The sequence below is a fragment of the Nonomuraea sp. C10 genome (genome assembly GCF_008017515.1).
Lineage (GTDB): Bacteria > Actinomycetota > Actinomycetes > Streptosporangiales > Streptosporangiaceae > Nonomuraea > Nonomuraea ferruginea.
Genome location: NZ_VPFF01000001.1, coordinates 6,130,001 through 6,584,617, shown reverse-complemented (window position 1 = coordinate 6,584,617; position 454,617 = coordinate 6,130,001). Strand labels below are relative to the sequence as shown.

Genomic DNA, 454,617 nt, shown 5'->3' with positions numbered 1-454,617 from the left:
CTGTCGCGAACACACCGAGCATGTGCGAGAAGACTTGCCCAGTCGGCACCATTACCGGCATTACGATCTTGCTCACCAGTGCGATAACGATTACCCGCTTCAGGCCGACTATAGCCTTACGCATCGTCATCTGGTTCTCGGCGTACTGCCACCAATGCTCTCTGTAGATCCTGCGGCTATTTTGGTCACGCTCCGGCTTCACAAGCCGAACTACTTGATCGTAACAGTCCGGGTAGTGTTTCGCTTTCTCTTCCAGCCAATCTCGAAAATCGATGATCCATCTACTTGCCGAGAAGTCGACTTGAGAGTTTACATCTTGTCCATTCAAGTATGGGAAGAGGACCTCACGGTTTCGTTGGTCTCGATCGATCAATACCTGAGCATGCTCAGGCGTCATCGTAAACCCCATACCGTTCACAAGTGAACCGAAATGAGCAAGGCCTTGACTTGCCACGAGTCTCTCCGGCTTCCCCACAACTCGGGACGCCGGTTCAAGCGACGATGTGATCGCGGAAACCTTCGCGTTGTCTGCTATCCGGTCGGCCTGGCCTTCCAGCTGGCCTCTGCTCGTCCATATAGCGCAGTATTCAAGCATGGCGCTGCGAGAAGGCCACGGGCGGCTCTTGATGGATTGCCTAATCGTAGATCCTGCAGCTAGGACTTGATCGAGGCCGACTGCGCGGGTGTCACCTTGGGCGAGAGTGTTCGTCGCGATCAGGCCTGTCTGGCCTTTAGGGTTGAGTATCGAGTGGGCGCGCAGGACAAAATAGGCGGCTAGATCGGCATTTCCTTTGACGTCTTTAGCAAGAGCCGAGACGAGGTACTCCCGATAGGCTGACCCCGAGCTGCCGCTGATCTTTTTGCCGCCCAGGAACGGCGGGTTGCCGATGATGGCGTCGAAGCCGGTACTGGCCGAACTGCCGCCAGTCTTCTTGAAGACCTCCGGAAACACCAATGGCCAATGCACCGGCTGGCGGTTGAAGGAGCCTGGGATCTGGTCGGTGGCCAGCCACTCCTTCCGAGTCTCCTCGGCCTTTGGCTTGCTACTGGTCTCATCGTTCACCAGTGCACTCGTGAGCTTCGCTACCTTCAGAGAGGCCCGGTCGAAACCGCGCAGCTTGTCCGGCTGAGGAGGCACCGGTGCGTCACCAATCCGGCCCTGCTCCACGGCGTACCGCAGCGATGCCCCCACCAGCAGGTCCGCGAACAGGCGGTGTTGGCGGGTGTCGTTGTCGATCTCGAACAGGATGCTGCGCTTCTTGTTCAGCGCCTCGATGCCGTTCGAATCCACCGAGATCTCGGTAAGATGCCGCCGCTTCTCGGCCGCGTCGCGGACGACCCGCTGCACATTCTTAGACAGTTCCAGCAGGTCGCTGTGCACCTTGCGCCCTCGCGAAGGCACCAGGTGCATGTATTTGAGCTGCTCCAACGACGTGATTCCAAGTAGCGCGTCACCCACCGCGAGCCGGTCGTCCACGAACGTAAACGGCCGGGCCGGGTCCATCGACACCAGCCACAACGACAGCTTGGCCATCTCAACGGCCATTGGGTTGATGTCCACGCCATATAGGCAGTGCTCGATGACCTGCCGCCGAGCCTCGATGACGACGGGGTCCGCATCGGCGTCGGCCGTACGTTCCCCGGCACTCTCCAGGTAGGCTGCCGCCTCCTCATGGTCTTCCTGCGACCACGCCTCCACCAGCCGGTCCCCGAGATACCGCGCGGCGGCCACCAGGAACGCCGCCGAGCCCATGGCGATGTCGGCGATCTTCAACCCCCGATGCCCATCCCTCCCCAGGATCTCGGCCGAGCTGCGCAGCTTCCACTGTGACCGGTCGGCCGTCTGCAGCGGGCCGGGGGAGTAGACCAGAGGCTCCAGAGCGCCCTCCACGACCTGCTCCGCTAGGAACCGGGGCGTGTAGTGAGTCCCGGTGTTCTTGCGCAGCGCCGACTCCGTGACGAACAGCGCCCCGGGCAGGATGACGACCGGCAGCCCCCGCAGGTCGTCGCGCAGCAGGCCGGCGAACGGCAGCAGCCGCCGGGCCAGCTCCGCGTCGCCGCCCGTGACCGCGAGCAGCCTGCGGGTGGCCTCCAGCGTGCCCGCCTCGTCCAGCGGCGCAAGCCGTCTGCGCAGGGCGGCCACGCTGCCGATGCCCGAGTCCTTGTACTTCTCCGCCAGCCTCTCCGCCAGAGCGTCACCGGAGTCCCGCGCCAGCGCCTCCAGGTCGGCGAGCTCGACCTCCTCCTCCCGGCCGGCCTTGCCGACCAGGCCGAGAACGGTGTCCGCCGCACGGAACCCGTCGTACGACAGCAGACCCTCGTACACGTAACCGATCTGCTCGACGTCGAGCGAGCGGAAGCTCAGCCTGCGCCGCTCCCGGTTCTTGCCCTTGCCGACCTCGACGTACTGCACGGCGCGCAGCATGTGCAGCACGGTCCGGTCGTCGATGGTGAGCGGCATCCAGGGATGCGCGTCCGGGTCGAACAGCGACCCGTCGTGGGCGTGCATGGTCAGCCGCGGATGCTCAACCCCGCTGTGCACCGCCCGGAACAGGGCGAGCAGCCGATGCCAGGCGGCGTGGCTGTTCTCCAGCTCCTCCTCGCTGCCCTCGATCGCCCGCTGCTCCAGCTCCGCGCAGAGCCGCCCGGCCGAGTACGCAGCCGCGTACACCTTGTTGTCCGACGGCAGCAGCCCGCGCTCCTCGGCGAAGAGCAGGAAGACGACCCGCATCATCACCGACACCGCGCCCCGGTAGACCTCGTGCGCGGTGACCTCGCCCGGCACACCGGCCCGGCCGATGGCGGCGACGAGCAGCTCGACGGCCTGGCGGACCTGGACGCCGAGGGCCTCGGTGATGTCCTCCTGGCTGTCGAGGCTGGCCTTGAGCAGCGCGGGCAGGCGCTCGGACTCGGGGAAGGAGAAGAACCGGTCGAAGCCGAGCAGCGAGACGAAGGCGCGCAGCACGTCGCGCTCGGCGGCCTCCGGCCAGGGGATCGCGTCGAACACCGCCGTGGTCGTCACCCCGCCCCTGGGCGCCCAGACGAGCGTCCACCAGCGGCCGTCGGTGACCAGGCCGAGCTCCACGCCGTGGTGCCGGCACAGCTGCGCCATCCGGTCGGTGGGCGTGGCGGCCCACTTCGACAGCTTCATGCGCGCGGTGGGGTGCCCGCTGGTGATCATGCCGAGCAGCCGTACGGTGTCGGGCTTGGACGCGTGCCCCGGCACCGCCAGCGCGAACGACGGCGTGAGCGTGGTGTCGTGCTCGGGCACGTCCATCGCGAGGTGATCGAGCGCGCGTTCCGGCCCGCCCACGTGGAGTGCGTCGCCCCAGCGCAGCAGCCCGCGCAGCACGTGCTCGACCCAGGCACGGCGGTCACGGCCCTTCTGCCACGCCGCGTGGGCGAGACGGAGCGCGTCGAGCCGCTGCCGGTCGACGGCGTCGAGCGCCGGCCAGGTGGAGCGCAGCACCGGGATGCTGAGGAACGGCCCGGTCACCTCAACCAGGCTGAGCCATCCCTGGTGGTCGACGTCTCTGGTGAACCTGCTCATCGGGTCGCCTCCCGCCTCGGCACGACGAAGACCACGGCCACCGGGAACCGGTGCGGCCGTGGGTCACGGTAGCGCGCCGCGATCGCTTCCAGTTCCCGGTCGCGCTCCCGGCCGAGGCCGGCCAGGCGTTCCTCCCAGGATCTGCGGTCCCTGCGGTACTGGTCGCGCTCTTCCTTGCTGGGCGCCGCCTCGGCCCGGCTGAACAGCGCGTCGCCCTGATCGCCCTCGGCGAGCTTGGCTCGCAGGGTGGCCTCGAACCGCTCCAGGCTGGCCGCGACCCGGGTCTGCTCGGCCTCCCTGCGCTGGGCCAGCTTGCGTTCGAGCTGGTCCTGCTTCTGCTCCGTACGCCAGTCGATCGACTGCAGGAGCGGGCCTGCGACGCGCGGCCACGCCTCGGCCAGGCGGTGCCGTACGGGGGCGGAGGCGGGGGTGCCCTGGGTGAGCGCCCGGTCCACGATGCCGCCGAGCACGGTCAGGTTCTCCAGGCGGCGGAACCGCCCGCTCTCCTGCACCCAGCCGCCCGCGTACAGAACCTCCTCGTGCAGCCGCACCCCGTCGCCGCCGACCAGGACGAAGCGGGAGAACGCGCCGGACAGGGTGGTCTCCAGCGCGGGATCGTCGCTGACCACCGCCGTCACCCGGTGCAGGCCGATCTCGCTGTTGGAGACCGCCGCCCGCAGCAGTCGGGTGGACATGGCGACGAGCGGGTGCCCGAGGTGGGCGAGCACGACGTCGTCTCGCACCCGGCCCTCAGGGTCGAGCGTCGCCCCGGCGTCGAAGGTCACCGGGCGCTGGTACGGCGCCTCGTCCTTCCTCGTCTGCTTCGCCGGCAGCCCGGCGGCGGCGCGCTCCCAGGAGCCGGTGAGCGGCGGCACGTCGTAGAGGCCCTCGGTGAGGTGCTTCTCGTCGAGGTGTGGCGTGAGCGGCTGCTGCCGGGCGAGCTCCAAGGCGGTGTCGACGACGCGCTTGACGTTCTCCGGGGTGATCCCGAGCTCGGCGACGGTCTCGTCCAGGTTGGCCCGGAGCCTGCGGACCTGCTCGCCGACGTTCGTCTCGGCGGGGACGGTTCCCTCGGAGGCGCCCGCCTGCTCCACGTCGTAGTCGGCGATGTCGCCGAGCATCCGCCGCTGCACGGCCCTCGCCAGGACGGCGTTGACCGAGCCGAGGTCCTCCTCCATCTGGGCGACCTTGTTCGCCACTCGGGACAGGAACTCCAGGTCGGCCTCGTACGAGTCGACGGCCTTGTCCCAGCCGGTGCCCATGAAGTGGCGGATGTCCGGTGTGCGCTTCTGGCCCCAGCGGTCGACGCGGCCGATGCGCTGCTCCAGCTTGTTCGGGTTGAACGGGATGTCGTAGTTGACCAGGCGGTGGCAGTGGTTCTGCAGGTCGATGCCCTCGCTGGCGGCGTCGGTGGCCACCAGGATCCGTACGGGGTGCTCGCCCGGGTCCTTCTGGAAGGCGACCCGGAGCTGCTCGCGTTCGGCGGCGGACATGCCGCCGTGCAGCACGGCGAGGTGGTCGCCCCCGAGGTCTTCCTGCCTGAGCAGCTCCACGAGCCACTTCTGGGTGTCGCGATACTCGGTGAAGACCACGACCCGTTCGTTGGTCCAGTGTTTGTCGGGGCGGCAGACCGCGCGCAGGTAGTCAATGAGCCGGCGGGCCTTGGCGTCGGGCGCGGAATCGTAGTCGCGGGCCCAGGCGCGCATCCGCTCCAGCAGCGCGATCTCCTCATCGCCGGCGACTCCCTGCAGGGGGGCGGCCATGGAGAGCGCGTCGTCCTCGGCCTCGGCGAGCGGCTCGTCGTCGAGGGTGGCGGCCTCGTCCCAGAAGTCGTCCATCCACTCCTCGTCGTCGTCCTCCACGGGCGCGGCCGGAAGGTCCCGTACGCCGTCGAGATAGACGTCGAGGGTGTGGGCGAAGGCGGCGGGGCTGGAGAACAGGCGCTTCTTGAGCAGCAGCGTGACGAGGTCGGCGGCCTTGCGGCCTTTGAGGTTGGCATTGAGCCTGGCCCTGCGCGCCTTGGCGAACTGCTTGAGCAGGTCGTGCACCTCGCGCTCGTCCGGTGGATACGGCACCGGGATCGCGCGGGCGTCCCGGTCGAGGAACCGCTTGGTGCCGTCGGCGTTCACGATGTGCCGCTTGAGCCGGCGGATCACGGTTTCCTTCTCGGCAGACTTGTCCACCGGAACGCCCCGGGCGAATCTCTGGTCGTCCAGAATCTCCAGCAGCGCGGTGAACGATTCCTGGTAGCCGTTGTGCGGCGTCGCCGACAGGAACAGTCGGTGGGTGAAGTGCGGGGCGAGGCGGCGGATGAGCTTGGTCTGCTGGGAGTCGACCGCGTAAACCTGCTTGGGCGCGGCGGGCGCCACGTGGTGGGCCTCGTCGAGGATCAGCAGGTCGAACCGGCGCTCCATCGCGCCCGGGTCGAGGACCTCGTCGAGCAGCCGCTGGGCCTTCTGCCCGCGCAACCAGGGCAGGCTCACGATGCTGAGCGGGTAGACCGTGAACGGGTTGGCGGCGCTGCCGTGCGTGCGTCGCACCTGTGCGCACCGCTCCGTGTCGATGATCGTGAAGTCCAGGCCGAACTTGTCGGCCATCTCGTCCTTCCACTTCAGGGTGAGACCGGCCGGGCAGACGATCATGATGGTCCGCGCCCGGTGGCGCAGCAGCAGCTCCTGGGCGACGAGACCGGCCTCGATGGTCTTGCCCAGGCCGACGTCGTCGGCGAGCAGTAGGTTGACGCGGGGCGCGTCGAGGGCGCGGGAGACCGGTTCGAGTTGGTAGTCCTCGATGGCCACCCCGGAGCGGTACGGCGCCTGCAGGGTCTTCACGTCGGCGCTCGTCACGGCCGACCAGCGGATGGCGTCGAGGAACGCGGCGAGCCGCTCCGGCGAGTCGAACCCGTCGGGGCCGACGTCGGGCAGGGAACCGCTGGGCAGGACGCGGCGGCCCGGCTCTATCTCCCACACGACGTCGAGGGTGTCGCCGTACCGGCCGTCCTCGACGCTCTGCAGGGTCACCAGAGTGCTGCTCTCGCCCGGTTCGACTTCCCCGACCACCCAGCGCTGCCCGCGGACCGAAACCAGCTCGCCGATGGCCGGTCTCTCAGAGGTCGCACTCGTCACCGTTCACTCCTTGCCGACGGCCCTTGCCAGCTTGGGCCGGCATGGGGAACGATCCAAGCCCCATCCGCCCCCGGAAGTACCCGCTGGAATCTACGGCAGATACCAAACCGATGTCCATAGCAACAACAGTTGTGTTTTCGGTTCACAGATAAACATCGGGTCGCTTACGCCGGTGGGGGAGTGAGATCGCCCTTGCCGAGCGCTTTGAGGAATGAAGCGGCAGCGGCTTGGCCGGCGTTGCTGACGTTGCGCAGCTCGTCCTCGAACTCGAAGATTCTCCTGAATGACTCACCGTACCGCCGCTGCTCTTCCAGAGGCATGCGTGGCACGACAGCGCGGCGAGGCTCGAACCTGCTCACACCCGAGTGGGTGCCGGTGCCCATGGTCGCGGGCAGGGCTCTGAGAAAGCCCGCGAGGAAGTACGAGTCGATCCGCTGGGCATCGGGTCGCAGCAGGGTGAGCCGGGGGCCCAACAGCATCCCTCTCTCCGTGACCACTCTCGCGGCGAACTCTCCTGACCTGGCTGCGACGACGACGTCACCCGGCTCGATGAGGACGCGGCCTTCCGGGTGCGTGCGGTGCGGCGGCGTGGTCCCGGAGAAGAGGTCATGGTCGGTCAGGACGAGGTCACCGGCTCCCGATATCTCGAAGCGCCCGGCGTTGAGCACCCGGATCGCCCCGACGCGCTCCAGCTCGGAGAGATGGACCGAGGGCATCGCCGCGGCCGCCGCGGAGGGCACGGCTTGGGGGATCATCGTCGACAACCGCTCGACGCGGTGGAGCAGTTGCTCGCGCACCGCGGGGAAATCGTGCGCCGATGGCTGGCCCACATGGCTCACATGTCCAGCGGGGGTGACATCGACGTTCTCATCCACCAATTCGATGATGGGCACCGACCGCACCGCGCCCGGCCCCTGGGCGGCTCGCTCAGGATCCACCCGGAACTCACGCCAGCGCTCGGCGATCTCATCGAAGCTTTCAGGCTCGGCTTCGGCCATCAGCACGTGCGAAGGGATCGGGCCGCCCTCGATCGGCCTCCGCAGGACCCAGATGTGAAGAGGGAGGCCCGTGCCCGCGCCCATCCTGGGCGGCAGCCCGACGACCGCTTGGAGCGCCCCCTGCCGGAGCAGGTTGCTCCGGATGCGGCGGCCCGAGCGGCGGCCGGCGGCGATGGCGGGCATCAGCATGACGGCAGTGCCGCCGGGTTTCAGATGGGACATGGCGTGCTGCACCCAGGCGAGTTCGGACTCCGCCTTCGGTGGCATGCCGTACTCCCAGCGGGGGTCGCTGACCAGCTCGTCGTATCCCCAGTTACGGTCGTTGAAAGGGGGGTGGCACAGGACGGCGTCGACCGTTACCCCCGGCCAGGAGTCGTGGCGGAGAGAGTCACCGGTCCGCACTGAACCCTCGATCCCCGCCAGCACCAGGCGTGTCCGGGCGAGCCTGGCCACCGAGTCGTCGGCTTCCTGGCCGTACACCTGTTCCACCTCGCGGATCGTGGTGAGGAGCACGCCCAGCCCGCACGCGGGGTCGAGGACGGATCGGACATCAGGGCCGGCCAGCCTCGCCATGAAGTGCGCGATCTCGGCCGGCGTCTCGAAGAGCCGGCGCGAGTGGACCTCGGCGTAGCGGTCGAGCAGGAAGGCGCCGGCCTCGGCGCTTCCCTGTTCTTCCGCGAGATCCCGCAGGAGCCCCCAGGCCGAGGGAGGCACGAGCCGGCGCTTTCCGTGGCCTCTCAGCAGCTCGGTCGCTTCGGCGACTACCTCGCCGAGACGCAGGTCGTCGGCGGCGTTCCTGATCTGCTGCCAGACGCGCTCCCTGAGCGGCACTTCCTCGACCTTGCCCTGGTGGAGAAGCCATTCCTCCACCGCTTTCAGGGAGAACGCAGGGCTGGTCGCGGTGCCTCCGACAGGGGGTGGGAAGTCCTCGTAGCGTCGTCGCCAGTTGCTCACGGCCGCGCGGCCCACGCCGACCATCCGGGCGATGTCGGCCGCTGTGACGGTCGCCTCGTCTCCCGCCATCGTCGGCCTCCTCGTGTCCCGTCTACTCCTGAGGGCGATCGCCCTCAGGAGATGGCCCGTCGGAGGGGCGCCGTGTAAGAGATTCACAGTTTAGCTGCTCACCTGCAACCCCGAGTCCATGGGCCCCGCGTGCCGGTCACTCGTGGTTGATCGGAACACGATCTCAGGACGAAGTTCTAGCAACCAATATTTATCTTGTGTGTACGGTTCACAGCATGCTTTACTTGCCTTCCTGTAGTCCCTGCGCTTACAAGATCCCCGCCGACCGCCACGAAGAGAGCCGGCCATGCACACAAATCCCCAGCAGCCGCAGCACGGCTATCCACCGCCCCACCCGCCCACCGTGATCGTCCAGAAGAGAGGTGGCGGCTGCCTGAAAGCCGTGCTGATCGGCACCGCCGTCCTCGTGGGGCTGGTCTTCCTCGGTGCGGTCCTCGGCGGCGGCTCCGACAAGACCGGAGAGACCACGGCCGCCTCCGCCCCGGACGGTGAGGAGCCGAAACGGGCGGGCATCGGCGACGTGGTCAAGGACGGGAAGTTCTCCTTCAAGGTCACCAAGGTCGAGAAGGGGCTGTCGCAGGTCGGCGAAGGATTCACGATCTCCAAGGCCCAGGGTAAGTACGTGCTGATCCACCTGACCGTGAAGAACATCGGCGACGAGGCCCAGATGTTCCACGACTCGTCCCAGAAGCTCATCGATGCCAAGGGACGCGAGTTCGACGCCGACTCCGGCGCCGCCGTGCTCGGGCTGAAGGACTCCAACGCCTTCCTCAACAACATCAACCCCGGCAACGCCGTCAAGGGAATCCTGCTCTTCGACGTTCCCGAGAACATCAAGCTCAAGGCCGTCGAACTGCACGACTCGATCTTCTCCGACGGCGTCACCGTCACTCTCACACGCTGATGCCGACCCCTCTTCCGGCCCCGACCCTTTCGTCACGAGGAGAAGACAAGACATGCTCCGCCGTTTGCTCGCCGTCCTGACCCTGGCGGTCGCCGTACTCGCCACACCGACCGCCGCGAACGCCGACACGAAGTTCCGCGGCACAGGTGACGAGGTGATCCGCATTCCCGCCACCAAGAAGCCCGGCCTCGTCCAATTCGCTCACGCCGGAGCGTCCAACTTCATCGTCGAAACCATCAATCGGCGTGGCAAGACCGAAGAACTCCTCGTCAACGAGATCGGGCCCTACAAGGGCACCGTTCTTTTCAACGCCTATGACAGCAAGGGCACGGTCGGCCTGCGGATCAAGGCCGATGGCGCCTGGACCGCCACGTTCAAGCCGGTCAGCAAGGCCCGCTGCTGGTGCGCCGGCACCATCCGCGGCACCGGTGACCAGGTGCTCAAGCTGACCCCCACCCGCGGCCTGCGCACTCTCCGCGCCGCGCACAACGGCGAGTCGAACTTCATCGTGTACGGCTACACCCGTGTCGGCCGTTACGGCGACCTGCTCATCAACGAGATCGGTCCTTACAAGGGCAGGGTCCTCCTGTCGCCCGGCACCCGCCTCGTCACCGTCACGGCCGACGGTTCCTGGACGCTCAGTCGTCGTTGAGAGGTGGCGTCGCCATGGGTCGTTCCCGCCGCTATCGCAGATTCAGCACAACGGTTGACATCAGTACCAGAAGCCGCAAAAATCACGCAGTTTCCAGCTAATGGACCGGTCCATCCGGAACCCTCTTTAAAGCTGCACCCAAACATGACCCGAAGGACATGTGTCTTCCGTGACGGACCAGGAACTCGCCGGAGAATTACGGGATCTCGCGCGGCACCCCGAACTGAAACTCCGCGCTGAGCAGCTTCGTGAGCTGGCGAAAGCCACCACGACACCCAGCGAGGCCGAGCGCTGGTGTGAGGTGGATCTGTTCGCCGCCTTCCCGCCCCGAGAATCGGTCATCCCGGCAGTTTCGGAAGTGGGTCCGAAATGGTATCGGCTGCTCAAGTTTCTTGACCTTTTCCAGCCCGTTCTCGTCTTCCTCCCCATCGGCGTCACCTGGTACGGGCTCAAGGAGGCCACGACGGCGTACGGCGAGACCCTCGGGGCAGGCGGCATCGAGGCGGCACGCCGGCCGTTCCTGGAGATGTGGCAGCAGGGCTTCGGCGGAAGGTTGCCGGCCTGGCTCCAGTTCGACGGCGTCGCCGTGCTGACGTTGTCGGCCATCGGTCTGCTCATAGCCGTCACCCTCGGCGAGCGCATGCTGCGGCGCTGGTTGGAGCAGCGGGCCGAGGAGCAGGTGGACGCCCTCCGCGCCAAGCTGTTGGCCGCACTGACCCGGGCGAGCCTCGTGCTCGCCCAGGTGCGGCTGTCCTCTCCGGCCCGGTTCCAGGCCGAGTTGACCAAGAGCGCGGCCCAGATGCACGAGCTCGGCCAGACCACCAGGGCGGTCTACACGAAGGTTGTGGAGGCGCTCGACCTGGCGCTCGAAGCTTCCGGCCAGGCCTCGGACGCGCTGACGGCGGGAGTCGCCGACATGCGGGACTCGATCGCGACCCTCGACAAGCAGGTGGCCACGGTCACCTCCGCCGCCGAGACCCTGCTCCGGGCGGTCGAGCGGACCGCGTACGCCATCGACTCGGTCGGGGAGAAGACCGATGAGGCGGTCGACCGCGTGGGTGACCGGCTAGGAAACGTGATCCTCGACTCCACCACCGCCGTACGCAAGTCGGTCGACGAGTTGGCGGCACTGAGCGCGCAGGCCGTGAGCGACATGGCGGCATCCGCCGGCCAGGTCGTCGGGGACCTCGCGACCTCGACCGGGCAGGCGGTGCGCGAGCTGGCGGATTCGACCGACCAGGCCGTACGCGACACGGCGGCGAGCCTGGACGTGCGGGTCGGTGAGCTCGTGAGCGTCACTGCCGATCTCGGTTCCGCCGTGGGCCGGGTGGAGACGGCCACCAGCGTGAGCGGCGACCGGATCAGCCGGGTCCTGACCGACGCCAATGGCACCCTCGCCGCCACTCTCGGCGGTGCGGGCACCGAGGTCAGAGAGGCCCTCGATGACTGGGCGGGGACCGCGAGCGCGCACGCCGCGCGAATAGAGATGGTCTCGGACACCGCCGGACGCACCGTACGGCTGCTGGAGGAGACGCGGGACGCGCTGGACCGGCTTCCCGCCGACCTCGCGCGGACCCTCCAGGAGGTCCCGTCAGCTGTCCGCGAGGTCACCGCTCCCGAGATCGCCGGACTCCAAGCCGCCATCGCCCGCCTCGACGACACGGTAAGGCAGGTCGCCGCGGCGGTCACCGCCGCCGGCGCCACGGCATACCCGCCCTCCGACACCGAGGCGGCCTCACCGTGACCGCCCGTCGCGGTTCGGTCGCACCGCTGCTCCTCGCGGGATGGCTGTTCGCCGACCTCCTGCTGGCGCTCACGATCATCATGCTGGGAGCGCAGGCACCGCCGCCCGTCCCGGCCAAATCCCTCGCGGGCAAGGGGACGACGTCGCCGAGCCCGTCCCCGTCACCCTGCGCGACGCGGGCCGCGGGGGTGGCCGCGAAGCCCACCAAGGTCTCCTTCCGGGTGCACCCCGGCGCCTCCGACCGGGAACTGCTCGGCCAGGTGAAGCGGGAGCTGCGCAAGTACAAGAAGCGGCTGGCCGGACGGCACGCCGGCATGGTGCTGACCTTCGGCGCCGACGGCGGCGCGGGGAACGGCGTGCATCTGGCGACCCGGGTCAACGCGGCCGCGGGCAAGGCGTTTCCTCGCATCTTCCAGACCGCCGCGACCCGGAACTTTCATGACCTGGCAGCCCCGAGCGGGTCGATCTCCATGGAGATCTACTTCGTCTCCGACGGCTGCTCCTCCATCCGCGAGAGTTGAGGACCACCTGATGAGCGAACAGGTACTCCCCTTCTACCTGGTCTGCGACGAGTCGTACTCCATGCAGGGCGCGCCGCTCGACGCCATCAACCAGGAGCTCCCCCTGATCTACCAGGAGATCGCCAGCAACCCGGTCGTCGCGGACCGGGCCAGGCTTGGCATCATCGGTTTCAGCACCACCGCCGAGGTGCTGCTCCCGCTGGCCGACCTCAACGACGTGCACTCCATCCACCAGCTGACGCCGCGCGGCGCGACCAACTACGGAGCCGCGTTCTCCTTGCTCAAGCAGACCATCGAGCAGGACATCGCGGCGTTGAAGCAGTCCGGGCACACGCCGTACCGGCCCACGGTGTTCTTCCTCACCGACGGGCTCCCCACCGACCAGTGGCAGGCGGAGCACAAGAATCTGGTCAGCCGCGACTTCAAGGCCTACCCGACCATCCTGGCGTTCGGCTTCGGCGACGTGGACGCGGCGACCCTGCAGCAGATCGCCACTTTCCGGGCGTTCATCGCCGACGGCGACATGGCACCTACGCAGGCGCTGCGGGAGTTCGCGCGGCAGCTGCTCAACTCCGTGGTCCAGTCGGCCGTGGCGTCGTCTTCCAACCCTTCGGGCGCCGCCCAGCTCATCATCCCCGACCAGGTGCCGGGGTACACGGTCCTCGCCCCCGACCCCATCTGACCAAAGGAACCGCACATGGAACAGGTTCAGGAGTTCTCGGCGGCCGAGACGGTGGAGGCCGCGCCCGGGATACCCGAACCACTCGTCATCGGCCGCACCCCGAGGCTGCTCTCCAAGCCAGGGCCGCTGCCGTCGGTGCGGCGGCCGGACACGGAGATCGACGGCTGCACCCTGCCCGGCCTGGAGGTACGCGCCGCGTCCGTGAGAGGAGACGCGCATCGCTACTACGGCACGTCGAGACAGGACGCGATGGGGCTCTGGCACGACGGCGACCGCAGGCTGCTCGCCTGCGTGGCAGATGGCCTGGGCAGCAAGGAACAGTCACATCTCGGAGCGGCCACGGCCTGCGAGGTCGCGCACGCCAACCTGCCTGACTTCCTTTTCTGCGCCGAGCCGATGACGGCTGCCCGATGCCTCATCGAGAACATCGCCTGCGACATCAACGAGCGGGCGGAGAACCTCAAGATTGCACCGGACGAGCTGTCGACGACCTTCCTCGCCGCCGTCGTCGAGGAACTGCCCGAGGCGTCCGTGCATCGCGCCGTCATCATGCGGGTCGGCGACTGCACCGCCTGGCGGCTACACAGAGGCGTGTGGACGTCGTGCTTTCGAGAGGACGAAGCCGCGGATGCGGTCGCGACCTCGGCGACCCGCGCCCTGCCACGGGACGTCGAGCACGTCGAGGTCGGGCACGCCGACCTCTACCCGGGCGACATGCTGCTGCTGTGCACCGACGGTCTGGCCAAGCCGATGCGCGCGCCGCAGGTGAGCACGCGACTGTCGGACTGGTGGCGGATGGGACCGCCGTCACTGCCCGAGTTCTTCTGGCAGATGAGTTTCCGGGCCAGGACGCACGACGACGACCGGACCGCCGTCTGCATCTGGAGGGGCTGAATGGCCTTCACCCCCCATCCGCTCGACCGGCAGCGCGGGACACTGCCCCTTGAGCCCGATCCCCTGGACAAAGGCGGCCAGGGCGTGATCATCCGTGTCCTCGGGCCGGAGAACCTCGTCTACAAGGAGTACATGCCGCACGTCGGCCACGTGAACGGCAGGGCACTGGCGGAACTCGTCGACTTCGGTCATCGGCGGACGGCCGGAGAAGTGGGCTTCCTGCTGGCCCAGTGCGCCTGGCCCGTCGCGAGAGTGGTCCACGAAGGCCGGGTAACAGGCTTCCTCATGCCGCATGTGCCCCGGGAGTTCTACGGCCCGATCGGCGGCAAGCCCAAGCTGGTCGAGCTGCAGTATCTGCTGTACGAGCCGAACTGGGCCTGGCAGAGCCTGCACCAGCCGAGCATCACGGGCCGTCTCGAGATCGCCACCATGGCCGCCAAGATGATCGACCTGCTGCACACCCACGGGTGGGTGGTCGGAGACCTGTCCTTCCGAAACCTGCTGTGGCGCCCGGGCGCTCCGTACAAGGTGTTCATGCTCGACTGCGACGGACTGCGCCGGCATGGGGGAGAGCCGGTGCTCCGGCAGGCGCACACGCCCGACTGGGACGATCCGTACCAGCCGTCCAGCGGGCCGGAACTGGACACGGACCGCTACAAGCTCGCGCTACTGGTCGGCCGGGTGCTGGCGCGGACCGCGTCGGTCCGGCCCGGTCAGGAGCCGACGCTGCTCCCCGGGCTGCCGGACCAGGTGCTCACGGCGGTCAGGGAGCTCTTCACCCGTGCGCATGGTCCGCGAGGCAGTCGTCCCAGCGCCGCCGAATGGGTGCAGGCGCTGGTCGGTCGCAAGCGCATCGCGGTGACACGCCCTTCCCGTCCGCAGCAGTCAGTCCCCGCCGGGCCCGTCGCCCCGATCAATCTGCCTGGTACGGGCCGGCGCAGCGTGACGGTCAGCAGACCGGCATCGGGAAGCCGTCCCGTCCTCCCGCAGCCGTCACCTTCACCGTCTTCCGAGCGGAGATGGACTCCCGTCCTACCGCCCAATGGGCGGACGGCTTCCCCCGGCAAGGTGATGAAACCGCCCCCGACGCCTCCGCGGTCCGTCCCTCAGGGGGCACAGCCCGTATCGGCACCGCCGAGACCGCGGCCCGTGCCGGTGTCCGGGTCACAGGCGGCACCGCGTCAGTCCGTAGGGGCATCGCCGTCGCCATCATCGGCGGCGGAAGCAGCGACGACGCTGGGCCGGCGAGTGATCGACTCGGATGCCTATGCCGAGCAACGGCAGATGGCCCCGCGAGGCGGCGCCGTCGACGACGACGCGGTCGCCCGCCTCATCGATCACCTGGCGGCGGGCACCGGGCGGGACTCGGTGGCGAATGTGGCGGTGCTGCTCGGAGACCCCGCCGACAGGACGGTCCTGCTCATGCGAGCCGTGAAGAACCTGCTCAACGTGGAGCAGACCGAGGTGATCACACTGAAGGACGGCGACCGTACGGTCGAACTGAACGTGCGACTGCTGCAGGAGCAGTTCTTCGAGGAGGATGAGCCGTGACACCGAAGGTGAGCCGGGCCAGGCGCCGGCAGATCATCGAGGCCCTGGGCCGTGGGACGGTGCCGCGAAGCGGCCTGGACCTTTTCGCGGTCGGCATGGAACGGTTCGAGAAGGCGCTCGACGACGAGTTGGCAGCGGTGACGGCGGGCAGCGCGGGGTTCAAGGCGGTCCGCGGCGAGTACGGCTCGGGCAAGACGTTCTTCGCCCGGTGGCTGGCCGAGCGGGCCAAGCGGAAGAGGATGGCCACCAGCGAGATCCAGATCTCGGACCGGGCCACACCGCTGCACAGGCTGGAGACCGTCTACCGGTCGCTGATCGGCGCGTTGAGCACGGCGACCTCGCCGCCGAGCGCGCTGCGGGACATCGTGGACACCTGGCTCCTCGCCCTTGAGGATGATGCCGGGGTCGCCAAGGACGATCGGAACGCGATGACGGCGGCGGTCGAGGATCTCATCGAAACGCGGCTGGCGGAGACCGCCAAGAACGCGCCCGCGTTCGCGACCGCGCTGCGTTTCTACCGCCGGGCCCGCCTATCGGGCGACAACGCGACCGCGGACGGCCTGCTCGCCTGGGTGGGCGGTGAGCCGAACGTCGCGGCGAGCGTCCGCCGCTATGCCGGGCTCAAAGGCGACCTCGACTCGACCGCGGCTCTCCACTTCCTGCAGGGCCTGCTCGTGGTGCTGCGGGACTGCGGCTATCCAGGGCTGCTCGTCGTGCTCGACGAGGTCGAAACTCTGCAGCGGATGCGCAGCGACAACCGCGAGCGGAGCCTGAACGCTCTTCGGCAGCTCATCGATGAGGTCGACAAGGGCCGGTTTCCCGGTCTCTACCTCGTCATCACCGGCACCCCGGCCTTCTACGACGGCCAGCAGGGCGTTCAGCGGCTCACTCCGCTCGCGCAGCGGCTCCACACCGATTTCCAGACCGATGCCCGGTTCGACACCGCCCGGGCGGTGCAGATCCGGCTCACCGGTTTCGACCGGGACAAGCTGGTTGAGCTGGGCGGCGCCGTACGCGATCTGTACGCCCAGGGGAATCCTGCCGAACAGCGGATCAGGGACCTCGTCGACGACGCCTACATCAAGGATCTTGCCACGTCGGTCGCCGGGCACCTGGGGGTAGGCGTGGCGCCCCGCATCTTCCTCCGCAAGCTCGTCGCCGACGTGCTGTACCGGGTGTCGGACCATGAGGACTTCGACCCGCGCAGGGACTACCGGCAGGTCACCGTCACGGAGGGCGAGTTGAGCGAGGACGAGCTGAACGCCTTCCGCCGGAGCCGGGCCGCCGTCTCCGCGGACGAGGTGGAGCTCGATCTGCCATGACCTCACCGGCGCTCGCGCTGCATCCGACTATCGCTTACCACCTCACGAACACGATGGGCTGGCCGCGGCTGCGACCGCTGCAAGCGGAGGCGCTCGAACCCATCGGCGAGGGGCAGGACACGCTGCTGATCGCGCCGACGGCGGGCGGCAAGACCGAGGCGGCGGTGTTCCCGCTCCTGTCCGCCATGGAGGAGCGGGCCTGGACCGGGCTGTCCGTGCTGTACGTCTGCCCGCTGAAGGCCCTGCTCAACAACCTGCTGCCGCGCCTGCAGGCGTACTCGAGCTGGCTCGGCAGGCGGGTGGAGCTCTGGCACGGCGACGTGTCCGGCTCCCGCCGACAGGCGATCCTGCGTGATCCGCCGGACATTCTGCTGACCACCCCGGAATCCCTCGAGTCCATGCTGATCAGCAACGGGGTGGACCACCGCCGTCTGCTGGCCGACCTGCGCGCGGTGGTGGTGGACGAGGTGCACGCGTTCGCCCGGGACGACCGCGGCTGGCATCTGCTGTTCGTCCTTGAGAGGCTGACCCGGCTGACTGGCCGTCCGCTGCAGCGGATCGGCCTTTCCGCGACGGTAGGCAATCCCGCCGAGCTTCTCACCTGGCTCCAGGGTTCAAGCGCCGGGAAACGCCCAGCGCGGGTCCTCGCCCCCGAGTCGACTGCCTTGGCCGCCGAACCCGACGTCGAGCTCGACTACGTGGGATCGATCCCGAACGCCGCCCGGATCATAGCCGCACTGCACGAGGGCGAGAAGCGGCTGGTCTTCTGCGACTCCCGGCGAATGGTCGAGGAGCTCGCGCAGGCGCTGCGCGGACACGACGTCACCACGTTCGTGTCCCACGCCTCACTGTCTCTGGACGAGCGCCGCCGCGCCGAAGAGGCGTTCGCCCAGGCCCGCGACTGCGTCATCGTCTCCACATCCACGTTGGAACTCGGCATCGACGTGGGCGATCTCGACCGCGTGGTGCAGATCAACGCGCCGTGGTCGGTGGCCTCGTTCCTGCAGCGGCTCGGTCGTACGGGCCGCAGAGCGGGCACCCGCCGCAACTGCCTGCTGCTCACGCTCACCGACGACGACCTGCTCGCGGCGGCCGGGCTCCTGGTGTTGTGGGGCAAGGGGCACGTCGAAGCGATCGAGCCGCCTCCGGAGCCGCGGCACATCGTCGCCCAGCAACTCCTCGCGCTCGCCCTCCAGGAGGGGAGGGTCGGCGACGCGCTGTGGCCCGACTGGTGGAACGGCCTTGACCCGTTCCGGCTCGCAGAGGCCCAGCAGGTGCTTGACTATCTGGTCGCCGAGGGTTTCCTGGAGCGCGATGGGGGCGGGCTACTCGTCGGACCCGAAGCGGAACGGCGGTTCGGCCGCCGGCACTTCATGGATCTGACTGCGGTGTTCACCGCGCCGCCGGAGTTCACTGTCTTTCACGGTCGTGCGGAGATCGGACGGACCGATCCCGCCGTGCTGACCAGCGCGGCGCCCGGGCAGCGATTGCTCCTGCTCGCCGGGCGCACCTGGCAGGTGGACTGGATCGACTGGAAGCGCCGGCGAGGCTTCGTACAGCCGGTGGACAGCATGGGCGGTGAGGCCCGCTGGGCGTCATCGGTGTCAGGCGGCGTCTCCTACGCACTTGCCCGCGCCATGCGCGACGTCGTTCTCGGCGCTGATCCGCCGGTACGGCTCACGCGCAGGGCCGTCGCGGTGCTGGCCAGGCTGCGCAACGAGCGCAGCGGCACGGTACAGCCGGGGGGAACGGTGATCGTCCGTGAGGAGGGCGACCTCCGCTGGTGGACCTGGGCAGGCCATCGGGCCAACGCCACCTTGAAGAGCACCCTCGGCCCGCTGACGGACCCTCTCCAGCGAGGCGATGATCTGTACATCAGGCTGCGCAGCGACATGGAACCCGGCAGGTGGCGGCACGCTATCCGGGACCTCGACACCCGGTTACGCCCTCCGGAGGCGGACGACAGGGCGCTGCGCGGTCTCAAGTTCACCGATGTACTGCCACGTGACGCCGCCCACCAGACGTTGTCCGCCCGCCTGGCCGATCTCCCCACCGCTGCCTCGGTACTCCGTGAACCCGTGCGGTTCACGGTCTCCGCGAACTGATGGAGCTCCGTGTCAGAGCCGGGGCCGGATGCTCAGGCGAGGTGGGGCCCAGCAGCCGGACGCGGGCTATGTCTCAAGCAGAACGGTGCCTCCCGGAACCGGTCCGGGAGGCACCGTCGGGGAGGGGTCAGGCCGCCACGTGAACGCGCTCCGTGCGGCGCTCGCGGGCCGGGACCAGCCGGGCGCCCAGGGCGCGGGCGCCGATGACCATGGCGGCGGCGGCCAGGACGATGTCCTTGAAGATGTACTGCGCCTCCAGGGTGGGGGCGCCGGGGAACAGGTCGGTGAAGAACAGTGCGTACGGTGCGAAGAAGCCGGCCAGTGCGCCGGTCATCACGACCAGTCCGGTCTTCAGGAGTCTGCCGGTGACCAAGGTGAGGCCGATGAAGACCTCCATGCCGGCGATCACGAGCTGGGCGGCGTAGCCCGACAGCATGCCCAGGGACAGCTTCTCCAGCGTGGCCACCGAGAGGGCCTCGGCCGGGCTGACTCCTGGGAAGAACTTGAGCGTGCCGAAGGCGACGAAGACCAGGCCGAGGCTGACGCGCAGGATGTCGATGCTGTGCCTGGACAGCCAGGCGGTCAGCTTTGAGGTCGCGTTCTCGATCATTTCTTTCTCCCCGTCGGTGTCGTTTCCGTCTGGATCCAGACTGGCGAGACGGCTGGCGGAGAACATCCGGCGACGGGAGGCAGTCGGTCTACGCCTTCACAGGTACGGCGGGTCACGCGTCTACTGCCTCACGCCTAAGGGTCCGCCCTAGGGGGAGGTCCGGTCCGATCCCCTAGGGCGGCGGGCGTAGTTCGCGATGGGACGCCCGGCGGACGCGCCGGCGCCGGGACGAGCAGGACTCTGGGCTCACCGTCCCTTTGCAGAAACGGGAGTCATCATGTTGCGCTTGCTCATGGCAGGTGTCCTGGCCGTCGATCCGCACGTCGTCGACTGGATCGACAAGAACGCCCAGCAGCAGGTCACCAGGGAGGCGATCGGCGCGGCCACCGTCGTGGGCCTGGGGGAGTCCAGCCACGGCACCCACGAGGAGGCCACGATCAAGTTCGGCGTCCTGCGCTTCCTCGTGGAGGAGATGGGGTTCCGCTCGATCGCGTGGGAGGAGGACTGGACGACGAGCGTGCGGGTCAACCGGTACGTCCTGACCGGCGAGGGCGACCTCGACGCGCTCATGGGCGAGCTGACGACGACGTGGCGGAACCGCGAGGTGCGCGACGTGCTCGCCTGGCTGCGGGCGTACAACGCGGGCCACGACGACAAGGTGCGGTTCGTCGGCGTGGAGTACTACGCCACCCGCTCCCTCGCCCACGACGCCGTCTCCTCGTACGTGACCGAGGCCGCCCCGCAGCGGCTGGGCGAGCTGCGGCGGCACCTGCGGCCCATCCGGCCCCGCCACGAGGACGCCGGGGCCAACCTGAGGTGGTACATGGGGGTGACCGACAAGCGGCCCTACATCCGTCATGCCCGCGCGGTGTACGAGCTGGTCGAAGGGCTGCCCGGGAACGACCGGCAGCGGCTGGCCCTGCACCACGCCCGTCAGATCCTCTCCTGGTACGAGGCGTTCAGCCTGCCCTTCGAGGACGTCTACGCCTACCGCGACGCCCGCGCGGCCGAGAACCTCCGCTGGTGGCAACGCCGCACCGGCGACAAGGTGGCCTACTGGGCGGCGAGCGCGCACACCGCCGCCGCGCCGGGCCTGCGGATGGTGCTCGGCGGCGAGGCGGTCGCCTTCGACAGCGCGGGCTCCTACCTGCGCCGCTGGTACGGGGACCGCTACCGCTCGATCGGCGTGCTGTTCGACCACGGGAGTCTGAGCACCGGGGACGGCTGCGGCGTGGCCCCGGCGCCGGTCCCGCGCCCCGACCCCGGCTTCGCCAACCGCGTGTTCGGCGACGTCGGCCGCGCCCAGTACGTCGTGGACCTGCGCGCCAAGGCGCCGGAGGCCGTGCGCGCGTGGCTGCGCGCCAAGGCGCCGGAGGCCGTGCGCGCGTGGCTGCGCGCGCCGGCGAAGGTACGCGGTTACTCGGACTACGTCCCGGCGGCGGCGCAGAAGTCGTACATGGAAGGCGGGTCGCCGGCGCAGTGGTTCGACGTGATCATCCACCGGCAGGTGATCACTCCCTGCACGCCCCTCTAGGGTCGGCGCCCGTGTCCATCCGGCGGCTTTCCGTTCGTCGTCATGCGGTACGCACCCTTTCGTGAAAGGACCGGACCCATGACCGCCCAACACCGCCGAACCACGCTCCTGCTGAGCTGCGGCGCGCTCGCCGGGGTGCTCTTCCCCGTCGTCTCGTTCGCGCAGGCCTTCACCCGCGAGGGCTTCGACCTGCCCCAGCACGCGCTGAGCTCGCTGACACTCGGCGACCTCGGCTGGCTCCAGATCGCGAACTTCATGGTCACGGGCTTGCTGGCCGTACTCTTCGCGGCCGGCATCCGGCGGGCGCTGCACCCCGGACGGGCGGGCACGTCCGGGCCGGCGCTGGTCCTCGTCTACGGCGTGGGCATGATCGGCGGCGGGATCTTCGCCCCCGACCCCGCCCTGGGCTGGCCGGTCGGCGCCCCCGAGGGTCTTCCCGGGCACCTCAGCGTGAACAGCCTCCTGCACACGGTCTTCGCGGCCGCGGCGTTCCTGTCCCTGATCGCAGCCGGGCTCGTGTTCGCCCGGCGGTTCGCCGGTCAGGGACGCCGCGGCCGGACGGTGTACAGCGCCGCGACGAGCGTCGCCACGTTCGTCCTCACGGTGCCGCCGTGGAGCGAGGACAGCGCGAGCCTGCGGTTCGCCGCCGCCGCGGTGATCATCTCCAGCTGGCTCGCCGTCGTCTCCTGGTGGTTGCGCGCCGGGTCTCAGGCGTTGTCGTCGCCGTACTGCGCCGCGATGTCCTCGGAGGAGGCCCAGCGGCTGTAGGTGGGCGACTGCGGCCAGCCGTCGGGCGAGTCCTGCCACTCCTCCTGCCGTCCGTACGGCAGGAGGTCGATCAGCGCGAAGGTGTGGGTGAGCTGCTCGGTGCCCCGGCCGTTGGTGTGCCAGGTGCGGTAGACGGTGTCGCCGTCGCGCAGGAACACGTTGACGGCGAAGCCTTCGCCGGGCGGCGCGCCGACGTCGGCGCCGAACGGGCTGTTCGCGGTGGAGTACCAGGTCATCTTGTTGCCGACCCGCCGCTTGTAGGCGAGTGCCTCGTCGATGGGGCCCTGGGTGACGATGACGAACCGGGCGTCGTAGTCGTCCAGGAACTCCAGCCGGGTGAACTGCGAGGTGAACCCCGTACAGCCCGGGCACTGCCACTCCTTGCCAGGGAACCACATGTGGTTGTAGACGATCAGCTGGCTCTTGCCTTCGAAGACGTCCACCAGGCGGACGGGTCCGTCCTCGCCCTCCAGCGTGTAGTCCGGCATCCGCACCATCGGCAGGCGGCGGCGCTGGGCGGCGATGGCGTCGAGCTCCCGGGTCGCGGCCTTCTCCCTGACCCGCAGCGCTTCGAGCTCACGCTGCCAGGTGGCGGCGTCGACGACGGGCGGTAGTGCTTTCGTGTCCATGTCTTCTCCCTGCTTGCCGTGTCCGAAAGAGGTAGACCTGCCCCGGCCGTCGAATTCATCGGCAGGCGTTCCTCTGGATTCGGTAGGAATGCCGCCAACCGCGATCCTTTAGGGTGCAGGCGTGGAGAGGATCTTGGCGGCGGCCTCGGCGGTCCTGGGCGAGGAGGTCAGCGGGCCGGTCGATCTCGGCGGGAGTTCGCGCAGCCACGTCCTGAGGTGTGCGACCCCCAGTGGCGGCACCGTGGTGGTCAAGGCGTACCGGGAGGTCGCGGGGTTCGCGGCCGAAGCGGCCGGGCTGCCGTTCTGCGGCGGGTCGGGGCCGCGGTTGCTGGCGGTGGACCCGTCCTTCCCGCTCGTCGTGATGTCGGATCTCGGCGTCGCGCCGAGTCTGGCCGACCTGCTGCTCGGGGAGTCGGCGGAGGCGGCGAGGGACGGGCTGCTCGCCTGGGCCAGGACGTACGGGCGGATCGCCGTGGCCGGCGCGGGGAGGCGGCGGGAGTGGGAACGGGCGCGGGCCGTCTACTCCGGGGGGCGAGGCGGGGCGGCGTCTCCTGGGCGGTCTCGGAGAGGTGCTGCCCTCGGTGCCCGCGGGCCTCGACGCCGAGCTCGCGGCCCTGGAGGCGGACCAGGAGCGGTTCCCGGTCTTCTCGCCGGGTGACATCTGCCCGGACAACAACCTGCTGACAGCGGGCGGGATGCGCGTGCTCGACTTCGAGAGGGCCGGATACCACTCGGCCTTTCTCGACGCGGCCTACGTGCGCATGCCGTTCGCGACGTGCTGGTGCGTGTTCCGGCTGCCGCCCGGGCAGGCGGCGGAGATCGAGGACGCGTACCGCGAGGAGGTGGTCGTCGTCCATCCCGAGCTGGCCGACGACGGACTCTGGGCGGCGGGGGTGCGGCAGGCCGTGGCCACCTGGACGATGTTCATGACGTGGGCCATGATGCCGGGGGCACGTGAACGGGACCGGCCCACGCATTCCACCCGGACGCCGGTGCCGAGCAGGCGCCAGCTGCTGCGTCACCGGTGGGGCTACCTGCTGGAGCATCTGGAGGCGGGCGAGTTCCCCGCTGTTCAGGAAGCCGTACGGGCGTGCCTGGAGACCACCGCGCACTGGGAGGTCGCCGAGCTGCCCTACTACCCCGCCTACCGGTAGGCGGGCGGTCTCTCCTGTCGCGCTACAGCATCGTCTGGCGCAAGCCACAGGACTGAGCCGGGCGGTGCGTGCGATTGGCCGTCCTTCGCGCGCGCGGCTCCGATATCGTGACCACGCTACGTGAGCAGATCGGCACGATTAGACACGTTCAACCCCGCTCGGGCTCTGCCCGCCCCCACCGAGGAGGATGTGTGAGCTCACTCCCCACGCGTATGGCCGACTGCTGGGAGAGACGGCGACCGCAGGACCGGCTCTACTGGCAGGTCCTGCTGGGGGATGACCCGGGCGCGCGGGCCATCGTCCAGGAGGCCCACGACCGCCTGGCCGGCGTTCCCGGCCTCGATCGGGTGCCACCCGAGTCCGTGCACCTCACCACGTTCGTCGCCGGCCGCTCGGACGAGATCACCGGCGACCAGGTACGGGTGATGGCCCAGGAGGCGGCGGGCCAGCTCGCCCGGGTCGAGCCGTTCACCGTCACGCTGGGCCGGGTGCTGTACCACCCCGAGTCGGTCGCGCTGGAGGCGCGGCCGGTCGAGCGGCTCCGGCCGCTGCTCGAAGCGGCGAAGTTCGCCACGCGGGCGGCGACGGGCCGCGACGGCGTCCTGGACCACGAGCCGTGGACACCCCGGGTCACGCTGGCCTACAGCAACTCCGACGGCCCCGCGGCCCCCGTCATCGACGCGCTCGGGGAGCGGCTGCCGGACCGTGAGGTGACGATCCGCAGCATCCACATCGTCGACCAGGAGGCGGCGTTGAGCTGGCGCCCGGTGGCGGAGGTCCGGCTCGGCGCGTCATGAGCCGTCCTGGAAACCGCCCATAGGGTGACGATTGATCTGTGAAAGCGCGTGCAGTTGAATACTCGGGTGCGAGCTGGCCGAGTGATCTCCCCGGTTCTGGTGGGCAGGGAGAAGGAGCTCGCCCGGCTCGTCGCGCTCGTGGCCACCGCGCCCTCCGTGGCGGTGATCGAGGGCGAGGCCGGCATCGGCAAGTCGCGCCTGGCCGCCGAGCTGCTCGGCGACACGGCCGTGGCGGGGATGCGGGTGCTGAGCGGGTCGTGCGTGCAGATCAGGGAGCCGTTCCCGCTGGGGCCGATCGTCGAGGCGCTGCGCGGGCGCGCGCCCGATCTGGCCGGGGCGGAGCTGACGCCGGTCGCGGGGGCGCTGCGCGACCTGCTGCCCGAGCTCGCCGGGGTGCTGCCCGAGAAGCCCCGGCTGCCCGACGACCGGGCGGCCGAGCGTCACCGGCTCTTCCGGGGGCTCGCCGAGGTCATGGCCGCTCTCGGTCCCGCCGTCCTGCTCGTGGAGGACCTGCACTGGGCGGACGGGCAGACGGTCGAGTTCCTCACTTACCTGATGTCCGTGCTGCCCGACACGCTCCGCGTGGTGCTGACGTACCGGGGCGAGGAGGCGCCGGCGGCGGTGCGCGCGATCACCGCGCGGACGGCCGACGCGATCAGCGTGGCGCACCTGGTGCTGCCGCCGCTCGACGCCGCCCAGACGCGGATCATGGCGTCGGCCATCCTGGAGGCCGACCAGGTGACGGCCGAGTTCGCCGAACACCTCCGCGCGCGGGCGTCCGGCCTGCCGCTCGCCGTGCAGGAGCTGCTGGCGCTGCTGCGCACGCGGGGGACGCTCATCAAATGGGAGGGCGGATGGGCGCGGCGCGCGCTCAACGAGCTGGACGTGCCGAGCGGCGTCCGCGTCACGGTGCGCGAGCGGGTCGCGCAGCTCTCCGACGGGGCCAAGCGCGCCGCGGAGCGGGCGGCCGTGCTGCGCACGCCGGTGCCCATCGAGGTGCTCGCCGACGGTGACGCCGGGGCGATCGACGAGGTGCTCGGCTCGGGGCTGTTCGCCGAGACGGGCGGCGCGGTGGGGTTCCGCCACGTGCTGGCGGCGCAGGCCGTCTACGAGGCGATCCCGCCCGGCCGCCGCCAGGCGCTGCACGCCGCCGCCGCGGATCTCATACGAGGGCTTCGACCGATGCCGCTGGGCCGCCTGGCCCACCACCTGCGGCACGCGGGACGGGCCGAGCAGTGGGTGGAGACCGCCATCGAGGCGGCCGACCAGGCGTCGAGGCTGGGCGACGACGCCGAGGCCGCGCGCCTGCTGGAGGACGTGCTGCGCGACACCGACCTGCCGGCGGCACGGCGGGCGGAGCTGACGGTGAAGCTGGGCTGGGCCGCGCTGGAGCTGCTGCGCCCGCCGCCCGTCGCCGGCCTCATCACCGGCGCGCTGGAAGGGGATGTGCCGCGCCCGCTCCGCGGCAGGCTCCGCTTCCTGCTCGCCCTCCACCTGGAACGCACGCGGACGGACATCGCGCGCATCGGCGACGCCTTCGCCCAGGCGGTCGAGGACCTGGACGAGGAGCCGGGGCTGGCCGCCTGGGCCATGGTCGGAGTGGGCCGCCCGCCCAGCGACCTGCCGCCCGCCGAGAGCAGGGCCTGGCTGGAGAGGGCGCTCGCGACCCTGCCCGCCGTCGGCGACCCCGCCATGCGGATGCTGGTGCTCGGCAAGATCGCGATGATCTTCGTGGTGATCGGCGATCCGCGCTGGGACGGGCTGGCGGAGGACCTGCTGCGCGAGACCGGCGGGCGCGGGCTGCTGCGCCGCGAGGTCAACGCCTACCGGTCCATCGGGGGCGCGGCCCTGTTCAGCGGTCACCACCGCAAGGCCCGCCGCCTGCTGGCCGCGGCGATCGAGGACGGGGCCGAGCCCGATCTCCGCGGGCGGCTGGAGCTCCGCTGCCTGGTGAACCTGGCCGCCGCCGACTACTTCGACGGCTCGTGGGACGGGCTGGCCGCGCGGCTGGAGGAGCTGCGCGGCCATTTCGGCGACGAACCGCACGAGCGCATCCTGGTCGACATCGTGGCCGCCTGCCTCGGCGCGGTGCTCGGGCGGCAGGAGGCGGCGCTGCCGCCCCTGCTCGACGCGATCGCCATGGCCCAGTCGCGCGGCCAGTTCGACGACCTCGTCCTGCCCATCAGCATGCTGCTCAGGCTGGCCGCCGCGCGCGGCGAACCGGAGCAGGCGATCGCGACGGCCGCCGAGGCGGCCTCCCATTGGGAGGCGGGCGGGCTGTGGCCGGTGGCCGTCCGCGCCCTGCCCGCGCTGACAGAGGCGCTGCTGGCGGCCGGCCGCGCCGCGGAGGCGGCGGACGTGATCGACAGGCACGCGTCCCAGCTGGCCGGGCTCGACGCGCCGCTGGCCGGACCGGCTCTCGGCCACGCCCGCGGCCTGCTGGCCGCCGACGGGGGACGCGGCGCCGAGGCCGCGCGGGAGTTCGCCGCGGCGGCCGAGGCGTTCGAGCGGATCCCGGCGCTGTACGAGGCCGCGCAGGCGCACGAGCACGCGGCCGCCTGCCTGTTCGCCCTGGACGACCCCGAGGCCGCCGTCCACCTGGGCCGGGCCGTCACGCTGTACGGCGGGCTGCACGCCCGGTGGGACCTGGACCGCGCCACGGGACTGGGCCGCCGGTGGGGAGTCCGCCCGCCCGCGCCGGCGCAGAACGGCGGCGACCAGGCGCTGTCGGCCCGCCAGGAACAGGTGGCCCGGCTGGCGGCGGAGGGGCTGACCAACCAGGAGATCGCCAAGGAGCTGTTCCTGTCGCCGAAGACGGTGGACAAGCACGTCAGCGCGGCCATGCGCAAGGTCGGGGCGCGGTCGCGGACGGAGCTCGCCCGCCATCTGAATTCCTAGATTGGGGATTTTTCCCCATAGGGCTCCCCATACCCCATTCCGCCTGGCTGTGGCGACACTTGCGGCATGTCCGAAACCACCTCCGAGCCCGGCCCCGACGACCGCCAGGAAGAGGCGACGGAGTCACCCGAGCCGCCCGAGCCGTCAGAGCCGCCTGAGCCGCTCCTGCCGCCCGACGGCTTCGAGCCCGCCTGACCACCCCCTCCAGAAAGGCCACCATGGCACTGCCCCGCCCCCCGTTAGCGCGCCGCGCAGGCATGATCCTGACCGCGGCCACGATGCTCACCACGGCGCTGGCCGCCACCCCGGCGTCGGCCGCCGACGGGACCACGCCCACCCCCGCTCCCGCCGCGCAGGCCCGGACCCAGACCGTCACCCTGTCGGGCGTGCGCGCCGGCAAGGTCGTCGTCACCCTGATCACCGGTGACAAGGTCCAGCTGAGCCGGTCGGAAGCCGGCAAGTATCGGGTGGAGACCGCCCCGGGCACGCGGGACGAAGGCCGCCGCGTCAACCTGTTCACCCAGTTCACGCCCGACGGCGTCTTCGTGCTCCCGGACGACGCGGTCTCCGCCGTCCAGGCGGGGCTGCTCGACAAGCGGCTGTTCGACGTCAAGTATCTGGCCGAGAACGGGTACGCCGACGACGCGACCAAACGGGTGCCGGTCATCGTCCAGTATCCGGAGGACCAGGCCGAGGCGTCACTCAAGCGCTCGGCCGCGGCCATCCCCGCCAGTGAGCCCACCGGGACGCTGGAGAGCATCCACGCCTCCGCCCTCGACGTCGACAAGGCAGAAACCGGCGCCTTCTGGGCGGCCGTGCGCGAGCGGCCCGACGCCAGGCGGGGCCTGGCCGCGCCCGGCACGCTGGGCGGCGGCATCGCCAAACTCTGGCTGGACGCCAAGGTCAAGGCCGACCTGGACGTGAGCGTGCCGATGGTCGGCGCGCCCCAGGCGTGGGAGCGGGGGCACGACGGGACCGGCGTGACGGTCGCCGTCCTGGACACCGGCGCCGACGCCGCCCACCCCGACCTGACCGGAAGGATCGCCGACAGCCGGTCGTTCGTCCCCGACCAGCCGGTCCAGGACGGGCACGGCCACGGCACCCACGTCGCCGCCACCATCGCCGGGACCGGCGCGGCCTCGGGCGGCAGGCACAAGGGCGTCGCCCCCGGCGCACGGCTCGCGGTCGGCAAGGTGCTGAACGACAACGGCGAGGGCATGGAGTCGTGGATCATCGAGGGCATGGAGTGGGCCGCGCGCAGCGGCGCCAAGGCCGTCAGCATGAGCCTCGGCGGCACGCCCACGGACGGCACCGACCCGCTCAGCCAGGCCGTCGACGACCTGACCGCTGAGACCGGCGCCCTGTTCGTGGTGGCCGCGGGCAACCTCTACAACGAGGAGACCGTGAGCGCCCCGGGCGCGGCGGACGCGGCGCTGACCGTGGCCGCGGTCGACAAGGACGACCAGCTCGCTCCGTTCTCCAGCCGCGGCCCGCGCGTCGGGGACTCCGGCCTCAAGCCCGACATCGCGGCTCCCGGCGTGAACATCGTGGCCGCGCGGGCGGCGGGCACGGCCATGGGCGCCCCCGTCGACGAGCACTACACGGGCGCCAACGGCACCTCGATGGCCACGCCGCACGTGGCCGGCGCCGTCGCCATCATGGCGCAGCGGCACCCGGACTGGACGGCCCAGCAGCTCAAGGCCGCGCTGATGTCGACCGCCAAGGACGACGGCTTCACCGTGTACGAGCAGGGCGCCGGCCGGCTGGACCTGGACAGGGCCACCGGCCAGCGGGTCTTCACCACCGGCGGCGGCGTCGACTTCGGCCTGCTCGAAGGATCGGGTGAGCCGAAGACCGGCGAGGTCTCGTACACGAACCTGGGTGACCAGCCCGTCACGCTCGCGCTGAAGGCGCAGATGAGCGGTGGGGCGAAGGTGGGCGTCGCGGACGCGACGCTGACGATCCCCGCCGGCGGCACGGCGGGCACGACCGTCACCCTCGATCCGGCCGGGCTGGAGCTGGGCAAGTACAGCGGGGCCGTGATCGCCGAGGCCGAGGGCGTCCGCCTCACCACGCCCATGGGCGCGGTGCGCGACGTCCCCAAGTTCGACCTCACGATCCGCACCCTGGACAGGGACGGCAAGCCCCGCACCCCGACGGCCATGAGCGTCGTCGACGTCGACGGGACCAAGGGCGAGCTCGGCCCGCATCGCGTGCACGACGTGGGCGTGATCGTGACGCGGGTGCCCGCGGGCACCGTGAGCGTGCTGCAGGTGCTCGACTGGGTGGACGGCGACGACCGCGCCAACCGGGGCTGGCTGTTCGAGCCGGAGCTCACCGTCACCGGCGACACCGAGATCACCCTCGACGCCCGCGAGGCGTCCCAGATCCGCTTCACCACGCCGAAGACCGCGGAGCCGCTGAACAACAGCTACGAGGTCTTCTTCCAGCGGACTCTCCCCAGCGGGCAGATCTACGGCGGCACCCTGCTCAACGGGGCGCCCGTCGGGGCGTGGGAGAAGGTGTGGGCGCTGCCGACCAAGAAGGTCACCAAGGGCGCGTTCCGCTTCACCGGGCAGTGGGAGCTCGGCGTGCCCGAGGTCACGATGACCGCGCGGACGCCGAAGCGGCTGTCGCTGAACCCGGTCTCCAGGGTCCACGTCCTCGACCGGGCGGAGCTGCACCCCGGATACGTCCCCTTCGAGGGCACGCGGGACCTGCGGGTCGTCGACGCCGGCAAGGGCCGTCCCGAGGACCTCGCGGGCAAGGACCTGCGCGGCGCGCTCGTCCTGATCGACGCCGAACCGGCCGAAGGGTCGCTCGGGCCGCAGTGCGGTCTCCAGATCGAGCGCGTCGGGCCGATCAGGGACGCCGGCGCCGCCGGCATCCTCGCCTTCAACGAGCGGCCGGCCTCCTGTCCGATCCCGCTGGCCCTCGCGCAGAAGCCGTTCAGCGGGCCGCTGCTGCCGGTCAACCTGCCGATCGCGTACGTGTCCCACGCCGAGGGCGTGAAGGTGCGCGAGGAGGCTCGCCGGGGCCGGGTCACCATCCGGGTGGAGGGCACGCCGCACACCCCGTACTCCTACGTGTTCAAGCCGTACGCGGACGGCCGGATCCCGGACTCCATGCACTACAAGGTCACCGACCGCCAGCTCCACCGCGTCGACTTCGACATGCACGCCGGGCCGTACAGGAAGGCCTCGGTATGGCGGAGCACGTGGCGCACCGACGACGTGACCTACACGGGCACCGGCACGGACGCGGTGAGCTGGTCACTGCCGCTGCCGCAGCGCAGGCACCAGTGGGTCTGGCCGCTGGACCGTACGATCGTGCACTCGACGGGCATGTCGGCCCTGACCACGCCCGATCCGGCGGCGGAGACCGAGGAGTCGCGCTACCGCGTCGACGTCTTCGACAAGCCGGGACGGACGACGCAACGGTGGTTCACCACCCCGAGCACGCCGGGCGCCGCGACCGCCTCGGAGAAGGTGTTCAAGCTCGCCGACCCGAAGGCCGCCCCGCTGGAGAAGCTGGTGGTCGGGGTGCCGTGCGCGATCTGCGTGCACGACGGCAACCTCTGGGTGACCCCGTCCATGGTCAGCGGGGTCGGGGAGCGGCGTGACGACGGCGTGGCCTTCGGGGACCTCCAGCCGCGGTACGAGATCCACCTGTACCGCGACGGCCGGGAGATCCCGAACGCACCCGTCGAGCCCTTCGCCACCCTGCCGCGTTACCCGCTGCCGGAAGGCCAGGGCGTCTACCGGCTGACGGCCAGGAACGACCTGCAGGACGTCGAGTGGACGTTCACCGCCCCGCCGGGCGAGGACCACGTCAAGCCCGGTCTCAACTGCTACGCCTGGTGGATCGACGGCCCGGTGGAGCACTGCCGCACCACCCCCGCGGTGTACGTGAGCTACGACCTCGGTGACAGCCTGTCCACCGGGAACACGGTGGCCGCCGGCCGCAAGCACACCTTCGAGCTGGAGGCCTACCACGGGCCGTCGGCCGCGAAGATGCCCGCCATCGCGGGAGTCCGGCTCTGGACGAGCACCGACGACGGCGCCACCTGGCAGCCCGCCGATCTCAGGCGCGGCCGGGACGGCGTCTACACCGCCGGGGCCAGGTATCCGGCCTACCGCGCCACCAAGGGCGCGGTGAGCCTGAAGGTCGAGGCGTGGGACGCGGCGGGCAACCGCGTCAAGCAGACCACGCTGCGCGCGTTCGACCTGCGCTGACCCCTCGCGCCGGCGCCCGTCCCCGGTGGGGCGGGCGCCGGCTAGTCCTCGGGGCTGGTCCTGGAGTCGAGCCAGGCGTCGATCAGCTCCGTGAAGTCCTCGCCCGTGTGCTCGTTGACCCAGGCGGTGAACGACGCCCGGTCCTGGCCGGTGTTGCGGTGCTCCTGGACCCAGGCGCGGGTCAGGGCGAAGAACCTGTCGTCGCCGATGCGCCGCCTGATCTCGTGCAGCATCACCGCGGGGCCGTAGTAGACGTTGTGGTCGGCGAACCGCTCGGGCCGGTAGTCGCCCGGCGGGCCCGCCAGCCGGCGCGCGAACCTTTCCTCCAGGCGCAGGTCGTCCATGTGGTCGTCCATCGAGCCCGGGCTGTGGTCGGCGGTCCACTGGATCTGGAAGTACATGGCGAAACCCTCGTTCAGCCAGACGTCCTTCCAGGTGCGCGGGCCGACGCTGTTGCCGAACCAGTGGTGGGCCAGCTCGTGCAGCACCACCTCGGGGCGCAGGTAGTCGCCGCCGAGGGTGATCATCTGCTGGGTCTCCATGCCGGAGTCGCTGGTGGCGACCAGGCCCGCGCTGGGGAACGGGTAGGGACCGGCCTTCTTCTCCATCCAGCGCAGCAGCTCCGGCATCCGGCGTATCACCGGCAGGGCATGCCTGTCCTCGCGGCGCACCCAGTAGGTGATGGGGAGGCCGCGCGGGCCCTTCGCCCGGTGCATCCGGTACTTGTCGACGGTGAACAGGGTCAGGTAGCTGGCGACCGGGTCGGTCGACTTCCAGCGGTAGGTGACCTTGCGCCCCTTTTCGGTCTTGCCGCCGTACGTGCCGTGCGCGACGCCGGCCCAGCCCTTGGGCACGGTGATGGCGACGTCGTAGAGCGCCTCGTCCGACGGGTGGTCGTTCACGGGGAACCAGGTGAACGCGCCGAAGGGCTCCTGCAGCGCCCAGGCCGACCCGTCCGCGGACGAGCGCAGGCCGAGCCGCGCGAGGTCGTAGCGCATCTGCCCGGAGTTGTGGGGTTTCGGTACGCCGTGGTAGCGGATCACCACCCGGGCGGACTTGTTCGCGGCGAGGGTAGTGCGGAGCGGGATCGTCAGGTCGTCGCCCTTGCGCCCGGGCTTGGCGGTCTTGCCCGCGACGGTCACGTGGTCGATCTTCAGGGCGCGGCCGAAGTCGAGCCTGATCTCCTTGATCGGCTTCACGGCCCGGACGGTGAGGGCGGCGGTGCCCGTCAGGCTCCGGCGGTCGGGCTGCCAGCCCAGTTTCAGCCCGTAGTGCAGGACGTCGATCGACGGGTTGCCGTATGCGGGGAACACCGGGTCCTTGACCGGTTGCGAGCGCCCTTTGGCGTAACGGGCGGGTTCGCCGGGAGTGGCCGCCGAGGCGGTGCCGCAGCAGGTGGCGGTCAGCGCGCCGACCAGGACCAGTAAGGGTAATCTCCGCATTCGCGACATCATAGTGATCACCGCCAGGGTCGGCGGGGGATTGCTCGTCCTACGGGTGCCGGTGAAACTTTCACCTCCGACATGGAGATCCGATAGGCCAGGTAGAGCCGGTGGCCAGGTAGGTAACCTGACACGCCGTCTCCGATATGTTTCGGGAATCGTTGACAACTTTCGGGGCCGGATGAACACTGTCGCCAGTTCGCATCACGCTCTCCGCCTTCGCGAGGAGGAAGCACACATGAACGGCGCCCCCGCCCCCCAGAGCACCCGCAGACGCGGCGGCATCACATCCTTCGTCCGCCGATCCTGCGCCGTAGCCGCAGCGCTGGTCATGGCGGTCGCGATGCCCGGCATCGCGCACGCCGCCCCGATCACCTCCAACCAGACCGGCAACAACAACGGATACTTCTACTCGTTCTGGACCGACAGCCAGGGAACGGTCTCCATGGAGCTGGGTTCCGGCGGGAACTACAGCACCTCATGGCGCAACACCGGCAACTTCGTCGCCGGCAAGGGCTGGAACCCCGGAGGACGCAGGACGGTCAGCTACTCGGGCAGCTTCAACCCCTCGGGCAACGCGTACCTGACGCTCTACGGCTGGACGAGAAGCCCGCTCGTCGAGTACTACATCGTCGACAACTGGGGCACCTACCGGCCGACCGGCACGTACAAGGGCACGGTCACCAGCGACGGCGGCACGTACGACATCTACGAGACGACCCGCTACAACGCCCCCTCCATCGAGGGCACCAGGACGTTCCAGCAGTACTGGAGCGTACGGCAGTCGAAGCGGACGGGCGGCACCATCACCGCCGGCAACCACTTCGACGCCTGGGCCAGGAACGGGATGAACCTCGGCAACCACGACTACATGATCATGGCCACCGAGGGATACCAGAGCAGCGGAAACTCCAACATCACCCTGGGCAGCACCGGCGGCGACCCGGGTAACCCCGGCAACCCCGGCAACCCGGGCGGCGGCTGCACCGCGACCCTGTCGCAGGGCCAGCAGTGGAGCGACCGCTACAACCTCGGCGTCTCGGTCAGCGGTTCGAGCAACTGGACCGTGACGATGAACGTGCCGTCACCCGCGAGGATCCTCTCCACCTGGAACATCAGCGCCAGCTACCCCAGCTCCCAGGTGCTGACCGCCAGGCCCAACGGCAGCGGCAACAACTGGGGGGTGACGATCCAGCACAACGGCAACTGGACCTGGCCGACGGTCTCCTGCAGCGCGGGCTGACCTCGTACCCCGTGGCGCGGCGGCCCGGCGGCCGCCGCGCCGCTGTCACTCACGGAGGCGCGACCGCCCGCAGGGCCTCCCGGCCGTCCGGGGCGGCGTCGGCGACGAACCATGCGGCGACCCTGCGGAACACCTCCTCCTCGGTGTCCACGTCGAGCAGCAGTTCGGGGCCGATGAGCGCGGCGACCTCCTCGAACGCGTCGCCATGGTCAGTCAGCTCCCAACCCGGCCACCGGGCGGGCAGGTCGCGCGGGTCGAGCGAGCAGTCGAGCGACCACCAGTCGAGCCGCCGGCCGGGGGCGTCCACGTAGAGGCCGTTCCAGGGGACGTTCTCCAGCGCCGCGAACGGGACGGCCTCCTCCTGCGGGGTCAGCAGCACGCCCGGTCCGGCGAGCAGGGGCTCGGCCAGCCCGGCGGCCCACCAGCCCCCGAACGACAGCCGCTCCCCGTCGCGGGCGGCGATGAGGACGTCGGCGACGGCGGACAGGTCGTCCTCCGCGGGCGCCTGGGCCCAGCGGGCGCGCGGCGCCGGTGTCTCGTCGAGGTAGAGCACGGTGTCGTACGGGAGCGCGAGGTAGTCCATGACCTGGTGCAGGCCGCGAGCGGCCCAGGTCACCGTCCAGCCCGGCCAGAGGGCCGCGACGAGCCGCAGCCAGGCGCGGACCTCCAGCACCGAGGTGTGCCGGTCGGGCCCCGGGATCCACTGGTCGGTGTGGACGAGCAGGCGGCGGGCGGGCAGGTCGAGGAGCGCGACGCCCTGCCACCAGATCGAGTTCATCCAGTGGTCGCGGTGACCGCCCCGCTGCTCGCGGATGAAGGCGATCACGCGGTCGGGGCCGCGGAGGAGGTCGTGGTAGAGGGTCTCGGCCGCTCTGTCGCGCGACCAGACGCGGTGACCGGACCCGTCCACGATGACGTAGTGCGCGTGGCCGCCGCTCATGCAGGCTTCCCGCGCAGCTCCCTGGTGGCCGCGCGGTGGGCCTCGCCGACGCGGGCCAGCATGTCGAGCAGCAGCGGCGCCTGCTCCGGGGTGTAGTGCGCGCCGAGCGTCGCCAGGTGCCGCCTGGACGACTCGCAGGCGGCCTCGTAGTCGTCGAGCCCGCCCTCGACCAACTGCACGGTGACCATCCGGCGGTCGCGTTCGCCGCGCACCCGCCGCACGTAGCCCGCCTTCTCCAGCCGGTCGATCAGCCGGGTCGTCGAGGCGGACGGCAGCCCGAGCTCCTCGGAGAGCGCGCCCGCGGTCATGGGCCCGCGCGTCTCCAGCAGGATGGCGGCGGCGACGTCGACCGGCTGCAGGCCGAGCCGGTCGGCCACGGCCTCGTTGTGCAGCAGGACCGCGACCAGGAACTCGCGGAAGATCGCGTCCTCGGGTTGCTTGTGGGGCACTTTCCCAACCTACTCCACCCCGGAGTATCTTCGAATCGAAGATACTCCGAGTTGGAGAAAGATATGGACATCCTTGTCATGGGAGCAGGCGTCGGGGGCCTCGCCGTCGCCCGGGTGCTGCTCGCCGCCGGGCACCGGGTGCGCGTGTACGAGCGGGCCGCGGAGTGGCGCACCGGCGGCGCGGCCTTGATGATCTTCAGCAACGGCGCCGCCGTGCTGCACGACCTCGGCGTGAGCCTCGACGACGTGGGCGGGCGCGTCGACCGGATCGACGCGATGACCGCCGGCGGCCGGCTGCGCGTCAGCATGGACATCGCCCACGCCGCCGCCCACCACGGTTTCGAGACCAGGGCCGTCTCCCGCCGCGACCTCATGGAACTCCTCGCCGACGGCCTGCCCGGCGACCTCGTCCAGTACGGCAAGGCCTGCCAGGACGTCACCCAGGACCACGACCGGGTGACCGCGACCTTCGCCGACGGATCGACGGCCACGGGCGACCTGCTCATCGGCGCCGACGGTCACCACTCGGCCGTGCGGCACCGGCTGTGGGGTGACGCCGGCGTCCGACCGGCCACCTTCGGCACCTGGCAGGGCCTCAGCCCGATCGACATCGAGCTCACCCGTACGCACCGCCACCTCATGATCACCGGACGGGAGGGCGCGTGCGGCCTCATCCCCGCGGGCAAGGGCATGCTGCAGTGGTGGTTCGACGTGCCGTGGTCGCCCGGCGACCGGCGGCCCGCCGCGCCGCTGGCCGAGCTGCGGCGCCGGTTCGGCCACTGGGCGTCACCGGTGCCCGAGGTGCTCGCCGCCGCCACCGAAGCCGATCTCACCTTCTTCGGCCACCACTGGCGCAAGGTCGGCCCGGTCTGGGGGAAGGGCCGCGTCACCCTGCTCGGCGACGCGGCCCACATCATGCCGCCCACCCTGGGCCAGGGCGCCAACCAGACCTTGGAGGACGTCTGGGTGCTCGGGCGCGAGCTGGCCAGGGACGGCGACCCGGCGGTACGGTTGCGCGCCTACGAGAAAGCCCGATACCCACACATCTCCCTGGTTTCCCGGATGGCCAAGCGCAACCCGGCCAACTGGCGCATCCCACCGCTTCTCGGCAGGCTGATCCCGGAGACGTCCCAGACCGCCATGCTCGCCCGCTACAGCAACCGCCTCACCGCGCGATCCCGCTGAGGTGCAACCTTCCGCCCGGCGGACCGCGCCTGCTCACCGGGGACCCTCATCTCGCGGAGGACCTGCTGCAGAGCGTCCTGGCCAACGTCGCAGGGCAGTGGTCGAAGCTGGACAGGAAGGGCAACCCCGAGGCGTACACCCGCAAGGCGCTCGTCAACCAGTACATCTCCTGGACGCGCCGCGCCCGCCCGGAATTACTCAGCGCCCACCCGCCCGAAGCGGGCGTCTCCCACGACGAGGCCACGCTGGACCGCATCATGCTCCGCCGGGCGCCGGCCCAGCTGACCCGCAAGCAGCGGGCCGTGATCGTGCTGCGCTTCCGGGAGGACCTGACCGAGGCGGCGGTCACGGCGCTGGCGGCGACGACGGCGGGCGCGGTGGCGGTCTGGCCGCACCCCGCCGGCATCGTCGCGACACAGGGGCAGGACGTGCCGGACCTGCGGGGCAAGGTCGGCGCGATCCGCTACGCGTACCAGACGCCGTGCGAGGTCGACGAGATGACGCGGCGCTCCGACTGCAGTGCCGTGGAGTGGCGGGTGGTCACCCAGAAGGGGACGTACCGGCTGCCGCAGGCGCTCACCTCCTCCAAGAAGGCCCCGCGGGTGCCGCTCGCGATCAGCCGGGACGGGCGGAGGCTCGCCTACTACAGCCGCGACGCCGGGGCGCACGTGATCAGGGACATGGCCGGAGGCGAAGAGGTGGTCTCCCCTGTCAAGGTGGCGGAGGAGCGGATCGGCGCCGGATCCACCTGTGGGTGACGCCGGTGACCGGAGGCGGCAAGCCGGTGCGGTTAGACGGCGTGTTCATCATGTTCAGCGAGCTCGCCCCGGACGGCCGCACGGTCGTCGCCGTCGAGTTCGACGAACTCAAGCCGGGCAGGCTCACCCTGCTCGACGCCAGGACCGGGCGGCCCCTGCGCAAGGTCTCGATGCGTGGCCTGCCGCCGGGTGACCGGATCGACGGGACCGGCATCTGGCTGAACCGGGACGAGGTCACGGTGGTCGCGGGCAGCCGGGAGCTCGTCGCGTACGCCCTCGATGTCACCACGGGGCGCACGCGGCGCCTGGCCTCGTACGGAAACGAGCGCAGGTCCCTGACCCTGCCCCGGGTCAGCTGGGCATTCAGATAGCCGGGCGGGGCGGCGAGCGCCCCGTCCGTCCGCTACCTCACCGGCCGGTAGGTGAGGTGGGTGACGAGCGCGGTGCGGGAGGGCTCGCCGAGCGGTTCGAGGTCGATGTCCGCCAGGCCGTCGAACAGCCGCTCGCCGCGGCCCAGGAGCACCGGCGCGACGTGCAGGCGCAGCTCGTCGATCAGCCCCGCCGCCAGGTACTGGTTCACCGTCATGCCGCCGCCGGCGATGGCGACGTCACGGTCGCCCGCCGCCTCGCGCGCCAGGCGCAGGGCCTCCTCGGGACCGCCGGTCACGAAAGTGAACGTGGTGCCGCCCTTCATCGGCAGCGGCTCGCGCTCGTGGTGGGTCAGCACGAAGACCGGCGCGTGGTACGGGGGCTGCTCGCCCCACCAGCCGCTCCACTCCAGGTCCCAGGCGCCGCGGCCGGGGCCGAACATGTTGCGGCCCATGATGAAGGCGCCGGCGGCGGTGATGGCCTCGATCTCCGCCTTGTGGAGCTCCGGCTCGTCGACCATCCACCGGGTCAGCCGCCCGTTCTCTCCCTCGCCGAACGGATTGTCCAGGCTCTGGTTCGGCCCGGCCACGAAGCCGTCGAGGGACATCGCCATGTCGCAGATGACTCTGCTCATCTCATCGCCTTTCAGTTCCAAGCGCTCCTTCTCGCGCCTGCCACCGGGTGGTCGGAGCCGCCCGGCGGTTCTCTACATCCGGCGGGGGAGCTTGTTCCCCCGTGCGGGGGAGGCCGGGGCCGGGAGGCCCGCCGATCCTGGAAGCACCGAACTCGAACTCCAGGGAGCTGCCCATGACCGTGCGCCAGGCGCGCTGGCCCGCGTACACGACGGCGGTGCTGTTCCTCGGCTACGCCGTGGGCAAGGCCGTCTACGCCGCGCAGGGCAAGCTGGGTTTCCCCGGCGGCCCGGTGGTTCCTGCGGCCGACTACGAGCGCTACGCCCGCGAGATGATGGACGTGGCGGCCGCGCAGTGGATGGCGGCCGCCAACGGCCTGCTCGGCGCGGCCCTGGTCCTGCTGACGGTGACCGGGGCGGGCCGCCGGGTGCCGCGCGCGCTGATGCTCCTCGTGCTGGCCGTCGCGCTGGCGGGCGTCGGCGCCGGAGCCGTGATCATGGTGGCGGACGGGTTCGTCGGCATCGGGATCGGCTGGCAGTGGCACCACGGCGTGATCGGGATCGCCGCGATGGGGCTCCTGGCCGCGACGACCCACTCCTACGCGCGCGCGACCCGGCCGGGGCATGCCGAGCTGACCGGCCGGTCATGATCAGACGGGTTTCGCCACGTCGGACGGCAGGAGCTGTTCGGTGAGCAGGCGGCGGACGTTGGCGGGATCGGCCAGCCAGGGCCGCAACAGCTCCCATCCGTGGAAATATCCGAACATGTACGGGCTCATCGCCGACGGCCGCAGCAACGGCAGCGCCCTGGCGATCTCCGCGTCGTCGTACAGGCACCAGCGGGCCAGATAACCGGCCAGCTCCTCGTCCGTCCGCCCTTCGGCGGCGAGGTAGGCGACGTTGCCCCACACTCCCCACAGCGCGTTCTTGACCAGGTGGATCGCCGCGAAGTCGCTGCCGTCGGGCCGGATCCCCAGGTCGGCCAGGACGTTGTCGGTCAGCCACGCCTGCGCCTCGTCCCCCGGGAAGAGGATCTCCTCGGCGCACAGCCCGAGCCCCTCGCTCAGCGCGAACGACGGGGCCAGCATGAACCGGACCCGCTGGTCCGTCCGGGTCGCCCCCAGGTCCTTCAGCAGCGACTCGGCGATGTGACCGGGATGGCCCTCGTGGGCGACGACGTAGAACAGGTCGGCCACGTTGAACGGGATGCCGGTGTTGATGAAGATCACCGACTTGAGGTCGCCCGCGTAGTGCCCGGCGGCGTGGAAGTGCGCCTCCGGCACGAGGTGGCAGCCGACGACCTCGTCCGGCGGCAGCGGGACGATCGCCTCCGTGCGGGCCCGGGTCTCGGCCACCGCCTTGTCCACCAGTGCGGGCAGCCGGTCAATCTGGTCCAGCGCGTGAGCCGACTGCCAGGCGTGCAGCCGGTCGGACAGCGAGCCGGCGGCCCTGGGCAACGCCGCGTCCAGCCGGTCGTGCGCCTCCTCGAACACGAGCTCGGGCACCCACCGCGGCCGCAGCCCCAGCGCGAGCTCGCCGTAGTCGGTCAGCGGGAGCCGCTCGCCGTCCAGATAGCGGGCCACCGCGCGCATCGCGACCACCTGGGCCCGCAGGTAGGGGGTCAGCTCCCGGTCCAGTAACCGGTCGGCGCCGGCGATCAGGTCGCCGGGCGGCCGGACCGGCTCCGCCTGCGCCCGCTCGCTCCACTCGGCCGGCCCCCGGTAGACGAGCCCGGCACCGTTCAGGTGCCGGTTGAGACGCAGAGCGAGCATCGCGTATTCCTGCTGCCATTCCTGTTCGTCCATGCCCGCCACGCTAGTTGCACCGAACGCGCCCGGGCCGAAGGTGCATCTAGGTCTACCCCTGTCGTATTTCTAGCCGGATTCCCCGCGGGTGATCGCGTCCGTAGCGTCGGGGCCACGAGAACTTCATCGGAGAACGGGGTGCTTCCTGTGTTGCAGACGTCCGAACCGGCCAGGCCGGCGACCACGGCCAGGGCCCTGGCCCCTGACCTGGCGCGCGGCTTCATGCTGCTGGCCATCGCGTTCGCGCACGCGCCGCTGTTCGTGGTGGCCGTCGACCGGGGCTCCGCCGCGGCCAACGCGGTCTCCGAGTTCTTCCACGTGCTGTTCGTCAACAACCACGCGCGGCCGATGTTCGCCTTCCTGTTCGGCTACTCGCTGGTCCAGCTCCTGAACAGCCGGACGAGGCGCGGCGCCGACTGGGTGACGGTCCGCAAGCTGCTGCGCCGCCGGGGGTGGTGGCTGATCGCGATCGGGTTCGCGCACGTGGCGCTGCTGGTCCCGATCGACATCCTGGCGCCGTACGGGCTGGCGGCCGTGGTGCTGACCGGGATGCTCCGGCGTGGGGACAAGGCGCTGCTGTGGACGGCGGGGACGCTCATGGTGCCGGCCACGGCCGTGGTCGGGTTCGCCATGTGGGTGGCGCTGATGCAGGGGCTCTCCACCTTCTCCCTCGGCACCATCGCCGCCGGGGCGCGGGGCTTCGGCGAGCTGTTCGTCACCAGGATGGTCGGCTGGCCGTTCGGCCTGGTCCTCGGCACCGTCATCGTGCTGCCCGGGGTGCTCTTCGGGATGTGGGCGGCCCGGCGGCGCATCCTGGAGGAGCCGGAGCGGCACCGGCGCCTCCTGGTCCGCTTCACGGTGATCGCCACGGTCGTGTCCGTCGCGGGTTCCGTCCCCGCCGCGCTCATCCAGACCGGCCTGTGGACCGGGGCGTCCGGCCCGGCCGTGGTGGCGGCCTCGGTCGCGCAGCCGCTCACCGGATACTTCGGCGGCATCGCCATGGCCTGCGCCGTCGGCCTGATCGCCCCGCTGGCCGCCCGCGGCCGTGGTCCCCTGATCACCGCCGTCGAAGCGCTCGGCCGCCGCTCGATGAGCCTGTACCTGTTCCAGTCGATCGCGTTCGTCGTGATGTTCTTCCCCTTCGGGCTCGGCCTGCAGGACGACCTCGGCATCGCCGGCGCCACCGGCGTGGCCGTGGCCACCTGGCTCGTCTCGCTGCTGATCGCCGACCTGATGCGCCGCGCCGACCACCGCGGCCCCGCCGAGATCCTGCTGCGCCGCCTGGCCTACCGCCGCACCTGACGCCCTGCGAGTACGAGGAGAGCCTTCCGGAGGGTGATGGTTTCATCACTTAAGGTGATGGTCATGGATGCGGAGACGGACCGGCTGATCGGCGTGGCGACGAGGATGTTCGCCGAGGTGGGATACGACTGGACGTCGATGCGGATGATCGCCGAGGCGGCGGGGACCGACGTGGACCGGCTGGTCGAGACGGTGGGCGAGAAGCCGGAGCTCTACCACGAGGTGATGGTCCGCGCCGTCAACGCCGAGCGGGCGGCCATGGAGCCGGCGCTCAGGTCCTTCGTCCCCGGGGTCCAGGGGGCGTTCGACCTGGTCGACGCCTATCTCGACTACAACGTCGCGCACCCCGAGTATCTGTCGCTGTGGTTGCACCGCTGGACGGGCGACGCCGCCGACACGCCCGACCTGGAGGGCATGTTCTCGCGCCCGCTCGCCTTGGAGGTGGCGGAGACCATCCGGGAGCTGACGCCGGACGACGTGGACGGCGACCACCTCGTCTGGACCGTGGTGTGGTGCGTCTACGGGTTCCTGTCGGGCGGCATGCGCCACGTGTCGCCCGACTGGCCGCAGAAGCGGGGCGAGCCGGTCCAGCCGGGCGTGGTGGAGTCCTTCCGCGCCTACCTGCACACCCTGATCCGCCGCATGATCGCGCCCGCCGGGTGACGGGTCAGCCGATCGCGCCCTTGTCGCGCAGCGCCGCGAGGCGTGCCGCCGAGTAGCCGAGCTCCTCCCGCAGCACCTCGCCGGTGTGCTGGCCGACGGACGGCGCCGGGCGCGGCGGGCTTTGCTCGCCGTCCACGACCACCGGCGAGCCCGCCGAGAGGTGCGGGCCGACGCCGGGCTGGTCGAGCATCCCCAGGACGGGGTTGCCGGCCAGCAGCGCGTCGGGGTCCGCGGCCAGCTCCTCGAACGTCCGGTACGGCGCGTACAGCAGCCGCCTGGCCGACAGCGCCGCGTCCACCTCGGCGAACGGCCGCCCCGCGAACCACGGCTCCAGCAGCCCGCCGATGACCGCGCGGTGCGCGTACCGGTCGGAGTCGCGGCGGAAGTCGGCGCCGAGCGCCCGCTCCACCGCCTCGACCGCGGCGGTCAGTCCCGTCAGGGCGAGCAGGTCGGACCAGTGGCGCGAGGTGAGCACCACGAGCATGACGCGCCGGCCGTCGGCGGTGCGGAAGTCGCGCCCGTAGCCGCCGTAGAAGTGGTTGCCGTCCTTCGTCCGCGGCTCGCCGCCGAGCTGGGCGCCGGCGAGATAGCCGAGGTTGGCGACCATGGACAGCGCCACGTCGCGCAGCGCCACCGTGATGCGCCGCCCCTCGCCGGTCAGCAGCCGGTGCCGCTCGGCGGCCAGCAGCCCGGTCGCCAGGTAGAGCCCGGCCGCGATGTCCCAGGCCGGCAGCACGTGGTTGACCGGCCCCGCCTCCCCGGCCGGCCCGGTCACCGCGGGCAGCCCGGTCTCGGCGTTGACCGTGTAGTCGACCGCGGTGCCGCCGTCGCGCCTGCCGGTGAGCAGCGCGTGGATCAGGTCCTTGCGGCGCTCACGGAGCTTCTCGTACGAGAGCCCCGGCAGATCGGCGTTGGCCACCACGACGCCGCGCCGCTCGACCAGGTCGGCGATGACCGCGCGGCCCTCGTCGGAGCGGAAGTCGACCTCGACGGCCCGCTTGCCCTTGTTGAGCCCGGTCCAGTAGAGGCTGGTGCCGGACGGGCCGAGCGGCCATCGGGAGCGGTCGGCCTGGCCGCCGATCGGCTCCACCCGGACCACGTCGGCGCCGAGCTGCGCCAGCGTCATCCCGCACAGCGGCGTGGCCACGTAGCCGGACAGCTCGACGACGCGCAGACCCTCCAGCGGGGCGGACATTCCGGCCGGTGTCACGCGCGTGCCCCGCGCATCAGCTCGCGCCCGACGATCAGCTTCTGGATCTCGCTGGTCCCCTCGTACAGGCGGAGCAGGCGCACGTCGCGGTAGATGCGCTCGACCGGCACGCCGCGCATGTAGCCGCTGCCGCCGTGCACCTGGACGGCCAGGTCGGCGACCCGGCCCGCCGACTCCGTGCAGAACAGCTTGGTGGCGGACGGCGCGAGCCTGCGGTCCTCGCCGGTCAGCCAGAGCCGGGCGGCCTCGGCGGCCATCGCCCGGCCGGCCATGCACAGGGACTTCTGCTCGGCGAGCATCGCCTGCACGAGCTGGTAGTCGCCGACCGGCCGGCCGCCCTGCCGGTTGTGCGCGGCGAACGCCACCGACTCGTCGAGCGCCCGCTCCATCAGGCCGACGGCCATCGCCGACATGTGCAGCCGGCCGCGCGCCAGCACGGTCATGGCCGCCCGGAAACCGGCGTCGACCTCGCCGCTGACCAGCGCGTCCGCGCCGACCCTGACCTCGGTGAACGTGACGTCGGAGGTCCAGGCGCCCTCCTGGCCCATCTTGGCGTCCTTGGGCCCCACCGCCACCCCGGGAGCGTCGGCCGGCACCAGGAACACCGCGATGCCGCTGCCCGCCGCGTCCGCGGGGCGGACCCGGGCGAACACCACGAACAACCCGGCGATCGGGGCGTTGGTGATGAACCGCTTGCCGCCGTCGATCACCCAGCCGTCGCCGTCGGGCGCCGCCGTGGTCTTCAGCCCCGACGGGTCGGAGCCCGCCTCCGGCTCCGTCAGCGCGAACGCCGCGGTGACCTCGCCGGAGGCCAGCGACGGGAGCCAGCGGCCCTTCTGCTCCTCGGTGCCGAACCCGACCAGGACCTGGCCGGCGATGCCGTTGTTGGTGCCGAACATCGACCGGAACGCGAGACTGGTGTAACCGAACTCGAAGCCGAGCCGGACGTCCTGGGTGATGTCGAGCCCCAGCCCGCCGTACTCGGCGGGGATGGCGTAGCCGAACAGGCCCATGTCGGCCGCCTGGCGGCGGAGGTCGTCGGGGATCGCGTCGGAGTCGGCGATCTCCTGCTCCCTCGGCACGACCCGGTTGCGGACGAACTGGCGTACCTGCTTGAGGATCTCTTCGAACTCGTCGGCTGCGACCATGCTCCTGACCTATCGAATAATGTTCTGCCGTGTCAACGGTTGCGGTAGTCGCCGGGCCGCTTCTCGCGGAACGCGCTCATGGCCTCCGCGTAGTCGTCGGTCGCCTGCACGATCGCCATGTGGGAGGAGATCAGGTCAAGGCTGGTGCGCAGGTCGGTGCGCATCGACTGGTGGACCGCCCGCTTGATCATCGAGATCGCGATCGGCGGCTTGGCCGCGATGCCCCTGGCGAACTCCATCGTCTCCGCCATGAGCGTCTCGTCGTCGTAGACCCGGTTGACGATGCCCAGCCGCAGCGCCTCGTCGGCGTCGACGAAGTCGCCCGTCATCAGCAGCTCCATCGCCTTGGCCGGGCCGACCAGCCGGGGCAGGAAGTACGCGCCGCCGTCGCCGGGGACCAGGCCGATGCGGATGTAACCCTCGGAGAACCGGGCCGACCGGGCGGCGAACCGCATGTCGCACATGAGCGCCATGTCCATCCCGGCGCCGACCGCGACCCCGTTGACCGCGGCGATCAGCGGCTTGTCCAGGTCCTCGACCGCCCGCGCGACCTTGTGGACCCGGTCGGTCAGCATGCGCTTGCGCTCGATCGGCGTCGCCTCGATCTCGTCGAGCGCCTTCAGGTCGACGCCGCTGCAGAAGCCCTCGCCGGTGCCGGTCAGCACGACCACCCGGACGCCCTCGTCGTCCTGCGCCTCGCGCAGCGCCCGCGCCCACGCGTCGATCATCGGCCAGGTGAACGCGCCCAGGGAGCGCGGGCGGTTCAGCCGGATCACCGCCACCCCGCCGTCGACCTCGTAAACCAGCTCGTCCTCGTCCTCGGCCACCGGACACTCCTCTCATTCCGGACAACCCGCCGAGCTTCTCACAGCGACCACCCCCGGCTCGCGCCAGGTCCGCCGCGTCCTCTACCGTCTGCCTCATGCCGACCTTCAGTCCCGTGGCCGCTCCCACCGTGCTCGACCTGCTGACACTGGAGAAGCTCGAAGAGGACCTCTACCGGGGCACGACCGTCTTCGAGGAACCGTTCCCGCTGTACGGGGGACAGGTGGCCGCGCAGGCGCTGGCCGCGGCGGGCGACACGGTGGAGCCCGACCGGTTGCCGCACTCACTGCACGGCTACTACCTGCGCAGCGGCGACGCGGCCCGGCCGACCGTGTTCCGCGTCTACCGTGACAGGGACGGCCGGTCGTACTCCGCCCGGCGGGTGGTCGCCATCCAGAACGGCAAGGTCATCTTCAACATGTCGGCGTCCTTCCACGTCCCCGAGGCCGGCGCGGACGTGCAGATCCACCCCGCGCCCGACGCGCCGGACCCGGACGGGCTCGAACCCGTGCGCCTGCCCCGGTTGTTCTCCATGGACAGCCGGCTGCCGCCGCAGCCGTACGCGGCGGCCGAATGGCCCACCCGGTTCTGGGCCCGCTGCACCCAGGACCTGCCCGGTGGTCAGCTCCTGCACGCGTGCGTGCTCACGTACCTCTCCGACATCTCCAGCGGGGTGACCGGCGTCCCGCACGGGGAGGGCGCGCGTTCGGGCTCCAGCCTGGACCACGCGGTCTGGTTCCACCGGCCGGCCCGCATGGACGAGTGGGTGCTGATGGACCTGGTGCCGCACACCGTGTCGGCCGGGCGCGGCTGGTACACCGGCACCATCCACACCCGCGACGGCCGGCTCGCCGCCAGCATCACCCAGGAGACGCTCTTCAGGAAGCCGCGCTGACCAGCTCGACGTCGAAGCGCACCTCGACGTCGTCGTCCAGCTTGAGCGCGCCGAAGAACGCCGAGTACGGCTTGACGCCCCAGTGGCTCTGCGTGACCGTCGCACTGCCCCGCACCCGCTCGCCGTCGAACCGGCAGTCGAGGGTGAGCGGCCGCGTCTGGCCCGCCATCGTCAGCTCGCCCTCCACCCGGAACGACTCCCGCGTCCCGGTGACCTGCCGCGACCGGAACGCGATCGCCGGGAACCGGCCGGTGTGGAGCACCTTGTCCTGGATGTTGCGCGCGATGTCGCGCCGGTCGGAGTCGGTGAGCGGCTTCACCCCGCCCGTCCCCGACACCACCCGCAGTGACCCGGCCTCCACCTCGACGCTCACCCGGCTCGCCCCGGGGTCGTCGAGATCGACCACGGCCTCGCCGCGCCATCGGTCCGCCTCGATCGTCAGGTCATGACCGGCCTTGGCGCCCAGACCGGTACGCCTCGTCTCGACCAGCAACTGCCCCGTCTCCGGACCCAGCGTGTATGAATCCCCCATACTCCGCACGCTACCCACCGTTGCGACGACAAGACCGACGGCTTCCGTAGGGTCGTGGCATGAGTGTCGTGATCGAGGCCGTGCGTGAGGCGAGTGACGAGGTCGTGGCGGCGTTCGGGCGGCTGCTGCCCCAGCTCTCCGCCGGGGCGGCGATCGACCGGGAGGCGGTGGAGCGGGTGGTCGGCTCCGAAGGGAACACGGTGCTGGCCGCGCGGGCCGGGGGCGTCGTCGTGGGCCTGCTCACGCTGGTGGTCTACCCGCTCGCCTCCGGGGTGCGGGCGCGGATCGAGGACGTCGTGGTGGACGGGGCGGCGCGCGGCCAGGGGGTGGGGGCGGCGCTCACCGGGCGGGCGCTGGAGCTGGCCAGGGAGCGGGGGGCGCGCACGGTCGACCTGACGTCCCGGCCGGAGCGGGAGGCGGCGAACCGGCTGTACGAGCGGGCGGGGTTCCGGCGGCGGGATACGGCGTCGTACCGGGTCGTTCTCTGAACGGGGCTGGAACGGCTGGGTCGCATGATCGAAAAGACTGGGTCGCTGTGGTGAAATTTCAGCAGAATACGGGATATGTCGTTTTCAGCGGGCGACGATCCGCCATCCCGGGACGACCACACTCGCGAGCCCGTGGGGGAGGAGCGGGGCGGGAGGTTCAGGAAGGTGCTGCGGCGGGCCGGTGGGAAGTACGCGCCCGCTGACTTCGGGGTTCCCCCGTACGCGCCGGACGGGCCCGCGCCGCGGTTGTACGCGCCGGAGCGGGAGGCCGACAGGAGGCGGCGCGGTGCGCTGGCGGTCGGCCTGGCCGTCACCGCGGCCGTGCTCGCCGTCGGCGGGGCGGTGGTCGCGGCGATCACGTACCAGCTGCACGCGATCCCGGCGCCGCCCGCCGATCCCCCCACGCTGACGCCGCACCAGACGACGGCGGCCCCGGTGGACACGCGGCTGAGCCACGAGAAGTTCGGCGACCGGGACCTGGGCCGAAAGCTCACGGCCGCCAAGGTGGGCGGCTGGGACCACCCCACCTGCGACCCCGTCGACGGCAGGGGCCGCGTGCTGGGCAGGAACCACTGCGACCACGCCGCCCAGATCGCCTACTCCGCCCGGGACGGGAAGCTCCGGGCGGTCCAGCTCCTGCTGGCCTTCCCCACCGAGCACCGCGCCCGCGCCGCCGCCGTCAGCCTGTCCAAGCGGACGTCGGACGCGATCCGCTGGCGGCGGGGCGGCACGCATGCCCGGTACGCGTACGGCAAGGCCGGTGTGGCGGGCGCCGGCCCGTACGTGGTGGTCACCGTGGTCACCGCGACCGGCCGGGCCGGCGGGCAGGCGCCGGCGTTCCACCGCGTGCTCCACTCGGACACCGTGCACCGTTTCGCGGCTCTGAACAGATCCTGAAGGTCGATGCCCTACCGTGCTCACCGTGAGCCGGAAATCAGCGATCACGAGCGTCCTGGCCCCCCTCCTGGCGATCATGCTCGCCGCCTGCGGCGCGATGGGCGGCGGCGGCGCGGAGCGGCAGTCCCCGGCCGCGCGGTCGGCCGCGCCGGAGAGCGCGCCCGCCGAGCCGACGGGCTGCCGGCACGGCGAGCTCATCCCGGCGGTCGACATCCCGGCCGTGCACGCGGACCCGGTGGTGATCCCGGAGGTACGGATCGGCGGCGAGGTCGTCCCCGAGGTGACGATCCTGGGGGTGGACCTCCCCGCCCAGCGGATCCCCGCCCAGTGCACCGAGATCAAGCCCGCGCCCGGCGGCTGCCTGGGGGCCGCGTCGATCCCGCCGGTGTCGATCCCCGCCGTCGAGATCCCGCCCGTCGAGATCCCCGGCCTGGACGCGGGCGGCATCAAGCTCGACCCGGTGCGCGCCGAGGGCGCAAGCGCGCCCGCGCAGCACGCCGAGGGCGTCTCGACACCGGAGGTGTGCCAGACCGAGCCGAAGGACGGGGGCGTCGTCCTGTCCGTGGTCAGGCCTCCCCTCGTCCGGGCGCCGCTGGTCCGGCCGCGTCTGATGCGCGGCAACCTGATCAGGCCGTACGCCTGCAACGACCGGAACGAGTGCGTCCCGGCCGTCGAGGTGCCCGCGCTGGAGGTGCCCGCCGTCGAGGTGCGGGCCGTCGAGATCCCCGCCGCCGAGCTCAGGGCGTACGAGGTCGGCGAGAAGAACGGCTCCTAGACCGTCAGTGCTGCTGGAGCTTTACCGATTCCTGGTGTCAGCCCCTCTGTGATGGTCCGGTGCCCGGGTAGCCGCAGGTAAGGACAAAGGGGGAAATCATGAGACATGACGACTTCGTTGGCCAAGTACAGGCCCGAGCCCGTCTGGGCGACCGGGCACACGCCGAGCGGGCCATCCGGGCGTCGCTGGAGACGCTCGGCGAACGGCTGCCGGAGAGCCTGGCCGACAAGCTCGCAGCCCAGCTGCCACACGAGATCGGCGAGAACCTGCGCCGCACCGAGGTCTACGGCGGCCTCGGCACCGGGGAGCACTTCGGCCGCGAGGAGTTCATCCGCAGGGTGGGCGCCAGGGCCGGGGTCGACGATCGAAGAGCGGTGTTCCTCGCCCGGGTGGTGTTCGAGGTCACCGACGAGGCCACCCAGGGCCGCATCATGACCAAGGTCCGCGAGAGCCTCACCGAGGAGCTGCGCGAGCTGGCCACCGCGGGCAGCCAGGGACACCTCTGACAGGTCCGTGTTCCCGGCGCCGGTCAGGGTAGCTGCCCCGGGCATCCCCCTGACCGAGCGTCGTGGAAAGGACCGCCGACATGTCCGATCGCATCGCAGATCCGTGGGGGAGGCGCACCCCCTACGGCCCGCCCTCGGCGGCCGAACGGGTGGCGGCGTCGCTGCCCGGACCGGTGCGCCGGGTGCTGCCCCGGGAGATCGGACGGCGCGCCACCTGGCCCGTACGGGTGGACATGTTCCTGGAGGAGGGCGTCGCCGAGGCCGACGTGGACCGCTGGGTCCGGGCGGCCTCGATCCTGCACAGCAACGGCGACGCGATGGACATCGCGGTCGCCGGAGGACGGATCGTCGGCGTGCGCGGGCGCGCCGGCGACCGTGTCAACCGGGGCAGGCTCGACCCCAAGGACCTGTACGGCTGGCAGGCCAACAACAGCCCCGACCGGCTCACCCGGCCGCTGGTCAGGCAGGACGGCCGGCTGGTCGAGACCGGCTGGGACGACGCGATGGGCCGGATCACGGCCCGCTCGCGCGAGCTGCTCGACGGGCCGGGCGGCTGGGGCCACTTCGGCTTCTACACCAGCGGCCAGCTGTACCTGGAGGAGTACTACACCCTCGGCGTGATCGGCAAGGCCGGCATCGGCACGCCGCACATGGACGGCAATACGAGGCTGTGCACCGCGACCTCGGCGGCGGCGCTGAAGGAGAGCTTCGGCACCGACGGTCAGCCCGGCTCCTACACCGACGTGGACCACTGCGACGCCATCGCGCTGTGGGGGCACAACGTGGCCGAGACGCAGACCGTGCTCTGGATGCGCATGCTCGACCGCCGCCGCGGCCCCCGCCCGCCCGCGCTGATCGCCGTCGACCCGCGCCAGACCGCCGTCGCCCGCGAGGCCGACGTGCACCTGGCAGTGCGCCCCGGCACCAACCTGGCGCTGATGAACGCGATCGTCCACCGCTTGCTCGACAAGGGCTGGTACGACGAGCGGTATGTGCGCGCCCACACCCTCGGCTTCGACGAACTGGCCGAGACGGTGCGCGACCGCACGCCGGAGTGGGCCGCGGAGATCTGTGACGTGCCCGTACGCGACATCGAACGCGCGGCGGAGATCATCGGCACCTGCCGCAGGCTGCTCTCCACCGTCCTGCAGGGCTTCTACCAGTCCAACCAGGCCACCGCGGCCGCGTGCCAGGTCAACAACCTCCACCTGCTGCGCGGCATGCTCGGCCGCCCGGGCGCGGGCCTGTACCAGATGAACGGGCAGCCCACCGCGCAGAACACCCGTGAGACCGGCGCGGACGGCGACCTGCCCGGCATGCGTAACTGGGACAACCCCGCGCACATCGACGAGCTGGCCCGGCTGTGGAACGTCGACTCGTCCGTCATCCCGCACTGGGCGCCGCCGACGCACGCCATGCAGATCTTCCGCTACGCCGAGCAGGGCTCGATCAAGCTGCTGTGGATCTCGGCCACGAACCCCGCCGTCTCCCTGCCGGACCTGGCGCGCATCCGCCGCATCCTGGCCCAGGAGAACCTGTTCGTCGTCGTCCAGGACATCTTCATGACCGAGACGGCGATGCTGGCCGACGTGGTGCTGCCCGCCGCCACCTGGGGGGAGAAGACCGGCACGTTCACCTGCGCCGACCGTACGGTGCACCTGTCGGACAAGGCGATGGACCCGCCCGGCGAGGCCCGCTCCGACCTGGACATCTTCCTGGACTACGCGCGCCGCATGGACTTCCGCGACAAGGACGGCGCCCCGCTGATCAAGTGGCACGACCCGGAGTCCGCGTACCGGGCCTGGCAGGCCTGCTCGGCGGGGCGGCCGTGCGACTACACCGGCATCACGTACGAGCTGCTGCGCGGCGGCGGCGTGCAGTGGCCGCTCGGCACCGAGCGGCTGTACGCGGGCGGCAGGTTCAACACCGACCCTGACTACTGCGAGACGTACGGGCACGACCTGGTCACCGGCGCCGCCCACGGCGAGGAGAGCTACCGGGCCAAGGAGCCGCGCGGACGCGCGTTCCTGAAAGCGGCCCCGTACCAGCCGTCGCCCGAGGTGCCCGGCGAGGAGTATCCGCTGACGCTGACCACCGGCCGCACCGTCTACCAGTTCCACACCCGGACCAAGACGGGCCGCGCCCCGCAGCTCGCGGTGGCGGCGCCGGAGCCGTGGGTGGAGATCAGCCCGGCGGACGCCACCGAGCTGGGGGTCGGCGAGGGCGACCTGGTGCGGGTGGAGTCGCCGCGCGGCGCGCTGGAGGCCAGGGCGCGGGTGTGCGGCACCCGCAGGGGCACGGTGTTCGTGCCGTTCCACTACGGCTACTGGGACCGGGACGAGTCAGGGCCGGGCGACGGGGCGGCGCGCGCCGCGAACGAGCTGACGATGACGAGCTGGGACCCGGTGTCCAAGCAGCCGATCTTCAAGGTGGCCGCGGTCCGGCTGAGCAAGGTGGCCGCGGCGGAGGGTGCGGTGCCGGCCGCGCCCACCGTCGGCAACCGGCCGGCCGACCCGCGCGTCCCGGTCACCGCCGGCGGGCCCGCCGCCGAGGCGGACGAGCACGTCGAGGAGGAGTGAGCCATGCATCTCGCCCACTACCTGGGGCTGCTGCACCGTTCGCAGACCGAGCTGGCGTCCGCCTTCCGTGAGGTCGGTGAGCAGCACAAGGACGAGCCGGACGTGTTCCACGTGTGCGAGCGGCTGGCCGCCCAGTGCGACGCGCACGCCGGCCGGCTGCGGCCGTTCGCCGAGCGCTACTCGGAGGAGTCGCCGGACGAGCCGGAGCGGCTGCACTCCACCCTGTTCTCCGGCTCCCGCACCGGCGGGCTCGGGCTGCTGCGCGACCTGCACGACCTCTACCTGATGGCGGCCGAGTGCGACATCTCGTGGACGCTCATCGGCCAGGCCGCGCAGGGCGCCAGGGACCGGGAGCTGCTGGGCGTGGTCTCCGTGTGCGAGAGCGAGACCGCCGCCCAGATGCTGTGGCTGCGCACCCGGATGAAGCAGGCCGCGCCGCAGGCGCTGGTCGTCGCCGCCTGACCTCCGGCCCGCCGATCAGGCCGGGCGGGTGAACTCGCGCCGCTCGGCCGTCCACCCGGCCGCCTGCTCGCTCAGCGTGAGGCCGAGCCCCGGCCGGTCGGGCACGAGCATGCGCCCGTCGCGGATCTCCAGCCGCTCCTCGAACAGCGGCTCCAGCCACTCGAAGTGCTCCACCCAGGGCTCCTGCCCGTACGCGGCAGCGAGGTGCAGGTGGATCTCCATGGCGAAGTGCGGGGCGAGCTGCACCCGGTGGTGCTCGGCGAGCGCGGCCAGGCGCAGGAACGGGGTGACGCCGCCGATCCGCGGCGCGTCCGGCTGCAGGATGTCGGCGCCGCCCGCGCGCAGCAGCTCGGCGTGCTCGGCGACGCTGGTCAGCATCTCGCCGGTGGCGACGGACGTGTCGAGCGCGGCGGCCAGCGCGGCGTGCCCGGCGTGGTCGTGCGCGTCGAGCGGCTCCTCGATCCACACCAGGCCGAACTCTTCCAGCGCCCGCCCCATCCGGGCCGCCGCCGGCCGGTCCCACTGCTGGTTGGCGTCGACCATCAGCGGCACCTCCTCGCCCAGCAGCTCGCGCGCCGCCCGCACCCTGGCCAGGTCGGCCCGCCCGTCGGGCTGGCCCACCTTGATCTTGATGCCGCCGATGCCGCGCTCCAGCGCCGCGGCGGCGTTCTCCAGCACCCGCTCGATCGGGGCGTGCAGGAAGCCGCCCGAGGTGTTGTAGCAGCGCACCGAGTCGCGGTGCGCGCCCAGCAGCTTGGCCAGCGGCAGCCCGGCCCGCCTGGCCTTCAGGTCCCACAACGCGATGTCGAAAGCGGCGACGGCCTGGATTGACAGCCCGCCGCGGCCCACGGACGCGCCGGCCCACACCAGCTTCTCCCACAGCCTGGGGATGTCGTTGGCGTCCTCGCCGATCAGCTCGGGGGCGATCTCGCAGGCGTGCGCGTACTGGCCAGGGCCGCCCGCCCGCTTGGAGTAGCAGAACCCGATCCCCTCCAGGCCGCCCTCGGTGGTGATCTCGGCGAACAGGAAGGCGACCTCGGTCATCGGCCGCTGCCGCCCGGTGAGCACCTTGGCGTCGCTGACCGGTGTGTCGAGCGGCAGGTAGACGGACGACAGGCGGACCCGGGCGATGCGGTCGAGGGGATTCATGAGGGGATCATACGAATCCGGTTGTCATGGCGCGGGGATGACAGGTGTCATGCCCGGCCGGTGACTGAGCGGACTGGCCCCGGCGGCCCATGATCGACCAGGCTCGTGCGTGACGTTGACGCCGAGTCCGGAGGTAGCAGATGTCGATCATGACACGCGTGCTCGCGGGGGTGAGCGCGCTGCTCGTGGCCGGGGCGGTCGCCGTTCCCGCCCAGGCGGCCGTGCCCGGCGGGGGCGAGCTGCGGGAGTCGCTGGACGCCGTCCACGAAGCAGGCATGTACGGGGTCTACTCCGCGGTACGCGACGGGCGCGACACCTGGAAGGGCGCCTCCGGCGTGGCCGACGTGCGCACCCGGCGGCCGGTGAAGCCCGACATGGTGCACCGGGTGGGCAGCATCACCAAGACGTTCACCTCGGTCGCGGTGCTCCAGCAGGTCGAGCGCGGCACGGTCGAGCTGGACGCGCCGGTGAGCCGCTACCTGCCGGACCTGGTCCCCGGCGACCGGATCACGGTGCGCATGCTGCTCAACCACACCAGCCACATCGCCGACTACATCCCCGGCGCCTTCCCCTCGCTGCTGGAGGGCTCCACGGCCAGCCTGGACGAGCACCGCTTCCGCCGCATCGAGCCCGAGGAGCTGGCGCGTCTCGGTCTCCAGGCCGCGCCGACGGGGCAGCCGGGGGCGACGCCGGGCTCGTACTCCAACACCAACTACATCCTCGCCGGACTGCTGCTGGAGAAGGTCACCGGCACGGACGCCGAGGGCTACATCACCCGCCACGTGATCCGCGAGGCCGGGCTGCGGCACACCTCGTTCCCGCGCACGCCGCGCATCCCCGGGCCGAGCTCCGGCGCGTACGAGTCCATGTACGGGCTGATCGACCCGCCGCGTGACTACGGCGTCTACGACATGTCGTGGGCGGGGACGGCCGGGGCCGTCGTGTCGACCATGGACGACCTCAACCGCTTCTACCGCGCGCTGCTCCAGGGCGAGCTGGTCGGCGCCGCCCAGCTCGCCGAGATGCGGCGGACCGTGCCCGTGTCCGCCGGGGGCGGCGTCATCGAGTACGGTCTCGGCCTCTACGCGCTCGACCTGCCCTGCGGCCGCTTCTGGGGCCACGACGGCGGCGTCTTCGGCATGATCACCCAGTCGCTGTCGAGCCCCGACGGCAGCCGCCAGATCTCCGTGGGCCTGAACCGCGCCAAGTACCAGACCGTCGACGAGAACGGCCAGATCGTCCCCCACCCGATCGACGCCGCCTTCGTCGGCCACCTCCTGCTCGCGCTCTGCGGGCCGGGCCAGGCCAGGACGCTGTCGACGCCCGTCACCCCGTTCCCGGCGGACCGGCTCCAGCTCAGCCGATGAGCCGCGCCACCAGCCGGGGCACCGCCTCGCCGATCGGGTCCCTGATCACCTCGTCGGCCAGGTCGTCGTACGGGGTCGGCCCGGCGTTCACGATGACCAGCCGCGCCCCGTTGCGCTCGGCCAGCGCGGCGAGCGACGCGGCGGGCATCACCTGCAGCGACGTCCCGACGGCGACGAACACCTCGGCCCGCTCGGCGGCCTCGGCCGCCTCGGCGATCACGTCCTGAGACAGGTTCTCGCCGAACATGACCGTGGTCGTCTTCAGGATCCCGCCGCACTCCTGGCAGGCGGGATCCTGCTCGCCGTCGTCGATCCGGTCCAGCGCCTCGTCCAGCGTCGAGCGGTCGCCGCATCCGACGCACACCACCCCGAACATGTTGCCGTGCAGCTCCAGCACCCGGTCAGGGCTGGACCCCGCCCTCTGGTGCAGGCCGTCGACGTTCTGCGTGATCAGCCGATCGAGCCGCCCGGCCCGCTCCAGCTCCACCAGCGCCCGGTGCGCGGCGTTGGGCTCGGCCGTGCGCGCCGGGCTGCCCCGGCGGAACGCCCAGGACCGGCGCCGGATCTCGGGATCGGCGAGGTAGTAGCCGATGGTGACGAGCTTCTCGTGGTCGGGGTCCTGGCGCCACAGCCCGCTGGGACCGCGGTAGTCGGGGATCCCGGACCCGGTCGAGATGCCGGCCCCGCTCATGACGGAGATCATCACCCCATGGTAGGGACAACCGGTAGTCCGGCATCAGCTGTGCCTGTTAACGGCCCCGAATAGGGACTATGTGAGAAATGAACTGCTTTCATGTCTATGTCCGATAAGTCTTACGTGTAGGGCTTCTGTGCCATGGGCATGACCATCACGCTCAATGCGACTCATTTCACCATCAGTCCGATTCGGGGGAACGGCTCGATGTATATAAACGGAATTCGCGCCATCGTCGGAGGCGCCATTCTCTCGGCCGCCGCGCTCGCGGTCGGAGCGCCGGCGGCCGGCGCGGGGGCGAGCGTACCGTGCTCCGGGCGCGCACTGGTGAAGGCGATCGACAACGCCGCGTCGGGCGCGACGCTCTATCTGACGCCCGGCTGCAGATACGTCCTGAACGACTTGACCGGCCCGCTTCCGGCCATCGACGCGCCCCTCACCATCCGCGGGGGCAACAGCACGATCCAGCGGGACCCGGCGGCCGATGCGTTCCGCCTGTTCACCGTCAACAGCGACTTCAACCTCGACCGGGTCAAGCTCCTCGGCGGTGACGCGAGGACCTCCCCAGGAGGATTCGGCGGAGCCGTCGCCGTCAACAGTGGGACCACGAACCTCAACAGAGTGTTCATCCGGAACAACACCGCCACCTTTTCCGGTGGTCTCGGCGGCGTCGCCGGAGCCGTCGTCAACGTGTCGAACAGCAATATTCAGAACAACACCGCGACCAGGAACGGCGGCGGTGCGGCCAATGACGGGAGAATGACGTTCATCGACACCGTCGTCAACAACAACCGCGCCGGGGAGAAAGGCGGAGGAATAGCCAGCGACGGAATCCTGGTGGTGACCGGAAGCGTCGTCAACGACAATACGGCCGGCACCGTCGGAGGGGGCGTGGCGAACATCGGTCCCGGCACCGCGTCCATCATCCGCAGCATCGTCAACGGCAACACGGCGAACAACGCCCCGGGAGGCATCGACAACGAGGGCGCCCCCGGCGCCGTGACGCTGACGCGGTCGATCGTGCGGGGCAACACCCCCACCAACTGCGCGCCCACGTTCGTCCAGGGGTGCGTCCACTAGGCTGAGCGAGTCCCCCCGATCATCCCGGCTTGACCTTGACGTAGCGTCAAGGTCTCTAATGAGGGCATGCGGATCGGCGAGCTCGCCGCGCTGGTCGGGGTGTCCACCCGGACCGTGCGGCACTACCACCAACTCGGGTTGCTGCCCGAGCCGGCGCGGACGGCCGGCGGCTACCGGGACTACCGGTTGCGCGACGCCGTGCTGCTCGCCCGCGTCCGCCGGCTGGCGGAGCTGGGGCTGTCGCTGGACGAGATCCGCGACGTGCTCGCCGACGACCGGGGCAGGGACCTGCGCGAGGTGCTCCTGGAGCTGGACTCCGACCTGGCCAGGCAGCAGGAGCTCATCGCGGCGCGGCGGGTCCGGCTGGCGGCTCTGCTGGAGGAGGGGGAGCTGCGGGCCGACTCGGCGGTCTCCCCGGACATGGCGGCGGTGCTGCGCGACCTGGACACGGAGGGGTCGACGTTCGCCGAGATGGACCGCGAGATGCTCACGCTCATGGACACCGTCGCCGACCCCGGGATGCGCGACGAGATCGTCGAGCTGATGCGGCCGCTCGCCGAGCCGGGCATGCGCGAGCGCGCGCACGAGCTCTACCGGCGCCTCGACGGGCTGGCCGACGCCGAGCCGGGCGATCCGCGGGTCCGCGAGCTGGCCGCCGACCTGGCCGCGCACATGCCGGACGAGCTGGTGCGCGGGGTGATCGAGCACCTGCCGCCGGCGGGCGGGCCGTGGCTCGACGCCATGCTCGAAGAGCTGACACCCGCGCAGGGCGAGGTGTTCCGGTTGATGGTCGACATGCTGAAGGAGCAGGCGTGAGGGTGCTGCGCAGGATCGCCGGGTTCGACGCCAAGGGCATGGCCAGCCTCGCGCTGTGGGTCGCCCGACGCAGGGACGGCGTGCCGCCCGGCGCGCTGGCGGTGTCCTACTCCAGGGCCCAGTCCGCGACGATGATCCTCCTCCTGGTCATGATGGCCGTCGAGGTCGTGGTGGTGGAGGTGGTGCTGCGCGCCTTCGACGTGCCGGCCTGGATCCGCGTGCCGATCCTGGTCGCCGACCTGTACGGGCTGCTCGTCGGGTTCGCGGTGGTGGCCGCCTGCGTCACCCGGCCGCACGTCGTCACCGGCCGCGAGCTGCGGATCAGGTACGGCGCCTTCTTCGACCTGCGCATCCCGCGCGAGCTCGTCGCCTCGGTGCGCACGGTGCGCTCCTACAACGAGGCCGGCCTGGTCAGGGTCGAGGACGAGCGGCTGACCGTGGCGGTGGCGTCGCAGGTGAACGTGGTGGTGGAGCTGTCGGAGCCGGTCACCGCGGTCCGCCCGCTGGGCGCCGAGGCGGAGGTCACCACGGTGCGCTTCTTCGCCGACGAGCCGGCCACGCTGGTGGCGGCGCTGCGCCCGGCCCAGGAGAAGGCGGCCTAGCCCGCGCCGATGGCGTGGTCGATGAAATCGAGGAGCACGGCGGTCTGCTGGTCCAGGTCGACGCCGGGGTCCATCGCCCATGACTCCAGCACGCCGTCGACGCAGCGCACGATGATGTTGGCGACGCCGCGCGTGTCGAAGGACCGCAGCTCACCGTCGCGCTGGCCCTGGGCGAGGATCTCGGCGATCCCGTCGACCTCCTCGGCGAGTTCGTCCGAGTAGGCGTACGAGCCGTCCTCGCCGCGGTGGTTGGCCATGATCTCGCTCATCGCGAGGAACTCGACGCGATGAGCCTGGAAGAACTCCAGCTGCGACCCGATCCACGCGCGCACCCGCCCGGCGGCCGTCTTCTCGGCCGCGATCCGGGGCTCCATGTGCTGCCAGCCCCGCTCGAAGAGCCGGGTCACCACCAGGCGGAGGATCTCGTCCTTGCTGCCGAAGTGGTAGCTGATCACGCTCTTGCTGATGCCGGCCTTCTCGGCGATCCGCGCGAACGAGGTGTGGGCGTAGCCCACCTCCGCCACCACCTCGGCGGCCGCCTCGACGATCTGGGCCCGCCGGGCCTGCTCGATGAAGGACGGCCGCTTCCGCCCCGGCGGCTCGTGACCCTCCGGCCCGCTCATCCCGACACGTCCGCCGCGTGGGCGAACAGCAGCCCGAGCCAGACCCAGCCCACGACGATCGTGGCGCGCTGCACGAGCCCGGACCTCGGGTGGTCGGTCTCCCACGCGTGACCGAAGGCCAGGAAACCGGCGGTCCCGGCCGCCGCCGTGAGGGCCGAGTACCACTTCCACCCGGTCTCGGGCAGGACGAACGCCGCGATCAGCGCGGCGGCGGGCAGCGCGAAGAAGACCAGCGCCCCGGCGTAGTCGTGCAGCTTGTGCGCCGTCGACACCTCCGTGGGCGTCTCCTCGGAGGTTCCCGGCGGATAGCCCCGCATGGGGTCCATCGGGAAGACGCCCGAGGCGACCAGCGAGAGCCCGAACACCCCGATCACGACGGCGAGCGGCACGCTGCCGAGCGCGCCCGCGACGGCGACCGCGCCCGCCGTGATCGCTGCGCCGCACACGATGAAGTTGGCCCCTTGCACCCATCCGCGCGGCCCGAGGGCCAGCGCGCTCACCGCGTGCCGGACCGGCCGGTATCCCGGCCGGGTCCAGCCGTCCAGCACGAACGTGACGATGAACAGCCACGAGCCCAGCGTGCCCAGCCACAGGACCGTCGTGGTCATGAGCGCAGTCCGTCCGTCTTGATTTCAGGTCGCATGGCCTGATTTTAGACCAGTCGGACTGATTTCGCGTTCTAGCGGCAGCGGTCTCCGTTCACGTGGAACACCTCGGGTGACGGGTTCGGGCCGGCGGGAGCGGTGCCGGCGAAGCCGAAGGCGGCCGTGGCGCCGGGCCGCAGCTTGCCGCGGCTCTTCGCGGTCGCGACCGGCCCGTCCTGGGAGACGGCCGCGCCCCAGGAGTCCCGGACGCGCTGGGCACCGGGGAACGACCAGCGCAGATTCCAGCCGTCGAGCGACTTGCCGCCGGTGTTGCGCACGGTGACGTGCGCGACGAAGTTCCGGCCGCCCTGCGCCGTGTAGCGGACGTCGCAGCCGGCGTGACCGGACCGGTCGGCCAGGAACGCGGAGATCCAGGCCAGCGGGGCGTTCCAGTTGATGGTCAGCTCGTTCGTGGCCCACGACTCGATGTGGTCGACGTAGCAGAACTGCGGCTCACAGCCCTGGAGCAGCCGCTGGGCGACCGGGTCCTGGATGGCCGAGTTCGGCCCGCCGGAGAGCGTGCCGCGTGGCGGGTTGGGCAGCGACGCGTCGAGCTGGCGGGCGTACCAGCGGCTGTGCTGGTTCTGGGACGACACCTCGCCGTAGCCGGTCACGTACGACTGGTTGAGCGCGTTGCGGCCGAGGATGTAGTCCATGCCCTCGCGCACGCCGGCGCGGTACTTCTCCTTGCCCGTCAGGTCGTAGGCGACGGCCATCACCACCATGTTGTTGAGCACCAGGTTGTTGGAGCCCCAGTCGTAGTCCGGCGGCCCGTACGGCTGCCCGTAAGCCTGGTCGCGCTGCACGGCGAGATACTTCTCCGCGCCCTCCAGCACCGAGCGGCGCACCCGCTCGCGGTCCCGGATCGCGTTCGGCACCGTCGCCAGCTCCAGGCGGCCGAGCTGGGCGGTGTTGCCCCAGTCGAAGCCGCGCTCACGCCAGATGTCGCCGGTGTGGTGCGGCGAGGCCAGCACGAACTGGGCGAACTCCTTCTCTCCCGTGGTGATGAACAGCTCGGCGGCCGCCCAGTAGAACTCGTCGCTCACGTCGGTGTCGGAGTAGGCGCCGCCGCCCACGCCGTCGTTCGGGTCGGCGAGCAGGTCCGGGTTCGCCACGGCCGCGGCCCACGCCCGGCGGGCCGCCGCCAGGTTGCGCGCGGCGAACGCGGCGTCGTACGGGGCGAACACGCGCGCGGCCTGGGCGGCGGTCGCGGCCAGGTTGAGCGTGGCGGCGGTGGACGGCGGGTGCAGCTCACGCGGCTGCGGGTCCAGGTGCGGCATCAGCGGCAGCCCGGTCCACTGCGCGTCGTGGATCTTGTGGTGCGCCATGCCGGCCAGCCGCTCGCCCTGCGGGACCTGCATGCTCAGCAGGAACTCCTGCTCCCAGCGGGCCTCGTCCAGCACGTCGGGGACGCCGTTGCCGCTCTCCGGGATGCGCAGCTGACGGTCCGCGAAGGCGGCCTTGTCGCGCTCGTACAGGCTCATGAGCTGGTGGACCGAGATGCCGCCGTTGACCACGTACTTGCCGTGGTCTCCGGCGTCGTACCAGCCGCCGCTGACGTCGAGCGAGTAGTCGCAGACACCCGGCTGGCAGGGGACGGAGGTGTCGCCGCGGTTGGGCGCCGTGCCGACGTGGCCGGCGGGGCGGCCGTAGCCGGGCCGCAGGTCGTCGCGGATCTCGACCCCGCTGCGCTGGGTGTAGTAGAACTTCAGCGCGTCCACCCGCATCTCGTCGTACAGGTTCTCGGCGATGTCGAACGGGCGGCTGGTCTCGCCGTCGGCGGTGAGCGTGTAGCCGGCGCCCGGCTTGCGGTGGCCGCTGAAGTCGATGCTCTGCACGTTCTGTCCCGAACTGGCGTCGACGCCGCGCGGGTCGCTCTTGCCGCGTGCGACGGTACGGCCCGACGCGTCCTTCAGCTCCCACGTGAGCGGCTCGGTCGCCTCGGTGACCACGGTCGCGTTCTTGGGGCCGGACGGCAGGTAGCCGACCATGTTGACGCGCACGCGGGGGCCGGTGTCCGGCTCGTACTCCTCGGGCTCCGCGCCGCCCCGCAGCGACACGTCGTCCATGCAGAACCTCCAGGGCTCGGCGCTGCCGCCCATCTGGAAGGCGACCTGGGCGTTCGGCAGCGAGACGGGGGCGGTGAAGGTGTAGCGGTAGACGTTGCCCGACACGCTCATCTCCGGCGCGGCCGACAGGTACTGCGTCCACGGGTCGACCGGGAGCTGCACCAGCGCCCTGCCGACCTTGGCCGGGGTCGCCGAGGCGTAGAACGAGAACGCGTACGTCTCGCCCTCGACCAGCGGCAGGTTGTCCTGGCCGATGATGACGTCCCACGGGTTGGCGGTGCCGCCGGGGACGTCCACGCACATCCGGCCGTCGTCGACGCCGAGCGTGAGGTTGCCGGTGCCCCACCAGGGGCCGGTGCCTTCGTCGAAGGTGCCGTTGACGATCTGTTCCGGGCCCTCGTCGGCGGCGTGCGCGGGAGTGGCCAGGGCGAACGCGGTGAGTAAGGCCAGTGCGGCGGCCAGGCGTCGAATCATGGGGATCCTCGGGTTTTGGGAGCGCTCCCAGGATCTTCTGGTGTCAGTGCCGCCCCGTCAACGGACCGTCACATCCGCCCTGGTCGGCGGTGAAACTTTCACATCCTGGTTAGTTCGGCCTCGATGAGGTCGGCGGCCCGGATCGTGCCGCCCTCGGCACGGGACTCCTCGCGCAGCCGATCGAGCCGCCCGGCCACCTCCGGGTCGGCGGTCAGCTCGGCCAGGGCGCTCCTGAGCGCGCCGGCCGTCGCGTCGGCCGTGTCGATCCGGCGGGCCACGCCCAGCTCCACCAGCCGGTCGGCGTTCATGAACTGGTCGACCGCCTGCGGCACCGCGATCATCGGCACCCCGGCCAGCAGGCCCTCGCCGCAGCCGCCCATGCCCGCGTGCGTGACGAACGCGTCCGCCCGCTCCAGGATCGCCTGCTGCGGCACCCAGGAGTGGACCTCCACGTTGCCCGGGATCGGACCCAGCTCGGCCGGGTCGGTGTGCTTGCCGATCTGCAGCACGACGTGCCAGCCGGGCAGGTCGCCGAACGCGGCCAGGCACTGCCGGTAGAACTCCGGCTGCCGAGTGTAGGCCGTGCCCAGCGAGATCAGCAGCACGTTCGCCGCCCCCGCCGGGCGCTCCCAGGCGCCGGTGGGCTTCTTGCAGGGGCCGACGAACGTCACCCCGTCGTGCACGCGGTCGGCGTGCGGCTGCATCGCCCGGGGGATCAGCGCCAGGCAGCGGGCCGGCCGGCCCGAGAAGGCGTCGGCGTCGGTCGTGGTCGCGCCGTTGCCCGCCAGCCACTCGGCGAACCGCGCCCGGTAGGCGTCCGCGCCGGGCAGCTGCCAGAGGTGCGCCGCCACCTCCTCGTCGTAGCCGTCCCAGCCGACCATGGAGGGGGAGAGCTGCACGAGCGGCCGTCCCTGCCGCTCGGCCAGCGCCCGCGCCGCGTACCCGCCGATGTCGTACAGGTAGAGGTCCGCCGGGTCTTTGTCGTACGCGGCCTCCAGTTGCGGCAGCAACTGGATGTTGTCCTCCAGGAAGATCCGCATGGCCGCGATCGGGTCGTCCGGCCAGTCGTGGTCGGCGACGGGCAGCGTCGAGGTGCAGGGCACCAGCTCGGCGCCCGCGCCGGTGACCATTTCGGCCACGACCGGGTCGTTGGCGTAGGTCACGCGGTGCCCGCGCGCCACCAGCTCCCCGATCACCTCGATGCTCGGCAGGACGTGACTGATGGCGGGGATGCCGACCATCGCGATGTGGGCGCTGCTCATAAGGTGATCCTATTGACCGTGCTTCCGTGTCAACGTCCACGTCAGCACGGCCACCGTCGCGGCCGCCGTCAGGACGGCGAGCGCGACGGGGAACACGGGCTCCGAGGGCTGCGTCGCCCGCGGAGCGGCGCCCGCCGCCACGGCCGTCGGCCCCGCACCCGGCGCCAGCACCTCGTTGCCCGAGCAGAGCGACGTGGTCAGCCCTTCGTCCCCCTCGCGGGCGAACACCAGATAACGGGTCCCCTCGGTGAACGCGTAGCCGCAGGCGGGCCCCTGCGCCCTGGTGACCACCTCGAACTCGTCCCGCTCCGGGCCCTTGTACACGCGGTCGGCCCGCAGCGTCGCCGTCACCCGCCCGCCGTTCAGCATCGGCTCGTCCACCCGTACGGCCGTGGCCGTCGCGGTGAGGACGACATCGGCGTCACGCATCCGCTCGGCCGGCTCGCGCGACGCGCACGAGCAGGCGTGCGCCGTGCCCCCGCCCGCCACGAGGAACCCCGCCACCAGCGTCAGCACGGCCAGAAATCGGATCATCATGCCTACCGGAACGTGCCGCGGGCGAGATCGGTTCAGCGTGATCTGGCGTGGGACCCCGGGCGTTCACGCCCGGGAGGAAACGACAGCGCGGGAGGGCCGCCAAGGCCCGAGCGGTGGTGACCGGCCGGCCGTCGAGCGGCTCAGCCCGGGCGTCTCTGTTTGTCGATGTACTCTTCGATGATCGATAGGGGTGCGCCGCCGCAGGAGGCGGCGAAGTACGACGGCGACCAGAAATGCCCGCCCCACAGGTACTTACGGATATGTGCCGGATACTCCTTGCGCAGGAGCCGGGCGGACACGCCCTTGAGGCTGTTCACCAGCGTCGAGAGGGCGACTTTGGGTGGGTAGTGCACGAGCAGGCGCACGTGATCTTCCTCGCCGTTGAACTCGGCCAGCTCCGCTCCGAAACTGTCGCACACCTCGATCATGATGCCTTCGCAGCGACGCAGAATCTCGTCGGTGAACACACCTCGCCGATACTTCGGAATGAAGACCAAATGCGCATGAAGCGAGTAGACAACGCTTCGCCCCCTTCTCACCTCAGAATCCGGTGTCCATCTCGGTGACATGGACCTAATGCTAGTGTGTTCGAGGTGAAGCTGGTGGTGCAGGTCAAGCTCCTGCCGACGCCCGAGCAGGCGGCGGCGCTGAAGGCGACACTGCGCGCGGTCAACGACGCGGCCACCTGGGTGGCGGCGCTCGCCCACGACCGGCGGGTGTTTCGCAACTACGACCTGCGCAAGCACGCCTACGGACAGATCAAGGACGGGTACGGGCTGGCGGCCCAGGCCGCGCAGCACGTCATCAAGAAGGTCGCCGACGCCTACACCACCCTGCACGCCAACCTCCGTAACGGCAATCTGGGCAGGCCCGGCTCCGCGCGGCGTGAGCGGGTCCTGGCCAGGCCGATCATGTTTCGCCCCGGCGCGGCCCAGCCGTTCGACGACCGCTGCCTGTCCTGGCAGATGGACGCCCGCACGGTGTCGATCTGGACCGTGGGCGGGCGGATGAAGGGTGTGGCGTTCACCGCCTCGGCCGATCAGCTCGGCACGCTGGCCGCTCACCGCAAGGGCGAATCAGACCTCGTCTACCGCGATGGCATGTGGTTCCTCATCGCCACCTGCGACCTGCCGGACGTGCCGGTGCGGGCCCCGGACGGATTCATCGGGGTGGATCTGGGGATCGCCAACATCGCCACCACCGCCACCAGCACCGGTGCTGGTGTCCGTCACAGCGGCAAGACCCTGAACGCGGTCCGTCACCGCCACCGGGAACTGCGCCGCCGCCTGCAGGCCAAGCAGACCAAGTCCGCGAAACGGCTGCTGAAGAGACGACGCCGCGCTGAGGCGCGTTTCGCCGCCGACATCAATCACACCATCGCCAAGCGCATCGTGACCGAGGCTGCACGCACCGGGCGCGGCATCGCCCTGGAAGATCTCCAGGGCATCCGCGACCGGGTACGGCTCCGCAAGCCCCAGCGGGTCACGCTGCATTCATGGAGCTTCCACCAGCTCGGCCACTTCGTCACCTACAAGGCGGCCCGCGCCGGTGTCGCTCTGGTCTGGGTGGACCCGGCCTACACCTCGCAGGCCTGCTCGGCCTGCGGGCACGTGGACAAGAACAACCGGCCCGGCCAGGCCGAGTTCGCCTGTACGTCGTGCGGCTTCGCTGAGCACGCCGACGTCAACGCAGCTCGTAACATCGCCGCACGCGGTGTCACCAGCTGGGCAGTGAGTCACGCTGCCTGACGCGGACTGGACCGTCGAAGCCACCGACGGCGAGGAGTCGCAAGCTCAGTCCTTCAGGGCTGAGAAGCTGACCGGACGAAGTTGACCCGCTCCAGGTGGGGTTCGTACTCGGCGGGCCCGGCGACGAGCTTCTCCCTGATGAGGTCCAGGGTGGCTCCGCTGGACAGGGAGACGCGCTGGAAGATCTGCGTCCTGCCGCGCACCCGCATCACGATGACGTGCTTCTCGTCGTACCAGCCGGCGAAGGACTCGGCGTATCCGCCGACGCGGTGCACGACCCTCCCCGTCGCGGCGTCGACGACGCCGATCCGGCGGCCCTTGTCGTTCTCGCCGAGAACGGTGGCGAACAGGCGGCCCGAGGGAGAGGCGACCGTCACCGCCGCCCATTCGTCGAACGCGCCGACGCCCTTGTAGAAGCGTTGCCGCCGGCCGTCCATGTCGTAGACGGCGACCCCGCCCTTGTGGTCGTGCCGGGCCATCACCCGTCCGGGGCCGGCGAAGAAGAAGCGGAAGCCGCGGCCGATCTCCCAGTCCGCCACCCGACGCTGGGGGCCGGTCCTGACCAGGCGGGGGACGCGGTCGCGCGCGTCCAGCGTGACGAAGCCGATGACGGTGAGAGCGCCGTCGCGGTGCTTCCGGTACGCGGTGAGCAGCAGGGTGCCGCCGTCCGCCGACCACTCGGGCGAGGTCACCGGAGCGGGCATCCTGACGGCGTGCGTGCGGCCGGTCCCGCGGTCGATCAGGTCGATCTTCTCGGTGGCCCGCCACAGCCGCCGGTCGGGCACACCCGCCACCCACCGGCCACCGGGCGCGACCAGCGCCTCCCGGTACCGGGTCTTGACGAACGTCCTCCCCTCGCGCAGGTAGCCGTGGAAGGCCTGGCCGGCGTCCCAGATCAGCGAGTACGAGGCCAGCCGCACCGGTAGCCCGTCGTTGACCGTGCCGACCGTCCCAGCGAGCCTCACCCACGGCTTCTCCCCGGCGGCGGCCGACGGCGCCCCCGCCACCCCGACCACCAGCGCCATGAGCACGGCGGCCACGGATCTCTTCAGCATGTCGCCCCCTCTTCGATCACCTGCTTAGACCCGTGATCAAGAGGGGTGGTTCGGGGGGTGCCCGATCCGTCGGGAACATGATCGAATCACCGCTAGGGTGTGGCGGGTTCTATCCGGACTTATGGGGGTTGCTCGCGTACAGCAAGATCCCTGACCTCCTCCGTACGGCGTCCGCGCCGGATAGGACTTGATCTTCGCGGGCGCTCCTGTCGGGAGATGCGAGGAAGTGACCGATGCGCCGCTACAGGTTCGGCTGGGTCGCCGCCGTGGTAGCCGGGGGATTCGTCGTCGCGGTCGTCGTGTCGGGGGCCGTCGCCGCGGTGACCGATGACGGCCATCTCTGGCTCCTCACCGGCGTCCTCGGCCAGGGTCCTGGCGGGTGGGCGACGGTGCTGCCGATGGTGGCACTGGGGGTGTTGCAGGGCTGGGGGTTGTGGCAGATCCTGCGCGGGCGGTCCATGAAGGAGAAGGCCGAGCCGGCCGGGGACGCTCGTCTCCTGCGGTCCGTCCTGTACGCGTCGCTGCTCTTCGAGTTCGTCCCCTCGCCGTGGTGGGTCGGCATCCTGGAGGACGCCCTGCGGGTGGCTCTGGTGGTGCTGCTCTACCGGGTGCTCAACCGCGCCTCCACGGTGGTGCGAACGGTCGCGCTGGTGGCGGGGGTGTACGGTCCGGTGGCCGGGCTGGCGGACATGGTGCTCGACGTCGGCTCACTCCGTCTGTTCGGGTTGCCGTGGCTCGTCTGGATGGTGCTGACGCTGGTCGCCCAGGGGAGGGACGGCCGGTGGAGCCGTGCCACGGTGTGGTTCGGAGCGGTGCCGGCAGCGGACTTCTTCTTGCCGGTGACTGTTTCCACCCTCGTCCCGGACGGCCTTGCCACCTTCTACTGGATCTCGATCGGTAGCCGGGCGTTCGAGGTGTTCGGGTTGGTATGGCTGGCCCGTACCGCGAACGAGCTCGGGAGCCGGCCGAGGGAGCCGGCGCCTGGCCGCGGGCACGATCCTCGTGGACCGTGGAGGCCGGCGCTCGCCGGGACCGTCGCGATGGCAGTGCTCGTCCTGGTCCCGGTGTCAGACCACGTGCCCGGGCCCGTCACCACGTCAAGAGCCTGCGAGCGGGCGGAAGACGAGCGGCGGTGGGACGCCTCGGCTCCGTCGATCACCGGTGAGCGGGCCTTCGTGTGCGAGGTACGCACATCAGGCAAGCCGTCGTTCGCGCAGGGCATGCCGGACGGCAGGCTGATCGTCTACGGGCACCGCCTGTGCGGCGCCTACACCCGCGCCGACCCGCGCGAGCTGGCAGGACTGCGCGAGAGCGACGGCCTCGACCCGGCGGACCTGGCGACCCTCCTGGCGGGCATCTGTCCTCGCGCCGCCGCCACGCTGAAGGCGGCGGCCGAGGCCGAGCAGCGCGAATCGCTGGCTTGGGAGGCGGCGCAGCAGCGCGAATGCGCCAAGGTGCCCCGCCACCGCCCTTTGATCAAGCCCGTGAAGGCGACGGTGGTGAAGAGTCCGCCCGCCGCCCGCCGATGGAGACCAAGGGCTGGGCACACGTCGTCGAGGTCGGCTACCACAGCCCGGAAGGCAGCATCGTCCTGCACGACGGGCTGGGCAGCGCCTTGCTCCCCGACCTCGCCGCCCACGGCAAGGGCCACTACCGGATCCGTGTCCATATGAGCCGGATCCCCTGGGAGGGGGAGGAACGGGGCGCACAGCGGCTGCTCATCATGTCCTACCCCGGCCGCGGTGACCGCGTCGTCGAGCACCGCTCACGCAAATCCCCTTGACCCGGTCAGCCGTCCCCTGCATGTCCCGCGAACAACCGGCGAAGATCTGGCGTGCCCGGCCCTGTTCCGGAAGCGGCCCCCTCGCGGCGTTCGTAGTCCGCCAGGATCTGGGTGCGTAGCGCGACAGCTTTCACGTTGGGTGACGATATATTGACTGTATGTTTACGGCCTTTGTCGACGAGAGTATGCGCCGCCGTCCCGACGACGACAACATCTACGCCATGGCCGCGATCACCCTTCACGCCACCGGCCACCACGACGCTCGTCTGACACTGGAGTCTCTGCGCCTCGGCAAGAACCCTCGCCTGCACTGGCGTGACGAGCCCATCGCCAGGCAGCTCGTCATCGCCGATGCGATCTCCAAGCTGCCCCTTGCCGCTGTTGTCGCCGTACACATCTACGACACCACATGCCGCACCGAGCGGGCACGTAGACGTTGCCTTGAGCGCCTTCTTCTCGAACTGGAAGGTGCCGGTGTGACGGAAGTCGTCGTCGAAAGCCGCTCGCCCAGCCAGGACCACTTGGATCTTCTGTTCGTCATGGCCCTGCGGAAGTCGCGGGTCATCTCAAAGGCGATCATGGTCCACTGGCGGCCCTCGCACCAGGAGCCGCTGCTCTGGGCGGCTGATGCGGTGGTCAGCGCGACCACCTGGTGGATCGATGGGCATGGCGCCGGCTTCGAGCGCCTGCAAGAGCGTGTCAGAGTCGTGTGCGTTGATTGAGGATGAAAGCGCAAAGGCCGGACGCCCGATTCCATCGGGAGGCCCGGCCTCACTTCCGTCACCCACCGGGGGTGCGGCGTTTTCAGTATGCCTTACCGAGAGTGATCGGACAACCCCGTTCCAGAACACCTGAAGTGCGACGAAGCCGGGTGACGGCCGCCGCCCGGTGGCAGGTGTGGGCGGCGGCCGTCGGCTCACAGGGGGAGGTCACCCGTGGCCGAGGCGGTGGAGCCGGTGGCCTGGTAGGCGGCGATGGTGCGTTCGGCGATGCGCATCTGGTGGATCTCGTCGGCGCCGTCGGCGAAGCGGGCCCAGCGGGCGTGCTGGAACATATGGGCCAGCGGCGTGTCGGTGGAGTAGCCGAGCGCGCCGTGGACCTGGATGGCCCGGTCGATGATGCGGTTGAGGCTGTTGGCCACGAAATGCTTGGCCATGGACACCTCGGTGCGGAAGTCCTCGCCGCGGTCGATCTTGTAGGCGGCGTGCAGCACCATGAGCTTGCACTGGTAGAGCTCCATCGCGGAGTCGGCGATGAGCCACTGGACGCCCTGCTTCTCGGCCAGCAGGGAGCCGTGGCTGTGGCGGTTGAGCGCCCGGTCGACCATCATGTCCAGGGCCGTCTCCGCCTGGGAGATCCAGCGCATGCAGTGGGCGAGCCGGGCGGGGCCGAGGCGATACTGGCCGAGGCGGTGGCCGTTGCCGCGTCCGCCGAGTATCTGGCTGTCGGTCACCCGCAGGTCCTTGATGACGATCTCGCTGTGGCCGGTCGAGCCGTGCATGGTCTCGACCTCGCGGACGTCGTTCCAGCCTTCCTGCGGGAGGTCGATGAGGAAGGCGGTGTTGGCGCCGCGGTGGCCTTCGGGGACGTCGTCCTCGGTCCTGGCGATGAGGATGGCGAAGCTCGCCCGGCGGGCGTTGGAGATGAACCACTTGTGCCCGTTGATCACCCATTCGTCGCCGTCCTTGACGGCGCGGGTCTGGATCAGGGTGGGGTCGGAGCCGGCCACCTCGGGCTCGGTCATGGCGAAGCAGGACATCTGCCGGCCTTCGAGGAGCGGCCGGAGGTACTTCTCCTTCTGCGAGTCGTCCGCCCAGTGCAGCAGTGTGTGCATGTTGCCCTCGTCGGGGGCCTGGCAGTTGAGCACCCACGGGCCGAGCCGGGTCTTGGCCGCCTCCGACTGCACCATGGCCAGCTCGACGTGGCCCAGCCCCATGCCGCCCCACTCCTTCGGCATGTGCGGCAGCCACAGGCCCTCCGCCTTGGCCTTCTCGCGCAGCGCGAAGATGCCGCGCAGGTAGGCGTCCCGGTCGCGCTCGCTCAGCTCGTCGCTCGCGGGGATCACGACCTCCTGGATGAAGGCGCGTACCCCCTTGCGGATCTCCTCGTGCTCCGGGGCGAGGGTGAAATCGATGGCCATGGCATTCTCCTAGATGTCGGGGAAGTGGCAGGCGACGTAGTGGTCGCCGCCGTTCACCGGGCGGATCTCGGGCTCCTCGCGCGCGCATCTCTCGGCGGCGCGCGGGCAGCGGGTACGGAAGCGGCAGCCGGACGGCGGGTCGACCGGCGACGGCGGCTCGCCGCTGATGAGCCGGTCCGCCGGCGGCAGGTCGAGCCCGCTGCCGGGGATGGCGGCGAGCAGGGCCTTGGTGTACGGATGGGCGGGCCGGGCGATGAGGTCCTCGCTGGGCGCGAGCTCGCACGTCTTGCCGAGATACATCACCAGGATCCGGTCGCTGACGTTCTTCACCACGGCCAGGTCGTGCGCGATGAACACCAGCGTCAGCCGGTAGCGCTCCTTCAGGTCCTCCAGCAGGGCGAGGATCTGCGCCTGCACCGACACGTCGAGCGCCGACACCGGCTCGTCGCAGATCACCACCTCCGGCTCCAGCACCAGCGCCCGCGCGATCGAGACACGCTGGCACTGCCCGCCGGAGAACTCGTGCGGCCGCCGCACCGCCGCCGTCGCCGGGTCCAGGCCGACGGCCTCCAGCACCTCGTCGACGTCGAGGGCGCCGCGCCCCCACACCTTCGGCCCCTCCTCGACGATCTCGCGGACGCGGCGGCGCGGGTTCAGCGACGAGATCGGGTCCTGGAAGATCATCTGCAGCCGCCGCCTGACCCGGCGCAGCGCCTCGCCGCGCAGCGAGGTCAGGTCGAGCCCGTCCAGCCGCACCGAGCCGGCCCGCGGGCGCGGGAGCTGGATGAGCGCCCGCGCGGTGCTCGACTTGCCGCAGCCGGACTCGCCGACGATGCCCAGCGTCTCGCCCTTGGCCAGGTCGAAGCTCACGCCGGAGACCGCCCTGACCGTGCGGCCGCGCCCGGCGGGGAACTCCACGTACAGATTCTCGACCTGGAGCAGCACTTCGTCACGCGGGCGCAGGTGCGCCGTCCCGCTACCGGCCATGGCTCTCGGCTCCTTCCGGCGCGCCGGCGACCGCCGATCCGGTCGGGTGCCAGCAGGCGTAGAGATGGTCGTGGTCGCCGGTCAGCGGCGGGGCCTCCGCGCCGCACCGGTCCTGGGCGTACGCGCAGCGCGGCCGGAACGGGCAGCCCGGCGGGACGTCGGCCAGGTCCGGCGGACGGCCGGGGATGACCCGCAGCCGGTGGTGCGACGGGTCGGTGAGCCGCGGCGCCGCCTGCAGCAGCGCCTCGGTGTACGGCATCCGGGGCCGGGCGAAGACCTGTCCGGCGGGGCCGTGCTCGACGACCTTGCCCGCGTACATGACGATCACCTCGTCGGCCCACTGCCGCACTACCGACAGGTCGTGGCTGACCAGCACCACGGCCATGTCGCGCTCCTCGCGCAGCCGGTGGATGAGGCGCAGCACCTGGTCCTGGATGGTGACGTCGAGCGCGGTCGTCGGCTCGTCGGCGAAGAGCACGTCGGGGCCGCAGGACAGCGCCATGGCGATGGTGACCCGCTGGCGCATCCCGCCGGAGAGCTGGTGCGGGTAGCGGCCCAGCGTGCGGGCCGGGTCGGGGATGCCGACGGAGGCGAGCAGCCGCGCCGCCTCCTCGCGGGCCCGCTTGCGGCTCATGCCCAGGTGCACCCGGAGCGGCTCGGTCACCTGGGTGCCGATGGTGCGGACCGGGTTGAGCGCGGTCATCGGGTCCTGGAAGACGGTGCCGAGCCGGCGGCCGAGCACCTGGCGCATCTCCTCGGGCGTGAACCTCGTCAGGTCGTCGCCCTCCAGGCGGACGTGCCCGCCCCTGGACACGTCGGCGGCGGGCAGCAGGCCGAGGATGGTACGGATCAGCATCGACTTGCCGGAACCCGACTCGCCCACGATGGCGAGGGTCCGGCCGCGCTCCAGCGTGAAGGACACCCCGTCGACGGCCTTGACCGTGCCGCGCGGGGTGTGGATGTGCGTGCGCAGGTCGTCGACCTGGAGCAGGGCGCCGGTGACGGGCTCCGCCACGGGGGCCGCGGGCAGCGGCGCGGACTGCCGGGCCGGCTCCAGCCCGCTCTGCCGCACGTCGGTCAGCGCCCGCAGCCGGTCGCCGACCAGGTTGAACGACAGCACGGTCAGGAACATGACGATCGAGGGCGCCAGCACCACGTGCGGGGCGGTCTCCATCAGCGTGCGGCCCTCGTTGATGAGCCCGCCCCAGGTCGGGGTGGGAGCCTGCACCGACAGCCCGAGGAAGGCCAGGCTGCCTTCGGCCACGATGACCACGGCCATGCCGATGAAGGCGTAGGAGGCGGCCGGCACCGCCACGTTCGGCATGATGTCACGCCACAGGATGCGGCGGTCCCGTACGCCGAGGACGCGGGCGGCGAGCACGAACTCCCGCTCGGCGAACGACAGCGTGGCGCCCCGGATCAGCCGCACCCAGGCGGGGATGCCCAGCACGCCGAGCACGATGAGCACGTTGCGCAGGCTGGCCCCGGCGAAGGCCACCACGGCCAGCGCGAACACCAGCGAGGGGAAGGCCAGCGCGATGTCGTTGACCGCCATGATCACCGCGTCGGCGAAGCCCTTGCGGTATCCGGCCAGGACGCCGAGCGGGGCGCCGAGCCCCAGGCCGAGCACCACCGCGCCGATGCCGACGCCGAGTGAGACGCGGGCGCCGTGCACGACGCGGCTGAACACGTCGCGGCCGAGGCCGTCGGTGCCGAAGGGGTGCTCCGCGCTCGGGCCGGACCGGGGCGGGCCGACCAGCGTCTCGTCGTAGCCCGGGATGGGCAGCAGGTCGGCCAGCGCGGCCGCGGCCACGACCAGCGAGATCCACGCGGTCGCGATCCAGAATCCGGCTCCGAAGCGCCTACGCACGACGGATCCTCGGGTCGACGGCCGCGTACACGACGTCCACCAGGAAGTTGACCAGCACGTAACCGACCGAGATCAGCACGACGCCTCCCTGCACGGTCAGATAGTCGCGGGAGAAGATGGAGTCGACGATGAGCCGCCCGATGCCGGGCAGCCCGAAGAGCGTCTCGATGATCACCGTGCCGCCGATGAGCGCGCCGAGGTTGAGCCCCACGGCGGTGATCAGCGAGATCGCCGAGGGCCGCAGCGCGTGCCGCCACAGGATGCGCCGCGGCGACAGGCCGCGGGCCCTGGCGAGCGTGATGTAGTCCTCCTGCAGGGTCGCGATCAGGTCGGCGCGCAGCAGCCGCGCGTAGACGGCGAGCTGCCCGCAGCCGAGCGTGATCGCGGGCAGCAGCACCGAGGTGAGGTTCCAGCCCAGGTCCACCGAGATGGGCGTCCACCCGGTGGCGGGCACGACCTGCCAGGTCACCGCGAAGATCAGGATGAGCAGCACGCCGAGCACGAACACCGGCGTGGACAGCAGCGCGAAGCTCATCGCGGTGAGCGCCTGGTCGAGCGCGCCCCCGGCCCGGCGGGCCGCGGCCACGCCCACCGGGATCGCCAGGCCGAGCGCCACGAACTGCGCGGCGACGAGCAGCTCCAGCGTGACCGGCAGCCGCTCGGCCAGCTCGTCGGCGACCGGCACCCGGGAGATGTAGGAGGTGCCCCAGTCGCCGGAGAGCAGGCCGCTCAGCCAGTCGGCGTAGCGGACCATCAGCGGCTGGTCGAGCCCCATGTCCGCGCGGAGCTGCGCACGGGCCTCCTCGGTGGCCGAGATGCCGAGGATCTGCGTGACGGGGTCGCCCGGCAGGAGGTTGAGCAGCCCGTAGGACAGGAACGTCACCACGAGCAGCACCACCACGAGCCGGACGAGCCGGTGGACGACGAGGATCACTGTGTGCTGATCCAGACCCCGGAGAACGGGTGGTAGGGGATCGGCGCGCCGGTCAGCGGGAGACGCTTCTCCCCGTCGGGCAGCATCTGCTCGTCGATGCCGCGGACCTTGGTCTTCGCGATGATCGCCCCCGTGGTGAGGTGGTCGAGGAAGACGTACGGCACCTGCTCGCGCAGCCGCTCCTGGACCGTGGCGTACGCCTGCTTGCGCGCGGCCTCGTCAGGGGAGACCCGGCCGATGTCGAGCGCCTTGCTGAGCTGCTCGTCCTTGAGCCGGGTGAAGTTGAGCGAGACCTTGCCGACGGGCTGCGCGTAGGCCTGGTGCAGCCAGATGTACTCGCCGTCGGGGTCGGAGGAGGAGAACGCGGTCCACACGGTGGCGTGGTAGTTGCCGATGACGGCGCGGTTGATCAGGTCCGGCTGGTCGGCCTGCTTGATCGTCACGTCGATGCCGGCCTTGCGCCACATGTCCTGGACCAGTTCGACGCCCTGCATGGTGTTGGGGTCGGGCGTGGAGATCACCTCGAACTCGACCGGGCCCTTCTCCGCCTCCACCTCCTTCACCAGGGCGGTGGCCTTGGCCAGGTCGAAGGCGGGGTAGGCGCCCTGGTCGGAGTACCACTTGGAGTCCTTGGTCCAGGGACCGTCGGCCGGTTCCGTCAGCCCGCCGCGCAGGGTCGAGACGACGGCGTCGCGGTCGGTCGCGTGCGCGAGGGCCCTGCGCACCCTGACGTCGTCGAGCGGCGGGACGGCGGTGTTGAGCATGAACGTGTACTCGGGCGCCGGCATGCCCTGCGTCCGGTACACCGTGTAGGCGTCCTTCTGCTCGCCGTACTTGACGATGTCCTCGTCGCGGGTGGTGCCCATGGCGTCGACGCCGCCGGCCTCCAGCGTCTGCGCGCGGGTCTGGCTGTCGGGCAGGACGCGGAACTCGATCTCGTCCAGGTACGGGAGACCGCTGCGCCAGTAGCGGGGGTTCTTGGTGACGACCATCCGGCTGTCCGGCACGTACTCCTTGAACACGAACGGCCCGGTGCCGACCGGCTTGAGGCTGGCGGCCTGGGGGTCGGCCAGCGACGAGGGCGGCACGATCATGCCGACCTGCGCGGCCAGGTAGTAGGGGAAGGCCACCCAGGGCTGCTTGAGCTTGACCGTGACCGTCATCGGGTCGGTCAGCTCGATGGAGTCGAGCGGCTGGAAGACGGCCGTGTTGAGCGGGGACGCCTGCTGCGCCTCCAGGTTGGCCTTGACGATGTCGCCGGTCAGCGCGATGCCGTCATGGAAGGAGATGCCCTCCCTGACCTTGATCGCCCATTCGTCGTACTTGTCGTTGGGGGTGAGCGACTCGGCCAGGTAGGGCTTCCAGGCGCCTTCGGCGTCCATGCTCACCAGCGGTTCGATGATCGTGGTGACCATGCTGTAGCTCTGCGCCGCGAACTGGTCGGTCACCGGGTTGAGCCCGTTGGCGTCGGCGCTCAGCGCGTACACGAGCTTGCCGCCCGCCTTCGGCCCCGACGAGTCCGACGGCGACTCGCCCGCCGGCGTCGCGCTGGGCCGCTGCCCGCTGCACGCCACCAAGGTCACAGCCGCCAGCGCGAGGGCCAACGGCCTGGTCCAGCGTTTCATCCACGCCTCCTCCCGGTCATCCCCCGAGAGCAATTTCACCGATAGTACTATCGGTGAAACTTCGCACAAGCGCCAGAGGGCGGATCGTTACCGGGGATCGGTCCAACTACAGTTATCGGTGGACGAGAGAAGGTAACCCGTGACCAACACACCGCTCACCAGGAGCGAGGCCAAGGACCTGACCAGGCGGAGACTGATCAGGGCCGCCCTGGAGATCCTCGACAAGGAGGGTGAGGCGGGCCTGACGACGGTCAAGGTCGCCAAGGCCGCGGGCATCGCTCAGTCCAGCTTCTACGTGCACTTCAAGGACAAGCAGGATCTCCTGCGCGCCCTCGGCGACGAGGGCGGCGAGCGCCTGCGCCGCGCCATGCGCGAGGCCCGCCGCCAGGCCCGCGAGGCGCCCACCGAGCTGGAGAGCCACCGCGACACCTTCCGCATCCCGCTCGACGCCATCTCCCGGCATCCGGAGCTGCTGCGCATCCAGCTGCGCGCCCGCCACGACCCGTCCTCGCCGCTGCGCGAGTTCGCCACGGAGACCGCCAAGGCCTACCGCGACCACCACGCGGCCGACCTGGCCGCGCTCGGCTACACCGCCGACAACGAGCGCGACCGCCGCCGCCTGGAGATGATCGCCGAAGGCATCAACGCGGCCACCAACGCCCTGGCGATCGGCCACATCGAGGGCCGCTACCCGGAGATCGAGGAGGCCGTCGACGTGCTGGTCGCGCTGTCGAGGGGCGCGCTGCGGTGGCTGCGCGCCACCCAGACGGGCTCCTGATCAGATCAGGTACGGGGTCACCAGCCCGAGCCTGCGCAGCCCGGCCGCGACCAGGTCGGCGAAGAGCGTCGCGCCGTGCTCGGAGGTGTGGGTGTCGTCGCCCTTCTCCCGCGTGAGGTAGAGGCGCTCGGACCCCTCGGGGCCGAGCCCCTCGACCAGCGCGCGGCTCTCGGCGGTGAGGTCGATCAGCGCCACCCCCTGGGCCGCGGCCACCGCGCGCACCTCGGCCGGCAGGTCGACGCCGAGCCCGTTGACGATCAGCCCTTCCTGGTCGAGGCATCCGCCCCGGAACCGGCGCCGCACCACGGGCGTGACCAGCACCGGCGCGGCGCCCCTCGCCTCGATGCCGTGCACCAGGCGGGTGAGGTTGGCGCGGAACTCCACCGCGCTGGTGTGCTTGTCGTTGTGGCCGAACTGGACCAGGGCCACGTCGCCGGGGCCGAGCTGGTCGCGCATCGCCGCCCACATGGCCGGCTTGGCCAGGAACGACGCCGACGACTCGCCCGAGCCCGAGTGGTTGACCACCGACAGCCCGCGCCGGAAGTGACGCGGCAGCCGCTGCCCCCAGCCGGTGTAGGGGGCCGTGGCCTGGTCGGTGACGGTCGAGTCGCCCGCCAGGAACAGGCTCCGCCCTCTGGCCGGGCTCAGGTGCACCGAGCTCACCTCGGGATCCGGGCCGGTGAACGTGAGGGTGAGACCGGGGCTGCCGTCGCCGTCGAAGCCGTTCTGCTGGCTCTCCGGGGTGCGCACGTTGACCGTGAAGTCGCGGCGCGCGGGCCGGTCGCCGGGCGACGCCCACACCATCAGCCGCCTGGCCTCCGCCAGCACCTGGGTCGTGGCGCCGCCGATGACCACGCTGACGTCGTAGTGGCCTGGCTCCACGTCGAAGATGTGGGTGATCGGCTTCACACGGGCCCTCCTGCGCGGTCAGCCGCGAGCTGCACGCCCGCTGGCACGGGCCGGCGGGGGGAGCGTGCTGAGCGGCAGCGCGATCGCACGCTTGAGGATCTTACCGGTCGGGCTCACCGGAAGTTCGTCGAAGACCGAGATGTGGCGGGGATACTTGTACGGCGCGACCCGTTCCTTGACGAAGGCGCGTAGTTCGTCCGGATCCACGGGCTCCCGCAGCGCCACCACGGCGGCGATCTCCTCGCCGAGCTCCGGATGCGGCACCCCGATGACCGCGGCCTGCCGCACCGCCGGATGCTCGTACAGCACCTCCTCCACCTCGCGCGGGTAGACGGTGTAGCCGCCGCGCAGGATCACGTCGCGGCGCCGGTCGACCAGGAAGAAGAACCCGTTCTCGTCCACCCGGCCCAGGTCGCCGGTGTGGAACCAGCCGTCGCGGATGGCCTCGGCGGTGGCCGCCGGGTTGTTCCAGTAGCCCTTCATCACGTTCGGGCCGCGCACCACGATCTCGCCGATGTCGCCGCACGGCACCTGGCGGCCGTCGTCGCCGACCACCCGCATCTCGATGCCGCGCACCGGCCAGCCGATCGAGCCGGGCCGCCGGCCGTCGCCGCCCCTGTTGGTGGCGGCCACCGCGGAGGTCTCGCTGAGGCCGTACCCCTCGACGATCGCGCAGCCGAAGCGCTCCTCGAAGGCGCGCAGCACGTCGAGCGGCAGCGGGGCGCCGCCGGAGACGCAGATGCGCAGCAGCGACAGGTCGGCGGCGCCCGGGTGGTCGAGCAGCGCGATGTACATGGTCGGCACGCCCTGGAAGACCGTCACCCCGTCGCGGCGCATCATCTCCAGCGCCCGGCCCGCCTCGAAGCGGCTCATCAGCGTCAGCCGCGCCCCGGCGTGCACGGTCGCGTTGAGCGAGCACGTCTGGCCGTAGGAGTGGTAGAGCGGCAGCGCGCCCAGCACCACGTCGTCCACGCCGAGCGCGTGCATGCGGGCGATGGTCGCGGCGGTGCCGCCCAGGTTGCCGTGGGTCAGCTCGATGCCCTTGGCCCGGCCCGTGGTGCCGGCCGTGTAGTGGATGACGGCGGTGTCGCCGTCGTCGCGCGCGGCCACCCCGAGGTCGGCGGCCAGGCCGCGCAGCAGCCGGCGGAACTCGTCGGGCACCACGAAGAAGCAGTCGGTGCCGGTGGCGGCGGCGCCGGCCTCGGCGGTCTCGGCGAAGGCGTGCCAGGCGATCAGCAGGCGCGGCCCGCAGTCGCTCACGTACGCGGCGATCTCGCGCTTGCGCAGCAGCGGGTCGAGCGGCACCACGACGGCGCCCATGCGCAGCACCCCGTAGTAGACCGCGGCGAACTCCGGCACGTTGGGCAGCATGATCGCCACCCGGTCCCCGGTCCCGATGCCCCGGCCGCGCAGCAGCGTCGCCACCCGCGCGGACATCGCGTCCAGCGCCCGGTAGCTGAGCACCGCGTCGTCCAGCGTGATGACCGCTCTCTCGCCGAGTCGCTCGGCGGAGGTGTGGAGCCGGTCGGCGAGGTTCATGGAAACGACCGTACGTCCGAGGTCCCCCGGTCCTCATTGGTCGCGGTGGCCAGTCTTTTCCGCTCGGGATTGGTGGGAGGCAGCGAGTCCTGCAGCGCGATCGCGACCAGCAGCTCGACGAGGTCGTTGATGTGGCGCAGGCTCCGGCCGGTGCGCTCCTGGATGCGGCGCAGCCGGTATTGAGCGGTGTTGGGGTGGATCTGCAGCCGCTCGGCGGCGGTGCGCAGGTTGAGGTCGGCGGCGGCGAACGCGCGGATGGTGGCGGTGAGCACGCCGCCCCTGGCCCGGTCCTCGTCCAGCAGCGAGGTGATGCGCGGGTCGACGAGATTGCGAGCGGTGTCGTCGGCGCCCAGGGCGAGGTACTGGAAGGGGGTGATGCGCGGCAGCGCGGCCACCCCGCCGTCCTCGGGCAGGAAGTCGATCACCGCCCGAGCCTCCTGGTAGGCCTGCGGGATCCGGGCGATGCCCCCGCCGGCCGTGCTGATGCCCATCGCCAGCACGATACCTTCGGCCAGCAGCGACTCGCGGAGCGCCTGCAGCCGGTCGCACAGCTCCTCCGGGTCGTCGTTCTGGCCGAGCACCGGGACGGCCACGATCTCCGACTGGCGCACCACCGACAGCGTCCGCCCTCCGGTCCTGGCGTTCGCCCCGGTGTTCAGCCTCGCGAGCGCCGCGCACGCGGCGTGCCGGGCGTCGGCGCCCCGGTCCGGCCCGCGCGGCACCGCGGTGCGCGGGCCGAGCACGACCGCGACCACCACGAGCAGCGGCGTGCGGGTGTCCTCGCACAGCCCGTGCGCCTGCGCGGCGGCGAGCTGCGGCCCGCGCGTCGGCACCGCGCCGGCCAGCAGCGTCTCCAGCAGGTCCCGGGTCTCGCGGACGGCCTCCGCGGCCGCGTACTGCTGGAACTCCATGTACGCGTGGGCGGCGTGCGTGCTGGCGAAGTCGCAGTACCGCATGAGCGGGGCCGCCAGCGACAGCGCGGCCTCGCGCCCGGCGGCGGTGTGGCCAGCCCTGGCCAGCACCGACTCCCAGAACACCTGCTGGCCGACCCTGAAGGCGTTGATGTAGTCGGCCAGCGCGATCCCGGCCCTGGCCCGGCGCATCGCGGCCTGGCGGACGTAGGCGATGTCGTCCGGCTTCACCGTCCTGTCCTCGAACAGCACGGCGAGCTTGCCCCGGTAATGGCGCACCACCTGGTCGCGCACGTCGGCCAGGAACTCCTCGCTCTGGGCCGCGTAGGCCGGGATCTCGGCGCGCATCGTGACCACGGCCGCCCCGGCGAGCTTCTCGACGTCGGAGAGTAGTTCGGAGAGGATCCGCGCGCGCTGCGCCCGGACCGGCTCCGCACCAGTGAACGTTTCCATACCGGAACCACTGGACATGTCCGGGATGATCCCCGGTGGTTGCGGGGAGGTCAACGGCTCGTAACCGCTCCGAGACAGTCGCTGTGTCCTGTGGACAACCTTCGGTGCACATGTTGGGTCGCCGTGCCCAATGCGGCCGGAGACGGGCCGAACCTACGCTGACCCCAACTTCAGAACATTCTTCCGCTCGCTGTGCCCCAGGAGGCCGGATGCTGGAAGTACACGATCTTACCGTCCGGTTCGGCGGCATCACGGCGCTCGACGGCGTCGGATTCTCCGTGGGGAACGGCGAGATGGTGGGCCTGATCGGACCCAACGGCGCCGGCAAGACCACCCTGTTCAACTGCCTGACCCGGCGCTACCAGGCCGACGCGGGGCAGGTGCGCTACGAGGGCGAGGACCTGCTCGCGGTGCCGCCGCACGCCATCGCGGCGCTCGGCATCGCCCGCACGTTCCAGAACCTCGGCCTGTTCCCGCGCATCTCCGTACGGGACAACGTGCTGGTCGGCGCCCACCACCGGGGCAGGGCCGGGTTCCTCACCGCGGCGCTGCGGCTGCCGGGCGTGCGCGGCGAGGAGCGGCGGCTGCGGGCCCAGGCCGACGCCGTGCTGGAACGGCTGGGCCTGTCGGCCGTCGCCGACCACCCGGCCGCCGGGCTGCCCTTCGGCACGCTCAAACGGGTGGAGCTGGCCAGGGCGCTGGCGGCGGAGCCGCGGCTGCTGCTGCTGGACGAGCCGGTCAACGGGCTCAGCTCGGCCGAGGTCGAGGAGTTCGCCGGCACCCTGCGCGCCATCCGCGACGACCTGGACCTGACCGTGGTGGTGGTCGAGCACCACATGGGCTTCGTCATGAGCACCTGCGACCGGATCGTCTGCCTGGACTTCGGCAAGAAGATCGCCGAAGGCCCGCCGGCCGAGGTCCAGCGCGACCCCGGCGTCATCGAGGCCTACCTGGGGACGGCGGTATGAGCGAGCTGGTGGTCTCCGGGCTGAACGCCGGATACGGCGGCGGCCAGGTGCTGCACGACGTCAGCCTCACCGTGGGGGAGGGCGAGATCTGCGCGATACTCGGCCCCAACGGGGCGGGCAAGACGACTCTGCTGCGGGCGCTGTCCGGCATGGTCAAGGGGCGCGGCGGCGTCCGGCTCGGCGACGCCGAGCTGCTCGGCCGCTCGCCCGACGCGCTGGCCAGGATGGGCGTCGCGCACGTGCCGGAGGGCCGGGGCACGTTCATGCCGCTCACCGTCGAGGAGAACCTGCGCCTGGGCGCCTACACCCGGCGCGACCGCCTGGAAGAGGACCTCGACCGCATCTACGGCTACTTCCCCGCGCTGAAGCCCCGGCTCAAGCAGGCGGCGGGCAGCCTGAGCGGCGGCGAGCAGCAGATGCTCGCCCTCGGTCGGGCGCTCATGCTGCGCCCCCGGCTGCTCCTGCTGGACGAGCCGTCGCTCGGCCTCGCCCCGCTGATCACCCGGGAGCTCTTCCGCATCGTGCGGACCATCAACGAACAGGAGCGCACCACCGTGGTCGTCGTCGAGCAGAACGCCCATCTCGCCCTGGGCATCGCCCAGCAGGCGCACGTCCTGGAAACCGGGCGGATCGTGCTCTCGGGCACGGCGGCGCAGATCCAGGAGGACGAGCAGGTCGCCCAGTCCTACCTCGGCTATCGGGTCTGACCATGACCGGATTCCTGCAACAGGTCATCCAGGGGCTGAGCACCGGCGCCATCTACGCCAGCCTGGCCCTCGCGCTCGTGCTGATCTACCAGTTCACCGGGATCGTCAACTTCGCCCAGGGCGAGCTGGCCATGTTCTCCACCTACATCGCCTGGCAGTTCACCGCGGCGGGCATGCCGTTCTGGCTGGCGCTGGTGCTCACGCTGGTCGTGTCGTTCGCCGGCGGCATGCTCATCGAACGGGTGATCATCCGGCCGGTCGAGGGGGCGCCGGAACTGACCCTGGTGATCGTCACTGTGGGGCTGTTCATCTTCGTCAACGCCGCCGCCGGGTGGATCTGGTCGTTCCTCATCAAGGACTTCCCCAACCCGTTCCCCGGCGGCGCCTTCGAGGTGGGCGGGCTGACCGTCGGCTTCCAGACGCTCGGTGTCTTCGCCGTCGTCGGGATCGTCATGGGCCTGCTCTACCTGCTGTTCCAGCACACCAAGATCGGGCTCGGGATGCGCGCGGTGGCCACCAACCCGGTCTCCGCGCGGCTGGTCGGCATCCGGGTCGGCGTGACGCTGGCGCTCGGCTGGGGGCTGGCCGCCACCGTCGGCGCGGTGTCCGGCGTGCTCGTCGCGCCGCTGCTGTTCCTGGAGCCGAACATGATGGGCGGCGTCCTGATCTACGCCTTCGCCGCCGCCACGCTCGGCGGCTTCGACAGCCCGGCGGGGGCGGTCGCCGGCGGGCTGATCGTAGGGGTGGCCGAGACCCTGGCCGGAGCCTACGTCGGGGCCATCGGGCCCGACCTCAAGGTCGGCGTGCCGCTGATCATCATCCTGGGCGTGCTGCTGCTGCGGCCCCAGGGCCTGTTCGGGCGAGCGGTGGTGGAGCGGGCATGAGCGAGTCGACACAGGTCACCAGCAGGGCCGGCGCGCCTCCACGGGGGCAGGCGCAGGCGCCGGGGCGACGGGTCCGCCGGCAGTGGATCGTGGCCGGCGTGCTGCTGGCCGCCGCGATCTACGCGCCGTTCCAGCTCGTGCCGTTCCACGTCTTCCAGCTCACCATGGTGCTGGTCTACGGGGTGGCGCTGCTCGGGCTGAACGTCCTGGTCGGGCACGCCGGGCAGATCTCGCTCGGGCACGGCGCGTTCTTCGCCGCCGGGGCGTACGCGGCAGCGATCATGATGTTCCACTGGGAGCTGCCGTACCTGGCGACGCTGCCCGTGGCCGCCGCCGTGGCGTTCCTGCTGGGGCTGGTGCTGGGCGTGCCCGCGATGCGGCTGCGCGGCCTCTACCTGGCGCTCGTCACACTGGCCATCGCGATCTTCCTGGTGCCGCTGCTCAAGCGGTTCGAGGAGGTCACCGGCGGGTCCATGGGGCTGTCGCTGGCCAAGCCGGCGCCGCCCGCGTGGAGCGGCCTGGCCGAGGACCAGTGGCTGTACTTCCTCGCCCTGGCCGTCGCCGTGGCGGCGTTCCTGCTGGCCGCCGGGCTGCTCCGGTCTCGGGTGGGGCGGGCGCTGCACGCCGTGCGCGACGACGAGATCGCGGCCGAGGTCATGGGGGTGCGGCTCTCGTACTACAAGACGCTCGCCTTCGCCTGGAGCGCGATGTTCGCCGGGGTGGCGGGCTGCGTCTACACGTGGGTGATCGGGTTCGTCTCGCCGGACTCGTTCCCCGTCACGCTGTCGATCACGCTGCTGGCGGGCATCGTCGTCGGAGGTCTCGGGTCGCTGTCGGGCCCGGTGCTCGGCGCGCTGTTCGTGATGTTCGTGCCCAGCCTCTCGCAGGACATCAACGAGGCCGCGCCCGGTGTGATCTTCGGCCTGCTGATCATCGCGGTGATGTACGTGGCCCCGACCGGCCTGGCCGGCCTGGCGGGGCGCGCGAACGACTCTCTCAAGAAGACCCTCCGGAAGGGGTAACACGACATGCGTTTTACTGCGATCGGCCGTACGGCGGTGACGGCCACCCTGGTGATCGCCGCGGCGGCCTGCGGGGGTCGAGGGGAGACCGGAGAAGGGCAGGCGACGACCAGCGCCGCCCAGGGACAGTGCCAGGGGCAGCAGACCACCGGCATCACGGACACCACGCTCAAGCTCGGCGGCATCTACCCGCTGTCGGGGCCGGCGTCCGCCTACGGTGACATCCCCAAGGGCATCAAGGCGTACTTCGACTACGTGAACGCGGAGAAGGGCGGCGTCGACGGGCGCAAGGTCGAGCTGGTCGTCCGCGACGACGGCTACCAGCCGCCGAAGGCCGTCGAGGAGGCGCGCAGGCTGGTCGAGCAGGAGCAGGTGTTCGCCCTCTTCCAGACGCTGGGCACCCCCTCCACGACCGCCACCTGGGACTACACCAACCAGCGCAAGGTGCCGCAGGTCTTCGTCGCCACCGGCGCCTCCCAGTGGGGCACCGACACCGAGCACCCGTGGACCATCGGCTGGCAGCCGAACTACGTCTCCGAGGCCCGCGTCTACGCCCAGTACCTCAAGACGGAGAAGCCCGGCGCCAAGGTCGCCGTCCTCTACCAGAACGACGACTTCGGCGAGGACCTGTTCGGCGGCTTCAAGCGGGCCATCGAGGGCACGGACGTCACCGTCGTGGCGGAGCAGAGCTACGAGGTCACCGACCCCAGCATCGAGCCGCAGATGCGCAACCTGGCCGAGTCGGGCGCCGACGTGTTCCTGAACGTCACCACCCCGAAGTTCGGCTCGCAGGCGCTGGCCGCCGACGCCAAGAACACCAAGTGGAACCCGCTGCACATCGTCAACAACGTCGCCGCCTCCGTCACGGTGCTCAAGCCGGTCGGCTTCGAGAACGTGCAGGGCGTCGTGTCGTCCTCGTACTACAAGGACCCGAACGACCCGCAGTGGGCGGACGACGCGGAGATGAAGCTCTACAAGGAGAAGATGGCGCAGTACGCGCCCGGCGCCGACCCCAACATCCCGTACCACACCTTCGGCTGGGCCGTGGCGAGCAGCTTCCACAAGGCGTTGGAGGCCGCGCCGTGCAAGACCCGCGAGGGCCTGATGGAGTCGGTGCGCAACCTGAACAACGTCCAGGTCGACATGCTGCTGCCCGGCGTGACCATGCAGACCTCGGCCGACGACGCCTTCCCGATCGAGTCGATGCAGCTCATGGAGTTCAAGGGTGAGCGCTGGGAGGTGTTCGGCGAGGTGATCGACACCCGTAAGGAGTTCGGTCCGCTCAGCAACTGACGCCGATCAAGGGCCGTCCGCCTTCGGAGGCGGACGGCCCTTCGGCGTCCGGCGGTCAGAGGCGAGGCGTCACGGGCGCGCCTTCTCCGGCAGCGGCCGCCCGTCCTCGCCGAGGTAGTCGCGCCAGGAGCGCGACGGCCGCCAGCCGAGCAGGCGGACGGCCTTCTCGCAGGAGATGCCGGACGCGTCGGGCCTGGACAGCGGCCTGATCGGGATCGCCTCGCCGTAGACCGTGGTGATCAGGTCGGCCAGCCCCCGGTTGGCCGCGTTGTCGGGCGAGGCGATGCAGAACACCTCGTGACCGGGCAGCCCGGACTCGACGGCCAGCACGATCGCGTCGGCCAGGTCGTACACGTCGATGTAGCTCCACAGCCCCGCGCTCGGCTGGTAGGGGTCGCGGAGCTGCGGCCCCAGGTTGCGGGCGTAGTTGCCCTCGTGCTGCACCCAGCTCGGCCGCAGCGACACGCACGGGATGCCGGTGCGGCGCACCGCGGCGTCCATGAGCTGCTCGCCGAAGTGTTTCGAGAGCGCGTACGGATCCTGCGGCGCGACCGGGTGGTCCTCGTCGATCGGCGCGTACGACGGCAGGAACGGCCGGTCGGCGAAGAAGAAGCCCGGCACGGTCTCGCTGGAGATGTTGACGAACCGCGTCACGCCGAGCGCCACCGCGGCCTCGATCATGTTGAACGTGGCCATCAGGTTGTTCTGGAACACCACGTGCGGCGGGTTGTGGGTGGGGTCGGGGATCGCGGCGGCGTGCACCACCGCCTCCGCCCCGCGCACCACCGCGAACGCCTGGCCCGCGTCGGTCAGGTCGGCCTGCCGGTAGCCGGGCTCGGCCGGGTCGGGCCGCTCCCAGACCGGGCGGGTGACGTCGACCGCCGTCACCTCGTGGCCCGCGCCCATCAGCGCCCGCACGGCCGCGCGGCCGACCTTGCCGTGCGCTCCCGTCACGACGACCCGCATCGCACCCTCTTCCCGTGATGGCTCACCCGTCGGACTCCGGATAGGCGAAGAAGCGGGTGTGGACGCGCCGCGCCCCGGGGCCCGCCTCCTCGGCCGTCTTGTCGTACTTGCCGAGAAGCGCGATGTATTCCTCGAAGAACTCCGCCAGCTCCTCCAGCGTCACCCGGATCGTGCCCCGCGAGTAGGGGAAGGCGTCGCCCCAGCCGCCGGGATCGACCGCCGCCTGCGCGCGGCGGAACGCCTGCATGTCGTCGGCGATCGCGCGGGCGTTCATCTCGTCGATGATCGCCCTGGTCTCCTCGTCCTGCTCGCTGCGGAGCGGGAAGCGCAGGTCGGCGGGGACGAAGCGCCACCAGCGCTCGCGGCCGTGCGCCTTCTCCGGCAGCTCCTCGACGAAGCCGTGCTTGGCCAGCTCGCGCAGGTGGTAGCTGGTGGCGCCGGTGTTGAGGTCGAGCTCGCGGGCCAGCTCGGCGGAGGTGGCGGGGCCGTGGGCGCTGAGGTGGTTGAGGATGCGCTGACGGCGGGGATGGGCGAGCGCGCGCAGCGCCTCAAGGTCGTCGAGCTTGCGCGTGCCGTGCTCAGCCATGGCGTCAACCTAACTGTCGCGTGAGTTCTGTGCAACTTTGCCCGCTGCTAGCTGGGGTTCGGGGGTGAATTGTGCACAAGTAAGCTTGCACAATCCATTGTGCACAGTTCATTATGCATCTATGGACGCTCTCTCCCGGCGGCTGCCGGCCGCCGTCGCCCTCGTCGCCGTCACCCTGCTCGCGGTCGCCGCCTGGCTGGCCGAACTGCCGCCCGCCCCGGCCGGGCGGGACGCGCCGCCCGGCTCGTTCAGCGTCGAACGGGCCTGGCCCGTCCTCGAACGCATCGCCGGCGAGCCCACGCCCGTCGGGTCCGTCGCGGGCGACGCCGTCCGCGACCATCTCGTGGCCGAGCTGACCCGGCTCGGGTTACGGCCCGAGGTGCAGACGGGGGCCGGCGCGCACCCGTTCGGCGGGGACGTGGTGGCCGGGGTCACCGAGAACGTGATCGCCGTCGTCCCCGGCGCGGACTCCACCGGCCGCGTCGTGCTGGCGGCCCATTACGACTCCACGCCCACCACGCCCGGCGCCAGCGACGACAAGGCGTCCGTGGCCGCCATCCTGGAGATCGCCCGCGCCCTGCGCGCCGGGCCTCCGCTCCGCAACGACCTGGTGCTGCTGCTCAGCGACGGCGAGGAACCCGGGCTCATCGGGGCCGAGGCGTTCCTCCGTCACCCCATGGCGCGGGACGGCGGCGTCGTGGTCAACCTGGAAGGGCCGGGGAACGCCGCCCCGTCGTCCGTCTACAACGTGACCCCCGGCGGCGGCGCCCTGGTGGGGGCGTTCGCGCGGGCCATGCCGCACCCGGTGGGCGAGTCCGCGATGGTGGGGGCCTACCGGGGGACCGGCTTCCACTCCGACCTGACCGTGCTGGAGGAGAACGGGTGGATCGGGATCGACCTGGGGCTCGCCGGCGGGCGCGCCTACTACCACCACCCCCGTGACACCCCTGCCGCCCTCGACCGGGCGGCGCTGCAGATGCAGGGGGACAACGCGCTCGCCATGGTCCGCGAGCTCGGCACGGCCGACCTGCGTGAGCTTCGGCAGCCCCGGGACGAGGTGTTCTTCACGATCTTCGGTGTGGTGTTCCGCTACCCGGCGGGACTCGCCACCCCACTGGCTGTCCTGGCCGCCCTCGCCGTCCTGGCCCTCGCCGCGTACACCCGTCTCTCGGCACGACCCCGGAGGGCGGAGCCGGGGACCGTCCCGGACGGTGGGGTAGGTGCGGGGCCGGCGTCCGGCGGCACCCGCCCTGCTCGGACACGGGCCGCCACCAGGTTCGGGGGTGCGGCGCCTGTGACGGTGCCGCGGTTGGTCGCCGGGATGGTCGCCGTGCTCGGGGTGCTGGTCGTGGTCACCGGGCTGAGCATGGGGTTGTGGCCGGCGCTCGTGGCTCTGGAGCCGGGGTACGGGGATCTGGTCAGCGATCCGTACCGGCCGGAGCCGTATCGACTGGGCCTGGTCATGATGGCGGTGGCCGTCGTGTGGGGAGCGTACGTGGCGCTGCGGCGGTGGCTGAACGCGGTGGTGCTGACCGTCGGGGTGCTGTTCTGGCTGGCGGTGCTCGGGGTCGCGGCGGCGTTGCTGATGCCCGGGGCGTCGAACTACGGGTCGCTCACCGCGCTCGCCGGGGCCGCGGGGCTCGCGGGCGCGCTGGGGCTGCGGCGGCGGCCCGTGCTGGGGACGGTCGTGCTGGCGTGCGGGGTGGCGCCGGCGGTCGTGATGTTCAGCGTGGGAGCGCGGTCCATCAGCACCGCGATCGGGCTGGTGATGGCCGCCCCCGCAGGTCTCTTCTACGCCTTCGCCGCCCTGTCGGCGCTCCCCCTGCTCGCCGCCGTCACCCCGGGAGGTGGCCGGACCCCGGCGGCAGTTCCTGCGCGCGGCGAAGCCCCGGCGGCCGTCCCTGCGAGGGGCGGCGCGCCGGTCCAGCCGACCGGCGTCGGGCCGAGGACGGGCGCGGGAGGCGGTCCGGGTGTGCGCGTCGGGCGGCGGACGGGCGCGGAAGGCGGTTCGGGTGTGCGGGTCTGGCGGTGGGTCGGGGTGTGGGGTGGGCCTGTGGTGGCTGGGGTGCTTGCTCTTGTGCTGGGCGGGGTGGGGCTGGGGGTCAACCGGTTCGGGGAGGAGCGGCCCCGGCTGGCGCATCTGGCGTACGTGCTCGACGCCGACGCCCGGCAGGCCGCGTGGGTGAGCATGACCGAGCCGCCGCACCCGTGGGCGGCCGAGCGGGCGCCGGACGTGCCCGCCTCCTGGGATTTGCCGCTCCCGTACCGGCAGGTGCCCGCCCGCGTGGGGACCGCGCCCGCCGCCGGGCTGCCCGCGCCCGAGCTGACCGTGCTGGAGGAGCGGCGCGACGGCGGCGAGACCACACTGCGGGTACGGGTGCGGTCCCAGCGGGGGGCCTACCAGTTGAACCTGCATGCCGACGTCGCGGTCATCGGTGGCTCGTTCGAGGTGCCGGGGCTGGCGCCGGTGACGCTTCCCGCGTACGAGCCGGAGGGCGGGGCGTGGCCGTTCGAGGTGCAGTTCTTCGCGCCGCCGGAGGAGGGGGTGGAGTTCATGCTCCGGTTCGAGAGCGCGACGCGGCCACGGCTGGCGGTCGCCGACATCACGCTCGGCCTCGACGGCGTCCCGGGGCACCGGCCGCGCCCGGCGGGGGTGGACATGACCCCGTCCGGCGGCGGGCTCCCCACCGACTCGGTGACGGTGATCCGGGTGCTCTGAGCATCATGGGCGCGGAACTTCGCACCGAAGGTCAAAAGAAGAAAATCTTCTCGGGAAACCCCTCGGGCCGGGCGCCGTGAGCAAGCCTTCGGCCTGCCCGGCCCGCCGTGGTCAGGGAAGAGCACATTCCGCCTCGGGACAGAGTCCTGACCGGCGGTATGGAACGGCGGGGTCCTGTGAGGGCAGGGCCCCGCCGTTCCGGGGCGTCAGTTCTGGGCGGTTGCGGAGGAGAGGGCGGCGCGGGCGCCGGCCGGGCGGTCCGGAATGGTGCGCAGGTCGAACGCGTACCGGGCGGTGGAGTCGGCGATCGCGTCGGAGTTCACGTCCAGCGCGAACGCGTTCACGTTCGTGAGGGTGTCGCAGGCCAGGTGGTAGCACGGGTCGTAGGCCTGGCCCGCCGTGCCGCCCCACAGGGCCGCCTCATCCGGCGTCTTGATGCCTTCCGCGCCGGTGAAGATGCCGCCGGAGGGGATGCCGACCGCGATGAACGGCCCGTAGTCGGAGCGGCCGTCGAAGTCGGTGCCGCGGGTCGGCACCTTGCGGTCCTTGAAGAACTTCTCCAGCCGCGCCTCGATCTGCGCCGATCCGGGCGGGCCGGCGGGCGCGCCGGTGGCGTCGGAGTCGTCGCCGTCGTAGAGGAACAGGCCGTAGTTGGGCGAGGCGACCATGTCGAAGTTCAGGTAGACCCTGATCCGGTCGCGCTGCGCCTGGGTCAGGCTCTCCACGTACTGGTCGGAGCCGAGCAGGCCGATCTCCTCGGCGGCCCAGAAGGCGAAGCGGACCTTGTTCTTGACCGGGAAGTGCCGCATCTGCAGCGCGGTCTCCAGGATGGCGGCGCTGCCGGAGGCGTTGTCGTTGATGCCCGGGCCCTCGGGGACGCTGTCCAGGTGGGCGCCGACCATGACCACGTCGCGCGAGTCGCCCCAGCGGCTCTCGGCGATCACGTTGTCGTTGGTGCCGAGCGTGAGCGTCGCGTCGACCGCCAGGCGCACCGGCGTGGCCGTGGTGGCCAGCGCGTTGCCGACGGCGAAGTCGGCGTAGATCATCGGGATCCCGGCCCGCCACTCGCCGATGTCCAGCGGGTTGGCCTCGGTCCGGCCCGGCTGACCCTCGTTGAAGACGATGATCGCGGACGCGCCGGCGAACCCGGCGTTACGGACCTTGGTGGCGAACGGGCAGGTGCCGCGCTGGATGAGCGCGATGTTGCCCGCGGTGAACCCCGCGAAGTCCGCCATCTCGCAGCCGCTGGTCGAGGTCGGCGTGGGGGCCGGCGGCAGGGTCAGGTCGACGCCCTGCACCGGGGCCGTCACGTCGCCGGCCGGCGACGGCTGGAAGGTGAAGAAGTCCTCGTTGGGCGTGTAGTCCGCCAGGACGGGCGGGCTGTTCTCGACCCAGCCCGCCACGAAATCGATCGGCTGCAGGGTGACCTTGTAACCGGCCTTGCGGAGCTTGTCGGCGACGTAGTCACGGGACGCGTCGTAACCGGAGGTGCCCGCCGCCCGGTTGCCCCCGTTGGCGTCGGCGATGGCCTGGAAGGCCTTGAGGTGCTTGCTGACGTTGGCGCCCTTCACCTGCTTCACCAGCAGCTTGGCGAAGACCTCGTCGAGCCCTCCGGCGGCCTGGGCCGGAGACGTGAGGGAGAGTGGGAGAGCGAGTGCCGTGACCAGGGCGAGGGCACGGACGACGCCTCGGCGAATTGTCATGTCGCACTTTCCATGTGACGGCGGTGGAGTCATGCGCCCGTCTGGGCGCGGGGCCATCTCAGGGGATGGCTAGAGGGAGATCCGCACGGCAACTCATGCCCCCGAAGCGTGCTGAACGGAACGTATGCCCGAAGGCAGCCCCTGAGAAGGCCCAGTCAGCCCATCACCTGCGGCAGATTTGGGACACTCTCGCAGTTGACGACCCCGCGTACGCGGTCTATAGGGGCCCTCGCCGCCACGGGCCCCTGATCGCGTACGTGCGCCCTGGCGGATCGAGGGAGGCCGTCGAGCCGAGCTGGTTGACGAAGAGCACCGACCCGTCGGGGCTGAAGCACGCCCCGGCGAACTCGCTGTCGTCGGCGATGTTGACCGCGAACTCGAAGGGCCGGCCGCGGCGCGGGTCCAGCCCGATCAGCCGGTTCACGTTGGCCAGGCCGGGGGCCAGCGGGTGCGGGTCGGCGTCGGCGTCGGAGGCGTCGTCCTCGCACAGCACGATGCCGCCGCGCGGGGTGAACGTCAGGTTGTCCGGCGAGTCCAGCTCCTTGCGCCCCGGCGACTCGTACACCAGGACCAGCGTCCCGCCCTCGCGGCCGGGGATGTACCGCCAGACCTGGCCGTACCCCTCCACGTAGCCGTCGGCGCCCGGCGCGTCGCCGTTCTTGGCGTCGCCGCCGCTGGTGGAGTTGAAGAACACCGAACCGTCGCCCCACCAGCAGCCCTCCAGCCGGTTGAACTTCGCCCCGCCCTTGGCCAGCCCCTGCTGCGTGCAGGTGGGGGCGCCGCCCTCCAGGTCCGGGTCGGGGTCGTCGACGCGCACCCACTCGACCGGCAGCCGGGCGCCCATCCGCTGGCCCTCGCGGCAGTCGTAGCCGTCCACGCCCTTGATCTTGAGCATCTCCAGCACGCCGCCCCGGGCCAGGTTCTCCGGGTCGCGCGGGCGGAACCGGTAGAACCCGTCGGGCTTGCCCGAGTCGTCCTCGGTCTCGTACACGTACCCGGTGCGCGGGTCGACGGCGACCGCCTCGTGCGAGAAGCGGCCCATCGCGGTGAGCGGCATGGACGCGGCCGGTCTGCCGGGGGAGGGGCCGCGCAGCGGCACCTCGAAGACGTAGCCGTGCTTGCGCTGCCATCCGCCCGCCGGCCCCGCGGTGGTCTCCTCGCAGGTCAGCCAGCCCCGGTCGCCGAGCATGCGGCCGCCGGCGCAGTTGATGATCGTGCCGTTGAGGCTGACGAAGTGGCGCAGGACCTCGCCGCTGCGCAGGTCCACCTCCAGCGTGGTGGTGCCGCCGACGCCCAGCTCGTCGTACCGGGCCGAGCCGGGCACGTGCACGCGGCCCTCGGGCGTGCCGGGGGTGGTGCGCACCTCGTGGTTGCGGATCAGGCGGACGGTGTGCCGGCGGGTGCCGGGGAAGGCGGCCATGCCGTCGTGCGCGATGGGCGTGAGCACGCCGTCGGACATCGGGGTGCCGGTCTTGCCGAGCACCACGTACGAGAACCCGGACGGCAGGGCGAGCAGCTCCTCGCCGGTGTTCGCGCTGGGTGCGCGGCGGAGCGGGCCGTAGCCCTCGCCGCCGGTGGCGGCCTCGCGGCCCGTCTCCGCCCAGGAGGCGTGCGCGGCCAGGGTCTGGACGGCGACGGCGGTGGCCAGGGCGCCGCCGGTGGAGAGGAAGGATCGTCGATCGAGCGCGGTCATGGGGAGTTCACCTCGCTGACAGCTCGGGTTCACAAAGCGTAGACGCCGGATTCGAGGGCAAGGAGGCCCAACTTGATCGGGCCGCGCGAAGTAGCGTGTGAACCGTTCCCGGCGCGAAGGGGCAGGTGTGCTGCAGCGGATCCTGCGGATGGCGGTCGCCGTCACGGTGGTGGTGCTGGCCCTCGTGCCCGACAGCCTGGTCGGCCGGGTGGCCGGGGCACTCCCCGGGGCAGGTCCCGGGGAGTGCCCGCCGCGCGACACCCGGGTCCTGGCCCGCTACCCGATCACCGGTTACTGGATGATCCCGCGCTCCGACGCGTGCGTGACCCGGCGGATGGTCGAGGCCATCCACGGGGTGGGCGCCGACACGCTGATCACGTTCGGCGCGCGGCTGCTGCCCGCGTCCGTCGGCCCGGACGGGCGGGTGGGCGGCGCATTCGACGACTGCGTCGAGGACGGCAGGACCTGCTACCAGGCCGCCCGCGACACCGGCAGAACGATCCGGCAGGTCTACACGTACACGGCGAGCGAGCACTTCGGGGCCGGGGTGCTGCGCTGCCCCGGCCTGGACCGGCGAATCGAGAACGGCGGGCGCGTCTACTACCGGCTGATGCTCGGCGACTCGTGCGAGGCGTCCACGTACGACCTGCTGCTGGTCGCCGCCGACGGCGACGGCGTGGGGCACATGATGACCGAGGCCGCCGCGCAGGGCATGAAGGTCTTCCCCGGCCTGCCGGTGCCCCCCAAGGACGGGGCCAAGCCGTGGCTGCCCGACCTGGCCCACCTGCCGGCGCTCAACGCCTTCACCGCGCGGGTGGTCGCCGACTACCGGCAGCGGTACGGGGCCTCGCCCGCGCTCGGCGGCCTCTACCAGTCGTTCGAGCTGGCCATGCGGGGCCGGGCCGGCGACGACCCGATCATCGCCCTGTACGCGGCGCAGCACGAGGTGGTGGCCGGCGCGTGGCCCGGGGTGACGATCATGGTGAGCCCGTTCTGGGACGCGCGCCGGGGCCGCGGCTTCCCGCCGGAGCAGGTGGAGAAGGGGTTCGACGAGATCGCGGCCACCCGGGCTGGGGCGCCGATGGTCATCGCGATCCAGGACGGGCGCGGGGTCGGCAAGGTCCCGGTGCACGGGCCTGACGAGGCGGACGCGCCGGTGGACCCGCGGCTGGAGCCGGTCACGGGCAAGGTCACCAACCGGCAGGCCTACTACGGCTCCGCCCGCGACTACATCGAGGCCGCGGCCCGGCGGGTGACGCCCGGCGTGCGGCTGTGGGTGAACGTCGAGGTGTTCGAACCCACTCAGGTGGCGGGCGAGTGCGGCCGGGCCGACCCGTTCCCGCTGCGCGGCCGTACCACCAAGGCCCGGGTGGACGAGCAGGTCGCGGCGGCCGCCGCGCACGGCACCAAGATCATCGCGTACGGCTGGGACCCGTTCCTGACCTGCCGTGACGACCCGTCGGCGCCGTCGCTGGCCGACGAGCTGGCGGCCGGCTGGCAGGAGCCGATCGTGGCGCGCGCGACCCCGGCCGTGCGGGACGGGGTGGCCGGCGTCCTGGTCGAGGGCTACCACCTGGGGGGCGGCACGCTGCGCTTCACCTACCACCGGGCGGGCTCGGGGCCGGTGACGGTGGAGGCGTCCCAGGAGTGGCACGACCCCGGCACGGGCCGGGACATCCCGCTGGAGTCCGCGTGGGCCCCCTTCGAGCCGGAGGATCCGGATCCGGCGCGGCCGTGGGTCACCATCACGGCCACCAACGGCGCCGGGCACACCGCCACGTCCGGTTACGCCATGTCCGTCAGTCCGTGACCTTGTGGCGTCGCTCACCTATCGTGTCGTCGTCGTGACTTAGTGTGCTTCTGGGATTCGTTCTGGAGGGGGACCGATGTCACGCCGAAGCACCCTGGTCGCGCTGGTGACGGTGAGCACCGCGCTGGTCGCGCCGCCCGTGGAGGCCGCCGCCGCGCCGCCGCCCGTGCCGGGAGCGGAGGTCTCACCGGTCATGGATCCGCAGCGGGCGATCGACTACTGGACGGCCAGGAAGCAGTCCAGGGCCGACGCCGTCGACCTGCCGGAGAACGTCGTCATCCCGCGGTCGGCGGGGTCGAGGGTGAGCGTGCCGCGCAACGAGCGGCTGACGCCCGGCTCCGACGCCAACGGCTACGCCCGCGTGCGCAAGCCCTACCGGCGGACGCTGGAGAGCAGGGCCACCGGCCGGCTGTTCTTCCTGGACGCCGCCGGTCACCGCAGGTCGTGCAGCGGCGCGGTGGTGCGCTCCGCGCGCAAGCTGCTGGTGGCGACGGCCTCGCACTGCGTGTACGGGGTGGCCGGGAGGGGCGGGCGCGCCACCTGGTCGGAGCACATCGCGTTCGTGCCCGCGTACGACGGCAAGGCCGCGAGCCTGCGCGAGCGCGCCCCGTACGGCGTGTGGGGAGCGCGGCGCGTCTACAAGCCGCGGTCCTTCACCGGCGTGTCGCCCTATGACTGGGACTCCATCTACGACCTGGCGCTGGTCGAGGTCGGCAGGCGGGGCGGCGCGACGCTGCAGGGGACGGTGGGCGGCTTCACGCCGCTGCGCAACGAGGGCGGCCGCCACACCGTCGCCAGCCTCGGCTACCCGAGCGACGCCCCGTACGACGGCACCCGCCAGCTCTGGTGCCTGGCCCGCACCCGGCCGTGGGCCGGACACGCGGTGCGCGGCGAGACCGGCGGGCGGCTGCGCACCGACAACTGCCACCTGTACGGGGGCAACAGCGGCGGTCCCTGGCTGACCAGGGACGACGGCCTGCTGATCGGGGTGCTGACGTCCGGGGCGAACGACGAGGCCGGCCACGGCTACGCGGTGGCCAACCCGCTCGGCCGGGACAGCTTCGGCGCGGTGGTGCGCCGGGCGGACCCGGCGGGCGTGTACGACGCGCTGTCGGTCGAGGGCTCGGGCACCGCCCGCGAGGTCACCGCCACCGTGACCATGAGAGGGCTGATGGCGGCGGCCCAGGTGCCGGTCACGTTCACGCTCCCGCCCGGCTCGCGGGCGGGGGACGCGCCGGGCTGCGAGGGCGAGGGGCGGCGGGTGACGTGCACGCTCGCGCTGATCCGCCCGGGTGAGTCGGTACGAGTGAGCGTCCCCGTCCGGATCCCGCGTGATGACCGGCCGAGCGCGACCGTGTCCGTCGGCTCCACCTTCCTGGACCCGGACCCGCGCGACAACAGGGACACCTTCCAGCTCGCGTCACGGTGACGCGGCCCCGTCCAGGGCGGCGCCCAGCAGGTCCAGCAGGGGTTCCCGGCGGCGGCAGTTCTCCAGCGCGAACGAGTCGGCCAGCGCGATGAGCTCGGTGTCGTCGAGGCCCCTGAACAACTCGGCGTACTCGGGCAGCAGCGCCTGGGCGATGAGGATGTGCCTCACCAGGTCGTCGGTCTGGTAGCGGGCGCCCCACGGGTACGGGTCCCAGGCGGGGAACTCGGTCTCCACCAGCGCGTGCAGCGGGGCGAGCGCCTCGGCGCCCTCCTCCATCGTGGAGCCCCATCGGTCCGCGCCGAGCCGCCGCTTCTTGTCGATGAACGGGCCGAACCTCTCCAGGTACGGCCCGCCCGCGCACACCAGGCCCTGCAGGCCGACGTCCTTGTAGGTCCACAGGGACCAGCCGGCCTCGTGGCGGTCGTAGATCTCCAGCTGGTCGCGCAGGATCTGGTAGCGCTCCCCGTCCCGCTCCGGGTCCCCGGTGTAGACGGGCCCGAACTCGCCCACCCACAGCGGGGTGCCGGTCTCCCGCTGGAACCGCGACCGCTGCTCGAACGTGCGCTCCAGCTCGTCCTTGTCACACCAGCGGCCCTGGGTGTAGCCGGGATAGCCGCCGCCGTGGGCGAACCCGGCCAGGGCGTAGTCGTGACAGACGAACACCGTGTTCTCGTACACCTCCCTGAAGATCGAGAAGTCGGTCGAGTAGGTGTTGCCGTCCAGGAACAGCACGTGCCGGGGATCGGCCGCGCGCACCGCCTTGACCAGCCGGTCGTAGAACGGGCCGATGACCTTGCCGGTCGGGTCGCCCGGCTCGTTGACCGGGTTGTAGCCGGCCACCCACGGGTTGTCGCGGTAGTGGTCGGCGATGGCCTCCCACAGGTGCACGGCCCGGTCCTGGAAGTGCCGGTGCTGCCAGAAGGCGGCCACGTGCGTCGGGTTGTCGGAGTGCCAGTGCTGGTTCTGCGAGCCGGGCAGCGCGTGCAGGTCGATCACGCTGTAGATGCCGTGCGCGCCGAGCAGGCCGATCACCCGGTCCAGGTGGCGGAAGCCGTACTCGATGATCTCGAAGGGCCGGTCGTCCGCCTCGAAGTGCCGATAGCTGATCGGGATGCGGACGCAGTTCATGCCGAGCCCGGCCAGCAGCGCCGCGTCCCGCTCGGTGAAGAAGGAGGTGAGCAGCCGCTCGAAGAAGAGCGCGGCCCGCTCCTCGCCCAGCACCTGACGCACCGCCGCGCGCATCGACGCCTCGTTGGCCGGATAGCCGGTGATGAAGTTCTCCATGTTCATCCAGCCGCCCAGCCCGACCCCGCGCAGGCGTACGGGCCGGTCGTCGGCCGTGCGGAGCCGAGCTCCGGAGACGTGCAGCATGGTCACCCTTTCGTCGCTCCCGCTGTGAGACCACCGATCAGGTGGCGTTCCGCTATGGCGTAGAACCCCAGCGCCGGCACCATGGCCAGCACGAGGTAGGCGAGGACCCGCGCGGTGTCGGAGCTGTACTGGCCCTGGAACTGCTGCACGCCGAGCGGGAGCGTCCAGCTCAGCTCGTCGCTGAAGACGACCAGCGGGAGCATGAAGTTGTTCCAGCTCCCCACGATCGCCAGCACCGACACGGTGGCCAGCGCCGGGCGGGCCATCGGCAGCAGGATCCGCCAGAAGAAGCCGAACGGCGAGCAGCCGTCGATCGTGGCCGCCTCCTCGATCTCTCCCGGGATGCTCCTGAAGAACTGGCGCAGGATGATGATCGTCAACGGCAGCCCGAACGCGGCCTGCACGAGGATCACGCCCAGCGGGTTGTCGATCAGGTTCAGCGTGCGGAGCATCACGAAGATGGGCAGGATCGCGACCGCGAACGGGAACATCAGGCCCGCCGTGAACAGTGTGAACAGCGCCTCCCTGCCCCGGAAGGCGAAGCGGGCGAAGACGAACGCGGCCAGCGCCGACAGCGCGACGACCAGCACGGTGGTCGCGACGGCGATGAACGTGCTGTTCCAGACCTGGCGCCAGAACGATCCTTCGGCCAGCACCTCGGTGTAGTTGCCCGGCTCCCACGGGCTGGGCAGGCCGAACGGGTTCACCGAGAGCTGCTGGGTGCTCTTGAAACCGCCGAGCAGCGCGTACACCACGGGGATGAGGATGAACGCGCCGACGACCCAGGCGATCGCGTGCAGGGGCAGGGTCGTGCGCTTCATCGTTTCCCTCCCATGGCGGTGGTCGCGCCCTCCAGGTCACGCCGCATGACCAGGCGCTGGTACGCCAGGGCGAAGACCAGGCTGAGCCCGAACATCACCACGCTGATGGCGCTGGCGTAGCCCACCTGGGCGCGCTCGAAGCCGAGCGTGAACATGGTGACGGCGAGCGTCTCCGACGCGTGCGCGGGCCCGCCCTCGGTGAGGATCCACACCAGGTCGAAGAGCTGGATGGTGTAGATGACGGAGAGGAACACGCTGATCCTGATCGTGGGGCCGAGCAGGGGCAGCGTGACGTACCGGAAGATCTTCCAGCCCGCCGCTCCGTCGATCTTGGCGGCCTCGATCAGCTCGTTCGGGATGTTCTGCCGCCCGGCGAGGTAGATCATCATGTGGAAGCCGAAGTACTTCCAGGTCATGACCACGAAGATCGACCAGAGCGCGCTGTCCGGGTGCGACAGCCACTCCGACTCCAGCCCCAGCGGGCCGAGCAGCTGGTTGGCGATGCCGTTCTCCGGCGACAGGATCAGCGAGAACAGCACGCCGGTGATGACCTCGGACAGCACGTACGGCGCGAAGAACACCAGCCTGTAGAGCGCCCGCCCCCTGATGCGCTGGTGCAGCAGCATCGCGATGCCCAGCGCGAACGGGAGCTGGATCACCAGGGTCGCCACGATCAGCAGCAGCAGGTTCCCCAGGTCGGTGTAGAAGATGTCGCTGGCGAAGAGCCTGGTGAAGTTGCCGAAGCCGATGAAGTCGGTGGGCAGGCCGCCGAAGCCGTTCCACCTGAACGCGCTGGCGTAGCCGGCCACCAGGATCGGGGTCACCACGAGCAGCAGGAAGAGGGCCAGCGCCGGCAGCACGAACAGGGCGATCGTCAGCCGGTTGCGGGGTCTTCCCCGCCTGCGGCGGCGGCGCGGACCGGCCGGAAGCGTCTCCGCTTCCGGCCGGCGGGTCACGGTCGTCATTCGCTCTCGCTCTTGGCCACTTCGGTGATGTCCTGCGCCACCTGCTCCGGGGTCTTGGCGCCCGCGAACAGCTCGGCCACGCTGTCGTTGACCTCGGCGCCGACGGCGGGCGGGTACGCCTGGTCCAGGTAGAGCTGGAAGCCGGTGGCGCTCGCCAGCGACTCGGCGACGACCTTGAGGTTCTCGTCCTTGACCGCGCTCTCCACGCCCTTGAGGACCGGGAGGACGGCGCCGGACTCGACGGCCTTGGTGTGGTTCTCGGTGCTGGTGAGGAACTTCAGGAAGTCGAGGGCCTCCTTGGGCGCGTCGGCGCCCACGGCCATGCCGCCGCCTCCGCCGAACGCCTCGGTGATGGCGCCCTTACCGCCCTCGACCTCGGGGAACGGGAAGAAGCCGAGGTCCTCGCCGAGGCCCTCGCCGGAGTCGGCCTGCACGGTCGGCGCCCACTGGCCCATCAGCTCCATCGTGGCCTTGCCGTTGGCGACGCTGGCGGACTGGCCGTCGGGGGTCGAGTAGCCGGCCCCGAGGAAGCCGCGCTGGAACGGCTCCAGGTCGACCAGCGCCTTGAGCTGCTGTCCGGCCTGGACGAACTCAGGCTTGGTGAAGTCGTGGTCGGTGCCGGCCTGCTGCAGCGCCGGCAGCCCGGCGATGCGCATCGCGAGGTAGGCCCAGTAGTAGTGGCCGGGCCACTTCTCCTTGCCGGCCAGCGCGATGGGGGTGATGCCGGCGGCCTTCAGTTTCTTGACGGCGTCGAGGAAGCCGGTCCAGGTCGTCGGCGGCTCGGCGATGCCCGCCTTCTCGAAGTGCTTCTTGTTGTACCAGAAGCCCACCATGCCGATGTCCGTGGGCAGCGCGTACGTCTTGCCGTCGAACTGGTACGCGGCCATGGAGGCCGTGGTGAAGTTCGTCAGATCGACGTCGGCGCTGATGTCCTTGACCAGCCCGGCGTCGATCTGCTGCTTCAGCACGCCGCCGCCCCAGGTCGCGAAGACGTCGGGCGCCTTGCCCGACTGGGTCAGCGTGGTCAGCTTGGCCTTGTACGCCTCGTTCTCCAGAACCGTCATCTTGACGGTGATGTTCGGGTTGGCGGCCTGGTATTCCTTGGCCCGGGTCTCGTAGATCGTCTTCAGCGGGTCGGACGTCGACAGGTGCCACCACTCCAGGGTGACCTTGCCGGGCGCACCGCCTTCCTCGGGTTCCGTGGTGGCGGTCTGCCCGCCGCCGCACCCGGCCACCAGGACGGCTGCCGCTATCAACGCACAGGTTCTCTTCATAGGGGTTCCCTCCTCGGCTGGCGAAAGTTTCGTGAACCCCCCGATATTTTCATTGACCGGAGCATAGGTATATGGCTGACAAAGCGTCAATAGCCGCGTCGGTCGCGATCGGATCACGACCGGTTATCCGGATTCCGAAAGTTTCGGCTAAACTCCGGATCATGTCTGGGAAGAGGCGGGTGACGATCGCTCTGATAGCCGAGGAAGCCGGGGTGTCGATCCCCACGGTGTCCAAGGTGATCAACGGCCGGCCCGAGGTCGCCCCGGCGACCCGCCATCGCGTCGAACGGCTGCTGCACAAGCACGGCTACCAGCGGCGCATCAGCCAGGACGAGACCCCGGCCGGGCTGGTCGACCTCGTCTTCACCGAGATGGAGTCGCCCTGGGCGATGGAGATCGTGCGCGGCGCGGAGAGCGCCGCCCACGAGGCCGGGGCCAGCGTCGTCATCACCGTCCTGCACACCCACGCGGGGCCGGGCCGCGACTGGCTCGAACGGCTCGCCGGCCGCCGGACCGACGGCGTGGTGATCGTCGCGTCGAAACTGTCGTCCGGCGTCCAGGACCAGCTGAGCGCCCGCTCGCTGCCGTTCGTCGTGGTCGACCCGGAGGGCGAGCCCGCCCCCGGCGTCGTCTCCGTCGGCGCGACCAACTGGAACGGCGGCCTGGCCGCCACCCGCCACCTGCTGGAGCTCGGCCACCGCCGCATCGGCATGATCAGCGGGCCCGCCGACATGCTGTGCAGCCAGGCCCGCATCGACGGCTACCGCGCCGCGCTGGAGACGGCCGGGGTGCCCGCCTCGCCCGAGCTGATCCGCCGCGGCACGTTCATGGTCGACTCCGGCCACGACCACGGCCACGCGCTGCTCTCCCTCGACGACCCGCCGACGGCGATCTTCGCGGGCAGCGACATGCAGGCGTTCGGCGTCCTGGAGGCGGCCCGCCAGCGCGGCCTGCGGGTGCCCGAGGATCTCAGCGTGGTCGGCTTCGACGACATCCCGCTGGCCAAGTCGGCCTGGCCGCCGCTGACCACGGTGCGCCAGCCGCTGCAGGAGATGGCCGCGCTCGCCACCCGCACCGTGCTGGCCATGCGGCGCGGCGAGACGCCCGAGGCCCGCCGCGTCGAGCTGGCGACCGAGCTGATCGTGCGCGAGAGCACCACCCCGCTGCCCGCCTGACCTGGGTTTCGGCCCTGGCGGCGCGGGCAGCCGCAGGGCCATGATGCGCAGACTCGCGAACGGTGCCATCAGCGGCGCCGCGGCCACCATGACGATGAGCACGGTCATGCTGGCGGGCCAGAAGGCGGGCCTCATGCCCGGCCAGCCGCCCAAGCACATCGTCCGCGGCCTGCTCCCCGGCAGCAAGGCCCGCCACAAGACCGGCGAGGGCGTGCTGGGCGCGGTGGCCCACCTCGGTTTCGGCGTCGCCTCCGGCATGGCCTTCGCCCTGCTGTCGCGCCGGCCGCGCCGCAGGGTTCCGCTCGGCGTCGGCTACGCGCTGCTGATCTGGGTGGTCAGCTACGAGGGCTGGGCGCCGCGGCTGAGCGTCCTGCCGCCCATCGACCGCGACCTCCCGGGCCGCCCGGCCGTGATGGCCGCCGGCCACATCGTGTACGGGGCCACGCTCGCGGCCCTGCTCAACCGCCTCGAACCCGGTGAGAAGCCGCCGGCGAAGGAGGAGGCCGCTCAGAAGGAGTCCCAGCCCGCGCTCTCGTAACAGCCGGTCACCCGCGCCATCAGCGCCTCGTCCACCTCGATCCGGTGGCCGTCCACCCGGTCCACGGCCACCACCCCCCACGAGTTCGCCAGGAACACGGCGGGGAACTCCGTCAGGTCGGCCACCCGCAGCACCCGCCGCTCGCACGGCACACCGGCCCGCGCCAGCTCGCCCTCCAGCAGCCGCATGGTGACGCCGCGCAGCATCGGCGCGTCCGGCCAGATCACCCGGTCGCCGTCGAAGCACCCCAGGTTGGTGACCGCCCCTTCCGAGATCACCCCGTCGTCCGACGTCAGCAGCGCCTCGTCGTACCCCTCCCGCTCGGCGAGCCTGCCCAGGTAGCCCTGCGGGAAGCCGCCGGTGTGCTTGATGTGCGGCAGGAACCGCTGGTAGCGGACCGACCTGAGCCTCTTCGGGGTCGCCGCGAGCCGCACCGGCGGGCCGGACACGGCGATCACCCGCACCCCGCCGGCGTCGCACACGAACACCCGCACGCTCGCGTCCACCGCCTCCAGCGCCCGGACGGAGGCCCGCACCAGGTCCAGGTCGAGCTCCTGGCCGAACAGCTCACGGGTGGCGCCGCTCAGCCGGTCCAGATGCGCCGCCGGCCCGCGCACCTTCCCGCCCCGCACCTGCATCGCCGTGAAGTGCCCGTATCTCGCGGACATGGCGAGCGCCACGTCGCCGGCCTCCGCCGCCCGCCCGTCGATCACCGCACCCATCAGGCCCGCCCTCCCACGCCGCTCCAGGATCATTATCCCGAGCTGAAACCTTCAGCGCACCTTCCTCGAAAGTTTCGCACCAGGCGAGGACTCGTAAGGTCGTCAACCATGACGACGGACTTGGACGGGCTGGCGGAGCGGCTGCGGGCGTTCGCGCGGGCCCGCGACTGGGAGCAGTTCCACACGCCGAAGAACCTGGCGATGGCGCTGGCAGGCGAGGTGGGTGAGCTGGTCGCCGAGCTCCAGTGGCTCACTCCCGACGAGTCGCGCGACCCCGGCCCCGAGACCCTGTCCCGCATCACGGCGGAGCTGGGCGACGTCACCGCCTACCTGGTACGGCTCGCCGACGTCCTGGGCGTCGACCTGGTGGCGGCGGCCCACGCCAAGCTGGACGCGGGCGAGCGCCGCTACGACCCCGCCCGCTACCGCGGCTCCGCCAGGAAGGCCCCGCACCTCCCGCCGGACGCTTTCTGACGGACCCGGCGCGTAGGGTGACGGGCATGCGTTTCGGGGTGCTGGGCCCGCTGGCCGTCTGGACCGACGCGGGAGAGCCCGTGACGGTGCCGGGGCTCAAGGTGCGCGCGCTCCTCGCCGACCTGCTCGTGCACGACGGGCGGCCGGTCTCCACCGACCGCCTGCTCGACGACCTGTGGGGCGACGACCAGCCCGGCAACCCGACGGGCGCCCTCCAGGTACGGGTCTCCCAGCTGCGCAAGGCGCTGGAGGACGCCGAGCCGGGCGGCAAGCACCTGGTCGTCTCCAAGGCCCCCGGCTACCAGCTCGCCGCGGGCAAGCAGGTCGACGCCGCCCGCTTCACCGACCTGCTCGCGCGCGCCGAGGCCGCCGACGACCCGCGCACCCGCGCCGGCCTGCTCGCCGACGCGCTCGACCTGTGGCGAGGCCCCGCCTACGCCGACTTCGCCGACGAGGAGTTCACCAGGGCCGCCGTCGTGCGGCTGGAGGAGCAGCGGCTCACCGCGCTGGAGCTGCGCGCCGAGGCGCGGCTGGAGCTGGGCGAGCACGGGCTGCTGGTGGGCGAGCTGGGCGACCTCGTCTCCCGCCACCCGCTGCGCGAGCGGCTGCGGGCCGCTCACATGCGCGCCCTCTACCGCGCGGGCCGCCAGAGCGAGGCGCTGGCCGGCTACGCGGAGCTGCGCGAGCGGCTCGCCGAGGAGCTCGGCCTCGACCCGGGCCCCGAGCTGGCGGCCCTGCACCAGGCGATACTCGGCCAGGACCCGGCGCTGAGCGGCCCCGCCGAGCGCCCGGCCACCAACCTGCCCGCCTCGCTCAGCAAGCTCATCGGCCGGGGCGACGCGCTGGCCGAGGTGCGGTCGCTCGTGCGGGAGGAGCGGCTGGTCACCCTCACCGGCACCGGCGGGGTCGGCAAGACCCGGCTGGCACTGGAGGTGGCGGGCGAGCCGGCCGAGGAGTTCCCCGACGGGGCGTGGCTGGTGGAGCTGGCCCCGCTCGACCGGCGCACGGCGTCGCTGCCCGAAGCCGTCATGGCCGCGCTCGGCATCCGCCAGGACGACGCCGCCGCGCCCGCCGACCGGCTGGCCGACGCGCTGCGGGCCCGCCGGATGCTGCTCGTGCTCGACAACTGCGAGCACGTCGTCGAGCAGGCCGCCGAGCTGGCCGCGCGGCTGCTGCGCGCCGCCCCCGGCCTGCGCGTCCTCGCCACCAGCAGGGAGCCGCTGGCGGTCGACGGCGAGGTGCTGTGGGCGGTGCCGCCGCTCAACCTCCCCGCCAGCACCGACCTGGCGGTCATGGCCAGGTCTGACGCGGTGCGGCTGTTCGTGGCGCGGGCGGCGGCGTCGGCGCGCGGGTTCGCGCTGAACGCGGGCAACGCGCAGGCGGTGGCGCAGCTCTGCCGCCGGCTCGACGGCATCCCGCTGGCGCTGGAGCTGGCCGCCACCCCGGTGCGGGTGCTCGGCGTGCGGGGCGTGGTGGACCGGCTCGACGACCGGTTCAAGCTGCTCGCCTCCGGTAGGCGCGGCGCGCCCGCCCGCCAGCAGACGCTCATGGCCGTCATCGGCTGGAGCTGGGACCTGCTCACCGAGCCCGAACGGGCGGTGCTGCGGCGGCTGGCCGTGCACGCCGACGGCTGCACCATCGAGGCCGCCGAGGCGGTCAGCCCCGATGAGGACGTGCTCCACCTGCTGGCCCGGCTGGTGGACCGGTCGCTGGTGGTGGTCGTCGACGGCGCCGCGGGCGTGCGCTACCGGCTGCTGGAGTCGGTGGCCGAATACTGCCTGGCCCGCCTCGCCGACGCGGGCGAGCTGGAGAGCGCACGAGCCGCGCACGCCCGCCACTACCTGGCCCTCGCCGAGCAGGCCGCGCCACACCTCTACGGACACGAGCAGCGGGCCTGGCTGCAGCGGCTCGACCAGGAGGGCGCCAACCTGCGCGCCGCCCTCGACACGGCCGTGGAGCAGGGCATGACGGACGTCGCGCTGCGGCTGGTGAACGCGCTGGCGTGGTACTGGTTCCTGCGCGGCCGGCTCGCGGAGGGCCGGCGGTCCCTGGAGACGGCGCTGGCCGCGGCCGGGTCCGACGGCGGTGACGCGTCCGCCCGCGCCGCTGGATGGCTGGCCGGGTTCACCGCGCTGCTCGGCGAGGAGGTCGACTGGGAGCCGGTGTTCGCCCGGATCGACGACCGCGCCGCGCGGGCCAGGGCCACGCTCTTCGTCGGCCTGGTCGTCCTCGACCTGCCGTCGAGCGAGGAGCTCGTGGGCAGGGCGCTGAAGGAGTGCCGCGCCCTCGGCGACCGGTGGGGCGTCGCCGCCGCGCTCAGCAGGCAGGCCAGGACCGCCTTCGCCACCAGCGACCTGGAGACGCTCAAGGAGGTCGGCGAGGAGAGCGCCCGGATCTTCCGCGAGCTGGGCGACCGCTGGGGCCTGCTCCAGGCCACCGAGTGGCTCGCCGGGATGGCCCAGACGGTCGCCGACGGCGAGCGCGCCAAGGAGCTGTTCGCCGAGGGTCTCCACATGGCCGAGGAGCTGGGGCTGTGGCCCGAGGTCGCCCGGCGCACCTCGTGGCTCGGCTGGCTGGCCATGTACGAGGGCGACCACGCGCGCGCGATGGAGCTGTGCGGCAGGGCCATGCGGCTGGCCGTCTCCCACGGCTACCAAGAGGGCCGGATGATGTCGGAGATGGGGCTCGCCTTCGCCGCCCAGAAGGCGGGCGAGCTCGACCTGGCGGAGCGGCACCTGCTCAACCTGCTCGACGGCGTCCCGCGCGGCCCCGGCGTCGAGCCCGCCCTGCACCTGCCGACCACCCTGGGCGCGCTCGGCTACGTCACCGAGCAGCGCGGCGACTGGGCCACCGCGCTGGCGCTGCACCGTGAGGCCTACGACGCGTGCCGCAAGCTGGGCGACCCGCGCACCACCGCGTTCACCGTGGAGGGCATGGCCAGCGCGCTGGCCGCCGGCGGCTCTCACCCGGCCGCGGCCCGCCTGCTCGGCCTCGCGGCGGCGGCCCGCGCCCGGCACCGCACGCCGCCGGTGCCCTCCGAGCAGGAGGAGATCCGGCGGGTCGCCGAGGCGTGCCGGGAGGCGCTGGGCGAGCCGGCGTACGCGGCCGCGTACGCCGAGGGCGGCAAGCTGGAGCTGGACGAGGCGACCGCGGCGCTCTGAGCGTCAACCGGTCAGGTGCTCGTGGAGCCGGTCGAAGAACTCCATCCAGCCCTGCCTCGACTCCTCGCCCGCGTTCGCCCCATCCTCGCGGAAGGTCATCGCGGTCCTGCCGTCGTCGTCCGCCAGCCCGACCGTCAGCACCGAGACGGGATCGTCCGGTTCGCCGGTGGTGAAGACGAGCCGCGCGGGCGGCGCCACCTCGCGGTAGGCGCCGTCGAACGTCACCTCGAAGCCCTCCTCGGCGGTCAGCGTCACCTGCCATCGGCCGCCCGGACGGGCGTCCAGGACGATCCGGTCCACCGGCGCGGCCATGAACCGCGGCCCGAACCACCGGGCGAACCGCTCCGGCGTGGTCCAGGCGGCGAACACGTCCTCGCGGGGCACGTCGAACACGCGGATGATCTCGTACGAGGCGGTCTGCGTCATGGTGGCCTCCCTCTCCATGTCGGCGAGGGCCCACCATGACCGGGCGGGCTTACGATCCCCTTCATCCGGCCTTAAGGGCTAGGCTGCGCGGGTGGACAGCGCAGAACTCAAGGAACGCGTACGCGAGCTGCGGGCCGAGGGCCGCTCGCCCAAGGAGATCGCCCGCGCGCTCAAGGTGCCGCCGTCGGCCGTCGCCCCGCTGGTGCGGGCCATCGCGGCCGAGAACGCCGGCGGCGGGGACGACCGTGAGGCCGAGCTGATCGGCTGCTGGATGAGCGTCGGCTGGAGCAACGGACTCGGCGTCGACCCCGCCCGAGGCTGGACCGACGAGGCACCCGACGCCGAGGGCGGCAAGGTGTCGGTGCTGGTGGTGAGACGTCACAACTGGGACAAGCTGACGGTCGTCGGCTGCCTGGCCGACGTCTACTGCACCGGCATCAAGCACATCATCGGGCCCGACGTGGTCGACGAGCGGGAGCTGCGCCGGTTCAGGGAGTTCTTCTTCTCCGACTACAAGGGCTTCCAGGAGGTGCCCGTCGAGCTGGCGCGCCACCTGGTGTTCGGCGCCGACGACTACGCCCGCTCGCTGGGCGTCGAGTCGCACGAGGAGATCGGGCAGCTCTCCGGCCTGCTGGGCGACTGGGAGGGGCCGTCGGCGATCACGTTCGGCCGCCGGGGCAGGCCCTACTACGTGCCGGACACGTACGACGACCCGCAGAAGGTCGTCCACATCCTGCGCCGCAAGCTCTCCTACGACGAGTTCGACTACGACATCTAGCTCTTCTCGCCGGAGAACCTCTCCCACGCCGACTGCCGCGCCGTGCCCATGGCGGCGCCGATCCGCGCCCATGAGACACCCCGGTCGCGCAACCGGTCGACCCAGACCTGGAGGTTGGCGTCGACCTGGGCGCTGACGGCGGCGACGCGCGGCAGGAAGTCGAGGATCTCCTGGTCGGACATGGTGTCCGGCCAGGGGATCTCGGCGGTGGACGACGACTCGCGCGGCATCTCCAGCACGGCGTTGCACAGTCCGACGCACTCGTCGCAGATGTAGACGCCGGCGCCGGCGATCACCTTGCCCACCTCGTCCTTGGCCCCTCCGCTTCCCGATACGGTGGCGCTACCCGCCTGGCACAGTGCCCCCCGCCGGGGCGTACGCACGAAGGAGCACGACATGGCCGAGTCACGGGAGCACAGGTTCGTCGGCACGCGAGGTGAGAACGTCGTGCGGGAGTGGCCGCACGAGCGGCCGCGCTACGTCGCCGTCCTCGTGCACGGCTACGGCGAGCACATCGGCCGGTACGAGCACGTCGCCGACGCCCTCGTGCGCCACGGCGCCGCCGTCTACGGCCTCGACCACATGGGACACGGCAAGTCGCAGGGCGAGCGGGTGCTGATCGACGACTTCGAGGACGTGGTGACCGACGTGCACGCGGTGGACGAGCGCGTCCGCGCCGACCATCCCGGCGTGCCCGTCGTGCTGATCGGCCACTCGATGGGCGGCCTGATCGCCGCCCGCTACGCGCAACGCTACGGCGACAGTCTGGCCGCGCTGGTGCTGTCCGGGCCAGTGATCGGCTCCTGGGAGGTCATCCCGCAACTGCTCGCGCTCGACCCGATCCCGGAAGTGCCGATCGACCCGGCCACGCTCTCCCGCGACCCCGCCGTCGGCGTCGCCTACGCCGCGGACCCGCTGGTGTGGCACGGCGCGTTCAAGCGGCCCACGCTGGAGGCGCTGGCCACCACCATCGAGGTCATCGCCAAGGGCGGCACCTTCGGCCCGCTGCCGACGCTGTGGATCCACGGCTCCGACGACCGGCTCGTCCCGCTGTCGGGCACCCGGCCCGGCATCGAAGCCGTCAAGGGCGGCGACTTCACCGAGATCATCTACCCGGAGGCCCGCCACGAGGTCTTCAACGAGACGAACAAGGACGAGGTGCTGGCGGACGTGACGACGTTCGTCGACCGCGCCCTCGCCTCACGCCACCCGTAGCCAGGCGTGCCCCGAGCCCCGGGTCCTGGACAGCTCCACCTTCCAGCACCCGGGCGCGGGGAACACCCACCCGGTGCCCCACTCGTAGCCGGGCCGCCGCCAGTTGGACCCGCCGTGGTCCTCCAGCCAGACGAGCTTGGCCCGCTTCCCGCCGGGCCCCGTCGCGGAGACCTTGAGCGGGCCGTCCCCGGTCATCCGCCACACGATCTTCACCTCGGCCCCCGCCTCGAACGGCACCTCGGCGAAGAGCAGCCCCCACAGTTCGGCGTCCTCGGAAGTGCCCCGCACCTCGGCGAAGCCGTCGGCGGGAGTGAGCAGTTCGGTCCCGTTGCACGTCTCCCCGGTCTTCGCGGCGCCGGCCACCGGCCCGTCCGTGCCCGGTGGAGGCGCGTGCGTGGACTCGCCCGTACCCGTCGTGCCCGCCGCGCACCCGCCGACGAGCACGACCACCGCCACCGCCACCACCGCCATCGCCAACGCCCGCACCGACGCTCCTCCCGGCCGTTCCGTCCATCCCTTCCTCTACACGCGGACGGCCGGAAAGGTTCCTGCGTTCAGGGGGAGCGTTCGAGTTCGCGGCGGTAGGCGTCGAGGACGAGACCGTGGAAATGATGGACCGCGTGCTCCGACAGGCCGGACCCGCCGGGATCGTAGACGATCTTGCCTTGGGTGAACGCGGGGCTGCGCATCCCGCGCTGGACGCTCTCCACCAGGGCGATGTCCTCCTTCTGGAGCACCTCGTCGATGTAGCGGATGCTGTCCACCTCGGCCTCGTCGGGCTCGGCCGTCTCCAGGTAGAAGTCCCAGGTCTCCCGGGTCCGCTCCGGGCCGTCAGGGACGATCTGCAGCACCATGAAGTTGCCCCGGCCGGGATAGCGCAGCAGGCAGGTGTTGGGCCACAGCCACCAGACCGCGTGCTCGGTGACCGTCGCCCCCGACACGTCGTAGGCGGAGTTCTCCGCCTTGCCGGCCAGGGCCATGTGGCTGGACCAGATCCCGTGGGTGGTGACCTCGTAGGTGCTCATGTCGACCAGGGACACGAAGTCCTTGTGCGCCACGTGGCAGTGGTAGCACTCCAGGAAGTTGTCGACAACGTTCTTCCAGTTGGAGGCGATGTCGTAGGTGAGCCGGCGGGCGAGGGTCAGCTTCGCCACGTCCGGCGCCCGCGCCATGATCTCCGCCTCCAGGTCCCCGGCCTGTTCGGTCAAGGGCGCGGCCCCGGGGTCGAGGTTGACATAGACCATGCCGCCGAACTCGCCGATCTGGACCTGGTCCAGGCACACGGCGGACGCGTCGAACCCCGGCATGTCGCCGGTGTTGCGCGCCCGCCGCAACCGGCCGGTCAGGTCGTAGTTCCAGGCGTGGTACGGGCACACGATGCTGCGCCGGACACCGGACCCCGTCAGCAGTTCGTGCGCCCGGTGCTTGCACACGTTGTAGAACGCCCGCAGCGCGCCGGCCTCGTCGCGGACGGCGACGATCGGCAGGCCGGCGACCGTGCCCGTCACATAGCTCCCCGGCTCCCGCAGCTTCTCCACGTGACACAGCCACTGCCACGTACGAGCGAAGATCGCCCGCTGGTCGACGTCGGACCAGCGCGGATCGGTGTAGGCGTCGGCGTGCAGGGACATCGACAGGGCGGGGTCGGGGTCGTATCCGGCGGAGATGTGATCGAACGGACCAGGTGTCACCGTACCTCCAAGACGTCAGCTTCTCGGCCGTGAACGACCGAGCTTGCAGCTCCTGGCCGCCGGTGGCTTCGACGGCCCGGTCCGCGTCAGGCAGCGTGACTCACTGCCCAGCCCGCCGCACCGCGCGAGGCGATGTTACGGGCCGCGTTGACGTCGGCGTGCTCAGCGAAGTCGCACGACGTGCACACGAAGGTTTCCTGGCTGGTCCGGTTGTTCTTGTCCACGTGGCCGCAGTGTGAGCACTGCTGGGAGGTGTAGGCCGGGTCCACATGGATGACGGCGACCCCCGCCCGGACCGCCTTGTAGCCGATGAAGCTCCCCAACTGGTGGAAACTCCAGGAATGCAGCGTGACCCGCTGGGGCTTGCGAAGCCGTACCCGTTCGCGGATGCCCTGGAGGTCTTCCAGGGCGATGCCGCGCCCAGTGCGTTCTGCCTCGGTCACGATCTGCTTGGCGATGCGATGGTTGACGTTCGCGGCGAAGCGGGCTTCCTTGCGGCGGCGGCGCTTCAGCAGTCGCCTAGCGGACTTCGTCCGCTTGGCCTGCAGACGGCGGCGTAGTTCGCGGTTGCGGTGGCGGACCGCGTTGAGGTGCTTCCCGCTGTGCCGGATCCCGGTGCTGGTGGTGGCGATGTTGGCGATGCCCAGATCGATCCCGAGGAATCCGTCCGGCCTAGCGGTCGGGGCATCGGCGACCTCGACGCATGCGTGCAGGAACCACATCCCGTCCCGGCACACCAGATCCGACTCACCCCGGCGGCAGGCGGCCAGCAGGGCCAGGTGTTCGGCCGAGCCGGTGAAGGCCACCCCTTTCAACCGCCCGGCGGTCGTCCAGATCGACACCGTCCGCGCCTGGTGTTGCCAAGACAGGCACCGGTCGTCATACGGCTGGGCCGCCAGCGGCCGGAAGGAGATCGGCTTGCTTTCCACCTTGATCCGCCGTGCCGATCCCGGCTCGCCGAGATTCCCGGCGGCCAGGTTGGCGTGCAGGGTTCGGTAGGCGTCACACACCTTCTTGATGACGTGCTGGGCGGCCTGGGCGGCCAGCACGAACTCGGCCTTGATCCGGTCGTAGGAGTGCTTGCGCAGATCGAAGTTACGGAAACACCGGTGCCGGAACGCCAGTGCCGCGACCAGATTCGCCGCCCGGTTGGCCGCGTGCAGGGTGGCTTCCAGCGCCGCCGCCTGCTCCGGCGTCGGCAGGAGCCTCACCCGCACCACCAGCCTCACAATCGAACACATTACCTTCAGGTCCATGTCGCCACGATGGAAATCCAACCCCGAAATCCGACGGGGCCGCAGCGTGGTCCACGACCTGCATGCCCACACGACCATGTCCACCTACTGGTGCTCTATCCGCCCAAGGTCGCGCTGTCGACTCTGGTCAACTCTCTCAAGGGTGTCTCGGCCCGGATGTTGCGCAAGGATTTCCGGTCCACATCGGCCGGTATCGATGGGGTGGCCATTTCTGGTCCCCCTTGTATTTCGCCGCATCCTGCGGCGGAGCACCCCTGTCGATCATCAAGGAGTACATCGAGAACCGGAGACGGCCGGGTTGAGCTCCGCATGGAGACGACCGTCCGGGCACCGCTAGGGCCTGGGGCCCTCCCACGCTGTCGTTTCCTCCCGGGCGTGAACGCCCAGGGTTCCACGCCGGATCACGCTGACACCGGCGCACGGGGAGCCGCGTGGCGACACCCGAATCCGGCGCCAACTCAATCGAGGCTGATGATCCTTGAGGCGAACAATCAACCCTTGATCACTCAATCGGCGGCCTCGCGGTTTTCCGTCCGTTTCGCAGGCGCTGCTGCCTCAATCCCGGGCCTCGGGGTCCAGCCCGAGCACCGAACGCCCCCCGTCCACCGGCAACGTCACCCCGTTGACGAAGGACGCCTCCGGCGAGAGCAGGTACGCGACCGCCGCCGCGATCTCACCGGCCGTGGCCACCCTGCCGAGCGGATGCAGCCGCGCCATCTCCCGCTCGACCTCGGCCGCCGCCTCCGCCGGCTGCCCGGCCAGGAACTCCTCGTACCGTTCCGTCGCCACCGACCCGGGTGCGACGGCGTTGACCCGGATCCCCCGCTTGCCGTACTCGACGGCGAGCGCCCTGGTCAGCCCTTCTATCCCGGCCTTGGCCGTGGCGTACGGCAGGCTGCCCGGCACCGCGCGCCGGGCCTGGTGGGAGGTGACGTTGACGACGGCGCCGCCGGTGCCGGCATCCAGGAAGCGGCGCACGGCGACCGCGCAGCCGACGACCGCCAGGTCCAGGTTCGCCGCGATGAGTCCGCGTACCTCCTCGATGGGCGCGCTGTGCACGGAGGCGTCGCGGAAGACGGCGGCGTTGTTCACCCAGCCGGCCAGCGTGCCCGCCTCCTGCGCCAGGTCGGCGGCGCGGCCCGCGACACCCTCGTCCGCCGCGTCGCCGACCACCCCGACCACCCGCTCGCCGGCCCAGCCCAGCACATCGGGGTCGCGCTCGACGACCACCACGGTGTGCTTCTCTCCCAGCAGGCGCTCCACGACAGCCCGGCCGATCCCTCTGCCTCCACCGGTCACCACATACGAAAGGCTCATGATTGGACGATATGTGGATCTAGCCCCCGTCTCTTGCAGGCAGCGCCAACGGGCCCCAAGCATGGGCTTCACCCATCAGCGCTCCGCGCCGGACAGCTCAGGCTGCGCCCCTTTGGGGGGCGCGCCCCCCAAACCCCCATCTCAGACCCCGCTTCGCCGCTTCGTATGAAACCTGGCCCTCGACTCCTTGCAGGGAACAGCCTGCAAACCCCGCTGAAGCAGGTCATCAACGTGCTTCACCGGCGGGTGTGTCGAGTCGTCCGTGCACTCGTGGTCGGAGACTCCGGCGTGAGCCGCAGGAGGGCCCAGACGGTCCGGCCGTGTCCGTCGCCGTGCACACCCCAGCGGGTGGTGAGTTGCTCGACGGGATGGAGGCCGCGGCCGTTCAACTCGTGGTCCTGGGCCTGGTGCAGGCGAGGGACCGATGGGCCGCCTTGGTCGAGGACGGCGAGGACCACCAGGTCGTGGCCGGTGTGGACGGCGATGCCGAAGGTGCCGCCTGCTGTGCCGCTGCGGGAGTGGCGACATGGGGCTTGTCCTGGCTGGGACAGCGTCTCACGAGCTGAGACCACCATCCGGCTCGACGGTCTGAGCAGCCGGTTCATGGATGGGGGAGATCCCTGCCAAGCTTCGGACCTCCACGCCGAGAGCTTCCACACCCGATCCGCGATCGACCACCTCACATCCGGGGGTGCAGGGGGCCGGGAGGCCCCCGCCAAGGGGTGCGGGGAGCTCGGCTCCCCGCTGAGAGGAGCCCGAGCCGGTCCGCGCGGAGCGCGCCTCCCGGCGAGGACCATGCCTGGGGCAGACGGGCAAGGGCCACGCCTGGGGCAGACCGGCAAGGGCCACGCCTGGGGCAGTCCGGCAAGGACCACGCCCGGGACAGACCGGCGAGGACCACGCCCGGGGCAGAGGTCAGGAGTCGGACAGGGTGGCCAGGACCTGGTCGCCGTACTTGGCCAGTTTGTTCTCGCCCACCCCGCTCACCGTGCCCAGCTCCTCCAGTGACGACGGCCCCAGTGTCGCGATCTCACGCAGCGTGGCGTCGTGGAAGATGACGTAGGCCGGGACGCCCTGCTCCTTGGCCGTGGCCGCGCGCCAGGCCCGCAGCCGTTCGAAGATGGGGGCCGCCTCCGGGGGCAGGTCGGCCGCCGGGCGGGACTTCGGGGCCGACGCGGCCTTGGCCGGGCGGCGGGGGTCGCGGCGCAGGCGGACCTCGTGCTGGCCGCGCAGCACCGCCGCGCTGGCGTCGGTCAGGACGAGGGCGCCGTAGTTGGGCTCGACCGCGAGCAGGCCCTGCGCCAGGAGTTGCCGGGCCACGCCGTGCCACTCGGCGTTGCCGAGCTCGGTGCCGATGCCGAAGACGGTCAGCGAGTCGTGGCCGTGCTGCAGGACCTTGGCCGTCGTCTTGCCGAGCAGGATGTCGACGATCTGCCCCACGCCGAACTTCTGCCCTCGCTCGCGGGCCAGCCGCAGCACCGTGGAGAGCACCTTCTGCGCCGGCACGGTGCCGTCCCAGGACTCGGGCGGCGTCTGGCAGGTGTCGCAGTTGCCGCACGGGGAGCCGCCCGGCTGGCCGAAGTAGTCGAGCAGCATGACCCGCCGGCACGTCACGGTCTCGCAGAGGGCGAGCATCGCGTCGAGGTGGAGGGCCTGGCGGCGGCGGTGCTGCTCGTCGCCTTCGAGGGCCATGCGCCGGTGCTGGACGACGTCCTGCAGGCCGTAGGCCATCCACGCCGTGGCGGGCAGCCCGTCGCGCCCGGCCCGCCCGGTCTCCTGGTAGTAGCCCTCGACGGACTTGGGCAGGTCGAGGTGGGCCACGAAGCGCACGTCGGGTTTGTCGATGCCCATGCCGAACGCGATCGTCGCCACCACGACCAGCCCTTCCTCGCGCAGGAAGCGGGCCTGGTGGTGGGCGCGGGTGCGGGCGTCGAGGCCGGCGTGGTAGGGGAGCGCGGGGATGCCGTTCTCGACCAGGAACGCGGCGATCTTCTCGGCCGACGAGCGTGACAGGCAGTAGACGATGCCGGAGTCGCCGGGGTGCTCGGCGCGGAGGAAGTCGAGGAGCTGCCGCTTGGGCTCGCTCTTGGCGGTGATCCGGTAGTGGATGTTGGGGCGGTCGAAGCCGGCGACGAAGTGGCGGGCCTCGCCCTCGCGCAGGCCGAGGCGCTCGGCGATCTCGGCGTGGGTGGCCGGGGTGGCGGTGGCGGTCAGCGCCATGCGCGGCACCTCGGGCCACTGGGCGTGGAGCTCGGACAGCGCCAGGTAGTCGGGCCGGAAGTCGTGGCCCCACTGGGAGACGCAGTGGGCCTCGTCGATGGCGAACAGCGAGATCGCGCCCTTCTTCAGCAGCCGCACCGTCGACTCCAGCCGCAGCCGCTCGGGCGCGAGGTAGAGCAGGTCGAGCTCGCCCGCCAGGAACTCGGCCTCCACCAGCTGCCGCTCGTCGAAGTCCTGCGTCGAGTTGAGGAACCCGGCGCGCACCCCGAGCGCGGTGAGCGCGTCCACCTGGTCCTGCATGAGCGCGATCAGCGGCGAGATGACCACGCCCGTCCCGGGCCGGACGAGCGCGGGGATCTGGTAGCACAGCGACTTGCCGCCGCCGGTCGGCATGAGCACGAGCGCGTCGCCGCCCGCCGCCACATGCTCGATGATCTCCTGCTGCCCCGGCCGGAACGTGTCGTAGCCGAACACGCGGTGCAGGACCTCGGTGGCTGTATTCATGCGGCTACCTTACGTGTTCGGAATCGCTCTCGAGCCGGGTTCGCCCACGGCGATCGTAGCCGCTGCGCATCGTCCTCCCATGCCCCTTTCGCGATGCGGGAATGAAAACCGTTCCTATCTGGTTGACGGGCACATGAAGAAGAACCTGCACCCCGCGTACCGTCCCGTCGTCTTCCGCGACCCGAGCGCCGGGGTCGCCTTCCTCACCCGGTCCACCGCGACCGGCACGGCCACCGTGGAGTGGGAGGACGGCCGCACCTACCCGGTGATCGACGTCGACGTGTCGTCGGCGAGCCACCCCTTCTACACCGGCCGCGGCCGCGTCCTCGACAGCGCGGGCCGGGTCGAGCGCTTCAACAAGCGTTACAGCAGGCCGTGACCCCGTACTGAACGGCCCGTCCCTGGGTAGCAGGGGCGGGACCGGCGGTGGGAGCGGTGGTGATGGCATATGGCCCTGTCGGAGCGGGAGCGCCGCATCCTTGAGGAGATCGAGGATGCCCTGGAACGCGACGACCCCAAGCTCGCCAGGCGCGTGTCGGGGGTCGCCTCCGGGACGGGCCGTCTCCGGAGGCTGCTCCTGAGTGGTTGGTTCATGGTCGCGGTCATCGTCGTGACAGTCGCCCTACTGGTGCTGGCGGTCGCGCTGGCGTGAGAGGCGGCGCTGGATGATGACCAGGTCGACGGCGGCGAAGACCGCGACGGCCGCCGCGATCGCGGCCTCCCATGCCCACACCTGCTCGCCCGTGCTCATCGCCTGCGTGATGAAGTAGACCGCCGCCGCGGTGCCCAGCACGAGCGCGGCCAGGGACAGGATCCGCCGCAACCGGTAAGGGCTGCGCGCGGTCAACGGCTCCGTTCCCGCGCGGTTGCGCAGCCACATGGGGATTCACACTCCTCTCAGGCGAGACAACGCAGCGCCGACGCGAGCCGCGGGCTGAGCCCGTTGCCCGGAGGGAGCCGGCCCACCGTCGCCTCGACGAAGTCCGGATAGGACAAGCTGGCTTCGGCGTCGCCGAAGTGCACCCAGATCTGCTCGGCCGTCTGCTCCACCTGCACGCTCGGGTCCTGTTCGGCCAGCGCGAACCGGCCGACCGCGACCCGCCAGAAGGTGCGGTCGTCCGCCTCGTCCGGGCGGACGGGAGCGCCCACGTCGTCGGCGTGCGTGGCGTACTCGGAGTCGTAGTGGAAGGCCTGCTCGCCCACCGGATAGGGGCCGGCCATGGTCTCCAGGAGGGCGTCGCGGCCGAGCGCGCGCATGCGGCGGCGGGTGTCGCCGTTCTTGTCGCGCCACTCCCGCAGCACCTCTTCGACGGGCAGGTCACGCCGCTGACGGACGCACCACTCGTTGAACTCGTTGTAGCCGCCGATGCCCTCGGCCTCCATCAGCAGCCGCAGCTCGCCGAGGGTGCCGTCGAGGCAGGCCTGGTTGTAGAGCTCCTCGCCGGCCAGGTGGCCGAGCACGTCGCGGACGGTCCATCCGGCGGCGCGGGAAGGGCGCCGCCAGCCCTCCTCGTCCAGGCCGGAGAAGAACCAGTCCAGCCGGGACGCCTCGGCGTCGAAGATGTCGAACGGGTCGTACTCGCGCAGCAGATCCTCTGGCATATCCGGTCGCTACCCGCAGGATCCCGGAACTCACCGGGCCCGGGCACGGCGAAGGCCCGGCCGGAGCCCGGCCGGGCCTTCACTCAGTGGTGCTTACCGGCGCCAGCTGTAGACGCGCACGTAGTCGGTGCGGCTGGTGGCGTCGTCGAGCTTCCTGTCGCCCTTGAAGACGGCCTTGTAGCTGCCGCTACGGTAGGCGCGGTCCTTGGCGTAGAACTTGCCGTGACGGTCGGTGCGGTCGGAGGCGACCCACTTCCAGCCACTGGAGCCGTTGGCCTTGTAGTAGACGTGGACCTTCTCGTAGCCCACGGCGCGCCAGTGGTCACCGCGCTCGGCCAGCAGGCGGCCGGAGAAGTAGACCGACTTGCCCTTGCGGACCTTCGACGGCGAGGCGTCGAAGCTCAGCCGGGTGTCGGCCTTGCTCCAGCCCTTGCGGACGTCGACGTAGAAGAACGACGTGTCGTGGGCGACACGCTTGCCCTCCTTGTCGAAGGCGGTGGCGATGGCCTTCCACTTGCCTTCGGGGTCGTGCGAGGTGAACGGCACCGAGAAGAGCCAGTTCTCCAGGGGCTTGACTTCCTTGCCCCGCAGGGTGCGGAACTTGCTGTCGGCCGGCTCGACGCTGAGCTCGACCTTCTCGACGTCGGAGCTGGCGCCCACCTTGAAGCGGGCGACGGTCTCGCTGCCGTGCTTGACGACGACAGGGTTCGGCGAGACATCGAGGATCTCGACCTTAGGCGCCTTGGTGGTGGTGGCGGCGACTGCGCTGCCACCAGACATCAGCATGGTCCCGCCCGCGAGAGCGGCGACCAGGCCTACGGCGATCTTTCGCATGAGGGTGCTTCTCCCCGTAAATCTTGTGGCACCGGCCCGGGATGACCGGTTCCCTTTACTGCTTAGAGCCACACTAAGGGGGAAAGGTTCGCTAAAGTTACGGAAAAATTTTGATCACGGTGGTCACCTGCACTGATGGAAAAAAATCCGTTTTGAGGCCACCTGACCGACTAGGCTCGGAGCCCATGACCGACGTCTACACCCTCGGAGAGGCGCTCGGGGTGGTCTCCAGCGGCCGGGTCCGCCACGAGACCGAGGCCAGGCTGGACATCTGCGGCCCCGAGTTCACCCTGGCCGTGGCCCTGGCGCGGCTCGGTCACCGGTGCGCCTTCGCCGGCAAGGTCGGCTCCGACGAGCTGGGCGCCCGGGTGCTGACGGTGCTGCGCGGCGAGGGCGTCGACGTCACCGACACGCGCGTCACGGAAGGGGTGCCGACCGGGCTGCTGCTGCGCGACGCGCGGGTGGGCCGCGAGCCGCTCGTCACCCACTACCGCGCCGGCTCGGCGGGCTCGACGCTGTCACCCGGCAACGTGCCGATCGACCGGGTCGGCGCCGCGCGGATGCTGCACGTCACCGGCGTCACCGCGGCTCTGGGCAGGGATCCGCACGACGCCGTGCTGGCCGCCGTGAGCGCGGCCAAGAGCGCGGAGGTGCCGATCTCGTTCGCCGTCGAGTACCGCCCCGAGCTGTGGGCGTCGGTGCGCGAGGCGGAGGAGGTGCTCACCGAGCTGGCCTGCCAGTCCCACCTGCTCTTCGTCCGCCAGGACGAGCTGGACCTCGTCAAGCCCGCGCTCACCCCCGAACGCGAGGTCGTGGTCGCCCGCGGCGCCAAGGGCGCGAGCGTGCGGGCCGACCGGATGCGCTACGACGCCCCCGGCCCGCAGACGCCGGTGGTCGACTACGGCGGGGCCGGGGACGCGTTCGTGGCCGGTTACCTCAGCGCGGCCCTGGACGGGCTGACCCCGCCGGAGCGCCTGGGGCGCGCGACGCAGCTGAGCGCCGCCGCCGCGTCCACCGCCAGCGACTGGCAGGGCCTGCCGGCCAGGGGCGAGCTGTAGCTACTCGATGTTCAGGGTGAACGTCGAGGTGGTGTTCTTGATGTTCTGCGCGTTGTCGGCGAAGCGCAGGCCGCGGAACGTGGCCGAGCCGACGGCCGGGCCCTGGCCCTGCTCCGGCAGCTCGTTCACCCAGATGCCGAAGCCCGACTTGGCGTCGTAGGCGTCGCCGCTCCTGCGCGCCCCGGTGATCGACACGTCCGTGAAGACGGTGTCGGTGACCGGGTTCACCGGCCGCGCGCCGTCGTACATGGTCTGGAACATGATCCCGCTGTACGTGGGATCGACGATGTCCAGATTGCTGACCCGGATGCCCTGGAACGTCTTCGACGCCGAGAACAGCCACATCGCCGGGAAGGTCTGCGCGCCCCAGAAGTGGCCGCCGGCCCGGACGAGCGAGATGTTCTCGAACCGGGTGGGCGGGTTCGCCCCGAAGCCGTGCATCGGGTAGCCGAAGTCGAGCGAGCTGATCGTGACGCCCGAGTAGACCAGCGTGTCGGCCACGTAGATGTCGCGGAAGGTGTTGCCGTACCCGCCGTAGACGGCCACGCCCGCGGCCCGCCAGGTGAGCAGCGAGGTCAGGTTCTCGTAGACGTTGCCGTGCTGCTCGCCCGCGTTGTTGTCGGTGGCGGAGAACAGGGCGAAGCTGTCGTCGCCGGTGGACCGGGTCTCCACGTGGGTGACATGGTTGCCGGTGCTGCCGTTGGTCATGTTGAGCCCGTCGGCGAACACGTTCCTGATCCGCGAGTTCCTGATCGTCATGTCGTCCGTGTTCGAGCCCCAGTACATGCAGACCTGGTGCTCCACCCACAGGTTCTCGATCGTCATGTCCGCCACGTTCGTGAAGTCGAACACCTTGCCCGGCCCGTCGATGCGCGAGGTGTAGTTGCCGAAGTAGGCGAAGCCCGCGAACGCCGAGCCGTTGGCCGTCGCGTCCGCGCGGAAGCCGACGTCGGTGTTCGACTGCCCGGCCGGCGCGTGGAAGCGGGTGTACCAGGGCCCGGCGCCGACGATCCTGACGGCCTTCCCGTACACCTGGAACTTGCCCGTCGTCTGGTAGCTGCCCGGCGGCAGGTAGACGCCGGTGAGCGCGCTGTCCATGCGGGCCCGGTCGAGCGCGTTCTGCACGTCCTGGTGCCCGAACCCGGTCGGTACGGCGTACTTCGCCGGGTCGGGGTTGCCGATGGGGGAGACCTGCTCGAAGTCGACGAAGTCGATCGTGTAGGTGGAGGTGTTGGCCGCGTCCTTCTGCAGCCTGATCTTGCGGCCCGCCGGGACCGTGGTGTCCAGCATCAGGTTGGCCTCGTCGTAGACGTGCCGCGGAGGGCCGGAGCCGGGGTTGTTGTCCGGGCTCGCCTCGGGGCCGTACAGCCAGGCGAAGCGCGAGGTCAGGTTGATCGCCTTGTGGAAGGCGCCGTCGACGTACACGTTCAGCGTCGCGTCGAGGCCGCCGCCGCCCGGCGCGTCCGGGATCGAGAAGCGGGTGACGAGCGTGTTCGTGGCCGCCTTGGTGGTGAACTCGACGTAGGAGCCGGTGGCGGCGAGCGTCACCGCACGGCGGCCGGACGCCTCCCCGGCCAGGTCGCCGATCGTCCTGTTCGGGCCGATCCGGGTGGCGCCGCCGCCGACGACCGCCTCCTCGGCCTCGTACGTGTCGTACGGCATGTTCGCGCCCCTGCCGATGGACAGCGGGTGCGTGCTGGTGTTGTTGTCCCGCTTGTCAGGCAGTTCCCTGGGGTCGTCGGCGAGCACCACGCGGACCGTGTGCCGGCCGTCGGCCGCGGTCCAGGTGCCGAGCGGGACCGGGGCGGTGGTGGCTCCCGGCGCGATGACGCCGCTGGCGGAGCCGGTCAGCGTGCGGACGGTCGCGCCCGAGCCGTCGAGCACGGCGAGCGTGATGCCGTGCGAGCCGGCGCCGGAGGCGATGGTGCCCTGGTTCCTGATGGCGACGGTGAAGGTGACGGTGTCGCCGGGGTCCGGGTTGCCCGGGGTCCAGCCGACGTCGGCGACCAGGTCGGCGCTGTCGGGGAGCGGGACGGCCGTGCCGAACACCTGGAACTCGGCCACCTGCCCGCCGGGCGCGCCGGAGTTGGCGGTGATCCGCAGCCGCACGTCGGCGGCCCGCGCGGTGACCGGGATCGTCACGCTGTTGCCGGTGGCGGGGTCGAAGACGTACGCGGCGGGCGCGACGAGGCGGGAGAAGTCGGCGGCGCCCCGCGCGCGGCCGAGCACCTCGACGGTCTGGGTGCGCCTGGCCCAGACGGCGTCCGGGTTCAGCTTGAGCACCACAGAGGTGAGGTCGGCGTCGCCGCCGAGCGCGACGGTCAGTGTGTTCGGGTAGGTCTGGCCCTCCCAGTACGTCCTGACGTCACCGTCGTTGGCGTTGCCGGCCACGTACGTGTGGGTGTGCGAGGAGGCGGCGATCCCCTTGCCGGTGGCCAGGTTCGTGCCCGGCTCCGGGTCGGGGCCGGGGCCGCCGCTCTCCCCGTACACCTCGAACTCGGCGAGCTGGGCGGCGGGCCAGCCGGTGTTCGCGGTGAACAGCAGCCGGACGTACCGGGCGCTGCCGCTCAGCGTGATCGTGGCGGACGGCGCGAAGCCGTACGTGGCCGACGGCTTGAGCGTGGCGAAGCCGGAGCCGTCCGCGCTGCCCTGGACGGTGAGCGTCTGGGTGCGGCTCGGCCAGCCGGCCGGCAGCTTGAGGGTGAGTCCGGTGAGCGTGGCGGCGGCGCCCAGGTCCACCTGGACCCACTGCGGGAACTGGCCGTTGGCCGACTCCCAGTAGGTGGCCTGGTCGCCGTCGGTGACGTTGGCGGCCCGGTAGACGTCGGTGAAGCCGCTCGCGGTGGCGGCCTTCCCGGCGGCCAGATTGGTGGCGGCGGCGGCCGGGGGCGGGGCGATGAGGAGTCCTAGGACGAGGGTCAGGGCGGCTAAGAGTGCGCGCATGGGGGGTGGCCCTTCGCAGGAGTACAGTTGGCCGCACCATAGGCTTTCCTGCAGATGTGAGCAATATCTCGACTGGATTGCGCAAGAAATGAATGCTGCTGTGATGCTCACGTAAGTACTTGCAATGGTTTGCGCTGACAGTCGTATAGTTTGCGTCATGACGCGACGACTCGCAGAGGTGGCCAAGAAGGTCGGGGTGAGCGAGGCGACCGTGAGCCGCGTGCTCAACGGCAAGCCGGGGGTGTCCGACGCCACCCGGGAGGCGGTGCTCACCGCCCTCGACGTGCTCGGCTACGAGCGCCCCACCCAGCTGCGCGGCGACCGTGCCCGGCTGGTCGGCCTGGTCCTCCCCGAGCTGCAGAACCCGATCTTCCCCGCGTTCGCCGAGGTCGTCGGCGGCGCGCTGGCCCAGCAGGGGTTCACCTCCGTGCTCTGCACCCGCACGGTCGGCGGCGTCTCCGAGGCCGACTACGTCGATCTGCTGCTCCAGCAGCAGGTCAGCGGCGTGGTGTTCGCCGGCGGCCTGTACGCGCAGGCCGACGCCGCGCACGGTCACTACGAGCTGCTGCACGAGCGCAAGCTGCCCACGGTCCTGGTCAACGCCGCCGTCGGCCACCTGGACTTCCCGCAGGTGTCGTGCGACGACGTGGTGGCGGCCGAGATCGCGCTGGGCCACCTGCGGGCCCTCGGCCACGAGCGGATCGGCATGGTGCTCGGCCCCAGGGACCACGTGCCGTCGCGGCGCAAGCTGGAGGCGTTCCAGGCCGGGGGCGGCGACGCGGACCTGGTCGAGCACACCATGTTCTCCCTGGAGGGCGGGCACGCGGCGGCCGCCCGGCTGGTCAGGCGCGGGGTCACCGCCGTCGTGTGCGCCAGCGACCTGCTCGCGCTCGGCGCGATCAGGGCCGCCCGCCGCGCCGGGCTGAGCGTGCCGCGCGAGGTGTCGGTGGTCGGCTTCGACGACTCGGCGCTGATGAACTGCACCGAGCCGCCGCTCACGACGGTCCGCCAGCCGATCGACGCGATGGGCCGGGCCGTCGTCGACCTGCTGGTGGCGCAGATCGACAAGGCCGTCGTGCCCGCGGACGAGCTGCTGTTCGAGCCTGAGCTGGTGGTGCGCGCCTCCACGGCGCGAGTCCGTACGTGATGTAGTCGTTATCTTGCAATCTTCAGTCTGAATATTGCGGAGATAAGTCGCTGATCCTATGGTGTGGGCAATTCGCATCAGAAGGGTCAGATCATGAAGAGATCCGCTGGGCTCTTAGTCGCATCCGCGCTCGGACTCGCCGCCTGCGGCTCCGGGCAGCAGGCTCCCCCGGCGGGCGGGGCCGGCCAGGTCACCATCACCGTCGCCTGCCAGCCCGCCAAGTCCGCGCCCAAGGAGCGCCAGGCGTGGGACGACGACGTGGCCGCGTTCATGAAGGCGAACCCCGGCGTCACCGTCAAGAGCACCGACCAGCAACCCTGCTTCGACCCCAAGACGTTCGGCCCCAAGCTCGCCGGCGGCCAGATGGAGACCGTCTTCGTGGTCCCCGTCACCAACTACGACGACGTGATCAGGCAGGGGCAGGCCCTCGACATCACCGCGTACACCGGCGAGATCAAGAACTGGGACGACCTGCGCCAGGACGTGCGCGACCTGGTGACCAAGGACGGCAAGGTCTACGGCGTGCCCAACGTGCACTACGGCGTCGGCCTGGTCTACAACCGCAAGCTGTTCGCCGAGGCCGGCCTCGACCCCGACACGCCGCCCACGACCTGGGCCGAGATCCGCGAGGCCGCCAAGAAGATCGCCGCGCTCGGCCCCGGCCACGTCGGCTACGGTGAGTACTCCGGCGGCAACACCGGCGGCTGGCACTTCACCCAGGCCATCTACGGCCGCGGCGGCAGCATCCTGACGGACGACGGCAAGAAGGCCGCCTTCAACTCGCCCGAGGGCAGGGCCGTCCTGCAGACGCTGCACGACATGCGCTGGGTCGACGACAGCATGGGCACCAAGCTGCTGGTCGGCTGGGAGTCGCTCATGGTGGCGATGGGCAGCGGCAAGGTCGGCATGATGCTCGGCGCCCCGGACGTGGTCACCGACGTGGTCGGCAAGTTCAAGGGCAGCGTCGCCGACTACGGCATCACCGGCTTCCCCGAGGCCAAGGCGTCGCTGAGCGGCGGCGAAGCGTTCATGATCAACCCCAAGGCCACGCCCGAGGAGGCGAAGGCGGGCATGCGGTGGCTCGACTTCCGCTTCAACACCGTCGGCGAGGGCCGCTTCGACTTCGCCCGCGGCAAGGCCATCGGCAACCCGGTCGGCGTCCCCGACAACGCGGTCTACGGCGACTCGCCCACCGGCCAGGCCATCCAGGCCGACCGGGTGAAGAACGCCTCCCTGCCGGTCGAGAACTACGACCCGTACGTCAAGGCCTCCGCCGCCATCCCGCCCAAGGCCGAGCCGGTCCACGCCCAGGAGATCTACGCGATCCTCGACGTGGCCATGTCCGGCGTGCTGTCCGACGAGGACGCCGACATCGACAAGCTGCTCGCCGACGCCGAGACCAAGGTGAACGCCGTGCTGGCGGCCAAGGGCTGATCCATGGCTGTTCTGAGGCGCAACCTGACGGCCTACGGGTTCCTGTGCGCGGCGCTGTTCTGCTTCGCGGTGTTCGCCTGGTATCCGATGATCAGAGAGTTCATCCTGAGCTTCCAGGAGACGAACCTGATCGATCCGCCCACCTGGGTCGGGCTGGACAACTTCGAGTACGCCGTGGGATACCCGGGCTTCACCGAGGCCTGGATCGCCACCCTGCAGTTCACGTTCCTCGCGCTGGTGTGCGGCTTCGCCGTGCCGTTCGTCGTCGCGCTCGTGCTCAACGAGCTGCGCCACGCCCGGGCCTATCTCAGGTTCGTGGTCTACCTGCCGGTCATGCTGCCGCCGATCGTCGCGGTGCTGCTGTTCAGGTGGTTCTTCGATCCGGGGCCCGGGCTGTTCAACCAGCTGCTCGGGCTGGTCAACCTGCCCGGCCTGGCCTGGCTCGACTCCCCGGCCACCGCGCTGATCTCCCTGGTCATCGTCTCGACCTGGATGAACATGGGGAGCGCGACCCTGATCTACCTGGCGGCGCTGCAGAACATCCCGCCGGAGCTGTACGAGGCGGCCGAGCTGGACGGGGCCGGGATCATCAAGCGGATCAGGCACGTCACGATCCCGCAGACCAGGCTGATCCTGCTGCTCATGCTGATGCTGCAGATCGTGGCCACCATGCAGGTCTTCATCGAGCCGTACATGCTCACCGGCGGCGGGCCCGCGGGCTCGACCGTCACCGTCGCCTACATGATGTTCCAGTTCGCCTTCACGAACCAGAACTACGGCGTGGCCGGCGCGCTCGGCATGATGCTCATGATCGTGCTGCTCGTCTTCGCCGCGTTCCAGCTCCGGCTCACCCGGGAGGACAAGGCATGATCTCCGTCGGCGCCCGGGCCGCCGCCGGCCGCAGGCGGGCGGCCCGCCGCCCGAAACCCATCCATACCGGGCAGTTCCGTACGATCATCTCCCCGCTCCAGCTCAACAGCCGATGGGGACGGCGCGTCTACTGGGCCGTGCTCGTCACGGTCGTGGTGACCTTCACGCTGGCCTTCGTCTTCCCGCTCTACTGGATGATCACCGGCGCCATGAAGACGGGCGAGGAGATCGCCCAGATGCCGCCGACGCTCTTCCCCGCCGACCCCACCCTCGACGCCTACGCCGAGGCGTGGAACCTGTTCGACCTCGGCACGCTGCTGTGGAACACCGCCTACTACTCGCTGGGCGGCTGGGTCTTCTGCATGCTCGTGGACGTGTCGGCGGCGTACGCGCTGTCGAGGCTGCGGCCGATGTTCGGCGGGGTGATCCTGGGCGCGATGCTGGCCACGCTGATGATCCCGGCCATGGTCGTGCTGATCCCGCTCTACGTCACCGTCGTCGACCTCGGATTGTTGAACAATCCCTGGGGGCTGTGGTTCCCGGCGGCCGCCAACGGGTTCAACATCTTCCTGCTCAAACGGTTCTTCGACTCGATCCCGCGCGAGCTGATCGAGGCCGCGCGGATCGACGGCGCCGGCGCCTTCCGGGTGCTCTGGTCGGTGGTGCTGCCCGTGTCGCGGCCGATCCTCGGCGTGGTGTCGATCTTCACCATCGTCACCTCGTTCAAGGACTTCGTCTGGCCGCTGCTCGTCATGACCGACAGCGACAAGATGACGCTCAGCGTCGGCCTGTCGCAGACCGCCGGCATGGTCACGCAGAACGCCGTCATGGGCGGCCTGGTCGTCGCCAGCATCCCGACGATCATCGTCTTCTTCGTCTTCCAACGTCACATCATGGCGGGTCTCACCGCCGGATCTATCAAAGGGTGATCATGTCGAAAACGTGGTGGCGGGGGGCCGCGATCTACCAGGTCTACCTGCGCAGCTTCGCCGACGGCAACGGCGACGGCGTCGGCGACCTGGCCGGGCTCCGGTCCCGCCTGCCCTACTTGAAGGACCTCGGCGCCGATGCCATCTGGCTCAACCCGTGGTACCCGTCGCCGATGGCCGACGGCGGCTACGACGTGGCCGACTACCGCGGCATCGAGCCGGTGTTCGGCACGCTCGCCGAGGCCGAGACGCTGATCGCCGAGGCGCACGAGCTGGACCTGAAGATCATCATCGACGTGGTGCCGAACCACAGCTCCACGGCCAGCGACTGGTTCCAGCAGGCCCTGGCCGACCCGGCCGCCCGCGACCGGTTCTGGTTCCGTGACGAGCCGGGCGACTGGCAGTCGATCTTCGGGGGTCCCGCCTGGACGCAGGTGCCTGACGGGCAGTGGTACCTCCACCTGTTCGCCCCGGAACAGCCCGACTTCAACTGGGACAACCCCGAGGTGCACCGGGAGTTCGAGGACGTGCTGCGGTTCTGGTTCGACCGCGGCGTCGACGGCGTCCGCATCGACTCGGCCGCCCTGCTCCACAAGTCCGACACCGCGTGGGAGGACCTCGACCCCGTCCACGACGTCTACCGCCACTGGCGGACCATCGCGGACTCGTACGAGGACCGCGTGCTGATCGGTGAGCTGTGGCTGCCCGACCAGGAACGCTTCGCCCGCTACCTGCGGCCCGACGAGCTGCACACCGCCTTCAACTTCGACTTCCTGTCATGCCCCTGGGACCCGGAGGAACTGCGCCGCGTCATCGAACTCACCCTCACCACGCACGCCACCGTCGGCGCCCCGCCCACCTGGGTCCTGTCCAACCACGACGTGACCCGCCCCGTCACCCGTTACGGCCGCGCCGACACCAGCTTCGCCCACGGCGGCGCCCTCCACGGCACCCCCTCCGACCCCGAACTGGGCTACCGCCGCGCCCGCGCCGCCGCCCTCCTGGCCATGGCCCTGCCCGGCGGCCTCTACGTCTACCAAGGAGAGGAGCTGGGCCTGCCCGAGGTCGAGGACCTGCCCGACGAGCTGCGCCAGGACCCCATGTACGCCCGATCCGGCGGCACGAACCCCGGCCGCGACGGCTGCCGCGTCCCCCTGCCCTGGTCCGGCGACGAGCCGCCGTTCGGCTTCGGCGGGCCGTCGCCGTGGCTGCCGCAGCCGGAGAGCTGGCGCAAGCTTACGGCCGAGGCCCAGCTCGCCGACCTGGACTCCATGCTCAACCTGTACCGCACGGGCCTGCGCCTGCGCCGGGAGTGCTTCGGCGACGGGACGCTCGCCTGGCTCCCGTACGGGGACCGGGTCCTGGCCTTCACCCGCGACTCGGGCGTCACCTGCGTCGCCAACCTCGGCCCGGACCCCGTCCCGCTGCCGGACGGGGCGGTGCTCCTGGCGAGCGGCCGGCTGGAGGACCGCCTCCTGCCCCCGGACACCACCGCCTGGCTGCGCACCCCATGATCGGGGCGGGCTAGCATCGGTGCGGTGAAGCGCCTTCGCCCGATGCCGCCCGCCCAGCTCGACGCCGACGCCCGCGCCCTCTACGACCGCATCAACGCCGGCCCCCGCGGCGCCTCGATGCTCGACGACCAGGGCGCGCTGGTCGGCCCCTTCAACGCCATGCTCCTCAGCCCCGCCCTGGGGGACCCCCTCCAGGAGCTGGGCGCCGCCATCCGCTACCGCTCGTCCTTGACGGACCGGTGCCGCGAGCTGGCCATCCTGATCGTCGCCACCCACTGGTCCAGCACCTTCGAGCTCCAGGTCCACGAGAAGATCGCCACCGGCCTGGGCTTCACCGACGCCCAGCTCGCCGCTGTCCGTACGGGAGAGCCGCTCTCTTTGGAGGACCCGGAGGAGGCCGCCGTCCTCCGCGTCACCCGCGCCCTGGTGACGAACGGGGACCTGGACGACGAGGCGTACACCCTCCTACCGGAACCGGCCCTCTTCGAGCTGACCACGCTGACCGGCTACTACGCCACGCTGGCCCTCCAACTCCGCGTCTTCCGCGTCTGACCACGGCCTCGTCGACTCGTGCAACAGCAAGGTCCTCGGTGGACGCGCTCCGCGCGACCCTGCTCGGGCTGTGCTCAGCGGGGAGCCCAGCTCCCCGCACCCCTGGCCGGGGCCTTCCGACCCCGGACCCCGGCGTGGGCCGGCTTCTGCGCTCATTCGACCGGAGGCACCGGGAAGATTGCATCGCGAGAGAGACGAGCCCTGATCGGCTCAGAGGCCGAGTGGAGCTGTGCCGTCTTTCGGACCCGCTCGTCGAACGAGCGATCGCTGCACCCCGTTCATCCAGCCGACAGATATCGGGGATGAGCCGCGCGGTAGATCACACGGAGAGTCCGGTCTGGCCGCACGATTTCGACTAAGTGTCCAACCATGAGCGAACTGCTGCGGCGAAAACGGGAGCCCCACAGTTCTCCAGCGAGCCCAATATGTCTTCAATAGCCATCGAACGATGAGGCGGTCTGCCGGTCGCCGCGGCCTGTTCCCGCAGCACCTGCAGAATGGCAGCCGGAGCCAGTTCCAGCTCGTACAGCAGGAACGTGTCCGGGTGCTGTACCTCGACATCCCATGATTTACAGGCGGCGCTCGGGAAATCGCGGAGATTGAACGTGACGATCACGTCAGCTCGCGGCAGCGAGAACATGCCGGTCCTTGACGTGGTTACCCATCGAGTCCTCCAGCGGCTCCCACCCCTCGACCATTGCTTCGGAGAAGGCGGCCCGCACAAAGCCAAAAGTGCGATCGACGCTTGATTCGGGAAGTCCATTTCGTAGCAATGCTCCCCGAACCTCCGCCAGAATCCGTTCGCTCCATAGGGGCTGATAGACGCCGGCCTCTGCGACTCTCAAAAGCGTGTCACGCAGGGCGTTCGGATACAGCACGCATGCGTCCAATATGGCGGAGAATGGCACCAGGCCAGGATAGGACTCTCAGAATTCGTTTGCAGGCTTGTCGTACATACCCGTGCCTACGGATTCCGAGGTCAGCTGATCCAGAAGGCGGCGTCGCTCAGTGCGCCTTTTCTCCTTGTAGGCCAGAACATCCTGCAGCTTCACCCTCCGATGAGCGCCAGGGCGATCGGTGGCACGCTGGTAGGGGATCTCGTCGCTCTCCAGAAGCTTGACGAGAGTGGGCCGGGACACTCCCAGCAGCTCGGCGGCCTCATAGGTGGACATGGTCATGTGCTGCGGTGCGACCGTAACGGCCAGGCCTTGAGATAGAGCCTCTGCCACTTGGAGCAGTGCCTCATAGACGGGCAAGGGCAATGGCAGCCGGGGAGATCCGTCAGGGCCTGTCAGGACGGCGGGACAGTCCGCGACTGCTCGCCCTCGCCTGTGCAGCTCCGCGACTAGATCGACTATGGCTGCCTGGGCCTGAGGGTCCTCTTCTGGGAGGAATGTCCGGGCATCCACGGCGGCCAACGATGTCTCGCCCATAAGAGCCCCCTGTCGCCGCACATCTGGTACCTGGACTGTACCTCAAAACGAAACTAGTGAAAGCTCTCTTGGTTCATGGGCTCAGCACGCCTGCGTAAAGACCTGAAACGTCATCAAAGGAGTGAGTTCGGCGAAGCGCGTGCCTTGCGGCCGTTCCGCCTGGTGGCGTCCGAGGCATAACCATGAGCACCTACAACTCGGTGAGCAGGTAGAGCAGTGCGTTCATGCTCGTCCCGCTCACGATGTCGCGCTTGTCGATCAGTCGCCGGATCTCGGAGAGCGGCACCCACTCGATGCGCTCGGCCTCCCACGGCTCGGTGGGCGGCCCGATGTGCCGGGCGGTGTCGGCCCGGAAGATGTGGTGCTCGGAGTCGGAGATGCCGCTCGTCGGCTGGGTGTAGAGCAGCGGCCGCAGCGGGCCGGGACGCCAGCCGGTCTCTTCCTCGACCTCGCGGGCGGCGGCCGCGATCGGCTCCTCGCCCTCGTCGACCTTGCCGATCGGGATCTCCCAGCCCCACGTGTCGGTGATGAACCGGTGCCGCCAGATCAGCAGCACCCGGCCCCGCCCGTCGGTGACGACCGCACCGGCCCCGGGCGCCGTACGGATGAGCCGGTGATCAAGGTGTCTGCCGTCCGGCAACTCCACATCGGCCACCCGGACGTCGATCCAGCGGTCGGAGTAGAGCGGTTCTTCCGAGTGGACCTGCCAGCGCATGCGGCTGCTCCCAGCGTGGACGGCTGCGTCGGCACCACGTTACAAGGACCGTCTCCCTGCGGAACTCGCCTCACGCCGGGGTCCGGGGAACTCGGCTCCCCGCTGAGCGTACGAAGGCCCTACCTGAGGGGATGGGCCCGGCGGCGGAGGAGCAGGCCGCCCGCGCCGGCGGCCAGGACGAGAGCCGACCCGGCCAGGACGAACATCCGCCCGTCGGGGCCCGCGTCGCCGCCGGCCCCGGTGGCGACCCCTTCACGGGGGGTGATCGACCTCCGGGGTTCCTCGGAGTCGTCCTCGGTGGGGGTCACGGTGACGACGGCCGTCTTGGTCGGGGTGGCGGAGGCGGAGGGCGAGGCGGACCCGTCGCCGATGGTCAGGGTGTAGGTCTTGAGCGAACCAGGGCTGGTCGGCTCGCACTCGATGAGAGGCTCCGTCGGCCGCGGCCCGAAGTTGACGGAGGCGGGTTTCACGGTCGCGGTGCCCGCCCGCCCCGAGGTCGTCTTCATGTCCACCGAGGCCGGCAGCGCGATCGGCTGACCGACGGCGACGCCGCTCAGCTCGCCGACGCCGGTGGCCGAGGTGAGCCCGGTCAGGCCGGAGATCGACGCGTACGCGTACATCTTGAGACCCGTCGTCGGCAGCCCGTTGGGCGCTTCCAGCTCGGCGCCGCTCTCGTACGTGCCCTTCCACCCGATCGTGAACTGCTCGCCGACCTTGGGGTTGGCGGCCGGCAGCGTCAGGGCGGTCCTGATGCGGACGGTCTGGGGCGCGCCGGAGGTGGGGGTGCAGGTGTAGTCGACCACGTCACCGGTGCCGCCGCCTCCGTCCTGGCCGACCGTGACGGTCACGCTCTCGGTGCCGGTGGTGGTGCACGTCGTCACGTCGGTGGGGGTGACGGCCAGGGCGAGCTTGAGGCTGCCGGTCTCGGTGGAGGGCTTGATCGTCACCTGGCCGCCGGTGGCGGCGGTGATCTGTACGGTGCTCGTGACCTGGCCCGCGGGCACCGCGGTGGTGCCGGGCGTGACGCTCGCGCCGGTCTTCGACAGGTCGGCGTGGGTGCCGCCGGTGACCGCGAGCTTGCCGTTGACCTGGACCTGGGTGGTGGCGGTCGGCGCGGTGCGCAGGGTCAGCGCGGGGATGGCCCACTTCGCCTCGAACGAGCCGCTCGCGGTGTCCGGCACGACGATCGGCACGCTCAGCGTGGTGTTGCTGAAGGGGCCTCCGGAGCAGGTGTACGCCACCGTCAACGTCTTGTCGGCCGCCTGCGCGGGTGCGGCGGCGGACAGGAGCACCAGGCCGATGGCCGATGCCACCACGGCGAGCTTCGGCACGATCCGTCTCCCTGTCGATGGGATGAAAGGACCGCACCACGATGGCATCCTTTGGTCACATCTGTATCGAGATCAGCATCCTTCGGCAAATAATCGCTTGCCTGGGCCTCCTAGCCTGGAATTCATGAGACCTCTCACCGAACCCCAGATTCGCACCTCGTTCGTCAACTGCACCAAGGGTGAGGCGTCCCGTCTGCACGTGCCGCGTGACCTGCCCGGCCAGCCCTGGGACGACCTGGACTTCCTCGGCTGGCGCGACCCGAAGGCCCCCGACCGCGCCTACCTGGTGGCCGAGCGCGACGGCGGCCCGGTCGGCGTCGCGCTCCGCCTCGTCACCGCCCGCCACGGCCACCAGCGCCGCAGCATGTGCTCGCTCTGCCTCACCACCCACACCGGCAGCGGCGTCGCCCTCGTTTCGGCCCGCAGGCGCCGCGGCGAGGCCGACTCGGTGGGCGCCTACGTGTGCGCGGACCTCGCGTGCCCGCTGTACGTACGAGGCAGGCGCAAGCCGGAGTTCGGCGAGCGCCTGGAGGAGTCGCTGACCCTGGACGAGCAGGTCGACCGCATGACGGCCAACCTGCATGCCTTCCTGGACCGCGTGGCCTGATCAGGTGCGGTTCTTGCAGGTGTCGCGCACCTTGTAGAAGTACGACAGGTACTCGGTGTGCACGTCCCGCCCGGAGATCCTGATCTGGGCGTCGTCCGCGTTCTCCAGGTGGGTGAAGTTGGCGCTGCCGGTGTAGACGCGGGGCGTGATGTCGTCGTCGTAGAAGCCGTCGGTCATCATCAGCTTCAGGTGCGGCACGACCGAGCGGCCGCCGGCGGTGAAGCGGCAGGGGGTCACCTGGATGCGGCGGCCGTTGACGGTCTTGGCCAGCTCGGCGCGGATGGTGGCGTCGGCGTTGCCGGTGCCGTCGGCGCTCTTGTAGTAGACCAGGTCCACCCAGCAGTTCTCGCCCCGCAGCCGGACCAGCTCCTGGGCGATGGCCAGCCGGTGCTGGTTGAAGTGGGTCAGCACGAGCCTGATGTCGGTCTGGCGGTAGACCCCGTCGGTGTCCTGGTAGCGGCACTCGACGAGCTTGAGGATGTTGGCGATGGGGTCGCCGCTCGACCTGGCGCGCGGGAAGAACGTGGCCCGGTACTTCGAGCCGGTCGGGGTGGTCCAGTAGTAGGCGGGGTTGGGCGCCTGCCGCCGGCCTAGGCGCAGGTCGTCGAAGTACTTGTAGTAACCGTTGTAGACGGCGGCGTCGGTCAGGGTGAACGCGTCGTTGTAGGAGTTGTACAGATACCAGTCGGACAGGTTGGACGAGGTCTGGAAGACGACGTTCCCGTGCGTGGTCCCGTTCACCTCGATGCCGGAGAACAGCGCGAACTTGCTGTGCAGGTAGTCGCGGCCGATGCAGCCGCGGTCGACCGCCGACGGGTTGGGATACTCGCAGCCGATCACGTACGAGCCGGCGCTCTCGTTCGCGCCGAGCACGGCCTTGAGGCGGGCGGTGATCTCGTCGTTGGCCCCGTTCTCCATGTCGTCGAGGATGACCTTGACGCGGACGCCGCGCTGGTGCGCCTGGATGAGCGCGTCGGCCACCTCGGTGGAGCGCTGGCCGGGGGAGAACTGGTGGTTGACGAACCTGATCTCGCTGGCCGTCCTGGCGGCCCTGATCAGCCGGATGAGCTGGTCCATCACGGCCGACTGCTGGGCGCTGGGCGTGCCGGGCACGCCGGAGTCGGCGACCGGGTCGTTGAACACGGGCGCGTTCAGCACCGGCGGGCCGGTGACGTCGGCGGACGCGCTGCCGGCGGGTAACAGGGCCGCGGCCAGGCATAAGGCCACGAGCGTGGCGATTTTCTTCATGAAGAGCGCCTTTCTGCGTGACAGTTTTCGCTGCTCGACTGTCATACGCGGAAAGATCGCCTGTCAAGGGCCCCTGTCAGGTGGACTCGCGGATCACCAGCTCCGTCGGGAGGACGACCGGCTCGGCCGGGAGGCCCTCGAACAGGTCCAGCAGCAGCCGCACCATCGCCGCCGTCTGCTCGATGACCGGGTGGCGGATCGTGGTCAGCGGCGGCTCGGTGTACTTGGCCGCCTCGATGTCGTCGAAGCCCACCAGCGCCACGTCGTCGGGCACCCGCCGGCCCGCCTGCCGCAGCGACTGCAGGGCGCCGACCGCCATCAGGTCGTTGGCCACGAACACCGCGTCGAGCTGCGGGTCGTCGCCGAGGAGCTGCCGCATGGCGACCGCGCCGGACTCGCGGGTGAAGTCGCCCACGGCGACGATCGAGCGGCGGTCGGAGTCGCGCAGCACGTTGCGGTAGCCGGTGAGCCTGTCCTGGCCGCCGATCATGTCCTGCGGCCCCGCGATGGTGGCGATGCGCCTGCGCCCCTGCTCCACCAGATGGCGCACCGCGGTCTCGGCCCCGCCCACGTTGTCGTTGTCGGCGTACGGGATGTCGACCGGGACGGCGGGCCGGCCGTACGAGACGACCGGGACGCGCAGCCGGGACAGCGCGCTCGGCAGTGGGTCGGCGCCGTGCATGGAGATGAGCATGACCCCGTCGACGTGCCCGCCCGCGATGTAACGCTCCACCCGGGCGTGGCTCTTGGCCGACGAGGCCAGCATGAGCACGACCTGCTTGTTGACCGTCTCCAGCTCCAGGCTGGCCGATCGGATCACCGTGGAGAACAGCGGGTCCTCCGAGAACACCCTGGTCGGCGGCTCGGAGACGACCAGGGCGATCGAGTCGGTGCGCTGGGTGACCAGGCTGCGCGCCGCCGAGTTGGGCACGTAGCCCAGCTCGTCGATGGCGCGCAGCACGGCGTCGCGAATCTGCGGGGCCACCGTCGTCTGGCCGTTGACGACACGGGACGCGGTGGCCCGCGAGACGCCCGCGCGGGCCGCGACCGCTTCCAGGGTGGGACGTCTCATGGCAACACCAAAAGGGAGGGCACGGAAGGAAATCTACAGGCGGTTCGCGGCGATCACATCGCGATACCACAGCGCGCTGTCCTTGAGGACCCTGACCTGCGTCGCGTAGTCCACGTGCACGATGCCGAACCTGCGCCGGTAGCCCTCCGCCCACTCGAAGTTGTCGAGCAACGACCAGACGAGATAGCCCCGGAGGTCGGCCCCCGCCTCGATGGCCCGGCCCACCTCGCGCAGGTGGCCGCGGAGGAAGGACACCCGGTCCGCGTCGTGGACCCTGCCGTCCTCCACCACGTCGTCGAAGGCCGCGCCGTTCTCGGTGACCATGAGGCCCACGTCCGGATAGTCCTTCGACAGCCGCACCAGCAGCCGCGACAGGCCGTCGGGCACGATCGGCCAGCCCATCGCGGTGACCGGCGCGTCGGCCGTGGCGAAGCGGATGTCCTCCGAACCCGGCCAGGCCGCGTCCGCCGGCAGCCCGGGCCCCGCCTCGACCACGCACGGGTTGTAGTAGTTGATCCCGATCAGGTCGATCGGCGCGTTGATCACCTCCAGGTCGCCGTCCAGGATGTGGCCGGTGCCGCCGTTGCGCCCGGCGGCGGCCAGCACCTCCTCCGGGTAGCGGCCGTGGAGCGCGGGGTCCAGGAACTGCCGGGTCAGCAGCGCGTGGACCCGGTCGACGGCCGCCGCGTCGGCCTCGTCCGGCACCGCCTCGTGGTCGTTCACCTGGGCCGGGGTGAGCACGGGGGAGGAGTTGACGACCAGCATGATGCCGGCCGCGCCCGCCTCCCGCAGCCGGGCCGCCGCAAGGCCGTGGCCCAGCAGCAGGTGGTGGGCCGAGCGCATGGCGGAGGCCGGGTCCTTGCGGCCGGGCGCGTGCACGCCGTTGCCGTAGCCGAGGAAGGCCGCCACCCACGGCTCGTTCAGCGTCGCCCAGTTCTGGACGCGGTCGCCCAGCCGGTCGTGCACGACGGCCGCGTACTCGGCGAAGCGGTGGGCGGTGTCGCGGTCCGCCCAGCCGCCCCGGTCCTCCAGCGCCTGCGGGAGGTCCCAGTGGTAGAGCGTGAGGTACGGGGAGATCCCGGCCTCCAGCAGCTCGTCCACGAGCCTGTCGTAGAAGGCCAGCCCGCGCGGGTTCGCCGGCCCGCGCCCGTCGGGCTGGATGCGCGGCCAGGCCACCGAGAACCGGTAGGCGGCCAGGCCCAGCTCGCGCATGAGGGCGACGTCGTCGCGGTATCGGTGGTAGTGGTCGCAGGCGACGTCGCCGGTGTCGCCGTCGGCCACGTTGCCGGGGGCGTGGGAGAAGGTGTCCCAGATCGACTGGCCTCGCCCGTCCTCCTTGACCGCCCCCTCGATCTGATAGGAAGCCGTAGCGGCACCCCAGACGAAGTTTTCCGGGAAAATCATCCCTTGACCGCTCCTTGCATGATTCCGCCGATGATTTGCTTGCCGAACAGGGCGAAGACGATGACGAGCGGCAGGGTCCCCACCGCCGTGCCCGCCAGGCCCAGTACGTAGTCGTTGACGTATCCGCTGGCCAGCGTCGACAGCGCCACCTGGACCGTCGGGTTGTCCGGGGTGAGCACGACGAGCGGCCAGAAGTAGTCGTTCCAGGCCGACATGAACGTCAGCATGCCCAGCACGGCCGCCGCGGGCCGGGCGGCGGGCAGCACGACGTGCCAGAACAGCCCCCAGGTCGTGCAGCCGTCGACCCGCCCCGCCTCCAGCAGCTCCGTCGGCAGCGCCCTGCTCAGGTACTGCGTCATGAAGAACACGCCGAAGGCGTTGACCAGCGCCGGCACGATCAGCGCGTAGTTGGTGCCGGTCCACTCCAGCTTGATCATGAGCATGTAGAGCGGGATGATGCCCAGCTGGGCCGGCACCATCATGGTCGCGACCGTGATCACGAGCATGATGTTCTTGCCCCTGAAGCGCAGCTTGGCGAAGGCGAACCCGGCCAGCGTCGAGAAGAACATCACCGCGATCGAGATCGACCCGGCCACGATGAACGAGTTGAGCAGCGCCAGCCCGAACGGCACCGTGTCGAAGACGCGGGCCACGTTGGCGAAGAAGTTGCCGCCGGGCAGCAGCGGCGGCGGCACTTGGGCCAGCGCCGAGTTGTGCCGGGAGGCCACCACCACGCTGTAATAGAGCGGGAAAGCGGAGAAGAACGCGACCGCCGTCAGCGTCAGATAGCGCAGCTTCATATCACTCCGCCCTTCACGCGCCTGGTCACCAGGTAATTGATGCCGGCGACGACCACGACGAACAGGAACATCACCCACGAGGCCGCCGAGGCGTAGCCGAAGTCGAACTTGGTGAACCCGTGCTCGTAGACGTAGAGCGCCAGCGTCTGGAACTGCCGGTCCGGCCCGCCCGTGACGAGGCCGCCCCCGCCGCCGCTGCTGGTGCCGAAGAGCAGCGGCTCGGCGATGACCTGCATGGCGCCGATGGTCGAGACGATGACCACGAAGATGATCGTCGGCCGGATCATCGGCACGGTGATCCTGACCAGTTGCTTGAGGTTGCTCGCCCCGTCCAGGGTCGCGGCCTCGTACAGCTCGCGCGGCACGGCCTGCATGGCGGCCAGGAAGATGAGCGCGTTGTAGCCCGTCCACCGCCACATGATCATCACCGAGAGCGCGAGGTGCGAGGTCGCGGTGCCGGCGGCCCAGTCGATCTGGCCCACGCCGAACCACGACAGCACCCAGTTGATCAGGCCGAAGTCCCGCCCGAACAGCTGGCTGAAGATGACCACCACGGCCACGACGCTGGTGACGTTGGGCACCAGCAGCGAGACCCGGAAGAGGGTCTGGAAGCGCAGCCGCCTGTTCAGCAGGTGCGCCAGCCAGATGGCCAGCACGAGCTGCGGCGCGGTCGACAGGATGCCGATCGACAGGGTGTTGAAGGTGGCGTTCCAGAAGTAGTCGTCGGCCAGCAGCGTCCCGTAGTTCCGCATCCCGACGAAGGTCTGCTCCTCGTCCAGGAGCGTCCACTCGTGCAGGCTGACCCAGGCCGTGTAGGCGAGCGGGAACAGGCCGAACGCGGCGAACAGCAGGAAGAAGGGCGCCACGTAGGCGTACGGCGACACCCTCGTGTCGAGGGTGTGCCGCACACTTGTCCTACGCCTCCGCCCTACAGCGAGAGGGAGGGTGCTCATTTGATCTTCTTGACGTCCTCGAGCACCTGCGCCCACGCCTCGTCCGGGGTCTGCTTGCCCTGCTCGACCCGGCCCAGGCCGTTGCCGATGGCGACCCGCACGTCGGCCTCCTTCGGGCCGAGGTGCTGCGGCTTCAGCGCCTTGGCGGCCTCGGAGTAGATCTTGCCGATCGGGGCGTCACCGAAGAACGGCTTGGTGAACGACTGGATCGACGGGTCGTCGTACAGGGCGGGGATGGACGGGAAGGTGCCCTCCTCCTTGAAGACCTTGGCCTGGTTCTCCTTGGAGGTCAGGAAGTCGATCAGCTCGGCGGCCTCCTTCGGGTGCTTGCTCTGCGCGGGCACCATCAGGTGGGAGCCGCCGCTGTTGCCGGAGCCGCCGGGCACGGTGGCGATGTCCCACTTGCCGGAGGCGTCCTGGGCCTGCTCCTGGATGAACCCGGTCATCCAGGCCGGGCAGATGATGGTGGCGAACGAGCCCTTGGCGAAGCCGGTGTTCCACGGCGGCGAGAAGGCCGCGAGCTTGGCGGTCAGGCCCTCGGTGGTGATCTGGTTGGACAGGTCCCAGGCCTTCTTCACGTCCGGGTTGGAGTCCACGATGATCGTGTCCTGCGCGTCGTAGAGCCCGACGGGCGCCTGGTTCACCATGGCGCGGAAGATCTCACCGGGGGAGTCGACGAACTTGGCGCCCTCCACGTTCGCGGCGGCGAACTTCTTGCCGGTGGCGATGTAGTCGTCCCACGTCGGCCAGAGCTGCCCGACCTCCTCCCGGTCCTCGGGCAGCCCGGCCTTCTTGAACAGGTCCTTGCGGTAGCACATGGCCAGGCCGCCGACGTCGGTGCCGAGGCCGAGCAGTTGCCCGCCGTCCTTGCTGAGGCCCTGCTGCCACTTCCAGTCGAGGTACTCGGGCTGCCGCTTGTCGAGCCCGAACTGCTTGAGGTCGGTGAACTTCTGCGGCTGCGCGGTGAAGGTGCTGATGTAGCCCACCTCGACGCCCTCGATGTCGGCGGCGCCGGCGTTCGTGGCCAGCCGCTTGACGAGGTTGTTGTGGTGGTCGTTGAACTGGGTGACGTTCTCGACGATCTCGACGTTCGGGTGGGTCTTCTTGTACTCCTCGTAGAGCGGCTTGAAGCCGAAGTCGCCGAAGAGGTTGACGGTCAGCTTGATCTTCTCCGCGGGCGCGGCGTCGGCGCCCGCGGTGTCGCCGCCGCCACCCCCGCCGCCGCCACCGCACGCGGTGGCGAGGCCGAGCAGGGACGCGGTGATCAAGGGTACGGCGATGCGCCGGAAACGAGGAGCCATGGAGCCCTCCGGGACTGGGAGCCTTGGGGAAGTTGCGAGAGAGCGCTCTCCGAAAACTTTCGGCCAGATCACCGCGGGCTGTCAACGGCTGTTGGGTAACGATCCCTGTTATGAAGAGAGCGATCTCAGGACGGGGAAAGCCCTCGGAGGCGGGTGGTGGCGGGTCCTTCCAGCCCTGCTCGGTGAACGGTCCTTCTCGAACACCGCGATGCCCGGCGCGCGCCGGAACCGCGGCCCGTACTCGCCCAGGGAGCGCTCTCTCAGCAGGTCGAGGGCGCGCAGGCGCACCGACTCGGCGCGGCCGCGGTCGTCAGCTGAGCACCCGGCCGACCATCCGCGCGTACATCCGCCCCGGGCTGGGAGAGGACGTGAGGAAGCCCGGCAGCATCGGCAGCGCCACCGCGAACGGTTCCAGCAGCCGGTAGAGCTCGTCGGCGTCGGCGGGCCGGTCGCCCGGCTGCTTCTCCAGCAGCCGGGCCAGGAGGGCGCCCAGCCCGGCGGGAAGCCCCGGGATGGCCGGTGGCCGCTCCTTCACCTGCTTCTCGAACACCACGTAGTCGGTCGGCCCGGTGAACAGCTGCCTGCCCGTCAGCATCTCGTGCAGGACGCAGCCCAGGGAGTAGAGGTCGCTGCGGGGCTCGGCGACGCCGTGCTGGATCTGCTCCGGGGCCATGTAGGCGGGCGTGCCCAGGATCTGCCCGATCCGGGTGAAGGTCGTCACGTCGGCGTCCCGGAGCATCGCCAGGCCGAAGTCGAGCACCTTGACGCTGCCGTCGGGGCAGAGCATGAGGTTGGTCGGCTTGAGGTCGCGGTGACAGATCGACAGCGCGTGCGCGGCCGTCAGGACGGCGCAGGCCTGCGCGGCGATGGCGGCGGCCCACGGCACCGGCAGCGGCCCGTGCTCGCTCACCACGTCGGCCACCGTGACGCCCTCGATGAACTGCATCACCTGGTAGAGCCGCTGCTCGTGGGTGCCGAAGTCATAGAGGACGGGAGCGCCCGGGTGTTCGAGCCGGGCCAGGATGCGCGCCTCGCGGGTGAAGCGGAGCTCCAGCTCCTGATCGGGGCCGCTGGGCAGGCGCAGCAGCTTGACAGCGACCTTGCGATCGAGGTGGCGGTCGTGGCCCGCGTAGACGGCGCCCATGCCGCCCTGGCCGAGAGGAAGATCGTCGAGCACATAGCGGTCGCCGATGACCATATGCCCCCCTCCCGCGCCCTTCCGGGGAAAAACTACACCGTCAGGACTGTGGGTGCAGGTGGCCGTCGGTGAGCCCGTCGAGACCCAGCCGGATCAGCGTCTGGCCCAGCTCCGACGTCTCCCGCAGCGCGTCTTCGAGCACCGCGAGCTGCCGGAACGCCTCCCCGTACGGGCGCTGCTCCTTGAGCGAGAGCCGCGGCAGGCGGGTGCGCCGCACGTCGAACCTGCTGGAGCCGGTGGACGCGCGGCTCCCGGCCGCGCGCAGGAAGCCCGCCAGGAAGTCGGGGTCGAGCCTGCGGGCGTCGACGCGGTAGAGCGTCAGTTGCGGGCCGAGCACGCCGCCGCCGTCGGAGATCACCCGTACGGAGGAGTAGGAGGCGACCACGTCACCCGGCTGGATCGGGACCAGACCCCGCTGGCTGATGGTGCGGCCGGACGGGGGAGCCCCGGCGGACAGGTCGTCGGCGGTCAGCACCGGGAGGTCGCCGTCGCCGACGGCCATCCTGGGCGGGGCCTGCGAGACCGCCACCAGGCCCTCCTTGATCAGGTCGCCGACCGTGGTGGCGGGCTGGTCGAGCGGCTGCTCCAGCACCTTGAGGTCGGGCGGCGTGGTCGCGGCCGCCAGGAACCGGTCGCGGGTCTCGGCGAACGCCCGGCCCACGTTCTCCCGCCGCTGGTGGCGGGCCGGGGTCATGTCGACCTCGTCGGCCAGCAGGTCGATGATGCGTACGGTCTGGCCGGAGCCGTCGCGCAGGTAGGCGCGCCAGGCCGGCTCCACGACGGACGGGTCGGCGGCGGCGTCGAGGATCAGCACGTCGGACGGCGGCCGCTCGCCCGCGGCCGGGCGGCGCAGCAGCCACAGGTCGCAGCCGGGCAGGGCCACCACGGCACGCAGCGCACCGGCGCGCAGCAGGTTGGCGCGGATGCGCCGGCCTGCTTTGCGGCTCGCGGCGGCGGGCGGCATGAGGATCGCGACCAGGCCGCCCGGCTTGACGTGGGTCAGGCAGTGTTGCACCCAGGCCAGCTCGGGCTCGCCGCGCGGCGGCAGGCCGTACTCCCACCGGGGGTCGCCGACCAGATCCTCGTAACCCCAGGCGCGCTCGTTGAACGGCGGGTCGCAGACGACCGCGTCGGCCTTCTCGCCGGCGAACGCGTCGTGCCGCATGGCGTCGCCGGACGTGATCGTGGCGTCGGCGTCGCGCAGCCGCAGCCGCGAGGCCGCGATCGCGGCGGAGCTCTCGCTCAGCTCCTGCCCGAGCAGCCGCCGCGTCACCGCCCCGCCCCCGCCGGCGGCGTGGAGCAGGAGGGTGCCGACGCCGCAGGCGGGGTCGAGGACGGTGGGGGCGTCGCCGACGAGGGCGACCATCAGGCCGGCGAGGTCGTCGCGGGTGACGGAGAGCTGCCGGGAGTGGGCCTCCAGATAGCGCTCGACGAGGAACTCGTAGGCCGTCAGCGCCCCATGGCGCTCGGCCAGCTCCGACACCGGCTCCGCCTGCTCGGGCCCGAGGTCGCTGTCGCCCGAGGTCAGCAGGGCGCCGGCCTGGGCCACCACCTCGCCGAGTCGCAAATCTCCCGCGGTTTTCAGGCGTTGCCACGCACGGTCCGCCACCGACAACTGGTAGGACTTCCCGTAGCGGCGCAGCCACGCCTCCACTTGCGGCAGCGAGAAGAGGGGTTGATTGGCCGTGCCGCCTATGGGCAAGGGGAAGTCGTCGTGGCGGCGGCGCCAGTTGCTGACGGCGGCACGCCCGACACCGGCGAGCCGGGCGATGTCCCCGGCGTTCAGGGTCGGGTCGTGGCTCATGGGGCCACCATAGTTCAATGGAGTCTTCAGCGCATCTGCTTGTGAAGTCTTTCAACCAGTGATTTACTGCGGGGTATGAAGCACAACATCCGCTATGCCGCCGGATCAGATGTGGGCCGCCGCCGGGAGCAGAATGAGGATTCCGGATACGCGAGTGGCCGGTTGCTCGTGGTGGCTGACGGGATGGGCGGACACGCGGCCGGCGAGCTGGCGAGCGCGGCGGCGATCGCCGTCATGCGCGAGCTCGACGCCACGCTTCCCGAGACGGGGTGCGACCTGGAGTCGGCGCTCGACGGCGCGGTCCGCGAGGCCGGGCGCAGGCTTGTCGAGCTGGCCGAGATCGACCCCGCGCGCAGGGGCATGGGCACGACGGTGACCGCGATGTTGTTCGACGGCTTCCGGTTCTCGCTGGCCCACCTGGGTGATTCTCGCGGATACCTGCTTCGCGACGGCGCTCTTTACCAGATGACCAAGGACCACACGCTCGTCCAGTCGATGGTCGACGAGGGGCGCATCACCGAAGACCAGGCCGCGGTCCACCCGCGCCGCTCGATGGTGCTGCGCGTGCTGGGCAGTGAGGGCAGGGCTGACGCCGACCTGGCGCTGCGTGAGGCCGACCCCGACGATCGCTACCTCCTCTGCTCCGACGGGCTCACGACGGTGCTCGGGCCCGAGGTCCTGCACGAGGTGCTGACCACGGTGGCAGACCCGGCGGCGGCCGTCCAGCGGTTGATCGATCTGGCCAACGAGGGGGGCTCGCCCGACAACGTGACCGTCATCGTGGCCGACGTGGTCGCCCCAGGCGCGGGAGACGACCAGATCTACCGCGTGGGCGCGGGCGCGTAGCACCACCGGTCCCACCTGCCTCTGGTCTCACTTGCGCACCACAACCGAAATATCGGCTCATAGCTTGACACTTTCCGGGTGTCACGCGCACATCCGAGATGCCGCGATTACAGTCCATCGTGATCTGCCACGCCTCTGGGGGGAGTCGAGCTGGACCCGATCGCGGATAAGTTACTCAAAACGGTCCGAAAGGAACTCGGGTACCGGGAGAAGGACGGCCAGCACACCAAGTTCGGCCACTGGTACGCCGAGCGCGTCCAGGACCCCCAGTACAAGGACGCGCCGTGGTGTGACATGTTCATCGCCTGGGCCGCCGACAAGGCCGGCATCGGCGAGTACGTCGGCCAGTTCGCCTGGACACCGTCCCATGCCGTCTGGTTCATCGAGCAGGGCGCCTGGACGAAGAAGCCCGAACCCGGGGCACTGGTCTTCTTCGACTGGCGGGGCGGCAAGAGCTACAAGGGCGTCGACCACGTCGGCATCGTCGAACGGGTCGAAGACGGCAAGATCCACACCATCGAGGCGAACGTCGACCGCGTGTGGCTCAAGCGCAAGGTCCGCGACACCGACAAGGTCGTGGGCTACGGCCTGCCGCGGGTCGTCCAGGCCAACGCCGAGCGGACGGAGATGCGGGAGACCGAGCACCCGTTCCCGTTACGCGAGCGGGCCGACAAGCCCGGGAGCAACCCGCTCGACCTGATCGGCACGCCGGTGGCCCTGCTGCTCCTCATCGTGGTCACCACCGTGGTGATCGCCTTCCGCCTCGCGGGCCGTCGCCGCGGCCATCATCGTGGCGGTCCGTGGAACGAGCCATCGGCCCAGCCGGAGATCGAGCGGATCGGACCCCAGTACGTCATGCGGAGCCCGGTGCCCACCCAGCCCGGGCCGCCGCCGCGGGAGCCGGTGGCCGCGGGCGCGCCCCGTCGCCGCCGTCCCTACGACCCACAGCCCTGACCCTCAGGACTCCAGGGAGATGACGACCTTGACGTGGTCGCCCTTCTCGAAGGCCGCCTCGTACTCCTTCAGCGGGAGGCGGCGGGTGATGAGGGCGTCCAGCCAGGAACGGTCCGCTTCCTGAAGGGCCTTCGCGGCGTCCCGGTAGTGGCGCAGGTTGGCGTTGACGGTGCCGAAGACGACGTCGTTCTCCAGCACGATGTCGCGGTTGATCTGCCCCGCGTCCGCCCGCAGGTGCCGTCCGCCGCTGGAGACGCCGGTCAGGCAGACGATGCCGGCCGCCGCCGTGTTGAGCATGGACTCGAAGACGAGTGACGCGGAACCGGTCGCCTCGATGATGATGTCGGGCCGGTAGCCGCCGACCGCGTCCAGGCTGCTGCCCGAGTGGTAGGTGGCGCCCAGGCCGGTGACCAGCTCGGGCTTGAGCCCGCTCTCCGCCCGGTCCAGGACGTGCACCTCCAGCCCGCGCTGCTTGCTGAGCAGCGCCGCCAGCAGCCCGATGGGCCCGGCCCCGGTGACGAGCACCCTCTCCGGCTGGAACCAGGCCCGCGAGCCGATCCGCTCGATGTGCTCCCACGCCTTGGCCAGCACGGACGTGGGCTCGACCAGCACGCCGAGCACTCCCAGCGCCGGGTCCACCTTGACCGCGTAACCGGCCTCGACCGTCCACTGCTCGCTGCCGTAGCCGTCGCGTTCCTTGATGCCGCGCTCGGTGTACTCGCCGTTGCGGCACATGTCGAACTCGCCCCTGGCGCAGGCTCCGCAGGGCACCGGGTCGGGCCGGCGCACCACGCCCACCACCAGGTCGCCGGGGGAGAACGCGGACCCCTCCGGCGCCTCCAGCACCCGCCCCAGCGACTCGTGCCCGAGGATCATCGGCTCGTCTCCCGGGAAGCCGTACTCGCCCGAGACGAGCTCTCTGTCGGTCCCGCAGATGCCCAGCGCCAGGCCCTGGACAAGCAGCTCGCCCGGCTTCGGCCGGGGATCGGGAACCTCCGTGACGCCGAGCGTGCCCTGCTTGCCCGGCACCAAAGTCATCGCACGCATGAGGCACCCCTACCCAGGGAAGCCTGGGAAATAGTAGGACGTCCTAGTATCTTCATGACAGGGCCACTGACGAAGGAGTGAGCAGGCGTGCATGTACCCGTGCATCCCGTACGTTTCGTGACGGCGGCGGCGTTGTTCGACGGTCACGACGCGGCGATCAACATCATGCGGCGCATCCTCCAGACCCAGGGGGCCGAGGTCATCCATCTCGGGCACAACCGCTCGGTGGAGGAGATCGTCGACGCCGCGATCCAGGAGGACGTCCAGGGCGTGGCGATCAGCTCCTACCAGGGCGGCCACGTGGAGTTCTTCACCTACCTGGTGGACCTGCTGCGCGAGCGCGGCGCGGACCACATCAGGGTGTACGGGGGCGGCGGCGGGGTGATCGTGCCCGAGGAGATCGAGCTGCTCCACTCCCGGGGCGTCGCGCGGGTCTTCTCGCCCGAGGACGGCCAGCGGCTGGGCCTGCCCGGGATGATCAACAAGTTGGTCGAGGAGTGCGACGTCGAGCTGGAGGGCGTGCCCTCGGTGGAGGCCGTGGTCTCCGGCGACCAGGCGGCCCTGGCCCGCGCGATCACCCTCATCGAGTCGGGACGGGCCCCGGCGGAGCTGGTCGAAGGGCTGCGCGCGGCCCGCAGGAACGCCCCGGTGCTGGGCATCACGGGCACCGGCGGGTCGGGCAAGTCCTCGCTCACCGACGAGCTGGTCCGCCGGTTCCGGGTGGACAACGACGACAAGCTGCGCATCGCGGTCATCGCCATCGACCCGACGCGCAGGCGGGGCGGCGGCGCGCTGCTCGGCGACCGGATCAGGATGAACAGCCTGAGCCCGCAGACCTACTTCCGCTCGCTCGCCACCAGAGGCGCGCCCAGCGAGGTGCCGGCCTGCCTGGACGACGTGATCACCGCCTGCCGGGCCGCCGGGCACGACCTGGTCGTGGTCGAGACGCCCGGCATCGGGCAGGGCGACGCCGGCATCGTGCCGCACGTGGACGTGCCGATCTACGTGATGACGCCGGAGTTCGGCGCCGCCTCCCAGCTGGAGAAGATCGACATGCTCGACTTCGCCGAGGCCGTGGTGATCAACAAGTTCGAGCGGCGCGGGGCGGAGGACGCGCTGCGCGACGTGCGCCGCCAGATGGTGCGCAACCGGGAGGCGTTCGGCGTCAGGCCCGAGGACATGCCGGTGTTCGGCACGATCGCGGCCCGCTACAACGACGCCGGCGTCACCGCCCTCTACCACCACCTCAAGGACCTGCTGGCGGAGAAGGGCCTGCAGGCGGGCCCCGGCCTGCTGGCGCCCGTCCAGGGCCGTACCTCGCAAGCGTCCGCGGCCATCGTGCCGCCGTCGCGGGTGCGCTACCTGGCCGAGATCGCCGAGAGCGTGCGCGCGTATCACGAGGAGACCCGCGCACAGGCCGAGGTGGCGCGCCGCCGCCAGCAGTTGGAGGCGGTGCGGGCGCTGCTCGGCGAGGACGACGAGCGGCTGGCGAGGCTGAGCGAGCAGGCTGAGCGCGAGCTGACCGAGGAGAGCCGGGCGCTGCTGGACGACTGGCCCGGCACCAGAGCCCGCTACAGCGCGGACGAGCTGGTCGTACGGGTGCGCGACCGGGAGATCCACACCCCGCTCTGGCGCGAGACCCTGTCCGGCAACCGCGTCCCCCGGGTCGCGCTGCCCCGCTTCGAGGACCACGGCGAGCTGCTGCGCTGGCTGCGCGCCGAGAACCTGCCGGGCCGGTTCCCGTTCACCGCGGGCGTGTTCCCGTTCAAGCGGGACGACGAGGACCCGACGCGGATGTTCGCCGGCGAGGGCGACCCGTTCCGCACCAACCGGCGCTTCAAGCTGCTGTCGGAGGGCCAGCCGGCGACCCGGCTGTCGACCGCGTTCGACTCGGTGACGCTGTACGGGAACGACCCGGACCTCCGGCCCGACATTTACGGAAAAGTCGGGACGTCGGGGGTGTCGATCGCGACGCTCGACGACATGAAGGTCCTGTACGACGGCTTCGACCTGTCGTCACCCAGCACGTCCGTGTCGATGACCATCAACGGCCCCGCGCCGACGATCCTGGCCTTCTTCCTCAACACCGCCGTCGACCAGGCGCTCGACCGCTTCCGCGAGGAGCACGGCCGCGAGCCGTCGGCGGAGGAGGCGGGCGAGCTCCGCGCCCGCACGCTGGCCACCGTGCGCGGCACCGTGCAGGCCGACATCCTCAAGGAGGACCAGGGCCAGAACACCTGCATCTTCTCCACCGAGTTCAGCCTGCGGATGATGGCCGACATCCAGGAATGGTTCATCCGCAACCGGGTCCGCAACTTCTACTCGGTGTCGATCTCCGGCTACCACATCGCCGAGGCCGGCGCCAACCCGATCAGCCAGCTCGCCTTCACCCTGGCCAACGGCTTCACCTACGTGGAGGCGTACCTGGCGAGGGGCATGGACGTGGACGACTTCGCGCCCAACCTGTCGTTCTTCTTCTCCAACGGCATGGACCCCGAGTACAGCGTGCTCGGCCGGGTGGCCCGGCGCATCTGGGCGGTCGCCATGCGGGAGAGGTACGGCGCGGGGGAGCGGTCGCAGAAGCTCAAGTACCACATCCAGACCTCCGGCCGGTCGCTGCACGCGCAGGAGATGAACTTCAACGACATCCGCACCACCCTGCAGGCCCTGATCGCCGTCTACGACCACTGCAACAGCCTGCACACCAACGCCTTCGACGAGGCCGTCACCACCCCGTCGGCCGACTCGGTGCGCCGGGCGATGGCGATCCAGCTCATCATCAACCGCGAGTGGGGCCTGGCGCGCAACGAGAACCCGCTGCAGGGCTCGTTCGTCATCGACGAGCTGACCGACCTGGTGGAGGAGGCGGTGCTGAGCGAGTTCGAGCGGCTGTCCGACCGGGGCGGCGTGCTCGGCGCGATGGAGACCGGCTACCAGCGCGGCAAGATCCAGGACGAGTCGATGCTGTACGAGACGCGCAAGCACGACGGGTCACTGCCGATCATCGGGGTCAACACGTTCCGCAACGGCGACGACCACGTCCCGCACAAGCTGGAGCTGGCCCGGGGGACCGAGGAGGAGAAGCGCTCGCAGCTGGATCGGCTGACCGCCTTTCAGGAGCGGCACCGCGACGAGGCCCCGGCGGCGCTGGCCCGGCTGCGCGAGGTGGCGATGTCCGACGGCAACGCCTTCGAGGTGCTCATGGACGCGGCCCGCGTGTGCACGCTGGGCCAGATCACCGAGGCGCTCTTCGAGGCGGGCGGGCAGTACCGCCGCAACGTCTAGTTCCTGCGGGCGACGCCGCACAGGCCCAGCGAGGAGGAGGGGTCGTCGACGAAGTCGATGGTGTCCTCCTCGGTGGGCCGCCATTCCGGCAGCCACACGAGCCCGGGTTCCAGCAGCTCGAAACCCTCGAACAGGGCCGCGATGCCGGCGCGGTCGCGCAGCACGAGCGGCGAGGTGGCCCGGCTGTAGACCTCGGTGCCCTCCTCGACGGCGTCAGGCCGGGAGTCGCTGGTGCCGTGGCTCAGGACCAGGTAGCTGCCCGGGGCCATCGCGTCGCGCAGCGTACGGATGATCTCGCGCGGGTTCTCGGACTCCTGGACGAAGTGCATGATCGCGACCAGCAGGACGGCGACGGGCTCACGGAAGTCGATGATCCTCCGTACCTCCGGGTGGTCGAGGATCTCCTTGGGATTGCGCACGTCGCCCTGGACGGCGGCGTTGTCCTGGCCGTCGAGCATCATCCTGGCGTGCACCAGGACCACCGGGTCCAGATCGACGTAGACCACCCTGGAGCCGTCGGCCACCTCGTGCACGGCTCCCTGGCTGGGCAGGCCCGTGCCGATGTCGAGAAACTGCCGGACGCCCAGATCGGTCAGGTGGCGTACGGCCCTGCCGAGGAACGCCCGGTTGGCCCGCGCGGCCAGCTTCGCCTCGGGCACGATGCGGAGGATCTGCTCGGCCGCCTCCCGGTCAGCCGGGAAATGGTCTTTTCCGCCCAGGTAGTAGTCGTACATCCGGGCGACGTTGGGCGTGTTCGGATCGAACTCCATGGACGCTGACTCCAACCGGCTGCCCCCCAGGTCCGGAGATGAGAATATCTTTCCAAGATTCTATGCGCCAGTAATGTGATTTGTGGGGAAGATGTCTGGTTTCAAAAGCGAGAATTCCGCCTTGCGAGACGACACCGGAGTTCCCGTCCAGATACCGGAGACGGTTTCCGGCATCGTCTCCCTCGTGCCGTCGCTGACCGAGTCGGTGGCCGCCACCCTGCCCGGCGCCCTGACCGGCGCCACCGACTGGTGCACGCACCCGGCGGACCTGGACGTGACCAGGGTCGGGGGCACCAAGAACCCGGACCTGGAGGCCATCCGGCGGCTGCGCCCCGACGTCGTGCTGGCCAACGCCGAGGAGAACCGCGCCCCCGACATCGAGGCGCTGCGCGCGGCCGGCGTGCCCGTCTGGGTGACCAGGATCGAGACCCTCGACCAGGCCTTCACCTCGCTGGCCCGCATGTTCACCGGCGCCTGCCGCACAGCCGTCCCCGCCTGGCTGGCCGAGGCCGGGGAGGTCTGGCGCGAGCCGTACCGAGGCCCGCGGCGCACGGCGGTCATCCCGATCTGGCGCCGCCCCTGGATGGTCGTCGGCCGCGACACCTTCACCGGCGACGTGCTGGCCCGGCTCGGGGTGCGCAACCTGTACGCGGACCACCCCGAGCGCTATCCCAGGATCCCGCTCCCCGAGCTCGCCGGGGCCGGCCCCGACCTGGTGGTGCTGCCGGACGAGCCGTACGCCTTCAGCGACACCGACGGCCCCGAGTCGTTCCCCGGCCTGCGCTGCGTGCCGGTCAGCGGCCGGCTGCTCACCTGGTACGGGCCCTCGCTCACGGAGGCCAGGGCGGAGCTGGAGCGGGCGCTCAGGTGACGGCGCCGGACCGCGCGGCCAGCGCGGCGTCCACGGCCCGCGGCGACAGCACGTGCTCCATGACGATCACCGCGGTGCCCACGATGCCCGCCCGGTGGCCCAGCGAGCTGGTGACGATGTCCAGGTTGCGGGTCGTGTACGGCAGGCTCCTGCGGTAGACGCTCTCCCTGATGCCCGTCAGGTAGTGTTCGCCGGTCTCGGCCATGTCGCCGGCCAGCACCAGCACGCCGGGGTTCAGCAGGCTGACCGCGGTGGCCAGCACGACGCCCAGCGTCCGCCCGCCCTCCTGGACGCGCGCGATGGCCGCAGGGTCGCCGCTGTGGACCAGCCGCACCACGTCACGGCTGGTGTCGCGGCCCAGGTCGGTGGCGATGGCGTGGCCGCTGGCCAGCGAGGCCACGCAGCCGCGCGAGCCGCACGTGCACACCCGGTCGTCGGACTCCGACAGCCGGACGTGGCCCAGGTTGCCGGCCGCCTCCTCGACGCCCCGGTAGACCCGGCCGTCCAGCACGATGCCGGTGCCGATCCCGGTGGACACCTTGACCAGGACGAGCGACGCGCAGCCGCGCCAGGACGACCACCACTCGCCCAGCGCCATCGCGTTGGCGTCGTTCTCCACCAGGACAGGCACCTCGAACTCCGCCCGCAGCGCCTCACTGATCGGATGGTCGTCCCAGCCGGGCATCAGGAACGACCTGATCATCCGCCCCGAGGCGTGGTCGACCGAGCCGGGCAGGTTGAGCCCGATGCCGCAGACCTGGCCGGCGGGGCGGCCGGTGCGGTCGAGCAGCCGCCGGAACGCCTGCCGCACCCACGTGAGCACCGCCTCCGGACCCCGCGCGATGCGCATCTCGATGTGCTCCTCGGCCATCGGCCGGGCCGCGAGGTCGGTCAGCGCGACCCGGGCGTGACTGGCGCCAAGGTCGGCCACCAGCGCCAGCCGGCTGGTGGCGTCGATGTCGAGCACCGAGGGCGGCCGCCCGCCCCCGGAGGTCGCGACGCCGGACTCGTGGATGTATCCGGCCTCGATCAGCCGGTCGACCCGGTCGGTGACGGTCGACCGGGACAGGCCGGTGACCTCGATCAGTTCCTTACGGGTGCGGCAGGTGCGGTCGCGGATGAGCTGGAGGACCTGCCCCGCCGTCAGCATGGGTCTATCCTTTCTCCGCTCCCGCCGTGAGCCCTTCCGTCAGGAGCCTCTCACTGGCGAAGAAAATGATCACGATGGGCAGTGTCAGAACCACCGATCCTGCCATGAGCACCGTCGTCGGGATCTCGATACTGCCCGCAAGCTGTGAGAGCCCGAGTGAGACGGTCCAGCTGTCCCGCTTCTCCACCAGGAAGAGCAGGGCGAACAGGAACTCGTTCCAGGCGATCATGAACACGTAGAGGCCGGTCGCCATGAGCGCGGGCTTGGACAGCGGCAGCACCACCCGCCAGATGGTCGACAGGCGGCCGCAGCCGTCGATCGCGGCCGCCTCCTCCACGCTCTGCGGCACGGTCTCGAAGTAGTTGCGCAGCATGTATACCGTGACGGGCACGGTCTGCGCGATGTAAACCAGGATCAGGCCGACGAGCGAGCCCCGCAGCCCGAGCATGGTGAACAGCACGAACAGCGGAATCGCCAGCACGATGGCCGGGAAAAGATAGACCGCCAGAAACAGGAAATGCACCTGGCGGCGCCCGAAGAACTCCAGCCGGGCCACCGCGTACGCGCCGGGAATTGAGATCAGCAGGGTCACCGCCACCGACGCGACGGCGACGATCGCGCTGTTGCGCATGAAGGTCAGGAACCCCTGCCGGTCCAGGACGTCCGCGTACGTGTCGAAGGTGAAGCTCCGCGGCCAGAGCGAGCCGGGCTCCAGGATCAGCTCCTGGATGTCCCGGAACGACAGCATGACCATGTAGTAGAAGGGGAACGCGGTGGCCAGGAAGAGCACCGCGATGACTACGGGCCGCAGCACCCTGAACAGCGCCCGCTCGAACCTATCCCTGCTCACCGCGTTCACCTCCGCCGAAGAACCTGAGATAGACCACGAGGAACACGACCAGCACGACCGCGAGCACGATCGCCTGGGCGGCCGAGGCGCCGATGTCGTCGCGGGCGGTCAGGAAGTTGTAGACCCGCACGCTGACCACCTCGGTGCCGGCGCCGCCGCCGGTCAGCAGGTAGACGTCGTCGAACTTGGTGAACGTGAACACGAACCGCAGCACCGACAGCAGCGCGATGATCCGCCACAGCTGGGGAAGGATCACGTAGCGGAAGCGCTGGGTCGGCGTGGCCCCGTCGACCACCGCCGCCTCCTCCAGCTCCGACGGCAGCGCCTGGATCCTGGCCAGGATGAACAGGAAGGCGAACGGGAAGTAGCGCCACGCCTCGAAGGCGATCACCGTGAGCAGCGCCACCGGCACCTCGACGCCCAGGAAGGTGCCCCGGGCCTGGGTGAGGAAGGCGATCGGCTCCTCCAGCCAGGTGTTGACGATCCCGTACTGCGGGTTGAGCATCGTCTCCCACAGGAACGCCACCGCCACGACCGGCGCCACGTACGGGATCAGGATCGAGGCCCGCACCACCGTGCGGCCCCTGAACCGGCCGCGCAGCGCCAGCGCCGCGACCAGCCCGATCACGATCGACAGCGCCGTGCCCGCCACCGTGTAGACGAGCGTGTTGACCAGGGCCGACCAGAACCCCGGCTCGGCGAGCACGTACGCGAAGTTGTCCAGCGAGTAGTCGCCGAAGAGCCCGGACTGGCGGATGTTGATCAGCCGGACGTCCTGGAACGCCAGCATGATCGCCCACAGCAGCGGCACGACCACCACGACCAGCGTGATGACCAGGGTGGGCGAGATGAGCGCCAGCCCGGCCCTGCCCTCCTGCTCCGGCAGGGTGCGCCCGCGCCTCACTCGCGGATCCCGCGCTTGATGGTCTCGACCTCCCGTGCGGCCTGGGCGGCGGCCTGCTGAGGAGTGATCGATCCGGCCACGACCGCGCTCAGCGCGGTGGGCACGGGCAGCTCGCCCATCACGGCGCCGACCAGCTTGCCCTGGCCCTGCGGGATGCCCCACCGGTCGAACGTCTCGGGGCTGGTGCGCAGCGCTTCGAGCACCTCGGGCGGGTAGATGTCGCCCAGCGGCTTCTTGGTGTCGACGCCGGCCTCCAGCGCCTCCCACTTCTCCGCGTAGCCCTGACGGGTGGGGAACTTGCCCTCCGGCGCCATCCCGAGCCACCGCTCGTAGCCCTCGTTCATCATGTACGAGACGAACCTGCTCGACGGGTCCGTCTTGGCGTCACGCATGATCGCCCACGAGACGATCTCGCCGTACTGCGCGGGCGCGCTCCCGTCGGGCCCCTTCAGCGCGGTCACGACGCCGGTGTTCTCGGCCAGCCACTCGGGGTTCTCCCGGCACTGCTCGCAGCTCGGCAGCGCGTCCTTGCGCAGCCCCGCCAGCTCGTCGAGGATGAACGACGACCAGATGGTCATGGCCGCCTTGCCGGAGAAGTAGGTGGCCCTGGTGGAGTCGACGTCCTGGGTGCCCTTGACCGAGTAGTTCTTCGCCAGGTTCGTGTAGAACTCGAAGGCCTTCACGCACTGCGGCGAGCCGAGCGTGACCTTCCCCGCGTCGTCCACCAGCTCGCAGCCGTTGGCCAGTGCCACGTGCTCGAAGCTCTGCGCGGTGAAGGAGTCCTTCGGCGCCACGGCGAGCGTGATGCCCGCGACGCCGCCGGTGTTCAGCTTGGCCGCGGCCGCCTCCAGCGCCTCGTAGGTGTCGGGCGGTCGCAGGCCGGCCTTCTCGAACAGGTCCTTGCGGTAGAGGATGAGCTGGGCCCAGCCGTCGCTGGGCACCGCGAGCAGCTTGCCGTCGCCGGTGTCGAGCTCCAGCGCGCGGGCCGAGAACGTGTCGCGGCCGAGCTGGTCGACGATCTTGCCAGGGGTCTCGGTGTCGAGGAGGTCGTTGGCCTCCAGTTCGCGGACGGACGCCAGGGGCAGCGCCCCGATCACGTCGGGCAGGTCGCCCGCCGCCGCGGCCGAGGTGACGACCTGGCTGAACTGGTCCTCGGCGATGCCCACGAGCTCGACCTGGATGCCGGTCCGCTGGGTGAACTCCTTGACGATCTGTTGTTGCACGGCCATCCGGTCCTCGAGGTTCTCCTCGGTCCAGACCGTGATCCGGTTGCCGGCTTCCTGTTCGTTGCCGCCGCCGCAGGCCGCCAGGCAGGTCGCCGACAGCAACGCGACGGAGAGGACGGCGGTTACCTTCTTCGGCATGACGCGCTCCTCTGGATGGGGATATGCGGCCACTTACCCTCTGATCAGGTCGCGCAACGCAGCGGAGGCGTTTCCGCACCTCCCGCCGCACCGGGCGCTGACCACGACCGTCCCTTCCGCCGCCCGCGGTTGGTACTCACGGCCCGGCGAACCGTAAAGGGAGGGTCTGCGCAGGGCGAAATTCTCGTATCCGTCAGACGCGGCAGACGACGCCGAAAGGATCAATCTGATCGGATTTCGGTCATCGAGGCGAAGTGGTTCCGGCTGGTACCAGCGGCCGGGACCCTCTCTGGAGCTGCTCTGCCGCAAATAGCGGGTAAGGTCGCTTTCCAGAACTCGATGTCTGAAACCCCTTTTTGCTGAAGTTTCTCGTACGGAAGTCGTAGACTTTAGAGTGATCCGCCCCCGACTACGGTGTGCGGAGCAGTACTAATCCCGTGACTTTTGATTGATCAATAAGCGTAAGTTGTTGGGGAATGCGCGTCATCACCTTCGAAGAACCGGGCCAGGTCTCCGTCAGCCTGGAACCGCCCGCCGAGCTCGTCCCGGGCAGCGTACGCGTCCGTACGATGTACTCAGGTGTCTCCGCGGGCACCGAGCTCACCGCCTACCGCGGCACCAACCCCTATCTCAACCGCAGGTGGGATGTCGAGCGACGCCTCTTCCTCGATGGGCGGACGCACGCCTACCCGCTGACCGGCTGGGGCTACCAGGAGGTCGGCGAGGTGGTGGAGGCGGCGCCCGACGTCGCTGAGCCCGCCGTCGGCAGCGTCGTCTGGGGCATCTGGGGCCACCGCGCCGAGGCCGTCGTGCCGGCCGCCCGGCTGGCCGGCCACGTCCTGCCGCCCGGCGCGACCCCGCTGCACGCGGTCTTCGCCCGGGTCGGCGCGATCGCGCTCAACGCCGTGCACGCCGCCGACATCCACCTCGGCGACCAGGTCGCCGTCTTCGGACAGGGTGTCATCGGCCTGCTCGCCACCCGGCTGGCCGTGCTCAGCGGGGCCCGCGTGGTGGCGGCCGACGCCATCCCGGCCCGCCTGGAGCTGGCCAGGCAGTTCGGCGCGGCCGAGACCTTCGACGTGAACGCGGGCTCGGTCGCCGAGTTCATCCGCAAGCGGATCGAGGGCGCCGACACCGCGATCGAGCTCAGCGGCAGCCACCTCGGCCTCCAGGAGGCCATCCGCACCGTGCGCCGGGGCGGCCGGGTCGTCGCCGCCGGCTTCTACCAGGGCGACGGGCTCGGGCTCCGGCTGGGCGAGGAGTTCCACCACAACCAGGTGCAGCTCATCTCCTCCCAGATCGGCGGCGTCGCCTCCTGGCTGTCCCACCGCTGGGACGTCGAAAGGCTCCAGCGGACGTTCATGGAGGTCGTGCACCGGGGCGAGCTCGACGTCAGCGGCCTGGTCACCCATCTGGTGCCCGTGGACGAGGCGCCCGCGGCCTTCGACCTGATCGACAAGCACCAGTCCGAGGTGCTCCAGCTCGTCTTCACCTTCGAGGAGTCACAGTGAAGCTCGCCGCCCAGGAGCAGCTCCTGCCGGGCCGGTCCCTGCAGGAGAAGTTCGCGTTCGCCGTCGAATCCGGGTTCGACGCCATCGAGCTTCGGGGCAAGGGCGACTTCCACTTCGCGGGCCGGCTCACCGAGCTGAAGCGCGCGCTCGCCGACGGCGTGGTCATGCCGACCGTGTGCGTCGACATGCCGCACTTCATCGGCGACTTCGACCCGGCCAAGCGCAAGGACGCCATCCAGCAGCTGCGCTCCCAGCTGACGGTCATCGGCGAGCTGGGCGGCGTCGGCGTCATGACCCCCGCCTCCTGGGGCCAGTTCTCGCTCCGGCTGCCCCCGTTCACGCCCCCGCGCAGCGCGGCCGACGACCGCGAGGTGCTCGCCGAGGCGCTGGGCATCCTGGGCGAGCACGCCCAGCGCAACGGCGTGCTGATCATGCTGGAGCCCCTCAACCGGTACGAGAACCACATGGTCAACACCCTGGCCGAGGCCGTCTCGTACTGCGCCATGGACTCGATCAGGGTCGTCGGCGACACGTACCACATGAACATCGAGGAGGACGACCCCTGCCGCTCCCTGGTGGAGGCCGCCCCCTACCTCGCGCACATGCAGATCAGCGAGTCCAACCGCAACCAGCCGGGCACCGGTCACCTCGACTGGGGCGCCCAGCTGGCCGCCCTCGACGCTGTCGGCTACGACGGCTACCTCGCGCTCGAATGCCGCCTGCGCGGCGAGCCCGAGATCGTCCTCCCCCAGACAGCGGCCTTCATCAGGAAGTTCCTATGATCCTCCGCGACGCGCTGCGCGTCCTGATCGACAACTGGGACGGCAGCCACACCGTCCCCTCCCGCACGCTCTACCCCCACCAGTGGAGCTGGGACTCCGCCTTCATCGCCATCGGCCACGCCCGCTGGTCGCCCCGGCGGGCCAGGACCGAGCTGCTCAGCCTGTTCGGCGCCCAGTGGCACGACGGCAGGGTGCCGCACATCGTGTTCAACCCGGCGGTGCCCGAAGGCGCCTACTTCCCCGGTCCCGGGTTCTGGGACGCGCGCTCCCCGTCCGGCTGGACCACCTCCGGCATCGTGCAGCCGCCCGTGCACGCGCTGGCCGCCTGGCGGGTCCACCTGGCCGAGCCCGACCCCGCCTTCCTCGCCAGGATCTACCCCAGGCTGGTGGCGCAGCAGGAGTTCCTGCGCGCGCAGCGGCGCGGGCCCGACGGGCTCGTCTCGATCGTGCACCCCTGGGAGTCGGGCATGGACAACAGCCCGTCCTGGGACCTGCCGCTGACCGCGGTGGAGCCGGTGCCCGACGGCGTGGCCCGCCGCGACCTGTGCCACATCGACCCGGCCGAGCGGCCCACGGACCGCGACTACGAGCGCTACATCGCGCTCGCCCGCGCCTACCGCGACACCGGCTACAGCCGCGCCTGCGCCTTCCAGGTCGAGGACCCGCTGTTCAACGCCGCGTACGGGATCGCCGAGTCGACCCTGGCCGAGATCGCGCGGGTGATCGGCCGTGATCCCGCCCCGCACCGCGCCGAGGCCGAGGCGGTCACCGCCGCCATGGTCGAGCACCTCTACCAGGACGGCCTGTTCCACTCCCGTGACGCCATCACCGGCTGCCTGATCCGCTCCGGCAGCGCCGCCGGTCTGGTGCCGCTCATCCTGCCGGGCCTGCCCCGCGACGTCGCGAACGCGCTGATCGGCACCGGCCTGGACCTGTTCGGCCTCAAGGACGGCGTGCTGCCGAGCTACTCCCCGGCCGCCCCCGGGTTCGACCCGGTGCGCTACTGGCGCGGCCCGAGCTGGATCAACGTGTCGTGGCTGGTCTGGCAGGGGCTCAAGGCCCGCCGCCCCGACCTGGCCGGCGCGCTGGCCGACGGCATGATCGGCGCGGTGGGCCGGTCCGGCTTCCGCGAGTACTTCCACCCCTTCACGCTGGAGGGGCACGGGTCCGGCGACTTCAGCTGGTCAGCCGCGCTGATCGTCGACGTGATCGCTGAGCACGGCCTGGAGGGCGTGCCGCTCACGGCTCGCGAGCTGGGCCATCAGGCGGGGTCCCTCGTCGAAGCCGACCACGTCGGTGATCAGGTGCCGGCGTAGCAGCTCGCCGCGGCCCGCGAGCAGGACGACGCTCTCGTACGAGAGCCGCTCCCGGTCCCAGGCGTGCGCCAGGCCGCGCGGCACCCGCCCGATCTGCGCGCAGCGCAGCGACAACCCGTTGTGGTGGAACTCCTCGCCGAGCCGCACCTCCTGGGCGCCGTCGGTGTAGAAGGCCAGGTCGACGGCCACCCCCTGGGGCCGCAGCAGCTTCAGCGCCAGGGCCAGCGCCCTGGCCCGGCCGCGGCACTGGAAGACCACGTCGGCGCCCCGGTCGTCGGGACCGTGGCGCCAGCGCCGCTTCAGCTCGACCGCCGGATCGGCGTCGGCGGCCAGCGTGTCGGCGCCCAGCGCGGCGGCGACCGCCAGCCGGTCAGGCGTCTCGTCCACGACCACCACTTCCGCGGCCCCGTACGAGATCGCGAACGACGCGGTCAGCAGCCCGACCACGCCCGCGCCCACCACCGCGACCCGCCGCCCGCGCACCCCGTCGCCGAGATGGTGGACGTCCTGGCCGTACAGGTCGGCGGCGGCGTGCAGCAGCCCGTTGGCGCAGATGGGGCCCATGTGGGCGACGTAGATGCCGAGCATCGGGTCGAGCTCTCCGGGCAGCGGCACGAACCGGTCGCGCATCGGGTCGGCGACGTAAGCGCTGCGGTGCCCGTACGCCATGGCCACCAGCGCGCCCTCGGCCACCGCCCGGGTGCGGGTCTCGACCACCCGGCCGACCTGCATGTAGCCGATGCCGCGCACCGGGTAGGCGATCGACGGCGTGCCCTCCAGGAACAGGCCGAGGCCGCGGTCCCAGGTCGAGGTCAGGTAGGGGTTGTCGCCCTTGACGTAGGTGAGCTCGGTGCCGGCCGACACGCCGCTGTGGACGGTCTCCACCAGGAACCCGCCGTCGGGCACGTCGCCGAGTTTCTCCTCGACCAGCGTCACTTCGCCGGGCGCCTCGATGCTGAGGACGGTCGCGACGTCATGCATCGAGCATCACCGGCTTCCGTTCGCGTGCGGACCGCGCCAGCGCCAGAGCCAGCCGGTGGGTCTTGAGCGCCTCCCGGTACGGGACACGCACGTCGGCCTCCTTACCCTGGACGGCGTCGACGAACGCGCGATCCACCGCCACTTTGGCCTCGCCGCCGTCCCGCAGCCGCTGCTCGCCGTCGACGACCAGCTCGGTCTCGCTCAGCTCCAGCGCGATGCCCTCGGCGTGCACCTCCAGGCCCGCCCGGTGCTTGCGGTCCAGCAGGCAGCAGGTGGCCAGCAGCCCCGTGGCGCCGGCGGCGAAGCTCATGACGGCGGCGGTGGCCCGGTCCACCTCGCCGTCCACGGCGTTCCCGGCGGGCACCGCGTGCACCATCGTCACCTCGCCCACGAGCAGCCGCGCCAGGTCCAGCACGTGGACGGCCTGCTCGACGGTCTGACCGCCGGACCTGCCCGGATCGAGCCACCAGGCGACCGGCGGCACCTTGTCCAGCCAGTGGCCCAGCGCGAGCCGCACCGGCCGATCGGCCAGCAGGTCCCGGGCGCGGTCGAGGATGTCCAGGTAGCGCCAGTGGTGGCCGACGGCGGAGGGCAGCCCGCGCCGGTCGATCTCGTCCGCGATCGACTCCGCGGTGGCCAGGTCGAGCGAGAGCGGCTTCTCCACGAAGATCGGGAGATCGCAGGCCAGGATGTCACGCTCGGGGTCACCGTGCGCGAAGGGAGGCACGCACACGTACACGGCATCCAGCCCGCCCGCGCTCAGCAGGTCCGCATGGTCGCCATAGGCGGGGGAGCCGTGCTTGGAGGCCAGCGCCTCGGCTCTGCGAGGATCGGTATCGGCGATCCCGGCGATCGTCACGTCGGGGAAACCTGATAGGACGTCGGCATGACGGGCGGCGACATTGCCGGCCCCTACGATGCCCACACGGGTGGCGGGAGACATAACCCGGCATATCCCACGCCCTCCGGAAAACAAACAAATACGTTCGAAGAGTCATCAAGGGGGCAGTTGTCGCCGACCTGACCTCCAAAGATCGGGGTTGACTGCATGAAATCAGATCTGGAGGCCTTGACGAGGGTCCGGGAATGGTACGGACTCCACTCCAGCACGGCCGCCGACTGGCCGGTCGACTCTCTCCTGCTGGCCAAGGGAGCCACCACGGTGAGCGTGGTGCTGCCGGCCCACAACGAGGAGTCGACGGTGGGCGACATCGTCACCGCGATCCGCCGCGACCTGGTGGAACGGGCTCCACTCGTGGACGAGATCGTCGTGGTCGACTCCCTGTCCACCGACGCGACCGCCTCCAGGGCGGCCGCGGCGGGCGCCCGGGTCGTCGCCCAGGAAGCGGTGCTCTCCCACCTTCCGCCGCTGACCGGGAAGGGCGAGGCGCTGTGGAAGGGGCTGGCCGCCACGACCGGGGACATCGTCGTGTTCGTGGACGCGGACCTGCGCGACTTCGGCTCGCACTTCGTCTCCGGCCTGCTCGGGCCGCTGCTGCTGGACCGTGACATCCAGTTCGTCAAGGGCTCGTACGAACGCCCGTACACGGGCGCGGACGGGGTGGCCCACCGCGGCGGCGGCGGGCGCGTGACCGAACTCGTGGCCCGCCCGCTGCTCAACATGTTCTGGCCGGAGCTGTCCGGCTTCGCCCAGCCGCTCGGCGGCGAGTACGCGGCCCGCCGCGAGGTGCTGGAGCAGGTCCCCTTCGTCACCGAGTACGGCGTCGAGTTCGGGCTGCTGGTGGACCTCCTGCAGCTCGTCGGCCTGGACGCGATGGCCCAGGTGGACCTGGGCGTGCGCGTCCACACCCACCAGTCGGTGGCCGCGCTCGGCCGGATGGCCGGGCAGATCATGCTGACCGCCTGGTCCCGTCTGGAACGCCAGGGCCGCCTCGTCTCCCCGGAGTCGCCCGCCCACACGCTGTTGCAGTTCGGCCTGGATGGGCAGGCGGACCTGGTGGACGTGGGCGTGGCCGAGCGGCCGCCCCTGGCCACTCTCGTCTTAGAGGAGGACGTGGCTTGAACATCCTGCTGAACGCCGGGCCCTGGCTCCCCGTACCGCCTCCTGGATACGGCGGCATCGAGAACGTCGTCGCCACCCTGATCCCCGAGCTGCGCGCTCGGGGGGTGCGGGTGGTGCTGGCCTCGGTGGGGACGAGCGCCATCGAGGTGGACGAGCTGATCAGCGTCTACGCCGACGGCCAGTTCCCCCACCTGCAGAAGCCGTACAACCAGGTCATGGGCATCGCCCACGCCCACCAGGCGCGCGTGGCCGAGGAACTGCGCCGCCGCGACGACATCGACCTCGTCCACGACCACCTCGAAGTGGTCGGCCCCGGCGTGCTGGCGGCGCTGGACGGCCCGCCCGTCCTGCACACCCTGCACTGGGACCTGCACAAGCACGCCGCCTTCTACGACTCCTTCCCTCACAAGATCGCCGTCAACGGCGTCTCCCACTCCCAGCTCGCCCGCGCCCCCGAGGCGCTGCGCCGGGCCGCGCTGGGGGCCGTGCACCTGGCCACCCCGCTCGCGGGCACCGGCCTGCGGGTCGAGCGGGGCGAGCACCTGGTGGTCATGGGCCGCGTGTGCGGGCTCAAGGGCCAGCACGTGGCCGCCCGCATCTGCCAGAAGCTCGACCTGCCGCTGACGCTGGCCGGCCCGGTGAGCGGCCTCGACACGCCCGCCGAGCTGGAGGCCGTCGCCCAGGACCCGTCCCACCCGCTCTACGGCCATCCCGACGTGCGCTACCTCGTCGACCACGTCTCCACCTACCTCGACGGCGACCGCGCCACCTGGATCGGCTCGGTCGGCGGCGAGGACCGCGACCGGCTCTACGCCTCCGCCCGCGCCTCGCTGTTCCCCATCCAGTGGGACGAGCCGGGCGGCACCGCCGTCGTCGAGGCGCTGGCCCTGGGCGTGCCGCCGGTCGGCCTGCGCCGCGGCTGCCTGCCGGAGATCATCGACCACGGCCGCACCGGCTTCCTCGCCGACACCGAGGAGGAGCTGGCGGAGTGGATACTCCGGGTGGACGAGATCGACCCGGAGGAGTGCCGCCGCGAGGCCGCCCGCCGCTTCTCACCGGCCGTCATGGCGGAGCGCTACCTGGAGCTGTACGAGCGGGCGATCAGGAGAAGCCCCGTGGCAGCACGGTGACCGGGACCGGGGCGGCGCGCAGCATCTTCATCGCCAGCTCGCCCAGGAACACCCGGTGCGGCTGGGCGTCCTCGCTCGCCGCGCAGATCAGCAGCTCGCCCGGGAGCCACGTGGCGGTCTCCATCGCGGCCGCCACGTCGTGGCCCTCGGCGACGTCGGCCTCCGCCTCGATCCCCGCGGTCTCCCAGGCCAGGCGCACGGCCAGCGCCAGGTCGTCGCGGATGCGCTCGGGATCGTCGGTGCGCAGGTCGAAGGTGATCAGCCGCAGCGGCACGCCCAGCCGCAGCGCCGCCTGGGACATCCGCGCCACCGCCTCGTCACACTGCGGCCGGTGCACGTACGCGAGCGTGAGCCGGGACAGCTCGCCGGTCGGCGCGAAGCCGGACGGCGCCACCATCACCGCCTCCGGCGACAGGTGGAGCAGGTGGTCGCCGGTGCTGCCGAGGGCGATGCGGCCGTGCTGCCCGCCGGCCGCCGACCCGACCACGATCAGGTCGGCCTTGATCCGGCTGGCCAGCACCCCCAGCCCGCGGCCGGCGCCCCGGCTCTCGAACGCCATGTACTCCGACGGGACGTCCTCCAGCGCCACGCCCGCCTCCGCCAGGTTGGCCTGGGCCTCCACCGCCCGCCCCGGGCTGCCGGGCGGGTAGATCGAGGCCACCGTGAGCTCGCCGCCGGTGACCCGCGTGATGGCCGCGCCGAGGGCCAGCGCCTCCCGCCCGCCCGCGTCGTGGGTGTAGCCGACGATCACGTGCTCTCCGATCACGAAAGCGTCTTTACCCGCTTCGAGCAGGGAATACGCCGTCATTGCAAAGCGTTGCACAACAACGGAGGCGAAAGGAATTGAAGATCACTCTTGACACCAAGTTCATGGGTTCGTCCGGCATGATCACCCTGCGTGACGCCGTCGGGCAGCTGAGGGCCCAGGACCTCGCCTGTACGGTCGCGGGCGACAAGGTAGGGGCGAAGGCGCGGATGTTCGCCGAATGCGTCGAGCGCGGTTTCACGCCGCTCCGCAGCGAGATCATGGCCGCCTGCTACGTGGCCGAGCGCGACGCCGTCACCGAGTCCTTCGAACGCGGCCTCATCACCCGGGGCGAGCTGGAGCAGGCCCAGCTGGCGCTGTCGAGGCGCTTCCTCGGCGCCACCTGATCTTCCTCCTTTCTGACGCACATCGCGGTGCCATCTCCTCGTAAAGTCGTGTCCATCACCTGTTAATGGATTGGACACGTGTGTACCGCGACATCGTCGACTTCGCACTCACCACGCCGGCCTGGCTGCACACCCTGGCCGAGGTCGGCACCGACGCCGGGCTGTTCATCTTCGCGGCGTTGTTCCTCGTGTGCTGGTGGCGCGCCCGCCACGCTCCCGCGCGCGACCTGGCGATCGCCATCGCCGGACCGGCCGGGATCGTGGGCGCGTACGTGATCAGCGAGGTGCTGAAGCTCCTCGTCAGGGAGGACCGGCCGTGCCGGGGCGGCGTCGTGACGATCGCCGCCTGCCCGCCGGCGGCGGACTGGTCGTTCCCCAGCAACCACTCGGTGATCGCCGCCGGGGCCGCCGGAACCCTCATGCTGGCCTGGCGCGCGCTCGGCTGGGTGGTGGTGCCCCTGGCCGTCGTGATGGCGTTCTCCCGGGTGTTCGTCGGCGTGCACTACCCGCACGACGTGATCGCCGGATTCGTGCTCGGCCTGGCCCTCGCGCCGCTGCTGGCCCTGCTGATGGTCGGCGCCGTCACCCCGGTGGTCCGCCTGGCCCGGGCACGCCTGTCCGCCGTAGGTTGATCGCATGGAACTGGTGACGGTCGAGGACATCCGGGCGGCCGCCGGGCGGATCGAGCCGGTCGTCGTCCGCACCCCGCTGGTGCCGGTCGGAGACCTCCTGGTCAAGCCCGAGAGCCTGCAACGGGTCGGCTCGTTCAAGATCCGCGGCGCCTACAACGCGGTGGCCCGGCTGCGCCCCGCCGGGGTCGTCACCCACTCATCGGGCAACCACGGCCAGGCCCTCGCCTACGCGGCGGCGAGCTTCGGCGTGCCCTGCGTGGTCGTGGTGCCCGAGGGCACGCCCCGGGTCAAGACCGACGCCATCCGCCGCCACGGCGCCGAGCTCGTCGTGGTGCCGCCCGACCGGCGCCTGGCCGCCGCCGCCGAGGTGGCCGCCGGGCGCGGACTCACGCTGGTGCCGCCGTACGACCATCCGGATGTGATCGCCGGGCAGGGCACGATCGGGCTGGAGATCCTGGCCGACCTGCCCGACGTCGAGGTGGTCGCGGTGCCGGTCAGCGGGGGAGGGCTCGTCTCCGGCATCGCCGCCGCCGTCAAGGCGCTGCGCCCCCGCGCCGCCGTGATCGGTGTCGAGCCCGAACTGGCCGCCGACGCCGCCGAGAGCCTGGCCGCCGGCCGGCTCATCACCTGGGAGCCCGCCCGCACGTTCCGCACCAGCGCCGACGGCCTGCGCGCCGAGCTGTCGGAGCTGACCTTCGCCCACCTGTGCGCGCACGTCGACGCCGTCGTCACCGTCACTGAGGACGAGATCCGCGCCGCCATGCGCCACCTGGCCACCGCCGGCCGCCTGGTGGCCGAGCCGAGCGGCGCCGTCGCCACGGCCGCCCGCCTGTCGGGCAAGCTGCCGCGCGGGCTGACGGTGGCGGTGCTGTCGGGCGGCAACGTCGACCCCGCCCTGCTGCGCGAGGTGCTTCAGACCGCCGACCAGGAGTGACGGCTGAGGAAGCCCCGCTCGCCCGTCGCGTACTCGTGGAAGGCGCGCCGCACCTCCTCCAGCTCCGCCACCTCGGCGCGCACCATCGCGCCCTCCTTGTACTCCAGCTCGTAGCCGGGGGAGACCTGGATGAAGTGGTGGCCGAAGGTCACCAGCGCCACGAACGGGTTCTGCGGCGACATGGTGCCGAGCACGTCGTGCACCAGCCCCAGATCGGGATCGTGCACGATGAGCCCGTCGCCGGTGTGGAGCTGCATGCCCTGGTAGACCCCGAGCGGCGCCACGTTGTGGACGAGGTCGCGCTGCGGGTCGTAACACACCAGCCCGTACGCGCGCGCGACCTCGAACACCTGGGCCGACATCTCGTCCATGGTCTCCAGGTCCATCGTCACCAGCACGTGGTCCCCGTAGACGGTGACGGTGCCCGGCAGCTCCTTGGCGACCTCCGGCAGCTCCCTCTGAACGGGCTCGCCCTTGCGGACCTCCAGATAGGCGGCCCGTGCCTGGTCCCTGGAGACGGGCACGGGCGCGTCCCACACCATCAACTCAACGCTCACCCGTCCATCTTGTCGGACCAAGGCCGCACTTGATGGGGTACCAGCTGGAACCGAGCCGAAACCGCGCCCTGACGCAGCCCGCCCGGCGTGGCGTCGCTACGTGGTGGCGGCCGGCTTCTCCGTCTCGGGCACCAGCTGGATCGTGCAGTGCATGCACCGGCGGGCCTCGATCGGGATCTCGCCCAGGCACTCCGGGCACTCCTTCGTGGTGGCCGCCTTGTCGCGGTCGAACAGGGTGACGAGCCGCGTCATCGGCAGCACGACCAGCCAGTAGACCACCGCCGCGATGATCAGGAAGGTGATCAGGTGGTTGAGGAAGTCGCCGTACTTGAACTCGCTGCCGTTGACGGTGAACGAGTACTGCGCGAAGTCCGGCTGGCGCCCCCCGGTGACGGCGCCGATCAGCGGCGTGATCAGGTCGCGGACGAGGGCCTGCACGAGCCCGCTGAAGGTCGCGCCGACGATGACGGCCACCGCCAGCTCGACGATGTTGCCGCGCAGCAGGAATTTTCTGAAACCAGCCATAGCAGGCAACCGTATGTAGGCGGCCAAGCACAGGTCAACACGGGGTTTCAGACGGCGTCGAAGCGTCCGGCTTTGACCGCGTCCCGGAACTCTTCCCACTCCTCGCGATCAAACGAGAGCGTCGCGCCTTCGGCATCCTTGCTGTCGCGAATGAGGATTTTGTCATCGTATTGCGCCACTTGTACGCAATTTCCGTTGTTGCATGAGAGCCAGGTCGGCCTTGCGGGACCTTGGGGGGAACCCATGCGGTACCTCTCAACAGGTTGCCTGCGGACGTCGGGCTGAGCCATACCCCGAAATGTGCGCACGTAAGACATGAAGGGCGGGTCCCGTCGCAGGACCCGCCCTTCATGTGAAGTCTGATTCAGCTCCGCTTGAGCTGTCCGATGAATGCGCTCCACTCGTCGCGGGAGAAGCTCAATATGGGACCATCGGCTTGTTTGGTGTCGCGGACGGCGATGCCGCCGTCAGGCAGCGGGGCCACGGCGATGCAACTGCCGTTGTTGCAGCGGGAGGACACCTTCCAGGTGAGCTCCGGCCGGGGAAGCGAGGTCATGTGCCTCTCCAGGTCAATGTCGGGCAGCCGCTCGGCGTGAGAGGGGCTGCCATGGTGCGATAGTGAGGGGCACGACACTATCGCTTTCGAGGTAATTGACATTGGCACATTACGCAGATAGTTAGCCATTTCCTGCTATCGGAACGCCGCACTCCGCTGACGTACGAGGGCGATCGAGTCCTTCGGGCTGAGGGCCACCGCGCGGAGTTGATTGAGCACTTCGCGGAAGCGCGCGAGCTGGGCCGGCTTCTCCTGGAAGATCTGACCGGCCAGCGTGTCCATGTAGACGGTGTCGGCCACACCCGCGCTCGGGTCGAACTCCAGCAACATGAACGCGCTGTCGAGCGCCATGTGCGCGCCCACGGTGTACGGCACCACCTGAACGGTGACGTGCGGCGCCGCGGCCATCTCGGCGACCTGGCCCAGTTGATCGGCCATCACCTGCTCGCCCCCGATGTGGCGGTGCAGCGCCGACTCGTCAAGCAGGACCCAGTAGCGTGGCGGCTTCGCCTTGCGCAGCACGTTCTGCCGTTTCATCCGGTAGGCGACCCGATCCTCCAGCACGGACGGATCGATCTGGGGGAGGAAGCCCTGGATCACCGCCCGCGCGTAGTCCTCGGTCTGCAGCAGGCCGGGGATCGTGGTGGTCTCGAACTCGGAGATCGCGATCGCGTCGTTCTCCAGCCCGGGGATGGGCCGGAAGTCCACGTCCTCGCCGTCCTGCCACCAGCCCTGCTCGCGGGCGTCCTTGGCCAGGGCCATCAGTTCGGAGGGGTCCTCGACCCCGTACAGCCTGCACAGGTCGCGGACGTCGCGGAGGCTCGCCCGGCGCTGGGCGGTCTCGATACGGCTGATCTTGGCGGCGGAGCAGAGGAGCGCCTCGGCGACCTCGGCGATGCTCATGCCCGAGTCGTGCCGCAGATCGCGCAGCCGGTTGGCGAGCTGGCGCTGGCGGAGTGTGGGGTTGGCGCCGGCCATCATGACCGGTCCATCGTCGCCGCCGAGTTGGCACCCGTCATGTCCGACCACCTCTTCGTGTCGTGCGGCGATCCTACTGCTTTGTTTTGCCAAAGGCATGTGAGTAAGGCAAACGTCACCGTCATGTTCCATTGGTAATTGCCAACAGACGGGTACAAGCCCATACAGATGCCGACTACTTCCCCAGGAGACCTCATGCGTGCCCCTCCGGATCCCCGACCAGGCGCCCACACACGAAGCTGGGCCGATGTTGCCGCACCGGCCCAGCTGAACGATCATCCGCCGCTGTCAGAGCAAGAGGACGACTCCATGCAGCTTATTACCGTTACCCGGGCACCGGCCAACCCGATCCGGCGCCTTATCAGCCGGGTGCTGGAGACGCTCGACGGCTGGGCCTTCGACGATCTCGACGCGCGCGCCCGTGCCCAGGGCTGGGAGGTGCGCCGGCCGGCGCCGCTGACGCGCGTCTACCGCAATCCGGATCTCGGTGCGTACGTCCGCTGCCCCGCCTGTCAGGGAGAGGGCGCCACGCGGAGTGGTGTGTGCCCGCGCTGCCTCGGGTCGGGGCGCGTGCGGCCGTGTTAGAGCGCGAACTCCTGGCCGGCCTGAACCACGCCACCACCCCGGTGTCCCGGCCCAACCCCCTCGTGGTGCTGTGGCGGTGGCGGTACGAGGCCGGCGCCGCGGGGGCCGCCGTGGCTCTGGCGTACGCGGTGGCGGTGGCCACCGGGCCGGCGCTGATCGCCATCGCGGCGGTGCTCGTGATGGTCGCCCTCTGGCCGCCCGCGCGGTCGGAGGTGTGGGGGCGGATCCGGTGCGTGGTCACCGCGCACCGGATCCGGGTCGGGTTCGTCGAGGCGTACGTCGTCAGCAGGCGAGGCAAGATCCCGGCCATCCTGTGGTGCGCGCCCGCGCCGTTCGGGGAGCGGGTGTGGGTGTGGTGCCGGGCCGGCATCACCGTGGCGGACATCGAAAGAGGCCGGGAGAGGATCGCCGGGGCGTGCTGGGCGGCCGACGTGGTGGTATGCCCGCATCCGCGCACTCCGCACCGGGTCATGCTGGAAGTGGTCCGCCGTCCCCGGGCGTGGGATCCGGACCCGTACGAGAGGGCTTCGGCCCGCGGTTCCCCGTGAACCGTCCAGCCGGCGGTGAGCCGGGCGGCTCACCGCTCGCCCGTACGAGGTGATCGGAGCGGAACGAGGGGAAGGTACTGGTCGCGTCACCGGGAAACGAGGCCGGGCTTGTCCGGTAGGGCGGGGGAACGGAACATGGGAGGGACCGGGAGGAAGCCTCGATGATCGAAATCTGGCCGGGAGATCCTTACCCGCTCGGGGCGACCTATGACGGCGCCGGCACCAACTTCTCGCTCTACACCGAGGTCGCGGATGCCGTGGAGCTGTGCCTGTTCGACGAGGACAACCGCGAGGAGCGGGTGAAGCTCACCGAGGTCGACGGCTTCATCTGGCACGGCTACCTGCCGGGCATCGGCCCCGGCCAGCGCTACGGCTACCGGGTGCACGGTCCGTACGACCCGGCGCACGGGCTGCGCTGCAATCCGAACAAGCTGCTGCTCGACCCGTACGCGATGGCGATCGAGGGCGGGGTGACCTGGCACGAGGCGGCGTACGGTTACCGGTTCGGGCATCCCGACACCCGCAACGACCTCGACTCGGCCCCGTACGTGCCGCGCTCGATCGTCGTCAACCCGTTCTTCGGCTGGGGTCACGACCGGCCGCCGGCGACCCCGTACCACGACACGGTGATCTACGAGGCGCACGTGCGGGGGCTGACCATCAGCCATCCGAAGATCCCCGCGCGGGTGCGCGGCACCTACGCCGCGCTCGGCCATCCGGTGATCACCGACCATCTGACGAAGCTGGGCGTCACGGCGCTGGAGCTGATGCCGGTCCACCAGTTCGTCACCGACCACGTCCTGGAGCAGCGCGGGCTGTCCAACTACTGGGGCTACAACTCGATCGGCTTCTTCGCGCCGCACAACCGCTACTCCAGCACCGGGCAGCGCGGCCAGCAGGTGCTGGAGTTCAAGGCCATGGTGAAGGCGCTGCACGAAGCCGGCATCGAGGTCATCCTGGACGTCGTCTACAACCACACGGCCGAGGGCAACCACCTGGGGCCGACGCTGGGCTTCCGCGGCATCGACAACCCCAACTACTACCGGCTGGTCGACAACGACAAGCGCTACTACATGGACACCACCGGCACCGGCAACAGCCTGCTCATGCGCTCACCGCACGTGCTGCAGATGATCATGGATTCGCTGCGTTACTGGGTCATCGAGATGCACGTCGACGGGTTCCGGTTCGACCTGGCCTCGACGCTGGCCCGGGAGCTGCACGAGGTCGACCGGCTGAGCGCGTTCTTCGACCTGGTGCAGCAGGACCCGGTGCTGTCGCAGGTCAAGCTCATCGCCGAGCCGTGGGACGTCGGGCCCGGCGGCTACCAGGTGGGCAACTTCCCGTCGCGGTGGACCGAGTGGAACGGCCGCTACCGCGACACCATCCGCGACCTGTGGCGCGGCCAGCCGGCCACGATGCCGGAGTTCGCCTCCCGCTTCACCGGGTCGAGCGACCTCTACCAGGCCGACACCCGCCGCCCCGCCGCCTCGATCAACTTCGTCACCTGCCACGACGGCTTCACGCTGCGGGACCTCGTCTCGTACGACCACAAGCACAACGAGGCCAACAAGGAGGGCAACCGCGACGGCACCGACGACAACCGGTCCTGGAACTGCGGCGCGGAGGGCCCGGCGGGCTGGGCCATCGAGTCCCTGCGCGAGCAGCAGAAGCGCAACTTCCTGACCACGCTGTTCCTGTCGCAGGGCGTGCCGATGCTGTCGCACGGCGACGAGCTGGGCCGCACCCAGCAGGGCAACAACAACGGCTACTGCCAGGACAACGAGCTGACCTGGGTCGACTGGTCGGACGTGCGGGAGAACTGGCTGCTGCTGGAGTTCACCCAGAGCCTGGCGGCGCTCCGCAAGAAGCATCCGGTCTTCCGCCGCAGGCGGTTCTTCTACGGCAAGCCCGTACGGGGGCTCAGCGACATCGCCTGGCTCACCCCGTCGGGCGAGGAGATGACCGACAGCGATTGGAACGTCGGCTACGCCAAGTCGCTGGCCGTCTTCCTCAACGGCGAGGCCATCACCGAGCCCGACCGGCGCGGCCGGCCCATCAGGGACGACTCGTTCCTGCTGCTGTTCAACGCGCACCACGACACCATCCGCTTCACGATCCCCAAGGACTACGGCGAGATGTGGCAGACCGAGATAGACACCGCGATGCCGATCAGATTGGACGTGCGCATGTGCCGCGCCGGGGAGGGCGTGGCGGTGCCGGGGCGGAGTGTGCGGGTGCTGCGCCGTGTCTGATTCCCTGACCAGGCCCGTCTCGACCTACCGGCTGCAGCTGACCCCCGACTTCGGCTTCGCCCAGGTGGCGGAGATCGCCGGCTACCTGCGCGACCTCGGGGTCAGCCACGTCTACCTGTCGCCGATCCTCCAGGCGACGCCCGGCTCCCTGCACGGCTACGACGTCACCGACCACTCCAGGATCCGCGAGGAGTTCGGCGGCGCGAAGGGCTTCCGCGAGATGGCCGAGCAGCTCGCGGCGCACGATCTCGGCGTCGTGCTCGACCTGGTGCCCAACCACATGAACACCAGGAACGCCGCGTTCTGGTCGGTGCTGAAGGACGGCCCGGAGTCCCCGTACGCGCGCTGGTTCGACATCGAGTGGGAGGACGGCAAGGTCGCGCTGCCCGTGCTCGGCGACGACACCGAGCCGGTCGTCGACGGCGACGTGCTGCGTTACCACGAGCACGAGTTCCCCTATCCGGGCCACTACCGGCTGGTCGACTGGCGGGAGGGGCCCGGCTACCGGCGCTTCTTCGACGTGTCCACCCTGATCGGGCTGCGGGCCGAGGACCCGGAGGTGTTCTTCGCCACCCACGAGGTGATCTTCTGGCTGCTCGACGAAGGGCTGGCCGACGGGCTGCGGGTCGACCACCCCGACGGCCTCGCCGACCCCCGGGGCTATCTGGAACGGCTGCGCGCCAGGTCCGGCGGCACCTGGACGGTCGTGGAGAAGATCCTCATCGGGGAGGAGCGGCTGCCCGCCGACTGGGCGTGCGACGGCACCACCGGCTACGAGACGCTCAACCGGGTCACCGGCCTGTTCGTCGACCCCGGTGGCAAGCGGCCGCTGGTCGAGCTGTTCACCCGGCTGACCGGCGAGCCCGCCGACTACCGGCAGGTCATGACCCTGGCCAAGCAGGAGGTCGTCGACCTGTTCTTCGGCGCCGAGGTGAACCGGCTGGCCCGCGCCGCCTCCTGCGACCCGGCGGCGGTCGCCGAGCTGCTCGCCGCCATGCCGGTCTACCGGGCGTACGTGGTGCCGGGCGAGCCGCCGCCCGCCGTGTCGGTCGAGATCGTCGAGGGGGCGGCCGCGGTCTGCTCCTCCGCCGTCCACCCGCTCGTCGAGCAGGTCCTGCACGGGCCGCCCGAGGTGATCACCCGGTTCCAGCAGGCCTGCGGTCCCGTCATGGCCAAGGGGGTCGAGGACACCGCGCTCTACCGGTGGTTCCCGCTGTCGTGCCTGAACGAGGTCGGGTGGGAGCCGGACCACTTCGGCGTGCCGGTCGAGGAGTTCCACGACTACTGCGCGGCCATGCCGCCGCACACCATGACCACGCTGTCCACCCACGACACCAAGCGCTCGGAGGACGTGCGGGCCCGGCTCTCGGTGCTGTCGGAGCTGCCCGAGGAGTGGGAGAAGGCGGTGTCGGAGTGGTCGGCGCAGGTCGCCTTCGACCGCCGGCTCGACTACCTGGCCTGGCAGAACCTCATGGCCGCCTGGCCGATCTCGGCCGGCCGGTTCACCGACTACCTGCTGAAGGCGGCGCGCGAGGCCAAGACCGCGATCTCGTGGGTGCGCCCCGACCCGGACTACGAGCGGGGGCTGCGCGCGTTCGCCGAGGCGGCCGTGCGGCTGCCGGTCGGCGAGTTCACCGAGCGGATCGACCGCTACGCGATGGCGAACTCGCTCGGGGCCAAGCTCGTGCAGCTCATGATGCCCGGCGTGCCCGACGTCTACCAGGGCAACGAGACGACCGACTTCTCCCTGGTCGACCCCGACAACCGGCGGCCCGTCACATATCCGCGCACCCCCGCCTCCGCCTGGGACGCCGCCAAGCTCCGGGTCACCACCCAGGCGCTGCGCCTGCGCCGGCGCGTCGGCCCCGCCGCACCGTACACGCCGCTGCGCGCGGACGGCGCGGCGGCGGAGCACGTGATCGCGTTCGCCCGAGGCGGCGACGACCCCACCGGGACCGGTGTCGGCGCGCGGGCCGTCGCCGTCGCCACCCGGCTGCCCGTCGGCCTGGAGCGGCGCGGCGGCTGGGGCGGCACCACGCTGTCGCTGCCGCCGGGCACCTGGCGCGACCTGTTCGGCGGCGGCGTGCACACCGGCCGGGTCCCCCTGGCCCACCTGCTCGGTTCCCTTCCCGTCGCACTCCTGGAGCGAAATGATCTTTGACGTGTGGGCCCCCAACGCCACGGCCGTCGAGGTCCTGGTCCTGGGCGAGCGGCGCGGGCTGTCCGCCGGGACGGACGGCTGGTGGTCGCTCGACGTGCCGGACGCCGTGCACGGCACCAGCTACGCGTACGTGATCGACGGCGACGGCCCCTACCCCGACCCCCGCTCCCGCCGGCAGCCCGAGGGCGTCTTCGGGCCCAGCGCCGTGTACGACCACGCCCGCTACACCTGGTCCGACCACGACTGGAAGGGCCGCGACCTGCGCGGCGGGGTGATCTACGAGCTGCACATCGGCACGTTCACCCCCGAGGGCACGTTCCAGGCCGCCGCCGGCAGGCTGGACCATCTCGTCGAGCTGTGCGTCGACTTCGTGGAGATCATGCCGGTCGCGCCGGTGCCCGGCACCCGCAACTGGGGCTACGACGGGGTCGACCTGTACGCGGTGAACGAGACCTACGGCGGGCCCGACGGGCTCAAGACCTTCGTCGACGCCTGCCACCGGGCCGGCATCGGCGTCATCCTCGACGTGGTCTACAACCACCTGGGGCCGTCGGGCAACTTCCTGCACCCGTTCGGCCCGTACTTCGGCGGGTTCGAGGGGAGCTACTGGGGTGAGGCGGTCAACCTGGACGGGCCCGGCTCCGACGTGGTGCGCCGCTACTTCATCGAGAACGCGTTGCAGTGGCTGCGCGACTACCACGTCGACGGCCTGCGGCTGGACGCCGTGCACGCGCTGCACGACAAGCGCGCCACCCACCTGCTGGCGGAGCTGGCCGAGGAGGTGGACGCGCTGTCGTGCGCGACCGGCCGGCCGCTGACGCTGATCGCCGAGTCCGACCTGAACGACCCGCGCATGGTGCGTTCCCTGGACGCGGGCGGCCTGGGCATGACCGCCCAGTGGAACGACGACGTGCACCACGCGCTGCACACCGCGGTGAGCGGCGAGACCCACGGCTACTACGCGGACTTCGCCGGGCTGTCCGCCCTGGCGAAGGTGTTCACCGACGGCGTCCTGCACGACGGCGGCTACTCCAGCTTCCGTCGCCGCTCCCACGGCCGGCCCTACACCGGCGTCCCCGGCCACCGGCTGGTCGCCTGCCTGCAGAACCACGACCAGATCGGCAACCGGCCGATGGGCGACCGGCTGCCGATGCCCGCGCTCAAGCTCGGCGCGGGCCTGCTGCTGACCTCGCCGTTCACGCCGATGCTGTTCATGGGGGAGGAGTGGGGGGCGGGGACGCCTTTCCTGTTCTTCTCCGACCACGCCGAGCCCCACCTGCGCGAGAGCGAGGGAGGGCGCAGGGAGAAGGAGTTCGAGGGCTTCGGCTACACATGGGAGGCGCCCGACCCGTCGGCGGAGGAGACGTTCCTGAGCTGCAAGCTCGACTGGCAGGAGCTGAAGGACGAGGCGCACTGGTCGCTGCTGTGCTGGTACCGCGACCTGATCGCGCTGCGCAAGGCGCTGCCCGAACTGACCGACCCGCGCCTCGACCGGGTCAGGGTGGAGACCGATCCGGCGGGGAAGTGGCTGGTCGTGTGGCGGGGCGAGGTGTGCGTGAGCGTGAACTTCAGCACGGACACGGTCACGGTGCCGGTGCCGCTGGGCGGGCTGCTGCTGTCGTCGGACGAGCCGGTGGCGGAGGACGGGCAGGGGGTACGGCTCCCGGGCCAGTCCCTGGTGGTCCACCGCCCTTCCGGCTGAAGGCCCGATCCGTTCCTGCGTCGACCAGCTCTGCGGTCGGTGACCCGGTCCGTTCTTCGGGGGTCCGACTGGCGGCCGGCGGTCGTCCACAGGGGGTGTCGCTCCGCGCTCGTCATCCCCAGAACCTGGTTCGTGCCCGCGTGCCCGGCGCGCTCTCGCCCATCCTGGGGTCCCGACCACCGGAGGCCCTCGTGAAGATCGTCCTGCCCCTGCCCGTCACCCTGACGTCCCTGTTCGTCGTCACGCTCGTCGGCGGCGCCTTCGAGCCCTGGCAGCTGACCGGCCCCCACAGGAAGGCCGCCATGGCCGCGCTCGGCTCCCGCCGCCTGCGGCTCACCCACCACCCCACCCCGTGGAAACCCGCCGCCGTCGCCCTCACCCCCGGCGAGCGCCGCCTGCTGCGCCGCTCCAGACAGCACCTCACCGTCTCCTCCGCCGCTCCGCCCCACGACCAACCGGCCGCCGTCCAGGCCGCCAGGGCCGTCGCCCGCGCCCTCGCCCAGGCGTACGGCGGCCTCCTGGCCGACCCGCTGACCGGCGCAGTCCTGCCCGCCCGCGACCCGGAGCCCACCGCCTTCCACCTGGCCGACGGCTGGCTCGGCTGGGACGTCCAGGTCCACGCCGACGCCACCTGCTCGCCGTGGGACCCGGCGGGCGCCGGCGCCTGCGACGGCCTCATGGTCACCTCCCGCGGGCTGCGCAGGTTCGCCCTCCCGGAGATCACCCTCGACGGCGCGGCCTGCGCCCACACCCTGTGCGCCACCAACCTCCTGCGTACGGTGGCCGCCCGCCTGGTCGCCGGCCACCTCGCGTTCGCCGCCGCCCACCCCGGGGCCCGCCGCCGAGCCATCGACGACCACCTCCCCCTCCCGCCCGCCCCTCTCGGCGTCCGCCTCACCCCCTGCGCGCCGGCCCCTTCACCCGGAGGCGGCAGCATCAGACGCCTGAAGGTCGGCCCGGCGGGCGACGCCGGCCCCGTCACCTACCTCAAGGTCGGCCCCCCGGCCGGCTTCACCGGCTCACTCAACGACTGGCTCTGCGCCACCCAGGCCCCCGCCCGAGCCGCCGTCACCTCCATCGCGGCCTGACGCCCTCCGGCGGGGGAACGACCGGGGCCGGTCGTTCGTAGGACCTGATGTGGACCCATTCGAAGACCTCGACCGCAGGTTGAGGGAGGCACACGACCGAGTCCGCTGGTTCGACCACCTGGCGGCGCGGCGCTCCTCGCTCGGGCGGCAGATCCGGGAGGTCGCCGACCTGGTGACCGAGCTGGAGCAGCAGCTGGCCAAGGAGCGGCGAGACGTCGAACGCCTGGAGGGCGGCCTGTCCGCGTTCATGGCCAGGCTGACCGGCTCCAGGGAGGAGCGCCTCACGCGGGAGCGGGCCGAGGCGGCGCTCGCGGGGGAGCGCCTCGACGGCCAGCGCGCGAGACTGGAAGCCCTCACCGGCGACCTCGGCGAGACGGAGCGCGACCTCGCCGCCACCGCGGGGGCCGCCGACGACTACCAGCGGCTGCTGTCCGAGAAGGAGCGCCTCCTCGTCGAGCGGGGCGACCAGCGCGGGCGGCGCCTCATGGAGCTGTCGGGCCTGATGGCCGACACACAGGCCGACCTGCGCGAGCACGACGAGGCCGTGCAGGCGGGCAAGGCGGCGGGGCAGTGGGTCGGCCACGTGCTGACGCAGCTGGAGCACGCCCGCGGCGCCTCGACCTGGGACATGCTCGGCGGCGGCGTCTTCGCCGACGCCGTCGAGCGGGAGCACCTCGTCACCGCCGACCAGGCCACGTGGCAGGCCCAGCAGGCGCTCGACACGTTCGCGAGGGAGCTGGCCGACCTCGGCTGGGCCGTCCGGCCGAAGATGCCGGAGGTGGACACCCGCTGGTTCGCCGACGTCTTCTTCGACAACATCATCACCGACGCGCTCAAGCACCAGCGCATCAACAGGACCCGCACCGCCGTGGCCGAGATGTCCGCCTGGATCGACGACTCGCTCCGGACGCTCGCCCAGGGCCAGGCCGACCTGACCCGGCGCCTCGGCGACCTCACCGGCGAGCGCGAACACCTGCTCGCCACCTGACCTCAGGGGATGGCGGGCAGGCCGACGACCACCCTCCTGCCGCCGTGGTCGTAGATGAGGACCCTCGATGGCGGCCTGGCGGTCTCCCGTCAGCGGCTGAGAACGCGGCGCAGGGCCGACTCCAGCGTGGCGGCCGGATCGGGAGCGGGGCCGGGGGCGCGCCAGGCGATGTAGCCGTCCGGGCGGACCAGGACCGCCCCGCCCGCGCCGACGCCGTACCGCGACCGCCACTCGCCCTTGACGTCCACCGCGTCGTGGCCGAGCACGACCCTCGACAGCGCGACCCCGAGGCGCCTGGACACCAGGCGGCCCGCGTCGGACCAGGACTGCCCGCCCTCGCCGTCGGCCAGGAGCACGAACCCGCAGCCGAACAGGTCGATCGTGGACATCGGGCGGCCCTCCCAGGTCAGCGGCACGTGCGGGGCCCGGCTGCCGGGCCGGCCGGTGGGGTGGCGCGGGTCCTCCAGCAGGGAGCCGTCGTCGTCCGGATCCTCGATGACGGCCGTGGAGTGGTAGCGGGCGCCGAGGACGGCGCCCTGCGGGTCGCCGAGCGGCTCGGGATAGCCGACGCGGGCGGCCGGCGGCATCCGCATGCCGAGGTTGGCCAGCTGGGCGTCGGCGGTCATGACCCCGATCGGGCGGCGTTCGGCGTCGTAGGAGTCCAGGAAGTCCGGCCCCGCCTGACCGCTGATCACCAGCCAGAGGCGCCAGGCCAGGTCGGCGCCGTCCTGCAGCGCGAGGCTGCCGCCCTGGCCGCCGGTGGGCGGCATGGTGTGGGCCGCGTCCCCGGCCAGGAACACCCGGCCCTCGCGGTAGCGCCCGGCCAGCACGTGCGCCATGGCGAAGCTGGTCCGGTCGAGCAGCTTCACCGCCAGGTCGGGCACGCCGGTGGCGACGCGGGCCAGCTCGACGCAGCGTTCGGGGGTGAAGTCGGCCTCGCTCCGGCCCGCGCCGGTGTCGTAGTTGACCGCGAGGACGTGGGCGCCGACCCCGGTGCCGGTGAGGATCACGCCGGTCATCGCGTCGTTCCGCAGGTACCAGAGCGTCACCTCGCGCTCTCGTACGAGCCCTGACAGGTCGGCGTCGAACATGATCGAGCACATCCGCCCGAGCTCGCCCTTGCCCGTCACGGGGATGCCGAGGCTCCGGCGCAGTGGGCTGCGGTAGCCGTCGGCGGCCACCACGTAGTCGGCGCGCACCGTGACCGGCCCGTCGCCGGAGCGGACGGTGGCGGTGACGCCCGCGCCGTCCTGGTGGAGCGCGACCAGCTCGGTGGAGAACCGCAGGTCGGCGCCGAGATCCTCGGCGCGCTCCCGCAGGATGCGCTCGACCTCGGCCTGCGGTGCGCCCACGAGCGCGGCGGGAGTGGCCTCGGCCATGAAGGCGAACTCCTCCCGCTCGTCCGAGACGATCATCTGAGGGTCGGGGTCGTCGAGGGCCGAGGCGATGGCGATGCGCAGGTTGTCGCCGATGCCCGCCCAGATGTCGCACAGCTCCTGCTCGACACCGGGGACGGAGCGAAGCAACTCGACGGCCCGGTGATTCACGCCGAACGCCTTGGGCTGGAGCGAGGTGCCGGGCCGCCGCTCGACCAGCATGACGGGGATGTCACGCCAGGCCAGGAGCAGGGCCGCGCTCAGACCGGCGTAGCCGCCGCCGACGATCAGGACAGGGACACGGTGGTACGTCATGACGACCTCCCGAGGCACGAGTAATATCGCGATGGTCACGATATGTCGCGTCTCGGGAGCGGTCAAGACATATCTCGAACTCAGCCCAGGTGCTTCTCCAGCGACTCCACCTTGCCGGTCATGGCGTCCGTCACGCCGGGGCGCAGGTCGGCCTTGAGCACGAGGCCCACCCGGGGAGCGACCTCCGCCACCGCGTCGACGGCCCGCTTGACGACGTCCATCACCTCGTCCCACTCACCCTCGACGGTGGTGAACATGGCATCCGTGTGGTTCGGCAGCCCGCTCTCCCGCACGACCTTGACGGCCCTGGCGACGGGCTCGGCGACCCCCTCGCCGACGCCGAGCGGGGTGATGGAGAATGCGACGATCACGGCGTGACCTCCTGAGCTCCTGGCGCGGCAGGTCCGCGCCGACGAACGTGGCAGGCCGGACGGTCAGAGGTGGAGGTGCTCGTCCTCCGCCTCCTCCTCGTCCTCGGCCGGGCCCTCGGAGGGCTCGACGCCGAGCATCGCCTCACGCGGCTCGATCTCGTCGATGTGGTCGACGAGCTGCAGCACGTGCTCGGGCTCGATCAGCCACTGGAGGGCGGAGGCGCCGGTCTCGTCGGACTTGACCAGCTCGGCCTGCTCGCTGCGCTCTTCGTCGGTCAGCTCGGCCTCGGGGTGGCGGATCTCCGCCAGGGCCGCCGCCTGCAGGGCGTCCACGTCGAGCACTTCGACCGTCAGCTCGACCGTGAGTCGTAGGAACTTCTGTGCGTCACTCATGCGACGAGCCTAGGGCAGCTTCCACTCCACGGGGGCCGCGCCTTGCTGGGCGAGCAGTTCGTTCGCGCGGCTGAACGGCCGGGAGCCGAAGAACCCGCTGCGCGCCGACAGCGGCGACGGGTGGGCGGACTCGACGCGCGGCACGGAGCCCAGCATGGGCGCGAGATTGCGGGCGTCGCGGCCCCACAGGATGGCCACCATCGGCTTCTCACGCGCGACCAGGGCGCGGATGGCCTGCTCGGTGACCTCTTCCCAGCCCTTGCCCCGGTGGGAGGCGGGCTTGCCCGGCATCACCGTCAGCACCCTGTTGAGCAGCAGCACGCCCTGGTCGGCCCAGGGAGTGAGGTCGCCGTTGGCCGGCCTGGGCAGCCCCAGGTCGGACTCCATCTCCTTGTAGATGTTGACCAGGCTGCCCGGCAGCGGCCGCACGTCGGGGGCGACGGAGAACGACAGCCCGACGGGGTGACCCGGGGTGGGGTACGGATCCTGACCCACGATCAGGACCCTGACATCGTCGAAGGGCTGGTTGAAGGCACGCAGCACGTTGGCTCCCGAAGGGAGGTACTGCCTGCCTTCGGCGATCTCGTTGCGGAGGAACTCGCCCATGTGGGCGATGCGCTCGGCCACGGGCTCCAGCGCGCGGGCCCATCCGGCTTCGACGACTTCGTTCAGTGGACGTCCGGCCATGGGCGTTGAGCTTAGCCAGGTCTGGCGGGCGATGCGTACGGAACCCGGAGAAATGATCACCAAGGGCGGGCGCCCGCGCCCCCGCGGGAAGACGGGCGCCCGCTTGGGTCACTTCACCGAGCCGGCCATCATGCCCTGGACGAAGTAACGCTGGAACGCGAAGAACAGCACCAGCGGGATGATCAGCGACAGGAAGGCGCCGGACGAGAGGATGTCCATGTTGGTGCCGAACTGCCGCATCTGGGACTGGAGGTACTTGGTCATCGGCTGGTTCGCCGGGTTGGCGTAGACCAGCGCGATCAGCATGTCGTTCCACACCCAGAGGAACTGGAAGATGCCGAGCGAGGCGATGGCGGGCTTGCCCAGCGGGAACACCACCGACACGAAGATCCGCCACTCCGGCGCCCCGTCCATCCGCGCCGCCTCCAGCAGGGAGGCCGGGATGCCGATGAAGAAGTTACGGAGCAGGAAGATCGCGAACGGCAGCCCGAACGCCACGTGGAAGAGCACGACGCCGGGGATCGAGCCGAAGATCCCGACCTGGCCGTAGAGCGCGGCCACGGGGATCAGCGCGATCTGGATCGGCACGATCAGCAGCCCGACCACGACCAGGAACAGCAGGTCCCGGCCGGGGAACTCCATCCAGGCGAACGCGTACGCCGCCATGGCCGCGATGCCGATCACCAGGATCGTGGTCGGCACCGTGATGGCCACGGTGTTCCAGAAGGACGCCCCGAAGCCGCCGGCCAGCAGGTCGGCGTAGTTGGCGATGGTGATCTCGGCGGGCTTGGTGAAGATCGTCCACCAGCCCTCGGCGTTGTTGACCTCGGTCGTGCGCAGCGAGACCACCAGCAGGCCCAGGGTGGGCACCAGCCAGAACAGGCCGAGCAGGATCATCACGACCTGGACGACGCCGCTGCCGAGGCGGTCGACGATGCGTCCGGCCAGGTTTCGCCGTGGCGCGCCGGCGTGGCTCTGCGCCGGGGCCGTGGCCGTGGCCGTGGTCATGACTCACCCCTCTTGAACCTGCGGATGTTCATGATCATGAAGGGCAGGACCAGGATCAGCAGGAAGACGGCCAGCGCGCTGCCGAGCCCCTGGTTGTTCCCGCCGCCGAACGCGACCCGCCACATCTCGAGCGCGATCACGTTCGCCTCCGGCTGGACCGACGGCGGTGCGATGATGAACACCAGGTCGAACACCTTCAACGTATTGATGATCATCGTCACGAAGACGACGAGCAGCACCGGCGACAGCAACGGCACCGTGATCCTGCGGAACACCTGCCATTCGGTGGCGCCGTCGATGCGGGCCGCCTCCAGCGCGTCACGCGGGATGGCCGCCAGGCCGGCCGCGATCAGCACCATGGCGAACCCGGCCCACACCCAGACGAAAGCCCCGATGATCGCCGGTGTGATGAGCGTCGGGCCGAGCCAGGTCAGGCCGTTGTACGCGGCCGTGAAGTTCTCCTGCGGCAGCCGTACCTCGTAGGAGCCCGAGGGCAGGCCGTCGAACCGGAACGAGCCGTCAGCGGCCGTCGTGGCGGTCGCCGCCACCTCGCCGTCGCTCACGGCCTCCACGGTCATCCCGGGCAGGCCCTTCTCCGTGGGGTCCGGCTGGCCGTTCACGCCGCCGCCGCCCGGGGTGAAGTCGAACCACACCGTGCCCGACAGCCCGTCGCCGCCGGTCGCCGCGACCGCCGGCTGGGCGTCCGCGGGCATCACCTCCGGCTTGACGCCCACGATCGGGATCAGCACGGTCTGGCCGGACTCCACCGGCTGCTTGGTGACGACCGAGCCGTCCTCCTGGGCGGCCACCGGTGACTGGTCGCCCTCGCGGGCGCGCGCCTCCGGATAGCCCTGGGAGGAGGAGAACGTGTCGTGCACCACGGTCATGATGGCGTTGGCCACGCCCTTGTCCGGGTCCTCGTCGTACACGAGGCGGAAGATGACGCCGGCGGCCATCAGCGAGACGGCCATCGGCATGAAGACGATCAGCTTGAACGCGGTCGCCCACTTGATGCGCTCGGTCAGCACCGCGAAGATCAGGCCGATCGTGGTGACCACGATCGGGGCGACGATCACCCAGATCAGGTTGTTGCGGATGGTCTTCAGCGTCCCGGCGTCACTGAAGATCGTCCCGTAGTTCTCCAGCCCGACGAACACCTGGTTGGTGGAGTCGTACATGCTGCGGACGATCGAGTATCCGATCGGGTAGACCACCCAGATGCCGAGGAGCAGGGCCGCCGGCAGCAGGAAGACGATGGCGATCGTGGGTGACGGGCCGAGGCGTCGTCGTGTGCGGGGGGTATCAGCCGGTCCCGAGGTAGGCCCGCCCGTGTCGTCCACGGGCGGGTCCTGGGGGCCGTCCAACCTTTCGGTCACGGCCATGCCTCTTTACTTCCAGGCCTTCTTGGCCTCTGCTTCGAGCGCCTCCTGGGCGCCCTTGACGTCACTCGGGTCGCGCAGGAAGTCCTGCAGGACCTTCCACTCGCCCTTGCCGTCGGTGCCGCCGAAGGCGCTCGGCGCGAGGTCGGACATGTCGTAGCGGACCGACTCACCGGCCGTGACGATCGTCTGGCCGAGCTGCTTGGTCATCTCGTTCGGGTAGTTGTCGGGGGAGACGTTCCTGTTGGGGGACAGGTAGCCGGGCAGCTTGGCCCAGACCTCGCCGCCCTCCTTGGAGGCCAGGAACTGCAGCAGCGCCATGGCGCCGGGGGAGTCCTTCATGGCCACCGCGACGTCACCGCCGAGCACGACCGGAGCGGTGTCGCCCACCTTCGGGAACGGGAAGTACTTGGCCTCCTCGCCGACCTTGGCGCCGGACTCCTCGGCCGTGACGGCGACGAAGTCGGCCTCGATCACCATCGCGGCTTCCTTCTCGCCGTAGACCTTGGTGACGCAGGTCGGGAAGTCGGTCTGCAGCGCGCCGGAGGTGCCGCCCGCGACGAACTCCTTCTTGCCGGCGATCTGCGCGATCTTCTCCAGGGCCGTGGCGACGCTGGGGTCGGTCCAGGGGATCTCGTGCTTGGAGAGCTGGTCGTACTTCTCCGGGCCGGCCGAGGACAGGTAGACGTTCTCGAACAGGTCGGTCAGCGTCCAGCCGGAGGCGCCGCAGAACGAGAACGGCGCGGTGCCGGAGTCGGCGATCGTCTGCGAGGCGGTCACCAGCTCGTCCCACGTGGTCGGCGGCTGCACGCCGGCGTCCTCGAAGGCCTTCGACTGGTACCAGACCAGCGACTTGTGCGCCGCCTTGATCAGCACGCCGTACACCTGGCCGTCGGCGGAGCCGAGCTCCTTCCAGTATTCGGTGTAGTTGGCGTCGATCTCCTTGGTGACGTCCTCGGTGAGCGGCTTGAGCGCCTTCTGCTCGGCGTACTGCTGGACCAGGCCCGGCTGCGGCAGGATCGCCACGTCGGGCGGGCTGCCGCCCTGGATGCGCGGGCCGAGGTAGGCGCCGGTGTCCTCACCGGTGGAGGCATAGGTGACCTTGGCACCGGTCTTGTCGGAGAAGGCCTTGAGCACCTGCTCGAAGTTCTTCTGCTCCTCGCCGGTCCACTTGGCGGCGACTTCGAGCGTGACGCCTTCGAGCGTCTTGGCGCCGCCGCTCTCGCTGGCGGCGGGAGCGGACTCGGTCGGCTGGGAGGTCGTCGGGGCGTTGCCGCCGCAGGCGGTCACCGCCAGCGCCAGTCCGGCCAGGATCGCTGTTGCTCTGCCTTTACGCATGGCTTGCCTCACTGGGTTCTGATGATCTCTTCGAGTTCAGCTTTCAGCGAGGCCGCCACGTCGTTCGCGGACTCGCTGATCGGGGGGGTGAGCGCTTTGGCGACCGTGCTCGCGATCACCAGGCTGAGCTGGTTGTAGTGCGGGCTCGCCGCGCGCGGCTCGGCGGCGAGGATGCTCTCCTTGAGTACGGGCAGGTACGGAAAGCGCTCGATGAGCTCTGGGTCGTCGTAGAGCTCGGTCCACACCGGCGGGAACGACCCCTCGGTGAGGACCCGGCGCTCGTTCTCCAGGCTCGTGAAGTAACGGATGAACTCCGTCGCGGTCTGCTGGTGCTGCGAGTAGGCGCTGATGGCCAGGTTGATGCCGCCCAGCGAGCTGCTCCCCGGCCCGTCGGGGCCCGGCAGCGTGGTGACCGCGACCTTGTCGCCGAGCCTGTTCCTGGCCGGCCCGTAGGCGTGCGGCCAGTTGCGGGCGAAGGCGAGCCGGCCTTCCTGGAAGGCCAAGCGGGACTCCTCCTCCTTGTAGTTGAGCGACTCCTCGGGGATCCAGCCTTCGCGCAGGCCCTGCTGGAGGAACTCCAGCGCGGTCGTCGCGGCGGCGGGTTCGAGGGTCACCCTGGTGCCGTCGGCGCTGAGGATCTGGCCTCCCGCCGACTGCACGGCCTCGGAGAAGTTGACGGTCAGTCCCTCGTACGCGAGGAACTGTCCGGCATAACCCTCGATATCGCGCTTTTTCGTGATCTTTTGGGTCTGTTCGCGAAGTTCCGCCCACGTGCGCGGCGGCTTCTTCACCAGGTCGGTGCGGTAGTAGAGCAGCCCCGCGTTGCTCGTGTACGGGACCGCCCACAGCTTGTCCTTGTAGATCGCGGTCTTCACGACAGGCGGCAGGAACTTGTCGAGCGGGAAGGACCCGCGCTCCAAGGGGATGATCCAGCCGTTCTCCGCGAACTCCGCGGTCCACACCACGTCCAGCCCGAGCACGTCGTAACGGGTGCTGCGGGCCTGCAAGTTGGCCACCATCTGGGCGCGCTGCTCGTCGGCCGCCTCGGGCAGCTCGATGAGCGTCACCTTCTCGGCCGGGTGGGCCTGGTTCCAGCGATCCAGCAAGGGTTGAAGGTACGCCGTGGTGTCGCGCCCGGTGGCGAACGTGATCGGGCCGGTGCTTCCCGCCCGGGACTCGCCGCCACCGTCATCGCCCGTCGCCGCGCACCCTCCGGACGCCGCGAGGACGGCCAGGACGATCGCCAGACGACGGAGCACCGGTTTTTCCCTCCTTGTGCACGGGGGTTACATACGTGTTAGGTAGATGCATTCATGTTATGCACACCGGTAATCTGGTGGTCAACGGCAAGCCATGTAACGCATCCGTAACACACGGGGAGGTGAGGCGGTGCGGCTTCACCTGCTGGCGCTTCTGGCCAAGGAGCCTGCCCACGGCTACGAACTGAAACAGGACCTTGAACAGACCTTCGGAAGCGCCTACCCGTCGCCCAACATCGGGCAGATCTATGTGACGTTGGGCCGGCTGGAGAAGGACGGCCTGGTGAGAGCCGTCGACGTCGAGCAGTCCAACCGGCCGAACAAGAAGGTCTACTACCTCACGGCCAAGGGCCGCGACGTGCTCCACCTGTGGGTCGACGAGCCGACCGAGGGTCCACGGGTGCGCGACGAGTTCTTCATGAAGCTGGTGCTGGCCCCGATGACCGGCATCGCCGACCGGATGGTGCTGATCAACCGGCAGCGCCGCCACTACCTGTCGCTGATGAAGGACCTCAACGAACTGCTCGACCGCACCTCTCCGGATGACAAGATCGCCATACTGCTCATCGAAGGTGCGATGCTCCACCTTCAGGCCGATCTCGACTGGCTCGAACGTTGTCAGGAGGACCTCGCATGAGTGACGAGGCCGTGCTCAAGGCGATCAACCTGGTGAAGATCTACTCCGGCGGCGCGGTGCCGGTGCCCGCCGTGCGCGGCGTGGACCTCCAGGTCGACGCGGGGGAGTTCGTGGCCGTGATGGGCCCTTCGGGGTCCGGGAAGTCGACGCTCGTCCACATGCTCGGCGGCCTCGACTCCCGCACCAGCGGCGAGATCTGGCTCGACGGCAAGCGGGCCGACACCCTCTCCGAGAGCGCCTGGGCGCTGCTGCGCCGCAAGAAGATCGGCTTCGTCTTCCAGTTCTTCAACCTGGTCGCCAACATGACCGTGGCCGACAACGTCGAGCTGCCCGCGCTGCTGGCCGGAGCCTCGCCCAGGGAGGCCCGCGAGCGCCGCGAGGACCTCCTGGGCGCGCTGAACCTCGGCGACCGGGCCGACGCCTCGCCCGCCCAGCTCTCCGGCGGCGAGCAGCAGCGGGTCGCGCTCGCCCGCGCGCTCGCCAACCAGCCCAGCGTGCTGCTGGCCGACGAGCCCACCGGCAACCTCGACAGCCGCAACACCCGCGACGTGCTCCGCCTGCTCGGCCGGGTCCACAAGGACGGCCAGACGATCGTCATGGTCACCCACGACGCCCGCGTGGCCGCGCTCGCCGACCGGGTGGTCAGCCTGCTCGACGGCGAGATCGTGGACGACGGCCGCATCGCCAGGCCCCGCCGGCGCACCGTCGGAGAAGTGATCGACCTGCGATGAGCACCGCACGCGCGGGCAGCCGCTGGATCAGGGCGGACCTGCGGGCCAGGAAGGGCCAGGCGACGCTGACCGTGCTCGCCGTGGCCGGCATCGTGGCCGCCCTGATCACCGCGGTGACCCTCCTGGAGGACTCCACCAACCCGTGGCGCGGCCTGTTCGCCCAGACCGAAGGCGCCCACGTCTGGCTCTACACCCGCGACAACACCGCCCAGCTGGCCGGCGTGCAGGCGCTCGACGGGGTGACGGCCACCGCCGGCCCGTACCGGTCGGCCCCCGTCACCGCGCTGCAGGACGGCAAGCGCGAGCCCGCCTCACTGCGCGCGATGCCCGCAACGCCGCCCCGCGTGGCGCATCCCGCGGTCGTCGAGGGCGGCTGGCTCGACCCCGCGCAGCCCGACGGCGTGGTCGTCGAGCGCTCCTTCGCCCGCGAACTGCGGCTGCGGATCGGCGCCCCGTTCACCGTCGTCGCGCTCAGCGGCCAGCGCCACACCCTGTACGTGCGCGGCATCGCCGACTCCGCCGACCAGGGCTTCTACCCGGAGTGGACCCCCGGCCTGGGCTGGGTGCTGCCCGAGGCGCTCGACCGGATCGAGCCGATGCTGGGCCGCAGCGAGTGGGTGACCGGGCTGCGGCTGACCGACGCCGACGCCGCCCAGGTGGTCTCCCAGCGGGTCGTCGTCATGCTCGACGACCAGCTCCAGCGGCTCTACACCTGGCGCGAGATCAGGGCCGCCATGGAGCTCGACAACCGGCTGCTCGGCACCATGCTCGCGCTGTTCGGCGTGGGCGGCCTGGTGGCGGCGGCGCTCGCGCTGGCCAACGCGGCCGGCGGGCGCGTGCTGGGCCAGCTCCGCGACCTGGCCACGCTCAAGTCCATGGGCTTCACCCGCGGCCAGGTCGCGCTGCTGCTGCTCGTCGAGCACGGCGCGCTCGGCCTGATCGGCGTCGCGCTCGGCACGGTCGCCGGCTGGGCGGTCACCGCTCTGGCCGTCGGCGCCAGCTCCGTCGCGCCGATACCCGTGCTCACCATCGTCGCCGGCACCGCCCTGGCCGTGCTGGCCGCGGTCGGCGTGCCGGCCTGGCGCGGCGGGCGCACCCCGCCCATCCCGGCCGCGCCCTCCCAGCCGCCCGGCGGCCGCCTGTCCAGGCTGGCCAGGCTCGCGCTGCTGGTACGGCTGCCGCCCGCGCTCGTGCTGGGCACCAGAGACGCCTTCACCCGCCGGGTGCCCGCGTTCCTGACCGTGTTCGGGCTGGCCGTGCCGATGATGATGATCACGATCGGGCTGGGCGTGTGGGCCACGCTCGACAACTTCGCCCGCAATCCCGAGCAGGTCGGCCAGCACGCCTCGCTCTACGTGCGCCCCGGCAAGCTGGAGGCGGCCCAGGCCGCGCGGCTGGCCGGCGCCGACCGCGACGTGGCCGCCGTCTATCCCGGCACTGACGTGAACGCGCTGGCGCCCGGCGAGGGCCGGTCCGTCCGGGTGCGGGCGGTCGGCGGCTCCGCCTCCGACCGCTACCCGTTCCCGGTCGTCGAGGGCCGCATGTACGCCGAGCCCGGCGAGGCCGTGGCCGGGCAGGGGCTGCTCGACCTGCTCGGCGTGAAGATCGGCGACCGGGTGCGGCTGACCGTGGGCGGCTCGCCGCTGATCGTGCGCGTCGTCGGCCGCACCGTCGAGCCCGACCAGGACGGCGAGGTGCTGTCGGTCGGCCTCGACAGCCTGGCGGCCAAGGACTCCGTGCCGCCCGAGTATTACGCGCTCGCCCTGCACCCGGGGGCGAGCCGCGACGAGGTGGCGGCCCGGCTGCTGGCGGAGTCAGGGGAGAACCTGGAGGTGCAGGCCGCGGTCAACCCCGCCGACCGGCTGGCGATGATCCGGGTGGTGATCGTGGCGCTGACCGCCGTGCTCACCCTGATCGGGCTGGCCAACCTGCTCACCGCGAGCGCGCTCGGGCTGCGCGACCACGCCGCGGACCTGGCCGTGCTGAAGGCGATGGGGCTGACACCCCGCCAGGTGATGGCCACCCTCGTGACCGGCACCGGCCTGCTGGTGGTGCTGGGCGTCGTGGCGGGGGCCGCGGCCGGGGCCTCGGTGGCGACCGGGCTGATCGACCTGCAGGGGCACACCAGCGGGGTGGGCGCCGGGATCGGCCGCCCGCCCTCACCGGTGACGCTGGCCCTGGCGGTGCTGCTGGCCGTGGGCACCGCCCTCGCGGTGGCGCTCATCCCGGCCCGCCGCGCGGCCCGCGCCCAGGTGCCGATCACCGCCCGCTGACCTGCGAAAACGCCACCGCCCGGTGACCAGTCACCTGGTCACCGGGCGGTGATCGGTCAGCGCGACGCCTCTCGCCGCAGCGCGAACCAGTAGAAGCCGTGACCCGGCAGGGTCAGCAGGTAGGGCAGGGCGCCGATCACCGGGAAGTGCACGCCGCCGCGCGCCTCCACCGGCGTCATGCCCTCGAACCGGCGCAGGTCCAGCTCCACCGGCTGCGGGAACTTCGACAGGTTGTTCACGCAGAGCATCACGTCGTCGCCCTCCTCACGCACGTACGTGAGGACCGACGGGTTGGACGACCACATCTCCGTGTACGAGCCGGTGCCGAACACCGGGTGGTCGCGCCGGATCTGCAGCATCTTGCGGGTGAAGTGGAGCAGTGACCCCTCGCTGCGCTGCTGGGCCTCCACGTTGATGGCCTGGTAGCCGTAGATCGGGTCCATGACCACCGGCAGGTAGAGCCGGCCCGGATCGCCGGTGGAGAAGCCCGCGTTGCGGTCGGGGCTCCACTGCATCGGCGTGCGCACCGAGTCGCGGTCCTCCAGCCAGATGTTGTCGCCCATGCCGATCTCGTCGCCGTAGTACATGACGGGCGAGCCGGGAAGCGACAGCAGCAGGGCGGTGAACAGCTCGATCCGGTCGCGGTCGTTGTCGAGCAACGGCGCCAGCCGGCGACGGATGCCGAGGTAGGCCCGCATCCGCGGGTCCTTGGCGTACTCGCTGTGCATGTAGTCGCGCTCTTCCTCGGTCACCGTCTCGAGCGTCAGCTCGTCGTGGTTGCGGAGGAAGATGCCCCACTGCGCGGTGTCCGGCAGCTTCGGCGTACGGGACATGATCTCGGAGATCGGCTCCCGGGTCTCCTTCTTCACCGCCATGTAGATGCGCGGCATCAGCGGGAAGTGGAAGGCCATGTGGCACTCGTCGCCGCCGACCGTCGGGTCGCCGAAGTACTCGACGACGTCCTCCGGCCAGCCGTTGGCCTCGGCCAGCAGCACCCGGTCAGGGTAGAGGCGGTCGACCTCGGCCCGGACCTTCTTCAGGTAGGCGTGCGTCTCCGGCAGGCCGGCGCACGCGGTGCCCTCCCGCTCGAACAGGTACGGCACCGCGTCCAGCCGGAACCCGTCGATGCCCAGGTCGAGCCAGAAGCGCAGCACCTCCAGCATGGCCTCCTGCACCGCCGGGTTGTCATAGTTGAGATCCGGCTGGTGATGGAAGAACCGGTGCCAGTAGTACTGCTTGCGCACAGGGTCCCAGGTCCAGTTGGACTCCTCGGCGCCGACGAAGATGATCGGCGCGTCGGGGTAGCCCGTCGGCTCGTCCGACCAGACGTAGAAGTCGCCGTACGGGCCCTCAGGGTCGTGACGGGACGCCTGGAACCAGGGATGCCGATCAGAGGTGTGGTTCATCACCAGGTCGGTGATGATCCGCAGGCCGCGTTCGTGGGCGGCCTCCACCAGTTGGATGAAATCGGCGAGATCCCCGAAGTCCGGCAGGATCTTCATGTAGTCGGAGATGTCGTAGCCGCCGTCGCGCAGCGGCGATTCATAGAGCGGCAACAACCAGAGGCAGTCGACGCCCAGCCACTCGAGATAGTCGAGCTTCTCGACGAGGCCGCGAAGATCTCCGGTGCCGTCGCCGTTGGAGTCCTTGAACCCCCGGACGAGAACCTCGTAGAACACCGCCCGCTTGTACCAAGCCGGATCTTCCGAGATGAAGTTCTCGGCCACCGGCTCCGGTGATGGGGATGCGTTGATCATGTGTCGCTCACAGAAGGAGATGTGGGCAGGACGAAGTCACCGGGTACCCCGGCGTTCATATCTGGTGACCGCGCCGCGTGGAGTCGTCATCCCTGCGAATCCATGCCCTTGACAGGCCCGGATTTGTGATCCGGTGCCCGCTTGTGCGGCGCTTACGGGCCGAACACTACCAGCCCGTTGGCTTTCCGGAACCCGCTTGTGGTGTGCCAGCTGTAATACCCCGGAGATCCCTGCGTAACCGTGATGTTACTGGCTGTTCTTCTCGGTGTAACTAGAACGGGGCAGAGAGGTCATCCAGGTCGTTTTCGAAGTCACTCAGCCAGAGACCGAAAAGCACCAGCCCGCGCACCCAGAACCGGTCGTTCCACCCGTTGAACCGGGTCAGCGCGTCGGGCCCGTCGGCGACCAGCGCGTGCAGCTCATCCGACAGCAGGCCGGGCACCCGCGTGGCGACCACCCGCAGCATCCGGTGGGAGTAGTCGCGCGCGGGGGCGGCCGTGGAGCGCAGCGCCACCCGCCGCAGCGGCTGCTTGATCACGTTGGTCGAGGGCAGCGCCGCCACCCGCGGGTCGGCGGCGTGCAGCACCTCGCGGTAGAAGCGGCCCTTGTCCTTGCGGGCCACGCCCACCGACAGGGCCGCGTCGAAGAAGTCCGGGTGGATGAACGGCGCCGCGAACGACGCCTCAGGCCCCACCAGGTTGACCGCCGAGCGGGCGATGCCGCGCACCGTGCGGGTGTGGAGCACCGACAGCGGCAGCTCGGCCCGGTGGCCGTGGAGCATCGAGGTGGCCGCCGCGAACTGCTCGCGCACCGTCTCGTCGATCCACGCTTCGGCCGCCTCCGACAGGAACGGCTGAGAAGGCGCCCCGAGGCTGAGCGAGCCCAGCACGGCCGCCGACCGCTCGGCCTGGCTGGTGGCCTCCAGGGCGGCGCCGCTGACCATGAAGTTCTTCAGCAGCGGACCGCCCGCCAGCCCGTCGACCAGGATGCGGCCCGACGTGTGGACCTCCTTGGCGAACGGGGCGTACCACGCGTGGTGCGGCGTCAGGTATTCGAGCCTGCGCGCCACCTCCGCGGCGTCGTCCGGGTACGAGGCCGCGTCCTGGGTGATCACCCGGTGCGGGATGCCCAGCTCGCCGGTGATCGCCCTGGCGAAGGCGATGTCGGTGTCGGTGCCGTCGTCGGGGCTCGTGGTCCACGACTCCACGTCGAACCCCCGGGCCTTGGCCACGCTGCCCAGCAGCCGGGAGTCGTAACCGCCGCTGATCGGCACCAGCAGCTTGCGGCCGTCGTAGTCCTTGTAGACGTCGTGCAGCAGCTCCACGATCTCGCCCGCGCCGACCCACGTCTCGTAGGGCTCGCTGCGCAGCCAGCGCGGCAGCCTGCGCTCGGTCGACAGCCGCTCGCCGTCCCAGACCAGCGCGCTGGAGCCCGGCAGCCGCTTGATCTCCCGGTAAGGAGTCGCCTCGCCCAGCGGGAACGTCACCCGCAGGATCGACGCCCAGGCCGACCAGTCGATCTCCAGCGGCACCAGGGCCATCAAGGGCTGGATCAGGGACGAGAAGTAGACCGCCTCGCCGATCCGTACGTAATAGACGTCGACCAGCCCGAGCGCGCCGGTGTGCAGCGTGGTGCGCGGGCCGTCGCCGATCAGGCCGGGCGTCTCGTACGTCTCGGCGACCCCCATCCAGTCGGCGGCCCGTTCCGAGCGGGCGGCGGGCGGCCTGCGCTCTCCCCAGGAGAACGCGAACGCCTCGCCGGAACGCTGGTAGGGAGGCAGCGGGGCGGAGCTGAACAGCGCCGCCTCGGCCGTCTGGAGCGCGGGGCGCACGCGAGGGCCGGCGGAGGACAGTTTGCCGACGAGGGCGCTGTCGATCCGTCCGAGACCGCCGCAGACATAGGGCCGCACGATGAACTGCACCGGATCTCTTCCCTTCGAGCCGCTTCCCGCAAAAGAGTATCCTTTGCCGGGCTGAGAGACGGAGGTCCAGTTGTCCACCGAGCTGGAGAGCACGCGCAAGGCGCTGCGGGAAGCGGTCGCGCAGGCCGAGCACGCGGCCGAGCTGGCGAGGCTGCTGGACGCGGCGCAGAGCAGGCTGGCCGAGGCCGAGCGGCACGCGGAGGAGGTCAAGGCGCTCGCCGAACGGCTGGCGGGGGCCGAGGAAGACCTGGAGCGCGAGCGCGCCGCCGCCGACAAGCTCCGCAAGGAGCTGGCCGAGCAGCGCTACCAGGCGGAGGTGGCCAACTGGAAGCTCAAGTCGATCAAGGTCGCGCGCTGGAGCAGGCTCGGCGACGCGATCAAGACCGGCAAGAGCAACCCCGTCCGGCTGGCCAAGGAGCTCAAGGGCGCCACCAAGCCGGTGAAGCGGCCCATCGCCCCCAAGCGCAAGCCCGTCGTCGTCCAGCGCAAGGACGACCGGCCTGGCGCCGCCTTCCAGGCCACCACCACGACCCGCACGCTCGCCGGCGAGTCGTTCAAGCTGAGGCCGTTCCGGGTGCCGACCGGCCCCAACACCCGCCCCCACATCACCGCCGCGGTGATCGCCGAGCCGCACGCCGAGGCGCTGCTGCGCTACGAGTGGCGGCAGACCACCGGGTTCACGCCGCGCGACTTCGCCAGGGTGCTGCCGCTGGAGGTGCCCCACCTGCTCGTGGTCGAGTCCGTCGCGACCGGGCCGTGGGCCGAGGAGCTGCGGGGCGAGCCGGGCGAGGGGCTCAAGGCGCTGCTGGCCTGGTGCGCCGAGCGCGGCATCCGCACCGTGTTCTGGCACACCCACGGCGACGTGTCGGCCTACGCCGCCTCCGCCGAGCTGTTCGAGCACCGCTTCACCACCGACCTGACCGTCGGCTGGCCGCGCCTGCAGTTCGGCGTCCAGCCCCGGGTGCACAACCCGCTGCCGCTGTCCGGCGGCCGCATCGACCGGGTGCTCACCCTCGACCAGTTGCTGCCGGGTCACCTGGCCTATCCCGACGTGCTGACCTCCTACCGCTGGCCGGCCGGCGTCGACTGCCCGCCCGGCACGCCCATGTGGCGCCTGGCCGAGATCGCCGCCTGCGGCACCCCTATCGGCCCGGACCCCGACACCCGACGCGCGCACGTCGCGCTGCGGCGCGCCTACGACAGCGGCACCATGACCGAGCGGATCGACGAGCTGCTCGACAAGGTCGGGCTGCCCAGCGCCCGCGCCACCCTCGACACCTCCGTCCTGCTCGTCATCCCCGAGCCGGGGCGGACGGAGCACGCGCTGGCCCAGGTCGCCAGGCAGAGCGGGGTCGCCCAGCTCGTCGTCTTCGGCCCGCCCGAGGCGGGGGAGCGCGCCCGCGACGTGCTGCCCGACGCCGACGTGATCCACCGGCCGCTCCGTCCCGAGCTCACCGTCGGCGCGATGCTCGGGCGCGGGCTCGACCTGTGCGAGGCCGACCTGGTCGCGGTCATGGACCCGCGCGACGTCTACGGCTCCCACTACCTGTCCGACCTGCGGCGCGCCTTCCTGTTCACGACGGCCGACATCGTCGGCAAGGCCGCCTTCTACGCCCACCTGCGCAAGCCGCAGGCCACGCTGCTCAAGCAGCCGGAGGCCGAATACTCCTACCTGCCGGAGATCGCCGGCGCGACCCTGCTCGCCCGCCGCAACCCGCTGCGCGAGCTGGGCTTCGCCGACCTCACCGACGGCTGGGACGAGGTGCTCATGCGCCAGTGCCGCCAGGACGGCGTCAAGGTGTTCGCCGCCGACCGGTTCGGCTACGTCCGGGTGCGCGACGAGGACCGCTGGCTCCTCGGCGCCGCCCACCTCGTGGAGTACGGCTCCGCCGAGCCGCACGCCCTCATCTGACCATGCGCCGGCGGGGGTCCCGGTGATCGCGCGGCTGGCGGAGGTGCTCGGGGAGCCGCCGGTGCCTGACGGCACGTGGGAGCGGGAGGCGGCCTACGTCTCGCCCGCCGCGCTGCGGAGCGGGGTGCCGGCGGGGGATCTGGCCGCGCGGCTGCGGGCGCTGCCGGGCGTGACCGGGGCCGAGGCGCTGCCCGGCGGGTTCGTGCGGGTCGTGGTGGCCGTGCCGGGGGCGCTCCTGGACGACTTCGAACCTCCCGCGCTGCCGGAGCCCGCCTGGCCGGACTTCCCCCGTACGTGGGAGAACCCCGGGTTCGTGGTCCGGTACGGGCACGCGCGGGCGGCGGGCGTGCGACGGTGGGCGCGCGACCTGGGCGTCCCGGAGACCGGCTTCCGGCCCGGCCTGCTGGAGTCCCCGTACGACAGGAAAGTCCTGCGGGTGCTGGCCGAGCTGCCGGGACGGGCGGCGAGCAGGGATCCGGGCTGGGACGCCTACCAGGTGCGGCTGGCGCTGGCGTACCACGACGCGCACGAGCGCGCCCCCGCGGTGCCGATGGGAGACGCGCCGCCGCGGCCGGTGCACACCGCGCGGGTGCGGCTGGCGGCGGCGGTGGAGAGCGTGCTGGCGGGACCGGATCGCATCTAAGATATATCCGGCGAAACAGTAAAAAGACGTAAAATCTTCGCCTGTCGGCCCGTGATCGTGTCTCGATAGGTGAGCACCGGGCACGGGCAGACGGGCCGTTCCGATAGCCTCGATCGGGTGAGTCGATTCGCCCACCCAGCCGGGGACCGGCACGCCGAGCCGCCGCCCCACGAGCGCCCTCCGCTGGCGCCCGCCGACCTCAACCGGATCAACCCCGCGATCTGGCCGCGAACGGCCGGCCGGGCCGACGGCGCGCTCACGATCGGCGGGCTGGACATACGCGATCTGGCCCGCGAGTACGGCACCCCGCTGTACGTCCTCGACGAGGACGACGTGCGCTCGCGCATGCGCGACTACGTCACCGCCTTCGCCGGCTCCGACGTCCACTACGCGGGCAAGGCCTTCCTGTGCAAGGAGATGGTCCGCTGGCTGCAGGACGAGGGGCTCGGCCTCGACGTGGCCAGCGGGGGCGAGCTGGCCGTGGCGCTGAGCGTCGGCTTCCCCGCCGAGCGCATCACCCTCCACGGCAACAACAAGTCGTCGGCCGAGCTGAGGCGGGCCCTGGAGGTCGGCGTCGGCCACGTCGTGGTCGACTCCTACGAGGAGATCGCCCGGCTCGGCTACTTCGCCGCCGAGCTCGGCAAGCGGCCCAAGGTCATGATCCGGGTGACCACCGGCGTCGAGGCGCACACCCACGAGTTCATCGCCACCGCCCACGACGACCAGAAGTTCGGCCTGTCGCTGAGCTCCGGCGCCGCCGCCGAGGCCGTGCGCCGCGTCCTGGAGCTGCCGTCGCTGGAGCTGGTCGGCCTCCACTCCCACATCGGGTCCCAGATCGTCGACACGGCCGGGTTCGAGGTGGCCGCCCGCCGCCTCACCGCGCTGCTCGTGCAGATCAAGGAGGAGCACGGCGTCGTGCTCCCCGAGCTCGACCTCGGCGGCGGCTACGGCATCGCCTACGTCGAGGGCGACGAGGCGCTCGACGTCAAGACCATCGCCGACAGCCTGCGCGAGATCGTGCGCAAGGTCTGCACCGACGCCGGGCTGCCCGTGCCCCGCCTCACCGTCGAGCCCGGCCGCGCCATCGTCGGCACCGGCGGCATCACCCTGTACGAGGTCGGCACGGTCAAGGACGTCGAAGGGCTGCGCACGTACGTGAGCATCGACGGCGGCATGAGCGACAACGTCCGCACCGCACTCTACGGCGCCGAATACACCGTCGTGCTGGCCAGCCGTGAGAGCGACGCCGCGCCCATGCTGAGCCGCGTCGTCGGCAAGCACTGCGAGAGCGGCGACATGATCGTGCGCGACTGCTACCTGCCGGCCGACCTGGTGCCCGGCGACCTGGTGGCGGTCGCCGCCACCGGCGCCTACTGCCGTTCCCTGGCCAACAACTACAACTACCTGCCCAAACCTGCCGTGGTCGCCGTCTCCGACGGCCGGTCCCGGGTGATCGTGCGGGGCGAGACCGAGGACGACCTGTTGAGGGGGCAGCTGTGAAACCGTTGAAGGTGGCCCTGCTGGGCTGTGGAGTGGTCGGCTCCCAGGTCATCCGGCTCATGCACGAGCAGCACGACGACCTCGCCGCCCGCGTCGGCGCCCCGTTCGAGATCGCCGGCGTCGCCGTGCGCCGCCTGGGCCGCAAACGCGACGTGGAGGTCGGCCCCGGCCTGTTCACCACCGACGCCGAGTCGCTCGTCACCCGCGACGACGTCGACATCGTCATCGAGGTCATCGGCGGCATCGAGCCCGCCCGCTCGCTCATCACCGCCGCGCTGACCCGCGGCAAGTCCGTCGTCACCGCCAACAAGGCGCTGCTGGCCGAAGACGGCGCGAGCCTGTACGAAGCGGCCAGGGCCGGCGGCGGCGACCTCTACTTCGAGGCGAGCGTGGCCGGGGCGATCCCGCTGCTGCGGCCGCTGCGCGAGTCGCTGGCCGGTGACCGCGTCAACCGCGTGCTCGGCATCGTCAACGGCACCACCAACTACATCCTCGACAAGATGGACTCGACCGGCGCGTCCTTCACCGACGCCCTGGAGGAGGCCCAGACCCTCGGCTACGCGGAGGCCGACCCCACCGCCGACGTCGAGGGCTTCGACGCCGCGGCCAAGGCCGCCATCCTGGCGAGCCTCGCCTTCCACAGCCGGGTCACCGCCGAGCAGGTCCACCGCGAGGGCATCACCGAGATCACCGCCACCGACGTGGCCTCCGCCAAGGACATGGGCTACGTCATCAAGCTGCTGGCCATCTGCGCCCGCTCCGACGACGGCCGCTCCATCGGCGTCCGCGTCCACCCCGCCATGATCCCCAGGTCCCATCCGCTGGCCGGGGTGCGCGAGGCCTACAACGCGGTCTTCGTCGAGGCCGAGTCGGCGGGCCAGCTCATGTTCTACGGCAAGGGCGCGGGCGGCGCCCCCACGGCCTCGGCCGTGCTCGGCGACCTGGTGGCCGTCGGCCGCAACCGGCTGGCCGGCGCCCGCGGGCCGCAGGAGTCGACCTACGCGTCGCTGCGCGTGCATCCCATGGGCGAGACCGTCACCCGCTGCCACGTCGCGCTGGACGTCGCCGACAAGCCGGGTGTCCTGGCCCGGGTGGCGGAGCTGTTCGCCAAGCACGACGTGTCCATCCAGACGGTGCGCCAGGAGGGCCACGGCGACGACGCCCAGCTCGTCATCGTCACCCACCGGGCCACCGACGCGGCGCTCTCGGCGACGATGGAGGGGCTGCGCGAGCTCGACATCGTCCGGGCCGTCGCCAGCGTGATGCGCGTCGAGGGCGACGAGTAACCGCGAATCACCGTTTTCATCCCGTGATCGTGAAGAGCTGATCACGGGATGATTTCGTACACTATCCGTGATCTTCTGCGGGAAATGTAACTACGCGTAGAAGATGCTGAATGAGTGCTGTGACCAGCCTTCGGGGTTTCCGGGAAAGAACACCGGATGAGTCCGCTTGTGTAAGAAGCGGCGTAAGGTAGGCGCCGGTCGAGTTTCCGGTCCTCAGGAGCAGCATCGATGTCCCTCACCCCATGCGGTTTCGCGCGCACGCCGGAGAAAGGGCTCGCCCGCCTGCTCTGGCGTGACGGCGAATGGGTCGTGGACGGGCAGGAGGAGCCCGGGGAGGCGGCGCTGCGGGCGCTGCGCGGGCTCGAAGTCGACTGGCCCGAGCAGCGGGTGCCGCTCGACGGCGTCATGCGCATGGCCGCCGCCGGGGTGCCGCTGACGTCGTCCGGGGCGCCTCCGTGGGTGCCGGAGGAACTGCGGGAGCCGCTCACCGACCACGCCTGGCTGGCGCACGAGCCCGACGGCACCGCGCGGTGCCTGGCCGACCTGCGGCGCGAGGAGCACAGCATCCGTCTGCGCCGCCTGGCCGCGCCTCGCCGGCCCGCGCAGCCGCTGGTCAGCGTGGTGATGGCGACCAAACGGCCGGAGTACGTCGCCTCCGCGCTGGGCCAGATGGCGCGCCAGCGCGGGGTGCGGGCCGAGGTGGTGCTCGGGCTGCACGGGGTCGCGTTCGAGCGGGTGCGGGAGGCCGTCGAGGGCTGCCCGCTGCCGGTGAGCTGGGTGGAGGCGGACGCCGGGGTCCCGTTCGGCGAGGTGCTGAACCGGGCCGCCGCCCGGGCCGGCGGCGACTACGTCACCAAGTGGGACGACGACGACTGGTACGGTCCCGGCCATCTTTCCGATCTGCTCATGGCCGCCGCCTATTCGGGGGCCGACGTGGTCGGCGTGACGGGCGAGTTCTTCTATCTGGAGCCGCTCAACCTGACGATCAGGCGCACGACCTTCGCGAGCGGGGCCTCGTACCCGAGCGAGGTGTGGGCGGATCACATAGCGGGCGGGACGATCTTGCTGTCCCGGGAGAAATTTCAGGAAATAGGGGGGTTTCCTGCCTTGCATTCGGCAGTGGATCGGGAGTTTCTCAAGGCGGCGACCGGTCTCGGCGCGCGGGTGTACCGCACCCACGGGCTCGGGTACGTGCTGCGCCGCGGGCTGAGCGAGCAGCACACCTGGCAGCTGCCGCTGGCCCACTTCGTCAAGGTCGCGGCCAACCAGTGGCACGGCTTCCGTCCCAGCCTGCTGATGGAAGCGGCATGAGGGTACGCAACAACGACTACCGCCCGATCCGGCCCGCCGCGGACTTCGAGCCGGAGCTGCGGGTGAGCGTGGTCATCCCCGCCTACGGCGCCCAGGACAAGCTCGACCTGGTGCTCGCCGGGCTCGCCAGGCAGACCTACCCGGCCGGTCTGACCGAGGTCATCGTCGTCGACAACGGCAGCGACCCGCCCCTGCGGCTGCCCGCCGACTGCCCGCCGGACACCCGGCTGATCCGCTGCGAGACCCCCGGCCGCGGCAGCGCGCGCAACGCCGGGCTGGCCGAGGCCACGGGCGACGTCATCCACTGGCTCGACTCCGACGTGGTGCCGACCGCCGGCGCGATCACGGCGCACATGCGCTGGCACCACGCGGCCCCGTACCTCGCCGTCACCGGCTACATCCGCTTCTCCGAGTCCCCGCTGCCCGAGAAGCTGCCCGACGACATGGAGGCGTACTTCGAGCCGGCCGAGCCGCACGCCTGGATCGTCCGCCTGGTCGAGCGGACCGACGGGCTGACCGACAACGGCGAGCGCCCCTTCAGCCTGCACGTCGGCGGCGCCACCTCCGTCAGCGCCCGGCTGATCGAGGCCGCCGGGCCCATGGACGGCGACCTCGTCCTCGGCCAGGACACCGAGATGGGCTACCGGCTCATGCAGGCGGGGGCCGTGTTCGTGCCCGAACCGGAAGCCCGCGCCTACCATCTCGGCCCCACCATGCGGATGCGCCACAAGGAGCGCATCGACCGGGTCAGCTACGCGTTCATCGGCGACCGCATCCCCGCCTACCGCTGGCTGCGCCGCCATCCGGGCCGCACGTGGAAGATCCCGTACCTGGAGGTCCTGGTCGACGGGACCGCCGGGTACGACACCGTGCGCGCGACCGTGGACGCGCTGCTGGCGGGCACGGCGCACGACCTGCGCGTGGTGCTCGTCGGGCCCTGGGACACGCTCGAACGCGACCGCCGCGCCCCGCTCCGGGACCCGAACCTGGAGCTGGAGCTGGTCCGCGGGCACTACGCGTACGAGAGCCGGGTGCGGCTGGCCGCCGACGACCGCGTCGACCCGGCCGTGCCGTACGTGCTGCGGCTGCCGCCCGGCTGGGCGCCCGGCGAGGACTCCGTGGCCGCGCTGCTCGAACGGGCGCGCACCGAAGGGCTCGGGCTGATCAACATCCTGCTCGACGAGACGCCGGACGGGGTGGTGTCCGCCCGGCTCGAACGCGCCGCGTCCTTCGCCAGGGCCCGCATGCTCGCCGGTCCGGGCGAGGACCTCGACGACGTGGTGGACGAGGTGTCCGGCATCGTCTGGGTGTCCGGTGAGAGCTGCGGTTTCGCCGGCGAACAGCCGGCGCCGCAGGGCCGCCGCAGCGCCTACCGGGCCCGGGTCGCGGCCCAGGCGGAGGCGGAGCGGCTGGCCAAGGAGACCGAGCGGCTGCGGGGCGAGGTGGCCAGGTGGCGCGACGAGGCGGGCAAGTGGCGCAAGAGCGCCGTCGAGTACCGCCGGGAGATCGCCACGCTCCGCAAAGAGGCGGCGGGCCTGCGCCGCGACCTGTCCGCCGCCGACCGCAGCCGGCAGACCCTCCGCACGGCCTTCTCCGCCCGCGTCAAACGCGCCCTCCGCAAGTAGGCGCCTTTCTCGTACGTCAGTCGGGGCGTAGCGCGGATCTGAGGCGGCCCAGGAGGGTGCGGTCGGGGCCGGGAGCCGCCGGGGCCGGGATGGTGACCGGGGCAGGCGGCTGTTCCTTCGGCTGCGGCCAGTAACGGTCGGGGGAGACGCGGCGTACTCCGTGGGTGGTGCCGACGACCGCGTCCGGGTCCTCGCAGGGACCCGACAGGAGCAGGGCGCGGCCCAGCGCGGAGGTGCGCTCCAGCCGGGCCTCGCGGCCGTCCGGCAGGTCCACGACCAGCACGCCCGTCAGGTCCTTCTGCACCGTCTCGATCATCCGCTCCAGCGTGACCCGGTGCAGCGGCACCTCCACCGGCCCCCGGTAACGGAAGGGGATCGGCGCGGGTGTCGGCGCGGCCTCGTCGATGAGCCTGATCCGGTCGTCGTGGCCGAACAGGTCGCGCATCAGCCGCAGGTCGAAGTGCGGGTCCGCCAGCACGGACCGCCGTCCCTCGCGCAGCCGGGACCACGGCCCGACCAGCGTCACCACCACGTCGTGCAGCTTGCCGTCGAGCGCCGCCGAGACCGCGCGCCGCACGTCCGCCTCCGCGGCGCCCGTGACGTCCAGCACCACCTCCACGTACGGCACCAGCCACCGCCGCCCGCGGTCCTTGCGCAGGTCACGCCGGAGCGGGACGCGGTGCGCCAGGTACGGCTCGACGGCCCGCACGGCGCGCTCCCTGTCGCGGTGCTGCGCGGGCAGCCCCAGGTGGACGGCCTGCGCCCGCGTCTCCGGTACGAAGACCACGCCGTGCATCGCCAGCCGGTAGGCGAACTCGGTGTCCTCGCCCCGCAGCACGTTCGGGTCCAGTCCGCCGACGGCGTGGAACACCTCGCGCGGCATGGCGACCGTCGGCCCCGTGCACACGTGGTACGGGTTGCGGCTCTTGCGCAGCCCGTCGGTCTTGGCGATCGTCGCCTCGGTCGAGCTGGCCACCGCCGCGTCCAGGTCGAACAGCTCGTCCAGGCACCGGGCGCCGAACACCTCGCGGGCGGTGAGCGGCGGCGCCTCGACGAACCTCTTCATGCCGATCGTGACCAGGTAGTCGGTCACGTGGTGCCAGCGGGCCATCGCCTCGATGTGCTCGCGACAGGGCACCATGTCCGCGTCGAGCCGCTGGATGATCTCGCCGTCGGCGGCCTTGACGCCGGTGTTGACGGCGTTGGAGATGCCCCAGCCGCACTCCGGCCGCACGATCCTGGTGTCGGCCGGGCGGATCTCCGGCAGCACGATGGGCGGCTCGCTGCCGTCGTCGACGACCAGGACCTCCATGAGGTGGCCCGGGTACGTCTGCGCCGCCAGCGCGGCGAGCGTCAGCTCCAGGTGCGGCCCCCCGTGCGCGGGTATCACCACGCTCACGGACAGTGCCGGAGACCAGCAACCCAGCTCGGGTGGCAGCAAGGCCGAATAGTCGTTCTGCGGCAAAGCAGGACGCGCGTTCATGTGGATGACCCCCTGGCGAGACCCTATCGGGAGATGCTGGGAATTTGCTGAATAATGACGTTGCGCGACCCCACTTGTCAGGGTCTTGACAGCTCGCCCCCGCTCAGCACGCACACCCCGCCCACCCCGTACACTCGGTGCGGAACATCGCAGGTAGGGAGTCAAGCATGAGCAGGTCCTGGCGTGGCCTCATCGAGGAGTACCGCGAGCGTCTTCCGGTCACCCCCAAGACGCCCGTCATCACGCTGCTCGAAGGCGGCACGCCGCTGGTGCCAGCGCACCGCGTCTCCGCCCTGACGGGATGCGACGTCTACCTCAAGGTCGAGGGCGCCAACCCGACCGGCAGCTTCAAGGACCGCGGCATGACCATGGCCATCAGCAAGGCCGTGGAAGAGGGCGCCAAGGCCGTCATCTGCGCCTCCACCGGCAACACCTCCGCCTCGGCCGCCGCCTACGCCGTGCGCGCCGGTCTCACCTGCGCCGTCCTGGTGCCGCGCGGCAAGATCGCGATGGGCAAGCTCGCCCAGGCGCTCGTCCACGGCGCGACGCTGCTGCAGGTCGAGGGGTCGTTCGACGACTGCCTGGAGATGACGCGCAAGCTGTCGTCCAACTACCCGATCGCGCTGGTCAACTCCGTCAACCCGTTCCGCCTCCAGGGACAGAAGACGGCCGCCTTCGAGATCGTCGACGCGCTCGGCGACGCCCCCGACATCCACTGCATCCCGGTGGGCAACGCGGGCAACATCTCCGCCTACTGGATGGGCTACCAGGAGTACGCCGCGGACGGCCTGGCCGCCAGGCGGCCGCGCATGTTCGGCTTCCAGGCCAGCGGCGCCGCGCCCATCGTCGACGGCGCGCCCGTGTCCCACCCGCACACCATCGCCACCGCCATCCGCATCGGCAACCCCGCCTCCTGGCAGCTCGCCACGGCCGCCAGAGACGAGTCCGGCGGCCTGATCCACAAGGTGACCGACCGGCAGATCGCGGCCGCCTACAAGCTGCTGGCCCAGGAAGAGGGCGTCTTCGTCGAGCTGGCCTCGGCGGCCAGCGTGGCGGGCCTGCTCCAGGCGCACGCCGAGGGCCTCGTCGACCCGGGGCAGCGGATCGTCTGCACCGTCACGGGCAACGGGCTGAAGGACCCCGACTGGGCCATCTCCGGCGCGCCCGCCCCGATCACCATCCCCATCGACGTCCACGCCGCCGCCTCGGCGCTCAGCCTGGCCTGACCCTCGCGCGGCACGGTGCTCCCGCGTCCGGGTGGCGGTCGCGGGAGAAGAGGGATGGCATGACGGGGATGTGCGTGCGAGAGGCATGAAGAGCCTTCGCGTTCCGGGGGCCGCGTGGTCCGCGGGGAAAGGTGAGAAATGAGCACCGTCGAGGTACGCGTGCCCGCCACGTCCGCCAATCTCGGGCCGGGGTTCGACACGCTCGGGCTGGCGCTGACGCTGTACGACCACGTCGAGGCCACGCTCACCGACGAGCCCGGCGTGACGGTGGCCGTCGAGGGCGAGGGCGCGGGGACGGTCGACACCGGCGAGGGCAACCTGATCGTCAGGGTGATGCGCAGGACGTTCGACCGGATGGGCGTCCCCCAGCCGGCCGGGATCCGGCTGCGGTGCCGTAACCGGATCCCGCACGCGCGCGGGCTCGGCAGCTCGTCCGGCGCCATCTGCGCGGGCATCCTGGCCGCGCGGGCGCTGGGCGGCGGCGGGCTGGGCGACGACGCGGTGTACGCGCTCGCCACCGAGATCGAAGGCCACCCCGACAACGTCGCTCCGTGCCTGGCCGGCGGCCTGACGATCGCATGGAGCGAGCATGACGGAGCACCACGTATGGTGAAGCTGACGCCCGACGCGGGCATCCGCCCCGTCGCGATCGTTCCACCGGTACGACTGGACACGGAGACCGCTCGGGGGTTGCTGCCGAAGGACGTGCCCCACAAGGACGCCTCCTTCAACACCGGCCGGGCCGCGTTGCTGATCGCGGCGCTGACCCGACGTCCGGATCGGGAGCTGCTGCTCGCCGCCACCGAGGATCGTCTGCACCAGCCCTACCGCGCGCCTGCCATGCTGGAGAGCGCGGATCTGGTAGAACGGCTCCGTGCAGTGGGCGTGCCCGCCGTCGTTTCGGGAGCGGGTCCCACGGTCCTTGCGTTTTCGACATCGGATTCGCAGGATTTGATCGCGCCAGAAGTGGGTAGTGACTGGCACATCCAGCTAATGGACGTCGACCCAGTTGGTGCGAACGTTCAGTTCCCCGAGACACGCTGATGCCTCTCTAGACCTTCAGGGAATAGCCGTGTGCGCTGGTGATGTTAGGCTGATAGCCGCACCAGGTGCCCCCTTGTTGGGTGCGTGCTTGTCAGCCACACATCGTTGCATCATGCTTCACGTCGCGAGGCGTGAGCAGCGCGGCTGTCTCCCCGGAATCCGTCGCCTCCGGTTGGCCCACACCCGGTTGGCCCGACGTGAGGTGGCGACGACGGGGACTCGCGCGTTCGATCACCTCGACATCTGGTTGTCGGCAGCAATCTGGGGGGTGTCATCCACGCGCCACCGTCCTGTGGCGGCCTGGACGAGCCCCTCGCCAAGAGTGGCGACCGTCCCCAGCGGCGGCCGAAGATCGCAAACGTGCACCCCGACCCGGTCTGTCCCGCCGGATCGCAAGCACCTCCGGGACGCCCGGTCGAACGAAGCCGGGGCCCGACCCCTGGGAAGGACCTTTTAGTTGAGCGACACCACCGAACTCCTCTCCGACGCAACAGGCACATCTGCGGCGTCCGGCGACACCCCCACTCGCGCCGCGGCCAAGCCCCGCGCGCGTCGCTCCGGCACGGGCCTGTCGGCCAAGGTGCTGCCCGAGCTGCAGAAGATGGCTGCTGAGCTGGGCATCAGCGGGACCGGGCGGATGCGGAAGAGCCAGCTCATCGCGGCCATCCAGGAGAAGCAGGGTGGCGGTTCCGGAGAAGGCGCGGCGGCTCCCGCCGCCGAGGCGCCCGCCGCGGCCGACGCGGCGCCCGCCACGGAGCGACCCACCCGGACGCGCAGGGAACGCTCCCGCGCCAAGACCGCCGAAGAGCCCGCTCCGCAGGCCGCCGAGCCGGTGGCCGCCGCGGCCACCGTGACCGCGCCCGCCGAGCCCGTCGCGGCTCCGGCCGAGCCCGTCGTCGAGCAGCCCGCGCAGCCCGCGGCGGACGCCCATCAGGGCGACTCCCGTGGCGAGCGCGGTGAGAGCCGGCGCGAGCGCCGCAGCCGTGGCGAGCGCCGCGAACGCGGCAACGACCGCGGCGACCGTGGCAACGACCGTGGCAGTGACCGTGGCAGTGACCGTGGCAGTGACCGTGGCGGCGACCAGCGCGTCGCCGACTCGGGCAGCCGAGGCGACCAGCGCGGCGGCGACCAGCGGGGTAGTGACCAGCGCGGTAGCGACCAGCGTGGCAGCGACCAGCGTGGCAGTGACCAGCGTGGGGGCGACCAGCGCGGTGGCGACCAGCGGGGCGACGGCGACGACGACCGCGGTGGCCGTGGCCGCCGGGGCCGGTTCAGGGAGCGCAACCGCGGTCGCGGCCGTGACCGCTTCGACAGCAGCGAGCCCGTGATCGGCGAGGACGACGTCCTCATCCCGATCGCCGGCATACTCGACATCCTCGACAACTACGCCTTCGTGCGCACCAGCGGCTACCTGCCGGGCAGCAACGACGTGTACGTCTCGCTCGCCCAGATCCGCCGCAACGGCCTGCGCAAGGGCGACGTCGTCACCGGAGCCGTGCGCCAGCCGCGCGATGGCGAGCGACGCGAGAAGTTCAACGCCCTGGTCCGCCTCGACACCGTCAACGGCATGGACCCGGAGCAGGCCCGCAACCGGCCCGACTTCAACAAGCTGACCCCGCTCTACCCGCAGGAGCGCCTGCGCCTGGAGACCGAGCCGAACATCCTCACCACGCGGATCATCGACCTCGTCTCCCCGATCGGCAAGGGCCAGCGCGGTCTCATCGTCTCGCCGCCGAAGGCCGGCAAGACGATGGTGCTGCAGGCGATCGCCAACGCGATCACCCACAACAACCCCGAGTGCCACCTCATGGTCGTCCTCGTCGACGAGCGGCCTGAAGAGGTCACCGACATGCAGCGTTCGGTCAAGGGCGAGGTCATCCACTCGACCTTCGACCGTCCCGCCGAAGATCACACCACGGTCGCGGAGCTGGCGATCGAGCGCGCGAAGCGCCTGGTGGAACTCGGCCATGACGTGGTCGTCCTGCTCGACTCGATCACCCGCCTCGGCCGTGCCTACAACCTGGCGGCCCCGGCGTCCGGGCGCATCCTGTCGGGTGGTGTCGACTCCACCGCCCTCTACCCGCCCAAGCGCTTCTTCGGCGCGGCCCGCAACATCGAGAACGGCGGCTCGCTGACGATCCTCGCCACGGCCCTGGTCGAGACCGGGTCCAAGATGGACGAGGTCATCTTCGAGGAGTTCAAGGGCACCGGCAACATGGAGCTCAAGCTCAACCGGTCCCTGGCCGACAAGCGCATCTTCCCCGCGGTGGACGTCGACGCGTCCGGCACCCGTAAGGAAGAGATCCTCATGGCGAGGGAAGAGCTCCAGATCGTCTGGAAGCTGCGCCGGGTGCTGCACGCGCTCGACATGCAGCAGGCGCTGGAGCTGCTGCTCGACCGCATGAAGGAGACCAAGTCCAACGCGGAGTTCCTGCTCCAGGTGCAGAAGACCACGGTCAACAACGACCGCGACTAGCGGCTGACGCGCGACGGGCGGCGGGGGCGACCCCGCCGCCCGTTCCGTCTCTAGCGGACGTCCACGAGCCGCTGCGGCGACAGCGCGGCGCTGGTCCTGCTCGTGCCGGCCGACTTCACCTGGTAGTAGCCGTCCTTGCGGGCCTTGAAGGACCTGGTGTAGCGGCCGGTGGAGTTGGTGGTCGCGTATCCGGCGAGGCGATACTTCGCGGCGCCCACGGCCTTGAAATAGATGCGGACCTTCTTGCGCTTGTACGGCCTGCCGTCGCGGTACACCTTGCCGTGCACGCGGAACCACCGGCCCTTGCCGACTCTCTTCGGCACGCCGACGGTGACCCTGGCGCCGGCCTTGGCCGGGGTGCCGGCGGCGGGTTTCGTGACGGTGAAGGAGAGCAGGCTCCTCAGCGTCTCGCCGCCGCGGGTGGCGTGCACCTGCAGCGTCCACTCGCCGGGCGGGCTGTGGTCGCCGAAGTACGTGACGCCGCGGTGGACGCCGTTCGACTCCCTGGCGAGGGTGCCGAGGTCGTAGTAGGCGGTGGAGCTCTCGGCGACCAGCTTGGCCGTGACCGTCTCCGAGCCCTTGACCTTGACCTCGACGCTCACCTTGACGTCCTTGCCCCTGACCAGCTTGACGGGGGAGGGGCTGACCGTCGCCCCGGTGATGGCCTGCCTGGCGGCGACCTGCACGGTGAGGTCGTTGGCCCGCGGGGCGCCGCCGCGCGTGACCTCGGCGGTCAGCCGCCACGCGCCCGCCGGGTCGCCGGGCGCGACGGTCCACTTCCCGGTGACGGTGGCCGAGCCGGGCCTGAGGTCGAACGTGACCCGGCGCCGCTGCTTGCCCGGCGGCACGATCCAGCCGGTGACACGCTCGACCGTGGCCGGGTCCCTCAGTTTGAGCGTCGCCCTGGCCTCCGCGTCGGCGTGGGCGGGCACGTACGCGACCGCCTGGACCTCCCCCGTGAAGTCCGGGACCGTGGAGACCTGCCCGTACCGCGTGCCGGCCTGCGCGGACGGCACCCCCGTGCCCGTGAGGAGCAGCGCCGCCCCCGTGGCGGCCGCGAGCAGCGACCGTGCCCTGCCTGTCATCTGATGACGTCCCCCGTCCGATCGATGATGTGCGGGAGCCTAGTGTGACCGGCGGCGCGGGTCGTCATCAAGATCGGGTGGAATGCCTGGCGGCGCTGGACGGTTGAAGGATCTGGCACACTGGTAGCTGACCGATTTTCGCGGTACCGGCTCCCGCCCCTGCGCTCCGTCGCACCTTGTCTGGCGACCCGGCGACCGCACCCGAAAGGACAGCCATGAAGCGCGACATCCACCCTGACTATCACGTGACGCAGGTGACCTGCTCCTGCGGCAACACGTTCACCACCCGCAGCACCGCCAAGAACGGCGTGATCCACGCCGACGTCTGCTCTGCCTGCCACCCCTTCTACACCGGCAAGCAGAAGATCCTCGACACCGGCGGCCGGGTGGCGCGTTTCGAGAAGCGCTTCGGCAAGAAGGCCTCGGGCAAGTAGCTTCACCGACGCCGGCCCGACGCACGACCGTGCGGCGGGCCGGCGTTCTTGGTTCGAACACAGCCCACACACGAAGGACCCGACGGTGAACCTCGACGAGTTGCTCAAGGAATACTCCGAGCTGGAGCTGCAGCTCGCCGACCCCGCCGTGCACGCCGACCAGAGCAGGGCCCGCACGCTCGGCAGGCGCTACTCCCAGCTCACCCCCATCGTCGCCACCTACCGCGAGCTGGAGACGGCCCGCGACGACCTGACCGCGGCCAGGGAGCTGGCGGGCGAGGACGAGGGGTTCGCGGCCGAGGCGGCGGAGATCGAGGAGCGCATCCCCAAGCTCGAAGAACGGCTCAAACACCTGCTGATCCCGCGCGATCCCAACGATGACAAGGACATCATCATGGAGATCAAGGCGGGCGAGGGCGGTGAGGAGTCCGCGCTGTTCGCCGGCGACCTGCTGCGCATGTACCTCCGCTACGCCGAGCGGATCGGCTGGAAGACCGAGATCATCGACAGTCAGCCGTCCGACCTGGGCGGCTACAAGGACGTCACGGTCGCGATCAAGGCCAAGGGCGACGAGGGCGTGTGGTCCAGGCTCAAGTTCGAAGGCGGCGTCCACCGCGTGCAGCGGGTGCCCGTCACCGAGTCGCAGGGCCGCATCCACACCAGCGCCGCCGGCGTGCTCGTCTACCCGGAGGCCGAGGAGGTCGAGGTCCAGATCGACCCCAACGACCTGCGCATCGACGTCTACCGCTCCAGCGGCCCCGGCGGGCAGAGCGTCAACACCACCGACTCGGCGGTCCGCATCACCCACCTCCCGACCGGCGTGGTCGTCTCCTGCCAGAACGAGAAGAGCCAGCTGCAGAACAAGGAGTCGGCGCTGCGCATCCTGCGCGCCCGGCTGCTGGCCGTGGCGCAGGAGCAGGCCGACGCCGCCGCGCAGGCCGAACGCAAGTCGCAGGTGCGCACCGTCGACCGCTCCGAGCGGGTCCGCACGTACAACTTCCCGGAAAACCGCATCTCCGACCACCGCGTCGGCTTCAAGGCGTATAACCTCGACCAGGTTCTCGACGGTGAGCTCAACGCCGTCACCCAGTCCCTCATCGACGCCGAGATGGCGGAGAAGCTCGCACAACACTCATGACATTTCTGCTGGACGAGATCGCCCTCGCCACCGCCCGGCTGGCGGAGGCGGGGGTGTCGTCACCGCGCACCGACGCCGAGGAGATCGCGGCGTTCGTCCACGGCGTGCGCAGGAGCCAACTGCACGCCGTGAAGGACGCCGACTTCGACGCGCTGTTCTGGGAGGGCGTCGCGCGGCGTGAGGCCCGCGAGCCGCTTCAGCACATCACCGGCCGCGCCTACTTCCGCTACCTCGACCTTGAGGTCGGGCCGGGGGTCTTCGTGCCGCGCCCCGAGACCGAGGTGATGACCGGCTGGGCGATCGAGACGCTGCGCGAGATGGACGTGACCGCGCCGCTCGTCGTCGACCTCGGCACCGGTTCGGGCGCGATCGCCCTGTCGATCGCCCAGGAGGTGGCGCTGTCCGAGGTGCACGCCGTGGAGGTCGACCCCGACGCCTACACCTGGGCCAAGCGCAACATCTCCGAGCACGGCCAGGGCCGCACCCACCTGCACCCCGAGGACCTCGCCGCCGCCCTGCCCGAGCTGAACGGCAGGGTCGACCTGGTCATCTCCAACCCGCCGTACATCCCGCCCGGCGCGGTGCCGCGCGACCCCGAGGTGCGCGACTACGACCCGGTACGCGCCCTCTACGGCACCGGCGACGACGGGCTGGGCGAGGTGCGGGCGGTCGAGGTCACCGCGCGGCGCCTGCTGCGGCCCGGCGGCTGGGTCGCCGTCGAGCACGCTGACGAGCAGGGCAGGGACGTCTACCTGCAGTTCTCGGAAGACAACGGCTGGCGTGACGTACGGCTACGGCAGGATCTCACCCGCAGAGACCGATTCGTCACCGCCAGGCTGGGCCAGGACTAGGATGCACGCGAAGCGGCGCGGCCTTCTCCGGACGACGCCGAACATGACGGAAGGAGGAGGCCTCGTAGAGCGCCGCTCGCGAGCGGAGTGAGGCAATGAGACCGTGACAAAGCGCTTTGACTGCAGCGATCTCGAACAGCGGGCCGAGGGCCTGCGAGAGGCGGCCGCCGCCGTCCGGCGCGGCGAGCTCGTCGTGCTGCCCACCGACACGGTGTACGGGATCGGCGCCGACGCCTTCACCCCCGCCGCCGTCACCGCGCTGCTGGACGCCAAGGGCCGCGGCCGCGACATGCCGCCGCCCGTCCTCGTCGGCACCGTACGCGCGGCCAACGCGCTCGTCGAGGACCTCGGACCGTACGGGCAGGACCTGATAGACGCGTTCTGGCCGGGGCCGCTGACCATCGTCTGCAAGGCGAACCGCGCCCTGTCGTGGGACCTCGGCGACACCAAGGGCACGGTCGCGCTGCGCATGCCCCTCCACCCGGTGGCGCTCGACCTGCTCAAGGAGACCGGCCCGATGGCCGTCTCCAGCGCCAACCGCTCGGGCATGGCGGCCGCCGCCACCGCGGCGGAGGCGGAGGAGCAGCTCGGCGACTCGGTCGCGGTCTACCTCGACGGCGGCAAGACCACCGACAACACCCCGTCGTCGATCCTCGACCTGACCACCGCCGTGCCCCGGCTCCTGCGCCGCGGCGCCATCCCGGTCGAGAAGCTGCGCGGCATCATCGGGTACGTCGCGACCGACGGCTGACCGATACCGTCTGCTTATCCCGCCTGCGCGGTGGGTGGTGGCGAGAATACGGTGGGCCCGGGAGCTAGCGACGTCCGGGAGTGGCCCATGGGCAAGTTCGACGGCATGGATCCCCAGCTGGTCCGCGAGCTGCTGGCGGAGACGAAACAGGCGGCCGTCGAGCTGCGCGAGGTGGAGGGGCGCGTCTCGCAGATCATGTCCAGGGCGGGCCTCGCGACCCAGACCACCCATCGGCCCGTCCAGGTGGCGGACTCCGCGGACCGGATGGTCAAGGACGTCTCCGCCCGGCTGGACCTCCTCGAGAAGCGCGCCGCCGGCGAGTCCCCTTCTGGCGACTCCCGCCGCACGGACCCTCCCCCCACCGACAAACCAGGCACCGACCCAAAGCCCGACAAATCCAACCCAGACACGGACGCCCGCGACGGGAAACCCGACGGGGGCAAGCCGGACGCGGATGCGCGGGGCGACAAGCCCGATGAGGGCAAGCCGGACGCTGACAGTCGCGGCGAGAAGCCGGACCCGGGCAAGCCTGACGCGGACGCCCGCGGTGAGAAGCCGGACGCGGATGCGCGGGGCGAGAAGCCGGATGGGGGCAAGCCTGACGCGGGTACGCCTGAGGAGAAGCCGGACGCTGACGCTCGTGGTGAGAAGCCGGATGCGGACGGCCGGGACGGGAAGCCTGACGCGGATGCCCGGGACGGGAAGCCGGACGGGGACGCGCGGGACGGGAAACCCGATGGGGGCAAGCCCGACGCCGGTACCCCTGAGGAGAAGCCTGACGCCGACGCTCGTGGTGAGAAGCCTGATGTGGATCGGCCCGAGGCCAAGCCCGGTGAGGACGGGAAGTGCGACGACGGCGCCACGGCCCGAGAGGACAAGCCCGTTACCGGTACCCCCGAGGAGAAGCCAGACGCCGACGCTCGCGGTGAGAAGCCCGATGTCGGTACTCCTGAGGAGAAGCCGGATGCCGATGCCCGCGGTGAGAAGCCGGATGCGGATCGGCCTGAGGCCAAGCCCGGTGAGGACGGGAAGTGTGACGACGGCGTCCGGGGACGAGAGGACAAGCCCGACGTCGGTACTCCTGAGGAGAAGCCGGATGCCGACGCTCGTGGTGAGAAGCCCGACGCGGATACAGGCGAGAAGCCGGACGCGATAGGCCAGGAGAAGCCGGACGCGATAGGCCAGGAGAAGCCGGACGCGGACCGGTCCGAGACGAAGCCCGGGGAGGATGGCCGACGGGACGGGGCGTGCGATGGCGAGCCTGGGACCCAGAAGCCTGATGCCGGTGGACAGCGGGACGGAAACACCCAGGGCATCGCCGACACCCCCCGTAAGGATCACCCGGACGACATCGAGACCGGCAGGCCAAAGGTCGTCGAGATCGACGGGGTCAAGGTGGTCCAGGTGCCCATCGACCCGCCCACCGCGAAGGAGCTGGAGAGTCTTCTGGAGAACCTCGACCAGGTCCAGCCGGCCGACACGCCCTCCGTCGGCGGCCCCTGCGACGACGGCACCTCCCAGGACACCCGCCCACCGGATCAGGGACGCGCGACGCCCGACGAGGGACGCGCCACGCCAGACCAGGGGCGCGCCACGCCTGACGAGGGACGGACGACGCCCGATCAGGGACGCGCGACGCCCGACACGCCTGGGACCGGCCAGGATGCCCCCTCAAGGGGTGGCGACGCCGGGCTGGTCGTTCCACCCACCCCACCCCCTGATGACGCCGCCACGGCCGCTGTGAGCGCCAGTGCTCCGCCGCCTGACGGCGCCGTCTCGTCCGGCGACGGTTCGCGTACCGAGGGCGCGGTCTCGTACGACGCAACCTCGCGTCGTGACGATGCGGTCGCGTACGGCGAGGGTTCGCGTCCGGACGGTGGCGTCTCGTATGGAGAGGGTTCACGTACCGAGGGCGCGGTCTACGGGCAAGGCTTGAGCCGTGACGACGTTGTCTCGTCCGGCGACGGTTCGCGACCCGAGAGCGCGATCTCGTACGGCGAGGGCTTAGGCCGTGACGACGTTGTCTCGTACGGAGAGGGCTCACGTACCGAGGGTGCGGGCTCGTACGGCGAGGGTTTGCGGCCGGGTGTGGTGGTGGGGGAGGGTGCGGCGCCGAGTGACGAGGAGCTGCGGGAGCTCATCGCGCGGGCCGCGGGCGTGCCTCTCGCGGAGATGCCGCCCGTCGAGGGGGAGTGGGGCCCGGGGGCCGACGGTCCGCCGGGGCAGGTCGAGCCCGGTGGTCCGCGGCGAGGCGATGACGATGGGAGGAGTGCCTGATGTACGTGGATCCGCCCGCGCCGCGGCCCCGGGAGCTGGGGGAGATGCCGCCCGCCACCGCGACCGGTCCGCTCGACGAGCAGCCGCGGGTGTGGGAGTTCAACCCTGAGTACCAGCGGCTGGTCACCGCGTGGCAGGAGGCCCTGCCCCTGCTCGACAAGCTGTCCAAGGCCTTGGACAAGCCCTACGCCAAGGCCAGGAGCCCGCAGACCTGGGACGCCCCGGTGGGCTCGCGCTACGTCGAGGACATCGGCCAGTGGCGCACCAGGCTCGGCCTCTACCGTCAGGCCGTGCTCACGGCCATCAGCGACGAGGCGGCCGACACGCCCCGGTGGATCCCGGCTCCGGCGGGGGCGCCGCACGCCTTCTCCTGAGAAGGAGTGCCAAACTAGGACAAAGAGGTACGTCGCCGTACAGTGGGGTCATGGGCGCAGGACCCTTCTACGGTCCGGGCTTCGGGCTCCTGGAGGAGCGGGACCCGGAGGTGGCCGCGCTGCTGCTCGACGAGGTCGAGCGGGTGCGCGGCGGCCTCCAGCTCATCGCCAGCGAGAACTTCGCCTCACCCGCCGTGCTGGCCGCCCTCGGCTCCACGCTGAGCAACAAGTACGCGGAGGGCTACCCGGGCGGCCGCTACTACGGCGGGTGTGAGGTCGTCGACCGGGCCGAGCGGCTGGCCGTCAGGCGGGCGCGCGAGCTGTTCGGCGCCGAGCACGCCAACGTGCAGCCGCATTCCGGCGCGTCCGCCAACCTGGCCGCCTACGCGGCGCTGCTGCAGCCGGGTGACCGGATGCTGGCCATGGCGCTGCCGCACGGCGGTCATCTCACGCACGGGTCCCGGGCCAACTTCTCCGGCCGGTGGTTCGACGTGGCCTCGTACGGGGTGCGGCGCGACACGGAGCTGATCGACTACGACGAGGTCAGGGACCTGGCGCTGCGGCACCAGCCCAAGCTCATCGTGTGCGGGGCGACCGCCTATCCGCGGCTGATCGACTTCGGGGTGTTCCGGGGGATCGCCGACGAGGTGGGGGCGTGGCTGATGGCGGACGTGGCGCACCCGATGGGGCTGATCGCGGCCCGCGCCATCCCGTCCCCGGTCCCGGAGGCGGACGTCGTCACCTTCACCACCCACAAGACGCTGCGCGGACCGCGCGGCGGCGGCATCCTGTGCACCGCCGAGCTGGCCGCGCGGATCGACCGGGCGGTGTTCCCGTTCACGCAGGGCGGGCCGATGATGCACGCGGTGGCGGCCAAGGCGGTGGCGTTCGGGGAAGCGCTGCGGCCGGAGTTCGCCGGCTACGCCCGGCAGGTGATCGCCAACGCGCGGGCGCTGAGCGAGGCGCTGGCGGAGGCGGGCATGCGGCCGGTCACCGGCGGCACGGACACCCACCTGGCGCTGATCGACGTGCGCGGGCTGGGCGTCACCGGCGCCGAGGCCGAGCTCAGGTGCGCCGCGGCCGGCATCACGCTCAACCGCAACGCGATACCGTACGACCCCGAACCGCCGCGCGTGACCTCGGGCGTCCGGGTCGGCACGCCGTGCGTCACCACCCAGGGCCTGGAGCCCCGGGATCTGCGGGAGGTCGGGGCGCTGGTGGCCCGCGCGGTGCGCGACCAGGAGTCGGCCGCGGACGTCAGGGACAAGGTGACGGCGCTGCTGGGCATACATCAGCCTTATATGGACCAATAATAAGCTGGTCTGTGTCGTTTTCCGGTCACAGCCGGCCGGAGCATCCGGGAAACTAGGTCCGTGCGCGAATACCTGTTCATGGCGCTCATCGCGGCAGCGGTGACCTATCTGCTGGTCCCTCTGGTGCGCCGCTTCGCCATCCGCATCGGCGCGGCCCCCGAGATCCGCGATCGTGACGTGCACACCACGCCCACGCCCCGGCTGGGCGGCCTGGCGATGTACGGCGGGCTGGTCGTCGGGCTGCTGGTGGCCGCCCAGCTGACCAACACCGGCAAGGCGCTGGCCGGCACCGCCGCGGAACCGGTCGTGGCCCTGATCCTGGCGGGCGGCCTGATCACGGTGACCGGCTTCCTCGACGACTGGTGGGGGATGGACCCCTTCATCAAGCTGGCCGGGCAGATCGCCGCCGCCGGGGTGCTGGTCCACTTCGAGCTGAGACTGACCTACATCCCGCTGCCGAAGGACTGGGGCGGCTCCACCAGCCTCGACTACACGCTGAGCGCGATCATCACGATCCTCGTGGTGGTGGTGGCGATCAACGCGGTCAACTTCGTCGACGGGCTCGACGGGCTCGCGGCCGGCATCGTGTGCATCGCCGCCATGGCGACCTGGGCCTACTCCATCTACCTCGGGCAGAACATCAGCGGTGACCGCATCACCACCACCGCCGCCATCTCCGCCGTGCTCATCGGGGCCTGCATCGGCTTCCTGCCGCACAACTTCCACCCGGCCAAGATCTTCATGGGCGACACCGGCGCGATGCTGATCGGGCTGGTGCTGGCCTCGTCGCTCGTCACCGTGATGCCGGTGGACCCGTCGGTCATCGAGGGCATCAACCGGTTCGGCGTGCTGCTGCCCCTGCTGGTGCCGGCCGCGGTCCTGGTGCTCCCGCTCATCGATCTGATAACGGCCGTGGTGCGCCGCACCTCCTACGGGATGTCGCCGTTCGCGCCCGACCGCGGCCACCTGCACCACCGGCTGATGGACATCGGCCACTCCCACCGGCAGTCCGTGATGATCATGTACGCGTGGACGTTCCTGTTCGCGTTCGGCATCTTCGCGATGTCCGTGGTCACCGTGCCGGTGCTGGCGTTCCCGGTGGTCATCCTGCTGGCCCTGGGGGTGCTGGTGCTGATGGCGCTGCCGCGCTGGCGGGGCAGGGGCGGCGCGCACACCTCGCGGGGCAAGCCGTCGAGCGACGACGACGACGGCCCGCCCACCGGCCCGATGCCGCCGGTCCGGCCCGACGCCGAGTTCCGGCGGCCGGTGCCGCCGCCCGGCCCGCCGCGGGAGCGGCCGAGCACCGATCCGAACTCGGTCATTCCCATCTATCCGGGCCGATCGTGATCGCGAACTAGAAACGGCAGGTAAAAGCAGCCTTCCGTGAGCTTGTGATATCTTTCACGAGCAGGGCCTCCAGATTTTCGTGTTCTGGAGGTAGCAAACGCTCGCTTGATAACTCGCGATGGAGCACCGATGCAGGCCAACGACGTGCGCGTACTGAAAAGCGCCGCGCTTCCCACCCTCGGGGTCGGAGTCGTCGCGCTGGCCGCGGCCACCATCCTGGCCGGTGGCAAAGGAGCGCTCGGCGCGGCCATCGGCGTGCTCCTGGTGATGGTCTTCTTCAGCGTCAGCGTGGTGGCCGTGTCGTACGCGGCCCGCGTCTCGCCCCAGCTGATGGCCATCGCCGCGATGGGCAGCTACCTCGTGAAGGTCATCGTCATCATGCTGATGCTGGCCACCTTCGGCGACACCACGCTGTGGAACTCGCAGGCTTTCGCCTGGACCGTGGTGGTCGGCACGATCGTGTGGACGGCCTTCGAGGTCCGCGCCTTCCTCAAGACCAAGATGCTGTACGTCGACCCCGACGCCAAAGTCCCCGGGCACGGCGACTGATGAGCCTGGTAAAACACGGGGTCCGATATGACTAGTCCTCTGCCCGCCTGCTATCGTCAGGGCCGCGATGAGCGAACAGGAACGCCGACCGGAGACAGACGGTCGCGACTTCGCCGACGCCATGTGGTCAGTCCCCAGCTATCTTCTCGCCGGGATGGCGGTCTACGGCGGCATCGGCTGGTTGCTGGACCGTTGGCTCGACCTGTCCGCGTTCTTCCCCATAGGCATCGTCCTGGGGCTGGTGCTGGCCGGCTACGCGGTCTACCGACGGCACGGTCGCTAGCCCCACGCCGCGACCGCTTCGCCGAGGAAATTCCTGTGATCCACTACGACGTTGAAGGGAACGCCGCGTGAGTGCGCTGACGGTCCTAGCGGCACCACCGGGTGAGTTCGGTGCGCCGACGCCTGGCGAGCTGTTCGACCTGCCCCCCATCATTCCCGGGGTCGCCTGGTTCACCAAGCCGGTCCTGCTCGCCATTCTCAGCTCGATCATCGTGATCGGCGTGTGCTGGGCGGCCTTCGCCAAGCCGAAACTCGTCCCCCGGGGTGTCCAGAACGTCGCCGAATACGGCTACATGTTCGTTCGCGACCAGGTCGCCCGGCCCTTCCTGGGCAAGGACACGGACCGGTGGATGGGCCTGCTCGTCAGCGTCTTCTTCCTGGTGCTGGTCTGGAACCTCATGGGCGTCATTCCCTTCCTCCAGTTCCCGGTCGCCTCGCACATCGCCTTCCCGTTCGTGCTGGCGATCTCGATCTACGTCCTCAAGATCTACCTGGGCGTCAAGCACCAGGGTGGCATCGGCTACTTCAAGAACATGATGTTCCCGCCGGGGCTGCCGAAGCCGATCTATCTGCTGCTGGCCCCGATCGAGTTCCTCTCGAACATGATCATCGCGCCGTTCACGCACGCCGTGCGACTGTTCGCGAACATGTTCGCGGGCCACATGCTGCTCGCCTTCTTCAGCATGGTGGGTTTCTGGTTCCTCTTCGAGAAGCTGACCCTGCCGGGCTCCACCATCGGTGTCCTCGGCGTGGTGATGACCATCATCCTCACCGGCTTCGAGATGTTCATCCAGTTCCTGCAGGCATTCCTCTTCGCGATGCTGGCCGCGATGTACATCGGTGGCTCGCTGCACGCGGAGCACTGAACCCCATACCGGAATATCCATGACCGGTGAGACTCCACTTCACCGGCCGTCCAGTAAAGGAATAAGAGCAATGGGTCTTCTCGCTGAGGTCTCCGGCAACGTCACCGCCATCGGTTACGGTCTCGCCGCCATCGGCCCCGGCATCGGCGTCGGCATCATCTTCGGTCAGGGCGTGCAGGCCATCGCCCGCCAGCCCGAGGCCTACGGCCTGATCCGCCAGAACATGCTCCTCGGCTTCGTCCTCACCGAGGCCCTCGCCCTGATCGGTCTGGTCGCGCCGTTCATCTTCCAGGCTCTCTGACGGCCAGAAGCATCCCCTGACGAAAGGCTGCACCCATGAACATGGCAGCTACGCTCCTCACAGTGGCGGCGGAGGAGGGTGCCAACCCGCTCATGCCGCACACTTACGAGCTCGTCGTCGGCATCTTCTCGTTCTTCGTCGTCGTTCTCGTCGTCGGCAAGATGCTCGTCCCGCGCATCCAGAAGACGCTGGCCGAGCGCACCGACGCCATCGAGGGCGGCATCAAGAGGGCGGAGGAGGCCCAGGCTCAGGCTCAGGCCCTGCAGCAGCAGTACGCCGAGCGGCTCGAAGAGGCGCGGCGCGAGGCGGCCAGGCTCCGCGAGGAAGCTCGCGAGCAGGCCGCGCTGATCAAGGCGGAGCTCCGCGAGGAGGCGCAGGCCGAGGCCCGTCGCCTCGTCGAGGCCGCGCACGCCCAGATCGAGGCCGACCGCCAGGCGGCGTTCGCCCAGCTCCGCACCGAGATCGGCCGTCTGTCGACCGACCTGGCCGGCCGCATCGTCGGCGAGTCGCTGACGGACGAGGCCCGGCAGAGCCGCATCGTCGACCGGTTCCTCGACGAGCTGGAGAGCTCCAACGCGCAGGCGGTGCGCTAATGCGCGGCATGAGCAGAACCTCGCTGGCAGAGGTCGAGGAGCGCTTCAACGCGGTCGCGGGCAGCGCTGACCTCGCCACGCTCTCCGACGAGCTGTTCGCGGTCGCGGATCTGCTCGACCGCGAGCACGGCCTGCGCCGGGCGCTGTCCGACCCGGCGAGGCCCGCCGAGCAGAAGGCGCAGAGCGTGCGCGTGCTGCTGGAGGGCAAGGTCAGCGAGTCGGCGGTCGCCACCACCGAGGCCGCGGTCTCGGCCCGGTGGTCGCGCGTCGGCGACCTGGCCGACGTGATCGAGCGGCTCGGCGTGGTCGCGGCCGCCGCCGAGGCGGAGAGCCAGCGGCGGCTCGACGACGTGGAGGACGAGCTCTTCCGCTTCGGCCGCATCGTCGCCGCCAACCCGTCGCTGCGCCGCGCGCTCAGCGACGCCGGCGCCCCGGCGGAGGGCAAGCGCGAGCTGCTGCGGTCCTTGCTCGAAGGCAAGGTCGCGCCCAGCACGATGCGGCTCATCACGCAGGTTGTGGTACATCCACGAGGACGTAGCCTGGAGACAGGGCTGGAGGAGTTCGGCCGGCTGGTGGCTCAGCAGAGCCGGCGCCTGGTCGCCGTGGTCCGCAGCGCGGTCGAGCTGACCGAGGAGCAGAGGCAGCGTCTCATCACGTGGCTGCGCTCCTCCTACGGCCGTGACGTGCACCTGAACGTCGAGGTGGACAAGCGAGTGCTCGGTGGGTTCTCGGTCCGCATCGGCGACGAGATCATCGACACCACCATTGTGGGACGAATCGAAGAAGTCCGCCGCCGGTTGGCCGGCTAGGCGAATAGGGAGACAGAGTAGAGATGGCGGAGCTTACGATCCGGCCGGACGAGATCCGGGACGCGCTTGAGCGCTTCGTCCAGGCGTACGAACCGGAAGGCGCCGCGCGCGAGGAGATCGGGACCGTCGTCGACGCCGGCGACGGCATCGCCCATGTCTCCGGCCTTCCCTCGGCGATGGCGAACGAGCTGCTCGAGTTCGAGAACGGTACGCGCGGCCTGGCACTTAACCTCGACCCGCGCGAGATCGGTGTCGTTATCCTCGGCGAGTTCGCCGGCATCGAGGAGGGCCAGACGGTCCGCAGGACGGGCGAGGTCCTGTCCGTGCCCGTCGGCGACAACTTCCTCGGCCGCGTCGTCGACCCCCTGGGCAAGCCGCTCGACGGCAAGGGCGCGATCGAGCACGAGGAGCTGCGCGCCCTGGAGCTGCAGGCCCCGTCGGTCGTCCAGCGGCAGCCCGTGAAGGAGCCGCTGCAGACCGGCATCAAGGCGATTGACGCGATGACCCCGATCGGCCGCGGCCAGCGTCAGCTGATCATCGGCGACCGCGGCACCGGCAAGACCGCGATCGCCGTCGACACGATCCTCAACCAGCGCGAGGGCTGGCTGTCGGGCGACCCGGAGCGCCAGGTGCGCTGCGTCTACGTCGCCGTCGGTCAGAAGGGCTCGACGATCGCGCAGGTGCGTTCCCGCCTTGAGGAGGCGGGCGCGATGGACTACACGACCATCGTCGCCGCCCCGGCCTCCGACCCCGCGGGTTACAAGTACATCGCCCCCTACGCCGGTTCGGCCATCGGCCAGCACTGGATGTACCAGGGCAAGCACGTCCTCATCATCTTCGACGACCTCACCAAGCAGGCCGACGCCTACCGCGCGGTCTCGCTGCTGCTGCGCCGCCCGCCGGGCCGCGAGGCGTTCCCCGGTGACGTCTTCTACCTCCACTCCCGCCTGCTGGAGCGCTGCGCGAAGCTCTCCAACGACATGGGCGCGGGCTCGATGACCGGTCTGCCGATCATCGAGACCAAGGGCAACGACGTGTCGGCGTTCATCCCGACCAACGTCATCTCCATCACCGACGGCCAGTGCTTCCTGGAGACCGACCTGTTCAACGCGGGCGTCCGTCCCGCGATCAACGTCGGTATCTCCGTCTCCCGAGTCGGCGGTTCGGCCCAGGTCAAGGCCATGCGCAAGGTGGCCGGCACGCTCAAGCTCTCCCTGTCGCAGTACCGCGACCTGGAGGCCTTCGCGGCCTTCGCCTCCGACCTCGACGCCGCCTCCCGGGCCCAGCTCGACCGCGGCCAGCGTCTGGTCGAGCTGCTCAAGCAGCCGCAGTACTCACCGTTCCCGGTCGAGCGTCAGGTGGTGTCGGTGTGGGCCGGCACGACCGGTGAGCTCGACGAGGTGCCGGTCGAGGACGTCCGCCGCTTCGAGTCGGAGTTCCTCGACTACCTGGCCTCCTCGCACAAGGGCATCTTCGACGGCATCCGCGAGACCAAGGAGCTGCCGGACGACGCGGCGACCGCTCTCAAGGACGCCATCACGGAGTTCAAGAAGGGCTTCACCACCTCTTCGGGCGAGCTGCTGGTGAAGGACGAGCCGGTGGCGCCGCTCGAGGCGGACGAGGTCGGCCAGGAGAAGATCAAGAAGGTCGTCCGTCCGGCGACGGGGAAGTAGCACATGGGTGCCCAGCTAAGGCTGCTGCGGCGGCGGATCAACTCGGTCAAGTCGACCGCGAAGATCACGCGCGCCCAGGAGCTCATCGCCTCCTCACGGATCGTGCGGGCGCAGCAACGGATGCAGGCGGCGCTGCCGTACGAGCGCGAGATCACTCGCGCCGTCACCGGCGTCGTCAGCAACGCGGCCAGCGTCGACCATCCGCTGACCGTGGCGAAGGAGAACCCCGCCAAGGCGGGCGTCCTCATCGTCACCAGCGACAGCGGCTTCTGCGGCGGCTTCAACGCCAACGTGCTGCGTGAGGCCGAAGCGCTGCGCGGGCTCATCGAGGGCCGCGGGATGCAGTACATCCCGTTCGTCAGCGGGACCAAGGGAGTCACCTGGCACACCTTCCGCCAGCGCGAGATGGGCGGTCAGTGGACCGGTTTCTCCAGGAACCCGTCGTACGCCGACGCCAAGGAGATCGCGACCACGCTGATCGACTCGTTCAAGGACGACAACGGGATCGACGAGATCCACATCGTCTCGACGCAGTTCGTCTCGATGCTCACGCAGAACGTCGTGGTCCGGCGGATCCTGCCGCTCGAGGTCGAGGTGACCGAGGCGACGGAAGCCACCGTGATCCCGCCGTACTTCGAGTTCGAGCCGACCGCCGGCGACGTGCTGGAGTCGCTGCTGCCGCGCTACGTGGAGTCCCGCATCTTCACCGCGCTGCTGCAGTCGGCGGCCTCCGAGGAGGCCGCGAGGCGGCGCGCGATGAAGTCCGCGACCGACAACGCCAACGAGCTGATGCGGATTCTCACCCAGCAGATGAACCAGGCTCGCCAGGCCGAGATCACCCAGGAAATCAGCGAGATCGTCGGTGGCGCCAACGCGCTCGCTGACGCCGCAGCGGGGAAAGAGTGAAATGACTGCAGAGGCTGTTGAAACTGTAGAAACCCCCGCGGCCGGCACTGGCCGCGTGGCACGTGTCACCGGCGCCGTCGTCGACGTGGAGTTCTCCGTCGAGACGATGCCGGAGATCTATAACGCGCTCAAGGTCGACGTGACCCTCGGCGGCGAGACCAGGACCCTGACCCTCGAGGTCGCCCAGCACCTGGGTGACAACCTCGTCCGGGCCATCTCCATGCAGCCGACCGACGGCCTGGTCCGCGGCCAGGCGGTGACCGACACCGGCGGCCCGATCTCGGTGCCCGTCGGCGACGTCGTCAAGGGCCACGTGTGGAACGCGCTGGGCGAGACGCTCGACGTGCCGACCTCGTCGCTCAAGATCGAGGAGCGGTGGGGCATCCACCGGCCGTCGCCGCCCTTCGACCAGCTCGAGTCCCGCACCGAGCTGCTGGTCACCGGCATCAAGGTCATCGACCTGCTCACCCCGTACGTTCAGGGTGGGAAGATCGGTCTGTTCGGCGGCGCGGGCGTCGGCAAGACCGTTCTGATCCAGGAGATGATCCGCCGCGTCGCCCGTAACTTCGGCGGCACCTCGTGCTTCGCCGGGGTCGGCGAGCGCACCCGTGAGGGCAACGACCTCTGGCTGGAGATGGAGGAGGCGGACGTCCTCAAGGACACCGCGCTCGTCTTCGGCCAGATGGACGAGCCGCCGGGCACCCGGCTGCGGGTGGCGCTGTCCGCGCTGACCATGGCGGAGTACTTCCGCGATGTGCAGAAGCAGGACGTGCTGCTGTTCATCGACAACATCTTCCGCTTCACGCAGGCCGGTTCCGAGGTCTCCACGCTGCTCGGTCGTATGCCGTCCGCGGTGGGTTACCAGCCGACGCTGGCCGACGAGATGGGTGTGCTCCAGGAGCGCATCACCTCGACGCGTGGTCACTCGATCACCTCCATGCAGGCGATCTACGTGCCCGCGGACGACATCACCGACCCGGCCCCGCACAACGCGTTCGCGCACCTCGACGCGCAGACCGTGCTCTCGCGGCCGATCTCGGAGAAGGGCATCTACCCGGCGGTGGACCCGCTCGACTCCTCCTCCCGGATCCTCGACCCGCAGATCGTGGGCGAGGAGCACTACCGGGTGGCCCAGGAGACCAAGCGGATCCTGCAGAAGTACCGCGAGCTCCAGGACATCATCGCCATCCTCGGCATCGACGAGCTCTCCGAGGAGGACAAGGTCACCGTCCAGCGGGCCCGCCGCATCGAGCGCTTCCTGTCGCACCCGATGTACGCGGCCGAGGCCTTCACCGGCCAGCCGGGCGAGACCGTGCCGCTGGACGAGACCATCGCCTCGTTCAAGGGGCTGTGCGCGGGCGAGTACGACCATCTGCCCGAGCAGGCGTTCTTCATGGTCGGTGGCATCGACCAGGCCGTGGCCAAGGCCAAGGAACTCGAGCGCCGCTAAACCGCCCTCTTATGGTGGTGGCGCGGCGGCCGGCCGTGCCACCACCTGATCGGAAAGGAACCTACACCAGTGGCTAAGCTACGCGTAGGGGTTGTCTCACCCGAGCGTGAGATCTGGTCGGGCGAGGCCGACATGGTGATTGCCAAGACCGTGGACGGCGAGATCGGTATCATGCCGCAACACGCACCCGTGCTCGGCGTCCTCGTCGAGGGCGGCGTGCTGCGCGTGAAGCGGGAGGGTGAGTCCGACCTGGTCGCCGCGGTTCACGGGGGCTTCATCTCCGTGGCCGACGACGAGGTCTCGGTGCTCGCGGAGGCGGCCGAGCTCGGTTCCGAGGTCGACGTCGCCGCGGCCCGTGACGCTCTCGACCGCGCGCAGGCCTCTGTCGAGGCCAACCAGGAAGACGCCGACGCGGCGCTCGAGGCCAAGCGGGCTCGGGCACGGCTGCGTGCGGCGGGCGAAGAGGTCTGACTTACACGAGCCTTTGGGGGGCGGCATGGTGGCAACGTTGGTGATCTGCGCGCTGCTGGCCGCCGCCCTGGTGGGCGCGCGGGTGTTCATGGTGGCCCGCCGCGGCAACGTACCATGCCGCCTGAAGGCGGGCGACGGGGGGTGGCGTGCCGGAGTGGCACGCTATGCCGACGGAGAACTCCACTGGATCCCGCTCCTGGGTGTGCGACTGAGGCCGCGCCACGCGATCGCGAGGCGCGGCCTCGTCGTTTCCGGGCGCAGAGAGCTCGACAACGGGCTGTACGCCGTCGACTGCTCCGGCTCGACCCGTGACGTCTCGCTGGCGATGAGCGCCGACGCCCTGACCGGTTTCCTGGCCTGGCTGGAGTCGGCGCCGCCGAGCGCCTATCTGGACGTCGCTTGACCGGCTAGCGGGTGCCGCCGGGCTTCCAGAGGATCTCGTCGCCGTCGTGGGCGACCCTGCACAGGATGAAGAGCAGGTCCGACAGCCGGTTGAGGTAGGTGGCGGTCAGCGGGTTCATGTCGTCGTGCTCGTGCAGTGCCGCCCACGTGGTGCGCTCGGCGCGGCGGACGGTCACGCGCGCCAGGTGGAGCGCGGCGGTGGCGGGGTCGCCGCCCGGCAGGATGAAGCTGCGCAGCGGCTTGAGTCGCTCGTTGAAGAGGTCACACTGCTCCTCCAGCCAGTCGATGTACGACTGCTCGACCCGTAGCGGCGGGAACTCGGGATTCTCGGTGATCGGGCTGGACAGGTCGGCCCCGAGGTCGAACAGCTCGTTCTGGACGCGCCGCAGCACCGGTACGAGGTCGCCGGGCAGGGTGTCGTGCGCCAGGGCCAGCCCGAGATGGGCGTTGGCCTCCTCCACGTCCGCGTAGGCGGCCAGCCGCGGATCGGTCTTCGAAGTCCGGCTCATGTCGCCGAGCGTGGTGGTGCCGTCGTCCCCCGTGCGGGTGTAGATACGGGAGAGGACGACCGGTTTGTCCTTGTCTGCGCGCGTCATGTGCTCAGCGTAATGACAAATGTCATCCGGAACGGACGCGGATCACACCCCAGGCCGCTGATTTCCACGACTACCAGGCGAATGCCGCACGCGCCACGATCTATCCATGACGAAGGAGAGGACCTGATGCTCGAGATAAGCGGGCTGCGCAAGCGCTTCGCCGGAGGCCCCGGGGCGCCCGAGGGAAAGCAGGCCCTGGACGGGATCGGCTTCACCGTCCGGCCGGGTGAGATGTTCGGGTTCGTGGGCGCGAACGGCGCGGGCAAGTCGACGACCATGCGGATCGTCATGGGCGTGCTCAAGGCCGACGCCGGCACCGTGAGCTGGCGCGGCGAGCCCATGACGCACGCCGACCGCCAGCGCTTCGGCTACATGCCGGAGGAGCGCGGCCTCTACCAGAAGATGCGCGCGGGCGAGCAGATCGAGTACTTCGGCCGGCTGCACGGGATGAGCCAGGCGAAGGCGAAGAAGGCCACCGAGGACCTGCTGGAGCGGCTCAGCCTGACGGACCGCAGGAACTCCAGCGTGGAGTCGTTGTCGCTGGGCAACCAGCAGCGCGTCCAGCTCGCGGTGGCGCTCGTGCACGACCCCGAGCTGCTGATCCTGGACGAGCCGTTCTCCGGTCTCGACCCGATCGCGGTCGACACGCTGGCCACGGTGCTGCAGGAGCGGTGCCGCGGCGGGGTGCCGGTGATCTTCTCCAGCCACCAGCTCGAACTGGTGGAGCGGCTGTGCGACTCCGTGGGCATCGTCTCCGCGGGCCGGATGGTGGCCAGCGGCACGGTCGACGAGCTGCGCGCCGCCGAGGGCGGCATGCTGCGGGTCGTGGTCCGCGACCCGGCCCCCGGGTGGGCGGACGGCCTGCCGGGTCAGGTCAACGTGCAGGGCAACCGGCACGTGCTGGTCACCGAGGACGGCGACGACCAGGACATCCTGCGCCGGGCCATCAAGGCGGGACACGTCGAGCACTTCGGGGTCGAGCAGCCGACCCTCACCGAGATCTTCAAGGAGGCCGTGGCGTGAACGGGATGATGCTGGTCGCGCGGCGGGAGATCACGACGCAGATACGGACCCGGTCGTTCGTCATCAGCCTGCTGGTCACCGTCGTGGTGGTGGGAGCGCTGGCGTTCGCGCCCAAGCTGTTCGACCGTCCTGACTCGTACACGATCGGCACCGTGAACTCGCAGCAGCTGCCGCTGGAAGCGGCGGCGCCGGACATCGAGTTCGAGTGGCGCAGCTTCCCCGACGAGGCCGCGGCCACGCGGGCCGTGCTCGACGGGGACGTGGACGCGGTCCTGGTCGACGGGGCCAAGGTGTTCACCGACGGGCAGATCGAGACCGAGCTGGGCGTCCTCCTGCAGAGCACGCACCGTGAGGCGAAGCTGGGCGCGGCCGGGGTGCAGATCGCGCCCCTGCAGATGGAGTCCGTCGGCGCGGACACCCGCTACCAGGCGGCCAGGACCGGCATCGCCGTGGTGCTGGTGCTGGTGCTGTTCATGCTCATCCTCGGACAGGTCATGATGGTCGCCATGGGCGTGGTGGAGGAGAAGGGCAGCCGGATCGTGGAGATCCTGCTCAGCTCGGTGCGCCCGTGGCAGCTCCTCGGCGGCAAGGTCATCGGTCTGGGCGTGCTCGGGCTGATCAACCTCGGCGCGATCCTGGTGGCCGGCATCGGCGCCTCGTTCGCCTCCGGGTTCGCCGCCGACTTCCCGCCGGGCATGACGGGCATCGTGGCCGGGGTTCTCGTCTGGTTCGTGCTCGGCTACGCGTTCTTCGCCACGCTGGGCGCCGCGCTGGCCTCTCTGGTGTCGCGCCAGGAGGAGGTCGGCAACGTGATGTCGCCGATGACCATGCTCATCATGGCGGCCTACTTCGTGGCCTTCTACGCGACCACCGACCCCACCGGCACCCTCGCCACGATCGTCTCGTTCGTCCCGCCGTTCTCCTCGATGGTGATGCCGGTGCGGATGGCGGCCACCGAGGTGCCCCTCTGGGAGGTCGCCGCGTCCGCCGGGCTCATGGTGCTGGCGGTGCTGGCCATCCTGGCCTTCGGGGCCAAGGTGTACGAGCGCGCCGTCCTGCGTACCGGGGCCAGGGTGAAACTCGGCGAAGTGCTGCGCGCGAAGTAATGAACGAGATCGACCGGGCGCGACGCAAGACCTGGTGGATGCTGGCGACTCTGGTGGGCTTCCTGTGGCTGTTCACCGGCACCCGCGTGGTCTTGTCGGCGCTCAACGGGGAGCCGCTTTCCTGGGCCCGCACCGTGCCCGCGATGATCTTGATTGCTGGTTTCACCTGGGTCTACCTGCGTATCTCCGCGGCCCTGACCGAGCGCCGCTACCCCGTCCGTGAGGTGGCGGTGGCCGGGGCGACGGCCGTCGTGACGGCGGCCGTCGGCGGCGCGGACCCGATGTCCTTCGGCTTCGTCCTGATCGCCTGGCTGGCGGTGGCCTCGCTGGAGGTGCCGTCCAGGGTGGCCATCCTGATGGCGGTGGGCACGTTCGTCACGGGCGTGGGACTGGCCTACGTCACCTACCTGAGCGATCCGGGCCACCTGCTGGGCGGCGACTGGAGCGCGGGCCGGAACCTGCTGTACCTGGCCCTCATGTACGGGGTGTTCTGCGCCGCCTTCCCTCCCACGAACCGGGTGTGGATGTGGTTGCTGGCGCTGACCATCCAGGCGCACGAGGGCAGGGAGGCGCACACCCGCCTGGCCCTGGCCGAGGAGCGGCTGCGCTTCTCCAGGGACCTGCACGACCTCGTGGGGCACCGGCTGTCCGCGATCGCGGTCAAGGCGGGGCTCGCGGTGCGGCTCTCGGACCAGGACCCGGCGGCGGCCAGGTCGCAGATGGCCGAGGTCAACGAGCTCACCAGGACGGCACTGCGCGAGCTGCGGCAGGCCGTGCGCGGCTACCGCGAGCTTGACTTGACCGCCGAGCTGAATAGCGTGAAAGACGTGCTCGAAGCGGCGGGCATCGCCTGCCACACCCGGCTGCCCTATCGTGACCTGCCGGGCGAGGTGGCGCCGGTGTTCGCCTACGTGGTGCGCGAGGCGGTGACCAACGTGCTCAAGCACAGCACCGCCACCCGCTGCGACATCCTCCTGCGGTTCACCGAGGACGAGGCGGAACTGCGCGTGCACAACGACGGCGCCGGCGCGCTGGACGGCGCCGGGACCGGTAGCGGGCTGCTGGGGCTGGAGGAGCGGGTGGCCGCCGTGGGCGGCGAGCTCACCGCCGGGCCCGACGGCGACGGGGGGTTTCTGCTCACCGCTGTCGTGTCCTTGCCCGTACGTGGGTAGGGGGCATATATCCCCATGGAGGAGGTGGCATGCGCGTCCGGGGCAATCCCAAGGGTCAGGTGGTGCGGCTCGGCGCCCGGCTCGACGCGGGCACGTCGGCGGGAGTGCGCGAACGCCTGCACGAGGCGGTCGAGTCCGGCGCCGGCGACCTGATCCTCGACCTTTCCGAACTGGAGATGATCGACGCCACCGGCCTCGGCGTGCTCGTGGGCACGCACAGGCTCGCGCTCGACATAGACCGCCGCGTGGTGCTGCGCGCGGTGCCGCCGCGGATCATGCGGATCCTGGCGGTGACCCGGCTGAACCGGGTCCTCCACGTCGAAGCGCACACCGCCGCGGTGGCGTGAATCCGTATTTCGCCGGATTCGGACGTTGAATAACGGGGGGCCGCAAATTGCGGAGGGCGGCCGTTACGGTGTCAGCGCCCGGAGGAAGAGATGGACGGCCACGCCCACGAGTTCGTCGAGCTCCGGCGGCCGGTCGGCCAGCAGCCATTCGATGAGCAGCTCCTGAAGGCCGCCAATTACCCCCAGCGCCACCAGCCGCCGATTCACCCCCGGCGCCTGCGGGAAATCGGCCCAGGCTTCCTCCACGAGCCCGGCGAAGGAGTCGATGGCGCGCTGCCGCGACATCATCAGCACATCGCCGGATCTGCGCACCTCCACATGCATGATCCGGGCCCTGCGCCAGTCGGCGGTGGTGAACTCGATATAGGCCCGAATTCCCGCCCTGATCCGGCCGTCCAGCGTGTTGGGCGCGTCCTGCACGGCCTTCGACACCACGGCGAGGCCTTCTTCGACGCAGCGCTCGTGCAACGCCTGTAAGAGTTCCTCCCGGCCGCCGAAACATTCATAGAAGGCGCGGTTGGAGATCCGCGCCTCGGAGCACAGCCTTTCGATCGTCGTGGCCGCGAAACCAGGCTTCGCGTATAGCGTGTAGGCGGCTGTCATCAGCCGCTCGCGTCTGTCGGCCAGCCTTTGTTCCGCTGACATCCCCCGGTAAGACCGGTTCACATTCCACCCGTCCAACATGATCGTGGCCCCCGAGCACACAATTATGGATGGATGATCGGATTGTGGAAAGGGCGGGCAGTTTACCTCTTACGTCGTCCGTGCAAGAACGTGACAAGTCTGATCAGCCGCTCAAGCTCGTCAGGCTGCCGGGAGAACGAGGTCAGCCGCATTCCGGGCACCGGGAAGCGCTGCCGCGCGATGGCCTTGGCGCGGGCGAACTCACGCAGCCCGTCGGCGCCGTGGATACGCCCGAAACCGGAGTCGCCCGTACCGCCGAACGGCAGCGAGGCCACGCTCGCGAACGAGATGACCGAGTTGACGGACGCCATCCCGGTGCGCATCGCGCGCGCCAGCGCCATCGCCCTGCGCCGGTTCCCGGAGAACACCGTGCCGGCCAGCCCGTACGCCGTGTCGTTGGCCAGCTCCAGCGCCTCCTGCGCGTCCTTGGTGCGGCGCACCGTGATCGTCGGCCCGAACGTCTCCTCGCGCACCGCCGGTGAGTCCTCGGGCACGTCCTCCACGATCACCGGGTCCACGTACGGCGGCCGCACCGAGTCGGGCCCGCCCGCGACCGTCCTGCCGGACTTGGTGGCGTCGTCGATGTGCCGCTTGATGATGTCGAGCTGCCCCGGCATGGTGATCGGCCCGTAGTGCTCGCCCGCCTTCACCGTGGCGGCCCGCTCCGACAGCGCCCGCATGAACGGCTCGTACACGGCGTCGACCACGTACACCCGCTCCACGCCCACGCACGTCTGCCCGGCGTTCGACAGCGCGCCCCACAGGCACGCGTCCGCCGCCGCCTCGACGTCGGCGTCGGCGTCGACGATGAACGCGTCCTTGCCGCCGCACTCCGCCACCATCGGCGTCAGGTTCTCCGCGCAGGCCGCCATGACCCGCTTGGCCGTCGCCGTCGAACCGGTGAAGGCGATCTTCTTCACCCGGGGGTCCCGCGCCAGGGCCGCGCCCGTCTCGCCCAGCCCCGTCACCGTCTGGAACACCGGCCGCTCAGGCACCGCCTCCGCGAACAGCTCCGCCAGCCGCACCCCCACCCCGGGGGTGAACTCGCTCGGCTTGAACACCACCGCGTTGCCCGCCGCGAGCGCGTACGCGATCGACCCCATCGGGGTGAACACCGGGTAGTTCCACGGCCCGATGACCCCGACCACGCCCAGCGGCAGGTACTCCAGCGTGGCCGACAGGTTGGCGCCGACCATCCCGGGGGAGACCCGGCGCGGCCCCAGCACCTTCCGCGCGTTGCGGGCGGCCCAGTCGATGTGCGTGATCGCCAGCACGATCTCCAGCGTGGCGTCCGCGACCGGCTTGCCCGTCTCCTCGTGCACCAGCGCGGCCAGCTCCCGCAGCTCGCGCGTGACGACCGCCTTGTAGTCGAGCAGTCTGCGCCTGCGGCCCGCGTGTCCCAGCCCTTCCCACCACTCCGCGGCCTCCTGCGCCTGGGCGACGGCCGCGCGCACCGCCTCGGCGTCGTGCTTGGGGTGACTGGCGACGACCGTTCCGGTCGCGGGATTCAGGGAGTCGAATGTGAGCGTCGTCATGACGCCAACATAGAACGGTAAGCCGTCGCTTACTAGCGGGCCGGCGGCTCAGAAGAGCGTCGGGTTCTCCGGCTCGATGCCGCGCAGCGCCTGGTAGTCGAGCGTGACGCACTCGATGCCGCGGTCGGCCGCCAGCACCCTGGCCTGAGGCTTGATCTCCTGGGCGGCGAACACCCCGCGCACCGGGGCCAGCAGCGGGTCGCGGTTGAGCAGCTCCAGGTAACGGGTGAGCTGCTCGACGCCGTCGATCTCGCCACGGCGCTTGATCTCGACCGCCACCGTCGCGCTCTTGGCGTCGCGGCACAGGATGTCGACGGGGCCGATGGCCGTCATGTATTCACGCCGGATGAGCGTGTAGCCCTCGCCGAGAGTGGTGATGTGCTCGGCGAGCAGCTCCTGCAGGTGGGCCTCGACGCCGTCCTTGATCAGCCCGGGGTCGACGCCCAGCTCGTGGGAGGAGTCGTGGAGGATCTCGGCCATCGTCAGGACCAGCTTCTCGCCGGTCTTGCCGTGGGTGACGGTCCAGGTCTCGCCGTCCTCCTTGAGCTTGCACGGCGGGTTCATCCAGTTGAGCGGCTTGAAGGCGCGGTCGTCCGCATGGATCGACACGCTCCCGTCCGCCTTGATGAGCACGAGCCTCGGCGCCATCGGGAGATGTGCCGTGAGCCGTCCGATGTAGTCGACGCTGCATCGCGCGATGACCAGCCGCATGAGAGTCCACCCTAGCGGCTCTGTAAAACTACAAGCATGGCGTTTGAAATGGTGGGAGTGGTCGGGCTCGGCACGATGGGTGCCGGGATCGCGGAAGTGTTCGCCCGGGGCGGGCTGCGGGTCATCGGGGTGGAGGCCGACGCCGACGCGCTCGCCCGCGGCCGGGGCCACCTGGAGAGATCGACGCAGCGCGCGGTCGACCGGGGCAAGCTGGCGGCCGGTGACCGCGACGAGGTCCTGGGCCGGATCACGCTCACCACCTCCCGCGAGGACCTGCGCGAGGCGGACCTGGTGGTCGAGGCCATCCCCGAGGTGCTCGGCTACAAGACGGCGCTGATGAACGACCTCGACGGGATCTGCAAGCCGGAGACGGTGCTGGCCACCAACACCTCCTCGCTGTCGGTCACCGCGATCGCCGCCGCCACCGGGCGGCCCGGCCGGGTGGTGGGCCTCCACTTCTTCAACCCGGCGCCGGTCATGCGGCTGGCCGAGGTGGTGCGCACGGTCGTGACCGACGACGACGTGGTGCCGGCGATGCGCGAGCTGGCCGTACGGCTCGGCAAGACGGCGGTGGTCGTCGGCGACCGCGCCGGGTTCGTGGTGAACCGGCTGCTCCTGCCGTACCTCAACCACGCCGCCGTGCTGATGGAGCAGGGCGTGGCCGGGCGCGACGACATCGACGCGGCGATGCGCCACGGCGCGGGGCTGCCGATGGGCCCGTTCCAGCTGCTCGACCTGATCGGGCTCGACACCGCGTACGAGATCATGGGCGTGCTGTTCGACGAGACCCGCGACCGCCGCCACGCGCCCGCGCCGGTGCTGCGCGAGCTGGTCTCGGCGCGGCTGCTGGGGCGCAAGAGCGGGCGCGGCTTCTACGGCGACGAGCCCCGGCCGCACGAGCCCGCCAAGTCCTCGGTGATCACGTTCGACGTCGCCGGGCAGGGCGGCGACGAACTGGCCGAGCGGCTGGGCACCGCCGGGTTCAAGCGGTCGGCGGAGCCCGACGTGCTGCTCCGGATGGCCGACCGGCCGGTGATCGAGCACGCCGTCCAGCTGTCCGACCCGTCGCGGCTGGTCGGTGTCCACGTGGTGGGCGGCCGGGTGGCCGAGGTCGTCTCCACGGTCCTCACCTCCCCGGAGGCGGCCTTCGCGGCCGCCGACCTGATGAAGGTGATCGGGCTGGCCCCGGTGGCCTGCAAGGACCGGGCCGGGTTCGTGGTGGACGCGCTGCTCTACCCGTATCTCAACGACGCCGTGCGGATGTACGAGTCGGGCTACGCCTCGATCGACGAGATCGACTCGGCCATGCGGCTCGGCTGCGGCTACCCCGCCGGGCCGTTCGAGACGCTGGAGTCCGTCGGCCTGGACGTGGTGCGCGACGGGCTGCGGGCGCTGTACGCGGAGTACCGCGAGCCGGCGTTCGCCCCCGCGCCGCTGCTCGACCAGCTCGTCACGGCGGGCGTGCGCACCTTCCCGCGGCCATGAGCCCGCGCCGCGCCCGGCGCAAGGAGCCCGCCCGGCCCCCCGTCTTCCCGCGCAGCTCCGACCGGGTGGAGGAGTGGCCGGACGGTGAGTGGAAAGTACGCTCACTCACCGGCGGGACCTCCACCAAGGACTACCGCTGTCCCGGCTGCGACCAGGAGATCCGGGGCGGCCAGCCGCATCTGGTCACCTGGCCCGACTGGCCGGGCGGCGAGGACGAGCGCCGCCACTGGCATCCGGTGTGCTGGCGCAAGAGACTGGACCGCGGCCCGGGCCGCAGCCGCTACTGACCGACTCGTACCCCGAAGGACGAAGGAGCGACGTGGAAATTCGCGCGGCGACCGTGCTGCCCGCCCGGCGTGAGCCGATCGAGCTGCACACCGGCGACGGCCTGACCCTGGTGGGCGAGCTCGCCCTGCCCGAGGACCGGCCGCCGGCGGCGACCCTGGTGATGCTGCACCCGCTGCCGACCCACGGCGGCTTCATGGACAGCCATGTCTACAAGAAGGCCGCCAACCGCCTGCCCGCGCTGGCCGACCTGGCGGTGCTGCGCTTCAACACCCGCGGCACCTCCTCCGACCGGGGCACCTCCGAGGGCACGTTCGACGGCGGGGAGGACGAGCGGTTCGACGTGGCGGCGGCGCTGGAGTACGCCGAGTTCCACGACCTGCCCCGGGTCTGGGTGGTCGGCTGGTCGTTCGGCAGCGAGCTGGCGCTCAAGTGGGGGCACGACCCGTTGGTCGAAGGCGCCATCCTGCTGTCCCCGCCGCTGCACCGGGCCAACGAGACCGACCTCGACGCCTGGGCGCGGTTCGGCCGGCCGCTGGTCGCGCTGGTGCCCGAGTTCGACGACTACCTGCGCCCCGACGAGGCCAGGCGCCGCTTCGCGCGGGTGCCGCAGGCCGAGGTGGTCGGCGTCGAGGGCGCCAAGCACCTGTGGGTGGGCGAGCCGTACGTGCGCGTCGTGCTGAACGAGATCGTCCGCCGCGTCGTCCCCGACCGGCACCCCCTCCCCACCGAGGTGTGACCGCCATAGAATCTCGTTCGGTCCGTACGGAGGAGGCAACATGGGCGCGTTCGCTCTCGACGGCAAGAAGGCTCTGGTCACCGGGGCGTCCAAGGGCATCGGCAAGGCGATCGCGCTCGCGTACGCCGAGGCGGGCGCCGACGTGGCGCTGACCGCGCGGTCGGCCGACGCGCTGGCCGAGGTGGCCAAGGAGATCCAGGCGCGCGGCCGCGAGGCCGTGGTCATCCCCGCCGACCTGACCGACAGGGACACCGCCGCCGCCGTCGTGCGCGAGGCCGTCGCCGGGCTCGGCCACCTCGACGTGGTGGTCAACAACGCGGGCGGGTCCAACTTCCTGGTCGAGTTCAAGGACCTGCGGCTGGCCGGCTGGGACAAGATCATGCGGCTCAACCTCGACTCCGCCATGGCCGTCTGCCACGCCGCCGCGCCCCACCTGCTCGGCCGCGGCGGCGGGTCCGTGATCAACATCGCCTCCGCGGCCGCGCTCGGCGCGCCCTTCCTGGCCCCGTACGCGGCCGCCAAGGCCGGTCTGGTGGCCCTGACCAAGACGCTGGCCCTGGAATGGGCGTCGGCGGGGGTACGGGTCAACGCGCTGTGCCCCGGCTGGACCGCCACCGACCTCAACCGCAACCTGTGGGACGACGAGAGCGGCGGACAGGCGACGGTGGCGAACGTGCCGATGCGCCGCTGGGCCACGGTGGAGGAGATCGCCCAGCCGGCCGTGTTCCTGGCCAGTGAGGCCTCGTCCTACATGACCGGCCAGATGATGATCGTCGACGGCGGCCTCACCACCGCCTGACGAACCGGACGGACCATTCACCGCATATCGGCACCGGCTGTGGAGTGATTGTCGCGGGGAACCGGGCTACCGTGAGGTCCGTGCAGCTCTACACGAGAACAGCCGGGACCGGGCTCCCGGTCGTACTGCTCCACGCGTTCCCGCTCTCGTCGGCCATGTGGCTGGCCCAGCGGGAGGGGCTGGCCAGGGCGTGCCGGGTGATCACCCCCGACCTGCGCGGCTTCGGCGGATCGCGGCTCGGCGACGACGAGCCGTCACTCGACCTCATGGCCGACGACGTCGCCAGGGTGCTCGACGGGGAAGGCGTCGAGCGGGCGGTCATCGGAGGGTTGTCGATGGGCGGTTACGTGACCATGGCGTTCTGCCGCCGCCACCCCGACCGCGTGCTGGGCGTCATCCTGGCCGCCACCAAGGCGAGCCCCGACGCCGCGCCCGCCCGCGACAACCGCGAGCGCATCGCCCAGGCGGTGCTCGCCGACGGCAGCGGCGTGCTGGTCGAGGAGGTGCTCCCTGGCCTCATCGGGACCACCACCAAGCAGCGCAGGGCCATGGTGTTCGGCCGGGTCAAAGGGCTGGTGCAGTCGGCGCCGCCCAAGGCCGTGGCCTGGGCGCAGCGCGCGATGGCCGCGCGGCCCGACTCCTTCGACACGCTGGCCGCGCTCAAGGTGCCCGCGCTGGTGCTGGTGGGCGACGAGGACGAGCTGGCGCCGCCGGCGGACGCCCGGGCCATGGCCGGAGCGGTGCAGGTCGGCCGGCTGGAGGTCATCTCCAAGGCCGGTCATCTGATCGCCGTCGAGCAGCCCGAGGCGTTCAACGCCGCCGTCGAGCGCTTCCTCAGCTCTGAGCTTGCCGGGGTATCACGATCTCACGAATGATCAGGGCGATCGCGGCGGCCACCGGGATGGCCAGCAGCGCGCCCACGATGCCGAGCAGCGTGCCGCCCACCAGGGCGGCGATCACGGTCACCGCCGGGGTCACGTCGACCGAGCGTTTCATCACCTTCGGATAGATGACGTAGTTCTCGATCTGCTGGTAGATCACGAAGAAGATCGCGCAGGCGATGCCGGCGGGGAGCGAGCCGAGCAGCGCGACGCCGGTCACCACCACGGCCCCGATCGTGGCGCCCACCAGCGGGATCAGGTCGGTCAGGGCCACCACGAGGGAGAGCGCGAGCGCGTACTCCACGCCCAGGATCGACAGGAAGATCCACGTCAGCACGCCGGCGATGAGCGAGATGAGGATGTTGCCGGCGACGTAGCCGCCGATGCCGCCCAGGATCTCCTCGGCGATCGCCCCGGTGCGGTCGCGGCGCGAGGCGGGGACCAGCTTGAGCAGGTAGGCCTTGATCGTGTGCAGCGAGCCGAGGAAGTAGAGCATGAGCACCAGCAGCGTCACCGTGGTGAACAGGCCGTCGATCACCACCAGCCCGGCTCCCACCACGCCGGTGGCCAGCGACGGTCCGAGCGTGCTCGTGACGAACGTGGCCAGCTGCGGCAGGATCTGGTAGTCGGCGTCGAGCTCGCGCAGCGTCGGATGGCTGCTCAGCTCGCGGATGTAGCCGGGCACGGCCGCCACGAAGTCGGCGAGCTCCCGGCTGACCGGCGGCACCACGGCCAGGCCGAACAGCACGAACGCCACGATCACCGCGGCGAACACGGACGTGATCGCCCACCGCCTGGCCAGGCCGCGCCGCTGCAGCGCCTCCACCGCCGGGTTGAGGCCGACGGCGAGGAACATCGCCACCACGATCATGATGATCACGCTCAGCGAGCTGACGACCATCTGCGCGATCGCGATGGCGGTGAGCACGCCGAGCCCGCCGGTCAGCCCGAACAGGAACGGGCCCCGGGCCAGCGGCTTCCCCGGCATCCCGTACGAACCCAGCGAGATCCCCGCGGGGACGTCGCCGGGGATGACGGTGCGCGCGCCCTGCTCCGCGCGCGGGGGACGCGGGGTGGCCTGAGCGTGATCTCCGGACCCGGCCGGCGCGGCCGTCCTGGCCCCGTCCGTGAGGGCGGAGGGCGGGTCCGCGGGAGGCTCCGGGCTCGGGAGGGAGTCCGCTCCGGCGGGCTCGGCTGCTGCGGTCACGGGGTCTCCTGCACGAGGGGGGCGCACAACGAGAGAGAGCCTAGCGACCTTGGTCGCCAGGCTCTCTCCGGTTATGCGATCGATCCCCGTGCAGCCGGCCCGGGACGCCCCTCGTGCCGGCCTACTCCTGCCACCACTCGGCGTCGTCGTCGGACTTGCTCTCGGCCTTGGCGGGAGCCGCCGGGGCGGCCACCGGGGCCGGGCGGTCGTCGACCGACGCGGCGGCGATGGCCGGCTTCGGCGGGGCCGCGGTGACGGCGGGGTCGGGGTCGAGGCCCGGCAGCGCCGCGCCGCCGAGCAGCTGGCGCAGCTGGGCGAGGTGGCTGGTGATGCTGTCGCGCTGGCGGGTCAGCTCGTCGACCTGGCGCTGCATCGAGGTGCGGGTGCGCTCGGCTTCGTTCTTCGCCTCGGTGACGATGGTCTCGGCGCTGCTCTTGGCCTCGGCGACGATCTGCTCGGAGTTCTTGCGCGCGTTGGCGACCAGCTGCTTGGCGTGCAGGTCGGCCTCGCGGCGGGTCTGCTCGGCCTGCTGGGTCGCCTTCGTGGCCCGGGACTCGGCGGTGGCGGCGCGCTGCTCCGCCTCGGCCACCAGCTTCTGCGTCGCGGCCTGGGTGGCGGCGTGGCGCTCGGCCTCCTGGCGCTCCGCCTCCTCGCGCCGGGCGGCGAGCTGGATCTCGAACTCGGCCTCGTCCTGCGCCCGCTTGGCCTCGGACTCCTCCAGCACCCGCTGAGCCTGCGCGCGCATCTCGTCGGCCTGCCGCTTGGCGGTGGTCAGGACCTCGTCGCGCTCGCGCTTGGTCGAGGCGCGCAGCTGGGCGACCTCGCGCTCGGTGGTGGTGCGCAGCTTGGCGATCTCGCGCTCGGCGTCGGCCCGCTTCTCCGCGACCTCGTGGTCGGCGGTGGCGCGGAGCTTGGCCACCTCGCGCTCGGTGGTCGCCGTCAGCTCGTCGGACTCGCGGCGGGCGGTCGAGCGGATCTCCTCGGCGTCGCGCTCGGCGCTGGTGCGCATCTCCTCGCTCTCGCGCGTCGCCTGCGCCCGCTTCTCGGCCGCCTCGGCCTCGGCGGCGGCACGCAGGTCGGCCGCCTCGACCTTGGCCGCGGCCTTGATCTCGTTGGCCTCGGACCTGGCCGCCTGGACGAGCTCCGTGGCCTGTTCTTCCGCCAGGCGGAGCAGCTGTTCGATACGGGCGCCGAGACCGGAGTAGGTGGGCCGCTCCTGCTCCTGCAGCTGGCGCTGGGAGTCGGAGAGCTCGCGCTGCAAGGACGTGGTCTGCTCGCGAGCCTGGCGCAACTCGGCGTCGAGCTGCTTCAGGTGGTCGTGGACCTGATGCCGGTCGTAACCTCGGAGCACCACGTCGAACTCGCGGGCTGGTGCGTCCTCGAAGAAGTTGTTGAGCTGGGCGTCGATGTCGGACTGCATGGAGGCTCGATCCTGGGTTGTCGAGACGGCTACACGGGCCGGACGGGGGGTTCGGGGCATCCGAGCCTGGAGCCCGTGCCTCGGGGCAGGCTCCATGTCCGGTGGAAGGCCAGCGTACTCCGCCGATGCCGAGTACGAAGCCCCGTCCGGGTTTCTGCGTGACTAGTTACTTATGAACGATTTTTGCGTTTGCTAGCCCTTGGCCGCTTGCACCAACTCGGTCAGCATTCCTCCCACGTCCTTGGGGTGCAGAAACGCGATCCGGGAGTCCATGGAACCGTGACGGGGGCGCTCGTCGAGCAGCCGGACGCCCTTGTCGCCGATCTTGGACATCGCCTCCGCGACGTCCGGGACGCCGAACGCCACGTGGTGCACTCCCTCACCCCTCTTGGCGAGGAATTTCCCCACGGGGGAGTCGGGCGAGAGCGGTTCGAGCAGCTGGATGTAGGAGCCGCCGCCGTCGGCGTCGGCGATGCGCAGCATGGCCTCCTTCACCCCCTGCTCCTCGTTGACCTCGCGGGCGACCACCTCCAGCTCGAACAGTTCAGAGAAGAGCGCGATCTTCTCTTCGAGGTCGTTGCACGCGATCCCGATGTGGTCGATGCGCATGAACATGTGGGCCACCTCCATAGCGAACACCCTGCTACCGATAGGTATGGTGTCAAAGAGCTCCCCTCGTGTGCACAGGAGGCCCCGCATGTCTGGTTCCGTCATCGTCGCCGGAGCGCGTACCCCCATCGGAAAACTGCTCGGCTCGCTGTCCGGCCTGAGGGCGGTGGACCTGGGCGCCATCGCGGTCAAGGCCGCGCTGGACCGTGCCGGGGTGGCGCCGGAGGCCGTCGAGTACGTGATCCTGGGCCAGGTGCTGCAGGCCGGGTCGGGTCAGCTCCCCTCCCGCCAGGCGGCGGTCAAGGCCGGCATCCCGATGACGGTCCCGTCCATCACGATCAACAAGGTGTGCCTGTCGGGCCTGGACGCCATCGCCATGGCCGACCAGCTGATCCGCGCGGGCGAGTTCGACATCGTGGTCGCGGGCGGCATGGAGTCGATGACCAACGCCCCGCACCTGCTGCCCGGCATGCGCAAGGGGGTCAAGTACGGAAGCGCCGAGATCCTCGACTCGATGGCCCATGACGGCCTGTTCTGCGCGTTCGACCAGTGCGCGATGGGCGAGTCGACCGAGCGCTACAACGCGCGGCTGGGCATCGGCCGCGAGGAGCAGGACGCCGTGTCGGCCCGCTCCCACCAGCTCGCCGCCGCGGCGGCCAAGAACGGCGCGTTCGAGCCGGAGATCGTGCCGGTGGAGATCCCGCAGCGGCGCGGCGAGCCGCTGGTGGTCAAGGACGACGAGGGCGTGCGCGGCGACACCACCGCCGAGACGCTGGCCAGGCTGCGGCCCGCGTTCGCGGCCGACGGCACCATCACGGCCGGCTCGGCGTCGCAGATCTCCGACGGCGCCTGCGCGGTGGTGGTGATGTCCAAGGCCAAGGCCGAGGAGCTGGGCCTGGAGTGGCTGGCCGAGATCGGCCGCCACGGCAACGTCGCGGGCCCCGACTCCTCCCTGCAGTCGCAGCCGGCCAACGCCATCAAGCACGCCCTGGCCAAGCAGGGGCTGAGCCCGCAGGACCTGGACCTGATCGAGATCAACGAGGCGTTCGCCAGCGTGGTGATCCAGTCGGTCAAGGAGCTGGGCGTGCCGATGGACATCGTGAACGTCAACGGCGGCGGCATCGCGCTCGGCCACCCGATCGGCGCGTCCGGCGCCCGCATCGTGCTCACCCTCGCCCACGAGCTGAAGCGGCGCGGCGGCGGCGTCGGCGCCGCGGCCCTGTGCGGCGGCGGCGGCCAGGGTGACGCGCTGATCATCAGCGTGCCGAAGAACGCGTAACACCCACGCGCCCGCTCCCCGAACCCAGGGGAGCGGGCGCGCCGGTGCGTGTCGCTATGGGGGGAGATGCGCCCGGCCGCGAGGGAGGGTGCGGCCGGGCGTCCTTGGCATGGTCATGACTCGCGCAGCAGGCCGAAGAGGGAGCGGTGACGGCGCTCGGGCTTGCGCGCCCTGGCCGCCGCGCGGGCCAGCCGGCGCTCGGCGGCCTCCTGGCGCAGCTCGCGCGCCCGATGCTGCATGACGGTGTACTCGAACTCGGCGTTCATGAGAGTGCTCCTCGTGGTCGTTTCCCCGCACTCTCAAGATTCGTCCTAAGGCCCGTGGCGGCACATCGGGCGGATGCCTTATCTCCCGGCCTCAGCCGTGGCCGGCCCGCGTCTAAGGGTGCCTAGGGCTCGTCCGCGAACTTGACCGTGACCTTGGTGAAGCCGAGCGACTTCAGCATGCCCTCCAGCATGGTCCGGGTGTTGGCGTCGGCCCGGGCCCGCAGGTCGCTGGAGGCGGCCGCCTCGGCGATCTTGCGTTCGGCGAGCACGTACAGCTCCCGCTGGTCGGCCGGAGAGCCGGACAGGAAGTCCTCCACCCGGTCGAACAGCCCCCGTCGCTGGGCGAAGACGTAGGAGCGCTCGTTGTCCAGGTTGGGCTTCTCCAGCTGGGCGCGGGGGAGGGTGACCGTGACCGCGGTGCGATCCTCCGACACGGTCAGCGCGTCGCCGGCCAGGCCGGCGAAGTCGACGTACGCGTCCACGCCGCCGGCGCCGACGAAGAGGGTGCGGGTGCCCTTGACCGCGTCAGGTAGGAAGTTGGCGTCCTTCTCCAGGTCGACCACGACCTGGAAGGTGCCCGTCGCGGCCTCGAACCTGCTCAGGTCCTTGATCGATTCGAGCAGCACCGGCTGGCTGCGGTCGACGGTCTGCGTGCCCATGGGATTGAGCCAGGACCAGGCCAGCCGCCCGGCCACCACCAGCAGGACCGCCACGACCAGCAGCCCCGCCACATATCGCCACGTGCGGCGCCGGCGAGGAGAGACCGCCGAGGGCGCCGTCTGCGAAGTCGTCATGCCCCCTGACTACCCCCGGATCGATCATCTGTGCCAGCCATGAGGTGACATCTCCGGTCCCCAGTTCGGCGAGGGGTGCCCGCTCGGGTCAGGGTAGACCGGGTAGACCTGCGGGGCGCTCTCCTGGTGCACCTGCGTGGCCACCGGGGTGGCGGCCTGGGGCGGAGTGCCGGCCGGGCCGCCGCCGAAGTGGGTGGCCGACAGCTTGCAGGCCTGGAAGTCGCTGAAGAACATGCGCAGCCACTCGCGGCGCTGGTGCTCGTTGAGGCCGGAGAACCAGGCGGCGGCGTACTCGTGCTCCAGCAGCGGCCCCCCGGGCAGCGGCTCGCCGCGCAGCCAGGCCGTCACGATCTCGCGGTAGCCGTCGGCCGGCCTGCCGGGACACCGGGCGGCCAGGGCCTCGACGTACTCGTGCACGGCCTCCTCGGCGAACCCCGCCGACAGGTCCGGCACGTGGATCGGCGCCAGCCCGTTCGAGGGCTTGAGCGGGTCGTCCAGCGGCCGCTGCTCCACCCGGGTGAACGCGGCGGGCGTCTCGGCCAGGCGGGAGGCGATCTCGGTGAAGGCGGCGCCGAGCTCGGTCAGCCCGCCCCGCATGCCGGGATGGACGCAGACCGTGATGGGCCACTCCTGACAGCTGTAGGCGATGTCCTGGGCGGCCGCGGGACGCGGCTCGCCGAGCACCCGCGCCACGCCCGTGCCGGCCGCCAGCACCGCCAGCAGCGCGAAGGCCAGCACCACGGCCTGCCGGGTGACCAGCGCGGCCCAGCCCAGCAGCAGCGCCCCGGTCACGCCGAGCAGCCAGATGATCTGGTTGACGAAGACGGTGCCGCTCAGCCCCTGGAACAGGTCGTACGGCTCGCCCGTACCGGGTGCGAGGCGGTCGGCCCAGCCGTCGCCGTCGGCGACCCAGCTGAAGAGGGCGTAGCAGCCCAGCCCGGCCAGCGGCGCGGTCGGCGCGTACGGCAGCACCCAGCCGGCCACCCACCCGATCACCGAGTAGAGGGCCAGCCCCGCCATGCCCATGCCCAGGCCCGTCAGGCTGAGCCGGCCCGCCTGCTCGGTGAGCACCGTCTTGACGGCCAGCACCAGCACGGTCGCGGCGAAGGAGCCCAGCACCACCAGCACGATCGCCAGCGGCGCCTTCAGCGCGCGCCAGGTCGTCAGCGGCAGGTCGCGCGAGGCCCGGCGCTTGCGCAGGGCCACCCAGGCGGCGAAGGCGGCGGCGACGGGCCCGGTCAGCCTGAGCGAGCCGATGACCGCCGCCACGATGTTCTCCCACGCGTCCACGCCGGGGATCAGGACGCTCCACGCCGCGACCAGGCCGAGCGCGAGCAATACGGCCACCGTGACGGCCGCGCCCTGCTTCAGCTCCTCGCGTGAAACGCCCCCGTGCTCACGCACGCGTCATCCCAATGAAGTTCATCAAAAGCACCCCCCGTGCCCCGTCGGCGACAGGGGGAGCCGGCAGTCCGGCCGGTCCCCACACGGCTGATGGACTTGGCTCCCCCGTCACCATTCGATGCGAGAACCATAACGGAGCGTGATGAAGGACGCCCGGATTCTTGGCCAAGCGGAGAATGCGATTGCGCTCCGTAAGCAGACGAAACTGGACGAGCAGCGCGCTAACGTATCTGCGTGTCGCAGCCCAAGCCGCTCAACCTGCCGTTCGACCCCATCGACCGTGCCGCGGAGACCTGGCGCGATCACTTCGGGCCCTCGTCCGCCATGGCCGCCGTCACGTCGATCATGAGAGCCCACCAGATCCTGCTCTCCCAGCTCGACTCGCTGCTGAAGCCGTACGACCTGACCTTCGCCCGCTACGAGGCCCTGGTGCTGCTGACCTTCAGCAAGACAGGGGCGCTGCCGCTGTGGAAGATCGGCGAACGGCTGATGGTCCACCCGACGAGCGTCACGAACACCGTCGGCCGGCTGGAGAGGTCCGGGCTGGTGCGCCGCCTGCCCAACCCGCGCGACGGCCGGGGCGTGCTCGCGGAGATCACCGAGGCCGGTCGCGACGTCGTGCGGCGCGCCACGGGCGATCTCATGACCGCCGAGTTCGGCCTGGGCATGTACGCCGAGAGCGAGCTTGGCCGGATGTTCGACCTGCTGCGCACGCTGCGGGTGGCGGCGGGTGACTTCTCGGTCCCCCCGATGGGGCAAGATGAGGAGCATGGCGGACTTCTCTAGGCCCGGATCGCTCTACGGAGCGGTCGATCTGGGCGCACGTAAGCAGGCTCTGGAGGCGCAGGCCCGGCGGGAGACCGGTGGTGCCCAGGCAGCCTCATCGGCCTCGGTCGTCGACGTGACCGAGGAGACGTTCACCACCGACGTCATCGACCGCTCGATGAGCGTGCCCGTCGTGCTCGACCTGTGGTCGCCGCGGGCGCCCGGCAGCGCCCAGCTCAGCCCGGTGCTGGAGAAGGTCGTCGGCGACCTGGGCGGCAGGGCCGTGCTCGCCAAGGTCAACGTCGACGGCAGCCCGCAGATCGCGCAGGCGCTGCGCGTGCAGGCCGTGCCGACCGTCCTGGCGATCTTCCAGGGGCAGGCCGTCACCGGGTTCCAGCAGGTGCTGCCCGAGCCGGAGGTGCGCCGCTGGCTCGACGAGCTGATGGCCGCCGTGGAGCAGTTCTACCAGGCCAACCCGGGGGCCAGGCCGCCCGTCGAGGGGCCGGGCGAGCCGGAGGCGCCGCCCGCCGACCCCGACCTGGTCGCCGCCGAGCAGGCCATCGACCAGGGCGACCTCGACGCCGCCGCGGCCGCCTACGAGCGACTGCTCGCCCGCGTGCCCGGCGACGAGGACGCCAGGATGGGGCTCGCCGGCGTCAGGCTGATCAAGCGCACGTCCGGCGCCGACCCGGACGACGTGCAGCGCCGTCTGCAGGATCCCGCCGACATCGACGCGCACCTGCTGGCCGCCGACCTGGAGATGCTGTCCGGCTCCGTCGACCAGGCGTTCGAGCGGATCATCGCGGTGGTCAAGCGCACCTCGGGCGACGACCGCGACAAGGCCCGCGTCCACCTGCTGGGCCTGTTCGAGACGCTGCCGGCCGAGGACCCGTCCCTGGCGAAAGCCCGGCGAGCGCTGGCGAGCGCCCTGTTCTAACCTGAAGGTGTGCGAGTCGTCACAATTTCGGCGACCTACGGCACCGCCGGCCACCAGGTGGGCCCGGCCGTCGCCGAGCGGCTGGGCGTGCCCTTCGTCGACCGGGCGATCCCCGGCGCCGTCGCCGGAGAGCTGGGCTGCACCCTCGAGGAGGCCCTGACCTACGACGACCGCGCCGAGCACGGCCTCGGCCGCCTGCTGTCGGGGACACTGCGGCTGCCGACCGTGACGTTCGGCGGCGTCGACATGTACGTCCCGGGCCCGCTGCCGCACGCGCCGGAGGAGTTCGTCCGGCGCACCGAGCAGGTGCTCCGCGACACCGCGCGCACCCAGGGCGGCGTCTTCCTGGGCAGGGCGGGGGCGATCGTGCTCGCCGATCTGCCCGGGGCGCTGCACGTACGGCTCGACGCCCCGCTGGAGCGGCGGGTCCGTCAGGCGGCCCGGCTGGGCGCGACGACCGAGCGGGAGGTCCGCAAGGTCATCGAGGACAACGACCGCGCCAGGAACGCCTACGTCCGCCACTTCTACCGCGCGGACCCGTCCGATTGCTGCCTGTATCACCTGGTGATCGACAGCACCGTGCTCCCGGTGCCGGTGTGCGCCGACATGATCGTCATGGCGGCCGAGGCGCTGGCTTGACCCGAACACCCCTAACATGGGAGCACTTCATGGGCAGGCGCGAAGGAGCGATTGACGTGGCGACCGTCCCCAGTGTGTCGTACTCCATCACCGTGCGGCTGGAGGTGCCGGCCGGGGGCAAGGCCGTCAGCCAGCTCACCCACGCCGTAGAGTCGGCGGGGGGCGTCGTGACCGCCCTCGACGTCACCAACGCCGGCCACGAGAAGCTCCGGATCGACGTCACCTGCGCGGCCCGCGACACCGACCACGCCCAGGCCATCGTCGACCAGCTCGAAGCCGTCGAGAGCGTGGTCATCCACAAGGTCTCCGACCGGACCTTCCTCATGCACCTCGGCGGCAAGATCGAGATGCAGTCGAAGGTGCCGCTGCGCAACCGTGACGAGCTGTCCATGGCCTACACGCCGGGCGTGGCGCGGGTGTCCATGGCGATCGCCCGCAACAAGGAGGACGCGCGCCGCCTCACCATCAAGCGCAACACCGTCGCCGTCGTCACCGACGGCTCTGCCGTGCTCGGGCTGGGCAACATCGGGCCGGAGGCGGCGCTGCCGGTGATGGAGGGCAAGGCGGCGCTGTTCAAGCGGTTCGCCGGCATCGACGCCTGGCCCATCTGCCTCGACACCCAGGACGTCGACGAGATCGTCCGGACCGTCCAGCTCCTCGCCCCCGGCTTCGGCGGCATCAACCTCGAAGACATCGGCGCCCCGCGCTGCTTCGAGGTGGAGCGGCGGCTGCGCGAGCTGCTCGACATCCCGGTCTTCCACGACGACCAGCACGGCACCGCCATCTGCGTGCTGGCCGCGCTCACCAACGCCCTGCGCGTGGTCGACAAGAAGCTGGAGGACGTGCGCATCACCATGGCGGGCGCGGGCGCGGCGGGCAACGCGGTGCTGCGGCTGCTGCTGGCGGCGGGCGCGCGCAACGTGATCGTCTGCGACTACCGCGGCGCCGTCTGCCGCACCCGCGACGACCTCGACGACTCGCTGCGCTGGATCGCCGAGCACACCAACGCCGAGGGCTACTCCGGCGACCTGCGCGGCGCGGTCAAGGGCGCCGACGTCTTCGTGGGCGTGTCGGCGCCGGGCATCCTCACCGGTGACGACATCGCCGCCATGGCGCCGGGCGCCGTGGTGTTCGCGCTGGCCAACCCCGAGCCCGAGGTGTCGCCCGACGAGGCCCGCGAGCACTGCGCGGTGGTGGCCACCGGGCGCTCCGACTACCCCAACCAGATCAACAACGTGCTGGCGTTCCCCGGCGTCTTCCGCGGTCTGCTCGACGCGCAGGCCACCGAGGTCACGGAGGAGATGCTCCTGGCCGCGGCCCGCGCCCTCGCCGCCGTGGTGACGACGGAGGAGCTGGGGCCCAACTACATCATCCCGAGCGTCTTCCACCCGGACGTGGCGGGCGCGGTCGCGGCGGCGGTCCGCGAGTCGGCGGGCGGCCGCGCCCGCGGCTTCACCGAGGCCTGACCCCACCATCTCGGGCCGGGCCGCGGATCCTCACGGGTCCGGGCGCGGCCCCTTTCCCGTGCCCGCGAGCGTGTCACGCCCGCGGGCGGCGGCCATCGCTCGCCCTCCCGGGCGGGTCGGTCATGCCCGTCCGGCGGCGCTCTCATCGAGTACGCGCCCATGCCCTGGTGAAGTAGAGCGAAAGGAGAGTCGATGGAATCAGGCTCCCGCTTGGCGGGAACGGTCCGTCCTGGCGGACGCACGGCGAAGGTCCGCGCGGCGGTGCTCCAGGCCACCCAGGACGAGCTTGCCGAACGCGGCTTCCACCGCCTGACCATGGACCAGGTGGCCAGCAGGGCGGGCATCGGCAAGACGACCATCTACCGGCGCTGGGGCACCCGCGTCCGCCTGGTCACCGATCTCATGAGGGAGCTGGCCGAGCGGTCCCTGCCGCCCCCCGGCGCGGGCTCGGTCGAGGACGTGCTCATGGCCAGCGCCAGGTCCGTGCTGGAGTCGCTCACCGACCCGCACCTCGGCGTCACCCTCCAGGCGGTCATCGCGGCCGCCGTCTCCGACGAGGAGGCGGCCGGCGCGCTGCGCGCCTTCTACGACCGGCGCATCGGGGAGTGGGCCCGGTTCGTGGACGCCGCGGTCGAGCGCGGCGAACTGCCGCCGGGCACCGACGGGGCGGAGCTGATCCGCGCCGTCTCGGCGCCCCTCTACTACCGGTTGATGGTCGTCAGGCACCCCCTGGACGAGACGACGGCCGCCCGGTCGGTCGCCCGCGCCCTGATCGCCGCCAGGGCGGGCGCGTTCGTGCCCACCTGAGGCTCAGCGCTCGAAGGGTGAGCCGGAGCGCGGCCAGAGGGACCCGTACCACCACACGACGCCGCCGGTGAGGATCAACCCGCCCGCCGTCGCCAGCTTGGCCATCAGGTCGAGCGGCGGGCCGGTCATCGGCAGCCGGTGACCCCACGGACAGTCGTTGCGCACCCGGGTGGAGTCGATCAGCGTGTCGGCCGCCGACCCGCTCACCGAGTACGCCTCGATCTCCGCGCTGCTGCCCTGGCGTACCTTCACCGTACGGGTGATCGCCTTTCTGGCCGGGATGGAGCCCGACGCCACGGTCGCCGAGTCGGCGCGCAGGTCGAAGCGGGCGAGCTGGCGGGTCTGGTTGCGCAGCGTGACCCGTACCGTGTTCGCGCGGCAGCCGATCCGGTCCACCGACATCGTGAACGGGTCACCGGGGTCGGGGCCCGGCCAGGCGCAGGCCGTCGCCGGCAGGAGGAAGACCACGAAGGCGGGCAGGGCGGCGAGGGCGAGGCGGGCGCGCATGCGATGGCTCCTCCAGGCACGGGCGAACGTGACACATTTTCGTCCCGCATCGTGCCCATATCGCTACGTTGAGTAACATGCGGCGGCTGTAGGCGCGAAGAGCCCCCTTCCTCCTTCATGATGGATGTATGGCGGAAGCGATCTACGTCGGCGGGTTGTTGGTGGCGACGCCGCTTCTCGACGATCCCAACTTCCGGCGTAGCGTCGTGCTCATCCTCGAACACGACCACGACGGCGGCACGCTCGGCGTGGTGCTCAACCGGCCGAGCGAGATCTCGGTGACCCAGGTGCTGCCCGTGTGGGACCCCCTGGTGACCGGGCCGCCGGTGCTCTTCGAGGGCGGGCCGGTGCAGACCGACAGCGCGCTCGCGCTGGCCGCCGTGCCGAGCGGGGAGGAGCCGCTGGGCTGGCGCCGGCTCCACGCCGGCACCGCGGCGGTGTCGCGGCTCGGCACGGTCGACCTGGACGCGCCGCCCGAGATCCTCCAGGGCGAGATCGCGCAGATGCGCATCTTCGCCGGCTACGCGGGCTGGACCACGGGCCAGCTGGAGAGCGAGATCGCGGAGGGCGCGTGGTACGTCGTCGACTCGGAGGCCGGCGACACCTTCCACGCCGATCCCGGCTCGCTCTGGCGACACGTGCTGCGGCGGCAGAAAGGTGAGCTGGCGTTCGTGGCGACCTGCCCGGACGATCCCACGATGAACTGACTAGGCGTCCCAGCCGGGGCGCAGCGAGCGCTCCACGAGCTGGAGCGTCTCCTCCATGCGCCGGACGATCTTCTGGAGGTCGGGCGGGTCCGCCGGGCAGGTGAATCCGATCCGCATGGCGGCCATCACGAACGTCACGACGAGATGGGGGAGCGGGCTCTCGTACGGGTCGACGCCCTGGCGGGCGGCGATGGCCTCGACCAGGCGCCGTTCGGACTCGACGGCCCGGGCGAAGGTGCTGTGGGCCAGGTGGGGGGTGGTGTCGAGAAGGCGCCTCACCTTGAGGAATCGCGCGACGTCGTCCGGCGTTGCGTACTCCATGGTGCGCAGCTGCGCGCGCAGGGCGTGGGTCATGGAGACGAACGGCGGCTCGTCCGCGGGGCGGTCGGCCAGGACCTCCAGCATCGTCTCCTCGACCTGGTCGTGGAGCCACAGGATCAGGTGTTCCTTGCTGGTGAAGTAACGGAAGAAGGTGCGTGGAGAGACCTCGACGGCCTCCGCTATCTGGTCGATCGGCGTCGAGTCGTACCCTTGTTCGAGGAAAAGATCGAGTGCGGCATCCAGAAGGGCGACCCGCGTCTTTTCCTTCTTGCGCTCTCGTAGTCCCATGTCTGTCACTCCCTCGACATCGTGATGTCACATACTGCCACATGTCAGCTTCTGGCGAATAAAACCCGTTTGTCATGTGGCAGCGTCTGCCACTATGGTTCCTGAGGTTTAAGAGACAATTGAGGGGGATTCAATGGCAGATGCGAAGACGGTGGCCGCGCCGTCGTCGCCGCCGGGCAAGACCGGGGCTCGCGGCAATCCTTGGCTGGTGCTCCTGGCGGTGAGCCTAGGCGTCATCATGGTGATGCTCGACGGCACCGTGGTCGGCATCGCGAACCCGGTGATCCAGGCAGACCTGGGCGCGACGCTGGCCGAGCTGCAGTGGGTGACCAGCGGCTACCTGCTGGCCCTGGCCGTGTTCCTGATCACCGCGGGGAAGCTGGGCGACCTTTTCGGGCACAAGCGCGTCTTCCTCATCGGCGTGGGCGGCTTCGCCCTCGTGTCGGTGGGCATCGGCTTCAGCGCCGAGCTGGCCGACGTCGTCCCCGGCGTGTCGCCGGCCGGCATGCTGATCGGCCTGCGCGTGCTGCAGGGCCTGTTCGGCGCGCTGCTGCAGCCCGCCGCGCTGGCACTGCTGCGCGAGGCGTTCCCCGGCGACAGGCTGAAGCAGGCGATGGGCGCGTGGGGTGCGATCATCGGCCTGTCCAGCGCCGCCGGCCCGATCGTGGGCGGCGTGCTGGTGGAGAACGTGAGCTGGGAGTCGGTCTTCTTCATCAACGCCCCGGTGGGCGTCATCGCCCTCATCATGGGCGCGCTGCTCATCGAGAAGAGCCCGATCAAGGTGCTGAACAAGATCGACTGGGGCGGCGTGGTGCTGCTGTCCGGCGCCATGTTCGCGCTCGTCTGGTCGATCATCAAGGCGCCCGAGTGGGGCTGGGGCGACTCGACCACGCTGACCTTCCTCGGCATGTTCGCGGTGCTCACCGCCGCCTTCGTCTTCTGGCAGAGCCGGGCCAAGCAGCCGCTGGTGCCGCTGTCGCTGTTCGCCAACGCGTCGATCTCCATCGGCACCGTGCTGATGATGATGGTCGCCTTCGCGATGTTCGGCGCCATGTTCTTCCTGGGCTTCTTCTTCCAGGGCACCCACGGGCTGACCCCCCTGGAGGCCGGCATCCGGATGCTGCCCATGAGCGCGGGCATGATCGTCGCCTCGCCGCTGGCGGGCATCCTGCTCGGCAAGCTCGGGCCGCGGCTCACCATGGCGGCCGGTCTGCTGGTGACCTCGGGGGCCATGTTCCTGATGTCCCAGCTGACGATGGACGCCACGTTCCTGGAGACCTCGATCCCGTTCGTGGTGCTGGCGTTCGGCATGTCGCCGGTCTTCGTCGGCGCCACCGAGATCATCGTGGGCAACGCCCCCGAAGGGCTCACCGGCGTGGCGGGCGGCCTTCAGCAGTCGGCCATGCAGGTCGGCGGCGCGCTCGGCACCGCCATCCTGGGCGCGGTCATGGCGGGGCAGATCTCCGCCAAGCTGCCCGGCTACCTCGGCCCGGCCGCCCAGTCGATTCCGCCCGACCAGCTCGCGCAGCTGGAGGCGGCGGCCTCGTTCGGCGGGCTCCCGCCGGGCACTCCCGAGCAGATCGCCCAGATCGTGGGCCCGGCCGCGAAGAGCGCCTTCATGGACGGCATGCACCTCGCCTTCCTGGTGAGCACCGGGATCGCGCTGCTGACGGCCGTGCTGGCCCTGTTCGTCAAGGCCGGACGCAAGACGGAGGACGTCCCCGTCCACGTCGGCTGAACCCCTTGGACACGGCCCCCGCCCGCACCGGGCGGGGGCCGTACCACTTTCCTGGATCGGCGCGCGGCGGGCATAGACTCGGTGGGGTGAGCACGAAGATCCTTCCAGAGCAGGAAACGCGTCCGAAGACGTCACACGGCGACGGTGACCACGAACGCTTCGCCCACTACGCCGACAAGCACAAGATCACCGAGTCCATGGTGACGGGCACGCCGATCCGGGCCCTGTGCGGCAAGGTGTGGGTGCCCAGCCGCGACCCGAAGAAATACCCCGTCTGCCCGGAGTGCAAGGAGATCTACGAAGGTCTGCCGTCCGGCGGCGGCGAGGGCGACGGCAAGGACAAGTAACCCGGCCACCGGGTCTGCCCTGGGGTCACGCCTGAATACGATGTCCGGGTGACAGCACCGAAAGCACTCGACACCCCATACGATGCCCCGCGCATCTTCGGCCCCGCATACCGCACGGCGACCCTGGGCATCCTCCTCGTCGTCACGCTGGTCGCCTTCGAGGGCATGTCGGTCAGTGTCATCATGCCGGAGGTCTCCAAGGACCTGCGGGCCCTGGAGCTCTACGGCGTCAGCTTCTCCGCCTTCTTCATCGCCAGCCTCTTCGCCAACGTGGTGGCGGGGCTGTGGGCCGACCGGCGCGGCTACGCGCTGCCGTTCCTGGCCGGTCTGGTGCTGTTCGTGCTCGGCATGGCGCTGGCCGGGGCCGCGACGGGCAAGGAGATGTTCCTGCTGGCGCGGGCCGTGCAGGGGCTCGGCGCCGGGCCGACGGTCGTGGCGCTGTATGTCATGATCGCCCGGGTCTATCCGCAGGACGTGCGGCCCCGGGTCTTCGCGGCGCTGTCGGCCGCGTGGGTGCTGCCGTCGATGATCGGCCCGTCCGTGGCGGGGTTCGTCGCCGAGCACCTCGGCTGGCGCTGGGTGTTCTTCGGCATCATCCCGCTGGTCGTGCCCGCCCTGCTCATGCTCCTGCCCTCGCTCAGGCGGCCGTCCGACGACCACGAGCCCGCCACCGGCCCGCGCTCGCGCCCGATGGCCATGACGGTGGCCGCCACCGCCACCGCCGTGGGCAGCGGCGTGCTGCTGTACGGGGTCGAGGAGCTGTACGACGCGCCGCTGGTCAGCGTCGTGTGGTGTGTGCTCGGGCTGGCGGCGCTCGGCTACGGGCTGGCCAGGCTGCTGCCGCCGGGTGCGCTCCGGTTCGGCCGCGGGCTGCCGACCACCGTCATGATGCGCGGGCTGTTCGCCGCCGCGTTCTTCGGGGTCAACGGCTTCATCCCGCTCGCCCTGACCGACGTCAAGGGGTTCACCACCGCCCAGGCGGGCATCGCGCTGACCACCGGGGCGCTCGGCTGGTCGGCCGGCTCCTACCTGCAGAGCAGGCGCGTGATCGACCCGTACCGCAGGATCAGGATGGGCGCGGCCTGCGTGACCGCCGGCATCCTGCTGGTCGTGCCCTCGGTCGTGGCCGGGATCACCGGCTGGGTCGCGGTTCCGGCCTGGATCGTCGCCGGGTTCGGGATGGGGATGGCGATGGCCACCATCAACGTGACCGCGCTCAAGCAGTCGCCGGTCAACGAGCAGGGCGCCAACAGCGCCGCGCTGTCCGTGACCGACATGCTCGGCGCGGCGCTCGCGCTCGGCGTCGGCGGCGCCCTGTCGAACGTGATCGGCTTCACGCCCAGCCAGATCGCGGTGGGATTCGCGGTGATCTGCGGGCTGATGGCGCTGATCGGGCTGGCCGCCACCTTCCTTTCGGCCCGGGTCACCGACCCGGCAGCCTGAATCCGTCCCTCCAGCCACACCGGCAACGGATCGCCGGACCGGGGCCGCCCCGGGATGGTAGGACAGCGGTCGTGGAGCGTGACGACCGCGTCCGTACGCGATGGGACTCCCTGCCGCCGTCCGCGCGCATGTACGGCACCCCCGCCGACCCCGGCCCCCGGGTGCCGCGGCGCGCGCTGGGGCGCCTGGCCCGGCCCGTGCTGGCGGTCGTGGCCGCGGCCGGGCTGGTGGCGGCGCTCGCCCTCGCCGTGCTCCGGCTGATGCCCTCGGGCGGGGAGGCCACGCCGCTGACCGACACGCTGGCCGGGGTGCGGCTGGCGCTGCCGCCCGGCTGGGAGGAAGAGAAGGTGGCGCCCGTCACCGGGTTCACCTCGTCGGCCAGGAACGACGACGGCGGCCTGGTCATGACCAGGCCGCTGCCGGGAGAGATCGCCGACCCGCGCGCGGGCGTCAAGGACGCCGCCGAGCACTACGCGCGCCTCCTGCTGAAGGGGGACAGGGTGAAGGTGGTCGACGACCGGCCGGTCGCCGGCGGCCACACCAGGGCGCTGCTGGCCCGGTACGACGACGTGGTGAACCGTCCCGCGTACCTGCGTGTGACGCTTGTCACGAACGGCGGCAAGGCGGCGCTCGTCCTCGGGCTGCTCCAGCCCGAGGAGACGGCCGCCAGGCAGGCGCTGGACGGGGTGATGGCCAGTGCCCGATAACGCCCATAGCACGCGCGGGAGAGCTTGGCCAGGATCGAGGAGCACGGCACGTCTTGTCGGTGGGCCGGTCTACTCTTGGGACACTGTGAGAAAGCGAAGCACACGAACCCCAGAGGTGATGCGGTGAGCACCTTCGCCGCATCCCACCTGTCGCCTTCCTATCCCGACCGCGCCGCGTGGGGCACCGCGCCCAAGTTGCGCGCCTGGCAGCAGGAGGCGTTCGACCTCTACTTCGGGCGAGAGCCGCGAGACTTCCTCACCGTGGCCACGCCGGGCGCCGGCAAGACCACCTACGCCCTGCGCATCGCCAGCGAGCTGCTCACCCGCGGGGTGATCCGCGCGATCACCATCGTCACCCCGACCGAGCACCTCAAGCGCCAGTGGGCCGACGCCGCCGGCAAGGTCGGCATCAGCATCGACCCCGAGTTCAAGAACAGCCAGGGCACCACCAGCCGCGACTACACCGGGGTCGCGGTGACCTACGCCCAGGTCGCCATGCACCCCGCGCTCCACCGCGCCCGCACCGAAGCCCGCAAGACGCTGGTCATCTTCGACGAGATCCACCACGCGGGCGACGCCAAGTCCTGGGGCGACGGCGTGCAGGAGGCGTTCGAGCCGGCCGCCCGGCGGCTGCAGCTCACCGGCACCCCGTTCCGCTCCGACGACAGCCCGATCCCGTTCGTCACCTACGAGGAAGACGCCGAGGGCCTCAAGCGCAGCCGCGCCGACTACTCCTACGGCTACGGTCCCGCGCTCGCCGACAACGTCGTGCGGCCGGTCATCTTCCTGGCCTACTCCGGCGAGATGAGGTGGCGCACCCGCGCCGGCGACGAGCTCTCCGCCACGCTCGGCACCCCGCTCACCAAGGACCAGCTTTCCCAGGCCTGGCGCGCCGCCCTCGACCCGAAGGGCGACTGGATCCGCCAGGTCATGCAGGCCGCCGACCGCCGCCTGACCGAGGTGCGCCGCCACGTGCCCGACGCGGGCGGCCTGGTGATCGCCACCGACCACGAGACGGCCCGTGCCTACGCCCGCCACCTGCGCAACATCGCCGGCGAGGCGGCCACCGTCGTGCTCTCCGACGACCCCGGCGCGTCCAAGAAGATCAAGAACTTCGCCGCCTCGGGCGACCGCTGGCTGGTCGCGGTCCGCATGGTCTCCGAAGGCGTCGACATCCCGCGGCTGTGCGTGGGCGTCTACGCCACCTCCACCTCCACCCCGCTGTTCTTCGCCCAGGCCGTGGGGCGCTTCGTGCGCGCCCGCAAGCGCGGCGAGACCGCCTCGGTGTTCCTGCCCTCGGTGCCGACCCTCATGGGCCTGGCCAACGAGATGGAGGCCGAGCGTGACCACGTGCTCAACCGCCGCCCGCCCGAGGACGGCCTCGACGACAGCCTGCTCGACGACGCCAACCGCAAGAAGGACACCCCCGACGTCCTCGGCGACGAGCTGCCGTTCGAGACCATGGAGACCTCGGCCACCTTCGACCGGGTGCTCTTCGACGGCGGCGAGTTCGGCACCGGCGCCGAGGTCGGCTCCGCCGAGGAAGAAGACTTCCTCGGCCTGCCCGGCCTGCTGGAGCCCGACCAGGTGGCCACGCTGCTGCGCAAGCGCCAGTCCGACCAGCAGGCGGCCAAGCGCAAGCAGCCCGAGCCCAAGGACACCCTGGCCCCGCACGAGCGCATCGCCGAGCTGCGGCGCGAGCTCAACGGCCTGGTCGGCGCGTGGAACCACCGCACCGGCCAGCCCCACGGCGTGATCCACGCCGAGCTGCGCCGCTCCGCCGGCGGGCCGCCGATCGCGCAGGCGACCGCCGAGCAGATCCAGGAACGCATCGACCTCATCCGGCGCTGGGCGACCCAGCGCCGGTAGGCGGCTTTCGGATCAGCGGCCCCGGAGATCGTGACGCTCCGTAACCCTATGCGTTTGGCAACAGAGCAGTAGCCTTCCGTTAGAAAGCAGGCCGGACAGGCAACACTTTCCGATGGGCTGCCTAACGGAGATCCAGAGGGACGTGCTCATGTCGCCTGAGGCCATGGGAAGGTCGATGCTCGCCGTCTCGTCCGGGCTCTTCTCCAATGCGATCGTCATCCGGCTGAGCGGCGAGATCGACGTGTACGGGCTCCCGGCGCTCCGCGATCACCTCACCCGGGTGTGGGACCTGCCCCCCACGCCGTTCCTGATCCTCGACATGCAAGAGGTCGGTTTCTGCGATTCGATGGGCATGAACGAGCTCCTGGACATCATGCACCGGTGCGAGGCGCGTGACACCGGGCTGCTGCTGGGCGGCGTGCAGGGCGTGATGGCCCGGGTGCTGTCCATCACCGGGCTGCGCAACGCCTTCGAGGTCTTCGGCACTCTCGACGAGGCGTTGCGCCACGCCGGCATGCGGGCCTGAGAACCCGTTTCCCGCCATCGGGTGAAAGGGAGTACGACACCCGATGGAAAGGGGGCGATTTGATTACGGACACAGAACGCGTGTCCACGGACGCCGAGGTGATCGAACAGTCCTGGCGGGACCCGGCCGCCTTCTCGACGCTGTTCGACCGTCACGCGCCCGCCCTGCACCGCTACGTCACCCGGCGGCTGGGCGACTCGCTCGCCGACGACGTCGTGGCCGACACGTTCCTGGCCGCCTTCCGGCGGCGCGACCGGTACGACGTGCGCCACACCGACGCCCGCCCCTGGCTGTACGGGATGGCCGCCAACCTGATCGGCAAGCACCGCCGCAGCGAGGTCAGGTCCTACCAGGCGCTGGCCAGGACCGGCGTGGACGACGTGGTGGAGAGCTACGCCGACCGGGTGGACGCGCGGGTGTCGGCGTCGGCGGCGCAGCGCGACCTGGCCCGCGCGCTGGCCGAGCTGTCCCCTGACGAGCGTGACGTGCTGCTGATGATCGCGTGGGCCGACCTGGGCTACGAGGAGGTGGCCCAGGCGCTCGGCATCCCGGTGGGGACCGTCAGGTCCCGGCTGCACCGGGCTAGGAAGAAGACCCGCGCCGCTCTGGGCGGGATGAATCCGACGGACGTCGACGAGGAGAACGATCATGGATGACCTGCGGTTGCTCCAAGAGATGCGCGCGGACGCGCCGGAGCCCGGGGAGGCGCGGCTCGCTGAGATGCGTGCCGCGCTCAGCGAGGAGATCACACTGAGCGGCCTGACAGCGGGCACGCCACCCCGCGAGGCTCTCGCGGCGGGCGCGCTCGCCACCCAGGGCGCCGTCCGGGGGACCGCGGCGCGACGGGTGCCGCGCTTCGTCAAGCTGGGCGTCGCGCTGTCGGGGGTCGCGGCGGCCGCTCTCGCGGCGCTGCTGGTCAACGGCGGCGCGGCCCCGGCGTTCGCCGTCACCTCTCAGGCCGACGGCTCGATCAAGGTGACCATCAACGAGTTCAGCGACCCCGGCAGCCTTGAGGAAGCGCTGGCGGACAAGGGCGTCAACGCCGCGGTCGACTACCTGCCCGAGGGGAAGACCTGCCAGGGCACACGGGGCGAGCCCGCCAAGGCGAGCGGACGGGTGGAGACCGGCCTCCGCTCGAACGGCGGCGGCGTGGACTTCACCATCACCAAGGGCGCGGTCGGCAGCGGCGAGACGCTGGTCCTGGCCATCTCCGGCGGCGGGTCCGGCAAGGCGCCCTCCGGCATGAATGTCGCGGTGATCAAGGGCGAGGTGAAGGAGTGCACGCCGGTCTCGGTGCCCGCTCCCGCCGATTCCGGCGAGGGTGAGAAGGGTTCCGAGGTCAACGAGCAGGGCGGCCCGGAGAAGGGGACCCACAGCGTCACCGAGGGTGACGACCAGGGCCCCCGGCACGACACGGGCGGCAGCTCCGACGACGGCTCCAAGATCCTCCACCACAGCGGCGACTAGCGACGCGCCCTCACCCGGCGGCCCCGCCACGGGGCCGCCGGGAACCCGGGCTCCTAGGGGCGGCCCCTTCGCATGACACGTGGCCTCGCCGAGGTGGCCGCCCTGCTGGCGACCGCGCCGCTGCCATGGTGGATCGGCGGCGGACACGCGATCGAGCCGGCGGTCGGCCACGTGTACCGCACGCACGGCGACGTGGACCTCGGCCTGCTGCGCCGCGACCACGTCCCGGCCGTCCCCTGACCGCCCTCACCGTCGCCGGCGTCCCCTGCGACGGCTCGCTCCGGAGGTCCGGCTCCTCTACAAGGCGCGGGCGCCGCGCCCCAAGGACGAGATGGACTTCGACCGCATGCTGCCCCTGCTCACCCCGCCCCAGCGAGACTGCGGAGACCGAGCACGGCGCCTATCCGTGGCGGGGCCGTCTGATGATGTGAACCGGTGGTAGAGATCTTTCCTCTCGGGGGGGAGAAAGGTCTTCGGGTTCTTGGCGCCCGCGTAACCGGAGCGTGAGGAAATCTGTACTCTTCGTGATCGGTGGTGTCGCAGGGACGCCGCGTTACCGTAGAGGAGTGCCAGAGGTGAGTCTGTACCTGCCGGAGGACATGAAGCAGCGGGTCGCGGAAGCGGCCAGGGCGCATCACATGTCCGAGGACGCCTACATGCGCGAGGCGATCGCGCGGATGCTCGGCGCCGAGGTCCTGACCGAGCGGCCCCGTCCCACGCTGCCGCTCTTCGACAGCGGCGACCCGAGCCTCGCCCGCAGGGTCGACGAGATCATGGAGGACTTCGACCCGGGCGGGCGCGACTGATGCTCGTCCTCGACACCAGCGGCGCCTTCGCCGCCATCGACCGCGCCGCCGAGGACCACGGGGCGGCCAGGCGGATACTGGAGGCGGAGAAAGGGCCGATCCTCCTGTCGCCCTTCGTGCTCGCGGAGCTCGACTACCTGCTCCTGACCCGGATCGGCCTGCGGGCCGAGACCGACTATCTACGCGAGGTGACTTACGGAACGTACGATCTCGTACCGATGGCGCGGCAGGAGATCGTCGAGGCCACCGACGTCATCCTCCGCTACGCCGACATGAAGGTCGGCCTGGCCGACGCTTCCATCGCCGTGCTGGCGGCCCGCTATGAGACGACCCGGGTGCTGACGCTGGATCAGCGGCACTTCCGGGCCATGAAGCCGCTCTGGGGCGACGCGTTCACCGTGTTGCCCGCCGACCTCAACTAGCGGACGATCGGGGCGCCGTGGAGGGTGGCGCCGGCGGCGTCGAGCTGGGCCACGGCGGCGTCCGTCGTCTGCTTGGCCACGCCGGCCGTGAGGTCGAGCAGCACGCGGACCGTGAGGCCGTGCTTGACGGCGTCGATGGCGGTGGCGCGGACGCAGTGGTCGGTGGCGATGCCCACCACGTCGACGTCGCGCACGCCGTGCCGGCGCAGCCACTCCGCCAGCGGGACGCCGTCGCCCGAGGTGCCCTCGAAGCCGCTGTAGGCCGCCTCGTGGGCGCCCTTGCTGAAGACCTCCTCCACGGCCGACACGTCGAACGCCGGGTGGAAGTCGGCGCCGGGGGTGCCCGCCACGCAGTGGGCCGGCCAGGAGGTGGCGAAGTCGGGCTCGTCGGCGAAGTGGGAGCCGGGGTCGACGTGGTAGTCGCGGGTGGCCACCACGTGGTCGTAGCCGTGGTCGGCCACGTGTCGCGAGATCGCGGCCGCGACCTCGGAGCCGCCCGCCACGGCGAGGCTGCCTCCCTCGCAGAAGTCGTTCTGCACATCGACGATGATCAGCGCCGTACCCATACGGCCCACGATACGTCAGGCGAACTCCGTGGGGATCGCCGCGTACCCCCGGGCGAGGTGGAGCGCGTCCTGCGGCAGGCGGGCGATCGCCTCGGCGTGCCGCGCCCGCGCCTCGGCGAGGGGTTCGCGGCCGACGATTTCGCCCTCGCGTACGAACCCGGTCAGCAGCGGCACGCCGCCCTCCGGCACCAGCCCGGACGTGGTGACCAGCTCCGTCTCGTAGTGGTCCGACTTGTTCAGCAGGCGGTAGGCCTGCTTGCGCCCGCCCCGCGACGGCTTGCCGACCGACCGTTTGGCCACCGGCTCCAGCTTGCCGGTCCTGGTCTCGCGGGCCACCAGCTTGTAGACCAGCGCGGCCGTGGGCACGCCCGAGCCGGTCACCAGGGAGGTGCCGACGCCGTAGCCGTCGACCGGGGCCGCGGCCAGCGCGGCGATCGCGTACTCGTCCAGGTCGGAGGTGACCAGGATGCGGGTGTGGAAGGCGCCGAGCGAGTCGAGCTGCTCGCGTACCTCCTGGGCGGCGGCGGCCAGGTCGCCGGAGTCGATGCGGACGGCGCCCAGCTTCTCGCCGGCCAGCTCGACCGCGGTGCGCACGGCCTCACGCACGTCGTAGGTGTCGACGAGCAGCGTGGTGCCGGGGCCCAGCGTGGCGATCTGGGCCTCGAACGCCTGCTCCTCCGAGTCGTGCAGGAGCGTGAACGCGTGTGCGGCCGTGCCGGCCGTGGGGATCCCGTACAGCCGCCCGGCCTGCAGGTTGGAGGTGGAGGAGAACCCGGCGAGGTAGGCGGCGCGGGCGGCGGCCACCGCGGCCTGCTCGTGCGTGCGGCGCGCGCCCATCTCGATGATCGGCCGCTTGCCGGCCGCGTTCACCATCCGGGAGGCGGCCGAGGCGATCGCGCAGTCGTGGTTCAGCACCGAGAGGATCAGCGTCTCCAGCAGCACGGCCTCGGCGAACGTGCCCTCCACGACCATGATGGGAGAGGCGGGGAAGTACAGGTCGCCCTCGCGGTAGCCGTGGATGCTCCCCGAGAACCGGTACTCGGCCAGGAACGCGAGGGTCGGCTCGTCGACGACGTTGTGCTCCTGGAGAAAAGTGAGTTCTTCGTCACCGAAACGGAAGCGTTCCAGCTCGTCGAGGACGCGTCCCGCCCCGGCGACCACTCCGTAGCGCCGCCCGCCGGGCAGGTGGCGGGCGAACACCTCGAAGACCGCTCGCCGGTGTGCCGCGCCGCTTCGCAACGCCGCCTGCAGCATCGTCAGCTCATAGTGATCTGTCAGCAACGCGGTGCTCATGGTCATCGTCACGAGTCGAAGACTACGGCCCACATAGGGCAGACTCATGGATGTGGGTAGCACCGCTCCAATCACCGTCGAGCGTCCTTCACAGGACGTCCGGCCCGATCTGCCGTGGGTGACGATCGTCTGGAACGACCCGGTCAACCTCATGTCCTATGTGACCTATGTCTTCCAAACGGTCTTCGGCTACACCCGGGAGAAGGCCGAGAAGCTGATGATGGACGTCCACCACAAGGGGAAGGCCGTCGTGTCCAGCGGCACGCGCGAAGAGATGGAACGCGATGTGCAGATTCTCCACTCCTACGGCCTGTGGGCGACGGTCCAGCCGGATTCGGTCAAGTGAGGCGGTGCCGGTGAGCTCGGGGTTCTCCTCCGGACGCGACGGAGCGGTGATCGCGAAGTTCGAGGCCGCGGAGGTCTCGATCCTGTCCTCGCTCGTCGGGATGGTGCTCGGGCTGGTCGCGCCCGGCGAGACCAGCGACGACCCGCTGGAGCGGGCGCTCGGCATCGGCGACGGCACGGCGCCGTCCGATCCGGTGCTGGCGCGGCTGTTCCCGTCGGCTTACGAGGACGAGAAGGAGTCGACGGAGTTCCGCCGCTACACCGAGGCGACGCTCCGCGACGGCAAGCGCGCCGACGCCCAGACCCTGCTCGACACCGCCGCGCCGGGCCGGGTGGAGCTCACTCCCGAGCAGGCCCAGGCCTGGCTGCGCTCGCTCAACGACGTCCGGCTCACGCTCGGCACCCGCCTGGAGGTGACCGAGGAGATCCACGACGAGCTCGAGTCGATGTCCGAGGACGACCCGCGCTACCCGGCGTTCGTCACCTACGACTGGCTCACCTACCTGCAAGACAGCCTGGTCCGAGCGCTCTGGTAACTTCCGCAGCATGCTGACCATCTCGAAGGAACTGGCCGACAAGATCGTCGCCCATGCCCGGGCCGACCACCCCGACGAGGCATGCGGCGTGATCGCGGGGCGTGACGGCGTCCCGGAGCGGTTCATCCCGATGGAGAACGCCGAGCGCTCGCCCACCTTCTACCGGTTCGACTCGATGGAGCAGTTCCGCGTCTGGCGTGAGATGGACGACCGCGACGAGGAGCCGGTGGTGATCTACCACTCCCACACGGCCACCGAGGCATACCCGTCGCGGACCGACGTCTCATACGCGTCAGAGCCGAACGCCCACTACGTCCTGGTCTCGACCAGGCACGAGACGGACGTCGAGTTCCGCTCGTACCGGATCCTGGACGGTGAGATCACCGAGGAAGAGGTAAGGTTCATCCCATGATGGGCTGGCCTGTGCAGAGTTTCCTCTTCGCACACACTCCGGCTGTCCTCCTGTACGACTGTCGCTGGCTCTGATCAGGTAACTGAGCAGGAATCCCCAGACACCCGTCGGTGTTGCATGCCGATGGGGACGACGACCAGATCGAGGAGATTGACAGCGATGGCCATCGAGGTCCGCATTCCGACCATCCTGCGTAACTACACCGACGGCGCCAAGGCCGTCAGCGCCGAAGGCGCGACCCTGGACGAGCTGATCGCCAGCCTGGAGTCCCGCCACCCCGGCATCAAGGACCGCCTCGTCGACGACAACGGCCTGCGCCGCTTCGTCAACGTCTACCTGAACGACGAGGACGTGCGCTTCCTCGGCGGGCTCGGCACCCCCGTCTCCGACGGCGACACGGTGACCGTCCTCCCGGCCGTCGCCGGCGGGTGACATGCGGTTCGAATCGCTGACCGACTCGGTCGGCCGGACGCCCATGGTGGGGCTGCCGAGGCTGTCCCCGTCCGCCGACGTGCGCGTCTGGGCCAAACTCGAGGACCGCAACCCCACCGGCTCCATCAAGGACCGCCCGGCGCTGTGGATGGTCGAGCAGGCGGAGAAGGACGGCCTGCTCACCCCCGGCTGCACGATCCTGGAGCCGACCAGCGGCAACACCGGCATCTCGCTGGCCATGGCGGCCAAGCTCAAGGGCTACCGCCTGGTGTGCGTCATGCCGGAGAACACCTCGGATGAGCGCCGCCAGCTGCTGCGCATGTGGGGTGCGGAGATCATCTCCTCGCCGGCCGCGGGCGGCTCCAACGAGGCGGTGCGGGTGGCCAAGGGCCTGGCCGAGTCCCATCCCGACTGGGTCATGCTCTACCAGTACGGCAACCCGGCCAACTGGCGCTCCCACTACGAGACGACCGGGCCGGAGATCCTCGAGGACCTGCCCACCGTGACCCACTTCGTGGCGGGCCTGGGCACCACCGGCACCCTCATGGGCGTCGGCCGCTTCCTGCGCGAGCGCGTGCCCGAGGTGCAGATCGTGGCCGCCGAGCCGCGCTACGGCGAGCTCGTGTACGGGCTGCGCAACGTCGACGAGGGCTTCATCCCCGAGCTGTACGACGAGTCGGTGCTGACCACCCGGTTCTCCGTGGGGTCCGCCGACGCGCTGCGCCGCACCCGCGAGCTGCTGTCTTCCGAGGGCATCTTCGCGGGCGTGTCCACGGGCGCGGCCCTCCACGCCGCCCTGGGCGTCGCGCGCAAGGCCGTCAAGGCGGGCCGGCGGGCCGACGTCGTGTTCGTGGTGGCCGACGGCGGCTGGAAGTATCTCTCGACGGGCGCGTACGAAGGCACCCTCGACGAGGCCGAGCAGCGGCTCGAAGGCCAGCTCTGGGCCTGAGACCGCGAAGGGGCGGCCGGCGCGCGCCGGCCGCCCCTTCGCGTCCCGTCATCAGTTGAACAGCACCCGCATGGAGAACGTCACTTCCGTGTCGGTCTGCTTGCCGCTGAGGCCGACGGCGCGCAGCACCTCCAGGTTGGCCTTCTCCTCGCCCCGCATGTTCGCCAGGTAGAGCTTCTCCACCTTGTCCAGGTCGACGAACAGGCCGTACGTGGCCTCGCCCGCGTCAGGGATGGCGGTCTGGAAGGTCTCGCTCTCGCCGAGCGTGCCCTCACCGGCGAGCGTCTTGGCGTACTCGTCGGTGGTCGCCACGGTGAAGACGCCGTCGCCGGCGACCTTGGCGATCTGCACCTGCTGCCCCTGGGCGTTCAGGCTCTGCTGCACCCGGTCCAGGATGGCCTGGGCCTTGGCGGCGTCGGTGGTGATCCGCACGCCCGCCTTGAACTGCTGGGTGTCGAGGCCCTCGCTGTCGACGGCCACGGTGAAATTCTGGCCGAGCACGGTGGCCAGGTCGTCCGGCAGCTTGAGCCCGAACTGGGTCTGCGCCTGCTGCAGGAACGTCTGGAACTCCTGGGACGCCCCGGCCGACTTCTGGATCTCGGCCCACTGCTTGGTGACGATCTTGTCCAGGCCGGAGATCGTGAGCGCGCCCGCGGTCGAGCCCGGCAGCGCGGCCAGGTTCGCGGTCGGCACGTCCTCGCCGCCGGTCAGGTCCTTGGCGCCGCGCAGCACGCCGGCGAGCTCGACGTACCCGCCGTCGAACCGCAGCGCGCCCGCGAACCTGGCGGTCTTGACCTGCTCGACCACCTGCTGCTGCTCGGCGGTCAGCGTCTCGCCCGAGAGCTCGGCGACCTTGCCCATGTGCGCCCAGAACGACAGCACGCCCTGCTCCCCGATGGCGCTCAGGTCGTCGCTGAAGTCGGCGTTGTCGGCCAGCGTGGTCTCCGCGGCCGCGTACTTGTCGGCGTTCTCCTGCGTCTCGGCGACGATCGCGTAGTCCTCGCGGAAGGCCAGGCCGTGCTTGCTCTTCCCCATCATCTTGGCGATGCCGGCCTTGGCGGCCGCCTCGTCCTTCACCTGGATCGCCATCGCGACGCCGGGCTCCTCGCCGCCGCTGGGCAGCACGCCGACCCCGACCCGGCTCCCGAGCCACGGGTCGATGTCCTTGGCGAAGTCGACGTCCTTGAGGCTGTTGTCGCTCTCCTTCAGGGAGTCGAAGAAAGCCTTGCGCGGGTCGTCGCCCTGGAAGGTGTCCTTGGTGGTGGAGAACTTCTGCGCGATCTGGAACAGGGCCAGCTTCTGGTTGGCGGCCGGGTCGAGGTCCAGGCGGACGTAGGCGATGGCGTCGGCGGGCAGCACGTCGTGCGGCTGCGTGCCGCCGCCGCCGAGGAACGAGCCCACGGCCCAGGCGCCGCCGCCGAAGAGCACCACGGCGAGCGCCGCCGCGACGGCGATCACCCAGCCCTTGCGGCCCTTCTTGGGCGGCTCGCCGCCGTGGCCGGGGAAATCCTGGCCCGGGGCCTGCCAGCCGAGCTGCTCCTGCTGCCCGTAACCCTGCTGTCCAAAGCTCTGCTGCCCGTAGCCCTGCTGCTGCTGACCGTACTGCTGCTGCTGGCCGTACTCAGGCTGCTGGCCGTACTGGGGCTGGCCGTACTGGGGTTGCCCGTACTGGGGTTGCCCGTACTGCTGCGGGTCATAGCCGGGCTGGCCGCCGTGCGGAGGCTGCTGCCCGTAGGACGCCTGCTGCCCGTAAGGGGACTGCTGACCTGGGTCGGCCTGCTGACCGTACTGCGGCTGACCGTACTGGGGCTGCTGGCCGTACGGGGCCTGCTGCTGGTACGGCTGCTGCGGGGGGTACGGCTGGCCGTGAGACATAGGCGTCGTCGGCGGGTTCTCGGGTTGCTGCTCCTGATTCCACCGGAACGCTGTCGTCCGGTCAGGATCCTGCCCCGGCGGGGGATTGTTCGCAGACATCACTCAACTCACAGTGTGGACATTTAAATCACACAGAAGGTAGCTGATGTTGCTAGACCCCCGCTTGCAATGCGCTGAAGTGTGCAGGCGGCCCGGTTTGGGGTGGGTTTCTGGATGTACAGTATGAACTCACTAGAATATAGTTCCGTACTTGAGGCAGGGGCGGATGACCAAGTTCGACGAGGCCACGCAGGCGATCCGGGTCGACGAGACCACCTACGACGTCTGCCTCGACCCCGGCTACCAGATCGGCGGCCCGCTCAACGGCGGCTACCTGATGGCGGTGGTCCTGCGGGCGGTGGTCGACGACTCGCCGTTCGCGCACCCGGTGAGCACCACCGCGCAGTTCCTCAAGGCTCCCGTGCCAGGGCCCGCCACCGTACGCGTCGAGCGGATCAAGACCGGCAAGACCGCCGCGTTCACCCGCGCCACCCTCGTCCAGGACGGCGTCGCGCAGATCGAGACCCTCGTCACCACCGCCACCCTGACCAACGCCGATCCCGTCTACGCCGACGGGCCCGCGCACGCCATGCCGCCCCTGGAGGAGTGCGTCAAGCTGCCGGACCCCAAGCCCGAGTCGAACATGAACATGAACGCCCAGGTGGAGGTCGTGTTCGACCCGCCGAGCATCGGCTGGCTCTCCGGCGCGCCCGCCGGCCGGCCCGAGTCGCGCGCCTACTTCCGGATGGCCGAGCCGCAGGACCCCGACCCGTTCGTGCTGGCGGTGGCCGTGGACGCGCTGCCGCCCGTGGTGTTCTCCGCCGGCCTGCGCGGCTGGGCGCCGACCGTCGAGCTCACCTGGCACCTGCGCGCGCTGCCCGCCCCCGGCTGGCTCACCGTGCTGGCCGGCGGCCGGCTCGTCGCCGACGGCTGGTTCGACGAGGACGCGGAGGTGTGGGACTCGACGGGCCGCCTGGTGGCGCAGTCGCGCCAGCTGGCACGGGTGGGGCGAGGTTGACACGCGCGCTGTGAGCATTCTTACGCAGTGAAAAGAGCGCAGGTCGCCTACCCTCTGAAGCGTGCCGGACGCGAGTATTGGGATCTTCGACAGCGGGGTGGGCGGCCTCACGGTCGCCCGGGCGATCATCGACCAGCTGCCCCATGAGTCCATCACCTACGTGGCCGACACGGCCCGGCAGCCGTACGGGCCCAAACGCATCGCCGAGGTGCGCGCCTACGCCCTGGAGGTGATGGACCACCTCGTCGAGCACGACGTCAAGATGCTCGTGATCGCCTGCAACAGCGCCAGCGCCGCCGTGCTGCGCGACGCCCGCGAGCGCTACGACGTGCCCGTCGTCGAGGTGATCCAGCCCGCCACCCGGCGGGCGGTGCGCGCCACCCGCAACGGCAGGGTCGGTGTGATCGCCACCCGGGCCACGATCGAGTCGATGGCCTACCACGACGCCTTCACCGCCGCTCCCGACGTCCAGCTCACCGGTGTGGCCGCCCCGCACCTGGTGTCGTACGTCGAGCGCGGCGAGACGATGAGCGAGGAGCTCATCGAGGTCGTCCGCGGCTACCTGGAGCCCATCCAGGACGCCGGATGCGACACGCTCATCCTCGGCTGCACCCACTACCCGCTGCTCACCGGCGCGATCTCCTATGTCGCGGGCGACGGGGTCACGCTGGTGTCCAGCGCGGACGAGACGGCCAAGGACGTCTACCGCATCCTGCACGACCGCGGCCTGGCGGCCGGCGGCGAGGCCAGCCCCCGGCACCGCTTCCGCGCCACCGGCGACTCCACGCTCTTCGCCCGGCTCGGACGCCGCTTCCTGGGTCCGGAGATCGACGCGGTCGAAGTCGCTCCAGTGGGGGGTACCACCGTCAAGGGAGGCCCGCATGAAAGTGACCATCATCGGCTGCTCGGGAAGTTTTCCCGGCCCTGACAGCCCCGCGTCCTGCTACCTCGTCGAGGCGGAGGGCTTCCGGCTGTTGCTCGACTTCGGCAGCGGGTCCCTGGGAGTGCTCCAGCGCCACATCGGCCTGTACGACGTCGACGCGATCTGCCTGACCCACCTGCACGCCGATCACTGCCTCGACCTGTGCGGCTACCACGTGGCCCGCACCTACGGCCCCGACGCCCCGTACCCGCGGGTGCCCGTCTACGCGCCGGCCGACGCGCCGCGCCGGCTCGCCGCCGCCTACGGCATGCCGGACGAGCCCGGGCTGGAGACCGCCTTCGACTTCGCGGGGCTCGCGCCGGGCACGATCGAGGCCGGCCCGTTCACGGTGACCGCGGCCCTGGTCAACCACCCAGTGGAGGCGTACGGGTTCCGCGTCGAGCACGCCGGGCGCAGCGTCGTCTACTCCGGCGACACCGGCGAGTGCGCCGAGCTGGTCAAGCTGGCCGCCGACGCCGACCTGCTGCTGTGCGAGGCGTCGATGCTCGACGGCCCCGACCTGCCCACCGGGCTCCACCTGTCCGGCCGCCAGGCGGCCGAGCACGCCGCCGAGGCCGGGGCCGGGCGGCTCGTGCTCACCCACCTCGTCCCCTGGAACGACCCGGCCGACGTGCTGGACGACGCCACCCGTGGCGGCTTCGCCGGGCCGATCGAGCTGGCCCGCAGCGGCGCCGTCTACGACCTGGCGTGAGGTCGTGCGGGGCGGGGATAGGCTGATCTGCATGTCGCGACAGGATGGCCGAAACCCCGACCAGCTCCGCCCCATCACCATCACCCGCAACTGGATCACCCACGCGGAGGGGTCCGTGCTGGTGGAGTTCGGCCAGACGAGGGTGCTGTGCGCCGCGTCCGTCCAGGACAGCGTGCCGCGCTGGCGGCGCGGCACCGGCCAGGGCTGGGTGACGGGCGAGTACGCGATGCTCCCGCGCGCCACCAACACCCGCAACGACCGCGAGTCCGTCCGCGGCAAGATCGGCGGACGGACCCACGAGATCTCCCGCCTGATCGGCCGCTCGCTGCGCGCCTGCGTCGACTACAAGGCCCTGGGCGAGAACTCGATCCTGCTCGACTGCGACGTCCTGCAGGCCGACGGCGGCACCAGGACCGCCGCCATCACCGGCGCCTACGTCGCGCTCGCCGACGCCGTCGCCTGGATGCGCGAGCGCAAGATGTGCCCCGGCGACCCGCTCATCGGCTCGGTGTCGGCGGTCTCCGTGGGCGTCGTCGGCTCGGTGCCGATGCTCGACCTCTGCTACGTCGAGGACGTCGCCGCCGAGACCGACATGAACGTCGTCATGACCGGCGAGGGCAGCTTCGTCGAGGTGCAGGGCACCGCCGAGGGCGCCCCGTTCGACCGCGGCGCGCTCGACCGGCTGCTCGACCTCGCCGTGACCGGCTGCGAGGAGCTCACGCTCATCCAGCAGGAGGCGCTGTCCGCATGAGGATCCTGCTCGCCACCCGCAACCCCGGCAAGATCGCCGAGCTGCGGCGCATCCTCGCCGGGTTCGACATCGTGGGGCTGGAGGAGTTCCCGGAGATCGGCGACGTGGCCGAGACCGGCGTCACCTTCGAGGACAACGCCCTGCTCAAGGCCCGCGAGGTGGCCAGGCAGTCGGGCCTGCCCTCGGTGGCCGACGACTCCGGGCTCTGCGTCGACGTGCTCAACGGCATGCCCGGCGTGTTCTCCGCCCGCTGGTCGGGCCGTCACGGCGACGACCAGGCCAACCTCGACCTGCTGCTCGCCCAGGTGTCCGACGTGCCCGACGACAAGCTCACCGCCCACTTCACCTGCGTGGCCGCGCTGTCGCTGCCCTCGGGTGAGTCCAGGGTGGCCGAGGGCGTCCTGCCCGGTCATCTCGTGCGCGCCCCGCGCGGCTCGGGCGGCTTCGGGTACGACCCGATCTTCGTGCCCGACGGCGACAGCCGCACCACGGCCGAGATGACGGCCGACGAGAAGGACGCGATCTCCCACCGGGGCCGCGCCTTCCGCGCGCTCGCGCCGATCGTGCACGAACTGCTGGCGCCGTAACCATCCCTTAAGACCTGCCGGGCGCCGCGCGGCGTAGCGTCGGAGTCGTGCGAAGTAATCAGGTCACGCCCGTCTGGGCGGGCGCGCTGGCAGGCATCGTGGCGGGCGCCGTGGCGCTCGGCGTCGCGCAGCTCGGCGCGGGGCTGGTACGAGCCTCGTCGTTCCCGGTCCTGGCCGTGGGCGACTGGGTGGTCGACCTGTCGCCGGCACCGCTGAAGGAGTTCGCGATCCGGACCTTCGGCGAGAACGACAAGAACGTCCTCATCGGCGGCGTGCTCGTGGTGCTCACCCTGATCGCGGCCGGCATCGGCGTCGTGGCCCGGCGCCGCCGCGCGTACGGGACGGCGGGGCTGGCGCTGTTCGGGGTGGTGGGGCTGGTGGCGGTGCTGACCAGGCCCGGCGCGACGGCCGCCGACGCGCTGCCGACGCTGGCGGGGGTGGCGGCGGGCGCCCTGGCCCTGTCCTGGATCCTCCGCCGCGCCACCCCTTCCGTCCGCGAGGTTTCCACCGGGGACGTCGAGCGGCCCGGGGTCATGTGGGCTCCGGGCATGCCGTACGCGTTCGACCGGCGCAGGCTGCTGACCGGGGCCGCCGGGGGAGTGGTGGCCGCCGGGGCCGCCGCCGTCGCGGGCCGTTCGCTCAGTGGTGCTCGCGCCGTCGACGCGGCACGGGTCAACGTCGCGATCCCCGCGCCCGCCGTGCCGGCCCCGCCCCTTCCGGCCGGAGCCGATCTCCGGATCAGGGGCCTGTCGCCGTTCGTCACCCCGAACGCCGACTTCTACCGCGTGGACACCGCGCTCATCGTCCCCCAGGTGGACCCGCGGGCGTGGACCCTGCGCGTGCACGGCCTCGTCGACCGTCCGATCGAGATCACGTACGAGGAACTGCTCAGGCGCCCGCTCATGGAGGCCGACATCACCCTCGCCTGCGTCTCCAACGAGGTCGGCGGTCCCCTGGTGGGCAACGCGCGCTGGCTCGGGGTGCGGATGGCCGACGTGCTGCGCGAGGCGGGGCTCCGCCCGGAGGCCGACATGCTGCTGTCGACCTCCTCCGACGGCTTCACCTGCGGCACGCCGGTGGACGTCGTCATGGACGGCAGGGACGCCCTGTTCGCCGTCGCGATGAACGGTGAGCCGCTTCCGGTGGCCCACGGTTTCCCGGTGCGGCAGGTGGTGCCGGGTCTGTACGGGTACGTCTCGGCGACCAAGTGGGTGGTGGACGTCAAGGCGACCAGGTTCGACACCGACGAGGCGTACTGGACGCCGCGCGGCTGGTCGGCCAGGGCGCCCATCAAGACGGAGTCCCGGATTGACGTCCCGGCGGCGGGGGCCACGGTGCCGGCGGGCCGCACCACGATCGCGGGCGTCGCCTGGGCGCAGCACAAGGGTGTCGACGCCGTGGAGGTACGGGTCGACCGGGGCGCGTGGCGGGAGGCCCGGCTCGCCCAGGTGCCCGGCCCGGACACCTGGCGGCAGTGGGCGCTCGACTGGGACGCCACGCCGGGGGATCACACGCTCGAAGTACGGGCGACGGACGCGGCCGGATACACCCAGACCGAGCAGCGCGCCCCGGTGATGCCCGACGGCGCCACCGGCTGGCACACGATCGACGTCCACGTCACCTGACTCGTCCGTTGATAGGGCGTTTGTGCTGGTAGGGCGCCCAGTCCTGGCCGAGAATCTTCCTGACTTTCGCCCCTGCGTCACGCTGTCCGCCCCTACGATCGGTCGTCGAGCAGTGACAGGAGGCAGGACGTGGCCCGCGACCGCAAGTCCGGCGTCCGGTGGGTCCTACCCGAGGGGCAGTACAACCCCGTGGTCGCAGACGGGGTGCGGTGGCTCGACTACGAGAACGCCACTGCCCCCGGACCGCCCGACTCCGAACCGACCGACCCATCCCCGACCGACCCCACGGGTGGCGGCGAACCCGTCCAGGGCAGCCGCGAAGGCCCCTGGAACTCCAGCCCGCCGCCCGCGGACGCGACGCCCCGGCCTGCCGCGAGCCCGCGCCCGGAGGAGCACGCCGAGAGCCCCGGCCCTCGGCTCGCCGACGGCCCGTCCCGACCGAACTCCTGGCGCAATAACCGGAATCCTGACGTTTCGGTGCGCCGGCGGGACCGCGACGACCGGAACTCTGACGCCCCGGTGTGGCGGCGGGACACCGACGGAGATGCCCCGCCCGTGACGTGGCGTGGCGAGGATGCTGATGGTTCGCCCACCAGCAGTCCTGGTCAGCGGGACAGCGATAGTGCTGGCGATCCCTCTGCGGGGGATCCGACGTGGGGTGGTGGTGCGGATTCTGATGGTTCGCCCATCGGAGGTGCTGGTCAGCGAGGTGGCGCGAGTGCCGCGCCGCATATTGAGGGCACGGCGGGGCGTGGGAATGACGGTCTCCCTGCTGGAAGGTCGTTTCGGTGGGGCGATGCGGGACGGGACGGTTCGCCCGTCAGAGGTTTCGGTCAGCGGGGATCGGCGACGGTGGCCGAGGGTTCCGGGTGGCCTGTGCCGCAGGAGAACCTCGCCGATTCGCCTGCTGACGGGAGGGCCGGTACCCAAGGTGACGGAGCGTGGGGGAACGGTGGGTCCGGGAGTGCGATACCCCAGCCTGCCGAGGGTGCCGGGTTCGGCGGTAAGGCAGGGGCTTCGGAGGGTGGCGGCTCGCCGTCGTTCGAGCGGCGTGAAGGTGACGAAGAGGGTGGCGACTCGCGGCCGTTCGAGCGGCCTGAACGCGATGCGAATGGTCAGGGCGTCGCGCCTGCTGTCCCTCCAGTGAGCTTCCTCCAGGCGCGGATGAGGGCCGACGGCGGTGCGCCGGCACCGTCCGCAGGAGAGAGCGGCGGTCCCGTACGGGCAGGTGGGCCGACGTCCTGGCCCGCCACCGCCCGCCCGTACGATCACGAGCCCACCACCGCTCGCCCGTACGATCACCAGCCCGCCACCGCTGGTTCTCTTGATCAGGGGGCGGCGATCGCCGGTCCTCCTGATCACGGGTTGGCGGGCACCGGGCCGGTTGGTCAGGGGGCGGCGACTGCCGGGCCGTCCGGTCGCGGGTCGGTGACTAGGAAACCGTTCGGTCAGGGGTCGGAGACTGCCAAGCCGTTCGATCAGAGGTTGGAGACTGAGGGCCCCTTCGATCAGATGTCGGCGGCTGGCGGGTTCTTCGATCAGGGGTTGCCGATCGGTGGGCTCTTCGATCAAGGGTTGGCGATCCCGGGTCCCGGTGGTCCCGGGGCGGATGCGGGGGTCAGGCGGGGGGTCGCCGAGTATGACTGGTTCGACTGGCCGCATCGGCCGCCGAAGCTGGCCGGGAGCAGGTCGTACGGGGCGCCGGGCGGGCTGGCGCGGCCGGACCCGCAGGTGGAGCAGGACCTGGCGATGGCGGTGGAGCCGGGCGCCAGGTTCCCGGACCCGCGCGGCACGTGGGTGCGGCTCATCAACGGCGGCGGGCCGGCCGACGACCCGTTCCGGGCCTCGAACGCCGCCGACTGCGCACTGGCCGTGCTGTCCACCTGGCACGGGGAACCGGCCGCCGCGGCGCCGAGGACGCCCGAGTACGACGCCATCGGGCGTCCGCTGGTCACCGGAGAGGCGGGCAGCACGGCGCGGATGGAACGCTGGGCGGGGCAGCGCTTCCAGTACGCCGGGCAGGGGCGGCACGCGTACCCGATGCTGGCCCGCCGCCTGCGGGAGGCGGGTCACGGCGCGTCGGCGATCATCGTGGTCCGCTGGCCCGCCGGCGGGTCGCACGCCTGGAACGCGGTCAACTACCTGGACGAGGTCATCTGGATCGACGCCCAGCGTGGTCACATGGCCGTCGAACCCCTCTACACCACCGTGACCGGGGTGTTCTGCGTCATCCTCGACAGGCAGGGGCAGCCGCGATGAACCTCGACCAGGCCAGGGCGCTGGCGGAGGAGTACTTCAACGGGGTGCGCCCGCAGGAGGAGGCGCTGCCCGTGGGGATCTACGGGTTCGGTGACGGGTACGTGGCGTGGGCGCGCGAGCCGGAGCCCGACGACCCGGCCCGGTTGCCGGACACGATCGGCGGCGGGTGCGTCGTCATCGACAGGTCCTCGGGCGAGGTGGTGGCCCGCCCTCTGCTGGACCCGGAGTCGGTCGCCGACCTCTGGCCCGGCCGCCACCCTCGCTGAGCGCTGCCATACGAAGTACGGAAAAAGCGCCCCTCCGCCATAGAAACGCTGGAAACTAGGGCAAGGCCGGGCGTCGCCCCCATGGACGCCCGGCCTCCCTCGGGCACGCGGCAGCGAAGGTCCCGCGCGCAACCGAGCTACACATATCCGGATTTGACCGCCTATAACTGATTTATCCGGGTTTGTGGCTAGAAAGGTCAGCCTGCCAGCGATCCCACGATCGACGCCTTGGCCGCACGCCGGCCCGGCAGCACCGCGGCCACCATGCCCGCCACCCCCGACAGCAGCACGAACAGCCCGATCTGCCACGGCGACGCGGTGAAGACCGCCCCCTCCAGCATCGCCCGCATGGCCGCCCACCCGAACACCAGGCCGAGCGCCACCCCGACCACCGCGCCGATGAGCCCGAACACCAGCGCCTCCACCGACAGCATCCGCCGCAGCTGCGCCCTGGTCAGCCCGAGCGCCCGCAGCAGCGCCGACTCCCTGGCCCGTTCGTGCACCGACAGGGAGAGCGTGTTGGCGATGCCGAGCAGCGAGATGAGGATCGACAGCCCGAGCAGCCCGGTGATGATCATCAGCAGCATGTCCAGCGTCTGGTCGAACTCCTCGCGCACCTCGGTCGAGCTCTGCACCTGGACCGTCGGGTGGGCGGCCGTGGCCGCCTCCACCACGGCCCGCGCCCGCTCGGGCGCCACGTCGTCCGCGATATCGATCAGCACCCGGCTGTCCTGGACGTCGCCGAACAGCTCCGCGAACTGCCCCGGTGCCAGGGCGAGCGTCGGCAGCGGCGCCTCGTCGTCCACGACCGCCACCACCTCCAGCGGCACCGCCCCGGAGCCCGGGCCGACCCGTACCGTGTCGCCGACCCCCACCCGCAGGTCCCGCGCGGCGCGCGCGGCCACCGCCACCTGCCCGGCGGCCAGTTCGGGCAGCGCGCCGGAGACCAGCTTCGGGCTGATCGGACCCTCGTACGTGCCGACCCGCACCCTGACGCCGCCCACCGTCGCGGCGGTGTCGCGGACCCGCAGCACGGCGGCGAACTCCGGCCGGTCCTTCAGCTCCTCGCCGACCGACCGGGGGATGCCGCCCTCGCGGCCCTGGGTCATGAGCGCGTAGTCCACGGGGAACTGCTCGTCCAGCTTGTCCGTGACCGTCGCCCGGGTGGACGCGGTGACCACCGAGATCAGCGTCATCAGCGTCACCCCGATCGTCAGCGCCACGGTCGTGGTCGCGGCCCGCTTGGGGTTGCGGCCCGAGTTGTCCACGGCCAGCCGCCCCGGCACCCCGAACAGCTTGGCCGGGACCCAGCCGAGCACCGCGCTCAGCGGCCTGACCAGCACCGGCCCCAGGATCAGGACCCCTAGGAAGGTCAGCACGCCGCCCGCCATCACCACGAACAGCGAGGTCTGCTCGCCCGGCGGCAGCACCAGCGCCCCGGCGCCCCCCGCGCCGAGCCCCGCCAGCAGGAACAGGGCGGCGAAGACCACCCGCGGCACGCCCGCGCGGAACGTCCGCTCCTCCACCTGCGTGCGCAGCGCGGCCACCGGCGAGACCCGGGTGGCGGTCCGCGCGGGCAGCACCGCGGCGCCGACGGTGACGGCCAGGCCCACGCCCAGGCCGACGGCGATCGTCTCCGGCGACAGCGCGAGCGCCGCCTCGGTCGGCAGCGGCGCGTCGAGGGCGCCCAGGACCGCGAGCGTGAGCGCGCCCAGCCCGTACCCGGCCGCGAGCCCGGTCACCGACGCCACCACGGCGACCACCGCCGACTCGATCAGGACCGAGCCGAACACCTGCCCCCGGGTGGCCCCGATGCAGCGCAGCAGCGCCATCTCGCGGGTGCGCTGCGCCACCAGGATGCCGAACGTGTTGTAGATGACGAGCGCGGCCACCAACATCGCCACCAGGCCGAACATGAGCAGCCCGACCGTCAGCGTGCGCATCTCCAGCCCGGCCTGCCTGGCCAGGTCGGCGGCCAGTTCCTCGCCGGTCAGCACCTGGTGCCCGGCGCCCGCGGCCGCCGCCACGGCCGGCTTGAGCGCGGCCGGGTCGTCTCCGGCGACGTCGATCTCGGCGAAGCCCTCGGCGCCGGTCATCCGCTGCGCCGTGGCCGTGGTGAAGCCGACCGCGCCCGTGTAGGCCAGCTCCTGGTCGAGGCCCGGGTCCAGGAGGCCGACGAGCCGGAACACGTGCTCGCGCCCCCGGCTGTCGAGCACCTTGATCGTGTCGCCGACCTGGAAGCCCGCCGCCTCGGCCGTGTTCTCGTCGAGCACCGCCGCGTGGTCGTCGGAGCCGGGGCCGGTGCCGCTGACGATCGTCGTGCGGTCCAGCGCCCCAGGGACGATCGACACGGCCGTGGTCGGCATGCCGCCGACCGCCTTGCCGTCCTGGCCCAGCAGCGGCGCGCTGCCCCGTACCAGCCCCACGGCCTCGCGCACGCCCGGCACGGCGCGCACCCGCTCCAGCACCTCCGGCCCGATCCGCTCGCCGGGACCTTCCGGCAGTACGGCGACCGCGACCTTCTCGGCGTCGGCCGTGACCCGCTCGGCGAACCCGGCCTGGATGGTGTCGTTCAGCACGAACGTGCCGGCGATGAACGCCACCCCCAGCATGATCGCCAGGGAGGTGAGCAGCAGCCGGAGCCGGTGCGCGCGCAGCCCGGCGAGAGCCGTCCTCAGCACCTCACGCCTCCAGCTTCATCAGCGTGTCCAGCACCGTCTGCGGCGTGGGCGCGGACAGCTCGTCCACCAGCCGGCCGTCACGCAGGAACACCGCCCGGTCGGCGTACGAGGCCGCCATCGGGTCGTGCGTCACCATGACGATCGTCTGCCCCAGCTCGCGCACCGACGTGCGCAGGAACGACAGCACCTCCGCGCCGCTGCGCGAGTCCAGGTTGCCCGTCGGCTCGTCCGCAAAGATCACCTGCGGCTTGCTGATCAGTGCCCTGGCCACCGCGACCCGCTGCTGCTGGCCGCCGGACAGCTCCGCCGGCCGGTGCCCCAGCCGGTCGCGCAGCCCCACGGTGTCGATCACCCGGTCGTACAGCACCTGGTCGGGCCGGCGGTCGGCGATCCGCAGCGGCAGCAGGATGTTCTCCTCGGCGCTCAGCGTGGGCAGCAGGTTGAACGCCTGGAAGACGAAGCCGATCCGCTCCCTGCGCAGCAGCGTGAGCCGCTTGTCACTGAGCCCGGTCAGCTCCACCTCGCCGACGCGCACGGTGCCGGAGGTGGCCGTGTCGAGGCCCGCCAGGCAGTGCATCAGCGTGGACTTGCCCGAGCCCGACGGGCCCATGATGGCCGTGAAGGCGCCGGTGCCGAAGGACACGTCCACCTCGCGCAGCGCGTGCACCCGGGCGTCGCCCTCGCCGTACACCTTGGTCAGCGCCCCGGCCACCACGGCGGGGTGCCGGGTCTTCGTGAAAGTCACGTCCACTCCTCGTCGGGATCTGAAGAACGCGACTCACGCTATGGCCAGAAATTTCGTGATCCATGGGCCCTGAGGAGGGACTTCTCCTGCGACGCCAGACGACCCCACTCAGCCGTTCGGCCGATGCGACGGCACGATCAGGCCCGCCTCGTACGCGTACACCACGACCTGCGCCCGGTCCCGCAACCCCAGCTTGGCCAGCACCCGCCCCAGATGCGTCTTCACCGTGGCCTCCGCCACCTCCAGCTCGGCGGCGATCTCCAGGTTGGAGCGCCCCCGCGCCACCATCAGCAGCACCTCACGCTCGCGCGGCGTCAGCTCCGCCGCCGCGGCCGGCGCCTCCGACGGCAGGTGGACGGCGAACCGGTCGAGCATCCGCTTCAGCGTGCGCGGCGACACCACCGCGTCACCCGCGTGCACCGAACGGATCGCGCTCACCAGCTCCGCCGGCGGCACGTCCTTCAGCAGGAAGCCCGAGGCCCCCGCCCTGATGGCCGCGAACGCGTACTCGTCCAGGTCGAACGTCGTCAGAATGAGCACCTTCGGCCCCCTGATGTGGCCGATCGCCTCCACCCCGTCCATGCGCGGCATGCGCACGTCCATGAGCACCACGTCCACCTCGACGGACCGCAGCAGCTCCACCGCCCGCAGCCCGTCGCCCGCCTCGGCGACCACCTCGATGTCGGGCTGCGCGCCCAGCACCATGCGGAACCCGGCCCGCAGCAGCTCCTGGTCGTCCACCAGCATCACCCGGATCACCTGGTCCACCCCGACCTCCCTAAGCCGCCCTGACCCGCGGCACCGGCAGCCTGGCCAGCACCTCGAAGCCGCCACCCGGCCGCGGCCCCGCCGTGACCTCGCCGCCGTACATGCCGACCCGCTCCCGCATCCCCACCAGCCCGTGGCCGCCGGAGGCGAGCGGCGCCGCCGCCCCCCTGCCGTCATCGGTCACCCGCACCACCAGCTCGGAGCCGCGGCAATCCAGCTCCACCAGGGCGCGCGCGTCCGGGCCGCCGTGCTTGAGCGCGTTCGTCAGCGCCTCCTGGACGATGCGGTAGACGGCGAGCTGCACCCCCTCCGGCAGCTCGCCCGGCGTGCCCGTGACCCGCAGCGTGGCCGGCACGCCCGCCCCGCGCACCAGGTCCTCCAACTGCGCCAGACCCGGCTGCGGCGTGTAGTCGGTGCCGCCGCCCGCGCCCTCGTCCTCCCTGAGCACGCCCACCAGCCTGCGCATCTCCGCCAGGGCCTCCCGTCCGGTACGGGAGATCGTCCGCACCGCCAGCCGGGCCTGCTCCGGGTCGGAGGCGATCGCGTAACCCGCGCCGTCGGCCTGCACCACCATGACGCTCACATGGTGGGCCACCACGTCGTGCAGCTCCCTGGCGATCCGCGCCCGCTCGGCCGCCGCTGCCATCTTCGCCCGCTGGTCGCGCTCCAGCTCCGCCCGTCTGGCCCGCTCCTCCAGGCTCTCCAGGTAACGCCTGCGCGTGCTCGCGTACAGCCCGGCCAGCCAGACCGTCACCACGAGGATCGAACCGGTCGTGAACATGCCCAGCGTGGGCGTGTCCCACCGCACCAGCGCCAGGAACACCCCCAGCTCGGCCACCAGCAGGGCGGCCAGCGCCCACCGGAACGAGCTCCGCGCGGCCACCGCCCAGAGCGCCACCAGCACCACGAAGTTGGCCGGCAGCACGTCCACGCTCGCCGCCCACTGGCCGAAGCTCACCAGCGCGACACCCGCGAACGCCGCCACCGGCCGCCGCCACCACACGAACAGCGGCGCCAGCAGCACCAGCGTCAAGAAGACGTAGCCGGTCACCCCGCCGGGCTCGTAGAACACCTGCGGGACCGCCGGCAGCAGGCACAGCACCGCGACGGGCGCCACCCGGAGGGCGTCCATCAGCCTCCCGCGGCGCGCCGACCACGCCCTCACCTTGCCGAACACATCCTCACGATACGGATGCCGCCAACCACTCGGCTCAGCCTTGAGGGGGAAGTACGCGTACAACCCAGGTCTTACGCCACGCTTACGGGTGCTGCGGCAATCTAGTTCCCGGGAGCGCCCTCCGGGGCGAGTAAAGGGAGATCGTGATGGCGGATCATGATCGTGACGCCGGGTCGCGCGGTGAAGAGGAACCACCGCGCGACCCGAACCGCCGGGACACCCACCCCACGCCCTACGGTGATCTCGGGCCTGGCCCGTACTCCGGCCCCGGCTGGGGCCCTCTGCCCGCACCGCCCGCCAAGCCCACTCTCCGCGACTTCCTGCGCCGCAAGCAGACCCAGGTCGTCGGCGCCGGGCTGGCCGGCCTCGTCGTGGGCGGCCTCATCGGCGGCGGCGCCGTCGCCCTGACCGGCGCCCTCTGGGCCCGCCCCGGCCCGGCGGACTCCTGGCAGCGGCCCGGCGAGCGCCCGCCGGTCTGCCTCCGCATCGAGGGCCGCGTCATCTGCGACCTCCAACCGGCGCCCCTCCCGACGCGGGTCGGCTAGATCCCCAGGTTCTCCGATCCGATACGGGGAATGAACCCGTGGCAGCCGAACCCCGGGAACACCATGCCGACACAAAAGCCCATCACGCCCGCCCAGTCCGGAGCGTCCACCCAGCCCCTCATCGCCCTCGTGCCCGAGCCGCGCGGCCTCGACGCGCTCGCCGCCGTCGACGGCGTCACCGCGCTCCTGTACGACGTGCGCGACGAACCGCCGGAAGGCGCCGAGGCGGCCGAGGTCATGGTCATCCCCTCCCGCCCGGTGGACCGCGTGCTCGCCCTCATCGACCGGCTGCCCGCGCTCCGGCTCGTGCAGACGCTCAGCGCCGGCACCGACAACTGGACCGGCCGCCTGCCCGCCCATGTCACCCTGTCGAACGCGCGCGGCGCCCACGGCCCCGCCGTCGCCGAATGGGCCGCCGCCACCCTGCTGGCCGTCGCCCGCGACCTGCCCGCCTTCGCCGCCGACCAGGCCGCCGCCCGCTGGAACCCGCACGTCGCCGAGACGCTCTGGGACAAGCGGGTGCTCATCCTCGGCGCCGGCGACCTCGGCGTCCAGCTCCGCGCCCGCCTGGAGCCGTTCGGCCCGCACATCACGATGATGGCCCGCCACCCCCGCCCCGGCGTCGTCACCATGGCCGACCTGCCGGCCCTCCTGCCCGCCCAGGACGTGGTCGCCCTCATGCTGCCCCTCACCCCCGACACCCACCACCTCGCCGACAAGGACTTCCTCGCGGCCATGAAGGACGGCGCCATCCTCCTCAACGCGGCCCGCGGCCCCGTCGTCGACACCCAGGCCCTGCTCGCCGAGACCCGCACCGGCCGCCTGCGCGCCATCCTCGACGTCACCGACCCCGAACCCCTGCCCCCGGACCACCCCCTCTGGCACGCCCCCGGAGTCCTCATCACCCCACATGTGGCAGGCGACGTCCCCCAGGCCGACGCCCGCGCCTGGCAGGTGGCCGCCGCTCAGATAGCCAAGTACGCCCGCGGTGAACGACCGGCCAACACGGTCTCGTGATCTACAGCAGAAATCGCCACGCAGGGAGCACGATCTGCCGGCGAGAATGAAGGAAAATGTAGGGCCGATGGGATTCGAACCCACACTGCCAGCCACCTAAAGACTGTGCCTCTGCCATTGGGCTACGGCCCCTTCGCCTTTCCCTTGCCCGCGAAGTTGGCGGTCTGAGAATGGCAATTCGGACAGAGGAATCGCAAATTCTCCTGTCGATTGTCGAGCCAGTCACCGTTGATGTGGTCGACATGGAGAGTGAGCGGCTTTCCCTGCCACGTGCCGTCAATCCTACAGCCTGCGCAGGCGTAGGGCAGCCCGGCTTCCCGCAACGCCCGGCGCAGCGCGGGCGCCTTCTCGCGGATGGACGCCGGCGGGCGGAGGACGAGGATCTCCTGATAGGGGCGCAGAGTGGGAGATCTCCTGCCCTTGCCGTGCGCCCTCCCCACGAAATGGGAGGTGTCGATGGCGAAGTGCTTCAAGCGGCGGCTGATGTGTGCATGACTGCCGCCGGTCCATCTGATGCCGAGGCGGCGGAGCACGTCGGCAACGCTGAGAGAAGTCGCCGCCGCCTCGGCGAGCATCTCTCGCGTGTACTTCTGATAAGCGGCCATGTCGTAAAGCTAGAAAAGCCGGCCGACAGTTTCAGGGTTTGCGGACGAGCGAAGTCCTTTTGGTCAGGAAAGGCCGAGTTTCTTCTTGAGGCTTGCGACGTGGCCGGTGGCTCGCACGTTGTACAGCGCCTGTTCGATCTTTCCGGCGGGGTCGATGACGAAGGTGGAGCGGATGACGCCCTCGACCTCCTTGCCGTACAGCTTCTTGAGCCCGAACGCGCCGTACGCCTTGTGGATCTCCAGCTCGGGGTCCGACAGGAGCGGGAAGGTCAGGGCGTCGCGTTCGGCGAACTTGGCGAGTTTGGCGGGCTTGTCCTTGGAGACGCCGAGGACGACGTAGCCCTCGTCGGTGAGCCGGCCGAGGTTGTCGCGGAAGTCGCAGGCCTGTTTGGTGCAGCCGGGTGTCATGGCGGCGGGGTAGAAGTAGAGGATCACGCGCTTGCCGCGGTGGTCGGCGAGAGAGACGCTGCCGCCGTCGGAGGTGGGCAGCGTGAACTCGGGCGCGGCGTCGCCGGGCGCGAGCTTGGATTCGGTCATCAGGTCCTCCCGTGGTTCTCCTGGAGAACCTACCGGCCGGGCTGGCGTGCCGTCCGGGGTGATGACCTGACAGACTGATCGTCACGAGCAGGAGCGCGCCGGAAGGAGAGTCATGGCTGACACCGATCCTGATGAGCTGGAGCGGCGGATCGCGCGGACGCGCGCGGAGTTGGCGCAGACGGTGGATGCCATCGCCGACCGGGTGAGCCCGAAGCGGGTCGCCGAGCGCACGGTGGCGGACGTGAAGACCAGGGCGGGCAACCTGGTGGCGCAGGTGAGTGACGCGCTGGGCATGTCGCCGCGGCCGGTGGAGCTGGGGCAGGACCCCGAGCGGCTGTGGGACGAGGAGCCGCCGGATCTGGCCCCGGTGCTGATCGGGGTGGGCGCGGTGCTGGTGCTGGGGGCGGCCGTGGTGCTGTGGCGGCGGCGCAGGCGCCGGTAGCGGTCAAAGGAACACGGCGGCGGTAAGCGGTCAGAGGAACGTCCTGCCCTCGCCGCGGTAGGTCGGCACGGATTCCACGACGGTGTCGCCGTCGACGAGGTGGAGGGTGTCGAAGCGCTCGCACAGCTCGCCCGCCTTGGCGTGCCTGAACCAGACGCGGTCGCCGACGCGCAGGTCCTCGGCGGCCTGGCCGGTGAGGGGGGTCTGCACCTCGCCCGCGCCCTCGTCGCGGCTGTAGCGCAGGCCGGCGGGCAGGTACGGCTGGGGCGCGCGGCCGGTCCCCGGAGGGCCGGAGGCGATGTAGCCGCCGCCGAGCACGGTCACGGTGTCAGGTGAGGGACGGCGCACGACGGGGAGCGCGAACATCGCGGCGGGGTGGCCGGTGAAGCCGCGGTAGAAGTCGAACAACCTCGGGTGGAAGAGCCCGGATCCGGCGGCGACCTCGGTGACGGCCTTCTCGCGTACGGTGCGTTCGATGGAGCCGGTGCCGCCGCCGTTGACGAACTCGAGGTCGGCGACCTGGCGGACGGCGTTGACGATGCGGCCGCGGCGCATCACGAGCTCTCTGGCCGAGAGGGCCTGCATGAGCCGCACGACGCGGCCGTAGGCGGCGCTCTGGGGGGCGTCGCCGACGCCGGCGATCTGGGCCTCGTACGCGAGCAGTCCGGCCAGCCGGTAGCCGGGGCGTTTGGCGATGTCGGCGGCCAGGCGGGCGGCCTGGTCGGCGTCGCGGACGGGGGAGCGCAGCGCGCCGGCCCTGAACCGGCCGCCGAGGGCGACGAAGCCGGCGTCGATGTCGAGGCAGAGCCGGATCTCGTGCCGGGGGTGGACTCCGGAGAGCGCCTGGTCCAGGTAGGCGAGGTGGTCGGCCGAGTCGACGGTGATCGTGATGTGCCGGGCGGCGTCGGCGTCCGCGGCCAGGGCGGCGAGGGCCTGCCGGTCGGCGGTGGGGTAGGCGACGAGGATGTCGGTGCGGCCTCGGGACGCGAGCCAGAGCGCCTCGGGGAGGGTGAACGCCATCAGGCCGCGGAAGCCCTCGATGGCCAGCACCCGCTCCAGCACCGGCCGGGATCGGAGTGATTTGGTGGCCACCCTGATCGGCTTGCCCGCGGCCCGGCGCACCATGCTCGCGGCGTTGGCGCGCATCGCGGCCAGGTCGAGGATGGCGAACGGCGGCTCGAGCGCGGCGGTGGCACGGTCGTAGCGCTGGCGGTCGTCCATACCGGCAGCGTAACGGCATAACCGGCAATTGAACATGAGGCTGGTTCGCATTGATCGCGTGGCCCGTAATGATCCTGCAAACGGGCGGCGGGGACACGGTCGAGCGGGAGCCTCGCCCGTGTACCTCTGATGGTTGTGATGACCACGCTCCAGCAGCTTCTGCCCGGTACCTCCGCCACGGTGCGCGACTCCCCGGTCCGCAGATCCCGCCGGGTGCTCCGGCCGGCCAGAACGCCCGCCGGTGTGGCCGTGGCGGCGCTGCTGACCGCCGGGCTCGGGCTCCTCGCCGCGGAGATCGTCGCGGGCCTGTGGGCCCGGCCGCTGGGCCTGGTGCCGATCGACGAGGCCGCCGCGCTGGCGTCCGCGTCGTCGTGGAAGGATCTGTCGGCGCCCGCGCTGGGGGTCGCGGGCCTGGGCGTGGGCCTGCTCCTGCTGGCGGTGCTGCCGGGCCGGTGCAGGCTCGTACCCGTGGAGACCACGGACCCGCTGATCGTCATCGGCATCACCCGCTCCGGCCTGCGCCGCACGCTGCGCGAGGTCGCGCGGCAGGCCGACGGGGTGGACCGGGTCAGGGTACGGCTGCGCAGGCGGCGCATCGAGGTCACCGTGGTGACCGGCCCCGAGTCGTCGGGCGCGATGCTCAGGCAGGTGGGCACCGCGGTGGGCGACCGGCTGGCGGGGCTGGGCACGCTCGGCACGGGTGAGGTCGTGGTGCGGCTGCGCAGGAAGGGGCTGTGATGCGGCAGTACGGAGGCAACCGCCTGGGGCTGGCCGTGGTGGGCGCGGTGCTGCTGATCGCCGGCGGCTTCGCCTGGCTGCGCGGCCAGGGCCAGCTGCGCGGGCTGTCGCCGCGGGCCAGGGTGCTGCCGGAGCGCACCGCCGACGCCCTGAGCGGGCAGCCGTGGGTGCCGTGGCTGGTGGCCCTGGTGCTGGTGGTGCTCGCGCTGGTGACGCTCCGGTGGCTGCTGCTGAGCCTCGGCTGGGGCCGGTTCGGGACGCGGTCCGGCACGGGCACGGCGATGCTCTGCGTGGGCCTCAAGGACGTGGAAGGGCTGTCGCGGGCGGCGGTGCGGGTGCTCGGCGAGCTGGAAGGCACGGCCCGGCTGCGGATCTCGCTCTCCTGCCCGCCGGGGGCGGACGTGGGCGCGGTGGTGGGCAAGCTGGACCGGGAGATCGTCGGCCGCATCCGGCGTGAGGTCCGCGACGACGAGCTGGGCGCGGTGGTCCGCATCCACGTCCGTCGCTAGACCTCACGCCGCCTGGGATTAGCGTCTCAGCACTCGATGACGTTCACGGCGAGGCCGCCGCGCGAGGTCTCCTTGTACTTGTCGAGCATGTCCCTGCCGGTGTCGCGCATGGTCTTGATGGCCTTGTCGAGCGACACGTGGTGGCGGCCGTCGCCGCGCAGCGCGATGCGGGCCGCGGTGATGGCCTTGATGGAGGCGACCGCGTTCCGCTCGATGCACGGGATCTGCACCAGGCCGCCGATCGGGTCGCAGGTCAGGCCCAGGTTGTGCTCGATGCCGATCTCGGCGGCGTTCTCCACCTGCTCGGGGGTGCCGCCGAGGACCTCGGTGAGCCCCGCCGAGGCCATCGAGCAGGCCGAGCCGACCTCGCCCTGACAGCCGACCTCGGCGCCGGAGATGGACGCGTTCTCCTTGAACAGCACGCCGATCGCCGCCGCCGTCAGCAGGAAGCGGATCACGCCGTCGTCGTCGGCGTTCGGGGTGAAGCGGGAGTAGTACGTGAGCACGGCGGGGATGATGCCGGCCGCGCCGTTGGTGGGGGCGGTGACGATGCGGCCCCCGGCGGCGTTCTCCTCGTTGACGGCCAGGGCGAACAGCGACACCCAGTCCATCGCCTGCAGCGGGTCCTTCTCGGCGGACTCGGCCTGCAGGCGGCGGTGCAGCTGGTGGGCGCGGCGCTTGACCTTGAGCCCGCCGGGCAGCACGCCTTCCTTGGCGATGCCCCGCCGCACGCACTCCGTCATGACCCGCCAGAGGTCGAGGACGCGGGCGCGGATCTCGTCCTCGCCGAGGCCGAACGCCTTCTCGTTCTCCAGCATCAGCCCGGAGATCGACAGGCCGGTGGCCGAGCAGTGCTTGAGCAGCTCCTCGCCGGTGGTGAACGGGTAGGGCAGGACCGTGTCGTCCGGCTTGATGCGGCCGGCGCCGGTGGCGGTCTCGTCGACCACGAAGCCGCCGCCGACCGAGAAGTACACCTTCTCGCGCAGGCTCCCGCCCGCCTCGTCGTAGGCGGTGAAGCGCATGCCGTTCGGGTGCTCCGGCAGCGAGATCTTCCGCTCGAACACCAGGTCCTCGCCGATCACGAACGGGATCTCCCGCTCGCCGAACAGCCGGACCGTGCCGGACTCGCGCATCGCGGCCAGCCGCTCGTCCACGGTGTCGACGTCCACCAGCTCGGGCTTCTCGCCCGACAGGCCCAGCAGGACGGCCTTGTCGCTGCCGTGGCCCTTGCCGGTCAGGCCGAGGGAGCCGTACAGGATGGCCTCGACACGTGCCGTACGGCCGAGCAGCCCGTCCTGGTGCAGGCCGCGCGCGAACCGGTGGGCGGCGGCCATCGGGCCGCCGGTGTGGGAGCTGGACGGACCGATCCCGATCTTGAAGAGGTCGAAGACGCTGATCGCCATTGATGTGCGCCTTTCACGCGCGGGGCCGGGGCCCGGTGCCGGGCCCCGGCGGGTGGGTCAGGACTCGCCCGAGGTGAGGGCGGCGTACTCCTCGGCGGAGAGCAGGTCGGCGGCGTCGCCGTCGGCGCGCACCTTGAACATCCAGCCCTCGCCGTACGGGTCGCTGTTGGCCAGCGACGGGTCGTCCACCAGGGTCTGGTTGACCTCGACCACCTCGCCGCCGACAGGCGTGTAGATCTCGCTCACGGACTTGGTGGACTCGACCTCGCCGATCGAGTCCCCGGCTTCCACGGTCGAGCCGACCTCCGGGAGCTGCACGTAGACCACGTCACCGAGGGCCTCGGCGGCGAAGGCCGTGATGCCGATCGTGGCGACCAGGCCGTCCTCCAGGCCGGAGATCCACTCGTGCTCCTTGGTGTAGCTCAGGTCGTCAGGGATGTTGCTCACTTGTTCCTCCTGTAGAAGGGCAGCTCGACCACGTCCACGGGTTCTTGCCTGCCCCTGATGTCGACGGCCAGACCTTCGCCGGCGTCGATGCCGGCGTCGACGTAGGCCAGCGCGATGGGCTTGCCCAGCGTCTGTGAGGGCGCGCCGCTGGTGACCTCGCCGACGACGGCACCGTCCTTGGTCACCGGGTATCCGTGGCGGGGCACCCGGCGGCCGCGCGCGACCAGCCCGGTCAGGCGGCGCCGCGGCGGGGTGTCCTTGACCGCCTCCAGCGCCGACCTGCCCACGAAGTCGCCCGGCTTGTCGAATTTCACCACCCTGCCCATCCCCGCGTCGAACGGGGTCAGCTCCGCGCTCAGCTCGTTGCCGTACAGCGGCATGCCCGCCTCCAGGCGGAGCGTGTCACGGCTGGACAGCCCGGCCGGCTTCAGCCCGTACGGTTCGCCGGCGGCGGTAAGGGCGTGCCACAGCGGCACCGCGTCCTGGACGGCCACGAACAGCTCGAAGCCGTCCTCGCCGGTGTAGCCGGTGCGGGCGATGAGCGCCTCCCGCCCGTCGACCCTGCCGGGCAGGCCGGTGTAGTACTTGAGCCCGGCCAGGTCGGCGTCGGTGAGGGTGGCGAGGATCTCCTGGGAGCGCGGGCCCTGGACGGCGATGAGGGCGTACTCGTCGGAGCGGTCCTCGACCCGCGCGTCGTACGCCTTGGCACGGGTCATCAGCTCGTCCGCGACCTTGCCCGCGTTCGAGGCGTTGGCCACGACCATGAACTCCTCGTCGCCGAGCCGGTAGACGATGAGGTCGTCCAGCACCCCGCCGCGCTCGTCGACGATCATCGTGTAGCGCGCCCGCCCGGTCGCCAGCGCCGACAGGTGCCCCACCAGGGCGTAGTCCAGGGCGTCCGCCGCCTGCGGGCCGGTGAGGAAGATCTCCCCCATGTGCGACAGGTCGAAGAGCCCGGCCGCCTGGCGGACCGCGTTGTGCTCCGCGGACTCGCTGCCGTAGCGCAGCGGCATGAGCCAGCCGGCGAAGTCGGTCAGGGTGGCGCCGAGAGACTCGTGCACGTCTCTCAGCGGCGTCGGTCGTGACATGTCGCACCTCAGGACAGGATCGGATGCCGGGATCCTCCCCCTCTGTCGTCGGTGCCTGAGAGCTTCACCCGGCTTTTTTCCGGACTTTCACCTTCGGCGAGGTCGCGCGGACCTGCTTTCCAGAGGACACCTCGGCCGTACGGTCCTTTGCCTTGAGAGGTTCGCGGGGAGGGCTTGCTCCTTCAGGGGCCCCGACCGGCTGTCAGGGCGCTCTCCCGCACGGCTTCGACGGTGATGTGGCAAGCCTAATGGCCTTCGGGGTGAATTGTCGCGTCCGCGAACTCCGCGGCGTGCGTGACCAGGGCTTCGAAGAGTGCGCAGTCGTCGGCGGCCTCCGGGTGCCACTGGACGGCGACGGCGAACGGGTGGGAGTCGAGCTCCACGGCCTCGATCGTGCCGTCCTCGGAGGTGGCCGTCACCGTCAGGCCCGTGCCGAGGCGGTCGACGGCCTGGTGGTGGTAGTGGGGCACGGTGACCGGGGCGCCGCCGAGGATCTTGGCGAGCTTGCTGCCGGCGGTGGGGCGCACGGGGAGGGGGCCGAACCGGCCGGGGGCGGGGGAGTGGCCGGTGTGGCCGACGACGTCAGGCAGGTGCTGGTGGAGGGTGCCGCCGAGGGCGATGTTGAGGACCTGGAGACCCCGGCAGACGCCCAGGAAGGGGGTCCGGGCTTCCAGGGCCGCGGTCATCAGGGCGAACTCGGCGGTGTCGCGAAATTTCCGGATGTAATCGGTGTGGGGGTGGGGCGACGCGCCGTACCGGTCCGGGTCGATGTCCCCGCCGCCCGCCAGGATCAGCCCGTCCAGCCGGGTCACCAGCGCCGCCGGATCGCCCGCCGGCGGGATGAGCACCGGCTGCCCGCCCGCCCGCGTCACCTGCTCCACGTACATGTACGGCAGCAGCGCCACGGGCAGGTCCCACACCGTGAACCGCGCGGGTTCGACGTAGGTGCTGACACCGATGACGGGCCGGCTCACAGCGGCGTCACGTACGCGCCGGAGATCCCCCCGTCGACCAGGAACTGCGACGCCGTGATGAACGACGCGTCGTCGCTGGCCAGGAAGGCGGCCGCGGCCGCGATCTCCGATGCCTCGGCGAAGCGGCCGAGCGGCACGTGCACCAGCCGCCGCTGCGCCCGCTCGGGGTCCTTGGCGAACAGCTCCTGGAGCAGCGGCGTGTTGACCGGCCCCGGGCACAGCGCGTTGACCCGGATGCCCTCGCGGGCGAACTGCACCCCCAGCTCGCGCGACATGGCCAGCACCCCGCCCTTGGAAGCGGTGTAGGAGATCTGCGAGGTCGCCGACCCCATGACGGCCACGAACGAGGCGGTGTTGATGATCGAGCCCTTGCCCTGGCGGCGCATGTAGCCGATGGCGTGCCTGCAGCACAGGTAGACGCTGGTCAGGTTGACCTCCTGGACCCGGCGCCAGGCGTCGATGCCGGTCTCCAGGATGGAGTCGTCGTCGGGCGGCGAGATGCCCGCGTTGTTGAACGCGACGTCCACGCTCCCGTAGGTCTCGAACGCGGTCTCGTACATCCGCGCCACGTCGTCCTCGCTGGTCACGTCGGCCTTGACGAACAGGCCGCCGACCTCGGTGGCGGCCTTGGCGCCCGCCTCCTCGTCGATGTCGACGCAGACGACCTTGGCGCCCTCCTCGGCGAACCGGTGCGCGGTGGCCAGGCCGATGCCGCTGCCCGCTCCGGTGATGACGGCCACGCGGTCCAGCAAACGCTGCATAGGGCTACTCCGTTGAGATGAAGACGTTCTTGGTCTCGGTGAACGCGGCGAGCGCGTCGGGGCCCAGCTCGCGGCCGAGCCCCGACTCCTTGAAGCCGCCGAACGGGGTCCAGTAGCGGACGGAGGAGTTGGAGTTGACCGAGAGCGCGCCGGACTCGACCGCGCGGGCCACCCGCAGCGCCCGGCCGATGTCGCGGGTCCAGATGGAGCCGGACAGGCCGTAGCGGGTGTCGTTGGCGATGCGGACCGCGTCGGCCTCGCCGGCGAACGGCACCACGGACACGACCGGGCCGAAGATCTCCTCGGTGAACGCCCGGTCGGTGACGTTCGAGGTCAGCACCGTCGGCGGGAACCAGTAGCCGCGGCCCTGCGGGCACGAACCTTGCAGGTACGGGTCGGCGACGAAGCCGCGGACCCGCGCCAGGTGCTCGGCGCTGATCAGCGGGCCCATCTCGGTGGCGGGGTCGAGCGGGTCGCCGACGCGCAGCCCGCGCACCGCCTCCGACAACCGCTCCAGGAACTCGTCGTACACGCTCTCCTGCACCAGCACGCGGGAGCGGGCGCAGCAGTCCTGACCGCTGTTGTCGAAGACCGCGTACGGGGCCGCGGCGGCGGCCTTGGCGACGTCGGCGTCGGCGAAGACGATGTTGGCCGACTTGCCGCCGAGCTCCAGCGTGAGCCGCTTGACGTGGGCGGCGGCCTTGGCCGCGATCTCCTTGCCCACCTCGGTCGAGCCGGTGAACACGATCTTGGCGACGCCGGGGTGCTCGACCAGCCGGGCGCCCGCGACCTCCCCTGCCCCGGGCAGGACCTGGAGCACCCCCTCGGGCAGGCCCGCCGCCAGGGCCAGCTCGGCCAGCCGCAGCGCGGTCAGCGGGGTCTGCTCGGCGGGCTTGACGATGACCGTGTTGCCCGCCGCGAGGGCCGGCGCGACGCCCCACGACATGATCAGCATCGGGAAGTTCCACGGCACGATCACGCCCACCACGCCCAGCGGTTCCTGGAACGTGACGTCCACGCCGCCGGGCACCGGGATCTGCCTGCCGTGGTTGCGCTCGGGAGCGCCGGAATAGTAGTGGAGCACGTCGCGGACGGCGGCCGCCTCCCAGCGGGCGTTGCCGACGGGGTGGCCGGCGTTGGCCACCTCCAGCATCGCCAGCTCCTCGGCGTGCGCGTCGACCAGGTCGGCGAAGCCGCGCAGCAGCCGCGCCCGGTCGCCCGGGGCCACCTCGCGCCACTCCCGGTAGGCCTTCGCGGCCCTGGCCACGGCCTCGTCGACCGCGGCGGCCCCGGCCATCTCGACCTCGGCCACGACCTGCTCCGTCGCCGGATTGATGATCTTCACAGGCGCTCGAATCCCCGGAACATCTCCCAGTCGGTCACCGCCGCGTCGAAGGCGGCCAGCTCGACCCGCGCGTTGTTGGCGTAGTGGGCCACCACGTCCTCCCCGAACTCCTCCCCGGCCAGTTTGGAACCCTCGAACAGGGCCAGAGCGTCGCGCAGGGTGTGCGGCACGGTCTCGGCGCCGGAGGTGTAGGCGTTGCCCTCGAACGCCTCCTCCAGCTCCAGCTCCCCGTCGATGCCGTGCAGGCCGGCCGCGACCAGCGCGGCCACGGCGAGGTACGGGTTCACGTCGCCGCCCGGCACCCGGTTCTCCACCCGCAGCGAGGGGCCGTGGCCGACCAGGCGCAGCGCGCAGGTGCGGTTGTCGACGCCCCACTTGACGGCCGTGGGCGCGAAGCTGCCGGGCACGAACCGCTTGTAGGAGTTGATGTTGGGCGCGTACAGAAGGGTGAGCTCGCGCAGGCAGGCGAGCTGGCCGGCGATGAACCGCTGACCCAGCGGCGAGAGCCCGTACGGCCCGTCGCCCGCCATCACCAGCTCGCCGTCCGCCCCGCGCAGCGAGATGTGGATGTGGCAGGAGTTGCCCTCGCGGTCGTTCGGCTTGGCCATGAAGGTGATCGACCTGCCCTCCTGGGCGGCGATCTCCTTGGCGCCGTTCTTGTAGACGGCGTGGTTGTCGCAGGTGGCCAGCGCCTCGGCGTAGCGGAAGGTGATCTCGTGCTGGCCCGGGTTGCACTCGCCCTTGGCGGACTCCACGTACAGGCCCGCGCCCTCCATGTCGCGCCGGATGCGGCGCAGCAGCGGCTCGACGCGGGCGGTGCCGAGCAGCGAGTAGTCGACGTTGTAGAGGTTGGCGGGGGTCAGGTCGCGGTAGGCGCGGTTCCAGGCTCCCTCGTACGAGTCCTCGTAGACGACGAACTCCAGCTCGGTGCCGACGCAGGCGCGCAGGCCGCGTTCCTGGAGCCGGGCGAGCTGGCGGCGGAGGATCTGGCGCGGCGAGGCGGTCACCTCGCCGCCGTCCTCCCAGGTGAGGTCGGCCATGACCAGGGCGGTGCCCTCCTGCCAGGGCACCCGCCGCAGCGTCGACAGGTCGGGCCGCATCACGAAGTCCCCGTACCCGCGATCCCAGGACGACATCGCGTATCCGCCGACCGTGTTCATGTCGACGTCGACGGCGAGCAGGTAGTTGCACCCCTCGGAGCCGTGGTGCAGCACCTCGTCGAGGAAGTAGCGCGCGGACAGGCGCTTGCCCTGGAGGCGGCCCTGCATGTCGGCGATGGCCAGCAGCACCGTGTCGACCAGGCCCGCCGCGACCTCCTGCCGTAGCTCGTCGACGGTGAGGAAGCCATGACTGGACCGCTCGCTCACGTGCTGGCTCCGATCTCGCAGGAGGCGGTTTCCCGTTGATTGGGCTAGTCTCAGACCATTGATGTGTATGGCGGGATCGCTTGTCAAGACCTGAGGACACGTTGGACGAGTCGGCGCGTTTGATGACGGTGCTGCGCCCCGTGAGAGCCGGAAACGCCTTCGAGGAGACCGTCGAACGGCTCCTGCAGGCGATCAAGCTGGGCGTGGTGGCGCCGGGAGACAAGCTCCCGCCCGAGCGCGAGCTGGCCGTCCAGCTCGGCATCAGCAGGGTGACGCTGCGCGAGGCCATCCGCGCCCTGCAGGACGCGGGCTACCTCGACGTGCGGCGCGGCCGTTACGGCGGCGCGTTCGTCACCTATGTGCCGCCCCGGCCGGGGCCGGCCGACCTGCGCAAGGCGGTCGCCGACATGGGCACCGACGACCTGGCGGACGCGCTCACCTTCCGCCTGGCCGTCGAGTGCGGCGCCGCGCAGGCGCTGGCCGGGATGGAGCTGACCGGCGGGCAGCGCGACACGCTCAGGCGCAGGCTGGCCGACCTGGACGGCGCCTCGCTGGAGGACTACCGCCGCCTCGACACCGCCTTCCACCTGTCGATCGCCGAGCTGACCGGGTCCGCCCTGCTCGCGTCCGCCTGCGCCGACGCCCGCCTGCGGGTGAGCGACCTGCTCAACGCCATCCCCATGCTCCAGGTCAACCTCGACCACGCGGCCGCGCAGCACCGGGCGATCGTGGCGGCCATCCTGGCGGGCGATCCCGAGGGGGCCGGCCGCGCCATGGGCGAACACCTGGAAGGCACGGCCGCCCTTCTGCGCGGATTCCTCTCCTGACCGCACCACTGCCCACAGGCTCGTAGAGTCGGTTCACGGTCATGGAGAAATGGTTTCACGGAAGCATCATCGCGACGGGACGGCTGCCGCTGTTCTGTTTCTTCGTCGCGCTCATCGTGGCGTTCATCGCCACCCGCATCAACGTACGGCTGATCAGGGCCAAGGTCGGCTGGTTCCGCAACGTCAACGTGGGCGAGATGCACATCCACCACGTGGTGTTCGGGGTCGTGCTCATGCTGGTCGGCGGGGTGGCCGGGATGGTCGTCTCCGGCGCGTCGCAGGTGGGGCACGCGGTCGCGGCGTCGGTGTTCGGGATCGGGTCGGCCCTGGTGCTCGACGAGTTCGCGCTGATCCTCCACCTGCACGACGTCTACTGGGAGGAGGAGGGGCGCACCTCGGTGGACGCGGTGTTCATCGCCGTGGCGGTCACCGGGCTGCTGCTCATCGGGCTGCGGCCGCTCAGCTGGGACTTCGGCCCGCCGCTGGTCGACCCGGCGGCGCTGATCCTGGGCAACCTGGTGCTGGCCGTGATCACGCTGCTCAAGGGGAAGATCTGGACCGGCATGGCGGGGCTGTTCCTCCCCTTCCTGCTGCTGGTGGGCGCGGTGCGGCTGGCCCGGCCTGGGTCGCCGTGGGCCCACTGGTTCTTCGTCGGGCGCTCGCCGCGCAAGATGGCCAAGGCCATCCACCGGGAGGAACGCTGGCGCCGGCCGGCGATCCGGGCCAAGATCGCCTTCCAGGAGTTCCTCTCGGGCCGCCACGACCTGCCTTCCACCCGCCGTCTGCGCCGCCATACTTGAGCCATGGCGCTTCCCTCCAGGTCTGACGGGCTGCTGGCCCAGATCCCCGACTCGCTCACGGACCTGCGCGGACCCGTGGACGGCAAGGTGGCGCTGCCGCCCCACCTGTCATGGTCGGGCCCCCGCGAGTACGACCTGGCCGATCTGCGCCTGAGGCTGTCGATGTACCGCATGGTGATCACGGGCGGCGGGCGCGTGGACGCGGAGAGATACCTCAACGCACGCCACCTGACCGCCGACTGGCCGCTGCTCAGGAAAGGGCTCGGCCCGGGCCACCGCCGGGCCTGGGAGCACAAGCTGGCCCTCGGCATGCTCCCGTGATCCGCTTCCCGCCGTTCCAGGAACGGGTGCTGGGAATGGTTCTGCCGGCATGCGAGCGCTTCCATCTGCTGCTCGCGGGCGGGCACGCGATGCGGGCGCACGGATTCATGGACCGGCCGAGCACCGACCTGGACTTCGCCACCAGTGCGGACACGCCGCTGCCGGAGGTGGCGGAGGGGATCGCCCGGGCGCTCCGCGCCGCCGGTCTGGAGGTGTCCGTGCTGGAGGTGACACCCCGGTACGGGCGACTGCTCCTCAAGGATCCCTCGACGGAGGAGCACTGTGAGGTGGACCTCCTCAGGGAGGCGCTCCAGCAGCAGCCCAGCGTGTGCGGCGAACTGCGGGTCGTCGCGCTCGACGACGCCGTGGGCCTGAAGATGCGGGCACTGTACGAACGCAGCCTGGCCCGGGATGTCATCGACATCGCCGCCGTGGCCCACCTCTACTCCTTCAGAGATCTGGAGCGTTTGGGCGGCCTGCACGCGGAGGACTTCTCACTTCCCGAGCTCGTCATGCGACTGGAGTTCGTGGAGTTCATCGCCGACGAGGAGTTCGCGGCCTACGGGGTGACCGCGGACCGGGTGCGAGACATCCGGAGGCTGACCTCGGCGTGGGCGGACGACATCAAGATGCGGCGGGCCGACGACGGTGATGCCGAGTACGACGTCTCCGATCTGCCCGGGGTCGACTGAGGCATCGGGTGGTCACAGCGTCACGGCTGAGCGGAGGGCCAGTCCGGCGCCGAGGAGCACCACCATCACGGCCGTGCCCAGCGGGGCCGCGCCCGACAGGCGGGCGGCGAGCCGGCGGCCCGCCGACGCCCGCGCCTCCAGCCGGTCGACCAGCTTGACCAGCAGCAGGCCGGTGACGGTCAGGGTGGCGGCCATGCCGACCCCGTAGGCGGTCACCAGCGCCACCCCGAACCAGGTCCGGCCCAGCGCGACCGCGCCCAGCAGCACGACCAGCGCCGACGGGCTCGGCACCAGCCCACCGGCCACCCCCAGCCCCACCAGCCCACTCCTCCGATGCCCGTGGCCGTGTCCATGGCCGTGTCCATGGCCGTGCCCATGGCCGTGCCCGTGCCCGACGGCCTGGGCGTTCCGGGAGCGGCGGGCGGTGTGGATCAGGCGGAGGCCGATGGCGGCGATCAGCACGCCGCCGGCCACCCCCAGCCAGGCCAGCACCGACTCGCCGGCCAGGGCCGTGAAGACGCTCAGCGCGAGCCCCACCGCCAGCACCCCCACGGTGTGGGTGGCCGTCACCGTGGCGCCCACGACGAGCGCGTCCCTGGGCCGTCCGCGGCGCCCCGCCAGGTAGGCGGCCATGACGGTCTTCCCGTGCCCGGGGATCAGCGCGTGCCCGGCCCCCAGCACCACCGCCAGGCCCAGCGCCAGCAGCCCGAGCGGCACGGTCAGCGAGTCGGCGCCGACGAGCCCGGTGAACGTCCGGTCCAGCGCGTCGAGCGCCTCACCGACGGGTCCGCCGACGGAGAGGCCGGGGGTCCCGGACGTGGGGGTCCCGGTCCCGGCGCCGAGCCGTGAGACGGTGAACGAGGCCGTCCGCTGGTCCAGCGGTGACGTCAGCAGGTCGTCCGGGTACCTGCGCAGTTCTCCGCTCACGCTGGACTGGGGCACGGTGGCGTCGGCGAGCCGGACCCCTGCGCCGGTCGCGGTGATCTCACGCCAGCCGATCCGGTCCTGCTCGAAGCCGTCGGTGAACGTCACCGCCCCGGACACGGCGGTCTCCGCCACCAGGTCGCAGGTCAGGCGGCTGGTCCTGAGCCCGCCCTGGCCCGGCGTGTACGCGTGCCCGGCCCGTACCACCCGCCAAGGGACGGCCGCGCCGCCCACCGTCAGCCGCTGGGCGGCGGCGAGCGCGGCGCAGCGGCGGGAGGCGTAGGTGGCGTCCACCTCCGTCCTGGCCTGCAGCGTGGGCAGCTCCGCCAGGTCCACCACGGCCAGGTTCTCCACCTGCCCGCCGGAGACGGTCAGCCCGTTGTAGTGGTTGACCGTGAAGTTCCCCAGCGGATGCGCGGCGGCGGCCCGCGCCGGCACGCTCAGGAACACCGGCACCAGCCCGAGCAGCAAGACCCCCAACCGCCACCAGATCCTGCGCGAGGCGGCGTGACGGGCGTCTTCCGGGAGGTCGGCCCGTTCTGTGGGGTGGGTCCGGTTCGGTGTGCGGGCGGTGTTACGGACCTGGTCGGGAGTGGCGGCCGATTTCCTGGGGTGGGAGGGGGCTTCGGTGAGGGGGGTGAGCTCGGGGTCGGTCATGAGAACCTCGCCAGGGTGGCCAGCTCCGGGTCGAAGCGGGGGTCGAGGGGGACGTCGCGGCCGAGGGATCGTTCGATCTCGGCGCGGTGGTAGCGGAGGACGGGATGCCGCCAGCCGGTCGAGGTGGCCTGTTTCGCGTACCGCAGAGCCTCGCGCGGCCGGTCGGCCTTGAACAGCGCCCAGCCGAGCGCGTCGGCGGCGATCAGGCCGGGGTTGCGGGCGTACTCGGCACGGGCGTGCCGCACCGCCTCGTCGGGGTCGCCGTGGTCGGCCTCGAACTCGGCCCACGTCAGGTCGTCGCGGACGCCCGTCCTGGCGAGCAGGTCGCGCTGGGCGTCCAGCAGCGTCCAGTCGGCGGGCAGGCCCGCCTTGAGCCGCACCTCGCCCTGCTCGATCAGATACTGGGGCAGCGGCAGCCGCCGGACCACGCCCTCGTACCGGGTGAGCGCCTCGTCCAGCCGGCCGCCGAGCGCGGCGGCCCTGGCCCGGCCGGCGAGGGCGGGCGTGTGGCCGGGGTCGGCCTCCAGCGCCCTGGCGTACCACCGGTCGGCCGTCTCGAAGTCGTGGGCGTGCAGGGCCAGCTCGCCGAGCTGGTGGCGGGCGTAGGCGAGATCGGCGGGGACGCGCGCGTCCTCGTGGGCGTACTGGAGGTAGCGGCGCGCGCCGTCGAGGTCTCCGCGCAGCTCGGCCGCGTACGAGGCGCGCGCGAAGGACGCGACGCCGGGCCGCAGGCCCAGCATCCGCTCGACCGCCTCCCGCGCGCCGCGCAGGTCGCCGAGCTGGACGCGGGCGTCGGCGAGCACCCCGTACGCGGCCGCGCTGTAGGCGTTGGCGTCGAGCGCCCGCTCGGCCAGCCGCTCGGCCTCGGCGAACTCGTGGCGACCGGCGGCGAGCGTGGCCTGGCCGGTCAGGACGGCGTCGTCGCGCGGGCTGAGCCGGGCGGCGGTGTCGAGCGCGCCTTCCGCCTTGGTGTAGTACGACGGGTCGCCGCTGATCCTGGCCTGGTCGACGTACTGGACGCCGAGCTGGGCCCAGCCTCGGTGGTCGTCCGGCAGCCGCTTGAGCCGGTCCTGCAGGGTTTCCCGCCCGGCCGCGGGCGCCGGCGCGCCGGCCGGTGCGGCGGCGACGCCGAAGACGGTGAACAGCAGCGCGCCGGTCAGGACGAGACCTGCCAGCAGGAGTAGTGAACGCATCGAAGGGCTCCGGAGTCGTGGGAAACAACCGGCCGGCCGCCGGAGCGGCCGACCGGTCCTGGGGCGGCGGGGCGGGAGAGGGCCCGCCACCGGGAGAAGGTCGGCCGGGCGGGGGTCAGCGCTGGTTGACCGAGGCGGTGCTGGGGAGCGGGATGTACGGGAACGTGCCGCCGAACGGCTTGTCGTTCATGTCCACCTTGTCGGTCAGGGCGGGGATGAGCTTGCCGGACTGCGCGGCGCCCGCGACGGCCTGCAGTTCGATGTCCACCACGTCGTCGGCGAGCCGGCGGCCGTTGGGGAAGCCCTGCAGGTCACCGCCGAGCACGCCCAGCCTGTTCGGGTCCTTGCTGGGCGGGATCGACATGTTGAGCCTGAGCATCTCGGCCGGGCGGAGCTTGCCCGCGTCCTTGTTCAGCGACTGCGCGTTCAGGTCGGCCGCGATCGGCCCGTTGCCCTTGGCGATCCCGGTCAGGAAGATCTGGACGAGATCCTTGCGCGGAGTGGCGGGCGCCTTGATGCCGTAGATGGACGCGAGCAGCCTGGCCACCTCGGGGTCGGTGACCCGCTTGACCAGGGCGGCCACGTCGGCGTCCTTGGCGGGCGGCAGCGCGTTGAAGGCGTCCTTCAGCCCGGCGGGGGACACCACCTCGTTGACCAGCGGGTTGCCCAGGCGGGAGACCTGGACGAACTTGCCGCCGTTGTGCTTGTCGGTGGTGGACCAGACGCCGACGACCGGGTTGCGCTTGGGGTCGCCCTTGAGCGCGAGGTCCTCCTTCGGCACCTGCAGGCCGAGCGTGTTGACGTTGTAGCCCTTGAGCGTGTCCCGGCCCACCTCGGACAGGTCGCCCCCGTACAGCAGGTCGAAGACGCGCAGGTCGAGGAAGAACGCCTCGTCCGACTGGCCCGCGAGGGTCTTGCCGCCGCCCTTCAGGCTGGTGATCGCCTGGGAGCGCAGGGTGCCGTAGTTCGGCATGGACGCGGGGCCGACGTTGCTCGGCGCGACGATGCCGTTGGAGACGAGCGTGCTGCTGCCGTTCTCGGTGATGCGCCTGAGCGTGTAGCGCTGGCGGAAGAGCAGGTTCTGGTCGTCGAGCGAGGTGACCGGTCCGTTGTTGTAGAGGAAGGTGGCGTTGCCGCGCCGGTCCTCGTTGCGGAAGGTCCACTGGTAGGTGATGTCGGGCTTGGCGTCGCCGTCGTTGTCGATCTTGATGTTGTAGCGCGACCTGGTGTCGAACGGGTAGAAGTTCGGCCCGCCCTGCGGCTCCTGGAACGGGATCCAGTTCGACAGCAGGGTCACGGTGCCGGGCTTGTCCGGGCTGACGAACGCGTACACGTCGGTGTTGTCGTTGAGCGGGTCGCCGATGACGGCGGGCGCCTCGCGGTGCGAGGAGGCCGTGCCGGAGTCCGTACGGAACATCGCGAGCGAGGAGGCCGTCAGGGCCACCGCGACGCCGAGTCCGATGAGGGCGCGCCGGTCGATCCGGTGCTCCATGGTCGGTCCTTTCGGAAAGGTGCTGATCGATGACGAGGTTCCGGCCGGGTTCCTCGCGCCCTATTCGCGTGACGGGGGCGGGCGGATGTCGCTCTCATCCTCAAGGAGGAGTCGTCAACCGAAGTTGACATACCAAAGGAGTCAATTTAGGTTGACGGGTGCGGAACGCGCGCGCCCGTTCGTTGAGAGGTTGAACGGCCCCTGGAAGGAGATTCGGTGATCAAGGACTTACTGGCCTACTTGCGCCCGCACCGGTGGATCCTGGTGGCGGGCGGGGTGCTGGGCCTGATCGGCTCGGCGGCGGGCCTCGCCATGCCGCTGCTCGCCAAGTACGTGGTGGACGCGTTCGGCGAGAACGGGTCGATGGCCGGGCCGCTCATCGGCCTCACCGTCGCCGTCCTGGTCGGCGCCGTGGTGTCGGCCGCCGGCTCCTACCTGATGGAGCGCACCGGTGAGAGCGTCGTGCTGGGCGCCCGCCGCCGCCTGGCCGACCGCATCCTGCGGCTGCGGGTGGCCGACGTCGACCGGCTCAAGCCCGGCGACCTGCTCTCCCGCGTCACCGGCGACACGACGCTGCTGCGCGCTGTGCTCACCAACGGCGTCGTCGACTCCGTCAGCGCCGTGTTCATGCTGGTCGGCGCCATCGTCCTGATGGCCGCCATGGACGGCACGCTGCTGCTGGTCACGCTGCTCGTGGTGGTCGTGATCGGCGGGCTGACCGGCCTGGTGATGCCGCGCATCATGCGGGCGCAGAAGGACGCCCAGGAGGCCGTGGGCGAGATGGGCGCGGTGCTCGACCGGGCGCTGCAGGCCTATCGCACGGTCAAGGCCAGCGGCGCCGAGGAACGCGAGATCGCCGTCGTGGGCGGCGCCGCGGAGCGGGCCCGCGACCGGGGCCTCCAGGTGGCCGGGTGGACCTCGCTGGCCGGGGTGTCGACCTGGATGGCCGTGCAGATCGCCTTCCTCGGCGTGCTCGGCGTCGGCGGGGCCAGGGTCGCCTCCGGCGCGCTGGAGGTCTCCTCGCTGATCGCCTTCCTGCTCTACCTGTTCTACCTGGTGGCGCCGATCGGCCAGCTCGTCGAGGGCGCGGTCCAGCTCCAGCAGGGCCTGGCCGCGATGAAGCGCATCAAGGAGGTCGAGGACCTGCCCGGCGAGCCCGTCGGCGTGCCGGCCGGCACCGGCGACCGCCCGCTCGGCGTGCGCTTCGACGGCGTGGTCTTCCGGTACGGCGACGACCGGCCGATCGTGCACGACGGGGTCAGCTTCGAGGTGCCGCCCGGCGGCCTCACCGCGCTCGTCGGCCCGTCGGGCGCGGGCAAGTCCACCGTCTTCGCCCTGCTCGAACGCTTCTACGAGCACCAGGGCGGGGTCATCTCGCTGGACGGCAGGGACATCCGCGACTGGTCGCTCGGCGAGCTGCGGGCCGCGCTCGGCTATGTCGAGCAGGACGCGCCCGTGCTGGCCGGCACGCTCAAGGAGAACCTGCTGTTCGCCGCCCCTGACGCCACCGAGGACGAGCTGCGCCGCGCGATCGTCCGCACCCGCCTGGACGACCTGGTGGCCAGGCTGCCCGACGGCCTCGACACCGCGGTCGGGCACCGGGGCGTGCTGCTGTCGGGCGGCGAGCGGCAACGCGTCGCCATCGCCAGGGCGCTGCTGCGCAAGCCCAGGCTGCTGCTGCTCGACGAGGCCACCTCGCAGCTCGACGCGGTCAACGAGCTGCGGCTGCGCGAGGTCATCGCCGAGGTTGCCGCCGAGACGACCGTGCTGGTCATCGCCCACCGGCTGTCGACGGTGACCAACGCCGACCGGATCGTCCTCATGGAGAGCGGCGGCGTGCGGGCCATCGGCACCCATGACGAGCTGGTGGGGGCCGACGAGCTCTACCGCGAGCTGGCGGCCACCCAGTTCCTCGTGAGCTAGCGCGTTGTACTCTTCGGGTGACGTTGATGAATGTGTTCATTCAGGAGGTCGCCATGAGCCGCACCGTGCGCGCGCCACGAGGCACCACGCTCACCGCCAAGGGGTGGCCGCAGGAGGCCGCGCTCCGCATGCTCCGCAACAACCTGGACCCGGAGGTGGCCGAGCATCCCGAGCAGCTCGTCGTCTACGGCGGCTCGGGCCGCGCGGCCCGTGACTGGGCCTCCTACGACGCGCTGGTCAGGACGCTCACCACGCTGGAGGGCGACGAGACGCTGCTGGTGCAGTCGGGGCGGCCCGTCGGCGTCTTCCGCACCCACGAGTGGGCGCCCAGGGTGCTGATCGCGAACTCCAACCTGGTGCCCGGCTGGGCCACCTGGGAGGAGTTCCGGCGGCTCGAAGCCGCCGGGCTCACCATGTACGGGCAGATGACCGCGGGTTCCTGGATCTACATCGGCACCCAGGGCATCCTGCAGGGCACGTACGAGACGTTCGCGGCGGTGGCGGCCAAGCGGTTCGGCGGTTCGCTGGCCGGCACCGTCACGCTCACCGCCGGGCTCGGCGGCATGGGCGGCGCGCAGCCGCTCGCCGTCACCATGAACGGCGGCGTGGCCATCTGCCTCGACTGCGACCCCCGCTCCGTCACCCGCCGCATCGAGCACCGCTACCTCGACGTGCGGGCGGAGTCGCTGGACGAGGCGCTGCGGCTGGCGTACGAGGCGCGCGACGCGCGGCGGCCGCTGTCGATCGGCGTGGTGGCCAACGCCGCCGAGGCCGTGCCCGCGCTGCTCGCCCGCGGCGCCGAGATCGACATCGTCACCGACCAGACCTCCGCCCACGACCCGCTCATGTACCTGCCGCTCGGCGTCGCCTTCGACGACATGGCCGCCGAACGCGACAAGGACCCGGCGGGCTTCACCGAGCGCGCCCGCCAGTCCATGGCCGCGCACGTCGAGGCCATGGTCGGCTTCCAGGACGCGGGGGCCGAGGTGTTCGACTACGGCAACTCCATCAGGGGCGAGGCGCAGCTGGCCGGATACGCGCGGGCCTTCGACTTCCCCGGGTTCGTGCCCGCGTACATCAGGCCGTTGTTCTGCGAGGGCAAGGGGCCGTTCAGGTGGGCGGCGCTCAGCGGCGACCCCGCCGACATCGCCGCCACCGACCAGGCGATCCTGGAGCTGTTCCCCGACAACGAGCCGCTCGCCCGCTGGATCCGCCAGGCCGGCGAGAAGGTCCACTTCCAGGGCCTGCCCGCGCGGATCTGCTGGCTGGGCTACGGCGAGCGCAACGTGGCGGGGGAGCGGTTCAACGACATGGTCGCCTCCGGAGAGCTGCGGGCGCCCGTCGTGATCGGCCGCGACCACCTCGACAGCGGCTCCGTCGCCTCCCCCTACCGCGAGACCGAGGCGATGGCCGACGGCTCCGACGCGATCGCCGACTGGCCGCTGCTCAACGCCATGCTCAACACGGCCTCTGGGGCGGCCTGGGTGTCCATCCACCACGGCGGCGGCGTCGGCATCGGCCGCTCCATCCACGCCGGCCAGGTGACGGTCGCCGACGGCACCGCGCTGGCCGGGGAGAAGCTCGACCGGGTGCTCACCAACGACCCGGGCACCGGCGTCATGCGCCACGTCGACGCGGGCTACGAGGAGGCGGCCGCGGTGGCGGCCGCGCGCGGGGTCCGCGTCCCGATGCGTGAGTCCTGAGTGATCCATGTGGGATGAGAATGCCGTGCGCACGGTGTTGGAGCAGGAGTGACTGGCGCATATCACAGCGGGCTGGACCGGCTTCTCGACGGCCACAGGCTCTCGCCGGTGCAGAGGAGGATCGCTCACTACCTGTCGGAGCACCTGGAGGAGGCCATCTTCCTGTCGAGCGTGGAACTGGCCGAGCGGGCGGGGGTGAGCCAGCCGTCCGTGACCAGGTTCGCCATGGTGCTCGGCTTCGCCGGATACCCGGAGCTGCGGCAGGCGCTGCGTCCCCTGGTGCTGGGCGGGCCGCCGGAGGGCGAGCAGGAGAGCCTGATCAAAGGAGCCATCGACCGCGAGATCAGGAACCTGACCGCGGTCCGCGACCGGCTGCCGTCGCTGCCGCTGAAGGAGCTGGGCGCGTTCCTGGCCGCCGCCGAGCCGCTCCCCGTGCTGGGGCTGCGGGTGTCGGCCGGGCTCGCGACCACGTTCGCGTACTACACCCGCCGCATCCACCCCGACGTGCGGCTGCTCACGCACGGCGGGTCGGAGCTCATCGACGGCCTGCACTCCGCCCGCCGTGCCGGCGCGGAGTGGCTGGTCGCCGTGGTGCTCCCGCGCTATCCGGTCGAGGTGATGAACGCGCTGGAGTACGCGGGCAAGCTCGGCTACAGGGTGGCCGCGATCTGCGACCGTCCCGGCTTCCCCGCCGAGGTGGTGCTCGACGCGCCGGTGGGCGACCGGCTGGTGTTCGACTCCCACGCGGCGCCGCTGGCCCTGGCCATGGCCCTGGTGGAGGCCATGGCCGACGCGGCGCCGCTGCGCACCCAGGCGCGGCTGGAGGAGTACGAGCGGATGACGGACGAGACCGGCACGTTCCTAACCGGTGATCTTCCTTAGGGACCGCACGGACCAGGTCACGGTCAGCGCCGCCAGGCCCAGCATGATGGCGAACGCGAGCGGGATCGACACGTCGGTCAGGTTGCCCGCGAACAGCGCCCGCCCGGCCTCGACCGGGTGGTAGAAGGGCGTGAACCAGGCGACCCGCTCCAGCCAGTCGGGCCCGAGCGCCATCGGCAGCAGCGCACCCGACAGCAGCATCAGCGGCAGCGCGAAGAACTGCATGATCTGCCCCATCGCGTTCTCGTCGCCCAGGCTGAGCGCCAGCCCGTACGCCACGCCCGAGGAGAACAGCCCCGTGACGGCCAGCAGGAGCAGCGTGAGCACCAGCCCCGCCGGGCCGATCCGCAGACCCATGAGCAGCGCGATGAGGATGACCATGAACGACTGCACCACCAGCACGGCCACGTCCCGCAGCATGCGGCCGAGCACGATCGAGGGCCGCCAGGTCGGGGTGACCGCGATGCGTTCCAGCACGCCGCTGCGCATCTCGTAGATGGTCCCGTACGCGACGCCCATGGTGCCGAACAGGGCGGTGATGACGAGCATGCCGGGCGCGAACATGGTCAGCGCCTGACCGAGGTCGCCGCCGTACGCCATGCCGGCGAAGAGCGGCGCGAACAGCAGCAGGTACATGACCGGCTGCATGATGCCGAACAGCGGCCAGATCGGGTTGCGGAAGGTGTTGCGCAGCTCGTGGCCCAGGAAGAGGCCGGTGTCCCTGATCATGCTTCGGCTCCCGTGTCACGAAGGGATCGGCCCGTCTTGGCCAGGAAGACGTCGTCGAGCGTGGCCCTGTCGAGCGAGATGGACGTGAGGGCGAGCCGCTGCTCCTGCAGCTCGCTCAGCAGCTTGGGCAGCGTGTGCTCGCCGTCGTCGACGTAGACGCGCAGCACCTGGTCGTCCACCCTGGCCTCCCTGGCGAGCGGGCCGAGCACGGCGGCGGCCCGCTCCGGCTCGTCGAGGCGGAGCGTCACCACGTCGCCGGAGACCTTGCGCTTGAGCTCGGCGGGGGTGCCCTCGGCGACGACCACGCCGTGGTCGACGATCGCCAGGCGGTCGCAGAGCGCGTCGGCCTCCTCCAGGTAGTGGGTGCTGAGCAGGACGGTGGTGCCCTGCTCGCGCAGCTCCCTGATGCGGTCCCACAGGTTGGCGCGGTTCTGCGGGTCGAGGCCGGTGGTCGGCTCGTCGAGGAACAGCAGCGGGGGCGTGTGGACCAGCCCGAGCGCGATGGACACCCGGCGCTTCTGCCCGCCGGACAGGGTGCGGCCCGGCCGGTCGGCGATGTCGGCCAGGTCGAACCTCTTCAGCACCCGGTCGGTCGCCGCCGCGGCGTCCGCGACCCCGTACAGCCTGGCCGCGAACATCACCTGCCTGCGCGGCGAGTTCTGCTCCTCGACCCCGCCGGTCTGGCTGACGTAGCCGAGGGCGCGGCGGATCGCGGCGGGCTCCTTCAGCAGGTCGTGGCCGGCGATCGCGGCGGTGCCCGCGTCGGGCCTGATGAGGGTGGCGAGCATCCGGATCGTGGTCGTCTTGCCCGCGCCGTTGGGGCCGAGCACGCCGTAGATCTGGCCGGTCTCGACCTCCAGGTCGACGCCGCGCACGGCCTCGACGGTCCGCGCGCCCTTGCGGCCGCGCGAGGTGAAGGTCTTCTTCAACCCTTTCGCGTCAATGATCATGCTTCTCCTAAGGAAGCTCGTCGCTCTCGACCTTGTCCAGCGCCTGCCGGCACCAGTCGAGCTGCGCCCGCAGCATGGCCGTGTTGAGCCTGAGCGTCTCGTCGATGTGGCGGGGGGCGCCGAAGCGCTGTTTGGTGCCGTACGACCGGTCGGCGCCGGCGATCGTCAGCTCCAGGAGCTCGCTCCGGCTGCGGAGCGCGCTCATCAGGGTCTCCTTGTCGAGATGGTTCATGAACGTGAGCGCCACCTGGAACGGGTCGACGATCGGCATCAGCTCGTGCCAGACCGTCAGGAGCAGGCGGTGGAACTCGAACCGGCCGTCGTCGGTCATGGCGTAGACGGTGGCGCCACCCTTGCCGGACTCGACGACCTCCAGCAGCCCTTCGTCGGCCATCTTGCCGAGCCCGTGGTAGATGGAGCCGAACTTCACGCTGGCCCAGCTGTCGGCGCCCCAGGTCTCCAAGTGGCGGCGGACCTGGTAGCCGTTGCGCGGGCCGTCTAGGAGGGTGCCGAGGATCAGAATGCGAGTTGTGGACACGGCTCAAGTTTGTACTCAAATTTGAATGACTGTCAACCGTGAAAAGCTGCTGTCCATGAGTGAACGACCCAGGGCCCTGATCACGGGCGCCTCCCGCGGCGTGGGCGCGGCCGTCGCGCGCGCTCTCGCCCCGACCCACGACGTCCTGCTCGGCGGGCGCGACACCGAGGCGCTGGACGAGGTCGCGGCCGGGCTGCCCGGCGCACGGGCGTGGCCGGTGGAGCTGACCCAGGTCACCGAGGCCGACGTGGCGGACGTCGACCGGCTCGACGTGCTCGTGCACAGCGCGGGAGTCACCCGGCTGGGCCGGATCGGCGAGCTGCCCGCCTCGGTGTGGCGCGACACCATGGAGCTCAACCTGTTCGCGGTGGCCGAGCTGACCCGGCTGCTGCTGCCCGCGCTGCGACGGGCCGGTGGCCACGTGGTGTGCGTCAACTCCGGGGCCGGCCAGCGGGCCAACCCGGGCTGGGGGGCGTACGCGGCCAGCAAGTTCGCGCTGCGGGCGTTCGCCGACGCGCTCCGGCAGGAGGAGCCGGAGCTGCGGGTGACCACGGTCTACCCGGGCCGGATCGACACCGACATGCAGCGGAGCGTGCGCGAGCAGGAGGGCGGCGACTACCAGCCCGACCGTTACCTCGCCGCGGACACCGTGGCCCGTGCGGTGCTGGCGGCGGTCACCGCCGGGCCGGACGCGCACCTCACCGAGCTGACCATCCGGCCGAGCGCGGGCCCGGTCACCTGAACCCTCTCCAGGCCCTTCCCGCGCTATCCACGGAGAACGGTGACCTGGCGACCGGACGGCGTGGTCGCCTGCGTGAAACTCCCCCGCTCCTTCCACGCCGGGGCTTCCGGGCGCCTGTCGAAGATCACGAGCACGCCGGTGGTGAGGCTGAGCCGGTCGAGATACGCGTCGAGCTGTACGAGACCGTCGGGCAGCGGGTCGTCCTTGCCGGCCCGCCAGACCTTCAGCTCCATGGCCTCGCGCTGCACCAGCCGCTCCCCGTCAGGCCCGGTGTAGGGCCAGCGGACCAGCACGTCCAGGCGTTTGATGCCCGCGGCGTACTCCCGGTCGAGATAGCCGCCGCCGTTCACGAGCCGGTGGAGGAAGGCCATGAGAATGATCTGGCAGGCGGCCTCGTGGTAGCCCTCCTGCTGGATGAGCACCTCGCCGTGCTCGCGCCAGAACACGACGAACTCCCGCAGCAGCCGCTCCAGGTCGAATCGGCCGTCCGGCAGCACGAAGCTACGCGGATCGGCCCTGACCAGCCGTGCCGTGCGGTTGCCCAGCACCCGGAGCAGGACCTCGCGATAGATGGGGTTGGCGATCTCCAGATCCATGGTCCCGCGGATGAGGCCCAGGTCGTGGACGTAGGAGACATCGTCGTCGATGCTGTCGTCCATACTCGGCATCGTGCCGGCCACGATCGGCTCGATCACCCGCATGACCCGAGGCTCGTGCAACCGCGCGGCCAGGGAGTCCAGGTGGACGGCGCGTGCCCGGATCAACCGTTCCTTGGCCTCGTCCACCTGCCCGGCGGTGACGGCGCCGGTCAGCCCCATCTCGAAGATGATCTCGTGGGCCACGGCATTCACCAGCCACGGCTGACCCTGCGTCAGCTCGAACACCCGGTCCACCGCGTCCTTGGTGAACTCCTGACCGGTCGCCTCGGTGTGCTGGCCGTACAGCTCACCGATCTGGCCGGCGGTGAAGTCGCCCAGGCGCAGCGACTTGGTGACGATGTTGAACGGGCTGGTGGGATTGCACCGGCCCGGGTCGGCACCCACGGCGGTCTTGTAGTCACGCACGTCGCGCAGCCCGCACAGGATCACAGAAGAGGGGAACGGGTGCCCGTCCGGGCGGGCGTTGTGACCGTCCCTGAGCTGGCAGAGGAAGCTGACCAGGCTGCTGCCCTGCAGTGCGTCGATCTCGTCGAAGAACAGCACCACCCGGCGCGGACTGCGGCGGCACCACTCGCTCAGGCCCGTACCGAATCGGGTGCCCGGCGTGGCCTCCGGCCAAGGGTCCGGCGGGAGCAGTTTCTTCGGCCAGCCCGACCGCTCGGCGGCCTCACGGATGGATTGCAGCAGGATCGACTCTCCCCAGCCGACGTCGTCACCGGCCACCTTGGCGCGCTCGCAGGAGAACGCCAGGGCCGCGATGTCGCCTTCGGCCGTCAACTCGGACGCCAGGGTGCGCAGACCCGTCGTCTTGCCGGTCTGCCGAGGCGCGTGGACCACGAAGTACCGGTCCATGTCGATCAGCGCCCGCGCCTGGGGGAGCCGCGGAGTCGGCGGCACCATGTAGTGGAGCTGGGGGTCACACGGACCTGCGGTGTTGAACGTTTTCGCTCTGGGTGGGTGCATGGCCACATACTGTCATCACTGCTGCGCTGCGTCCGGAGAAGGTTCAAGTGCGGCGGTCCGCCCGTTCAGCGCGATCGCCGAGGAAACGCGCCGTAGGCGAGCGAGGATGACGGATCGTGGTCGGCTTGCCGTGGTTCGTCGCCGCTGGCCGGGAGCCGACGACGGCTTCGCCGTTCTGATTCGTCTGATCCGGCTGGACGAACGGCCCGCGATGGCGAAGCTGAATGGATCCATTCACTAGAGTGTGTTCATGCTCGACGCACTCGCGCACGTGGGGCGCGACCCCGCCACCGGCGGCTATGTCCGGGACGCCTGGTCCGACGCGGATCTCGAACTGCGCGGCTGGTTCGCCGGCGAGTCGGCGCGCAGGGGGCTGGATCTGAACGAGGACCGCAACGGCAACCTGTGGGCCTGGTGGGGCGACCCGTCCGGGGAGCCGGGCGTGGTCGCCGGGAGCCACCTCGACTCCGTCCGCCAGGGCGGGGCGTACGACGGGCCGCTGGGTGTGGTGTCCGCCTTCGCCGCGCTCGACCTGTTGCGCGAACGGGGGTTCCGGCCGGGGAGGCCGGTCGGGGTCGCCTGTTTCACCGACGAGGAGGGCGCCAGGTTCGGTGTGCCGTGCGTGGGGTCGCGGCTGCTCACCGGGGTGCTGGCGCCGGAGCGTGCGCTCGGGCTGACCGACGACCGCGGCGACACCCTGGCCGACGTGCTCATCAGGGCGGGACGCGACCCGCGCGGGCTCGGGCCCGACCCGGAGACGCTGGCCACCGTGGGGGCGTTCGTCGAGCTCCACGTCGAGCAGGGCAGGGCGCTGGCGGCGCTGGACCGGCCCGTCGGGGCGGGGCTCTCGATCTGGCCGCACGGGCGGTGGCGGTTCGACCTCCGCGGGCGGGCCGACCACGCGGGCACCACCCGGCTGACGGACCGCGACGACCCGATGCTCCTGCTGGCCCGCCTGGTGCTGTCCGCCCGCTCGGCCGCCGCCCGTCACGAGGCGCTGGCCACCGTCGGCAAGGTCCTGGTCACCCCCAACAACGCCAACGCCATCCCGGGCCACGTCGCCGCCTGGCTCGACGCCCGCGGGCCCACCGAGGCAAGCGTCCGCGCCCTCGTCCGAGACCTGTACGACCAGCTCACCGACGACACCCCAACCGGCACCAACTCCGGGGGAAGAATCGAGGGTCCCTGGGGAGAGATTGCCGGAGAGGGAGAGATCCGTCCCGGACGGGGCTTGAACCCCTCAGGAAGCGGGGGTTTTTCCGAGGGGAGCGCGAGTTCTCGCGCGAACATGACTTTCCCCGAAGGGGGAGGGGGCCTTTCGGGAGGTGCCGACCCCTCAGGAAACGGGGGTTTTCGCGGGGGGAGCGCGAGTCCTCGCGCGAGCGCGAGTTTCCCTGGAGGGGGCGAAGTCTCTACCGGAGAGGGTGCGAACCTCTCTGGAGCGGGCGAAGTCTCTGCCGGAGGGGGCGCGAACCCCTCTGGAGGGGGTGAGGGGTCTCCCGGGCGGGGTGGGAGTTCTTCCGGTGGGCGTGTGGTGGAGGTACGGGAGGAGTCGTGGACGCCGCTTGTGGAGTTCGAGCGGGGGTTGCGGGAGCGGGTCGCGAGGGCGGCGGGGGAGGTGCCGGTGCTGGCGACCGGGGCCGGGCATGATGCCGGGATCCTCGCCGCCGCGGGGGTGCCGGCGGCGATGCTGTTCGTACGGAACCCCACCGGCGTGTCCCACTCGCCGGAAGAGCATGCCGAGGAGGCAGACTGCCGGGCGGGTGTGATCGCGCTCGCCGACGTGCTGGAGGAGTTGTGCCGCTGAATCACCGGTGGTTCCCGGATGGTCCGGCTGATGACGTGGCGGAGGAGCTGTGTCGCTGATCTACTGGTGTGAGCAGGCGTGGCTGCCCGAAGGCGTGGCCGACGGCGTGCTGGTGGAGGTCGAGAGGGCGAGGATCGCCGGTGTCACCAGGGGCGAGCCCGGCGGGGCGCGGCGCCTGGCGGGGCTGACGATTCCGGGGCTGGCCAACGCGCACTCCCACGCCTTCCACCGGGCGTTGCGCGCCGCCACGCAGAAGGGCCGGGGCGACTTCTGGACCTGGCGTGACCGTATGTACGAGGTCGCCGACCGGCTCGATCCCGACGCCTACCTGAGGCTGGCGCGGGCGGTGTACGCCGAGATGGCGCTGGCCGGGGTCACCTGCGTGGGCGAGTTCCACTACCTGCACCATGGCCCCGGCGGAACCCCGTACGAGGACCGCAACGCGATGGGGCACGCGCTGATCACGGCGGCCCGCGAGGCGGGGCTGCGCATCGCGCTGATCGACGCCTGCTACGTGTCCGGCGGTCCCGGCGTCGCGCTGGCGGGCACGCAGCTGCGGTTCGGCGACGGCGACGCCGGCGGGTGGGCGGCGCGGGCGGAGGAGCTGGCCGCCGCGTACGGGGGAACGCCGGGCGTGCGGATCGGCGCGGCGATCCACTCGGTGCGCGCCGTGCCGCCCGAGCAGATGCCGGTGGTGGTGGAGTTCTCCCACCGGCACGCCGCGCCGCTGCACGCGCACGTCTCCGAGCAGCGGGCCGAGAACGCCGCGTGCGAGGCGGCGTACGCTGCCTCGCCCGTGCGGGTGCTGCACGAGCACGGGGCGCTGGGCCCGCGCTCGACGGCCGTGCACGCCACCCATCTGTCGGAGGCGGACATCGAGCTGCTCGGCAGCTCGCGCACCCATATGTGCATGTGCCCGACGACCGAGCGGGAGCTGGCCGACGGGATCGGGCCGGCGCGCGAGGTGTTCGACCGCGGGTCGCCGATGACGCTCGGCTCCGACAGCCACGCGGTGATCGACCTGTTCGAGGAGGCGCGCGCCGTCGAGCTGAACGCGCGGCTCGCCACCGAGCGGCGCGGCCACTGGTCCGCCGCCGAGCTGCTGGGCGCCGCCACCGCCGCGGGCCACACCTCGCTCGGCTTCCCGGACGCGGGGCTGCTGGTGCCGGGCGCCTGGGCCGACCTGGTGACGGTACGGATGGACACGGTACGGACGGCGGGCGCGTCCGGGCTGGAGGCGGTGGCGTTCGCGGCGACGGCGGCCGACGTGCGCACGGTGATCTCGGGCGGCCGCCGGATCGTGGACGAGGGCAGGCACGTGCTCGGCGACGTGGGCGCGCTGCTGGCCGAGGCGATGGAGGAGTTGCGGTGACCACGACGCTGATCGACGGGATCGGGCTGCTCTACACGGGCGACCCGGAGCGTGAGGAGATCGAGGGCGCCGCCCTGGTGATCGAGGACGGCCTGGTCGCCTGGACGGGGGAGGCCGGGCAGGCCCCTGACGCCGATGCGCGGGTGGACGTCGCGGGGCGGGGCGTCGTGCCCGGGTTCGTCGACAGCCACGCGCACCTGGTGTTCGCGGGCGACCGGACGGCCGAGTTCCAGGCCCGGATGTCCGGCGAGAGGTACACCGGCGGCGGCATCCGCACCACGGTCGCCGCCACCCGCGCCGCGAGCGACGCCGAGCTGGCCGTCCGCGCCGCCGCGCTGGTGGCCGAGATGAACGCGCAGGGCACCACCACCGTGGAGATCAAGAGCGGCTACGGGCTGACCGTCGAGGACGAGCGCCGCTCGCTGGAGATTGCCACGACGCTGACCGACGAGACCACGTTCCTCGGCGCGCACGTGGTGCCCGCCGGCGCCGATCCCGACGCGTACGTGCGGCTCGTCACCGGCGACATGCTCCGGGCGTGCGCGCCGTACGCGAGATGGGTGGACGTGTTCTGCGAGCGCGGCGCGTTCGACGGAGACCAGACCAGGGAGATCCTCACCGCCGGCATCAAGGCGGGGCTGCGCGCCAGGGTGCACGCCGGCCAGCTCGGCGAGGGCCCGGGGGTGCGGATCGCGTGCGAGCTGGGCGCCGCGTCGGCCGACCACTGCACCCACCTGACCAGCGTCGACGTGGACGCGCTCGCCTCGTCGGGCACGGTCGCGACGCTGCTGCCCGGGGCCGAGTTCTCCACCCGCTCCCCGTACCCCGACGCCAGGAGGCTGATCGACGCGGGGGTGAGCGTCGCGCTGGCCACCGACTGCAACCCGGGCTCCTCGTACACCTCGTCGATGCCGTTCTGTGTGGCGCTCGCCGTGCGGGAGATGCGGATGACGCCGCTGGAGGCGATCAGGGCGGCCACCGCGGGCGGGGCGCGCGCACTCGCCAGGACGGACGTAGGCTTGCTGCGGCCGGGCAGCCGCGCCGACCTCGTCGTCCTCGACGCTCCCTCCTACGTCCACCTCGCCTACCGGCCCGGCGTTCCCCTCGTTCACCAGGTGTTCCGCGGCGGTCTCCTTCTTGAGTAGGACATCCAGAACCCTCCCGTGGTCGTAGTTCTTTTGGGAATCTTTGCTTCCTTTCGGACGTTGGCCGGGTATAGAACGCAGCTGCGGAACGAGGTGCCTGGGGATGGCAAGGCCTACGGGGAGTCGCGCGCAGGAGCAGCACGTCGCGGACCGGGATCTACTGGGGACCTACCTGGCTGAGATCGGCAGGGTCCCGCTGCTCACCGCGGAGGAAGAGGTGGAGCTCGCCAAACGGATCGAGGCGGGTCTTTTCGCCGAACAGCTGCTCGACAGTGGGGGGTCGGAGCCGCGGATCGGTGACACGGCGGACGAGGAGCTGGAGCGCCTGGCGGTCTCGGGCCAGCGGGCGAAGGACGAGTTCATCCAGGCCAACCTGCGCCTGGTGGTGGCCGTGGCCCGCAAGTACTCGGGGCGCGGGATGCCCCTCATCGACCTGGTCCAGGAGGGCAACCTCGGGCTGGTGCGGGCGGTCGAGAAGTTCGACTACAAGCGTGGATACAAGTTCTCCACCTACGCCACGTGGTGGATCAGGCAGTCGGTGGGGCGGGCCATCCACGAACAGGCCAGGCCCGTGCGGCTGCCCACGCACGCCGGGGAGCAGATGACCCGGCTGATGCGGGTGCGCCGCGACATGCTGGCGGAGTTCGACGCCGAGCCGACCGACGAGGACCTCGCGCAGATTCTGGAGCTGCCCGTCGAGCGCGTACGGGAGCTGCGCCGCTGGGCGTCCGACCCGGTGTCGCTGCAGCTGGGCGTGGGCGACGAGGACGAGACCGAGCTGGGCGACATGATCGCCGATGAGACCTGGGCCGACCCCGAGCAGCAGGCGATCGACATCCTGGAGCGTGAGCGGCTCGACGAGTGGCTGACCGGGCTGGAGGGCGACACGCGCGACATGTTGCGCTGGCGTTACGGGCTGGTCGACGGGCGCGAGCACACGCTCACCGAGGTGGGCGAGCGTTACGGCATCGGGCGTGACCGCGCCCGACGGATCGAGCGCGACGCGCTGGCGCGGCTGCGCCGCATGGCCGACGCCGCCGCCTGACAAGGCTTCCACGAGGCCGGTTCCCCGACGGGGCCGGCCTCGCCGCTTGTCCGGCCGCAGGAGGACCGTAGGCTCGGGGTCATGATCGTGAAGACAATCCGCCGTTATCCGGTGAAGTCGCTGCTGGGTGAGGACGTTTCCGGCGTACGGGTGACCGAGCGAGGGCTGGACGGCGACCGGGTCAGGGCCGTGCTCGACGTCGCGACGGGAAAGATCGCCAGCGCCAAGAACCCGCGGCTCTGGCGCGGCCTGCTGGCCCTGCACGGCAGCGCGGTCCCCGGGGACGAGGAGCTGTCGGAGCTGCTGGGCCGCGAGGTCCGGGTGGTGGACGTGCCGCCGGACGGCGCGGAGCTGGAACGGTCGGTGCCGGAGGAGGTGCTGGGCAAGGGCGTCGAGGCCGACGTGGCGTTCACGGTCAGCCAGGTGGGCGGGATCGCCCCGCCGGGCACGTTCTTCGACTTCGCGCCCGTACACCTGATGACCACGTCGACGCTGGCCGCGATCGGCGAGCTCAGCCCGCGCGGGACGGTGGAGGCCGTGCGCTACCGGCCCAACCTGGTGATCGGGACGGACGAGCCCGGGTTCGTGGAGAACGGCTGGGTGGGCCGCGAGCTGGAGATCGGCGACGAGCTGGTCCTCCAGATCGTCATCCCCACCCCGCGCTGCGCGGTGCCGACGCTGGCGCACGGCGAGTCGCCGCGCGATCCCGACGCGCTGCGCACGGTGGCCCGGCACAACCGCGTCGACATCCCCGGCCTGGGATCCGAGCCGTGCGCGGGCGTGTACGCGCGGGTGCTGCGCCCCGGCGCCATCGTGACCGGCGACCCGGTGCGGCTGCGCCCGGCGGACTGAGCGCGACACGCCGGGAAGCGACCGGAAAGTTCCCGAATACCGGTCGTGAGGTGACCGAAACTCTCCCGAAACACCCGTGTGGCGAGATTCACGAACGTGAAACACACCAGGTCGAGCCCCGAAACGGGGGCCGAACACGCTGGGGCGATCACGTCACACCAAAGGAGGGTCGCGTCGTGCAGATCGATACCGGCACCACGGCCTGGATGCTCACCGCCACCGCGCTCGTGCTCTTGATGACCCCCGGTCTCGCGCTGTTCTACGGCGGGATGACCAGGGCCAAGAGCGTCCTGAACATGATGATGATGTCGTTCGCCGCGATCATCGTCGTCACCGTACTCTGGCTGTTCTACGGTCACTCTCTCGCCTTCACCGAGAACCCCGTCTCGGCGATCAACAACTTCGTCGGCGGGTTCGACGCGCTCGGTCTGCAGAGCCTCGTCGACACGGCCACGGCTGACGACGGCTCCGGCATGCCGAGCCTCGTCTTCTCGGCCTTCCAGCTGACGTTCGCCATCATCACCGTCGCGCTGATCAGCGGCGCGATCGCGGACCGGGCGAAGTTCGGCGCCTGGGTGCTGTTCGCGGCGGTCTGGGCGACGATCGTCTACTTCCCGGTCGCCCACTGGGTCTGGGGCGGCGGCTGGCTCAACTCGATGGGCATCGAGGACTTCGCCGGCGGCACCGTCGTGCACATCAACGCCGGCGCCGCGGCCCTCGCCCTGGCGCTGGTCATCGGCAAGCGGCAGGGCTGGCGCAAGGAGCCGATGCGGCCGCACAACCTCACGCTCGTGCTGCTCGGCGCGGCCATGCTGTGGTTCGGCTGGTTCGGCTTCAACGCCGGCTCCGAGCTCATCGTGGACGGCATCGCCGGTCTGGCCTTCATGAACACCCAGCTCGCCACCGCCATCGCGGCCGGCGCCTGGATCGTGGTGGAGAAGCTCCGCGACGGCCACGCGACCAGCCTCGGCGTCGCCTCCGGCGCGGTCAGCGGCCTGGTCGCCATCACCCCGGCCTGTGGATTCGTCGACCCCTGGGCTGCCGCGCTCATCGGCCTCGTCGCCGGCGCCGTCTGTGCCTTCGCGGTCGGCCTGAAGTACAAGCTCAACTACGACGACTCGCTCGACGTGGTCGGCGTGCACCTGGTCGGCGGCGTGATCGGCGCGGTCGCGCTGGGCTTCGTGGCCGCCTACCCGGCCACCGACGCGCAGGGCCTGGGCCTGTTCTACGGCGGCGGGCTCGGCCAGCTGGGCCTGCAGGTGCTCGGCCCGGTCGCGGTCGGTCTCTACTCGTTCGTGGTCACCTGGGTCATCGGCACGGTCATCCACAAGACGATGGGCTTCCGGATCCCGGTCGAGGACGAGGTCACCGGCATCGACGTCACCACCCACGCCGAGACCGGTTACGACCTCGGCACCGTGCACGCCTCGGGCGTGACCTCCCCCAACGGCCCCGTCACCCCGGCTCCCAAGAAGGTGGAAGCATGAGGCTCATCACAGCCGTCATCAAGCCGTTCAAGCTCGATGACGTGAAGGCCGCCCTGGAGCAGTTCGGCATCAAGGGCATGACCGTCAGCGAGGCGAGCGGCTACGGCCGCCAGCGCGGCCACACCGAGGTCTACCGCGGCGCCGAGTACCAGGTGGACCTGGTGCCGAAGGTCCGCGTGGAGGTCCTGACCGAGGAGGACGACGCCGAGGACGTCATCGACGTCATCGTCAAGGCGGCGCAGACCGGCAAGATCGGCGACGGCAAGGTGTGGTCGGTCCCCGTCGACACCGTGATCCGGGTGCGGACGGGCGAGCGCGGGCCGGAGGCCCTCTGACGACGGCGCCTGGGTGGAGCAGGGGGAACAGTGAGGGATGAGGCGCGCTCGTACGCCGCGGCCCGCAAGGAGCGGACCGCCGACACCGATCGCTGGCTCAAGGATCTCTTCCGCACGGCGAGCGACGGAGAGCACGTCTCCCTGGTCGCGGTCGGCAGCCTCGGGCGGGGCGAACTCGCCCCGGGCAGCGACCTGGACCTCGTCCTGCTCCACAACGGCCGATCGGACGTCGGCCGGATAGCCGACCGCATCTGGTATCCCGTCTGGGACTCCGCCATCGGCCTCGACCACTCCGTCCGGACCGTGGACGAGGCCGTGGCGGTGGCCCGCGAAGATCTCAAGGCCGTGCTGGGCCTCATCCAGGCCCGGCACGTGGCGGGTGACCCGGACCTGACGAGGAGGGCCAGGGAGGCGGTGCTCGCCGAGTGGCGGGCCGACTCCCGGCGCAGGCTGGGCGAGCTGCGCGACGCGGCCGACCAGCGGGCCCAGACCAGCGGCGAGCTGGCCTTCCTCCTCGAACCGGACCTCAAGGACGGCCGCGGCGGGCTCCGCGACGTCCAGGCGATGCAGGCCGTGGCAGCGGCATGGGTGGCCTCCGCGCCCGGACCCCGGGCGCGTGAGGCCCACGAGTTCGTCCTCGACGTCAGGCACGCCCTCCACGTCGTCACCGCGCGCGGCACCGACAGGCTCGTGCTGCAGGAGCAGGACGCGGTCGCCGGACTCCTCGGCCTGCTCGACGCCGAGGCTGTCATGCGCAGGCTCGCCGAGGCGGGCCGGACGATCTCCCACGCGTTCGACGCGACCTGGCGCACGGTTGACAGGCTGCTGTCAGGGCCGGCGCCCCGTGGCCGCCGCCCGCTCGCCGACGGGGTGGTCGAGCACGGCGGCGAGGTGGTGCTCGCCAGGGGCGTCTCGCCCCGCAAGGACCCGGTGCTGGTGCTGCGCGCCGCCGCCGCGGCGGCCGAGTCCGGCCTGCCGCTGGCTCCCGCGTCCGTGTCCGTTCTCGCAGCTCAGTCGGCGCCGATGCCCGTGCCGTGGCCGGAGGAGGCGCGGGACGCGCTGGTGTCGATCCTCGGCGCGGGGCGCGCGGCCGTGCCCGTGTGGGAGGAGCTGGACCAGGCGGGGATCATTGTCAGACTCCTTCCTGACTGGGAACGGGTGCGGCACCGTCCGCAGCGCAACCCGATCCACCGCTTCACCGTCGACCGCCACCTGATCGAGGCGGCCGCGAACGCCGCCGGTCACACCCGCGAGGTCTCGCGCCCCGACCTGCTGCTGATCTCGGCGCTGCTGCACGACATCGGCAAGGGCTGGCCCGGCGACCACTCCTCGACCGGCGAGGTCGTGGTGCGCGACATCGGCGTCCGCATCGGCCTGCCGCCCCGGGACGTCGACGTCCTGGCCACGGTGGTCCGCCACCATCTGCTGCTGCCCGAGACCGCCACCCGGCGCGACCTGGACGATCCGGTCACGATCGAGAAGGTCGCCGCCACCGTGGGCTCCCGCGAGGTGCTGGAACTGCTGGCGGCGCTGGCCGTCGCCGACGGCAACGCCACCGGCCCGGCCGCGTGGAACGCCTGGAAGGCCGGCCTCGTCGCCGACCTCGTACGCAGGGTGCGCTCGGTGCTGTCCGGCTCGCCGCCGCCCAAGGCGCCCTCGCTCTCGCCCGAGCAGGCCGCGCTGGCCCGCCACGGCGGCGGCGCGGTGCGGGTCAACGGCGGCGCGGTGACGGTGGTCGCGCCCGACCGGGCCGGCCTGCTGTGGAGCGCCGCCGGGGTGCTGGCCGCGCACCGGCTCGTGGTGCGCTCCGCCTCGGCCGCCTCCGCCGGCGCCACCGCCGTGATCGAGTTCTCCGTCATCCCCGAGTACGGCTCGCCGCCGGATCCTGCGACCCTGGAAGCCGATCTCCGCCTGGTGCTTGCCGGGCGTCTTGACATCGAGCAAAGACTGGCCCGCCGTACGCGGTCGATGCGGCCGGCCCGGGTGCCGGTCGCGCCGCCCAAGGTGACGCTGGTGGACGACGCTTCCGCCACCGCCACCGTGGTCGAGGTCAGGGCACATGACAAGCCCGGACTTCTGTGGCGTATCGGGCGCGCCTTCGGCGACTGCGGTCTTGACGTGAGAGCCGCTCGCGTAGAGACTCTCGGCGCGGAGGCGGTGGACGTGTTCTACGTGGTCGACCGTGCTGGACGCCCCCTCAGCGACAGCACTCAACGCAACCAGGTCCGCGACGCCGTGCTTGCCGCACTGCGATAACCGACAGCACACGACACGCGGTCACATTTGTAACGATTGTGTCCGGTTTGTGCGTTACGTCAGATGCTGCGGATACCTTGTGGACGGCCTGATGACCGCATGGGATCGGGATGATTGAGGGGTAGCGGGAGCAGTGACTACGGGGAACTCCGACGGCGGCTTCGCCGCCAGGCGTGAACGCGCCAAGCGGGCACTGCCTCGGCTCGCGCTGCGCAACTGGCGAGTGAGATGGCGGTTGACCGCACTCGTCCTGGTTCCCACCATCGCCGGCGTCGTGCTCGGGGGAGCGCGCGTGGTGGAGTCCGTCCAGAGCGTCGCCGCCTTCGACCGCACGGCCGTCGCGGCCGAGCAGGCCGGGCGGATCCGCGATCTGGTGCAGGCCCTCGGGCTGGAGCGTGACACCGGCGGCTGGCACAACGCCGCCCGGACCCAGCGCAAGCGGCTGGAGAAGCCGTACGAGGAGCGCAAGGCGGAGGTCGACCGGCTCGTCAGGGCCGTGAAGGCGGACCTCGGCGCGATGGACGAGTCCTACGGCGACCGCGTCACCGACGTCGTCGCCCGCGCCCACATCGACCTGGACAACCTGCCCAGGACCAGGGCCGAGGGCCAGCGTGACACCACCCGGTACGACACGGTGCTCGACACCCTGCTCCGCCTGCACGACGAGCTGAGCCTGCTCAGCGAGGACCCCGAGATCGTCGGCCGGTTCCGCGCCCTGAGCGCCCTGACCAGGGCCAAGGAACAGGTCTCCCGCCAGCGCGTCCAGCTCCTGCGCGGCTACTACAACGCCGAGAGCGTGGACGCCAAGGAAGTCGAGCGGTTCATCGCGGCGAACGCCGCCCAGCGCAACCAGATCCAGGTCGTGACGCAGGAGGCCGGCGCCGTGACCGGCATGGAGCTGCAGCGCGCGCTGACCATCCCCGAGTACTACAACAGCGAGCTGACCAAGTCCCGGGCCGTCACGCTGGCCAGCGGCCGCGCGCCCGGCGTCCGGATCAGGGACAACCTGCTCGCCTCGACGAACCCCGACACGGCGCCGCCGGACCAGTGGTTCGAGGACAACGCCAAGGTCATATCCGCGCTCGTCTCGGTCGAGAGCTCGCTGGGCGAGCAGGTGGCGCTGCGGTCGCAGGAGCTGCGCGACTCCGAGGTCCGCAACGCGATCATCGTCGGCACGCTGATCGTCGGGCTGCTGCTGATCGTGCTGCTGCTCACCGTCGCCATCGCCCGCTCGATGGTCACGCCGCTGCGCCGCCTGCGCACCGAGGCGCTGGAGATCGCCGGGTTCCGCCTGCCGGACGTGGTCCGCCAGCTGCGGGTCTCCGGCGAGACCACCGCCCCCGAGGTACGCCCGATCGACGTCGCGGGCAACGACGAGATCGGCGAGGTGGCCCGCGCCTTCGACCAGGTGCACCGCCAGGCGGTGCGGCTGGCGGGCGAGGAGGCCGAGCTGCGCGGCAACATCAGCGCGATGTTCGTCAACCTCTCGCGCCGCACCCAGACGCTGGTCGAACGGCAGATCTCGCTGATCGACGGCCTGGAGAAGGGCGAGCAGGACGGCGGCCGGCTGGCCGACCTGTTCAAGCTCGACCACCTGGCCACCCGCATGCGCCGCAACTCCGAGAACCTGCTGGTCCTCGCCGGCCACGAGCCCACCCGCCGGCGCAGCCAGCCGGCCAAGCTGGTCGACGTGGTGCGCGCCGCGCTGTCGGAGGTCGAGGGGTACGAGCGCGTGCAGGTCAAGGTGCACCGCGCCACCTCGGTGCTCGGCAGCGTCGCCAACGACCTAGTCCACCTGGTGGCCGAGCTGGTGGAGAACGCGCTGCAGTTCTCGCCCAGCAACTCGCAGGTCACCGTCTCCAGCAGCCTCATCGAGGGCGGCGGGGCCCTGCTGTCGGTCACCGACAGCGGTATCAGCATGACCGAGGAGGAGCTGGCCGAGGCCAACCGCCGCCTGGCCGAGCCCCCAGTGGTGGACGTGTCGGTGTCCCGGCGCATGGGCCTGTTCGTGGTCGGCCGCCTGGCGCTGCGCCACGGCATCCGGGTGCAGCTGCGCAGGGGCGAGGGCATCGGGCTGATCGCCATGGTGCTCATCCCGCCGGCGCTCATCCAGGACGCCACCAGGCAGCCGCTGCCGCAGCGCCCCGCGTTCGGCGGGGGCAGCACGTCCGTGCCGCACCGGCCGCAGGTGCCCGCGCAGAACGGCTACCGCTCGCACGGGAGCCTCGACTCCTACGACTCCGGAGCGGGCCGGCCCGCGCTGGGGCCGTTCGGCGCCGACACCGACGCGCCGCGTCACTCCTACGACTCGGGGACGTTCCCGTCGTACCCGAGCGCGCCCCCCGGCCAGCAGGGGTTCGCGCCCGGCTCGTACCCGCCCGTCCAGCCGCCCGCCCAGGAGCGGCCCGGATCCTTCCCCTCGTTCCCGAGCCAGGAGCTGCCGCGCAGGCAGCCCGGACGCTCCGACTTCCCGAACCCGGACGTCCCGAGTCCGGAGGGTCCGCCGCCGACGGCCCGCCACGCCGCGAACGACGTGCGCAGGCCCGAGCCGCCGCCCTCGACGGACGTCTCGCCGATCGAGGCCGAGCGGGAGGAGTACCTGCCGATCTTCGCCGCGGTGGAGTCGGCCTGGTTCCGCCGGCCGCCGGAGGAGCAGGCGCAGGAGGCAGGCGGGAGTGAGGACAGTTCCGCACAGCCCGTACCCTCTGGGGAGGAAGCGTGGCGGAACGCCGCCGACGCCGGTTGGCAGGCGGCGGCCGCCGCGAGCGACCCGAGCCTGGGCGGCGTCACCTCCGCGGGGCTACCCAAGCGCAAGCCGAAGGCGAACCTCGTGCCGGGATCGGCCGGTCGCCCGGCGCCTCAGCAGGAGGCTCAGCCGCCCAGGCCGCCCCTGTCGGCCGAGCGGATGCGCAACAGGATGGCCGGCTTCCAGCAGGGAGTGCGGCGGGGTCGTGCGGAAGTACGCGAACAGGAGGAGCAAGAGTGAGCGAGCGTCCTGAGGAGGGCGAGTGACGACCCTCAGTCACGAGGCGCACCGGTTCGACTGGCTGATCACCGACTTCGTGCGGAACACGCCAGGGGTCGCGCACGCGGTCGTCGTATCCGCTGACGGGCTGTGCCTGGCCGCCTCCGAAGGCTTCCCGCCGGACCGGGCCGACCAGCTCGCCGCGGTGTCGGCCGGACTGCTGAGCCTCACCGTGGGAGCCTCGCGGGTGTTCGAAGGCGGGGCCGTCACGCAGACCGTGGTGGAGATGCAGCGCGGGCTGCTCATCGTCATGGCCATCAGCGACGGCTCGGTCCTGACCGTGCTGGCCGGGCCGGACTGCGACATGGGGCTGGTGGCGTACCAGATGACGCTGCTCGTCGACCGCGCGGGCCAGGCGCTCACGCCGGCGCTCCGCGCCGAGCTGCAAGCGGCTAGGACGCGGTGATGTGAATGGACATGGAGGGACAGGGCCGTGTACGGGAGTGACGGGCACGGGGACGAAGAGCCCCTGTTCCGTCCTTACGCGGTGACCGGTGGCCGTTCAGAGCCGCGCTACCACCTGGCGATGGAGACGTTGATCTCGTCGATGTCCATACCGGACGACGAGATGGCCATGCTCACTCCTGAGCAGGATGCGATCATGCAACTCTGTCGCTCGTTCCGGTCGGTCGCCGAGATCTCGGCCCTGCTCCGGGTCCCGCTGGGCGTGGCCCGCGTGCTGGTGGCGGACATGTCCGATGAAGGGCTCGTCCGCCTCCACGCGCCACGCCTCGAACAGGGACAGCCAGACCTCAACATGCTCGAAAGGGTGCTCAGTGGACTTCGCAGGCTCTAGCCCCGGCCTCACCTCGACGAAGATCGTGGTCGCGGGCGGGTTCGGCGTCGGCAAGACGACGTTCGTGGGGGCGGTGTCCGAGATCCTCCCGCTGACCACCGAGGCGGTGATGACCGACGCCTCCGCCGGGATCGACGACCTCGCCATGACGCCGAACAAGCAGACCACGACCGTGGCCATGGACTTCGGCCGGGTGTCCCTGGACCGGGACCTCATCCTCTACCTGTTCGGCACGCCCGGACAGCACCGGTTCTGGTTCATGTGGGACGACCTGGTGCGCGGCGCGATCGGGGCCGTGGTGCTGCTCGACACGCGGCGGCTGGCCGACAGCTTCCCGGCCATCGACTACTTCGAAGAGGCCCAGCTGCCGTTCATCGTGGGCATCAACGGCTGGGACGGGCAGTTCCCGCACACCGACACCGAGGTGCGCGAGGCGCTGGCCCTCTCCCCGCACGTGCCCATCGTCCGTACGGACGCGCGCAACCGCGAGTCGGTCAAGTCGACGCTGATCTCGCTGGTGGAGCACGTGGTCCGGCTCCGGGCGGCGCCGGTTTAGGTCACGCGAATTACCGGAAATATGAGGCTTGCCCACACTACGCTGCATATCTCCGGAATTGATGGTGAGGGCGTGCATGGTGTGGATCGCCTTGGCGGGCGGCCTGGCCGTCATCGGTGTGATCGTCTGGTCCTTCGGACGCGACGCCTCCCGCGCTGAGGGGGCGCCTCCCGAGCGGCCCCCGCGAGGCTGGGCGGACGGGCTCGGCGAGGACGCCCGGGTGGCCTTCTTGGAAGGGCTCCGGGCGTACCAGGACAAGGTGGGGCCGCTTCACCTCCGCGAGGATCACGGCCTGCTGGCCGTCCACGACCCGCCGAGGCTCGTCTCCCTGCACCTGCTCGCGGACCGGTTCGCCGCGTGCGGCCCGGAGGGGTTGCACGACCCCGAGGAGACGGTGCGCGCGCTGGTGACCGCGTGCGTGACCACCGAGCAGCCGGGCGTCCTGCACCTGCGCCCCGGCTGGCTGGGCCGCGGCGAGGTCGACGGCATGGACCGGCGCGCCTTCGTCGAGGCCGTACGGGAGATCGTCTGCCCGGGCGTCGCCGAGGGCGTCGCCGGTCGGTTCGCTGACGAGAGCGCGGGCAGCCTGGTGGTCACCCTCGCGGCCGAGGGCGGCGACGCGGGCAACACGCTGCTGCTCGACCTGGCCCGTGTCCTCGACCGCTACGAGAAGCTCCGCGCCGAGCGTCCCGGCATGCCCGCCCGCGCGCTGCTGCGTGACGTGCTGTTCCGCCTGCTGGCCGAGGACGGCCCAGGCCTGACCTGGACCGAACCACCGGCCGAGCGCCACCGCGCAGCCCTGCTCGCCGCCGGGCAACCACCCACGGAACGACGCCCGGCAAGCTGAGTCACACAGACGCGCGCCACCACCGCGGCGGATACCGCAGGCAAGGCGGACGCTGAGCGCCCCGACTTCGGTGGAGCTGCCGGTCTCGGGGATGCCGCCAGTGAGCCGGGCGCGCCGAAGGCTTGGCGGACGTGGGTGGGTCTGCAGGTCAGGAGTGGTCCTCGGTCGGCTGGGGGGTGCGGTTGTCGATGAGGGCTTGGATGCCGTCGAGGACGCGCTGGAGGCCGAACTCGAAGGCGTGGTCGGCGCTGTAGGCGGCGCCGAGGGTCTCGCCGGCGGCCTGGCCGACCCGTGCGGCGGTGGGGAAGCGTGACGGGTCGGCGATGCGGCTGAAGAACGGCGCGTGCGCGGCCCACCACTGCTCGTCGGACATGCCGGTCTGGCTCTCCGCCTGGGCGGCCTCCACCGCGCCCCGGGCCGTGCCGTGCACGAAGCCGGTGATCAGCGTGATCACCGAGTCCATCTCCACGTCGGTCAGCCCGATGCCGTCGACCGCGCGCAGCTCGTAGTCGTACTTGGCGGTCACGTTGGGGCCGAGCACCGGGCGGCTCGCGGCCACCTGCAGCAGCCAGGGATGGCGCAGGTAGAGCGCCCAGTTCTCGCGGGCGATCAGCTCCAGCCGGGCCCGCCAGCCGCCGGGCGCCTCCTCCGGCCTGGCCGTCTCGCCGTAGACGGTGTCGAGCATGACGTCGAGCAGCTCCGGCTTGCCCGGCACGTACGTGTAGAGCGACATCGTGCCCACGCCCAGCTTCTCCGCGACCCGGCGCATGGACAAGCCCTGGAGCCCGTCGGCGTCGGCCACCTCGATGGCGGCGCGCACGATCCGGTCGACGCTCAGGTCGGGCTTGCCCTTCCGGCTGACGCGCTCGCTGGTGCGCCAGAGCAGCGCGAGGCTGCGCGCCGGGTCTCCCTTGCCGCTGTACTCCACTGTCACCCTACGTACGGTACACCGTACGGTTGCACCTCCTGAACCGGGCGCTAGACGGCCGTCCTCAGGACGTGCCAGCGGCTGGGCCGCTGACCTGGTGGCGGTAGAACTCGACCGGTTCCGGCGGCAGCGGGGTGTTGCCCAGGATGAGGTCGGCGGCCTTCTCCGCGAGCATCATCACCGGGGCGTAGATGTTGCCGTTCGTCACATACGGCATGACCGAGGCGTCGACCACGCGCAGCCCTCGCAGGCCGTGCACGCGCAGCGTCGCGGGGTCCACGACCGCCATCTCGTCCACGCCCATCTTGCAGGTGCACGACGGGTGCAGCGCCGTCTCGGCGTCGCGGGCCACCCACTCCAGGATCTGCTCGTCGGTCTCCACGGACGGGCCGGGGGAGAGCTCGCCGCCGTCCAGGTCCGCCCAGGCCGGCTGGGACAGGATGTCCCTGGCGTGCCTGATCGCCTCCACCCACTCGCGGCGGTCCTGCTCCGTCGACAGGTAGTTGAAGCGCAGGGCCGGCTTGACGCGCGGGTCGGCGGAGGTGATGCGGACCGAGCCGCGGGCGTCGGAGTACATCGGGCCGATGTGCACCTGGTAGCCGTGGCCGCCGGCCGGCGCGGAGCCGTCGTAGCGCACCGCGATCGGCAGGAAGTGGAACATCAGGTTCGGGTACGCGACCTCGTCGTTGGAGCGGATGAAGCCGCCCGCCTCGAAGTGGTTGGTGGCCCCCGGCCCGCCGCGCAGGAACAGCCACTGGGCGCCGATGACCGGCCTGCGCCACTTGGCCAGCGACGGCTGCTGCGACACCGGCTGCCTGCACGCGTGCTGGACGTACACCTCCAGGTGGTCCTGCAGGTTCTCGCCCACGCCCGGCAGGTCGTGCACCATCTCGACGCCCAGCGGCTCCAGCAGCGGGGCGGGGCCGACGCCGGACAGCTGCAGCAGCTGCGGCGAGTTGACGGCGCCGCCGCAGACGATGACCTCGCCCGCGGTGATGCGCTCGCCGTCGCAGATGACCCCCACCGCGCGGTCGCCCTCGAAGACGATCCGCTCCACGAAGGCCCTGGTCCTGACGGTCAGGTTGCGGCGGCCGCGCACCGGGTGCAGGTAGGCGCGGGCCGCGCTGAGCCGGCGGCCCCGGTGCAGGTTGCGGTCGAAGGCGGCGAAGCCCTCCTGCCGGTAGCCGTTCACGTCGTCGGTGAGCGGGTGCCCGGCCTGCTGGACGGCCTCGAAGAAGGCCCGGAACAGGGGCCCGTCGGCGGGGCCGCGCTCCAGCTTGAGCGGGCCCTCGCCGCCGCGGAAGTCGGTGCCCGGGTCGGCCAGGCAGCTCTCCATCTTCTTGAAGTACGGCAGGCAGTGCGCGTAGTCCCAGCTCTCCATGCCGGGGTCGGACGCCCAGCGCTCGTAGTCGAGCGGGTTGCCGCGCTGGAAGATCATGCCGTTGATGCTGCTGGAGCCGCCCAGGACCTTGCCGCGCGCGTGGTAGACGCGCCGGCCGTTCATGTGCGGCTCGGGCTCCGACTCGTACTTCCAGTCGTAGAACCTGCTGCCGATGGGGAACATCAGCGCGGCGGGCATGTGGATGAACACGTCCCACCGCCAGTCGGCGCGGCCCGCCTCCAGCACCAGCACCGACACGGACGGATCGGCGCTCAGCCGGTTGGCCAGGGCGCAGCCGGCCGAGCCGCCGCCCACGATGACATAGTCGTAGCTCACCGGGGGATCCAGTCCTTCCACACGATCTCGTTCTCCTCGACCCAGCGCTTCGCGGCCTCGGCGGCCGACAGGTCCTCGTTGATCATGTCGCTGGCGACCTTGTTCTGGTCGTCGTTGGTCCACTGGAAATTGCGGACCAGCTCGTACGCCCTGCCGCCGTTCTCGGCGAACCGCTTGCTGACGATCTTGTCGAGCAGGTACGGCGGATAGTCGCACGCGACCCTGGCCGGGCGGGCGTCACAGCCGATGGCGTGCGCGGGAAGATTGATCTTCACCAGCTTGACCTTGGTGAAAAGCCATTGCGGCTCATAGAAGTAGAGCAGCAGCGGCGTCTTGTTCTTGGTCGCCGACTGGGCGGCCTTGATCAATGCGTCCTCGCTGCCCGAGTAGACGACCTTGTAATTCAGCCGGAGATTCTTGACCAGTGCCTCGTCATTGGTGACGAACGACGGGTCACCGTCGAGCACCTGGCCGAGTTCGCCGGATTTCGGAGTCTTGAAGAGGTGCGCGTAGTCGTTGAGGTTTCTCCAGTCGGTGATGTTCGGGTGTTCCTTGGCCATCCACTCGGGGACGTACCACCCGATCACCCCCTTGTTGCCGGTGAGACCTGCGGAAAGGGCGACCTTCTTCTTCTCGATGTACTCCTCCTTGAGGTCGTTGTGACCCCAGTTCTCGACGATGACGTCGACCTCACCGGTCTCGAAGCCCTTCCAGGAGTCGGCTTCGGCCATTTCGCGCGTTTCCACCTTGTAGCCGAGCTGAGTTTTGAGCAGGTGGGACAGCACGGCGGCCTGGGCCTCGTACCCGACCCAGCCGTGGATGTCGATCTTGACCGTCTGGTTGGCGTCGGCCTGCGTGCTGGGCTCCTCGCCCGTACAGGCGGTCAGGAGCAGGGCCAGCGCGAGCGGGCCGGCGAGAATCTTGGTTCGCATGAGAGTCTCCGGCGACCGTGACCCCGCCGGGGCGGGGTCACGGGTCTTGAGGGATCGGAGGGGGTTACTTGGGGATCCAGGCCTGCCACTTGTCCGGGTTGGCCTCGATCCACGCCTTGGCGGCCTCCTCACCGGACATGCCGCCGTTGGTCATGTCGTCGGACACCTTGTTCTGGTCCTCGTTGGTCCACTGGAAGTTCTTGACCAGCTCGTACGCCTTGCCGCCGGTGTCGGCGAACTTCTTGCTGACGATCTTGTCGAGGTCCATCTCCGGGTAGTCGCAGGCGACCTTCTTCGGGTCGGCGTCGCAGCCCTCGGTGTACTCCGGCAAGTTCACGCGGACCAGCTCGGTCTGGCTGAACAGCCAGTGCGGGTCCCAGAAGTAGAACAGCAGCGGCTTCTTCTGCGCCTGCGCCTGCTGGGCGCTCTTGATCAGCGCGGCTTCGCTGCCACCGGTGACGATCTTGAAGTCCAGCTTGAGGTTCTTGATGAGCGCGGCCTCGTTGCTGACGTACGACGGGTCGCCGAACAGCAGCTGGCCCTTGCCGCCCGACTCGGAGGTCTTGAACAGGTCGGCGTACTTGTTGAGGTTCTTCCAGTCGGTGATGTCGGGGTTCTCGTCGGCCATCCACTTGGGGATGTACCAGCCGATGACGCCCTTGTTGCCGGTCGAGCCCGCCTCGACGGCGACCTTCTTCTCCTCGATGTACTGCTTCTTGAGGTCCGGGTGGCCCCAGTTCTCGATGATGACGTCGACGTCGCCGGTCTCGAAGCCCTCCCAGGCGAGCTGCTCCTTGATCTCCGGCAGTTCCACGGTGTAGCCGAGCTCGTTCTTCAGCAGGTACGCCACCACGTTGGCGCTCGCCTCGTAGCCGACCCACGGGTTGATCGCGATCTTCACCGTGCCGGCCGGGGTGGCGGCGTCGGCCGAGCCCTCGGGGGAGGCGGCGGTGGTCGCCCCGCCGTCGACGGTGGCCCCGCCGCAACCGGCGGCCAGGCCCAGCGCTAAGAGGCCTGCGAACAGGCGAATTTTCATGTGAATTTCCTTTTGTGGGGCAGAGAACGCCTGTCGGCGCCCTGCGTGATGCGGTCCAGCATGACTCCGAGCAGGACGGTCGCGACACCTGCGACGAAGCCCATGCCGAAGTCGGGGCGCTGGGAGAACCCGAGCACGACGTCGTAACCGAGGGCGCCGGCGCCGACCAGCCCGCCGACGACCACCATGGCGAGCGTCAGCACGATCCCCTGGTTGGCGGCGAGCAGGATGGCCCGGCGGGCCATCGGCAGCTGCACCTTCCACAGGATCTGGGCGGAGGTGGAGCCGGTGGAGGCGGCGGCCTCGATCACGGAGGTGGGCACGTGCCTGATGCCGTCCTCGACCAGGCGCACCACGGGCGGCACGGCGTAGATGATCGAGGCGAAGATCGCGGTGAACCGGGTGGTCCCGAACAGGGCCAGCGCCGGAAGCAGGTAGACGAACGCGGGCATGGTCTGCGCGGCGTCCAGCAGCGGGCGCTGCACGGCGGAGAACCGGTCCGAGCGCGCGGCGGCGACGCCCAGCAGCACGCCGATCGCCAGGGTCGCGACGACCGCGACGGCGACCGTGGTCAGCGTCCGCATCGAGTGCTCCCACGTGCCGAGCAGGGCGATCCCGAGCAGGCAGACCAGCGCCGTCAGCGCGGGCCGTACCCCGCTGACCCGCCAGGCGACCAGCAGCACCGCGGCGGCGACCAGCCACCACGGCGCGGTGGTGAACACCGTCTCCAGCGGGTTGAGCAGGTAGATCGTGACGGTGTCCTTGACGAACGTGGTGACGCCGTACCAGCTCGTCTCGGCCCAGAGCACGGCCTCGTTGATCGGGCGGGTGACGCTGACCGTCAGGTCCTCCGGCCACTGCCGGGGCACGAACGCCGCGGCCACCAGCCCGGCGACCGCCAGCACCCCGGCGGCGGCCACGTTGCCGCGGCCGATCCGGCTGTGCGGGTCGCGCCTGGCCACCGAGACCATCATCCGGTCCAGGATCACGGCCATGATCACGATCGCGATGCCCGCCGGCAGCATGATGCCGACCTGGGCCCTGGACAGGCCGCGGATGATGTCGGAACCGAGGCCGGGCGCGGAGATCAGGTTCGCGATGACCACCATGGACAGCGCCATCATGATGGTCTGGTTCACCGCCAGCGCCATGGTGGAGCGCGCCAACGGCAGATACACCTTGAACAGCGTCTGCGCCCGGGTGGCGCCCAGCGAGGCGGACGCCTCGACCGCGGTGGGGGAGACCTGCTCGATGGCCAGCGCCGTGATGCGGATCGCGGGCGGGATCGAGTAGATCATCGTCGCGATCACGCCGGCCGGCGCGCCGATGTGGAAGAACAGCGCGAGCGGCGCCAGGTAGGCGAACGTCGGCATGATCTGCATGACGTCCAGCACCGGCGTGACGGCCTTGCGCACCCGCGCCGACATGCCCGCCCAGATGCCCAGCGGCACGCCGATCGCCAGCGACAGCAGCACCGCCGCCGAGACCAGCGCGAGCGTCTCGACGCTCGACTCCCACAGCCCGAACACGCCGAACGAGCAGAACCCGGCCACCGCCATCAGCGCGACGCGCCAGCCGCCCGCCAGCCAGGCGAGCCCGCCCATGACCCCGATCAGCCCCGGCCAGCCCATCGCCACCAGCACCGCGTGGAAGGAGGTGTAGAGGGCGTCCACGAACAGGCGGATGTAGTTGAGGAAGTACAGGAAGAGCGGATTGTCGTTGCGGTGGTCGTCGATCCACTCGCGCAGCTCGGTGACCGCGGTGAACGGCGCCGCCTCGCTGTTGTGCGGCAGCGTGCCGGTGCCGCGGAAGGCCAGGTACGCGAGCGCGAACAGGGCCGCGACCCCCGCCGGGACCACCCACCTCGGCACGCGCAGCCTGGAGGCAGGCGTGACCGCGGTGCTGCTCATGCGCCGACCTGTGCGGCCGCGGGCGTCTCCTGACCGGAGAGGAAGGCGAGCATGTCCACCCGGTCGAACACCCCGGCCAGTTCCTCGCCGTCCATCACCCGGATCGGCCTGGAGGAGGTGGAGACGGCGCCGATGGCGTCCTTGATCAGGGTGTTGGCGGGGAGCTCCGGCCCGTCCAGGTTCTCGCGCTCCTCCGGCGGCCGGGCGATCCAGCGCAGCGTCAGCACGTGGCTTCTGGGCACGTCCCGTACGAAGTCCGCCACGTAGTCGTCGGCCGGCGCGCCCACCAGCTCCTCGGGGGTGCCGAGCTGGACGATCCGGCCGTCCCGCATGATCGCGATGCGCTCGCCGAGCTTGAGCGCCTCGGACAGGTCGTGGGTGATGAACACCATCGTCTTGCCGACCTCGCGGTGCAGGCGGACGACCTCGGCCTGCATGTCGCGGCGGATCAGCGGGTCCAGCGCGCTGAACGGCTCGTCGAACAGCATCACCTGCGGGTCCACGGCGAGCGCGCGGGCCAGGCCGACGCGCTGCTGCATGCCGCCGGAGAGCTGGTCGGGGTAGGAGTCGGCGTGGCCGTCGAGGCCCACCAGTGACAGGATCTCCCTGGCCCGCTCGTGCCTGGCGGCCTTGGCGGCGCCCTGGACCTCCAGCCCGTACGCCACGTTGTCGATCACCCTGCGGTGCGGCAGCAGGCCGAAGTGCTGGAAGACCATGCTGACGTGGTGCCGGCGCAGGTCGCGGAGCTTGGCCGGGGAGGCGCCGATCACGTCCTCGCCGCCGATCGTCACGCGGCCGGCCGTGGGCTCGATGAGGCGGGTGAGGCACCGTACGAGGGTGGACTTGCCGCTGCCGGACAGGCCCATGACGACGAAGACCTCGCCGGGGCGGACCTCGAATCCGACGTCCCTGACGGCGGCGGTGCAGCCGGTCTTCTCTCGAAGCGCGGCGGGATCCAGGTGTTTGTCCTCGCTCGCCAGCACTCTCTCGGACTTGGGCCCGAAAATCTTCCAGAGCCCTTCGACCGCGATGGCCGCGTTGTCAGGGGACACCCCGTACTCCTCGCCTTCTCGCCCAGGGGGCTCAACATATGGGGTTAAGAAAGCAAATCTCAACGTTGTGACCGTTAGGAGACCTCTGTGCATCTGCGGTGTTACGTCGTTGGATCGTTCCAAACACCCATCTCTGGACATAGGCGGGCGTAATGCAATATTTCTCGCCATATGGTCTTCATAAGTGGAGCTCCAGGTTCTATGCTCATGCGTCACACTGCTTGACTTATGTCGCGTTATGGTCGCTTGGCTGGCCTGGCGCGGGTGTGTTCCAATTACCCGAGCTTGCATGGATTTCCCCACAGGTCACGAGGCCTTGCATATACGCCGATACTGGGCGAGAGGTTGCGTTCGGTGAGTACAGAGTTAGCAGAGCGGCCGCCGGAGGAAGGCAGGTGGCGGCTGCGTAATTGGCGGGTCCGCGCCAGGCTGGTCGCCCTGATCCTGGTGCCGACGGCTGCCGCCGTGCTCCTGGGCGGGATCCAGGTCTTCGCCTCGACGGGCGCGGCCGCCGACTACGCCCGCATCAACCAGCTCGCCCGGCTGAGCGAGCAGGTCGGCGGTCTCATCCACGAGATGTCCGGGGAACGCGCCAGAGTCTCCTGGCACATCGCCCGGAACCGCCCCCAGGCTCAGCTTCCCGACGTACGCGCCCAGATCGGCAGGACCGACGCCGCCATCCGCGAGGTGAGAGACACCGCCGGCCAGCTGCTCGGCGGGGTCAGCGGCCGTACCGCCGACCAGATCGAGAACATGCTCAACCGGTTCGACGACCTGGACGGGCTGCGCGACCAGGCCATCGAGGCCGACCTGCTCCCCGCCCCGGCCGTCGAGCTCTACACCACCGTGATCAACGACCTGCTCTCCATCCACGACGAGCTGGTCAGCGGCAGCCAGGACGACGAGCTGTTCCGGCAGACCCGCATGCTCGACGCGCTGGCCCGCGTCAAGGAGAGCGTCTCCCTCCAGCAGGCCCTGCTCACCACCGCGCTGGTGGAAGGTTCCTTCGGCCAGGAGCAGCTCAAGACCTTCCTCGGCGAGCTGTCCCGCGAGGAGAACCAGCGCGAGGCCTTCTCCGAGGAGGCCACGGCAGGGGAACGGCGCTTCTTCGACGAGACCGTCAACGGCCGCTCCGCCGACGACATGCTGTTCCTGCGCGAGCTGGTGCTCATCCGGGCCACCGCGGGGCAGACGCTGCGCGGCCTCGACCTGGCCAAGCGCGACGACGCCGGGCAGTGGTTCGAGGCGTCCACCGTCGTCATCGACTCCCTGCGCACGGTCGAGCAGCGCCAGGCCGCCGGCATCCTCAGCCGCAGCGAGTCGCTCAGCTCCGGCGAGCAGCAGAGCGCGTACCTGATCGCGGGCGCGGTCATCGCCCTGCTCATCGCCGTCCTGGCGATCACCACCGGGGTGGCGCGCTCCCTTGTCCGCCCGCTGCGCCGGCTGCGCGCCGAGGCCCTGGAGATCGCCGGAAGGCGGCTGCCCGACTTCGTCCAGCACCTGCGGGAGTCCCGTGACGGCGCGGTCGACGCGGAGGTGCCGCCCATCGGCGTCTTCTCCCGCGACGAGGTCGGCGAGGTGGCCAGGGCCTTCGACGAGGTCCACCGGGAGGCCGTGCGGCTGGCCGGCGACGAGGCCCGGCTGCGCGCCAACGTCAACGCGATGTTCGTCAACCTGTCGCGGCGCAGCCAGACGCTGGTCGAGCGGCAGCTCACCCTCATCGAGCGCCTGGAGCGCGGCGAGCGCGACGACGACCGGCTGGCCGACCTGTTCAAGCTCGACCACCTGGCCACCCGCATGCGCCGCAACTCCGAGAACCTGCTGGTCCTCGCCGGCCAGGAGGCCGCGCGCAAGTGGAGCCAGCCGGTCGAGCTCATGGACGTGGTCCGCGCCGCGCTGGGCGAGGTCGAGAGCTACGACCGCGTCAGCATCCAGGTCCAGTCGGACGCGGCCATCGCCGGCCAGGCCGTCAACGACGTCGTGCACCTGCTGGCCGAGCTGATCGAGAACGCCGTGTCGTTCTCCTCGCGCGACACCAAAGTCATCATCTCCAGCAGCCGCATCGACGGCGGCGGGCTCATGGTCGCCGTCACCGACCAGGGCATCGGCATGAGCCCGGAGGAGCTCTCCGAGTCCAACTGGCGGCTGGCCCACCCGCCGGTCGTGGACGTGTCGGTGTCGCGCCGGATGGGCCTGTTCGTGGTCGGCCGGCTGGCGCTGCGGCACAACATCAAGGTCCAGCTGCGCCGCCAGGACGTGGGCGGGCTCACCGCCATGGTCCTGCTCCCGGAGGCGCTGCTCACCCCCGTCCCCGGCGCCTCGGCCACCGCGCCGCCGTTCCCGCAGGCCGCCGCGTCCCAGGACCCGCCGTCGTTCGCGCACGTGCCGATGCAGGCCAGCACCGCGCACCCGGGCATCGGCCACCCGTCCATGCCGGGCACGGCGCATCCGTCGATGGACTCGCTCCCCGAGCCGTCGTCGTGGTTCAACTCGACGCACACGCAGTCCGGTGACGTCTCACGCGACAGCGTCTTCGGCGCCGACGCGCCGCGGGGTTTTCCCTCGGACGGCGCGTTCGCCGACCCGCCGCGCGGCTTCGCCGGGGACGGCGCCTCCGGCGACGGCCCGCGTGACTTCCAGCAGGACGGCGCGTTCGGCGGGGACCTGCCGCGTCGCCTGCCGCCGGACAACGGCACGGGCGGAGAACTGCCGCGCCGCCTCGCCGCCGACAACGGGGCCTCCGGGGGCCTGCCGCGCCGCCTGCCGCCGGAGCAGCCGGCCTTCCCGCAGCAGGGCGACTACCTGCCCGTCCACGCCTCGATGGAGCCGAGCCCCGAGGTGTCGAGCTGGTTCACCAAGCCCGCCTTCACCGACGAGCGGGACCAGCCCGGCCCCGGTCCCGATCCGGCCTGGTCGTCGGGCGACTCGTGGTCCGCGCAGGGCGACACCGCCGCCATCCCCAAGATCGACATCTCCGCGCCGCCGCCCGAGCCGTCCCACAGCGGCAGCTGGTCCTCGCCCGCCGACAACGGCTGGCAGGCCGCCGGCGCGGTCCGCGAACCGGCGCTCGGCGGCACGACCAGCTCCGGGCTGCCCAAACGGACGCCCAGGGCGAACCTGGTGCCGGGTACCGCGGCGCCGGCCCCGCCGCCGGCGCCCGCGCCCCCGGTGTCCCCCGACCGACTCCGCAGCAGGCTCTCCAGCTACCAGCAGGGCGTCCGCAAGGGACGCGCCGAGCTAGAGGAGGACTGATGAAGGATTTGAGCCAGGCGGCAAGAGACGTCAACTGGCTGGTGTCCAACTTCGTGGAGGAGGTGCCCGGCGCCGCGCACGCCGTGGTGGTCTCGGCCGACGGGCTGCCGATGGCCTTCTCCCGCGGCTTCCCGAAGGACCGGGCAGACCAGCTGTCGGCCATCGCGGCAGGCCTGGTCAGCCTGACCCAGGGCTCGGCCAGGGTCTTCGAGGGCGGCAACGTCGTGCAGACCCTGGTGGAGATGGAACGCGGCCTGCTCCTGGTGATGTCGATCAGCGACGGATCCTGCCTGGCGGTGCTGGCCGCACCCGATTGCGACATGGGCCTGGTGGCCTACCAGATGACGGTCCTGGTGGAGCGTGCGGGGCAGGTGCTGACGCCTGACGTGCGCGCGGAACTGTCGGCCGTGCGACCGTGGTGATGGGAGTAGGACGTTGGCATCGTGGCATGGCGGGGAGCCGGAGCCAGAGCGCAGCTCACTGGTCAGGATGTACGCCGTCACGGGCGGCCGTACACGCAGCACGCTCGCGATGGAGGCGCTCGTCTCGTCGGCGACGTCCATCCAGCTCGGCCATACCTACACGCGTGAGTACCGGCAGATCAGCGAGCTGTGCCGGCAGGTGAGGTCGGTCGCGGAGATCTCCGCGCTGCTGGCCATGCCGCTCGGCGTGGCACGGGTGCTGATCGCCGACATGGAGGCGGAAGGGCTGGTCAGGGTGTACCAGCCGCAGTTGGACGCAGGCAAGCCGGACAGGGGCCTGCTCGAAAGGGTGCTCAGTGGACTTCGCAGGCTCTAACGCCGGGCTCACCTCGACGAAGATCGTGGTGGCCGGCGGGTTCGGGGTGGGCAAGACGACGTTCGTGGGGGCGGTGTCCGAGATCATGCCGCTCACCACGGAGGCGGTGATGACGGACGCCTCGGCCGCGGTGGACGACCTCTCGCTCACCCCGACCAAGACGACCACCACGGTGGCCATGGACTTCGGCCGCGTGTCCCTGGACCGCGACCTGATCCTCTACCTGTTCGGCACGCCGGGCCAGCACCGGTTCTGGTTCATGTGGGACGACCTGGTGAAGGGCGCGATCGGCGCGGTCGTGCTGGTCGACACGCGCCGGCTGGCCGACAGCTTCCCGGCCATCGACTACTTCGAAGAGGCCAAGCTGCCGTTCGTGATCGCGCTCAACGGCTGGGACGGGCAGTTCCCGCACGTGGAGAACGAGGTCAGGGACGCGCTCACCCTCGCCGCGCACATCCCGATCGTCCGCACGGACGCCCGCAGCCGCGAGGCGGTCAAGTCGACCCTCATCACCCTGGTCGAGCACGCGCTGACCGTCCGCTCCTACTGAGGCCGGCCCGACCACCAGTACGCCGCCACGAGCTCCGCCACCAGGGTCTCCGTCAGCAGGCGGACGTCCGGGTCGTCGTCGTGCGCGTACCGCACGACGGCCGCCGCGTCCTTCACCTCGCCGCCGACCGCGACGACCGTGGAGCCGCGCTCGCGTACCCAGTCCATGGCCTGCTCGTCGTAGCGGGAGCCGGGGAACAGCAGCGCCCGGTAGGACAGCGTCTTCGTCAGGTAGACGTCCACGTGCGCCCAGTCGCCCGTCTCGCAGGCGTCGGCCGGCCTGCGGGGCCCCTCGCGCACCATGAGCGCCGACTGCTCCGCGGACGAGAGCCGCTCGGCCGGGGCGATCGCGTAGACGCCGTTCGGCCCGTTCAGCAGCTCCAGCACCATCGGCAGCCAGGCGTCGCGCCGCTCCAGCAGGTCGGCCGTGGCCTCGGCGGCCCGCCGCACCAGCCCCGCCACGTCGCGGCCCGCGCCGGTGAGGCGGGACTCCAGGGCCAGCAGCAGGGCGAGCGTGTGCTGGAACGTCCGGCACGCCACCCCGCCGCGCTCCTCGCCCGCGTGCATCGGCACCACCAGACCGGCGGCCTGCGCCAGCGCGGAGCCGGGCGCGTTGGTGAGCGCCATCAGGAACGACGCGCCGCCCGCGTACCGTTCGACCGCGTCCAGCGTCTCCCGGCTCCCGCCGGTCGCCGAGATCGGGACGACCAGCGTACGGGGGCCGGGCGGGAACGTCGCGGCGGCCGAGGCGTACTCGGCCCAGGCGTCCACCCCGGCGGCGCGCAGGCGCAGCGCGGCGACCCCGGCGGCGTACCGCGAGCTGCCCATGCCCAGGAACAGCACCCTCCCGATGCCCTCGGGCAGCCCCGCGAACGGGTCCGCGGCGTCGAGCGCCCCGGCCAGTTCGGTGAGCGCGGCGGGCTTGGCCTCCAGGTCGGCCAGGAAGAGGTCGGGGTTCACAGGTTCTCCATCCAGTTGCGCAGCACGCCCATGGGGGCGTACCTCCAGCGGGGCAGGTGGCGTGCCGCGTAGATGAGCTCGCGGCACTCCTGCTCCACCTCGAAGGGCCGGATCAGGGATTCGTCCAGCAGGTCAGGTCGGCCGCCCGCGGCCAGGCGGCCCTCGTAGGCGGCGAGCATCAGGGCACGGGCCTCGGCGGCCCAGCGCGCCGCCCGCCCGGCGGGCAGGTCGCGGCGCTTGACCGCGACCTGGGCGACGTGCTCGATGCTGGTGGTCAGCTGGGCGACGTCCCGCGCGGCGGGCTGGCACGGGTCGGCCTCGGAGACGGTCGGGTTGCCGTCGAAGTCGATGACCGCGTACCCGTCGCGCCACCGCAGGATCTGGCCGACGTGCAGGTCGCCGTGGATCCGGATCAGCGGGGCAGGGCCGGTGGAGGCCAGCGGCGCCAGCTCCGCGCGCAGGCGGCCGGCGACGGTCTCCAGCCAGGCGCCGTCGGGGCCGCCGGTCAGCGCCAGGGCCTCGCCGAGGGCGTCCTCGGCGCGCGGGCGGTGGTCGCGCGGGGCCGCGGTCCCGCCGTCGCCGGGGAGGGTGGCGAGCGTGAGGTGGAGGTCGGCCGCCAGGGCGCCCAGGACCGGGGCGAAGGCGGTGTCGCCGGTCTCGGCGTCGTCCACGCACCAGGTCCAGCCGTCCGTCGCGTCCGGGAGGTAGCCGGTGACGAGTGCCAGGAGACGGGAGCCGGCGAGCAGCGCGGCGTAGGGCGGCGCGGTGTGCGGGAAACCGGTGCGGGCCAGATGGGGGAGTACGTCGAGCGCCGGATGGGGGAGCGGGACCGGCGGTGTGAGCCATTTCACGACGACGCGCTCGTCCACCACTACCGAGTAGTTCGTCTGATCGACATGGGCGCCGAAGTCCCGCTCGGCGGGCACCCCGATGTGACATCCGGGCGTGTCGTACGAGAGGCTTGGCAACGGAAGGAAGCGCCGGACCTCGAAGGGCGGCGGCACCTCGCCATCCAACAGCCGCAGCACCGCGGCTGTGAGACCGCGCTCTCGGTCGGTGAGCGGCTTCTCACCCAGAGACAGCAGCCGTTCCCAAATTGAATCCGAATTCAACACTTAGATCAAACTTCCAGGTAGCAATGTCTACCAAAGTCTTGCTCATGTTGATTTCTGCTGCAACACTCCTGGTCTGGTCTGCCGTGCCCGGTTGGTCGCGCGACCCCCCGTACATGCACATCTCATAAGGAGTAGCGGCCGTGTTCCGAACCCGGTTCACCCGTCGTCTTCCGGCTGCCGCCGTGGCCGCCGGCCTCGCGCTCGCCGTCGCGGCGTGCGGCGGTGGATCGACTGACAGCGCAGAGACGGCGACGCAGACGGCAGCCGCCCTGAACCCCAACGCGGACCTGACCAAGCAGTCGCTCGCGGTGACCGTGTGGGACGGTTACACCCCCAAAGAGCTGCAGGACATGGTCAAGCGGGATCTGAAGATCTCCGAGCTCAACGTCACCCTCCACGACACCAACGAAGTCGCGATGACGAAGCTGACCGCCGGGGGCGACAGCGGCATCGACGTGGCCTTCGTCTCGGGACAGTACGCCCAGGCGCTCAACGAGCAGGGCCTGCTGGAGCCGATCCACGCCGAGCTCATCCCCAACCTGGCCAACCTCTACCCCGAGGCCACCCAGCTCTCCTACGACAAGGGCAACAAGTTCTCGGTCCCCTACACCTGGGGCACGACCGGCATCTGCTACCGCAGCGACCTGGTGAAGCAGGAGCCGACGAGCTGGAACGACATCCTCAAGCCCCCGGCCTGGGCCGAGAAGAAGGTCACCATGATGACCACCGAGCGCTGGCTGGCCCTGCCCGCGATCAAGGCCCTCGGCTACTCGGTCAACACCGACAAGGACGACGAGATCGCCAAGGTCAAGGAGCTGCTCCTGGAGGCCAAGCCGCACCTGCTGGCCTACGACGACCTCACCTTCGGCGACCGGCTGATCAAGGGCGAGGCCGTCATGGCCGAGGCGTGGGACGGCTGGTGCCCGACCACGGACGAGAAGCAGAACATCAAGTTCGTGGTTCCGAAGGAGGGCAGCGACCTCTGGGTGGACACCATGGTGATCATGAAGACCTCCAAGAACAAGGAGGCCGCGCACGCCTTCATCAACTACATCCTCAGCCCCGACGTGCACCGCTGGGCGGCCGAGAACATCAACTACATGGTGCCGAACAAGGCCGCCATGGACAAGGTGAAGATCGTCCCCGGCTCGCTGCTCGGCACCAAGCCGGCCGAGCTGCTCAACGGTGAGTCGATCATCGACATCGGCCAGGCCAGCACCAAGTACACCCGCCTGGCGTCCGAGATCAAGGCCGAGTAGGTGTGAAGGACAAGCCAGAAGCCCGGCCGGTGTCCCTCTCCAGAGGGCGCCGGCTGGGCGCGTTCGTGTTCCTGGCGCCGGGGCTGGCCTACCTGGTCGTGCTGCTCCTGGTGCCGCTGGCGCTGGTGCTCAGCTACACGGTCTTCCAGCGCGGCCGCTTCGGCGGCGTCATCTACGAGTTCACCTGGGAGAACTTCGAGCGCCTGTTCGACTCGCTCTATCTGCGGGTGCTCGTCGACTCGCTGGAGATGGCCGGGCTGGCGACGCTGATCGCGCTGCTGCTCGGATACCCGACGGCCTACATGATCGCGCGCCTGCCGCGTAAGTGGAAGACGATCGCGCTGGTCGCGATCGTGCTGCCGTTCTGGACGAACTTCATCATCCGGGTCTACGCCTGGATCATCCTGCTGAGCCCGGAAGGGCTGATCAACGGCTGGCTGCAGGCGTTCGGGCTGGGCCCGTACGAGCTGCTCTACAACCGGGGCGCGGTCGTGCTCGGCCTGCTCTACTCGTACCTGCCGCTGATGGTGCTGCCGCTCTACGCCTCCATCGAGAAGCTCGACCCGCAGCTGCGGGAGGCGTCGGCCAACCTGGGCGCCTCGGCGTTCACCACCTTCCGCAAGGTCACGCTGCCGCTGACGGTGCCGGGCGTGTTCACCGGCTGCCTGTTCGTGTTCGTGCCGAGCTTCGGCAACTTCGTCATCCCCGAGATGCTCGGCGGCGGCAAGTCGGCCATGGTGGGCAACCTGATCCGCACCGAGTTCCTGTCGGCGCGCGACTGGCCGTTCGGCTCCGCCCTGGCGCTGGCGCTCATCGCGGTGCTGCTCGTGCTCCTGGTCGTGCAGGCGTGGGTGACGCGCCGTGCGTAGATCAAGGTGGCTGCACGTCCCGTTCTGGGCGACGTACGTGTTCCTGTACGCGCCGATCCTGGTCCTGGTCGTGATGTCGTTCAACTCCGGCGACTCGGCGTACACCTACGAGGGGTTCAGCCTCGAGTGGTACGGCGAGCTGGCCGGCGACGAGCGGATCATGAGCGGCGTGGTCAACACGCTCATCGTGGCCACCGGCTCGACCGTGATCGCCACCGTGCTCGGCACGATGCTGGCCGTCGGCCTGGCCAGACACTCCAGATCCAAGACGCTGGACGCGCTGGCGCTGATGCCGGCCGTGCTGCCGGACCTGGTGCTCGCGATCGGGCTGCTGCTCTTCTACGGCCTGATCCAGCTCACGCTCGGGCTCTACTCGGCGGTGCTGGCGCACGCGCTGTTCTCGATGGCGTTCGTGGCGGCGGTGGTGCGCACCCGGCTCACCGGCGCGGACACCTCCCTGGAGGAGGCCTCGCGCGACCTCGGCGCCGGCCCGTTCACCACGTTCATGAAGATCACGCTGCCGCAGCTGGCCCCCGGCATCGTCGCGGGCGCGCTGCTCGCGTTCACGCTGTCGCTGGACGAGTTCGTGATCGCCTACTTCACGATCGGCAACCACGAGCAGACGCTGCCGATCGTCATCTACTCGATGATCCGTTTCGGGGTCACCCCGAAGATCAACGCGCTGGCCGCGATCCTGCTCCTGGTGAGCTTCACGGCGGTGATCGCCGGACAGCGCATGACCAAGATCGGGGAAAGGATGCCGCGTGCTCAAGATTGACGGGATCACCCGCAGGTTCGGCGACGTCACCGCGCTCGACGGCGTCTCGCTGGAGATCGGCCAGGGCGAGTTCTTCGCCCTGCTCGGCCCGTCGGGCTGCGGCAAGACGACGCTGCTGCGCATCATCGCCGGGTTCGAGACGCCCGACGCCGGCACGGTCACGCTCGACGGCGAGGACCTGCTGGACAAGCAGCCGAACCGGCGCCCCATCAGCCTGATGTTCCAGTCGTACGCGCTGTTCCCGCACATGACCGTGCGGAAGAACGTCGCGTACGGGCTTGAGCGCGAGAAGCTGCCGCGCGCCGAGATCAAGAAGCGCGTCGGCGAGGTGCTGGAGACGGTGGGCCTGTCGGAGCTGGCCGGCCGCAAGCCGAGCCAGCTCTCCGGCGGCCAGCGGCAGCGCGTCGCGCTGGCACGATCCATCGTCAAGCGCCCGCGCCTGCTCCTGCTGGACGAGCCGCTGTCGGCGCTCGACAAGAAGGTCCGCGCCGACATGCAGCTGGAGCTCAAGCGGCTGCAGAACGAGGTCGGCATCACGTTCGTGGTCGTCACCCACGACCAGGAGGAGGCCATGTCGCTCGCCGACCGCATCGCGGTCTTCGACAGCGGCGCGGTGCGCCAGGTGGACGAGCCGGTCGCGCTCTACGAGCGGCCCCGCACCCCCTTCGTCGCCGACTTCGTCGGCGCCAACAACCTCTTCGAGGGTACGGCCGGCGCCAAGGACGAGCTGGAGACCGAGGACTTCGGGGTGCTGCCCGGCTCCCCGGCGGAGGGCCTGGAGCAGGGCGCCAAGGCGCTGCTGGCCGTCCGGCCGGAGCGGGTGAGGCTGATCGGGGCCACCGAGTCACGCGGCCTGAAGGGCACCGTGGTGGACGTAAGCTTCTACGGAGGCGTCTCCCACGTCTCGGTCGGGGTTCCCGGCCGGGGCAAGCCCGTGCTGGCGGCCGTCCAGGGCGCGAGCGACGTGCGGCCGGGCGCCGAGGTCCGGCTCGACTGGCAGGCCGATGAGGCGGTCATCATCCCGGTGGATCAATGAAGCAGATCGTTGCCCGTGACCGTGCGGGCGTACGAGAGGATCAGCTCCGCGGCCTCGTCGGGGCCGATGAGCGGGTGACGAGCGGTGATGCGGTAGCCGTACGCGTCCTCCAGCGCGACCAGGTTGCGCGAGATCGTCAGCGTGTCGGTGGTGAGCCTGAAGACGCCCAGCGCCGCCCCGGTGTCCAGGATCGACTGGTACATCGACACCTGCCGGTCGTAGAGCGAGGTGAGCAGCACCCCGTAGACGCGGTTGCGGCCGGCCGCGCCGCCCATCTCGTTGAGCAGCCGCACGTCCGGGTCGAGCGATCCGGTGGGCAGCCCCGACCGGATCGTCAGCACCAGCTTGGCGACCGGGTCGGTGTGCGCGGCGAGCTGCCGCAGCCGCTGCTCGTAGAAGCGCTCCATGCCCGCGTGCTGCGCCTCGACCAGCAGCTCGCTCAGGTCGGGGTAGTGGTAGAGCACCGCGCCGGAGGTCAGCCCGGCCTCCTCGGCCACGTGCGACAGCTGCACCCGGTCGATGCCATGCCGGATGATGGCCCGCCGCGCCGCCTCGATCAGGTCGATGCGCCGGTCACTGCGGCTCTTGCGCTGGGCCATCTTCGCCTTCGCTTCCCAGAGTTCGCTTTACATTCAGGAATCCGTTGACCATAGTGCCCTGAAGTTGACCTTCGCGCCAGATGCGTAATTGAATTCCCCTTCAAAAGGCTAGATCTCCCCCGGAGCGCACATGTCTCTCACCATCCTGTTCATGCCGGAAAGCGCCTACGGCCCGACCAACAACAGCGCCGGCATCGGCGACATCCTCCGCCGCCGCGGCCACCGCGTCGTCTTCGCCGCCGAGGCGTCGTGGAAGGGCAAGCTCGAGGCGCTCGGGTTCGAGGAGGACCTGGTCGACCTCGCGCCTCCGGCCGAGGAGGAGCAGGACGCGGGCCAGTTCTGGAAGGACTTCATCCGCGACACCGCGCCCGAATACCGCAAGAGCACCCGCGAGCAGCTGGAGACCGTCACCGCTCCGATCTGGAAGGAGCTGATCGACGGCGCCAAGTACTGCGAGCCGCAGCTCAAGGAGATCATCGAGCGGGTCCAGCCGGACGTCATCGTCGAGGACAACGTGCTCACCTTCCCGGCGCTGCTGACCGCCGGCAAGAAGTTCGTCCGCATCGTCTCCTGCAACCCGCTGGAGGTCCGCGGCGAGGGCATCCCGCCGGTCTTCTCCGGCCTGCCCGCCGCCGACCGCGCCGAGTGGGACGCCTTCCGTGCCGAGTACGACCGCACCCACCGCGAGATGTGGACCGCCTGGAACGAGTGGTGCGTCGAGCAGGGCACCGAGCCGCTGCCCGAGCTCGACTTCATCCACGAGGGCGACCTGAACCTCTACGTGTACCCGGAGCTGCTCGACTACGTCGACGCCCGCCCGCTGGGCGCCAACTGGCACCGGCTCGACTCCTCGGTGCGCGAGACCGACGAGGACTTCGAGCTGCCCTTCGAGCGCAACGAGGGCGCCTCGCTGGTCTACTTCTCGCTCGGCTCGCTCGGCTCGGCCGACGTGGGTCTCATGCAGCGGGTGATCGACGTGCTGGGGACCACGCCGCACCAGTACGTCGTCTCCATGGGCCCGCTGCACGAGGAGATCAAGCTCGCCGGCAACATGTGGGGCGCCGAGTTCCTGCCCCAGACGAAGATCATCCCGCAGTGTGACCTGGTCATCACGCACGGCGGCAACAACACCACCACCGAGGCGCTCCACTTCGGCAAGCCGATGATCCTGCTGCCGCTCTTCTGGGACCAGTACGACAACGCCCAGCGGGTGCACGAACTCGGCTATGGTGTCAGGCTTTCCACCTACACCTTCACCGACGAGGAGCTGACGGGGGCGCTCGACCGCCTCCTCGGCGACGAAGAGATGCGCGCCAAGCTGGCCGCCGCCGGCGAGGAGATCCGCCGCCGCGACGGCCTGCGCAAGGCCGCCGACCTGATCGAGGAGCTCGGCCGCAGCTAGGCGGCCGGGGCCAGCGAGGAAAGTAAGTTCATGCGTACGTTGATCAACCCAGCCACCGGCACCGCCTGCGCCGAGGTGCCCGACACTCCCGTGGAGGCCGTCGAGGCCGCCGTGCGGCGGGCCCGCACGGCCTCCGCGGAGTGGGGCGAGGCCACGCCGGCCGAGCGGGCCAAGCTGCTGCTCCGGGTGGCGGACCTGGTGGAGGCCGAGGCCGAGGAGCTGACCAGGCTGGAGGTCGAGGAGACCGGCAAGCCCGCGGCCGTCTTCAGGGACGGCGAGCTGCCCTTCCTCGCCGACAACCTGCGGTTCTTCGCCGGGGCCGCCCGCTCGCTCGACGGCACCGGCGCCGGGGTCTTCAGCTCCGGCTACACCTCGGTGCTGCTGCGCCGCCCCGTCGGGGTGGTCGGGTCGATCGCGCCGTGGAACTTCCCGCTGGTCATGGCCGTCTGGAAGGTCGGCCCGGCGGTCGCCGCCGGCAACGCCGTGGTGATCAAGCCGGCTCCCCAGACGCCGCGCACGACGCTGCGGCTGGCCGAGCTGTTCGCCAAGGCGGGCGCGCCCGCCGGGCTCGTGCAGGCGGTCACCGGCGGCGCCGAGGTCGGCCAGGCCCTGGTCACCGACCCGGGGGTCGACATGGTGAGCGTGACAGGCTCCACCGAGACCGGCCGGGCCGTCATGACCGGCGCCGCCGCCACGCTCAAGCGGGTCCACCTGGAGCTCGGCGGCAAGGCTCCGGCGCTGGTCTTCGAGGACGCCGACCTGGCCGAGATGGCCCGCGGCGTGGCCATGGGCGCCACGTACAACACCGGCCAGGACTGCACCGCCGCCACCCGCGTGTACGTGGCCCGGCAGGTCTACGACGAGGTCGTGGAGGCGCTGCGGGCAACTCTTGCCGAAATCCGGGCCGGCGACCCCTGGGACCCGGAGACCGACATCGGCCCGCTGATCTCCGAGACGCACCGGGAGCGCGTGCACGGCTTCGTGGCACGTTCCGGCGGCCGGATCGCGCACGGCGGCGCGCCGGTCGCCGGGCCGGGCTTCTACTACCCGCCCACGCTTGTGACGGATGTCGCACAGGACAGCGAGATCGTCCAGGGCGAGCTGTTCGGGCCGGTGCTCGTGGTCCTGCCCTTCGACGGCGAGGACGAGGCGGTGCGGCTGGCCAACGACACCCGTTACGGTCTGGCCTCGTCGATCTGGTCGCGTGACGTGGCCCGCGCCATGCGCGTCTCACACCGGCTGGACGTGGGTGTGACCTGGGTCAACGACCATCTCCCGATCGCCAGCGAGGCTCCGCACGGCGGGGTCAAGGGCAGCGGGTCCGGCAAGGACATGAGCCAGGAGGCGGTCCTGGAGTACGCGGTGACGCGGCATCTCATGATCAAACACGCGGCGCCCGCTGAGCGGGACTCCTTCAGGCCAGCCTGAAAGCGTGTGCGGCGGAATGTCGCCCAAAATGCCTACTTGGGCGCATTTGATGGGATATGTTCGGTTGGCCGATCTGGTACGGAGTGTGTTCCAATTACCCAGCCCGGCAGATTCCCATGCGCCACACGCGTGTCTGATTTCTTCGAGCACGTAAGGCGAGAGGTAGCGAGAGTCAGTGAGGACGGAAAACCCCAAGCACACGAGGCCGGGGGACAACACAGGCGGACGTTTCCGGCTGGCGAACTGGCGCGTGCGCTCGAGGCTGGTAGCACTGATCCTCATCCCCACGGTCGTGGGTGTGCTGCTCGCCGGTTTGCAGCTCGCGAGCGCGATCAACACGAGCACCGAGTATCGGCGCCTCACCGAGGTGGCCGAGCTGGCGCAGCGCGTCGGAGCGCTCGCCCACGAGCTGGGCAAGGAGCGCACGCTCACTGCCTGGTACATCGCCGACCGCCGTCGTGCGGGGCGTCTCGCCCAGTTGCGTACCCAGCGTGGAACGGTCGATAACGCCAAAAAGCGGGTAATTGAGGCGGCAGGTGCGATCGACGACAGCCACGCCGCCCGCGTGCGCGCCGACGTCGACGGCATCCTGCGCTGGCTGAACGGCCTCGACGGCCTGCGTGACTCGATGACCGCCCAGAACGTCCCGCCCCGCGCGTCCATCAGCACCTTCACCGACATGATCGGGGTGCTCGCCAACCTGCAGAACGACCTCGGTGAGGGCATCGCCGACGACGGGCTCCAGGGTGACGCGGCAGCGCTGACGGCGCTGCAGCGGGCCAAGGAAGAGGTCTCCCGCCAGCAGGGCATCCTGGTCGTCGCCCTGGTCGAGCGGAAGCTGGACTACGACGACCTGTCCGACTTCCTGGGCTCCTGGAACCGGCAGCAGTCGGAGCTCGACAGCTTCACGCAGGAGGCGCGCACCGCCGACCAGGCCGCCTACCGGCAGGCCATGCGCGGCCCGGAGATCGACCGCGCCGACGCGATGCGCCAGCGGGCGCTGGCCCAGCTGCGCGAGTACTCCACCATCAGGGACCTCGACGTCACCACCCGGCGTGACCTCAGCCTCTGGTACGAGAGCACGACGCTGGCGGGCAACGCCATGCGCAAGGTCGAGGACAGCCTGGCCACCAGGGTCGTGACCCAGACCAGGGAGCTGAGCGACGCCGAGCAGCGCAACGCGATCATCTCCGGCGCGACCATCCTGATCCTGCTGCTCCTCGTCCTGGTGATCACCAGCCGGGTGGCCGGTTCGCTGGTCCGCCCGCTGCGCCGGCTGCGCGCCGAGGCTCTCCAGGTGGCCACCACCCGGCTGCCGGAGACGGTCCGCATCCTCCGCGAGGGCGGCGAGGGCGCCCAGATCCCCGAGGTCCCGTCGATCGGCGTCAACACCCGCGACGAGATCGGGGAAGTGGCCCGGGCCTTCGACGAGGTCCACCGCGAGGCGATCCGGCTGGCCGGCGACGAGGCCAAGCTGCGTGCCAACGTCAACGCGATGTTCGTCAACCTCTCCCGCCGCAGCCAGACTCTGGTCGAACGGCAGCTGCAGCTCATCGAGGGCCTGGAGCAGGGCGAGGAGGACGAGCAGCGGCTCGCCAACCTGTTCCGCCTGGACCACCTCGCCACCCGCATGCGCCGCAACAGCGAGAACCTCCTGGTCCTCGCCGGCCAGGAGGCCGCGCGCAAGTGGAGCGAGCCGGTGCCGCTGGTCGACGTGGCCCGCGCCTCGCTGTCCGAGGTCGAGAACTACGAGCGCGTCCAGATCCAGATCCCGTCCGGCATCCAGGTCGCCGGCCCGGCGGTCACCGACACCGTCCACCTGCTGGCAGAGCTGATCGAGAACGCCATCTCGTTCTCCCCGCGCGAGAGCAAGGTGCAGGTCAGCAGCCAGACCGCCGAGGGCGGCGTGCTGGTGACCATCAACGACCAGGGCATCGGCATGAGCCCCGAGGAGCTGGGCGAGGCCAACTGGCGGCTGGCCAACCCGCCGGTCGTGGACGTCGCCGTCTCCCGGCGCATGGGCCTGTTCGTGGTCGGCCGCCTGGCTCTGCGTCACGGCATCCGCGTCCAGCTCAAGCAGCGCGAGCGCGGCGGCCTGAGCGCGATGGTGCTGCTGCCCGCGACGCTGCTCATCGGCGGGCAGGGCTCGGTGCCGCACCAGCGCTCCCAGTACGACGCGTTCACCAGCTTCGACCCGTCCCAGTTCGACTCCGCCGCGGCGGCGGCCAACGGCTCGGTCTTCCCCGCCCCGTCGTCCCTGTCCATGGAGACGAAGGACGTCCGGGGCAGCGACAGCGCGCCGCTCGACACCCAGTGGCCGGGCACGATCCCGGCGCCCGGTGGCGAGGGCTGGCCGTCCTACCCCGAGCCCGGCAAGCAGGACTGGCCGCCGTTCACCGAGCAGCCCGCCGCCGGCCAGCAGGGCGAGCCCCGCTGGCCGTCCTTCGCCGAGCAGCCGCCGGTCAACGCCGACGACTCCCGCTGGCCGTCGTTCGCCGACCAGCCGCCGCCGGCCAAGGCCGAGGAGCCGCGCTGGCCGTCCTTCGCCGAGGAGCCGCCCGCGCAGCAGGACCAGCCGCGCTGGCCCTCGTTCGCCGAGGACCCCGCGGCGCGGCGCGACGAGGCCCAGTGGCCGTCCTTCGCCACGGAGCCGCCGCCGCAGCGGGAGGAGCCGCGCTGGGGATCCTTCGGCGACCCGGCCCCGCAGGCGCCCTTCGGGGCGGAGCCGAGCCAGCCCTTCGGCGCGGAGCCGAGCTCGTTCGGCGACCAGCGCTGGCCCTCCTTCGCGGAGACGGTCAAGGCCGCCCAGTCCTACCCGTCGAACGGCAGCGCCGACCCGTTCGGGCCCGGCGAGTACTCCTCTCAGGACCTGACCGGCCCGCTTCCCGCGGTGCGCAACTCGCCGATGGAGGAGCAGGGCGAGGAGTTCCTGCCGATCTTCTCCTCCGTCGGCTCCGACTGGTTCCGCCGGCCCGAGTCCGAGCAGAGCGCGGAGCCTGAGCTCCGGGCCGCCGCTCCGGTGGAGGAGGCGGAGACCGCCCAGCACGCGGCGGTGACCGACCGTCCGGTGCTGCCGCAGCGCACTCCGGGTCAGTCGGGCGCGGGCGCGTCGTGGTCCTCTCCCGCCGACAGCGGCTGGCAGGCCGCGCAGGCCGCCGCCCAGCCCGCGCAGGGCGGCACCACGTCGTCCGGCCTGCCGCGCCGCGTGCCCAAGGCCAACCTGGTCCCCGGTACGGCGAGCCTCGCCGAACCTGCGGTCACCTCGCCCGCTCCGCAGATCTCGCCCGAGCGGCTGCGGAGCCGGCTGTCGAGTTTCCAGCAAGGTGTACGGCAAGGCCGCGCGTTCACCCGCGGAGATGTGAATGAGGAGGAGCAATGAGAGAGTTGAGCCAGGGAGCGCGTGGCATCAACTGGCTGATCACTGATTTCGTCAACAACGTGCCCGGCGTCGCGCACACCGTCGTGGTGTCGGCCGACGGCCTGCCGTTGGCCTACTCCGAGGGCTTTCCCAAGGACCGGGCCGACCAGCTCGCCGCGGTGGCCTCGGGCGTGATCAGCCTGACCCAGGGCGCCGCCCGGGTTTTCGAGGGCGGGATGGTGACCCAGACCGTCATCGAGATGCAACGCGGACTGTTGATGATCATGTCGATCAGCGACGGCTCCTGTTTGGCGGTTCTGGCCGCACCCGACTGTGACATGGGCCTGGTGGCCTATCAGATGACGCTGTTGGTCGAGCGTGCGGGGCAGGTGCTGACGCCTGCCGTACGCGCTGAACTGCAGGCGGCCCGCCCCCGCTAGCCGGGCGGTGACAGGAGATCATGGTGTCAGGTCAGGGTTGGGCTGGTGATAGCAATACTCCGCCGCATCCGTCGGCTCCCCGTCCGCCGAAGTCCAGCTCCCTGGTCCGGCCGTACGCCGTGACCGGGGGGCGAACCGCCCCGCGGATGAAGTTCGCCATGGAGGCGCTGGTGTCCTCCGTGACGTCCGAATACCAAGACATTTCAATGCTGAGTCCGGAATATCAGGCGATCATTCAGCTGACTCGGAACGTCCGGTCAGTTGCCGAGATCTCCGCCCTCTTAAAGCAACCTCTGGGGGTGGTCCGGGTGCTGATCGCCGACATGGCGTCAGAAGGCCTGATCCGCGTGCACCAGCCTGCCCTGGACGCGGGCAAGCCGGACCTCAACCTGCTGGAAAGGGTGCTCAGTGGACTTCGCAGGCTCTAGCGCCGGGCTCACCTCGACGAAGATCGTCGTGGCGGGCGGGTTCGGCGTGGGCAAGACGACGTTCGTGAAAGCGGTGTCCGAAATCCTGCCGCTCACCACGGAGGCGGTGATGACGGACGCGTCGGCCGGTGTGGACGACGTCTCGCTCACCCCCAACAAGACGACCACCACGGTGGCCATGGACTTCGGCCGCGTGTCGCTGGACCGGGAGCTGATCCTCTACCTGTTCGGCACGCCCGGTCAGCACCGGTTCTGGTTCATGTGGGACGACCTCGTACGCGGCGCCATCGGCGCGGTCGTGCTGCTCGACACCCGCCGGCTGGCGGACAGCTTCCCCGCGATCGACTACTTCGAAGAGGCCAAGCTGCCGTTCGTCATCGGCATCAACGGCTGGGACGGGCAGTTCGCCCACTCGGAGGACGAGGTGCGCGAGGCGCTGTCGATCGGCCCGCAGACCCCGATCGTGCGGCTGGACGCCCGCGTCAGGGACTCGGTCAAGGCCACCTTGATCGCGCTGGTCGAGCACGCGCTGTCCCGCCACATGCACGCGCCCGCCTGATCCGGGCGGGAGAACGGCCGCCGCCGCGTTCCGGCGGCGGCCGCCGTGTGTCTCCGGCGCGCCCCCGGGAGGTCAGTGGGCCACCGGCTGGCCGCGGACCAGGCGGCCCACCTCGGCGCGCAGGTGGACGAAGTCGGGGTGCTCGCGGGTGTTGATCTGGTCGCGCGGCGACGGCAGGTCCACCTGGAGGTCGGCGACGACGTGCGCGGGCGCCTTGGAGAGCACCACCACGCGGTCGCCCACGTACACGCTCTCGTCGATGTCGTGGGTGATCAGCACGATCGTCATCTTGTGATGCCCGCGCACCTTGAGCACGAGGTCCTCGAGGTCCTCGCGGGTCTGCGCGTCGACCGAGCCGAACGGCTCGTCCATGAGCATCAGCGTGGGCCGGTAGGCCAGCGCGCGGGCGATCGCCACCCGCTGCTGCATGCCGCCGGAGAGCTGGAACGGGTACTTGCGGCCCGCGCCGGAGAGTCCCACCGACTCCAGCGCCTCGGCCGCGGCCTCGCGGCGGCGCTTCTTGTCCATGTTCTTGCGGCGCAGCGGCAGCGCCACGTTGTCGGCCACCGACATCCAGGGGAACAGGGACCGGCTGTAGTCCTGGAACACCACGGCGAGGTTGTCGGGGGTCTGCCTGACCAGCTCTCCGTCGACCTTGATGCGGCCGCCGGTCGGGGTGATCAAGCCGGCGATGGACCGCAGGAGGGTGGACTTGCCGCAGCCGGAGGGGCCCACGATGCACAGTAACTCGCCCTCGGCCACGCTCAGGTTGAGCTGGTCGATGGCGTGGTGCGCGCTGGGCCCGCCGCCGCCGTAGATGTGGGTGAGGTTCTCTATCTCAAGCAAGGCGATTGTCCTAAAAGGGGGCGAATCCAGAGATAACACGGCGACTCTACCGAAGGCCACATTGGTTGCACATGGTTACGCCGTACCGGCCGGTTCATGTCAAGTGCCCGCCGTCTCGCGGGCGTGATGCCAGCCGAGCACGCGGCGCTCGACGACCAGGAACACCTCGTTCAGCAGATAGCCCAGGACGCCCAGGAGCACGATCCCGGCCCACATCGCCGGCAGGTTGAACATCGAGTACGCGACCGTCAGCTGGAAGCCGATGCCGTTCGTGGTGCCGGGCAGCAGCTCGGCGAAGACGGTGACGATCAGTGACAGCGACAGGGCCAGCCGCAGCCCGGCGAACACCTTCGGCAGCGCGGCGGGCAGCACGATCCGCAGCACCCGTTCCCGGCGCGACAGCCGGAAGGCCCGCCCGGTCTCCAGGTAGAGCGGCTCCACCGCGCGGGCGCCGTCGGCGGTGTTGAGCAGCACCGGCCAGATGATGCTGAACATGATGAAGGCGAGCTGCATCCGCATCCCGAAGCCGAACACCACGAGGAACACCGTCACCAGCGCCGGCGGCGGGATCGCCCGCAGGAACTGCAGCACGCCGTCGAGGTAGTCGTAGGCCCTGGAGGACAGCCCGAGCGCCAGCCCGAGCAGGATCCCGGCGGTGGCGCCGCCGGCCAGCCCGCCCGCCATCCTGCCCAGGCTCGGCAGGATGTCGGCCACGGCCTGGTCGGTCAGGAACAGCCTGCCGGGCGGCCCGGAGAACCACATGGCGTGCATCCGGGTCACGATCGTGGACGGCGGCGGGAAGAACGCGCTGCCCGCGGCCCTGGTCGCGACCTCCCAGAGGATCACGAGCACGATCAGCAGCGGCCACCGGAGCAGCGCCCCGCCCAGCCTGGTCATGAGCCGCCTCCCACGCGTGTGTGATGCCACCGGAACAGCCGCCGCTCGGCCGCCACCAGCAGGGCGTTGACCACCACGCCGAACAGCCCCACCCAGACGACCCCGGCGAGGATGTCGTCCATCCGGGCCGGCACCGCGATGCCGGCGAAGTAGATGAACACGCCGATGCCCTCGCCCCGCCCGGCCACGATCTCGGTGCTGACGGTCAGGATGAGCGCCACCCCGGTGGCCAGCCGGAAGCCGGTCATGATGAACGGCGCCGCCGAGGGCAGCGACACCCACCACAGCACCGAGAGGCGGCCGAAGCCGTAGGAGCGCAGCGACTCCCTGGCCACCGGGTCCACGCCGCGCAACCCGTACATCGTGTTGTAGAGGATGGGCCAGACGGCGGCGTAGATCACCAGGGTGACGCGCAGTTGCAGGCCGGTCCCGATGAGCAGCGCCACCAGCGGGATGAGCGCCACGGACGGGATGGGCCGCAGGAACTCCACGATCGCCCGCGTCGCCGCGTCGATCACCGGGACGCTGCCGAACAGCACGCCGAGCGGCACCGCGACCAGCGCCGCCACGGCCAGCCCGATCGCCCACGCGAGCATGCTCGTGCCCGCGTGCGCGCGGAAGCCCTCGTCGAACAGCAGGGCTCCGGCGCGCTGGAGGATCTCCGAGGCGGGCGGCAGGAACTCGGCCAGGCCGGCCCGCCCCGCGATCTCCACCAGCGCGGCGAACGCGAGCGCTCCCGTCACGCGGCGCGCCCACCGGGAGGACCGGGGACGCGCCAGAGGCGAGCGGGTGAGTACGGGGGCGTTCACCCCGAGGTGGTGGGCGACATCAGCGACGCGACGTCGATGTCCTTGCCGAGCCATCCGGCCTCGACCATCCAGTCGGCCACCCGCTGCAGCCGCACCGGGTTGTCGGAGCTGGAGAAGTACGGGAACGTGACGGTGGCGGCGGTCGCCTTCTCGATCTGGGTGAAGTTGGGCAGCACGTCGACGACGAGCTCGCGGTTGGACTCCATCATCTTGGCCGCGGCGTGCAGCGCGCGCTGGAAGGCGGCGGCCGTGTTCGGGTTCTTCTCGTACCATTCCTGGGTGCTGACGTAGCCCGAGATGGGGAACTCGGCGGCCGGGCCGGACGCCGGGTCGAGAATCTTACGGGCGCCCATCTGGGAGGTCGCCGCGGTCACCATGGGCTCACCCAGGTAAGCCGCGTCGATCTGGCCCTTCTGCCAGGCCGGCATGATGTTCTGGAACGTCACCTGGACGTATTTGATCTTTTTCGGATCGACATTATTTGCTTTTAGGACCTGGGTCAGCGCGAGCTCCTGGAAATTGTGCAGGACGTTCACGTTGATCGTCTTGCCTTCGAGGTCCTTGGCCGACCTGATCGGCGAATCAGGCAAAGCCATCACACTCAGGGAATCCGGGGCCGCGCGAGAGCCCTCGGCCAGGATCCGCAGCTTCAGCGCGCCCTGGTCGTGGGCCTGGAACATGGATACGTAATTGCCGAACATGGCGTCGATCTCGCCATTCAGGAGCATGGGAATGGCCTCGGGGGACGACTGCACGATCTGCGGCGTGACCTTGAGCCCCTCCTTCTCGAACAGTTTCTGGTCGATGGCCACGTACAGGGCGGCCGTGTCGATGGCCGGCAGGCCGACGACCTTGATCTCGGTCTTCTCCAGGCCGCCGTTGGCGGCAGCGGTTGAGGTCGGCGCGCTGGTCGTGGTGCTGTCACCGCTGCACGCGGTGATTCCCAGCGCCAGGACCAGCCCGATGACGGCGGCCCTGCTAGGACGGCCAAGCCTCATGTCTGGGACTCCCTTCGCACGGTTAGACGGAGCCTGAAGGTAGGGGGGTGGTCTGTTTCTCGCGGGAGGTGCGCCTGGACACGCAACAAGCACTGACGGTAGCACCAGATGGCGCTCCATCATCGCGAAAATAACACTTATGGTTGCATTGCCGGTTTGACGTTCTATCGTGGTGATTGGCTTGAACAATTAACAATCTTCGTGCTTTCGCCTGCCTTGACTGGGGTTGAGGGGCTCGGGTCGGGCGGTGAAGGAGGTGATGGGTGGGTTCCCGATACTGGTGATGCGTTCGATGATCGGCCAATACGAGCTGTGAGTCGGCTGCCCTCATTTCTCATGACGTGATGGGCGGTCTGGTGACCGTGTCGCGATATCGGGGACGATTAGGCGCCCCGTGCTCGAAATGGCCCTCATCTCGATAGTCAATGAGCCCCCACCCGCAATGGTCATCGAGATTCCCCGTCCGGGGCGAGAGGTTGCGAAGGCAGTGAGTAAGCAGGGTGCTGTAGCTTCCGTTGACCGCGAACCGCACGGCCACCAGGACCGACACCGGACCAGACCTTTCCCGAGCAGATTCCGTCTGGGCAACTGGCACGTGCGATCGCGCCTGGTCGCGCTCATCGCGGTGCCCACGGCCGTGGGCGTCGCCCTGGGCGGCCTGAACGTGATCACCTCGCTCCAGGACGCGAACACGTACCAGACCCTGCGCGAGGTCGCCGAGCTGAGCGAGTCGCTCGGCGCGGTCTCCCACGCGCTCGCCGCCGAGCGGGACGAGACCGCTCTCTACATCGCCCAGGGCAGGCCCGACGTGCGCGAGCCGCAGCTGCGCGGCATCCACAACGAGGTCGACGACCTCATCGCGGACGTCAGGCAGCGCGCCACCGCGGTGAACGACACCCACGGCGACGCCGTCCGCCCGGTGCTGCGCAGGCTGGAGGAGATCCGGGCGCTGCGCGACACCGCCGTCGAGGGCAAGATCCAGCCATTGCCGACGATCGTCAAGTACTCCCAGATCAACGCGGGCATCCTGCAGTTCCACGACCAGCTCGGCCAGGTCGCCGTCGACGACGTGGTCGCGCACACCGCGGGCGCCATGGCGGCGATCGCGCGGGCCAAGGAGCAGGCGTCCAGACAGCGCGGCATCCTCGCCAGCGCGCTGGACAAGAAGAGCTTCGACGCCGGCGAGCTGGACTCCCTCACCACGTCCAAGGCGCGGGAGGAGAGCGAGGAGACGCTCTTCGCCACGCTGGCGACGCAGGACCAGCTCGAACTCTTCCGCAACGTGGTCGTGGGCCAGGACATCGACCAGACCGACCTGTTCCGGCTCCGGGCCATCGCGCAGTCGGCGCAGAACCGGCCGCTGAGCATCGGCACCGACCCGGCCAAGGACGTCGCCACCTGGTTCGACGTGAGCTCCGGCAAGATCGAGGCGATGCGGAAGGTGGAGACCTCGCTGTCCTCCTCCCTCATCCTGCGCGCCCGCGCGCTGGAGGACGGCGCCAACAGGGCGGCGCTGATCTCGGCCGGGCTCATCATGATCCTGCTGCTCGTGGTGCTCGCCGTCATCACGCTCATCGCCCGCTCCCTGATCAGGCCGCTGCGGAGGCTGCGCCGCGAGGCGCTGGACGTGGCCAACCACCGCCTGCCGGAGACCGTGCGCACGCTGCGCGACAGCGGTGACGCGACGCCCGCCCCCGTCGCGCCGATCGGGGTCAAGACCGAGGACGAGATCGGCGAGGTGGCGCGGGCGTTCGACGAGGTGCACCGGGAAGCGGTGCGGCTGGCGGGGGAGGAGGCGCGGCTGCGCGCCAACGTCAACGCGATGTTCGTGAACCTGTCGCGGCGCAGTCAGACGCTGGTCGAGCGGCAGATCACCCTGATCGACGGCCTGGAGCAGGGCGAGCAGGACGAGCAGCGGCTGGCCAACCTGTTCAAGCTGGATCATCTGGCCACCCGCATGCGCCGCAACTCCGAGAACCTGCTGGTCCTCGCCGGTCAGGACCCGCCACGCCGGTGGAGCCAGCCGGTCAAGATGGTCGACGTGGCCCGCGCCTCGCTGTCGGAGGTGGAGGGATACGAGCGGGTGGTGCTCCAGGTCCCCGACGGAGTGTCGATCGCCGGGCAGGCCGTCAACGACGTCATCCACCTGCTGGCCGAGCTGGTGGAGAACGCGCTGTCGTTCTCCCCGCGCGAGACCCGCGTGACGCTCTCGGGCAGCCGGATCGACGGCGGCGGCGTGATGCTGTCGATCACCGACTCGGGCATCGGCATGACCCAGGAAGAGCTCGCCCAGGCCAACGAACGGCTGACGGACACGCCCGGCATGGACGTCGCGGTCTCGCGCCGCATGGGCCTGTACGTGGTGGCCAGGCTGGCGCACCGGCACGGCGTCCGGGTGCAGTTGCGCCCGCACGCCTCGGGCGGGCTGACCGCGATGGTGCTCATCCCCGAGTCGCTGCTCGCCCAGTCGGCCGCCCTCGCGGGCGCGTCCGGCGGCCAGGGCGACGCGTACACCGGGCCCCAGCCCGCGCCGATGCCGCTCAACGTCTTCCCGATGGGCCCCGGACACCCCTCCTTCCCAGGCCCCGACGTCGGAGCGGACGGCGCCGGCTCCGTCTGGCCGGCCCCGCCGTGGCCGCCGGACGGAAGCTGGCCGGAGCCCAGCCGGGGCGGCGGCGGGTCGTACGAGACCAACGACTGGGTGCCCCCGCGCACCCCCGGATGGAACGGCGGCAACCCGCCGATGCCCCGCCGTGGCATGCCCGACCAGCGGCAGCCCATGGGCTACGCGTACGGCGAGCGCATCGACCCGCCGGAGCGGCCGAAGTACGAGTTCCCCGGCAGCGAGCCGTCCACCGGCCCGCTCCCGGCCGTCGGCCCCGGCTCCTCCGGCAGCGGGGACGACTACCTGCCGATCTACGCCGCGGTGGAGTCGGCCTGGTTCGAGCGCGGCGGTTCGAGCTGGAGCTCGTCGAAGGCGGACGAGGGCTGGTCGGCGGCGCAGGCGGCCGTGGAGCCGGTGCGCGACGGCTCGACCGCGGCCGGGCTGCCCAAGCGGGTGCCCAGGGCGAACCTGGTGCCCGGCTCGGCCGAGACCGCGTCGGCGCCCAAGGGCGTCATGCCGGTGCCCGCCGTCTCGCCGGATCGGACCCGCTCCCGGCTGTCGAGCTTCCAGCAGGGCTTCCGCGCGGCGCGCGACGACATCAACGGCGGCCGGACACCGGCGAACACGCCCCCGCCCGGCCCGGCCTTCGGCGGGAACGCGTCCGGAGGGAACACCTTCGGCGGCATCAACGGCAGGAACGACGACACAGGCGAGGACCTATGAACGAGCTGAGCCATGCCGCACGTGGCGTGGACTGGTTGATCACCGATTTCGTCAGCACGGTGCCGGGCGTGGCGCACGCCGTGGTGGTCTCCTCCGACGGGCTGCCGCTGGCGGCCTCGTCGGGGTTCCCCGCGGACAGGGCTGATCAGCTCGCGGCCATCGCGTCCGGCCTGGTGTCGCTGACCGCGGGAGCGGCCCGGGTGTTCGAAGGCGGCGGGGTGGCGCAGACCATCGTCGAGATGCAGCGGGGGCTGATGCTCATCATGTCGGTCTCGGACGGCTCCTGCCTGGCGGTGCTGGCCGCCCCCGACTGCGACATGGGCCTGGTGGCGTACCAGATGACCTTGATGGTGGACCGGGCGGGGCAAGTGCTCACGCCCGCGGTGCGTGCGGAACTGCGCGCGGCCCAGACCAGGTGATGCGGGTGACGGATTCGCGGTGGAACAGCGGCGGCTGGGAGCAGGGCCTCCCGCCCCGATCGCAGGCCGACCCGGCGTCGCCGGTGCGGCCTTACGCGGTGACCGGCGGGCGGACGGCGCCGCGGGTCAAGCTGGCGATGGAGGCGCTGGTGTCGTCGGCCACCGCCGAACACCGGGAGTTCTCCCATATAACCCCTGAATATCAAGCGATTTCCCGATTGTGTCGTCAGGTGCGGTCGGTCGCCGAGGTGTCGGCTCTGCTGCACATCCCCCTGGGGGTGGCGCGGGTGCTGATCGCCGACATGGCGGCTGAAGGGCTCGTACGCGTGCACCAGCCGCAGCTGGATGCCGGCCGTCCGGACGTCAACTTGCTGGAAAGGGTGCTCAGTGGACTTCGCAGGCTCTAGCGGGGAATTGACCTCGACCAAAATAGTGGTGGCCGGCGGCTTCGGGGTGGGCAAGACGACGTTCGTCGGCGCCGTGTCGGAGATCATGCCGTTGACGACCGAGGCCGTGATGACCGACGCGTCGGCGGGGATCGACGACCTCGGCATGACGCCGCTGAAGTCGACCACGACCGTGGCCATGGACTTCGGGCGGGTCTCCCTGGACCGTGACCTGATCCTCTATCTGTTCGGCACGCCGGGTCAGCACCGGTTCTGGTTCATGTGGGACGACCTGGTGCGCGGCGCGATCGGGGCCGTGGTGCTGGTCGACACGCGGCGGCTGGCCGACAGCTTCCCGGCGATCGACTACTTCGAGGAGGCCCAGCTGCCCTTCATCGTGGGCGTCAACGGCTGGGACGGGCAGTATCCGCACCCCGACAGCGAGGTCCGCGACGCGCTCTCGCTGGTCCCGCACATTCCGCTCATCCGCCTGGACGCGCGCTCCAAGGAATCGGTGAAGGGCGCGCTCATCCACCTGGTCGAGCACGCCCTGACCGTGCGCACCGCCGTCCCCGGCTGGAACGGCTAGGCGGGAACCGCCTCGATCACGCTGGCGGCGGCCTCCAGGCCGACGACCCTGGTCAGGGTGAGGTCCGCGCGGGCGAGCAGCGCACCGTACTCCGCCCTGCTGCGCTCGGCGCCGCCGTCGAAGACGGCGAGCATCCGCATGTCGAGGTCCTTGCCCAGGTGGGGAGCGTCGTCGTCGGGCAGCACGATCTCCAGGATCAGCACCCGGCCGGTCGGGCTCATCGCCTGACGCACCGTGCGCAGGATCGCCACCGCGTCCTCGTCGTCCCAGTTGTGCAGCACGCTGCCGAGCAGGTAGGCGTCCCGGCCCTCCGGGACCGACCGGAAGAAGTCGCCCGGCACCAGCTCGCAGCGGCCGGCCAGACCGTCGTCCGCGAGCGCCTGCCTGGCCTGCTCGACGACGTGCTCCCGGTCGAGCAGCACTCCGCGCATCTCGGGGTTGGCCCGCAGGATCGCCGACAGGATGTGTCCACGCCCGCCGCCCACGTCCACCAGGCTGTGCACGCCGGTGAAGTCGTAGCCTTTCACCAGGCCCTCGATGAACGGGATCGCCCTGGTCGACATGTATTCGCCGAAGATCCTGCTCGCCTCGGGGTCGGTGGCCAGGCTCTCGTAGAGAGGGCCGTAGCGGGCCGTGAGCGCCGACGATCCCGAGCGGACGGTGGCGGGCAGGTTGCCCATCGCATACCAGAGCCTCTCGTCGCCCAGCATCCGGATCGACGAGCGCAGCGAGCCGGGGACGTCCGAGCGCAGCGCGGTGCCCCGTTCGGAGAGGTCGTAACGGTCGTCTCCGGCACGCCGCACCAGGCCCATGGCCGCCAGCTCGCGCAGCACCCTGCGGAGCGCGCGCGGATCCGCCTCGCACCGCCTGGCCAGCTCGGCCGGCTCGAGCGGGCCGTGGGCCAGCTCGTCGGCCACGCCCAGCTCGGCCATGGTCAGCAGGGCCGCGAAGCGGGAAAGATCCGCCATCGCGTCCCAGATGAGGTCGTCGGAGTGACGCATGGATTCCTTTCTCGATCTCGTATCGTCATGGTCTGCGGGTGGCCTGGCGGTGCCAGACCAGGACCCGCCGTTCGGCCAGCACGAACAGCGCGTTCACCAGATAGCCGAGCACGCCGAGCAGCGCGATCGCCGACCAGACGCCGGCCGCGTCGAAGCTCCGCTGCGCCTGCAGCATCTGGTAGCCGATGCCGTCGGTGCCGCCGAAGATCTCCGAGAGCACCATGAGGATCAGCGCCAGCGACAGGCTCAGCCGCAGCCCGGCGAAGATCTTCGGTGACGCCGCGGGGATGACGACCACCCGCAGATGCTGGGCCTTCGACAGCCCGAACACGGTGGCGGTCTCGGTGTAGGTGCGGTCCACCGACCGGGCGCCGTCGATGCTGTTGAGCAGCACCGGCCAGATGACGCCGAACACGATCGTGGCCAGCTGCGTCGCCAGGCCCGACTGGAACAGCACGAGGAACAGCGGCAGCAGCATCGGCGGCGGCACCGCCCGGCCGAACTCGATCAGCCCGTCCACGTACCCGGAGATGGTGCGCGAGCGCCCCAGGATCACTCCCACCACCACGCCGATCAGCGAGGCGAGGACCCAGCCGCCGAACATGCGGCCGAGACTGGGCATGATGTTGGCGAACGCGTCATCGGTGAGGAACAGCCGGGAGGCCGGCCCCGAGAACCACAGCTCGTACATCCGCACGACGATCTCGCTGGGAGGCGGGAAGTCGTCGTCCACGTAGACGAAGCGGGTGACCAGCTCCCAGGCGACTATCACCAGGGGTACGAACCAGAGCCGGTTGAGCACTTTCACGTCCGCGCCCCTCCCGTCCGCAGCCAGTGCCAGCGGAACAGGCGCCGCTCGGCCGTCTGCAACGCCAGGTTCGCCACCACGCCGAAGATCCCGGCCCACAGCGTGGCCGCCATGATCAGGTCCATCCGGTTGCCCGAGCCGGCCGCGACCGCGAACACGCCGATGCCGTTGACGCCGCCGGCCAGCAGCTCCGCGCTCACGGCCAGCACCAGCGCGATCCCGGCGGCGATCCGCACGCCGGTCGCCATGAAGGGCGCGGCGCTGGGCAGGCTGACCCGGGCCAGTACCGCCAGCGGGCCGAACCCGAAGGTCCGCATCGACTCCTTGGCCAGCGGGTCGACGTCGTGCATGCCGTACAGGGTGTTGATGAGGATCGGCCACAGCGACGCGTAGACGATGACCGAGACCTTCATCAGCGAGTCTTCGGGGATGAGCAGGATCGCCAGCGGGATGATCGCCACCGACGGGATCGGCCGCATGAACTCCAGCAGCGGCCGGACCGCCTGCTCCGCCCGGGGCAGCGCGCCGAGCAGCACGCCCAGCGGCACCCCGACGCCGATCGCGACCAGCAGGCCGAGTGCCCAGTTGCCGATCGTGACCAGCATTCCTTCGAGGAACTCGGGGTCCGCCAGGAGGAGGGCGGCTTCGTACAGGATCACCGACGGAGCCGGGAAGTCGAACGTCCGGGACACCCAGAGTCTGACGACCAGCTCGCCGAGAATGAGGAAGCCCGCGACGCCGATGGCGCCGCGGGTCAGTTGGGCACTTCTCATCCTGCTGCTGGGGGAGCCACGATGATCGACTTCACGTCGATCGGCTTCTCGAGGTACTTGTACTCGAGCATCAGGTCGGCGACCTTCTGCAGCCGGTCGGCGTTCAGCTCGCTCGGGTAGGTGCCGAGCGTGATCACCGACGCGACCTCCGGCGTGATCTTCGTGTACGTCGGGATCATCGCCTCGATCTCCTTGCGGTCGCTGGAGGCGAGGGTCTGGGCCTTGGAGATCGCGCGCTGGAAGGCGGCCAGCGTCTTCGGGTGCTTCTGCGCCCACTCCTCGGTGGCCATCCAGCCGGCGATGGGCAGGTTCTCGGTCTCACCGGTCATCGTGTCGGCGAGCTTGCGGAAGCCGAGCTGGCTCTGCGTCGCGGTGATGAACGGCTCGGTGATCCAGCCGGCGTCGGCCTGGCCGCTCGCGATGGCGTTGCCCATCTCGGGGAACGGCTTCTCCGCGAATTTGACGTCGTTTTCAGTAAGACCGGCGACCTTCAGCTGCGTCGTCACGGCAAGCGTGGCGACGTTGCGCAGGTTGTTGACCAGGATGGTCTTGCCCTTGAGGTCCGCCACCGCGTTAATCGGCGAGTCCTTCGGGACCATGATGTTGAAGTTGTTTTCAGCGGCCTGGTACATGTCCGCGACGAGCTTCAGCTTCTTGCCGGCCTCGACCGCGGAGAAGGTCGAGACGTAGTTCGTCATGGAGATGTCGAGTGAGCCGTTCTCCACTTGCGGGATCGCGGCCGCGCCACCGGTAATGATGACCGGCTCGACCGTGAGGCCCTCCTCCTTGAAGTAGCCCTTGGCGTTCGCGATATAGAGCGACACGGGGTCGGGAATGGGGAGGGCCCCCACCTTGATGGTGGTCTTTTCCAGACCGTCGGCGTTGGCCGTCGTGTCGGGGGACTCGCCGCCGCTGCCACAGGCGGTAAGGGCGAGTGCGACTGCGGCGCCGACGGCAATGGCGCGACAGCGCAGGTTGCGTGTCATGGGGAAGGTCTCCTACCAGGGGGGAAGCTATTGGAGCGCGGCATTCGATCGCCGGGCGTGAAGCGTACCGGAGGGGAGATCAGAGCTGAAGCCGATCCGTCTCGAATCCCCTACTTTTCTGCTTAACACGACTTCTCGCTTTATAGTCGCATATATTACTTTCTGTCATCTAACGGGTCATATGTCCGAATCGGAAGATCGTAGCTCTCCGTAAACGGAAGCTAGCGGCCCGAACAAAGCGGCCCTCTGGACGATGGAAAACTCGTGAGGCGTTGGCTCAACTATGAGGTTTGTGCTCAAATTGGGCACCGAACTTGCCTGCGATCACGCGTCGGCGTGCCAAATGCGCGTGATCCCCACTAAGCAGCAGGCTATGGCGAGAGGTTGCCACAGTGAGGACACCAGCGACCGATTCCGGTCGTAGCAGGGCGCAAGACCTGCCGGGACCGCCCGTTTCCACGCTGGCGCCGGCGGACCGGCCGCTGCCCAAGCCGGGCAGCTCGTTCGCTCTGCGTAACTGGCGAGTACGGACCCGCCTCATCGCCCTCATCGCCATCCCGACGATCGTCGGCGTCCTCCTCGGCGCGCTGCGCGTCGGCACCTCCATCGGCAGCGCCCAGCAGTACGCGCAGGTCGGTGAGGTCAACACGCTGATGAGCAGTGTCGGGGAGCTCGCGCACAACCTGGCGGTCGAGCGCGACCGGGCCGCCCGCTACGTCGCCTCCAACCGCAGACAGGGCGAACTGCAGCCGCTGACCACGCAGCAGGACATCGTCGACGCCAGCGCCAAGCGCTTACTCGGGATTTCGGGCTCCGCCCAGGGCCTGCTGTCGGATCTGGGCCAGAGGCGTCTGGAGCTCACCCGCTTCCGGCTCGGGCAGCTGCCCACGATGCGCAAGACGATCCAGGGAAGCCAGCTCCCGCCGCTGCCGACCATCGAGAAGTACAGCGAGGTCATCAGCGATCTGCTGCAGCTCTTCGACGAGGTCGGCCAGGGGGCGGCCGACGAGCAGATCACCTCGACCAGCACGGCCATGCGCGCCGTGGCCCGGGCCGAGGAGGAGACCTCCAAGCAGCGCGCGCTGCTGTCCGCCGCGCTGCTGAAGAACGAGTTCACCGGACCCGAGTTCAACGCCTTCGTCGACGCCCGCGCCCGCCGCGAGAGCGAGCGGGCGACCTTCCGCAGCGCCGCCACGCCGGCCCAGCGCCAGCACTTCGACAACACGGTCACCAGCGTCGAGGTCGGCCGGGCCGAGTTCTACGCCAACCGCGCGATCTTCCTGCACAACGCGGGGACGGCGCTGCAGCGCCTGGACACCACGACCACCAAGGACGTCGACAAGTGGTACGACTCCATCACACGGACGGTCGACAAGCAGAACGAGGTGCAGAAGGCCCTCTCGCAGCAGATCGCCACCCGCAGCGCCGACCTGCAGGGCGCCGACCGGCAGGCGGCCGCCTTCAGCATCGGCCTGGTCATCCTGCTGCTGGCGCTGGTCCTCGTGGTCACCGCCGTCATGGCGCGCTCGCTCGTACGGCCGCTGAGGCGACTGCGCGGGGACGCGCTCAAGGTCGCCGGCAAGACGCTGCCCGGCCTGGTGCGTCAGCTGCGCGAGGGCGAGGCGGATCCGGAGTCGCTGCACGTGCCGCCCATCCAGATCTCCTCCAAGGACGAGATCGGTGAAGTCGCGCGGGCGTTCGACGAGGTGCACCGGGAAGCGGTGCGGCTGGCGGGCGAGGAGTCCCGCCTGCGCGCCAACGTCAACGCGATGTTCGTGAACCTGTCGCGACGCAGCCAGACGCTGGTCGAGCGGCAGATCACCCTGATCGACGGTCTGGAGCAGGGCGAGCAGGACGAGCAGCGGCTGGCCAACCTGTTCAAGCTGGACCACCTGGCCACCCGCATGCGCCGCAACTCCGAGAACCTGCTGGTCCTCGCCGGCCAGGAGCCGCCCCGCCGCTGGAGCCAGCCCGTCAAGATGGTCGACGTGGCCCGCGCCTCGCTCTCCGAGGTCGAGAACTACGAGCGGGTCGTGCTCCAGGTCCCCGACGGCGTCTCCGTCGCCGGCCAGGCCGTCAACGACGTCATCCACCTGATCGCCGAGCTGGTGGAGAACGCGCTGTCGTTCTCCCCGCGCGAGACCCGGGTGACGGTGTCCGGCAGCCGGATCGACGGCGGCGGCGTGATGCTGTCCATCAGCGACTCCGGTATCGGCATGACCCAGGAAGAACTCGTCCAGGCCAACGAGCGGCTCGCCCAGACCGTGGCCGTGGACGTCTCGGTCTCGCGCCGCATGGGCCTGTTCGTGGTCTCCCGGCTGGCACAGCGGCACGGCATCCGCGTACAGCTCAGGACGCAGAGCGGCGGCGGGCTCACCGCGATGGTGCTGGTGCCCGAGAGCCTGCTGGGCGCGCAGACGCAGGGCTTCGACGGCGCGGCCGGCGCCGCCGGGGCGCTGGCCGGCATGCAGCGCGCCCGGGCCGAGGCCTTCACCTCGCCGCCGCCCGTGCCCCAGTGGGGCGACAACGGCTTCCAGATGAGCCCGGCGCACCCCTCGTACCCGGGGAGCGCGGAACCCAGCGGCTCCTGGCCCGCCACCAACGTGCAGTGGCCGTCCAACGGCGGCGGCTCGGGCGCGTGGCCGTCCGATCCGCGCGGCGGCGGCGGGTTCGACACCGACGACGTGTGGATCCCCTCGCGCGTCCCCGGCAGCTGGACGAACGAGCAGGCGCCGCCGATCGAGCGCCCCGCCGACCCGCTGCCGACCAGGAACCCGGCCAACCGCGGCAAGCAGGCGTACGACTTCCCGGAGACGGCCGAGTCGGGGGCCACCGGCCCCATGCCCGCGGTCAACGCCTCCTCGGGAGGGGACGACTACCTGCCGATCTTCGCCTCGGTGGAGTCGGCCTGGTTCGAGCGCGGTGGCAGCAGCGGCGCGTGGGGGTCGGCCACGGCGGACGCGGGATGGACCGCCGCGCAGGCGGCGGCCGAACCCGTACGGGACGGCGCGACGGCCTCAGGGTTGCCCAAGCGGGTGCCGAAGGCGAACCTGGTGCCGGGCTCGGCCGACACGGCCGCGGCGCCCAAGGGGGTCGCCCCGATGCCCGCGATCTCACCGGACCGGGTGCGCAGCCGGCTGGCGAGCTTCCAGAAGGGCTTCCGTGCGGCACGCGACGACATCAGCGAGGGCAGGGCGAACGTCTCTGACCCGAGGGAGAACAGGGAGGAGGGCGCGTGAACGACCTGAGCCAGGCGGCGCGGGGAGTGGACTGGTTGGTCACGGACTTCGTCAACAGTGTTCCCGGTGTCGCGCATGCGGTGGTGGTGTCGTCCGACGGACTGCCCCTGGCCACGTCGGCCGGGTTTCCGGTGGACCGGGCCGACCAGCTGGCGGCGATCGCCTCCGGGCTGGTGAGCCTGACCCAGGGCGCGGCCCGGGTGTTCGAGGGCGGCGCCGTGAACCAGACGATCGTGGAGATGCAACGGGGGCTCATGCTGATCATGTCCATTAGCGACGGTTCCTGTCTGGGAGTGCTCGCCGCTCCGGACTGTGACATGGGGCTGGTCGCGTACCAGATGACGTTGATGGTGGATCGCGCCGGCAAGGTGCTGACCCCGGCGGTGCGTGCCGAGCTGCGCGCCAGCCAGACCAGGTGATGTAGGTGACGGACCCCAGATGGAACAGCGGCGGCTGGACTCCCCAGCCGCCTCCGCCGTCGAGCAACGACCCGGCCTCGCCGGTCCGTCCCTACGCGGTGACCGGCGGGCGGACCGCGCCCAGGGTCAAGCTCGCGATGGAGGCCCTGGTGTCGTCGGCGACGGCCGAGCACCGGGAGTTCTCCCACATCACTCCCGAATACCAGGCGATCAGCCATCTCTGCCGTCAGGTGCGGTCGGTCGCGGAGGTGTCGGCGCTGTTACGGATGCCCTTGGGCGTGGCGCGGGTGCTGATCGCCGACATGGCCGCTGAGGGCCTGGTCCGGGTGCACCAGCCGCAGCTGGACGAGGGCAGGCCGGATGTCAACCTGCTGGAAAGGGTGCTCAGTGGACTTCGCAGGCTCTAGCCCCGGGCTCACCTCGGCGAAGATCGTGGTGGCCGGCGGCTTCGGGGTGGGCAAGACGACGTTCGTCGGCGCCGTGTCCGAGATCATGCCGCTGACGACCGAGGCCGTGATGACCGACGCGTCGGCGGGGATCGACGACCTCGGCATGACCCCGCTCAAGACGACCACCACGGTGGCCATGGACTTCGGGCGGGTGTCCCTGGACCGCGACCTGATCCTCTACCTGTTCGGCACGCCCGGACAGCACCGGTTCTGGTTCATGTGGGACGACCTGGTGAAGGGCGCGATCGGCGCGGTCGTCCTGGTCGACACGCGCCGGCTCGCCGACAGCTTCCCGGCCATCGACTACTTCGAAGAGGCCAAGCTGCCCTTCATCGTGGGCATCAACGGCTGGGACGGACGGTACCCGCACGGCGACAACGAGGTCCGTGAGGCGCTCACGCTCGCGCCGCACATCCCGCTCCTCCGTCTCGACGCGCGTACGAAGGACTCGGTCAAGGGCGCTCTGATCAACCTCGTGGAGCACGCGTTGTCGGTCCGGATGGCCGTGCCAGGCTGGAACGGCTAGCGAAGCGGATAGGCTGAGAGCAGACCCACATTCGCTTCGAGGACTGGCCAACCACGTGTTCGAGACGCTTTCCGACCGGCTGACATCGGTCTTCTCCTCCCTCCGATCCAAGGGTCGGCTGTCCGACGCCGACATCGACGCGACCACCCGCGAGATCCGCATCGCGCTGCTCGAGGCCGATGTCGCGCTCCCGGTGGTCAAGGCGTTCGTCGCCCGGGTCAAGGAGCGCGCCCGCGGTGCGGAGGTCTCGCAGGCGCTCAACCCAGCGCAGCAGGTCGTCAAGATCGTCAACGACGAGCTGATCGAGATCCTGGGCGGCGAGACGCGCAGGCTGCGTTACGCCAAGACCCCGCCGACCGTGATCATGCTCGCCGGTCTCCAGGGCTCCGGCAAGACCACGCTGGCGGGCAAGCTCGCCAAGTGGCTGCGCGAGCAGGGCCACGTGCCGCTGATGGTCGCCGCCGACCTCCAGCGCCCCAACGCGGTGCAGCAGCTCCAGGTGATGGGTGAGCGCGCGCAGGTCGCGGTCTACGCTCCGGAGCCCGGCAACGGGGTCGGCGACCCGGTCGACGTCGCCCGCCGCTCGATCGACGAGGCCAGGCGACAGCAGCACGACATCGTCATCATCGACACCGCCGGCCGCCTCGGCATCGACCAGGAGCTCATGCGGCAGGCCGCCGACATCCGCGACGCGGTCCAGCCCGACGAGATCATGTTCGTGGTCGACGCCATGATCGGCCAGGACGCCGTCACCACGGCCCAGGCGTTCATGGACGGCGTCGGCTTCGACGGCGTGGTGCTCACCAAGCTCGACGGCGACGCCCGCGGCGGCGCGGCCCTGTCGGTGCGCCACATCACCGGCCGCCCGATCATGTTCGCCTCCACCGGCGAGAAGCTGGAAGACTTCGACGCCTTCCACCCCGACCGGATGGCCTCCAGGATCCTCGACATGGGTGACATCCTCACCCTGATCGAGCAGGCCCAGAAGACGTTCGACGAGGAGCAGGCCGCCAAGATGGCGGGCAAGCTCACCTCGGGCGAGAACTTCACGCTGGAGGACTTCCTCGAGCAGATGATGATGGTCCAGAAGATGGGCCCCATCAAGAACCTGCTCGGCATGATGCCCGGCATGGGGCAGATGCGCGACCAGATCAACTCGATCGACGACCGCGACCTCGACCGCATCGCCGCCATCATCCGTTCGATGACCCCGGCCGAGCGGCAGGACCCGAAGATCATCAACGGCTCCCGGCGGGCCCGCATCGCGAACGGCTCCGGCACCACGGTCAGCGCCGTCAACAACCTGGTCACCCGCTTCTTCGAGGCCCAGAAGATGATGAAGCGGATGGCCGGCGGCATGGGCATCCCCGGCATGCCGGGCGGCAAGGGCAAGGCGGCCAAGTCCTCCAAGAAGGCCAAGAAGGGGCGGCGCGTGAGCGGCGACCCGCGCAAGGCCGCGCTCGGCAAGGCGGCCGCGGCCGACGAGGCCCCCGCCGCGCCCAAGAAGGGCGGCGCGCTGGGCAACCTCGGCGGCAAGCTGCCTCCGGGCGTCGAGCTGCCCCCCGGCTTCGACCCGTCGAAGCTGCGGCTGCCCGGCCAGAAGTAATCTTCGTGGCGGCGGGCGTGTGGGTCCCGGGCAGTGTCCGGCGTCTGGCACAATGACATGTTGGAACACCGTGACCAGGCGGGTGCCCTCTCACCTCCCGCAGGTCACGTTTGTCCCTTGAGCGGGCTCGCATCGTGCCCCACTCGATGAGAAGCCGCTCACTCGTGTCTGTGAACGCAGGAGAGACCACACCCGTGGCAGTCAAGATCAAGCTCAAGCGGCTCGGCATGATCCGCAACGCTCAGTACCGCATCATCGTCGCCGACAGCCGCACCAAGCGTGACGGCCGTGCGATCGAGGAGATCGGTCTGTACCACCCGAAGGAACACCCTTCGCGCATCGAGATCAATGGTGAGCGCGCCGCTTACTGGCTGGGTGTCGGCGCGCAGCCGACCGAGCCGGTGCTCAAGCTGCTCAAGCTCACCGGCGACTGGCAGAAGTTCAAGGGCGAGCCCGCCCCGGCGCCTCTCAAGGTGGCCGAGCCGGCGCCCGACAGGCACGCCGTCTACGAGGCCGCCGCCAAGGAGGCCCTGGCCGGTGGCGAGACCGCCACCACCGCCACGACGCCGAAGAGGTCCAAGAAGAAGGACGAGGCCGAGGCCCCCGCCGAGACCCCGTCCGAGGGCGAGGGCTGACGTGCTCGAGGAGGCACTCGAGCACCTCGTGAAGGGCATCGTCGAACATCCCGACGATGTCCGGGTCCGCGCACGCCGCATCCGCAGCGGGCGCGTCCTGGAGGTCCGAGTGCACCCTGACGACCTGGGCAAGGTCATCGGCCGCGGCGGGCGCACCGCCAAGGCTCTGCGCACGGTCGTGAACGCCCTGGCCGACGGCAAGTATGTCCGGGTCGACCTGCTCGACCTGCACGAAGCGGTCCGTTGACGTCAGGTTTCGCGCGCCCTCATCGGTAAGCCCGGTGGGGGCGCTCGTGGTTGTGGAGAGGGAAGGTTCACGTGCAGCTGGTCGTCGGCCGGATAAGCCGTGCCCATGGAGTGCGCGGTGACGTCACCGTGGAGGTGCGCACCGACGATCCGGGGCTGCGCTTCGCCGTCGGCAACGCGCTCACGACCGACCCGCCCGAGCGCGGGCCGCTGGTGATCGAGAGCAGCCGCTGGCACAAGGGCGCGCTGCTGCTTTCGCTCGCCGGCGTCACCGACCGCGACAGCGCCGAGGAGCTCCGCGGCACCCTGCTCGTCATCGACTCCTCGGACGTCGAGCCGTCCGACGACCCCGACGAGTTCCACGACCACCAGCTCATCGGGCTCACGGTCGAGACCACCGGCGGCGAGACCGTCGGCGAGGTGGCCGACGTCCTCCACCACGGCCAGGACCTGCTCGTGGTGCGGCGCGGCGGCGGCCGCGAGGAGGCGCTCGTCCCGTTCGTGAAGGCGCTGGTCCCCGTCGTGGATCTGGAGGGCGGCAAGCTCGTCGTCGATCCGCCGGAAGGCCTGCTGTGAGGCTCGACATCATCTCGATCTTCCCTGAATACTTCGCGCCGCTCGGCGTCTCGCTGATCGGCAAGGCCCGCGAGCGCGGCACCCTCGACGTCCGCGTCCACCAGCTCCGCGACTGGGCGCACGACGTCCACAAGACCGTCGACGACACCCCTTACGGCGGCGGCCCCGGCATGGTGATGAAGCCGGAGGTGTGGGGCGAGGCCATCGACGACGTCATCGGCGACGGCGGGCCCCGGATGATCGTGCCGACGCCGAGCGGGCGGCCCTTCACCCAGGAGCTGGCCCAGGAGCTGGCGGGGGAGGAGTGGCTGCTGTTCGCGTGCGGCCGCTACGAGGGCATCGACTCCCGGGTGATGGCCGAGTACGGCTCGCGGCTGCGCGTCGACGAGGTGAGCATCGGCGACTACGTGCTGGCGGGCGGCGAGGTGGCGGTGCTGGTGATGGTGGAGGCCATCGGCCGGCTGCTGCCCGGCGTGCTCGGCAACGTCCGCTCCGCCGTCGACGACTCCTTCGCGCCCGGGGCCATGCGTAACCTCCTCGAAGGCCCGGTCTACACCAAGCCGCCCGTCTGGCGGGGTCACGAGGTGCCGGAGGTGCTGCTGTCCGGGCATCACGGCAAGGTCGCCAGATGGCGCCGTGACCAGGCGCTCCGCCGTACGGTCGCGACCCGGCCCGAGCTGCTGGCGGAGATCGACGCCGAGACGCTCGACAAGCACGACCGGCGGCTCCTCGACGAGCTGGCGTTTCGCGTCCCTCCGGAAGATGTGGCAAACTGAAGCGTCGCCAACTGCCATGTGGTTGGTCAGCATGCCCGGGAAGCTTCCCGGGTTCACCGAATCAGCAGGCGCGTCCGCCATGAGCCCAGGCCGGGTGGACCTCCGCGTGCTCGCGAGACTTGAGGAAGCATCTCTCATGCACACGAAGATCCAGGAGCTTGAGAAGGCCAACCTGCGCAGCGACGTCCCGGACTTCCGTCCCGGTGACACGCTCGAGGTCCACGTACGCGTCGTCGAGGGCAACCGCTCCCGCGTCCAGGTCTTCAAGGGGTTCGTGCTCCGCCGTCAGGGCGGCGGCGCCCGCGAGACCTTCACCGTCCGCAAGGTCAGCTACGGCGTCGGCGTCGAGCGCACCTTCCCGGTGCACAGCCCGGTGATCGAGAAGATCGTCGTGGCCAGCCGGGGCGACGTGCGCCGCGCCAAGCTCTACTACATGCGCGACCTGCGCGGCAAGGCGGCCCGCATCCGCGAGAAGCGTGAGACGCCCGTCAAGTGAGCCCGGCGTCCGAACGGCCCGCCCCGTGGGGCGGGCCGTTCCGCCTTTGCGGGGGCCTTCCCTTTATGTGGAGCGACTCGTGCCCGGTGTAACGTCGGTCGAGGCTTGTCGAGCCGACACATCATCTAGGCTCATCACCGATGACTAGCGAGAGCCAGGAGTACGGCGCGTCGCGCCGCCCTGTCGAGGACGAGGTGGACGTGGTCGCCGAAGAGACTCACCAACCGGCAAAAGGTGGGAAGCCCGACGAAGACCAGAAGAAGGAAAAGAAGGGCTCCTTCTGGAAGGAGCTCCCCGTCCTGGTCGTCGTGGCACTGGCCCTCGCGCTGATCATCAAGACCTTCGTGATCCAGGCGTTCTACATCCCGTCCGAGTCGATGGAGAACACTCTCCTCACCAACGACCGGGTCCTCGTCAACAAGCTCGTCTACCACACCCGCGACATCGAGCGCGGCGACGTCGTGGTCTTCTCCGGCGTCAACTCCTGGGACGGCGAGTTCCAGATGGAGGAGCCGAGCAACCCGGTCGAGGGCTTCTTCCGGTGGGTCGGCACCGCGTTCGGCATCGTGCCCGGTGAGAAGGACTACATCAAGCGGGTCATCGGCGTCGGCGGCGACCACATCGAGTGCTGCGACAAGCAGCAGCGCATCACCGTCAACGGCGTGCCGCTCGACGAGAGCTCATACCTCTACCCGGGCAACCTGCCCTCGCGTGAGGAGTTCGAGACCGACGTGCCGCCCGGCCACCTGTGGGTGATGGGCGACCACCGGCAGGTCTCCATGGACTCGCGCTCCCACACCGGCGATCCCGGCGGCGGATCCATCCCCGAGAGCCAGGTCATCGGGCGGGCCTTCGTCATCGTCTGGCCGTTCTCCCGGGCCACCACGATCCCCATCCCCGATACGTTCGCACAGCCCGCGCTCCAGGCGCTCAGCGGCGCGACACCGCTGGTCGCCGGGTTCGCGCTGGCCGTCCCCCTGGTTCTGGTCCGTAGGCGCTGGCTGCGGAGTAAGCGCTGATGGCCGCCACCGAGAAGGCGGAGTCCTTGGAGAAGAAGAAAAAGGGCGGCTTCCGGGAGACCGTCCTCCTGCTGATCACGGGGATCGGCATCGCCCTGTTGCTGCAGGCCTTCGTGGTCGGATCGTTCTACATCCCCTCGGAGTCGATGGAGAACACCCTCAAGATCAACGACCGGGTGTTCGTCAACAAGCTCGCCGGGCCGCCCGGGCGCGGCGACATCGTGGTGTTCAAGGGCTGGAACGGCGAAGACACCATCAAGCGGGTGATCGGCGTCGGCGGCGACCAGGTCAAGTGCTGCGACTCCAAGCGGCGCATCACCATCAACGGCAAGCCGCTCGACGAGTCGTCCTACCTCTACCCCGACGACTACCCCTCGGGCGACGAGTTCGACGTCAAGGTGCCCGAGGGCAAGCTCTGGCTGATGGGCGACCACCGCAGCGCCTCCGCCGACGCGCGCAGCCACATGGAGGAGCCCGGGGGCGGCTTCATCTCGGTCGACGACGTCATCGGCACGGCGGTCGTCCGCTACTGGCCGCTCGGACGCGGCACGATCTTCACGAAGCCTGACAGCTTCGCACGGGTCGAGTAGTCGCGGTTTGCGCCGGATGGGGCGTACGCTTCCAGTGTCATGACAGTAGCGTTCCGCCCTCGACCGAGCGTGGTCCGGCGTGATTCCGGGCTCTACGCCTACGAGCGGGCGCTGGCCCGCCGCGGCCTCACTCCCATCGCCGGAGTCGATGAGGCCGGACGTGGCGCGTGCGCCGGCCCGCTGGTCGTCGCCGCCGTCATCCTGCGCAAGCCGATCGAGGGGCTGGGCGACTCCAAGCTGCTCACACCCGCCGTGCGGGAGCGGCTGCACGACCTCATCCTCGCCACCGCGCACGTCGGCGTCGTCGTCATCCCTCCGGAGGTCATCGACGCCAGGGGGCTCCACAAGTGCAACGTGGCGGGAATGCGGCGGGCGGTCGCGCGGTTGACCTGCGATCCGGGATACATCCTCACCGATGGCTTCCCGGTTCCGGGTCTGCCGGCGCCTTCGCTGGCGGTCTGGAAGGGGGACCAGGTGGCCGCCTGCGTGGCGGCCGCGTCGATAGTGGCGAAGGTGACGAGGGACCGGCTGATGGCCGCGCTCGACGAGGAGTTCCCGCTTTACGGCTTCGCCGAGCACAAGGGGTACGTCACGCCACAGCATCGCCTCGCACTCGAAACGCACGGCCCGTGCCCGCACCACCGTTACTCCTTCGTCACGGTGGCTAGGGGGATGGGCGAGAATGAAATGGGGGCCGGGGTTGCCTGATCAGGCACGCCGGGGGACCGGTACGACAGGAGGACCGCGATGAGCGCAGAGGATCTCGAAAAGTACGAGACCGAGATGGAGCTGCAGCTTTACCGCGAATACCGCGATGTCGTCGGATTGTTTACCTACGTGGTGGAAACGGAGCGGCGGTTCTACCTGACGAACTCGGTCGACCTGGACGTACGCACGGCGGAGAACGGTGATGTGTTCTTCGACGTGAAGATGCAGGACGCGTGGGTGTGGGACATGTACCGGCCCGCGCGGTTCGTGAAGAACGTCCGTGTGGTCACGTTCAAGGATGTCAACGTCGAAGAGCTGGCCAAGGCCGACCTGGAGATGCCCAAGGAGGGCTTCTCCGGCTAGCGGCGTGACAGGTTGACGAAGGGGCGCGAGTTGTTCGCGCCCCTTCGTCGTATCTACGGGTCTTCTGGTTGTCCACAGGGCGCCCGCGCTCGCCCCCGCTGTCCCCAGAGCCACGTTCGGGGCCGGACGCGGCGGCCACCGTGCGCGAAGGTCAGTGCCCGGAGGTGGCACACATGGCCGCGAAGAACGAACTCGGCAGGCACGGCGAGCAACTCGCCGCCGACTACCTGCGTGCCGAGGGCATGACCATCATCGAGCGCAACTGGCGCTGCCGCCACGGCGAGATCGACATCATCGCCGAGGACGGCCCCACCCTCGTGGTGGTCGAGGTCAAGACCCGATCGAGCATGTCGCACGGCACGGCGCTGGAGTCCGTGCGCCCCGCCAAGCTGGCCCGCCTGCGCGCACTCGCCGCCAAGTGGCTGGCCGCGGAGTCGCGCACGTACGCCACGGTCAGGATCGACGTGATCGCCCTGGACCGCTTCGCGGGCGACTACTCCCTGCGCCACGTGCGGGGGGCGTCGTAGATGGCGGTCGCACGCACCCGCAGCGTCGCCCTGGTCGGCGTCACGGGCAGCTCGGTGGAGGTGGAGGCCGACGTCGGCAACGGCCTGGCGGGCATCCACCTCATCGGGCTGCCCGACGCGGCGCTGAGCGAGGCCAGAGAGCGGGTCCGCTCGGCCATGGTCAACAGTCATTTCCCGTGGCCCGACGCCCGCATCACGGTCAGCCTGTTCCCCGCCAGCGTCCCCAAGCGCGGCAGTCAGTTCGACTTGTCCATAGCGGTGGCCATCCTCGGCGCCGCCGGGGTGGTCCCGGCGAGCCGCATCGCGGGCCCGTTCTTCCTCGGCGAGCTCGGCCTCGACGGACGCCTGCGCCCGGTGCGCGGCGTGCTCCCGTCCGTGCTGAGCGCGGCCAAGGAGGGCGACGACATCACCGTCGTGGTCCCGGCGGCCAACGCCGCGGAGGCCGCCCTGGTCCCGGGCGTGCGGGTGATCCCGGTGCCCGACCTGCGCCGCCTCGTGGAGTGGCTCCGCGCGGACGACTTCCCGTCGTCGATCGAGACGCCCGCCCGCCCTCCGACGCCGGGCGGGACGCCCGATCGCTTCGGGGCGCACGGCCACCCCCCGACGCCGGCCGGAACGCCCGACCGCTTCGAGGCGTCCGGGCACTCGCGGCCGTCCCCGCCCGTCCAGCCCCACGTCGACCTGTCCGACGTGGTCGGCCAGCCCATGGCCAGGCGCGCCCTGGAGGTCTGCGCCGCGGGCAACCACAACCTGTGGATGCTCGGCCCGCCCGGCACCGGCAAGACCCTCCTGGCCGAGCGCCTGCCCACACTGCTTCCCGACCTGGAGCTCGATCACGCCCTGGAGGTCACGGCCATCCACTCCGTCGCCGGCGCGCTCCCGCCCAACAGCCCCATGGTCTTCCGTCCGCCGTACATCAGCCCGCACCACACCGCCACGGCGGCGGCGATCGTCGGCGGCGGCAGCTCGGTCGTCCGTCCCGGCGCGGTCTCCCTGGCGCACCGGGGCATCCTGTTCATGGACGAGGCGCCCGAGTTTCCCTCCCACGTGCTCGACTCGTTGCGGCAGCCGCTGGAGTCCGGGCAGGTGACCGTGTCCAGGTCGATCGGCTCCGTCACCTTTCCCGCGCGTTTCATCCTCGTGCTGGCGGCCAACCCCTGCCCGTGCGCCCAACCGCAAGACAAGGGCGGAGAGTGCCAGTGCTCGCCCACCACCCGGCGCCGCTACCTGAGCAGGCTCTCCGGCCCGCTCCTCGACCGCGTCGACATGAAGGTCACCGTGGCGCGCTCGTCCAGACGCGAGCTGATGGCCGACCGGCAGTTCGTCGAGACCAGCGAGACCGTGGCCGGGCGCGTTCTCGCGGCCCGCGCCCGCGCCGCCGAACGCCTCACCGGCACGCCATGGCGGACCAACGCCGAGGTCCCCTCCGCGGCCCTGCACTCCAGGTTCCGGCCGTCAGACGCCGCCATGAAGCCCATGACGAGCTGCCTCGACTCCGGCTCCCTGAGCGCCCGCGGCCTCGACCGTGTCGTCCGCGTCGCCTGGACGCTCGCTGACCTGGCGGGCAAGCCCCGCCCCGACGAGGACGAGACCTCGGCCGCGCTGGCCCTCTGGCTCGGCCTCAATCCATGACAGCCATCCGCCACCGGAGGATCACCATGAGCACCCCCGATCACGAGGCGAGAGCCGCCCTCATGCGCGCCGCCGACGCCGGCGACACCGTCATGGGCGCCCTCGTGTCCCACCTGGGCGCCGTCCAAGCGCTCCAAGCCGTACGGGAGAGGGCCGCGCCACCCGGGTTCGCCCTCGCCGAAGAGCTGGCCGGCCGCTTCCAGAGCTGGCACGCCCGCCTGGCGGCCTGCGACCCCGCGGCCGACCTGGAGGCGGGCGAGCGGGCGGGCGCCAGGCTCGTCATCCCCGGCGACGCCGAATGGCCCACCCAACTGGACGCGCTCGGCTCCGGCCGCCCGCTCGGCCTCTGGCTCCACGGCACGGCCGACCTGCGCTTCTCCTGCCTGCGATCGGTCGCGCTGGTCGGCGCGCGAGCCGCCACCTCCTACGGCGTCCACGTCGCCGCCCAGTTCGGCATCGGGCTGAGCGAGGCCGGATGGACGGTGGTGTCCGGCGGCGCCTTCGGCATCGACGGCGCCGCCCACAGGGGAGCGCTGGCCGCCGGAGGCCCCACAGTGGTGGTCCTGGCCTGCGGCGTCGACTACTGCTACCCGGCGGAGCACCGCTCCCTGTTCGCCGGAGCCCGCGACCGGGGCGTGCTGGTCAGCGAATGCCCGCCGGGCGTCCGGCCGACCCGGTCCCGCTTCCTGATCAGAAACCGCGTGATCGCCGCCCTGTCCAGGGGCACCCTGGTCGTGGAGGCAGCCCTGCGCAGCGGCGCGCTCAACACGGCCGGCCACGCCCTCACGCTCGACCGGCATCTCGGCGCCGTCCCCGGCCCCATCACCTCCGCCCTGTCCGACGGCTGCCACCGTCTCCTGCGCGAACGCAAGGCCGTCTGCGTGACGACCCCGGAGGAGATGATCGAACTCGTCGGCGTCATGGGCGACGACCTCGCCCCCGCGTTGCGGGCCCCCGCCCTTCCCCGGGACTCTCTGCCGGAGCAGACCAAGCGCGTCCTGGACGCGGTCCCGGCCAGGATCAGCGCGGGCCCCGCCACCATCGCCGTGACCGCCGGCGTGGACCTCAACACGGCCCTCAGCGCTCTGGGCTCCCTGGCGGCCGCCGGCTACATCGAACGCACCGCCGGCGGCTGGCGCGCCCGCCGCCCGGTCTCACCGATCTACCCGAAGGCTGAGCCTGCCCTTCCGCGGTCCACCCCGGCGCCCGCCGCCGACGACCTCGCCGTCGTACCGAATCCGCCCAGGGAAGCGTCCTTGGGGAGCAACTCCGGCGTACCCGATGAGCTCCCGGAGGTGGTGCCGTCCATGCCTGATCCCTGCGGCGTGCCGACGGAACCGGCGGGATCGGAGCCGTCGTCCCGCTCGGCCGCGGCAGGCGCTCCGGCTCCATCGGCTCCCACGGAGGGACCTTCCTTTCACGGTCCGGGATCACCCGTCAGTACGGGGAAATCTGCGGCTGGGACATCGGTTCACGCGAAGGAGTCTCTTGTGCAGGGTTCCGCGACGCCGGTCAGCTCGGCGGAGCCTGGGACTGGGGCGTCTGCCCGTGCGGGGGAGTGTCCTGTGCGAGCTTCGGCTTCGCCGGTCAGCTCGGCGGAGCCTGGGACTGGGGCGTCTGCCCGTGCGGGGGAGTGTCCTGTGCGGGCTTCGGCTTCGCCGGTCAGCTCGGCCGACTCTGGAACTGGGGCATCGGTCCGTGCGGAGGAGCGTCTTGTGCATGCCTCCGCGACGCCGGTCAGCTCGGGGGCGTTTCCGGCTGGGGCCTCGTCGTCAGCGCATATGGGTAGGGCTCCCTCCCGTGTTTCGGCATTGCCGGTCGGTTCGGCGGAGTTTGGGGCTGGGGCGTCGGTCCGTGTGGGGGAGTGTCCTGTGCAGGCTCCGGCGTCGCCGGACTGGGCGGGACAGCCCTCGGCCGGGGGGTGCGCGTCCTCGGTTGGTCTGGGGGCGGCTGTGGGCGGGGCGTCGGAATCCTCCGATTGGGTGGGTGGGCTTCTGGATCGGGGTTCGCGGTCGGAGTCCTCGGTATGCCCGGAAGAGACCGCAGGCGCTGTTCCGGAGACGCTGGCCTGTCCGAGTGCGTTGGCCGGACCTTCCGCTTCGTCGGAGGAGTGCGCTGATCCTGGAGCCCTGATCCCGCGACCACGACCGGCTCGCGAATGAGCGCACGCGGTCACGCGGGGATCAGGATCGCTGCTCATGTTCGCCTTCGGTGTCGCCTCCTGCGACGGCCACGGCACCGCCTGAGGCGACTCGATGACTACTGCGTCGCCGAGCAGGCAGTCGCTGGGGTTTTCCCTATCGAGAAGGACTGGGAGATCGCTGGAATGCGGGAGCAGGCGGCGTGCCGACGGTGCGTGGGATCGAACTGTCGTTGAACGGCGCAGGGCGGTGAGCCCGGCTGGGCCAGTCGGCCAGGGGTCAACACCAGGTCTCAGGGTTTGCGTTCGCGACATCACGGGAGCGATCGAGCGAGAAGCGCTCTCTTCGGAATGAGGGGAGTAATCGTCATGGGGAAAGATTGAGGGGTGGCTGACGGTGGAGGCGCTGTGGACGTCAACGACGTGATCGGTGAGTTCGAGTCGTACCTGCGGTTCGAGCGGGACCTCTCGCCGCATACGGTCCGGGCCTATGCCGGTGACGTGACCTCGTTGCTCGAACACCTCGGCGGCACGATCGACGGCTTGGACGTGAGCGCGCTGCGGGGATGGCTGGCGACGCAACATGACGAGGGCAAGGCCCGCGCCACGCTCGCCCGGCGGACGGCGTGCCTGCGGACGTTCACCGCCTTCTGCCATCGGCGCGGGTGGCTCCCCGACGATCCCGGACTGCTACTGGGCACGGCCAAAGCTCCACGCGCGCTGCCCGCCGTACTCGATCAGGAACAGGCGCGGCAGGCGCTCGACACGTCGCCCACCGGGGAGCCGAAGGATCTGCGTGATCAGGCCATGCTGGAGTTGCTGTACGCGACGGGGATCCGGGTGAGCGAGCTGTGCGGGCTGGACGTCGACGACGTGGACCGGGATCGGCGGGTCGTGCGGGTGCTGGGTAAGGGGCGCAAGGAGCGGGCGGTGCCGTTCGGCGCTCCGGCGTTGCAGGCGCTGGACAGGTGGTGCGTGCACGGCAGGCCCCTGCTGATGCGTGAGGGGAGCGGTCCGGCGCTTTTCCTGGGGGTGCGCGGCGGGCGGATCGACGCGGGCACGGTCAGGCGGGTGGTCCACGCCCGGGTGCGGCAGGTGGAAGGCGCTCCTGACATGGGGCCGCACGGGCTGCGGCACAGCGCCGCGACCCACCTGCTCGAAGGCGGGGCCGACCTGCGCAGCGTCCAGGAGCTCCTCGGTCACGCCTCGCTCAGCAGCACCCAGGTCTACACGCATGTCTCGATCGACCGCCTCCGCCGCGCCTACAACCAGGCCCACCCCCGAGCCTGACTACCGGGCCCCGCCCTGCCACGCGGTCTCCGCTCTGGTTCCTGCCCCCGAGCGTTCGCGTCGCCGCTTGTGTCACGGGTGTCGGCTCTGGTTTTGAGTACTGGTGTTTGCCGATGGGAAGTCCTCGGCGGGTGGTTCGTCTTGACCGACCGCCTACCGGAGATCTCATCAGTTCTCTTGAAAACGCCGTCTTCATGTGGGGGAGGAAGCGGACCTCTGCGCGGCAGGTGCCGCAAGCGCCTGGATGACCGGAGGGTCCTGTCGGGCAGCTTGTTCGTGCTCTACACCGGTATCCCTGGGAGTTCCTGCCTCAAGAGCTGGGCTTCGGTTCGGGGATGACCTGCTGGCGGAGACTGCGGGTACTGGCATCAGGCCGGGGTGTGGCAGAAGCTGCACGAACTCCTGCTGGCTGAACTGCATACCGTGGGCAAGCTGGACTGGTCCAAAGCGGTGATCGACAGCTCCCACATCCGGGCGCTGAAGGGTGGCCCGAAACGGGTCCGAGCCCGGTCGACCGTGCCAAGCCGGGCTCCAAGCACCACGTCATCGCCGACGGCAACGGCATCCCGCTCGCCCTCAGCCTGACCGGCGGCAACCGCAACGACGTCACCCAGGTCATGCCGCTGCTCCGGTCGATCCCGCCGGTACGTGGCCGGCGCGGCCGGTCACGTCAACGCCCGAAGGCGTTGTACGCCGACCGGGGCTACGACCATGACAAGTACCGCCGGATGTGGTGGGCCACAGGCGTCAAGCCGGTCATCGCCCGCCGGGGTACCGGGCACGGCTCTGGCCTGGGTGCACATCGTTGGGTAATCGAGCAGACGATCGCCCTGCTGCACTGGTTCCGCCGCCTGCGCATCCGCTGGGAGATCCGCGACGACATCCACGAAGCCTTCATGACCCTCGCCGCTGCGATCATCTGCTGGCGACGGCTCACGAGCAGACTGATAACAAGTCAGCGATCGGATCCAACCGCCGATAGGTCCCCCACGGCGTCGGCGTAGTACGCCGAGCCTGCCAGGTGGAACGCTATCTGTCGGAATGTCCAGCCCGCGCCGGGCGATCGGTCGAGCTGGTCTAGGGTGAGCGCGGTCAATCGGTTGGTCCAGATCTGGCTGAGCCGGGTGAGCCGGCTCTTGGCCTCGTCCAGGTCCTGGTCAGTGAAGGGCGCCAGATCGCCAGGAGTTGTGCTCGCTGACGCATGCCAGCGATCAGGAATCGTGGGGTTGCCAGCCAGCCGTGCGTCCACCTCGGCGAGATGATCGATGAGGTGATCGGCGACTCGGCGGATTGCCTTGTGCGGGGTGTAGATCCGATCACCGGCGCGCACCGGGTGACCGTCCCACGTTGTCCACGTCGCTGCCAGGTCGAGTACGTGGTCGATCATCGACGACACGACCAGCGCCGGTTCACGATCATCAGTGGTCGGAATCTCATCGGACATCTACGGCCTCCAGCTCAACGCGTCTCACGGCCGGACGGGACACACTCACTGACCCCGACCCGGCGCAAACCGGCAACGGCTTCGGAACGGAACCTAGGCTCCAGACATCTCGATCGGCATCGAAGTATGGATGTACAGCCGGTCAAGACTCATTCCGTTAGGACCTCTAAGCGGGCCGCCGTTGAAACGCGGCACGACAACGCACGGTTCGGTGGTGTGCTGGTTCGGTGGCGACAACCAAGACACTGAACCAGCGCTCAGAACCAACCCTGGCCAACTGCGACCATCCCAACCACACCGTGCGGACCCGCGCACTGCACGCCTACCTGCGCTGGCGCAACGCTCACGCTCGTCATCCCGACGTGCTGGCCGCGCAACGACGCGAACGCGCCCGTATCCGCGGCGAGAAAGGCATCCGCGGGGGTGGCCGAACGCTGGCATCCGCCGCGTGACCACCCGCCCGGTACTCTCGCCACGCTGAAGGAAAGGACCGTTCGCACCTCATGCAGATCCTGCAGACGAATCACGCGCTGCTGAGCCGACTACTGCCGGCGGTGAAACCGGAGGATCTCACCGTCCGCCAAGGACAATTCCACCAGGTAGTGATCGGCGCGGACCGTGTCGTGTGCCTGCCTCGCACCGAGGCTGCGGCCACCCGGCTGCCGCGCAGGGCCGCTGTCTTGCGCCTGCTTGCCGGATTCGATCTCGGCTTCCGCACGCCTCGGCCACTGCCGGAGAGCAACACTCAGGGCACAGACCAGCCGCAGTTCCTGGTCCTCAGCCGCGTTCCCGGAGCCCCGCTGGAGGTCGAAGCACTCAAAGACCCCCCGGTGGCCGAGGCCGCGGCGGCGCAGTACGTCACGCTGCTTACCGAGTTGGCCAGGATCGGCACTGAGGAGAACGTGCGAGCGGCCCTGCCGGCACCACAAGATCGATGGCGGCAGTTCGCAGCCGACGTCCGCGCCGAACTGTTCGGGCTCATGTCCGATGGCGGGCGTCGACGAGCCGAGCGAGAGCTCGCGGCGCTCGACGGCCTTCCCCACATCACCGATGCGGTGGTCCACGGTGATCTCGGTGCCGAGAACGTCCTATGGGAGTGCCATGACGGATTGCCCGTGCTCAGCGGGGTGATCGATTGGGATGAGGTCACGATCGGTGATCCCGCGGAGGACCTTGCGGCCGTTGAGGCCGGCTACGGCACGCATTTCTTGAATCGGGTACTGACGCTGGGCGGCTGGACGGACAGCACGATGGCCACCCGCATCGCCATCATTCGCACAACCTTCGCCCTGCAGCAGGCTCTATCCGCGCACCGGGACGGCGACGAAGAACAACTGGCGGACGGCCTGATCGGCTACCGCTGAATCCGTCCCCCGGCGCCACCGTGATCGTCGTCTACTCCCCTCACTGGTGTTGACGGACAGCACCCGATCCCCGAAGACGCGGACGAGCCTCTGCAAAGGAGCTCATGCCTGCAATAACTCGGTGATCGTTTCCGGTCACAGCACTAGCTGTGAAGGGGGAGCCTTCACGGGCGGCCGGTTGTGAAGGGGGGCCTTCACGGGCGGCCGGTTGTGAGGCGGGAACCTTCACGGGCGGCCGGTTGTGAGGCGGGAACCTTCACGGGCGGCCGGTTGTGAAAGGGGAGCCATCGCGGGCGTCCGTGGGATCCCGGTCCGTCCGGGACGGGAGGATGTCTGCGATCGGCCCGAGGGCCTCGGGCCGATCGCACACCTCGTGGCGGGCTTGGACGTGGGGTCCTAGGACGGCTCGTCCGGGAACCAGGTGCCGTGGAAGCCCGTCGGCACGCCGCGTGGCAGGTGGACGGTCGCCACCGGTCCTGCGGCGACGTCGGAGGCGTCGAGCACGAGGAGGCGGGACGCGCTCCCGTCGAGGGTGGTGGTGATGGTGATCAGCCAGCCGTCGTCCTCACGGCGGGGCCCGGAGGTCGCGGGCACGAAGACCGCCTCGCCGGTGCTCGTCCACTTGGGCAGGGCGTGGGCGGTGACCTCGCCGCCCGACAGGTCGTACTTGACGATCTCGGGGCCGGCGACGGCGTACAGGTAACGCGCGCCCCGGCCGACCCGTTCGTCGTCGAGTGTCGGGAACTCCACCGAGCGGTCGTCGAGCGTCTCCTCCTTGGCCACGCCGGTCACCGGGTCGAGCGTCCAGCGGTGCAGCAGGGCCGAGGCGGAGGAGGCGGCGGCAGCGGCGGCGGGCCCCGCCGGGTCGTCCGTGATGTCGGGGGTGTTCCACAGGGCGGTGAAGTCGGCGCGGGCGTAGCGGACGGCGTTGAGGGCGATGCGGCCCGACGCGTCCTCGTGAGCGTCGCCGACGTGGAAGACGTAGCAGGGATCGACGTCGAACCAGCGCACCGGGGCGTCGGGCCGGTCGTGGCGCATGACGCCGAGGCGGGCGCCGTATCCGTCGTCCCACTGGTAGGGCATGGTCTTGCCGACCAGTTCCGGCCGGAAGGTGAGCGGAAGGTCGAGCCAGACCACATGGTGCTCGGTGATGGCGAAGTCGTGCATCATCGTGCCCCCGGGGACGGTGATCTCACGACTGTGCACGAGCTCACCTGACGCGTCGAGCCGATGGTACGTCAGGTAGGGCGGGACCATGCCGTACCCGAAGAAGTGCAGTTCGCCCGTCGCTGGGTCCTGCTTCGGGTGCGCGGTCATGGCGGTGGTGAGCCGCCCTCCGAAGTCGTGCGCGCCGACCGTGTCGAGTTCCGGCGTGACCTCGTACGGCAGGCCGCCCTCCTCCAGCGCGAGGATGCGGCCCGCGTGGCCGATGACGTGCGTGTTCGCGGCCGAGATGGACAGGTCGGGTGTGCCGTCCGGCCTGAGCTCCGGCCGGCCGGCGAGATACGCCGTGCGGACCCACCGGTTGCGGTACCACTCGGCGCGGCCGTCGCGCAGCCGTACGCCGTGCAGCATGCCGTGTCCGAGGAACCAGTGGTCGGACGGCTCCCCCGGTAGCGGGTTGGGGCCGTTGCGGATGTAGCGGCCGTTGAGCTCGGGCGGCAGCATGCCGGTCACGGGCAGGTCGGCGGCGTCGATCTCGTCGGGGACCGGGGCCAGGTGGCCGGTCATGTGGGCGGGTGTCTGTGGCATGTCGGCTCCTCTCGATGCTGACCAGTCTTCACATATCCAATTGGACATGTCAATACTGACATGTCCAATTGGAGTGATAAGGTCGGCGGTATGGCGCTGCGATACGCACTGCTCGGCCTGCTGGCGGAGCAGCCGGCGAGCGGGTACGAACTGGCGAAGGCGTTCGAGGGCGACCTCGGCCGGTACGCCTGGCAGGCCGGTCACAACCGGATCTATCCAGAGCTGGCCCGTCTCGTCGACGAAGGCCTGGTCGAGCGTGCCGAGGAAGGCGCGCGGGGCCGCCGCGTCCACACCCTCACCGCCGCTGGGCTCGAGGAGCTGCGTGCGTGGCTGCGCCAACCGTGGGAGGGCAGCACGGTGCGCAACGAGGGGGTGCTCAGGCTCTTCCTGCTGTCCGCGCTCGATCCCGGCGATGCCCGGAAGATCCTTCATGAGGTGGCCGCGCGGTGTGAGGAGGAGCTCGCCCCGCTCAGGGAGATCGTGTCCGGCGAGACGCCGATCTCCCCGGAGGGGCGTCTGGAGCTCGGCTGGCTTGCCGCCGGCTATGGCCTGCGCCAGTACGAGGCCTCCCGGGACTGGGCCGTCTGGGCTCTCGGCGAGCTCGACAAGGTTGACCGCGGGGGCATGAAAGCCTCGGGGTGACTCTCGCCGGCGATCATCCGGTCGGTGATGAAGATGGCCAGGGCCTGTTGGTGGCCTGTGGGGTCTGTCTGTCTGCGATCACGTGTGGGTCCCGGGTGATGGTGGCTGTTGGGTGAGGGCTGCCATGGTCATCGCTTGTTCGCTCAGGTGTCGCCCTTCGCTGCCGGGGCTGGGCGATCCGGCCCTTTTCTGTGCTGGCCTCTGGTGGCCGGAGGGCGGACTGCGTGCTTCCCCCGTGATCGGCGCCTGCGGGCTCTCGTACGGAGCAGGCGGAGGACGAGGCCGAGCAGGAGGAGGGCGGCGAGGGCCGTCAGGGCGAGGGGGCCTGGTGGCGGGGTGGCGGCGGATCGGGGGAGGAAGGCCGGGAGCCGGTTCGGGGACCCGGTGGGCAGAGCTGACGAGGTGGCGGCCGGTGTCGGCACCTGGGCTGAGATCGCGGTGACCTGTGGCGGGAGTTGTGCCGAGGTCGCGGTGGCGGGTGGTGGCAGTCGGGCCGAGGCCGCGGTGGCGGGTGGCGGCATTTGGGCCGAGGCCGCGGTGACTGGTGGTGGGATTTGGGCCGGGATCGCGGTGGCGGGCTCGGACTCCCAATAGGGCAGGAGGCGGATGCGGGTACCGGTCAGCAGGAGGAGGGGATCGAGGTACGTCAGGCCGTCGCGGAGCCCCCAGTGGAGGCAGGACTCCGCGCAGTGCGGCGGGGCCGGGGCGAGGGTGCCCAGGAGATCGCCTGCTGACACCGGGTCGCCCGGGCGGACTGCCGGGGTCACCGGGAGGTACGTAGTGCGCAGGCCGCCCGCGTGGTTGACGGTGACGACGCCTCGGCCCGCCACTGAGCCCGCGAAGCCGACCGAGCCTGCACCCGCGGCGAGGACCGGGGCGGCAGGTGGTGCAGCGAGGTCGACGCCTCTGTGACCGGCCAGCCAACGGGCCGGCGGCGGGGAGAAACGGCGCAGGATCTCGGGAGTGCCGTCCAGGGGCCATCGCCAGGCGTTGCCAGCAGGTGCGGCGAACAGCGACCCGGTGCCACGGGCCGCGGATGGTGTGCGGAACGGGATCCCGCTGCGGTGGGTTGCGGATGGTTCGGTGAGGGGACGCGCGGTACGGGTCGCCGCGGGCGGTGGTGCGAGGAGGGTCCCGGCGCGGATGGGCGCGGGGAGGGGAGGGCGGGCGCCGCGGGGCATGGACGCTGCGGCGGGTACGTGTGGGTCGGCGTTCGCCGAGACAAGGGGTGCGGCGGCGGAAAGGGCGACAACCAGGAGGGGGATGGCCAGGGCGATGCGGGGAGGCATGCACGTGAGTGTGCGGCTCAGCGGGGCGGCGGTCCTGGGGCGAACGCGGTTCTGTGGACAAGGGCGGGCGGACGGTGGAGGGCTGTGGACGAGGAGGGGCGCCGTACGTGGAGGGGAGTACTGTCTTGCCTCAGAACGGCCCGTCCTTGATGAACCTCCTGTCTCGCCTAAGACGGTCCTTCCTTGACCTCCTGTACGCCTAGGACGGTCGTCTTTAACGTCCTGTCTCGCCTAGGACGGTCGTCTTTGACGCCCTGTCTCGCCTAGGACGGTCGTCCTTGACCCCCTCTCTCGCTCATGACGGTTCGTCCTTGATATGTCTCGCCCGGCACGGCCCCTCCTCTGACGAACCTCATGGACGGGCGGCAGGCCTCTAGACCAAGGGCTGGCGCTTGGTGACCTGGCGTTCCTGGTGCGTTGAGGAGTTCAACGGCACGGAGTCGGGCTGCCGGTCGGACGGGGGGCGCGAGGACGGGGAGCGGAGGGGAGAGGCCCAGATCCAGAGGATGGCGGTCGCGATCCCGACCGCGCACACCAGGATCACCGGACGCAGGCCGAGCACCTCGGCCAGGGCCCCGCCCGCGAGCCCGCCCAGCGCCATCACGCCCTGGACGGCGAAGGTCATGGTCGCGTTGACCCGGCCGCGCAGTTCCTCGGCCGTGTCGCGCAGGATGATCCCGCTCATGCACGAGGCGAACGCCACCACGATGCCGCCCGTCGCCGTCCCGGTCAGGGCGAGCACGGTGACCTTCCACCACAGCGGCCCGTCCAGCAGGCCGACGGCCAGGATCTCCAGAGGGAAGAACAGCACCGACCCCAGCAGCACCTTGTTCTCGCCGTACCGTTCGGCCAGGCGGGTGGCCGCCCAGGCGCCCAGGAGACCCCCGACGCCGCCGAGCGCGGTGAGCAGGCCGATCAGGCCCTTCGGGATTCCGAGGGTGTGCAGCATGTAGAGCATCGACACGGCCACGTACGCCATCGCGAAGAAGTTGATCGTCACCCCGGCCCCCAGCAGGGCGCGGAGCACGGGCTGGGTCACGCTCACCCGCAGGCCCGCGACCACGTCACGCCACAGGCCGCGCGAGGGGGCGGGCCGCCGGTTCTCGGGCGTCCTGATCGTCCGCAGGAGCAGCGCCGACACCAGGAAGGAGATGCCTTCGACCAGCACGGCCAGCGGCGCGGTCAGCACCTGCACCAGCACGCCCGCCAGTCCGGGCCCGGCCACGGACGCCACCGAGTAGGAGGCGTTGAACCCGGCCATCGCGGCGGTCCTCTGGTCAGGAGGGACGAGGGCGGCCACGTACGGGAAGTTGGCGGACCTGAAGAGCACCGCCGCCGTGCCGATCACGAGGGCGACGGCGATCAGCCACGGGATCGTGAGCACCCCGAGGAACCACGCCAGCGGCACGGTGAGGGCGGCGGCGCAGGACACCAGCTCACAACCGATCATCAGCGGCCGGTGGCGGCGCAGGCGGTCGGCGATCGCGCCCGAGTGCAGGCCGAACAGCAGAGCGGGCACCGATGCGGCGGCCGTCAGCACGCCCATCTGGAAGGGCGAGGCGGCCAGCAGGGTGATCGCGGTCAGCGGCACGGCGAGCTTGGAGACCTCCGAGCCGGTGATCGAGATGGTGCGCGCCGACCAGAGCAGCCGGTAGTCGCGCTGCCGGCGCAGCGGTACGGACGGGTTCATGCGTCGAACTCCAAGATGCGAAAGAAACCCTTCAGGACTATGAAAGTAATCCTTCAGAGTTCTGAAGGCAATCCTTCAGATCTGATCGCGGTACCTTGGGCGCATGGACACGGAAGGGCTCAGCGACCCGAAGGCGATGCGGGCCCTGGCTCATCCGGCCAGGCTGGCGATCCTGAGCCGGCTCCGCATCGAGGGCAGCGCCACCGCGACCGAGGTGGCCGAGAGCGCCGGCATCACGCCCAGCGCCGCCAGCTACCACCTGCGGATGCTGGCCAAGTACGGCTTCGTCGAGGACGCGCCGCCGCGCGGCGACGGCCGGGAGCGCCTGTGGCGGTCGATCGGCACGGCCCTGCAGGTCGGCGTAGTGCCCGAAGACCGGCCGGACGTCCGCGAGGCCAAGAACGTCCTGATCCGCGCGCTCCGCCGCGACGCCCACGACGAGGTGGAGCGGGCGCTGAGCGCCGTCGAGCAGGAGCCCGAGGAGTGGCGCGACGCCACCCTCTTCTCCCGGACGACGCTCAGGCTCGACGCCTCGGAGATGGCGCGCCTGGCCGGGGAGATCGGCAAACTGCTGGAGCCGTACGTGGCGAGCATCCGGAGCCAGGAGGACGCGCCGGAAGGCGCGCGGATCGCCGAGGCCCAGATCAACCTGTTCGTACGCTCCAGCAGGCCGGTTCCTGGCCTGCCCACCGAAGACCACGACAGGGCGGCGCCGGGTCCGGACGGGCCGCGTTGACCTGATCGGTCAGGCGGGTGCGGCGCGGGAGGTAGACTTTTCGGTGGCCTGGGACCCAGGCCGACTTCGCATGCCTCGCCAAGGATCGCGCCATCGGTCCGGGTTCTACCCGGCTGGAGCGGTTCGGGGCATCAGGGCGGTGCCGACCGGTCACCGCGACACAACCGAGAACGCGCCCGGCCCCGGCAGGGCGCCCAACCTGGAGGACCAGCTCATGGCCCCCGTCGTCACCATGCGACAGCTGCTTGAGAGCGGCGTTCACTTCGGACACCAGACCCGCCGCTGGAACCCGAAGATGAAGCGCTTCATCTTCACCGAGCGCAACGGCATCTACATCATCGACCTGCAGAAGTCGCTGTCCTACATCGACCGCGCCTTCGACTTCGTCAAGGAGACCGTCGCCCACGGCGGCACGATCCTGTTCATCGGCACGAAGAAGCAGGCCCAGGAGGCCATCGCCGAGCAGGCCGCCCGGGTCGGCATGCCGTATGTCAACCAGCGCTGGCTCGGTGGCATGCTCACCAACTTCTCCACCGTGCACAAGAGGCTGCAGCGCCTGAAGGAGCTCGAGGAGCTCGACTTCGACAACGTCGCCGCCTCGGGGCTCACCAAGAAGGAGCTCCTCATGCGCCGGCGTGAGAAGGACAAGCTGGAGCGCACGCTCGGCGGCATCCGCGACATGGGCCGCGTGCCCAGCGCGGTGTGGGTCGTCGACACCAAGAAGGAGCACATCGCGATCAGCGAGGCCAAGAAGCTCGGCATCCCCGTGGTCGCGATCCTCGACACCAACTGCGACCCCGACGAGGTCGACTACCCGATCCCGGGCAACGACGACGCCATCCGCGCCGTCGGCCTGCTGACCCGCGTGGTCGCCGACGGCGTGGCCGCCGGGCTCATGGCCCGCTCGGGCGCCTCCCGCGGTGACGAGAAGCCGGCCGCCGCCGAGCCGCTGGCCGAGTGGGAGCGCGAGCTCATCGAGCAGGGTGGTGGCGAGCAGGGCGAGGCCCAGCCGCAGGAGACCGCCGAGGCGGCCGCTCCGGCCGCTCCCGCTGAGGAGGCTCCGGCCGTCGAGGCCGAGGCGCCGGCCGTCGAGGCCGAGGCCAAGCCCGAGGGCGAGCAGCAGGCCTGACCTGCCCGCGCCGCACCCGGATCCACCCGCCGCCGGCCGTGCCCGTTTCCCGGGCACGGCCGGTGAGCGGCGGACGGTCCCTCTCGGGCTGATCGGCCCGGGGGGTTCGCGGACGGACCGGTGCCGGGGCTGGTCAGGGGGCAGGCGAGCAGGACGTTCCGGGTCCGAAATGACGGGCACGGGACGCGTACCGGCTTCTGCGCGGCACGCGGTGCCGTGACGACAGCCGAGCGGCGGCGCCCGCTCGACGCACGACGACATCCACCGACATCTCACAAGGAAAAGCAATGGCTTCCGTGAACATGGCCGACGTCAAGCGGCTTCGCGAGATCACCGCCGCCGGCATGATGGACTGCAAGAAGGCTCTGGAGGAGGCCGAGGGCGACTTCGACCGCGCCATCGAGCTGCTCCGCCTCAAGGGCGCCAAGGACGTCGGCAAGCGCGAGGCGCGCACCGCCTCCAACGGCCTGGTCGCGCTCAAGCAGGACGGCGACTCCGTCGCGGCGCTGCTGGAGCTCAACTGCGAGACCGACTTCGTGGCCAAGGGCGACCGCTTCCAGGAGCTCGCGGCCCAGGTGGTGGCGCACGTCCTGGCCACCAGGCCGGCCGACGTGGCGTCGCTGCTGGAGTCCTCCTTCGACGGCCAGACCGTCAAGGAGCACCTCGACGCCGCCAACGCCACGCTCGGCGAGAAGATCGAGGTCCGCCGCTTCGCCGTGATCGAGGGCGGCTACGTCGGCGCCTACATGCACAAGACCGACCCGGCGCTGCCGCCGGCCGTCGGCGTGCTCGTCCAGCTCGACAAGCCGAACGCCGAGGTGGCCAAGGACATCGCGCAGCACGCCGCCGCCATGGCCCCGCAGTACCTCAAGCCCGACTCCGTCCCCGCCGACGTCGTCGACAAGGAGCGCAAGCTCTTCGAGGAGATGACCCGCGAGGAGGGCAAGCCCGAGGCCGCCATCGGCAAGATCGTCGACGGTCGCGTCAAGGGCTGGTACAAGGACTTCACGCTGCTGGAGCAGGCCTTCGTCAAGGACAACAAGAAGTCCGTGGGCAAGTACGCCGAGGAGAACGGCGTTCAGGTCCAGGCCTTCGTCCGCTTCAAGGTCGGCCAGGCATAGGCTGGAGCGAGTCGTCCAGTCCGAAGAACCGCCGAGAGAGGGAGGCCGCCGCCGTGCAGGACAATCAGGAGCCAGCCACGACGGCGGCTGCTCCGCCCCGAAGCCAGCTCCGCTGGAAGCGGGTGATGCTGAAGCTGTCCGGTGAGGCGTTCGCCGGCGGCGAGCCCCTGGGGATCGACCCCGTGGTCGTCGACCACCTGGCCGACTCGATCACCGAGGCGGTGCGCGAGGGCGTCCAGGTGGCGATCGTGGTCGGCGGGGGCAACATGTTCCGCGGCGCCACCCTGTCCGAGGGCGGCATCGACCGCGCCAGGGCCGACTACATGGGCATGCTGGGCACCGTCATCAACTGCCTGGCCCTGCAGGACTTCCTGGAGAGGCGCGGTGTCGAGACGCGGGTGCAGACCGCGATCACCATGCAGCAGGTCGCCGAGCCGTTCCTGCCGCGCCGCGCCATCCGCCACCTGGAGAAGGGGCGCGTGGTCATCTTCGGCGCGGGGCTCGGCTCGCCCTACTTCTCCACCGACACCGCCGCCTCCCAGCGGGCTCTGGAGATCGGGGCGGAGGCGTTGCTCAAGGGCACCCAGGTCGACGGCATCTACGACTCCGATCCGCGGAAGAATCCCGACGCGGTGCGGTTCGACCAACTGGACTACGGAGAGGTGCTTCTCCGTGACCTCGCGGTCATGGACGCCACCGCGATCAGCCTGTGCAAGGACAACGACCTGCCGATCGTGGTCTTCGACCTGATGGGCGAGGGCAACATCCTGCGAGCGGTCCGCGGTGAGAAGATCGGCACGCTGGTGAGTCCCGCAGGCAAATAGGTGTGAGCCCGACACCGCCAGCTAGAAGACAGGGAGCCGCTGTGATCGACGAAACCCTCCTCGAAGCCGAGGACAAGATGGACAAGGCCGTCTCGGTCGCGAAGGAGGACTTCGCGACCATCCGGACGGGCCGGATCACCCCCTCGATGTTCAACAAGATCACCGCCGAGTACTACGGCACGCCGACGCCGATCCAGCAGCTGGCGTCGTTCCATGTGCCCGAGGCTCGCATGGTGCTCATCCAGCCGTACGACAAGAGCTCGATGGCCGCGATCGAGAGGGCCATCCGCGACTCCGACCTCGGCGTCAACCCGACCGACGACGGCCAGGTGATCCGCGTGACCTTCCCCGAGCTGTCGGAGGAGCGTCGCAAGGAATACATCAAGGTCGCCAGGAACAAGGGCGAGCACGCCAAGGTGTCCATCCGCAACATCCGGCGCTCCGCCAAGGAGACGCTCGACAAGATGATGAAGGATGGCGACGCGGGCGAGGACGAGGTCAGGCGGGCCGAGAAGGAGCTCGACGACCTCACCCAGAAGCACGTCGCCAAGGTTGACGAGCTGCTGAAGCACAAGGAAGCCGAGCTGCTCGAAGTCTGAGCGGCCCGCTGCCGGCGGACCGCGGTCAGCGGACCGCCGCAGGTAGCGCATCTACGGCCCTCGCCTGACGGCGAGGGCCGTGGCCTATGGAGAAGTCTTGGAAGAACGCACGGCCGGCCCCAGCCCGAGCGGCGGCAGCCGCACCGGCCGCAATCTCCCCGCCGCGATCGGTGTCGGCCTCGGACTCGCCGCCCTGGTCCTGATCTCCCTCTACACCGTCAAAGAGCTCTTCCTGGTAGTGGTCACCGCGGCGGTCGGCGTCGGCGTGGTGGAGCTGGTGCGGGCGTTCGCCACCCGCGGCATCCGGGTGCCGGCCGCGCCGGTCCTGGCCGGGCTGGCCGCGATGCAGGCAGCCGCCTACTGGGGCGGCGGGGTGTGGCTGCTCGGCACGTTCGTGGTGTTCGCGCTGGTGCTGCTGGTGTGGCGGATGTTCGCCGACGGCACCGACGGCTACGTGCGCGACGCGACGGCGTCGGTGTTCATCCTGTTCTACCCGGCGTTGCTGGCGGGGTTCGTGGCGCTGCTCCTGGCGCCTGACGACGGCAGCCACCGGGTGGTGGTCTTCATCGCGGTCACGGTGGCCAGCGACACCGGCGGTTACGCCGCGGGGGTGCTGTTCGGCAGGCATCCGATGTCGGTGATCAGCCCGAAGAAGACCTGGGAGGGCTTCGCCGGTTCGGTCCTGGCCTGCACGGTCGTGGGCGCGTGGCTGGTGACGTGGCTGCTCGGCGGCGAGTGGTGGCAGGGCGCGCTGCTCGGCGCGCTGGCCGCGGCGCTGGCCACCATGGGCGACCTGATCGAGTCGATGATCAAGCGGGATCTCGGCATCAAGGACCTGGGCTCGATCCTGCCCGGCCACGGCGGGCTGATGGACCGGCTCGACTCGCTGGTGGCCACGCTGGTGCCGGTCTGGCTGCTGCTCTCGCTCTTCGTCTAGCCGGTCAGGGCCTCGGCGGTGATCGGGGTGAGCCAGAGCCACCGTACGGCCTCCCCGCCAAACGCAAACCCCGACATATCCGGCATGTCAGGGGGGTCGGCCTGCATGAGCACCCCGGAGTACTGCGGCCCCAGCGGGAACGTGTCCGGCTCGTGATACCACTTGGCGGTGTGGCCGTGGCCGAGCCAGGTCACCGAGTGCCACGGATACTGCGCCAGCCACACCAGCAGCAGCGCCGCGTCGCGCGGGTTCGCGCGGGTGGCCACCGCCAGCTCGATCCTGGCGTACGCGCCGGGCTGGTCGATCCACTGCTCCACCGTCGGCATCCGCTGGCAGCTCATCCCCACCGTCGACAGCACGCTGAACACCCGGTCGCCGTGAGCCGGGCGCTCGGTGATGCCGACGGTCGGCAACCGGTCACCGGCGGCGTCCCAGTAGCGGCCGGACGGGCCCAGCACCCGGTCCAGATGGCCCATCACGAACTGCTGGAACGACGGCCACGACCCCTCGGAGTAACGCCAGCGCCAGTAGGACCCGGCATTGGCGATGCGCGGGCTCAGCCCTTCGAGCGCCTCCGACAGCGCCCACGCGAACGGCGACTCGCCCACCGCGTCCCGGGCGTAACCGGGCATGCCCCGATGCATGTCGGCCCAGCCCGGGATGACCGCCAGCAGATCGTCCTCCTCGTACAGGGCCACCCCGTCACCCTCCTCGAACCAGAGCGGGGTGAGCTGGCCCAGCGGCCGGCGCCCCCCGGGGTGGAGGGTGTTGGCCCGCGGCATCAGCGGCGGCAGGCCCGCGTTGATCCGCGCCAGGTCGACCACGTCGGGGGCGGCCCGATGGTTGGCCAGCCAGCAGGCGCCGTGCACGGTGCCGTCAGGAGAGCACAGGTAGGCGACCGAGGCGTCCTCGTCGCGCTCGACCACGAGCGTCCGGCTCCCGTACGGGTTGCCGGCGGTGAGGACGACCTCGGTGTGCCCCTCGCCCGACGCAGACCGGAAAATCGCCATACGGGGAAACTGTAGATCCGCGAGTCGCTCTCGTGCGAGCCTTACCCCGATCGGGAGCGCCGGGTGACGGCCATGGAATTCGCCCCGCCGGGCAAGCGTTCACTACCCTGGTCGGCAATCCCCGTGACAAGCAGAGGCAGGATCGTGTCCCAGCAGCCAGGCCAGCTCACCTTCGTCGCCCCGCGCAGGGCCAAGCCGGCTCGCCACCTCGCGGACCTGTCCATGGCCGACCGCCGCGCGGCCGTCACCGAGCTGGGGGAGAAGGCGTTCCGCGCCGACCAGCTCTCCCGCCACTACTTCGAGCGGCTGACCGCCGACGTGCAGGCGATGACCGACCTGCCCGCGGCCTCCCGAGACAAGCTGTCGGAGCTGCTGCCGCCGCTGCTCACCTCGGTGCGCGAGCAGACCACCGACCGCGGCACGACCCGCAAGACGCTGTGGCGGCTGTTCGACGGCGCGCTGGTCGAGTCGGTGCTGATGCGCTACCCCGACCGCGTGACGATGTGCGTGTCGTCGCAGGCCGGCTGCGGCATGAACTGCCCGTTCTGCGCCACCGGCCAGGCCGGGCTGACCCGCAACATGTCCACCGCCGAGATCGTCGAGCAGGTGGTCGCGGGCGCCCGCGCCCTCGCGGCGGGCGAGGTGCCCGGCGGCCCCGGCCGGGTGAACAACGTGGTGTTCATGGGCATGGGCGAGCCGCTGGCCAACTACAAGCAGGTGATCCAGGCGGTCCGCCGCCTGGTCGAGCCCGCCCCCCACGGGCTGGGCATCTCCGCCCGCGGCGTCACCGTCTCCACGGTCGGGCTGGTACCCGCGATCGGCAAGCTCGCCGACGAGGGCCTGCCGGTCACGCTCGCGCTGTCGCTGCACGCCCCCGACGACGAGCTGCGCGACACGCTGGTGCCGATCAACACCCGGTGGAAGGTGGCCGAGGTGCTCGACGCCGCCTGGGCGTACGCGGCGAAGACCAAGCGGCGGGTGTCCATCGAGTACGCGCTGATCAAGGACATCAACGACCAGGAGTGGCGGGCCGACCTGCTCGGCAAGCTGGTCAAGAACAAACTCGTGCACGTCAACCTGATCCCGCTCAACCCGACCCCCGGCTCGAAGTGGACAGCGTCCCGGCCGGAGGACGAGCGCGCGTTCGTCAGGCGGCTGGAGCTCCACGGCGTGCCGGTGACGGTCCGCGACACCCGCGGGCGCGAGATCGACGGCGCCTGCGGCCAGCTCGCCGCCGCCGAGTGATCTACGGCCTGGTACGGCGGAGCCACGCGTACGCCGCCAGGCCGAGCAGACACCAGACCAGCGAGATGGCGGCCAGCTCGGGGAGCTGGGCGACCAGCCGTTCGGCGCTCGCGGCGCGCATCCACACCGTGAGCGGGACCGTGAGCCAGTGCAGCGGCGACGCGCTGATGAGCAGCATCGCGACGAACCCGGACACCAGCGCCATGATCGACAACGCCGGCGACGGCAGCAGGGCGCGGCTGGTGAGCGCCCCGAGCGTGAGGCCCGCCAGCGCGCTCAGCGCGTGCAGCACGATCCCGGCGGCCAGCACCGGCCCCGGGGGCGTGGCGCTCATCCCGAGCAGCACCCCCCAGAACAGGGCCAGGGCGGCGAACGCGGCGCACGCGGTCAGCGCGGCCAGCAGCCCGGCCGCCAGCTCCCGGCCGCGGCCGCCCGCCAGGGCCGCGGACATCTCCCGCTGCCGGTCCGGCTCGGTGTCGAGCAGGCTCCGGGCGGCCCAGGCCAGGAGCGGGACGATCAGCACGGCCGAGTCCGCCAGGACGGCCGCCTCGTGGCCCGCGGGCGCCCGGGTGGCGTAGACGACGGCCAGCGCGGCCAGCAACGCCAGCAGCGCCTGATGGACCCGGTGCGACCGGACGTAGGCGGCCAGCCGGAACGCGCTCAGAGCGATCACCGGGACTCCTCCCCGCTCACCGGGCGGGCAGGGTATCCCTCACCGCGCATCCGCTCCAGAAAGGCCCCCAGATCCCCGACCGGCACGGTCACCTCCACAGCGACCCCACCTCTGTCCACACCCACTCCGCCATCAGCAGAACCTCCTACGGCCCTTCCGCCGGCCTCACCGGCGGGACTACCGACAGTCGTCGCGGTCGTGTCGGGCGTGACCGCGGGTTCTCCGGCGATGCCCTCGACGGCGTCTTCAGCGGGTCCTTGAGGGGTGGTTCCGGCGAGCTTTCCCGCGAGTACGGGGGTGCGTGCCGGGGTCGTCTCCACGAGGCGTCCGTCCGTGATCGTCCAGTGGCGCAGGGACGGGAGGTCGCGCAGGCCGCCCTGGTGGTCGGCGGTCACGACGATGGCGCCGCGCGCCGACAGTTCGGCCACGATGGGCGGGAGTTCGTCGCGGGTGCCGGAGTCCAGCCCGGCGAACGGTTCGTCGAGGAGCAGCAGCCCCGGCTCCGCCATCAGCGCCTGTGCCAGACCGACCTTGTGCGCGCTGCCCTTGGACAGCTCGCGCAGCCGCACGCCCAGCAACTGCTCCATGTTCAGCCGCTCCGCCCACGGACGCCACCGCCCGCCGCACACGCGCGCCATGTGGTCGAGGTAGCCGGACACGGTGAACGGCTGCTCGCCGGGGAACCGGTCGGGGGCCAGCCCGACGGCGGCCGGGCGGCCGGTGATGGCGCCGCCGGTGGGCCTGAGCAGCCCGGCGAGCAGGCGCAGCAGCGTGGACTTGCCCGCGCCGTTGGCCCCGGTGAGCTCGACCACGTCGCCGGGGGACAGCTCGGCGGCGGCCTCACGGATGACGGATGGATCACGTCTTCGATAGCGGAAAGACACGTCGGTCAGGCGCATGGTGGTCTTTACCATAGACACCGGCCCGCAGGGCCGGGATAAAAGGACCCCAGAGGGCGACCCCCCGTCAGGACCCAGAAGGAGTGGGCTTGAACCGCTTTCCGCGCGTCATGGGTATGCGTTCAGGCTATGACCCCGCCGAGGTCGACGCTCTGATCGAGCGGATCGAGGCCACGCTGGGCAGAGGCTCACTCGACGCCGAGCCCGTGACCGCCGACGAGGTCCGCGCGGCCACCTTCCGCTCCCGGCGCCGCGGCTATCAGGAGACGGCGGTCGACTTCGCGCTGGAGGCGTTCGTGGTGGCGCTGGAGACCATGACCCAGCGGCCGGTGCGGCTGGCCCTCGCCGAACCCACGGGCGAGCTGCTGCGCGAGGAGTGGTTCGAGAGCCAGGCGGCCCGCGTGGAGAAGGTGATGTTCCGGTCGGCCCGCATGGCCACCGGCTATCACGAGGACGAGGTCGACGCCTTCCTCGACCGGATCGTGGCCACGCTGCGCGGCACCACCCAGTATCCGGTGACGGCCAAGGAGGTGCGCGAGGTGAAGTTCGGCACCGTCGTGCTGCGGCCCGGCTACCTGATCGCCGACGTCGACGCGTTCCTGGCGGGCATCGCCGACGTGCTGGAACAGCGCGCCTGACCCCGGCGGTACGCACCCGCCGGCGTGCACGGACGCCCGGCTCGGGCGGATGGTGCAGTGTCGCCGGCCTTTACAGGCGTAGCCCGGACTCCAGGTGCTCCAGGGCCCTGTCGATCTCCGCGGGACCGTCCATGGCGGGGGTGTGCGCCCACTGCGTCCACACCATCGCCACCACCCCGAAGACGGCGCCGACGGCGTTGCGGACCCCGGGGTCGTCGGCGGCGCGGCCGGCCCGGTCGGCCACGGCCGCGCAGACCTCGCGGATCAGCCCCGGGCTCCTGCGCAGGTTGGCCACCACCAGTTCGGGCACGGTGGCCGCGAACACCTCCCGGGCGTGACCGGCGGCGATCTCCTCTTCGGACAGGGCGGCGAACGCCGCGCGGAACGCGCCGCGCAGCACGGGGACCGGCTGGCCGGGCGGCTGGACCGCCAGCGCCTCGACGAGCGGCGGGAACCGGTCGAGCGTGACCAGGTCCTCCTTCGACGGGAAGTAGCGGAAGAAGGTGGCGGGGGAGATCTCGGCCGCCTCGGCGATCTGCTCGACGGTGGTGGCGTGGTAGCCGCGCTCGCGGAAGAGCCGGAACGCCTCCCGCAGGATCGCCTCCCGGGTCTTCGCCTTCTTGCGCTCGCGCAGCCCGCCGTCAGCCATGCGAAAAATCTTACCGTACGTGCAAATGATGGTTTACTCTCAACTGAGAGATTACTTTCATATTCGTCCGGGAGACGCCATGGGTGATGACATCAACGGCCTGCACCACGTCGGCCACATCGTGCGGGACCTGGGTGAGGCGACGGAGAGATACCGGCAGCTCGGTTTCGCCGTGGGGACGCCCGCCTACCCCGTCCTCCAGGGTCTGTCCGGCGGTGCGGCCGAGCCGGTCGGCGTGGCCAACGCGCACGTGTACTTCCCCGGTGACTTCGTCGAGCTCGTGGCCCTCGTCGACGCCGGCCGGATGCCGGGAGCGGCCCGGCCGATCCCGCTGCGGGTGCCCGACGACAAGCTGGCGGGACTGGCGGCCGCCGTCCGCGCCACCGCCGCTAACGTCGTGACCTTCCTCGACCGGTTCCAGGGCGTCCACATCGTGATCGCGGACACCTCTGACATCGACGGCCTCGCGGCGCGGTTGACCGCCGCCGGAGTCGGGCACGGCGGCGTCCACGCCGTCCAGCGTCCCGTCGAGACCCCCACGGGGATCACGATGGAGCCCGCGCGCTACGTCGAGATCTCCGCCCCCGGCCTGCCGGGCCGCGTGCCGGAGGGGCGCATCGGCTTCGCCCAGAACGCGCCGGTCGCCGTTCCCGACCGGCATCCCACCCACCCCAACGGCGCGACCGGGCTGATCGGATGCGTCCTGTGCGTCGACGACCACGCCCTCCCCGACCTGACACACCGCTACAGCACCTACTTCGGCCAGCCCTGGGAGGACTTCAGGCAAACGGCGGGTGCCCACGGCGGGACGCGCGGCGACCTCGGGCCAGTGGTGGGTGACCTCGGTGGGGCGCGTGATGACCTCGGCCGAGCGGTGGGTGGCCTGGTGGTGCGGTTCCGTCGGGCGGGTGTGACGGTTGTGGGGGCGTCGGCGCTGGATGGGCTGCTGCCGGGTGAGCGGCCGGCCGGGCTGCCCGGGTTCGTCGCCTACGCGGTGTCCGTGCGCGACCTCGACGCCGCCGAAAGGCTTCTGCGTGGCAACGGCGTTCCCGTGGTCAGGAGCGGGCCTGGGGAGGTGTTCGTGCCCGCCGACGCCGCGCTGGGCGTCGCGGTCGTCTTCCGTCAAGAAGACTGAGGACGGTCAGACCCGGGCTCGGCCCTCGCTGAAGTCCTCCCGGTTCAGGAGGGCCACGATCACCGAGGCCACCGGTGAGGCCAGGAAGGCGCCGGCGATGCCGAAGAGCAGGCTGCCGACCGCGATCGCGATGAGGATCACCGCCCCCGGCAGGTCCAGAGCCTTGCCGTAGATCTGGGGCGCCAGCACGTGCCCCTCGATCTGCTGCACGAGCACGGTGACTCCGACCACGATGAGCGCGATCAGCCAGCCCTTGGCCACGAACGCCACCACCGCCGCCAGCAGACCGGCCGTGAACGCGCCGACGATCGGCAGGAACGCGCCCACCCAGGTCAGCACCGCCAGCGGCACCGCGATCGGCACCCCGAGTATCCACAGCGCGCCCCCGATGAAGAACGCGTCCACCGCCCCCACGATGGCGACCCCGCGGATGTAGCGGCCGATGACGCCGAACGCCACCGGCCCGGCCTCGCGCAGCCGCTGCCTGGCCCCGGCTGGGAACAGGCCGGTCAGCCAGTGGAAGAGCCGGTCGCCGCCGTGCACGAAGTAGATGCCCAGGATGACCGCCAGCACGGCCCCCACGATGATCTCGGTAGCGGTGCGCACCCCGGCCACCGCGCCGGTGGTGATCTGCTGCTGGCGCTGCTCCACCCACTGCCGGCCCTGGGCGACGAGGTCCCCGAAGTCCAGGCCGAAGTTGGCGGCCAGCGCGTGCAACTGCTCCAGGACCGTGCCCACGCTGGCGCGCAGCTCGGCCAGGCCGCTGATGGTGGTCGGCACCAGCAGCGCGAACAGCCCTCCGGCCAGCAGCAGGCCGCCCATGAACGTGATCACGGTGGCGAGCGACCTGCCCAGGCCGCGCCGCATCAGCCAGCGCGCGGGCGGCGCCAGCAGCGCGGCGATGAACAGTCCCACGATGATCGACAGGACCACCGTGCCCACGTGGGTCAGGCAGTAGAGCACCACGGCGGCGATGCCCACCCAGCCCAGTGCGCGCCAAGGGTCCATCGTCGCCTCCCCCGAGATCAGGCCCGGACAGTGGCCTTCCCTCGGGGCGGCTGCGGCAACCCTGCTGGTCAGCCCGCTGGCGGGGTCAGCCGGCGGTGCTGGTCGCGCTTCGCGGTCTCGTACGCGGTCCTGGCCTCGCGGCCCGTGCCGGTGCTGGAGACCTCCGCGACCGGGACGTCCCACCAGGCCTCGGACGACGGGCTGTCGATCGCCGGGTCGGCGCGCACGTACACGACGGTCACGCCGCGGGACGCGCGGGCCGTGTCGAGCGCCTTGCGCAGCTCGGCCAGGGAGCTTGGGCGCAGCACGGTCGCGCCCAGGCTGGCCGCGTTCGCCGCGAGGTCGACCGGGAGCGGCCCGCCGTCGTAGCGGCCCTCGCCCCGGTAGCGGTACGCGGTGCCGAGCCGTTCGGCGCCGACGCTCTCCGAGAGGCGGCCGATGGAGGCGAAGCCGGAGTTGTCGACCAGCACCACGGTCAGCTTGACGCCCTCCGCGACGGCCGTGACCAGCTCCTGGGCCATCATCAGGTACGAGCCGTCGCCGACCATGACGAAGACCTCGCGCTCCGGGGCGGCCAGCTTGACCCCGAGCCCGCCGGCGATCTCGTAGCCCATGCACGAGTAGCCGTACTCGACGTGGTAGCTTCCCGGCCCGCTGGGCCGCCAGAGCTTGTGCAGGTCGCCGGGCATGGACCCGGCCGCGCAGATGACCACGCCGTCGTCGCCCGCCGCCGCGTTCACCGCGCCGATGACGGCGGGCTGCGGCAGCGGGTCGCCGTCGAGCGCGTACGCCGCGTCGACGGCGGAGTCCCAGGCCCGCGACAGGCCGGCGGCGCGGGACCGGTAGTCCTCGCCGGTGGCCCAGCCCGAGCACGCCGCCGCCAGGTCCGCGAGTCCTTCGCGGGCGTCGGCGACGAGCTGCAGCCCGGACATCTTGGCGGCGTCGAAGCCGGTGATGTTCAGGTTGACGAACCGGGCCTCCGGCGCGAACAGCGAGTGGGAGGCCGTGGTGAAGTCGCTGTAGCGGGTGCCGACGCCGATGATCAGGTCGGCCTCGCGGGCCAGCGCGTTGGCGGCCGTGGTGCCGGTCGCGCCGATCGCGCCCATCGCCATCGGGTGGCCGTGCGGCAGCGCGCCCTTGCCCGCCTGGGTCTCGGCGACCGGGACGCCGAACGTCTCGGCGAAGGCCCGCAGCTCGCCGGTGGCCTCGCTGTAGATCACGCCGCCGCCGGCCACGATCAGCGGCCGGGACGCGGCCTTGACCAGCTCGGCGGCCCTGGCCAGCGCGGACCGTTCGGGGCGCGGCCTGGGGATGTGCCAGACGCGCCGGGCGAACAGCTCCTCCGGCCAGTCGGCGGCCTCGGCCTGCACGTCCTGCGGCAGCGACAGCGTCACCGCGCCCGTCTCGGCCGGGTCGGCGAGCACCCGCATGGCCGCCAGCAGCGCCGCCGGGAGCTGCTCGGGCCGGTTGACCCGGTCCCAGAAGCGGGAGACCGGCTTGAAGCAGTCGTTGACGGAGACGTCGTAGGAGCGCGGGTCCTCCAGCTCCTGCAGCACCGGGCTCGCCACCCGGGTGGCGAAGATGTCGCCGGGCAGCAGCAGCACGGGCAGCCGGTTGATGGTCGCGGCGGCCGCGCCGGTGACCATGTTGGTCGCGCCGGGGCCGATCGAGGTGGTGCAGGCCAGCGTCGACAGCCGGTTGGCGGCCCGCGCGTACGCGGCGGCGGTGTGCACCATGGCCTGCTCGTTGCGGCTCAGATAGTAGGGCAGGCCGGGGCCGGAGGTGGCCAGCGCCTGGCCGATGCCGGCCACGTTGCCGTGGCCGAAGATGCCGAAGACGCCGCCGAACATCCGGTGCTCGACGCCGTCGCGCTCGGTGTGCTGGGCGGCGAGGAAGCGCACCACCGCCTGGGCCACCGTCAATCTCACCGTCAATGTCACCGGCAGCTTCACGAGGTCCTCCCGAAGGGCAGCCGGGGGTCGATGTCCTGGCCGTCCCAGGTGGCGCGGATCCAGGCGTGGCGGGGGTCGTCGCAGAACGCCATGGACCGCTCACCAGCGGGGCCGGCCAGTACGTTCAGGTAGTAGAGGTCGTAGCCGGGCGCGGCCATGGACGGGCCGTGGTAGCCGTACGGCACCAGCACCACGTCGCCGGAGCCCACCTCGGCCAGGGTGTCGATCTGACCCCGCTCGGAGGAGTAGACGCGCTGGTAGCCGAGCCCCTGATCGGCCACCTCGAAGTAGTAGATCTCCTCCAGGACGGCCTCGCCGGGGTTCGCCGTGTCGTGCTTGTGCGGCGGGTAGGACGACCAGTTGCCGCCGGGGGTGAGCACCTCGACGGCGACGAGCTTGTCGCAGGCGAGGACGCCGGGCGCGGCGAAGTTGTTCACCTGGCGGCTGGCCTGGCCGGCGCCGCGCAGCTCCACCGGCACCGCCGAGGCGGGCACGTGGCGCGGCTCCAGGCGGCGGGTGGCACGCGCGGACGGCAATGCGATCCGGCCCGTACCGGTCAGCGTCACATGCTCAGAAATCGGGATATAGGCGAAATCGGAGGGCCCGGCGAACACCGAAGGCCGCCCGGCCAGCTCGAAGACCCGCGAGCCGTCCGCCCCGACCGTCACCGTGCAGGAGCCCGACAGCGGCAGGACGATCATCTCCTCCTCGCCGGTGTCGAACGACACGGGAGCCCCGGCCAGGTCCACCACCCGCAGGCCCGAATAGTCCCAACCGGCCAGCGACGGCGTGATCTCCACGGCCCACGGCCCGTTCGCGGCCTTGCCGTACGGAAGAAATGTCATGATCCAGCCTCTCGAACCAGTGCGGCGGCGCCGTCCACGGCGGTGGCGACGTCATCGTCCGGAGGGTAGAGCAGGGCGCGGCCGACGACGAGCCCCCGCACGCCCGGCAGGCGCAACGCGCGCCCCCAGTCCGCGAAGGCGGCCGCCGCGTCCGGCGGGTCGCCGCCGAGCAGCAGCGCCGGCAGCGTGGTGGCGGCCATGACCCGCTCCATCTCGGCCACCGCCGGGATCTTCAGCCAGGTGTAGGCCGAGGTGACGCCGAGCGCCTGGGCCACGCTGATGGCGCGGATCACCGCGTCGGGGGACAGGTCGTTGCGGACCGCCCCGGTCTCGGTGCGCGTCGTCCAGAACGGCTCCACCATCGCCACGAGCCGCCTCCTGGCCAGATCGGTGACGGCGCGGGCGCACGACTCCAGGGTGGTGACGCTGGCGGGGTCGGACGGGTCGATGCGGCACAGCATCTTGCCGCCGTCGAGCCGCATCTCGTCGATGGCGGCGGCGTCGTAGCCGGTGAACCGGTCGTCCAGCTCGAACACCGAGCCCTGCAGGCCGCCCCTGTTCATCGAGCCGAAGGCCAGCTTGCCCTCCAGCGCGCCGAGCAGCAGCAGGTCCTCCAGCACGTCGGGGGAGGCCAGGATGCCGTCGACGCCGGGCCGGGCCAGCGCCACCCGCAGCCGGTCGAGCAGGTCGGTCCGGCTGGCCATGGCCAGCGGCCGGTCGCGCACGGCCAGCGCGCCGCGCGCCGGGTGGTCGGCCGCGACGATCAGCAGCCGCCCGCCCTCGCCCGGCAGCTCACGCCGCTGACGGCGGGCCGCGGCCTGCGCGATCGCCCCGGGCCTGGTGGCGCGGATGTGGGTGAGCTCCTCGTACCGCGTCGTTCTGGGCAGCGTGACGTCGCTCAAGGACGCACCTCGCTCCGCGGGCCGGGAGCGGCCTCTCCGGCGGTGGTCGCGGGCCGGCCCTCCAGCAGGGCCAGCACCTCGCCGGTGGTCGGCATGGCCTCCGCGCAGGCCAGCCGCGCCGCCACGTGGGCGCCCGCCGCGTTGGCGAAGCGCACCGTACGCTCCAGCGACCAGCCGCGCACCAGCCCGAGGCAGACCGCGCCGCCGAAGGCGTCGCCCGCGCCCAGTCCGTTGACCACCTCGACCTGGACCGGCTCGGCCACCACGTGCTCTTTCCCGCTGCGGGCCAGCACCCCGTCGGGGCCCATCTTCACGATCGCCACCTCCATCCCGGCGTCGAGCAGCGCCTGCGCCGCCGCCTCCGGGTCGCGGGTGCCGACGGCGATCTCGACCTCGTCGAGGTTGCCCACGGCCACGTTCGCGTGCGGCAGCGCGCGCCGGTATTCGCGCTCGGCCGCCTCGCGCGACTCCCACAGCATCGGGCGGTAGTCCAGGTCGAACACGGTCCATCCGGACGGCGCCGTCCGGGCCGCCAGCGCGGCGGCGTGCGCCGAGCGGCTGGGCTCCTGGCTCAGCCCGGTCCCGGTGAACCAGAAGACCGGCGTCCGGCGGATCGCGTCCAGGTCGAGCGACTCGGGGGTGATCCGCAGGTCAGGCGGATGCTCGCCCCGGTAGAAATAGATCGGGAAGTGGTCGGGCGGGAAGATCTCGCAGAACGTGACCGGCGTGGGCGGCCCCTCGACCGTCCCCACGAAGACGTCGTCGACACCGAATCCGCGGATCGCCTGCCGTACCCACTCCCCGAAGGGGTCGGCGCCCACGGCGGTCACCACGGCGGGGCGCAGGCCGTGACGCGCCGCGGCGACCGCGACGTTCGTCGGGCTGCCGCCGAGGAACTTGCCGAAGGACTCGACGTGAACCAAGCTCACGCCGGTCTGCAGCGGATAGATGTCGACGCCGCAGCGTCCCATCGTGATCAGGTCGAACAACGCACCTCCAGAGCTGGAGCTTCCGGCAGACACTATGGCATATTGTCATGACATACGGATGTCCGCTATGTTTCTCAACTGTGCCCCGTGCCGTATTCCGAAGGGCCCCGTGGGCACGCTCCCCGGAATCAGCCAGGACTTTTACGTCATATACATGTCATGACATATTGGCCCTGACTTCCTCCCTTATGGACGTGTCGGAGGGTTTGCAGAATGGTGCGGAACAGGTCGATGGGTGTGGTCGCGGTGCTCGCCGCGTCCGCGCTGGGACTGGCCGCGTGCGGCCAGTCGTCCGGTGATGGCGGCGAAGGCGGCGCCATCGAGTTGACGATCGCCCAGAACGCCATCGCCGGAGGCAAGAACGCGGCGGCGGCCGACCACATGGCCAACTGGGTGATCCCCAAGTTCGAGGAGGCCCAGAAGGCCAAGGGCAAGGACGTCACGGTCAAGTTCGTTCCCAGCGGCGTCGACGACGAGCAGTACAAGACCAAGCTCTCCCTCGACCTGAAGTCAGGCAAGGGCGCCGACGTGATCGACATCGACGGCATCTGGGCCGGGGAGTTCGCCGAGGCGGGCTACATCAAGCCGCTGGCGGAGGTCGCCGGGCCGGAGGCCGAGAGCTGGGAGGGCTGGCAGCAGATCCCGGAGGCCGTCCAGGGCCTGGCCACCTACAACGGCAAGAAGTACGCCCTGCCCGTCGGCACCGACGGCCGCGTGCTCTACTTCAACAAGACGCTCTTCCAGAAGGCCGGGCTGCCCGCCGACTGGCAGCCGGTGAGCTGGCAGGAGGTCCTCGACGCGGGCGAGAAGCTCAAGTCGTCCGGCGTCCCGGTGCCGATCCAGATCAACGCCGGCACCGCCATGGGCGAGGCCACCACGATGCAGGGCGTGCTCCCGCTGCTGGCGGGCGCCGGCGGTGAGGTGCAGGTGGACGGCAAGTGGACCGGCGCGGCGCAGCCGCTGAAGGACGTGCTCGGCCTCTACCAGAAGGTCTACGGCGGCAGCGGCCTCGGTGACCCGAAGCTCCAGCAGGAGGCCAAGGGCCGCGACAAGTCGTTCCAGCAGTTCGCCGAGGGCAAGGTCGGCATCCTCCTGGAGGGCGACTACTTCTGGCGCGGCGTGGTCAACCCCAAGACCGGCGTCGCCCCGATGGCCGACCGCGAGGAGGTCGTCGGCTACGCCAAGATCCCGGCGATCGAGCCCGGCAAGGGCATCCGCGGCCAGGACTTCGTGAGCATGTCCGGCGGCGCGCTGCGGACGCTCAACCCGAACAGCAAGCACCCGAAGGAAGCCTTCGAGCTGCTGGCCTTCACGCTGTCGGCGGACGCGCTGAAGGAGGAGACCAAGGACGGCAACGTGCGCATCACCCCGCGCACCGACGTCAACAAGGAGATCCTGGCCGGCGAGCCGCTGCTGACCTACATCTCCGACGAGGTGCTCCCGCTGACGGCCTACCGGCCTCCGGTGGCGGTCTACCCGCAGGTGTCGGTCGCGCTCCAGGAGGCCACGGCCGCGGTCGCCGGCGGCACGGCCGCCGACCAGGCGGCCGCCGACTACCAGAAGAAGCTCGAAGGAATCGTCGGTGGCGCAGCAAACGTCGCCTCCTGACACGAAGGCCCTCGACGAGTCGCCCGCCCGCGGCTACAGCTCCGACGCCGCGGGCCTGGGCAGGCTGCGGGCGGGGGCCTTCGTGGCGCCCGCCCTGGCGCTCATCGCGGTCTTCCTGGTCTTCCCGGCGCTCTGGGTCATCTACCTGGGGCTGATGAACTACCGGCTGACCGGGATCGCCGCGGCCGAGCCGCAGTTCGTCGGCCTGGACAACTACCTCAAGGCGCTGTCGGACCCGGGGTTCTGGAACTCCACCGTGCTGACCTTCCAGTTCGTGCTGGGGTCGGCCGTCATCGGGCAGGTGGTGCTCGGCTTCACCCTCGCCTGGCTGATGCGCAACCGCCGCGGCACGCTGAAGAGCGTCGTCGAGGGCGTGGTCATCCTGGCCTGGATCCTGCCGAGCGCGGTCGTGGCGTTCCTGTGGGTGGCGCTGCTCGACCGCGACAGCGGCACGCTCAACGCGCTGCTCGGCATCCCGGGCTTCGCCTGGCTGCTCGACTATCCGATGCTGTCGATCATCCTCTTCAACACCTGGCGCGGCACCGCGTTCTCGATGATGCTCTACGGCGCCGCGCTCGGGAACGTGCCGCCCTCCCACCTGGAGAGCGCCAGGCTGGCCGGGGCGTCCGGCTGGCAGCAGTTGCGTGACGTGGTCTTCCCGCACATCCGCGGGCACATCCTGACCAACCTGCTGCTGATCAGCCTGTGGACGTTCAACGACTTCGGGCCCTTCCTGCTCACCGCGGGCGGCCCGGAGAACAAGACGGAGATCCTGGCCGTGTACGTCTACAAGACCGCGCTCCAGGCCGGTGACCTGGGCTACGGCGCCGCGATCTCCACGATCATCCTGCTCATCAACCTGGTCGTGGCGATCTTCTACCTGCGGCTGCTCAGGAGGAAGGGATGACGCGGTTCGTCGCCGGCCGGATCGGCTTCTACACGCTGGTCGCGTTACTGCTGGCCTTCTTCACGATCCCCCTCCTGTGGCTCGCCTCGGCGCCGTTCACCTCGAACCCCACGTACGAGGTCCGGGTGCCGGACTTCACCTGGGAGAACTTCCAGATCATCCTGGATCACCCGTACGCGCTCGGCTCGCTGGTCAACTCGCTGATCCTGGCCATCGGCACGGCGGTCCTGGTGGTGGTGATGTCGGCGCTGGCCGCCTACGCGCTCAGCCGGGTGCGGCTGCCGGGCCGCGACGCGCTGCTCTACGCGCTGCTGCTGCTCTCGTCGATCATCACCGGCACGGCCGCGATGGTGCCGCTGTTCCAGCTCGCCATCGAGCTCGGCCTGATCGACTCGCACACGGGCCTGATCCTGATCATGACCGGGGGCCTGCTGCCCGCCGCGATCTTCATGATCAAGGACTTCATGGACACCACGCCGAAGTCGTACGAGGAGTCCGCGCGGGTCTTCGGCGCCTCGCCGCTGCAGATCGTCCGCCACGTGGTCGTCCCCGTCGTCCGGCCCGGCCTGGCCACGATCGCCGTGTGGACGATCGCGAACGTGTGGGGCAACTTCCTCATGCCGTACCTGCTGCTCAGCGACGTCGAGAAGCAGCCCGCCGCGGTGATCATGTACACCCTCTACACCGAGGGCGGCCAGGCCAACCTCAAGGTGCTGTCCACGTTCGGCCTGCTCTACTCGGTCCCCGTGGTGCTCATGTACCTGTTCGTCAGCAAGAAGTACGGCTTCCGCTTCCACGGAGGGATCAAGCGCTGAAATGGCCGCAATCGAACTTCGGGGCCTGACCAAGGTCTATCCCGGTGGAGTGAAGGCGCTCGACTCGCTGGACCTGACCATCCCCGACGGCGAGTTCTTCGCCCTGCTCGGCCCCTCGGGCTGCGGGAAGACGACGCTGCTGCGTACCATCGCCGGTCTGGAGACCGCGACCGGCGGCGCGGTCGTCATCGGCGGCCGCGACGTGACCAGGGTGCAGCCGGGCGGCCGCGACGTCGCCATGGTCTTCCAGGACTACGCGCTGTTCCCGCACATGGACGTCACCGACAACATCGCCTATCCGCTGCGGATCAAGAAGGTCGCCAAGGGCGAGCGCCGGGCCAAGGCGGAGGAGGTGGCCGCCCGGCTGGGCCTGGAGAAGCTGATGGACCGGCGGCCCGGCCAGCTCTCAGGCGGCCAGCAGCAGCGCGTCGCGCTGGCGCGGGTGATGGCCACGCAGGCGCAGGCGTTCCTGTTCGACGAGCCGCTGTCCAACCTGGACGCCAGGCTCCGCCTGGAGGCCCGCACGTTCCTCAAGAAGCTCCAGCGTGAGCTGGGCGTCACCACCGTGTTCGTCACCCACGACCAGGCCGAGGCGCTGGCCATGGCCGACCGGATGGCGATCATGGAGGCGGGGCTCATCCGCCAGATCGGCACCCCCTCCGAGGTGTTCCAGCGGCCCGCCAACACCTTCGTCGCCGGATTCATCGGCTCGACTCCGATGAACCTGCTGGACGCCGTCGCCCGGGGTGACACCCTTGAGGTGGCCGGGTGCAAGGTGCCCGTCCCCGCCTCGGCGGAAGGACTCGTGGTCGACGGGGAGAAGCTCGTGTACGGCGTGCGCCCTGAATACATGACCTACCAGGCCGGAACCGTCGAAGGCGGCCTGACCGGCAGCGTGGTCATCCTGGAGAACCTCGGCGCGTCCCACCTGGTGACCCTGGACGTCGGCGGCGTCACGGTGCAGGGCGTGGTGGCCGAGGGTGAGGAGCCCGCGCTGGGCGAGCAGGGCGCCGTGGTGCCGAGAAGCGACCGCGCGCTCGTCTACCGCGATGGTGAGCTGGTGGCCGCATGACCGTCATCAGGGGCCGCTGGAGCCTGGACGACCGGCTGGAGCGCATCCTGCGCGAGGTGCCGTTCGAGGTGCCGGCGGGCACCGCCGCTGTCACCGTCCGGCTGTCGTACGACCGTTCCCAGGGCGTGCTCGACCTGGGCTGCGCCGGGCCGGGCGGCTTCCGCGGCTGGTCCGGCGGGGCCCGCGACGAGTACACGATCACGCCCGGCTGGGCCACGCCCGGCTACCTGCCCGGCGAGCCCGAGACCGGCGAGTGGCAGGTGTGGCTGCGCCTGCACCGGATCCCGCCGCAGGGTCTCGACTACACGCTGGAGATCCGTACCGAGACCACGCCCCCGCCGCCCGAGGAGGAGGCCGAGCCCGCGCACGGCGAGCGGCCGCCGCGGCGCGACGTCCCCGACCTCGACGGCCTGCGCTGGTTCGCCGGCGACTTCCACGCCCACACCGTCCACAGCGACGGCCAGCTCACCATCGCCGAACTGGCCGAGCTGGCCCACGGGCGCGGCCTGGACTTCCTGGCCGTCACCGACCACAACACGGTCAGCCACCACCCCGGGCTGGCCAAGACCGACCGGGGCATCGCGCTGCTGCCCGGCCAGGAGGTCACCACCGACCGCGGGCACGCCAACGTGTTCGGCGACGTCGGCTGGGTCGACTTCCGCGATCCGGCCGACTCCTGGGTGGCGCACGCCGAGCGCGCGGGCGGGCTCATCTCCATCAACCACCCGCTCGGCGGCGACTGCGCCTGGCTGCAGCCGCTCACCCGGCGACCCAGGATCGCCGAGGTCTGGCACTCCGGCTGGTGGGACCGGCGCTGGGGCGCCCCCCTGGCCTGGGCCGACGCCTGGCATCCCGACCTGGTGGCGATCGGCGCCAGCGACTTCCACCGGCCCGGGGCAGACGGCCTGCCCGGCTCGCCCACCACCTGGGTGCTCGCCGAGGACACCGGCGCGGTGTTCGCCGCCGTCGCCGAGGGCCGCACCGCCATATCCGCCGGGCCCGACGCCCCCCTGCTGCTGCGCCTGGGCGACGAGCTGCTCGCCCTGGACGCCGACGGCCTCATCCTGGTACGCCCCGGCGGCGAGCGCCTGGTCATCCGCGGCGACAGGGTGCTGCTGCCCGCCGCGGAAGGACGGCACCGCCTGGAAACCTACGAGAACGAGGTGATGGCGCTATGCGCCTGATCAGTGTCGCCAACGCCCCCGTGAGCTTCGGCGTGTTCGAGCTGAGCGACGCGCCGCCGCCCCTGACCTCCGCCGAGATGGTCTCGGCCATCGCCGGCGCCGGCTACGAGGGCATCGACCTCGGCCCCATCGGCTATCTCGGCACCAAGGACGACCTGGCCGAGCGGCTGGGCGGGCTGCTGCTCGCCGGCGGCTGGGCCGACCTGCGCTACGGCGACGCCGGCGAGTTCGGCAATGGGCTGGACGCCCTGGACGCCACCCTGGAGGTGTTCGCCGCAGCCCCGCCCGCCCCGGACCATCTCAAACCCCGGCCGACGCTCGGCTGCTCCGGTTCGCCCGCGCGCTTCGCCCGCCCCGGCGGGAACGCTCCAGGGCTGGAGCCGGGGGAGTGGGCCGGATACGCCTCCCGCGTCCAGGAGGCGGTCCGGCGCTGCCGCGACGCCGGCTTCGAGCCCGCCTTCCACCACCACCTCGGCACGTACGTCGAGACCCCCGAGGACGTGGAGCGGCTGCTGGAGCTGACCGACGTGCAGCTCTGCCTCGACACCGGCCACCTGCTGCTGGCCGGGGGAGACCCGGTGACCGCGCTGCGCGACTGGTCGGGCCGGATCGGCCACGTGCACGTCAAGGACGGTGACCGGGCGATCCTGGCCCGCGCCCTGGACGACGGCGTGGACCTGCGCGAGCTGATGGGCCGGGGCGGCTTCGCCCCGCTCGGCGAGGGCGAGCTGGACCTGCCCGGCGTGGTGCGGGCGCTGGAGGAGACCGGTTACACCGGCTGGGTGATCATCGAGCAGGACACCCTGCCCGGCAGGCGGTCAGTTGCCCAGAACATCACCGATCAAGCCGCCAACCGCGAGAAGCTACGGGAACTCGGACTTTGACGTCACGCTGGAGGATCCAGTCTTGAAGATCGCCCTTGTCGGGTGCGGCGCCGTCACGCAGGCGGTGTACGCGCCGCTGCTGTCGCGCCGTCGCGACCTGTTCGAGGTGACGGCCGTCTGCGACCTGTCGCGGACGCTCGCCGACGCCGCCGGTGACCGGCTGGGCGCGCCCGGCCGGTACACCTCCCTGGACGCGATGCTGGAGGCGGGCGGCTTCGAGGCCGTGCTCGTGCTCGCCTCCGGCTCCCACGGCGACACCGTGCGCCGGGCGCTCGCGGCGGGTCACGCGGTGCTCTGCGAGAAGCCGCTGGCGCTGACCCGCGCCGAGGTGGCCGAGTTGCCGGAGGGCCGGCTCATGGTCGGCTACATGAAGCAGTACGACCCGGCCGTGCGCCGGGCCGGGAAGCTGCTGGCCGAGCTGGGCGGGCCGGACGCCATCAGGTCCGTCGAGGTGACCGTGCTGCACCCCAGCGGGGAGTCGCAGCTCGCCTTCGCCAACCTCACCCAGGCCCGCGACGTGCCCGCCGACCTGCTCGCCACGCTGCGCGCCCGCGAGGAGGCGCTCGTGTCGCGGGCGCTCGGCGAGGAGGCGCCCGCGCCGGTCCGCGACCTGTACGCGATCGCGCTCGGCTCCGTCTGCCACGACCTGTCGCTGCTGCGCGGCTTCACCGGCTCGCCCGCGGAGATCGGGCACGTCGAGACGTGGGGGGACGCGCCCGGATCCGTGGAGATCTCCGGGCGGCTCCCGGCCGCCGGGCGGTTCTCCATCCGGTGGCACTACCTGGAGGACTATCCCGCGTACCGGGAGACCGTGGTCATCCACCACGACGCCGGCTCGCTGGAGCTGGTCTTCCCGTCGCCCTACCTGATGAACGCGCCCACCGTTCTCACCGTGGTGTCCGGCGGCGAGAGCCGCGCCGAGTGGCGCGAGGTGACCGAGGCGTTCGAGGTCCAGCTGGCCGCCTTCCACGCCTTCGTCACCGACGGCACGCCGCCGCTCACCGACCGGGCCGGCGCGCTGGAGGACATCGTCACCGCCCAGCGCATCGCGGCCCGCTACGCCGTACAGCATGACCTGCCGATCGGAGGGGAAGCAGCGTGACCGCAGAGTTCGCCGGGGAGATCGTCGTCGTCCCGCACACCCACTGGGACCGGGAGTGGTACGAGCCGTTCCAGCGTTTCCGGCTGCGGCTGGTCGCGCTGATGGACGAGGTGCTCGACACCATGGAGCGCGAGCCCGGCTACCACTTCACCCTCGACGGGCAGCTCGCCTGCGTGGACGACTACCTGGAGGTGCGGCCGGAGAACCGCGACCGGGTGGCCGCCCTGGTCGAGTCCGGCCGGCTCGCGGTCGGGCCGTGGCAGATCCTGCTCGACGAGTTCCTCTGCTCGGGCGAGAACATCGTGCGCAACCTGGAGCTGGGCATGGCCAGGGCCGACAAGCTCGGCGGCGCCATGCCGGTCGGCTACCTGCCCGACATGTTCGGCCACACCGCGCAGATGCCGCAGATCCTGAGGCGGGCCGGGCTTCCCTACGCCTGCGTGTACCGGGGCGTGCCGTCGTCGGTGACCACCGACGCGTTCGCCTGGGTCGCCCCCGACGGCACCGCGATCCGCACCCAGTACCTGCCCGCGGGCGGCTACGGCAACGGCGCCCACCTGTTCGAGGACCCCGATCGGCTGGTCGAGCGCGGCGCCGCCTTCGTCGGGACCATGCGCCGCTGGCACGGGCCCGACGGGCCGCTGCTGGCCATGTACGGCACCGACCACTCGGCCCCGGTGCGCGGCCTGCCCGAGATGGTGGCCGGGCTCGGCGCCCGCATGGACACCCTGTCCGGCTACGTCACCGCGCACCCGGCCGACGTGGAAGGGCTGCCCCGGGTGGCGGGTGAGCTGCGCTCGCACGCGCGGGCCAACATCCTGCCCGGCGTCATCTCCGTGCGGGCGCACGTGAAGCAGGCCATGGGCCGCGCTGAGCGGATGGTCGAACGGTACGCCGAGCCGCTGGCCGCGCTCTGGGGCGCGGAGTGGCCCGGCCGGTTCCTCGACATGGCCTGGTGGCGGCTGGTCGACGCCAGCGGCCACGACTCGGTGACCGGCTGCGGCGTCGACGAGACCGCCCAGCAGGTGGCCGCCCGCATCGCCGAGGCCGAGCACCTCGGCCAGGCCGTGCGCGACATGGTCACCGCCCGGCTGTCCGCGTCCGTGCCGTCCGGCGGCATGCTCGTCGTCAACCCCACGCCCGCCGCCCGGCGCGGCGTGGTGCTGCTCGACCTGGCGGGCGAGGACCCGGTCGTCGACCCGGCCGGCGCCAGGGTGCCGATCCAGCCGCTGGAGTACGCGCCGACGCTGCTGCTCGACGAGGAGATGGACCCCGTCACGGCGCTCACCTTCGTGCACGGCACCGAGCTGTACGGGCAGCAGATCACCGGCTGGTCCGCCGAGGACGGCGTGCTGACGTTCACCGTCGCCCGCGAGTCGCGGCTGCCGTTCGACGTCGACCAGGTGCGCGGCGCGCTCGCCGGGATCACCCGGGTACGCATCCTCGCCGAGCCGCGCCGCACCGTGGCCGCGCTCGTCGAGGCGCCGCCCCTGGGCCACACGAGCGTGCGGCCGGAGCGCGGCGGCGGCCACGCCAGCGACCTGCCCGCGTCGACCCTGCCGGTCGGGGCCGACGAGCGGGTGCTCGACAACGGGCTGCTCCGCGTCGAGGTGGACCGTGACGGCACCCTGACCCTGACCGGCGCCGGCGGCGTCACGCTCAGCGGCGCCGGGCGCATCGTCGACGGCGGCGACGTGGGCGACAGCTACAACTACGCCCCTCCGGCCGAGGACCGGTTCGTCTTCGAGCCGGAGTCGGTGCACGTGGAGATGGTGTGCGCCGGTCCGCTGGTGGCCGCGTACGACGTGTGGCGCACCTACCGGTGGCCCGCCGCCGGCGACGGGATCGAGGGCACGCCGGAGATCCCCGCACGGTCCCGCACCGAGGCGACCGAGGAGATCGCCGTCCGCACCCGCGTCGAGCTGCGCGCGGGCGAGCCGTTCGTCCGGCTCAGCGTCGACTTCGACAACCGGTGCGCCGACCACCGGGTGCGGCTGCACGTGCCGCTGCCCGAGCGGGCCGCCGAGTCGCACGCGGAAGGCCAGTTCGCGGTCGTCACCCGCGGCCTCAGAGCCGAGGCCGGCTGCGGCGAGGAGCCGCTGCCCACCTACCCGGCCTCCTCGTGGGTGGCCGCCGGGGGAGTGGCGGCGCTGCTGGAGCACGTCACCGAGTACGAACTGGTGGAGGACGGCGGGGAGCTGGCGCTCACGCTGCTGCGCTCCGTCGGCTACCTGTCACGCAACCGGCACGCGCTCCGGCCCGAGCCCGCGGGCCCCCAGCTGCCGACCCCGGCGGCGCAGTCACGGGGGCTGCGGTCGGTGAGCCTCGCGCTCATGCCCTACAGCGGGACGTGGTCGGCGGTGCCCGGCGCGGCCGAGGTGTTCAGGCACGACCTGCTGACCGTGGCCGGATCGGGCGACCCGTCCCTGCCGCTGCCCGCTCCCGCCGCGGGGTTGTCGGTCACGGGCGACGGCGTGGTCATGACCTCGCTGCGGGCCCGTGAGGAGTGGAAGGAGCTCCGCGTGGTGGCCCTGTCGGACGACCCCGCGGAGGCTCTGGTCACGGGTGACTTCACCCGCGCCCGCCGTGCCGACCTGCGTGGCCGTCCGGGTGACGAGCTCGAGGTCACGGACGGCACGCTCCGCCTTCCGCTGGGCGCCTGGGAGATCGCCACCGTGCAACTGTCCTAGGACCGGTCGTCCCGGTCGGTCAGGCCGAGCTGGCCGGCGGCCTGGAGGGCCAGCCAGACCTCGGTGAAGGCGGTCGTCGAGGTGAGGTCGCGCCCCGTCAGCGACGCGAAGCGGCGCAGCCGGTACGCCAGCGTGTTGGGGTGGATGTGCAGGAGCGCCGCCGTGTCCTCGGCCCGGCGGTCGTGCTCCATCCAGGTGCGGACCGTGGCCAGGAGCTGCGAGCCGTGCGCGGCGTCGTACGCGATCACCTCGCCCAGGACGTGGTCCACCAGGGCGGCCAGGGTGGCGGCGTCGTCCGGCAGCCAGCGCCCGGTCGGGTCCCTGCCGTAGACGACCAGCGGCTGCCCGGACTCGGCCGCCCGGGTGGCCGCCCACTCGGCCTCGCGCCGAGCCACCCTGGTGGACGCGCCGGGCGGGAACGGCCGGCTCATGCCCGCCCGGACGGCCGGCAGGCCGGTGACCGGCCCGGCCAGTGCGGGCGGGCCGAGCACGTACAGGTCGTCGCCCCGCCGCAGCATGAGGTGCGGGTGGTCGGCCAGCGCCCGCCGCAGGCCGACGTCATCGGCGCCGCGCACCACGACGAGCACCGCGTCGGTGTCGGTGGGCAGCCCCAGCCGGGCCAGGCGGCGGCGCGCGGTGGCCGGGTCGAGCAGGTCCTGCAGCAGCTCCGACAGCGTCTCGGCGCCCTCGCGGCGCAGCGTCTCCCGCTCGTGCCTGGCCATGGCCACCTGGAGCGCGGCCACGGTGGCGATGTGCTGGACCACGGCCAGCCCGGCCGGCCGGGCGCCCTCGCGCTCGAACGCCACCAGGAACCCCGCGGGCCCGCCGGGCGCCGGCACCGGCAGCACGAAACCGCCGGGGACGGTCGGCGGCGCCTCCGGCTCCGACGGCAGCACGTCCAGCGACGGCGGCACCGGCACGCCGGGCAGCAGCGGGCGCCCCTGCGGCGTGCACAGGAACACCTGGTAGCCGGAGAGCCGCTCCAGCCGCTTGAACAGCGTCGCCGTGTCGAGATCCTCGGACGCCAGCCAGCGCAGCGCCCCGAACACCTGGAGCTGCGCGCCCAGCCGGTGGCGGGCGTCCTCCTGCACCGCCGCGGCCACCTCCTGGGCGACGGCGATGAACGGCACCGCCAGCGGCACCTCCAGCACCGGCATGCCGCGCCGCTCCGCCGCCTCGAAGAACGCCCGGTGCAGCGGCGGCACGTGCAGCTGCGCCGACAGGGCCAGCGCCGACACGCCCGCGTCGTCCAGCCGCTCCAGGTATGCCCGCTGATCGGCGGCGGAACGGGGCACGCCGATGCCGGTCGTCATGATCACCTCGGCGCCGAGCAGCCACGGCGTCGGGTCGGCCAGCTCGCTCACGTGCGCCCACGACACCGACCGGCCGAGCCCCGCCTCGCCCGCGAGCAGCCGCAGCTGCAGGGCGGGGGAGCGCAACAGGTCGAGCACCGTCACCTTGTGGTCCGCCACAACACCCACTGTAGGACTTCGTGACGCGGCCAATTGCCGCAGGTCAGAAGCGTGACATTGACTGTGCCCATGAATAAAGGCCCCGTCGACTCAGCCAGGGTCCCGCGTTTCGCCGGGCCCGCCACCTTCGCCCGGCTGCCTCGCCTCGACGAGGTCGGACGCGCGGACGTGGCGGTCGTGGGCGTGCCGTTCGACAGCGGCGTCTCGTACCGGCCTGGAGCGAGGTTCGGCCCCGCCGCGGTCCGCGAGGCGTCGCGGCTGCTGCGGCCCTACCACCCCGCGCTGGACGTCTCCCCGTTCGAACGCGTCCAGGTGGTGGACGCGGGAGACATCGTCGCCAACCCGTACCACATCGAGGAGGCGATCGAGAGCGTCGAGGCGGGGGCCGCCGCGCTGGACGCCCGGCTGGTGACGATCGGCGGCGACCACACGATCGCGCTGCCGCTGCTCCGCGACGCCGCCCGGCGCCACGGGCCGGTCGCTCTGCTGCACTTCGACGCCCACCTGGACACCTGGGACACCTACTTCGGCGCCGAGTACACGCACGGCACCCCGTTCCGGCGGGCCGTCGAGGAGGGGCTGCTCGACACCGAGGCGCTCAGCCACGTCGGCATCCGCGGCCCCCTGTACGGCAAGAAGGACCTCGACGAGGACCGGCGCCTCGGCTTCGGCATCGTCACCGCGGCCGACGTGCTGCGGCGCGGCGTCGACGAGGTGGTCGACGCGCTGCGCCAGCGCATCGGCGACCGCCCCCTGTACGTGTCGGTCGACATCGACGTGCTCGACCCGGCACACGCCCCCGGCACCGGCACCCCGGAGGCGGGCGGGCTCACCAGCCGCGAACTGCTGGAGATCCTGCGCGGCCTGGCCGGAGGGAACCTCATCGGCGCCGACGTGGTCGAGGTGGCGCCCGCCTACGACCACGCCGAGATCACCTCGGTGGCCGCCTCCCACGTCGCCTACGACCTCGTCAGCCTGCTGGCCCTCCAGGAGTACAAGTGAGCACCCCCATCACCGAGATCGAGACCCGCGGTGTCGACCGCATCCCCGACGCCGAACGCACCGCCCGCCCGCTGGACCTGTTCAGGGTCTCCTTCGGCGGCGCGAACACGTTCGCCACCTGCGTGCTCGGCGCCTTCCCCATCCTGTTCGGCCTGTCGTTCTGGCAGGGGTTCGCCGCGACCGTGCTCGGCCTGCTCGTCGGCGCGTTCATCCTGGCGCCGCTGTCGCTGTTCGGGCCGCTCAACGGCACCAACAACGCCGTCTCCTCCTCCGCCCATCTGGGCGTGCACGGCCGGATCGTCGGCTCGTTCCTGTCACTGCTGACGGCGATCGCGTTCTTCTCGATCTCCGTGTGGTCCTCGGGCGACGCGCTCGTGGGCGGCGCGCACCGGCTCGTCGGCCTGCCGCAGAACGACTTCATGTACGGGATCGCGTACGCGATCTTCGCGGGCCTGGTGCTCGTGGTGTGCGTGTACGGGTTCCGGTTCATGCTGTTCGTCAACAAGATCGCGGTCGTGGCGGCGTCGGCGCTGTTCGTGCTCGGCGTGTTCGCGTTCGCCGGCGACTTCGACCCGTCGTACGCGGGCATGCTGGCGCCCGGGGACCCGCTGTTCTGGCCGTCGTTCATCGGCGCGGCGCTGATCGTGCTGTCGAACCCGGTCTCGTTCGGCGCCTTCCTCGGCGACTGGTCGCGCTACATCCCGGCGGACACGCCGCGGCGGCGGGTGATGGCGGCCGCCTTCCTGGCGCAGGCGTCCACCATCCTGCCGTTCTTCTTCGGCCTGGCCACCGCGTCGATCATCGCCGCCAAGGCCGCCGAGTACATGGACCCGGCCGCGCCCAACTACGTCGGCGGCCTGCTGGCCATCGCGCCGACGTGGTACTTCGTGCCCGTCTGCCTGATCGCGCTGATCGGCGGCATGTCCACCGGCACCACCTCGATGTACGGCACGGGGCTGGACTTCGCCAGCGTGTTCGCCCGCTTCTCGCGGGTGCGGGCGACGCTGTTCATCGGCTCGCTGTCGATCGTGTTCGTCTTCGTCGGCCGCTTCGCGGCCAACCTCACGCAGAGCATCTCCACGTTCGCCACGCTGATCATCACGTGCACGGCGCCGTGGATGGTGATCATGATGCTCGGGTACGTGACGCGCCGCGGCTGGTACGACCCCGAGGCGCTGCAGGTGTTCACCCGGCGGCAGCGCGGCGGGCGCTACTGGTTCGACCACGGCTGGAACTGGCGCGGCATCACCGCCTGGCTCGCCTCGGCGCTGCTGGCGCTGGCCTTCGTCAACCTGCCCGGCCAGTTCGTCGGGCCGCTCGGCGACCTGGCCGGCGGGGTGGACGTGTCGCTGCCGCTGGGCCTGGGCACGGCCGCGGTGCTCTACCTGGCGCTGCTGTGGGCCTTCCCCGAGCCGCGCGAGGTGTACGGTCCGCTCGGCCCGCGCTGGGTGCGCGCGGCCGACACGCCCGTGCCGCCGATCGTGCCCATCGCCGCCCCGGCGCCCGAGCCCCAGAGGCTCACCGGCGTGTGAGGATGGCCGTCATGGAGCTGGTCGACCTGTCGGTGCCGATCGTCACCGGGATGCCCGTCTACCCGGGCGACCCCGAGGTGACGATCGAGCCGGCGCTCATCGCAGGCCGCGACGGGGTCAACGTCCTGGCCGTGCACCTGGGCTCGCAGTCCGGTACCCACGTGGACGCGCCGTTCCACCTGGACGACACCCTGCCGGACCTGGACGAGCTTCCTCTGGAGAGGTTCGTGGGGCCCGCCGTGACGGTCGACGCCCGGGGGCTCGCCCCGGGCGCGGCGATCGGGCCCGGCCTCTTCAGGGGGGAGCTGGGCCGGATCGTGCTCGTCGCCACCGGGTGGTCGGCCCACTGGGGGACTCCCGCGTACCTCGACCATCCGCACCTGACCGAGGAGGCGGCGCGGCTGCTCGTGGAGCGGGGCGTGCGGACCGTGGGGATCGACGCGCTGAGCGTCGATCCCACCCCGGCGGAGGACTTTCCCGCGCACCGGGTGCTGTGCGGGGCGCACGCGGTGATCGCCGAGAACCTCACCGGGCTCGCCCGGCTGCTGGACGCGCAGGCGGCCGGACGGGCCGTCGAGGTGTCGATGCTGCCGATCCGGCTCGCGGGCGCCGACGGGGCGCCGGTCAGGGCCGTGGCCCGGCTATCGGGTGCCCCATGAGTAGGTCTGCTTGCGCAGTTTCAGATAGACGAACGACTCCGTGGCCCGCACCGCCGGTATGGCACGGATCTTGCTGAGGATCTCCAGCAGGTGACGGTCGCCCTCGCACACCACCTCGACGATGACGTCGAAGGAGCCGGCGGTGAGCACCACGTAGTCGATCTCCTCTATCGCCGCCAGCTCGTCGGCCACGGACTCCAGGTCGCCCTCGCACGTGACGCCGATCATGGCCTGGCGCGGGAAGCCGAGCGTGAGCGGGTCGGTCACCGCGACGATCTGCATGACGCCCGCGTCCTGCAGGCGCTGGACGCGCTGGCGGACCGCCGCCTCCGACAGGCCGACGGCCTTGCCGATCGCGGCGTACGGTTTGCGCCCGTCGGACTGGAGCTGCTCGATGATCTGTTTGGACAGCTCGTCCAGCACGACCGGTCCGGATGCCGCGTCCTTGCTGCGGCGTACGCGCGGCGGCGTCGTCATGTCGAGGGATCCTCCAAGCGGTCCGGCATGTTACGGGGGCGTTCCCGCCGGGTTGCCGTCCTGGTGCGACATGCTTTCAGTTCTCGGCGGTCTGTCAAGCGAATTCGTAGCAATTTGATATCTTCACCACGAAATCCCTTGTTCAGATGCGGTTACTCTGTAAGAGTCGCGGCATCTCGCCCACCTGCGACATCAGTAAGCCATCTCACCAGGAGGTCATCCCTTGACCGTCCGTCTCCAGAACTTCGTCAACGGTGAGTTCGTGGACGCCAAGAGCGGCCGATTCTCCGACGTCATCGATCCTTGCACCGGCGAGGCCTACCTCCAGGCCCCGATCTCCGGCCCCGAGGACGTGGACGCCGCCTACGCGGCGGCCGCCGCCGCGTTCGAGTCGTGGGGCGCCACCACGCCGGGAGAGCGGTCGAACCTGCTGCTCAAGGTCGCCGACGCCATCGAGGCGCGGGCCGACGAGATCAACGAGGCGGAGTGCCGCAACACCGGCAAGCCGCGCGCCCGCATGGCCGAGGACGAGACGCCGGTGGCGGCCGACCACTTCCGCTTCTTCGCCGGCGCCGCCCGCACGCTCGAGGGTCCGACGGCCGGGGAGTTCCTCGCCGACCACACCAGCGTCATCAGGCACGAGCCGATCGGCGTGATCGGCCAGGTCACGCCGTGGAACTACCCGGTGATGATGGCGGTGTGGAAGATCGCCCCCGCGCTCGCGGCCGGCAACACCGTGGTGCTCAAGCCGTCCGACACCACCCCGGTCGCCACGCTCAAGCTCGCCGAGATCGTCGGCAGCGTGCTCCCGCCCGGCGTCTTCAACGTCATCACCGGCGACCGCGAGACCGGCGCCACCGTGGTGAGCCACCCGACCGCCGCGATGGTGGCGATCACCGGGTCGGTCGGCGCGGGCATGTCGGTGGCCAGGAGCGCCGCCGACGACCTGAAGCGGGTCCACCTGGAGCTCGGCGGCAAGGCCCCTGTCGTGATCTTCGAGGACGTGAAGGACCTGCGCAAGGCGGCCGAGGACATCGCCGTGGCCGGCTTCTACAACGCGGGCCAGGACTGCACCGCCGCCTGCCGGGTGCTCGTCCACGAGAGCGTGCACGACGAGTTCGTGGCCGCGCTGGCCGAGGCCGCCGCCGCCACGGTGACCGGCGACCTGTCCAACGAGGACGCGCTGTACGGCCCCCTCAACAACGAGACCCAGCTCGCCCGGGTGCAGGGCTTCATCGACCGCGTCCCCGCGCACGCCAAGGTGCTCACCGGCGGGCAGCGGGTCGGCGACCGGGGCTACTTCTTCGCCCCCACCGTCGTCGACGGCCTCAAGCAGGACGACGAGATGGTGCAGAACGAGGTGTTCGGCCCGGTCATCACCGTCCAGACGTTCACCGACGAGGCCGACGCGCTGGCCAAGGCCAACGACGTCAGGTACGGCCTCAGCAGCTCCGTGTGGACCTCCGACCACGGCCGCGCGATGCGGATGTCGAACAAGCTCGACTTCGGCGTGGTCTGGGTCAACACCCACATCCCGTTCGTCTCGGAGATGCCGCACGGCGGCTTCAAGCACTCCGGGTACGGCAAGGACCTGTCGGTGTTCGGCCTGCATGACTACACCAGGGTCAAGCACGTCATGCACTTCATCGGCGAATAGCCCGAAAAATCACGGTAAAGCACGCACAAAGGGAATCCCCCCGACATGGCCGATCAGAGTCCGATCGACACTCCAACTGACCGTGCGATCGAGCTGGAGGACGTCCTCAAGGAGTACGTCTCGCATGGCGAGGTCGTCCAGGCGGTCAAAGGCGTGACGCTGGACATCGCCGAGGGGGAGTTCTTCTCCCTCCTCGGCCCGTCCGGTTGCGGCAAGACCACCACCATGCGCATGATCGCCGGGTTCGAGGAGCCGTCGAAGGGCGTGATCCGGCTGCACGGCCGGGACGTCACCGACGTCCCGCCGAACAAGCGCGACGTGAACATGGTCTTCCAGTCCTATGCCCTGTTCCCGCACATGAGCGTGTGGGACAACGTGGCCTTCGGGCTGAAGCAGAAGAAGACGTCGCGCGAGGAGATCAAGCGGCGGGTCGGCGAGATGCTGGAGATCGTCGACCTGACCGGCCGCGAGAAGCGCCGCCCGCGCGAGATGTCCGGCGGCCAGCAGCAGCGCGTCGCGCTGGCCCGCGCGCTGGTCAACCGGCCGCGCGCGCTCCTGCTCGACGAGCCGCTCGGCGCGCTCGACCTCAAGCTCAGGCAGGCCATGCAGCTGGAGCTCAAGCGCATCCAGCGCGAGGTCGGCATCACGTTCGTGTACGTGACGCACGACCAGAACGAGGCGCTGACCATGAGCGACAGGATCGCCGTCATGAAGGACGGGCTAATCGAGCAGCTCGCCGGGCCGCGCGAGATCTACGAGCGGCCGGCGACCACCTTCGTGGCCGGCTTCATCGGCACCTCCAACCTGCTGACGGGCACCGCCACCGGCGGCGTGCTGAAGGTCGGCGAGGGCCGGGTGCTGGTGCCCGGCAAGGAGGGCGAGGTGTCGGTGACCGTACGGCCCGAGAAGATCACCCTCGCCAAGCAGGAGCCCTCGGGTGACGTGAGCGCCCTGCCCGGAACCGTCTCCGAGGTCGTCTACCTCGGGACCTACAACAGCTACGCCGTGCGGATCGCCGACGGGGACGAGATCACGGTGTTCGAGCAGAACGCGCACGACGCGACGGTCACGGCGGAGCGGGGCGACTCCGTCTGGCTGTCGTGGCAGGCGCAGCACTCATATGTGATGGGAAGTTGATAGCACGTCATGAACCGCCTGCATTCCCCCGCCCTGTACCGGGGCATGACCCAGCCCCGCACCCGCCGTGACGTCTTCCGGCTGGCCGGCCTGTCCGCCGCCGGGCTGGCCCTGGCCGCCTGTGGCGTCCAGGGGCAGAAGGCCGCTCCGCCGAAGGCCGACGCCGTCGCCGACTACTGGGCGAGCCAGAAGAAGAACGGCAAGGTCGTCTTCGCCAACTGGCCCGAGTACATGCCCGAGGACCACGGCCCGCTGAAGAAGTTCCAGCAGGAAACCGGGATCTCCTACGAGTACAAGGAGGTCATCAACGAGAACACGGAGTTCTTCGGCAAGGCCGACCCCGTGCTCCGCGCCGGCCAGCCGCTCGGCTACGACATCGTCGTCATGACCAACGGCATCCAGCTCCAGCACATGTTCGAGCTGGGCTACGCGGTCACGCTGGACCAGTCGAAGATGACGAACTTCCAGGCCAACGCCGCCGAGGCGTACAAGAACCGCGCCTACGACCCGGGCAACAAGTACACGATGCCGTTCGCCTCCGGGTTCACCGGGATCGCGTACAACACCAAGTACGTCAAGGACGACATCACGAGCATCCAGGCGATGTTCGACGCCAAGTACGAGGGCCGGGTCGGCATGATGGCCGACGCCCAGGAGATCGCCAACTTCGGCATGATCGCCCTCGGCGTCGACCCGGAGAAGTCGACCGAGGACGACTGGAAGAAGGCCGGGGAGAAGCTCCAGGCGCAGCGTGACGCCGGGATCGTGCGCAAGTACTACAACCAGGACTACATCGACGCCCTGTCACGCGGTGACATCTGGGTGTCGATGGCCTGGTCCGGCGACGTCTTCCAGCGGCAGCTCGCGGGCGAGCCGGTCAAGTTCGTGATCCCCGAAGAGGGCGGCACGATCTGGACCGACAACATGCTCATCCCGAAGGGCGCGGCCAACCCGGTCGACGCCATGATGCTGATGGACTTCCTCTACAAGCCGGAGATCGCCGCCGAGCTGGACGAGTTCATCCAGTTCGTCACCCCGGTGCCGGCCGTCCAGGAGCTGCTGCGCGAGAAGGCCGCGAGCGCGTCGGGCGACGACAAGAAGGCCCTGCTCGACATGGCCGAGAGCCCGCTGATGTTCCCGACCGAGGCCGACTACGCCAAGCTCCACAGCTACACGCCGCTCACCACGGCCCAGGAGCAGGTGTTCAACCCGATCTTCCAGTCCGTCACCCAGGCGTAGGCCATGAGGCGTCTCACCCCCTACCTGCTCGCGCTGCCGAGCTGGATGTGGCTGGCGATCTTCCTGGTGGTGCCGCTGGCGGCGATGGCGTCGGTGTCGCTGCAGACCGGGAACGTGATCGACGGCTTCGTCATGACGTTCAGCTTCGGCAACTACGGCGACGCCCTCGGCACCTACAGCACCCAGCTGGTCCGCTCGCTGGGCTACGGCGCGACGGCGACGGCGGCCATGCTGGTGATCGGCTATCCGGTCGCCTACTGGATCGCCTTCAAGGGCGGCAGCCGCAAGTCGGTCTACCTGTTCCTGCTGCTGCTGCCGTTCTTCGTGTCGTTCGTGCTGCGGACGATCTCGTGGGGCTTCCTGCTGGCCGACGACGGCATCGTGCTCGGCACGCTGAAGAGCTGGGGGGTGCTGTCCGCCGACTTCCACGTGCTGGCCACCTCGTTCGCGGTGATCGCGGGCCTGACGTACAACTGGCTGCCGTTCATGATCCTGCCGATCTACGTGTCGCTGGAGCGGGTGGACCCGCGCCTGGTGGAGGCCGCGCAGGACCTGTACGCGACACGCGGCACCGCCTTTCGCAAGGTGGTGCTGCCGCTGTCGCTGCCGGGCGTGTTCGCCGGGGTGCTGATGACGTTCGTGCCGGCCACGGCCGACCCGGTCAACGCCCAGGTGCTCGGCGGCACGGGCACCACCATGATCGGCAACATCATCCAGACCGAGTATCTGGTCAACAACGACTACCCGACGGCCTCGGCGCTGTCGTTCACGCTGATGGCGGTGCTGCTCGTGGGCATCTTCGTGTACGCCAGGGTGCTCGGCACCGAGAACGTCCTAGAGGCGGCGGCCCGATGAGGGGGGTGCGCGGGAGGTTCGGCGACCGGCTGCTGCACGCCTACACCTGGCTGATCATCCTGTGGCTGGTCGCGCCGATCGCCGTCATGATCGCGTTCGGCTTCAACGACAAGCAGAGCAAGTCGAACGCGACCTGGCAGGGCTTCACGCTCAAGTGGTACGGGGAGCTCTTCGCGATCCCCGACCTGAGCGACGCGCTGGTCAACTCGCTGCTCATCGCGGTGGCCAGCACGATCGTCACCGTGGTCATCGGCACCATGCTCGGGCTGGCCCTGGGCCGCCACCGGTTCCGCGGCCAGGGCACGACGAACTTCCTGGTGTTCGCCGCGATCTCCACGCCCGAGCTGGTCATGGGCGCCTCGCTGCTGTCGCTGTTCGTCTCGGCGAACGTGCCGAGGAACCAGATAACGATCACCATCGCGCACGTGCTGTTCTCGCTGGCGTTCGTGACCGTGACCGTGCGGGCCCGGGTGGTGAGCCTCGACCCGTCGCTCGAAGAGGCGGCCAAGGACCTCGGGGCGGGGCCGTGGGCCACGTTCCGGCAGGTCACGCTGCCGTCCATCATGCCCGGCGTGCTGGCCGGGGCGATGCTGGCCTTCGCACTGTCCATCGACGACTATGTGGTGACGAGCTTCGTCAACGGCTCCGAGCTCACCTTCCCGCTGTGGATCATCGCCTCGGTGAAGACGGGCATCCCGCCGCAGGTGAACGTCATGGGTACGCTGATCTTCGGCGTGGGCGTACTGATCGCGATCGTCAACGCGGTCGCGGCCCGGCGCCGTACCTGAAAGACCTCAGCCCCCCGCGGACCGCGCGGGGGGTTTCGACGCTGCCGGCAAAGAACAGGGAGGCGAGATCGGATTCCGGCGGGGGGAACCCGCGCGTGATCACCGTTTTGGTCCCGCAATTTTCGACTTTTGACATACACCGTAGGGAAGTGGGATTTGTGGATCCGCTGAAGGCGCTGGCTGACGCGGAGCGCAAGCCGTACTGGCTGGACAGCCCGGCCAGACCCGAGCCGCGACCGCGGCTCTCCGGACACACCACCGCCGACCTGGTCGTCGTCGGCGGCGGTTTCTCGGGCCTGTGGACGGCCCTGATGGCCAAGGAACGCGACCCCTCGCTGGACGTGGTGCTGCTTGAGGGGCGCAGGATCGGCTGGGCGGCCTCCGGCCGCAACGGCGGGTTCTGCCTGGCGACCCTCACGCACGGACTGCCCAACGGGCTGGAGCGCTGGCCGGACGAGATCGAGCGGCTGGAACGCATGGGCGTGGAGAACCTCGACGAGATCGAGGCGACGCTGCGGCGCCACGACATCGACTGCTCCTTCGAGCGCACCGGCGAGCTGAACGTCGCCACCGAGCAGTGGCAGCTCGACGCCCTGTACGAGCACCTCGACCTGATCGAGGAGCTCCGGCTGGACTACGTGCCGCTGGACCGGGAGCAGATCCGCGCCGAGATCGACTCGCCCACCTACCTGGGCGGGCTCTGGGACCGCAGCGGCTGCGCCATGCTCGACCCCGCCCGGCTGGCGTGGGGGCTGCGCGAGGCGTGCGTGCGGCTCGGGGTGCGGGTGCACGAACGCAGCCCGGTGCGCTCACTGGACGACGACGGCGCCTCGATCACCCTGCGCACCCCGCACGGCTCGGTCACCGCCGGCAGGGTCGCGCTCGGCACCGGGGTGTTCTCGCCGCTGCTGCGCCGGCTCAAGCACTTCGTGGTGCCGGTGTACGACTACGCGCTGATGACAGAGCCGCTCAGCGACGCCCAGCTCGGCGAGATCGGGTGGCGCAACCGGCAGGGCGTGGGCGACGGCGCCAACCAGTTCCACTACTACCGGCTCACCGACGACAACCGCATCCTGTGGGGCGGCTACGACGCCGTCTACTACAACGGCGGCCTGGTCAAGCCGGAGTACGAGCAGCGCGACGAGACCTTCGTCAAGCTGGCAGGCCACTTCTACGACACCTTCCCGCAGCTGTCCGACGTGCGCTTCACCCACCGGTGGGGCGGCGTGATCGACACCTGCAGCAGGTTCAGCGCGTTCTACGGGCAGGCGCACGGCGGGCGCCTGGCCTACGCGGTCGGCTACACCGGCATGGGCGTCGGCGCCACCCGGTTCGGCGCGAACGTCATGCTGGACCTGCTGTCGGGGCAGCGCACCGAGCGCACCGAGCTGCGCATGGTACGGGAGAAGCCGATGCCGTTCCCGCCCGAGCCGGTCCGCTCGGGCGTCATCCAGTTCACCCGCTGGTCGATCGCCAAGGCCGACGAGCACCAGGGCAAGCGCAACCTGTGGCTGCGCACGCTGGACCGGATGGGGCTGGGCTTCGACTCCTAGCGGCACGGGCCCGCGGCCTGCCCGGCCGCGGGCCTTTCCCGCCACACTGGAGAGATGAGAATCGAATTCGCCGCCGACGGCGTGCCGCTGGTGGGAGAGCTGCGGGTGCCCGACAGTACGGAGCCGTGCCCGGCCCTGGTCCTGACCGGCCCGTTCACCGGCGTGCGCGACCAGGTGACCGGGCTGTACGCGGAGCGGCTGACCGCCCGAGGGTTCGTCACCCTGGCCTTCGACCATCGCAACTGGGGCGAGTCGGGCGGCGAGCCGCGCTGCCACGAGGACCCGCAGGGCAAGCTGCACGACCTGCGCGCGGCGGTGTCGTTCCTGCGCTCGCGGCCGGAGGCCGACGGGGAGCGGATCGGCGCCGTCGGCATCTGCCTGGGCGGCGGCTACGCGCTCAAGTTCGCCGCTTTCGACCCCCGGGTGAAGGCGTTCGCCGGGATCGCGGGCGCGTACAACAACCCGTACACGATGCGCGCGGGCATGGACTACCAGGCGGCCCTGACCTCCTTCACCGCCGTGCTGGAGCGGCAGGACCAGGGCGAGCCGGTGGCGTACATCCCGACGGTGGCCGAGGAGGGGGAGGCCGCCATGCCCGGCGCGGAGCCGTACGCCTACTACGGCACCGCCCGCTCGGCCTCCGCCCACTGGGCCAACCGGGTGACCAGCGCGAGCGTGCGCGAGCTGATCACGATGGACAACATGATGGGCGCCGACTTCCTGTCGCCCAAACCGGCGCTCATCGTGCACGGCGTGGCCGACCGGTTCTGCTCGCCCGAAGGCGCCGAGGAGGCGTTCAAGCGGCTGGACGAGCCGAAGAAGCTGGTCTGGCTGGACGCCAGGGAGCACATCGACCTGTACGACCGCGAGCCGTACGTGACGCAGGCCGTCGAGGCGACGGCGGAGTTCCTGCACGAGCATCTGTAGCCGAGCCCGGCGCTCAGGGGCTCAGTGCGCGCGTACGAGATCCTCCTCCGGGATGACCTTGGGCACGCCGCGGAGCCCCACCAGCGCGAGCGCCGCCACGACCACCAGCATCGCCGACGTGGCGAGCGCGGTGACGTTCACCGCCTGCACGAACGCCTCCCGCGCCGCCAGCACGAGCTGACCCGCCTGCGCGGCGGGCAGCGACTCGGCCGTGGCCAGCGCCCCGGCGATCGACTCGCGCGCCGCCTCGCCCGGCACGCCGGCGGGCACCTCCAGGCGGCCGGCATAGGTGCTGTTCAGCACCGTGCCCAGGATCGCGATGCCGAGCGCGCCGCCCAGCTCGAACGAGGTCTCCGAGACCGCCGCCGCGGCGCCCGCCCGCTCCCTCGGCGCGGTGGCCAGCACGTTGTCGTTGTTGACCGTGAACGCCAGCCCGATGCCCATGCCGCCCACCACCATGGCGCACGCCATGACCGGGTAGCTGACCTCCAGGCCGATCGTGGAGTAGTAGAAGAACGCCACCGCGTTCAACAGCAGGCCGAGCGCCACCACCCCGTTCCTGCCGATGCGGTTCACCAGCGGGGCGGCCACCACGCCGCCGATCGCGCCGCTCAGCCCGCCGGGCAGGCCCGCGAGCCCCGCCTGCAGCGGCGACCAGCCCAGCACGAGCTGGAAGTACCAGGCGAAGAACAGCGACATGGCCATCATCGTGAAGATCGCCAGCAGGTTGGTGCCGATCGACGCGGAGAACGCGCGCCGCCTGAACAGCCGCACGTCGATCAGCGGCTCGGCCAGCTTCGTCTGCCGCCAGACGAACACCAGCAGCCCGGCCACCCCGAGCACCCCGGTGACCTGCACGTCCACGTGCGCCAGGCCCTTGTCGGCCGCTTCCTTGACCGCGTAGACGACGGCCACGATGCCGGCGAACGACAGCGCCACGCTGATCAGGTCGATGCGCCCCGGCTCCGGGTTGCGCGACTCGGGCAGCACCCGTACGCCGACGACGACGATCAACGCCATGATCGGCAGGTTGATCAGGAACACCGAACCCCACCAGAAGTGGTCCAGCAGCAGCCCGCCGATCACCGGGCCGAGCGCGAACCCGGCCGCGCTCATCCCGCTCCAGACGCCGATGGCCGTGGTGCGCTCGGCCGGGTCGGTGAACACGTTCCTGATGATCGAGAGCGTGGACGGCATGATCGTCGCGCCCGCCACGCCCAGCAGCGCCCGCGCCACGATGAGCAGCTCGGGGTTCGGCGCGTACGCGGTCACGGCGGAGGCCGCGGCGAACGCGACCGCGCCGATCAGCAGCAGGCGCTTGCGGCCGATCCGGTCGCCCACGTTGCCCATCGTGATGAGCAGGCCCGCCAGCGCGAACCCGTAGATGTCGCCGATCCACAGCAGCTGCGTGGAGGAGGCGCCGAGGTCGGCGACCAGCCGTGGCAGGGCGAGGTGCAGGACCGTGAGGTCCACGGACAGGAGGAGGGTGGCCAGGCAGCAGATCGCGAGTCCGGCCCATTTCTTCGTCATGCGGACCACGGTCGCGCCCGGCGCTGACCGCGTGCCTACCGTCCGCTGACCGCCGCCAGCGCGGCGGCGATCCGCTCCCTCAGGTCGTTCACGCTGTACCAGCCCGCCGGGCACTCCTCGCGGGCCCGCTCCAGCCACGTGCGGGCGGCGGCCAGGTCGCCCACCGCCAGCGCCACCTCGCCCAGCCCGCAGTGGGCCCTGGCCAGGATGTCGGTCGAGCCGACGCGGCGGGACAGCTCCGCCGCCCTCTCGTAGTCGGTACGCGCCCGCTCCGGATCGCCGGTACGGGCCAGCGCGTCGGCGCACCGGCACAGGCTCTCCGCGACGTCGGCCAGCGCGCCCAGTTGCCGCGCGACCTCCATCGCCTCCTTCGCCCTGGCCAGCGTGGTCACGTGGTCCTCCTGCTCGGCGGCCAGGTCGGCGAGGCCGGACAGCGCCAGCATGGTGCCCCAGCGCTCACCCATGGCGCGGAAGGCGGCCAGCGACCGCTCGAACTCCGCTCCGGCCCTTTCCGGCTCGCCCGACTCCTGCAGCATGAACCCGTACCCGCACCCGGTGAGCGCGGTCGACCACGGCGACATCGACACCGACGCGGTCAGCGCGCGCAGTTGCGAAGGCGTGGCCACCCCTTCCGGCGGGCCGGTGAACATGGCCAGCAGCAAGGTCAGGAACTCCAGCTTCGCCGGCATGTAGTCCGTCGGCAGGGAAGGACGCAGCCCTTCGAGCCGCTCGGCCAGCCAGTCATCGCCCACGCCGGTCCAGGCCGCGACGAGCACGCACATGGCGTACTCCTCCTTCAGGCCCTCCGGCGCGGCGTCGCCGACGCGTTCCAGCAGCTCCGCGGCGAGGGTCGTGCTGACCGTCCGGTGGCCGCGCATCCACCAGTAGCAGGCGCAGTAGGCCAACAGTCGCAGCGCCGTCTCCAGCCGGCCCGACTCGGTCGCCCAGCGCACGGCGGCGTTGAGGTCGTCGCTCTCCGCGTCCAGGCGGGCCAGCCACTCCAGCTGCTCGGCGCGGCGCAGGTGGTCGTCGGCGGTGATCGCGAGATCCAGGTAGTAGGCGGCGTGCGCCTCCCGCATCGTCTCGGCCTCGCCCGCCTCCGCCAGCCGCTCGGCGCAGAACGCGCGGATGGTCTCCAGCATCCGGTAGCGGCCGTCGACGGCCTCCACCAGCGACTTCTCCGCCAGCGAGAACAGCACCTCCTCGGGCAGCCCGCACACCCGCTCGGCCGCCTCCGCCGTCGCGCCGCCCGCGAACACCGTCAGCCGTCTGGCCATCCGCTGCTCGTCCCCGTCCAGCAGGTCCCAGCTCCACGCCACCACCGCGCGCAGCGTCTGGTGGCGCGGCAGCGCCGTCCTGCTGCCGCGCGCCAGCAGCCGGAACCGGTCGTCCAGCCGCGCCGCCACCTCCGCCACCGACAGCGTGCGCAGCCGGGCCGCCGCCAGCTCGATCGCCAGCGGCAGGCCGTCCAGGGCGTGGCAGATGCGGACCACCTGCTCGACGTTCTCGGGGGTGACCGCGAACGCGGGCCGCACCGCCGCCGCCCGATCGGCGAACAGCCGCACCGCCGGGTAGCCGAGCGGGTCCCGCGCGTCGGGCGGCGGCAGCCGCAGCGGCGACACCGGCACCAGCGACTCGCCGGTGATGCCCAGCGCCTCCCTGCTCGTGGCCAGCACCCGCAGCCCCGGGCAGGACCCGAGCAGCGTGTCGGCCAGCCTCGCGGCCGCCTCGACCACGTGCTCGCTGTTGTCCAGGATGAGCAGCAGTTCCCGGCCGGCGAGCGCGGTCACCAGCCGCTCCACCGGCTCCGGCAGCTCCGGCCCGTGCCGGTCCCGGATCCCCAGCGCGGCCAGCACCGCCGGAGCCACCTCGGCATCCCCGGTCACCGGGGCGAGCTGCACCAGGCACACGTCCCCGTCGGCCCGCTCCGCCACCTCCAGCGCCAGCCTCGTCTTCCCCGCCCCACCGGCCCCCACCAACGTCACCAACCTGGACGCCGCCAGCTCCCTGCTGACCTGCCGCAGCTCCTCCCCCCTCCCCACAAAACTGCTCAGCTGCGCCCGCACCCCCACCTTGACCCCAGCCCCACCCGACCAGACCCCCCGCGAGGCGCCCCCACTCACGTCAGCGGCCCCACCACCTCGACCGCCCCAGACGCTGCCACCATCGGAGCCCTCCAGGCTCTCCCAAGGGCTGCCCTCACCGCGCCCGGCTCCGCGCCCGTCCAACTGGGTGAAGCGGACGTCGTCTCCCCGGTCGGCTGCGGGACGCGCCGTATCGGGCCGGTGCTCGCGGTGAGCGCCACCGCTTCGGTCGTGCTGGGCGTCGGTATGGGAGGTCTCCCACGGGCCGCTCGCGGCGTGCTGGGGTTCCCGCGCGTCCGCCGTATCGTGATCGCCGCCGGTCTGGGGTTCGCGTGTGTCCGGTTGGGTGTCGTGTGAACGGGGGGTGATGGTCTGCGGACTTGTGGGGGTGAGGGGCGGTAGGGGGAGGGTGGCGAGGCCGAGGGCGGGGTCGGCGCGGAGGACCGCCAGGTGGGCCGCCGCGAGCTCGGGCCCCGGTTGGATGCCCAGCTGGTCGTCCAGGATGCGCCGGCCCTCGGCGTACGCGGTCAGGGCCTCCGCCTGACGGCCGCTCCCGTACAGGGCACGCATGAGCTGGGCGCGCAGCCGCTCGCGGAGTGGATGGTCGGCGACGAGCCGGCGCAGCTCGGCGGCCAGCTCGCGATGCCGGCCCAGCTCCAGATCCGCCTGCGCCCGATCCTCGATCGCCGTGAGGCGCAGCTCGGACAGCCGGGCCGCCGACGCGCCGGCGTGCGGCGCGTCGGCCAGGGGCGCGCCCCGCCACAGCTCCAGCCCTTCGCGCAGCAGCGCCGACGCCCGCCCCGCGTCGCCGGACCCCAGCGCCCGCCGCCCCTCGGCGGCCAGCCACTCGAACCGGCTCGCGTCCACGTCCATCGGATCGGCCACCAGCCGGTAGCCCGCCGGATGGAACTCGACCCGGTCCCGCCCCAGCGCCCTGCGCAGCCGTGACACCTGCGACTGCAGCGCGTTCGCCACCCCCTCGGGCGGCTCCTCCCCGTACAGCCCGTCGACGAGCTGGTCGGCCCCGACCACCCGCCCGGGCTCCAGCGCGAGCAGTGCGAGCAGCGCACGCACCCGGGGACCGCCGACCGGGATCCCGGTCCCGTCGTCACCCAGCACCTCGGTGGGGCCGAGGATCTCGAAGCGCATGCCTCTGATTATCGCGGTCCCGGCAGCATGGCGGTGATGTCCCCATAGCTGGGCATAACGGTCTCCTCCCGCGAACCTGACGGACGCACGGCGGCGAGCGTGGACAGGGCGCCCCACAGGCTCGCCCGGTACAGCAGCGACCCCGTGCTGACCCGTGCCACCCCGGCCCGCGCCAGCTCGTCCAGGCCCGGCCCGCCCGGCTGGTACAGGATGTTGACCGGCAGAGGAGTCAGCTCCACCAGCTCGGCGACATCGCCCAGGTCGCTCAGCCCCGGCACGAAGATCCCGTCAGCGTGTCCGTACGCCCGAACCCGCTCCGACGGGTCGCCCGTCTTGAGCCAGCACGTGTCGGTGCGGGCGTTCACGAACACCCCGTGGCCCTTCGCCGCCTCGATGATCTCCTGGTGCAGGCGGACCGGCCGCAGCGTGCCGTCGGCCCGGCCGTCCTCCAGGTTGACCCCCACGACCCCGGCCGCGGCGAGCCCGGCGACCAGTTCCGCCACCTCGGCGGGGTCGTCGCTGAACCCGCCTTCCACGTCCACGCTGACCATCACCCCGAGGCCGGTGATCGCCCCGGCCAGCGCCACGGTCTCCGCCTTAGTTGCCCCGGCGGCGTCGGGCCTGCCGTGCACGGCGGACACGCCGAGGCTCGTGGTGCCGATCGCGGCGAACCCCTCCCGGGCCAGCAGCGCCGCGGACCCGTAGTCCCACGCGTTGGGCAGCAGCAGCGGCTCGCCGCGCCGGTGCAGCGCCCGGAACTCCTCGCTCATCGTCCCAGCACCCCCGCCACGACTCCTTCGGCCAGCGCCATCGCGTGCCGCCGGGCGGGACACGGGCGCACCCCCGCGCCGAACGTGAGGTGGGCTCCGGCGTCCCGGTTGACCTGGCCCAGATCGATCCGCACCTCTGCCCCGGTCTCCCGGTCCATCCGCCGCGTCACCTTGAGCGGCGGGTCGAGCCTGAGCGTACGCTCCAGCAGCCGCGCCACGGCATCACCGGGTCCGGCCTGACGCAACGCGTTCCGTACCAGCCCTTCGGTCGCGTCGTGCGCCTGCAGCAGCAACGTGATCAGCGCCACCGACGATCGGACGAGGCCGGCGTCGGCGGCGAGGGTGAGCAGGTCGCGGACGGCCGCGTCGGCCTCCGGGGTCTCCTCGCCGGACAGATAGCCGGGGGCGGCGGCGCGCACGGCTTCCACCAGCCGGCCGGTGTCCCGGACGCCGAGGGCGTGGCCGAGCACTGTCACGGGGACGCCCTCCCAGCGGCCGTCCCGCTCCAGCGTCAGCTTCCTGGCGGCGTCCCGGAGCGCGTCCGGGTCGAGGGCGTCGAGCGACTCCTCCAGCAGCCGCCGGCGCCGCGCGTGCACCTCCCCGGTGCTGAACCGGGAGGCGTGGGAGCGCAGCCAGGCGAGCGTGCCCTCCGGCGCGTCCTGCCTGACGGGAGGCGGGATGTAGCGGGTGTCGGCGAGCACCGCGAGGGCCTCGGCACGGTGGGTGATGACCATGCGTCCACGCTAGATCGGGAACGTTTCGGCCCGGGTCGAAGTGTCGTCAGGCGGCCAGGCGCTGCTGGGGTTCCCCGACGGTCTCGCGGGCGGGGACGGCCACCGCCGCGGGGCGCGCGCCGGCGGCCGCCATGACCACCAGGAGCGCCATGTCCGCGACCACCAGGGCGCGCTCCAGCAGCCCGTAGTAGCCCTCACCGCCGATCCAGCCGGAGGTGAACGAGGCCGGATGCGCCGCCAGGTACACGGCCAGCACCAGCCCGGCGGTCACCGCCAGCGCCCGGACCGCGCTCCACCGGGCACCCGGTGCCCGCCCGCGCGCGAGCGTCCAGCCCGCCACCGGCAGGGTGGTGAAGACCACGGCCGCCGCCCACCGGTGGATCTCCCCGGTCAGAGACTTGATCTCGCCCGGGTCGGTCGGGAAGACCGCGCTGAGCATCAGCCCGGCGGCCGCGGCCAGCAGCAGCACGCGGGTCGCCGCCGTGCGGCGAGGGTCGGACGTGGCGAGCCCGTACGCCAGGCTCAGGCACGCCGCCGCCAGCGCGAGCATCCCCAGTAACGTCGGCGCCATCCCGCCAGGCACCAGGGCGTAGTCGCTGAGCAGCGGCTGGGCGGGCAGCGTCAGCTCGGCGTAGCCGAGGGCGCCGGCGGACGCCAGCGCCGCCGTGACGGTGGCGGCGGTCGCGGCACGTGAGGTCATCGCGTCACCTCGTCATAGATCTGCTCGAACCGGGCGAGAGAGGTCTGGTGGTCGTGGGTGAGCGCGAGCTCGCGGCTGGCCAGGCCCAGCCGGTCGCGCAGGTCGCCGTCGGTCAGGACGGAGGTCAGGTGTCGGGCCAGAGCCAGCACGTCCCCGGGCGGGAACAGGTAGCCGTTGTCGCCGTTCACCAGGTGCGGCAGCGCCATCGCGTCGGCGACCACCACGGGCAGGCCGGTCGCCATCGCCTCCAGGGTGGCGATGCTCTGCAGCTCGGCCACGCTCGGCATGGCGAACACGTCGGCGGCCGCGTACGCCTGCGGCATGTTCTCGTCGGCCACGAACCCGAGGAACGACACGCGCTCCGCCACCCCGATCCGGGCGGCGAGCGTCTCCAGCGTCTCGCGCTGGTTGCCGCTCCCGACGAGCGCGAGCTGGGCGTCGGTCTCGTTGAGCACGTACGGCATCGCCCGGATGAGGTCGGAGAGCCGCTTCTCCTCGTCCAGCCGGCCGACGAACAGCACGGTCGGCCGGTCCGGCAGGCCGAACAGCTTGCGCGCCCACTCCTTCGGCTCGGCGTGCGGGTGGAAACGGGTCAGGTCGATGCCGCAGGAGACGGCCTCGACGTCGCGGTCGAAGCCCTGCTCGGCCAGGAGCGCGGCGGCCAGCGGGGTGGGCGTGGTGACGTGGTCGGCCTTGCCGAACACCCGGCCGAAGTCGCGCCAGGCCAGCCGGCTCGCGCCCGCCCGCAGCCGGGCGGGGACGTGGCCGAACTGGAAGAGGTTGTCGGGCATGAAGTGGTTGGTGGCCACGACGGGGACGCCGCGGCGGCGGGCGGCGGCCAGGGCGGCCCTGCCGACCACGAAGTGGCCCTGGGTGTGCAGCACGTCGGGGTCGACGGCGGCCATCAGCCGGTCCAGCCGCGCGGGGACCGCGACCCGCATCGTCGGGTGGACGAGCAGCGGCGCCGAGCGCTGCCGGTGCACGATCACGCCGTCGATCACGTCGGCGCCGGCCGGGCCGAGGTCCGACTGGCACACCACGTGCACCTCGTTGCCGCGCGCGGCCAGGCCGGTGGCCAGCCGGTGGGCGAAGTAGGCCGTGCCGTTCACGTCCGGCGGGTACGTGTCGGTCGAGATCATGATCCGCCGGGGGCGTTCGGGTGCGGGGGAGAGGCCGGCGTCCCGGTGGGTCCGGTGCAGGGGCATCGCCATGGTGGGTGACTCCTCAGGGTTTCTTCTAGGTGGGGGTTCCGGCCCGGGGAGGCCGGCTTTCCAGCGGGGTCGTACGGGCGAGGGCGACGGTTCCGGCGGCGGCCAGCGCCGCGGCCGCCACGGGCGCGAGGCCGGTGGGGAGCGGCTCGCCGAGCAGCAGCGCGCCGAACGCCACCGCGGTGAGCGGGTCGGCGATCTGCAGGGCGGCGAAGGAGACGCCGAAGTGGCCGACGGAGTAGGCGCGCTGCAGCATCACCAGGGCCAGCAGCGCCGGGACCGGCAGGGCCAGCAGGTAGGCCCAGTTCCAGCCGCCGTCCACCAGCACCCGCACGAGCGTGGCCGTGGCGCCGTACAGCACCCCGGACGCGGTGGCCAGCAGCGCGGCCCGCCACGCGGGGGCGGCCGCCCGCGCGCCCGCCCACAGCAGCACCGCCGCCGCGCCGGAGACGCCGAGCAGGGTGAACAGCTCCCGCGGCTCCAACCGCACCGGCACGTCCGACTCGGGCACCAGCAGGACGAGGCCGACCAGCCCCGCCGCGACCACGGCCGCCGCGCCCAGCTCGGACGTGGACGGCCTGCGGCCGTGCAGGGTCGCCGCGATCGGCAAGGCGAACAACAGGCTGGCCACCCCCATCGGCTGGACCACGGTGAGGGGACCGAGGCCGAGCGCCACGATGTGCAGCCCGCCGCCGGCCAGGATGGCGGCCCCGCCCAGCAGCCAGCGTGGCCGCCGCAGCAGGGTCAGCATCCCGGGCTTGTCGGTGCCCACCGCCTCGAACTGCTGCAAAGCCGCTCCGAGTGCGAAGAACAGTGAGCCGATCAGGGCGATCACCGCGGCCGGCACCGTCATGCCCCACTCCTTTCAGCTGGATGGTCACCCGGCAGGGTCAAACCGACGTGTCCGAGGGAAGTCGCACGGGGGAAGCGTTGGTGGCGCGCCGCTTCCGCAGCCAGCGGACGGTCTCCACCACGGCCGTGACGGACACGGCGATGCCCAGCCCGAGCAGCAGCCCCTTGATCGGGTCGCGCTCGAACGCCATCCCGCCGAAGAACCCGATCAGCCCCGAGTACAGGCCCCACGAAGCCGCCGCGATCGCGTCGAAGATCGTGAACAGGCGAAGCGGATAGCGGACGGCGCCCATGGTGAGCGTGGTCGCGGTCCGCCCGCCGGGGATGTAACGGGCCACGACCAGCACCAGGCCGCCGCGCTCGGCGAGGGCGTCGCGCGCCCACACCATCGCCTTGCGCTTACGCAGCCGTCCCCCGCCCTTGAGACCGAGCAGGTAGGAGATGTGGTCGCCGGCGAACGCGCCGAGCGCCGCCACCAGGATCACCAGCGCGAGGTTCGGCTCGCCCGTGGCCGCGAACACCCCGGCGGTGATCACGGAGGTCTCCGCGGGCACGATCGGGAAGAACCCGTCGAGCAGGGAGAGCGTGAACAGCGCGAGGTAGAGCCAGGGCGAGGACATCACCTGCTGGAGGAACTCCAGGACGGCGTGCGACATCAGCGTGAACTCCGATCGATTGGCGCGCACTCTCACCCTGGCGGCGAGAGGTGCCGGCGGACATCGGGGATCTCCCGGGGACGAACGCGGGCTCTTCCCCTACCGGGGTCAGGGCCCGTACGCTCCGAACCTAGGAATCCCGCAGGCCACCGCGCATCGGACGATCGGTACGCGGTACCCCCGACTTTCGTCAGGGGCGGCGCTACGACCTCCGGTTGACACCCTTCGATCAAAGCGGCCGGACGGACCCGGCACATCAGTGCGGGCATCCGAGTTGATGGTGGTGCTAGCCCCACCGCCGGCGGGGGAGCGCGAGCCACCCGACTTTCGTCAGGGGCCGGCGCAGACCTTCGGGGGGAGCGGGTCCCGCCTGGTCGCGGATACCGTCGTGGGCGTGAACGGACTACGCCGCGACGACCGTCGCCAGGTGCTCAGAGACGTGGTCCTGTGGGTGCTGCTGGCGATCGTGATCAGCGCCATGGGGCCCGATCCGCTGAGAGACCTCGGCGCGTTCTGCGCGATCACGGTGCCGCGCCTGGCTCTAGGAGCGCTCGCCGTCCTCGTCGGCAGGCCGTGGCCGCTGGCGGCGGTGGTGCTGCTGCTGCCGCTCGGGCCGTGGGACTTCGCCGACAGCCTGGCCACCTCCGACATCACCTGGCTCATCCCCGGCGCCATCCAGGTCAAGATCTTCCCGTTCGCGCCGGTCTCGCCGTTCTCCATCTGGTACGCCTACCTCGCCGGACGCCGCCTGCCCCGGGCCCTGCCGTGGTCCATCCGGATACCGGGCGCCGGGCTGGTCGCCGTCCTGATCACCGCGATCGGCGTCGTCCTCGTCGTCGCCGGTGGCGGCGCGGCCGGTCTGTGGATCACCATGGTCACCGGCCTGATCGGCACCTACCTGGTCCCGTACCTCCTGGGCCTGCTCCGCAGGCGGCTCCTGCAGCAGCGGGACCAGGCGCGGCAGGCGGCCGAGGCGCAGGCACGGCTGCGCGAGCGGGCGCGCATCGCCCGCGACATGCACGACTCGCTCGGCCACGACCTGGCGCTCATCGCGGTACGCGCCGCCGGCCTCGAACTGTCCCCCACCCTCGAACCCGCCCACGCCAGGGCGGCGAGCGAACTGCGCGCTGCGGCCGCGGACGCCACCGAGCGGCTCCGCCAGATCATCGGCGTCCTCCGCGAAGACACCGACGCCGCCCCCCTCGCCCCCCTGCCCGAGGAACCCCCCACCGAAGCGGCGCGGGAAGCCAGCCCCGTCCCGGAGGGTGGGGAGGAGGTCGCGTCGCTCGCTACGGCGGACGGTGAGGCCGAGGTGCCGCCGATGGCCGGGGCGGGGGAGGACGTGGTCGCGCTGGTGGAGCGGGCCCGTGATTCCGGGATGGCGATCACGCTCCGGCTGGAGGGACCGGTTCCCGGCTTGGCGCACCGGGTGGTGCAGGAAGGGCTGACGAACGTCGCCAAGCACGCGCCGGGCGCCGCGATCGAGGTCGCGGTCACCCCGCACCTGGTCGCCGTCCGCAACGGCCCGCCCGCCCGCGCCCCCCAGGTCACCGCGACCGGCGGCTTCGGCCTGCCGGGGCTGAGGGAGCGGGTGCGCCTGGCGGGCGGCACCCTCCGGGCCGGCCCAGCGGACGGCGGCTACGAACTGGCCGCGGAACTGCCGTGAGTCCCCCGTACGGAAGCTCAGACGTACGGAGCTGCTCTCCCCCGTACGGGGGAGGGGGATCCCCTGCCCGCGTGAGGCCCGCGAGCGGCCGGAAGAGCAGCCTGGGAGGCATGAACGAGACACCGAGAGCCGGCGTGGGCCGGATCACCGCGGCGATCGTGGCCATCGCCGCCATGCTTCCCTACCTCACGCTCAAGGTCCTCTGGCTGACGGGCAGCCCGGTCGGCGTCACCGACCCGGCGCTCATGGACGACTCGACGATGTACGGCATGAACGTGCTGACGTTCGGCATGGACGCCGTCGCGCTGGTCCTGGCGCTCGGGTTCACCATGCGGTGGGGGATGCGGCTGCCCGCCTGGCTGGTGCTGCTGCCGCTGTGGGTCGGCACCGGCCTGCTCGGCGTGATCGTGGTCACGACGCCGCTGGGGCTGCTGCTCGAAGGGGCGGCTCTGTTCGACGTCGGCGGCCCGATCGAGCCCTGGGTCTACGTCATGGTCTACGGCGGGTTCATCGGGCAGGGCGTCGGACTCATGGCCGCTTTCGTGCTCTACGCCCGGGACCGCTGGCCCGCCGTCTTCACCACCACCGCCGAGGCCCCGTACCAGTCGCTGACGAGACCGTTCCAGCGGGTGGTGGCGTGGGGCTCGCTGCTGGTGGCGGCCGTCATCGGGGGTGTCCGCTTCTCGTGGGCGTTCGGCGGCGACGCGGGGCTGCCGCCGGAGGCCGCCGCGGCGATGACCTCGGCGGGCGCGCTCCAGCAGGGGATCAAGGGTTTGCTGGCCCTGGCGGCGGGCGTGGCGCTGGTGGCCCTGGTCAGGGCGAACGTCCGCCGGCCGTTCTGGCAGCCGCTGGTCGTGGCCTGGCTGGGGTCCGGGTCGCTGTTCGGCTGGGGCCTCTACGCGATGATCATCACGGCCACGGCGGCGCCGCTCAGCGGCGGAGCCACCGGGCTGACCGACCTGCTGGAGCTGTTCGGCATGCTGACCGGGATGGCCATGGGGATGTGTGGAGCGTTCCTGCTGGCCGAACGGTCAGCCGTGCGCCACGTGCAGCCGGCGCAGCAGCCGCTTGAAGCCGAAGACGGAGACGGTGATCGCCAGCCCGCTTATCACGGCCACCGCTGACGTGCGCAGCACGATGTACCCGCTGAGCGAGCCCGAGAGCGACTCGTAGATCGCCAGCGCGATGCTCAGGCCCGAGTTCATCAGCAGGACGAACGCCCACAGCAGCGTGATCCTGGCGAAGAACCTGCGGACCCGCTCGTGCTTGAGCACCGCGTTCGGCAGGTGGATGTAGTCGAGGGTGAGCTTCTCCACGAGCGGCCTGTTCAGCCGCACGGACGCGAGGAAGGCGATGCCGATGCAGATGGTGCCGAGCTCGGGCTGGATGAAGTACCACATCCACGTGCCGGTCCACAGCCCGATCACCGTGCGCAGCGTGATCGCCGCGGCGGCCAGATACATCGTGGCCGGCACCCGGATCCCCCTGATCAGCCGCCATGCCACGCCCACGTAGACCCACGAGCAGGTCAGGATGAGCGCCCACTGGAGGCCGAGCAGCATCATCGCGGCATAGAACACCACCAGGGGAGCGACCACAGCTTCCAGCAACTGCGGGGCGGCCTGACGGGCCAGGGCGGTCAGACGAGGCAGGGTGACGGGAGGGTGGTTCAACGCTTGCTCCGCAGATTGGGCCGACGGGCTGGGACTACCCCGGCTTCGGGCCGGCAGGCTTGCCGGACGGACCGCTCGATGTCACCCAGCGGCCACCCTGGCATACTCCGACCTTCGCATCCGGGGGTTGCCGGGCGCTTTCCGGTGGCTTACCGTACCCGACCCCCTAAGGGGCGACTGCCTCTTTTGACACGTTGAGAATGGCCGCCCGGCGGCGATCAGCTCAGCGACGAGGCCGCGAGCGACGCACCGAAAGCGACGAACACCGCACCGACACCCGAGGTCAGGCCCGCACTGAGCCGCCGCCGGGACCGGAACTGGGCGGCCAGGAAAGAGCCGCAGAAAATCAGCGCTGTGAGATAGAGCGCGCTGAACACCTGGATGATCGAGCCCAGGATGAGGAACGAGAGCGCGGGCGTGGCGTAACCCGGGTCGACGAACTGGACGAAGAACGACACGAAGAACAGGATCGCCTTGGGGTTGAGCAGGCTGATCGCCAGCGCCTTGCCGAACGGGCGCGGGGCACGCGACACCCGCTCGGGGCCGCTCGTCACGGCCGCGGCGACGTCCTTGTTGCGCCACGCGCGCCAGGCTCCCCGGATCATCTGGAGCCCCAACCAGGCCAGATAGACCGCGCCCGCGTACTTCACGATGGTGAACACCAACGGCGTGGAGCGCAGCAGCGAGGCGGCGCCCGCGGCGGACAGCAGCATCAGCACGGTGTCGCCGACGAACACCCCGCCCGCCGCCCGGTATCCCTGCCGCACGCCGTGCTGCGCGGCCTGGGCGAGCACGAACAGCGAGTTGGGCCCCGGCAACAGGATGATCAGAAAAGCGCCGATGACGTACGTCCAGATATCTGTGATGCCGAAGAACATCCTGCCTCGCTCCAGGCCTGACACGGGGGTGACAATGCAGATTACCCCTACCGGGGAGGCGTAGATTGGGCCTTCCCCCGCACAGGGCGCCTCTTCACTCTCAGTTCAGGCGCGCGTCAACACCCGAGCCCGCGCGCTCTAGGAGGACGAGGTGCACCGCCGTTTGGTCATCCTGCTCGCCGCCCTGTCCCTGGTCTGCCTGACCGGCGCGACCGGGGCGGGGGCATCAGCCGAGCCACCCCCCAACAAGCAGTACCGCGTCCAGGGCCCGTCGAACGCGCAGGAACGCAGCGCGGTCGCGGCCACCGGCGCGGCCATCGACGAGGTGACGAAGGAGTCGGTCCTCATCACCGCCACGGAAGCCGAGGTCACCGCCATCAGGAACCTCGGTTACCGGGTCGCGGAGGTCCCGCGCCCAAAATCATCGTCCGATGCCGCGACCGCTGACTTCCCGCCATCGGACTCCGCCTACCACAACTACGCCGAGATGATCGCGTACATCGACGACCTGGTCGCCGACCATCCGGGCATCGCGAGCAAGTTCTCGTACGGGACCTCGTACGAAGGCAGGCAGCTCGTCGGCGTCAAGATCAGCGACAACGTCGCGACGGACGAGGCGGAGACGGAGGTGCTGTTCACCGCCCACCAGCACGCCCGCGAGCACCTCACCGTCGAGATGGCGCTCTACATCATGGACCTGCTCACCGACGGGTACGGCAGCGACTCCAGGGTCACCTCCCTGGTGAACTCCCGCGAGATCTGGATCATGCCGGACCTCAACCCGGACGGCGGCGAGTACGACATCGCCACGGGCAGCTACCGGTCCTGGCGCAAGAACAGGCAGCCGAACAGCGGCACCTCCGCCGTCGGCACCGACCTCAACCGCAACTGGGGCTACCAGTGGGGCTGCTGCGGCGGCTCCTCCGGCTCGCCGTCCAGCGACACCTACCGGGGCCCGTCGGCCGAGTCGGCGCCCGAGGTCCGCGCCGTCGCGAACTGGGTACGCGGCCGCGTCGTCGGCGGTGTGCAGCAGATCAAGGCGCACATCGACTGGCACACCTACAGCGAGCTGATCCTGTGGCCCTACGGCTACACCTTCAACGACACCGCGCCGGGCCTGACGCTGGACGACAGGAACGCGCACGCCACCCTCGGGCAGAGCATGGCCTCGACGAACAACTACACCCCCGAGCAGGCCAGCGACCTCTACATCACCGACGGCACCATCAACGACTGGCTGTGGGGCGTTTACAAGATCTTCAGCTACACGTTCGAGATGTACCCGACCGGCTCGAACCCCGGCTTCTACCCTCCGGACGAGCAGATCGTGCCGCAGACCACCCGCAACAGGGAGGCCACGCTGCGGTTCCTGGAGTACTCCGACTGCGTCTACCGGATCATCGGCAAGGAGTCCCAGTACTGCGGCACCGGCACTCCGCCGACGACCGTCTACTCGGACACCTTCGAGACCGCCACCGGCTGGACGGTCAACCCGAACGGCACCGACACGGCCACCCTCGGCCAGTGGGAGCGCGGTGACCCCGCCGACACCTCCTCCTCGGGCCCCAAGCAGCTCGGCACCACGGTCAGCGGCAGCAACGACCTGGTGACCGGCCGCCTGGCCGGCAGCTCGGCGGGCGCGTACGACATCGACGGCGGCGTCACCTCGATCCAGTCGCCGCCGATCACGCTGCCCGCCGGCGGGACCACCAGCCTGTCGCTGTCCTGGTACCTGGCGCACGGGTCGAACGCGACCAGCGCCGACTACTTCCGGGTCAGGGTCGTGGGCAACACCACGGCGACCGTCTTCCAGCAGGCGGGCGCCGCGTCCGACCGGGACGCCGCGTGGAGCGTGGCCACCGCGGACATCAGCTCGTTCGCCGGGCAGACGGTGCGCATCCTCATCGACGCCGCCGACCTGTCCACCGCCTCGCTCGTCGAGGCGGCGGTCGACGACGTCCGGATCACGCGGCAGAACTGAACCGTCCGTGCCCCCGCCACCCGGCGTGGCGGGGCATCGGAGGCGGTGACGCATTGGGTCTTGTAAGCCCGGGGTGTCAAGGCTACGATCACGTCAACTCTTAGGAAACTTTCCTAACAGATCGGACCTCTTGACGGCTCGCGTCTGCCTCCGCGGGCCGTGCCGTGCGGCTTGCGCTCTCACCCCCCGGCGCAAGCCGCGCGGTACGCCACCGACAAGGACGACAATGTGAAAGCACGCGTGATCCTGGTCGTGCTCGCGACCCTCGCACTCGGACTCACCGCATCCCCCGCCCAAGCCGCCTCGGCGACCGCCGCCTTCACCAAGATGTCCGACTGGGGCACCGGTTTCGAAGGCAAAATCACCGTCACCAACGGCACTTCCAGCCCGATGAACGGCTGGAACGTCCAGTTCGACCTCCCGTCAGGCTTCTCGATCGCGTCCGCCTGGGACGCCACGCAGTCCAGGAACGGGCAGCACTACACCTTCACCAACCCCTCCTGGGCGCCCGCGCTCGCCCCCGGCGCGAGCGCGAGCTTCGGCTTCACCGGCAGCCCCGGCAACTTCCCCGGCATCACCGGCTGCACGCTCAACGGCGCGTCCTGCGACGGCGGCACCGTCCCGGGCGTCCCCGGCAGGCCCGGCGGTCTCACCGCGACGGGCGGCGCCGGCGCCATCACCCTGACCTGGACCCCCGCGAGCGGCGCCGTCGACGGCTACCGCGTCTACGAAGGCTCCGCTGTCAAGGCCGCTGTCAGCTCGGCCACCGCGACCATCACCGGCCTCGGCGCCTGCGAGACCCGCACCTACACCGTCCGGGCGCACAACGGCGCGGGCGAGTCGGCGCCCAGCGACCCCGCCACCGCCACCACCGCCGGCTGCGACCCCGGCGAGCCGAGGGAGGGGCTGCCCAAGCACTTCCTCACCGGCTACTGGCACAACTTCGTCAACCCCGCCACCGAACTGCGCCTGTCGGCCGTGCCCGACGAGTACGACCTGATCGCCATCGCGTTCGGCGAGGCCACCGCCACCCCCGGCGAGGTCGTCTTCGGCGTCGACCCGGGCCTGGCGAGCGCGCTCGGCGGCTACACCGACGCCCAGTTCAGGGCCGACGTCCGGGCGCTCAAGCAGCGCGGCAAGAAGGTCATCCTCTCCGTCGGCGGCGAGGCCGGGCGGGTGCAGGTCGCCAGCGCGGCCGCCGCGACCAGGTTCGCCGACTCCGTGTACGGGATCATGACGTCGTACGGGTTCGACGGCGTGGACATCGACCTGGAGAACGGGCTCAACGCCACCTACATGGCCCAGGCGCTCCGGGCGCTGCACGCCAAGGCCGGCTCCGGCCTGATCATCACGATGGCGCCGCAGACCATCGACATGCAGTCGACCGGGATGGAGTACTTCAAGCTCGCCCTGTCGATCAAGGACATCCTCACGGTCGTCCACATGCAGTACTACAACTCGGGCTCCATGCTCGGCTGCGACCAGGCGTGGGCGTACTCCCAGGGCTCGGTCGACTTCCTGACCGCGCTCGCCTGCATCCAGCTGGAGAACGGGCTGCGCCCCGACCAGGTGGCGCTGGGCCTGCCCGCCGGGCCGGGCGCCGCGGGCGGCGGCGTGGTCGCGCCCGCCGTCGTCAACCAGGCGCTCGACTGCCTGGCCACCCGCACCCGCTGCGGATCGTTCGTACCCCCGCGCGCCTACCCCGGGATCAGGGGCGCGATGACCTGGTCCATCAACTGGGACGCCACCCACAACTGGAACTTCTCGAAGACCGTCAAGCCGCACCTCCGAGGAATGTCATGAAATTTCGACGTATGTTCCTTGCGTTACTCGCCTCCCTCGCCATGACCCTCTCCGGCCTCGCCACCGTCGCCGCCCCCGCCGCGTACGGCGCGACGACCGCCGCCTACGCGGCCTGGACGGCCTGGACCCCCTACACCGCCGGCACCCGCGTCACCCACAACGGCGTCGACTACGAGTGCCTCCAGAGCCACACCTCCCAGCCGGGCTGGGAGCCCAACGTCGTGCCCGCCCTGTGGAAGCAGGTCGGCGGCGGCAGCGGCGGGGACACCCAGGCGCCGTCCGTGCCGGGCAACCTGCGCTCGACCGGCGTCACCTCCGGCAGCGTCTCGCTCGCCTGGAACGCCTCCACCGACAACGTCGGCGTCACCGGCTACGACGTCTACCGGGGCGGCAGCCTGGTGACGACCGTCGGCGGCACCTCGTACACCGACACCGGCCGCGCGGCCAACACCGGCTACACCTACACCGTCAGGGCCCGCGACGCCGCCGGCAACCAGTCCGGCCACAGCAACTCCGTCACCGCACGCACCTCCTCGGGCGGCGACGACCCCGGACCGAACCCGAGCCGGATGCCCGGCGCCCCCTACCTCTGGATGGGCTGGGGCAACCCGCCCAACCCCGGCACCGTCATGGACGCGACCGGCGTCAAGTCCTTCACCATGGCGTTCATCCTGTCCAGCGGCGGCTGCAACCCGGCCTGGGACGGCCAGCGCCCCCTCACCGGCGGCGCCGACCAGCAGGCGATCAACACGATCAAGTCGAAGGGCGGCAGCGTCCAGATCTCCTTCGGCGGCTGGCAGGGCAACAAGCTCGGCCCGAACTGCGCCACCCCGCAGGCCTTCGCCGGCGCCGTGCAGCAGGTCATCAACGCGGTCGGCCCGGCCGTGGTCGACTTCGACATCGAGAACTACGACGAGTTCGAGAACTACACCGTGCAGGACCGCATCCTGAACGGCCTCAAGATCGTCAAGCAGAACAACCCGAACGTCAAGGTCGTCGTCACCTTCGGCACCAGCAGGACCGGCCCGAACGCCCACGGCGTCCGCCTGATCAACCAGGCCAGAGCGCTGAACGTGCCGATCGACAACTTCACGATCATGCCGTTCGACTTCGGCAGCTCCAACATCTACCAGGACACCGTCAACGCCTCGGAGGGCCTGAAGAACGCGCTCAAGAACGCCTACGGCTACACCGACGCGCAGGCGTACGCCCGCATGGGCATCTCCGGCATGAACGGCCTGTCCGACCAGCAGGAGCTGACCACCCCGCAGACGTGGACGCAGATCCGCGACTGGGCCAGGTCCAAGGGCCTGAACCGGCTCGCGTACTGGGGCGTCAACCGTGACCGCCCCTGCCCCGGCGGCGGCGTCGTCTCCAACTGCAGCGGCATCTCCCAGGCCGAGTGGGAGTTCACCCGCATCACCGCGGGCTTCTGACAAGACCCGAGCCCGAGGCGGCGCCCCCGCCCCGGGCTCACGGCAAGCGCACGAGCTGGGTGGGCTTGAGCGGCACCCCCGCCCCCGGCGGACGGTAGACCGGCAGCGCCTCCCCGTACTCGTACATCCAGGCGTGGTCCACCACCGTCCGCATCCCGGGCTCACCCGGCTCCGGCTCCTCCCGGGCCGGCTCCACCTGCCCGTCCGACAGCTTCGCCACCATGTCGGCGACCAGTCTGGAGTCCGGAGTGGCCAGATCGCACCGTTCGTCCGGCCCGATCAGCAGGTCCACCTGCGGCGGCAGCGGGTAGATCCACCGCGGCAGCGCCAGCACCCGCGGCGGCGGCGCCATCGGCAGCCCGCCGCGCACCGCGTCCAGCAGCACCGTCCGCGACGTCCGCCGGTCGAACATCCCGTCGGCCAGCGCCCAGCTCAACGCCCCCAGGTCCGCCCGGTCCTCGCCGCACGCGTGCAGCACCAGGTACGGCACGAGCGGCACGCCCGCCCCGCCCGACGCCTGCGCCCACCCCCGGCGGCAGCCGGTGAGCACGAGCAGCGCCAGCATCGCCCGGTAGGCGGTGTCCGCGTGCGGCGTGTCGAGCCAGCCGGGCACCACGATGCACCGCCCGCCCGTCTTCTCGGCCGTGACGCCCAGCTCCCTGGCCAGCTTCAGCGCCCGCGAGGCCGCCACCCCGGTGTGCGCCTCCTGCCAGCCGGGCGTGTACGGAGAGGTCTTGTCGTCGTAGCCGTCCGGCCAGCTGCCCGGCAGACCCGGCCGGGCCAGCCCGTACACCGCCAGCAGCAGGTCGAACACGGTCGTCACCAGACCCTCGCCGTCGCGCACCGCCGGCACCCCGCGGCGCAGCACGCCCGGCCCCACGTCGAACCGCGGCAGCAGCACCTCCGTCGCCGCCGCCCCGTCGCCCCCGTACAGGCTGAGCCGCCCGGCGTCGCGGCCGAGCAGCCCGCCGGGCACCAGCCCGTCCTCCAGCTCGCGCAGCCGCACCAGGGCCGGCAGGTCGGTGCGCGCCATCGCGTGCGCGGCGAACGCCGGCCGGTCCAGGAAGAACTCCTTGAGCAGCACGTGCCCGACCGCCATGGCCAGCGCCCCGTCCGTGCCGGGCCGCACCACGAGCGTCTCGTCCGACAGCCGCGTCGGGTGCGGGCCGATGGCCACCACCTTCTGCCCCTTGTACCGGCCGGCGATCACCCACGGCGACCCGGGCGCGCGCACGTTCCTGTTGTTCTCACCCCAGAGCAGTACGTACGCGGCATTCGCCCAGTCCTCCGCCCGCGGCCCTTCGAAACGCGGGCCGAGCAGCTGCTCGGGCGCGCTCGACTGCTCGGTGAGCACCGCGCCGCCCATCCCGCGTACGAGCCCGGCCAGCGGCGAGGTCGCCAGCGCCGCCACCTGGTCGGCGCCGTGCTCGGACGCGGTGTGCACGATGGCCGCCGCGGCCAGCTCGGCGGCCGTCGCGTCGTCCAGGGGGACCCGGCGGCCACCCCGCGCCTGCCGGTAAACCTCAGAGTTCGCTGTGAGTTTCGCCCAGGCGGCGACCGGGTCATGCAGCCCTTCGCGCACCTCGAAATAGAGCCTGACCAGTGTCTGGTTGACTTCGGATCCCCCCATGCGAAAAGTTCAGCACAGACGGTCATGTTCTGACGCGTTACGACCCCGCATGTCGGAGATCCGGAAACAAAGCCGTGTGGCAGCGCGGAGGGGCGTAGGGCAGTCTAGGTCCCGCCATGGAAACTGCACTCCCTATCGCGATCATCCTCGTCACCGGCCTCGCGCTCGCCCTCGTCGCCCAGTGGCGCGACTGGCGACCGCCGCTCTGGGCCGCCCTGGCCGTCGGTGTGGTGGTCCGCGTCGTGCTGATGTTCTTCGCGGCGGGCGACGCCCACCAGCCGGTCGACTTCGTCAACAGCTTCAAACCGGCGGGCGAGGCCGTGCTCAACGGCCAGGACCCGGTCCTGGCCAGCAAGGGCGGCTGGCACTTCCTGCCGACGATCCCGTACGTGTACGGCATCCTGCTGTGGCTCGGCATCCCGTGGGAGTGGTCCGGCCGGATCGTCACCGTGGTGGCCGACATCGTGCTCATCCCGCTGGTGGCCAAGCTCGCCGGCGGGCCGAAGGCCTCGCTGCGCGCCTTCCAGTACGCGCTCAACCCGCTCGCGCTGATGGTCGCCTGCCTCCATGGCCAGGTAGAGCCGGTGGCGCTGGTGTTCGGGGTGGCCGCGTTCGTGGTCGCCCGCGGCCCCGGCGCCCCCACCCCCCGGATGGACGCCATCGCCGTGACCAGGCGGGCGCTGGCCGACCACGGCTGGTCCGGTCTCCCCGGATGGGCGCTGCGCACGCTCGGGCAGGCGCTGAGGCCGGGCCCCGGCGACCGGGCGGGCCTCAAACGGGGCGCCTACGCCGGTCTGCTCATGGGCCTGGCGCTGTGCGCCAAGAGCTGGCCGATCTGGCTGGTCCCCGGCATGGTGCTGTTGCTGCCGCAGCTCCGGTCCCGGATCGTGGCGCTGTTCTGCACGGGGGCGGTGCCGCTCTTCTTCCTGGTGACGCTGCCCGTCTTCGCCGGCACCTCGATCAGCCAGATCCCCCAGGTCATCGACACCATCCGGGCCATCCGCCCGATCGTCGGCGAGTGGGGCTGGACCCCCCACTTCACCGGCGGCGACTGGGCGTTGCGCGCGGACCTGGCGACCTTCGGCACCTACCTGATCTACGCGTGCGTCGTGGCCGCGATCATCATCTGGTGGCGGGCCGACCCGATCGACATGACGCTGGCCATCCTGCTGATCTTCATGGTGGTCACGCCCAGGCTGGGCGCGCAGTACCTGCTCTGGTTCATGCCGTTCCTGGTCGCCCGGCCCACCCGGTTCGCCTGGCCGGCGATCATCGGGGTGTCGCTCTGGGCGGGCTACGGCTACCTCTACATGACCCAGTACGAGGACACCGCCTGGTGGCTCCTGCACCAGGACTGGTCGCGGGCGTCGATCGTGCTGCTGCCGGTCCTGCTGGCCGCGATGCCGTGGGGCCGGCGCAACCCGCCCGAGCACGAGACGGCCGGGCCCGCCGCTCCGACGGGCCCGGCGCGCCTCACCTCACAGGTCTAGCCGGTCGTACACCGTGAGCCACTGGTCCGGGTGCACGTGGCCGACGACGGCGTCGCGGGCCACCCCGGCGGCGGCGAGGGCGGCGTCCACCCCGTCGTAGCGGGTCCTGAGCGAGGCGCGCAACGAACCGCCCACCCCGCTGAACCCCAGCTCCACCAGCCGCTGCCAGTCCCGCCCCGAGCCGACCAGCGGCGCCGGCCTGCGCTCGATCCGCAGGATCGCCGAGTCGACCGAAGGGATCGGCCGGAAGCTCTCCCGGCCGATCCGGTCGCCCATCCGCCAGGAGAACCACGGCCACGACTCCACCGTGACCAGGCTCCACCGGCCGTAGCCGCCCGCCCGCTTGCGGGCGTACTCCAGCTGGGTGACCATCGTCGCCGAGGTCAGCGACCGGGCCCGCAGGCACCAGCCGACGATCCGCGACGTGGCCGAGTACGGGATGTTGCCCACCACCGCGAACGGCTCGCCCGGCGGGCGGGCCGCGGTGAAGTCGCCGCGCACCACCTCGACGCGCGGATCGTCGCGGGTGCGCGACCTGAGCCGGCCCGCCAGCCGCGGGTCGATCTCGTAGGCGACCACCCGCGCCCCCGCCGCGGCCAGTGCCAGGGTCAGCGCGCCTTCGCCCGCCCCCGGCTCCAGCACCAGCCCCTCGGGAGCGGCGGCCTTGACCACCAGCTCCAGGGCATGCCTGTCGGCCAGGAAGTTCTGGGAGAGCACGCGTCTCGCCCTGTCTCTGGGCGTGCGGCCGCCCGAGCTCCTGGCCTTCTTCTGCGTGTGTGAATGATTTCCGTGCGCGTAATCCTGCGCCACAGCTGCCCTTCCGGGTCCTCGAGTCGATGAATGGCTCGAAGGGCCCCGGGCGCGCCGCGGAACGCGCTCGACCGGTCGCGTCCGCTAGCGGGCCAGAGGCCGGCTGCGGCGAATGCGAACCGCGTAGAAGCAACCTGCGTAGAAGCAACACATGCGGCCGACCGTACGCAGGAGCGCTCGCCGACGGCAACCGAATAAGCCCGCGCGCCGCGTCCGATTCGTACAAGCGTCAGGCGGAACGGGGCGACTAGCGTGAACCGCATGGACGTTCTCCACCGTGCACACGGCTACCTGCTGACCCATGCCAGGCTCCTGGACCGGCTCCGCTTCGAGGCCCTGTTCGCGGGCGGCCCAAAGGATCGCGTCCTCGACACCCTGCGCTGCTACCAGAACCCCGACGGCGGCTTCGGCCACGCGCTCGAACCCGACCTGCGCGGCGCCGCCAGCCAGCCGGAGCCGGTCGAGGTCGCGTTCTGGATCCTCGACGAGCTGGACGCCTTCGCCGACCCGATGGTCCGCTCCGCCTGCGACTACCTGGTGACCGTCACCACCCCCGACGGCGGCGTGCCCTTCTGCCTCCCGACCGTCCGCGAGGCGCCGCGCGCGCCCTGGTGGGAGACCCCCGACGACCCGCCCGGCAACCTGATCCCCACCGCCTCGATCGCCGGCCTCCTGCACAAGCACGGCATCGACCACCCGTGGCGCGGACCGGCCACCGACTTCTGCTGGAGGAGCATCTCCGCCGTCGACAAGACCACCCCGTACGAGGCCCGCGCCATCGTCACCTTCCTCGACCTGGTGGACGACGAGGAGCGGGCACGGTCGGAGTTCCAGCGGCTCAAGGACGCCATCCTGGCCACGGTCACCTTCGACCCCGAAGCTCCCGGCGACGCCCACTTCCCCCTCGACTTCGCCCCCAGCCCTCTGCGGTTCCCCCTGTTCACGGAGGACGTGCTGGCCCGCCACCTGGACGCCCTGCTGGCGGCCCAGTCGGAGGAAGGCGGCTGGAACGGCAACTGGCCCATGTGGACCCCCGTGGTGGAGCACGAGTGGGGCGGCTACCTCACCATGGGACGCCTCAGGACTCTCCATGCCTACGACCGCCTCCCCACGTAGGGACAACCCCGCCCACGCGGGAATGTCGGTGAGCGGGCGTAGCGTGGAGGCATGTACGCCGAGTGGCCGCCGGAGCCCGCGCTCGCCGGGCGGATCGCCTGCCTGTGGCGGCAGGTGAGCGAGGACGACCGCACCCAGCTCGTCGTGCCCGACGCCTGCGTCGACCTCATCTGGGGCCCTTCCGGCCCGTTCGTGGCAGGCCCCGACACGGGCCCCGTGCCCACGTCGATGCGTGTGGGCGACATCTTCACCGGCATCCGCTTCAAGCCCGGCGCGACGGGAGAGGTGTTCGGCGTCCCGCTGTCCGAGCTGCGCGACCAGCGCGTGCCGCTCGACGCGCTCGGCGCCCTCCCGCCCCTGGACGACGCCCCCGACCCCATGCCCGTCCTGCGCGCCGCGATCGCCGACCGCCTGCGCCGCACCCCGCCCCCCGATCCGGCCGCCCCCGCCGCCGCGGCCGCCCTCCGCCGGGGCGGCAGCGTCCGCGAGGTCGCGTGGGAGCTGGGGCTGAGTGAGCGCCAGCTCCACCGCAGAAGCGTCGCCAGCTTCGGGTACGCGCCCAAGACCCTGCAGCGCATCGTCCGCTTCCAGCACGCCCTGCGTCTGGCCAGGTCCGGTGTCCCGCTCGCCGAGGTGGCCGCGGTCGCCGGCTACGCCGACCAGGCCCACCTGTCCCGCGACGTCAGGCGCCTGAGCGGCGTGACTTTGAGCCGGTTGGCCGCGTGACCGCCGGCGGCCTGTTGGAGATGAGCGCCCCCGCCCACGCCGCGGCCGGATCGCTGTCGATGAGCAGCGCCTTGGCCAGCAGGCTCAGCGGGATGGCGAGGATCGCGCCCAGCGGCCCGAGCACGAACGCCCAGATGATGAGCGAGAGAAACGTCATCGTCGTCGACAGCCCCACCGCGTCGCCGAGAAACTTCGGCAGGAGGAGCGACTGCGTCACCACGTTGAAGACCACGTACGCCGCGACGACCAGCAACATCTCACGCACCCCGGCGTCGAGCAGGGCCAGCGTGGCCGGCGGGACCAGCGCGATGACGAAACCGATGTTGGGGATGTAGTTCGCGATCAGCGCGAGCACCCCCCACAGGAGCGGAAGCGGCACCCCGATGAGATAGAGCGCGATCACGTCCAGGATGGCGTTGATCAGCCCGAACACGGTCGAGACGATCAGGTAGCGCCTGGTCTTGCGGGCGAACCGGCCCAGCGCCTCCACCAGCGCGACCTTCCTGCCCTCCCCGGAGTCGAGCACCCTGGCCGTGATGGGCGCGTCCAGGCACATCGCCAGCATCAGGACGACGATGAGGAACAGGGCGGAGAAGACACCGATCACCCCGCCGAGGAGACTCTGCGCGATGCCGATCACCCGCGCCGGGTCGAAGCTGTCGATCGCCCGGTCGAGCTGCTCGCCGCTGATGCCCCTGGCGATGGCGAAGGCCCGCGCGTCGGTGAGGAGCTCCTCGAACCGCCTGGTGTACGCGGGCGCCAGCTCGCCGAGCTGCACCGCAGCCATCGTCAGCACCCCGGCCATGCCCAGCAGGACGAGCAGCATGATCAGGAACGGCACCGCGACCTGCAGCCACACGGACGCGCCGCGCCGGGCCAGCCACGAGCGCACCGGCGCCACGGCGATCACCAGCACCAGCGCCAGCACGAGCGGCCCGACGACGGACGACACCTCCCGCAGGCCGAACAGCACGATCAGCGCCCCGGCGATCCCCACCAGGATGATGAGCGCCCTCGGCGCGGACTGCTGGTTCACGCACGGTACGTACCCGTGTCGTCACGGTGACACCGAGGTGAA

Annotated in this window: 423 protein-coding genes, 1 tRNA gene, 5 pseudogenes and 1 riboswitch (1 of these 430 running past the window's edge); of the genes and pseudogenes, 257 read left to right on the top strand and 172 right to left on the bottom strand. The window is 71.0% G+C overall.

The window, feature by feature from the left end:
* The 3 genes from FR742_RS30200 to FR742_RS30190 all read right to left on the bottom strand — a co-directional run.
* Nucleotides 1-3,550, bottom strand: partial view of an Eco57I restriction-modification methylase domain-containing protein gene (locus tag FR742_RS30200; protein ID WP_148034086.1) — the 5' portion only. It extends 551 nt beyond the left edge of the window; only the first 3,550 of its 4,101 coding nucleotides appear in the window; it begins with the start codon at nt 3,548-3,550; its stop codon lies beyond the left edge, outside the window.
* Nucleotides 3,547-6,675, bottom strand: a complete 3,129-nt coding sequence (gene drmD, locus FR742_RS30195) for a DISARM system SNF2-like helicase DrmD (RefSeq protein ID WP_148034085.1) — start codon at nt 6,673-6,675, stop codon at nt 3,547-3,549. Before drmD ends, FR742_RS30200 begins: the two co-directional genes overlap by 4 nt.
* Before the next feature lie 164 nt (nt 6,676-6,839).
* Nucleotides 6,840-8,696 carry an N-6 DNA methylase gene (locus FR742_RS30190; protein ID WP_148034084.1) on the bottom strand — a complete coding sequence of 619 codons (1,857 nt, stop codon included), beginning with the start codon at nt 8,694-8,696 and terminating at the stop codon, nt 6,840-6,842.
* Nucleotides 8,697-8,982: 286 nt separating this feature from the next.
* Between FR742_RS30190 and FR742_RS30185 the strand changes: the two genes are divergently transcribed.
* From FR742_RS30185 to FR742_RS30145, 9 genes are all read left to right on the top strand, one after another.
* Complete coding sequence (locus tag FR742_RS30185; RefSeq protein WP_148034083.1) at nt 8,983-9,600, top strand: DUF4352 domain-containing protein; 618 nt, start codon at nt 8,983-8,985, stop codon at nt 9,598-9,600.
* 52 nt (nt 9,601-9,652) lie between these two features.
* The gene (locus tag FR742_RS30180) at nt 9,653-10,252 is read left to right on the top strand and encodes a hypothetical protein (RefSeq protein WP_148034082.1); all 600 of its coding nucleotides are present in this window, start codon (nt 9,653-9,655) and stop codon (nt 10,250-10,252) included.
* A gap of 169 nt (nt 10,253-10,421) precedes the next feature.
* Nucleotides 10,422-11,996, top strand: coding sequence for a hypothetical protein (locus FR742_RS30175; protein WP_148034081.1), 1,575 nt, complete (start codon nt 10,422-10,424; stop codon nt 11,994-11,996).
* Nucleotides 11,993-12,517, top strand: coding sequence for a hypothetical protein (locus tag FR742_RS30170; RefSeq protein ID WP_148034080.1), 525 nt, complete (start codon nt 11,993-11,995; stop codon nt 12,515-12,517). The genes FR742_RS30175 and FR742_RS30170 overlap by 4 nt, the downstream gene beginning before the upstream one ends.
* A 10-nt stretch (nt 12,518-12,527) precedes the next feature.
* Nucleotides 12,528-13,199, top strand: a complete 672-nt coding sequence (locus FR742_RS30165; protein WP_148034079.1) for a VWA domain-containing protein — start codon at nt 12,528-12,530, stop codon at nt 13,197-13,199.
* 15 nt (nt 13,200-13,214) lie between these two features.
* The gene (locus FR742_RS30160; protein ID WP_148034078.1) at nt 13,215-14,093 is read left to right on the top strand and encodes a protein phosphatase 2C domain-containing protein; all 879 of its coding nucleotides are present in this window, start codon (nt 13,215-13,217) and stop codon (nt 14,091-14,093) included.
* Nucleotides 14,094-15,644 carry a hypothetical protein gene (locus FR742_RS30155; protein WP_148034077.1) on the top strand — a complete coding sequence of 517 codons (1,551 nt, stop codon included), beginning with the start codon at nt 14,094-14,096 and terminating at the stop codon, nt 15,642-15,644.
* Nucleotides 15,641-16,966 (top strand): BREX system ATP-binding protein BrxD, encoded by a 1,326-nt coding sequence (gene brxD / locus FR742_RS30150; protein ID WP_148034076.1) that lies wholly within the window; start codon nt 15,641-15,643, stop codon nt 16,964-16,966. Before FR742_RS30155 ends, brxD begins: the two co-directional genes overlap by 4 nt.
* Nucleotides 16,963-19,071, top strand: coding sequence for a DEAD/DEAH box helicase (locus FR742_RS30145; RefSeq protein ID WP_148034075.1), 2,109 nt, complete (start codon nt 16,963-16,965; stop codon nt 19,069-19,071). Before brxD ends, FR742_RS30145 begins: the two co-directional genes overlap by 4 nt.
* Nucleotides 19,072-19,198: 127 nt before the next feature.
* Here FR742_RS30145 and FR742_RS30140 read toward each other — a convergent pair whose 3' ends face one another.
* Entirely contained in the window at nt 19,199-19,681 is a 483-nt protein-coding gene (locus FR742_RS30140; RefSeq protein WP_148034074.1) for a DoxX family protein, read from the bottom strand.
* A 277-nt stretch (nt 19,682-19,958) separates the two neighbouring features.
* On the opposite strand from FR742_RS30140, the gene FR742_RS30135 reads away from it, so the two are divergent.
* Both FR742_RS30135 and FR742_RS30130 read left to right on the top strand, forming a co-directional pair.
* Nucleotides 19,959-21,215, top strand: a complete 1,257-nt coding sequence (locus FR742_RS30135) for an erythromycin esterase family protein (RefSeq protein WP_187281363.1) — start codon at nt 19,959-19,961, stop codon at nt 21,213-21,215.
* Nucleotides 21,216-21,293: 78 nt separating this feature from the next.
* A complete protein-coding gene (locus FR742_RS30130) occupies nt 21,294-21,983 on the top strand; it encodes a DUF998 domain-containing protein (protein ID WP_148034072.1) in 690 nt (229 codons plus the stop codon).
* On the opposite strand, the gene FR742_RS30125 is transcribed toward FR742_RS30130, so the two are convergent.
* Nucleotides 21,923-22,612 (bottom strand): DUF899 family protein, encoded by a 690-nt coding sequence (locus FR742_RS30125; protein ID WP_148034071.1) that lies wholly within the window; start codon nt 22,610-22,612, stop codon nt 21,923-21,925. The genes FR742_RS30130 and FR742_RS30125 overlap by 61 nt on opposite strands.
* 121 nt (nt 22,613-22,733) lie before the next feature.
* On the opposite strand from FR742_RS30125, the gene FR742_RS30120 reads away from it, so the two are divergent.
* The 6 genes from FR742_RS30120 to FR742_RS30100 all read left to right on the top strand — a co-directional run bounded on the left by FR742_RS30120 (nt 22,734) and on the right by FR742_RS30100 (nt 31,696).
* On the top strand, nt 22,734-23,270 hold the full coding sequence (locus FR742_RS30120) for a hypothetical protein (RefSeq protein WP_148034070.1): 537 nt from the start codon (nt 22,734-22,736) through the stop codon (nt 23,268-23,270).
* A complete protein-coding gene (locus tag FR742_RS30115; protein ID WP_148034069.1) occupies nt 23,194-23,766 on the top strand; it encodes a phosphotransferase in 573 nt (190 codons plus the stop codon). The genes FR742_RS30120 and FR742_RS30115 overlap by 77 nt, the downstream gene beginning before the upstream one ends.
* A 191-nt stretch (nt 23,767-23,957) precedes the next feature.
* A complete protein-coding gene (locus tag FR742_RS30110; protein WP_148034068.1) occupies nt 23,958-24,563 on the top strand; it encodes a 2'-5' RNA ligase family protein in 606 nt (201 codons plus the stop codon).
* A gap of 81 nt (nt 24,564-24,644) precedes the next feature.
* On the top strand, nt 24,645-27,461 hold the full coding sequence (locus tag FR742_RS30105) for a LuxR family transcriptional regulator (RefSeq protein WP_261808819.1): 2,817 nt from the start codon (nt 24,645-24,647) through the stop codon (nt 27,459-27,461).
* A 66-nt stretch (nt 27,462-27,527) separates the two neighbouring features.
* Complete coding sequence (locus FR742_RS46065; protein ID WP_261808818.1) at nt 27,528-27,656, top strand: hypothetical protein; 129 nt, start codon at nt 27,528-27,530, stop codon at nt 27,654-27,656.
* A gap of 62 nt (nt 27,657-27,718) precedes the next feature.
* On the top strand, nt 27,719-31,696 hold the full coding sequence (locus FR742_RS30100; RefSeq protein ID WP_261808817.1) for a S8 family serine peptidase: 3,978 nt from the start codon (nt 27,719-27,721) through the stop codon (nt 31,694-31,696).
* A gap of 41 nt (nt 31,697-31,737) precedes the next feature.
* Here the strand turns inward: FR742_RS30100 and FR742_RS30095 are convergent, their stop codons facing one another.
* Nucleotides 31,738-33,138 (bottom strand): M1 family metallopeptidase, encoded by a 1,401-nt coding sequence (locus FR742_RS30095; protein WP_148034065.1) that lies wholly within the window; start codon nt 33,136-33,138, stop codon nt 31,738-31,740.
* Nucleotides 33,139-33,376: 238 nt separating this feature from the next.
* Between FR742_RS30095 and FR742_RS30090 the strand changes: the two genes are divergently transcribed.
* Nucleotides 33,377-34,381, top strand: coding sequence for a glycoside hydrolase family 11 protein (locus FR742_RS30090; RefSeq protein ID WP_148034064.1), 1,005 nt, complete (start codon nt 33,377-33,379; stop codon nt 34,379-34,381).
* A 49-nt stretch (nt 34,382-34,430) separates the two neighbouring features.
* Here the strand turns inward: FR742_RS30090 and FR742_RS30085 are convergent, their stop codons facing one another.
* Together FR742_RS30085 and FR742_RS30080 are read right to left on the bottom strand one after the other, a co-directional pair.
* Nucleotides 34,431-35,321 (bottom strand): hypothetical protein, encoded by an 891-nt coding sequence (locus FR742_RS30085; protein WP_148034063.1) that lies wholly within the window; start codon nt 35,319-35,321, stop codon nt 34,431-34,433.
* Nucleotides 35,318-35,770, bottom strand: coding sequence for a MarR family winged helix-turn-helix transcriptional regulator (locus FR742_RS30080; RefSeq protein ID WP_148034062.1), 453 nt, complete (start codon nt 35,768-35,770; stop codon nt 35,318-35,320). The genes FR742_RS30085 and FR742_RS30080 overlap by 4 nt, the downstream gene beginning before the upstream one ends.
* A 63-nt stretch (nt 35,771-35,833) precedes the next feature.
* On the opposite strand from FR742_RS30080, the gene FR742_RS30075 reads away from it, so the two are divergent.
* From FR742_RS30075 to FR742_RS30065, 4 genes and pseudogenes are all read left to right on the top strand, one after another.
* Nucleotides 35,834-36,955: an NAD(P)/FAD-dependent oxidoreductase gene (locus tag FR742_RS30075; protein ID WP_148034061.1), complete on the top strand. Its 1,122-nt coding sequence runs from the start codon at nt 35,834-35,836 to the stop codon at nt 36,953-36,955.
* Nucleotides 36,856-37,083, top strand: a pseudogene (locus FR742_RS46620) (hypothetical protein); the annotation flags it as partial. The gene FR742_RS30075 and the pseudogene FR742_RS46620, both read left to right, overlap by 100 nt.
* Nucleotides 37,084-37,212: 129 nt before the next feature.
* Nucleotides 37,213-37,713 carry a hypothetical protein gene (locus tag FR742_RS45380; protein WP_261808896.1) on the top strand — a complete coding sequence of 167 codons (501 nt, stop codon included), beginning with the start codon at nt 37,213-37,215 and terminating at the stop codon, nt 37,711-37,713.
* 5 nt (nt 37,714-37,718) lie between these two features.
* A complete protein-coding gene (locus tag FR742_RS30065; RefSeq protein WP_148034060.1) occupies nt 37,719-38,084 on the top strand; it encodes a hypothetical protein in 366 nt (121 codons plus the stop codon).
* 32 nt (nt 38,085-38,116) lie between these two features.
* On the opposite strand, the gene FR742_RS30060 is transcribed toward FR742_RS30065, so the two are convergent.
* Nucleotides 38,117-38,716 (bottom strand): dihydrofolate reductase family protein, encoded by a 600-nt coding sequence (locus tag FR742_RS30060; protein ID WP_148034059.1) that lies wholly within the window; start codon nt 38,714-38,716, stop codon nt 38,117-38,119.
* Between the two features lie 173 nt (nt 38,717-38,889).
* On the opposite strand from FR742_RS30060, the gene FR742_RS30055 reads away from it, so the two are divergent.
* A complete protein-coding gene (locus tag FR742_RS30055) occupies nt 38,890-39,363 on the top strand; it encodes a hypothetical protein (protein ID WP_148034058.1) in 474 nt (157 codons plus the stop codon).
* Here FR742_RS30055 and FR742_RS30050 read toward each other — a convergent pair whose 3' ends face one another.
* Complete coding sequence (locus FR742_RS30050; protein WP_148034057.1) at nt 39,364-40,518, bottom strand: hypothetical protein; 1,155 nt, start codon at nt 40,516-40,518, stop codon at nt 39,364-39,366.
* A 147-nt stretch (nt 40,519-40,665) separates the two neighbouring features.
* Between FR742_RS30050 and FR742_RS30045 the strand changes: the two genes are divergently transcribed.
* On the top strand, nt 40,666-41,820 hold the full coding sequence (locus FR742_RS30045) for a DUF418 domain-containing protein (RefSeq protein WP_315970642.1): 1,155 nt from the start codon (nt 40,666-40,668) through the stop codon (nt 41,818-41,820).
* Nucleotides 41,821-41,883: 63 nt separating this feature from the next.
* Nucleotides 41,884-42,483, top strand: coding sequence for a TetR/AcrR family transcriptional regulator (locus FR742_RS30040; RefSeq protein WP_187281361.1), 600 nt, complete (start codon nt 41,884-41,886; stop codon nt 42,481-42,483).
* Nucleotides 42,484-42,487: 4 nt separating this feature from the next.
* Here the strand turns inward: FR742_RS30040 and FR742_RS30035 are convergent, their stop codons facing one another.
* Genes FR742_RS30035 through FR742_RS30025 form a run of 3 tightly spaced genes read right to left on the bottom strand, consistent with a single transcriptional unit; the run spans nt 42,488 to nt 45,668 of the window.
* Nucleotides 42,488-43,678, bottom strand: a complete 1,191-nt coding sequence (locus FR742_RS30035) for a CoA transferase (protein ID WP_148034055.1) — start codon at nt 43,676-43,678, stop codon at nt 42,488-42,490.
* An 11-nt stretch (nt 43,679-43,689) separates the two neighbouring features.
* Nucleotides 43,690-44,841: an acyl-CoA dehydrogenase family protein gene (locus tag FR742_RS30030; RefSeq protein WP_148034054.1), complete on the bottom strand. Its 1,152-nt coding sequence runs from the start codon at nt 44,839-44,841 to the stop codon at nt 43,690-43,692.
* A 32-nt stretch (nt 44,842-44,873) separates the two neighbouring features.
* The gene (locus tag FR742_RS30025) at nt 44,874-45,668 is read right to left on the bottom strand and encodes an enoyl-CoA hydratase/isomerase family protein (RefSeq protein WP_148034053.1); all 795 of its coding nucleotides are present in this window, start codon (nt 45,666-45,668) and stop codon (nt 44,874-44,876) included.
* Between the two features lie 95 nt (nt 45,669-45,763).
* On the opposite strand from FR742_RS30025, the gene FR742_RS30020 reads away from it, so the two are divergent.
* On the top strand, nt 45,764-46,561 hold the full coding sequence (locus tag FR742_RS30020; RefSeq protein ID WP_148034052.1) for an acyl-CoA thioesterase II: 798 nt from the start codon (nt 45,764-45,766) through the stop codon (nt 46,559-46,561).
* Here FR742_RS30020 and FR742_RS30015 read toward each other — a convergent pair.
* Nucleotides 46,545-47,093 (bottom strand): YceI family protein, encoded by a 549-nt coding sequence (locus FR742_RS30015; protein ID WP_148034051.1) that lies wholly within the window; start codon nt 47,091-47,093, stop codon nt 46,545-46,547. The two genes, FR742_RS30020 and FR742_RS30015, sit on opposite strands and share 17 nt — an antisense overlap.
* 59 nt (nt 47,094-47,152) lie before the next feature.
* Here FR742_RS30015 and FR742_RS30010 point away from each other — a divergent pair, with 59 nt between their 5' ends.
* The 6 genes from FR742_RS30010 (at nt 47,153) to FR742_RS29985 (ending at nt 52,800) form a co-directional block, all read left to right on the top strand.
* Nucleotides 47,153-47,581 carry an N-acetyltransferase gene (locus tag FR742_RS30010; protein WP_148034050.1) on the top strand — a complete coding sequence of 143 codons (429 nt, stop codon included), beginning with the start codon at nt 47,153-47,155 and terminating at the stop codon, nt 47,579-47,581.
* Between the two features lie 75 nt (nt 47,582-47,656).
* Entirely contained in the window at nt 47,657-48,478 is an 822-nt protein-coding gene (locus FR742_RS30005; protein ID WP_148034049.1) for a hypothetical protein, read from the top strand.
* Between the two features lie 25 nt (nt 48,479-48,503).
* Entirely contained in the window at nt 48,504-49,253 is a 750-nt protein-coding gene (locus tag FR742_RS30000) for a hypothetical protein (RefSeq protein WP_148034048.1), read from the top strand.
* Between the two features lie 98 nt (nt 49,254-49,351).
* Entirely contained in the window at nt 49,352-49,759 is a 408-nt protein-coding gene (locus tag FR742_RS29995) for a DUF2267 domain-containing protein (RefSeq protein ID WP_148034047.1), read from the top strand.
* A gap of 80 nt (nt 49,760-49,839) precedes the next feature.
* Complete coding sequence (locus FR742_RS29990; RefSeq protein ID WP_148034046.1) at nt 49,840-52,338, top strand: molybdopterin oxidoreductase family protein; 2,499 nt, start codon at nt 49,840-49,842, stop codon at nt 52,336-52,338.
* A gap of 3 nt (nt 52,339-52,341) precedes the next feature.
* The gene (locus FR742_RS29985) at nt 52,342-52,800 is read left to right on the top strand and encodes a hypothetical protein (RefSeq protein WP_148034045.1); all 459 of its coding nucleotides are present in this window, start codon (nt 52,342-52,344) and stop codon (nt 52,798-52,800) included.
* Nucleotides 52,801-52,815: 15 nt separating this feature from the next.
* Here FR742_RS29985 and FR742_RS29980 read toward each other — a convergent pair whose 3' ends face one another.
* A complete protein-coding gene (locus tag FR742_RS29980; RefSeq protein ID WP_148034044.1) occupies nt 52,816-53,949 on the bottom strand; it encodes an L-talarate/galactarate dehydratase in 1,134 nt (377 codons plus the stop codon).
* A 149-nt stretch (nt 53,950-54,098) separates the two neighbouring features.
* Between FR742_RS29980 and FR742_RS29975 the strand changes: the two genes are divergently transcribed.
* Complete coding sequence (locus FR742_RS29975) at nt 54,099-55,316, top strand: serine hydrolase (protein ID WP_261808816.1); 1,218 nt, start codon at nt 54,099-54,101, stop codon at nt 55,314-55,316.
* Here the strand turns inward: FR742_RS29975 and FR742_RS29970 are convergent.
* Nucleotides 55,306-56,019, bottom strand: coding sequence for a Sir2 family NAD-dependent protein deacetylase (locus FR742_RS29970; protein WP_148034042.1), 714 nt, complete (start codon nt 56,017-56,019; stop codon nt 55,306-55,308). The two genes, FR742_RS29975 and FR742_RS29970, sit on opposite strands and share 11 nt — an antisense overlap.
* A gap of 138 nt (nt 56,020-56,157) precedes the next feature.
* Here FR742_RS29970 and FR742_RS29965 point away from each other — a divergent pair, with 138 nt between their 5' ends.
* The 3 genes from FR742_RS29965 (at nt 56,158) to FR742_RS29955 (ending at nt 58,508) form a co-directional block, all read left to right on the top strand.
* The gene (locus tag FR742_RS29965; RefSeq protein WP_187281360.1) at nt 56,158-57,090 is read left to right on the top strand and encodes a hypothetical protein; all 933 of its coding nucleotides are present in this window, start codon (nt 56,158-56,160) and stop codon (nt 57,088-57,090) included.
* Between the two features lie 66 nt (nt 57,091-57,156).
* Nucleotides 57,157-57,906 carry a MerR family transcriptional regulator gene (locus FR742_RS29960; protein WP_148034040.1) on the top strand — a complete coding sequence of 250 codons (750 nt, stop codon included), beginning with the start codon at nt 57,157-57,159 and terminating at the stop codon, nt 57,904-57,906.
* Complete coding sequence (locus FR742_RS29955; RefSeq protein ID WP_148034039.1) at nt 57,903-58,508, top strand: hypothetical protein; 606 nt, start codon at nt 57,903-57,905, stop codon at nt 58,506-58,508. Before FR742_RS29960 ends, FR742_RS29955 begins: the two co-directional genes overlap by 4 nt.
* Here the strand turns inward: FR742_RS29955 and FR742_RS29950 are convergent.
* The 6 genes from FR742_RS29950 to tnpA (FR742_RS29925) all read right to left on the bottom strand — a co-directional run bounded on the left by FR742_RS29950 (nt 58,505) and on the right by tnpA (FR742_RS29925) (nt 64,686).
* The gene (locus FR742_RS29950) at nt 58,505-59,131 is read right to left on the bottom strand and encodes a TetR/AcrR family transcriptional regulator (protein WP_148034038.1); all 627 of its coding nucleotides are present in this window, start codon (nt 59,129-59,131) and stop codon (nt 58,505-58,507) included. The genes FR742_RS29955 and FR742_RS29950 overlap by 4 nt on opposite strands.
* Nucleotides 59,128-59,739 (bottom strand): DUF998 domain-containing protein, encoded by a 612-nt coding sequence (locus tag FR742_RS29945; RefSeq protein WP_148034037.1) that lies wholly within the window; start codon nt 59,737-59,739, stop codon nt 59,128-59,130. The genes FR742_RS29950 and FR742_RS29945 overlap by 4 nt, the downstream gene beginning before the upstream one ends.
* A 71-nt stretch (nt 59,740-59,810) precedes the next feature.
* Nucleotides 59,811-62,318 (bottom strand): glycoside hydrolase family 9 protein, encoded by a 2,508-nt coding sequence (locus FR742_RS29940; RefSeq protein WP_148034036.1) that lies wholly within the window; start codon nt 62,316-62,318, stop codon nt 59,811-59,813.
* 98 nt (nt 62,319-62,416) lie between these two features.
* Nucleotides 62,417-63,580 carry a macrolide family glycosyltransferase gene (locus FR742_RS29935; RefSeq protein WP_261808815.1) on the bottom strand — a complete coding sequence of 388 codons (1,164 nt, stop codon included), beginning with the start codon at nt 63,578-63,580 and terminating at the stop codon, nt 62,417-62,419.
* Nucleotides 63,581-63,589: 9 nt separating this feature from the next.
* Nucleotides 63,590-64,117 (bottom strand): hypothetical protein, encoded by a 528-nt coding sequence (locus FR742_RS29930; RefSeq protein ID WP_148034035.1) that lies wholly within the window; start codon nt 64,115-64,117, stop codon nt 63,590-63,592.
* A gap of 140 nt (nt 64,118-64,257) precedes the next feature.
* A complete protein-coding gene (gene tnpA / locus FR742_RS29925; RefSeq protein ID WP_148034034.1) occupies nt 64,258-64,686 on the bottom strand; it encodes an IS200/IS605 family transposase in 429 nt (142 codons plus the stop codon).
* Between the two features lie 24 nt (nt 64,687-64,710).
* On the opposite strand from tnpA (FR742_RS29925), the gene FR742_RS29920 reads away from it, so the two are divergent.
* On the top strand, nt 64,711-65,865 hold the full coding sequence (locus FR742_RS29920; RefSeq protein ID WP_187281359.1) for an RNA-guided endonuclease TnpB family protein: 1,155 nt from the start codon (nt 64,711-64,713) through the stop codon (nt 65,863-65,865).
* Nucleotides 65,866-65,918: 53 nt separating this feature from the next.
* Here the strand turns inward: FR742_RS29920 and FR742_RS29915 are convergent, their stop codons facing one another.
* The gene (locus FR742_RS29915) at nt 65,919-66,920 is read right to left on the bottom strand and encodes a hypothetical protein (protein WP_148034032.1); all 1,002 of its coding nucleotides are present in this window, start codon (nt 66,918-66,920) and stop codon (nt 65,919-65,921) included.
* Nucleotides 66,921-67,153: 233 nt separating this feature from the next.
* Between FR742_RS29915 and FR742_RS29910 the strand changes: the two genes are divergently transcribed.
* Both FR742_RS29910 and FR742_RS29905 read left to right on the top strand, forming a co-directional pair.
* Nucleotides 67,154-68,593, top strand: a complete 1,440-nt coding sequence (locus FR742_RS29910; protein WP_148034031.1) for a hypothetical protein — start codon at nt 67,154-67,156, stop codon at nt 68,591-68,593.
* A 268-nt stretch (nt 68,594-68,861) separates the two neighbouring features.
* Nucleotides 68,862-69,425: a DUF3800 domain-containing protein gene (locus FR742_RS29905; protein WP_148034030.1), complete on the top strand. Its 564-nt coding sequence runs from the start codon at nt 68,862-68,864 to the stop codon at nt 69,423-69,425.
* 194 nt (nt 69,426-69,619) lie between these two features.
* On the opposite strand, the gene FR742_RS29900 is transcribed toward FR742_RS29905, so the two are convergent.
* The 5 genes from FR742_RS29900 to FR742_RS29880 are packed head-to-tail and all read right to left on the bottom strand — an operon-like array spanning nt 69,620 to nt 76,259.
* On the bottom strand, nt 69,620-70,843 hold the full coding sequence (locus FR742_RS29900) for an acyl-CoA dehydrogenase family protein (RefSeq protein ID WP_148034029.1): 1,224 nt from the start codon (nt 70,841-70,843) through the stop codon (nt 69,620-69,622).
* Between the two features lie 9 nt (nt 70,844-70,852).
* On the bottom strand, nt 70,853-71,830 hold the full coding sequence (locus tag FR742_RS29895) for an ABC transporter ATP-binding protein (protein WP_148034028.1): 978 nt from the start codon (nt 71,828-71,830) through the stop codon (nt 70,853-70,855).
* On the bottom strand, nt 71,820-73,700 hold the full coding sequence (locus tag FR742_RS46055) for a dipeptide/oligopeptide/nickel ABC transporter permease/ATP-binding protein (RefSeq protein WP_148034027.1): 1,881 nt from the start codon (nt 73,698-73,700) through the stop codon (nt 71,820-71,822). Before FR742_RS46055 ends, FR742_RS29895 begins: the two co-directional genes overlap by 11 nt.
* A complete protein-coding gene (locus FR742_RS29885) occupies nt 73,693-74,634 on the bottom strand; it encodes an ABC transporter permease (protein WP_261808814.1) in 942 nt (313 codons plus the stop codon). Before FR742_RS29885 ends, FR742_RS46055 begins: the two co-directional genes overlap by 8 nt.
* On the bottom strand, nt 74,631-76,259 hold the full coding sequence (locus FR742_RS29880; RefSeq protein ID WP_148034026.1) for an ABC transporter substrate-binding protein: 1,629 nt from the start codon (nt 76,257-76,259) through the stop codon (nt 74,631-74,633). Before FR742_RS29880 ends, FR742_RS29885 begins: the two co-directional genes overlap by 4 nt.
* Nucleotides 76,260-76,398: 139 nt before the next feature.
* Here FR742_RS29880 and FR742_RS29875 point away from each other — a divergent pair, with 139 nt between their 5' ends.
* Entirely contained in the window at nt 76,399-77,037 is a 639-nt protein-coding gene (locus FR742_RS29875) for a TetR family transcriptional regulator (RefSeq protein WP_148034025.1), read from the top strand.
* Here FR742_RS29875 and FR742_RS29870 read toward each other — a convergent pair whose 3' ends face one another.
* The 3 genes from FR742_RS29870 to FR742_RS29860 are packed head-to-tail and all read right to left on the bottom strand — an operon-like array spanning nt 77,038 to nt 80,849.
* Nucleotides 77,038-77,946: a rhamnogalacturonan acetylesterase gene (locus FR742_RS29870; protein ID WP_148034024.1), complete on the bottom strand. Its 909-nt coding sequence runs from the start codon at nt 77,944-77,946 to the stop codon at nt 77,038-77,040.
* Nucleotides 77,947-77,964: 18 nt separating this feature from the next.
* Nucleotides 77,965-79,485, bottom strand: a complete 1,521-nt coding sequence (locus tag FR742_RS29865; protein ID WP_148034023.1) for a long-chain fatty acid--CoA ligase — start codon at nt 79,483-79,485, stop codon at nt 77,965-77,967.
* The gene (locus FR742_RS29860) at nt 79,482-80,849 is read right to left on the bottom strand and encodes a CdaR family transcriptional regulator (protein WP_148034022.1); all 1,368 of its coding nucleotides are present in this window, start codon (nt 80,847-80,849) and stop codon (nt 79,482-79,484) included. The genes FR742_RS29865 and FR742_RS29860 overlap by 4 nt, the downstream gene beginning before the upstream one ends.
* 209 nt (nt 80,850-81,058) lie before the next feature.
* Here FR742_RS29860 and FR742_RS29855 point away from each other — a divergent pair, with 209 nt between their 5' ends.
* From FR742_RS29855 to FR742_RS29835, 5 genes are read left to right on the top strand one after another with little or no spacing between them, the layout of a single operon-like run.
* The gene (locus tag FR742_RS29855) at nt 81,059-81,817 is read left to right on the top strand and encodes an ABC transporter ATP-binding protein (RefSeq protein WP_148034021.1); all 759 of its coding nucleotides are present in this window, start codon (nt 81,059-81,061) and stop codon (nt 81,815-81,817) included.
* Nucleotides 81,814-82,524, top strand: a complete 711-nt coding sequence (locus tag FR742_RS29850; RefSeq protein WP_148034020.1) for an ABC transporter ATP-binding protein — start codon at nt 81,814-81,816, stop codon at nt 82,522-82,524. The genes FR742_RS29855 and FR742_RS29850 overlap by 4 nt, the downstream gene beginning before the upstream one ends.
* 2 nt (nt 82,525-82,526) lie before the next feature.
* Nucleotides 82,527-83,408 (top strand): branched-chain amino acid ABC transporter permease, encoded by an 882-nt coding sequence (locus tag FR742_RS29845; RefSeq protein WP_148034019.1) that lies wholly within the window; start codon nt 82,527-82,529, stop codon nt 83,406-83,408.
* Nucleotides 83,405-84,430 carry a branched-chain amino acid ABC transporter permease gene (locus tag FR742_RS29840; protein WP_148034018.1) on the top strand — a complete coding sequence of 342 codons (1,026 nt, stop codon included), beginning with the start codon at nt 83,405-83,407 and terminating at the stop codon, nt 84,428-84,430. The genes FR742_RS29845 and FR742_RS29840 overlap by 4 nt, the downstream gene beginning before the upstream one ends.
* A 6-nt stretch (nt 84,431-84,436) precedes the next feature.
* Nucleotides 84,437-85,723, top strand: a complete 1,287-nt coding sequence (locus tag FR742_RS29835; protein WP_148034017.1) for an ABC transporter substrate-binding protein — start codon at nt 84,437-84,439, stop codon at nt 85,721-85,723.
* Between the two features lie 69 nt (nt 85,724-85,792).
* Here the strand turns inward: FR742_RS29835 and FR742_RS29830 are convergent, their stop codons facing one another.
* Both FR742_RS29830 and FR742_RS29825 read right to left on the bottom strand, forming a co-directional pair.
* Nucleotides 85,793-86,689: an NAD(P)-dependent oxidoreductase gene (locus tag FR742_RS29830; RefSeq protein ID WP_148034016.1), complete on the bottom strand. Its 897-nt coding sequence runs from the start codon at nt 86,687-86,689 to the stop codon at nt 85,793-85,795.
* A 22-nt stretch (nt 86,690-86,711) separates the two neighbouring features.
* Complete coding sequence (locus FR742_RS29825) at nt 86,712-87,275, bottom strand: transcriptional regulator (RefSeq protein ID WP_148034015.1); 564 nt, start codon at nt 87,273-87,275, stop codon at nt 86,712-86,714.
* Nucleotides 87,276-87,396: 121 nt separating this feature from the next.
* On the opposite strand from FR742_RS29825, the gene FR742_RS29820 reads away from it, so the two are divergent.
* Complete coding sequence (locus FR742_RS29820; protein WP_148034014.1) at nt 87,397-89,994, top strand: M28 family peptidase; 2,598 nt, start codon at nt 87,397-87,399, stop codon at nt 89,992-89,994.
* A gap of 206 nt (nt 89,995-90,200) precedes the next feature.
* Here the strand turns inward: FR742_RS29820 and FR742_RS29815 are convergent, their stop codons facing one another.
* Entirely contained in the window at nt 90,201-91,697 is a 1,497-nt protein-coding gene (locus tag FR742_RS29815; protein ID WP_148034013.1) for a M28 family metallopeptidase, read from the bottom strand.
* 217 nt (nt 91,698-91,914) lie between these two features.
* Complete coding sequence (locus FR742_RS29810; protein WP_148034012.1) at nt 91,915-93,390, bottom strand: alkaline phosphatase PhoX; 1,476 nt, start codon at nt 93,388-93,390, stop codon at nt 91,915-91,917.
* A gap of 127 nt (nt 93,391-93,517) precedes the next feature.
* Here FR742_RS29810 and FR742_RS29805 point away from each other — a divergent pair, with 127 nt between their 5' ends.
* On the top strand, nt 93,518-95,200 hold the full coding sequence (locus FR742_RS29805; RefSeq protein ID WP_148034011.1) for a DUF4434 domain-containing protein: 1,683 nt from the start codon (nt 93,518-93,520) through the stop codon (nt 95,198-95,200).
* Between the two features lie 76 nt (nt 95,201-95,276).
* Nucleotides 95,277-96,629, top strand: a complete 1,353-nt coding sequence (locus FR742_RS29800; RefSeq protein ID WP_148034010.1) for a trypsin-like peptidase domain-containing protein — start codon at nt 95,277-95,279, stop codon at nt 96,627-96,629.
* On the opposite strand, the gene FR742_RS29795 is transcribed toward FR742_RS29800, so the two are convergent.
* The 4 genes from FR742_RS29795 to FR742_RS29780 are packed head-to-tail and all read right to left on the bottom strand — an operon-like array spanning nt 96,621 to nt 101,060.
* Complete coding sequence (locus FR742_RS29795) at nt 96,621-98,000, bottom strand: glycoside hydrolase family 5 protein (RefSeq protein WP_148034906.1); 1,380 nt, start codon at nt 97,998-98,000, stop codon at nt 96,621-96,623. The two genes, FR742_RS29800 and FR742_RS29795, sit on opposite strands and share 9 nt — an antisense overlap.
* 2 nt (nt 98,001-98,002) lie before the next feature.
* Nucleotides 98,003-98,821, bottom strand: a complete 819-nt coding sequence (locus FR742_RS29790) for a carbohydrate ABC transporter permease (protein WP_148034009.1) — start codon at nt 98,819-98,821, stop codon at nt 98,003-98,005.
* A complete protein-coding gene (locus tag FR742_RS29785) occupies nt 98,818-99,786 on the bottom strand; it encodes a carbohydrate ABC transporter permease (RefSeq protein ID WP_148034008.1) in 969 nt (322 codons plus the stop codon). The genes FR742_RS29790 and FR742_RS29785 overlap by 4 nt, the downstream gene beginning before the upstream one ends.
* The gene (locus FR742_RS29780) at nt 99,783-101,060 is read right to left on the bottom strand and encodes an extracellular solute-binding protein (protein ID WP_148034007.1); all 1,278 of its coding nucleotides are present in this window, start codon (nt 101,058-101,060) and stop codon (nt 99,783-99,785) included. Before FR742_RS29780 ends, FR742_RS29785 begins: the two co-directional genes overlap by 4 nt.
* Nucleotides 101,061-101,221: 161 nt before the next feature.
* Here FR742_RS29780 and FR742_RS29775 point away from each other — a divergent pair, with 161 nt between their 5' ends.
* On the top strand, nt 101,222-102,235 hold the full coding sequence (locus FR742_RS29775; RefSeq protein WP_148034006.1) for a LacI family DNA-binding transcriptional regulator: 1,014 nt from the start codon (nt 101,222-101,224) through the stop codon (nt 102,233-102,235).
* Between the two features lie 40 nt (nt 102,236-102,275).
* Nucleotides 102,276-102,773, top strand: a complete 498-nt coding sequence (locus tag FR742_RS29770) for a DUF6789 family protein (protein WP_187281358.1) — start codon at nt 102,276-102,278, stop codon at nt 102,771-102,773.
* On the opposite strand, the gene FR742_RS29765 is transcribed toward FR742_RS29770, so the two are convergent.
* A complete protein-coding gene (locus FR742_RS29765) occupies nt 102,743-103,495 on the bottom strand; it encodes an aminotransferase class IV (protein ID WP_187281357.1) in 753 nt (250 codons plus the stop codon). The genes FR742_RS29770 and FR742_RS29765 overlap by 31 nt on opposite strands.
* Nucleotides 103,496-103,603: 108 nt before the next feature.
* Here FR742_RS29765 and FR742_RS29760 point away from each other — a divergent pair, with 108 nt between their 5' ends.
* Nucleotides 103,604-103,969, top strand: coding sequence for a nucleotide pyrophosphohydrolase (locus tag FR742_RS29760; RefSeq protein WP_148034004.1), 366 nt, complete (start codon nt 103,604-103,606; stop codon nt 103,967-103,969).
* Nucleotides 103,970-103,995: 26 nt separating this feature from the next.
* Nucleotides 103,996-107,130: a BTAD domain-containing putative transcriptional regulator gene (locus FR742_RS29755; RefSeq protein ID WP_148034003.1), complete on the top strand. Its 3,135-nt coding sequence runs from the start codon at nt 103,996-103,998 to the stop codon at nt 107,128-107,130.
* Nucleotides 107,131-107,133: 3 nt separating this feature from the next.
* On the opposite strand, the gene FR742_RS29750 is transcribed toward FR742_RS29755, so the two are convergent.
* Nucleotides 107,134-107,556: an SRPBCC domain-containing protein gene (locus tag FR742_RS29750; RefSeq protein WP_148034002.1), complete on the bottom strand. Its 423-nt coding sequence runs from the start codon at nt 107,554-107,556 to the stop codon at nt 107,134-107,136.
* Nucleotides 107,557-107,647: 91 nt separating this feature from the next.
* Here FR742_RS29750 and FR742_RS29745 point away from each other — a divergent pair, with 91 nt between their 5' ends.
* The gene (locus tag FR742_RS29745) at nt 107,648-108,334 is read left to right on the top strand and encodes a helix-turn-helix domain-containing protein (protein WP_148034001.1); all 687 of its coding nucleotides are present in this window, start codon (nt 107,648-107,650) and stop codon (nt 108,332-108,334) included.
* On the opposite strand, the gene FR742_RS29740 is transcribed toward FR742_RS29745, so the two are convergent.
* Nucleotides 108,331-108,639 carry a ClpX C4-type zinc finger protein gene (locus FR742_RS29740; protein WP_222709084.1) on the bottom strand — a complete coding sequence of 103 codons (309 nt, stop codon included), beginning with the start codon at nt 108,637-108,639 and terminating at the stop codon, nt 108,331-108,333. The two genes, FR742_RS29745 and FR742_RS29740, sit on opposite strands and share 4 nt — an antisense overlap.
* A 91-nt stretch (nt 108,640-108,730) precedes the next feature.
* Here FR742_RS29740 and FR742_RS29735 point away from each other — a divergent pair, with 91 nt between their 5' ends.
* Nucleotides 108,731-109,549 (top strand): alpha/beta hydrolase, encoded by an 819-nt coding sequence (locus FR742_RS29735; protein WP_148033999.1) that lies wholly within the window; start codon nt 108,731-108,733, stop codon nt 109,547-109,549.
* On the opposite strand, the gene FR742_RS29730 is transcribed toward FR742_RS29735, so the two are convergent.
* The 3 genes from FR742_RS29730 to FR742_RS29720 form a co-directional block, all read right to left on the bottom strand.
* Nucleotides 109,535-110,035, bottom strand: a complete 501-nt coding sequence (locus FR742_RS29730; protein WP_148033998.1) for a hypothetical protein — start codon at nt 110,033-110,035, stop codon at nt 109,535-109,537. The two genes, FR742_RS29735 and FR742_RS29730, sit on opposite strands and share 15 nt — an antisense overlap.
* Nucleotides 110,036-110,103: 68 nt before the next feature.
* The gene (locus FR742_RS29725; protein ID WP_261808813.1) at nt 110,104-111,240 is read right to left on the bottom strand and encodes a ring-hydroxylating oxygenase subunit alpha; all 1,137 of its coding nucleotides are present in this window, start codon (nt 111,238-111,240) and stop codon (nt 110,104-110,106) included.
* Nucleotides 111,241-111,326: 86 nt separating this feature from the next.
* Nucleotides 111,327-112,496, bottom strand: a complete 1,170-nt coding sequence (locus tag FR742_RS29720) for a transposase (RefSeq protein WP_261808812.1) — start codon at nt 112,494-112,496, stop codon at nt 111,327-111,329.
* Nucleotides 112,497-112,568: 72 nt separating this feature from the next.
* On the opposite strand from FR742_RS29720, the pseudogene tnpA (FR742_RS29715) reads away from it, so the two are divergent.
* A pseudogene (gene tnpA, locus FR742_RS29715) lies at nt 112,569-112,798 on the top strand (IS200/IS605 family transposase); the annotation flags it as partial.
* Nucleotides 112,799-113,051: 253 nt separating this feature from the next.
* Here the strand turns inward: tnpA (FR742_RS29715) and FR742_RS29710 are convergent.
* Entirely contained in the window at nt 113,052-113,813 is a 762-nt protein-coding gene (locus FR742_RS29710) for an SDR family NAD(P)-dependent oxidoreductase (protein ID WP_148033997.1), read from the bottom strand.
* A 320-nt stretch (nt 113,814-114,133) separates the two neighbouring features.
* On the opposite strand from FR742_RS29710, the gene FR742_RS45370 reads away from it, so the two are divergent.
* Nucleotides 114,134-114,379, top strand: a complete 246-nt coding sequence (locus tag FR742_RS45370; protein WP_222709083.1) for a hypothetical protein — start codon at nt 114,134-114,136, stop codon at nt 114,377-114,379.
* Between the two features lie 349 nt (nt 114,380-114,728).
* Here FR742_RS45370 and recQ read toward each other — a convergent pair whose 3' ends face one another.
* A complete protein-coding gene (recQ, locus tag FR742_RS29700; RefSeq protein ID WP_148033995.1) occupies nt 114,729-116,537 on the bottom strand; it encodes a DNA helicase RecQ in 1,809 nt (602 codons plus the stop codon).
* Nucleotides 116,538-116,670: 133 nt separating this feature from the next.
* Between recQ and FR742_RS29695 the strand changes: the two genes are divergently transcribed.
* Entirely contained in the window at nt 116,671-116,916 is a 246-nt protein-coding gene (locus tag FR742_RS29695) for a type B 50S ribosomal protein L31 (RefSeq protein WP_148033994.1), read from the top strand.
* A gap of 69 nt (nt 116,917-116,985) precedes the next feature.
* Nucleotides 116,986-117,189, top strand: coding sequence for a DUF3040 domain-containing protein (locus FR742_RS29690; protein ID WP_148033993.1), 204 nt, complete (start codon nt 116,986-116,988; stop codon nt 117,187-117,189).
* Here the strand turns inward: FR742_RS29690 and FR742_RS29685 are convergent.
* The 3 genes from FR742_RS29685 to FR742_RS29675 form a co-directional block, all read right to left on the bottom strand.
* A complete protein-coding gene (locus tag FR742_RS29685) occupies nt 117,160-117,417 on the bottom strand; it encodes a DUF6343 family protein (RefSeq protein ID WP_148033992.1) in 258 nt (85 codons plus the stop codon). The genes FR742_RS29690 and FR742_RS29685 overlap by 30 nt on opposite strands.
* 17 nt (nt 117,418-117,434) lie before the next feature.
* Nucleotides 117,435-118,139 carry a maleylpyruvate isomerase N-terminal domain-containing protein gene (locus tag FR742_RS29680; protein WP_148033991.1) on the bottom strand — a complete coding sequence of 235 codons (705 nt, stop codon included), beginning with the start codon at nt 118,137-118,139 and terminating at the stop codon, nt 117,435-117,437.
* 93 nt (nt 118,140-118,232) lie between these two features.
* The gene (locus FR742_RS29675) at nt 118,233-118,973 is read right to left on the bottom strand and encodes a hypothetical protein (protein ID WP_148033990.1); all 741 of its coding nucleotides are present in this window, start codon (nt 118,971-118,973) and stop codon (nt 118,233-118,235) included.
* Between the two features lie 185 nt (nt 118,974-119,158).
* Between FR742_RS29675 and FR742_RS29670 the strand changes: the two genes are divergently transcribed.
* Entirely contained in the window at nt 119,159-120,031 is an 873-nt protein-coding gene (locus FR742_RS29670; protein ID WP_148033989.1) for a sugar kinase, read from the top strand.
* Here FR742_RS29670 and FR742_RS29665 read toward each other — a convergent pair whose 3' ends face one another.
* Nucleotides 120,032-122,974 carry a discoidin domain-containing protein gene (locus tag FR742_RS29665; protein ID WP_222709082.1) on the bottom strand — a complete coding sequence of 981 codons (2,943 nt, stop codon included), beginning with the start codon at nt 122,972-122,974 and terminating at the stop codon, nt 120,032-120,034. It lies immediately after the preceding gene.
* A gap of 157 nt (nt 122,975-123,131) precedes the next feature.
* Between FR742_RS29665 and FR742_RS29660 the strand changes: the two genes are divergently transcribed.
* The 6 genes from FR742_RS29660 (at nt 123,132) to FR742_RS29635 (ending at nt 129,420) form a co-directional block, all read left to right on the top strand.
* The gene (locus tag FR742_RS29660; RefSeq protein WP_148033987.1) at nt 123,132-124,121 is read left to right on the top strand and encodes a LacI family DNA-binding transcriptional regulator; all 990 of its coding nucleotides are present in this window, start codon (nt 123,132-123,134) and stop codon (nt 124,119-124,121) included.
* 93 nt (nt 124,122-124,214) lie between these two features.
* Entirely contained in the window at nt 124,215-125,555 is a 1,341-nt protein-coding gene (locus FR742_RS29655; RefSeq protein ID WP_187281356.1) for an ABC transporter substrate-binding protein, read from the top strand.
* A gap of 3 nt (nt 125,556-125,558) precedes the next feature.
* Entirely contained in the window at nt 125,559-126,425 is an 867-nt protein-coding gene (locus FR742_RS29650; protein WP_148033985.1) for a carbohydrate ABC transporter permease, read from the top strand.
* The gene (locus FR742_RS29645; protein WP_148033984.1) at nt 126,422-127,354 is read left to right on the top strand and encodes a carbohydrate ABC transporter permease; all 933 of its coding nucleotides are present in this window, start codon (nt 126,422-126,424) and stop codon (nt 127,352-127,354) included. Before FR742_RS29650 ends, FR742_RS29645 begins: the two co-directional genes overlap by 4 nt.
* A 2-nt stretch (nt 127,355-127,356) precedes the next feature.
* Entirely contained in the window at nt 127,357-128,868 is a 1,512-nt protein-coding gene (locus FR742_RS29640; protein ID WP_148033983.1) for a glycoside hydrolase family 13 protein, read from the top strand.
* A gap of 24 nt (nt 128,869-128,892) precedes the next feature.
* Entirely contained in the window at nt 128,893-129,420 is a 528-nt protein-coding gene (locus FR742_RS29635; protein WP_187281355.1) for a carboxymuconolactone decarboxylase family protein, read from the top strand.
* 355 nt (nt 129,421-129,775) lie between these two features.
* Here the strand turns inward: FR742_RS29635 and FR742_RS45365 are convergent, their stop codons facing one another.
* The 5 genes from FR742_RS45365 to FR742_RS29615 form a co-directional block, all read right to left on the bottom strand.
* A complete protein-coding gene (locus FR742_RS45365; protein ID WP_222709081.1) occupies nt 129,776-130,060 on the bottom strand; it encodes a hypothetical protein in 285 nt (94 codons plus the stop codon).
* Nucleotides 130,038-130,328: a hypothetical protein gene (locus FR742_RS45360; RefSeq protein ID WP_222709080.1), complete on the bottom strand. Its 291-nt coding sequence runs from the start codon at nt 130,326-130,328 to the stop codon at nt 130,038-130,040. Before FR742_RS45360 ends, FR742_RS45365 begins: the two co-directional genes overlap by 23 nt.
* A gap of 18 nt (nt 130,329-130,346) precedes the next feature.
* Nucleotides 130,347-130,592: an excisionase family DNA-binding protein gene (locus FR742_RS45355; protein WP_222709079.1), complete on the bottom strand. Its 246-nt coding sequence runs from the start codon at nt 130,590-130,592 to the stop codon at nt 130,347-130,349.
* A 451-nt stretch (nt 130,593-131,043) separates the two neighbouring features.
* A complete protein-coding gene (locus FR742_RS29620; protein ID WP_148033981.1) occupies nt 131,044-131,568 on the bottom strand; it encodes an NUDIX hydrolase in 525 nt (174 codons plus the stop codon).
* A 119-nt stretch (nt 131,569-131,687) separates the two neighbouring features.
* Nucleotides 131,688-132,899: a hypothetical protein gene (locus FR742_RS29615; RefSeq protein WP_148033980.1), complete on the bottom strand. Its 1,212-nt coding sequence runs from the start codon at nt 132,897-132,899 to the stop codon at nt 131,688-131,690.
* A gap of 124 nt (nt 132,900-133,023) precedes the next feature.
* Here FR742_RS29615 and FR742_RS29610 point away from each other — a divergent pair, with 124 nt between their 5' ends.
* Nucleotides 133,024-133,506: an FBP domain-containing protein gene (locus tag FR742_RS29610; RefSeq protein ID WP_148033979.1), complete on the top strand. Its 483-nt coding sequence runs from the start codon at nt 133,024-133,026 to the stop codon at nt 133,504-133,506.
* Here the strand turns inward: FR742_RS29610 and FR742_RS29605 are convergent, their stop codons facing one another.
* From FR742_RS29605 to FR742_RS29570, 8 genes are all read right to left on the bottom strand, one after another.
* Nucleotides 133,507-134,754, bottom strand: coding sequence for a phosphatidylserine/phosphatidylglycerophosphate/cardiolipin synthase family protein (locus tag FR742_RS29605; protein WP_187281354.1), 1,248 nt, complete (start codon nt 134,752-134,754; stop codon nt 133,507-133,509). It lies immediately after the preceding gene.
* A gap of 76 nt (nt 134,755-134,830) precedes the next feature.
* A complete protein-coding gene (locus tag FR742_RS29600; protein WP_148033977.1) occupies nt 134,831-135,826 on the bottom strand; it encodes a LacI family DNA-binding transcriptional regulator in 996 nt (331 codons plus the stop codon).
* 33 nt (nt 135,827-135,859) lie between these two features.
* Nucleotides 135,860-137,230: a GH1 family beta-glucosidase gene (locus tag FR742_RS29595; protein ID WP_148033976.1), complete on the bottom strand. Its 1,371-nt coding sequence runs from the start codon at nt 137,228-137,230 to the stop codon at nt 135,860-135,862.
* Nucleotides 137,227-138,030, bottom strand: a complete 804-nt coding sequence (locus FR742_RS29590; protein ID WP_148033975.1) for a carbohydrate ABC transporter permease — start codon at nt 138,028-138,030, stop codon at nt 137,227-137,229. The genes FR742_RS29595 and FR742_RS29590 overlap by 4 nt, the downstream gene beginning before the upstream one ends.
* Complete coding sequence (locus FR742_RS29585) at nt 138,027-138,983, bottom strand: carbohydrate ABC transporter permease (RefSeq protein WP_148033974.1); 957 nt, start codon at nt 138,981-138,983, stop codon at nt 138,027-138,029. The genes FR742_RS29590 and FR742_RS29585 overlap by 4 nt, the downstream gene beginning before the upstream one ends.
* Nucleotides 138,980-140,284: an ABC transporter substrate-binding protein gene (locus FR742_RS29580; RefSeq protein ID WP_148033973.1), complete on the bottom strand. Its 1,305-nt coding sequence runs from the start codon at nt 140,282-140,284 to the stop codon at nt 138,980-138,982. The genes FR742_RS29585 and FR742_RS29580 overlap by 4 nt, the downstream gene beginning before the upstream one ends.
* A gap of 310 nt (nt 140,285-140,594) precedes the next feature.
* Nucleotides 140,595-141,482 (bottom strand): serine/threonine-protein kinase, encoded by an 888-nt coding sequence (locus FR742_RS29575; RefSeq protein ID WP_148033972.1) that lies wholly within the window; start codon nt 141,480-141,482, stop codon nt 140,595-140,597.
* Nucleotides 141,483-141,522: 40 nt separating this feature from the next.
* Nucleotides 141,523-143,286 (bottom strand): class I SAM-dependent DNA methyltransferase, encoded by a 1,764-nt coding sequence (locus FR742_RS29570; protein ID WP_148033971.1) that lies wholly within the window; start codon nt 143,284-143,286, stop codon nt 141,523-141,525.
* 75 nt (nt 143,287-143,361) lie between these two features.
* Here FR742_RS29570 and FR742_RS29565 point away from each other — a divergent pair, with 75 nt between their 5' ends.
* Together FR742_RS29565 and FR742_RS29560 are read left to right on the top strand one after the other, a co-directional pair.
* Entirely contained in the window at nt 143,362-144,132 is a 771-nt protein-coding gene (locus FR742_RS29565; protein ID WP_148033970.1) for a PP2C family serine/threonine-protein phosphatase, read from the top strand.
* A gap of 135 nt (nt 144,133-144,267) precedes the next feature.
* Nucleotides 144,268-145,086, top strand: coding sequence for a CHAP domain-containing protein (locus tag FR742_RS29560; RefSeq protein ID WP_315970651.1), 819 nt, complete (start codon nt 144,268-144,270; stop codon nt 145,084-145,086).
* Nucleotides 145,087-145,089: 3 nt separating this feature from the next.
* On the opposite strand, the gene FR742_RS29555 is transcribed toward FR742_RS29560, so the two are convergent.
* Complete coding sequence (locus FR742_RS29555) at nt 145,090-146,133, bottom strand: glucose 1-dehydrogenase (protein ID WP_148033968.1); 1,044 nt, start codon at nt 146,131-146,133, stop codon at nt 145,090-145,092.
* An 87-nt stretch (nt 146,134-146,220) separates the two neighbouring features.
* Between FR742_RS29555 and icmF the strand changes: the two genes are divergently transcribed.
* A complete protein-coding gene (icmF, locus tag FR742_RS29550; protein ID WP_148033967.1) occupies nt 146,221-149,418 on the top strand; it encodes a fused isobutyryl-CoA mutase/GTPase IcmF in 3,198 nt (1,065 codons plus the stop codon).
* On the opposite strand, the gene FR742_RS29545 is transcribed toward icmF, so the two are convergent.
* Entirely contained in the window at nt 149,415-150,188 is a 774-nt protein-coding gene (locus tag FR742_RS29545; protein ID WP_148033966.1) for an SAM-dependent methyltransferase, read from the bottom strand. The genes icmF and FR742_RS29545 overlap by 4 nt on opposite strands.
* Before the next feature lie 121 nt (nt 150,189-150,309).
* Between FR742_RS29545 and FR742_RS29540 the strand changes: the two genes are divergently transcribed.
* Entirely contained in the window at nt 150,310-151,059 is a 750-nt protein-coding gene (locus FR742_RS29540) for a helical backbone metal receptor (RefSeq protein WP_148033965.1), read from the top strand.
* Here the strand turns inward: FR742_RS29540 and FR742_RS29535 are convergent.
* From FR742_RS29535 to FR742_RS29520, 4 genes are read right to left on the bottom strand one after another with little or no spacing between them, the layout of a single operon-like run.
* Entirely contained in the window at nt 151,052-152,209 is a 1,158-nt protein-coding gene (locus tag FR742_RS29535) for an ROK family transcriptional regulator (protein ID WP_148033964.1), read from the bottom strand. The genes FR742_RS29540 and FR742_RS29535 overlap by 8 nt on opposite strands.
* Nucleotides 152,210-152,213: 4 nt before the next feature.
* A complete protein-coding gene (locus tag FR742_RS29530; protein ID WP_261808811.1) occupies nt 152,214-153,059 on the bottom strand; it encodes a carbohydrate ABC transporter permease in 846 nt (281 codons plus the stop codon).
* Nucleotides 153,046-153,963, bottom strand: coding sequence for a carbohydrate ABC transporter permease (locus tag FR742_RS29525; RefSeq protein ID WP_187281353.1), 918 nt, complete (start codon nt 153,961-153,963; stop codon nt 153,046-153,048). The genes FR742_RS29530 and FR742_RS29525 overlap by 14 nt, the downstream gene beginning before the upstream one ends.
* Nucleotides 153,960-155,327: an ABC transporter substrate-binding protein gene (locus tag FR742_RS29520; protein ID WP_148033963.1), complete on the bottom strand. Its 1,368-nt coding sequence runs from the start codon at nt 155,325-155,327 to the stop codon at nt 153,960-153,962. The genes FR742_RS29525 and FR742_RS29520 overlap by 4 nt, the downstream gene beginning before the upstream one ends.
* A 476-nt stretch (nt 155,328-155,803) precedes the next feature.
* Between FR742_RS29520 and FR742_RS29515 the strand changes: the two genes are divergently transcribed.
* The 3 genes and pseudogenes from FR742_RS29515 to FR742_RS46615 form a co-directional block, all read left to right on the top strand.
* Nucleotides 155,804-156,838: a zinc-binding dehydrogenase gene (locus FR742_RS29515; protein WP_148033962.1), complete on the top strand. Its 1,035-nt coding sequence runs from the start codon at nt 155,804-155,806 to the stop codon at nt 156,836-156,838.
* A complete protein-coding gene (locus FR742_RS29510; protein ID WP_148033961.1) occupies nt 156,835-157,620 on the top strand; it encodes a sugar phosphate isomerase/epimerase in 786 nt (261 codons plus the stop codon). The genes FR742_RS29515 and FR742_RS29510 overlap by 4 nt, the downstream gene beginning before the upstream one ends.
* Nucleotides 157,551-158,795, top strand: a pseudogene (locus FR742_RS46615) (MGH1-like glycoside hydrolase domain-containing protein); the annotation flags it as partial. The gene FR742_RS29510 and the pseudogene FR742_RS46615, both read left to right, overlap by 70 nt.
* Nucleotides 158,796-158,804: 9 nt before the next feature.
* Here FR742_RS46615 and FR742_RS29500 read toward each other — a convergent pair.
* Together FR742_RS29500 and FR742_RS29495 are read right to left on the bottom strand one after the other, a co-directional pair.
* On the bottom strand, nt 158,805-159,917 hold the full coding sequence (locus tag FR742_RS29500) for a zinc-binding dehydrogenase (RefSeq protein ID WP_148033960.1): 1,113 nt from the start codon (nt 159,915-159,917) through the stop codon (nt 158,805-158,807).
* Nucleotides 159,910-160,860 (bottom strand): Gfo/Idh/MocA family protein, encoded by a 951-nt coding sequence (locus FR742_RS29495; protein WP_148033959.1) that lies wholly within the window; start codon nt 160,858-160,860, stop codon nt 159,910-159,912. Before FR742_RS29495 ends, FR742_RS29500 begins: the two co-directional genes overlap by 8 nt.
* A gap of 105 nt (nt 160,861-160,965) precedes the next feature.
* On the opposite strand from FR742_RS29495, the gene FR742_RS29490 reads away from it, so the two are divergent.
* Both FR742_RS29490 and FR742_RS29485 read left to right on the top strand, forming a co-directional pair.
* Complete coding sequence (locus tag FR742_RS29490; RefSeq protein ID WP_148033958.1) at nt 160,966-161,940, top strand: glucosyl-3-phosphoglycerate synthase; 975 nt, start codon at nt 160,966-160,968, stop codon at nt 161,938-161,940.
* Entirely contained in the window at nt 161,937-163,070 is a 1,134-nt protein-coding gene (locus FR742_RS29485) for a glycosyltransferase (protein WP_148033957.1), read from the top strand. The genes FR742_RS29490 and FR742_RS29485 overlap by 4 nt, the downstream gene beginning before the upstream one ends.
* On the opposite strand, the gene FR742_RS29480 is transcribed toward FR742_RS29485, so the two are convergent.
* Nucleotides 163,042-163,836 (bottom strand): universal stress protein, encoded by a 795-nt coding sequence (locus FR742_RS29480; RefSeq protein ID WP_261808810.1) that lies wholly within the window; start codon nt 163,834-163,836, stop codon nt 163,042-163,044. The two genes, FR742_RS29485 and FR742_RS29480, sit on opposite strands and share 29 nt — an antisense overlap.
* Before the next feature lie 77 nt (nt 163,837-163,913).
* On the opposite strand from FR742_RS29480, the gene FR742_RS29475 reads away from it, so the two are divergent.
* The 3 genes from FR742_RS29475 (at nt 163,914) to FR742_RS29465 (ending at nt 165,788) form a co-directional block, all read left to right on the top strand.
* Nucleotides 163,914-164,222 (top strand): hypothetical protein, encoded by a 309-nt coding sequence (locus FR742_RS29475; RefSeq protein WP_148033956.1) that lies wholly within the window; start codon nt 163,914-163,916, stop codon nt 164,220-164,222.
* A gap of 65 nt (nt 164,223-164,287) precedes the next feature.
* Nucleotides 164,288-164,854: a phosphatase PAP2 family protein gene (locus FR742_RS29470; protein WP_187281352.1), complete on the top strand. Its 567-nt coding sequence runs from the start codon at nt 164,288-164,290 to the stop codon at nt 164,852-164,854.
* A gap of 4 nt (nt 164,855-164,858) precedes the next feature.
* Nucleotides 164,859-165,788, top strand: coding sequence for a threonine/serine dehydratase (locus FR742_RS29465; protein ID WP_148033955.1), 930 nt, complete (start codon nt 164,859-164,861; stop codon nt 165,786-165,788).
* On the opposite strand, the gene FR742_RS29460 is transcribed toward FR742_RS29465, so the two are convergent.
* The 5 genes from FR742_RS29460 to FR742_RS29440 all read right to left on the bottom strand — a co-directional run bounded on the left by FR742_RS29460 (nt 165,767) and on the right by FR742_RS29440 (nt 168,407).
* On the bottom strand, nt 165,767-166,345 hold the full coding sequence (locus tag FR742_RS29460) for a hypothetical protein (RefSeq protein ID WP_261808809.1): 579 nt from the start codon (nt 166,343-166,345) through the stop codon (nt 165,767-165,769). The two genes, FR742_RS29465 and FR742_RS29460, sit on opposite strands and share 22 nt — an antisense overlap.
* Before the next feature lie 96 nt (nt 166,346-166,441).
* A complete protein-coding gene (mscL, locus tag FR742_RS29455) occupies nt 166,442-166,870 on the bottom strand; it encodes a large conductance mechanosensitive channel protein MscL (protein WP_148033954.1) in 429 nt (142 codons plus the stop codon).
* Between the two features lie 47 nt (nt 166,871-166,917).
* Nucleotides 166,918-167,115, bottom strand: a complete 198-nt coding sequence (locus tag FR742_RS29450) for a DUF397 domain-containing protein (RefSeq protein ID WP_148034897.1) — start codon at nt 167,113-167,115, stop codon at nt 166,918-166,920.
* 119 nt (nt 167,116-167,234) lie between these two features.
* Nucleotides 167,235-167,426: a DUF397 domain-containing protein gene (locus tag FR742_RS29445; RefSeq protein WP_148033953.1), complete on the bottom strand. Its 192-nt coding sequence runs from the start codon at nt 167,424-167,426 to the stop codon at nt 167,235-167,237.
* Nucleotides 167,427-167,561: 135 nt separating this feature from the next.
* A complete protein-coding gene (locus tag FR742_RS29440; RefSeq protein ID WP_261808808.1) occupies nt 167,562-168,407 on the bottom strand; it encodes a helix-turn-helix transcriptional regulator in 846 nt (281 codons plus the stop codon).
* Between the two features lie 306 nt (nt 168,408-168,713).
* Between FR742_RS29440 and FR742_RS29435 the strand changes: the two genes are divergently transcribed.
* The 7 genes from FR742_RS29435 to FR742_RS29405 all read left to right on the top strand — a co-directional run bounded on the left by FR742_RS29435 (nt 168,714) and on the right by FR742_RS29405 (nt 177,731).
* Nucleotides 168,714-168,989 (top strand): hypothetical protein, encoded by a 276-nt coding sequence (locus FR742_RS29435; protein ID WP_148033952.1) that lies wholly within the window; start codon nt 168,714-168,716, stop codon nt 168,987-168,989.
* A complete protein-coding gene (locus FR742_RS29430) occupies nt 168,983-169,537 on the top strand; it encodes a hypothetical protein (RefSeq protein WP_148033951.1) in 555 nt (184 codons plus the stop codon). The genes FR742_RS29435 and FR742_RS29430 overlap by 7 nt, the downstream gene beginning before the upstream one ends.
* 161 nt (nt 169,538-169,698) lie before the next feature.
* Nucleotides 169,699-171,792 (top strand): glycogen debranching protein GlgX, encoded by a 2,094-nt coding sequence (gene glgX, locus FR742_RS29425; protein WP_148033950.1) that lies wholly within the window; start codon nt 169,699-169,701, stop codon nt 171,790-171,792.
* Nucleotides 171,785-173,953, top strand: a complete 2,169-nt coding sequence (gene treY, locus FR742_RS29420; protein ID WP_222709076.1) for a malto-oligosyltrehalose synthase — start codon at nt 171,785-171,787, stop codon at nt 173,951-173,953. The genes glgX and treY overlap by 8 nt, the downstream gene beginning before the upstream one ends.
* A complete protein-coding gene (gene treZ, locus FR742_RS29415) occupies nt 173,943-175,655 on the top strand; it encodes a malto-oligosyltrehalose trehalohydrolase (RefSeq protein WP_148033949.1) in 1,713 nt (570 codons plus the stop codon). The genes treY and treZ overlap by 11 nt, the downstream gene beginning before the upstream one ends.
* Before the next feature lie 191 nt (nt 175,656-175,846).
* Entirely contained in the window at nt 175,847-176,743 is an 897-nt protein-coding gene (locus FR742_RS29410; RefSeq protein ID WP_148033948.1) for a hypothetical protein, read from the top strand.
* Nucleotides 176,744-176,792: 49 nt separating this feature from the next.
* The gene (locus tag FR742_RS29405; protein ID WP_148033947.1) at nt 176,793-177,731 is read left to right on the top strand and encodes a hypothetical protein; all 939 of its coding nucleotides are present in this window, start codon (nt 176,793-176,795) and stop codon (nt 177,729-177,731) included.
* An 89-nt stretch (nt 177,732-177,820) separates the two neighbouring features.
* Here FR742_RS29405 and FR742_RS29400 read toward each other — a convergent pair whose 3' ends face one another.
* The 8 genes from FR742_RS29400 to FR742_RS29365 form a co-directional block, all read right to left on the bottom strand.
* Complete coding sequence (locus FR742_RS29400; protein WP_148033946.1) at nt 177,821-179,422, bottom strand: FAD-dependent monooxygenase; 1,602 nt, start codon at nt 179,420-179,422, stop codon at nt 177,821-177,823.
* Nucleotides 179,423-179,502: 80 nt separating this feature from the next.
* Complete coding sequence (locus FR742_RS29395; protein ID WP_148033945.1) at nt 179,503-179,793, bottom strand: MTH1187 family thiamine-binding protein; 291 nt, start codon at nt 179,791-179,793, stop codon at nt 179,503-179,505.
* A gap of 63 nt (nt 179,794-179,856) precedes the next feature.
* The gene (locus tag FR742_RS29390) at nt 179,857-180,186 is read right to left on the bottom strand and encodes a hypothetical protein (RefSeq protein ID WP_148033944.1); all 330 of its coding nucleotides are present in this window, start codon (nt 180,184-180,186) and stop codon (nt 179,857-179,859) included.
* 9 nt (nt 180,187-180,195) lie between these two features.
* Nucleotides 180,196-180,873, bottom strand: a complete 678-nt coding sequence (locus FR742_RS29385; RefSeq protein ID WP_148033943.1) for a uracil-DNA glycosylase — start codon at nt 180,871-180,873, stop codon at nt 180,196-180,198.
* 108 nt (nt 180,874-180,981) lie between these two features.
* Nucleotides 180,982-181,881 (bottom strand): carbohydrate ABC transporter permease, encoded by a 900-nt coding sequence (locus tag FR742_RS29380; RefSeq protein ID WP_148033942.1) that lies wholly within the window; start codon nt 181,879-181,881, stop codon nt 180,982-180,984.
* A complete protein-coding gene (locus FR742_RS29375) occupies nt 181,878-183,263 on the bottom strand; it encodes an ABC transporter permease subunit (RefSeq protein ID WP_148033941.1) in 1,386 nt (461 codons plus the stop codon). The genes FR742_RS29380 and FR742_RS29375 overlap by 4 nt, the downstream gene beginning before the upstream one ends.
* 6 nt (nt 183,264-183,269) lie before the next feature.
* Nucleotides 183,270-184,598 carry an ABC transporter substrate-binding protein gene (locus tag FR742_RS29370; RefSeq protein ID WP_148033940.1) on the bottom strand — a complete coding sequence of 443 codons (1,329 nt, stop codon included), beginning with the start codon at nt 184,596-184,598 and terminating at the stop codon, nt 183,270-183,272.
* 8 nt (nt 184,599-184,606) lie between these two features.
* Nucleotides 184,607-185,857: an ABC transporter substrate-binding protein gene (locus tag FR742_RS29365; RefSeq protein WP_148033939.1), complete on the bottom strand. Its 1,251-nt coding sequence runs from the start codon at nt 185,855-185,857 to the stop codon at nt 184,607-184,609.
* Nucleotides 185,858-185,987: 130 nt separating this feature from the next.
* Here FR742_RS29365 and FR742_RS29360 point away from each other — a divergent pair, with 130 nt between their 5' ends.
* From FR742_RS29360 to FR742_RS29350, 3 genes are read left to right on the top strand one after another with little or no spacing between them, the layout of a single operon-like run.
* Nucleotides 185,988-186,494, top strand: a complete 507-nt coding sequence (locus FR742_RS29360) for a PadR family transcriptional regulator (RefSeq protein WP_148033938.1) — start codon at nt 185,988-185,990, stop codon at nt 186,492-186,494.
* Nucleotides 186,491-187,225 (top strand): ABC transporter ATP-binding protein, encoded by a 735-nt coding sequence (locus tag FR742_RS29355; RefSeq protein ID WP_148033937.1) that lies wholly within the window; start codon nt 186,491-186,493, stop codon nt 187,223-187,225. The genes FR742_RS29360 and FR742_RS29355 overlap by 4 nt, the downstream gene beginning before the upstream one ends.
* The gene (locus tag FR742_RS29350; protein WP_148033936.1) at nt 187,222-189,498 is read left to right on the top strand and encodes an ABC transporter permease; all 2,277 of its coding nucleotides are present in this window, start codon (nt 187,222-187,224) and stop codon (nt 189,496-189,498) included. The genes FR742_RS29355 and FR742_RS29350 overlap by 4 nt, the downstream gene beginning before the upstream one ends.
* Before the next feature lie 56 nt (nt 189,499-189,554).
* Here FR742_RS29350 and treS read toward each other — a convergent pair whose 3' ends face one another.
* Nucleotides 189,555-191,255 carry a maltose alpha-D-glucosyltransferase gene (gene treS / locus FR742_RS29345; protein WP_148033935.1) on the bottom strand — a complete coding sequence of 567 codons (1,701 nt, stop codon included), beginning with the start codon at nt 191,253-191,255 and terminating at the stop codon, nt 189,555-189,557.
* Nucleotides 191,256-191,526: 271 nt separating this feature from the next.
* Nucleotides 191,527-193,176, bottom strand: a complete 1,650-nt coding sequence (locus tag FR742_RS29340; RefSeq protein ID WP_148033934.1) for an asparagine synthetase B family protein — start codon at nt 193,174-193,176, stop codon at nt 191,527-191,529.
* A 70-nt stretch (nt 193,177-193,246) separates the two neighbouring features.
* Between FR742_RS29340 and FR742_RS29335 the strand changes: the two genes are divergently transcribed.
* The 6 genes from FR742_RS29335 to FR742_RS29310 all read left to right on the top strand — a co-directional run bounded on the left by FR742_RS29335 (nt 193,247) and on the right by FR742_RS29310 (nt 201,453).
* Nucleotides 193,247-195,088 carry a hypothetical protein gene (locus tag FR742_RS29335; protein WP_187281351.1) on the top strand — a complete coding sequence of 614 codons (1,842 nt, stop codon included), beginning with the start codon at nt 193,247-193,249 and terminating at the stop codon, nt 195,086-195,088.
* 22 nt (nt 195,089-195,110) lie between these two features.
* On the top strand, nt 195,111-195,731 hold the full coding sequence (locus tag FR742_RS29330) for an anticodon-binding protein (RefSeq protein ID WP_148033933.1): 621 nt from the start codon (nt 195,111-195,113) through the stop codon (nt 195,729-195,731).
* 117 nt (nt 195,732-195,848) lie between these two features.
* Entirely contained in the window at nt 195,849-197,231 is a 1,383-nt protein-coding gene (gene lysA / locus FR742_RS29325) for a diaminopimelate decarboxylase (protein ID WP_148033932.1), read from the top strand.
* Nucleotides 197,228-198,517: a homoserine dehydrogenase gene (locus FR742_RS29320; protein WP_261808807.1), complete on the top strand. Its 1,290-nt coding sequence runs from the start codon at nt 197,228-197,230 to the stop codon at nt 198,515-198,517. Before lysA ends, FR742_RS29320 begins: the two co-directional genes overlap by 4 nt.
* Before the next feature lie 228 nt (nt 198,518-198,745).
* Nucleotides 198,746-199,828, top strand: coding sequence for a glycosyltransferase (locus FR742_RS29315; RefSeq protein WP_148033931.1), 1,083 nt, complete (start codon nt 198,746-198,748; stop codon nt 199,826-199,828).
* Nucleotides 199,825-201,453, top strand: coding sequence for a glycosyltransferase family 2 protein (locus FR742_RS29310; protein ID WP_148033930.1), 1,629 nt, complete (start codon nt 199,825-199,827; stop codon nt 201,451-201,453). Before FR742_RS29315 ends, FR742_RS29310 begins: the two co-directional genes overlap by 4 nt.
* A gap of 16 nt (nt 201,454-201,469) precedes the next feature.
* Here FR742_RS29310 and FR742_RS29305 read toward each other — a convergent pair whose 3' ends face one another.
* Complete coding sequence (locus FR742_RS29305; protein ID WP_261808806.1) at nt 201,470-202,852, bottom strand: glycosyltransferase family 2 protein; 1,383 nt, start codon at nt 202,850-202,852, stop codon at nt 201,470-201,472.
* 251 nt (nt 202,853-203,103) lie between these two features.
* Between FR742_RS29305 and thrC the strand changes: the two genes are divergently transcribed.
* From thrC to rho, 3 genes are all read left to right on the top strand, one after another.
* Nucleotides 203,104-204,162 carry a threonine synthase gene (gene thrC / locus FR742_RS29300; RefSeq protein WP_148033928.1) on the top strand — a complete coding sequence of 353 codons (1,059 nt, stop codon included), beginning with the start codon at nt 203,104-203,106 and terminating at the stop codon, nt 204,160-204,162.
* A 138-nt stretch (nt 204,163-204,300) separates the two neighbouring features.
* Nucleotides 204,301-205,206, top strand: a complete 906-nt coding sequence (gene thrB, locus FR742_RS29295; protein ID WP_148033927.1) for a homoserine kinase — start codon at nt 204,301-204,303, stop codon at nt 205,204-205,206.
* A 457-nt stretch (nt 205,207-205,663) separates the two neighbouring features.
* Complete coding sequence (gene rho / locus FR742_RS29290; RefSeq protein ID WP_148033926.1) at nt 205,664-207,682, top strand: transcription termination factor Rho; 2,019 nt, start codon at nt 205,664-205,666, stop codon at nt 207,680-207,682.
* Nucleotides 207,683-207,732: 50 nt separating this feature from the next.
* Here rho and FR742_RS29285 read toward each other — a convergent pair whose 3' ends face one another.
* A complete protein-coding gene (locus FR742_RS29285; protein WP_148033925.1) occupies nt 207,733-208,767 on the bottom strand; it encodes a hypothetical protein in 1,035 nt (344 codons plus the stop codon).
* 215 nt (nt 208,768-208,982) lie between these two features.
* Between FR742_RS29285 and rpmE the strand changes: the two genes are divergently transcribed.
* The 19 genes from rpmE (at nt 208,983) to FR742_RS29190 (ending at nt 225,555) form a co-directional block, all read left to right on the top strand.
* A complete protein-coding gene (rpmE, locus tag FR742_RS29280) occupies nt 208,983-209,201 on the top strand; it encodes a 50S ribosomal protein L31 (protein ID WP_148033924.1) in 219 nt (72 codons plus the stop codon).
* Nucleotides 209,202-209,286: 85 nt separating this feature from the next.
* On the top strand, nt 209,287-210,339 hold the full coding sequence (gene prfA / locus FR742_RS29275) for a peptide chain release factor 1 (RefSeq protein ID WP_148033923.1): 1,053 nt from the start codon (nt 209,287-209,289) through the stop codon (nt 210,337-210,339).
* Nucleotides 210,336-211,190, top strand: a complete 855-nt coding sequence (gene prmC / locus FR742_RS29270) for a peptide chain release factor N(5)-glutamine methyltransferase (RefSeq protein WP_148033922.1) — start codon at nt 210,336-210,338, stop codon at nt 211,188-211,190. Before prfA ends, prmC begins: the two co-directional genes overlap by 4 nt.
* A 103-nt stretch (nt 211,191-211,293) precedes the next feature.
* Complete coding sequence (locus tag FR742_RS29265) at nt 211,294-211,941, top strand: L-threonylcarbamoyladenylate synthase (RefSeq protein ID WP_148033921.1); 648 nt, start codon at nt 211,294-211,296, stop codon at nt 211,939-211,941.
* Nucleotides 211,942-212,028: 87 nt separating this feature from the next.
* On the top strand, nt 212,029-214,218 hold the full coding sequence (locus FR742_RS29260) for a hypothetical protein (protein ID WP_148033920.1): 2,190 nt from the start codon (nt 212,029-212,031) through the stop codon (nt 214,216-214,218).
* The gene (locus tag FR742_RS29255) at nt 214,218-214,592 is read left to right on the top strand and encodes a hypothetical protein (RefSeq protein WP_148033919.1); all 375 of its coding nucleotides are present in this window, start codon (nt 214,218-214,220) and stop codon (nt 214,590-214,592) included. Before FR742_RS29260 ends, FR742_RS29255 begins: the two co-directional genes overlap by 1 nt.
* Before the next feature lie 50 nt (nt 214,593-214,642).
* Nucleotides 214,643-215,905, top strand: coding sequence for a serine hydroxymethyltransferase (gene glyA / locus FR742_RS29250; RefSeq protein WP_148033918.1), 1,263 nt, complete (start codon nt 214,643-214,645; stop codon nt 215,903-215,905).
* A gap of 60 nt (nt 215,906-215,965) precedes the next feature.
* Nucleotides 215,966-217,252, top strand: a complete 1,287-nt coding sequence (locus FR742_RS29245) for a glycosyltransferase family 4 protein (protein ID WP_219551051.1) — start codon at nt 215,966-215,968, stop codon at nt 217,250-217,252.
* A 129-nt stretch (nt 217,253-217,381) separates the two neighbouring features.
* Nucleotides 217,382-217,801: a hypothetical protein gene (locus FR742_RS29240; RefSeq protein WP_148033917.1), complete on the top strand. Its 420-nt coding sequence runs from the start codon at nt 217,382-217,384 to the stop codon at nt 217,799-217,801.
* Nucleotides 217,802-217,868: 67 nt separating this feature from the next.
* Nucleotides 217,869-218,084 (top strand): AtpZ/AtpI family protein, encoded by a 216-nt coding sequence (locus FR742_RS29235; protein ID WP_187281350.1) that lies wholly within the window; start codon nt 217,869-217,871, stop codon nt 218,082-218,084.
* Nucleotides 218,085-218,151: 67 nt separating this feature from the next.
* Nucleotides 218,152-218,949, top strand: a complete 798-nt coding sequence (gene atpB, locus FR742_RS29230; RefSeq protein ID WP_148033916.1) for a F0F1 ATP synthase subunit A — start codon at nt 218,152-218,154, stop codon at nt 218,947-218,949.
* 70 nt (nt 218,950-219,019) lie between these two features.
* Nucleotides 219,020-219,250 (top strand): ATP synthase F0 subunit C, encoded by a 231-nt coding sequence (gene atpE, locus FR742_RS29225; protein WP_148033915.1) that lies wholly within the window; start codon nt 219,020-219,022, stop codon nt 219,248-219,250.
* A gap of 35 nt (nt 219,251-219,285) precedes the next feature.
* Nucleotides 219,286-219,843 carry a F0F1 ATP synthase subunit B gene (locus tag FR742_RS29220; protein WP_148033914.1) on the top strand — a complete coding sequence of 186 codons (558 nt, stop codon included), beginning with the start codon at nt 219,286-219,288 and terminating at the stop codon, nt 219,841-219,843.
* Nucleotides 219,843-220,652, top strand: a complete 810-nt coding sequence (locus FR742_RS29215) for a F0F1 ATP synthase subunit delta (protein WP_148033913.1) — start codon at nt 219,843-219,845, stop codon at nt 220,650-220,652. The genes FR742_RS29220 and FR742_RS29215 overlap by 1 nt, the downstream gene beginning before the upstream one ends.
* Nucleotides 220,653-220,675: 23 nt before the next feature.
* Complete coding sequence (gene atpA, locus FR742_RS29210; protein ID WP_148033912.1) at nt 220,676-222,325, top strand: F0F1 ATP synthase subunit alpha; 1,650 nt, start codon at nt 220,676-220,678, stop codon at nt 222,323-222,325.
* Nucleotides 222,326-222,328: 3 nt separating this feature from the next.
* Complete coding sequence (locus tag FR742_RS29205; protein ID WP_148033911.1) at nt 222,329-223,231, top strand: F0F1 ATP synthase subunit gamma; 903 nt, start codon at nt 222,329-222,331, stop codon at nt 223,229-223,231.
* Between the two features lies 1 nt (nt 223,232).
* A complete protein-coding gene (atpD, locus tag FR742_RS29200; protein ID WP_148033910.1) occupies nt 223,233-224,681 on the top strand; it encodes a F0F1 ATP synthase subunit beta in 1,449 nt (482 codons plus the stop codon).
* 69 nt (nt 224,682-224,750) lie between these two features.
* Nucleotides 224,751-225,152: a F0F1 ATP synthase subunit epsilon gene (locus tag FR742_RS29195; protein WP_148033909.1), complete on the top strand. Its 402-nt coding sequence runs from the start codon at nt 224,751-224,753 to the stop codon at nt 225,150-225,152.
* 25 nt (nt 225,153-225,177) lie between these two features.
* Complete coding sequence (locus tag FR742_RS29190) at nt 225,178-225,555, top strand: DUF2550 domain-containing protein (RefSeq protein WP_148033908.1); 378 nt, start codon at nt 225,178-225,180, stop codon at nt 225,553-225,555.
* 4 nt (nt 225,556-225,559) lie between these two features.
* Here FR742_RS29190 and FR742_RS29185 read toward each other — a convergent pair whose 3' ends face one another.
* Nucleotides 225,560-226,150 carry a cob(I)yrinic acid a,c-diamide adenosyltransferase gene (locus tag FR742_RS29185; protein WP_148033907.1) on the bottom strand — a complete coding sequence of 197 codons (591 nt, stop codon included), beginning with the start codon at nt 226,148-226,150 and terminating at the stop codon, nt 225,560-225,562.
* A 126-nt stretch (nt 226,151-226,276) separates the two neighbouring features.
* Here FR742_RS29185 and FR742_RS29180 point away from each other — a divergent pair, with 126 nt between their 5' ends.
* Genes FR742_RS29180 through FR742_RS29165 form a run of 4 tightly spaced genes read left to right on the top strand, consistent with a single transcriptional unit; the run spans nt 226,277 to nt 229,798 of the window.
* The gene (locus tag FR742_RS29180) at nt 226,277-227,173 is read left to right on the top strand and encodes an ABC transporter ATP-binding protein (RefSeq protein WP_148033906.1); all 897 of its coding nucleotides are present in this window, start codon (nt 226,277-226,279) and stop codon (nt 227,171-227,173) included.
* 5 nt (nt 227,174-227,178) lie between these two features.
* Entirely contained in the window at nt 227,179-228,279 is a 1,101-nt protein-coding gene (locus FR742_RS29175; protein WP_246641218.1) for an ABC transporter permease, read from the top strand.
* Nucleotides 228,279-229,451 carry a sensor histidine kinase gene (locus tag FR742_RS29170; protein ID WP_148033904.1) on the top strand — a complete coding sequence of 391 codons (1,173 nt, stop codon included), beginning with the start codon at nt 228,279-228,281 and terminating at the stop codon, nt 229,449-229,451. Before FR742_RS29175 ends, FR742_RS29170 begins: the two co-directional genes overlap by 1 nt.
* Before the next feature lie 29 nt (nt 229,452-229,480).
* On the top strand, nt 229,481-229,798 hold the full coding sequence (locus FR742_RS29165; protein WP_148033903.1) for an STAS domain-containing protein: 318 nt from the start codon (nt 229,481-229,483) through the stop codon (nt 229,796-229,798).
* Nucleotides 229,799-229,861: 63 nt separating this feature from the next.
* On the opposite strand, the gene FR742_RS29160 is transcribed toward FR742_RS29165, so the two are convergent.
* The 3 genes from FR742_RS29160 to nucS all read right to left on the bottom strand — a co-directional run bounded on the left by FR742_RS29160 (nt 229,862) and on the right by nucS (nt 232,728).
* Nucleotides 229,862-230,401: a TetR/AcrR family transcriptional regulator gene (locus tag FR742_RS29160; protein ID WP_261808805.1), complete on the bottom strand. Its 540-nt coding sequence runs from the start codon at nt 230,399-230,401 to the stop codon at nt 229,862-229,864.
* Nucleotides 230,402-230,544: 143 nt separating this feature from the next.
* Nucleotides 230,545-232,017: an aldehyde dehydrogenase family protein gene (locus tag FR742_RS29155; protein ID WP_148033901.1), complete on the bottom strand. Its 1,473-nt coding sequence runs from the start codon at nt 232,015-232,017 to the stop codon at nt 230,545-230,547.
* A gap of 48 nt (nt 232,018-232,065) precedes the next feature.
* A complete protein-coding gene (gene nucS / locus FR742_RS29150) occupies nt 232,066-232,728 on the bottom strand; it encodes an endonuclease NucS (protein WP_148033900.1) in 663 nt (220 codons plus the stop codon).
* A gap of 36 nt (nt 232,729-232,764) precedes the next feature.
* On the opposite strand from nucS, the gene FR742_RS29145 reads away from it, so the two are divergent.
* The 5 genes from FR742_RS29145 to FR742_RS29125 all read left to right on the top strand — a co-directional run bounded on the left by FR742_RS29145 (nt 232,765) and on the right by FR742_RS29125 (nt 236,911).
* The gene (locus FR742_RS29145) at nt 232,765-234,213 is read left to right on the top strand and encodes a 3-hydroxyacyl-CoA dehydrogenase family protein (protein ID WP_148033899.1); all 1,449 of its coding nucleotides are present in this window, start codon (nt 232,765-232,767) and stop codon (nt 234,211-234,213) included.
* Nucleotides 234,210-234,500, top strand: a complete 291-nt coding sequence (locus FR742_RS29140) for an ATP/GTP-binding protein (RefSeq protein ID WP_148033898.1) — start codon at nt 234,210-234,212, stop codon at nt 234,498-234,500. The genes FR742_RS29145 and FR742_RS29140 overlap by 4 nt, the downstream gene beginning before the upstream one ends.
* A gap of 32 nt (nt 234,501-234,532) precedes the next feature.
* Nucleotides 234,533-235,237: an alpha/beta hydrolase gene (locus FR742_RS29135; protein ID WP_148033897.1), complete on the top strand. Its 705-nt coding sequence runs from the start codon at nt 234,533-234,535 to the stop codon at nt 235,235-235,237.
* 40 nt (nt 235,238-235,277) lie between these two features.
* Nucleotides 235,278-236,036, top strand: a complete 759-nt coding sequence (locus FR742_RS29130) for an SDR family NAD(P)-dependent oxidoreductase (protein WP_148033896.1) — start codon at nt 235,278-235,280, stop codon at nt 236,034-236,036.
* An 80-nt stretch (nt 236,037-236,116) separates the two neighbouring features.
* Complete coding sequence (locus tag FR742_RS29125) at nt 236,117-236,911, top strand: alpha/beta fold hydrolase (RefSeq protein WP_148033895.1); 795 nt, start codon at nt 236,117-236,119, stop codon at nt 236,909-236,911.
* Here the strand turns inward: FR742_RS29125 and FR742_RS29120 are convergent.
* The 3 genes from FR742_RS29120 to mce form a co-directional block, all read right to left on the bottom strand.
* Complete coding sequence (locus tag FR742_RS29120; RefSeq protein WP_148033894.1) at nt 236,871-238,124, bottom strand: AI-2E family transporter; 1,254 nt, start codon at nt 238,122-238,124, stop codon at nt 236,871-236,873. The two genes, FR742_RS29125 and FR742_RS29120, sit on opposite strands and share 41 nt — an antisense overlap.
* A gap of 121 nt (nt 238,125-238,245) precedes the next feature.
* Nucleotides 238,246-239,544: a DivIVA domain-containing protein gene (locus FR742_RS29115; protein ID WP_148033893.1), complete on the bottom strand. Its 1,299-nt coding sequence runs from the start codon at nt 239,542-239,544 to the stop codon at nt 238,246-238,248.
* 192 nt (nt 239,545-239,736) lie between these two features.
* The gene (mce, locus tag FR742_RS29110; protein ID WP_148034891.1) at nt 239,737-240,159 is read right to left on the bottom strand and encodes a methylmalonyl-CoA epimerase; all 423 of its coding nucleotides are present in this window, start codon (nt 240,157-240,159) and stop codon (nt 239,737-239,739) included.
* Nucleotides 240,160-240,241: 82 nt separating this feature from the next.
* On the opposite strand from mce, the gene FR742_RS29105 reads away from it, so the two are divergent.
* Nucleotides 240,242-241,432: an acetyl-CoA C-acetyltransferase gene (locus FR742_RS29105; protein ID WP_148033892.1), complete on the top strand. Its 1,191-nt coding sequence runs from the start codon at nt 240,242-240,244 to the stop codon at nt 241,430-241,432.
* A gap of 113 nt (nt 241,433-241,545) precedes the next feature.
* Here FR742_RS29105 and FR742_RS44765 read toward each other — a convergent pair whose 3' ends face one another.
* The 3 genes from FR742_RS44765 to FR742_RS29095 all read right to left on the bottom strand — a co-directional run bounded on the left by FR742_RS44765 (nt 241,546) and on the right by FR742_RS29095 (nt 243,896).
* Entirely contained in the window at nt 241,546-241,698 is a 153-nt protein-coding gene (locus FR742_RS44765) for a hypothetical protein (RefSeq protein WP_187281349.1), read from the bottom strand.
* Nucleotides 241,699-241,820: 122 nt separating this feature from the next.
* Entirely contained in the window at nt 241,821-242,492 is a 672-nt protein-coding gene (locus tag FR742_RS29100; protein WP_148033891.1) for a DUF4230 domain-containing protein, read from the bottom strand.
* 24 nt (nt 242,493-242,516) lie between these two features.
* Nucleotides 242,517-243,896, bottom strand: coding sequence for a hypothetical protein (locus FR742_RS29095; RefSeq protein ID WP_148033890.1), 1,380 nt, complete (start codon nt 243,894-243,896; stop codon nt 242,517-242,519).
* A gap of 234 nt (nt 243,897-244,130) precedes the next feature.
* Here FR742_RS29095 and FR742_RS29090 point away from each other — a divergent pair, with 234 nt between their 5' ends.
* The 5 genes from FR742_RS29090 to FR742_RS29070 all read left to right on the top strand — a co-directional run bounded on the left by FR742_RS29090 (nt 244,131) and on the right by FR742_RS29070 (nt 248,510).
* Nucleotides 244,131-244,682, top strand: coding sequence for a MarR family winged helix-turn-helix transcriptional regulator (locus tag FR742_RS29090; protein WP_148033889.1), 552 nt, complete (start codon nt 244,131-244,133; stop codon nt 244,680-244,682).
* Nucleotides 244,666-245,598, top strand: coding sequence for a tetratricopeptide repeat protein (locus FR742_RS29085; RefSeq protein ID WP_148033888.1), 933 nt, complete (start codon nt 244,666-244,668; stop codon nt 245,596-245,598). The genes FR742_RS29090 and FR742_RS29085 overlap by 17 nt, the downstream gene beginning before the upstream one ends.
* A gap of 9 nt (nt 245,599-245,607) precedes the next feature.
* Nucleotides 245,608-246,237, top strand: coding sequence for an AAA family ATPase (locus tag FR742_RS29080; RefSeq protein ID WP_148033887.1), 630 nt, complete (start codon nt 245,608-245,610; stop codon nt 246,235-246,237).
* Nucleotides 246,238-246,293: 56 nt separating this feature from the next.
* On the top strand, nt 246,294-247,703 hold the full coding sequence (locus FR742_RS29075; RefSeq protein WP_148033886.1) for an NAD-dependent malic enzyme: 1,410 nt from the start codon (nt 246,294-246,296) through the stop codon (nt 247,701-247,703).
* Nucleotides 247,704-247,895: 192 nt separating this feature from the next.
* Nucleotides 247,896-248,510, top strand: coding sequence for a TetR/AcrR family transcriptional regulator (locus tag FR742_RS29070; RefSeq protein ID WP_148033885.1), 615 nt, complete (start codon nt 247,896-247,898; stop codon nt 248,508-248,510).
* Nucleotides 248,511-248,513: 3 nt separating this feature from the next.
* On the opposite strand, the gene FR742_RS29065 is transcribed toward FR742_RS29070, so the two are convergent.
* The gene (locus tag FR742_RS29065; protein ID WP_148033884.1) at nt 248,514-249,017 is read right to left on the bottom strand and encodes a hypothetical protein; all 504 of its coding nucleotides are present in this window, start codon (nt 249,015-249,017) and stop codon (nt 248,514-248,516) included.
* Between the two features lie 128 nt (nt 249,018-249,145).
* On the opposite strand from FR742_RS29065, the gene FR742_RS29060 reads away from it, so the two are divergent.
* Nucleotides 249,146-249,724: a YqgE/AlgH family protein gene (locus FR742_RS29060; RefSeq protein WP_148033883.1), complete on the top strand. Its 579-nt coding sequence runs from the start codon at nt 249,146-249,148 to the stop codon at nt 249,722-249,724.
* Here FR742_RS29060 and FR742_RS29055 read toward each other — a convergent pair whose 3' ends face one another.
* Entirely contained in the window at nt 249,725-250,333 is a 609-nt protein-coding gene (locus tag FR742_RS29055; protein WP_148033882.1) for a TetR family transcriptional regulator, read from the bottom strand.
* A gap of 133 nt (nt 250,334-250,466) precedes the next feature.
* On the opposite strand from FR742_RS29055, the gene FR742_RS29050 reads away from it, so the two are divergent.
* The 11 genes from FR742_RS29050 (at nt 250,467) to FR742_RS29000 (ending at nt 259,658) form a co-directional block, all read left to right on the top strand.
* The gene (locus FR742_RS29050) at nt 250,467-252,071 is read left to right on the top strand and encodes a DHA2 family efflux MFS transporter permease subunit (protein ID WP_148033881.1); all 1,605 of its coding nucleotides are present in this window, start codon (nt 250,467-250,469) and stop codon (nt 252,069-252,071) included.
* 86 nt (nt 252,072-252,157) lie between these two features.
* The gene (locus FR742_RS29045; protein ID WP_148033880.1) at nt 252,158-252,418 is read left to right on the top strand and encodes a DUF3039 domain-containing protein; all 261 of its coding nucleotides are present in this window, start codon (nt 252,158-252,160) and stop codon (nt 252,416-252,418) included.
* A gap of 48 nt (nt 252,419-252,466) precedes the next feature.
* Nucleotides 252,467-253,861 (top strand): MFS transporter, encoded by a 1,395-nt coding sequence (locus tag FR742_RS29040; RefSeq protein ID WP_148033879.1) that lies wholly within the window; start codon nt 252,467-252,469, stop codon nt 253,859-253,861.
* Nucleotides 253,862-253,932: 71 nt separating this feature from the next.
* Nucleotides 253,933-254,568, top strand: coding sequence for a hypothetical protein (locus FR742_RS29035; RefSeq protein WP_148033878.1), 636 nt, complete (start codon nt 253,933-253,935; stop codon nt 254,566-254,568).
* Between the two features lie 123 nt (nt 254,569-254,691).
* Nucleotides 254,692-256,437, top strand: a complete 1,746-nt coding sequence (locus tag FR742_RS29030) for a DEAD/DEAH box helicase (protein ID WP_148033877.1) — start codon at nt 254,692-254,694, stop codon at nt 256,435-256,437.
* Between the two features lie 163 nt (nt 256,438-256,600).
* A complete protein-coding gene (locus FR742_RS29025) occupies nt 256,601-256,963 on the top strand; it encodes an STAS domain-containing protein (RefSeq protein WP_261808804.1) in 363 nt (120 codons plus the stop codon).
* Nucleotides 256,964-257,043: 80 nt separating this feature from the next.
* Nucleotides 257,044-257,619: an RNA polymerase sigma factor gene (locus FR742_RS29020; RefSeq protein ID WP_261808803.1), complete on the top strand. Its 576-nt coding sequence runs from the start codon at nt 257,044-257,046 to the stop codon at nt 257,617-257,619.
* Nucleotides 257,612-258,430, top strand: coding sequence for a hypothetical protein (locus tag FR742_RS29015; RefSeq protein ID WP_148033875.1), 819 nt, complete (start codon nt 257,612-257,614; stop codon nt 258,428-258,430). Before FR742_RS29020 ends, FR742_RS29015 begins: the two co-directional genes overlap by 8 nt.
* A gap of 72 nt (nt 258,431-258,502) precedes the next feature.
* Nucleotides 258,503-258,670 (top strand): nucleotidyltransferase domain-containing protein, encoded by a 168-nt coding sequence (locus FR742_RS46050; protein WP_261808802.1) that lies wholly within the window; start codon nt 258,503-258,505, stop codon nt 258,668-258,670.
* Nucleotides 258,671-259,005: 335 nt separating this feature from the next.
* Entirely contained in the window at nt 259,006-259,236 is a 231-nt protein-coding gene (locus FR742_RS29005) for a hypothetical protein (protein WP_148033874.1), read from the top strand.
* Nucleotides 259,236-259,658, top strand: coding sequence for a PIN domain-containing protein (locus FR742_RS29000; protein WP_148033873.1), 423 nt, complete (start codon nt 259,236-259,238; stop codon nt 259,656-259,658). Before FR742_RS29005 ends, FR742_RS29000 begins: the two co-directional genes overlap by 1 nt.
* On the opposite strand, the gene FR742_RS28995 is transcribed toward FR742_RS29000, so the two are convergent.
* Together FR742_RS28995 and FR742_RS28990 are read right to left on the bottom strand one after the other, a co-directional pair.
* On the bottom strand, nt 259,655-260,224 hold the full coding sequence (locus FR742_RS28995; RefSeq protein WP_148033872.1) for a nicotinamidase: 570 nt from the start codon (nt 260,222-260,224) through the stop codon (nt 259,655-259,657). The two genes, FR742_RS29000 and FR742_RS28995, sit on opposite strands and share 4 nt — an antisense overlap.
* A gap of 15 nt (nt 260,225-260,239) precedes the next feature.
* On the bottom strand, nt 260,240-261,523 hold the full coding sequence (locus FR742_RS28990; protein ID WP_396990201.1) for a nicotinate phosphoribosyltransferase: 1,284 nt from the start codon (nt 261,521-261,523) through the stop codon (nt 260,240-260,242).
* Nucleotides 261,524-261,569: 46 nt separating this feature from the next.
* Between FR742_RS28990 and clpS the strand changes: the two genes are divergently transcribed.
* From clpS to FR742_RS28965, 5 genes are all read left to right on the top strand, one after another.
* Nucleotides 261,570-261,863, top strand: coding sequence for an ATP-dependent Clp protease adapter ClpS (gene clpS / locus FR742_RS28985; RefSeq protein WP_148034889.1), 294 nt, complete (start codon nt 261,570-261,572; stop codon nt 261,861-261,863).
* Nucleotides 261,864-261,909: 46 nt separating this feature from the next.
* The gene (locus FR742_RS28980) at nt 261,910-262,398 is read left to right on the top strand and encodes a DUF2017 domain-containing protein (protein ID WP_261808801.1); all 489 of its coding nucleotides are present in this window, start codon (nt 261,910-261,912) and stop codon (nt 262,396-262,398) included.
* Nucleotides 262,399-262,408: 10 nt separating this feature from the next.
* Nucleotides 262,409-262,810 (top strand): Mov34/MPN/PAD-1 family protein, encoded by a 402-nt coding sequence (locus tag FR742_RS28975; RefSeq protein ID WP_148033869.1) that lies wholly within the window; start codon nt 262,409-262,411, stop codon nt 262,808-262,810.
* A 159-nt stretch (nt 262,811-262,969) separates the two neighbouring features.
* Nucleotides 262,970-263,242 carry a MoaD/ThiS family protein gene (locus FR742_RS28970; RefSeq protein ID WP_148033868.1) on the top strand — a complete coding sequence of 91 codons (273 nt, stop codon included), beginning with the start codon at nt 262,970-262,972 and terminating at the stop codon, nt 263,240-263,242.
* A 1-nt stretch (nt 263,243) separates the two neighbouring features.
* Entirely contained in the window at nt 263,244-264,191 is a 948-nt protein-coding gene (locus FR742_RS28965; RefSeq protein ID WP_148033867.1) for a PLP-dependent cysteine synthase family protein, read from the top strand.
* A gap of 51 nt (nt 264,192-264,242) precedes the next feature.
* On the opposite strand, the gene FR742_RS28960 is transcribed toward FR742_RS28965, so the two are convergent.
* The gene (locus FR742_RS28960; protein ID WP_261808800.1) at nt 264,243-266,066 is read right to left on the bottom strand and encodes a DUF3352 domain-containing protein; all 1,824 of its coding nucleotides are present in this window, start codon (nt 266,064-266,066) and stop codon (nt 264,243-264,245) included.
* Nucleotides 266,067-266,331: 265 nt separating this feature from the next.
* On the opposite strand from FR742_RS28960, the gene FR742_RS28955 reads away from it, so the two are divergent.
* The 8 genes from FR742_RS28955 to FR742_RS28920 all read left to right on the top strand — a co-directional run bounded on the left by FR742_RS28955 (nt 266,332) and on the right by FR742_RS28920 (nt 274,245).
* The gene (locus FR742_RS28955) at nt 266,332-267,123 is read left to right on the top strand and encodes a thioesterase family protein (RefSeq protein ID WP_148033865.1); all 792 of its coding nucleotides are present in this window, start codon (nt 266,332-266,334) and stop codon (nt 267,121-267,123) included.
* 61 nt (nt 267,124-267,184) lie between these two features.
* Entirely contained in the window at nt 267,185-268,051 is an 867-nt protein-coding gene (murI, locus tag FR742_RS28950; protein ID WP_222709075.1) for a glutamate racemase, read from the top strand.
* A complete protein-coding gene (locus FR742_RS28945) occupies nt 268,005-268,757 on the top strand; it encodes an MBL fold metallo-hydrolase (protein WP_148033864.1) in 753 nt (250 codons plus the stop codon). The genes murI and FR742_RS28945 overlap by 47 nt, the downstream gene beginning before the upstream one ends.
* Before the next feature lie 31 nt (nt 268,758-268,788).
* Complete coding sequence (gene rph, locus FR742_RS28940; protein WP_148033863.1) at nt 268,789-269,508, top strand: ribonuclease PH; 720 nt, start codon at nt 268,789-268,791, stop codon at nt 269,506-269,508.
* Nucleotides 269,505-270,095: an RdgB/HAM1 family non-canonical purine NTP pyrophosphatase gene (gene rdgB, locus FR742_RS28935; RefSeq protein WP_148033862.1), complete on the top strand. Its 591-nt coding sequence runs from the start codon at nt 269,505-269,507 to the stop codon at nt 270,093-270,095. Before rph ends, rdgB begins: the two co-directional genes overlap by 4 nt.
* 47 nt (nt 270,096-270,142) lie before the next feature.
* Entirely contained in the window at nt 270,143-271,720 is a 1,578-nt protein-coding gene (locus tag FR742_RS28930; RefSeq protein ID WP_148033861.1) for a molybdopterin-dependent oxidoreductase, read from the top strand.
* A gap of 1,575 nt (nt 271,721-273,295) precedes the next feature.
* On the top strand, nt 273,296-273,979 hold the full coding sequence (locus FR742_RS28925; RefSeq protein ID WP_261808799.1) for a toxin glutamine deamidase domain-containing protein: 684 nt from the start codon (nt 273,296-273,298) through the stop codon (nt 273,977-273,979).
* A complete protein-coding gene (locus tag FR742_RS28920; RefSeq protein ID WP_148033860.1) occupies nt 273,976-274,245 on the top strand; it encodes a hypothetical protein in 270 nt (89 codons plus the stop codon). Before FR742_RS28925 ends, FR742_RS28920 begins: the two co-directional genes overlap by 4 nt.
* A 197-nt stretch (nt 274,246-274,442) precedes the next feature.
* On the opposite strand, the gene FR742_RS28915 is transcribed toward FR742_RS28920, so the two are convergent.
* The 4 genes from FR742_RS28915 to FR742_RS28900 all read right to left on the bottom strand — a co-directional run bounded on the left by FR742_RS28915 (nt 274,443) and on the right by FR742_RS28900 (nt 279,616).
* Nucleotides 274,443-276,926 carry an ABC transporter permease gene (locus FR742_RS28915; protein WP_148033859.1) on the bottom strand — a complete coding sequence of 828 codons (2,484 nt, stop codon included), beginning with the start codon at nt 276,924-276,926 and terminating at the stop codon, nt 274,443-274,445.
* A gap of 1 nt (nt 276,927) precedes the next feature.
* Nucleotides 276,928-277,671, bottom strand: a complete 744-nt coding sequence (locus FR742_RS28910) for an ABC transporter ATP-binding protein (protein WP_148033858.1) — start codon at nt 277,669-277,671, stop codon at nt 276,928-276,930.
* Nucleotides 277,672-277,779: 108 nt separating this feature from the next.
* A complete protein-coding gene (locus FR742_RS28905) occupies nt 277,780-278,430 on the bottom strand; it encodes a response regulator transcription factor (protein ID WP_222709198.1) in 651 nt (216 codons plus the stop codon).
* A 19-nt stretch (nt 278,431-278,449) separates the two neighbouring features.
* Nucleotides 278,450-279,616, bottom strand: a complete 1,167-nt coding sequence (locus tag FR742_RS28900) for a sensor histidine kinase (RefSeq protein ID WP_148033857.1) — start codon at nt 279,614-279,616, stop codon at nt 278,450-278,452.
* Nucleotides 279,617-279,762: 146 nt separating this feature from the next.
* On the opposite strand from FR742_RS28900, the gene FR742_RS28895 reads away from it, so the two are divergent.
* The gene (locus tag FR742_RS28895; RefSeq protein ID WP_148033856.1) at nt 279,763-280,161 is read left to right on the top strand and encodes a hypothetical protein; all 399 of its coding nucleotides are present in this window, start codon (nt 279,763-279,765) and stop codon (nt 280,159-280,161) included.
* Nucleotides 280,162-280,224: 63 nt separating this feature from the next.
* The gene (locus FR742_RS28890; RefSeq protein WP_148033855.1) at nt 280,225-281,178 is read left to right on the top strand and encodes a 2-hydroxyacid dehydrogenase; all 954 of its coding nucleotides are present in this window, start codon (nt 280,225-280,227) and stop codon (nt 281,176-281,178) included.
* A gap of 59 nt (nt 281,179-281,237) precedes the next feature.
* Here FR742_RS28890 and FR742_RS28885 read toward each other — a convergent pair.
* The 3 genes from FR742_RS28885 to bcp all read right to left on the bottom strand — a co-directional run bounded on the left by FR742_RS28885 (nt 281,238) and on the right by bcp (nt 282,320).
* A tRNA-Leu gene (locus FR742_RS28885) sits at nt 281,238-281,310 on the bottom strand.
* A complete protein-coding gene (locus FR742_RS28880; protein ID WP_148033854.1) occupies nt 281,301-281,783 on the bottom strand; it encodes an HNH endonuclease signature motif containing protein in 483 nt (160 codons plus the stop codon). Before FR742_RS28880 ends, FR742_RS28885 begins: the two co-directional genes overlap by 10 nt.
* Nucleotides 281,784-281,846: 63 nt before the next feature.
* The gene (gene bcp / locus FR742_RS28875; protein WP_148033853.1) at nt 281,847-282,320 is read right to left on the bottom strand and encodes a thioredoxin-dependent thiol peroxidase; all 474 of its coding nucleotides are present in this window, start codon (nt 282,318-282,320) and stop codon (nt 281,847-281,849) included.
* A 112-nt stretch (nt 282,321-282,432) separates the two neighbouring features.
* On the opposite strand from bcp, the gene FR742_RS28870 reads away from it, so the two are divergent.
* The gene (locus tag FR742_RS28870; RefSeq protein ID WP_148033852.1) at nt 282,433-282,762 is read left to right on the top strand and encodes a DUF3618 domain-containing protein; all 330 of its coding nucleotides are present in this window, start codon (nt 282,433-282,435) and stop codon (nt 282,760-282,762) included.
* A 30-nt stretch (nt 282,763-282,792) separates the two neighbouring features.
* Here the strand turns inward: FR742_RS28870 and FR742_RS28865 are convergent, their stop codons facing one another.
* On the bottom strand, nt 282,793-283,983 hold the full coding sequence (locus tag FR742_RS28865; RefSeq protein ID WP_148033851.1) for an amino acid deaminase/aldolase: 1,191 nt from the start codon (nt 283,981-283,983) through the stop codon (nt 282,793-282,795).
* Nucleotides 283,984-284,121: 138 nt separating this feature from the next.
* Between FR742_RS28865 and FR742_RS28860 the strand changes: the two genes are divergently transcribed.
* Both FR742_RS28860 and FR742_RS28855 read left to right on the top strand, forming a co-directional pair.
* Nucleotides 284,122-284,721 (top strand): DUF6286 domain-containing protein, encoded by a 600-nt coding sequence (locus FR742_RS28860; protein ID WP_148033850.1) that lies wholly within the window; start codon nt 284,122-284,124, stop codon nt 284,719-284,721.
* Nucleotides 284,721-285,230 (top strand): hypothetical protein, encoded by a 510-nt coding sequence (locus FR742_RS28855; RefSeq protein WP_148033849.1) that lies wholly within the window; start codon nt 284,721-284,723, stop codon nt 285,228-285,230. The genes FR742_RS28860 and FR742_RS28855 overlap by 1 nt, the downstream gene beginning before the upstream one ends.
* A 26-nt stretch (nt 285,231-285,256) precedes the next feature.
* Here the strand turns inward: FR742_RS28855 and FR742_RS28850 are convergent, their stop codons facing one another.
* The 7 genes from FR742_RS28850 to FR742_RS28820 all read right to left on the bottom strand — a co-directional run bounded on the left by FR742_RS28850 (nt 285,257) and on the right by FR742_RS28820 (nt 292,615).
* Nucleotides 285,257-286,633, bottom strand: a complete 1,377-nt coding sequence (locus FR742_RS28850) for an L-serine ammonia-lyase (RefSeq protein WP_148033848.1) — start codon at nt 286,631-286,633, stop codon at nt 285,257-285,259.
* A gap of 57 nt (nt 286,634-286,690) precedes the next feature.
* A complete protein-coding gene (gcvH, locus tag FR742_RS28845; RefSeq protein WP_148033847.1) occupies nt 286,691-287,080 on the bottom strand; it encodes a glycine cleavage system protein GcvH in 390 nt (129 codons plus the stop codon).
* On the bottom strand, nt 287,077-288,168 hold the full coding sequence (gene gcvT / locus FR742_RS28840) for a glycine cleavage system aminomethyltransferase GcvT (RefSeq protein WP_148033846.1): 1,092 nt from the start codon (nt 288,166-288,168) through the stop codon (nt 287,077-287,079). The genes gcvH and gcvT overlap by 4 nt, the downstream gene beginning before the upstream one ends.
* A 130-nt stretch (nt 288,169-288,298) precedes the next feature.
* Nucleotides 288,299-288,396: riboswitch (glycine riboswitch) on the bottom strand.
* 17 nt (nt 288,397-288,413) lie between these two features.
* Nucleotides 288,414-289,142 carry a gamma-glutamyl-gamma-aminobutyrate hydrolase family protein gene (locus FR742_RS28835; RefSeq protein ID WP_148033845.1) on the bottom strand — a complete coding sequence of 243 codons (729 nt, stop codon included), beginning with the start codon at nt 289,140-289,142 and terminating at the stop codon, nt 288,414-288,416.
* Nucleotides 289,139-289,903, bottom strand: a complete 765-nt coding sequence (locus FR742_RS28830) for a 3-oxoacyl-ACP reductase (protein WP_148033844.1) — start codon at nt 289,901-289,903, stop codon at nt 289,139-289,141. Before FR742_RS28830 ends, FR742_RS28835 begins: the two co-directional genes overlap by 4 nt.
* A 4-nt stretch (nt 289,904-289,907) precedes the next feature.
* Complete coding sequence (locus FR742_RS28825; RefSeq protein WP_261808890.1) at nt 289,908-291,200, bottom strand: aldehyde dehydrogenase; 1,293 nt, start codon at nt 291,198-291,200, stop codon at nt 289,908-289,910.
* 44 nt (nt 291,201-291,244) lie between these two features.
* Nucleotides 291,245-292,615 (bottom strand): glutamine synthetase family protein, encoded by a 1,371-nt coding sequence (locus tag FR742_RS28820; RefSeq protein ID WP_148033842.1) that lies wholly within the window; start codon nt 292,613-292,615, stop codon nt 291,245-291,247.
* A gap of 122 nt (nt 292,616-292,737) precedes the next feature.
* Here FR742_RS28820 and FR742_RS28815 point away from each other — a divergent pair, with 122 nt between their 5' ends.
* Genes FR742_RS28815 through FR742_RS28800 form a run of 4 tightly spaced genes read left to right on the top strand, consistent with a single transcriptional unit; the run spans nt 292,738 to nt 295,255 of the window.
* On the top strand, nt 292,738-293,442 hold the full coding sequence (locus FR742_RS28815) for a FadR/GntR family transcriptional regulator (RefSeq protein ID WP_148033841.1): 705 nt from the start codon (nt 292,738-292,740) through the stop codon (nt 293,440-293,442).
* A gap of 41 nt (nt 293,443-293,483) precedes the next feature.
* Nucleotides 293,484-294,242, top strand: coding sequence for a hypothetical protein (locus tag FR742_RS28810; protein ID WP_148033840.1), 759 nt, complete (start codon nt 293,484-293,486; stop codon nt 294,240-294,242).
* 3 nt (nt 294,243-294,245) lie between these two features.
* Nucleotides 294,246-294,563, top strand: coding sequence for a hypothetical protein (locus FR742_RS28805; protein ID WP_148033839.1), 318 nt, complete (start codon nt 294,246-294,248; stop codon nt 294,561-294,563).
* A gap of 35 nt (nt 294,564-294,598) precedes the next feature.
* Nucleotides 294,599-295,255 (top strand): nucleotidyl transferase AbiEii/AbiGii toxin family protein, encoded by a 657-nt coding sequence (locus FR742_RS28800; protein WP_261808798.1) that lies wholly within the window; start codon nt 294,599-294,601, stop codon nt 295,253-295,255.
* A 12-nt stretch (nt 295,256-295,267) separates the two neighbouring features.
* On the opposite strand, the gene FR742_RS28795 is transcribed toward FR742_RS28800, so the two are convergent.
* From FR742_RS28795 to FR742_RS28785, 3 genes are all read right to left on the bottom strand, one after another.
* Nucleotides 295,268-296,836, bottom strand: coding sequence for a High-affinity nickel-transporter (locus tag FR742_RS28795; protein ID WP_261808797.1), 1,569 nt, complete (start codon nt 296,834-296,836; stop codon nt 295,268-295,270).
* On the bottom strand, nt 296,833-298,029 hold the full coding sequence (locus tag FR742_RS28790; protein ID WP_148033837.1) for a lipopolysaccharide assembly protein LapB: 1,197 nt from the start codon (nt 298,027-298,029) through the stop codon (nt 296,833-296,835). The genes FR742_RS28795 and FR742_RS28790 overlap by 4 nt, the downstream gene beginning before the upstream one ends.
* A 115-nt stretch (nt 298,030-298,144) precedes the next feature.
* Complete coding sequence (locus FR742_RS28785; RefSeq protein ID WP_148033836.1) at nt 298,145-299,521, bottom strand: DUF4331 domain-containing protein; 1,377 nt, start codon at nt 299,519-299,521, stop codon at nt 298,145-298,147.
* Nucleotides 299,522-299,737: 216 nt separating this feature from the next.
* On the opposite strand from FR742_RS28785, the gene FR742_RS28780 reads away from it, so the two are divergent.
* From FR742_RS28780 to FR742_RS28770, 3 genes are read left to right on the top strand one after another with little or no spacing between them, the layout of a single operon-like run.
* Nucleotides 299,738-301,444 carry an ABC transporter ATP-binding protein gene (locus FR742_RS28780; protein WP_261808796.1) on the top strand — a complete coding sequence of 569 codons (1,707 nt, stop codon included), beginning with the start codon at nt 299,738-299,740 and terminating at the stop codon, nt 301,442-301,444.
* 26 nt (nt 301,445-301,470) lie between these two features.
* Nucleotides 301,471-303,147, top strand: a complete 1,677-nt coding sequence (hutU, locus tag FR742_RS28775) for a urocanate hydratase (RefSeq protein ID WP_148033834.1) — start codon at nt 301,471-301,473, stop codon at nt 303,145-303,147.
* A gap of 48 nt (nt 303,148-303,195) precedes the next feature.
* A complete protein-coding gene (locus FR742_RS28770; RefSeq protein WP_148033833.1) occupies nt 303,196-304,029 on the top strand; it encodes a MurR/RpiR family transcriptional regulator in 834 nt (277 codons plus the stop codon).
* Here FR742_RS28770 and FR742_RS28765 read toward each other — a convergent pair.
* From FR742_RS28765 to FR742_RS28755, 3 genes are read right to left on the bottom strand one after another with little or no spacing between them, the layout of a single operon-like run.
* The gene (locus FR742_RS28765) at nt 304,009-304,758 is read right to left on the bottom strand and encodes an ABC transporter permease (protein WP_148033832.1); all 750 of its coding nucleotides are present in this window, start codon (nt 304,756-304,758) and stop codon (nt 304,009-304,011) included. The genes FR742_RS28770 and FR742_RS28765 overlap by 21 nt on opposite strands.
* Entirely contained in the window at nt 304,755-305,708 is a 954-nt protein-coding gene (locus FR742_RS28760; RefSeq protein WP_222709073.1) for an ATP-binding cassette domain-containing protein, read from the bottom strand. The genes FR742_RS28765 and FR742_RS28760 overlap by 4 nt, the downstream gene beginning before the upstream one ends.
* A gap of 7 nt (nt 305,709-305,715) precedes the next feature.
* Nucleotides 305,716-306,246: a PadR family transcriptional regulator gene (locus tag FR742_RS28755; protein ID WP_148033831.1), complete on the bottom strand. Its 531-nt coding sequence runs from the start codon at nt 306,244-306,246 to the stop codon at nt 305,716-305,718.
* A gap of 55 nt (nt 306,247-306,301) precedes the next feature.
* Between FR742_RS28755 and FR742_RS28750 the strand changes: the two genes are divergently transcribed.
* A complete protein-coding gene (locus tag FR742_RS28750; RefSeq protein ID WP_148033830.1) occupies nt 306,302-306,988 on the top strand; it encodes an SDR family oxidoreductase in 687 nt (228 codons plus the stop codon).
* A gap of 23 nt (nt 306,989-307,011) precedes the next feature.
* Here the strand turns inward: FR742_RS28750 and FR742_RS28745 are convergent, their stop codons facing one another.
* A complete protein-coding gene (locus FR742_RS28745; RefSeq protein WP_222709072.1) occupies nt 307,012-308,610 on the bottom strand; it encodes an ATP-binding protein in 1,599 nt (532 codons plus the stop codon).
* A 250-nt stretch (nt 308,611-308,860) separates the two neighbouring features.
* Between FR742_RS28745 and FR742_RS28740 the strand changes: the two genes are divergently transcribed.
* The 13 genes from FR742_RS28740 to FR742_RS28680 all read left to right on the top strand — a co-directional run bounded on the left by FR742_RS28740 (nt 308,861) and on the right by FR742_RS28680 (nt 324,133).
* Nucleotides 308,861-310,417: an allantoate amidohydrolase gene (locus FR742_RS28740; protein ID WP_148033829.1), complete on the top strand. Its 1,557-nt coding sequence runs from the start codon at nt 308,861-308,863 to the stop codon at nt 310,415-310,417.
* Nucleotides 310,418-310,466: 49 nt separating this feature from the next.
* Nucleotides 310,467-311,789 (top strand): formimidoylglutamate deiminase, encoded by a 1,323-nt coding sequence (locus tag FR742_RS28735; protein ID WP_148033828.1) that lies wholly within the window; start codon nt 310,467-310,469, stop codon nt 311,787-311,789.
* Nucleotides 311,786-312,934 carry an imidazolonepropionase gene (hutI, locus tag FR742_RS28730; RefSeq protein WP_148033827.1) on the top strand — a complete coding sequence of 383 codons (1,149 nt, stop codon included), beginning with the start codon at nt 311,786-311,788 and terminating at the stop codon, nt 312,932-312,934. Before FR742_RS28735 ends, hutI begins: the two co-directional genes overlap by 4 nt.
* Nucleotides 312,935-313,037: 103 nt before the next feature.
* Nucleotides 313,038-313,979, top strand: coding sequence for an RNA polymerase sigma factor RpoD/SigA (locus tag FR742_RS28725; protein ID WP_148033826.1), 942 nt, complete (start codon nt 313,038-313,040; stop codon nt 313,977-313,979).
* 81 nt (nt 313,980-314,060) lie between these two features.
* Complete coding sequence (locus tag FR742_RS28720) at nt 314,061-314,831, top strand: MOSC domain-containing protein (protein WP_148033825.1); 771 nt, start codon at nt 314,061-314,063, stop codon at nt 314,829-314,831.
* A gap of 176 nt (nt 314,832-315,007) precedes the next feature.
* Nucleotides 315,008-316,318 (top strand): ammonium transporter, encoded by a 1,311-nt coding sequence (locus tag FR742_RS28715; RefSeq protein WP_148033824.1) that lies wholly within the window; start codon nt 315,008-315,010, stop codon nt 316,316-316,318.
* The gene (locus FR742_RS28710; protein WP_148033823.1) at nt 316,315-316,653 is read left to right on the top strand and encodes a P-II family nitrogen regulator; all 339 of its coding nucleotides are present in this window, start codon (nt 316,315-316,317) and stop codon (nt 316,651-316,653) included. Before FR742_RS28715 ends, FR742_RS28710 begins: the two co-directional genes overlap by 4 nt.
* A 30-nt stretch (nt 316,654-316,683) precedes the next feature.
* Nucleotides 316,684-318,909, top strand: coding sequence for a [protein-PII] uridylyltransferase (locus FR742_RS28705; RefSeq protein ID WP_148033822.1), 2,226 nt, complete (start codon nt 316,684-316,686; stop codon nt 318,907-318,909).
* A 133-nt stretch (nt 318,910-319,042) separates the two neighbouring features.
* On the top strand, nt 319,043-321,895 hold the full coding sequence (locus tag FR742_RS28700) for a nitrate- and nitrite sensing domain-containing protein (RefSeq protein WP_148033821.1): 2,853 nt from the start codon (nt 319,043-319,045) through the stop codon (nt 321,893-321,895).
* Nucleotides 321,896-321,917: 22 nt separating this feature from the next.
* Nucleotides 321,918-322,340, top strand: coding sequence for a roadblock/LC7 domain-containing protein (locus tag FR742_RS28695; protein ID WP_148033820.1), 423 nt, complete (start codon nt 321,918-321,920; stop codon nt 322,338-322,340).
* A gap of 27 nt (nt 322,341-322,367) precedes the next feature.
* Nucleotides 322,368-322,730, top strand: a complete 363-nt coding sequence (locus FR742_RS28690) for a DUF742 domain-containing protein (protein ID WP_148033819.1) — start codon at nt 322,368-322,370, stop codon at nt 322,728-322,730.
* Nucleotides 322,711-323,286, top strand: a complete 576-nt coding sequence (locus FR742_RS28685) for an ATP/GTP-binding protein (RefSeq protein WP_148033818.1) — start codon at nt 322,711-322,713, stop codon at nt 323,284-323,286. Before FR742_RS28690 ends, FR742_RS28685 begins: the two co-directional genes overlap by 20 nt.
* 76 nt (nt 323,287-323,362) lie before the next feature.
* The gene (locus FR742_RS28680) at nt 323,363-324,133 is read left to right on the top strand and encodes a hypothetical protein (protein WP_148033817.1); all 771 of its coding nucleotides are present in this window, start codon (nt 323,363-323,365) and stop codon (nt 324,131-324,133) included.
* Nucleotides 324,134-324,281: 148 nt separating this feature from the next.
* Here FR742_RS28680 and FR742_RS28675 read toward each other — a convergent pair whose 3' ends face one another.
* The 6 genes from FR742_RS28675 to FR742_RS28650 form a co-directional block, all read right to left on the bottom strand.
* Nucleotides 324,282-325,067, bottom strand: a complete 786-nt coding sequence (locus FR742_RS28675) for a TetR/AcrR family transcriptional regulator C-terminal domain-containing protein (RefSeq protein WP_148033816.1) — start codon at nt 325,065-325,067, stop codon at nt 324,282-324,284.
* A gap of 58 nt (nt 325,068-325,125) precedes the next feature.
* Nucleotides 325,126-326,778, bottom strand: coding sequence for a choline dehydrogenase (gene betA, locus FR742_RS28670; RefSeq protein WP_148033815.1), 1,653 nt, complete (start codon nt 326,776-326,778; stop codon nt 325,126-325,128).
* Nucleotides 326,775-327,710 (bottom strand): ABC transporter substrate-binding protein, encoded by a 936-nt coding sequence (locus FR742_RS28665; protein WP_148033814.1) that lies wholly within the window; start codon nt 327,708-327,710, stop codon nt 326,775-326,777. The genes betA and FR742_RS28665 overlap by 4 nt, the downstream gene beginning before the upstream one ends.
* A gap of 64 nt (nt 327,711-327,774) precedes the next feature.
* Nucleotides 327,775-328,746, bottom strand: coding sequence for an ABC transporter substrate-binding protein (locus FR742_RS28660; protein ID WP_148033813.1), 972 nt, complete (start codon nt 328,744-328,746; stop codon nt 327,775-327,777).
* On the bottom strand, nt 328,743-330,656 hold the full coding sequence (locus FR742_RS28655; RefSeq protein WP_148033812.1) for a proline/glycine betaine ABC transporter permease: 1,914 nt from the start codon (nt 330,654-330,656) through the stop codon (nt 328,743-328,745). The genes FR742_RS28660 and FR742_RS28655 overlap by 4 nt, the downstream gene beginning before the upstream one ends.
* Nucleotides 330,653-331,708 (bottom strand): glycine betaine/L-proline ABC transporter ATP-binding protein, encoded by a 1,056-nt coding sequence (locus FR742_RS28650; RefSeq protein ID WP_261808795.1) that lies wholly within the window; start codon nt 331,706-331,708, stop codon nt 330,653-330,655. The genes FR742_RS28655 and FR742_RS28650 overlap by 4 nt, the downstream gene beginning before the upstream one ends.
* Before the next feature lie 354 nt (nt 331,709-332,062).
* Between FR742_RS28650 and FR742_RS28645 the strand changes: the two genes are divergently transcribed.
* From FR742_RS28645 to FR742_RS28630, 4 genes are all read left to right on the top strand, one after another.
* Complete coding sequence (locus tag FR742_RS28645) at nt 332,063-334,960, top strand: nitrate- and nitrite sensing domain-containing protein (RefSeq protein WP_148033810.1); 2,898 nt, start codon at nt 332,063-332,065, stop codon at nt 334,958-334,960.
* Nucleotides 334,960-335,382, top strand: a complete 423-nt coding sequence (locus FR742_RS28640) for a roadblock/LC7 domain-containing protein (protein WP_148033809.1) — start codon at nt 334,960-334,962, stop codon at nt 335,380-335,382. Before FR742_RS28645 ends, FR742_RS28640 begins: the two co-directional genes overlap by 1 nt.
* 67 nt (nt 335,383-335,449) lie before the next feature.
* Nucleotides 335,450-335,758, top strand: a complete 309-nt coding sequence (locus tag FR742_RS28635) for a DUF742 domain-containing protein (RefSeq protein ID WP_246640374.1) — start codon at nt 335,450-335,452, stop codon at nt 335,756-335,758.
* Nucleotides 335,739-336,308, top strand: a complete 570-nt coding sequence (locus FR742_RS28630) for an ATP/GTP-binding protein (protein ID WP_148033807.1) — start codon at nt 335,739-335,741, stop codon at nt 336,306-336,308. Before FR742_RS28635 ends, FR742_RS28630 begins: the two co-directional genes overlap by 20 nt.
* On the opposite strand, the gene FR742_RS28625 is transcribed toward FR742_RS28630, so the two are convergent.
* Nucleotides 336,302-337,267 (bottom strand): SIS domain-containing protein, encoded by a 966-nt coding sequence (locus FR742_RS28625; RefSeq protein ID WP_148033806.1) that lies wholly within the window; start codon nt 337,265-337,267, stop codon nt 336,302-336,304. The genes FR742_RS28630 and FR742_RS28625 overlap by 7 nt on opposite strands.
* Complete coding sequence (locus tag FR742_RS28620; RefSeq protein ID WP_148033805.1) at nt 337,264-338,295, bottom strand: aminoglycoside phosphotransferase; 1,032 nt, start codon at nt 338,293-338,295, stop codon at nt 337,264-337,266. The genes FR742_RS28625 and FR742_RS28620 overlap by 4 nt, the downstream gene beginning before the upstream one ends.
* A 227-nt stretch (nt 338,296-338,522) precedes the next feature.
* On the opposite strand from FR742_RS28620, the gene FR742_RS28615 reads away from it, so the two are divergent.
* From FR742_RS28615 to FR742_RS28600, 4 genes are read left to right on the top strand one after another with little or no spacing between them, the layout of a single operon-like run.
* A complete protein-coding gene (locus tag FR742_RS28615) occupies nt 338,523-339,641 on the top strand; it encodes a spermidine/putrescine ABC transporter substrate-binding protein (RefSeq protein WP_148033804.1) in 1,119 nt (372 codons plus the stop codon).
* A gap of 29 nt (nt 339,642-339,670) precedes the next feature.
* Nucleotides 339,671-340,510: an ABC transporter permease gene (locus tag FR742_RS28610; protein WP_148033803.1), complete on the top strand. Its 840-nt coding sequence runs from the start codon at nt 339,671-339,673 to the stop codon at nt 340,508-340,510.
* Nucleotides 340,503-341,288, top strand: coding sequence for an ABC transporter permease (locus FR742_RS28605; protein WP_148033802.1), 786 nt, complete (start codon nt 340,503-340,505; stop codon nt 341,286-341,288). Before FR742_RS28610 ends, FR742_RS28605 begins: the two co-directional genes overlap by 8 nt.
* Entirely contained in the window at nt 341,275-342,324 is a 1,050-nt protein-coding gene (locus FR742_RS28600; protein ID WP_148033801.1) for an ABC transporter ATP-binding protein, read from the top strand. Before FR742_RS28605 ends, FR742_RS28600 begins: the two co-directional genes overlap by 14 nt.
* Here the strand turns inward: FR742_RS28600 and FR742_RS28595 are convergent.
* Nucleotides 342,318-342,923 (bottom strand): TetR/AcrR family transcriptional regulator, encoded by a 606-nt coding sequence (locus FR742_RS28595; protein ID WP_148033800.1) that lies wholly within the window; start codon nt 342,921-342,923, stop codon nt 342,318-342,320. The genes FR742_RS28600 and FR742_RS28595 overlap by 7 nt on opposite strands.
* 130 nt (nt 342,924-343,053) lie before the next feature.
* On the opposite strand from FR742_RS28595, the gene FR742_RS28590 reads away from it, so the two are divergent.
* The 6 genes from FR742_RS28590 to FR742_RS28565 all read left to right on the top strand — a co-directional run bounded on the left by FR742_RS28590 (nt 343,054) and on the right by FR742_RS28565 (nt 350,538).
* Nucleotides 343,054-344,325 (top strand): glycosyltransferase, encoded by a 1,272-nt coding sequence (locus FR742_RS28590; protein ID WP_148033799.1) that lies wholly within the window; start codon nt 343,054-343,056, stop codon nt 344,323-344,325.
* Between the two features lie 30 nt (nt 344,326-344,355).
* Nucleotides 344,356-345,753, top strand: a complete 1,398-nt coding sequence (locus tag FR742_RS28585) for an aminobutyraldehyde dehydrogenase (protein WP_148033798.1) — start codon at nt 344,356-344,358, stop codon at nt 345,751-345,753.
* A 250-nt stretch (nt 345,754-346,003) separates the two neighbouring features.
* The gene (locus FR742_RS28580) at nt 346,004-349,132 is read left to right on the top strand and encodes a nitrate- and nitrite sensing domain-containing protein (protein ID WP_222709071.1); all 3,129 of its coding nucleotides are present in this window, start codon (nt 346,004-346,006) and stop codon (nt 349,130-349,132) included.
* A 5-nt stretch (nt 349,133-349,137) separates the two neighbouring features.
* Nucleotides 349,138-349,551, top strand: a complete 414-nt coding sequence (locus FR742_RS28575; RefSeq protein ID WP_219546601.1) for a roadblock/LC7 domain-containing protein — start codon at nt 349,138-349,140, stop codon at nt 349,549-349,551.
* Nucleotides 349,552-349,571: 20 nt separating this feature from the next.
* The gene (locus tag FR742_RS28570) at nt 349,572-349,979 is read left to right on the top strand and encodes a DUF742 domain-containing protein (RefSeq protein ID WP_246640375.1); all 408 of its coding nucleotides are present in this window, start codon (nt 349,572-349,574) and stop codon (nt 349,977-349,979) included.
* Nucleotides 349,960-350,538 carry an ATP/GTP-binding protein gene (locus tag FR742_RS28565; RefSeq protein ID WP_148033795.1) on the top strand — a complete coding sequence of 193 codons (579 nt, stop codon included), beginning with the start codon at nt 349,960-349,962 and terminating at the stop codon, nt 350,536-350,538. The genes FR742_RS28570 and FR742_RS28565 overlap by 20 nt, the downstream gene beginning before the upstream one ends.
* A 72-nt stretch (nt 350,539-350,610) precedes the next feature.
* On the opposite strand, the gene FR742_RS28560 is transcribed toward FR742_RS28565, so the two are convergent.
* The 4 genes from FR742_RS28560 to FR742_RS28545 all read right to left on the bottom strand — a co-directional run bounded on the left by FR742_RS28560 (nt 350,611) and on the right by FR742_RS28545 (nt 354,088).
* Nucleotides 350,611-351,384 carry an ABC transporter ATP-binding protein gene (locus tag FR742_RS28560; protein WP_187281345.1) on the bottom strand — a complete coding sequence of 258 codons (774 nt, stop codon included), beginning with the start codon at nt 351,382-351,384 and terminating at the stop codon, nt 350,611-350,613.
* Between the two features lie 99 nt (nt 351,385-351,483).
* Nucleotides 351,484-352,281, bottom strand: a complete 798-nt coding sequence (locus tag FR742_RS28555; protein ID WP_148033794.1) for an ABC transporter permease — start codon at nt 352,279-352,281, stop codon at nt 351,484-351,486.
* Nucleotides 352,278-353,024 carry an ABC transporter permease gene (locus FR742_RS28550; RefSeq protein ID WP_261808794.1) on the bottom strand — a complete coding sequence of 249 codons (747 nt, stop codon included), beginning with the start codon at nt 353,022-353,024 and terminating at the stop codon, nt 352,278-352,280. Before FR742_RS28550 ends, FR742_RS28555 begins: the two co-directional genes overlap by 4 nt.
* Nucleotides 353,025-353,086: 62 nt before the next feature.
* Entirely contained in the window at nt 353,087-354,088 is a 1,002-nt protein-coding gene (locus FR742_RS28545) for an ABC transporter substrate-binding protein (protein ID WP_187281344.1), read from the bottom strand.
* A 595-nt stretch (nt 354,089-354,683) separates the two neighbouring features.
* Between FR742_RS28545 and FR742_RS28540 the strand changes: the two genes are divergently transcribed.
* The 4 genes from FR742_RS28540 to FR742_RS28525 all read left to right on the top strand — a co-directional run bounded on the left by FR742_RS28540 (nt 354,684) and on the right by FR742_RS28525 (nt 358,810).
* Entirely contained in the window at nt 354,684-357,416 is a 2,733-nt protein-coding gene (locus tag FR742_RS28540) for a sensor histidine kinase (RefSeq protein WP_187281343.1), read from the top strand.
* Nucleotides 357,413-357,835 carry a roadblock/LC7 domain-containing protein gene (locus tag FR742_RS28535; protein WP_148033790.1) on the top strand — a complete coding sequence of 141 codons (423 nt, stop codon included), beginning with the start codon at nt 357,413-357,415 and terminating at the stop codon, nt 357,833-357,835. The genes FR742_RS28540 and FR742_RS28535 overlap by 4 nt, the downstream gene beginning before the upstream one ends.
* 83 nt (nt 357,836-357,918) lie before the next feature.
* Entirely contained in the window at nt 357,919-358,242 is a 324-nt protein-coding gene (locus FR742_RS28530) for a DUF742 domain-containing protein (protein ID WP_148034881.1), read from the top strand.
* A gap of 7 nt (nt 358,243-358,249) precedes the next feature.
* A complete protein-coding gene (locus tag FR742_RS28525) occupies nt 358,250-358,810 on the top strand; it encodes an ATP/GTP-binding protein (protein ID WP_148033789.1) in 561 nt (186 codons plus the stop codon).
* Here FR742_RS28525 and FR742_RS28520 read toward each other — a convergent pair.
* From FR742_RS28520 to FR742_RS28505, 4 genes are read right to left on the bottom strand one after another with little or no spacing between them, the layout of a single operon-like run.
* Nucleotides 358,807-359,811: a methyltransferase gene (locus tag FR742_RS28520; RefSeq protein ID WP_148033788.1), complete on the bottom strand. Its 1,005-nt coding sequence runs from the start codon at nt 359,809-359,811 to the stop codon at nt 358,807-358,809. The two genes, FR742_RS28525 and FR742_RS28520, sit on opposite strands and share 4 nt — an antisense overlap.
* A gap of 25 nt (nt 359,812-359,836) precedes the next feature.
* Nucleotides 359,837-360,619 carry an ABC transporter permease gene (locus tag FR742_RS28515; protein ID WP_148033787.1) on the bottom strand — a complete coding sequence of 261 codons (783 nt, stop codon included), beginning with the start codon at nt 360,617-360,619 and terminating at the stop codon, nt 359,837-359,839.
* Complete coding sequence (locus FR742_RS28510; RefSeq protein ID WP_148033786.1) at nt 360,616-361,392, bottom strand: ABC transporter permease; 777 nt, start codon at nt 361,390-361,392, stop codon at nt 360,616-360,618. The genes FR742_RS28515 and FR742_RS28510 overlap by 4 nt, the downstream gene beginning before the upstream one ends.
* Nucleotides 361,389-362,378: an ABC transporter substrate-binding protein gene (locus tag FR742_RS28505; RefSeq protein ID WP_261808793.1), complete on the bottom strand. Its 990-nt coding sequence runs from the start codon at nt 362,376-362,378 to the stop codon at nt 361,389-361,391. The genes FR742_RS28510 and FR742_RS28505 overlap by 4 nt, the downstream gene beginning before the upstream one ends.
* Before the next feature lie 392 nt (nt 362,379-362,770).
* Here FR742_RS28505 and FR742_RS28500 point away from each other — a divergent pair, with 392 nt between their 5' ends.
* The 19 genes and pseudogenes from FR742_RS28500 (at nt 362,771) to FR742_RS28410 (ending at nt 380,619) form a co-directional block, all read left to right on the top strand.
* On the top strand, nt 362,771-365,617 hold the full coding sequence (locus FR742_RS28500) for a nitrate- and nitrite sensing domain-containing protein (RefSeq protein ID WP_148033785.1): 2,847 nt from the start codon (nt 362,771-362,773) through the stop codon (nt 365,615-365,617).
* Complete coding sequence (locus FR742_RS28495) at nt 365,614-366,036, top strand: roadblock/LC7 domain-containing protein (protein WP_148033784.1); 423 nt, start codon at nt 365,614-365,616, stop codon at nt 366,034-366,036. Before FR742_RS28500 ends, FR742_RS28495 begins: the two co-directional genes overlap by 4 nt.
* 5 nt (nt 366,037-366,041) lie before the next feature.
* Complete coding sequence (locus tag FR742_RS28490; protein ID WP_148033783.1) at nt 366,042-366,443, top strand: DUF742 domain-containing protein; 402 nt, start codon at nt 366,042-366,044, stop codon at nt 366,441-366,443.
* A complete protein-coding gene (locus FR742_RS28485; RefSeq protein ID WP_148033782.1) occupies nt 366,397-367,011 on the top strand; it encodes an ATP/GTP-binding protein in 615 nt (204 codons plus the stop codon). The genes FR742_RS28490 and FR742_RS28485 overlap by 47 nt, the downstream gene beginning before the upstream one ends.
* A gap of 55 nt (nt 367,012-367,066) precedes the next feature.
* On the top strand, nt 367,067-368,617 hold the full coding sequence (ffh, locus tag FR742_RS28480) for a signal recognition particle protein (protein ID WP_148033781.1): 1,551 nt from the start codon (nt 367,067-367,069) through the stop codon (nt 368,615-368,617).
* Nucleotides 368,618-368,811: 194 nt separating this feature from the next.
* The gene (gene rpsP / locus FR742_RS28475; RefSeq protein WP_148033780.1) at nt 368,812-369,252 is read left to right on the top strand and encodes a 30S ribosomal protein S16; all 441 of its coding nucleotides are present in this window, start codon (nt 368,812-368,814) and stop codon (nt 369,250-369,252) included.
* Between the two features lies 1 nt (nt 369,253).
* Nucleotides 369,254-369,499 (top strand): RNA-binding protein, encoded by a 246-nt coding sequence (locus FR742_RS28470; protein ID WP_148033779.1) that lies wholly within the window; start codon nt 369,254-369,256, stop codon nt 369,497-369,499.
* Between the two features lie 71 nt (nt 369,500-369,570).
* Nucleotides 369,571-370,074: a ribosome maturation factor RimM gene (rimM, locus tag FR742_RS28465; RefSeq protein ID WP_148033778.1), complete on the top strand. Its 504-nt coding sequence runs from the start codon at nt 369,571-369,573 to the stop codon at nt 370,072-370,074.
* Entirely contained in the window at nt 370,071-370,850 is a 780-nt protein-coding gene (gene trmD, locus FR742_RS28460) for a tRNA (guanosine(37)-N1)-methyltransferase TrmD (protein ID WP_148033777.1), read from the top strand. Before rimM ends, trmD begins: the two co-directional genes overlap by 4 nt.
* A gap of 136 nt (nt 370,851-370,986) precedes the next feature.
* Entirely contained in the window at nt 370,987-371,346 is a 360-nt protein-coding gene (gene rplS, locus FR742_RS28455) for a 50S ribosomal protein L19 (protein WP_148033776.1), read from the top strand.
* Between the two features lie 140 nt (nt 371,347-371,486).
* Nucleotides 371,487-372,365, top strand: a complete 879-nt coding sequence (gene lepB, locus FR742_RS28450; RefSeq protein WP_148033775.1) for a signal peptidase I — start codon at nt 371,487-371,489, stop codon at nt 372,363-372,365.
* On the top strand, nt 372,365-372,955 hold the full coding sequence (lepB, locus tag FR742_RS28445; protein ID WP_148033774.1) for a signal peptidase I: 591 nt from the start codon (nt 372,365-372,367) through the stop codon (nt 372,953-372,955). Before lepB (FR742_RS28450) ends, lepB (FR742_RS28445) begins: the two co-directional genes overlap by 1 nt.
* 39 nt (nt 372,956-372,994) lie before the next feature.
* The gene (locus tag FR742_RS28440) at nt 372,995-373,663 is read left to right on the top strand and encodes a ribonuclease HII (protein WP_148033773.1); all 669 of its coding nucleotides are present in this window, start codon (nt 372,995-372,997) and stop codon (nt 373,661-373,663) included.
* Nucleotides 373,664-373,702: 39 nt separating this feature from the next.
* On the top strand, nt 373,703-374,026 hold the full coding sequence (locus tag FR742_RS28435) for a DUF2469 domain-containing protein (RefSeq protein ID WP_026215037.1): 324 nt from the start codon (nt 373,703-373,705) through the stop codon (nt 374,024-374,026).
* 173 nt (nt 374,027-374,199) lie between these two features.
* Nucleotides 374,200-374,553, top strand: coding sequence for a YraN family protein (locus FR742_RS28430; protein WP_148033772.1), 354 nt, complete (start codon nt 374,200-374,202; stop codon nt 374,551-374,553).
* Nucleotides 374,554-376,185: a YifB family Mg chelatase-like AAA ATPase gene (locus FR742_RS28425; protein ID WP_148033771.1), complete on the top strand. Its 1,632-nt coding sequence runs from the start codon at nt 374,554-374,556 to the stop codon at nt 376,183-376,185.
* Nucleotides 376,186-376,211: 26 nt separating this feature from the next.
* Nucleotides 376,212-378,347, top strand: coding sequence for a DNA-processing protein DprA (gene dprA, locus FR742_RS46435; protein WP_148033770.1), 2,136 nt, complete (start codon nt 376,212-376,214; stop codon nt 378,345-378,347).
* 386 nt (nt 378,348-378,733) lie between these two features.
* Nucleotides 378,734-379,615, top strand: coding sequence for a tyrosine recombinase XerC (locus tag FR742_RS28415; RefSeq protein ID WP_261808791.1), 882 nt, complete (start codon nt 378,734-378,736; stop codon nt 379,613-379,615).
* A gap of 177 nt (nt 379,616-379,792) precedes the next feature.
* Nucleotides 379,793-380,619, top strand: a pseudogene (locus FR742_RS28410) (IS5 family transposase).
* On the opposite strand, the gene FR742_RS28405 reads toward FR742_RS28410, so the two are convergent.
* Entirely contained in the window at nt 380,571-381,059 is a 489-nt protein-coding gene (locus FR742_RS28405) for a lysozyme (protein WP_148033769.1), read from the bottom strand. The pseudogene FR742_RS28410 and the gene FR742_RS28405 sit on opposite strands and share 49 nt — an antisense overlap.
* Before the next feature lie 266 nt (nt 381,060-381,325).
* On the opposite strand from FR742_RS28405, the pseudogene FR742_RS28400 reads away from it, so the two are divergent.
* Both FR742_RS28400 and vph read left to right on the top strand, forming a co-directional pair.
* Nucleotides 381,326-381,511: pseudogene (locus FR742_RS28400) on the top strand (IS630 family transposase); the annotation flags it as partial.
* A gap of 51 nt (nt 381,512-381,562) precedes the next feature.
* Nucleotides 381,563-382,423 carry a viomycin phosphotransferase gene (vph, locus tag FR742_RS28395; protein ID WP_148033768.1) on the top strand — a complete coding sequence of 287 codons (861 nt, stop codon included), beginning with the start codon at nt 381,563-381,565 and terminating at the stop codon, nt 382,421-382,423.
* A 396-nt stretch (nt 382,424-382,819) separates the two neighbouring features.
* Here the strand turns inward: vph and FR742_RS28390 are convergent, their stop codons facing one another.
* On the bottom strand, nt 382,820-384,175 hold the full coding sequence (locus FR742_RS28390; RefSeq protein ID WP_148033767.1) for a carotenoid oxygenase family protein: 1,356 nt from the start codon (nt 384,173-384,175) through the stop codon (nt 382,820-382,822).
* A 90-nt stretch (nt 384,176-384,265) separates the two neighbouring features.
* On the opposite strand from FR742_RS28390, the gene FR742_RS28385 reads away from it, so the two are divergent.
* Nucleotides 384,266-384,817 carry a PadR family transcriptional regulator gene (locus FR742_RS28385; RefSeq protein ID WP_148033766.1) on the top strand — a complete coding sequence of 184 codons (552 nt, stop codon included), beginning with the start codon at nt 384,266-384,268 and terminating at the stop codon, nt 384,815-384,817.
* 143 nt (nt 384,818-384,960) lie between these two features.
* Here the strand turns inward: FR742_RS28385 and FR742_RS46040 are convergent, their stop codons facing one another.
* Both FR742_RS46040 and FR742_RS28375 read right to left on the bottom strand, forming a co-directional pair.
* Complete coding sequence (locus FR742_RS46040) at nt 384,961-385,998, bottom strand: peptidoglycan DD-metalloendopeptidase family protein (RefSeq protein WP_261808888.1); 1,038 nt, start codon at nt 385,996-385,998, stop codon at nt 384,961-384,963.
* Nucleotides 385,999-386,479: 481 nt separating this feature from the next.
* Nucleotides 386,480-387,796 (bottom strand): MFS transporter, encoded by a 1,317-nt coding sequence (locus FR742_RS28375; protein ID WP_148033765.1) that lies wholly within the window; start codon nt 387,794-387,796, stop codon nt 386,480-386,482.
* 103 nt (nt 387,797-387,899) lie between these two features.
* Here FR742_RS28375 and FR742_RS28370 point away from each other — a divergent pair, with 103 nt between their 5' ends.
* The 6 genes from FR742_RS28370 (at nt 387,900) to FR742_RS28345 (ending at nt 393,142) form a co-directional block, all read left to right on the top strand.
* Nucleotides 387,900-388,532 carry a helix-turn-helix domain-containing protein gene (locus FR742_RS28370; RefSeq protein WP_148033764.1) on the top strand — a complete coding sequence of 211 codons (633 nt, stop codon included), beginning with the start codon at nt 387,900-387,902 and terminating at the stop codon, nt 388,530-388,532.
* 214 nt (nt 388,533-388,746) lie between these two features.
* A complete protein-coding gene (gene rpsB, locus FR742_RS28365; protein WP_148034878.1) occupies nt 388,747-389,661 on the top strand; it encodes a 30S ribosomal protein S2 in 915 nt (304 codons plus the stop codon).
* 287 nt (nt 389,662-389,948) lie between these two features.
* Nucleotides 389,949-390,782, top strand: coding sequence for a translation elongation factor Ts (gene tsf / locus FR742_RS28360; protein ID WP_148033763.1), 834 nt, complete (start codon nt 389,949-389,951; stop codon nt 390,780-390,782).
* Nucleotides 390,783-390,907: 125 nt separating this feature from the next.
* A complete protein-coding gene (gene pyrH, locus FR742_RS28355; RefSeq protein ID WP_246640903.1) occupies nt 390,908-391,606 on the top strand; it encodes a UMP kinase in 699 nt (232 codons plus the stop codon).
* A gap of 41 nt (nt 391,607-391,647) precedes the next feature.
* On the top strand, nt 391,648-392,205 hold the full coding sequence (frr, locus tag FR742_RS28350) for a ribosome recycling factor (RefSeq protein WP_148033761.1): 558 nt from the start codon (nt 391,648-391,650) through the stop codon (nt 392,203-392,205).
* A gap of 97 nt (nt 392,206-392,302) precedes the next feature.
* Nucleotides 392,303-393,142, top strand: a complete 840-nt coding sequence (locus FR742_RS28345) for a phosphatidate cytidylyltransferase (protein WP_148033760.1) — start codon at nt 392,303-392,305, stop codon at nt 393,140-393,142.
* On the opposite strand, the gene FR742_RS28340 is transcribed toward FR742_RS28345, so the two are convergent.
* The gene (locus FR742_RS28340) at nt 393,139-394,152 is read right to left on the bottom strand and encodes a suppressor of fused domain protein (protein WP_148033759.1); all 1,014 of its coding nucleotides are present in this window, start codon (nt 394,150-394,152) and stop codon (nt 393,139-393,141) included. The two genes, FR742_RS28345 and FR742_RS28340, sit on opposite strands and share 4 nt — an antisense overlap.
* Before the next feature lie 144 nt (nt 394,153-394,296).
* Here FR742_RS28340 and rlmN point away from each other — a divergent pair, with 144 nt between their 5' ends.
* Nucleotides 394,297-395,397, top strand: a complete 1,101-nt coding sequence (gene rlmN / locus FR742_RS28335; protein ID WP_148033758.1) for a 23S rRNA (adenine(2503)-C(2))-methyltransferase RlmN — start codon at nt 394,297-394,299, stop codon at nt 395,395-395,397.
* Between the two features lies 1 nt (nt 395,398).
* On the opposite strand, the gene FR742_RS28330 is transcribed toward rlmN, so the two are convergent.
* Together FR742_RS28330 and FR742_RS28325 are read right to left on the bottom strand one after the other, a co-directional pair.
* On the bottom strand, nt 395,399-396,070 hold the full coding sequence (locus tag FR742_RS28330) for a hypothetical protein (RefSeq protein ID WP_148033757.1): 672 nt from the start codon (nt 396,068-396,070) through the stop codon (nt 395,399-395,401).
* A complete protein-coding gene (locus FR742_RS28325) occupies nt 396,067-396,969 on the bottom strand; it encodes an ATP-binding cassette domain-containing protein (protein WP_148033756.1) in 903 nt (300 codons plus the stop codon). The genes FR742_RS28330 and FR742_RS28325 overlap by 4 nt, the downstream gene beginning before the upstream one ends.
* 83 nt (nt 396,970-397,052) lie before the next feature.
* On the opposite strand from FR742_RS28325, the gene FR742_RS28320 reads away from it, so the two are divergent.
* The gene (locus tag FR742_RS28320) at nt 397,053-397,607 is read left to right on the top strand and encodes a DivIVA domain-containing protein (RefSeq protein WP_261808790.1); all 555 of its coding nucleotides are present in this window, start codon (nt 397,053-397,055) and stop codon (nt 397,605-397,607) included.
* Nucleotides 397,608-397,677: 70 nt separating this feature from the next.
* Here FR742_RS28320 and FR742_RS28315 read toward each other — a convergent pair whose 3' ends face one another.
* Nucleotides 397,678-398,256 carry a TetR family transcriptional regulator gene (locus tag FR742_RS28315; RefSeq protein ID WP_148033754.1) on the bottom strand — a complete coding sequence of 193 codons (579 nt, stop codon included), beginning with the start codon at nt 398,254-398,256 and terminating at the stop codon, nt 397,678-397,680.
* Between the two features lie 79 nt (nt 398,257-398,335).
* On the opposite strand from FR742_RS28315, the gene FR742_RS28310 reads away from it, so the two are divergent.
* Nucleotides 398,336-399,391 (top strand): VOC family protein, encoded by a 1,056-nt coding sequence (locus tag FR742_RS28310; protein ID WP_148033753.1) that lies wholly within the window; start codon nt 398,336-398,338, stop codon nt 399,389-399,391.
* A gap of 6 nt (nt 399,392-399,397) precedes the next feature.
* Here FR742_RS28310 and FR742_RS28305 read toward each other — a convergent pair whose 3' ends face one another.
* The 5 genes from FR742_RS28305 to iolC form a co-directional block, all read right to left on the bottom strand.
* Nucleotides 399,398-400,399 carry an AI-2E family transporter gene (locus FR742_RS28305; protein ID WP_148033752.1) on the bottom strand — a complete coding sequence of 334 codons (1,002 nt, stop codon included), beginning with the start codon at nt 400,397-400,399 and terminating at the stop codon, nt 399,398-399,400.
* A gap of 68 nt (nt 400,400-400,467) precedes the next feature.
* Entirely contained in the window at nt 400,468-402,351 is a 1,884-nt protein-coding gene (iolD, locus tag FR742_RS28300; RefSeq protein ID WP_261808789.1) for a 3D-(3,5/4)-trihydroxycyclohexane-1,2-dione acylhydrolase (decyclizing), read from the bottom strand.
* Nucleotides 402,348-403,196 (bottom strand): 5-deoxy-glucuronate isomerase, encoded by an 849-nt coding sequence (gene iolB, locus FR742_RS28295; protein ID WP_148033751.1) that lies wholly within the window; start codon nt 403,194-403,196, stop codon nt 402,348-402,350. Before iolB ends, iolD begins: the two co-directional genes overlap by 4 nt.
* A complete protein-coding gene (locus FR742_RS28290) occupies nt 403,193-404,098 on the bottom strand; it encodes a deoxyribose-phosphate aldolase (RefSeq protein WP_372452508.1) in 906 nt (301 codons plus the stop codon). The genes iolB and FR742_RS28290 overlap by 4 nt, the downstream gene beginning before the upstream one ends.
* Nucleotides 404,095-405,087, bottom strand: a complete 993-nt coding sequence (iolC, locus tag FR742_RS28285) for a 5-dehydro-2-deoxygluconokinase (RefSeq protein WP_261808788.1) — start codon at nt 405,085-405,087, stop codon at nt 404,095-404,097. The genes FR742_RS28290 and iolC overlap by 4 nt, the downstream gene beginning before the upstream one ends.
* Before the next feature lie 213 nt (nt 405,088-405,300).
* Between iolC and FR742_RS28280 the strand changes: the two genes are divergently transcribed.
* From FR742_RS28280 to FR742_RS28245, 8 genes are read left to right on the top strand one after another with little or no spacing between them, the layout of a single operon-like run.
* On the top strand, nt 405,301-406,695 hold the full coding sequence (locus FR742_RS28280) for an extracellular solute-binding protein (RefSeq protein ID WP_261808787.1): 1,395 nt from the start codon (nt 405,301-405,303) through the stop codon (nt 406,693-406,695).
* Nucleotides 406,670-407,602: a carbohydrate ABC transporter permease gene (locus FR742_RS28275; protein ID WP_148033750.1), complete on the top strand. Its 933-nt coding sequence runs from the start codon at nt 406,670-406,672 to the stop codon at nt 407,600-407,602. The genes FR742_RS28280 and FR742_RS28275 overlap by 26 nt, the downstream gene beginning before the upstream one ends.
* Nucleotides 407,599-408,417, top strand: a complete 819-nt coding sequence (locus FR742_RS28270) for a carbohydrate ABC transporter permease (protein ID WP_148033749.1) — start codon at nt 407,599-407,601, stop codon at nt 408,415-408,417. The genes FR742_RS28275 and FR742_RS28270 overlap by 4 nt, the downstream gene beginning before the upstream one ends.
* Nucleotide 408,418: 1 nt before the next feature.
* A complete protein-coding gene (locus tag FR742_RS28265; RefSeq protein WP_148033748.1) occupies nt 408,419-409,489 on the top strand; it encodes an ABC transporter ATP-binding protein in 1,071 nt (356 codons plus the stop codon).
* Nucleotides 409,486-410,673: a CehA/McbA family metallohydrolase gene (locus FR742_RS28260; RefSeq protein WP_187281340.1), complete on the top strand. Its 1,188-nt coding sequence runs from the start codon at nt 409,486-409,488 to the stop codon at nt 410,671-410,673. The genes FR742_RS28265 and FR742_RS28260 overlap by 4 nt, the downstream gene beginning before the upstream one ends.
* Nucleotides 410,664-411,557: a TIM barrel protein gene (locus tag FR742_RS28255; protein WP_261808786.1), complete on the top strand. Its 894-nt coding sequence runs from the start codon at nt 410,664-410,666 to the stop codon at nt 411,555-411,557. Before FR742_RS28260 ends, FR742_RS28255 begins: the two co-directional genes overlap by 10 nt.
* A gap of 22 nt (nt 411,558-411,579) precedes the next feature.
* Nucleotides 411,580-412,659, top strand: coding sequence for a Gfo/Idh/MocA family protein (locus tag FR742_RS28250; protein ID WP_148033747.1), 1,080 nt, complete (start codon nt 411,580-411,582; stop codon nt 412,657-412,659).
* Nucleotides 412,656-415,349 (top strand): glycoside hydrolase family 38 C-terminal domain-containing protein, encoded by a 2,694-nt coding sequence (locus tag FR742_RS28245; protein ID WP_148033746.1) that lies wholly within the window; start codon nt 412,656-412,658, stop codon nt 415,347-415,349. The genes FR742_RS28250 and FR742_RS28245 overlap by 4 nt, the downstream gene beginning before the upstream one ends.
* Here FR742_RS28245 and FR742_RS28240 read toward each other — a convergent pair.
* A complete protein-coding gene (locus FR742_RS28240; protein WP_148033745.1) occupies nt 415,346-416,821 on the bottom strand; it encodes a PucR family transcriptional regulator in 1,476 nt (491 codons plus the stop codon). The genes FR742_RS28245 and FR742_RS28240 overlap by 4 nt on opposite strands.
* A 69-nt stretch (nt 416,822-416,890) precedes the next feature.
* Between FR742_RS28240 and speB the strand changes: the two genes are divergently transcribed.
* The 3 genes from speB to FR742_RS28225 are packed head-to-tail and all read left to right on the top strand — an operon-like array spanning nt 416,891 to nt 420,014.
* A complete protein-coding gene (gene speB, locus FR742_RS28235; protein ID WP_187281339.1) occupies nt 416,891-417,823 on the top strand; it encodes an agmatinase in 933 nt (310 codons plus the stop codon).
* Nucleotides 417,820-419,355: a cytosine permease gene (locus FR742_RS28230; RefSeq protein ID WP_148033744.1), complete on the top strand. Its 1,536-nt coding sequence runs from the start codon at nt 417,820-417,822 to the stop codon at nt 419,353-419,355. The genes speB and FR742_RS28230 overlap by 4 nt, the downstream gene beginning before the upstream one ends.
* Nucleotides 419,356-419,366: 11 nt before the next feature.
* Nucleotides 419,367-420,014, top strand: a complete 648-nt coding sequence (locus FR742_RS28225; protein WP_148033743.1) for a cyclase family protein — start codon at nt 419,367-419,369, stop codon at nt 420,012-420,014.
* Here FR742_RS28225 and FR742_RS28220 read toward each other — a convergent pair.
* Entirely contained in the window at nt 419,997-420,491 is a 495-nt protein-coding gene (locus FR742_RS28220) for an Lrp/AsnC family transcriptional regulator (RefSeq protein ID WP_148033742.1), read from the bottom strand. The genes FR742_RS28225 and FR742_RS28220 overlap by 18 nt on opposite strands.
* Nucleotides 420,492-420,714: 223 nt before the next feature.
* On the opposite strand from FR742_RS28220, the gene FR742_RS28215 reads away from it, so the two are divergent.
* From FR742_RS28215 to FR742_RS28185, 7 genes are all read left to right on the top strand, one after another.
* Nucleotides 420,715-422,148, top strand: a complete 1,434-nt coding sequence (locus FR742_RS28215) for a gamma-aminobutyraldehyde dehydrogenase (RefSeq protein ID WP_148033741.1) — start codon at nt 420,715-420,717, stop codon at nt 422,146-422,148.
* 45 nt (nt 422,149-422,193) lie between these two features.
* A complete protein-coding gene (locus FR742_RS28210; RefSeq protein ID WP_148033740.1) occupies nt 422,194-423,285 on the top strand; it encodes an ABC transporter ATP-binding protein in 1,092 nt (363 codons plus the stop codon).
* A gap of 9 nt (nt 423,286-423,294) precedes the next feature.
* Nucleotides 423,295-424,524 carry a PotD/PotF family extracellular solute-binding protein gene (locus FR742_RS28205; RefSeq protein WP_148033739.1) on the top strand — a complete coding sequence of 410 codons (1,230 nt, stop codon included), beginning with the start codon at nt 423,295-423,297 and terminating at the stop codon, nt 424,522-424,524.
* A gap of 3 nt (nt 424,525-424,527) precedes the next feature.
* Nucleotides 424,528-425,379, top strand: a complete 852-nt coding sequence (locus FR742_RS28200; RefSeq protein ID WP_148033738.1) for an ABC transporter permease — start codon at nt 424,528-424,530, stop codon at nt 425,377-425,379.
* Nucleotides 425,376-426,167 (top strand): ABC transporter permease, encoded by a 792-nt coding sequence (locus FR742_RS28195; RefSeq protein WP_148033737.1) that lies wholly within the window; start codon nt 425,376-425,378, stop codon nt 426,165-426,167. Before FR742_RS28200 ends, FR742_RS28195 begins: the two co-directional genes overlap by 4 nt.
* 158 nt (nt 426,168-426,325) lie before the next feature.
* Complete coding sequence (locus FR742_RS28190) at nt 426,326-427,720, top strand: FAD-binding oxidoreductase (RefSeq protein ID WP_148034870.1); 1,395 nt, start codon at nt 426,326-426,328, stop codon at nt 427,718-427,720.
* A gap of 54 nt (nt 427,721-427,774) precedes the next feature.
* Entirely contained in the window at nt 427,775-428,647 is an 873-nt protein-coding gene (locus FR742_RS28185; protein WP_148033736.1) for an alpha/beta hydrolase, read from the top strand.
* A 21-nt stretch (nt 428,648-428,668) separates the two neighbouring features.
* Here the strand turns inward: FR742_RS28185 and FR742_RS28180 are convergent, their stop codons facing one another.
* The 8 genes from FR742_RS28180 to FR742_RS28140 are packed head-to-tail and all read right to left on the bottom strand — an operon-like array spanning nt 428,669 to nt 438,360.
* Nucleotides 428,669-430,177 (bottom strand): MFS transporter, encoded by a 1,509-nt coding sequence (locus tag FR742_RS28180; RefSeq protein WP_148033735.1) that lies wholly within the window; start codon nt 430,175-430,177, stop codon nt 428,669-428,671.
* A gap of 35 nt (nt 430,178-430,212) precedes the next feature.
* Nucleotides 430,213-433,410 (bottom strand): BTAD domain-containing putative transcriptional regulator, encoded by a 3,198-nt coding sequence (locus tag FR742_RS28175; RefSeq protein ID WP_261808785.1) that lies wholly within the window; start codon nt 433,408-433,410, stop codon nt 430,213-430,215.
* A gap of 8 nt (nt 433,411-433,418) precedes the next feature.
* Nucleotides 433,419-434,180 (bottom strand): isocitrate lyase/phosphoenolpyruvate mutase family protein, encoded by a 762-nt coding sequence (locus FR742_RS28165; protein ID WP_148033734.1) that lies wholly within the window; start codon nt 434,178-434,180, stop codon nt 433,419-433,421.
* Nucleotides 434,177-434,914 (bottom strand): hypothetical protein, encoded by a 738-nt coding sequence (locus FR742_RS28160; RefSeq protein ID WP_148033733.1) that lies wholly within the window; start codon nt 434,912-434,914, stop codon nt 434,177-434,179. The genes FR742_RS28165 and FR742_RS28160 overlap by 4 nt, the downstream gene beginning before the upstream one ends.
* A 46-nt stretch (nt 434,915-434,960) precedes the next feature.
* Nucleotides 434,961-435,614, bottom strand: coding sequence for a DUF998 domain-containing protein (locus FR742_RS28155; protein WP_148033732.1), 654 nt, complete (start codon nt 435,612-435,614; stop codon nt 434,961-434,963).
* Nucleotides 435,611-436,819, bottom strand: coding sequence for a glycosyltransferase (locus tag FR742_RS28150; RefSeq protein ID WP_148034868.1), 1,209 nt, complete (start codon nt 436,817-436,819; stop codon nt 435,611-435,613). The genes FR742_RS28155 and FR742_RS28150 overlap by 4 nt, the downstream gene beginning before the upstream one ends.
* A 31-nt stretch (nt 436,820-436,850) precedes the next feature.
* Nucleotides 436,851-437,675 (bottom strand): DMT family transporter, encoded by an 825-nt coding sequence (locus FR742_RS28145; protein WP_187281338.1) that lies wholly within the window; start codon nt 437,673-437,675, stop codon nt 436,851-436,853.
* Nucleotides 437,676-437,712: 37 nt separating this feature from the next.
* Nucleotides 437,713-438,360 carry a DedA family protein gene (locus FR742_RS28140; protein ID WP_261808784.1) on the bottom strand — a complete coding sequence of 216 codons (648 nt, stop codon included), beginning with the start codon at nt 438,358-438,360 and terminating at the stop codon, nt 437,713-437,715.
* A 364-nt stretch (nt 438,361-438,724) separates the two neighbouring features.
* Between FR742_RS28140 and FR742_RS28135 the strand changes: the two genes are divergently transcribed.
* Both FR742_RS28135 and FR742_RS28130 read left to right on the top strand, forming a co-directional pair.
* Complete coding sequence (locus FR742_RS28135) at nt 438,725-439,996, top strand: sensor histidine kinase (RefSeq protein WP_187281337.1); 1,272 nt, start codon at nt 438,725-438,727, stop codon at nt 439,994-439,996.
* 110 nt (nt 439,997-440,106) lie between these two features.
* Nucleotides 440,107-441,120 (top strand): hypothetical protein, encoded by a 1,014-nt coding sequence (locus FR742_RS28130; protein ID WP_148033730.1) that lies wholly within the window; start codon nt 440,107-440,109, stop codon nt 441,118-441,120.
* Here FR742_RS28130 and FR742_RS28125 read toward each other — a convergent pair.
* Both FR742_RS28125 and leuE read right to left on the bottom strand, forming a co-directional pair.
* Complete coding sequence (locus FR742_RS28125) at nt 441,028-441,669, bottom strand: VC0807 family protein (protein ID WP_148033729.1); 642 nt, start codon at nt 441,667-441,669, stop codon at nt 441,028-441,030. The two genes, FR742_RS28130 and FR742_RS28125, sit on opposite strands and share 93 nt — an antisense overlap.
* Nucleotides 441,670-441,887: 218 nt before the next feature.
* The gene (gene leuE, locus FR742_RS28120) at nt 441,888-442,547 is read right to left on the bottom strand and encodes a leucine efflux protein LeuE (RefSeq protein ID WP_148033728.1); all 660 of its coding nucleotides are present in this window, start codon (nt 442,545-442,547) and stop codon (nt 441,888-441,890) included.
* 151 nt (nt 442,548-442,698) lie between these two features.
* Here leuE and FR742_RS28115 point away from each other — a divergent pair, with 151 nt between their 5' ends.
* From FR742_RS28115 to FR742_RS28105, 3 genes are all read left to right on the top strand, one after another.
* The gene (locus FR742_RS28115; RefSeq protein WP_148033727.1) at nt 442,699-444,528 is read left to right on the top strand and encodes a M14 family zinc carboxypeptidase; all 1,830 of its coding nucleotides are present in this window, start codon (nt 442,699-442,701) and stop codon (nt 444,526-444,528) included.
* Between the two features lie 228 nt (nt 444,529-444,756).
* Entirely contained in the window at nt 444,757-446,331 is a 1,575-nt protein-coding gene (locus tag FR742_RS28110) for a chitinase (RefSeq protein ID WP_222709068.1), read from the top strand.
* A gap of 11 nt (nt 446,332-446,342) precedes the next feature.
* Nucleotides 446,343-447,767, top strand: a complete 1,425-nt coding sequence (locus FR742_RS28105; RefSeq protein WP_261808783.1) for a carbohydrate-binding protein — start codon at nt 446,343-446,345, stop codon at nt 447,765-447,767.
* A gap of 37 nt (nt 447,768-447,804) precedes the next feature.
* On the opposite strand, the gene FR742_RS28100 is transcribed toward FR742_RS28105, so the two are convergent.
* Complete coding sequence (locus FR742_RS28100) at nt 447,805-449,397, bottom strand: molybdopterin-dependent oxidoreductase (protein WP_148033725.1); 1,593 nt, start codon at nt 449,395-449,397, stop codon at nt 447,805-447,807.
* A 116-nt stretch (nt 449,398-449,513) separates the two neighbouring features.
* Between FR742_RS28100 and FR742_RS28095 the strand changes: the two genes are divergently transcribed.
* Complete coding sequence (locus tag FR742_RS28095) at nt 449,514-450,887, top strand: hypothetical protein (protein ID WP_148033724.1); 1,374 nt, start codon at nt 449,514-449,516, stop codon at nt 450,885-450,887.
* Here the strand turns inward: FR742_RS28095 and erm are convergent.
* Nucleotides 450,876-451,697, bottom strand: coding sequence for an ErmE/ErmH/ErmO/ErmR family 23S rRNA (adenine(2058)-N(6))-methyltransferase (gene erm / locus FR742_RS28090; RefSeq protein WP_148033723.1), 822 nt, complete (start codon nt 451,695-451,697; stop codon nt 450,876-450,878). The genes FR742_RS28095 and erm overlap by 12 nt on opposite strands.
* Nucleotides 451,698-451,958: 261 nt before the next feature.
* Here erm and FR742_RS28085 point away from each other — a divergent pair, with 261 nt between their 5' ends.
* On the top strand, nt 451,959-452,813 hold the full coding sequence (locus tag FR742_RS28085; protein ID WP_148033722.1) for a hypothetical protein: 855 nt from the start codon (nt 451,959-451,961) through the stop codon (nt 452,811-452,813).
* A gap of 51 nt (nt 452,814-452,864) precedes the next feature.
* The gene (locus FR742_RS28080; RefSeq protein WP_148033721.1) at nt 452,865-453,539 is read left to right on the top strand and encodes a helix-turn-helix transcriptional regulator; all 675 of its coding nucleotides are present in this window, start codon (nt 452,865-452,867) and stop codon (nt 453,537-453,539) included.
* On the opposite strand, the gene FR742_RS28075 is transcribed toward FR742_RS28080, so the two are convergent.
* Nucleotides 453,496-454,575, bottom strand: coding sequence for an AI-2E family transporter (locus tag FR742_RS28075; RefSeq protein ID WP_261808782.1), 1,080 nt, complete (start codon nt 454,573-454,575; stop codon nt 453,496-453,498). The two genes, FR742_RS28080 and FR742_RS28075, sit on opposite strands and share 44 nt — an antisense overlap.
* Nucleotides 454,576-454,617 lie beyond the last annotated feature (42 nt).

Excerpts from the sequence above, each read along its gene's own strand:
- FR742_RS29370 (WP_148033940.1), bottom strand. The coding sequence starts at position 184,598 with ATGCGTAAAGGCAGAGCAACAGCGATCCTGGCCGGACTGGCGCTGGCG.
- FR742_RS28440 (WP_148033773.1), top strand. The coding sequence starts at position 372,995 with ATGACAGTAGCGTTCCGCCCTCGACCGAGCGTGGTCCGGCGTGATTCC.
- FR742_RS30005 (WP_148034049.1), top strand. The coding sequence starts at position 47,657 with ATGTCGTTTTCAGCGGGCGACGATCCGCCATCCCGGGACGACCACACT.
- FR742_RS29285 (WP_148033925.1), bottom strand. The coding sequence starts at position 208,767 with ATGACAGGCAGGGCACGGTCGCTGCTCGCGGCCGCCACGGGGGCGGCG.
- FR742_RS28390 (WP_148033767.1), bottom strand. The coding sequence starts at position 384,175 with ATGCCACAGACACCCGCCCACATGACCGGCCACCTGGCCCCGGTCCCC.
- FR742_RS28830 (WP_148033844.1), bottom strand. The coding sequence starts at position 289,903 with ATGCAGCGTTTGCTGGACCGCGTGGCCGTCATCACCGGAGCGGGCAGC.
- FR742_RS29830 (WP_148034016.1), bottom strand. The coding sequence starts at position 86,689 with ATGCGGGTCGTCGTGACGGGAGCGCACGGCAAGGTCGGCCGCGCGGCC.
- leuE (WP_148033728.1), bottom strand. The coding sequence starts at position 442,547 with ATGTTCTTCGGCATCACAGATATCTGGACGTACGTCATCGGCGCTTTT.
- FR742_RS28585 (WP_148033798.1), top strand. The coding sequence starts at position 344,356 with ATGCGTACGTTGATCAACCCAGCCACCGGCACCGCCTGCGCCGAGGTG.
- FR742_RS29855 (WP_148034021.1), top strand. The coding sequence starts at position 81,059 with ATGCTGGAAGTACACGATCTTACCGTCCGGTTCGGCGGCATCACGGCG.
- FR742_RS29555 (WP_148033968.1), bottom strand. The coding sequence starts at position 146,133 with ATGCGTGCGATGACTTTGGTGCCGGGCAAGCAGGGCACGCTCGGCGTC.
- FR742_RS45380 (WP_261808896.1), top strand. The coding sequence starts at position 37,213 with ATGCTCCGCCGGGCGCCGGCCCAGCTGACCCGCAAGCAGCGGGCCGTG.
- FR742_RS29470 (WP_187281352.1), top strand. The coding sequence starts at position 164,288 with ATGGATTGGACACGTGTGTACCGCGACATCGTCGACTTCGCACTCACC.
- FR742_RS28920 (WP_148033860.1), top strand. The coding sequence starts at position 273,976 with ATGAACCTCGACCAGGCCAGGGCGCTGGCGGAGGAGTACTTCAACGGG.
- FR742_RS28975 (WP_148033869.1), top strand. The coding sequence starts at position 262,409 with ATGCTGACCATCTCGAAGGAACTGGCCGACAAGATCGTCGCCCATGCC.
- FR742_RS30130 (WP_148034072.1), top strand. The coding sequence starts at position 21,294 with ATGACCGCCCAACACCGCCGAACCACGCTCCTGCTGAGCTGCGGCGCG.
- FR742_RS28425 (WP_148033771.1), top strand. The coding sequence starts at position 374,554 with ATGGCGGTCGCACGCACCCGCAGCGTCGCCCTGGTCGGCGTCACGGGC.
- FR742_RS28260 (WP_187281340.1), top strand. The coding sequence starts at position 409,486 with ATGACCGTCATCAGGGGCCGCTGGAGCCTGGACGACCGGCTGGAGCGC.
- FR742_RS28145 (WP_187281338.1), bottom strand. The coding sequence starts at position 437,675 with ATGACGGTGCCGGCCGCGGTGATCGCCCTGATCGGCTCACTGTTCTTC.
- FR742_RS29760 (WP_148034004.1), top strand. The coding sequence starts at position 103,604 with ATGACGACGGACTTGGACGGGCTGGCGGAGCGGCTGCGGGCGTTCGCG.
- FR742_RS29640 (WP_148033983.1), top strand. The coding sequence starts at position 127,357 with ATGTCGAAAACGTGGTGGCGGGGGGCCGCGATCTACCAGGTCTACCTG.
- dprA (WP_148033770.1), top strand. The coding sequence starts at position 376,212 with ATGAGCACCCCCGATCACGAGGCGAGAGCCGCCCTCATGCGCGCCGCC.
- FR742_RS29220 (WP_148033914.1), top strand. The coding sequence starts at position 219,286 with ATGAACATGGCAGCTACGCTCCTCACAGTGGCGGCGGAGGAGGGTGCC.
- FR742_RS29535 (WP_148033964.1), bottom strand. The coding sequence starts at position 152,209 with ATGCTGACGGCGGGGCAGGTCCTCCAGCTCATCCGCGACCGCACCTGC.
- FR742_RS28180 (WP_148033735.1), bottom strand. The coding sequence starts at position 430,177 with ATGACGAAGAAATGGGCCGGACTCGCGATCTGCTGCCTGGCCACCCTC.
- FR742_RS29355 (WP_148033937.1), top strand. The coding sequence starts at position 186,491 with ATGAGTGACGAGGCCGTGCTCAAGGCGATCAACCTGGTGAAGATCTAC.
- FR742_RS29790 (WP_148034009.1), bottom strand. The coding sequence starts at position 98,821 with ATGAAGCGCACGACCCTGCCCCTGCACGCGATCGCCTGGGTCGTCGGC.
- FR742_RS29380 (WP_148033942.1), bottom strand. The coding sequence starts at position 181,881 with ATGACCACGGCCACGGCCACGGCCCCGGCGCAGAGCCACGCCGGCGCG.
- FR742_RS28100 (WP_148033725.1), bottom strand. The coding sequence starts at position 449,397 with ATGGGGGGATCCGAAGTCAACCAGACACTGGTCAGGCTCTATTTCGAG.
- treZ (WP_148033949.1), top strand. The coding sequence starts at position 173,943 with ATGATCTTTGACGTGTGGGCCCCCAACGCCACGGCCGTCGAGGTCCTG.
- FR742_RS28995 (WP_148033872.1), bottom strand. The coding sequence starts at position 260,224 with ATGGGTACGGCGCTGATCATCGTCGATGTGCAGAACGACTTCTGCGAG.
- bcp (WP_148033853.1), bottom strand. The coding sequence starts at position 282,320 with ATGACCGAATCCAAGCTCGCGCCCGGCGACGCCGCGCCCGAGTTCACG.
- FR742_RS44765 (WP_187281349.1), bottom strand. The coding sequence starts at position 241,698 with ATGAACGCCGAGTTCGAGTACACCGTCATGCAGCATCGGGCGCGCGAG.
- FR742_RS28800 (WP_261808798.1), top strand. The coding sequence starts at position 294,599 with ATGGTTCTGCCGGCATGCGAGCGCTTCCATCTGCTGCTCGCGGGCGGG.
- FR742_RS30190 (WP_148034084.1), bottom strand. The coding sequence starts at position 8,696 with ATGGCGGGAGACGAGGCGACCGTCACAGCGGCCGACATCGCCCGGATG.
- FR742_RS29085 (WP_148033888.1), top strand. The coding sequence starts at position 244,666 with ATGGCGGACTTCTCTAGGCCCGGATCGCTCTACGGAGCGGTCGATCTG.
- thrC (WP_148033928.1), top strand. The coding sequence starts at position 203,104 with ATGAGCAGGTCCTGGCGTGGCCTCATCGAGGAGTACCGCGAGCGTCTT.
- FR742_RS29260 (WP_148033920.1), top strand. The coding sequence starts at position 212,029 with ATGGGCAAGTTCGACGGCATGGATCCCCAGCTGGTCCGCGAGCTGCTG.
- FR742_RS29565 (WP_148033970.1), top strand. The coding sequence starts at position 143,362 with ATGAAGCACAACATCCGCTATGCCGCCGGATCAGATGTGGGCCGCCGC.
- FR742_RS29965 (WP_187281360.1), top strand. The coding sequence starts at position 56,158 with ATGACCATCACGCTCAATGCGACTCATTTCACCATCAGTCCGATTCGG.
- FR742_RS28665 (WP_148033814.1), bottom strand. The coding sequence starts at position 327,710 with ATGCGAACCAAGATTCTCGCCGGCCCGCTCGCGCTGGCCCTGCTCCTG.
- mscL (WP_148033954.1), bottom strand. The coding sequence starts at position 166,870 with ATGGCTGGTTTCAGAAAATTCCTGCTGCGCGGCAACATCGTCGAGCTG.
- FR742_RS28505 (WP_261808793.1), bottom strand. The coding sequence starts at position 362,378 with ATGACACGCAACCTGCGCTGTCGCGCCATTGCCGTCGGCGCCGCAGTC.
- FR742_RS30125 (WP_148034071.1), bottom strand. The coding sequence starts at position 22,612 with ATGGACACGAAAGCACTACCGCCCGTCGTCGACGCCGCCACCTGGCAG.
- FR742_RS29255 (WP_148033919.1), top strand. The coding sequence starts at position 214,218 with ATGTACGTGGATCCGCCCGCGCCGCGGCCCCGGGAGCTGGGGGAGATG.
- FR742_RS29440 (WP_261808808.1), bottom strand. The coding sequence starts at position 168,407 with ATGATGGCCGGCGCCAACCCCACACTCCGCCAGCGCCAGCTCGCCAAC.
- FR742_RS28850 (WP_148033848.1), bottom strand. The coding sequence starts at position 286,633 with ATGGCGATCAGCGTCTTCGACCTCTTCAAGATCGGGATCGGTCCGTCC.
- FR742_RS29175 (WP_246641218.1), top strand. The coding sequence starts at position 227,179 with ATGATGCTGGTCGCGCGGCGGGAGATCACGACGCAGATACGGACCCGG.
- FR742_RS29690 (WP_148033993.1), top strand. The coding sequence starts at position 116,986 with ATGGCCCTGTCGGAGCGGGAGCGCCGCATCCTTGAGGAGATCGAGGAT.
- FR742_RS28570 (WP_246640375.1), top strand. The coding sequence starts at position 349,572 with ATGGTGTCAGGTCAGGGTTGGGCTGGTGATAGCAATACTCCGCCGCAT.
- FR742_RS28370 (WP_148033764.1), top strand. The coding sequence starts at position 387,900 with ATGGACACGGAAGGGCTCAGCGACCCGAAGGCGATGCGGGCCCTGGCT.
- FR742_RS30090 (WP_148034064.1), top strand. The coding sequence starts at position 33,377 with ATGAACGGCGCCCCCGCCCCCCAGAGCACCCGCAGACGCGGCGGCATC.
- FR742_RS28640 (WP_148033809.1), top strand. The coding sequence starts at position 334,960 with ATGAAGGATTTGAGCCAGGCGGCAAGAGACGTCAACTGGCTGGTGTCC.
- FR742_RS28815 (WP_148033841.1), top strand. The coding sequence starts at position 292,738 with ATGACGGTGCTGCGCCCCGTGAGAGCCGGAAACGCCTTCGAGGAGACC.
- FR742_RS29770 (WP_187281358.1), top strand. The coding sequence starts at position 102,276 with ATGATGCGCAGACTCGCGAACGGTGCCATCAGCGGCGCCGCGGCCACC.
- FR742_RS29960 (WP_148034040.1), top strand. The coding sequence starts at position 57,157 with ATGCGGATCGGCGAGCTCGCCGCGCTGGTCGGGGTGTCCACCCGGACC.
- FR742_RS29580 (WP_148033973.1), bottom strand. The coding sequence starts at position 140,284 with ATGGCTCCTCGTTTCCGGCGCATCGCCGTACCCTTGATCACCGCGTCC.
- FR742_RS29050 (WP_148033881.1), top strand. The coding sequence starts at position 250,467 with ATGGCAGATGCGAAGACGGTGGCCGCGCCGTCGTCGCCGCCGGGCAAG.
- FR742_RS28635 (WP_246640374.1), top strand. The coding sequence starts at position 335,450 with ATGTACGCCGTCACGGGCGGCCGTACACGCAGCACGCTCGCGATGGAG.
- FR742_RS29350 (WP_148033936.1), top strand. The coding sequence starts at position 187,222 with ATGAGCACCGCACGCGCGGGCAGCCGCTGGATCAGGGCGGACCTGCGG.
- atpD (WP_148033910.1), top strand. The coding sequence starts at position 223,233 with ATGACTGCAGAGGCTGTTGAAACTGTAGAAACCCCCGCGGCCGGCACT.
- FR742_RS45365 (WP_222709081.1), bottom strand. The coding sequence starts at position 130,060 with ATGTTCTCGCTGCCGCGAGCTGACGTGATCGTCACGTTCAATCTCCGC.
- FR742_RS28710 (WP_148033823.1), top strand. The coding sequence starts at position 316,315 with ATGAGGCTCATCACAGCCGTCATCAAGCCGTTCAAGCTCGATGACGTG.
- FR742_RS30185 (WP_148034083.1), top strand. The coding sequence starts at position 8,983 with ATGCACACAAATCCCCAGCAGCCGCAGCACGGCTATCCACCGCCCCAC.
- FR742_RS28155 (WP_148033732.1), bottom strand. The coding sequence starts at position 435,614 with ATGACCTCACGTGCCGCGACCGCCGCCACCGTCACGGCGGCGCTGGCG.
- rdgB (WP_148033862.1), top strand. The coding sequence starts at position 269,505 with ATGAGGATCCTGCTCGCCACCCGCAACCCCGGCAAGATCGCCGAGCTG.
- FR742_RS30165 (WP_148034079.1), top strand. The coding sequence starts at position 12,528 with ATGAGCGAACAGGTACTCCCCTTCTACCTGGTCTGCGACGAGTCGTAC.
- FR742_RS29850 (WP_148034020.1), top strand. The coding sequence starts at position 81,814 with ATGAGCGAGCTGGTGGTCTCCGGGCTGAACGCCGGATACGGCGGCGGC.
- FR742_RS29935 (WP_261808815.1), bottom strand. The coding sequence starts at position 63,580 with ATGAGCAGCGCCCACATCGCGATGGTCGGCATCCCCGCCATCAGTCAC.
- FR742_RS28280 (WP_261808787.1), top strand. The coding sequence starts at position 405,301 with ATGGTGCGGAACAGGTCGATGGGTGTGGTCGCGGTGCTCGCCGCGTCC.
- FR742_RS29945 (WP_148034037.1), bottom strand. The coding sequence starts at position 59,739 with ATGACCACGACGGTCCTGTGGCTGGGCACGCTGGGCTCGTGGCTGTTC.
- FR742_RS29915 (WP_148034032.1), bottom strand. The coding sequence starts at position 66,920 with ATGCTGAAGAGATCCGTGGCCGCCGTGCTCATGGCGCTGGTGGTCGGG.
- FR742_RS29600 (WP_148033977.1), bottom strand. The coding sequence starts at position 135,826 with ATGAGACGTCCCACCCTGGAAGCGGTCGCGGCCCGCGCGGGCGTCTCG.
- FR742_RS29315 (WP_148033931.1), top strand. The coding sequence starts at position 198,746 with ATGTCCCTCACCCCATGCGGTTTCGCGCGCACGCCGGAGAAAGGGCTC.
- FR742_RS29840 (WP_148034018.1), top strand. The coding sequence starts at position 83,405 with ATGAGCGAGTCGACACAGGTCACCAGCAGGGCCGGCGCGCCTCCACGG.
- FR742_RS28520 (WP_148033788.1), bottom strand. The coding sequence starts at position 359,811 with ATGCGTCACTCCGACGACCTCATCTGGGACGCGATGGCGGATCTTTCC.
- rplS (WP_148033776.1), top strand. The coding sequence starts at position 370,987 with ATGCACACGAAGATCCAGGAGCTTGAGAAGGCCAACCTGCGCAGCGAC.
- FR742_RS28175 (WP_261808785.1), bottom strand. The coding sequence starts at position 433,410 with ATGCGCTTCGAGATCCTCGGCCCCACCGAGGTGCTGGGTGACGACGGG.
- FR742_RS29390 (WP_148033944.1), bottom strand. The coding sequence starts at position 180,186 with ATGAGTGACGCACAGAAGTTCCTACGACTCACGGTCGAGCTGACGGTC.
- FR742_RS28205 (WP_148033739.1), top strand. The coding sequence starts at position 423,295 with ATGAACCGCCTGCATTCCCCCGCCCTGTACCGGGGCATGACCCAGCCC.
- FR742_RS29950 (WP_148034038.1), bottom strand. The coding sequence starts at position 59,131 with ATGAGCGGGCCGGAGGGTCACGAGCCGCCGGGGCGGAAGCGGCCGTCC.
- FR742_RS29055 (WP_148033882.1), bottom strand. The coding sequence starts at position 250,333 with ATGGGACTACGAGAGCGCAAGAAGGAAAAGACGCGGGTCGCCCTTCTG.
- FR742_RS29545 (WP_148033966.1), bottom strand. The coding sequence starts at position 150,188 with ATGGAGTTCGATCCGAACACGCCCAACGTCGCCCGGATGTACGACTAC.
- FR742_RS29185 (WP_148033907.1), bottom strand. The coding sequence starts at position 226,150 with ATGACGCGCGCAGACAAGGACAAACCGGTCGTCCTCTCCCGTATCTAC.
- FR742_RS29675 (WP_148033990.1), bottom strand. The coding sequence starts at position 118,973 with ATGCGAAAGATCGCCGTAGGCCTGGTCGCCGCTCTCGCGGGCGGGACC.
- FR742_RS29970 (WP_148034042.1), bottom strand. The coding sequence starts at position 56,019 with ATGATCTCCGTCATGAGCGGGGCCGGCATCTCGACCGGGTCCGGGATC.
- lepB (WP_148033774.1), top strand. The coding sequence starts at position 372,365 with ATGGCCGCCACCGAGAAGGCGGAGTCCTTGGAGAAGAAGAAAAAGGGC.
- FR742_RS29060 (WP_148033883.1), top strand. The coding sequence starts at position 249,146 with ATGGCGGAAGCGATCTACGTCGGCGGGTTGTTGGTGGCGACGCCGCTT.
- FR742_RS29685 (WP_148033992.1), bottom strand. The coding sequence starts at position 117,417 with ATGTGGCTGCGCAACCGCGCGGGAACGGAGCCGTTGACCGCGCGCAGC.
- FR742_RS29880 (WP_148034026.1), bottom strand. The coding sequence starts at position 76,259 with ATGAAACGCTGGACCAGGCCGTTGGCCCTCGCGCTGGCGGCTGTGACC.
- FR742_RS29620 (WP_148033981.1), bottom strand. The coding sequence starts at position 131,568 with ATGCGCTGGCAGGTCCACTCGGAAGAACCGCTCTACTCCGACCGCTGG.
- FR742_RS28220 (WP_148033742.1), bottom strand. The coding sequence starts at position 420,491 with ATGACGACGCCGCCGCGCGTACGCCGCAGCAAGGACGCGGCATCCGGA.
- tsf (WP_148033763.1), top strand. The coding sequence starts at position 389,949 with ATGGCTTCCGTGAACATGGCCGACGTCAAGCGGCTTCGCGAGATCACC.
- FR742_RS29895 (WP_148034028.1), bottom strand. The coding sequence starts at position 71,830 with ATGGCCGGTAGCGGGACGGCGCACCTGCGCCCGCGTGACGAAGTGCTG.
- FR742_RS30020 (WP_148034052.1), top strand. The coding sequence starts at position 45,764 with ATGCCGACCTTCAGTCCCGTGGCCGCTCCCACCGTGCTCGACCTGCTG.
- FR742_RS28660 (WP_148033813.1), bottom strand. The coding sequence starts at position 328,746 with ATGAAAATTCGCCTGTTCGCAGGCCTCTTAGCGCTGGGCCTGGCCGCC.
- FR742_RS30060 (WP_148034059.1), bottom strand. The coding sequence starts at position 38,716 with ATGAGCAGAGTCATCTGCGACATGGCGATGTCCCTCGACGGCTTCGTG.
- FR742_RS28160 (WP_148033733.1), bottom strand. The coding sequence starts at position 434,914 with ATGGTCATCACCCACCGTGCCGAGGCCCTCGCGGTGCTCGCCGACACC.
- speB (WP_187281339.1), top strand. The coding sequence starts at position 416,891 with ATGAATAAAGGCCCCGTCGACTCAGCCAGGGTCCCGCGTTTCGCCGGG.
- FR742_RS29400 (WP_148033946.1), bottom strand. The coding sequence starts at position 179,422 with ATGACGTACCACCGTGTCCCTGTCCTGATCGTCGGCGGCGGCTACGCC.
- FR742_RS28970 (WP_148033868.1), top strand. The coding sequence starts at position 262,970 with ATGGCCATCGAGGTCCGCATTCCGACCATCCTGCGTAACTACACCGAC.
- FR742_RS28960 (WP_261808800.1), bottom strand. The coding sequence starts at position 266,066 with ATGTCTCACGGCCAGCCGTACCCCCCGCAGCAGCCGTACCAGCAGCAG.
- FR742_RS30040 (WP_187281361.1), top strand. The coding sequence starts at position 41,884 with ATGGATGCGGAGACGGACCGGCTGATCGGCGTGGCGACGAGGATGTTC.
- FR742_RS28080 (WP_148033721.1), top strand. The coding sequence starts at position 452,865 with ATGTACGCCGAGTGGCCGCCGGAGCCCGCGCTCGCCGGGCGGATCGCC.
- FR742_RS28375 (WP_148033765.1), bottom strand. The coding sequence starts at position 387,796 with ATGAACCCGTCCGTACCGCTGCGCCGGCAGCGCGACTACCGGCTGCTC.
- FR742_RS29105 (WP_148033892.1), top strand. The coding sequence starts at position 240,242 with ATGTCTGGTTCCGTCATCGTCGCCGGAGCGCGTACCCCCATCGGAAAA.
- FR742_RS30180 (WP_148034082.1), top strand. The coding sequence starts at position 9,653 with ATGCTCCGCCGTTTGCTCGCCGTCCTGACCCTGGCGGTCGCCGTACTC.
- FR742_RS29160 (WP_261808805.1), bottom strand. The coding sequence starts at position 230,401 with ATGACAGCCGCCTACACGCTATACGCGAAGCCTGGTTTCGCGGCCACG.
- FR742_RS29240 (WP_148033917.1), top strand. The coding sequence starts at position 217,382 with ATGCAGGCCAACGACGTGCGCGTACTGAAAAGCGCCGCGCTTCCCACC.
- FR742_RS29140 (WP_148033898.1), top strand. The coding sequence starts at position 234,210 with ATGAGCCCGCGCCGCGCCCGGCGCAAGGAGCCCGCCCGGCCCCCCGTC.
- FR742_RS28405 (WP_148033769.1), bottom strand. The coding sequence starts at position 381,059 with ATGTCCGATGAGATTCCGACCACTGATGATCGTGAACCGGCGCTGGTC.
- FR742_RS29930 (WP_148034035.1), bottom strand. The coding sequence starts at position 64,117 with ATGATGATCCGATTTCTGGCCGTGCTGACGCTGGTGGCGGGGTTCCTC.
- hutU (WP_148033834.1), top strand. The coding sequence starts at position 301,471 with ATGAATGTGTTCATTCAGGAGGTCGCCATGAGCCGCACCGTGCGCGCG.
- FR742_RS29570 (WP_148033971.1), bottom strand. The coding sequence starts at position 143,286 with ATGAGCCACGACCCGACCCTGAACGCCGGGGACATCGCCCGGCTCGCC.
- rpsB (WP_148034878.1), top strand. The coding sequence starts at position 388,747 with ATGGCCCCCGTCGTCACCATGCGACAGCTGCTTGAGAGCGGCGTTCAC.
- FR742_RS28545 (WP_187281344.1), bottom strand. The coding sequence starts at position 354,088 with ATGAGGCTTGGCCGTCCTAGCAGGGCCGCCGTCATCGGGCTGGTCCTG.
- FR742_RS28860 (WP_148033850.1), top strand. The coding sequence starts at position 284,122 with ATGACCACGCTCCAGCAGCTTCTGCCCGGTACCTCCGCCACGGTGCGC.
- FR742_RS29205 (WP_148033911.1), top strand. The coding sequence starts at position 222,329 with ATGGGTGCCCAGCTAAGGCTGCTGCGGCGGCGGATCAACTCGGTCAAG.
- FR742_RS30055 (WP_148034058.1), top strand. The coding sequence starts at position 38,890 with ATGACCGTGCGCCAGGCGCGCTGGCCCGCGTACACGACGGCGGTGCTG.
- FR742_RS29820 (WP_148034014.1), top strand. The coding sequence starts at position 87,397 with ATGGACGCTCTCTCCCGGCGGCTGCCGGCCGCCGTCGCCCTCGTCGCC.
- FR742_RS29590 (WP_148033975.1), bottom strand. The coding sequence starts at position 138,030 with ATGAAGCTGCGCTATCTGACGCTGACGGCGGTCGCGTTCTTCTCCGCT.
- pyrH (WP_246640903.1), top strand. The coding sequence starts at position 390,908 with ATGCTGAAGCTGTCCGGTGAGGCGTTCGCCGGCGGCGAGCCCCTGGGG.
- FR742_RS28955 (WP_148033865.1), top strand. The coding sequence starts at position 266,332 with ATGACCAAGTTCGACGAGGCCACGCAGGCGATCCGGGTCGACGAGACC.
- FR742_RS28535 (WP_148033790.1), top strand. The coding sequence starts at position 357,413 with ATGAACGAGCTGAGCCATGCCGCACGTGGCGTGGACTGGTTGATCACC.
- iolB (WP_148033751.1), bottom strand. The coding sequence starts at position 403,196 with ATGACATTTCTTCCGTACGGCAAGGCCGCGAACGGGCCGTGGGCCGTG.
- FR742_RS28760 (WP_222709073.1), bottom strand. The coding sequence starts at position 305,708 with ATGATCATTGACGCGAAAGGGTTGAAGAAGACCTTCACCTCGCGCGGC.
- FR742_RS28725 (WP_148033826.1), top strand. The coding sequence starts at position 313,038 with ATGGCAAGGCCTACGGGGAGTCGCGCGCAGGAGCAGCACGTCGCGGAC.
- FR742_RS29780 (WP_148034007.1), bottom strand. The coding sequence starts at position 101,060 with ATGAAGAGAACCTGTGCGTTGATAGCGGCAGCCGTCCTGGTGGCCGGG.
- FR742_RS30160 (WP_148034078.1), top strand. The coding sequence starts at position 13,215 with ATGGAACAGGTTCAGGAGTTCTCGGCGGCCGAGACGGTGGAGGCCGCG.
- FR742_RS29720 (WP_261808812.1), bottom strand. The coding sequence starts at position 112,496 with ATGGACCTGAAGGTAATGTGTTCGATTGTGAGGCTGGTGGTGCGGGTG.
- FR742_RS29025 (WP_261808804.1), top strand. The coding sequence starts at position 256,601 with ATGGGAAGGTCGATGCTCGCCGTCTCGTCCGGGCTCTTCTCCAATGCG.
- FR742_RS28965 (WP_148033867.1), top strand. The coding sequence starts at position 263,244 with ATGCGGTTCGAATCGCTGACCGACTCGGTCGGCCGGACGCCCATGGTG.
- FR742_RS28185 (WP_148033736.1), top strand. The coding sequence starts at position 427,775 with ATGAGAATCGAATTCGCCGCCGACGGCGTGCCGCTGGTGGGAGAGCTG.
- FR742_RS29900 (WP_148034029.1), bottom strand. The coding sequence starts at position 70,843 with ATGGCCATCGATTTCACCCTCGCCCCGGAGCACGAGGAGATCCGCAAG.
- FR742_RS29800 (WP_148034010.1), top strand. The coding sequence starts at position 95,277 with ATGTCACGCCGAAGCACCCTGGTCGCGCTGGTGACGGTGAGCACCGCG.
- FR742_RS28310 (WP_148033753.1), top strand. The coding sequence starts at position 398,336 with ATGGGTGATGACATCAACGGCCTGCACCACGTCGGCCACATCGTGCGG.
- tnpA (WP_148034034.1), bottom strand. The coding sequence starts at position 64,686 with ATGTCACCGAGATGGACACCGGATTCTGAGGTGAGAAGGGGGCGAAGC.
- FR742_RS30135 (WP_187281363.1), top strand. The coding sequence starts at position 19,959 with ATGTTGCGCTTGCTCATGGCAGGTGTCCTGGCCGTCGATCCGCACGTC.
- FR742_RS29940 (WP_148034036.1), bottom strand. The coding sequence starts at position 62,318 with ATGATTCGACGCCTGGCCGCCGCACTGGCCTTACTCACCGCGTTCGCC.
- FR742_RS30155 (WP_148034077.1), top strand. The coding sequence starts at position 14,094 with ATGGCCTTCACCCCCCATCCGCTCGACCGGCAGCGCGGGACACTGCCC.
- FR742_RS46040 (WP_261808888.1), bottom strand. The coding sequence starts at position 385,998 with ATGCCCCGCGGCGCCCGCCCTCCCCTCCCCGCGCCCATCCGCGCCGGG.
- FR742_RS28745 (WP_222709072.1), bottom strand. The coding sequence starts at position 308,610 with ATGCACCCACCCAGAGCGAAAACGTTCAACACCGCAGGTCCGTGTGAC.
- FR742_RS29860 (WP_148034022.1), bottom strand. The coding sequence starts at position 80,849 with ATGGAAACGTTCACTGGTGCGGAGCCGGTCCGGGCGCAGCGCGCGCGG.
- FR742_RS29115 (WP_148033893.1), bottom strand. The coding sequence starts at position 239,544 with ATGCAGTCCGACATCGACGCCCAGCTCAACAACTTCTTCGAGGACGCA.
- FR742_RS30095 (WP_148034065.1), bottom strand. The coding sequence starts at position 33,138 with ATGCGGAGATTACCCTTACTGGTCCTGGTCGGCGCGCTGACCGCCACC.
- FR742_RS29650 (WP_148033985.1), top strand. The coding sequence starts at position 125,559 with ATGGCTGTTCTGAGGCGCAACCTGACGGCCTACGGGTTCCTGTGCGCG.
- FR742_RS28595 (WP_148033800.1), bottom strand. The coding sequence starts at position 342,923 with ATGGCCCAGCGCAAGAGCCGCAGTGACCGGCGCATCGACCTGATCGAG.
- FR742_RS28880 (WP_148033854.1), bottom strand. The coding sequence starts at position 281,783 with ATGGCCGCTTATCAGAAGTACACGCGAGAGATGCTCGCCGAGGCGGCG.
- FR742_RS28720 (WP_148033825.1), top strand. The coding sequence starts at position 314,061 with ATGATCGTGAAGACAATCCGCCGTTATCCGGTGAAGTCGCTGCTGGGT.
- FR742_RS29710 (WP_148033997.1), bottom strand. The coding sequence starts at position 113,813 with ATGAGCCTTTCGTATGTGGTGACCGGTGGAGGCAGAGGGATCGGCCGG.
- FR742_RS29660 (WP_148033987.1), top strand. The coding sequence starts at position 123,132 with ATGACGCGACGACTCGCAGAGGTGGCCAAGAAGGTCGGGGTGAGCGAG.
- FR742_RS29490 (WP_148033958.1), top strand. The coding sequence starts at position 160,966 with ATGAAATCAGATCTGGAGGCCTTGACGAGGGTCCGGGAATGGTACGGA.
- FR742_RS30085 (WP_148034063.1), bottom strand. The coding sequence starts at position 35,321 with ATGAGCGGCGGCCACGCGCACTACGTCATCGTGGACGGGTCCGGTCAC.
- FR742_RS30035 (WP_148034055.1), bottom strand. The coding sequence starts at position 43,678 with ATGTCCGCCCCGCTGGAGGGTCTGCGCGTCGTCGAGCTGTCCGGCTAC.
- FR742_RS29170 (WP_148033904.1), top strand. The coding sequence starts at position 228,279 with ATGAACGAGATCGACCGGGCGCGACGCAAGACCTGGTGGATGCTGGCG.
- FR742_RS28945 (WP_148033864.1), top strand. The coding sequence starts at position 268,005 with ATGAAAGTGACCATCATCGGCTGCTCGGGAAGTTTTCCCGGCCCTGAC.
- FR742_RS29375 (WP_148033941.1), bottom strand. The coding sequence starts at position 183,263 with ATGGCCGTGACCGAAAGGTTGGACGGCCCCCAGGACCCGCCCGTGGAC.
- FR742_RS29695 (WP_148033994.1), top strand. The coding sequence starts at position 116,671 with ATGAAGAAGAACCTGCACCCCGCGTACCGTCCCGTCGTCTTCCGCGAC.
- FR742_RS28750 (WP_148033830.1), top strand. The coding sequence starts at position 306,302 with ATGAGTGAACGACCCAGGGCCCTGATCACGGGCGCCTCCCGCGGCGTG.
- FR742_RS29165 (WP_148033903.1), top strand. The coding sequence starts at position 229,481 with ATGCGCGTCCGGGGCAATCCCAAGGGTCAGGTGGTGCGGCTCGGCGCC.
- FR742_RS28325 (WP_148033756.1), bottom strand. The coding sequence starts at position 396,969 with ATGCGCCTGACCGACGTGTCTTTCCGCTATCGAAGACGTGATCCATCC.
- FR742_RS30100 (WP_261808817.1), top strand. The coding sequence starts at position 27,719 with ATGATCCTGACCGCGGCCACGATGCTCACCACGGCGCTGGCCGCCACC.
- FR742_RS28095 (WP_148033724.1), top strand. The coding sequence starts at position 449,514 with ATGGAAACTGCACTCCCTATCGCGATCATCCTCGTCACCGGCCTCGCG.
- FR742_RS28870 (WP_148033852.1), top strand. The coding sequence starts at position 282,433 with ATGGCTGACACCGATCCTGATGAGCTGGAGCGGCGGATCGCGCGGACG.
- FR742_RS29655 (WP_187281356.1), top strand. The coding sequence starts at position 124,215 with ATGAAGAGATCCGCTGGGCTCTTAGTCGCATCCGCGCTCGGACTCGCC.
- FR742_RS29845 (WP_148034019.1), top strand. The coding sequence starts at position 82,527 with ATGACCGGATTCCTGCAACAGGTCATCCAGGGGCTGAGCACCGGCGCC.
- FR742_RS29835 (WP_148034017.1), top strand. The coding sequence starts at position 84,437 with ATGCGTTTTACTGCGATCGGCCGTACGGCGGTGACGGCCACCCTGGTG.
- FR742_RS30010 (WP_148034050.1), top strand. The coding sequence starts at position 47,153 with ATGAGTGTCGTGATCGAGGCCGTGCGTGAGGCGAGTGACGAGGTCGTG.
- FR742_RS29100 (WP_148033891.1), bottom strand. The coding sequence starts at position 242,492 with ATGACGACTTCGCAGACGGCGCCCTCGGCGGTCTCTCCTCGCCGGCGC.
- FR742_RS28895 (WP_148033856.1), top strand. The coding sequence starts at position 279,763 with ATGGCGGATCATGATCGTGACGCCGGGTCGCGCGGTGAAGAGGAACCA.
- FR742_RS28590 (WP_148033799.1), top strand. The coding sequence starts at position 343,054 with ATGTCTCTCACCATCCTGTTCATGCCGGAAAGCGCCTACGGCCCGACC.
- FR742_RS28210 (WP_148033740.1), top strand. The coding sequence starts at position 422,194 with ATGGCCGATCAGAGTCCGATCGACACTCCAACTGACCGTGCGATCGAG.
- FR742_RS29495 (WP_148033959.1), bottom strand. The coding sequence starts at position 160,860 with ATGTCTCCCGCCACCCGTGTGGGCATCGTAGGGGCCGGCAATGTCGCC.
- FR742_RS29775 (WP_148034006.1), top strand. The coding sequence starts at position 101,222 with ATGTCTGGGAAGAGGCGGGTGACGATCGCTCTGATAGCCGAGGAAGCC.
- FR742_RS29980 (WP_148034044.1), bottom strand. The coding sequence starts at position 53,949 with ATGAATCCCCTCGACCGCATCGCCCGGGTCCGCCTGTCGTCCGTCTAC.
- FR742_RS29235 (WP_187281350.1), top strand. The coding sequence starts at position 217,869 with ATGAGCGAACAGGAACGCCGACCGGAGACAGACGGTCGCGACTTCGCC.
- FR742_RS28795 (WP_261808797.1), bottom strand. The coding sequence starts at position 296,836 with ATGACCGACCCCGAGCTCACCCCCCTCACCGAAGCCCCCTCCCACCCC.
- treS (WP_148033935.1), bottom strand. The coding sequence starts at position 191,255 with ATGATCAACGCATCCCCATCACCGGAGCCGGTGGCCGAGAACTTCATC.
- FR742_RS29680 (WP_148033991.1), bottom strand. The coding sequence starts at position 118,139 with ATGCCAGAGGATCTGCTGCGCGAGTACGACCCGTTCGACATCTTCGAC.
- FR742_RS28340 (WP_148033759.1), bottom strand. The coding sequence starts at position 394,152 with ATGGCGATTTTCCGGTCTGCGTCGGGCGAGGGGCACACCGAGGTCGTC.
- FR742_RS28485 (WP_148033782.1), top strand. The coding sequence starts at position 366,397 with ATGTCAACCTGCTGGAAAGGGTGCTCAGTGGACTTCGCAGGCTCTAGC.
- FR742_RS29015 (WP_148033875.1), top strand. The coding sequence starts at position 257,612 with ATGGATGACCTGCGGTTGCTCCAAGAGATGCGCGCGGACGCGCCGGAG.
- FR742_RS28385 (WP_148033766.1), top strand. The coding sequence starts at position 384,266 with ATGGCGCTGCGATACGCACTGCTCGGCCTGCTGGCGGAGCAGCCGGCG.
- FR742_RS45355 (WP_222709079.1), bottom strand. The coding sequence starts at position 130,592 with ATGTCCACCTATGAGGCCGCCGAGCTGCTGGGAGTGTCCCGGCCCACT.
- FR742_RS29465 (WP_148033955.1), top strand. The coding sequence starts at position 164,859 with ATGGAACTGGTGACGGTCGAGGACATCCGGGCGGCCGCCGGGCGGATC.
- FR742_RS29795 (WP_148034906.1), bottom strand. The coding sequence starts at position 98,000 with ATGCTGCACGTCTCCGGAGCTCGGCTCCGCACGGCCGACGACCGGCCC.
- FR742_RS28765 (WP_148033832.1), bottom strand. The coding sequence starts at position 304,758 with ATGATCAGGGACACCGGCCTCTTCCTGGGCCACGAGCTGCGCAACACC.
- FR742_RS28785 (WP_148033836.1), bottom strand. The coding sequence starts at position 299,521 with ATGGAGCACCGGATCGACCGGCGCGCCCTCATCGGACTCGGCGTCGCG.
- FR742_RS28265 (WP_148033748.1), top strand. The coding sequence starts at position 408,419 with ATGGCCGCAATCGAACTTCGGGGCCTGACCAAGGTCTATCCCGGTGGA.
- FR742_RS29450 (WP_148034897.1), bottom strand. The coding sequence starts at position 167,115 with ATGGGTTCCCCCCAAGGTCCCGCAAGGCCGACCTGGCTCTCATGCAAC.
- FR742_RS30145 (WP_148034075.1), top strand. The coding sequence starts at position 16,963 with ATGACCTCACCGGCGCTCGCGCTGCATCCGACTATCGCTTACCACCTC.
- FR742_RS29070 (WP_148033885.1), top strand. The coding sequence starts at position 247,896 with ATGGAATCAGGCTCCCGCTTGGCGGGAACGGTCCGTCCTGGCGGACGC.
- FR742_RS29155 (WP_148033901.1), bottom strand. The coding sequence starts at position 232,017 with ATGACGACGCTCACATTCGACTCCCTGAATCCCGCGACCGGAACGGTC.
- FR742_RS29995 (WP_148034047.1), top strand. The coding sequence starts at position 49,352 with ATGAGACATGACGACTTCGTTGGCCAAGTACAGGCCCGAGCCCGTCTG.
- FR742_RS29595 (WP_148033976.1), bottom strand. The coding sequence starts at position 137,230 with ATGATTTTCCCGGAAAACTTCGTCTGGGGTGCCGCTACGGCTTCCTAT.
- FR742_RS29755 (WP_148034003.1), top strand. The coding sequence starts at position 103,996 with ATGCGTTTCGGGGTGCTGGGCCCGCTGGCCGTCTGGACCGACGCGGGA.
- FR742_RS28510 (WP_148033786.1), bottom strand. The coding sequence starts at position 361,392 with ATGAGAAGTGCCCAACTGACCCGCGGCGCCATCGGCGTCGCGGGCTTC.
- rph (WP_148033863.1), top strand. The coding sequence starts at position 268,789 with ATGTCGCGACAGGATGGCCGAAACCCCGACCAGCTCCGCCCCATCACC.
- vph (WP_148033768.1), top strand. The coding sequence starts at position 381,563 with ATGCAGATCCTGCAGACGAATCACGCGCTGCTGAGCCGACTACTGCCG.
- FR742_RS29000 (WP_148033873.1), top strand. The coding sequence starts at position 259,236 with ATGCTCGTCCTCGACACCAGCGGCGCCTTCGCCGCCATCGACCGCGCC.
- FR742_RS29810 (WP_148034012.1), bottom strand. The coding sequence starts at position 93,390 with ATGACCGCGCTCGATCGACGATCCTTCCTCTCCACCGGCGGCGCCCTG.
- mce (WP_148034891.1), bottom strand. The coding sequence starts at position 240,159 with ATGTTCATGCGCATCGACCACATCGGGATCGCGTGCAACGACCTCGAA.
- FR742_RS28435 (WP_026215037.1), top strand. The coding sequence starts at position 373,703 with ATGAGCGCAGAGGATCTCGAAAAGTACGAGACCGAGATGGAGCTGCAG.
- FR742_RS46065 (WP_261808818.1), top strand. The coding sequence starts at position 27,528 with ATGTCCGAAACCACCTCCGAGCCCGGCCCCGACGACCGCCAGGAAGAG.
- FR742_RS29515 (WP_148033962.1), top strand. The coding sequence starts at position 155,804 with ATGCGCGTCATCACCTTCGAAGAACCGGGCCAGGTCTCCGTCAGCCTG.
- FR742_RS29520 (WP_148033963.1), bottom strand. The coding sequence starts at position 155,327 with ATGCCGAAGAAGGTAACCGCCGTCCTCTCCGTCGCGTTGCTGTCGGCG.
- FR742_RS28200 (WP_148033738.1), top strand. The coding sequence starts at position 424,528 with ATGAGGCGTCTCACCCCCTACCTGCTCGCGCTGCCGAGCTGGATGTGG.
- FR742_RS28315 (WP_148033754.1), bottom strand. The coding sequence starts at position 398,256 with ATGGCTGACGGCGGGCTGCGCGAGCGCAAGAAGGCGAAGACCCGGGAG.
- FR742_RS28790 (WP_148033837.1), bottom strand. The coding sequence starts at position 298,029 with ATGCGTTCACTACTCCTGCTGGCAGGTCTCGTCCTGACCGGCGCGCTG.
- recQ (WP_148033995.1), bottom strand. The coding sequence starts at position 116,537 with ATGAATACAGCCACCGAGGTCCTGCACCGCGTGTTCGGCTACGACACG.
- FR742_RS29610 (WP_148033979.1), top strand. The coding sequence starts at position 133,024 with ATGAGACCTCTCACCGAACCCCAGATTCGCACCTCGTTCGTCAACTGC.
- FR742_RS28195 (WP_148033737.1), top strand. The coding sequence starts at position 425,376 with ATGAGGGGGGTGCGCGGGAGGTTCGGCGACCGGCTGCTGCACGCCTAC.
- FR742_RS30140 (WP_148034074.1), bottom strand. The coding sequence starts at position 19,681 with ATGATCGAGAACGCGACCTCAAAGCTGACCGCCTGGCTGTCCAGGCAC.
- FR742_RS28555 (WP_148033794.1), bottom strand. The coding sequence starts at position 352,281 with ATGACCAGGCTGGGCGGGGCGCTGCTCCGGTGGCCGCTGCTGATCGTG.
- FR742_RS29765 (WP_187281357.1), bottom strand. The coding sequence starts at position 103,495 with ATGGGTGCGGTGATCGACGGGCGGGCGGCGGAGGCCGGCGACGTGGCG.
- FR742_RS46050 (WP_261808802.1), top strand. The coding sequence starts at position 258,503 with ATGACACGTGGCCTCGCCGAGGTGGCCGCCCTGCTGGCGACCGCGCCG.
- FR742_RS28890 (WP_148033855.1), top strand. The coding sequence starts at position 280,225 with ATGCCGACACAAAAGCCCATCACGCCCGCCCAGTCCGGAGCGTCCACC.
- FR742_RS28165 (WP_148033734.1), bottom strand. The coding sequence starts at position 434,180 with ATGAGCGAGGAGTTCCGGGCGCTGCACCGGCGCGGCGAGCCGCTGCTG.
- FR742_RS29180 (WP_148033906.1), top strand. The coding sequence starts at position 226,277 with ATGCTCGAGATAAGCGGGCTGCGCAAGCGCTTCGCCGGAGGCCCCGGG.
- FR742_RS29215 (WP_148033913.1), top strand. The coding sequence starts at position 219,843 with ATGCGCGGCATGAGCAGAACCTCGCTGGCAGAGGTCGAGGAGCGCTTC.
- FR742_RS29435 (WP_148033952.1), top strand. The coding sequence starts at position 168,714 with ATGCAGCTTATTACCGTTACCCGGGCACCGGCCAACCCGATCCGGCGC.
- FR742_RS29975 (WP_261808816.1), top strand. The coding sequence starts at position 54,099 with ATGACACGCGTGCTCGCGGGGGTGAGCGCGCTGCTCGTGGCCGGGGCG.
- FR742_RS29865 (WP_148034023.1), bottom strand. The coding sequence starts at position 79,485 with ATGAACCTCGCCGACCGGCTCCACACCTCCGCCGAGCGACTCGGCGAG.
- FR742_RS28865 (WP_148033851.1), bottom strand. The coding sequence starts at position 283,983 with ATGGACGACCGCCAGCGCTACGACCGTGCCACCGCCGCGCTCGAGCCG.
- FR742_RS30050 (WP_148034057.1), bottom strand. The coding sequence starts at position 40,518 with ATGGACGAACAGGAATGGCAGCAGGAATACGCGATGCTCGCTCTGCGT.
- FR742_RS29385 (WP_148033943.1), bottom strand. The coding sequence starts at position 180,873 with ATGGCCGGACGTCCACTGAACGAAGTCGTCGAAGCCGGATGGGCCCGC.
- FR742_RS28655 (WP_148033812.1), bottom strand. The coding sequence starts at position 330,656 with ATGAGCAGCACCGCGGTCACGCCTGCCTCCAGGCTGCGCGTGCCGAGG.
- FR742_RS29445 (WP_148033953.1), bottom strand. The coding sequence starts at position 167,426 with ATGACCTCGCTTCCCCGGCCGGAGCTCACCTGGAAGGTGTCCTCCCGC.
- FR742_RS29815 (WP_148034013.1), bottom strand. The coding sequence starts at position 91,697 with ATGACAATTCGCCGAGGCGTCGTCCGTGCCCTCGCCCTGGTCACGGCA.
- FR742_RS29645 (WP_148033984.1), top strand. The coding sequence starts at position 126,422 with ATGATCTCCGTCGGCGCCCGGGCCGCCGCCGGCCGCAGGCGGGCGGCC.
- FR742_RS29735 (WP_148033999.1), top strand. The coding sequence starts at position 108,731 with ATGGCCGAGTCACGGGAGCACAGGTTCGTCGGCACGCGAGGTGAGAAC.
- FR742_RS28305 (WP_148033752.1), bottom strand. The coding sequence starts at position 400,399 with ATGGACCCTTGGCGCGCACTGGGCTGGGTGGGCATCGCCGCCGTGGTG.
- FR742_RS29500 (WP_148033960.1), bottom strand. The coding sequence starts at position 159,917 with ATGCATGACGTCGCGACCGTCCTCAGCATCGAGGCGCCCGGCGAAGTG.
- FR742_RS28805 (WP_148033839.1), top strand. The coding sequence starts at position 294,246 with ATGGCGCTTCCCTCCAGGTCTGACGGGCTGCTGGCCCAGATCCCCGAC.
- nucS (WP_148033900.1), bottom strand. The coding sequence starts at position 232,728 with ATGCGGCTGGTCATCGCGCGATGCAGCGTCGACTACATCGGACGGCTC.
- FR742_RS29190 (WP_148033908.1), top strand. The coding sequence starts at position 225,178 with ATGGTGGCAACGTTGGTGATCTGCGCGCTGCTGGCCGCCGCCCTGGTG.
- FR742_RS28810 (WP_148033840.1), top strand. The coding sequence starts at position 293,484 with ATGGAGAAATGGTTTCACGGAAGCATCATCGCGACGGGACGGCTGCCG.
- FR742_RS28085 (WP_148033722.1), top strand. The coding sequence starts at position 451,959 with ATGGACGTTCTCCACCGTGCACACGGCTACCTGCTGACCCATGCCAGG.
- lepB (WP_148033775.1), top strand. The coding sequence starts at position 371,487 with ATGACTAGCGAGAGCCAGGAGTACGGCGCGTCGCGCCGCCCTGTCGAG.
- FR742_RS28680 (WP_148033817.1), top strand. The coding sequence starts at position 323,363 with ATGGTGTGGATCGCCTTGGCGGGCGGCCTGGCCGTCATCGGTGTGATC.
- FR742_RS28740 (WP_148033829.1), top strand. The coding sequence starts at position 308,861 with ATGCTCGACGCACTCGCGCACGTGGGGCGCGACCCCGCCACCGGCGGC.
- prmC (WP_148033922.1), top strand. The coding sequence starts at position 210,336 with ATGACATTTCTGCTGGACGAGATCGCCCTCGCCACCGCCCGGCTGGCG.
- FR742_RS28825 (WP_261808890.1), bottom strand. The coding sequence starts at position 291,200 with ATGGCCGGGGCCGCCGCGGTCGACGAGGCCGTGGCCAGGGCCGCGAAG.
- FR742_RS29825 (WP_148034015.1), bottom strand. The coding sequence starts at position 87,275 with ATGGCTGAGCACGGCACGCGCAAGCTCGACGACCTTGAGGCGCTGCGC.
- FR742_RS29910 (WP_148034031.1), top strand. The coding sequence starts at position 67,154 with ATGCGCCGCTACAGGTTCGGCTGGGTCGCCGCCGTGGTAGCCGGGGGA.
- FR742_RS29990 (WP_148034046.1), top strand. The coding sequence starts at position 49,840 with ATGTCCGATCGCATCGCAGATCCGTGGGGGAGGCGCACCCCCTACGGC.
- FR742_RS28105 (WP_261808783.1), top strand. The coding sequence starts at position 446,343 with ATGTTCCTTGCGTTACTCGCCTCCCTCGCCATGACCCTCTCCGGCCTC.
- FR742_RS28150 (WP_148034868.1), bottom strand. The coding sequence starts at position 436,819 with ATGCCCCTGCACCGGACCCACCGGGACGCCGGCCTCTCCCCCGCACCC.
- FR742_RS30015 (WP_148034051.1), bottom strand. The coding sequence starts at position 47,093 with ATGGGGGATTCATACACGCTGGGTCCGGAGACGGGGCAGTTGCTGGTC.
- FR742_RS29670 (WP_148033989.1), top strand. The coding sequence starts at position 119,159 with ATGACCGACGTCTACACCCTCGGAGAGGCGCTCGGGGTGGTCTCCAGC.
- FR742_RS29145 (WP_148033899.1), top strand. The coding sequence starts at position 232,765 with ATGGCGTTTGAAATGGTGGGAGTGGTCGGGCTCGGCACGATGGGTGCC.
- FR742_RS29905 (WP_148034030.1), top strand. The coding sequence starts at position 68,862 with ATGTTTACGGCCTTTGTCGACGAGAGTATGCGCCGCCGTCCCGACGAC.
- FR742_RS28225 (WP_148033743.1), top strand. The coding sequence starts at position 419,367 with ATGGAGCTGGTCGACCTGTCGGTGCCGATCGTCACCGGGATGCCCGTC.
- FR742_RS28990 (WP_396990201.1), bottom strand. The coding sequence starts at position 261,523 with ATGACCATGAGCACCGCGTTGCTGACAGATCACTATGAGCTGACGATG.
- atpA (WP_148033912.1), top strand. The coding sequence starts at position 220,676 with ATGGCGGAGCTTACGATCCGGCCGGACGAGATCCGGGACGCGCTTGAG.
- FR742_RS29665 (WP_222709082.1), bottom strand. The coding sequence starts at position 122,974 with ATGCGCGCACTCTTAGCCGCCCTGACCCTCGTCCTAGGACTCCTCATC.
- glyA (WP_148033918.1), top strand. The coding sequence starts at position 214,643 with ATGGGCGCAGGACCCTTCTACGGTCCGGGCTTCGGGCTCCTGGAGGAG.
- FR742_RS30075 (WP_148034061.1), top strand. The coding sequence starts at position 35,834 with ATGGACATCCTTGTCATGGGAGCAGGCGTCGGGGGCCTCGCCGTCGCC.
- gcvT (WP_148033846.1), bottom strand. The coding sequence starts at position 288,168 with ATGTCACGACCGACGCCGCTGAGAGACGTGCACGAGTCTCTCGGCGCC.
- FR742_RS28255 (WP_261808786.1), top strand. The coding sequence starts at position 410,664 with ATGCGCCTGATCAGTGTCGCCAACGCCCCCGTGAGCTTCGGCGTGTTC.
- FR742_RS29575 (WP_148033972.1), bottom strand. The coding sequence starts at position 141,482 with ATGGTCATCGGCGACCGCTATGTGCTCGACGATCTTCCTCTCGGCCAG.
- thrB (WP_148033927.1), top strand. The coding sequence starts at position 204,301 with ATGAGCACCGTCGAGGTACGCGTGCCCGCCACGTCCGCCAATCTCGGG.
- FR742_RS28270 (WP_148033749.1), top strand. The coding sequence starts at position 407,599 with ATGACGCGGTTCGTCGCCGGCCGGATCGGCTTCTACACGCTGGTCGCG.
- FR742_RS28130 (WP_148033730.1), top strand. The coding sequence starts at position 440,107 with ATGAACGAGACACCGAGAGCCGGCGTGGGCCGGATCACCGCGGCGATC.
- FR742_RS30030 (WP_148034054.1), bottom strand. The coding sequence starts at position 44,841 with ATGGTCGCAGCCGACGAGTTCGAAGAGATCCTCAAGCAGGTACGCCAG.
- glgX (WP_148033950.1), top strand. The coding sequence starts at position 169,699 with ATGATCGAAATCTGGCCGGGAGATCCTTACCCGCTCGGGGCGACCTAT.
- FR742_RS29585 (WP_148033974.1), bottom strand. The coding sequence starts at position 138,983 with ATGAGCACCCTCCCTCTCGCTGTAGGGCGGAGGCGTAGGACAAGTGTG.
- FR742_RS29065 (WP_148033884.1), bottom strand. The coding sequence starts at position 249,017 with ATGCGCGCCCGCCTCGCCCTCGCCGCCCTGCCCGCCTTCGTGGTCTTC.
- rpmE (WP_148033924.1), top strand. The coding sequence starts at position 208,983 with ATGAAGCGCGACATCCACCCTGACTATCACGTGACGCAGGTGACCTGC.
- FR742_RS29985 (WP_148034045.1), top strand. The coding sequence starts at position 52,342 with ATGCATCTCGCCCACTACCTGGGGCTGCTGCACCGTTCGCAGACCGAG.
- FR742_RS29605 (WP_187281354.1), bottom strand. The coding sequence starts at position 134,754 with ATGAAGAAAATCGCCACGCTCGTGGCCTTATGCCTGGCCGCGGCCCTG.
- atpE (WP_148033915.1), top strand. The coding sequence starts at position 219,020 with ATGGGTCTTCTCGCTGAGGTCTCCGGCAACGTCACCGCCATCGGTTAC.
- FR742_RS29130 (WP_148033896.1), top strand. The coding sequence starts at position 235,278 with ATGGGCGCGTTCGCTCTCGACGGCAAGAAGGCTCTGGTCACCGGGGCG.
- FR742_RS28430 (WP_148033772.1), top strand. The coding sequence starts at position 374,200 with ATGGCCGCGAAGAACGAACTCGGCAGGCACGGCGAGCAACTCGCCGCC.
- FR742_RS29310 (WP_148033930.1), top strand. The coding sequence starts at position 199,825 with ATGAGGGTACGCAACAACGACTACCGCCCGATCCGGCCCGCCGCGGAC.
- FR742_RS29750 (WP_148034002.1), bottom strand. The coding sequence starts at position 107,556 with ATGACGCAGACCGCCTCGTACGAGATCATCCGCGTGTTCGACGTGCCC.
- FR742_RS28855 (WP_148033849.1), top strand. The coding sequence starts at position 284,721 with ATGCGGCAGTACGGAGGCAACCGCCTGGGGCTGGCCGTGGTGGGCGCG.
- FR742_RS29785 (WP_148034008.1), bottom strand. The coding sequence starts at position 99,786 with ATGACGACCGTGACCCGCCGGCCGGAAGCGGAGACGCTTCCGGCCGGT.